Genomic DNA, 455938 nt, shown 5'->3' on the forward strand with positions numbered 1-455938 from the left:
AAACGCCCGGTTACATTCCGAACCCGGAAGCTAAGCCTTACAGCGCCGATGGTACTGCAGGGGGGACCCTGTGGGAGAGTAGGACACCGCCGAACTCCTTTTAAAGCTCTGGTTCTTGGGCGTGCAGCCCAAGAACCAGAGCTTTTTTGCGTTGAGGTAGGGTCAGGGGGCATCGTTGGTACGTTCCCCACAGGAGGCCCCCGGGTGGAGGTCCAAGAGACCCGTGTCCAGACAGACCGGGTCCTCACCATCCCCAACATCCTCAGCATGGCGCGGCTCGTTGGCGTGCCGTTGTTCCTGTGGCTGATTCTCAGGCCTGAGTTCGGCGGGCCCAAGAGTGATGGTTGGGCGCTCCTGGTGCTCGCTCTGAGCGGCGTCAGCGACTATCTGGACGGCAAGCTGGCGCGCCGCTGGAACCAGGTCAGCAGCCTCGGCCGGCTTCTCGATCCTGCGGCCGACCGGCTCTACATTCTCTCGACGTTGGTGGGTCTCACATGGCGCGAGATTCTGCCCATCTGGTTGACCGCTGTACTTTTGGCGCGTGAGCTGGTCCTGCTGGTGATGGTGGGCATCCTTCGGCGTCATGGCTATCCGCCGCCACAGGTGAACTTCCTCGGGAAGGCCGCCACCTTCAACCTCATGTATGCGTTCCCGCTGTTGCTGCTCAGTGACGGAGATGGTTGGATCCACTCACTCGCTGCTATTTTCGGATGGGCGTTCGCCGGATGGGGTACAACGCTCTACTGGTGGGCAGGAGTCCTCTACGTGGTACAAGTCCGCCGCCTGGTCCGTGCGGACACCATGGCCGAGGGAACTCGCGGATTGAAGCGTGCGTAGCGCTCGATGGCCCGCGGCGTAAAAGTGCGGGACAATCTGACGGGTGAAGTCGGCTAGACCGTCGTCTCTTGGAGGAGGACGCTTCCGACATGAAGGCCGTCGTGATGGCCGGGGGCGAAGGCACGCGCCTGCGCCCCATGACCTCAAGCATGCCCAAGCCGCTCCTGCCGGTGGCCAACCGGCCGATCATGGAGCACGTTCTTCGGCTGCTCAAAAGGCACGGGCTGAATGAGACCGTGGTGACCGTTCAGTTCTTGGCTTCGCTGGTCAAGAACTACTTCGGTGACGGTGAAGAGCTCGGAATGGAGCTCAGCTATGCCAATGAGGAGAAGCCACTCGGTACCGCCGGAAGCGTCAAGAACGCCGAAGAGGCGTTGAAGGACGATGCTTTCCTTGTCATCTCCGGTGATGCCCTGACCGACTTCGACCTCACTGAGCTGATCAATTTCCACAAGGAAAAGGGTGCGCTGGTCACCGTCTGTCTGACGCGTGTGCCCAATCCGCTGGAGTTCGGCATCACGATCGTCGACGAGGAGGGCAAGGTCGAGCGCTTCCTTGAGAAGCCGACCTGGGGCCAGGTCTTCTCGGACACCGTGAACACCGGCATCTACGTCATGGAGCCCGAGGTCTTCGACTATGTCGAACCCGATGTGCCCGTGGACTGGTCAGGCGATGTCTTCCCTCAGCTCATGAAGGAGGGCAAGCCGATCTATGGGTATGTCGCGGAGGGTTACTGGGAGGATGTCGGCACCCATGAGAGTTACGTAAAGGCTCAGGCTGATGTCCTGGAGGGCAAGGTCGACGTCGAGATCGACGGCTTCGAGATCTCTCCCGGTGTGTGGGTGGCGGAAGGGGCCGAGGTGCATCCCGATGCCGTTCTTCGCGGGCCGCTGTACATCGGGGACTATGCCAAGGTCGAAGCCGGCGCGGAAATCCGGGAGCACACTGTCGTCGGCTCGAATGTCGTCGTGAAGAGTGGCGCTTTTCTGCACAAAGCTGTCGTTCACGACAACGTGTATGTCGGGCAGCACAGCAATCTGCGCGGTTGTGTCGTCGGGAAGAACACCGACATCATGCGCGCCGCGCGGATCGAGGACGGTGCGGTCATCGGTGACGAGTGCCTGGTCGGTGAAGAATCGATTGTCCAGGGCAACGTGCGTGTCTATCCGTTCAAGACCATCGAGGCCGGCGCCTTCGTCAACACCTCGGTGATCTGGGAGTCCAGGGGGCAGGCGCATCTCTTTGGGGCCCGTGGCGTCTCCGGCATCCTGAACGTGGAGATCACGCCAGAACTCGCCGTACGCCTTGCCGGGGCCTACGCGACGACGTTGAAGAAGGGGTCCACCGTCACTACGGCTCGTGACCACTCTCGGGGTGCCCGAGCCCTCAAGCGGGCGGTCATCTCCGCGTTGCAGGCCAGCGCCATCGACGTAAGGGACCTGGAGAACGTACCGCTGCCCGTGGCGCGCCAGCAGACCGCGCGGGGCAGTGCCGGCGGGATCATGATCAGGACGACGCCAGGGGTGCCGGATTCCGTCGACATCATGTTTTTCGACGGGCAGGGAGCCGACCTGTCGCAAGGCAGTCAGCGGAAGCTGGACCGGGTCTTCGCACGGCAGGAGTACCGGCGTGCTTTCCCTGGTGAGATCGGGGATCTGCACTTTCCGGCCAGTGTCTTCGACTCGTACACGGGGTCTTTGCTGCGGAACGTCGACACGACCGGGATCTCGGAGTCGGGGCTCAAGGTCGTCGTCGACGCGTCGAACGGTAGTGCCGGATTGGTGCTGCCGAGCTTGCTCGGCAAGCTCGGTGTGGACTCGCTGACCATCAACCCGGGACTTGACGAGTCCAGGCCGACCGAGTCGGCGGACGCGCGTCGGTCGGGACTGGTGCGGTTGGGCGAGATCGTGGCGTCCGCGCGGGCCGCGTTCGGCGTGCGGTTCGACCCCGTCGGTGAGCGGCTCTCCCTTGTGGACGAGAAGGGGCGGATCGTCGAGGACGACCGGGCCCTGCTCGTCATGCTCGACCTGGTGGCCGCGGAGCGGCGCAGCGGGCGGGTGGCGCTTCCTGTGACGACCACGCGGATCGCCGAGCAGGTGGCGGCGTACCACGGGACTCAGGTGGAGTGGACGACTACATCGCCCGACGACCTGACGCGTGTCGGTCGCGACGACACCACGATCTTCGGTGGTGACGGCAAGGGCGGGTTCATCGTCCCGGAGTTCAGCAGTGTCTTCGACGGTACGGCGGCCTTCGTACGGCTGATCGGGCTGGTGGCGCGGACGCAGCTCACGCTCAGCCAGATCGACGCGCGGATTCCGCGGGCCCATGTCATCAAGCGTGATCTGGCGACTCCGTGGGCCGTGAAGGGCCTTGTGATGAGGCGGGTCGTGGAGGCGGCCGGAGATCGCTTTGTCGATACGACCGACGGTGTCCGTGTGGTCGAGACCGACGGGCGCTGGGTGATGGTCCTGCCCGACCCTGCCGAGGCTGTCACCCATCTGTGGGCCGAGGGGCCGGACGACGCGTCCGCGCAGGCCCTGCTCGACGAGTGGGCGGCGGTCGTGGACAGCGCCGGCCGCTGAGAACGCAGCACGCGCGCGTGCCGGGCAGGTCGCCCTCAAAGCGGCCCGCCCGGCACGCGGGTGGGGCCATTCGGAGGTACTGGTCGCGACGTGCGACGATGTGCGGCATGCCGCAGCCCCCCGTTCGGAGCACACCTACGCGCCCCTCGCGCCCGGACGCGTCCATGTCGCTGCTGACCAACGTCATGGACCACAGCCTCGACGACGGATACGCCGAGGCTGCCGCCCGGAAGAAGGCCGCCGGCGACGCTGGCCTTCCCAGAACCCTGAGGGCGAAGCTCGGGCTCGCCGCCGGTCTGGTGCTCGCCGCACTCGTGGTGACCGTGGGGGCGGCGCAGGCGCGGGTCGCGGCGCCTGTGGTGGCCAAGGAACGCGAAGAGCTGATCGACCGCATCGACCGTGAGACCGAAGCGGCGGACAAGCTCGAGCAGAGCGTCGACAAGCTGCGTGACGACGTGAGCGCGCGCCAGCGCGAGGCGTTGCGTGCGACCGGCCACGGCGACCAGGCGGAACTGGTGGGCATGCTCGCGGGCTCTGTCGAGGTGCACGGGCCCGGGGTGAAGCTGGTCGTGAACGACGCCAAGGAAGCCTCGTCGGACGCGGACGGCGACCCGCGCGGAACGTCCGGGTTCTCCGACACCGGCCGCGTGCGCGACCGGGACATGCAGCGCGTGGTCAACGGGCTGTGGGAGTCGGGTGCCGAAGCGATCTCCATCAACGGGCAGCGGTTGACGGCCCTGTCGGCGATCAGAGCCGCGGGTGACGCGATACTGGTCGACAACAAGCCGCTGGTTCCGCCGTACACGGTGCTCGTGGTGGGGGACGGGGAGCGGTTGAGCACCAGGTTCCAGGACAGCGCCGACGGGCTGTACCTGCACGCTCTGCAGGAGAACTTCGGGATCAGGACCAACATCTCGGTGCAGGACGACCTCCGGCTTCCCGCCGCGCCGAGCGTGATCGTACGTACAGCACAGCCGAACACCGAAAAAACCGAGAAGGGCACATCGTGATCGCCGTACTGGGCCTCGTCGTGGGAGTCGTGGCCGGCCTGTTGGTCCGGCCTGAGGTTCCGGCGGTCGTCGAGCCTTATCTGCCGATCGCCGTCGTGGCGGCGCTGGACGCCGTCTTCGGGGGTCTGCGGGCCATGCTCGACGGCATCTTCGACGACAAGGTCTTCGTCGTGTCGTTTCTGTCCAACGTGGTCGTGGCCGCGTTGATCGTCTTCCTCGGCGACAAGTTGGGCGTGGGCGCGCAGCTGTCCACCGGAGTCGTCGTCGTACTCGGCATCCGTATCTTCTCGAACGCCGCGGCGATTCGCCGGCATGTCTTCCGGGCGTGAGGCCGATGAACAACCACGACGACACGCCCGAGAACCGGCTGCGCAAGGAATTGCCCCAGGAGGTGCCTGCCGGGGCCGAGGAGGCCGCGGAGGCTGCTGATCAGCCGAAGAGCGAGCAAAGCGATCAGAGCGGGCTGACAGGTCGGCATCGGCTGGTGCAGGGGTTGTGGCCGCCGCGGATCACCCGGGCCCAACTCATCGTCGCCCTGCTGCTGTTCGGCCTCGGCTTCGGCCTGGCCGTCCAGGTCGCCTCGAACAGTGACGGCGACAGCGCGCTGCGTGGCGCACGTCAGGAAGATCTCGTACGCATCCTCGATGAACTGGACGACCGTACTCAGCGTCTTGAGGACGAGAAGCAAGGTCTCGAAAAGCAGCGGGACGAGTTGGAGAACAGCTCGAACCAGGCCGAGGAGGCCCGCAGGCAGACCGTCGAGAAGGAGAGGCAACTCGGCATTCTGGCGGGCACCGTGGCCGCGCAGGGACCTGGCATCACGATGACCATCGACGACACGAAGGGGACGGTCGAGGCGGACATGCTGCTCGACGCGATCCAGGAGCTGCGCGCGGCCGGCGCGGAGGCGATCCAGGTGAACGGCGTACGTGTCGTCGCCGGCACGTACCTGACGGATTCCGGCAAGGGCGTGGGCGTCGACGGGAACAAGATCAACGCGCCCTATCGTTTCAAGGTCATCGGCAAGCCGCAGGACCTCGAGCCGGCTCTCAACATCCCTGGAGGCGTGGTGCAGACCCTTGAGAAGGAGCAGGCCACCGTGACCATCGAGCGGTCGGACAAGATCATCGTGGACGCCTTGCGAGCGGCGAAGCGGCCTGACTACGCTCGGTCGTCCTCCCGGTGAACCGGGGGTGCATGGGGGACGTCCGGCGAGGGCAAGAGGTTGCGGGGGGTCGGCGCACCGAATGGGTGGTGCGTGGTGGAAACTGTCTGGGACAGAAGGACGTTGTGAGTATGTCCGGGTCGGCCAGAGAGTGCAGTCAGGGTTCGTCCTGCCCCACGGGCGGGTCTGTTTCGGTCAAGGGGAATCGCCCGTGAAGTTGTTTGCGAAGTTGTTCGGCAAGAGCGCGCGAGAGGGCAGCGACAACGCGACCGCTCGTCATCGCGCACAGGGGGACGAGGAAGGCCAGCGCCCCCTGTTCAGGGACCAGGTGCCTGGGCCGGGCGGTGACATTTCCGGAGGTCAGGGCGCGCCGTCGGTTGACCCTGGCCAGTCCGGCGGCATAGGTTTCGGACAACCGTCAACCTCAAGTACGGGTGGAGGGTTTTCCCCGATGTCGGCCCTGGTGTGTACGAGGTGCGGTAACCGCAACGCGGAGAACAGCCGCTTCTGTTCCAACTGTGGTGCGCCGCTGCGGGCCGGTGCCGCGGCCGAGCGTCCGTCCGAGACCACCTCCACGATCTCCATCTCGGGCCTTGAGGCCTACGACGCGGAGGCCACCGGTCAGACGCCGATTCCTGCGCTGTCTCCGGAGGCCCAGGCGGCCGTTGAAGCGCTGCCGCTCGGCTCGGCGCTCCTCGTGGTGCGCCGTGGGCCGAACTCGGGCAGCCGCTTCCTCCTGGACAGCGATCTGACCACTGCCGGACGGCACCCGCAGAGCGACATCTTCCTGGACGACGTGACGGTGTCGCGTCGGCACGTGGAGTTCCGCCGAGGCCAGGACGGCACGTTCACGGTGGCCGACGTCGGCAGCCTGAACGGCACGTACGTCAACCGCGAGCGGATCGACCAGGTCGATCTGAACAACGGCGACGAGGTGCAGATCGGCAAGTACCGGCTGGTCTTCTACGCGAGCCAGCGGGGCTACTGACCCTCCCCCGGATGCCTTCGTCCGGGGAGACCCAGGGAAGGTCCATGCTGCAAACACCGAGCGGCGGTGCCGGGCACGGCACCGCCGCCACGGACAGTCGGCTGATGAGCATCGGGACGGTGCTCAACGTGCTCCGCGAGGAGTTCCCTGACATCACCATCTCCAAGATCCGGTTCCTGGAGTCGGAGGGTCTTGTAGAGCCTCAGCGGACCCCCTCGGGATACCGCAAGTTCAGCGCGCAGGACATCGAGCGGCTCGGGTACGTCCTGCGGATGCAGCGGGACCACTATCTTCCCCTCAAAGTGATCCGCGAGCACCTGGGCGCCATGGAACGCGGCGAGGCCGCACCACTGCCGGCCCTGTGCCGTCAGCGCGACGGCGAAGCCGTCCTGGAGCCGGTCGAGGGGCCCGGCGCGGCCAGGGTCGGACGGGCCGAACTGCTCGCCGCCGCCGAGATCGGTGAGCGGCAGCTGGAGGAGTGGGAGGCGTACGGGCTGATCGCTCCGTTGCCGGACGGAAGGTACGAGGCCGAGGCGGTCACCGTGGCGTCCCTGGTCGCCGAGCTGGGGCGGTTCGGGATCGAGCCACGCCATCTCCGGGCCATGAAGGCGGCCGCCGACCGGGAGGCCGGGCTCGTGGACCAGGTCCTGGCGCCGTTGCGTCGGCATCGCAATCCGCAGACCAGGGCGCATGCCGAGGCGCGTGCGAAGGAGCTGGCCGGGCTCACGGTGAAGCTGCACGCCGCGTTGGTGCAGACCGCCCTCGGAGTGCGGCTGCCCTGAGCCGTAGGGGCCCGGAGCGCCCCGGATCGGCCACCCGTTCTCGGCCCGACTACCCAAACGTCCCGAGCACGGCCTAGGGTTGCTGTGTGAACGAGCTCGATGTCGTAGGTGTCCGGGTCGAAATGCCCTCCAACCAGCCGATCGTGCTCCTGCGTGAAGTGGGAGGCGACCGCTACCTCCCCATCTGGATCGGGCCGGGGGAGGCGACGGCGATCGCCTTCGCCCAGCAGGGCATGGCCCCCGCGCGACCGCTGACCCACGACCTGTTCAAGGACGTGCTGGAGGCCGTCGGCCAGGAGCTCACCGAAGTACGCATCACGGACCTGCGTGAGGGCGTCTTCTACGCCGAGCTGGTCTTCGCCAGCGGCGTCGAGGTGAGCGCCCGCCCGTCGGATGCCATAGCGCTGGCCTTGCGCACCGGAACGCCGATCTACGGCAGTGACGGAGTGCTCGACGACGCGGGCATCGCGATTCCGGACGAGCAGGAGGACGAGGTGGAGAAGTTCCGCGAGTTCCTCGACCAGATCTCGCCCGAGGACTTCGGCACCAGCAGCCAGTGAGGCGGCGGGGCGGCCCGGGCTCACCTCTGTGACGGGCGGCCCCCGGCCGGTTCCAGCTCAAATGCCGGCATTTGCCAGCGGCGAGCGAGAGCGTCCTGCGGCCTGCTTCGAGCGCATTCGGCTAGCCTTTCCCCGCGGTGGGGTGCGGGAAACCACTCCTAGGGTGATTATCACTCGGCGTGCCGAGTGTGGCGATCGTTGACGCACCCCTGGTGACTGCCTACCGTCGAGAAGGCAGGTCAAGGACGGAGGTCGGCGTGAGAAGCAGCGGCGACGGTACGGGTGGGGGTGCCCCGGGACGCGGTTTCGGGGAGAGCGGTCCGTACCCTCCCTCAGGCTCTCAGCTGCGTTCGAGCATGGGATACCCCCAGCACTCCAACGCGGCCGATCATGTTCCGCAGCGACCCACGGCCGTGCCGACCAGCGGAGAGGCGACGGCCATGGCGTCCGAGCAGATCGGCTATCGCGGTCCGACGGCATGTGCGGCCGCCGGCATCACCTATCGGCAACTGGACTACTGGGCGCGGACCGGGCTCGTCGAGCCCAGCGTGCGGCCCGCCTACGGGTCGGGGACGCAGCGGTTGTACAGCTTCCGGGACGTCGTCGTCCTGAAGATCGTCAAGCGGTTCCTCGACACCGGTGTGTCGCTGCAGAACATTCGTACGGCTGTGCAGCATCTGCGGGAGCAGGGCTTCCGGGACCTCGAACGCCTGACGCTGATGAGTGACGGTGCGACGGTGTACGAGTGCACGTCGCCGGACGAGGTCCACGCGCTGCTCCAAGGAGGCCAGGGGATCTTCGGGATCGCCGTGGGCGTGGTGTGGCGGGACGTGGAGAGCGCGTTGTCGCAGCTGCACGGCGAGCGGATCGACACCGGGGAGACGTTGGTCGGGCACAACCCGGCGGACGAGTTGGCGCGGCGGCGAAACCGGGCCGTCTGAGCAGCGTGCGCGGCCCGCGGCCGCAGGCCGAGGGGTTCCGCCCTGGTCGAATGGGCGGCTCCGGTGAGCTGGGCAGGGGCATTGTCAGTGGCGTGAGGCAGCATCGGAGATGTGAGAAACGCGCCCACGATCCTGCATCTCGACATGGATGCCTTCTACGCCTCGGTGGAGCAGGCATCCAAGCCGAGCCTGCGCGGGAAGGCCGTGATCGTGGGCGGGCTGGGGCCGCGGGGAGTCGTCGCCACCGCGTCCTATGAGGCCCGGGTGTTCGGGGTGCACTCGGCGATGCCCATGGCTCAGGCGCGCCGGCTGGCGCCGAACGCGGCGTACCTCGTGCCACGCTTCGGGATCTACCGCGAGATCAGCGAGCAGGTGATGGAGCTGCTGCGGGAGCTGTCGCCGCTGGTGGAGCCGTTGAGTCTGGACGAAGCCTTCGTGGATCTGGAGGCCGGCGGAGCGGCCTGGGACGAGGAGTCGGCGCGGCTGGTGGGGATGAAGCTGCGGGCCGACATACGCGCGGTCACCGGGCTCGCGGGGTCGGTGGGGCTGGCGGCGTCCAAGATGCTGGCGAAGATCGCCTCGGAGGAGGCGAAGCCGGATGGGCTGGTCGTGATCGAGCCGGGGACCGAACGGGCGTTGCTCGGGCCCATGCCGGTGCGGACGTTGCCGGGGGTGGGGCCTGCGACAGGTGACCATCTGAGGCGGGCCGGAATCCACACGGTGGACGAGATCGCCGAGGCGGGGGAGGACGAACTCGTTCGGCTGCTGGGCAAGGCCCATGGGCATGCCCTGTACGCCATGGCGTTGGCGCACGACGAGCGGCCCGTGGTGGCTGAGCGGGAGGCCAAGTCGGTGTCGGTCGAGGACACGTATGACGTGGACATCCATGACCGGGTTCGGGTGGGTGTGGAGGTGCAGCGGCTGGCCGACCGGTGTGTGCGGCGACTACGTGCGGCCGGGTTGTCCGGTCGGACGATCGTGCTCAAGGTACGGCGGTACGACTTCTCCACCCTGACCCGGTCCGAGACGCTGCGGGGACCGACGGATGACCCCGCCGTGGTGCGGGAGGCCGCTGCGCGGCTGCTGGACTCCGTGGACACGACGGGGGGCGTGCGGTTGCTGGGTGTCGGGGTGACCGGCCTCGCCGACTACACGCAGGAGGATCTCTTCGCGCAGGCGGCCGGGGTACGGGTGGAGCACGCCGACGAGGAGGGGGAGCCCGAGCAGACCGTGCAGGAGCGGGAGGTGACGCCCGTGGAGCGGCGGTGGGCTGCCGGGCACGATGTCCGGCACGCCGAGTTCGGACACGGGTGGGTGCAGGGGAGCGGGCTGGGGCGGGTCACCGTGCGGTTCGAGACGCCCGAGTCGGAGCCGGGGCGGGTGCGGACGTTCCGGGTCGATGATCCGGCGCTGGAATCGGCGGATCCGTTGCCGCTGGTGGCGCGAAGACCCGGGGGAGCGCCGGCTGAGGGGGCGGCAGCGGGCGTGGAACCTGTGGTGCCGGGTCAGGGGTGCTGAGGCGCTGGGGTCCGGTCGTACCCGTGAGGGCGTACCCGTCCTCCTGGGCGGGGCGGGTGTGGCGTTCGTGCGGCTGCCGCGGGCGCCGTCCGTGGCGGCCCGTGCTGCCCTGACGGCACGACCGGCCACAGGATCGGTGGGTCAGGGGAGCTCGCGGGGCCGGTGGGATGGCCGACCGAGGGTTGCTCGGGCCAAGCGCAGGAGGACGGCTCGGTGGAGTGGACCGGGGTACGGGATGTCGGCTGGGGGAGGCCGCTGTGGGTGCGGGCGTGGACTCGCGGTGCGGGCGGGGTCAGGTGTCCTCCGAGCCCGCCAGGTTGCCGAAGTCCCGGTCCGGCACGGAGGGCGGCGGGGCCACGTTCAGGCCGTAGTGGTGGTAGAGCTGGAGTTCCTGTTCCGGGGAGAGGTGGCGGCCCACACCGAAGTCGGGGGCGTCCTTGATCAGGGCGCGGTCGAAGGGGACGCGAAGGCTGCCCTCGACCAGTTCACTGGGCTCCAGGGGGACGAAGGCGTCCCGGGAGAACAGGCCGGTGCGTATCGCCGCCCACTCCGGTACTCCGGTCGCGTCGTCGAGATAGACCTCGTCGATGGTGCCGATCTTGGTGCCGTTGCGGTCGAAGGCCTTGCGGCCGATCAGGTTGCGCGGATCGATGTCGGTCTGCACGGGCCCTCCACTTGGTCGCAACTCATCCGTAAGCACTACGAAAAGGCACTTTGGTGAGAGTGGCCACTCGAAGGTACGTGCGTTGACCCCGCTGGTAGGCTTGCAGACGGCTGCTGACCCCGTGCGGGAGAGTCCTCCAGACACCATCGGAGGCGCCGAAGGAGCAAATCCTCCCCGGAATCTCTCAGGCCCACGTACCGCACGGACGAGGTCACTCTGGAAAGCAGGGCGGGTGTCGACGGCTTCCGCTCTCACCGACGGTGAAAGCCGGGAGCCTTGTGGCGACCCGGTGAAGCTCTCAGGTCGAGATGACAGAGGGGGAGGCCGTTCGGGTACCCGTGCCGTGGTGCCCCTCGAAGGTCGCGTCAGACCAGGAGGCCTCCGCAATGACCGCCCACCGCATTCCGCTCTCCGAGCTCGAACAGGGAATCCCCTTCGAGCAGCGTCACATCGGCCCTGATCATGAGGCTCGGGCCAAGATGCTCGCGCAGGTCGGGTACGGCTCGCTGGACGAGCTCACCGCCGCCGCGGTGCCGGACGTGATCAAGAACGCCGACTCCCTCGAACTGCCCGGGGCGCGCACCGAGGCCGAGGTGCTGGACGAGCTGCGGTCGCTCGCCGACCGCAACCAGGTGCTGGGCTCGATGATCGGACTCGGGTACTACGGGACCTTCACCCCGCCGGTCATCCTGCGCAACGTCATGGAGAACCCTGCCTGGTACACGGCCTACACGCCGTACCAGCCCGAGATCTCCCAGGGGCGGCTCGAGGCCCTGCTGAACTTCCAGACCGTGGTCGCCGACCTCACCGGTCTGCCGACCTCCGGTGCCTCGCTGCTCGACGAGGGAACGGCCGCCGCCGAGGCCATGGCGCTGTCCCGGCGGATGGGCAAGAACAAGAAGGGGCTCTTCCTGGTCGACGCCGATGTGCTGCCGCAGACCATCGCCGTGATCGAGACCCGTGCCGAGCCGACCGGCGTGGAGGTCGTGGTCGCCGACCTCAGCGACGGCATTCCGGCCGAGATCGCCGGCCGCGAGATCAACGGCGTGCTCCTGCAGTACCCGGGCGCCTCCGGTGCCGTACGGGACATCAAGCCCGTCATCGACCAGGCGCACGAGCTCGGTGCCCTCGTCACTGTCGCCGCCGACCTGCTCGCGCTCACGCTGCTGAAGTCGCCCGGCGAGCTCGGGGCGGACATCGCGGTCGGCACGACCCAGCGGTTCGGTGTGCCGATGGGCTTCGGTGGGCCGCACGCCGGCTACATGGCCGTACAGGAGAAGTTCGCACGGAGCCTGCCCGGGCGGCTCGTGGGTGTCTCCGTGGACGCGGACGGGAACAAGGCGTACCGCCTGGCCCTGCAGACGCGTGAGCAGCACATCCGGCGGGAGAAGGCGACCAGCAACATCTGTACCGCTCAGGTGCTGCTGGCCGTGATGGCCGGGATGTACGCCGTTTACCACGGGCCCGAGGGGCTGAAGGGCATCGCCCGGCGGACTCATCGGTACGCCACCGTGCTCGCCGCGGGGCTCGCGGCGGGCGGCGTCGAGGTCGTACACGGCTCGTACTTCGACACGCTCACCGTGCGTGTGCCGTCGAAGGCCGCCGAGGTCGTCGCCGCCGCCCGGCAGAACGGCGTGAACCTGCACCTCGTGGACGCGGACCATGTCTCCATCGCCTGCGACGAGACCACCTCACGGGTGCAGCTGGGTGCCGTGTGGACGGCGTTCGGCGTCGAGGGCGACATCGAGGCGCTGGACGCGGCGAGCGCGGACACGCTCCCGGGCTCGCTGCTGCGCAGCGACGCGTATCTCACCCACCCGGTCTTCCACCAGTACCGCTCCGAGACGGCGATGCTGCGCTACCTGCGCAGGCTCGCGGACCGTGACTACGCGCTGGACCGCGGCATGATCCCGCTGGGCTCGTGCACCATGAAGCTCAACGCGACCACCGAGATGGAGCCGGTCACCTGGCCGGAGTTCGGTCGGCTGCACCCCTTCGCGCCCGCCGAGCAGGCGCAGGGCTATCTGACGCTCATCCGGGAGCTGGAGGAACGTCTCGCCGAGGTCACCGGCTACGACAAGGTGTCGCTTCAGCCCAACGCCGGCTCTCAGGGCGAACTCGCCGGACTGCTCGCCGTACGCGGGTACCACCGCGCCAACGGTGACGAGCAGCGGACCGTCTGCCTCATCCCGTCGTCCGCCCACGGCACGAACGCCGCGAGTGCCGTCATGGCCGGCATGAAGGTCGTTGTCGTCAAGACGGCCGACGACGGCGAGATCGACGTCGAGGACCTGCGGGCGAAGATCGACAAGCACCGGGACGAACTGTCGGTGCTGATGATCACGTACCCGTCGACGCACGGTGTGTTCGAGGAGCACGTCGCCGACATCTGCGCTCAGGTGCACGAGGCCGGCGGACAGGTGTACGTCGACGGGGCGAACCTCAACGCCCTCGTCGGGCTTGCCAAGCCGGGGCACTTCGGCGGGGACGTGTCGCACCTGAACCTCCACAAGACGTTCTGCATCCCGCACGGCGGTGGCGGTCCGGGCGTCGGGCCCGTGGCGGTCCGGTCGCACCTGGCGCCGTATCTCCCCAACCACCCGCTGCAGCCCGCGGCCGGTCCCGAGACGGGTGTGGGCCCGATCTCGGCCGCGCCCTGGGGTTCCGCCGGGATCCTGCCGATCTCGTGGGCGTACGTCCGGCTCATGGGCGGCGAGGGCCTCAAGCGGGCCACGCAGGTGGCGGTGCTGTCCGCCAACTACATCGCCCGGCGACTGGAGCCCCACTACCCGGTGCTCTACACCGGGCCCGGCGATCTCGTCGCGCACGAGTGCATCATCGACCTGCGGCCGTTGACCAAGGCGACCGGGGTGAGCGTCGACGACGTCGCCAAGAGGCTCATCGACTACGGCTTCCACGCGCCGACGATGTCGTTCCCGGTGGCTGGGACGCTGATGATCGAGCCGACCGAGTCCGAGGACCTGACCGAGCTCGACCGGTTCTGTGACGCGATGATCGCCATCCGTGCGGAGATCGAGAAGGTCGGGTCGGGGGAGTGGACCGCCGACGACAACCCGCTGCGGAACGCTCCGCACACGGCTGGTGCGCTGGGTGGCGAGTGGGAGCACGCGTACAGCCGTGATGAGGCCGTGTTCCCGGCCGGTGTGTCGGTCGCCGACAAGTACTGGCCGCCGGTGCGCCGGATCGACCAGGCGTTCGGCGACCGGAACCTCGTCTGTTCCTGCCCGCCGCTGGACGCGTACGAGGACTGACGTCCCGCGGGGCACCCCACAGTCATGGGGCTGTGCAGGGTGTCCTGACCACGTGGTGTGGGTGAGCCCCGTCTCGGCCGAACTCCGGCCGGGCGGGGCTCACGCCGTTGCCAGGGCCACCTCGGTCGCCTTGATCAGCGCCACGACGGGGACGCCGGGGGACAGGGCGAGGTCGGTGGTGGCGTCCCTGGTGATCGCCGCGGTCAGTGCCGCGCCCTCCAGTGCGATCTTGACCGAGGCCATGGCGCCGCCGGTGGCGATGCCGGACACCGTGCCGGGGAGCTGGTTGCGGATGGACAGTCCCTCGATGGGGCCGGTGGCCAGGGAGATCTCCGTCGACTTCACAAGGGCGGTCACGGACGTGCCCTTGACCAGGCCCAGGTCTTCGACGGCCTCCAGGGTGATCGCCGCGGTGAGGTTCTGACCGCCGGCGAGGCGGACCTTGACCGTCGCCATGACCTCGCCTGGGGTGATGGCCGTGACGGTGCCGGGGAGCTGGTTGCGGATGCTCAGGCTCATGGGGGTGCGCCTCACAGAGGGGGGTGGGTATGGGGCCTTTGGGCTTTTTCTGGGTTCAGGCCCCCACCGTAAGCGCGTCGGCCGCGCGGTCACGCGCGGTCGATGTGGACGTTCGTCGACTTCACGCGGGCGGTGGCCTCCATTCCGACCTCCAGGCCCAACTCCTCGACCGCTTCCCGGGTCAGCAAGGAGACCAGTCGGTGCGGGCCGGCCTGGATCTCGACCTGGGCCGCTACGTCTCCGAGTTTGATCGCGGTGACGATGCCGGGGAAGGCGTTGCGGACGGAGGTGTGCGGGGGCTCCTCCTCGCCGGATCCGGAGTGGGCGAGTTCCACCGAGAACGCGGCGAGGTCCTTGCCGTGGATGAGCCGACGGCCGGCCTCGTCGCGGTGGGTGGCCACTCGGCCGGCGTCGGCCCAGCGGCGCGCGGTGTCGGGGCTCACGCCGAGCAGGCGGGCGGCCTGGCCGATTGTGTAGGACTGCATGCGCATCACCATAGGGCCGGAAGTGACGCGGGTGAGGGGCGGGCGGGCAGCCTTGGCCACGGCTTGGCAAACGCGTATGACGCGATATAGCGTTAGTGTCGTCGATGGGATACGGACGGGGTGAGGGTCATGTCGGCTGGGCTGGTGGGCGGGGGCGAGGCGCCCGCGTTGAGGGCTTCGCATGCGGATCGGGATCAGGTCGTCGACGTGTTGCGGACAGCCGCGGGTGACGGTCGGCTGACGGTCGCGGAACTGGACGAGCGGGTGGAAGCGGCCCTGACCGCGCGTACGGTGCGGGAACTGGACGGGCTGCTGAGTGACCTGCCGGTCGGTGCGGGGATGACCGGGGGCGACGTCAAGGACGTCGTGCGCATCGAGCAGCAGGGTGGCTCGGTCCGGCGCGGTGAAGGCTGGGCGGTGCCCAGGTGCCTGGAGATCCACTCGGAGTGGGGCGACGTGACGCTCGACCTGAGTCAGGCGGTGATCACGCGGGACACCCTGCACATCGACCTCGACATGCGGGGCGGCACCCTGAAGCTCGTGACCACGCCGGGGATCGTGGTGGACACGGACTCCCTCGTGACGCACTACGCCAAGGTCAAGGCCCGAGGAGCGGGCGGCGAGGACGCCCCGCTCGTCCTGCGGGTGGTGATCGCCGGGGAGATCGGCTTGGGCCGGATCGTCATACGGCCGCCTCGGCGCTTCTTCCTCAGGAGAGCCTGGAGGCCCTGAGCACCGACCGGGCCGTCTCGTCGTCGATCCGGTGGCCGATGCGCCTCAGCACCTCGGCGCCCTCGCGCAGGGTGCCGCGTTCGAGCGAGCGGCGCATGCCCGTGTCCAGTTCGTGCCAGAGCAGCGGGTTGGCGAGGAGGACACGGGGGTCGAGCTCCAGGCGATGACCGTAGGCGTCGCGCAGGACCAGGTGCAGGGAGACACCGTCGTACTGCCGTACGGTCACCAGCGCGTCGGTGCACACGACGTGTCGGCGTAACGTGCCCTGGACGGCCAACCAGCCCGGGCCTGCGGTGACATGCGGGGGTAGGAGCACCACGAACAGCGTCGCGGCCAGGGTCAGCCAGAGCAGCGTGCGCAGCGCCGTCAGGGTGCCCGCGTCCCAGTCGACCAGCTCGGCCATGGCGGCGAACCCGAGAGCGCAACCCACCGCGAACCGGGCGCTGCCGCCCCAGTGGCGGTCGCCGACGGGCCCCTGCGGTCCGCTCCCTCCCATGAAGGGAAGGTAAGGCGGGCGCGGTTCGTTGTAACCGGCGCCGACGGGACCCTGACCGCGTACACCTGAAAGTTGACGGGATTGCGGCCGAGAGTGACCGGTGACCGGTGGCCGGGAGCCGTGGCGCGGTGGTCGACGGCACTGAGAGAGCACAGCCAGGCGCCCTCCCGGCGGATGGTGACGGGGTGCTCTGGGCAGCCGTCGGTCTGGCCGGCCGGCCGTTCACGGGCTTTCGGTGCCACCTGTCCGTTCAGCCGGTGTGGACGCGCGGTCGGCGGGTGCGGTCCGGTTCGGCTTCGCGGAGCACCTCACGGGTGACCGGAGCGACCTCGCCCTGGCCGAAGAGGAAGAAGCGCAAGAAGTTGGCGAAGGGGCCGCCCTCGGTCCATTCGAAGTAGATGTGGGGGATGCGGTCGGTGGTGTCACGGATATGGAGGAGAAGGGCGGCCAGGGCATTGGGGATGGAGGAGGACTCCAGGGTGAGGACGCGGTAACGGCCGTGCATGACCTCGCCGTGCACGGCGAGCCCTGCCTCGAACTCGGACGGGTCGGTCACGGTCACTTCGACGAAGACGAAGTCATCCTGTTCGGGCAGGTCGTTGTCCTGGCGGATCTGCTCGATCTTGTCGCGGTACTCGGCCTCGTCCCGCTGGTCGGGTTCGTTGGCGATGAGACGTATCTTGCGGCCGGCCATGGCGTGGACGAACCGCTCCGCCGTGTCGTCCAGCGCCACGCCCGTCACGCGGAGTTCGAAGGCACGCAGCAGTCGGGAGAGGAGGGAGATGAGAATGATGCCGGCGATGAAGCAGGCGCCGATCTTCACGCCGTCGGGACGCTCGATGGCGTTGCCGACGGTCGTGTAGAGGAACACCGCGGAGATGACGGCGAACGCGATGGTCCAGTTCCGCTGGCCGGCCTTGTGGGCCGCGATGGTCACGGCGATCGCGGCGGAGCTGATGAGCACCAGGACGCCGGTGGCGTACGCGCCGCCCTGGGCGTCGACGTCGGCGTCGAAGATCCAGGTGACCAGAAAGGCGACCAGGGTGAACACGACGACCATCGGGCGTACCGCCCGTGCCCAGTGCGGGGCCATGCCGTAGCGGGGCAGATAACGGGGCATCAGGTTGAGCAGGCCTGCCATGGCGGAGGCGCCGGCGAACCAGAGGATGGCGATGGTGGAGATGTCGTAGATCGTGCCGAAGGTGTTGCCGAGGTACTCGTGGGCGAGGAACGCCAGCGCGCGGCCGTTTGCCTGTCCGCCCGACTCGAACTCCTTCTCCGGGATCAGCAGCGTGGTGATGAAGCTCGTCGTGATCAGGAAGCCGCTCATGATCAGGGCGGCGGTCGTGAGCAGCTTCTTCGTGTCCCGGACACGTCCCTCGGGGCGGTTCTCGGTGTCGCCAGGGTCGCCCTTGACGTGCGGCATCACGGCGACGCCGGTCTCGAAACCGGACAGGCCGAGAGCGAGCTTGGGGAACACGATCAGGGCCACGCCGATCATAACGAGGACGTTGCCGTGTTCGGCCGTGAGGGCGCTGGACCAGTCGGTGACCACGTGTCCCTCGGTGAGGACGTGGTAGAGGCCGACGGCCACGACGACGGCGTTGAGCGCCAGATAGCCGGCGACCAAGGTGACGGCGAAACCGATCGCCTCCAGGAAGCCCTTGAGGAACACGGCGCCGAGCAGGGCCACGAGGACGAGGGTGATGACCATCTGCTTTTCGTGCAGGGCGCTGTGCAGATGCGGGTTCTCCACCAGGTGGGTGGAGGCGTCCGCCGCCGACAGCGTGATGGTGATCAGGAAGTCCGTGGCCGCGAAGCCGAGCAGCGTCAGGACGAACAGCTTGCCCTTCCAGAAGGACAGCAGTCGCTCCAGCATCGCGATGGAGCCCTCCCCGTGCGGGCTCTCCTCGGCCACTCGCCGGTAGACGGGCAGGGCGCCCGCCAGGGTCACGATCACCAGGACGATGGTCGCCACCGGGGAGAGCAGGCCCGCGGCCAGCGCGGCGATGCCGGGCTGGTAGCCGAGGGTGGAGAAGTAGTCGACCCCCGTGAGGCACATGACGCGATACCAGGGCTGCCCCGCCGGGGCGTGTTCCGGTTCGGCGTGCGGCCTTTGGGGACCGTGGCCCTTGCCCATGTCGGACAGACCTTGCAGCATCCAGACGCGGAACCGACTGGGCGGTGGGTGTTCGGTCGTGGCGGCCATCGACGTGCTCCAGAGGTGCGAATCGGCGTGTGGTTCGGCCATCACGCGAACGGCCGCACCAGCGTAAGCAGAGAGTGACGCATGGGCCTTTGGATGTGAATCTTGCGGGCGTCAAGCTTCCGCTAAGAGTTGCCGCGGCGCGGTCGGTCGGGCGGAAACTCCGAGTTCCGGGGGGATCCGGCGCCCCCGCGGGTCGGGGTCGGTTGCCCCGGGGTGACTCCGGGCCGGGTGGACACTCAGGGTCATGAGGCGAGTGCCGACTCAGGCGCTGAAGGCCTGAGTGCCCCTGGCCCGGCGAGACTTCGAGCGCCGTGCAGCAGGCCGACGTGCCGTCGCCGGTACGGGCGTGACGTCATGGCGGCGGCCCCACTCACCATGCGGGGTGTCAAGGAACTGGTCGAGGGGACCTCCTCGGTCGGCCGCCCGATCCTGCTCGGAGTCTTGCCCCCATCCCCTCCGTAATGTTCGCTGCTGGAGTCGAATGTTTCGGGCGCCCTGGCGTGTGCCGCGCCTCAAAGGCTCCGCGGGCAGGGAACGTTGACAGCAGATTCACCTTGTACAAGGGGTTGCCAGCGTTTGGCAGCTGTCTCTAGGGTGCGGCATCAACGCAGCTTTCTGAATCAGTTCCGAAACTTTCGATCTCAGGGGCGGACCATGAACAGGTCGTCCCGTACCCAAGGAGCGCATGATGGGCGACCCGGCACTGTCCCGCCGCGGCTTCCTGGCGGCCTCCGCCGCGGCCGGTGTGGGCATGACGGCACTGAGCGGTTGTGGCGGGGACTCGGACGGAGGGTCGTCGGACGGGACGACCACCATCGAGTGGTGGAACATCTCCACCACCGAGCCGACGAAGGGCGTCTGGGCGGCGCTGGCCAAGAAGTTCGAGGCGCAGAACCCCAAGGTCAAGGTGAAGATCGTCCAACTGGAGAACGACGCCTACAAGTCGAAGATGACCGCACTGACCGCCTCCGGGAAGCTGCCCGACATCTTCCACACCTGGGGCGGCGGCGTACTGAAGCAACAGGTCGACGCCGGACTCGTGGAGGACCTCACCGAGCGGACGAAGGACTTCGCCGACGGTCTGCTGCCCGTGGCGAAGCAGCCGTACCTCCTCGACGAGAAGGTGTACGGCATTCCGTTCGACATCGGCATGATCGGCTTCTGGTACAACAAGGCGCTCTTCAAGGACGCGGGCATCACCGAGCCGCCGACCACCTGGAGCGACTTCCTGGACGCCGTACGCGACTTGAAGGCCAAGGGCATCACTCCGCTCGCCCTCGCGGGCAAGGAGAAGTGGCCCGGCATGTACTACTGGGCCTACCTCTCGATGCGCACCGCCGGAGCCTCCGCCCTCCAGAAGGCGTACGACGACAAGGACTTCACAGGTGACGCCTTCGTCCAGGCCGGACAGCACCTCCAGGAACTCGTCGATCTCCAGCCGTTCCAGAAGGGTTTCCTCGGGGCCGCCTACTCCAGTCCCACGGGCCAGGCCGCGGCCGTCGGCAACGGCAAGGCGGCGATGGAACTCATGGGCCAGTGGGCGCCCGTCGTCCAGGCGGACGCCGGCAAGGGCCTCGGAGACGACCTCGGCTTCTTCCCGTTCCCCGAGGTCGAGGGAGGTAAGGGCGCGATCACCGAGGTGTTCGGCGGGGGCGGTGGGCATGCCCTGCGCACCGGGGCTCCGCAGGCCGCCGTCGACTTCCTGAAGTTCTTCGCCTCGGAGGCGACGGACGTGGAACTGGTGAAGAAGACCGGGGTCCTGCCGGTGGTGCCGGCCGCCGAGAGCGCCCTCACCGACCCGAACATCAAGGCCGTACAGGCGCAGTTGAGGAGCGCCACCGGCTTCCAGCTCTATCTCGACCAGGCATACGTGCCCGCGGTCGGCCAGGAGGTCAACGACAGCGTCGGCGCGCTCATCGCCGGCTCCAAGTCCCCCCAACAGGTCGCCGAGTCGATCACGAAGACCGCGAAGGAAGAGCAGTAGCCGGCGATGACCTCCACGTTCCTGCCGGACAAGCGCACCGGCACCGGCGCCGACCTGCCACCTCCGTCGACGCGGGCGGATCAGGGACGGGCCCGGCGACGCGCGCTGCACTGGTTGACCGCGGTCGGCTTCCAGGTGCCCGCTCTGGTGCTGTTCCTCGTCCTGGTGCTGCTGCCGATCCTGTTCGCCCTGTACGCCGCCTTCTTCCGCTGGGGCGGCTTCGGAATGCCGTCCGACTACATCGGCGGCGACAACTTCACCCGGCTCGTCCAGGACCCCGTCTTCCTGGGTGACCTCTGGCGCTGCCTGGTCCTGGTCGTGCTGTCGCTCGCCGTGCAGCTGCCGTTCGCGCTGGCCATGGCGGTGCTGCTCAACCAGCGACTGCGGGGCCGGGCCGTGTACCGGATGCTGTTCTTCGCACCGTACGTGCTGTCCGAGGCCATCACCGGCGTGCTGTTCAGCATGATCTTCGCGCCCGACGACGGGCTCGCCGACCAACTCCTGGGCCGCATCGGGCTGGACGGGCTGGGCGGGGAGTGGTTCGCCGACCCGTCCACCGTCATGGCCACCCTCTTCCTGGTCATGACCTGGAAGTACTTCGGCTTCCACATGATGCTCTACCTGGCCGGACTCCAGGCCGTCCCACGGGAGTTGACCGAGGCGGCGCTCATCGACGGCGCGAGCGCCTGGCAGCGCTTCCGCAACGTCACCCTGCCGCTGCTCGCTCCCACCTTGCGGATCAGCGTGTTCCTGTCCGTCATCGGGGCGATCCAACTGTTCGACCTGGTCTGGGTGACCACGGCGGGCGGCCCCGACCACCACTCCGAGACCATGGCCGTGACCATGTTCCAGTACGGCTTCAAGCGTTACCAGGTCGGCTACGCCAGCGCGATCAGCGTGGTCATGTTCGGCATCAGCCTCGTCTTCGCCCTCGCCTACCAGCGGTTCGTGCTCCGCCGCGACCTCGAAGGAGCGACCACCACGATGCGGGGAGGCGTCGCGTGACGGCCAGGTCGGGCAGGAGGACCGGCAGGAGGAAACTGCCGCTGCATGTGATCCTCGTAGTGGTCGGCGCGGTGATGGTCGTGCCGCTGCTCTACGCCGTGCTGTCCGGCTTCAAAACCACCGACGAGCTCTCCCGCAACCCGGTCGGGCTGCCGGAGTCCTGGGTGACGGGCAACTACACGGGCATCCTCGGCTCCGGGGACTTCTGGCGGCTGATCGGCAACAGCACCCTGATCGCCGTGGGCACGACCGTGCTCGTGGTGGCGGTCTCGGCGCTGTCGGCCTTCTCCTTCGCGCGCTTCGCCTTCCGCGGACGGGAGGCGTTGTTCACGCTGTTCACGATGGGGCTGATGTTTCCCTTCGCCGTGGCGGCCCTGCCTCTGTTCCTGCTGCTGCGCTCCATGGGCCTGCTGGACAACCCGCTCGGCGTGATCCTTCCGCAGGCCGCCTTCGGTCTGCCGATGACGATCATCATCCTGCGCGGCTTCTTCCGGCAGATCCCCGGTGAGCTGGAAGAGGCGGCCACGCTCGACGGATGCAGTTCCTTCGGCTTCTTCTGGCGGGTGCTGCTGCCCATGGCGCGGCCCGCGCTGGGCACCGTGTCGGTCCTCGCCGTCGTCACCAGCTGGAACAACTTCTTCCTGCCGCTGCTGGTGTTCACCGACTCCACGTGGTGGACCATCCCCATCGGTGTCCAGCAGTTCCAGGGCCAGTACTCCGCGGAGTACGCCCGTGTCTTCGCCTACCTGGTCCTGGCCATGGTCCCCGCCCTCGCCTTCTACTCGGTCGCCGAGCGCCAGCTCGTCGGCGGCCTCACCGCCGGCGCCACGAAGGGTTGACGCGTGGCCGGACGTACGGCTCACCCACCATCCGATACGTGAGGAGTCGCACCATGCGCAAGAACCGTCTGAGACTCGCAGGCGCCGTCGCCACGCTCCTGGTCGCCGCCACTGTGGGCGCCGGCTCACCCGCCCGGGCGGGCCACCAGCAGCCCACCCTCGCCGACCTCGCCGAAAGACACGGCCGGTACTTCGGCAGCGCCACCGACAACCCCGAGCTGACCGACGAGCCGTACAAGGCCCTGCTCGGCAGCGAGTTCGACCAGCTCACGCCCGGCAACAGCATGAAGTGGTACGCCACCGAACCCCAGCAGGGCGTGTTCGACTTCGCCAAGGGCGACGAGATCGTGCGGCTCGCCCGCGCCAACCATCAGAAGGTGCGCGGTCACACCCTCGTCTGGCACAGTCAGCTGCCCGATTGGCTCACCGGGCGCGAGTGGACGGCGCCCGAGCTGCGGGCCGTACTGAAGAAGCACATCCAGACCGAGGTCCGGCACTACCGCGGCAAGGTCTTCGCCTGGGACGTCGTCAACGAGGCGTTCAACGAGGACGGCACCTACCGCGAGACGATCTTTTACAAGACGCTGGGCCCCGGCTACATCGCCGATGCCTTGCGCTGGGCCCATCAGGCCGATCCGAAGGCCAGGCTCTACCTCAACGACTACAACGTCGAGGCGATCGGCCCGAAGAGCGACGCCTACTACAAGCTGGCCAAGGAGCTGAAGGCACAGGGCGTCCCGCTGCACGGTTTCGGCCTCCAGGCCCACCTGGCGCTTCAGTACGGCTATCCGGCCACCCTGGAGGACAACCTCCGTCGCTTCGCCCGACTCGGTCTGGACACCGCGCTGACCGAGGTCGACGTACGGATGCTGCTGCCGGCGACCGAGGAGAAGCTGGCGGAGCAGGCCGACTGGTACCGGAGGATGACCGAGGCGTGCCTCGCGGTGCGCCGCTGCGTGGGCATCACGGTGTGGGACTACACCGACCGGTATTCGTGGATCCCGGCGGTCTTCCCGGGAGAAGGCGCGGCACTGCCCTGGGACGAGGAGCTGCGCCCGAAGCCCGCGTACTTCGCGCTGCGGGAGGCGCTGGAGTAGACCGGGGCGACCGGAAGGTCACGTTGCGTGACCACCCCTGGACGCATGTCGGGGCCGGCTCGCAGTAGTGGTCTGCGACCGGCCCCTGGGAGTACGCGGGCGTCCGTCGTGCCGCCCGGTGGTGCGGGGCCCTGTCGGCGGAGTCCGCAGGCAGGGATTACGCGGCGGTCATCACCGTGGCGGTGCCCAGCGGGCGATGCGGGGCGATGATCTGGCCGTCCGGCAGGAGCTCACCGGTGTCCTCGAAGAGCAGGACGCCGTTGCACAGCAGGCTCCATCCCTGCTCCGGGTGGTGCGCCACGAGACGGGCGGATTCCCGGTCGGCGGAGTCGGCTGAAGGGCACGGTGGCTGGTGCTGGCACATGGAGGGGATCTTTCGCTCTGTCGTGATGGATGAGATGGCTGTCTGGTCTGTTTCGCGGCGTGAAGACTCGTTCATGGCCGCCCCCCGTTGATAAGTCGGTCGGAACCCAGTGTTGCCCCACGGCCGTCGATCCGCAGGGATTTCGCAGCACCGCTTCTCACAGATTGATGACGCATCCGCCGTCCGGACGGTTCATCCCAACTCCCCTGTCCCTTCGGGTGGTTCGGGATGGCCGGATGGGGCTAGTCCGGACGGGCCGGGCACCCTGACAGGCTCGTTCGAGCGTATTCTCGCTCGTGCGAGCGAGGCTTTTCCCGTGGTCGCGTCATTTCACGCTCAGGTGAGTGCTTTTTCGCTCCTGCGAGCGCTATGACGGCTCCTGCGGGCACTATGACGGTTCGTGCGTGCGCCACGACGGCTCGTGCGAGCACTACGACGGTTCGTGCGTGCGGGTATTCCTGTTGTCCGGTCCGCCCAGCCCCGTCGCGAACAGCGTCGTACCCCGCGGCCCGGAACAGGGCGACGGGGTACGCGGGTGCTCGCGCGGGGTGCTCTCAGGCGGGCGAGCCGAGCAGCGGAGGCAGTGGAGGCATGGGGGGCAGTGTGGTGGGCGTCGCCCGAAGGGTCAGCACCGGGAGCAGCTCGGCGACGCGGTGCGGCAGATGGGACGCGATGCCGGGAGGGGCCGGGGCCAGTGGAATCAGGATGTCCGCGGCGTCGGGGTGGCCCGAGGTGCCGTCCGCCGTGCAGTCGCCGTGCAGCCAGAGGGTGAGCATGTAGAGGCGGGGAAACGACAGCAGTCGCGGCTGGTAGGGCTGCTGGAACGCCTCGGCCTGGCGCAGTGCCCGCTCGGTGGAGGCGATGTAGGGGCCTTCGAAGAAGTGCGAGAACGCCCACCCGTCGGGGGTCAGCCTCGTCTCGGCCGCGGCCACCGAGCGCTCACCGGAGTTGATCAGGAAACGCCAGCCGGCCAGCCGGGTCGCGGACACGCCCGCCGGGGTGATCTCGTCCACGATGTGCACGGGCAGCGGAAGTTCGGGGGTGGCGGGGCCCTGGGCGGCCCGCAGGGACGGAGTTCGGGCCTCGCGGACGGCGGTGGGCGAGCCGAGCGCGGTCAGGACGGAGCGAAGTGCGGGCGCGGGAGCCGGGGGAACATGCAGCGGCATGGTGGGTCGCCTCTCATTGACAGGCACAGTGGCGCGAGGGCGGGGTGGAAGCGGGGGCGGACGGCGCTGTCTGCTCACGGAGGTCAGAGAGGAGGGGCCGGGGTCAGGGAGCGCGAAGGGGGATGAGTGGTGCCTGCCGCGCATGACCGGGCGGCAGGCCCAAGACCGTGGGCGCCTACCCTCTGCCTTGATTGCGGAGTTTATACGACGAGTGTTCAAGCCATGTTTCAACTAGCCGCTTTCGGCGCACTCGGCAAGGGTTCAATCGGCCGGTGATATGCGGGAAACCTCCCGATTCCCGGCCGGTCGTACGGCGATGACCTCGATAAACAACCCGGGTGCGGTCGGCCAATTTACATCGGCGTTTTTCACGAGTGTGTGAGCGGCCGGAAACTGCTCCGTGCCCCATGCCTGGTGAATGTGCCGCCGGTCATGTCCCACACAGTAGCGGGCACCGAGCCCGCTCGGGACGTTATCGATCGCTTCGGCTGGGCATCATTGCACCTGACCCGGGACACTGGTGGCCGGACTTCGGCCCGCCCATCCGAGGAGGGAAGCTTCGATGGGGGAGAAGGTCGTGGCAGGTCGGTTCGATCTGTCCGATCGGCAGCACTACCGCAGGAAGATGCGGCGGTGCCTGACGGGCCTGGAGCGGCTGCTGGAGGAGAAGCGGTTCGATCGCCCCAAGAATCTCATGGGGCTTGAGATCGAATTGAATCTCACCGGCGCCGAGGGCATGCCGAGAATGCTGAACGGGCAGGTGCTGGAGCGGATCGCGAGTCGCGATTTCCAAACAGAACTCGCCATGTTCAATCTGGAAGTCAACATCGCCCCACACAGGTTGGAGGGGCGGGTATTCGACCGGCTTGCCGAGGAACTCCGCACGTCGCTGGCATATGCCGATCGAAAAGCGGGTGAGCTCGACGCCGGAATCGTGATGATCGGCATTCTGCCGACCCTCGACCGGGACGACCTGGTCTCCTCGAACCTCTCCGACGTCGACCGCTACGCCCTGCTCAACGAGCAGATCGTGGCCGCGCGGGGCGAGGACTTCACGCTCGACATCGACGGCGTCGAGCGTCTGATGTGCACGTCGAAGTCCATCGCCCCCGAGGCTGCCTGCACCTCCGTGCAACTGCACCTCCAGGTCACCCCGGCCCGTTTCGCCGACGTGTGGAACGCGGCCCAGGCGGTGGCCGCGGCCCAGGTCGCCGTGGGCGCCAACTCGCCGTTCCTCTTCGGACGCGAACTGTGGCGCGAGTCGCGACCCCCGCTGTTCCAGCAGTCCACCGACACCCGCCCGCCCGAGCTCCAGGCCCAGGGCGTGCGGCCGCGCACCTGGTTCGGGGAACGGTGGATCTCCTCGGCGTACGACCTCTTCGAGGAGAACTTCCGATACTTCCCGGCTCTGCTGCCGATCTGCGACGACGAGGATCCACTGGAGGTCCTCGACGCCGGCGGGGTGCCCACACTCGCCGAGCTCGTCCTGCACAACGGCACCGTGTACCGCTGGAACCGCCCGGTCTACGGCATCGCCGACGGCGTCCCGCACCTGCGGGTGGAGAACCGCGTCCTGCCCGCCGGGCCGACGATCACGGACGTGGTCGCCAACGCGGTCTTCTACTACGGCCTCGTCCGCGCCCTCGCCGAGGAGTCGCGGCCCGTGTGGACCCGGATGCCCTTCGAAGCGGCCGCCGCCAACTTCGACGCGGCCTGCAAGGACGGCATCGACGCTCGGCTGCGCTGGCCCCGGCGAGGGCGGCACGGAGGGACGACCGAGGTCGACGCGGTGAGCCTCGTACGCGACGAGCTGCTGCCGCTGGCCGAGGCGGGACTCGACGCATGGGGGGTCGAACCGGCCGACCGCGACTTCTACCTGGGCGTCATCGAGGAGCGGTGCCGCCGGCGGACGAACGGTGCGTCCTGGCAGGCGGCCACCTTCCACCGGGCGCTGGAGACGGGCCTGAGCCGGGAGGCGGCCCTGGCCGCGACGACCCGCCGCTACCGCGAGCTGATGCACCGGGGCGACCCGGTCCACACCTGGCCGGTGGGGCTGCTGGAGCCGGTACCGGCTGGGTGAGCCGGTACCGGCCGGGTGAGGCGGGACCCGCCGGTGAGGCCCTGGTCGGTGTGGTCGGGGGCCGGTGCGGTCGGAGCCGGACCGGTCGGGGGCCGACTGCGCCGGGGCCGACCCGCCGCCGGTCCGTGATCGTCGGGGTGGCGGGGCGGGGCCACAGGTGAGAGGGCGTCGTGCCCGTACCTCGACAGGGGGCGCTGCCGCTCGCCCCGTGGTGATCAGGCAAGCTGGACGTCTCATGGCGGTGATGTCGTCCCTGTTGCCCTGTTGAGTCTCGTGCCGGAGTCCGGCCGTACGGCAGGATGAGGCGGGATTACTCAACTGGAGGCAGGTGTGCAGGGCGAGGCAGGCCCCGTGGCGGAGTCCTTTCCGCATGAGCGGCCCTCACGGCGGACCCTCCGGGACGAGACCTTGCTCGTCCTGGCACTCTCGCTCGGTGCGAGCGGTGTGTCCGCCCTGATCAGTTTCATCGGATCGGTCACCAAACCGGGCGGCCTCAAGGATCAGGCCGCCACCCTCAACGCCTCCGCCGCGCCCGGCCGGCCCTGGCTGGACCTCGCGTGGCAGCTGTTCGGGATCACCACCGCGCTGGTGCCCGTCGCCCTCGTCGCGCACTTCCTGCTGCGCGAGGGAGCGAGCCTGCGCGCCCTCGGCTTCGACCGCACCCGCCCCTGGTTCGACCTCGGGCGGGGAGCGGCGATCGCGGCGGTGATCGGCAGCACCGGAATCGCCTTCTACCTGGCCGCCCGCGGGCTCGGCTTCAACCTCACGGTGGTGCCCGAGGCGCTGCCCGACGTGTGGTGGAAGTACCCCGTGCTGATCCTGTCCGCGCTGCAGAACGCGATCCTCGAAGAGGTCATCGTCGTCGGTTACCTGATGCGCCGCCTCGGTCAGCTGGGCTGGACGCCCGGCTCGGCGCTGCTGGCCGGCTCCCTGCTGCGTGGCTCCTACCACCTGTACCAGGGCATCGGCGGCTTCCTGGGGAACATGGCGATGGGCGTGGTCTTCGTGTACCTGTACCGCCGCTGGGGCAGGGTGGGCCCACTGGTCGTGGCGCACTCCCTGCTCGACATAGGGGCGTTCGTGGGGTACGCGCTGCTCGCGGGCAAGGTGGGCTGGCTGCCGACGGCGTGATCTTGCGAGAAGGGGGCGTACGACGATCTCGTACGCCCCCTTCGGAGTCCCTGGTCCCCGTCGACCGGACACGACCTAGGCGATCAACTCGCCGTCGATGACGGTCACGGCATGGCCGCTCAGCAGCGTGCGGTCGCCGCGGAGCTCGGTGCGGACGCGGCCGGCGCGCGGGGAGGCCTGCAGACCCGTCAGTTCGGCGCGGCCGAGGCGCTCGGACCAGAAGGGGGCGAGCGCCGTGTGGGCGCTGCCGGTGACCGGGTCCTCGTCGATGCCGACGTTCGGGAAGAAGCAGCGGGAGACGAAGTCGTAGCCGCGCGTGGGGTTCTCGGCACGCGCGGTGGCGATGATGCCGCGCTCGGAGTAGGCGCCGAGGGCCCTGTGGTCGGGGGCGAGCGCGTGCAGCGTCTTCTCGTCGGCGATCTCGAGCAGCAGGTCGCCGACGGCGGGGCCGGTGTCGAAGGCGAGCAGCGGGTCCGCGCCGAGCGCCTGCGCGACCCCGTCCGGGACCTCGACCGGCGTGAGCGGGGCGGTCGGGAAGTCGAGCGTGAGGGAGCCGTCCTCGCGGGGCGTGGCGACGAGCACGCCACTGCGGGTGGCGAACCGGACGGGGCCCTCGTGCGCGCCCGTGCCGTGCAGCACATGCGCCGTGGCCAGCGTGGCGTGCCCGCACATCGCCACCTCGGTGACGGGAGTGAACCACCGCAGCGCCCAGTCGGCCTCCCCGCCCTCGGGGAGCCGGTGCGCGAACGCGGTCTCCGCGTGATTGACCTCCATGGCCACCCTCTGGAGCCAGTCGTCCTCGGGGAAGGCGTCGAGAAGCAGGACCCCGGCCGGGTTGCCGGCGAAGGGGCGGTCGGTGAAGGCGTCGACGATTCGAATCCGCATGCGCTGACGCTAGGGGGAGCGGGAGGGCGGCGGCCAAGGCCAATTTGGGGGTGCTGGACCGATTTCCGGGGCTGGGTGGGGCCCCGGCGCCCACAATCGCTGTGTCGCTGCCCGAGCCACCGCCGGCGACGACGAGGGCTCGGCCGTCGACCGTGGCCGCGGCGAGGCCCGTACCGGACCCGTACGGCCGGTACCGGCGCACGCCCGGCCACCCCCGGTGAAGGCGAGCAAGCGTCCGCCGACGACGGCGGTGGCCGGCGCCAGGCACCGCACCGCTCACCTGCCCCGAGCCCCACCGCAGCTCGTCGACCGCCCGCTCCCGCAGGGCCCTGCGGCCAGGTGGCACGCTGCGTTCCCACGCGCGTTCGCCAGGACTGTCCGGGCGTCAGGCGGGGGCGGGTTCCAGCTTGCAGCGGAAATGCCGGAGGAGCGCGGGCTGCTCGACCAGACGGTAGCCGGGGATCCGCTCCCTGCCCTTCACCGCGGCCGCCAGGGCCTCGCCGACGTGGTTCAGGTGGCCGATGCCGTAGGTCCTGCGGGGAAGCGCGAGCCGGACCAGTTCGTAGGGTGCCGTGGTGATCGGGTTGCCCTTCTCGTCCTCACGGCCCAGGTAGAGCGAACCCAGTTCCACGGAGCGGATGCCGCCTTCGAGGTAGAGCTGGCAGGCGAGCGCGTGGCCGGGGAAGCGATGTGGGGGGATGTGCGGGAGCAGGCGGCCCGCGTTCAGGTAGAGGGCGTGCAGGCCCGGCGGTTCGACGATGTCGATGCCGGCGTCGCGGGTCAGGTGCGCCAGGTGCAGGGCCGCGTCGGCGCGGGAGCGCAGGTATCGGGGATCGAGGGCCTCGGTCAGCCCCAGGGCGATCATGTCCAGGTCCCGGCCGGCCAGGCCGCCGTACGTGGGAAAGCCTTCCGTGGCGATGAGCAGCGGCTCGCACCGCTCGGCGAGGTCGCGGTCGCGCAGGCCGAGGAAGCCGCCGATGTGCACGATGCCGTCCTTCTTCGCGCTCATCAGGCAGCCGTCGGCCAGCCGGAACGCCTCCTCGGCGACCTGGCGCGGAGTCATGTCACGGTAGGCCGCCTCTCGCTGGGTGACCAGCCACGCGTTCTCCGCGAAGCGGGCCGCGTCGAGGAAGAGCGGGACGGAGTGTTCGCGGCACAGGGCCGCGGCTCGGGCGAGGTTGTCCATGGAGACCGGTTGGCCGGCCTCCCCGTTGTTGGTCAGCGTCATGACGACCAGCGCGATCCGGGAGCCATCGGGGCCCCGCAGGGCGCCTTCCAGCCGCCGTAGGTCGATGTCGCCCTTGAACGGCTCGTCGCTGTCCAGGTCCTGAGCGCGCGGGCAGGGAAGGTCCACGGCCCGGCAGCCCGCCAGTTCCACGTTGGCGCGCGTGGTGTCGAAGTGGGTGTTGCTCAGGGTGATCTGCCCGGGGGTCAGGAGGGCGGAGAACAGGATGCGCTCGGCTGCCCGGCCCTGGTGGACCGGCAGGACACAGGGATAGGAGGTGAGGTCCCGTACCACGTCCTGGAAGTGGTAGAAGGAGCGTGACCCGGCGTAGGACTCGTCGCCGGCCATGCCCGCCGCCCACTGCGCCGCTGACAGGGCACCCGTTCCCGAGTCCGTGAGCAGGTCGATCGTGACCTCGTCGGCGCGCAGTCCGAACAAGTTGTAGTGCACGCGGCGCAGGGCGCGCTCCCGCTGTTCTCGCGTGGTCACCGGAATCGGTTCGACGACCTTGACCCTGTACGGCTCCACAGCCCTCACCCTCCTGATGCGCGGTCCGCCCTGTCATCCGGTGACGCGTCGAACGCCGGCGACGGCATCGGCGCCCCGTCCCCCGGCCGGCCACGGGGGGTGGACCTGGTAAGCCTCCGGCGAGAAGTAGACGTTCACGCGAGGTGGCTGCCAGGTGCTCCGAACGAGGGACGTATAGGCGATCAGCCCCACCCCCTCCGACAGCCGACGGGACGTCATCGCGGCCAGTGCGCGGTCGAGGACGGCGGCGTCCATGTCGTGGCGCCGCAACAGTGCTTCGGTACGGTCCCGGGCGACCCGGTCGTCACGCGCGTAGGCGCGGACCGGGACGTGGACGGTGTGGCCACTGGGACGTTCCGTGTCCCGCTCGGTGTAGGACAGGCAGGACACCAGGGGCCGGTGAGCGAAGCGCCCCTGGTCGCCTCCCGCCACGCGGCAGAACTCGGCCGTCCGCTCGGCGCCGTCTCCCGGCAGCAGACGGGATACGGCACGGATCTCCGCTGCGGTGACGTCGTGGTGAGCGACGTAGACCTTTACGCGTGGCGTGTCCCACCGGCCCAGATCCAGTGCGAAGAACAGGATCTCGTCCCTCTCGGGACCGCGTGGCATGGCGTGTTCGCGCACAGCCGGCCACGCCCGGCCGAACCCGAACCGGCCCATCGCTTCCTGCGTGACCTGCGGGGCCCGTTCCCGCCCGTGCGCCTGCGGGTTGACGTACACCTTGATGCCCGGCGGCCGGTCCTGGCACAGGTCCATCGCGCACCACAGCGCGAAGGAGCCGTGGATCGCCGCCGGGAAGAAGAGGTCCGCCACCCGGCGCAGCGGTTCGGTGGAGAAGTCCCGGCGCGTGGCCAGGGCCTGCAGGGCCCGCAGCCCCTGGCGGCCGTTCTCCTCAAGTGTGCCCGCCGTGCAACCGGGTTCGGCCAGGACCCGTACGGTCGCCGGACTCCCAGCCGTGAACGCGAGCGAGAACTCCACCGGCGAGTGGTCGTCGCAGACGAACGAGGGCGAGGGCGGGCCGGCCCGAAGGGGACGCCGGGCCGCTGGGCCGAGCAGGTCCAGGAGGTCGAGGAGCGGGAGCTCGCAGTCGCCGTCCGGGTCCGCGAACCCTGCCGCACCGCAGACGCGACGCAGTTGTCCGCCCACAAGCTCGCCCAGGGTCACTTCGTCGACGGCCTCCGCGGAGATCGTCTTCATGGCGGAGGAGGTCAGCCGTCGGGTGTTGCTCAGGGTCATGCGCGGACTCCAAGACTGTGTGCCGTGAACGCTGGACCCACGGTCCTCACCACGACCTTCGCCCCGGTCACCTCCCGGTCACGCGATGGCTACAATCGGTGTCCGGCTGGTCACTTACCGTCCTGTCGTCGTGGCCGGCCGGGGGACGAGTGACCGGGGGAGCAGTGAGCACGCGGTACGAGTTCAAGGTCCTGGGGCCCCTCGAAGTGCTGCGCGACGGGCGGCCGGTGCGCATCGACGCGGCCAAGGTGCGGCTGCTGCTGGCGGCGCTGCTCGCCGAAGCCAACCACGTGGTCACCGTGGAAACGCTGGTGACCCGGCTGTGGGGCGAGCACCCACCCGGCCGCGCACGCAACACGCTGCAGAACTACGTCCTGCGGCTGCGTCGTGCGCTCGGCAGTCCGACGGGCGGTGCCCCCGTGCTCACCCGCCCCCACGGCTATGTGATCGAGGCGGCGCCGGACGCTTTGGACCTGTACCGCTTCAACGCCCTGGTCCGCCAGGGCCGTACGGCCCTCGACGAGGGTGCGGCGGCCCGCGCGGCCGCCCTGTTGCGCGAGGCACTGGCGCTGTGGCGGGGCGATCCGCTGTCCGATCTGCCCGCGCACCTCCTGCAGGGCGTCGCACCGGCGCTGGACGAACGGCGACTGGACGCCCTGGAGCTGCGGATCGACGCGGATCTGGCCCTCGGCCGGGCCGCGCACGTCCTGCCGGAACTGCGTGGCCTCATCGAGGAGTATCCGCTGCGGGAGCATTTCTGGGCTCAGCGGATGCGCGCCCTTTTCCACTGCGGACGACAGGGCGAGGCGTTGGAGAGCTACCGCGTGGTCGCCGCGATGCTCGCCGACGAGTTGGGCGTCACGCCCGGGGCTGAGCTGAGGCAGCTCCATCAGCGGCTGCTGACAGCCGCCCCGAACCTGAACGAGGCAGGGGCAGGGGCGTCGGCTCCGCTGCCCAGGGACGGCCATCTGCCGGTCGAGATGACGACGTTCGTCGGCCGTGAGAACGAAGTGTCCGAAGCGCGGCGCCTGTTGGCGTCGGCCAGGATCGTCACCCTCACCGGAGTGGGCGGTGTCGGCAAGACGCGGCTCGCGCTGCGGGTCGCCGCGGACGTGGCGCCGTCCTTCGCCGACGGCGTGCGGCTCGCGGATCTCGCCCCCCTGGCCGACGCGGACCTCCTCGACCGGGCTGTCTCCGAAGCGCTCGGCCTGCGGGACCAGTCCGCGCGGCCCGCCGCGGACGCCGTCGTCGACCACGTGCGCGACCGGCGCCTGCTCCTCGTCCTGGACAACTGCGAGCACTTGGTCGAGCCCGTCGCCGCGCTCGTGCTGAGGCTGGCGTGTGCGGCACCCGGGCTGCGGGTCCTGGCCACGAGTCGACAGCGTCTGGGAGCACCCGGCGAGCACGTCCTGACGGTGCCGTCGCTCACCCTGCCCGGTGCGGATCCGTACCCGGACGGCACCGCTCACAAGGCCGGCCCGGCCGACGCCGCGGTCGCAGCCGGGACCGACGACCCGCTGCTGCGCTCGGAGGCCGTGAGACTGCTCATGGACCGTGCCGCCGGCTCCGCCCCTGCTTTCCGGCTCACCGCCCGCAACCGCGAGGCCGTCGCCCACCTGTGTCGGCGGCTCGACGGCATTCCGCTCGCCATCGAACTGGCGGCGGTACGGCTGAGCACCATGACGGCGGAAGAGATGCTGGAGCGCCTCGACGACCGGTTCCGCCTGTTGTCCATGCCGCAGACGCGTACGCCGGCCCGCTACCGCCATACCCTGCGCGGCGTCGTCGACTGGAGTCACGACCTGTGCACCGAACAGGAGCGGCTGCTGTGGAGCCGGTTGTCCGTGTTCTCCGGTGGCTTCGACCTGGAGGCGGCGGAAACGGTCTGCGCGGGCGAGGGCGTAGCCCGTGAGGATGTGCTGAACCTGCTGGCAGAGCTCGTCGACAAATCGATCGTGCTGGTCAACAGTTCCGGTGATCGGGCCCGGTACAGCTTGTTGGAGACCATCCGCCAGTACGGTCAGCAGCGGCTCCACGAAGAGGGGCGCACGACGGCGCTGCGTGTCCGGCACAGCGAGTTCTACCGGGCGACCGCCGTACGGGCCGGCCGTGAGTGGTGCGGGCCGCGTGAGGTCGACTGGCTCATCCGGCTGCGCACCGAACTGCCCAACCTCCGGGCGGCCCTCGACTACTGCGCGACGCGGCAGGACAGGGTCGCGGCCGGCATCGAGATCGCCGTCGACCTGGCCCGCACCCGATGCTGGTTCTTCAGCAGCACCCTGGGGGAGGGGAGGCACTGGCTGGAGCGCCTGCTGGCCCCCGGTCCCGAGGGGCCGCGCGCCCTGGGTGCGCCGAACTCGTCGGACGCCGTGACCGCGGGGGAGCCGGCGCTGGTCGCCGGGGCGCTGGCGATGAAGGCGTGGATCGCGCTCTGCCAGGGCGACAACCCCGCCGCCGAGACGTTCCTGGCCGAATGCCGTGCCATGGCCGCAGACCTGCCGGACGACCCGTCGGCGGCGCCGGTGACGTACATCGAGGGCGCGCACGCCATGCTCGTACGAGGTGACCCCGCCAGCATCGACCTGCTGGCCGAGGCGCGGCACCGGTTCCTTGCGATCGGGCAGGGCGGCGACGCCCATATGGCGACCATGCTGTGGGCCATGGCGGAGGCGTTCTTCGGCGACCGCGCCTCGGCGTCCGCGGCCCGTGACGTGTACGTCGCCGAGGCCGAGGCGAGCGGAGCCGAATGGGCACGCACCTGGGCCCGGTGGTGCACGGGGCTCGTCGAACTGCGCCACGGCGAAGCGGAGCGGGCGCTGGCCCCGCTGCGCGAGGCGCTGGTGCGGCAGCGGGGCATCGGGGACAGCTGGGGTCCGGTGTGGGGTCTGGAGACGCTGGCCTGGGCCGTGGCGGTCACCGGTGACTGCGCCCGGGCGGCGTGGCTTCTGGGCGCCGCCCACCGCATGCGGCAGGAGACGGGGGTGGCGCTGATCGGCCTGCGCCCGTTCCATGAGGCGCACACGACCGCCGAGCGCCGGGTCAGGGCATCGCTGGCCCCTGAGGAGTACACGGCTGCCTGGTCCAGGGGTGCGTCCGCCGAGGACGGTCTGCGACTCGCGCTGGACGAGCGGGGGTTCCCGGGGTGACGGAGCCGAGGTCCCGGGCCTGACCGGGGAGCGCCCCGGCTCCGGTCCGGCCGCCGTCGGGTCCGCTGTCGTGGGCCGGTCGGTGTCTTGGGCTGGCCGTTGTCTTGGGTCGGCTGGTGTCTTGGGCTGGCCGTTGTCTTGGGCTGGCCGTTGTCTTGGGCCGGCCGCTGTCTTCGGCCCGCCGGTGTCTGGGGCCGGCCGGTTCGACTGTCCGGTGCTCGACTGTCCGGTGCTGCTGAGGCCGGTGTCCGGTGCTCCCGAGGACCACGACTCCATCGAGGCGGTTCGGGTCGAGGTGGTGCGGGCACGCCCGCGCGACTGCCCGTCGCCTCCTGTCGCCTCTTGTCGTACGAACTATTCCGATATATCGTTGAGGCATCGCGACTGATCAACGATGGAATGGAGTGATGGGGATGCGTTCCCATGGATTCGAGCGTGGACACGGCGGACACGGGCACCACGGACGAGGTGGCTTCGAGGGGCTCCGCGGCGCTTTCGGGCCCTTCGGCCCCGGCGGTGGTCCCGGGTTCGGCGGTCCCGGTTTCGGTGGTCCCGGTTTCGGGCCGGGGCCCTGGGGGCCGAGGGGGCGGGGCGGACCGCGAGGGCGGGCGCGGCGCGGTGACGTGCGCGCTTCGATCCTCGCGCTCCTGAAGGACCGCCCCATGCACGGCTACGAGATGATCCAGGAGATCGCCGAGCGCAGCGGTGGCGCGTGGAAGCCCAGCCCCGGCTCGGTGTACCCCACCCTTCAGCTGCTGGAGGACGAGGGCCTGATCGTCAGTGAGAGCGAGGGCGGCAAGAAGCTGTTCTCGCTCACCGCGGCGGGGCGCGAGGCCGCCGACGCCGGGCCGGAGGCGCCCTGGGAGGAAGCCTCTCGCGGTGTCGACTGGGAGGCGCTCGGTGAGATCCGCCAGGCCGGCTTCGGTCTGATGGAGGCATTCGGGCAGGTCTGGAAGACGGGGAGCAAGGAGCAGCGCGAGAAGGCCCTCGCCGTCATCAACGACGCCCGTAAGCGGCTGTACCTCATCCTCGCCGACGAGGACTGAGGGCGTGCGGAGATCCGCACGCCGCGAGTGGGCCGGTGGCCTCCCGGCCTACGGCGGGGGCGCCCCGCGGAGTGGTCCGCGGGGCGCCCCCGTGTGTGTGGGTGCCTGACGGGCCTGTGCGCCCGGGGCTCAGGTCACCAGGCCCGCCAGCCTCCGCAGCGACTCGTTCAGTGCCGCCGTGGCCGAGTCCTTCAGCTTGCCCGCCATCAACGACACCGCCGCGCCCGTGAACTCCCCGTCGATCCGTGCGTCCGTGGCGCCGTCGCCGACCGGCGTCAGCGTGTAGCGCGTGGCCACCGTCACCGCCATGGGCCCCTTGCCGCGGATGGCCAGGACGCGCGCCGGTTCCAGTTCCTCGATGGTCCACTCGACCTCGGCCGGGAACCCCATGAGCTTCATGTTCTCCTGGAAGGTCGCGCCCACTTCGAGAGCGGTGGGGCCGCCGCCCGGGAAACCGGTGTGGGTCGCGTTCCACTCTCCGTGCGCCGACCAGTCCGTCAGCTGCGCCCAGACCTTCTCGGCCGGCGCCTCGATCCGTGCCTGCGCGCTGACTTCGGCCATGCGACCACCCCTTCGTCTCGGGCTACGGTGTCGCGGAACGTAGTCGCGGGGTCTGGAACATTCAATACTGATGAACAGTCAGAAATCGTGGAGGCCCCGGCCGGTCGGGCCTAGGGGCACACCGGCATGTCTCCCGGAACGGGTCGGCGAGCAGGCGTCCCCGGGGGCGTGCGAAGGGGCGCGCGTGTCTCCCGAGCGGCCCTCAGGACTTTTCGGCGTGATCTCCTCCGTAAGGAGGAGATGCCAGGGGGCGAGTCCACTCTGCGTGGGACGCGAAGATGCTCCCCCTCGGGGATGACCCGGCCCGACGTGGCTGATGGGGTAGAGGATGTGCAACCCCGTATTCCCCGGCAGCCGGCCCAGGAGCAGGACTGCCGGCTCCCGGCCGCCGTCGCGGACGATGCCAGGCTCAGTGACGCGCTGACATCGGTGATCGCCGGTGCCCGCCGCCGCGCGGTCAGGGACGGGGACCGGCAGATGGACACGGCCCATCTGCTGCACTCGCTCCTGGAACACGACCCGGACGTGTACGCCGTCGTCGGCGACGGCCCGCACCTCGCCCGCCTCCTCGGCTACCTCGTGCAGCGCACGATCGGCTACGGCCTGCGCTGGCAGGGCACCGTCGAGGACTCCGGTGCCGTGCCCGTGGTCATGGCCGGTGAGGGCTTCTCGCCGCTGGCGGCGGCCGCGATGGGGCACGCCCGGCGGCGCGCCGCCCACCGTGGCGATGGCGAGGCCCGCGGTGTCGACCTGCTCGCGGCGATCCTGGCGGACCCCCAGGCGCGGGCCGTCGAGGTGCTGGAACACGCGGGGATCGACGCGAGGGCGCTGCGCACACGGATCGACCGGCACCCGGACACGTACGCCGACGGCGAGAACGGCCGCTAGCAAGCGCCGTCGGTCACGGGAACCCGACCGCGGGTCGCGTCCGGAACCCGATCACGCGTCGCGTCCGCTCCCGTCAACCGTCCGCTCCCGTCCCCCACCCTTCACCGCATCGCCCCGGCCCTGGAAAGCCCTGGAATGCCCCGAACCGCCGCGCCCGCACCGCACCCCGTCCATACGGCGAGACAGGTGTCATTGGGGATGACGCTCATGTCATCGCCTGTCATCATGTGCCCGTGCCTATCTCACAGAGCAGTCGGTTCGGCCACGGCAAGGGCGTCGGCCTCGGCCTGGCGATCGGATCCGCGGTCGCCTTCGGCGGATCCGGTGTCGCCGCGAAGCCGTTGATCGAGGCGGGACTCGACCCCCTCCACGTGGTGTGGCTGCGTGTGGCCGGAGCCGCCCTCGTGATGCTGCCGCTCGCAGTGCGCCACCGTGCGCTGCTGCGCGAGCGCCCCGCACTGCTCGCCGGGTTCGGTCTGCTCGGTGTGGCCGGCGTGCAGGCCTGTTACTTCGCCGCGATATCCAGGATTCCGGTCGGCGTCGCCCTGCTCGTCGAGTACTTCGCACCCGCTCTGGTCCTCGGCTGGGTGCGGTTCGTGCAGCGGCGGCCGGTGACGCGTGCCGCCGCGCTCGGGGTGGTCCTGGCGGTCGGCGGCCTCGCCTGCGTCGTCGAGGTCTGGTCGGGTCTGAGCTTCGACGCCCTCGGGCTGCTCCTCGCGCTCGGCGCCGCCTGCTGCCAGGTCGGCTACTTCGTCCTGTCCGACCAGGGCAGCGACTCCGGCGAGGAGGCACCCGACCCGCTCGGAGTGATCGCGTACGGCCTGCTCGTCGGCGCCGCCGTCCTGACCGTCGTGGCCCGCCCGTGGACCATGGACCGGTCGGTCCTCGCCGGCACCGCCCACATGGACGGCACCCCGGTGGCGGCGATCCTGCTGCTGGCCTGGATCGTGCTCGTCGCAACGGTCGTCGCCTACGTCACCGGGGTGCTCTCGGTACGACGGCTCTCCCCTCAGGTCGCCGGCGTCGTCGCCTGCCTCGAAGCGGTCATCGCGACCGTCCTCGCCTGGTTCCTGCTGGGCGAGCACCTCTCCGCCCCGCAGATCATCGGCGGCGTGATCGTGCTGGTCGGGGCGTTCATCGCCCAGTCGTCCGCGCCCGCCAGGAGTCCCGCCGAGCCGGTGGCCGGCAGCGGTCGGGAACGTGAGTTGTCCGCACGGGGACACATCTCCTAGGCTGCCGATCATGCCTTCGACACGCGTTCTCCCGCCTCCGGCCGCCTGAGGCGGGCCTCCGGAAGCCGAGCCCGGTGCCTGACGGGAACGAGAATCCCGCGCACCGCCGGGCGGGACGGTGCTGCCCGCAGAAGAAGTCCACGGGCCCCGCTGTGTGGGGCCCCTCCCGAACTTCCGCGCATACGCGCGTCTGCGGAGACCACTCGTGTCGAACACTGCATCCGGCCTGCCCATCGGGCGAGGCCTTCTCTACCTGATCGTCGCCGGTGCCGCCTGGGGCACCGCGGGCGCGGCCGCCTCTCTGGTCTACCGGGCCAGTGACCTGGGGCCGATCGCCCTCTCCTTCTGGCGGTGCGCGCTGGGCTGCGTGCTGCTGACCGCCTTCCACCTGCTGCGTCCGCGTACGCGGCGCACCGCCGGGTCCGAGCCGCTCGGCCGCAGGGGCATGCGGGCCGGGGCCACGGGACTCGGCCTCGCGGTGTTCCAGACCGCCTACTTCGCGGCCGTCGAGACCACCGGACTCGCCGTCGGCACCGTCGTCACCCTCGGCGCCGGGCCGGTTCTCATCGCCCTCGGTGCCCGTCTGACCCTGGGGGAACGGCTCGGCGGCGTGGGGGTCGCGGCCGTGGCCGGTGCGCTCACGGGGCTCGCGGTGCTCTCGTTCGGCGCCGGTGGCGCGAGCGTACGACCGTGGGGCGTCCTGCTCGCCCTGCTGTCAGCGGCCGCTTACAGCGTGATGACGCTGCTCACGCGCAAGTGGGGGCGCGACGGCGGGCGCGACGCCGCCGACACGTCCGTGTGGGCCTTCGCCGTCACCAGCGTGTGCCTGCTGCCGTTCGCCCTCGCCGAGGGAATCGTGCCGCACACCGCGGAACCGGTCCGACTCGGCTGGCTGCTCGCCTACATCGCGTCCGTGCCCACGGCTGTCGCGTACGCCCTCTACTTCGCGGGCGCGGCGGCCGTACGGTCGGCCACCGTCTCCGTGATCATGCTGTTGGAGCCGGTCGGCGCGGCGGTGCTGGCCGTCGTCCTGCTCGGTGAACACCTGACGGCCCCGACCCTCGCCGGCACCCTGCTGATGCTCGGGTCGGTCGCGGGGCTCGCCGTGGCGGAGACCCGCGGGGCGAGGAGGCGCGAGCCGCGCCCGGCGTGAGGCCGGCGGGCCCCGCACTCACAGGGGTGCGGGGCCCTTGCCTCCCGGCTCAGCCCTGGTCGTCCGCACCCCGGTCCGGGCGCCGTCGCACCAGGTGCTCCCGTGCCGCCGCGTCGCGCGGACCGCCACGCTCCGCCAGTCGGGCCGCGATCGCGTCCTGGACCTTGGCCGTCCGGCGACCGGCGTACTTGAACTTCGCGCGCACGCCGGTCACTTCGAGCCGCACCCCCCGGATCCCGGACAGCAGGCGTCCGTACGGCTCCTCGCCCACCGCGGCGCGGGCCGAGCCGCCCTCCGGCTGGAGGTGCCCGACCTGGCGGTTGAGCAACTCCGCCTTCTCGGCCGGGTCGTCCACGACATGGGCCCGGCACCGGAGTTGGACCGCGGCGTAGAAGCTGGTCGGCGTGCCGTGCTCGGGCGGTTGCTCGGGATCCGCCTGCCAGGGGCCCGGCACGTACACGTAGTCGTCGACCACGCTCAGCACGACCTCGGGGGCGGCGAGCAGTGCCGGCCACAGCGGGTTGGGGCGGGCCAGATGCGTGACGGCCTCACCGCGCTCGGCGTCGTAGGTGAAGTGCAGCGGCTGGACGTGCGGGGGCTCGCCCCCGACGCCGTTGACGACGAGCTGACCGAAGTCGTGGACGGCCAGCCAGCGCTGCCACTCGGCGTCGTCGCGGGGCGCGTCCCAGGGGTGGATCAGCATCACAGGGACCCGAGGTACCCGGGGAGTTCGGTGCCGGGCGCCAGGGCCGGGTCCGGGACCGGGGCCTCGTAGCCCTTGCGCAGCGGGACGACGCCGGCCCAGTGGGGGAGGGCGAGGTCCTCGGGCTCGTCGTTCACGCCGCCCGTGCGGAGCTTGGCGGAGACCTCGTCCAGGTCGAGGCGGATCACGGCGGTGGCGGCCAGCTCCTTCCGGTTCGCGGGACGTGAGTCGGCCGACCGCCCCGCCACCACGTGGTCCACCAGGGCGTCGAGCGCGATCCGCTTCTCCTCGGGGTCCGTCACGTCGTAGGCCGTGCCGTGCACCACCACGGACCGGTAGTTGATCGAGTGGTGGAAGGCGGAGCGCGCCAGGATCAGCGCGTCGACATGGGTGACCGTCAGGCACACCGGCAGCCCCGGCTCGGCCTGCCCCGCCATGCGCAGGGGGCGCGAACCCGTCGAGCCGTGCACGTACAGCGTCTCGCCGACCCGGCCGAACAGCGTCGGCAGCACGACGGGCGCGCCGTCGCGTACGAACCCGAGATGGCAGACGTAGGCCGCGTCGAGTATCGCGTGCACCAACTCCTTGTCGTACGACGCCCGCTCCGCGGAACGGGTGGGGACGGTGCGGTCGGTCGGCGTGTAGGCGGCGGTCGGCGACGTCGGCTGCCGGGTCCCCTGCATTGCGCCCTCCATTGTACTAGTGCATAATTGGCTTTGTGCTAGGAGGATATCGGATCGAAGGGCGCCGTGCAGCGGATATCGCGGCGAGCGTCGAGCGTGCGGTGGGTTCCGGGGAACTGGAGCCGGGCCGACTGCTGCCCACGATGCGGGAGTTGGCGGTCGAGCTGGGGGTGAATCCCAACACGGTCGCGGCCGCGTACCGGATCCTGCGCGAGCGCGGGGTGATCGAGACGGCGGGCCGCCGGGGGAGCCGGGTGCGGCCGAGGCCGGCCACGACCGGCCGTGAGTACGTCCGGGTGGATGTGCCCGACGGGGTCCGTGACGTGGCGAGCGGCAACCCCGACCCGGCGCTGCTGCCGTCGCTGGCGAAGGCCTTCGCGGCCGCGGCCGAGCAGGGCGACCGGGAGCCCGTGCTGTACGGGGACGACCCCGTGGAGCCGGAGCTGGCGCGGGTCGCACGGGCCGGCCTGGACGCCGACGGGGTGCCGGACGGGCCCCTCGCCGTCACCTCGGGCTCCCTAGACGCCATCGAGCGCGTCCTCGCGGCCCACCTCAGACCGGGCGACACCGTCGCCGTCGAGGACCCGGGCTGGGGCAGCCTGCTGGACCTCGTCCCGGCGCTCGGTCTGCGCATCGCCCCCGTCGGTGTCGACGACGAGGGGCCGCTGCCGGACGACGTGCGGCGTGCTCTCGGCGCGGGGGCGCGCGCCCTGATCGTCACCGACCGGGCGCAGAACCCCACCGGGGCGGTGGTCGGAGCCGCACGCGCGCGTGCCCTGCGCTCGGTGCTCCGGGACCACCCGCAGGTCCTGCTGATCGAGGACGACCACGGCCATGGCATCGTCGACCTGCCCCTGAGTCCGCTGGCGGGCGTCACCCGCAGCTGGGCCTTCGTCCGCTCCGTCGCCAAGGCCTACGGGCCCGACCTGAGGCTCGCCGTGCTCACCGGCGACCCTGTCACCCTCGACCGGGTGCGCGGCCGTCAGCGCCTCGGGCCCGGCTGGGTGAGTCGGCTGGTGCAGCGGGCGGTGGTGCGGCTGTGGAGCGACGGAGTCCCCGACCCGGCGGAGGCGGCGGCGACGTACGGCAGACGCCGCGAGCTGCTGCTCCGGGCGCTGGCCGAGCGTGGGGTCACGGCGCATGGGCGCAGCGGCATGAACGTCTGGATCCCGGTCCCCGACGAGACGGGCGTCGTGGCCCGCCTCCTGCACGCGGGCTGGGCGGTCGCCCCGGGGGCCCGCTTCCGGACGAGCGCACCCCCCGGAGTCAGGATCACCGTCTCGACACTCACGGAGGAGGAGACCGGGCCTCTCGCGGAAGCGGTGGCCACGGCCCTTGGACCGGGCCCGGCACGGAGCTACGTGTGACCTACGGGTGCGCCGGCCGACCTCGAAGCCCCGAGCGGTGCACGGACCGGCAGTCGCCGGCCCTGCTGGCGCACCGCCCCGTCAGGCGCCCTTCCTCACCTGGGTGAGCGCCGCTCCGACCAGGACGATCACCGCCCCGACCGGCGTGCTCCAGCGAAGCGACTCGCCCAGCACGGCGACCCCCGCGGCCGTTGCGATCACGGGAATGAAGTACGTGACCATCTGAGCCGTCGTCGGCCCGACCTCGGCGACCAGCCCGTACTGCACCAGCACGGCGACACCGGTCCCGAGCACCCCCAGCGCGACGATCGCCAGCAGCGGCAGCGGGGAGAACCGCGTCGGCAGGGAGGTGAACAGCGGTGTGACGACGGCCAGTTGGATCGTGGCCAGCAACAACTGGGCACCGGTGAGCGACAGATGCGACTCACTGGAGCCCGCCAGCGTACGGCGGACGTATATCCAGCCGATCGGGTAGCTCAGGGAGGCCAGCAACGCCATGGCCGTACCCGTGGCGTCCAGTCCCTGAAAGCCCTGCCACGCCCCCAGCACCGTCAGCACGCCCAGGAAACCGATACCGAGCCCCGCGACCCGGACCCGGGTCGGCCGGTCCTCCGAGAGGGCGACCAGCGACAGGGCCATGCCCCACAGGGGTGAGGTCGCGTTGCAGATCCCCGCCAGCGTCGACGGGATGGTCAGTTCGGCGTACGCGAACAGCGAGAACGGCAGCGCGTTCAGCAAGAAGGCGGCGACCGTCAGATGGCCCCAGGTGCGCACCCCTCGGGGCAGCCGCTCGCGCCTGACCACCATGGCGGCCGCCAGCACCGCGGTACCGAAGACCAGCCGCCCGAGCGTGACTTGGAAGGGGGCGTAACCCTCGGTGCCCACCTTGATGAGCAGGAAGCTGAAGCCCCAGATCAGGGAGAGCACGGCGAAGCGCAGACGCCAGTCGAGCCGGGGTCGGGGGTGAGGGCGGGCGGTGGCCTCGGCCGGGGTTGCGGAGGCGGCGACGGTGGTCATGGCAGCAACGATGCGGCAAACGATCTCGTAGCACAATCGAGATTTCTCACCCGGTATCTCGTAGTATTGCTTACATGTTGAATCTGGAGCGCCTGCGCACCCTCGACGCCCTCGCCCGGCACGGCTCGGTCAGCGGCGCGGCCGAGGGGCTGCACATCACGACCTCCGCCGTGTCGCAGCAGATGTCCAAGCTGGAGCGCGAGGTCGGCCAGCAGCTCCTCGCCAAGAACGGGCGGGGCGTACGGCTCACCGACGCGGGCCGGCTGCTCGCCGAGCACGCCGCGCGGATCCTGTCGCAGGTGGAACTGGCCCAGTCCGACCTGGAGGCGCAGCGCGGGCAGGTGGTCGGCGAGTTGCGGCTCGCCGCGTTCCCCACCGCACTGCGCGGGCTTTTCCCCGTCGCGCTCACGGAGCTGCGGGCCGACCACCCGGCGCTGCGGCTGCGGTCGCGCGAGCTGGAGCCGGAGCACGGGGTCAACGCGGTGCTGCGCGGCGACGTCGACCTGGCCGTCGTCCTCGACTGGTACAACAAGCCGCTGCCCATGCCGGAAGGGCTGGCGAAGGCGCCCATCCTCGACGACCGCGTGGAGATCGCCATGCCCGAGGGGCACCCGCTCGCCGACCGCGCCGAAGTCGCCCTGGAGGACTTCGCGGACGACGAGTGGGTCGCCTGGCCGGAGGGCGCGTTCTGTCACGAGTGGCTGCTCTACACGTTGCGCACCAAGGGCATCGAGCCCCGCATCGCCCACCGGGCCGAGGAGCACCACACCCAGCTCGCGCTGGTGGCGGCGGGCATGGGTGTCTGTGTCGCGCCCCGGCTGGGCCGCGACCCGATGCCGCTCGGCGTGCGGGCCGTACCGGTGCACGAGCGGGTCCACCGGTACGTCTACGCGGTGTGGCGCGCGGACGCGGACCGCCGCCCGTCGATCCGGGCGGCGGTGAAGGCGCTGCGGTCGGCGGCCGAGAAGCTCCGCTGAAGGGTCGCACAGTCCCCGGACGAAGGCCCGCTTCGTGTCGGAGGGCCCGGCATCGGCTAGACGGACCCCAGCTTCCTGAAGTCCCAGGAGACGATCTTCTCGGGTGTCAGCCGCATCCACGCGTGCCGGCCGTCGTGCGGCATCTCGTCCAGGCCGAAGTTCTTGCGGGCGAACAGCATCTCGGGGACGTCGAGTTCGGCGCGCAGCTCGCCCACGCGGGGAATCTCGCCCACGAACTCGATCGTGCCGGACAGCTCGACACCGCGCAGCTGCTCGTACTCCTCACCGGTGTCGACGACGATCGCCACCCGGGGATCGCGGCGCAGCTCGGCCCACCGCTTGCTGCGGACGACCGAGTAGAGCCACAGCGAGTCGCCGTCCCAGGCGAACCACAGGGCGCTGACATGCGGAAAGCCGTCGGCGGACACCGTGGCGACCCGGCAGGTGCGCTGGCTGGTGAGAAACTCGTCCAGTTCACCGGGCGTCATCATGATCTTGCGGCCCCGGCGCTGAGTGACGGTCATACGGCCCCCTCTTCTCTCACGTCGTGCCAGAGGGAGAGATCCTCTGACATCACGTCAGAAAAGGATGAGTCGTCTTCCGCCCGCACGCAATGGTGGCTACGCTCGCCGCCCCACGCCGCCGCCGGGCACAGGGGGTCCCATGCCGTCGTACGCCGAACCGAGTGAACTGCTCGACCCCGCGACCACCGTGCTGCTCACCGTCGAGTGCCAGCAGGGCGTCGTCGGACCGGACAGCGCCCTGCCCGAACTCGCCGAGCAGGCACGGGACTCGGGCGCGATCCGCAATGTGGCAAGGCTGGTCGCCGCGGCCCACGACAGCGGGGTCCAGGTGATCCACGCGATCGCCGAACGCCGCCCCGACGGCCGGGGCGCGAGTCGCAACGCCCGCCTCTTCCGCGCCGCCGCACGGCTCCCCGTCCAGCAGTTGTCCGGTACCGAGGCGGTACGCGTGGCGGCACCGATCGAGGTCGCCGAGGAGGACCTGGTCGTACGACGGCTGCACGGCCTCTCGCCGATCCAGGGCACCGATGTCGACGCGCTGCTGCGCAACCTGGGCTGCCGCACGCTCGTCATCACCGGTGTCTCGGCCAACGTGGCCGTCCCCAACGCGGTGTTCGACGCCGTCAACCGCGGCTACACGGCCGTCGTTCCGTCGGACGCCATCGCGGGGGTGCCCGCCGACTACACCTCCGCGATGATCCGCAACACCCTCGCGTTGGTCGCCACGGTCGTGACCACGGACGAGGTGCTGGACCGCTTCGGGCGTCCGGGTTCCGTCACGCGAGAGTGATCGAGTCCCCCGACACGCTGATCTGCCGCGCGGGCAGCGGCTTCAGTGCCGGTCCCTTCTTCACGCTGCCGTCCAGTACGGAGAACTGACTGCCGTGGCAGGCGCAGGTGAGGGTGTCCTCCTTGAGGTCCGTCATCGGACACTTCTCATGGGTGCAGATCGTCGAGAACGCCTTGAAGTCACCCGCCGCCGGCTGCGAGACCACCACCTTCTCGTCGCTGAAGACCTTGCCGCCGCCCTCCGGGATGTCGGCGGTCTTCGCGAGCGCCGCACCGCCGCCCGCGCCCGCCCCGGGTGACGAGCCGCCCGTGGCGGTGGACGCGCCACCACCGGCCGCACCCTGTTCGGTGGACGAACCGGACGCGCCGTCGTCCGACCCGCACGCGGTCAGCGCGACGGAGAGCCCCGCCGCGCCGACCGCCGCCACGACGGTACGGCGGCTCGGGCCCGACGCCGGCTGAACTGATTCGCTGGTCATGCTGACGTTCCTTCCGCGGATGCTCGATCTGCCGAGAGGTACGGTCCTTCGGGACCGGCTGTTCAGTCGCTGCCGAAATCCTGACCCGACCCGCGGGCGAGGTGGGTAAAGCAGACCTGTCGGTTCCCTGTCCAGCGCTGTCGATCCGCTGTCGGCCCACCCGCCCCCGCCCGCCGGGGCACCCCCGGCACCTGCCGGAGCGCCAGTAACCTGGGGCGATGCTCAAGGAAGTCATCGCGACCCGCTACATCACGCCGTTGCGTGAGGGCGGCTCGCTGCCGGGGCTCGTCGAGGCCGACGACTTCGGGACGTACGTCATGAAGTTCAGCGGCGCCGGTCAGGGCCGCAAGACGCTGGTCGCCGAGGTGGTCTGCGGTGAACTCGCCCGCAGGCTGGGCCTCAGGGTGCCCGGGCTGGTGACGGTGGAGCTCGACCCGGTGCTCGGGCTCGCTGAACCCGACCAGGAGGTGCAGGAACTGCTCAGGTCCAGCGGCGGCGCCAACCTAGGCATGGACTTCCTCTCCGGCGCGCTCGGCTTCGACCCCCTCGCCTTCACGGTGAGCCGCGAGGAGGCCGGGCGGATCGTGTGGTTCGACGCGCTGGTGAACAACGTCGACCGGTCCTGGCGCAACCCCAACCTGCTGGTCCGCCAAGGCGAGTTGTGGCTCATCGACCACGGCGCCACGATGATCTGGCAGCACAACTGGCCCGGCGCCGAGGCTTCGGCCGCGCGCCCCTACGACGCCTCCGACCACGCACTGCGCCCCTTCGCGCCGGACGTGGCGGGCGCCGCCGCGGAACTGGCCCCCCTCGTCACCGAGGACCTCCTCGCCGAGGTCACCGCCGAGATCCCGGACGCCTGGTTGGCCGCGGAGCCCGGCTTCGACAGCACCGACGACCTGCGGCGGGCCTACGCCCGGCCGTTGCTGGCACGGGCGGCCGACGTCCACGAGCGCATCGGCGGAATCGAGGGAACCGAGTGAGCGACCGTCACTTCATCAAGCCGGCCCGGGGCGGTGAGCGGGACGTCTTCGAGTACGCCCTCCTGCGGGTCGTCCCCCGTGTCGAGCGCGGCGAGTGCATCAACGCCGGTGTTCTCGTGTACTGCCGCGCCAAAGCCTTCGTCGGCGCGCGCACCCACCTCGACGAGGCCCGGCTCCTGGCCCTCGACCCAACGGCGGACGTGGCCGGCGTACGGGCCGCGCTGCGCGCCGTGGAGGGGGTCTGCGCCGGCGGCGAGGCGGCCGGGCAGGCCGCCGGCGACGACGCCGGACGCCGCTTCCGCTGGCTGATCGCGCCCAGGTCCACGGTCGTACAGCCGGGGCCGGTGCACACCGGGCTCACCGCCGATCCGGCGGGCGAGACGGAACGGCTGCTGGACCTGCTCGTGCGGTGCCCGACCTGACGGCGACGACGTGCCGCCGCCGGTCTCAGCTTCTGCGGCGCCTCACCACGTAGCCGGTGGTGAGCGCGGCTCCGGTGACGAAGGCCAGTCCGACCGCGATGTCCCATTCGCTCGGCCCGGACGTCGACGAGCCGCCCAGCCCGCCTCGCGTGCCCCGGGTCGGCGCGAGCGTGGCCGGAGTCGTCGCGGGCGTCACTGGAGTGACTGGAGCGACCGGAGCGACCGGAGCGACGGGGGTGTCGGGAACCTTGGGGCGGTGCGTGGAGGAGATGTCGCCCCTGTCCCCGTTTCCACCCCGTCCTCCGTCCCCGCCCTGTCCTCCGCCGCCGCGGGGAGGCAGCCCCTCACAGGCGACACCGTCATCCGGTCCCTGATCCTCGTCGAGTCGGTCGGGATCACGCGGATCCGCGTTGTAGTGGGCCTGGGCGTCCTCCTGATAGGTGAAGTCCCGGCAGTTCAGGTCCTGAGCGTGAGCGGTTTCGGCGAACGGCACTATCGCGGCGATCGCGAACAGCGTGCCGACGGCACCGGTGCGACGGCGCATGGAGCGCCTCCTTTCCGGCCATCAGTGGCTTCGCACGTCGACGCTATGGCGCCCCATGCGCGGTGGCTCGCGGCCATAGACCGTTCGGGTGCCCACGCACGGGGCGGCATGGGGGCGAAACCCGGCGGGCGCGACCGGTTCGCGCCGCTCGTACGGGGAATCGATCACACGCGGCCGGTCGGCCGTTGACACCGGGTGCCAGGGCTTCTAGCGTCACGTCCGGTGAAGGTACTAAGCGGTCGCTCATCACCGGGCGTGCCGTATGAGCCGCATCTCTAGGGCGAGGAGAACCCACGAATGTCCACCACTGAGCAGCGGGTCGCCGTGGTCACCGGCGGAGCGCGCGGCATCGGCGCCGCCACCGCCGTACGACTGGCCGCCGAAGGCCGCGCGGTAGCCGTGATCGACCTCGACGAGGCCGCCTGCAAGGACACCGTCGAGAAGATCACCGCGGCCGGCGGCAAGGCGATCGCGGTCGGCTGCGACGTCTCCGACGAGACGCAGGTCGAGGCGGCCGTCGCCCGGATCGCCGACGAACTCGGCGCCCCGACGATCCTGGTCAACAACGCGGGTGTGCTCCGCGACAACCTGCTGTTCAAGATGAGCGTCTCCGACTGGGACACCGTCATGAACGTGCACCTGCGCGGCGCCTTCCTGATGTCCAAGGCCTGCCAGAAGCACATGGTGGACGCGGGCTTCGGCCGCATCGTCAACCTGTCGTCGTCCTCGGCGCTCGGCAACCGCGGCCAGGTCAACTACTCCGCAGCCAAGGCCGGCCTCCAGGGCTTCACCAAGACCCTCGCCAAGGAGCTGGGCAAGTTCGGCGTCACCGCCAACGCCGTCGCCCCCGGCTTCATCGCCACCGAGATGACCAAGGCCACCGCCGACCGCGTCGGCATGGGCTTCGAGGACTTCAAGGCCGCGGCCGCCACCCAGATCCCGGTGGCGCGCGTCGGCGAACCGGAGGACATCGCCAACGCGATCGCCTTCTTCACGGGCGAGGCGGCCGGCTTCGTCTCCGGCCAGGTGCTGTACGTCGCCGGCGGACCGCTCGACTAGGGAACTGGGACACACGGACATGACTGCACTGCCTGAACTCTCCGGCAAGGTCGCCCTCGTCACGGGCGCCAGCCGCGGCATCGGCTACGGCATCGCCGAGGCGCTCGTCGCCCGAGGCGACCGCGTCGTCATCACCGGCCGGGGCGAGGACGCCCTCAAGGAGGCCGTCGAGCGACTGGGCGCCGAGCGCGCGGTCTACGTGGCCGGCAAGGCCCACGACGAGGCCCACCAGGCCCTCGCGGTCGAGCGGGCGATGGAGGCCTTCGGCCGCGTCGACTTCCTGGTCAACAACGCCGGTACGAACCCGGTGTTCGGGCCGCTCGCCGACCTCGACCTGGGGGTCGCGCGCAAGGTCTTCGAGACCAACGTGATCTCGGCGCTGGGCTTCGCGCAGAAGACCTGGCACGCCTGGCAGAAGGACAACGGCGGCGCGATCGTCAACATCGCCTCCGTCGCGGGCATCGCGCCCTCGCCGTTCATCGCCGCCTACGGCGTCAGCAAGGCCGCGATGATCAACCTCACCCAGCAGATGGCGCACGAGTTCGCACCCAAGGTGCGGGTCAACGCGATCGCCCCGGCCGTGGTGAAGACCAAGTTCGCGCAGGCCCTGTACGAGGGCCGTGAGGCCGAGGCGGCCGCCGCCTACCCGCTGGGCCGGCTCGGCGTACCGTCCGACATCGGCGGCGCCACCGCGTTCCTCACCTCGGACCAGTCCGACTGGGTCACCGGGCAGACGCTCGTCGTCGACGGCGGCATCTTCCTCAACGCCGGCGTCGGCTGACCCACGGGACGCAGGTCACACGTCTCGGCACACGGGCGCCGCTGGACACCAGCGGCGCCCGTGTCGACGTTTCGGGAGATCAACGGCCCTTGACAACGGTGTCACCGCAGAGCTGGGGAAGTGCTCCTGAGACGGGAGGCCCAGCGGCCGGAACACTGCGGTATGTTTTGCCGACCCTTGGTATGGCAGATCGAGGAGCGTGCGCGTGTTCAACCGGATCCGACGCCTGCGGCAGGTGGCGGCCATCGCGTCCATATCGTCATTGGTGGCGGGATGCGGCGTCCTCTCGTCCGACTCGACGGAGGACAAGGGCCCGATCGTCGTGGGGACGACGGCCGCCCCCAGCACCCTTGATCCCGCCGCGTCCTGGGACAGCTCCTGGGAGCTGTTCCGGAACATCTACCAGACGCTGCTCAGCTACCCCTCCGGCTCGACCGCACCCGAGCCCGACGCGGCCGAGAGCTGCCAGTTCACCGACAGCTCGAACATGAAGTACCGCTGCGAGCTGCGCGAGGGCCTGAAGTTCTCGGACGGCAGCACCCTCGACGCGAAGGCCGTCAAGCACTCGATCGACCGGATCCGGAAGATCAAGGTCAACGGCGGCCCGGCCGGACTGCTGGGCAGCCTCGAACGCGTCCAGGTGCTGAACGACCGCGAGGTCGTCTTCCACCTGAACAAGGCCGACGCGACCTTCCCGTTCGTGCTCGCCACGCCCGCGATGTCGATCGTCGACCCCGAGGAGTACCCGGCCGACAGACTGCGCGAGGACCGCAGCGTCGTCGGGTCCGGCCCGTACACCCTTCAGTCCTACGACGAGGGCAAGCAGGCCGAGCTCGCCAAGTACCCCGAGTACAAGGGCTACGCGGAGCGCAAGAACGACGCGGTGACCATCCGCTACTTCCAGGACTCGCCCACCATGGTCGGCGCCCTGCGCGACAAGGAGCTCGACGTCGCCTTCCGTGGTCTGTCCGCCGACGACATCGTCGACATCCAGGCCGACGACGACGATGAGCTGCAGCTGGTCGAGGGCTCCGGCACGGAGATCAACTACCTGGTCTTCAACCCGAAGGACCCCGTGGCCGGCAAGGCGGCCGTGCGCAAGGCGATCGCCCAGGTCGTCGACCGCCCGGCGATCGCCCACAAGGTCTACAAGGACACCGTCGAGCCCCTGTACTCCATGGTCCCCAAGGGCCTGACCGGACACACCACGGGCTTCTTCGACGACTACGGCGACCCCAGCGTGAGCAAGGCCCGCAAGCTCCTCACGCAGGCCGGTGTGACGACCCCCGTCCCGCTCGAGTTCTGGTACACGAGCGACCGCTACGGCTCCGCCACCAAGGCGGAGTTCGAGGAGCTGAAGGCCCAGCTGGAGGAGTCGGGTCTCTTCGAGATCACCCTCAAGAGCCGCCCTTGGAAGACGTACGTCGCCGGCTACCAGAAGGGCGAGTACCCGGTGTTCGGGCGTGGCTGGTTCCCCGACTTCCCGGACGCGGACAACTTCATCGCGCCCTTCGTCGGCGAGCAGAACGCGCTCGGCACGCCCTACGTGGCGCCCAAGATCACCGAGACGCTGCTGCCCAGCTCCCGCGCCCAGAGCGACCGGGCCAACGTCGTCAAGGACTTCGAGGAGGCCCAGCGCATCCTCGTCGACGACGCGCGGCTGCTGCCGCTGTGGCAGGGCCGGCAGTACGTGGCCGCGAGCGCCGAGATCTCCGGCGCGGAGCGGGCCCTCGACCCGTCGACGATCATGATGGTGGGCGAGCTGTACCGCAAGACCAGCTGGTAGCGGCACCCTCCGGCGGGCGCCGGTCGGGATGTGCGGTCCGCGGGGCGATTGTCAGTGGTCGCCTGTAGGTTCTGAGGCCTGGGAACGACCTCAGGTCGTGGACCGCACATGTCTGCCGTACACCGTAAGGAAGTTGACGTGACCGACACCGCCATGCTGCCCGAGTCCTGGCGCGGGGTTCTGGGCGACGAACTGCAGCAGCCCTATTTCAAGGAGCTGACGGAGTTCGTCGAGGAGGAGCGGGCGAAGGGTCCCGTCTACCCGCCGCGCGAGGAGGTCTTCGCGGCCCTGGACGCGACGCCCTACGAGAAGGTGAAGGTCCTGATCCTCGGCCAGGACCCGTATCACGGCGAGGGCCAGGGCCACGGACTGTGCTTCTCGGTCCGCCCCGGGGTCAAGACGCCGCCCTCGCTGCGCAACATCTACAAGGAGATGCAGGAGGAGCTCGGTCACCCCGTCCCGGACAACGGCTATCTGATGCCCTGGGCCGAGCAGGGCGTCCTGCTGCTCAACGCGGTGCTGACGGTCCGAGGTGGTGAGGCCAACTCGCACAAGGGCAAGGGCTGGGAGAAGTTCACCGACGCGGTGATCAAGGCCGTGGCCGGCCGTCCCGATCCCGCCGTGTTCGTGCTGTGGGGCAACTACGCCCAGAAGAAGCTCCCGCTCATCGACGAGACGCGCCATGTGGTGGTCAAGGGGGCGCACCCCTCGCCGCTGTCGGCGAAGAAGTTCTTCGGGTCCCGCCCGTTCACGCAGATCAACGAGGCGGTGGCCGGGCAGGGGCACGAGCCGATCGACTGGCGGATCCCGAACCTGGGCTGACCTCGGCGGGGCCGGTCCTTCCCCGGACCGGCCCGGTGTCGTACGGAGCCGCCTGCCCCGGATCGCGGGTGAGGGCCGTTAGCGTCGGGAGGGAGCAGCCGACGAGGGTCCGGAGGGCGCGGTGGCGGAGCAGCAGAGGCAGGCGGCGCCGGATGCGGTGCTGACGAGGATCGGGCAGGTCGTCATCCTCCACCACGCGGGGGACCGCGAGGAGGCGCGCCGCCGGTTGCTGGACCTGTGGACGGAGCTCGGGGAAGGCGGCGACCCACTGCACCGGTGCACGCTGGCGCACTACCTGGCGGACACACAGGACGACCCCTCGGACGAGCTGGCCTGGGATCTGCGGGCGCTGACGGAGGCCGAGGCGGCCAGGGGAGCGCTTGCCGTACGCGCCCTGTACCCCTCACTGCACCTGAATCTCGCCGCCGACTACGTGAAGCTCGACCACACGGAGGCCGCCCGCGTCCATCTGAGCCGGGCACGGGGGGCGGCGGGGGCCTTGCGGGACGACAGGTACGGGGACGGAGTGCGGGCGGAGATCCGGCGGTTGGAGGCGTGGCTGGGGGAGGGGGCGTAGGCGTCGCCGGGGAGTGGACGCATACGTCCGTCCGGGGGCGGGCGCGGGGCCGGGCGGGGCTGCCGAGCCGGTCGCGGGGCTCTCACCCGCCGTACGTCTGATCGCAGATCGTCGCCTCCGGGCTGTCCGGCCGCCAACCACCGTACTTGCGGCCCAGCGCGCAGACGTCCGTGCTTCCCGGGGACTCCGGGCGGACCGGCGCCGGCACGTCGGGGATCTCGACGGGTGGCCGCCGCCCGGCGCCGCTGTCCGGACGGCGGGGTTCGTGGTGCTCGGGACGGGGGTGCGGGTGCGCGCGGTGGGCCGGGGGCCGGCGCACGGGTGGGGGAGTGGTGGAGGGTAAGGGCCGGGCGGCGGACGGTGCGGGGGTCGGCCGGTGGGACGGTTCGATGAGTGCCAGCGCCTCGCTGGCCGGCGCCTGCACGATCGGCTGTTTTGCCGGCTCGCCGGTGCGGGGCGCCGGAGGCGGGGACGGTGCCGAGGGCACGGCGGCGGGCGGGTGCCGGACCGTCATACATCCGGAGAGGGCCGAGACGGCCACGGAGATCAGGAGCGTTGCGGTGGTCGTCGTTCGATGCACGCGCGCAACTCTGCTGGGTGCGGCGGCCGTTGGGACGGCGGACGAGCAGAGGTTGCTCCGCACGGGTGATCTCTGACCCCGTACGGGCGGTCCGCGCCCGCCGGAGCTGACGTCAGTCCCCGGTGGCGCCGTCGACGCGCTCGCGGATCAGGTCGGCGTGGCCGTTGTGGCGGGCGTACTCCTCGATCATGTGGGTGTAGATCCAGCGCAGGTTGAACTGTTCGCCGCTGCCCCGGCTCCGGCCCTTGGAGAGGTCGTCCAGGCCGAAGCCGGCCGCGTTGCGCCGGGCGATGTCGATCTCGGCCTGCCAGGTGGCGTACGCCTCCTCCCAGGTGTCGGCCTCGGTGAGATGGAACTCGCCGTCCGGGTCCGCGTCGGAAAAGTAGAGCGGCCCCGGGTCCTCGTCCATGAGCACCTGGCGGAACCAGCCGCGCTCCACCTCGGCCATGTGCCGCACCAGCCCCATCAGGCTCAGCTCGGACGGCTCCACGGAGGCGGTCCTCAGCTGGGCGTCGGTCAGACCCCGGCACTTCCATGCGAGGGTCTGCCGGTGGTAGTCCAGCCAGCCCTCCAGCATCGTGCGCTCGTCGGCGGTGGTGGCGGGCTCATGGCGTTCGTTCGTCATGCCCGCATCCTCGCTCAACTCGGGCCCGCTGACGAGGAGTTTTCGCGGTGGACGACTCGTCGGCCGAACATTCCGTCGAGCAGCTCGCGCAGTCCCGCGCGCACATCCTCCAGGCTCGGCACCTCCTTGCCGTAGGAGCCGGCGACACAGCTGAACATCAGCCCGTCCGCCCAGGCGACGAGTGACAGTACGTGCCGGGCCGGGTCGGTCGAGCCCATCGCCGTGACGAGGGCCGTGAGCTGGTCGCGGAAGCGGGCGCCGGTGGCGTCGAAGTAGGCGCGCAGCTCGGGGCGGCGCGTCGCCTCCAGGGCCAGCTCGTAGCGGGCGAGCGTCAGTTCGCGGCCCCGGGTCAGGGAACGGTGGGTCGCCAGGGCCAGGGCGTGCGCCAGGGAGTCGAGGTCGCCGTGCGGGTCCGGCAGCTCCTCCAGCCCCAGGACCCGCGCCTCGCGGTCGGCGAGCCGCCGGACCGCCAGTTCCAGCAGGGTCTGCCGGGTGCGGGCGAGGTTCGAGGTGGAGCCCTGGGGGAGCCCGGCCGCCTCGTCGACGGCCCGGTGCGTGAGCCCGCGCATTCCGCGTTCGGCAAGCAGTGCGAGGGCGGTGTCGGCGACGAGTTCGGCGCGGGAGCCGCCGGGCGCGGTGCTTACGGGCATGGCAGTCAACCTACCCCGCGCACTACACCTGTAGTACATTCGAGGCACTGCCGCACTACGCCTGTAGTGCGGTCCGATCCGAGGAGGAGCCATGACGGGGTCGAAGCGGGCCGTCGTGATCGGCGGCGGCATCGGCGGCATGACGGCCGCGGCCGCCCTGCACACGACCGGCTGGGACGTGACCGTGCTGGAGCGGGCGCCGTCCCTCCAGCCGATCGGCGCGGCCATCTCCCTCGCCCCCAACTCCCTGCGCGCCCTGGACGTCATCGGGCTCGGCGACGAGATCCGCGACCTCGCGGCCTGGCAGGGCGACGGCGGCCTGCGCACCCCGTCCGGGCGCTGGCTCTCCCGCACGGACGCCGCCGCCGTGACCGCACGCTTCGGCGACCCCCTCGTCATGCTGCACCGGGCCACGCTCATCAACTGCCTCGCCGGGCGTGTACCGCAGGACGCCGTACGCACAGGGGTCGCCGCGACCGTCGTCGACCCGGGCGAAGCCACCCGCCCCGCACGGGTGAGTACACCGGACGGCGAGATGGAGGCGGACCTCGTGGTGGCCGCCGACGGCATCAGGTCCGCCGTGCGCAGGGTGCTGTTCCCGGACCACCCAGGGACCGTCTACTCCGGCTTCACCTCATGGCGGGTCGTCATCCCGCTGCCGGGCGTGGAGTTCGCTTCGCACGAGACCTGGGGCCGCGGCCGCATCTGGGGCTCGCACCCTCTCAAGGACGGCCGGGTCTACGCGTACGCCGCCGCGATCACGCCCGCCGGGGGGCGCGCGAGCGACGACGAGAAGGCCGAACTGCTGCGCCGCTACGGCGACTGGCACGACCCGATCCCCGCGATCCTCGCCGCCGCCCGCCCCGAGGACGTGCTGCGGCACGACGTGCACCACATCGCCGCGCCGCTGCCCGCCTACCACCGCGGCCGGGTCGCCCTGGTCGGGGACGCCGCGCACGCCATGCCGCCGACGCTGGGGCAGGGCGGCAACCAGGCCGTCGAGGACGCCGTCGTACTCGCCCACCACCACGCCGACCTCGCCGCCTACAGTGCCGCCCGCCTCCCGCGTACGACCGCCATCGCACGCCGGGCCGTGAAGGTGGGCCGCCTCGGCATGATGACCGGCCGTACCGGGGTCGCCGTACGGAACACGGTGACGGCCGCGCTGTCCAGGGCCGCGCCGCTGCTGTTCCTGCGGGGCTTCGAGGACATCGCCGGCTGGCGGCCGCCACAGGCCCCGTATGCTGCGGGAAAGACCCCGGCAGGCAACGGTCAGAGGAGAACGCCCGGTGAAGGTCGGCTGCATCGGACTCGGTGACATCGCGCAGAAGGCGTACCTGCCGGTGCTCGGCGTCCAAGCCGGCGTGGAACTGCATCTGCAGACCCGCACACCGGGGACGCTCGCCCGGGTCGCCGACGGCCTCCACCTGCCGCCGCGGCAGCGGCACCAGGACCTCGACTCGCTGCTCGCCCAGGGCCTCGACGCCGCCTTCGTGCACGCGCCCACCGTCGCGCACCCCGAGATCGTGACCCGCCTGCTGGAGGCGGGCGTGCCGACGTACGTCGACAAGCCGCTCGCCTACCACCTCGCGGAGTCCGAACGGCTGGTGGCCCTCGCCGAGCGACGGGAGGTGAGCCTCGCCGTCGGCTTCAACCGGAGGTACGCGCCCGGCTATGTGCAGTGCGCCGACCATCCGCGCGAGCTGATACTGATGCAGAAGAACCGGATCGGGCTGCCCGAAGAGCCGCGCTCGATGATCCTGGACGACTTCATCCACGTCGTGGACACGCTGCGCTTCCTGGCGCCGGGCCCGATCGACGACGTGACCGTGCGCGCCCGTGTCGAGGCCGGGCTGCTGCACCATGTGGTGCTCCAGCTCGCCGGGGACGGGTTCACGGCCCTCGGCGTGATGAACCGGCTCAGCGGCTCCGCCGAGGAGGTCCTGGAGGTGTCCGGGCAGGACACCAAGCGCCAGGTCCTCAACCTCTCCGAGGTCATCGACCACAAGGGCCAGCCGACCGTACGCCGACGCGGGGACTGGGTGCCCGTGGCCCGGCAGCGCGGCATCGAGCAGGCGGTGCTGGCCTTCCTCGACGCCGTCCGCGCGGGCAAGGCGCTCAGCGCCCGGGACGCGCTGGCGACTCACGACCTGTGTGAGCGGGTGGTACGCGCGGTTCAGGACCGGGCCGCCTGAGCCGCGACCGCAAGGCCGGGGCACCCGCGCCGACAGCCCACAGGGCGACGATCAGCACAGCCGCCTGCACCGGCCAGTCGCCGAAGCGGACGTACGGAGTGACACCGTCCGCCAGCGGCACCTCGTAGACGGCGCTCGTGCTCATGCTCGTCCCGAGCCAGGACCCCACGCGCTGTCCGCTCGGGCCGTACACCGCCGACACGCCCGTGAGTGTCGCGTGCACCATCGGCCGGCCGGTCTCGGCTGCGCGCAGCGCGGCGAGCGAGGCGTGCTGCTCGGGCGCCCAGCTCTGCTGGAACGTCGAGGTCGCCGACTGGGCGACCAGCACCTGGGCGCCGTCGTCGACCAGGTTGCGGCTCATGTCGGAGAACGCCGACTCGAAGCACACCATCGGGCCGATCCGCAGGCCCCGCCCGGCGTCCATCACCATCTGCCGGGTGCCCTGCCTGCGGTCCTCCGCCGCCGCCTCGCCCACGGAGGTCGCCCAACCGAGCAGGGAGCGAGCCGGTATGTACTCCCCGAAGGGCACCAGCCGCATCTTGTCGTAGCGGTCGCCGGTCGGGCCGTCCGGGCCCACGAGGATCGAGCTCTTGTAGATGCCGGGCTTGTCGGAGCGCCGTGCGTCCACGTTGACCAGGATGTTCGTCCCCGTCTCGCGTGAGAGCGCGGCGAGCCGCCGGGCGAGGTCGGGCCGGTCGTCGAGGTCATGGCCGACGCTGCTCTCGCCCCAGACGATCAGATCGGCACCCTGACCGGCCAGCTCACGGGTGAGCTGGACCTCGCGGTCGAATCGCCGCTCCGGCCCGGCAGGGCCCTTGATGATGCCGGGCTGCACCACGCCGATCCGAGCCGCGTCCTCCACCTTCGGGCGTGGGGACCACACCCAGGCGGCCGATGCGGCGACGGCCGTGGCGAGGAGGCCGGCCACCGCCGGGATCCAGGAGCCCCGCACGGTCACCAGCACGGCCACGGCCACGTTCACGGCCACCACGAGGAAGCTGAGCAGCCAGACCCCGCCCACCGAGGCGAGCCGCAGCGCGGGCTCCACCTGCCACTGACTGGACCCCAGCACGCCCCACGGTCCCCCGAGCCCCTGCCAGGAGCGGACGAGCTCGATGAGCAGCCAGCCCGACGGCACGACGACGACCGCCGCCGCAACCCGGCCCGGGGACGGCCTCCGGGCCAGGAAGTGCCGCACCAGCCGGCCCCAGGGGGCCCACAAGGCGCCGAGCAGGGCGGCGATGACGAACGTGAACACATGCAGGTTCGGCAGCAACCAGTGGTGCATCGCCAGCATGAAGCCGAACCCGCCCCACCAGCCGTCGTGCAGCGCCCGTTTCCCGGTCGGCGCGGAGCGCAGCAGCGCCATCCACGGGACCAGGGCGACGTAGGCGAACCACCACCACGCCGGCTCCGGGAAGGCCAGCACGGGCAGCGCGCCGGCCAGGACGGCGGCGAGCGAACGGCGCCACGGGGAGATGAGCCAGCGGCTGATCGTCTTCATGCATCACCTCCTACCCCGTGGTCCTTCCAGTGTGCTCGTCGGCACCGACAACGGGACACCGGACGGCCGCTCAGCCGCTCACCCCGGTCGCGGCCAGGTCGGGCACCCGGCGCCACTTCTCCTGCACCACGACCTCACGCAGCCGCCAGCCGTCCTCCGTCCGCAGCAGCTCGAAGACGTACCGGCCGCCGCACACGAAGTCGGGGGCCGAGGAGTGCCCGCCGTTCTCGGCGAACCGCATCGGATTGACGTAGTCGGCCCGGACCGTGGCCGTGTCACCGATGTCCTGCTCCAGGCTCCCGAAGCCCACTCGGCGGTTGACGATGAGGTGCTGCCGCATCGAGAACATCCGCATGCTCTCCGCGAGCCACGCGGCGACCCTCCCGGCATCCCCCTCGATGCCACCGGCCGAGCGGTAGTCCGCCCGGCCGTCGGGCGTGAACAGACCCCGGTACGCGTCCCAGTCACCGTCGTCCACGGCCCCGGCGTACTCGGTGATCAATGCGTCGACCGTAAGCCGGTCCCTGAGGGTGGCGAGCTCCACACGCTGCGTCATCGGCTCAGTGTTGGGCATGGGGTGAGCGGAGCCAAGAGGGCGTGCGGCGATATTCGGTGGATGTCGGCCGGGCCTTCGGTGACGCTGTCCGCTGTGACAGAACAGCACGACCGAACCGTCCTACCCGGACCCCGATTCCGGGTACGCGCCCGCCACACCGAGTCCACGCTCACCGTCTATCAGGCCTACCGGCCCCAGATCGGTTGCGCGGCGGCCCGCAACGGCCACTTCCCGTCGTCCTGGAGCCGGGACCGGATGACCTGGATCAAGCCGTCGTTCCTGTGGATGATGTACCGCTGCGGCTGGGCGACCAAGGAGAACCAGGAGACCGTCCTCGCCGTCGAGATCACGCGGGAGGGCTTCCTATGGGCGCTGCGCCACGCGTGCCTCTCGCACCACGTCCCCGCCCTGCATGGTGACCAGGCCGCCTGGAAAAGGCAGTTGAGGACGGCGCCCGCGCGCGTGCAGTGGGATCCGGAACGCGATCTCCGCCTCGACCCCTTGCCGTACCGGTCCCTCCAGCTGGGGCTCGGCGGCGAGGCGACCGCGCGGTACGCGGACGAGTGGATCGTCGGCATCGAGGACGTGACCTCGCTGGCCACGGAGATCCACGCGCGCGTGCGCGCCGGTGAACTGACCCGCGCCGCCGAGCTGTTGCCTCAGGAACGGCCGTATCCGCTGGAGGACGACGTCCTCGCGCATCTGCGGGCCTGATCCGGACGACAGACCTTTCCCGACGACAGACCTTAGAGTGACTGCCGTTCCATCGCCCCCCGCAGACGCTCAAAGGCGGTGGGTCTGGTCCTGGCGCTCAGGAAGTCCTTGATACGGCGGGCGCATTCGCGCGGTGTGGCCTCGCCGGTGTCGCACTCCAGGTCGTACACGCCGTGTGCGTGCACCTGCTCCAACTGGCCCACCGCGAGGCCGGGCGGCCGGTCGCCCCGCATGCGTTCCCGGCGCTCCAGCTCCTTGCGGGCGCAGTGCACTTTGACGAGGACGACGTCCTGCGGGACGAGGAGCGACAGGCAGTCCCTGAGCCGCCACTCGGCGCTCAGCACGTGGTCGACGACGACATTGTTGCCGGCGGCGGCCATCCCGGCGACCGCCCGGTGATAGCCCTGCCAGGTGCGGTGAAGGACCGATGCGAGCTGGTCCTGCGGGACGGGGCTGCTGGAGCGCATCGCGTGGAAGGCGTCGACGGGCATGTGGAAGTAGGGCTCGTCGAGGGTCCGCAGCAACTCGCCCGCGATGCTCGACTTGCCCGAACTGGATGTGCCGTTCAGGAAGATGACGAGGCCGCGGCGGGCAGGGACATGATCAAGATGATCCACGGGGTCGATCCTACGCACCGGGTCCGGAGTTCAGGCCGCCTCGATGACCTCGTCGCGGATGGCGGCGGCCCACTCGACCACCAGCAGTTCGTACTCCGCACGCTCCTGGGCCGACAGTGAGCCGCCCGCGCGCATCCACAGGGCGCGTATCTCCTCGTTCACCTCGGCAGCAGAGCGCACGGAACCAGGGCCTAAGGAATGGGGGGACATGCGGACAAGCCTAGGGGCAAGGACTGACCCTGCGCTACCGGACCGCTACGCACAACGTATGTGATTGGTCACGGGTTTCCGCGAGGACTCCTCCTGCTGACCGGTCGGTCAGTGACCCGACGGCCCGGGCGACCGACCCGACGGTGTCACCCGTCCGTCAGTGTCACCCGTCCGTCAGTGTGCCGACTCGGCTGCGTGCGGGCTGAGGACCCCCATCGTGACCAGGACGATGATGACGATGCCGAGCGCGATGCGGTACCAGACGAACGGCATGAAGCTCTTCGTCGAGATGAACTTCATGAACCATGCGATCACCGCGTACCCGGACGCGAAGGCGATCACCGTGGCGAAGATCGTCGGACCCCACGAGACGTGGCCGCTCTCCATCGCGTCCTTGAGCTCGAACAGACCGGAGGCGAGGACGGCCGGGATCGCGAGGAGGAAGGAGTAGCGGGCCGCGGCCTCGCGCGTGTAGCCCATGAAGAGGCCGCCGCTGATGGTGGCCCCGGAACGGGAGACTCCGGGGATCAGTGCCGCGGACTGGCACAGGCCGAAGATCAGGCCGTCCTTCACGTTCAGTTCCTCAAGGCCCTTGCGCTGCTTGGCGGCGCGGTGCCGGCCGCCCGACTCGTCCCGGGCCGCCAACCGGTCGGCGATGCCGATGATGATGCCGACGACGATCAGCATCGTCGCCGTGATGCGCAGATCGCGGAAGGGGCCCTCGATCTGCTCCTTGAGAGTCAGGCCGAGCACACCGATCGGGATCGAGCCGACGATCACCAGCCAGCCCATCTGGGCGTCGTGGTCCCGCCGCATCTCCTTGTCGGTCAGCGACCGCGTCCACGCCGAGAGGATCCGGCCGATGTCCTTGCGGAAGTAGATCAGTACCGCGGTCTCCGTACCGATCTGGGTGATCGCCGTGAAGGCCGCGCCCGGGTCCTCCCAACCTGAGAACGCCGCTGTCAGCCGCAGATGCGCGCTGGAGGACACAGGGAGGAACTCGGTCAGCCCCTGGACGAGTCCGAGGATGAGCGATTCAAACCAAGACATGAAGTTAAGGAGTCCAAGTGCTGATCGTGACAAGGAGTGGTGAGGACACCGCGTCGGCGGCACAGTGATCGCGGGTGTCGAGGGGCAGCGTAGCGCCCCGCGGTGACGCCTCCGCCACAGGGGGTTCGGCGGGCGCCCGCCGGTCGTGCGGACACCGGTGTTGACCTGCTATGGGGCCTCCGCTCACGGTGCAGCGAGCGGAAAGTGCTTGCTGAGCCGGGAGCCGCCGGGCAGTGGGCGCGGACGGAGATCGCCGCGTACCTCCGCGCGCACCCCTGGTGAGCGCCGATGCGCTCGTCGAGGCCCGGCGCTGACACCCATGGCCGGCACCGGTGGCCGTGCCCTGGGCGCCCGTACGTACGGCGTGACTCAAGCGGCGGACGGCCCCGCCACCGTCCAGCCCGGAGCCTGGGGGTGGGCCCTGAGGTCCTCGTGGCGCACCGGGTCGCCGCAGGCCCGGCAGGTGACGACCGGGGCCAGTTCGTTGCCGCAGCTGTGCTCGATCACCATGGGGCGGTCGTCGTCCTTGCGCAGATGGCGGTCGCCCCACTCCATGAGCGTCATCAGGACCGGCTCCAGCTCCAGCCCCGCCTGAGTGGGCCGGTACTCGAACCGCTGCGGGCGCTCGCTGTAGGTGCTCTTGGTGAGGATGCCGGCGTCGACGAGGCGGCGCAGTCGCGTGGCCAGGATGTCGCGCGGGGCGCCGATGTTGCGGACGAGCTGGTCGAAGCGGCCGTTGCCGAGACACACCTCGCGCAGCACGAGCAAGGAGTACTTCTCGCCGACGAGGGCCAGGGCGTCGGCGATGGAGCAGGGGCGCGGGTTCTTGGTGGCGGCCATGACGCTCAGTCTAGGTGAGGGTTCGAGTTTCCAACCCAGGTGGGTTCGATTTCCCAACTCAATGGGTTTGGTTTTCCAACTCATCAGGTTAAGGTGAGTTCGGATTTCCTACTCACCGGTAGTTCACCCCGGTCGCCGCACCGGCCCGTGTGCCGGTCGTCGCTCCGGCCGCCAAGGAGGCAGGCACCATGCGTGACGCAGTCATCGTCGAAGCCGTACGCACCCCGATGGGCAAGGGCAAGCCGAACGGATCCCTCGCACACGTCCATCCCGTCGAGCTCCTCGCCCACACCCTGCGCACCCTCGTCGACCGCTCGGGCGTCGACCCGGCGCTGATCGACGACGTCATCGGCGGCACCGTCGACCAGGTCGGCGAACAGGCCATGAACACCACCCGCTACGCCGCTCTGTCAGCGGGTTTCCCGGAATCCGTCCCGGCGACCACGGTGGACCGCCAGTGCGGCTCCTCCCAGCAGGCGGTGCACTTCGCCGCCCAGGGCGTCATCTCGGGCGCGTACGACATGGTCGTCGCCTGCGGCGTCGAGTCGATGAGCCGGGTGCCGATGTGGTCGAACGTGCCGCCCGGCACGGACCCCTTCGGCCCCGGCGTCGCCGGGCGCTACCCGGAGGGCCTGGTCCCGCAGGGCATCAGCGCCGAGCTGATCGCGGCCAAATGGTCGATCACGCGCGAGCAGATGGACGCGTTCGCCGTCTCCTCGCACCGCAAGGCCGCCGAGGCCTGGGACAAGGGCCTCTTCGACGCCGAGGTCGCGCCGCTGGACGGTGTCGCCCGCGACGAGTGCGTACGGCCCGGCAGCACCACCGAGGTCCTGGCCGGTCTCAAACCCGCCTACCACGACCCCGCCTTCGCCGAGCGCTTCCCCCAGATCGAGTGGAACGTCACCGCAGGAAACGCCAGCCCCGTCAACGACGGAGCCTCGGCCGTGCTCATCACGGACGGCGACACGGCGGCCCGGCTGGGCCTGCGCCCCCTCGCCCGGCTCCACAGCTTCGCCGTCACCGGATCCGACCCGCTCCTGATGCTGACCGGTGTCGTCCCCGCGACCGACAAGGTGCTGCGCAGGGCAGGGCTGGGGCTCGACGACATCGACCTGTTCGAGGTGAACGAGGCATTCTCCAGCGTGGTGCTCGCCTGGCAGCAGGAGACCGGCGCCGACCTGGCCAAGGTCAACGTGCACGGCGGCGCGATCGCCCTCGGCCATCCGCTGGGCGCCAGCGGCACCCGGCTGACGACGACCCTCGTCCATGCGATGCGCGAGCGCGGCGCCCGCTACGGCCTGCAGACGATGTGCGAGGCGGGCGGCCTCGCCAACGCGATGGTCCTGGAGACGGTGTGACCGAGGCCGCGGCCGGGGCGACGGCCCGCGTGCCCCGTCGCGGCGGGAGCGTTCAGCGGTCCCGCAGGTGGTGGCGCTTGCGCCAGGCCACCACCACGCCCGCCAACGCCGGTACGGCGATACCGGCCAGCGCGATCAGGAAGGCGGGGGACGTCGGTGTCGAGGCGCGGGCGCCCGCGACGACGTAGGCGGCGGTGTTCGGGATCGACCCGAGCCCCGTCGCGAGCAGGAACGGGACGTAGCCCATGCGGGAGACGGAAGCGGCGTAGTTCGAGGCCCAGAACGGCACCCCCGGGAACAGTCGCACCGCCAGCATCGAACGGAAACCGTGCCGGCTGAACTGGCCGTCCGCCGCCTTCAGCACCCGTCCGCGCAACAGCGGGCGCAGGGCCTCCTGGCCGAGGAGCCGTCCCAGGCCGAAGGCGATCCCGGCACCCAGCACCGTCCCCGCGAGAGCCGCGCCGAGACCCCACTGGGAGCCGAACAGCGCGCCCGCCGCCAGGTTCAGCAGGGGACGCGGCACGAACGCCACCGTGACCAGCCCGTACGCCACGGCGAACAGCACCACCGCGGCCGTGCCCTCGACCTGGGGCGGCCAGCCGTTCGTGAGCAGCTTCTGCGGCTGGAAGACCAGCACGCTCGACGCGCCCGCCGCCAGCAGGGCGACCAGCAGGGACAACCGCGACCACGGCGAGAGCAGCACTCTGGAGCACCGCGCGGCGAAGCCCGGGCGTGCGGGTGTCGGCTGCGGCGCGGGGACGGCGAGTTCCGTGGCGGCGGCCCGGGGAGGAGCCGTTGCGGTGCCCCCAGAGCGGGTGGTGGCATCGAGCATCCGGTGACACTAACCGACAAAGATGTGTGATCGCCGTATGGTTCGTCTCATGAGCGTCACGGATGCGGGAACCCCGGAAGTTCCGCGCAGTGCTCTGGCCGACACCGTCCTGGAGCGGCTCACCGCCACCTACGCGGCCGCCGCGGACCCCGTTCGGGCGGCGGCCGCCCAGGCGTACGTCAAGGACGTGGCTCCTTTCCTCGGCATCCCCACGCCCGCCCGCCGCGCCCTGTCCCGCACCGTCCTGGAGGGCACACCCCGCCCCGACGAAGCCGACTGCACCGCCATCGCCCTGCGCTGCTGGCGGCTGCCCGAGCGCGAGTACCACTACTTCGCCGTCGACTACTTGCGCCGTCATGTGGGGCGCTGCTCCTCCGGCCTGCTGCCGGTGACCCGGCACCTCGTCACCACCGTCTCCTGGTGGGACACCGTCGACGCGCTCGCCGCGCACGTCGTCGGCGGGCTGGTCGCGGCCGATCCGAAGCTCACGGCGGACATGGACGCCTGGATCGCCGACGAGGACCTGTGGGTCGCCCGCACGGCCCTGCTCCACCAACTGCGCTACAAGGAACGCACCGACGCCCGGCGGCTCTTCGCGTACTGCCTGCGCCAGTCCGCGCACGCGGACTTCTTCATCCGCAAGGCCATCGGGTGGTGCCTGCGCGAGTACGCCAAGACCGACCCGGACGCCGTACGGGACTTCCTGGCCCGGGAACGGGGAAGGTTCGCGCCGCTGTCGGTGCGGGAGGCGTTGAAGAACATCGGGGCGTAGGCCGCGAACTCCCCATCAGCGAAAAACCATTCGACCTCGGGCACGGCTTCGACGAGGATCGACGTCATGTTCCGGTACGCCTTCGTCCTCGCAGCATCCGCGGTCGCGGATGCTCCGAAGGCTGCCGTCTCCGTCTTCCAGACCGCTGTCGACGGCGCCCGAAGCTGACCCTCTCCGGATCGTCCGGCGGACCCCGCAGGGGGAGGGTCGGCGAGTACCCGGGGGTCCCACCAACGCTGACGAGACTTCGAGGTCCAGCCATGCCCAAGACGGCGTACACGCGCACCAAACCGCATCTCAACATCGGCACGATGGGTCATGTCGACCACGGCAAGACCACGTTGACCGCCGCCATCACCAAGGTGCTCGCCGCGCGCGGGTCCGGCACCTTCGTGCCCTTCGACCGCATCGACCGGGCGCCGGAGGAGGCCGCCCGCGGCATCACCATCAACATCGCGCACGTCGAGTACGAGACCGACACCCGGCACTACGCGCACGTCGACATGCCCGGCCACGCCGACTACGTGAAGAACATGGTCACCGGCGCGGCGCAGCTGGACGGGGCGATCCTCGTCGTCTCGGCGCTCGACGGGATCATGCCGCAGACGGCCGAACACGTGCTGCTCGCCCGGCAGGTGGGCGTCGACCACATCGTCGTCGCCCTCAACAAGGCCGACGCGGGTGACGAGGAGCTCATCGACCTCGTCGAGCTGGAGGTCCGCGACCTGCTCACCGCCCACGGCTACGGCGGCGACGCCGCGCCCGTCGTACGGGTCTCGGGGCTGAAGGCCCTCGCGGGCGACCCGAAGTGGACGGCGTCGATCGAGGCGCTGCTCGACGCGGTGGACACGTACGTTCCGATGCCGGAGCGGTATCTGGACGCCCCGTTCCTGTTGCCGGTCGAGAACGTGCTGACCATCACGGGCCGGGGGACCGTGGTGACCGGGGCCGTCGAGCGGGGCACCGTGCGCGTGGGTGACCGGGTCGATGTGCTCGGGGCCGAGCTGGAGACCGTGGTCACCGGCCTGGAGACCTTCGGCAAGCCGATGGAGGAGGCGCAGGCCGGGGACAACGTGGCGTTGCTGCTGCGCGGGGTTCCGCGGGACGCCGTCCGGCGGGGGCACGTGGTGGCCGCGCCGGACAGTGTGAAGCCCAAGCGTCGGTTCTCCGCGCAGGTGTACGTACTGTCCGCGCGCGAGGGCGGGCGTACGACGGCGGTCACCTCCGGGTACCGGCCGCAGTTCTACATCCGTACCGCGGACGTGGTCGGGGACATCGACCTCGGTGAGGTGGGGGTCGCGCGGCCCGGGGAGACGGTCACGATGACCGTTGAGCTGGGGCGGGACGTCCCGCTGGAGCCGGGGCTCGGGTTCGCCGTCCGCGAGGGCGGCAGGACCGTCGGTGCGGGGACCGTGACAGCCGTCGAGTGAGGGCTGTCCCGGTTGGTGGGGGCCGCGCGGCCGTTGTGGCTGGTCGCGTGGTCCCCGCGCTCCTTCGGGCCGGTCGGCGCCGGGCACAATGAGACGGTGAACGAGTCGGTACCCGTCACCCGCGCCGTCGACCACGGCACCGCCAAGCTGATGCCCGACGTCGACCGGAAGCGGGCGTGGCTGCTCACCGTCGACGGGGCACCCCAGTCCTACGTCGATCTCGACGACCCTGCGCACCTGGAGTTCGAGTACGCACGCCGGCTCGGGCACGTCCTCGACACCGTCGCGGAGGCCGGCCGGCCGCTGGACGCGCTGCATCTCGGGGGCGGGGCGCTCACCCTGCCCCGGTACCTGGCGGTCACCCGGCCCGGCTCACGGCAGGACGTCGTCGAGGCCGACCGTGGGTTGCTGGAGCTGGTCGTCGAGCATCTGCCGGTTCCGGACGCGGACGGCATCAGGCTGCATGCCGGGGACGCGCGGGCCTGGCTGGAGGCGGCGCCGGACGACTCGGCCGACGTGCTCGTCGCCGATGTCTTCGGCGGGTCACGGGTGCCGGCGCATCTGACGTCCACGGTGTACGCCCGGCACGCCGAGCGGGTGCTGCGCGCCGACGGTGTCTATCTGGCCAATCTCGCCGATGCCGCGCCCTTCGCCTTCCTGCGCTCCCAGCTCGCCACCCTGGCCACACTGTTCGAGGAACTGGCGCTGATCGCCGAGCCGGGCGTGCTGCGCGGGCGGCGGTTCGGCAACGCGGTCGTCGTCGCTGCGCACCGGCCCCTCGACACCACCGCCCTGGCCCGGCGCGCGGCGTCCGACGCCTTCCCGGCCCGCGTCGAACACGGACCGGCCCTGGCGGATTTCATCGGCGGCGCGCGACCGGTGCGCGACGAGGACGCCGTACCGTCACCCGAACCTCCCGACGGGGCTTTCGGCATCGGCTGAGCGGGGCCGGATCGGCCCGGGCCGGCTCTTGGGTACGTCGCCGAGTACGACGCTCGTCACATCACCTGTCCCACGGAACCTACCCATGGGTAACATGACCGGCATGAGCGCAGACCAGATGTCGATCGGCGAGATGCTCGCCGCCACGGTGCCCATGGCCCGGACCCTGAACCTGGAGTTCCTGGAGACCACACCGGAGAAGGCCGTGGTGGCCCTGCCGGACCAGGGCGAGTACCACAACCACGTGGGCGGGCCGCACGCCGGGGCGATGTTCACGCTGGGCGAGTCCGCCAGCGGGGCGATCGTGCTGGCCGCGTTCGGCGACCAGCTCTCCCGTGCCGTGCCGCTCGCCGTGCGGGCCGAGATCGCCTACAAGAAGCTCGCCATGGGCCCCGTCACCGCTACCGCGACGCTGGGCCGCCCCGCCGCCGAGGTCGTCGCGCAACTGGAGGCGGGGGAGCGCCCCGAGTTCCCCGTGGCCATCGAGATCCGGCGCGGCGACGGGGCCGTGACCGGCGAGATGACGGTGATCTGGACTTTGCGGCCGAACGGCTGAGCGAGCGGACGGATGGACCGATGGTGTACAGGGGCCCTGAATCAGGGCCCCTGTGGCGTGTGTGGGGCGGGCGTACGCCCCCGCGGGCCGATGCGGCCGAACCGCCGGGAAGCGGAATTGGAGATTCCGTGTGCCTCCGGTCTTTACTCTCACACAACTTGAGCCGGCGGCCCTGTTAATTTCGAATGCGGGTGCGGATACCGGCGGTAACTCTTTCTGGATTTCCCGCATTTTGAATGTGAGTCACTCGAACTTCTTGTTTCCTGTCCGTTGCTTGTGCGAAAGTGAGCGGCCCCGATAGCCGGTCCCCCGGTGACGCGGCCTAGGTATGCACCAATCAGGCACCTGCTTTCCGATGGACGTGCATTCCCCATGCCGTCCTGCGGCTGGGAAGGAAATGGTTCAGTGCAATCCCCCTACCCCCCACGACCGCCTTACCCGCCACGGCCCGGAGTGAGCCCCGGGGGGTCCGACCGGGACCTCCTCGCAAGCCTGGGCACCTCCGGCGCGCACGGCCGTGCCGTCGCGCTGCTGATGGCCCGGCACTGGCGTGCGACGCATGAGTACGCCGCCATCTGCCTGGTGACTGCGGAGAGTTCCGCGGCCATGGTGGCCGCGGCGGCGTTCCACCGGGTGCTCGGCCGGCCGTCCGGCGGCGCGCTGCGCCCCCAACTCCTCGCCGCCGTACGCGATCTGGTGAAGGAGTGGGCCGCCGACGCGGACATTTCCGCCCTTCTGCCGGAACTCGGCAAACCGACCGGCGGCCGTGGGCTGCGCGCCGCGCGTTCCGCGACGCCCGAAAGGCGGCAGATCGCCGAACGCGCTTTCCGGGCGCTTCCGGGTGCCTCTCAATGCCTTCTGTGGCACACGGAGGTGGAAGCGGAGCCGATAACCATACCCGCTGGTCTGCTCGGGGTGGACACGGGTACCGCCTCAGCGGCTCTGGACGAAGTGCGTGAGCAATTCCGGGCGGGTTGTGTCCGCGCCCACCGGGAACTCGCTCCCACCCGTGAATGCCGTTACTACAACCGTCTCCTCGATGTCCCCATTCGCCGGGGCGGTGCCTTGTTGCCCGATGTGCAACAGCATCTGGGGGAGTGTCGCTACTGCCGCCACGCCGCCGAACAGCTCAGCCATTTCGAGGGCGGTCTGGAAGCGCTGATCGCCGAAACGGTGCTCGGCTGGGGTACCCGGCGCTATCTGGACTCACGGCCCGGGCGAGGCGGCCACGGGCCGGACGCCTCCACCCGGCCGCGCCGCGGCGGCCGCCACCGTCCGTCGCTCCCTCCGCCGCGCGGCCGGGCGAAGGCCGTCGCCGTGGGGGTGGGTCTGACCTCCCTCGTCCTGCTCGTGACCGTGCTCACGGCCCGGGGCTGGTCCGAGGAGGCAGGCGTTCCCGACGCCACGGCCACCTGGGGCGCGCCCAGCGGCCGGACCGTCCGTCCCGACACCCTCTCCCCGCCCTGGTCCGGCCGGTCGCCGTCGGCCGCCTCGGCCGAGAGGTCCGTCGAGATCGCCCAGGGCAGGCTCCGCAACCTCGACCGCGGCCTGTGCCTGGACCTGCGCGACGGTGAGGTCCGCACCGGCACCCGGGCCGAGCTGGCCACGTGTTCGTCCGCCGCGTCCCAGCAGTGGTCGTACCAGCAGGACGGCCTGCTGCGCAGTGCCGCCGCCCCCGCCCTGTGCCTCGGCTCGGACCCTGCCACGAGAGCGGTCGCCCTGGTCGACTGCCTCGTGCACGCCGGTGAGGTCCGCTACGACCTCACCGTTCACGGGGAGCTGATGCCGCGTCGGTCCGCGGGGCTGGCGGTCGCGCAAGGCGACGACGAGCGCCTGGTGCTCGCCGAACGCGACGGGTCCGAGGGGCAGCGCTGGCTGCTCGACGGCGCACTCGCGGACGGGGCCGGGACGAAACCCGAGAAGAAGGCCTACGAGGGGGCGGGGCGGGAGCGGGAGCGGGCGGAGCGAGGCGAGAAGGCGGAGGGGGATCCGGAAGGAGGCGAGAAGGCGGAGGGGGAGCCGGAAGGAGGCGAGAAGGAGCAGGGCGAGAAGGAAAAGGAAGAGGCGGAGCAGCCGGGCGGCATGCAGAAGGAGGGCGCAGCCGCAGAGCCCACGGGGGTGGCGCCCCGCCCGGTCGCCACCGAGCCGGCCCGGGACGTGTCACCGCAGGACGAGCCGGATCGATCCGCGAAGGAGAGCCGGAGCCGCGGTACGAGAAGCGATACGTCCCGGACGACGTCTTCGGGGCACGGCGTCACGAGCGTGGCCCGTGAGTCCTGGTGCAACCCGCGGGACGCAAAGAGCGTCACTCTGAACGGGTAGGCTGCCCCGGCGCGCGCTCACAGCCGGGCGTGCGCCGGGAACCCCGCAGGTTCAGGACATGGGAGGAAGCGGCGTTGCACGTCCAGGAATGGCTCGAAACGGTGCCCCCGCTCGCCATCTATCTGCTGGTCGGCGTGGTCATCGGACTGGAGAGCCTGGGCATTCCGCTGCCCGGCGAGATCATCCTGGTCTCCTCGGCGCTGCTCGCCTCCCAGCACGGTGACATCGACCCCTTCGTGCTCGGCGCCTGCGCAACCGCCGGCGCGATCATCGGCGACTCCATCGGCTACGCCATCGGCCGCAGGGGCGGACGCCCCCTGCTGGCGTGGCTCGGCGCGAAATTCCCCAAGCACTTCAGTGAGGGCCACATCGCCACCGCCGAGCGGTCCTTCCAGAAGTGGGGCATGTGGGCGGTCTTCTTCGGCCGGTTCGTCGCCCTCCTGCGCATCTTCGCGGGCCCCCTCGCGGGTGTGCTGCGGATGCCGTACTGGAAGTTCCTGATCGCCAACGTCTTCGGAGGCATCCTCTGGGCGGGCGGCACGACCGCCGTCATCTACTACGTCGGCGTGGTCGCCGAGTCGTGGCTGAAGCGCTTCTCGTGGCTGGGCCTGGTGGCGGCGGTACTGATCGGCGTGACCTCGATGCTGATCATCAAGCGCAAGGCCAAGAAGGCGCAGCCCGTACAGCCGGAACCGGAGCCGGTGGGCGCCGCGGACTGAGGCGAGCCCGGAGGGGTGCGGAGGGCCGCGGGACCGTGACCATGCCCGGCCGCGGTCAGCGCGTCGGCGGCGGCGACGAGCCGCTCGGCTGGCAGCGACACGGGCCCCGCGGACCCCGCGCGGTCTTCAGGCCCGGTGCGCGTCCCGGTGTGCCTTCGCCAACTCCGCGTACATGGTCCCGTTGAGCGTCACGCCCTGACGCTCCTCCTCCGTCAGCTCACGCTTGACCTTCGCCGGCACCCCCGCCACGAGCGATCCGGGTGGGACCTGCATCCCCTGGGGCACCAGCGCCTGGGCGGCCACCAGGGAACCCGCCCCGATCACCGCGCCGTTCAACACGGTCGCCCCCATCCCGATGAGGCAGTCGTCCCCGACGGTCGCCCCGTGCACGACGGCGTTGTGACCGACCGACACCCGTTCCCCGATGCTCACGGGGAACCCGGGGTCGGCGTGCAACGTGCAGTTGTCCTGGATGTTGGACCGGGCCCCGACCGAGATCCGCTCGACGTCACCGCGCACCACCGCGCCGTACCAGACGCTGGCGCCCGCCTCCAGAGTCACGTCCCCGATCACCGAGGACGTGGGCGCCACGAACGCCTCCCCGTCGATCTTCGGCTCTCTGCCGCCGATGCCCTTGATCAGCGCCTGGTGCGTCATCACCGTCTCCCGTCGTCCGCGGTACACAGGAACGCTACCGCCACCCGGTAGGGCGAAGATCACAGGCCCAGCACCTCATGACGGCGCCTGAGGGTCAGTACGGTGAGCCCGTGCCGAAGCGCAAGAACACGTTCTCATCCTGGCGACGCCGAGTGGCGCAGCGCGCCGTCCACGCGGGCTGGGCCTGGGTGCAGCGCACGGGTTCGGTGACCGCCGAGCGACCCGGCCGCTTCCGGTTCGGCTCGCTCGGCGAAGCGACCCGCCTCGCCTTCCCGCTCGGCACGGTCTTCGGAGAGCCCTGGATCCACCTCGGCTCCCACTGCATCGTCGGCGAGCAGGTGACGCTCACGGCCGGTCTCATGCCCGACCTCGACCTCGGCCCGGAACCGATCCTGCGGATAGGGGACGGTGTCGTGCTGGGTCGCGGCAGCCATGTCATCGCCGACACGACGGTCACCATCGGCAGCGACTGCTACTTCGGCCCGTACGTCTACGTCACGTCCACCAACCACTCGTACGACGATCCGCACGAGCCCATCGGCAAGCAGTGGCCGCGGATGGAGCCCGTCGAGATCGGCCCGGGATGCTGGATCGGCACCGGGGCGGTGATCCTGCCGGGCGCGCGGATCGGGCGGAACGTCGTGGTCGCGGCCGGCGCGGTGGTCCGGGGTGCGGTGCCCGACCATGCCGTGGTGGCGGGGGCGCCCGCGCGGGTCGTACGGCGCTGGACGCCCGACGACGGCTGGCAGCCGCCGCTGCGGACGCCGGCCCCGGTGCCGATCCCCGACGGGGTCACTCCCGAGCAGCTCCAGGCCCTGGCCGGCCTGGACGAGGAGACGGCGGCGAAACCGGCCGAGCCGGACGCGGGCGTGGCCGCCCGTCTGGCCCGCCCGGCCGCCGAGTCCTGACCGGGCCGGCCGCCGAGCTCTGACGGTGGGCCAGGGCGGAGAGTGCTGTCCCGGGACGCCTCGCAGTACAGTTCCATGCACGATCGGGTGCACCTCACCGTAGTGCAGTGAGTTGAACTCTGCGCTCCAGAACATTGGCCTCACCTTGTGGATGGAATGTGTCGGACCTCGACCTGCTGACCCAGTCCCTGGCGCGGAACGTCAAGCGCTGGCGTGCCGAGCGCGGCTTCACCCTGGACACGCTGGCCGCCCGTGCCGGGGTCAGTCGCGGCATGCTCATCCAGATCGAGCAGGCCCGAACGAACCCGAGCCTCGGTACCGTGGTCAAGATCGGTGACGCGCTCGGGGTCAGCATCACGACCCTCCTCGACTACGAGCAGGGCCCGAAGGTGCGCGTCGTCCCGCCCGAGCAGGTGGTCAGGCTGTGGCACACCGAGGCGGGCAGCTACAGCAGGCTCCTGGCGGGCACCGAGGCGCCCGGCCCGCTGGAGATGTGGGACTGGAAGCTGATGCCGGGCGAGGGCAGCGGATCCGACCCCCACCCCGGCGGCACGGTCGAGATCGCGCACGTCACGGCCGGTGAACTGACCTTGACCGTCGAGGGCGTGCCGTACCGCGTCCCGGCCGGTTCCAGCGTCACCTTCGAGGCCAACGCGCCGCACAGCTACGCCAATCAGGGCGACGTCCCGATGGAGATGACCTTGACCGTGTCGGTCCCGCTCGTGCACTGAGACGGCCGGTCCGCGGCCCGGTCCGTGCTGTTAGCGTGCGTTCATGGACGCTCCCATCGGTCATTTCGACAACCCCCTCCCCGCGCCCGACTGCCTGGACGAACTCACCCTTCCGGTGGCCGACGCCGTTCGTCACTGGCAGGGCAGCGTCCCCGCCGAGCAGATCGTCTACGTCGACACCGATCCGCAGTGGGCCGACACCGCCGTGTTCGTGGAGCACTACGGACAGGACCTGCTGGACCGGTCCGCGAACTGCGTGGTCGTCGCGGGCAAGCGCGGTGGCGCGACGACGCTGGCCGCGTGCGTCGTGCTGTCCACCACCCGCGTCGACGTCAACGGTGTCGTGCGTCGGCAACTGGGCGCCCGCAAGGCGTCGTTCGCCTCGACGGACACGGCGACCGGCGAGACGGGCATGGAGTACGGCGGCATCACCCCGATCGGGCTGCCCGCCGGGTGGCCCGTGCTGGTCGACTCCGCCGTCGTCGACCTGCCGTACGTCCTGGTCGGCAGCGGACGCCGGCGCGGCAAGCTGCTCGTGCCGGGCAAGGCGTTCGCCGAGTTGCCCGGGGCGGTCGTTCTGGAGGGGCTCGGCGTGGCGGTCTGACGTCTCACGCCGCCGTGTGGTGGGCGAGCGTCAGGTGCGGATCCGCCTCGCCCGGCACCGGCGCCGGATCGGCGTGGACCAGCGCCGCGGTGAGCCGGGGCACGGCGTGCAGCAAAGCGTGTTCCGCGTCCACCGCGATGGCGTGCGCCTCGCGCACCGTCGCCTCGCCGTCCACGACGATGGCCACCTCGGCGCGCAACCGGTGCCCGATCCAGCGGAGCCGCAACTCGCCGATCTCCCGCACGCCCTCGACCCCCCGCAGCGCCTCCTCGGCGCGGTCCACGAGGGCTGGATCCACGGCGTCCATCACCCTCCGGAACACCTCGCGCGCCGCGTCCCGCAGCACCAGTGTGATCGCGGCGGTGATCGCCAACCCCACGATCGGGTCCGCGAGTTGCCACCCCAGCGCGGCGCCGCCCGCGCTCACCAGAACGGCGAGTGAAGTGAATCCGTCCGTACGGGCGTGCAGGCCGTCCGCGACGAGCGCGGCCGAGCCGATCGCACGGCCGACCCTGATCCGATAGCGCGCCACCCACTCGTTGCCCGCGAACCCCACGAGCGAGGCCACCGCCACGGCCGGGATCTGCTCCACGGGTCGTGGGTCGAGAAGGCGGTCGACCGCCGTCCACCCGGCGAAGGCCGCCGACGCGGCGATCGTCAGCACGATGACGATGCCCGCGAGGTCCTCGGCTCGCCCGTAGCCGTAGGTGAAGCGGCGCGTCGCCGCGCGCCGGCCCAGCAGGAAGGCGATTCCCAGCGGTACGGCCGTCAGCGCGTCCGCGGTGTTGTGCACCGTGTCGCCGAGCAGCGCCACCGACCCGGAGGCGACCACGACGACCGCCTGGGCCAGTGCCGTCGCGCCGAGCACGGCCAGGGAGACCCACAGCGCACGCATACCGCGAGCCGAGGCCTCAAGGGCGGAGTCGAGCTTGTCGGCCGTCTCGTGGGAGTGGGGTTTGAGGAGGTGCGCGAGGCGGTGACGGAGGCCGGTGGCGGAGGGGCCGTGGGGGTGGGGGTGTGGATGACTGTGCGGGTGCGGGTGCGGGTGCGGGTGGGGGTGAGGGTGGTGGGGGTGCCGGTGGGGGTGAGAGACCGACTGAATGGCTTGGGGATCGGTGAGACGGTGCTTGTGGTCGTGCTCGTGCTCGTGGTCATGGTCGCCTCGGTCTGCGTGCGGGTGGCCGTGGCCGTCGCTGTGGCCGTTGTCCTGCCCCTGCCCGTGATCACGTGTGTGCCCGTGCCCATGGCGGTGTGCTTCGTCGTGCCGGTCGCTCACGCCGTCCCCTTCCGGTCCGTGCGGGTGGACGAGTGGACGGGTGACCGTCCACGACGCCATTATGTGCGTATGAGCGCACGCATGCACCTCTCACCTGCGCAGGATGCGCATCCGCGCAGCCCGGGCGAGGAACAGTTCGCACTCGCCGCCGAACTCCTGGCGCTGCTCGGTGACCGCACCCGCCTGACGCTGCTGCACGCCCTGACCGGAGGGGAGGCGGACGTCACGACGCTCACCGAGACCTGCGGCGCCGCCCGGCCCGCCGTCAGCCAGCACCTGGCCAGGCTGCGACTGGCAGGGCTGGTGGACACCCGCAAGGAGGGCCGCCGGGTGATCTACTCCCTGCCCGACGGCCATCTGCGCCGCCTCGTCGACGAGGCCCTGAACGTGGCGGACCACCGGCTCAGCGACCGGCCGCCGCACGACTGAGGCGGGCCGCACGGACGGGCGGTCGGGACGGGTCAGAAGGCGGCGCCGCCCAGGTACTGCTCCGCGAACGCCCTGGCCGCCACCGGGGAGCCGAACATGCGGCGCAGCCGGGCCAGGGTCGTGCCCGCCCGGTACGGATCCCCGGAGGAGGTGCCGTGGTACACCTCCGACAGCCACATCGAGAACTCCTGGTAGTCCCACACCCGGCCCAGGCAGGCCGCCGAGTAGCCGTCCAGTCCGGAGCCGTCGCCCTTGGTGAGGTGTGCGACGAGCGCGTCGCCGAGCACGAAAGCGTCGTGCAGGGCGAGGTTCATGCCCTTGGCGGCGATCGGAGCGGTCAGGTGGGCGGCGTCGCCGGCCAAGAAGAGACGGCCGAACACCATGGGCTCGACCACGTAGTTGTGCATGTCCAGCACGCGCTTCTCGATCAGCCGCCCCTCCGTGAGCGGGGGCGCGCCGTTCGCCCCGAGCCGCTGCTGCAGCTCGGTCCAGACGCGGTCCTGCGACCAGTTCTCCGGGTCGTCGCCGGGCGGGCACTCCAGGTAGTAGCGGGTCACCTCGGCGCTGCGCGGCATGTGACCGGCGAACCCGCTCGGATGCATGCCGAACAGGACGCAGTCGGACGACGGCGGCGCCTCGGCCAGCAGCGCCAGCCACCCGATGCCGTAGTCGCTGCGAGAGACGAGCGCGCGGCCCACGGGCACCGCGGCGCGCGTCACTCCGCGCGCCCCGTCGCAGCCGGCGACGAAGTCGCAGTGCACGAGCTGCCGTTGCCCGGTCCGCGGGCAGGTGTACGACACCGCGGGGTGGTCGCTTTCGAGGCCGTGGAGTTCCACGTCCCGCACGCCGAAGCGCACGGCCCCGCCCCGCACGTCCGCGTACTCCCGCACCAGGTCCGTCACCAGCAGAGGCTGGGGATAGATCCAGTGGTGCAGCCCCGTCAGTTCGGCGTACTCGAACCGGTAGGACTCCCCGGCGAACCGGAACTCGCACTCGGTGTGCCGCTGCGCCCGCGCCACGAGATTGTCCGCGAGACCGCGCCGCTGGAGTTCCCGTACGGCCCACTCCTCGATGACCCCGGCCCGCGGCCGCTCCTCGATGAACGCACGCGTCTCGGTCTCCAGGACCAGGCAGTCGACGGACGCCGCCCGCAGGATGTTGCCGAGCGTGAGGCCGGCCGGTCCGGCGCCGACGATGACGACCGGGAAACGTTGCGCGGCACCGGAGTTGGGGTGGGACGTGGTGGAGGTCACCCGAGCATTATGGAGTCGTCCCCCGCGCCGAAGGGAGGCCCGGGGCCGGCCCCCGGAGACGCTGTGCGCCGGGAGACGGTCCCCCTAGCCCAGGCGCGGGATCTCGATGGCAGGGCAGCGGTCCATGACCATCTCCAGGCCGGCGGCGCGGGTGCGGTCGTACGCCGCTTCGTCGACGACGTCGAGTTGGAACCAGACGGCCCTGGCTCCCTTGAGCACCGCCTCGTCGGCCACCGGGCCGGCGAGGTCGCTGTTCACGAAGACGTCAACCACGTCCACGTCGAAGGGGATGTCCGCCAAGGAGGCGTAGCCCTGCTCGCCATGGACCGTCTCCGCCTTCGGATGGACCGGGACGATGCGTTTGCCGTAGCGCTGCAGCACCCGCGCGACACCGTACGCCGCTCGCCGCTGGTTCGACGACAGGCCCACGACGGCCCAGGTGTCGCCCAGGTCGGTGAGGATCCTGCGGACCGCTGCGTCGTCGCCGTACACCGCCGGCCTCCTTGTGTCTCGTGAGCCCGCTGCCGAACCGTCGTCCGCAGCCATCGCCCTGCTGTCGCTCCGCCGTCGCTTACGCCCGGCATCACGCACAACGGCCGACGGCCCGCCATGATTCCCGCCGCGCCCGGCGTACGCGAGGAACGGTGCCGGCACTCCAGTGCGGGCGGGCCGGGGCAGTACCGTTCGGGCAGTCCGCGCGGCAGGGGGGTGGCGATGCCCGGGTCCCGAAAGCTCCTCGTACGCGAGGTGGGCCGTACCGCCGTGGACGACCGGCCGAGCTCCGGCAGACCCGAGTCCCGCCACGCTGCCCCGGAAGCCGGCCGGATGGCTGCGAACGACCGCTTCTTTGCCTACGCTCGCTCCGTGCTGCGCATCATCGACGCCCGAACCGACGAGACCGTCGACGCCGCGCCCGCCCGCCGAGGCCTGACCCGAGTCGAGGCGCATACGGACGGCTTCGACGTCACCGCCCTGCGGGTCCTGCTCGTCGCCGACCTGCTCGTGCGCGCCCTGGAACTCGGCGGGACGCCGGTCTGGGCCCTGCTCGACGAGGAGTCGGCGCGCGCGGAGCTTCGGGCCGGTGCCGCGGCGCTGGGCGTCCGGCCCTTCGAGGACGGCCGGGACGCCGCGGCGGGACTGGGCGAGGCACAGGTCCTCCACGTCGTGAGAGAGGGCGCCGCACCCTCCGGCGGTGCGCCCGACGGCGTACGCGTCGCCGTCGCGCCCGTCCACGCGGAGGCGCCCCCCGAGGACGCCGACCCCGGCGCCCTGCGCCTCGCGCTGCTCTCCCGGCACAGAAGCGTCCCCGTCCAGCTCGACGCGGGCACTCTCACCGACGCCCACGACACCCTCGTACGGTGGCGCCGGGCCGTCGCCGGCTGGGCGCAGCGGCCCTCGCGGCCCATCCCCGACGACGTGCGGGGCGAGCTGCGCACAGCCTGGGAGGACGACCTCGACCTGCCCGGCGTCCTCGGGGTCCTGCGCTGGGTGGAGACCGCCCCGGAGGTGCCGGACGGCGCCCGCTTCGAGACGTACGCCTACGCCGACCGCCTCCTCGGCCTCGACCTCGCCCGCGACCTGGGGAGCCCGCGATGACCGCGCGCCTGGGCGCCGGCCCGCTGCGTCGGCTCGTCGTCCTCAGACACGCCAAGTCGGCCTGGCCCGACGGTGTCGCCGACCACGAACGACCACTCGCCGGGCGCGGCCGCCGGGACGCCCCGGTCGCCGGCCGCCTCCTCGCGGCCTCCGACTGCCTGCCCGACCTCGCCGTGTGCTCCACGGCCGTACGCGCCCGGGAAACCTGGGAACTGGTTTCCGCCCAGTGGGGCACGCCGCCGCCCGTCCGCCTCGACCCACGGGTGTACGCCGCCGAGGTGCCCGAGCTGCTGTCGGTCGTGCACGAGGTGCCCCCCGAGGTCGAGACGCTGCTCCTGATCGGGCACAACCCCGGCCTGGAGGAACTGGTCCTCGACCTCGCCGGCGACGGCCTGGACGACACCCTGGACGAGGTCCGCACCAAGTTCCCGACGTCGGCCATCGCCGTACTGGCCTGGTACGGCACCACCTGGCGAGCCCTCGCCCCCGGCACGGCACTGCTCACGGGCGTCATGGTGGCACGGGGCAAGAAGCGGTGAGGGCCTCGCGGGCGGGTGCCCGCGGGGGCGCTGCGCATAGGCTGGCGGGATGCAGGACGAGTACCGCACAGTCGCCCGCGCGGGCGTGCACGAGACCGAGGTCAACCGCTCACGCTTCCTGTGTGCGCTCGCCCCCGCGGCCACCGAGCGGGAGGCACAGGACTTCGTCGCCGCCGTGCGCAAGGAGCACGCGGACGCCACGCACAACTGCTGGGCCTACGTCATCGGTGCCGACGCCGCGGTCCAGAAGGCGAGCGACGACGGTGAACCCGGTGGCACGGCCGGCGTCCCCATGCTCCAGATGCTGCTGCGCCGTGACATGCGGTACGTCGTCGCCGTCGTCACCCGCTACTACGGGGGCGTCAAGCTCGGCGCCGGCGGGCTGATCCGGGCGTACGGCGGCGCGGTCGGCGAGGCCCTGGACACGATCGGCACCCTGACCCGCCGCCGCTTCCGCCTGGCCACGGTCACCGTCGACCACCAGCGCGCGGGAAAGATCCAGAACGACCTGAGGGCGACCGGGCGCGAGGTGCGGGACGTGCGCTACGGGGAGGCGGTGACGATCGAGATCGGCCTGCCCGAGGCCGACGTGGAGGCGTTCCGGGCCTGGCTCGCGGACGCCACGGCGGGAACGGCGGGATGCGAGCTCGGGGGAGAGGCGTACGGGGACGTGTGACCCGGGGGCGGGGTGTGCGGGGGCGTTCGCCCGCGAAGGGCCGCAGGTTCTCCAGCCGGCCCAGCAAGCCGGTGGCAGACTGAGGCCCGTGGGGAGTCAGGTACCGGCGGGCGTTAGCGTGGTCGGTGCTGACGGCGAGGGCCGTGCTGGTCGGGTGCCGGGGTCCAGGGGCGGAGTGAGGGGAATCATGCGGGTCGGAGCGGCGTCTTGAGAATCCTGCACACGTCCGACTGGCATCTCGGCCGTGCCTTCCACCGCGTAGGCATGCTCGGCGCCCAGGCCGAGTTCGTCCGTCACCTCGTCACGACCGTGCGTGAGCGCGGCGTCGACGCGGTCGTCGTGTCGGGAGACGTGTACGACCGCGCGGTTCCCCCGCTCGCCGCGGTCGAACTGTTCGACGACGCACTGCACCGGCTCGCCGACCTCGGTGTTCCGACCGTGATGATCTCCGGGAACCACGACTCGGCGCGTCGCCTCGGCGTCGGGGCGGGGCTGATCGGCCGTGCGGGCATCCATCTGCGGACCGACCCGTCGGCGTGCGGTACGCCGGTCGTGCTCCAGGACGGGTTCGGCGATGTCGCCTTCTACGGACTGCCCTATCTCGAACCCGCCCTGGTGAAGGACGAGTTCGGCGTGGACAGGTCCGGACACGAGGGCGTGCTCCGCGCGGCCATGGACCGCGTGCGCGCCGATCTCGCCGCACGCGCGCGGGGCACGCGGTCGGTCGTCCTCGCGCACGCCTTCGTCACCGGGGGAGAGACCAGCGACAGCGAGCGGGACATCACCGTCGGAGGCGTGGCCGCCGTGCCGGCCGGCGTCTTCGACGGCGTCGACTACGTGGCGCTGGGCCATCTCCACGGCTGCCAGACCATCACCGAGCGCGTCCGCTACTCGGGCTCGCCGCTGCCGTACTCCTTCTCCGAGGCCGACCACCGCAAGAGCATGTGGCTCGTCGACCTGGCCGCCGACGGCGCGGTCACCGCCGAGCGCCTCGACTGCCCGGTACCGCGGCCCCTGGCCAGGATCCGGGGCAGGCTGGAGGACCTGCTCGCCGACCCCGGCCTCGCGCGGCACGAGGAGGCCTGGGTGGAGGCGACGCTGACGGACCCGGTGCGCCCGGCGGACCCCATGGCCCGCCTCAGCGAACGCTTCCCGCACACGCTCAGCCTGGTCTTCGCCCCGGAGCGGGCCCCCGACGACCCCGGCGTGTCCTATGCGCGCCGGCTCGCGGACCGCAGCGACCAGGAGATCGCGGACGACTTCGTGGCACATGTGCGAGGGGCCGGTCCCGACGAGCACGAGCAGGTCGTGCTGCGGGACGCGTTCGACGCCGTGCGGGCCGACGAGGCCGTGCGGGAGGTGGCGCGGTGAGGCTCCACCGCCTCGACATCACGGCGTTCGGGCCCTTCGGCGGCTCGCAGACCGTCGACTTCGACGCGTTGTCGACGGCTGGGCTCTTCCTGTTGCACGGCGCCACCGGCGCGGGCAAGACGTCCGTCCTGGACGCCGTCTGCTACGCGCTCTACGGCTCCGTACCGGGCGCCCGGCAGAGCGGCCAGGGCGGCATGCACCTGCGCAGCGACCACGCCGCGTCCGGCACACGCACCGAGATCCGCCTCGAACTCACCGTCGCCGGACGCCGGTTGGAGGTCACCCGGCAACCGCCCTGGGAGCGGCCCAAGAAGCGTGGCTCCGGCACGACGCTCGACAAGGCGCAGAGCTGGCTGCGGGAGTACGACCGGCAGGCCGGGACCTGGAAGGACCTCAGCCGCTCGCACCAGGAGATCGGCGAGGAGATCACCCAACTGCTCGGCATGAGCCGTGAGCAGTTCTGCCAGGTCGTGCTGCTGCCCCAGGGCGACTTCGCCCGATTCCTGCGCGCCGACGCCGAGGCCCGCGGCAAGCTGCTGGGCCGCCTCTTCGACACCCGGCGATTCGCCGAGGTCGAGAAGCGCCTCGCCGAACGCCGGCGGGCCGCCGAGAACCAGGTGCGCGACGGCGACGCCGCGCTGCTGGCCGACGCCCACCGGATGCAGCAGGCGGCGGGCGACGCCATGCCGCTGCCCGACCTCGCTCCGGGTGAGCCGGGCCTGGCCGAAGCCGTCCTCGGCGCCGCCGCGATCGCCCGCAGCACCGCCCGCGAGCAGCTGACCGTCGTCCGGTGCCGTCTCACGGCCGCCGAGTCCGCCCACGCCACCGCCGAGCGCGCCCTCACCGACGTACGTGAACTGGCCCGGCTCCAGCAGCGGTTCGGTGAGGCGCGGCAGCGGGCCCGTAGGCTGGAGGAGCGGGCCGACGCCCACCGCGAGGCGGAGGCCCGCATGGGACGCGCCCGCAAGGCCGAGACGGTGGCTCCGGCCCTGGAGCTGAGGGAGGCCGCCGAGGCCGACCACCGGCGGGCGGCCACCGCACAGGCACGCGCGCGTGCGCTGCTCCGGGAGGCGTTCGGCGCAGGAGCGGCAGCCGACGTACGGCGTGACGGCCCGGCCGGGGCCGCACAGGACGCCTCTCGGGCGCTGAACGGCCTCGCCGACGCCGATGCCACCGGGCTCGCCGCCGCCGCGCGTCGGATCACCGAGGAACTCGGTGGACTGGAGTCGGCCCGCCGAGGTGAGCGCAGGCTGGCCGAACTCGTCGCGGAACGCGTGGATCTGGACCGCCAGGAGCGGGCGGACCTCGACATCCTGGTGGACACCGAGACCTGGCTCGCCGGGTGGGAGGCGACCCGCGCGGGGCTGCAGGCGCGTATCGAGTCCGCGCAGGAGGCCGCGAACCGCGCCGACCAGCTGGCCGTACAGCGCGAACCCGCGCGGCAGCGCCTGGACGCCGCCCGGCTGCGCGACCAGCTGGCGGGTGACACCGAACAGGCCGCCGAACAGGCCGCCCGCGCGCACGACCGGGCACTGCGGGCAAAGGCGCACTGGCTGGACGTCAGGGAACAGCGCCTCAACGGCATCGCTGCCGAACTCGCCGCGCAGTTGGAGGACGGCGCGCCCTGTGCCGTCTGCGGTGCCACCGAGCACCCCGCACCCGCCGGCAAGGACGCCGGACATGTCGACCGGGAGGCGGAGGAGCGGGCGCTGGCCGCCTACCAGCAGGCCGAGGAACGGCACGCCGAGGACGAACGGCGGCTGGGCGTCGTACGGGAAGCGCTGGCGGCCGCCACCGCCGAAGCCGGCGACCTGCCGACGGACCGACTCGCCGAGACGGCGGACGAGTTGGAGCAGCTCTACGAGCGGGCCCGCAGGGACGCCGCCACGCTGCACTCGGCCCACGAGGAACTGCGGCAGGCCGAGTCCGAACACGGGCAGCGCACCGCCGCCCACCAGCAGGCGCAGGTGCGGGCCGCGGCCCGGGTCGGCCGGCGCGAGCGGCTGGAGCGCGAGACGGCCGCCCTGGAGGCGGAGTTGGCCCAGGCCCGCGGCGCCGCCGACAGCGTGGCCGCGCGGGCCCGGCAGCTGGAGAGCCAGGTCGCGCTGCTGACCGAGGCCGCCGACGCGGCACGCGAGGCCGAGGACACCGCCCAGCGGCTCAAGGAGGCCGACGCCCGCCTCGCCGACGCGGCGTTCCGCGCGGGCTTCGACACCCCGCACGCCGCGGCCGCCGCGATCCTGGACGACGCCGCGCACCGCGAGCTGCAACGGCGTCTTGACGCCTGGCAGTTCGAGGAAGCCGCTGTCCGCGCCGTGCTCGCCGAGCCCGACGCCGCGGCCGCCGCCCAGCAGCCACCCGCCGACCTCGCGTCCGCCGAGCGGGAGGCCACCGCGGCGGCGCAGCGGGTCCGCGATGCCGCCTCCGCCCGCGACGCGGCCGTCCGGCGCTGCGCCGAACTCGACCGGCTGTCCGCCCGAGCCGCCGCGGCCGTGCGCCGGCTCGGTCCGCTGCGCGAGGAGTACGACCGCGTGGCGCGTCTCGCGGCACTCACCGCCGGCACCTCGGCGGACAACGAACGCAAGATGCGCCTGGAGTCCTACGTGCTGGCGGCCCGCCTCGAACAGGTCGCCGCCGCCGCGACCGTACGCCTCCAGCGCATGTCGTCCGGCCGCTACACCCTCGTCCACTCCGACGACCGGGCCGGTCGCGGCCGAAGCGGCCTCGGGCTGCACGTCATCGACGCCTGGACCGGACGGGAGCGGGACACCGCGACACTGTCCGGCGGTGAGACCTTCTTCGCGTCCCTCGCCCTCGCCCTCGGCCTCGCGGACGTCGTCACCGACGAGGCCGGCGGGGTGCGCCTCGACACCCTCTTCATCGACGAGGGCTTCGGCAGCCTCGACGACCAGACCCTCGACGAGGTCCTCGACGTCCTCGACTCACTGCGGGAGCGGGACCGCAGCGTGGGGATCGTCAGCCATGTCGCCGATCTGCGGCGGCGTGTCCACGCGCAGTTGGAAGTGGTGAAGGGGAGATCGGGATCGGTGCTGCGGCAGCGCGGTCACTGACCCAGGGGGCGCCGGGGCAGCGGTGAGGAATAGACGACGCTCGTGGTCACCGAGCCGAGCGTGCTGATCTTGCCGGACACCTCCTCCAGGTGCCGCATGGAGCGGGCCGCGACCTTGATGACGAAGCAGTCGTCACCGGTGACGTGATGGGCCTCCAGGATCTGCGGCGTGGCGGCGACCAGGTCGTGGAAGGGCTTGTAGTTGCCGTTGGGATACCGCAGGCGCACGAACGCCAGGATCGGAAGCCCCAGCCGCTCGGGGTCCACGACGGCCGCGTACCCCTGGATGACGCCCGCCTCCTCCAGCCGTCGTACCCGCTCGGTCACCGCGCTCGCGGACATGGAGACGGCACGGGCCAGCTCGGCGAAGCTGGCGCGACCCTCGCGCTGGAGGACGTCAAGGATGCGCCAGTCGGTGGCGTCCGGGGAAAACGCGGTCATGGGCGATGAATAGCAGGGGAATCCCCGGCCGATCAAGAAGAGTGCCGGGGATCTCTCCTTCAGGAGGGCTGATCATCGGCCATAGATTTCTGGGTATGACGACTGCTTCCACTGCTCCCACTGCCACCAACCCCGTCCTGCGTGTGGCCCCTGCCGCCCCCGCCGAGGCCGCCGCCCACTTCCGGGCCAGCCTCGCCTTCCACGCCGACGTGTCCGACGTCGCCGCCGCCCTCGCCGCGGACGGCGACCCCGGCTTCGTCCTCGTGGACTCCCGGTCCACCGAGTCCTGGGACCAGGGCCACATCCCGGGCGCCGTCCACCTTCCCACCGCACTCGTCCCCGAACAGGCCGGGCGCCTGCTCGACCGTTCCGTGCCGGTCGTGACGTACTGCTGGGGCCCCGGCTGCAACGGTGCCACCCGTGCCGCGCTCGCCCTCGCCGAACTCGGCTATCAGGTCAAGGAGATGCTGGGCGGCTTCGAGTACTGGGTGCGTGAGGGCTTCGAGTTCGAGACCTGGGAGGGGCGCGAGCGCCGCCCCGCGGACCCCCTCACGGCGCCGTGGGCGGCCGGCGACTGCGGTTGCTGAGTCACCGGTCGAGCACGGCGAACAGGTGAGTCGGCCGTGCGTGTAGGTTCTGCTGCCATGGTGAGATACGCGGATCCCGGCGTGGTGGAGTGGGTCGAGTCCGGCGGCGGCCCCCTGATAGCGGTGCCTGAGACGGTACTGCCGTTCTGGGCGGGTGCGGACGGCGACGAGACGGTCTCGGACTACGACCGGGCCTGCGAGATCGACGGGGCGGTCGGACTCCTGCCCGTGGGGGACAGCGCGGCACTCGTCCTGGGCGACGAGCCCGCCTCGACCTCGTATCTGCCCGAGCACGGCGTCTTCGTACGCTGGTGCGCCGCGGACTCCGAGGAGGAGCTGCTGGCCCGCGTCCCGGCGGCACTCGCGACGGCCGTCTGGGAGCGCGAGGTGCGCTGGACCGTCCCGGGGACGGTGCTCCTGTTCGACCCGGCCTGGCCGGGCCGTGAGACGGAACGCACCGAACATCTGCGGGTGGCCCTGGAGCCGGGGGCGTACACGGTCCGCGCCGCCCGGGTGCAGCCCGGGCCGGAGACCTGGCTGGGGCTCGTGCAGCTGCGGCGGTCGCCGGACTGACGGGGCGGTACGCGCGCGGTGCGTGAGCGAGCCGTGCCGCCTCCGTGAAAACCGGATGCGCCGGGCCGGGCCGTTGCGCATCATGATCTGCCATGCCCCGACTTCCCCACCCCGCCCCCGAAGAGCTGCGCCGCGACCCGCTTCCGCTGCGCGGCCGGACCGCCCTGGTGACCGGGGCCAGCAGACGCGGCGGCATCGGTCATGCCGTGGCCCGGCGGCTCGCCGCGTACGGGGCGAGCGTCTACCTGCACCACCATGTGCCGCACGACGCCGCCATGCCCTGGGGAGCCGACGAGCCCGAGGACGTCGCCGCCTCCGTGCGTGCGGCGCTCGGCGACCCCGGCGCGCGGGTCCTCGCGGGCCCGGGCGACCTCTCCGACCCGGCCGCGCCCGCCGAACTGGTCACCACGGCGGCGACGGCACTCGGCGGGCGGCTGGACATCCTGATCGCCAACCACGCGCAGAGCGGCTTCGACGGCACCCTCGACGCGATCGACGCCGCGATGCTCGACGCCCACTGGGCCGTCGACACCCGCTCGGTGCTGCTTCTCGTCCAGGCCCATGCCCGGCTGAGGCCGGCCGGTCCCGGCGGGCGGGTGGTGATGATGACGTCCGGCCAGGACATCGCCGGTGGCATGCCGGGTGAGATCGCCTACGCCCTCCAGAAGGGCGCCCTCGCATCGATCACCCGCTCCCTGTCGACCACGCTCGCCGAGCGCGGGATCACGGTGAACACCGTCAACCCCGGGCCCGTCGACACGGACTACCTGACCGGCGAGGCGTACGACGCGGTGGCGGCCGCCTTCCCGGCCGGCCGCTGGGGCATGCCCGACGACCCGGCCCGCCTCATCGCGTGGCTCGCGACGGACGAGGCGGGCTGGATCACGGGCGAGGTCATCAACTCCGAGGGCGGCTTCCGGCGTTGATCACAGCGCGGCCAGTTCGTCCACCAGGTCGTCCAGGCCCAGGGAACCCTGCGACAGCGCCGCCATGTGCCAGGCCTTCAGGTCGAAGGCGGCGCCGTGCCGCTCACGCGCCTTCTCACGGCCCAGCAACCACGCCCGCTCACCGAGCTTGTAGCCGATGGCCTGGCCCGGAATCGTCAGGTACCGGGTCAGCTCGCTCTCGACGAAGTCCGCCGGACGGCTGCTGTGCGCGCCGAAGAACTCCTGCGCCAGCTCCGGAGTCCACCGCTCGCCCGGGTGGAACGGCGAGTCGGACGGGATCTCCAGCTCCAGGTGCATGCCGATGTCCACGATGACCCGGGCGGCCCGCATCATCTGCGCGTCCAGGTAACCGAGCCGATGCTCCGGGTCCGTGAGGAAGCCGAGCTCGTCCATCAGCCGCTCCGCGTACAGGGCCCAGCCCTCGGCGTTGGCGCTGACCATGCCGATCGTGGCCTGGTAGCGGGAGAGGTTCCCGGCGACGTACGTCCACTGCGCGAGCTGGAGGTGGTGGCCCGGCACGCCCTCGTGGTACCAGGTCGAGACCAGGTCGTAGACCGGGAAGCGGGTCTGACCCATGGTCGGCAGCCAGGTGCGGCCCGGACGCGAGAAGTCCTCCGACGGCTGGGTGTAGTACGGGGCCGCGGCACCGCCGGGCGGAGCGATGCGCGACTCCACCTTCCGCACCGGCTCGGCGAGTTCGAAGTGGGTGCCGTCCAGCTTCTCGATCGCCTCGTCCATCAGGCCCTGGAGCCACTCGCGGACCTCGTCGACGCCCTCGATGTGCCGACCGTGCTCGTCGAGGTGCGCCAGCGCCACCCACGGCGTCGCGGCGCCGGGAAGGATCTTCTCGGCCTCCTTCTTCATCTCGGCGAGCAGCCGGTGGTACTCGGACCAGCCGTACGCGTACGCCTCGTCGAGGTCGAGGTCGGTGCCGTTGAAGTAGCGGGTCCAACGGGCGTAGCGCTCGCGGCCCACCACGTTCGACGCGCCCTCCACCGCCGGCACGTACACCTCGCGCATCCAGTCCCGCAGCTCCACCACGGCGGCCGTCGCCGCGCGCGCGGCCTCGTCCAGCTCCGTGCGCAGCGCCTCGGGACCGGCCGACGCGAAGTCCTCGAACCAGCCGCGCCCCTCGCCGGTGTCCGCCCACTCGGTGAGCTGCCCGACGAAGGTGGCGGTGGGACGCGGGGCCGCGTACAGCTTGCGCTCCAGGCCCAGTTCCAGCGACGCGCGGTAACCCGCGTACGCGGCCGGCACCGCGCGCAGCCGCTCGGCGATCGCCGCCCAGTCCTCGTCGGTCTCGCTCGGCGTGACCGTGAAGACCTCGCGCACCGAATGCGCGGGCGTGGCCATGTTGCCCACCGAGCGCAGCCCCTCGTCGGCCTCGTGCACAGCGAGTTCCGCCGTCAGCCGCTCGCGCAGCAGGCGCGCGCACCGGCGTTCGATGTCACTGTCCGCGCCGGGGCGGCGCTCGGCCTCCTCAAGCCGTGCGAGAGTGGCCCGCTGGAGTTCCGCGAGCGCCTCCTGGCCCGCGGGCGAGAGGTCGGGGAGCTTGCTGGAACTCTCCTTCACACCGAGGTACGTACCGGTGACCGGGTCGAGGGCGATGAGCTCGTCGACATAGGCGTCGGCGACCTCACGGGGCAGCGGAGTCTTGGTCTGAGACATGCCGCCCATCCTCATACGGCGACCGGTGCCCCGTCAGCCCGGTTTCCCCGCGCGCAGCCCCCGCTCAGCCCGATTTCGCTGAGGGCGTGGTTCCCGCCGCGCCGGGTGGGAGCAGCGGCCCGCAGTCCCACTGCTGGAAGATCAACCGGGTCTCCACCCGTGCCACCTCCCGCCGGGAGGTGAACTCGTCGAGCACCAGCCGTTGCAGATCCGCCATGTCCGCCACCGCGACATGGACGAGATAGTCGTCGGGCCCGGTCAGGTGGAAGACGGTGCGGGACTCCGGGAGCGCCCGGATGCGGTCCACGAACGGCCCCACCAGTTCCCGTCGATGCGGCCTGACCTGCACCGAGAGCAAGGCCTCCAGCCCCCGGCCCAGCTTGGCGGGATTGAGCCGGAGCTGATGGCCGAGGATCACGCCCGAGCGGCGCAGCCGCGTCACCCGGTCCAGGCATGTCGACGGCGCGACCCCGACCTGCGCCGCGAGATCGCGGTACGTGGTCCGGGCGTCGTTCTGCAGCAGCCGCAGCAGATGCAGATCGACCGGGTCCAGTACGACGGATTCGGCCATGGCCCGAACGTAACACGGCATCCGCCCCGCACGACCCGTCCGATGTTCACTCTTCCGCCCATGGATCCCGCGAGCAGAGAGGCCTACGACGGCATGCACGGGTATGACGACGTACGCACCGCCCCGAGAGCACTCGCCACCGAGGCCGTGCACGCCGGCCGCGACGACCTGGCACGGCAGGGCCTGCACGCCCCGCCGATCGACCTGTCGACCACTTACCCGTCGTACGACAGCCGAGGTGAGGCCGCCCGCATCGACGCGTTCGCCACCACCGGCGCCGAGCCGGACGGCCCGCCCGTCTACGGCCGCCTCGGCAACCCGACCGTCGCCCGGTTCGAGACCGCCCTGGCCCGTCTGGAGGGCACTCAGGCGGCGGTCGCCTTCGCCAGCGGTATGGCGGCACTGAGCGCGGTACTCCTCGTACGGGCGTCGATGGGCCTGCGCCACGTCGTCGCCGTACGCCCCCTGTACGGCTGCAGCGATCACCTGCTGACCGCCGGACTGCTGGGGACGGAGGTCACCTGGACCGACCCGGCCGGGATCTCGGAGGCGCTGCGTCCGGACACCGGTCTGGTGATGGTCGAATCCCCGGCCAACCCCACGCTCGCCGAAGTGGATCTGCAGGCGGTGGCCCATGCCTGCGACTCGGTCCCGCTGCTCGTGGACAACACCTTCGCCACGCCCGTGCTCCAGCGCCCCGCCGAACGGGGCGCCCGGCTCGTGCTGCACAGCGCGACCAAGTACCTCGGCGGACACGGCGACGTACTGGCGGGCGTGGTCGCCTGCGACGAGGAGTTCGCTGCACGGCTGCGGCAGATACGATTCGCCACCGGCGGTGTCCTGCACCCGCTGGCCGGCTATCTGCTGCTGCGGGGGCTGTCCACCCTGCCGGTGCGGGTCCGGGCCGCCTCCGCGACCGCCGCCGAACTCGCCCGCAGGCTCGCGGCCGACCCGCGCGTCGCCCGCGTCCACTACCCGCGCATCGGTGGCGCGATGGTCGCGTTCGAGGTGCACGGCGACCCGCACGACGTCATCGCCGGGGTCCGACTGATCACCCCCGCCGTGAGCCTGGGCAGCGTCGACACCCTCATCCAGCACCCGGCGTCCATCAGCCACCGCATCGTCGACGAGACCGACCGCCGCGGCGCCGGAGTGAGCGACCGGCTGCTGCGGATGTCGGTGGGCCTGGAGGACGTCGACGACCTGTGGACGGACCTCGACGAGGCGCTCGGCGGGCGGCGGGAGCCGACGGCCGGGGTCGGCATCCGGGAGACCGTGCCGGGCCTGTGACCGGCCGGGGGGCCGGGGTGTGCCGCGCGGGGGGCGGGCGGCACACCGCGTGCCCGCCGAGCCCTCGCGCACCCGCACCCGCCCCTGCCCGGTTCGGCCGACCGGTTCCGTCGACTGGTTCCGTTGGCTGGTTCCGTCGGCCGACCGGCCGTGAACGCTCCAGCGGCCGTGGGGCGCTGCGTTTCTTCTACGGTGCTTCGGGCGGACCCGGCCCAGGCGCACGGGACACGCGACCGGTTCTGTCGGCCGGCCGGCCGTGAACGCCCCCGCGGCCGCTGAACGCTGCGCTTCTCCTACGACGCTTCGGGCCGACCCGACCCAGCCGCACGGGACACCCGCTCGGTGACTCCGACGGTGCCCGCCTGGTCACCCACGGCAGCACCGACCCGGGCGGTGATCACCAGCGTGCCCTCCTCGATCTGGTAGTCGAGAGGCCGGCCCAGGCCGCGCATCGCGGCGACCATTCCGGTGTTGGACGAGCGCGTCACGGCATACACGCTCTCGCAGCCCGCCTCGACCGCCATCCCGATCAGCCTGCGCAGCAGTTCGCTGCCGATGCCCCGCCGCTGCCACGCGTCCTCGACGAGCAGCGCGACCTCCGTCTCGTCGCCGTCCCACAGCAGATGACCGAGGCCGACGATGCGGCCCGACGCGGTCTGCACGGCGAGCGTGCGGCCGAAGCGCGGGCTGAGCAGGTGGTTCAGATAGCGTTCCGCGTCGCCGACCGGGCCGTGGTACCGCATCCCGAGCGTCCGCGTGGAGCACCGCTCGTGCATCTCCCGCGCCGCCTCCAGATCACCGGTGTCCGCGCGGCGCACGGTGATGTCGCTGCCCTCCGGCAGCGTCAGCACGTCCTGGCTGCGCGGTACCCGCGGGCCGAGCCGGGCGTCCAGCTCCACCAAGGCCCGCGCCCGCGCGAACTCGGTGGGGGTGAACGGCAGATACGGCCGGTCCACCGTGATCACTCCACCTTCCGGCGCGCGCAGCCGCAGCACGGTGTCCTCAAGCGCCCCTTCCACCGGCACCGGCTCCGATCCCCGGCCACCCCCGGCCGGCGCGACGGGCAGCGAACGGATCGTGCAACGGCCGAGCAACTGGCGCAGCGCCAGGGGAAGTTCCGAGGCGTCCAGGGCGGTACGCGTGGCCAGGCCCAGCACCCGGGTGGGCGCGTCCACCAGGTCGTGGGCGTCGGCCCGCTCGATCCAGGTGCCCGCACCGCCGGCCACCGAGACCGCACGGGTGATGTCGGCCGCCGCGAGCGCACCCGGCGTGCGGAGCAGGAACTCGTCCACCGTGCCCTCGGCCAGCGGGTGCGTCTGCAGGCTCAGGATGTCGACCCGCAGATCGGCGAGCGCCGTGCACAGCGCGGCCAGCGACCCGGGTGCGTCCTGCACCGTGGTCCGCATCCGCCACAGGGCACCCTCCTGCGGCACCGTCGCGGCCTCGTCCGGCGACCGGTCCGACGGCCCGGCCCGCTCCTCGGAACGCGGCCGGGCGCCGGTATAGCCCTTCGGCGGGGCGTGCCCGTGGCGGCGTGCCCACCATGTGTGGAACCCCGCCACCGCGACCAGTACGGCCGACGAGGCCGTCAGCAGGGTCGATCCGTCGGGCCCGTAGCCGATCAGGATCGCCCCCGCGTGGGCCACCGCCGCCGTGCAGAGCCCGGCGAGAGTGAGGGCGTGGCGCCGCCGGAGGTGCACCGGGCGGCCGTCTTTCGCGCGCGTCACATCAGACATGTCTCGACTCATGCAACCACTGTGAAGGAACGGTGTTGCGTGATCACGAACGCTATGTGACCGGGCGGTTAAGAGCCCTTATGTCGGTTTCATCCACTGTTCAAATGTGGTGCGGGCGTGACCGTCGAGGACGGCGGCCTCGTCCCGTCACGCGACCAGGCCCTCCGTCAGCGCGCTGCGCAGGCGCCGGGCCTGGGCCACGAGCCGGGACGAGCCACGCCGGTCCGCCGTGCCGGCCAGGTGCGGCAGCTCTCCGCGTGCCCCCGTTTTCTCGGCGCACTCCGCGGCGACGGTCAGCAGATCCGCCAGCCCTCGGGTGGGAGAGGCCGCCCCGCCGGATCCGAGCTCGGCGAGCAGGACGGGCAGGGAATGCCGCAGGATTCCCCAGACGACCGCGTTCGCCCCGGTGGCCGCCGCCGTCCGCACCGACTCGACGAGCCGCGACGGCTTCACGGCGCCGCGCCGTATCAACTGCCCCAGATCCGAGCCCAGTACGGCCACGTCGAGCTGTCCGCGCGCCGCCAGCACCAGCAGGGCGTCCACGGCGGCCAGCCGGTCTTCCGGATGCCGCGCGCCGAGCCCGTAGGCCACGGCCAGGTGGACGGCCTCCCCGGCCTCACCGTCGGCTTCGGCCAGTTGGGGAAGTATCGCAGCGTCGCCCCGCGCGTCGTCGACGGCGACCGCCGAGATGTCGCGCAGCAGCCTGACCGCCACCAGTTCGCGCTGCTCGGGCAGCACGGCAAGCCAGTGCGGCCGCATGCCGTCGCTCCAGTGATAGCAGTGCCAACGGTCCCGAAACACGGTCACCGGCCGCCCCAACGAGCCGAAGTCGGACGGGAAGTCATCCTGCAGTTCGAGGATCTCCCCGGACTCGACGAGGATGCGGTCTCCCGCTGTCCGCCGCCGATACGACGGCACGGCGGGGCCGGCGGTCAGCCACCGGGCGAGACGCGCCCCCTCTGCCGTGCCGAGCGCCGCCGCTCGCTCCGCGGCCGCCTCGGCCACCGCACGGTCGCCGCGCCGGACCCGCAGCAACGCCTGGGCGAAGTCCGCTGCCGATACCCGGGCGCCGAGGCGCCAGTACTCGTCGAGCCGGGCCACCAGCTCCTCGGGTTCCAGCAGACCGGTACCCCAGGTGGGCGTGGACAGCAGGAACGGCAGTGGCTCGGTGCGGATCCGATGGGCCACCTCCCAGAGGCGGGCCTCGAAGGCTCCGGCGAGAGGGCTGTGACCGCACTCGCTGGTGACGGCTCGGTGCCGGACCGCATGGTGGAGCGTGGCCGTGGTGACCTTGCCCCGCAGTGTGGCCAGCAGCAGGTCGAGGCCGTGCGCCGCGTCGATCGGACCGCGGTGCCGTGTGAAGTGGTCGTCGGCGCTGAACGGGTACTGCGAAGCGCTGTCGCCCCACCAGCGCCGGGCCACGACGGGTTCCAGCGCCTCCAGCAGGGCGTCCGCGTCCCGGTACGCGTGACGCACCAGTGCGTCCAGGGCCCGCTCGAACGCCGCCACGTCACCATCCGACGCGAGCAGCGCCCCGACCTCTTCGGCGAGTTCGGTGGCCGACCCGGGTGCGGGAGCCAGTCGAACCGGCTCCGGCGCCGGCGGCAGGACCTCCTCGTAGGGGGCCGGCTCCAGGCTCGCCGGGGCGGCGCCCAGACTGCCGACCGCCCGCGCACGCAGGACGGGGATCAGTTGCTCGGCGGCCGAGGCGAGTTCGTCCCGTACGTCCGAGCCCTCGACCTTGCCGACATGCCGCTCGACCAGTTTCAGCGCTCGCTCCTGTACGTCGGAGTCCTCGTGTCCGAAGGCCAGGGCCACCGCGGGCAGCAGCTCCTCGACCGCCGACCTGTCGCGGGCGAGCACCTTGCCCAACAGGACCAACTGGCCGCGCACCAGCTTCTTCTCGGTGCGGAAGAGGACGGCACCCGACATCTCGGCCAGTTGACGGGTGGTCAGTCCACCGTCCAGGGCCAGCGACGCGAGCACCGACTGGGCGTGCCCGGCCACGACGGACGTGGCGTCGGAGGCCAGTGCCAGCCAGTCGGCCGTGTGCTCCCGCAACTCCTCCCCGGTGAGCTCGAAGCCCTTCAGCATGCGCAGGAACACCCGGTGGTCGGCCGGCGGTCCGCCCCGCAGCAGCCGGGCCAGGCACGCGCCGACCGTGGCACGGCGGTCGAGGATTCCCTCGGCCGTGAGCCGGGCCAGCGCCTCGGTCCAACTGCTGGGACCTTCGGCGGGCATCCAGGCCAGACGTCCGCCGATGTCGTTCGTCTCGAAGAGCGCTGCCGTCAGCGGAGCCAGGTGCGGGTCCTTGCGCAGCCGGTCCAGAACCGTGTCGCCCCGCTGCCGGACATGGCTGATGTGCTCCACCCACCCGTGCACGTAGGCCTCGGTGGTCGGCACCGGACATCCGGAGAGCCGCACCAGCCCTGCCATCAACTCGTACGGGACCCGCGCGCCGACCGGCCGTTCGGCGATCCTGTGCGCCACATCGGCGAGCCAGCCGGCAGCCCTGTCACCCAGGACGTCGAGCAGTACGGCCGGGGGCGCGGACCACCAGCGCATGTCGGCGGCCGTGAGCCAACTCGCCACACCGGCCGCACCCGTCTGGCACGCGGCACCCGCGGCGTGCAGGGCGGGGTAGGCGCGGCGGGACCGCTCACCCCACTGCTCCGCCCTCAGCTCCTTGCGCAGTGCCTTCAACTGGGGGAAACACGCGCGCCGTTGCGCGTCCGTCATCCCGTCCAGCAGGCTCACCACCTCGGCCGTCCGCCCGTCCCGGACCGCGTCCAACAGCGCACTCATCACGCACCCCCGTCGACTCGTGCCATGTCCCGCTCCGCCGCGGCGACACCGCGCCGCACCATCCGCACCGCCAGCGCGTGCTTGCACGGCCCGCGCCCTCCCCGGTACTTCGCCCACCACAGACAGCTGCAGCTGAGCACACCCGCCTCGTCGCGCACCCGGTGCACGTGCCCGTCCTCGGCCGTCACCGTTCCCAGAGGACCGTCCAGCGTGACCGCGCCCGCCGCCACCAGGGCACGAGCCGACCGCAGCCGCGGGTTGTGACGCTCCACGCGCTCGGCGTCGTAGGGCAGCTCCCGATGGAAGTAGGCCGCCTCCGCCGTGTCGTACCCCACCCGCCCGGACGTGCCGAGCCGGACCAGCGCCGCCCGTACGCGCTCGGGCGGCAGGCCCGACGCGGCGGCCAGGTCGGTGACGTCGACGCGGGGCTCCCACGCGAGGACCACCGCGATCAGCTCCGCGTCCTCGGCCGCCTCGTCCGTGGCGAGCGCGTCGAGGACGCCGCCTTCGCCGGAGAACCCGCGTGAGGCGTCCGGCGACAGCGTCAGGGTCAGCCGCATGCCCGGAAGCACCGCCTCCCAGGCACTTGCCGTGGCGGCACCACCGGCGGCGACCGCCGGCCCGTACACCCGCAGGGCCGAGGCATGCCGCAGCACCCGCTGGAGCGCGGTCAGTCGCTCCGGGCCGGGCAGGGACACCGCGCCGGGCACCGCGCGCGTCGTCGGCCGCAGCCCCCTGCCCGAGGGCACCACCCACCGCGCGCCCATCGAGGCGCCGCGTGCGCCACCTCGCGGAAGCGCCCGCAGGAACCGCACCGCCTCCGCGGCCGGCAACTCGGCCCGCAGGTCGAAGCCCGCAGCTGTCACCTGCGCCTCCGCGAAGCCGCGCAGCCAGCGGTCGGGGAGCGGCACCTTCTTCTCCACGACCGGGCCGTCCAGCGTGGTCACCGCCAACTCCTGCGGACCCACCCGCAGATGCAGCGGATCGTCGGAGCCGATCCTGGACAGCGCCTCGCGCAGGGGGTTGTTGACGTCGACGTTCGTCGTGCCGTGCCCCACCTCGTCGCCGTCCAGACCGGATTCCAGCACGTCCAGCCGGGCGTACACCCCGCAGCAGCCGGAGAAGGACTCGAAGCGCAGCCGGTCGCCGTTGCCCGTCACCACCGGGTCGAGGGAGGCGCGCAGCTGCCGCTGGTAGTACCGTGCGGCCGCCACGTCGGCCACCGCGAGGAGCCCGGCGGCCGCGACCTGAGGAGAGGTCAGGAACCCCGCGAAGAACCGCGGATGGTCCTGCACACCGGTGGGCGTCGCGCCCCGGGAGGTCTCCAGCCCCAGGCGCTGTCCGTCCGCTGCGGACTCCAGCGCGGAGGGTCGGCAATAGGCCACGGCCTGCAAAGATCGCGTCATGGAAAAACCGTAGAGGCGACCACTGACAATCGGCTCCGACCTGCGAAAAGACCGCCCTGCCAAGGGTGTTCGCGCTGCCGTGACACCACGGCCGCGCACCGGGGGATGACGCCGGTGCGCGGCACGTCGCTCAGGCTACGGCAGTCACTGACCGACCCGGCCCGGCTGGAGGACCCGGGTGAACAGGACCGTGCCGTCGGACTCGCGCAGGCGCACGGTCAGCTCGCCGCTGCCGCCGTCGACCTCGACCTCGCCGAAGAACTGGTAGCCGCCTGCCGGCGACACGTTCGCGGTGGTCGGTGCCTTGAGGAACACCCGCTCGGGGCCGAAGGTGCCGTCCAGCTTGTTCGCCGGGAAGGCGCCCGCGTTGAGCGGACCGGAGACGAACTCCCAGAACGGCTCGAAGTCGGTGAAGGCGGCTCGCGACGGCTGGTAGTGCTGGGCGGAGGTGTAGTGCACGTCGGCGGTCAGCCACACCGTGCCGGTGATCCGGCGGTGCTTGATGAAGCGCAGCAGTTCGGCGATCTGCAGCTCCCGTCCCAGCGGGGCCCCCGGGTCGCCCTGCGCGACGGCCTCGATGTTCGCCCTGCCGTCACCGGTGTCCGGCACCACCAGGCCCAGCGGCATGTCGGAGGCGATGACCTTCCACACCGCCCGGGAGCGGGCCAGTTCGCGCTTGAGCCACTTCAGCTGTTCGGCGCCGAGGATGCCCTGGGCGTCGGCAGGCTGGTCGCCGGGCGAGTTGGCGTTGCGGTAGGTCCGCATGTCCAGCACGAACACGTCGAGCAGCGGGCCGTGGTTGACCACGCGGTACACCCGGCCGTCGGGGCGGCGCAGGGTCGAGATCGGGAAGTACTCCGAGAACGCCTGCCGGGCGCGGGCGGCGAGGACGTCCACGTTCTTCTCGGTGTAACGGGAGTCGGTGAGGATCTCACCGGGGTACCAGTTGTTGGTCACCTCATGGTCGTCCCACTGGATGATCGAGGGCACCTGGGCGTTGAACCGCTTCAGGTTCTCGTCGAGCAGGTTGTAGCGGAAGTTGCCGCGGAACTCCGCGAGCGTCTCGGCGACCTTGGACTTCTCCTCCGTGGTGATGTTCCGCCAGGTGCTGCCGTCGGGCAGGGCCACGGAGGCCGAGATCGGGCCGTCGGCGTAGATGTTGTCGCCGCTGCAGAGGAAGAAGTCGGGGTCCAGCGCGGCCATCGCGTCGTAGATCCGGTAGCCGCCGAGGTCCGGGTTGATGCCCCAGCCCTGCCCGGCCAGGTCGCCCGACCACACGAACCGCACACCGTCCCGCCGCCGGGCCGAGGCGGTACGGAACGTGCCCGTGACGGGCTCGCCGGTGCGGCGCGGATCGTCCGGGTCGGCGAGCAGCACGCGGTAGTGGATCTGCTCGCCGGACGGCAGCCCGCGCAGCCGCGTGGTGCCGGTGAAGTCCGTGCCGGCGTCGAGCAGCGGACCGTGCCATCTGCGGGCGTTGCGGAACGACTCGGTGGCGGACGTCTCGACGATCATCCGGGCCGGGCGGTCGGACCGCACCCACACCAGTCCCGAGTCGCAGGTCACGTCCCCCGTCTGCACACCCCAGCCCGCCCTGGGACGCCCCGACCGGGCGAAGGCCGGTGCCGAGCCGAGGGCGGTGGGCAGGGTCAGGGCCGCCGACGCGGCGAGCGAGCCGCGCAGCACGCTGCGTCGGCCCGGGAACGGGCGGTGTGACATGGGGGCCTCCAGGGGCGGGATCCGGCCAGTGTGCACTGCCACAACTACTGGTGCGCCGCAGCGCACACGCAAACCACAAGTGAACAACTGACCCCACCCGCAGGGGAACCGGACCGTCGAGCGGGAGGCGGACGGACACACGTTTCCGGTCATGCCCCGCCGGCTCGGCGCGGCGGCCACGACGGTCGTCAGCGTGGGCGTGCGGCCACCGCCCGCGCCATCAACCGCACGCCGTTCCGGATGCGCTCGGGCGACAGGTGCGCGTAGCCGAGGACCAGCCGGACGTCGCCCTGCTCGCGGTCCCCGGCGGACGGGTGCGTGTAGTCCGTCAGCGCGCGCACCGCCACACCGGCGGCCGTCACACGCGCGACGAACCGCTGAAGTGGGCCGTACCGTTCCGGCAGCGCGGCGATGACGTGCAGTCCCGCGGCGATCCCGGTCACCTCGGAGCCCGGAAAGTGCTCCTCGAGGGCGCCGACCAGGGCGTCCCGGCGCTCCCGGTACGCGCGCTGGCAGCGCCGCAGCTGCCTGTCGTAGTCACCGCGCTCCAGGAACCGCGCGAACAGCGCCTGGTCCAGCGACGGATGACCGAGATCCATGGTCCGCTTGCGTTCGACCACGTCGTCGGCCAGTGCCTCCGGTACGAGCAGCCAGCCCAGCCGCAGCCCAGGAGCGAGGGACTTGCTGACCGACCCGGTGTAGGCGACACGTTCCGGGTCGAGCCCCTGGAGGGCTCCGACGGGGGCGCGGTCGTACCGGAAGTCGCCGTCGTAGTCGTCCTCCAGGACGAACCCGTCGACGCTGCGCGCCCAGTCGAGCAGTTCGGTACGGCGCGCGGCGGAGTAGGCGATGCCGGTGGGGAACTGGTGGGACGGCGTCGTGACGACGGAGCGGACGCCCGACTCGTACAGCGGGCCGATGGCAAGGCCGTGGTCGTCCAGTGGCAGCGGCACGGTGGTGGCACCCGCGGCGGCGTAGAGGGCGTCGTGCTGCGGGCTTCCCGGGTTCTCCACGCCGACCTCGCGCATCCCGCGCGCGTGCAGCACGAAACCGAGCAGCGTCGTCGCCTGGGCCACGCCGGAGACCACCACGATGCGCTCCGGGTCACCGACCACGCCCCGGCGGCGCGCGAGCAGCTCGGCCAGTGCCGTACGCAGCCGGGGCAGACCGCGCGGGTCGGGATAGCCGAGCTCGGCGTGCGGCAGCTCGGCCAGCACCCCGCGCTGCGCCGACGCCCACGCGGCACGCGGGAACAGCGACAGGTCCGGTGTCCCGGGTACGAAGTCGGCCCGGGCGCCGGTCGAGCGGGGAGCGAGGTCACGCGCGCGTGGTCGTGCGGCCCGTACGGCACCGCCCACCCAGGTCCCGGCACCGCGGCCGCTGCGCAGGTAGCCCTCGGCCGTCAACTGCTCGTACGCCTCGGTGATCAGTCCCCGCGACACGCCCAGGTCCGCGGCCAGATCCCGGCTCGACGGCAGGCGCGTGCCCGGTGCGAGCCGCCCCGACCGGACCGCCTCACGCAGCGCCGCCTGCAGCGAACGTCCACGCGCGCGTGCGGGCGCCGAGGCGGCCGGCAGGAGCAGCTCCCAGGCGGCCGAAGGGGAGGAGCCGGATGGTGCGGGTCTCTTGGGATCGCCGCCGGAAGGCGCGGTGGGCGGCTGCTCGCGGCCGGAGAGATCGTCGTCCCGCGGCGCCGCCCGACCGGTGCCCGCGGCCCTGGGGACCGCATCACCCGCCGTCGTCTCCCCAGCAGCAGCGGCGCCCACCGCGCCGCCCGGATTGGTCTGCGATGGCCTCATGGAAGTGGACCTTAATCCGGGCCGCCGCACTTCCTAGCGTCGCTCCCATGAACGCCACCACCACACGCGGTGCCCTGCTCGCCGCGCTCGCCTGCATCCTCGTCGGAGGGTCCTTCACCGCCAACAGCCTGCTCGGCGACTACCCGTACGCCGGCGGCCAGTTCCTGCGCTACGCCCTCGCCTGCCTCCTGCTCGTCCCGCTGGCCGGGCGGGGCGCCCGGGCCCGGCTGCGCACAGTCGGCGCCCGCCAGTGGGGCCGCCTCGCGCTGCTCGCGGGTGTCGGCATGGTGGGTTTCAACCTGGCCGTCATCGCCGCCGAGCGCACCGCCGAACCGGCGGTTCCCGGTGTCTTCGTCGGCTGCGCGCCCGTGGTCGTGGCCGTCGTCGTCCCGCTGCTGGACGGGCGCCGTCCCCAACGCCTCGTCCTGTACGGGGCATTGCTGGTGGCGGTCGGCGCGTTCACGGTCCAGGGCTGGGGCCGTACGGACGCCGCCGGCATCGCCTTCTCCGTGTGCGCGCTGGCCGGTGAGGTCGGGTTCGCGGTCCTCGCCGTGCCCGTCCTGCGGCCCCTGGGCCCACGCCTGCTGTCCGCCACGGTGTGCGGGGTCGCCGCCGTCGAGTCCGCGGTGGCCGGGCTGCTGCTGGACGGCACCGCGTGGCTCAGGCGCCCGGACGCCACGGAGACCCTCGCGCTGCTGTGGCAGGCGGTGGTCGTGACCGTCATCGGCTTCGTGTGCTGGTACGTGGGCATGCAGCGGATCGGCGCCGAGCGTGCCACGCTCTTCTCCGGCCTCATCCCGGTCGCCGCCGCCTGCACCGCCCCGCTCGTCGGGACCGGCTCCTACGGTGCCGTCCAGGTCCTGGGCAGTGCACTGGTCGGGTCGGGCGTGGTCCTCGGCTCCGGCGCGCTCCGCCGCGCCCCGCGCGGATCAGCGGCTGCCGTCGAGGATGACGCGCGCGACCAGGGCCGGGTCGTCGTTCATCGGACAGTGGCCGCAGCCGGGCAGCCTGACCAGACGGGCCCGGGGAATGATCTGCTTGGCGCGTACCCCTTGGCGGCGCAGGAGCAGTCTGTCCTTGGTGCCCCACGCCACCGTGACGGGGATTCCGGGAATGTCGTCGGTGAACCGGACGCTCCCGCCCGCCCGGAGGGTCTGGTCGAACCCCGTGGCCCCCGCCAGCGCGAGCGTCTCGGCGACCACGGCCTCGGGTGAGCGTCGGCCGGGACGGGCGTAGATCGCGCTGGTCAGAACGGTGCGGCCGGCCGCGGACCGGGACAGCTGCTCCACCAGCGGCAGCGGCAGCCGCCGCGAGATGCGGCGCATCGCCAGCAGCACGCCGAAGGCGTAGCGCCGCTCGGCCGCGGACCAGAACCCGGCGGGGGAGAGGGCGGTGACGGACCGCACGAGCTTCTCGCGGCCCAGCTCCAGCGCGATCAGTCCGCCCAGCGAGTTGCCCACCACATGCGGCCGGTCGAGCTCCATGGCCTCGCAGAAGGCGCCGAACACGGCCGTGGTCGTGGGCAGGTCGTAGGCGAGGTCGTCCGGCAGCCCCGGGGACGCGCCGAACCCCGGCAGATCCAGGGAGATCACGTCGCGCTCGGCCGCGAGTATCTCCACCACCGGGTCCCAGACCTGGCGGTGGTGACCGATGCCGTGCAGCAGGAGGAGCGGTTCACCGCTGCCCACGCGCGCGTAGTCGACGGTCACGCTCTGCGGGCCGCGGGGAGAGGGGACCTTGAAGGAGACGGTGGCGGACATGGGGGTGCTCCTCGTCTGGGACACGCTGGCGGACGGCGTAGACAGCTTGTCAGCAATTGCTACCGACGGGTAGACCCAGAGTGCCCCGGGCCGCGGGCGAGTGCCCGGCTCCCAACGGGTCCGGGCAGCCTGGAGGTTGCGCGACGCACACCCTGGGGCGGCGATTTCGCCTGGACACCGCCGGATGCGTCGGCTGGGATGGTGCGGTGACCACCGACATCGAGACCGACGTCTTCGAAGAGCACCGTCCCGTCCTCCTGGGAGTCGCCTACCGCATGCTCGGCCGTGTCGCCGACGCGGAGGACGTCGTGCAGGAGGCATGGCTGCGCTGGTCCGGCGCCGACCGGTCCGCCGTGCGCGAGCCCCGCGCCTACCTGGTGCGCGTCACGACCCGCCTCGCCATCGACCGCCTGCGCCAGATCAAGGCCAGGGGTGAGACCTACGTCGGCCCCTGGCTGCCGGAGCCGTACGTCACCGACTTCGGGGACGCGGTACCGGACACCGCGGAACGGGCCGTGCTCGCCGACTCGGTCTCGTTCGCGGTCCTCGTCGTCCTGGAGTCGCTCTCGCCCCTGGAACGCGCGGTGTTCGTCCTCAGGGAGGCCTTCGGCTACCCGTTCGCGGACATCGCCGCCATGCTCGATCGCGGCGAGGCGGCCGTGCGCCAACTGGCCGGACGGGCCCGCAAGCACGTCGACGAGCGGCGACCGCGCTACGAGGTCGACCCCGCCCAGCGCCGCGACCTCACCGAGCGGTTCCTGGCCGCGGCCGCGGACGGTGACATCGAGGGGCTCATGGCGCTGCTCGCCCCCGACGTCCGCCTCGTCGGCGACAGCGGCGGCAAGGCGAAGGCGCCGGTACGGGTCATGGAGTCGGCCGACAAGGTGGGCCGCTTCGTGATCGGCGCCGCCCGCAAGGGCCTGTCCGACGTGTCCTTCCGGTTCGTGGAGGTCAACGGCGGGCCCGCCCTGCTGGTGCTGTCCGGCGACAAGCCCGACTCCGTCTTCCAGTTGGACGTCCTTGACGGCCGCATCCAGGCCGTCTACGTCATCCGCAACCCCGACAAGCTCAGGTCACTGGCGACCGCCTAGATCCCGCCGCCACGCGACGCCGTGGTGGCGGCACGCCGTGCCGTGAACGTTCCCGGCGATTGGTATTGACCAAGGGTGGGGGCCGCCCTATGGTCGCAGAGAAGTGCAACAACCTTTAATAAACAAGGGCGCTAAAAGGCCTCCGGGCCACGGCGATTGCGGAGGACAGGGTGGGGACCACGCAGCTGGAATCGGTGCCGGAACCTAAGTACTGGCACCTGAGGACCGTGCTCAGTGAGGCACTCGACTCCGAGTTCACCGTGGGCGAGATCCTGCCCAACGAGCGTGATCTGGCGGCCCGCTTCGGCGTCGCCAGGGCCACGCTCCGCCAGGCCCTGGAGCAGCTCGAACTGGAAGGCAGGCTGCAGCGCCGCCGCGGTGTCGGTACGACCGTCGCGCCCCCGCGCATGGGCGTGGCCGTCGGCACCGAGCAGCACACCTGGCCGGGCGCGGCCGACGACGTCTGGCAGCCCACCGACTGCACCCAGGCGGCCGCCCCGGCGTCCGTCGTGGACGCCCTGGGGTGCGGCCGGGACGAGCCCGTGCACACGGTGCGCCGCTCCCGGGTGACGCACGGCCAGCCCGTCGCCGCCGAACTGCTCTACGTCCCGCAGGCGTCGGTGCCCGACCTCTCCGCCATCGACGCCCCGTCCGGAGCGGCACGCGCGCGTGCCGTGCTGCGCGAGCTGCAGCGTCTGGAGCTGGAGGGGCAGGAGAGCGCCGTCGAGCTGGGCTCGGCTCGCGCGGAGGACGCCAAGGAACTCGACCGGCTCCCGGGCGCGCCCGTCCTCGTCGTCACCACCCGCTACCTCGCCGAGGGCCGCACCGCCGCGCTCTCCGTGGCCACGTACCGCGCGGACACCTGCCGGTTGACGTTCGGCGACTCCGGCCGTGTGGAGATCCACGAGAACCCGCAGCGCCGGGCGTCCTGACCGCCGCACCGGCACCACTTCGCAGCGAATAGCGGCGGAGGAGAGGAAGGCGAGACCCCGGATCCGCTCCGGGGTGCGGCGCGTTCACCGGTCGGCCCCGGCCGTCACCGCCGCGCTGTCGCCGTCCCCTCCACCGCGAACAGCTGCTCCTCCACGTGGTCGAGCGCGAGCCGCAGTGCGCCCATCGCCACCGCGGCCTCGCCGAGCAGGGACAGGGCGACCTTCGGCGGGCGCAGACAGTAGCGGGCCAGTTCCCGCCGCAGCGGCTCCAGGACGCCGTCCAGACCGGACGCCCACCCGCCGACGACGACCAGCTCGGGGTCGAGGGCCAGGACGAGGGCGGCCACGTCGTGGACGAGGCGCTGGATGAACCGGTCGACGGCCGCGCGAGCCCCCTCGTCGCCCTCGCGGGCCTGGGCGAAGACCTCGGCGACGGCGTGCTCGTCCAAGGGGCGCAACGGTTCGTCCGTGGTGGACAGCAAAGTCTCCGGAGTCGCCTCGCGCCCCAGCAGATGCAGTGCGCCGATCTCACCGGCCGCCCCGCCGAACCCCCGGTGCAGCCGCCCGCCGATCAGTGATCCGGCGCCCGGGCTCAGCCCTGCCAGCACGAACACCACGTCGTCGGACTCGCTCGCCGCTCCCTTCCAGTGCTCGGCGACCGCCGCCGCGTTGGCGTCGTTCTCGACGAGCACCGGGCACTTGAAGGACCGGCTCAGCCGCTCGCCCAGCTGCAGCCCCGTCCATTCGGGCAGCGCCGCACCGAGCCGTACGGTGCCGTCCGCCTCCACGATGCCCGGCGTGGCGACGCCCACGGCCCGCAGCGAGCCGCGTGCGACACCGGCCCTGCGCAGCAGCTCGGCGACGGCCGTACGCAGCCGTTCGAGCCGCTCGTCGGCCGGAGCCGTCTCGTCGACGTCCTTGGCGACGGCCCCGAGCACCCGTCCGTCCAGGTCGGCGAGGAGCGCGGCCACCCGGTGCGCCCCGATGTCCAGGCCCAGCAGGTGCCCCGCCTCGGCCCGGAACCGGAACCGCCGTGCCGGACGCCCCTGACGCCGGACGAGGCTGTCCTCGGCCGCCTTCTCGACGACGTATCCCGCTTCGATGAGCCCCTCGACGACGCCCTCGACGGTGGGCCGGGACAGCCCGGTCACCCGGGTGATCTCTGTCAGGGTCGCGGCGTCCGTGGCACGCAGCGCGTGCAGCACCACCGCGGAGTTGATCCTTCGCAGCAGCGAGGGATCCCCGCCGGTCAGCCGAGCCAACGTCCGTCCTCCCAGCTCGTGCGCGTGTTGGCCGGATGCTACTCGCCGCGGCGTGACCCGGCGAGCGCGGGGAGCCAGAGATCGCTTGCTGTCCCGCATCGGCCGGGAGCGACGAACCCCGACTCGGACATCGCGATCACGGCCTGCGTGCGTCCCGCGCCCCCGGCTTCGCCGGTACCGGGCTCACGTGCGACTTCACCGGCTCCGCGCCGACGATCAGCCTGGCGGCGATCGCGTTCGACAGCCCACGGTCCATCAGGCGCAGCACCTCGGCCTCGCGTCCGGTCGACGGCGCCCGCGTTGCCGGCGGGCGGCTGGAGCGTGGTGCGCCGGGACGCCTGACGGCACGCCAATTGTCAGTGGTGCCCGGTTTACTGGACCACATGAACATCGCACGGCATCTCGCCCTCATCGACGAGCTGTGCTTCCGTCCCTTTCCGGCGGAGCACGGCCCGTCGGACCTCGGCGACGGGGGCCCCGGCCACCTCGTCGTGGTGCTGGAGAGCAGCCGGGCCGACTGCGGGACGAGAGCGGTGCAGGTGGAGCAGTACGAGAAGTACCGGGACGCCCTTCACGAACTGCTCGTCTCCCGTTGGGGGGAGGGGCATTGGCTGAACCTGCAGACCGTTCTGCTGCGCACCGAGGGAGAGGCGATACCCGAACCCTGGGCCTCGCTCAGCGCGCGTGCCCGTGTCGCCGACCTCTGGGAAGCGGAGGGGACCGGACGCTGGGTCGTGACAGCCGTCGCCGACAGGGACCCGTCGGACGACATCCAGCTCCTTGCCGTGGTCACGGACGTCGCCCCGCCATGACCCGTCAGCCGTCCTCCGCCGCCACCCGCAACCGTGCGAACTCCTGCGCCATCGTCGCCGCAGTCCAGTGCGCGTTCAGACCGCTCGGGTTCGGCAGCACCCACACCCGCGTGTCCCCGATCATCCGCTCCTGCGGTCCCACCCGGGCCTTGCGGTCGTCGAAGGCCGCCCGGTACGCGGTGACCCCCACGACGGCCAGCCAACGCGGCCGCAGCCGCGCCACCTTCGTCGCCAGCAGCCGCCCGCCCTCGCGGTACTCCTCGGCGCTCAACTCGTCGGCCCGCGCGGTCGCCCGCGCCACGACGTTCGTGATGCCCAGCCCGTAGGACAGCAACTCCTGCTGTTCCGACGGCTTCAGGAGTCTCGGCGTGAAGCCGGACAGGTGCAGCACCGGCCAGAAGCGGTTGCCGGGACGGGCGAAGTGGTGTCCCGTCGCCGCCGTCATCAGGCCGGGGTTGATGCCGCAGAAGAGGACACGGAGACCGTCCGCGAGCACGTCCGGCACCAGTCGGTCGCGAGCGGCCTCCAACTCCTCGGCTGTGAAACGCGTCAGAGGATCGCCCCAGGTGTGTAACCCGCGGCCTCGGGACGCTGCTTGACGATCTCCTCGACCCGGCCGACGACGACGCCGACCTGGTCGGCGGCCGCCCCCGTGAAGGACAGCTTGTCGGCCATCAGGGCGTCCAGCTGGGCGCGGTCGAGGGGGATGCGCTCGTCGGCTGCCAGCTTGTCGAGGAGCTCGTTGCGCTCGGCGCCCCGCTCACGCATCGCGAGCGCGGAGGCGACGGCGTTCTCCTTGATCGCCTCGTGCGCCAGCTCACGGCCCACGCCGGCGCGCACCGCGCCCATCAGCACCTTGGTGGTGGCGAGGAACGGCAGATAGCGGTCCAGTTCACGCGCCACGACCGCCGGGAAGGCGCCGAACTCGTCGAGCACCGTCAGGAACGTCTCCAGCAGCCCGTCCAGCGCGAAGAACGCGTCGGGCAGTGCGACCCGACGCACCACCGAGCAGGACACGTCGCCCTCGTTCCACTGGTCGCCCGCCAGTTCGCCGGTCATCGAGGCGTAACCACGCAGGATCACCATGAGGCCGTTCACGCGCTCGCACGACCGCGTGTTCATCTTGTGCGGCATCGCGGAGGAGCCGACCTGGCCCGGCTTGAAGCCCTCGGTCACCAGCTCGTGCCCGGCCATCAGCCGGATCGTCTTCGCCAGCGACGACGGTGCCGCCGCCAGCTGCACCAGCGCGGTCACCACCTCGTAGTCCAGCGAGCGCGGGTAGACCTGGCCGACCGAGGTGAACGCCTGCGAGAAGCCCAGGTGCCCGGCGATCCGGCCCTCCAGGTCCGCCAGCTTCGACGCGTCACCTCCGAGCAGGTCCAGCATGTCCTGGGCCGTGCCGACCGGGCCCTTGATGCCGCGCAGCGGGTAGCGGGCGAGGAGCTCCTCCACGCGGCCGTACGCCACCAGCAGCTCGTCGGCCGCGGTCGCGAACCGCTTGCCGAGCGTCGTGGCCTGCGCGGCGACGTTGTGCGAGCGGCCGGCCATGACCAGCTCGCCGTACTCACCGGCCAGCTTGCCCAGGCGGGCCAGCACGGCCACCGTGCGGTCGCGCATCAGCTCCAGCGACAGCCGGATCTGCAGCTGCTCGACGTTCTCCGTCAGGTCGCGCGAGGTCATGCCCTTGTGGACGTGCTCATGCCCGGCGAGGTCGTTGAACTCCTCGATCCGCGCCTTCACGTCGTGCCGGGTGACCTTCTCGCGCTCCGCGATGGAGGCCAGGTCGACGGTGTCCAGGACACGCTCGTAGTCGGCGATGGCCTCGTCCGGCACCTCGATGCCGAGGTCCTTCTGGGCCCGCAGCACGGCGAGCCAGAGCTGACGCTCCAGCTTCACCTTCTGCTCGGGGGACCAGAGCGTGGCGAGCTCGGTGGAGGCGTAGCGTCCGGCGAGGACGTTCGGGATGCGGGGCTTGGCGGGCGCAGAAGTCACGTGTACGGAGTTTACCCGGCGGCCGGACGGCCCCCGGATCCTCCATACGATCCTGAGGCCCCCAGGTCAGCGGTGATCCGGATGCGGCCCCTGCGCCGGCCCGCGAGACGGGCGATCGGGTGAATTCCCCCGCGGTCGACGCGTCCTGGTCCCCTCGGGCCTTCACATTTCGTTCATAGTCGGCAGGTCATGGCGAATGTGAACGTGCGGCATCACCGCCCCCGCGATGACCTTGCACATCCCGGCACTCAACAAGATCGCGTCAACGACCGACGTCGGCTTCCCCGTTCCGCCCGAGAGAAAGAAACGAGAATGCGACAGACCTTGGCCAAGGGATTGCTCGTGGCCGCCGCGACCAGCGCCCTGTCCCTGTACGGCACCTGGTCGTCCGCGGCCCCCGGCATGCAGGGGACCGCGGTCAAATCCGGTGCCGCACTGTCGAGCCGCACGGATGTGTGGGACCCGGGCGCCCTGGAGGAGCAGCTGGACGACAAGTTCAGCGAGGTCCGCGAGAAGATGCACGAGCTGGACGACAAGTTCGGCGAGATGGAGCACCGTCTGCCCGCCCCGGCGCATGACGGCTTCGACGACCACTCGGAGGAGCCGAGCGGCCACGGCTACGGCCCGAAGGAATCCGGCGACCACGGCTACGGCCCGAAGGAGCCGACGGGCAAGGGCTACGGTCCTGAGGAGTCGGCGGGCAAGGGCTACGGTCCCGAAGAGTCGAACGGCAAGGGCTACGGGCCGCAGGAGCCGAGCGGGTACGGCTATGAGCGCGAGGAGCCGAGCGGGTACGGCTACGAGCGCGAGGAGCCGAGCGACCACGGGTACGGGTACGGGTACGGCCCCGAGGAGCCGACCGAACACGGCTATGGCTACGGCTACGGCTACGGCTACGGAGACGAGACGCACAAGCCCGAGCCCACTCCGACCAAGACCGTCACGCCACCGCCGTCCCACAAGCCCACCCCGACGCCTGGCCCCTCGAAGACGCCCCCGGCGAAGCCGGAGCGTCCGCAGATCCCCGAGACCGGGGCCGAGAGCGTCATCGGAGGCATCGCGGCGAGCGGGGCGCTGCTCGTGGCCGGAACGGTCCTGTACCGGCGAGGCCGCCGCGCCGCGGCGTCCCGTCGGTAGAACGCCGAAGGCGCCGGGGGACGGCCCGCCACCGCGCTGCCATGGGAGCGGGGCGTCCCCGTGGCAGCGCGGCCGGGCGTGGGACGGCCGGTCGAGCGCCTACGTCGCCGGACCCTCGTACGGCAGGAGCTCGGGCCGCTTCGGAGGAAGCCCGTCGCCGGACGACCGCCCCGTCAGCCGCCGCGCGATCCACGGCAGCAGATGCCGGCGGGCGAAGCGCGCGTCCGCGACCCGGCGCGTGACCCACCCCGGCGGCAGGGTGGCGGGCACCGGTGTACGCCACTCGGTGTCCTCGGGGTCGTAGCCGAGTGCCTGCCACACGGCCTCCGCGACCCGGCGATGTCCCTCGGCCGTCAGATGCAGCCGGTCCACGTCCCACATGCGCGGGTCGGCGAGCGACGGAGCCCCGTAGAGGTCGACGACGATCGCGCCGTGCCGCTCGGCGAGCGCGTCGACGCAGGCGAACAGTTCCTCCATCCGCGGCCGGAAACGCTCCAGGACCGGCCCCTGCCGCCCCGGGCTGCGCATCAGCACCAGCTGCTTGCAGGCCGGGGCGAGCGTCTCCACGGCCTCTTCCAGCAGCCCGCGCACCCGGCCCATGTCGCACTTGGGTCGCAGGGTGTCGTTGAGGCCGCCGACGAGGGTGATCACATCGGCGCCCATCGCGGCCGCCACGTCGACCTGCTCCTCGACGATCTGCCCGATCAGCTTTCCGCGCACCGCCAGGTTGGCGTAACGGAAGCCCGGTGTACGGGCGGCCATCCGGCCGGCGAGGAGATCGGCCCAGCCCCGGTAGGTGCCGTCCGGGAGGAGGTCCGACATGCCCTCGGTGAAGGAGTCGCCGACGGCGACCAGGCTGGTGTGCGTGGGGTTCGTCTGCATGGCGGGAGCGATGGTATCCCGAGCTCCATACCCAGCGGTCGGTCGGGTCGTGCGCCCCGCTCTCAGGCCCGCTGTCCGAACAACTCCCGCAGCACGTCCTCCATGGTCACGAGCCCCGCCAGCCGCCCGTCGCCACCCAGCACCGCCGCCAGGTGCGTCCGGCTGCCCCGCATCGCCGTGAGGACGTCGTCCAACGGTGTGCTCTCCCGTACGCGCGCGATGGGACGCATCTCCCGGACCGGGAACGGCACATCCCGCGGTGAGGCGTCCAGGGCGTCCTTCACATGCAGGTAGCCGACGATACGGCGGTTCGCGTCGACCACAGGGAAGCGGGAGAAGCCCGACTCGGCCGACAGCCGCTCCAGTTCCTCCGGCGTGACGCCGACACGCGCCTGGACGACGCTCGCCAGCGGCAGCACCACGTCGCGTACCGGCCTGCGGCCCAGTTCCAGGGCGTCGTGCAGCCGCTCCCGGGCACGCTCGTCGATGAGCCCTGCCTCGCCGGAGTCGCGCACCAGCCGGGCCAGCTCGGCATCCGAGAAGGTCGCGGTGACCTCGTCCTTGGTCTCGACGCGCAGCAGTTTCAGCAGGGCGTTGGCGAAGGCGTTGACCGTGAAGATCACCGGCCGCAGCGCCCGGGACAGCGCCACCAGCGGCGGACCGAGCACCAGGGCGCTGCGCACCGGCTCGGCCAGCGCGATGTTCTTCGGCACCATCTCGCCGAGCAGCATGTGCAGATACGTGGCCAGCGACAGCGCGATCACGAAGGAAACCGCGTGCCCGGCTCCCTCGGGCACGCCCACCGCGTGGAAGACCGGCTCCAGCAGATGCGCGATGGCGGGTTCCGCCACCACGCCGAGCACCAGGGTGCACAGGGTGATGCCGAGCTGAGCGGCCGCCATCAGCGCGGACACGTGCCGCAGACCCCACAGCACGCTCTTGGCGCGCCGGTCGCCCTGCTCGGCGTACGGCTCGATCTGCGAGCGCCGCACCGAGATCAGCGCGAATTCGGCGCCCACGAAGAAGGCGTTGACGACCAGCGTCAGGAAACCGATGAACAGCTGTACGGCGGTCATCGCCCCTCCCTCGTCTCCTGGTCCGGGGCGGCTGCGAGCGGGGCGTGCAGCAGCACCCGCGCCGCCCTGCGGCCCGCCGCGTCCACCACGTCCAGCCGCCAGCCGGCCACCTGGACCCGGTCACCGACGACGGGGATGCGGCCGAGCTCGGCCGCCACCAGCCCGGCCAGCGTCTCGTACGGCCCCTCCGGCACCCGCAGTCCGAACCGGGCGAGCTGGTCGACCCGCGCCGAACCGTCGGCCGAGTAAAGCGTCCGGCCCTCGTCGTCGTCGCCCGCCGGGGCGATGTCGGGTGTCTCGTGCGGGTCGTGCTCGTCGCGCACCTCGCCGACGACCTCCTCGACGATGTCCTCCAACGTGGCCACGCCCGCCGTGCCGCCGTACTCGTCGATGACCACGGCCATGGTGCTCTTGCCGGACAGCCGGTCGAGGAGCCGGTCGACGGTGAGGGTGGCGGGGACGAGCAGCGGCTCACGCATCAGCTCGGCGACGGAGACGCGCGGGCGGCGTTCCGCGGACACCGCGAGGACGTCCTTGATGTGCGCGGTGCCCACGACCGAGTCGAGGGTGCCGCGGTAGACCGGGAACCGGGACAGCCCGGTCGCCCGCGTCGCGTTCGCCACGTCCTCGCAGGTGGCCTGGGCCTCCAGGGCGATGACCTGGACACGCGGGGTCATGACGTTCTCCGCGGTGAGGTCGGCCAGGTTCAGGGTCCGTACGAACAGCTCGGCGGTGTCAGCCTCCAGGGCGCCCTCCCGGGCGGAGTGCCGGGCGAGGGCGGCCAGCTCCTGCGGGCCGCGCGCCGCGGCCAGTTCCTCGGTGGGTTCCACACCCAGACGGCGCACCACCCGGTTCGCCGTGTTGTTCAAGTGGGTGATGAAGGGGCGGAAGATCGCACTGAACCAGCGTTGCGCGTTCCCGACCCGCTTGGCCACGGCCAGCGGCGAGGAGATCGCCCAGTTCTTCGGCACCAGCTCGCCGACCACCATCAGCACGACGGTCGACAGGGCGGTACCGATCACCAGCGCGATCGAGCTCGCCGTCGAGCGGGAGATGCCGAGCGACTCCAGCGGCCCCGCGATCAGGGCGGCGATCGACGGCTCGGCCAGCATGCCGACGACCAGGTTGGTGACCGTGATGCCGAGCTGTGCGCCGGAGAGCTGGAAGGTCAGACTGCGTACGGCCTTCAGTGCGCCCGCAGCGCCCCGCTCGCCGCGCTCCGCGGCCCGCTCCAGCTCGCTGCGCTCGACCGTGGTCAGCGAGAACTCGGCCGCGACGAACGCGCCACAGGCGAGCGACAGCAGGATCGCCACCAGCAGGAGGAGCACTTCGGTCATCGGGACACCTCCGTCCCATCGTCGGACAGGGCGGGGAGGATCGCGCGACGTCGGGTGCCGGGAGGCTCGCCCATGGGCGGACGTTCACACCTTTCATGGGGGACCGGGGTGATCCCTCATCGGGGGACGAAGCCTCCCCCGATGGTAAAGGGCGGACAAATTGTGTCAGTCGGTGAGCTGCTTCACCCACCGACGCCAGTGCTCCTCAGGCGTGTACCCGGCAGCGCGCCAGGCATGATGCGCGGTCTCGTTGCGCACGAGAACCATCGCGTCACCCCGGCGACCGCCGAGCCGTACGAACCTCTCCTCCGCGGCGGCCAGCAGAGCCGAGCCGATGCCCCCGCGGCGGCGCTCCGGATGCACCGCCAGCCGGTACAGGTGACAGCGCCAGCCGTCGAAGCCGGCGATCACCGTGCCGACCAGCTCGCCCTCCAGCTCGGCCAGGATCAGCGCATCGGGATCACGGGCGACGAGCCGCTCCACGCCGTCCCGGTCGTCACTGATGCTCGTGCCTTCCGCGGCCGTCTTCCAGAAGGCCAGCACGATGTCGAGGTCGTCGGCCGTGGCGGCCCGTATCCGCAGTTCGGTCATGTCGCGATCACATCACGGGCGGCAGGAACGGAGGCGGAATTCCACCATGCGGACGTCCGGTCGGCGCGCATCCGTGCCATCACCGGGACGAACGCCTCCCTGCTCGGTTCGAGCACGGTGAGACAGGTGAACCCGCCCCGCTCGCGCTGCGCCGGCACCTGGGCGGCCATATTGCCGTCAGCTGCCCGGTCGAGCTGCCCGGCACCGAGCGCGCTCCCGTGAAGGCCGCGATGTCGGCGTGCTCGGCGGTCAGGCGCAGCAGGCGCTCGCCGTTGCCGCCGACGAGCAGCGGCACCCGCGGCCGCTGCACCGGCTGCGGCCGGTGTCTCGGCGGAGCCGAGCAACCGGTACGACTCCTCGATCGTGCGCCGCAGCAGGTCCACGCGCGCGAGGGGTGCCCCAGGCGGACCGGCCGTGTCGTGCTCCGCCTTCACGTAGCCGGTGCCGAGGCCGAGTTCGAGTCGGCCACGCGTCAGGGCGTCGGTCGTCGCCACCTCGCGGGCGAGCAGCGCCGGGTTCCAGAAACCGGCGTTCAGGACGAACGTCCCCGGCCGGGGCTGCTCGCTCGCCTCGGTCGCCGCGACCAGGGCAGGGAACGGCGCGGACATCCCGAGATGGTCGGGGACCAGGATCACGTCGTAGCCGAATTCCTCGGCCCGGCGGCACTTGGCCCGCCACGCGTCGGCCGGTGCGGGGGTCATGAGGCTGACGCCGAAGCGGAACGGACGCGGGGCGACCGGGCGCGATATGAACTCTGCTCACCTGAGCGGGACTTGAGCGCCTGCCGTGATCCCATCACTCGTGCGCGATGGCCGCCAGCACATTCATGCGCGATGCACGCAATGCCGGCAGCAGTGCCGCCACCACACCCACCACCGCCGAGCCGATCACGACCGCGACGATCGTGCCCCACGGGATCGCCAGTGCCGTCATGCCCTGCAACGCCAGCACCTGCTGGGTGCACACCCCCCACACCAGGCCCAGCGCCAGGCCCAGGACCGCGCCGAACACGGCGATCACCACCGACTCCAGCCGGATCATCCGCCGCAGCTGCCGCCGGGCCAGCCCGATGGCCCTGAGCAGCCCGATCTCCCGGGTGCGCTCGACGACCGACAGGGCAAGGGTGTTGACCACCCCGAGCACCGCGATGATGATCGCGAGCCCGAGCAGCGCGTACACGAGGTAGAGCAGTACGGCGATCTGGTCGTGCACCAGGTCCTTGTAGTCGGCGATGTCCCGGACCTGCACCTGCGGATACGCATCGAGCGTCGTCTCCAGCTCCGCCCGCAGGTCGTCCGCGGCGGTGCCGGAGGCGGCGTTGACGTACACGGCCGCGTCCTGCCCGCCCGGCGCGTATTGCTGCAGCGTGCCCAGGCCGAAGAAGATGCCGCCCCGGGTGCCGAACCCCTCGGCGGACTCCTGGTCGGTCAGGGCGCCCACGGCCAGCTCGGCGCGGCGCCCGCTTTGGAACTCGACGGGAACCGTGTCGCCGACGCGTACGCCGTGGTCCGCGGCGAAGTCCTTGTCCATGGCGAGGTGCCCGGCCGCGAGCGCGGACGCGGTGTCCCCCTGCGCGTAGGTGATGTCGGCGACCTGGTCGAGCTCGGGTTCGTAGCCCGCGGCGGTGGTCTGCACCCGGTCGCCGTCCGGGAGGCGTACGGCGATCGTCGTCAGCTGCGAACGTACGAGGAGCCCGATGCCCTCGGTGTCCCGGATCCGCTCGGTGATCTCCCTCGGGAACGGCACGAAGTTGCCGTTCTGGACCACGAAGTCGGCGCCCAGCGTCTTGTCGATCTGCTGGTCGAACGACCGGGTCATCGAGGCGCTCGCCACCGACATCCCGCCGACGAGGGCGAGCCCGATCATGAGGGCGGCGGCCGTGGCGCCGGTGCGGCGTGGATTGCGCAGGGCGTTGCCCTGGCTCATCCGGCCGATCGAACCGAACAACGCGGGGAAGGCGCCACCGAGGACCCGGATCACGGGCCGGACGAGCAGGGGACCGGCGACCACGGTCGCGACGAGGGTCAGGACGACCCCGAGACCCAACAGGGACGCCGCCGTCGACGTCTCGGTCGCCACCGCGCAGCCTATGAGCGCCGCCGCGCCGGCCGCCCCGACGACCGAGCCCACCACCGCGCGCATCCGAAGCGGCCGCCCGATGTCGGCGATCTCGGCGTCCGAGAGGGCGGCCATCGGCGACACGCCCGCCGCCCGCCGGGCCGGGAGGTAGGCCGCGACGAAGGTGACGCCGAGGCCCACGACGTACGCGGTCACCGGCGTGACCCAGCCGACGGCCATCTCGTCCGCCTTGATGTTCATGCCCATCAGACCCATCAGCTTCATGAGTCCGAGGGCCAGCGCGATGCCGGCCGCGAGGCCCGCCGTCGAGCCGACCAGCCCCAGCAGCAGTGCCTCGGTCAGGACCGAGCGCCGCACCTGGCGCCGGTCCGCGCCGAGCGCCCGCAGCAGGCCCAGCTCACGGGTGCGCTGTGCGATCAGCATGGAGAAGGTGTTGACGATCAGGAACACCCCGACGAGCACGGCCACCCCGGCGAAGCCGAGCATGACGTACTTGATGATGTCGAGGAATCCGCCCAGCCGTTCCACGTCCGACTCGGCCTGCTCGTCGGCGGTGCGCAGCTCGTAGGCGCCGGTGTCCGTGCCCGCGTCGGTGCCGAGCGCGGCGGCCACGCGGCGCTTGAGCTCCGCGTCGCTGACGCCCTCCGCCGCGTCGACCGAGATGCCGGTGGCCGCCTTCGGGTCGCCCAGCAGCTTCGTCGACGCCGTCGCGGGGTCGAAGAAGACCAGGGCGGAGCCGGGGTTGGTGGTGGTGAAGGTGGCGATGCCGACGACCTCGACCGGGAAGGAGCCCTCCTGTGCGATGACCGTGAGACGGTCGCCGATGCGCACGCCCTTGCTGTCGGCGGTGTCGGCGTCGATCAGCACCTGCCCGTCGCCCTTCGGGGCGTGCCCGGAGGTGAGCTCCACGGGGCTGCGCTCGGTCGGGTTCCAGGCGGTGCCGATCGTGGGGGCGCCCGTGGTCGGGCTCACCGACTCGCGGTCCTCGTCCGTGACGGTGATGCCGTCCACGTCCACTTCGGCGCGGGCCGCGGCGACGCCGTCCACCTGGGCGACACGGTCGGCGAGCGACGCCGGCAGGGTCAGGGTCCGCCCGGAGGGCACCGTCTCGTCGAAGAGCTCCGTCGGGGTGATGGTGACGTCGGCGGCGGTCGAGGCGAACAGCCGGTCGAAGGTGCGGCTGACGGTGTCCGAGAAGATCAGGCTCCCCGCGACGAAGGCCACGGACAGGATCACCGCCAGGGCGGAGAGCAGCAGCCGCCCCTTGTGGGCGAGGAAACTGCGGAGCGTCGCCCTGAGCACCGGGTCAGCCCTTCTCTGGCGCCGGCTCGTCGCCGGGTACCGCGCCGGGCGCCGGCCTGTCCGCGGGTACCGCGCCGGGCGCCGGCCCGTCGCCGTCGTACGGCCCGCGGATCACGTCGAAGCGCTTCATGCGCTCCAGCACGGCCTCCGCGGTCGGCCGCTCCATCCGGTCCACGATCCGCCCGTCCCCCAGGAAGAGCACGAGGTCGGAGTGGGCGGCGGCCCCAGGGTCGTGTGTGACCATGACGACCGTCTGGCCCAGCTGGTCCACGGCGTCCCGCAGGAAGCCGAGCACCTCAAGACCGGCCCGTGAGTCGAGGTTGCCGGTCGGCTCGTCCGCGAAGATCAGCTCCGGTCGGGAGGCGAGGGCCCGGGCGCAGGCGACGCGCTGCTGCTGACCGCCGGAAAGCTGTGCGGGCCGGTGCTTGAGCCGGTCCCGCAGTCCCAGCGTGCCGATGACCTGGTCCAGCCACTTCTGGTCGGGTTTCCTGCCCGCGATGTCCATGGGCAGGGTGATGTTCTCGAGGGCGTTGAGCGTGGGGATGAGGTTGAACGACTGGAACATGAACCCGATGCGGTCCCGCCGCAGCCGGGTCAGCTCCCGCTCCTTCAACCCGGTGATCTCGGTGTCCCCGAGCCACACCTGGCCCGCCGAGACGTCGTCGAGGCCCGCCAGGCAGTGCATCAGGGTGGACTTGCCGGAGCCCGACGGCCCCATGACCGCCGTGAAGCGGCCGCGCGCGATGTCCACGTCAACCGAGTCGAGGGCGAGCACGGTCGTCTCACCCGAGCCGTACGCCTTGGTCAGACCACGGGCGCGGGCCGCGAACCCGTCGGCCGACGCGGGGCTCGGGGCGTACTCCGCTGCTGCTGTGGACAAGACCGCCTCCTCACGGACGTCACCGACACCTCGTCCCCGTCGAGCGTAATGTGACCCATCGCACACCTGGAATCCTTCCGAGGTGCCGGTCCGTCTCCGCCCCAGGTCGGGGCCCCAGCGTCGATGTAAGGGGCACATTCCCTTCGTGCGGGGCTCCGTCGAGCCCTTGCCGGTGCTAGCGCTACGGCGCTAGCTTCGAAGTATGGCGAAGACCCAGTTGAACGTCAGAGTGGACGAGGGCACCGCCCGCGCCGCCCGCGAACGCGCCCTGGCCCAAGGCATGAGTGTCAACCGCTACATCGAAGAACTGGTCAGGAAGGACACCGGCGAGGTCGGCCATACCTTCGTGGAGGCCGCCGCCGACTTCATGAAGCAGTACGAGTCGGTGTTCGCGGAGGAGTTCGGCCCCGACGGCGCCCCCTCGGACCGCACACGTGAAGGTCGCCACTGATCCCTTGAGCAATCCGAACATCGACCTCGCCTGGCTGCTGATGCTCGCCGAGAAGAGGACGCCGGGGGACCCCCGGGTCACCGACTGGGGAGCCCTCGTCGCCGCCGTCGCACGCCACCGGGCCGAGATATTCGACGTCCCCGTCTACGACACCCCGCACGCCCGGGCCGCAGCCCTGCTCCAACTGCTCATCCACGTCCCCGCGCTGGAGCGCTCCAACGCCCTCTTCGCCTCCGCCGTCGCCTACGCCTACCTCGTCGCCAGCGGCCTGAAGGTCGTCACCTCACCCGAGCAGGTGCGCGAACTGGCCCGGCTGGTGAAGAGCGGCGAGGCCTCGGTGCACGACATCGCGCGGGAACTGCAGCAGTGGAGCCTGTGAGGGTGGCGCGGAGCCTGTGAGGGGGCGCCAGGAGGTCAGCGGCGCGGCCGCCACGCCGTGCCCAGTACGCAGTAGGACGTGGGAAGCACCGGCCCCGTCTCCGGCATCATCACCCGCCGGTGCGGGCCGAGCTCGAACCCTGCCGCCCTGAGCGCGGCGACCGGCTCGCGCGAGAGATGGCAGCCGCCACTGACCAGCGGCCACACCGTCCGGTCCAGCGCCCGCTGCGTGAAGGTCATCGCGCGCCCGCCGCCCCGCCCGTGCTCGAAGAACCGCACGGTGCCGCCGGGCCGCAGCACCCGCCGAACCTCGCCGAGCGCCCGCGGCACGTCCCGCACGCTGCACAGCACCAGTGACAGCACCACGGCGTCGAACGCCTCGCTCTTGACCGGCAGCGCCTCCGCCGTACCCGGCACCACGTCCACGGGTACCTCGGCGCGCAGCGCGGACTCCACCGCCAACTGCCGCAGCAGGCGCTCCGGTTCGATGGCGACGACCTCCGAGACCGCACGGGGATAGTGGGCGAAGTTCAGGCCGTTGCCCGCACCGATCTCGATCACCCGGCCGGACAGCCCGGCCAGCAGCCGATCGCGTACACCGGCCATGCCCATCCGGGTCTCGGCGGCGACACTGGCCCGGGCGTAGCAGCGGGCGAACAGCGGGTGGTGCACGGCGCCCCGTGACACCTTGCTTGAACCGGCGGAACGCAGGGCCATGGGGACCTCCCGGGCGGGACGGGACTCACATCCCGATTCTCCCCCGCACGGGCCCGGCGCACCCCCGCTGTCCGAGCGGCTTTCCTTCCGCCTCAGCCGATGAAGTCCCGGACCCGCTCGTACACCCCGCGGTCGTTGTTCATGGCGGTGTGCGAGACGCAGCCGACCTCGACGTTGGTCGCGCCGTTCAGGATCGCGGTGGTGTCGGGGGTGAGCGCGTCGTCGCAGTTCGACCAGTAGCTGGCGTACGACACGGCCCCGGGGGTCTCGTCCCCTGCGTTCAGGGAGGTCAGGAACGAGCTGCCGGTGTTCATCTCCTTGCAGGAGGCGTACAGCCAGGCACACCACCCGGCCGTGCTCGTTCCGTGGTTCACGCCGGCCGTGGAGACGAAGTCGTCCACGTACGACGTCCCGCCCAGGTTCTTGAGGTAGTAGCGGGAGCTGAGCGCGCCCATGGAGTGCACGACCAGGTCGACCTTGGAGGCGCCGGTCCGGGCGAGCACGTTGCTGATCTCGGTCGCGAGCCGCCGGGCGGTGGTGGCGTTCGACTGCGCCCAGTCGTACGACCAGGCGTGCAGCTCGGCGGAGGTGTAGCCGTCGGCCTTGAAGTAGCCGACCCAGTCGTTCCAGCTGCTCGACGAGCTGCTCAGACCGTGCACGAAGACGACGGGGTCGCGGTCCGCGGCGTGCGCGGGGGTGGGGGAGAGGGAGAGCGACAGAAGGAGCGATGAGGCCAGGGCCGCCAGGGCCGTGGCGATGCGACGCTTGTGGCGCTGCATGGTGCCTCCTGGAACGTGTGGGGTTGCCAGGAGTGTCGGGGCGGGTCTACGCGCGCCGCATCGGTGAAATCGCCGGTCTTTACGGTTCAATTAACTCGCCAGTAACGTGATGGGTGTGGTGACTCCGGTGAACCCCCCACCTCGTGAACGCAGTTCGCCACCGCAGGTCACGGGCGGGTGGCGACGGACCGCCGTCCTCCCCGAAGGCGTCCGGGTACGCATACTGCGCGCCGTGCACGGCGATCCGCACGCCGCCGCCGAACTGGTCGCACGCCTGAGTGACCGTCAGACGGCGGGCGTCGACCCGCTCCCCACGGAGCCCGCCGAGCTCGCCCCCTCGCTGCTGCGGGAACGCCGGGCGGACATACGGGCGTTGCCGGACGACACCCGCCTGCTGCTGCTTCTGGCCGCGGCCGACCAGTACCCGGTCCCCACCGACGCCTTCCTGCGAGCTGTCATGGCCGCCCGCCTCGACACCCGGCCCCTGGACACCGCCGAGGCGGCCGGTCTGGCGCACACGGGGGCGGGTGGCGTCGTGTTCCGTGACACGTGGACACGCATCGCGGCCTACGAGACGGGCAGCCCGGCCGACCGCCGGGAGGCCCATCGCCTGCTGGCCCGGGTGCTGAGCGGTGTGGGCGAGGCACCCTGGCGCTCCTGGCACCGGGGCGCGGGAGCGCTCGGGCCCAGCGGGCGGCTGGCGGCTGAGCTCGGCGCGGCGGCGGGCACGGCGGCCCGGGCGGGGCTGCTCTCCTCGGCGCGCGCTCTGGCGGAACGGGCCGCCACCCTGTGCCCCGAACCCTCCGAGCGGTCCCGCCTGGTGGCCCGGGCCGCCTGGTACGCCTGGCAGTCGGGCGACGGGGACCGGGCACGCGAACTGGCGGCCGCGGTCGCGGACGACGCGCTGAACGGGGTGCTCGCCCTCCGGGCCGGTAACGCGTCGGAGGCTTTCGACGCGCTGCTGACGACGGCGGCGCGGCCGACGGACGTCGCCGCGGCCGGGAGCCCTCGGTCGCCGGCCGCCGAATCGGAGGGCGGCCCGGACACGCGGGTCACCGCGCGGCACACGGGCCCCTCCGCGAGGCACACGGGCCGCGCGAGGCACACGGGCTCCGCGAGGCCGTCGGAACTCGAAGACCGGGCCACTCGGCACCCGGCTCGCACCCCGCCGGGCCCGGCGGTACCGCGCGCCGACGCCCCTGCCGTGCCGCCGAGCGCCGACCCGGACTCCTCCCCGGCCGCGCCGGCCGCCGTCACCACGTCCATGCCCAGCACGCCGACCACCGCCGAGCACCTCCTCGCCCGCGCGACCGAAGCCGCCATATACACGGGCGACCTGCGCCGTCTGCGCGAGGCCGCCCGAGTCGCCGATCGGCTCGGCACCGACCCGCCCGGCACCTTGTCCGGCCTCGTGGCCGCGTCCCACGGACGGTACGAGGACGCGCGGGACCTGCTGAAGGCGGCGGCAGGGCGGTGCGGGCCCGGTGGTGACCCCACCGTCCTCCTGCACGCCGGGATCGCCGCCCTGCTCCTCGGCGACCACACCCGCGCCGCCACCGCGACCCTGCGCGCGGCCGCCTCCGCCCGCGCGCGGGGCACCCCCGTGGCCGTGGCACAGGCCATGGAGTTCCGCGCCTACGCCGACTTCTGGACCGGGCGTCCCCGCGCGGGCGAGGCCAGCGCCGCGGAAGCCCTGGGATGGGCCCACGCCACCGGTCAGGACAACGGCGCCTGCCACCTGCGTGCCGCGCTCGCCATGTTCGCGGCGCTCACCGCGGACGCGGACGCCTGCCGCGAACGTGCCGCGGCGGCACGGTCGTACGCCCTCGCCCGCGGCCTCGGTCTGCCCGCCGCCCTCGCCCAGTGGGCGCTCGCCTTCCTCGACCTGTGCGGCGGACGGTACGCGGCCGCGGCCACCCGACTGCGCGCCCTCGCCGCGTTCGGCCCCGGCCACGGCCACCGTGCCATCCGCCACCTCGCCACCCCGCACTACGTCGAGGCCGCCGTCCGCACCGGGGACACCCGGGTCGCCCGTGCCGCGCACGCCGACTACCACCGCTGGGCCGAAGCCGTGCGCAGCGCCGACGACCTCGCCCTGAGCGCCCGCTGCCGCGCGCTGCTCGCCCCCGGCGCCGAAGCTCCGGACCACTACCGCACCGCCCTCGACCTGCACGCCCAGGGCACCCGCGACTTCGAACGCGCCCGCACGGAGCTGCTGTTCGGCAGTGCCCTGCGCCGACTGCGGCGCCGTACGGAGGCCCGCGACCGTCTGCACAGCGCCCTGGAGGCGTTCGACGCCTTCGGAGCCCCGCACTGCGCGGCCATGGCCCGCACCGAACTCCGGGCCCTGGGAGCCCCGGCGGCCCCGGCGCGGAAGGGTTCCGACACCCCCGTGGCCCGGCTCACGGCCCAGCAGCTGCTGATCGCGCGGATGGCCGCCGAGGGTGCCACCAACCGGGAGATCGCCGCCCGCCTCGCACTCAGCCCCCGCACGATCGACCACCACCTGCGGGGTGTCTTCACCCGCCTGGGCATCCGCTCGCGAATCGAACTGGTGCGGATCGTCGCCGAGAGCGACGGGTGTGAGCCCTACTAGACCTCGCGGAACGCGCGGGCGAACCCGGCGAGGTTCTGCGGGCAGGCCCACATCTCCCGTGTCATCCGGCGTCCGAACCAGCTGTCCGACTCATCGTCCGACCCGTCGTCGGCCCGGAGCGCGTCGTCGGTCGGGGCCGCTGCACCGGCGGTTTCCCGCTCCGGATGGGCCAGCATCTCCAGGACGTACCGGAAGTCGTCCAGCTCGTCATCGTCACGGAGGTCGTCGCACGGATGCTCCTCATGCGCGCACGGTGTCTGCCCGAGAGCCTGCTCGACGGCGCCCATCGCCTTCAGCACACGGGCCTCGGCTTCGGCGTCCGGGTAGGCGTAGATCACGTACGGGCCTATGAGTACCAGCCCGAGGGTCCACAGTGCCGTGTCCGGATCGCCGGCCGCCACGCCGGCCTCCAGGTTCCTCGCGCACTCCAGCACCTTCGCCGGCGCATCCCCCAGGTAGTAGCCGTGCCGGATCTCGTCCCACTCGCCGATCAGGACGTCCCACTCGGCGACCGCGTCTGCATTGATCATGATCCGAGCATGGCACGAGGGTCCGACACTCCGGGAGCGTCACCGGCGGGCCCGCCTCAGGGCGCCGTACGCCCCCGGAACTGCTCGGCATCCCACGTCCCGAACAGCCGCGGCGCCAGCCACCCCGGCGCCCCGGCGCGGAAGTCGGCGGGCGCCAGTCCTCCGGCCCCCGCGGGTACCGCACCCAGCAACGGCGCGCCTGCGACCTCCGGCAGGTCCGTGACATTGCAGCGCGACGCCAGATCCGGTGCATCGGGCCAGCTGCCGATCACCACGCCCAGCAACTCCAGCCGCCGACCCCGCAGTTCACGGGCGGTCAGCTCGGTCGTGTTGAGCGTGCCCAGGCCCGCCGAGGCCACCACCACAACCGGCGCCGCCATGCGTTCGGCCGCGTCCGCCAGCGTGCCGCCCGCCTCGTCGAAACGGACGAGCAACCCGCCCGCCCCCTCCACCAGCACCAGGTCATGCTCGGCGGCCAGCTCGGCGGCGGCCTCGGCGATCCGGTGCGGCCGGACCGGGGCCCGTCCGGCCCGGCGCGCGGCCGTGGCCGGTGCCAAGGGGTCCGGATAGCGGGCGAGTTCGGTGCTCGTCACGCCGCCCGCGAGCCGCGCGACCTCGTCGGCGTCGCCGCGCTCGTCCGGCCGTACGCCCGTCTGCGCCGCCTTGAGCACGGCCACGGACCGGCCCGCGCCCACCGCCGCCGCTGCGATCGCGGCGGTCGTGACCGTCTTGCCGACCTCGGTGCCCGTGCCCGTGATCACCAGTACCGCCATGTCAGCCCTCCCGCGCCGCAGCGCACACCGCGCGGGCGATCCGTGCCACGTCCGCGTCGCCGGTGACGTAAGGCGGCATCGTGTAGACGAGGTCGCGGAACGGCCGCAGCCACACACCCTCACGCAAGGCGGCCGCGGTCGCCCTCTCCATGTCGACGGAGTGGTCCAGCTGGACCACCCCGATGGCGCCGAGGACCCGTACGTCCTTCACACCCGGAATGTCCACCGCGGCGGACAGTCCCTCCCGCAGTCCCGCCTCGATCCGCTGGACCTCTGCCGCCCAGTCCTGGCCGAGCAGCAGCTCGATCGAGGCGCAGGCGACCGCGGCGGCCAGCGGATTGCCCATGAACGTCGGACCGTGCGCCAGCACCGGCACCTCGCCCCGTGAGATGCCGTCGGCAACGCGCGAGGTGCACAGCGTGGCGGCCATCGTCAGGTAGCCGCCGGTCAGTGCCTTGCCGACGCACATGACGTCCGGCGTCACCGCCGCGTGGTCCGCCGCGAACAGCGCGCCGGTGCGCCCGAACCCGGTCGCGATCTCGTCGAACACCAGCAGCACCTCGTGCGCGTCGCACGTCTCCCGAAGCACTCGCAGATACGCAGGGGAGTGGAACCGCATCCCGCCCGCGCCCTGCACCACCGGTTCGACGATCACCGCGGCCAGTTCGTGTGCGTGGCGTTCGATCAGGGTCCGCAGCTGTGCGGCGTAGGACTCCTCGTACTCGGCTGGCGGCGGGTCCGCGAACACCTGACGCTGAAGGACCCCCGTCCACAGCTCGTGCATCCCGCCCTCGGGGTCGCACACCGACATCGGCTGCCAGGTGTCGCCGTGGTAGCCGCCACGCCAGGTGAGCAGCCGCTGCTTCCCCGGGCGGCCCAGGGAACGCCAGTACTGCAGGCACATCTTGACCGCGACCTCGACCGACACCGACCCGGAGTCGGCGAGGAAGACATGCTCCAGGCCGTCGGGCGACATGTCGACAAGGAGCTTCGCCAGGCGGACGGCGGGCTCGTGGGTGAGCCCGCCGAACATCACATGGCTCATGCGCGACAGCTGATCGCGCGCGGCCTCGTTGAGCACGGGGTGGTTGTAGCCGTGGATCGCCGACCACCAGGACGACATGCCGTCGACCAGTTCGCCCGATCCGTCCGCCGGCTTCAGCCGCACCCCGCTCGCCGACTCCACGACGAGCGGGTCGGCACGGCCCGGCATGGGACCGTACGGATGCCAGACGTGCCGCCGGTCGAGGGCGAGCAGTTCGGGCACGCTCAGGTCAGGCATTGGGTGCGAGGTCCGTTCCGGCGCCTCGGCGGCGTACGGCGACCAGGTCGGTGCGCGGCTCGCCGACCGGCGCGGCAGCGGCCGTACCGCACACTCCGCCACCCTCGTGCGACCCGCACCCGGCGCTCTCCTGCGACCCGCAGCCCGCGCCCTCGTCCGGTCCGCAGCCGGCGCTCGCGTGCGAGCCGCACCCGCCCCCGGCCGCCGCCCGGTGCTCCGGCAGCGTCACCTGGTCGGCGCCCTCCACCTCGAACCCGGCGTCCGCGATCATCTCCAGGTCGGCCTTGCCCGCCTGGCCCTCACTGGTGAGGTAGTCGCCCAGGAAGATCGAGTTGGCCAGGTGCAGGGCGAGCGGCTGCATCGTGCGCAGATGCACCTCGCGGCCGCCCGCGATCCGCACCTCGACGTCCGGGCACACGAACCGGACCATCGCCAGGATGCGCAGACAGCGCTGCGGGGTGAGGTTCCACTCCTTGGCCAGCGGGGTGCCCTCGAACGGGATCAGGAAGTTGACCGGCACCGAGTCGGGGTCCAGCTCACGCAGCGAGTACACGACGTCGACCAGGTCCTCGTCGGACTCGCCCATGCCCGCGATCAGCCCGGAGCACGCGGACAGCCCCGCCGCGTGGGCCTTCTGCACGGTGTCGACGCGGTCGGCGTAGGTGTGCGTGGTGGTGATCTCCCCGTAGGTGGACTCCGAGGTGTTGAGGTTGTGGTTGTACGCGTCCGCACCCGCTTCGCGCAGCCGCTCCGCCTGGCCTTCGGAGAGCAGGCCGAGGCAGGCGCACACCTCGACGCCCTCGTTCTGGTCCTTGATCGTCTTGATGGTCTCGGAGACCCGGTCCACGTCCCGGTCGGTCGGGCCACGCCCGGACGCCACCAGGCAGACCCGCTTGGCGCCCCCCGCCAGTCCGGCGGCCGCGGCCTCGGAGGCCTCGTCCGGCTTGAGCCAGGTGTACTTCAGGATGCCGGCGGTGGAGCCCAGCCGCTGGGAACAGTAGGAGCAGTCCTCCGGGCACAGGCCCGACTTGAGGTTGACGAGATAGTTGAGTTTCACCCGCCGGCCGAACCAGTGCCGGCGCACCTTCCCGGCCGCGGCCACCACATCGAGCAGGTCGTCGTCGGAAGTGGCGAGGACGGCCAGCGCTTCCTCGCGGGTCGGCAGCTCGCGCCGAAGCCCCTTGTCCACCAGCGTGTTCAGCAGGTCCATGGTGACCGATCCTGTCCTATCGAGCCGTCCCGGGCCAAGGTGGGGATCACACAACACACCCGGTTCGACGTGTGGGTATTGCCACACCATGGGCGAGCGGTCCTGCCGCTAGTGTCTGTCCGCTACCTACAAAAGCCCCGGAGGACCCATGGCGTTCGGCTGGATCGACGAGCAGGCGGAGCTGCGCCGCCGCGCCGGACTCGTACGGACCTTGCGCCCCCGCCCCGCCGACTCACCGCTCCTCGATCTCGCCAGCAACGACTACCTGGGCCTGGCCCGGCATCCCGAGGTGACGCAGGGGGCGGCGCGGGCCGCGCGGGAGTGGGGCGGTGGCGCGACCGGGTCCCGGCTCGTCACCGGTACCACGGAGCTGCACGCCGACCTGGAGCGCGAGCTGGCCGACTTCTGCGGCTTCGAGGCGGCGCTGGTCTTCTCCTCCGGCTACGCGGCCAACCTCGCCGCGGTCACCGCGCTCGCGCCGCACGGCTCCCTGATCGTGTCCGACGCGGGCAACCACGCCTCGCTCATCGACGGCTGCCGACTCGCCCGCGGCACCACCCAGGTCGTCGCGCACGCCGATCCGGACGCGGTGCGCAAGGCGCTCGACACGCACGACGGACCCGCGGTCGCCGTGTCCGACACCGTCTTCTCGGTCGACGGCGACGCCGCCCCGCTGGCCGGGCTCGCGCGGGCGTGCCGGGAGCACGGTGCGGGCCTGGTGGTCGACGACGCGCACGGCCTCGGCGTGCTCGGCGCCGGCGGCCGCGGCGCCCCGCACGCGGCGGGGCTCGCGGGCGCCGACGACGTCGTCGTGACGGTCACGTTGTCCAAGTCGCTGGGCAGTCAGGGCGGTGCCGTGCTCGGTCCGGCCCGGGTGATCGACCATCTGGTCAACGCGGCCCGGACGTTCATCTTCGACACGGGCCTCGCGCCCGCGGCGGCGGGCGCCGCACTCGCGGCACTGAGACTGCTGCGCCGTGAGCCGGAGCGTGCCGCGCGGGCCCGCGCGGTGGCGGACGACCTGCACACCCGGCTGACGGCCGCGGGTCTGGAAGCCGTGCGTCCGGACGCCGCGGTCGTCTCCGTGCGTGCGCCCTCCCCGGAGGAGGCCGTCGCGTGGGCGGCCGACTGCCGAGCGGCAGGACTCGCCGTGGGCTGCTTCCGTCCTCCTTCCGTTCCCGACGGCATCTCACGGCTGAGGCTCACCGCCCGCGCGGACCTCTCCGAGGGGCAGATCGAACGCGCTGTTCAGGTCATCGGCGAGACACGACCATGAGTCGGCGTGACACGGCCGTGCGCCAGGACGGTCAGGTTCGGTCAGAATCGGTCAGGACTGGAATGCGGCCGTGAAGCCCGCCCAGCTCTCGGGGGAGAAGAGCAGCGCGGGTCCGGCCGGGTCCTTGGAGTCGCGTACGGCCAGCAGTCCGGTCCAGGGGCCGGAGCGCGTCCGTGCCGTCTCGACGCAGTTGTTCGCTCCCGTGCTGTAGCTGCTGCGCAGCCACCGAACACCGAGCAGATCGGTACTGGAAGGTACGTTCCGAGGCATTGCGGTCATGGTGCCTCCTTACGCGCCGCCACTCAGCGCGGCGATGTAATCCAACGATTCCTCGGGCGAAAGGGCGTGGATCCGAAGGGCGTTGAAGGCCTCCGTGTAGGCCCGGAGGTCTTCTTTCCGTTCGAGGTAGAGGCTACTCGTCAAGTGGTCGAGAACAACCACATCCAGATCAGAAGTGCGCGAAAATGAGAAGATAACGAAAGGCCCGGTGATGCCGATATGCTCCCCGGCCGCGAACGGCAGAACCTGCAACCGGACATGGGGCAGCCGTGCCGCCTCCGTCAGCCGCACCAGCTGCCGCGCCATCACCTCGGGCCCGCCGACCTCCCGGCGCAGCACCGCCTCGTCCAGCACCGCGCTCAGTCGCAGCGGCGGATCGGCGTGCAGCACGTCCTGCCTGGCCAGCCGCACGGCCACCAGTGCGTCGAGCCGCTCGTCGTCGGCGCCGGCCTCGTCGGTGAGTCCGCCCACCGCGGCCCGGGTCACCGCCCGGGCGTACTCGGGCGTCTGGAGCAACCCGGGCACCACGGAGGTCTCCAGCGTGCGCATCGCGCTCGCCTGTGACTCCAGGCTGATGAAGTCCCGGTACGTCGGCGGCAGTACGCCGCGATACGCGTGCCACCAGTGATGTCGGCCGCCACCCTCGTCGGAGCCCGCCAACACCTCCAGCAACTCGCGCAGTCGGGAGTCCTCCACGCCGTACGCGTCCAGCAGTAACCGCACATCGGCCGGTTTCACCCCGCTGGAGCCTGTCTCGATCCGGCTCACCTTGGACTGGTGCCAGCCCACGAGCCGGGCCGCCTCACCACTGGTGAGCCCCGCCCCGGTACGCAACGCGCGCAGTTCTGCGCCCAGTTTCCGGCGGCGCACCGCGGGCCCGTGCTGCATGGGGAACTCCTTACTCCAACCGAGCCGCCCAAATACGCTCTGCCGTCGCAGAGTTCACCGCATCGAGCGACAGATATATGCATATCTTGGTGGATCGCCACCTCTGACAGGGGCGGTAATGGCAGTCTGACGACGAAGCACCAGTCCGGGACCGTACTCGAACCATCCGCTCCGTGTCGGACTGCGGTCCCGTGGGAAAGGGACGACGTCGCCATGGCAGATCATCTGGAAGCATCCGTCACTCTGCCGAGCGATCCCGCCTCGGTCTCCGCGGCCCGGACCTACGTGGTCACCACCCTCGCGGAGTGGGGGCTGCCACCGGACACCGAAGCGGCCGACACGATCCGGCTTATCGTCTCCGAACTCACCACCAACGCCGTGCAGCACACCCTCGGGCAGTCACCCACGTTCCGGGTGGACATCGAGCTGGACCGTGACGAACAGCTGCGCATCGGCGTGACCGACAGCCACCCGCGCTTCCCCAAGCGGCTGCCGGCCGCCGTCCAGCAGGACAACGGCCGGGGCCTGGTCATCATCCGCTGGTTGACCGCCGAGTGCGGCGGCAAGCTGAGAGTGCGGCCCACCCGCGAGGGCGGCAAGACCATCTCCATCGAGCTGCCGTGGACCGTCCCGGCGGCCCGGGTGCCGGCCGCGGGGCAGCAGGAGCCCTGACCGTCAGGTCCGCGGCGGCTGCCGGGCGCGTCCGAACGTGCCACGCAGCAGGGCCCGGAAGGCGTCCGCGGCCGGTGCCGCCTCGGCGCCGCGGAAGGCGACCGAGATCGTACGGCGCAGTCCGCCGTCCTCCAGCGCGCGCACCCCCACCGCGGTGACCGACGTCCGCGCCACCATCTCGGGTACGACGGCCACCCCGAGCCCCGCACTGGCCAGCGCGCACACCAGCAGGTACCCCGGCGTCGGCACCAGGACCGAGGGCGTGGCCCCGGCCCTCGCCAGCACCGCCTCCACACCCCGCCGTGCCGGAGCGTCCGGCGCCATGCTGATCAGCGGCTGCCCGGCGAGCTCGGCCAGCGGCAGCCGAGCGGTCCCGCTCGTGAGGGCGTGGCCCGGAGCGGACACCAGGACCAGCTCCTCGACGAGGATCGGCTCGATGTCGACGGAGGACGGCAGCGGCACCGGATCGCCGGGCTCGTAGGCGTGTGTCAGCGCCAGATCGACCTCCCCGGCCGCCACTGCGGTGACACCGGCCGACGGCTCGTAGTCGGTGACGGTCAGTTCCACGTCCGGATACGCGCGGCGGAAGGCGCTGAGGACCGGGGGCAGCAGATGGATACCGGCGGTCTGGAACGTGGCCAACCGGAGGGTGCCGCCCGACAATCCGGTCAGCCGGGCCAGTTCATGGCGTGCCCGCTCCAGTTCGTCGAGCACGCGCCGGGCCCGCGTCACCAGCATCTCGCCCGCCCCCGTGAGCCGCGCCCCACGGTGGTGCCGTACCAGAAGAGCGGTGCCCGCCTCGCGTTCCAGCTTGGCCAGCTGCTGGGAGAGCGCGGGTGTGGTGTAGCCCAGGCGCTCGGCCGCCCGGGTGATCGAACCCGCCTCCGCGACCGCCACCAACGCCGCGAGCCGGTTCGGGTCGTACACGCGGGCCCCTGTCTGCCTTAAGGAACGCTTCAGGTGGCCTCAGATTATTCGACATACCTGCTGAAGGCTTCCGCACGGCACGCTGACGTCATGGACGCGCAGCTCATCGCCTTCACCGGGGTCTCCGCCGGCCTGGTCGCCATGCCCGGGGCGGACTTCACCGTCGTCGTACGCAACGCCCTCGTCTCCCGAAGGGCCGGCATCGCCTGTGCGCTCGGGATCGGGGCCGGGCTGCTGGTCCATGTGACGCTGGCGGTGGTGGGCGTCGCCGCGGTCCTGGCGGCGGTACCGGCGCTGTTCCGGGCCCTCCAGGCGGTCGGCGGCGCCTATGTGCTGTACCTGGGCGTCCAGACGCTCCGGCAGCCGCACACCGACGTGGCCGACCCGCCCGAGGACTCCACCCGGCGACCGCTGCGGCAGGGCTTCGTGACCAACGCCCTCAACCCGAAGGCGTCCCTGACCTTCCTCAGCGTGCTGCCGCAGTTCGTGCCCGCGGGCGCTCCGGCGCTGCCCCGGACCCTGCTGCTCGCCCTGATCGTCCTCGCGATCGCGCTGGTGTGGTTCCAGGTCGTCGCCCTGCTGGTGGACCGGCTGGGCCGATGGCTGCGCAGGCCGCGCGTCGCCCGGGCGGTCACGGTCGGCACGGGCGCCGCGTTGACGGTCTTCGGCCTGGCGCTGCTCGCGGGGCCGCTGTCGGCCCTCTGAGGCCCCGGGGGCGGTGACGGCGTGTCAGGCCGCCCCCACCGCCCCGGGGAGGTCACTTGACCCGGCCGTACCAGACGCTCCTGGTCCAGATCTTCTGCAGCCGCACGACGTCCCCGCTCTTCGGGGAGTGCCAGATCTTTCCCTTCCCGGCGTAGATACCGACGTGGTAGACGTTCGACCCCGAGTGGAAGAACACCAGGTCCCCGGCCTTGCGGTTCTGCGCCGAGATGTGGCGGGTCTTGTTGTACTGCTGGGCCGCCGTACGGGGCAGCTTCTTGCCCGCCTTCTTGTACGAGTACAGCGTGAGCCCGGAGCAGTCGAACCTGTGCGGTCCGGTGGCGCCCCACTTGTACGGGGAGCCCTTCTTGGAGGCCGCGACCTGAAGTGCCTTCGTCGCCGGCGTCGCGGCTTCGGCCTCGGAGGCGAAGCCGGGGGCGACCACGGTGCCACCCACCGCGGCGAGCGTGAGGGCCGAGGCCGTACCGGCCCGGGCCATGAGCGACGGGACCCGATTGAGCGCAGTCATGCGCAACCCTTCGTCAGCCGCCTGTGAAGGATGACCTGTCGGATTCGGGCTGGCGAAGTTGCCCGGCCGCGTTGCCACGGCTTCACCCCAAGGGCTGCTCGGCTCGAACGAACGTCCGCTCCGGCGACCCGTCTTGCTCGGGTCCTCCACTCCTGCCGATCCACTCCTGTCGACCGGTCATCCGGGCGGCGGCAGGACTCGGCGTCCGCCCGGACCGCCCCGCCGCGGTGGCGGGGGCTTGTCGTCAGACAGGGATCTTGACGCACGGATGAGCGAAAAGCCCAACGGAACCGGGGATTTGTGGTGTTACTCACCACTCACCCGTTCGGGTGGACACCCTCGTGTCGGGCTGGGTGTCCAGATGCCCGAGGAGCCTCGGACCTGGGACGGAGTGCCCAATTGCACCCTGTGCCGATGGCCGTTGCGCAACCTTGAGGGGTGCGCAAAAGGACACGCGGCTACGCCGAAAGGGGGTACGCCGTTCGGTCCGTTTCAGCACGGGTCCGGACGACTCGTCAGCGCACCGAGACGTCCGGAACCGGTCTGGACGACTCGTCAACTGTCGGAGCGCGGGGGCAGCGTGACACGAGCCGTGCGGCGTTCTCCGTCCAGCACGCGCAGCGCGCGCGCCAGCGTGGGCGCGTGCAGCTCCGTCTCCCCCCGCTGGTGCATCAGCGCCAGCGCGTCCCGCAACGCGGCCGCCTTGGCCACCAGAGCCTGGGCGGCGCGCAGTCCGCGGTAGGTGTCACCGTGGTGGGCCGGATTGATCCGGCCCAGCAGGTCGGCCACATCGAGGTAACGGTCGATCAACTCGCCCTCGGCGCGCGTCAGCGCGGGCAGGGGCGGCAACTCGGGTGGGAGCACCGGCCGGTCACCTTCCTGTAGGTGGGGCGAGGGTGGCCTTGCGGCTCGGGATGATCCGGTCCACCAGCCCGTACTCCAGCGCCTCCTGCGCGTCGAGGATCTTGTCCCGCTCGATGTCCGCGGCCACCTGCTCGCGACTGCGCCCGGTGTGCTGGGCGAGCATCCCCTCCAGCCGGGCCCGAACGCGCGTCAGTTCCTCGGCCTGGATGGCCAGATCGCTCGCCTGGCCCTGCACCGGCTCGGGCAGTGCCGGCTGGTGGATCACCACACGGGCGCCCGGCAGCGCGAACCGCTTCCCCGGTGTGCCCGCCGCCAGCAGCACGGCGCTCGCCGAACCGGCCTGCCCCAGGCAGATCGTCTCCACGTCGCAGGCGACGTACTTCATCGTGTCGTAGACCGCCGACATGGCGCTGAACGAGCCTCCGGGCGAGTTGATGTACAGCGAGATGTCCTGATCGGGGCCCTTGTGCTCCAGGTACATGAACTGGGCCATCACGTCGTTCGCCGAGATGTCGTCGATCGGGGTGCCGAGGAAGACGATCCGCTCCTCCAGCAGCTTCGCGTACGGGTCCTGGGTCCTGATGCCGGAACTCGTGCGCTCGGTGAACTCGGGCAGGACGTAACGGGCGGACGGTCGGGTCATGGTTCACGCTCCCTTGCCGAGGTGCCTGTAAAAAAATGTACAGGACGTACATGACGTAATGTGGGGAGCATGGCCTACGAGATTCCGGTGACGCAAGCCAGGGCTGAGCTCGCCGAACTGATCAATCGCGTGGTGTACGGCGGTGAGCGCGTCGTGGTGACACGCCACGGAAAGCCCCTCGTCGCCCTCGTCTCCGCCTCTGACCTCGAACGACTCGAAAAGCTCGGGGAGTCCGCGGACCCGGCCGGGGAGCAGGTGGTCAGCACCGTCTCCGGCGTCCGCGACGTGGCCTCCGCTCCCCGCGAACGGCAGCGGTTCGGAATCGCGGCCGAGCATCGCGGGCCGGGTTCCTCGTAGGGCGGTCCTCGCACCCCTCAAGTCGAAAAAAGACCGTGCCCCCTCCGCTGCGGCGTGGGGCACGGTCGTTCGGATGCGGCCGGAGCGTCAGCCGACAGCGGCCATCTCCCGCTCACCCGCTGGTGCGGCGCTCTTCCTGCGTGCCTTGAGCGTGCTCCCCAGCAGGACGGCGCCCAGGCCCAGCGTGGCCCACCAGGTGAGCGTCAGGACCGGGCCGGTCGCCGCCGCGCCGTCGAAGAAGGACACCGACCGCAGCAGGCTCGTACCCGCGCCCGGCGGCAGCCACTGGCCGATCGCGCCGGCCGGCTCGGGCAGGAGCTGCGGGGCCGAGGCGGCCCCGGAGAAGGGGTTTCCGAACAGCATGACGACGCCCGCCGCGATCCCTGTGCCCGCGGGACCGAGGAGCGCGGCGAGCCCCGCGACGCTGGCGCTCACCGCCAGGGACATCAGTGCGAGCACCCCGGCCTCCGCCCACCAGTTTCCGGTGAGGACCTCCAGCCAGCTGTGCGCCAGCGCCGCCGTGATCACGCCGATCAGGGCCGCGGTGCCGAGCAGGGCGCTCACCGCGCGCATCCCGCGCAGCCCGAGCAGGGTCACGGCCGCGCCCGCCGCGATACCGGCCAGGGCGAGCGGCAGCACGCTGGACGTCAGGGCCGCTCCGCGCGGGTCGCTCTCGGGGGTGGGCACGACGTCGACCGTCTCGACCTGGGCCCCCTCGGCCGCGGCCCGCTGAGCCACCGCCTGCTGGAGCAGTTGGGCGACGGCCGGGCTCGCGGCCGACGCGGTCAGCAGCTTCGGACCCTCGGGGGTCGCGACGACCGCGCCGTACACGGTCCGGTCCGCTATGGCCTCCCGGGCGGCGGCCTCGTCGGCGTAGCGGTGGATCTCGAAGGCGCCGGCGCGCTGGGCGAGCCGGTGCTCCACCCGGGTCGCCGCGGTGTCCGGGCCGGCCACCCCGAGCGGCAGGTCGCGGGGGGCGGTGCGGGCCGCGGGCCAGGCGAACGCCCACAGGGCGAGTGCGGCGAGGACGGGGACGAGCGCGACCACCGCGATCAGGCGCCGGATTCCGGTGCTGCCGGGTGTTGGGGCGGAGCGGGTGGACGACATGGTCACGACTCCAAAAAGAAGGATTGTTCGTTTTACCAACGGCTCCACCGTGCTCGCCGGGCCTCCGCTTGTCAAGAAGGAATGTTCGTTTTACTTTGTGGACCATGGCCCGCGTATCCCAGGAACACCTCGACGCCCGCCGCCGGCAGATCCTCGACGGCGCCGCGCGCCTCTTCGCCCGCAACGGCTTCCACGCCACGTCCATGCAGGACGTGCTGAAGGAGGTCGACCTCTCCGCCGGAGCGGTGTACCGCTACTTCAGCGGCAAGGACGAACTGATCGCGGCGATCGTGAAGGACGTGCTCGGCGAGGTGCGCGCGTCCTTCGAGGAGGTCGCCCGGCAGAGCCCGCCCCCGCCGCCGGACCTCCTGGTCGGAGCGGTCCTGGGTCGCACGCTCGGCGTCTACTCGGCCCTGGACGACGACGGGGGATCGGTCTTCCCGCCGCTGGTCATCCAGGTCTGGGCGGAGACCGTGCGGAACAAGGAACTGGCCTGCGTCCTGGCGGATGTCTTCACAACCCTGCGCGAGGCATGGGTCAGGGCCGTCGAGGCCTACCAGGACGCCGGGATGATGCCGCCGGACATCTCCGCCGACCATGTGGCCCGCACCATGATCGCCACCGTGCAGGGGTTCATCGCCCAGCAGGCCCTGTTCGGGCCGGCGCCGGTCGAGGTCCTCCAGGACGGCCTGCGGGCACTGACGGGAATGCGGGCCGCGGAGCCGGGCTCCTGAGGGGATCACAGCTCGGTTAACTTGCCCGAAACGCGGTCCAACTAGCCTGCCGATCCACGCCACCAGGCACTTTGCCCCGTGGCCGCGGCAACCGGACCCCGCACGGTCCGGAGCGAGGACTGTGAGGTGGGACGTGCAACTGACCCCGCACGAGCAAGAGAGGCTGCTCATCCACGTGGCGGCCGACGTGGCCGACAAGCGCCGGGCCCGCGGGCTCAAGCTGAACCACCCCGAAGCGGTCGCCCTGATCACCTCGCACATCCTCGAAGGCGCGCGGGACGGCCGCAGCGTCGCCGAGCTGATGTCCTCCGGACGCAAGCTGCTCACCCGGGACGACGTCATGGAGGGTGTCCCGGAGATGATCCACGACGTCCAGGTCGAGGCGACCTTCCCGGACGGCACCAAGCTGGTCACCGTCCATGACCCGATCGTCTGAGGGGCCTCGATGATTCCCGGAGAGATCCTCTTCGCCGACGGCCCGATCGCCTACAACACGGGCCGCGAGGTCACCCGCCTCACCGTCCTCAACGCCGCCGACCGGCCGGTCCAGGTCGGCTCCCACTACCACTTCGCCGAGGCCAACCCCGGACTGGACTTCGACCGCGCCGCGGCCCGCGGCAAGCGGCTCGACATCGCCGCCGGCACCGCCGTGCGCTTCGAGCCCGGGATCCCCGTCGACGTCGAACTCGTCCCGCTCACCGGTGCCCGCGTCGTGCCCGGACTGCGCGGCGAGACCGGAGGTGCCCTCGATGCCTGAGATCTCCCGTGCCGCGTACGCCGACCTGTTCGGCCCGACCACCGGTGACCGCATCCGGCTCGCCGACACCGATCTGCTGGTCGAGATCGAGGAGGACCGCTGCGGCGGGCCCGGACTCGCCGGGGACGAGGCGGTGTTCGGCGGCGGCAAGGTCATCCGCGAGTCCATGGGCCAGTCGCGTGCCACGCGCGCCGACGGCACCCCCGACACCGTTGTCACCGGCGTCGTGATCATCGACCACTGGGGCATCGTCAAAGCCGACGTCGGCATCCGCGACGGCCGGATCACCGGCATCGGCAAGGCGGGCAACCCCGACACGATGGACGGGGTGCACCCGGACCTCGTCATCGGCCCCGAGACCGAGATCATCGCCGGCAACGGACGCATCCTCACCGCCGGCGCCATCGACGCGCACGTCCACTTCATCTGTCCGCAGATCGCCGACGAGGCCCTGGCGGCGGGCATCACGACCCTGGTGGGCGGCGGCACCGGACCGGCCGAGGGCTCGAAGGCGACCACCGTGACGCCGGGGCCGTGGCATCTGGCACGGATGCTGGAGGCGATGGAGCAGTACCCGCTCAACATCGGCTTCCTCGGCAAGGGCAACACCGTCTCCCACGAGGCGATGCTGTCGCAGATCCGCGGCGGCGCGCTCGGCCTGAAGCTGCACGAGGACTGGGGCTCGACGCCGGCCGTCATCGACGCCTCGCTCACCGTCGCCGAACAGACCGGCATCCAGGTCGCGATCCACACGGACACGCTCAACGAGGCCGGATTCGTCGGCGACACGCTCGCCGCGATCGCGGGCCGCGGCATCCACGCGTACCACACCGAGGGCGCCGGCGGCGGGCACGCACCGGACATCATGACCGTCGTCTCCGAGCCGCACGTGCTGCCGAGCTCGACGAACCCGACGCGGCCGTTCACCGTCAACACCGCCGAGGAACACCTCGACATGCTGATGGTCTGCCACCACCTCAACCCCGCGGTGCCGGAGGACCTCGCCTTCGCCGAGTCGCGGATCCGGCCCTCGACCATCGGCGCGGAGGACGTCCTGCACGACCTGGGCGCGATCTCGATCATCTCGTCCGACTCGCAGGCCATGGGACGGGTCGGTGAGGTCGTCATGCGGACCTGGCAGACGGCCCATGTCATGAAGCGGCGCCGCGGCGCCCTGCCCGGCGACGGGCGGGCCGACAACCACCGGGTGCGCCGCTACGTCGCCAAGTACACGATCAACCCGGCGCTCGCCCAGGGCCTGGCCCGGGAGATCGGGTCGGTGGAGAGCGGGAAGCTGGCCGACCTGGTGCTGTGGGAACCGGCGTTCTTCGGGGTCAAGCCGCACCTCGTCATCAAGGGCGGCCAGATCGCGTACGCGCAGATGGGCGACGCCAACGCCTCGATCCCGACGCCGCAGCCGATCCTGCCCCGGCCGATGTACGGGGCGATCGGGCGGGCACCGGCCGCCAACTCCGTCAACTTCGTCGCCCCGCTGGCGATCGAGGACGGACTGCCGGAGCGGCTCCAGCTCGGGAAGCGGTTCATGGCCATCGAGTCGACGCGTGGGGTCACCAAGGCCGACATGCGGCAGAACGACGCCCGGCCCGACGTACGGGTCGATCCCGACAGCTTCGCTGTGCACATCGACGGAGAGCTCGTCGAGGCGAGTCCGGCCGACGAACTGCCCATGGCCCAGCGGTACTTCCTCTTCTGACGGCGGGAACCATGTCACGGGCAGCACTTCTCGTCCTCGCCGACGGCCGCTTTCCCGCCGGAGGCCACGCGCACTCCGGCGGGGCCGAGGCGGCCGTCAAGGCGGGGCGCATCACCGGGGCCGCCGACCTGGAGGACTTCTGCCGGGGCCGGCTGCACACGGCGGGACTGGTCGCTGCGTCGCTCGCCGCGGCGGCGGCGCTCGGGGCCGACGCGGTGGCCTTGGACGAGGCGGCCGACGCGCGCACGCCGTCACCCGCGTTGCGGTCGGTCGCCCGGAAGCTGGGACGGCAGCTGATGCGGGCCGCACGGGCCACCTGGCCGTCGCCCGAACTGGACGACCTGGCTCGCCGGTTCCCCAAGGGCGCGCACCAGCCGGTGGTGCTCGGAGTCGTGGCCCGGGCGGCCGGGCTGGGGGCGGTCGACGCGGCGCACTGCGCGGCGTACGAGAGCGTGAGCGGGGCGGCGAGCGCGGTGGTACGGCTGCTGAGCCTCGATCCCTTCGCCGCGACCGCCGTACTGGCCCGGTTGGCACCGGAGACGGACCGGGTCGCGGATCGCGCGGTGGAGGCGGCCCGAGGCGTGCTGCTCGGCGGGGCCGACGAACTGCCCGCCTCCTCGGGGCCGTTGCTGGAGATCGGGGCGGAGGCGCACGCGGCCTGGCCGGTGCGGCTGTTCGCCTCGTAGTACACCCCGCCACTCGACTCACCGCACGTCCCACACCGAAGGAGCCGCCCATGCATCTCGACCACTCCCACGACGTGCCCGCCGCGGTCAGCGCCGACGCGCACCGGCCCGACGGCTCGCGCCGCGCCCTGCGCATCGGCCTCGGAGGACCCGTCGGATCCGGCAAGACGGCCACCGTCGCCGCGCTCTGCCGTGCCCTGCGCGACGAGTTGTCCCTCGCCGTCGTCACGAACGACATCTACACGCGGGAGGACGCCGAGTTCCTGCTGCGCGAGGCCGTGCTGCCGCCCGAGCGGATCACGGCCGTGGAGACCGGGGCCTGCCCGCACACGGCGATCCGGGACGACATCTCCGCGAACCTCGAAGCCGTCGAGGACCTGGAGGACGAGGTCGGTCCCCTCGACCTCGTCCTGGTCGAGTCCGGCGGGGACAACCTCACCGCCACCTTCTCCAAGGGACTCGTCGACGCGCAGATCTTCGTGATCGACGTGGCCGGCGGCGACGACATCCCGCGCAAGGGCGGCCCCGGGGTGACCACCGCCGATCTGCTGGTGGTCAACAAGACCGACCTCGCGCCGTACGTCGGCTCCGACCTGGCGCGGATGGCGGCCGACGCCAAGGCGCAGCGCGCCGAACTGCCGGTCGTGTTCCAGTCGCTCAGGAGCGAGGCGAGCGTGGCGGACGTGGCCGCCTGGGTGCGGGCGCGGCTCGCCGCGTGGACGGCGTGACCGTGACCGGTGGCGTACGGGCCGTCGCGCGGATCGCCGCCCGGGACGACGGGCGGGGCGGCACAGCCCTTCCCGTCCTCGACAGCGACGGGCCGCTGGCTCTCAGACGCACCCGGGGCGGTGCCGCCGAGGCGCGGGTCGTGCTCGTCGGCGCCATGAGCGGACCCCTCGGCGGCGACCACTTCACCGTCGAGGCCGAGGTGGCGGCGGGCGCCCGGCTGCGCGTCGGATCGGCCGCGGCGACCATCGCGCTGCCGGGGCAGAGCAAGAACGAGGCCCGTTACGACGTACGGCTGACCGTGGCCGACGGAGCCGAACTGCACTGGCTTCCCGAGCAGTTGATCTCCGCGCGGGGCAGCGACCTGCGGGTCACCACACAGGTCGACGTGGCCGCGACCGGGCGGCTCGTGTTGCGCGAGGAGCAGGTGCTCGGGCGGGTGGGGGAGGAGCCGGGACGGCTCGGCAGCCGGATCCGGGTGCGTGTCGCGGACCGGTCGGTACTCGATCAGGAGGTTGCCTGCGGGCCCGGCGCGCCGGGTGGCTGGGACGGGCCCGCGGGGCTCGGCGGACTCCGGGCCGTCGGTCAACTCCTCGTCGTCCGGCCGGAGTTCGCCGACCGTCCGGTGAAGGCCCGGGTGCTGGGGGAGAACGCCGCCGTGATGCCGCTCGCCGGGCCCGCCGCCCTGGTGAGTGCCGTGGCGGCGGACGCGTTGCGGCTGCGCAGGCTGCTCGACGAGGCGCTGGAGTCGTTCGGCTGAGCCGGACCCGGCCGAGTGACACCCCTCAACGGATGGGCAGCCGCCGGAACTTGCGCTCCTTCTCCATGGACGCCTTTGCTGCGGCCTCCTCGGCCTTGGCGACGGCCGCGTACTGGTCGACGTACTCCTGCTCGGACAGCGACAGGATGGCGTACATGATCTCGTCGGTCACGGCGCGCAGGATCGCCTTCTCGTTCTCCATGCCGGCGTACCGGGAGAAGTCGAGCGGCTCGCCGAACCGGATGGTGACCGGGTGGATGTTCGGGATCACCTTGCCCGGCGGTTGCGCCTCGAAGGTTCCGATCATCGCGCACGGGATGACCGGGACCCCGGCCTTGAGCGCCATGACCGCGACGCCGACCTTGCCCTTGTAGAGCCGGCCGTCGTGCGAGCGGGTGCCCTCCGGGTAGATGCCGAGGAGCTCGTCCTTGCGCAGGACCCCGAGCCCCTCGCGGATCGCCGCCTGTCCGGCGTCCTTGCCGGTGCGGTCGACCGGGATCTGGCCGGCGCTGCGGAAGAACGCCGCCGTCAGGCGTCCCTTGAGGCCGGGGCCCGTGAAGTACTCCTTCTTCGCCAGGAACGTGATGCGTCGCTTCAGCATGGCCGGCATCAGGAAGTGGTCGGAGAACGACAGGTGGTTGCCGGCGATGATGGCGGCACCCGTGTCCGGCACGTGCTCAAGGCCTTCTATGCGCGGGCGGAAGAACAGTTTCAGCAGAGGTCCCAACAACACGTATTTCAGAACGTAGTAGAACAAGAGGGTCGCTCCTCACTCCGGCGGGTGGGCTCGGGCCGCCGAGTTCCGGCAGGTCAACCAGCGTGCCGTGGGGCTGCCAGTGTAGGCGCAGGGGTGACGGGTCGGAACCGGGTCGGGTCGGACGGATGCCGACCGAAGCCGATTTTCCTGACGAGACGTCAGTAGCTCGGTGGACGGCGTCGCTTGCGGATGGGGAGGACCGCCCGACCAGCCTGGTGTCGGCGATCGGTGTGCGGCAACCGGACGGCGGGGTTTGGCGTGATCACGGTCACCGGGTGGCAGGCGGTCCGCCCTTGCGGCGAGTCGTGGTGTCTGCTCGTTCATCACAGCCGCACGATGATCAGCGCCGCGTCGTCGGTCGCACCGCCCGGCGGCAGCAACTCCAGCAGAACGGCGTCGGCGAGGGCCTCGGGGTCAGCGGTGCGGTGGCGGACGAGGGCGTCGGCGAGGCGGTCGAGGCCGGTGTCGATGTCCTCGCGGCGGCGTTCGATCAGGCCGTCCGTGTACAGCACGAGCGTGGCACCGTCGGCGTACGTGGTGGCGGCCTGTGGTCTCGGCCTCGGGTCGGGGCGGGCGTCCAGCGGGGGATCGGTGGCCATGTCCAGGAACTCCACACTGCCGTCGCCATGGACCAGCAGGGGTGGCGGATGGCCGGCGCTGCTGTAGGTGATGGTGTGCGCGTCGCAGTCGATGAACGTCGTGACCGCCGTGGCCGATTCGGCGCCGTCGACCACATGGGCGTACCGCCCCAGGACGTCGAGCGCCTGGGCCGGGCCGTCGGCGACCCGGGAGGTGGCGCTGAGCGCGCTGCGCAGCTGACCCATGACGCCGGCGGCCGGGAGTCCGTGCCCGACCACGTCGCCCACGGAGACCCCGATGCGGTTGCCGCCCACCAGGTCGATCAGGTCGTACCAGTCGCCGCACACGTTCAGCGCGCCGACGGCGGGCCGGTAGCGCACCGCCGCCCGGTGGTTGCCCACCTGCCGTCGGGCGGGCAGCATCGCCTCCTGCAGGGCCAGGGCCACCTCGCGCTCGCGGGCGTGGGCCTGCCGCAGTCGTTCGTTCAGCTCCTGCAACTCGCGGGCCCGGGTGTACAGTTCGGCCTCCAGAACCCGCGCCCGGGAGTCCGTGCCCGCGCCGCCGCGCAGCCGGATGAGCTCGGTGACCTCCTCCACCCGGTGCAGGATGAACGCCACCCGCCCGTCCGGGCCCTGGACGGGTGCGTTGATCGGGCTCCAGTAGCGCTCCTCCCAGTGGCCGGGACGGGCGGCGTCCTCGACGTCGTAGCGCTGCAGTGCCATGGCGTCGCGCTCACCCGTGGCCACCACGCGGAGCATCGACGCCCGGACGTCGCTCATGCCGGTGGCGGCGGGATCGTTGGGATTGTCCGGGAAGACGTCGAAGATGTACCGGCCCACCAGTTGTTCGCGGGTGCGCCCGGACAGGCGCTGGAAGTCCTCGTTGGCGTCGGCGTAGTGCAGGTCCGGGGTCAGCAGCGCGACCATGCCGGGCAGCGCCTGGAACACCGCCTCGTAGTCGATCGCCTTGTCTTCCATGGCTTCGCCTCACTACCAGGACCTGACCAGTTTCCCACGCTCTGTGGCGTATGTACCGATGTACTACATGTGCGCCCGGACGGCAGGTCAGGGCGGAGCGTCGGTCAGGGACTGCTCGGCCCAGATGATCTTCCCCTCGGGTACGAAGCGGGTGCCCCACCGCTGGGTGAACTGGGAGACCAGCAGCAGCCCGCGGCCGCCCTCGTCGGTGGTGCGCGGATGACGCAGGTGCGGGGCGGTCGCGCCGCCGTCGAACACCTCGCAGATCAGAGCGCGCTCCCTGATCAGACGCAGCCGGATGGGGCCGGCGGCGTACCGGATCGCGTTGGTGACCAGTTCGCTGACGACCAGTTCCGTGGTGAAGGCCAGGTCGTCCAGCCCCCACTCGGTCAGCTGCCGGGTGGCCGTCTTGCGGGCGTCGGCGACGGCTGCCGGGTCGGCGGGCAGGTCCCAGTCGGCTACCTGCTCGATGCCCAGGGGCCGGGTGCGGGCCATCAGCAGGGCCACGTCGTCGTGCGGGCGGTCCGGCACCAGCGCGTCGACCACGGCCCGGCAGCGCAGGTCGAGGGAGGTCGCGTGCCGCTCCAGCGCCTGCCGCAGCCGATCCCGGTCGGCGTCGACGGCCCAGGTGTCACCGCGCGCCAGCAGCCCGTCGGTGTGCAGGGCGAGCGTGCTGCCGACGGCCAGGGCCAGCTCGACCGACTCGAAGGGCGGGCCGCCAGCGCCGAGCGGCGGTCCCTGCGGAAGGTCGACGAAGGTGGCGGTGCCGTCGGGCAGCACGACGGCCGGCGCCGGATGGCCCGCCGCCGCCATGGTGCACTGCCCGTCGACCGGGTCGTAGACGACGTACACACACCCCGAACCCACGGACCCGGTCACGGCGGCCTCCTGTCCGGTCGGCCCGGCGCTCTCCTCACGGGCCAGTTGCGCGACCAGGTCGTCGAGGTGGGCCAGCACCTCCTCCGGCGGGAGGTCCAGCGCCGCGAGAGTCCGTACGGCGGTACGCAGCCGGCCCATCGCCGCGGCGGCGTCGATGCCGTGTCCGGGCACCTCGCCCACCACCAGGGCGACACGGGCACCGGACAGCGGGATGACGTCGTACCAGTCGCCGCCGAGGCCGGTCAGCTCGTCGGCCGGCCGGTAGCAGGCGGCCACCTCCAGGGCGTCCTGCTCGGGCAGCCGGTGCGGCAGCAGGCTGCGCTGCAGGACCAGGGCGGCGTCGCGTTCGCGGGTGTAGCGGCGGGCGTTGTCGACACAGACGGCGGCGCGGGAGACGAGGTCCTCGGCCAGGTTGAGGTCGTCCTGTTCGAAGGGTTCCTGGCGGTGCCGCCGGAAGAAGGTCGTCAGGCCCAGGGTGACGCCCCGGGCGCGGATCGGCACGATCATGACGCTGTGCAGGCCCAGCTCCAGGAAGATGGCGGCCTGTCCGCCGTGCGCGTGCTCGGACCACGCCTCGCCCAGCGGATCGAGCCGCTCCTCCCGCCAGGCCTCGGCCGTCCTGAGGCACCGGATCGGCGGCGACCCCGCCGGATACGCGACGAGCTCGCCGACGGCGACGACGGCCTCCGGAACCCGCTCGGTGACCGATCGCTGTGCCGCGCGGCGCAGCGGCGCCGGGTCCGTGCCGCTCAGCGGCCCGGCGGCCGGCTCCCCGCCGCGCAGCACCGACTCCAGTAGGTCCACGGTGACCAGGTCCGCGAGCCCGGGTACGGCCACCTCCGCCAGTTCCTGGGCGGTGCGGTTGATGTCGAGGGTGCGGCCGATGTGCTGGCCGGCCCGGTCGAGCAGGGCCAGGCGCTGGCGGCTGCGGTGCCGGTCGGAGATGTCCTCCACCGTGTAGTACACGCCCATGGGGTGACCCTGGCCGTCGTCGAGCCGGGTGAACGACATCATGTGGGCGGTCTCGCGCAGGGGGGCGGAGCGTGCGCGGCCGATGTGCTCGTAGCCGACGATCGGTTCGCCGGTCGTCAGCACGCGCCGCATCTGCGCCTCGATGGAGCGGGCGTCCAGACCGGGCTGGATGTCGGCGAGCCGTAGCCCGAGGCGACGGCTCGGCGGGCCGCCGCCGAACTGCGAGAGGGCCGCGTTCGACCAGACGAAGCGCAGGTCCGTGTCGACGATCGCTATGCCCACGGGGGAGCGGGCGACCATCTGCTCCAGTACGGCGCGGCTCATGTCCCAACCCGGTGCGTCCGCCAGCTCGGACAGCAGCACGAGCCAGCGCGAAGGTCCCTCGGCGTCACTGGCGGACGTGATCCGCACCATCAGCCTGACCAGGGAGCCGTCCTTGTGCACGGCCGTCAGCAGCCCGGCCCAGCCCCCCTCCCTCCGGCACCGCTCCATCAGCTCCGGCACCCGCCGCGCGTCCTCGGCGTCGAACAGCTCGGCGACGCTCCGACCCACCGCCTCCGAGGCCGGGTACGCCAGCAGCCGGTGCGCGTCCCTGGTCCACCCCGTCACCAGACCCTGCGCGTCGAGCAGCAGAGGCGCGGCGTCCGCCACGTCGTACCCCTGCCGGGCAATGCCCTGCTCCTCGTGTGTGCCCACGGCCGACCTCTCTGTCGCTGAGAGCGGTCTACCACCTCTTGTCCCCATCTTCACCCTTCCGGTCACCCCCGCCTCTTCGCGGGGTCCGGGAGGGGCTGCTCCACAGCGGGCAGCGCGACGCCGGGGCCCGTCCCCCGCGACGCCGGGCGGCGCTCGCGTTCCCGCCCTTGCCGCGACGGTCACGGCCCGACCGGGGCGCTTCGTGGCAAGACCTTCAGCGTCGTCCGGTTCCGGGTCTGCTCGCGCGGTCGGGCTCGGGGGGTTTCCGGTGCCGCGGGGCCCGGTCCGTGGCCGGCGGCCGGTGCTCGGTCTGCTCAGGGGCGCTCAGCCGGCCTGTCCGCAGCGACCGGACTCGGCTCGTCCCGCTCTCCCTCCACGTCAGCCGCCGCGACTCGGTCCCGCAACCCACCCCGCAGCCCGGCCCCCCGAGACGGGAGCCGGGCTGCTCGGTCCTGAGCGGTGGTTACGTCAGAACCTTCTCCAGGGCGCCCAGCGCCCCTGTCAGCTCCTCCGTCGTGATCGTCAGGGGCGGGGCCAGGCGGATGGTGGAGCCATGGGTGTCCTTGACCAGGACGCCCTCGCGCAGAAGGCGCTCGCCGATCTCGCGGCCGGTGCCGAAGGCCGGGTCGATGTCCACGCCCGCCCACAGCCCGCGCGCGCGGAAGCCGACGACGCCCTTGCCGACCAGCGCCGACAGACCGCCCCGCAGGACCACGCCCAGCTCGGCGGCCCGGCGCTGGAACTCGCCGGTCTCCAGCAGGTCGACCACCGCCGTGCCGACCGCGGCGGCCAGCGGGTTGCCGCCGAACGTCGAGCCGTGCTCACCCGGCCGCAGCACGCCGAGGACGTCACGGCGGGCCACCACCGCCGACACCGGCACGATGCCGCCGCCCAGCGCCTTGCCCAGCAGGAGCACGTCCGGGACGACCCCGTCGTGCTCGACGGCGAGCGTACGGCCCGTACGGCCGAGGCCGGACTGGATCTCGTCCGCGATGAACAGGCAGCCCTTGCGCCGGGTCAGCTCCCGCACGCCGGCGAGATAGCCGTCGCCGGGGATGAGCACGCCCGCCTCGCCCTGGATCGGCTCCAGCAGCACCGCCGCCGTCGTCTCGTCGACGGCCGCCTCCAGTGCCGCCAGGTCGTCGTACGGCACGACCCGGAAGCCCGGCGTGAAGGGACCGAAGCCCTGCCGGGCCGTCTCGTCCGTGGAGAACGACACGATCGTCGTCGTACGGCCGTGGAAGTTCTCCGCGGCGACCACGATCGTCGCCTGATCGGCCGGGACGCCCTTCACCTCGTACGCCCACTTGCGGGCCACCTTGATGCCGGACTCGACCGCCTCGGCGCCCGTGTTCATCGGCAGCACCATGTCGAGGCCCGTCAGGGCGGCCAGCCGCTCGGCGAACTCGGCGAGGCGGTCGTTGTGGAACGCGCGGGACGTCAGGGTCAGCCGGTCCAGCTGGCGGTGCGCCGCCTCGATGAGCGCGGGGTGGCGGTGGCCGAAGTTCAGTGCCGAGTAACCGGCCAGCATGTCGAGGTAGCGACGGCCCTCCACGTCCTCCACCCACGTGCCCTCGGCGCGGGCGACGACCACGGGCAGCGGGTGGTAGTTGTGCGCCAGGACCGGCTCCTCGGCGCGGATCAGGTCGGCGGACGAGCGGGCGGTGACGGGAGCGGTCATCAGCGGATCTCCTGGGTACAGCACTTGATGCCGCCGCCGGCCTTGCGGAACTCCGACAGGTCGACGGGGACGGGGACGTAGCCGCGGTCGGCGAGTGCGGAGGTGAGCGCCTCGGCCTGTGGGGCGATGAAGACGTGGCGGCCGTCGGACACCGAGTTCAGGCCGAACGCCATCGCGTCGTCACGGGTGGCGAGCACCGCGTGCGGGTACAGCCGAGCCAGCACCTCACGACTGCCCGGCGAGAACGCCTCCGGGTAGTACGCGATGTTGTCGTCGTCCAGGACGAACAGCGCCGTGTCCAGGTGGTAGAAGCGCGGGTCCACCAGCGTCAGGCTGATCACCGGATGCCCGAAGAACTCCTGCACCTCGCGATGTGCCTCACGGGTGGTACGGAACCCGGTGCCGGCCAGCACGTACCGGCCGGTCCAGACCAGATCCCCCTCGCCCTCGCACACGGCCTCCGGGCGGTACACGTCGAAGCCGGCCGTCTTGAACCAGGTGTCGTAGTGCGTGGACTCGGGGCGCCGCTCCGGTGCGTGGAAGAGCGAACCGAAGACCCGGCCGTCCACGACGACCGCCGAGTTCGCCGCGAACACCATGTCCGGCAGGCCGGGGGCGGGCTCCACCGTGTCGACGGTGTGGCCGTGGGTGCGGTAGGCATGGATCAGTGCCTGCCATTGCTCCTGGGCGAGGTCGACGTCCACCGGGGCGTCGGGATGCATCCAGGGGTTGATCGCGTACTGCACGGCGAAGTGTCTGGGTTCGCAGACGAGATACCGCCGCCGGCGCGGCACACGGGAGTCGGACACAGAGGGGTTCCTCCGCTTCCTCGAAATGTCGACTGTGGGTTGACACCAAAGTAGGAAGTGCCGGAGACGACCGACAAGGAAAAAATATTGCGTGTCCGCGCAGGAATGCTGCGTAGTTTCTTCGGCAGACGCAGCCCTGCTGCGCCGTGAGAGGTTTACTCGGGCGCCGGCTGGCTCGCGCCCGCCTCCGGGCTCTCCGGCAGCAGATGGGACAGCACCATCACACTGATCGTCTTGCGGATGAACGGCTCGACGCGGATCCGTTCCAGCACCTCCTCGAAGTGCTCCACGTCCCGCGCCCGCACGTGCAGCAGCGCGTCCGCGCCGCCGGTCACCGTCATGGCCGCGGTGATCTCCGGATGGTTGCGGACCACCTCCGCGAGCCGCCGCGGCGGCGCCGCGCCCTCGCAGTACACCTCGACGTACGCCTCCGTGCGCCAGCCAAGCGCCGACGGCTTGACCGTGGCCGTGAACCCGGTGATCACGCCCGTCTCACGCAACCGGTCCACCCGCCGCTTGACCGCCGTCGAGGACAGCCCGACGGCCGCGCCGATCTCCGCGAAACTCGTCCTGGCATTGGCCATCAGCGCGGTGATGATCTTCCGGTCCAGCTCGTCGAAGGGCGCGGGCCTGCTGTTCATGGCGGCACTGTATCCAGCGGGAACGCCGATGCGTCCGCACGTGTGCAGGCGTGCGAATTGCTCCTACACTCCGGGTTCATGCTGCGCGCCCTCGCTGTCGACGACGAACGCCCCTCGCTGGAGGAGCTCCTCTACCTGCTGAACGCGGACCCCCGCATCGGCAGCGCCGAGGGCGCCGGTGACGCGACCGAGGCGTTGCGCCGGATCAACCGCGCCCTTGAGTCCGGTCCGGGCGGGCCCGAGGCGATCGACGTCGTCTTCCTCGACATCAACATGCCCGGCCTGGACGGCCTCGACCTGGCCCGGCTGCTCACCGGCTTCGCGAGACCTCCCCTGATCGTGTTCGTCACCGCCCACGAGGACTTCGCCGTGCAGGCGTTCGACCTCAAGGCCGTCGACTACGTCCTCAAGCCGGTCCGCAAGGAACGCCTGGCCGAAGCCGTACGACGGGTCGGCGAACTGCGCGGCAGCGCGCCCCGCATACCCGTGAGCGAGCCCGACCCCGACCAGATACCCGTGGAACTCGGCGGAGTGACCCGCTTCGTCGCCGTCGACGACATCACGCACGTCGAGGCCCAGGGCGACTACGCCCGCCTGCACACCGACCGGGGCAGTCACCTCGTCCGCATCCCCCTGTCGACCCTGGAGGACCGCTGGCGTGCCCGCGGCTTCGTCCGCATCCACCGCCGCCACCTCGTCGCCCTGCGCCACATCGGCGAACTCCGCCTGGACGCGGGCACCGTCAGCGTCATGGTCGGCTCCGAGGAACTCCAGGTCAGCCGCCGGCACGCGCGCGAGCTGCGGGACCTGCTCATGAGGAGGACCTGACGATGCCCAGCAGCCCCGCCGAACGCCGTGTCGTCGTCACCGGGCCGCCCCGGCGCACCCGCAGGGTCTCCGGCTACTACCGCCCGCGCACCGAGATCGACGAGCAGACCACCCTCGGCCACACCTACGTCCGCTCCCTGATGCGCACCCAGCTGCGGACCGCCCTCGCCGTCCTCGCCGTCCTGGGTCTGCTCGTCGGCCCCCTGCCCCTGCTCTTCGCCGCGATGCCGCACGCCCGCCACCTGCAATGGGCGGTCCTCGGGTTCGGCCTGTACGCCCCGCTCGTCCTGCTGGCCCGCTGGTTCGTGCGCCGCGCCGAGCGCAACGAACGGGACTTCGTCCGGCTCGTCGAAGACCGCTGAGCACAACCCGAGCCGAGAACCCGAACCAGGAAGCCGAGACCAGGAACCGATGCGGCCGTGAACTCCAGCTACGCCGTCCCCGCCGTCGCCCTCGTCGTCCTGGCCACCGTCCTCGTCGGCGCCTTCGGCCTGCGCATCTCCCGCACCACGTCCGACTTCTACGTCGCCTCCCGCACCGTCGGCCCCCGCCTCAACGCGGCCGCGATCAGCGGCGAGTACCTCTCCGCGGCCTCCTTCCTCGGCATCGCGGGCCTGGTCCTCGTCCAGGGCCCCGACATGCTCTGGTACCCGGTCGGATACACCGCCGGGTACCTGGTCCTGCTGCTGTTCGTCGCCGCCCCGCTGCGTCGCTCGGGTGCCTACACGCTGCCCGACTTCGCCGAGGCCCGGCTGTCCTCACAGGCCGTACGGCGGCTCGCGGGCGCCTTCGTCGTCGGCACCGGCTGGCTGTACCTGCTGCCGCAGCTGCAGGGCGCCGGGCTGACCCTGACCGTGCTGACGGACGCGCCCGACGGACTCGGCGGAGTGATCGTCGCCGTCGTCGTGGTCGCCATCGTCGCCGCCGGCGGCATGCGCAGCATCACCTTCGTACAGGCCTTCCAGTACTGGCTCAAACTCACGGCCCTGCTGGTCCCCGCCCTCTTCCTGATCCTCGCCTGGCAGGGCGACGGCGCCCCCAGCCGTGCCTTCGACGAACCGGCGACCTTCCGCGAACGCAGCGTCGTCCGCGTCGACGACACCCTCGACATCAGACTGCACCGGCCCCTGACCGTCACCGTCAGCGGCGTCATCGACGGCCGCACCCACGACGAGGACCTGCTCCGGCTCCCCGCCGGCACCCACCGCGTCGAGGACGGCACCCGTCTCACCTTCGCCAAGGGCGCCGAGGTCCCCGACCGCGACCACGGCACGGGCGGCGACCTGTCGCCCTCGCAGGCCGAGAGCCGCGGCGAACGGCCGCTGTACGCCACGTACGGACTGATCCTCGCCACCTTCCTCGGCACCATGGGCCTGCCGCACGTCGTCGTCCGCTTCTACACCAGCCCGCACGGCGTCGCCGCCCGCCGCACCACCGTCGCCGTCCTCGGCCTGATCGGCGCCTTCTACCTGCTGCCCCCGGTCTACGGCGCCCTCGGCCGCCTCTACGCCCCCGAACTGACCCTCAGCGGCGACGCGGACGCCGCCGTACTCCTCCTGCCGCACCGCGTGATCGGCGGCCTCGGCGGCGACCTCCTCGGCGCCCTGATCGCGGGCGGCGCCTTCGCCGCGTTCCTGTCCACCGCGTCCGGCCTGACCATGGCTGTCGCGGGCGTGCTCACCCAGGACGTGCTCCCGTCCCGAGGCGTACGGCACTTCCGGCTCGGCACGGTCCTCGCCATGGCCGTCCCGCTCGCGGCGAGCGTCCTGGTCGGCGGGCTCCCGGTCGCCGACGCGGTGGGCCTCGCCTTCGCCGTGTCGGCGTCCTCCTTCTGCCCGCTGCTCGTCCTCGGCATCTGGTGGCGGCGACTGACCCCGCCCGGCGCCGCCGCCGGGATGCTGGTGGGCGGAGGCTCGGCGCTGCTCGCCGTCGCGGGGACCATGGCGGGCCTGCCCGGCTCCGGCACGCTGCACGCGCTGCTCGCCTGGCCCGCGCTCTGGTCGGTGCCGCTGGGCTTCCTCACCATGGTGCTGGTGTCGCTGGCCACGCCGGGCCGGGTGCCGCCCGGGACGGCGGCGATCCTGGCCCGCTTCCATCTGCCGGAGGACCTGCGGGCGGAGGTCAAGGGATGACGGGACTCCTCGTCGGACGACATGGGGTGAGCGGATGAGCGGCTTCGTCGCGGGTCTGTGCGTGGCGGTCCTCCCGCTGCTCGCCGCCGGCTTCTGGCTCGGCCGGCGCACCGCCCGCCCGCAGAACCTCGGCGGCCTCGGCACCCCGGTCGAGCACGCCACCTTCGAGACCCTGCACACCGCCTCCCTGGCCGCGCCCCCGCTGCGCGCCGGGCTCACTGAGGAGACCGCCCGCAAGTCGGCCCGCCGACTGCGCTCACTGCTCGGCACGGACGCCCTGTGCCTCACGGACCAGGAGAGAGTCCTGGTCTGGGACGGGGTGGGCGGACACCACCGTACGGAGATCATGGAACTTCTCGCCGGCCCCTTGGAGTCGGGCCGCGGCGAGGCCTTCCCGCTCGTCTGCGACACCCCCGACTGCCCGGTGCGCTGGGCGGTCGTCGCCCCGCTCACCGTCGACGACCGGGTCCACGGCGCGCTCGTCGCCTGCGCGCCGCGTGAGTCGGCGGTGCTGGTGCGGGCGGCCGGCGAGGTGGCCCGCTGGGTGTCCGTGCAGCTGGAGCTGGCCGACCTCGACCGGTCCCGCACCCGCCTGATCGAGGCCGAGATCAAGGCCCTGCGCGCCCAGATCTCCCCGCACTTCATCTTCAACTCGCTCGCGGTGATCGCGAGCTTCGTGCGCACCGACCCCGAGCGCGCCCGCGAACTGCTCCTCGAATTCGCCGACTTCACCCGCTACTCGTTCCGCAGGCACGGCGACTTCACCACCCTCGCCGACGAACTCCACGCCATCGACCACTACCTGGCGCTGGTGCGGGCACGCTTCGGCGACCGCCTGTCCGTCACCCTCCAGATCGCCCCCGAGGTGCTGCCGGTCACGCTGCCCTTCCTGTGCCTCCAGCCGCTGGTCGAGAACGCCGTCAAGCACGGCCTGGAGGGCAAGGCGGTGTCCGCCGCCGGCAAGAGCCACATCAGCATCACCGCGCAGGACGCCGGCGCCGAGGCCCTCGTCGTCATCGAGGACGACGGCGCCGGCATGGACCCCGCGGTGCTGCGCCGCATCCTCGCCGGCGAGGTCAGCCCGTCCGGTGGCATCGGGCTGTCCAACGTCGACGACCGGCTGCGGCAGGTCTACGGCGACGACTACGGCCTCGTCATCGAGACCGCCCCGGGAGCGGGCATGAAGATCACCGCCCGGCTGCCGAAGTACCAGCCGGGCGTCCACTCCGCGGGGCGCCTCACCCGGGATTGAGGCTCAGGTGCCGCGGCTGACGACCATCCCCAATGTGATCAGCCCCAGCACCACCCACCCGAACCACAGCCAGCCATTGCTCCCGAGCGCCACCGTGTAGGCCGTCACCACGACGAGGCCGCCGACGGTGAGCGCCCCCATCGCCTTCGTGGAACCGTCCGCAGAACCGGGCATCGCAACACCCTCCTAAGGTTCGTCTCCCTCCATGGTGCCCCCGTTCTGCTTCCGGACGGTGCACACGACGAAATGTGTGCCCCACTTCCAGGCACCCTCGCTCGTCCAGGACCCGGCCGCGTACACGGACGGATCGAAACCGTAGTCACGCGGTGGAACGTCCCGAGCACACACCGTGTCCGACTCGGTGCGTGCCTCGGCCGGTGTGACGTCCTGTCCCAGCCGGGTGAACCCGAGCACCTGCTCGTCGTGCGGGCGCGCGCAGGACACCAGGCGGGCGTCCCGCCGGGAGCGGACGTCCAGGCAGTCCCGGCGCTGCATCGTCGCCGTGTCCGCGAAGGCCGCCCCGGGCTCGCGGTACTCGCCCAACGGGCCGTAGACCGGCCCGTGCGCGCCCAGCACCAGACAGGCGGTGCGCCGCCCGGCCCGCTCGAACCCCGCCTCGGTCGGTACGACGGCGAAGCCCCGGACGTCCGCGAGCCTGCCGCGGATCCCCGCCGTCCGCTCCTCGCACGCCGCGGGCCCCTTCTCACGCGCCTCGGCGGCGGATGCGGCCGGCACGAACGCCATCACCTGCCCGTCGGGGGCCTTCTCCCCGCAGCTGGGATCCAGAGCCAACCGGGGCGTGCCCCGGAAGGGTGCCCCTGCGGGCCAGTCGGCGAGCACGCAGTCGCCGTCCTCCAGGGCGGCACCGAGCCCGACGGTGTGCCCGTACGGGGGTGCCGTCGCGGACGTGTCCGGCTGCCGCGCCATGGCGTACCAGACGCCGGTGGCCGCGACCACCAGCCCGAGGAGCCCGGCGAGCGCCGCGTGCCGGACTCGGGGGCGGGCGGAGGTCCGCCCGTCGCCGATCCCCCCGGCCACGGGAAACAATTCCGGTCCGCCCCGGCCGTGGGAAGGACCGGCCGGGGAAGAACCGGCCGGAGGGTGGAAGCCCTGGCCGGGCCGCTCCGACACCCCGGGGCTGCCGAATCCGGCCGCGCCCGGCGGCGGTCCCGGTGGCGTCCCCTCCCAGTGCGGCTGGGTGTCGAGGTCGGTCCGGGTCCGCGCGTACGCGTCGACCTCCGGCGTGACGATCCTCGACAGCGCCGCCTCCGCCTGCCCCGCCGGCATCCGCCGTACGGGATCCTTCTCCAGCAGCGCCTCCAGGACCGGCCCCAGGGCACCGGCCCGGGCCGCCGGCCGGGGTTCCTCCGTGACCACCGCGGTCAGCTCGGCCAGCGGGGACTCCCGGTCGAAGGGCCCCAGGCCCTCCACGCCGTAGTACAGCGTGCAGCCCAGCGAGAACAGGTCGGCGGCCGGTGTGGGCGCTCCGCCCGTGATCCGCTCGGGCGCCAGATAGCCCGCGGTGCCCACGAGGGCGGACGCCAGCGTGTAGCGCGTCTCGCCGGCGTCCGGCTGCACCGAGATGCCGTAGTCGGTGAGCAGCACCCGGCCGTGCGGCGCCCCCGTGCGGTCCGGCGCCAGCAGGATGTTCGCCGGTTTCACGTCCCGGTGCATGACGCCCCGCTCGTGCCCGGCGGTCAGCGCGTCGAGCACGGCGAGCCCGATGCGGGCGCATTCGGCCGGTGCCTGCGGTCCGTGCCGGTCGACCAGGTCGCGGAGGTTGACCGCGCCTTCGACGTACTCCATGACGATCCACGGCAGACCCTCGTGCTCCAGCACGTCGTGCACGGTCACCACATGCGGATGGCCGCGCAGCCCGGCCGCGTGCCGGGCCTCGGCGCGGGCCCGGGCCACCCGGGCCTCACGCTCGTCGGCCTCGGCCGGATCACGGAAGACGATCTCCTTGAGGGCGACCTCACACGCGAGTCTGCGGTCGTGGGCGAGCCAGACATGGCCCATACCGCCGCTGCCGAGCCGGTTCAGCAGCAGATAACGGCCGGCGATGAGCCGGCCCACTCCCGACGTCGGTGTTCCTGAAGACATCCCGTGACTCCCGGGTTCTACGGGGCGCTGCGTGATTGCTGGGCCGTGCTCGCAGTGGGCGCGCTGGTGGACGGCGGCGCGCCGGTCGCCGGTGCGGAGGTGGCGGGCGCGCTGGACTCCGGTGCGGTGGTGGCGGGCGTGCCGGACTCCGGTGGGGGCGCGCCGCTGGTGACCGGGACGCCGGTCGGGGGTGGGCCGGTGGTCCGGGGCGGTGAGCTGGTCGCGGGAGGGGGCGAGGAGCCGGTCGCGGGCGCCTTGGTGGTCGGGGGTGCTGTGGAGCCGGGAGGCAGGACCGAGGTGGGCGGCGCCGGGGACGGCGGGGGCGGCGAACTCGTGGGCGGTGGGTCGGAGGACGGGCCCGTGGCCACGGGGCCGTCGGATCCGGAACCTTCGGGTGCGGGGGACGAGCGCGGCGGCGTCGAGGCGGTCGCCGAGCCCGGGGGAGTGGACGGCGCCTCCTCGGAGGAGCCACCGGGGGCCGACTCGGCCACACTCAGCGTCACGTACTCCCCGAACCGCAGCTCGGTCCCCGCGGGCGGATTCGACGCCGTGACCCGGGCGTCGTCCGGCGGCAGCCCGCCGCCGTCGAAGGCGACCGCCAGGCCCTCGCCGGACAGCCTGCTGCTCGCGCGGCCGAACGTCGTCCCTGCGACTTCGGGCACCGCCCGCCGCTCGCGCGTGTCGAACGTGTCGTCGTCCTGCCCCGTGGTGCCGACCGGCCGGTTGATGCCCCTGGCGGGTTCATGGACGTCGACGAGGGCCAGCCGCTCCACTTTGCGCGCGGCGGGCCGTACGGCCACCACCGACGACTTCTCGTACCCCTTCCACTCCGCATTGCGGTCGTCGAACTCGACCTTTATGCGGGTCGTCTCCCCCTCGAAGGGTCGCAGCGGATTTCCGCACGAGCACTTCACGGCCGGAAGGCCCTTCTCGTCCACGAGAATCGCGATTCCGGTCTGCAGCAGAGCGTCGAAGGGGACGGACTTCCCCTTTTTGTAGTCGTGATTCTTCACGAGGGTGTCGTGACGCAGAAGAACAGGTGTGAGGCGATCCAGATAATCCGGGATCCGGACCGCGTCGATCGAGAGGGCGGCCGCCCACGCCCGCGCCTTCGGCTCCTGGGCGGGATCGGTGAGGAACTGCTCCAGCCGTTCCACGTCGCAGATCGTCGGCCGCTCGGACCCCCCGTACAGACCAGGGGTGTCACCTTGCTGAAGGCCGCCGGGCGCTGCCCGCGCCCGCACCCGCGCGTCCCGTCCCAGCCCCTGGCCCTCGTCGAAGAAGGGGGCGAGCGAGGGAACCCCCGCCGCCACCGCCTTCACCACGGACAACGGCATGTCCCGGTCGCACCCGCTGAGCGCCAGAACGAATACCAGCAGGACGGCGATCCTCCGAATCGCCGATAACCCGGTCCTGTGCACACACATTCGAAGCGCCATTACCGCTCCCCCCGGCGGTTCCCCCGACGCGCTTCATGCTACTGAAAGGCGAAGCCTTCCGGTTTCCTCAGTTTCCGCGTGCGTTCAATGAGGCCAAATAGGCGTTGTACGCCTCCAGTTCCTTGTCACCGTCCCGGTCCGCGGCGCGGTCCTTCCGCCGGGCCTGCCGCTGTTCCGAGCCGTACCACTGGAACAGCAGTGCTATCAGCACCAGTACGGAAGGAATCTCACTGAACGCCCAGGCGATGCCGCCGGCCGCGTTCTGGTCGGAGAGCGCGTCGATGCCGAGCGAGGCGGGCGGGTTCTTGAACGTCTCGACCATCGGCTCCGACGCCATCATCAACGCGATGCCGAAGAACGCGTGGAACGGCATGCCCGCGAACAGCTCCAGCATCCGCATCAGGTACCCGGGCCGGTGCGGCCCCGGATCCACGCCGATGATCGGCCAGAAGAAGACCACACCCACCGCCAGGAAGTGGACCATCATCGCGATGTGCCCCGTCTTGGAGCCCATCAGGAAGTCGAACAGCGGAGTGAAGTACAGGGCGTAGAGGCTGGCGATGAACAGCGGGATGGTGAACGCCGGGTGCGTGATGATCCGCATGTACCGGCTGTGCAGCAGGGCCAGCAGCCACTCCCGAGGCCCCTTGCGCCCCCGCCCGGCGGGCGGCATCGCCCGCAGCGCCAGCGTGATCGGCGCCCCGAGCAGGACCAGGATCGGCGAGAGCATGCTGATCACCATGTGCTGCACCATGTGCACGCTGAACATGACCATGCCGTAGTCGTTCAGCCCGGTGCACATGACGAGCATCACGGACAGCACGCCGACGACGTAGGAGACGGTCCGCCCCACGGGCCACCTGTCCCCGCGCCGCCGCAGCCGCACGACCCCCCACGCGTACAGCGCGAGCCCGACCAGGCAGGCGACGAGGAAGAACGGGTCGGCCGACCACTGAAGACCCCGCCCCAGCGTGAACGGCGGCAGATCCATCATCGTGCCGTGCCCGCTGTGATCCATTCCGACGGCTCCTGATTCGTGGGGGTTGTGCAAGTCTGTCCGCACACAGACTAGAACTGCCCCCGACCGCAGCTGCGGCCGGGGGCAGACTCGTCAGTGCCGAAGGACGTGCCCTACAGGACGCACTCGGCCTCTTCGTAGCGGTCCACGGGGACCGTCTTCAGCGTCTCGACGGCCTCCGCCAGCGGCACCATCACGATGTCGGTCCCCTGCAGGGCCGTCATGTGGCCGAACTCCCCGCGGTGCACGGCCTCCACCGCGTGCCACCCGAACCGGGTGGCGAGCACCCGGTCGTACGCGGTGGGCGTACCGCCCCGCTGCACATGCCCCAGGATGACCGGCCGCGCCTCCTTGCCGAGCCGCTGTTCCAGCTCGATCGACAGCTGGCGGGCGATCCCGGCGAAGCGCTCGTGCCCGTAGATGTCCTTGCCGCCCTCGTCGAAGGCCATCGTGCCGGGCGCCGGCTTGGCCCCCTCCGCGGCGACGACGATCGCGAACCGCTTGCCCGCGTCGAACCGCTCACCGACCCGCCGGGAGAGCTCCTCGATGTCGAAGGGCCGCTCCGGTACGACGATGGCGTGCGCGCCGGCCGCCATGCCGGAGTGCAGCGCGATCCAGCCGGTGTGCCGGCCCATGACCTCGACGACCAGGACCCGCTGGTGGGACTCGGCGGTGGTCTTGAGCCGGTCCAGCGCCTCGGTCGCCACGGTCACCGCCGTGTCGAAACCGAAGGTGACGTCGGTGACCGCGATGTCGTTGTCGATGGTCTTCGGCACACCCACGACGGGCAGACCGCTGTCCGACATCAGGCGGGCCGCCTTCAGCGTGCCCTCGCCACCGATCGGGATGATCGCGTCGAGGCCGAGTTCCTCGACATGCCCCTTGGCCCGCTCCACGCCGTCGCGCAGATGGGAGGGCTGGACCCGGGAGGACCCGAGGATCGTGCCGCCGCGGGCGAGGATGCCGCCCACCGCGTCGAGGTCGAGCTTGAGGTAGTCGCACTCCAGGAGGCCCTTCCAGCCGTCCCGGAAGCCGATGACCTCGTCGCCGTGGTCCACGACGGCGCGGTGCACGACGGACCGGATGACGGCGTTCAGGCCGGGGCAGTCGCCGCCGGACGTGAGGACACCAATGCGCATAGCCCGAATAAACCTTCTCAACGTGGGCCGGGACCGGACCGCGCTGTCCGGCTCGAATCCCCGCCACCCTAGCGGCATCGGGGGGCGGGGCCGAACCATGCGTCCGCCTGCTGGACGGCCCCGCTCACCTGTGCGGACGGGGCGTCAGACGGGCTGCTTCCCGTGAGCTGGAACGCGGGCCCACGAACCGTCGGGCAGACAGCTGCCCGACGGCGTTCACGCGGGCTGCTGCGCCGCCGCGATGCGCTCGTCGCGCAGCGCCTCGTACCAGCGGTCGTCGGTCGGCGGCAGCGCGTTCACATCGAGGGCCAGCTTCAGCAGCAGGTCGGCGATCAGCGGGTTCCGCGCGAGCACCGGGCCGTGCATGTACGTGCCGAAGACGGTGTCGTTGTACGCGCCCTCCGTGCCGTCGCCCGTGCCGTTGCCGTTGCCGAAACGGACCTGGGCGAAGGGGCGGGCGGTGGGGCCGAGGTGGGTGACGCCCTGGTGGTTCTCGAAGCCGGTCAGCGGGGGCAGACCGAGGCGCGGGTCGATGTCGCCGAGCACGTCACCGACGCACCGGGCCCCTTCCCCTCGCACCGACACCACGTCGATCAGCCCGAGGCCGGGCTCACGCTGGCCGAGGTCGTTGATGAACTCGTGTCCGAGGATCTGGTAGCCCGCGCACACCGAGAACACGATCGCCCCGTTCTCGACGGCCCGCTGCAGGCCGCCGTCCCGGCGCAGCCGCTCGGCCGCCAGCCGCTGCGGCCGGTCCTCACCGCCGCCGATCAGGTAGATGTCACCGGAGGTCGGGATCGGCTGGTCGCTGCGCACGTCGAGCCGGGCCACGTCGAGGCCGCGCTGCCGGGCACGGCGCTCCACGACGAGGACGTTGCCCTGGTCGCCGTAGGTGCTGAGCAGGTCCGGGTAGATCCAGACGATCCGCAGTTGGTTGTCGCTCACTTGGGTTCCCTGAAGTCTGGGGGTCAGTTGCCGACGCGGCGGCGCAGGTCCTGGAACGCGGTGTAGTTGGCGATGACCTCGATCCGTCCCGGCGGGCTCATCTGCACGGCCTGGTCGAGGTTGTCGCACACCTGGAACTGCTGGTTCGCGACCTCCAGGCGCACCGCGAGGTCGAGCTTGCGGTCGCCGATGACGCAGATCGGGTGCCCGGACAGCCGCGTGTAGTCGACGTCCCACAGCCAGGAGGTGTCGGTGCCGTCGGCGCTGCGCGCGTTCACGGACAGGATCACCGGGGTGGGCGGCGGATCGATGAGGGAGAAGGTCTCCAGCCAGCCGGCCGGGTTCTTGGCGAGCAGCAGCCGCAGGTCCCGCCCCTCGAACTGGACGACGTCATAGCGTCCGGCGACGGCCTGCACCTGGTACATGCGCTCCAGGGCGACCTGCGGCGGCACCCCGAACACGGCGGCAACGGCGGCCGAGGACGCGGCGTTGGCCTTGTTGGCACGGCCGGGCAGCTGCAGGTGGATGGGCCAGGCGGAGCCGTGCGGGTCGAGGACGTGGTCCCCGGACAGCGCCCAGCTCGGCGTCGGACGCCGGAAGCCGCACTCACCGCAGAACCAGTCGTCACCGGGGCGCTGCATCACGCCACCGCACGCCGGGCAGGACCAGGCGTCGTCCTTCCACATCTGCCCGGCTGCGACCCAGATCACGTTCGGGGAGGAGGAAGCGGCCCACACGACCAGCGGGTCGTCGGCGTTGGCGACGACCACGGCCTTCGAACCCGCGAGCCCCTCGCGCCAGTTCTCGGCGAGCATCCGGGTCTCGGCGGCACGGTCCAGCTGGTCACGGGAGAGGTTCAGCAGTGCGATGCACTTCGGGTCGGTGTCCCGGGCGACCCCTGCGAGGTACTTCTCGTCGACCTCGATGACGCCGTAGCGCGCGTCCGAGCTGCCCGCGAGCGCCGAGGTGATGCCGGCCGGCATGTTGGCGCCGAGCGCGTTGGACACGACCGGCCCCGCGGCCCGCAGGGCCTCGGCGATCAGCCGGGTGGTCGTGGTCTTGCCGTTGGTGGCCGACACCAGGACCACATCCAGGTTCTGCGCGAGCCTGGCGAGGAGGTCGGGGTCGAGTTTGAGTGCCACCCGGCCACCGATCACCGAACCGCTGCCGCGCCCCGCGGCGCGCGATGCCGCAGCGACCGCCTTGCCCGCGGTCACGGCGAGCTTGGCCCGCGGCGTGAGCGGGTCCGAGTTCCCTGACATCAGTTCTCGATCCTCCTTGCGTACGCGCCGCGCCTCCGACTGCCGGCAACGTGGTGGTGGTCAGCCTATCGAGATCCATTCGCACTCCCGAATCGCCGTACCCTTGCGGCCATGCGAAACGGTCCCATTCCGGGTGCGCACGGGCGCGTCCGTCCCCTCATGCTGCTCAGCGACCCCGTGCTGCACGCCCCCTGCAAGGAGGTCACCGACTTCGGCCCGGAACTGGCGACGCTGGTGGAGGACTTGTTCGCGACGATGTACGCGGCCCAGGGGGTGGGGCTCGCGGCGAACCAGGTGGGGGAGTCGCTCCGGGTCTTCGTGTACGACTGCCCCGACGACGAGGACGTGCGGCACCTCGGGCACGTGGTGAACCCGCGCCTGGTCGAGGCGGACGGTGTGGTGCTCCGGGGCCCGGAGGGCTGTCTGTCCCTGCCGGGCCTGGAGGCGGGCACCGAGCGGTACGACCACGCGGTGGTGGAGGGCTTCACGGTGGCGGGGGAGCCGGTGACGATCCACGGCACGGGGTTCTTCGCGCGGTGCCTTCAGCACGAGTGCGACCATCTGCAGGGGCGGGTGTACGTCGACCACCTCACGGGGTGGCGAAAGCGACGGGTGCTGCGGCAGGCCGCGCGAGCGCCGTGGGGGCGCTGAGTCGAGCGGCCGGGCCGGCGGCGGACCCCGCCCTGAGGGCGCTTCAGAACCCGGGGCCGCCCATCCTGTCTCCCGCGGCTGCCAGCCTCCCCCACAGCAGGTCCGCCAGGCTGCGTACCAACTCCGCCCGCGTACAGGGCCGTTCACCCAGCCACCAGTCCCCGGCGGCATGCATCATCCCGACGATCCCGTGTCCCCACACCCGAGCCAGCTGCTGGCTGCCGGGTCCGAGGTCCAACCGCTCCTCGATGACCGTGGCCAGTTCCTCACCCATGCGGCGCAGCAGCGGAGCGGAGTGCTTGCCGACGTCGAACCCGGGATCTCCCGGCTGGCCCCCCTCGGCCGGATGCATCAGGAACCGGTACACCTGGGGCCGCGCCTCGATCGCGGCGAGGTATGTGTCCAACGTGGCCTCGACCCGCTCGCGCCGGTCCGCGGGAGCGTCCAGCGCGGCCCGGAGCGAGTCGAGGAGTGCGTCGGTGTGCCTCTTGGCCAACGCCGCGTAGAGGCCGCCCTTGTCGCCGAAGTGCCGATAGAGGATCGGCTTCGTGATGCCCGCCTCGGCCGCGATCGCGTTCATCGAGGCATGCGGGCCGTCGCGCAGCACCACCCTGTCCGCGGCCTCCAGCAGCTCGCGCCGACGGCGGTCGGCGGACCGCTGCTGATCGGTCCGCTGCGTGGTGTCCATGAGCTCTCCCCACCCGTGGTGAATCGATGACGCCTGCGCAAACTAGCACTGGAACGGTCCGACACATCGAACGGGATGCCGACCCGTCATCGAGGGTTGACTTTACCTACTCGCTAGTAACAAACTAGTGTTACCGCTAGTAACAAGCATGCACGCAGTCACGCACGTACGCCGCTGGAGGGGACATGGCCGAGTTCACCATGGAGCTCAACGACGAACAGAAGGAGGTCCGGGACTGGCTGCACGGCTTCGCCGCCGATGTGATCCGCCCCGCGGCCGCCGAATGGGACGAGCGTGAGGAGACTCCCTGGCCGGTCATCCAGGAGGCCGCCAAGGTCGGCATCTACTCCCTCGACTTCTACGCCCAGCAGTACTTCGACTCCACCGGCCTCGGCATCCCCATGGCGATGGAGGAGCTGTTCTGGGGTGACGCGGGCATCGCCCTGTCGATCGTCGGCACCGGGCTCGCGGCCGTCGGGGTCCTCGCCAACGGCACCGAGGAGCAGATCGGCACCTGGGTGCCCCAGATGTACGGCGATGCCAACGATGTCAAGCTCGCGGCGTTCTGTTCCTCCGAGCCCGACGCCGGATCCGACGTCGCCTCGATGCGGACCCGCGCGGTCTACGACGAGGCCAAGGACGAGTGGGTGATCAACGGCACCAAGACCTGGGCGACCAACGGCGGCATCGCCAACGTCCACGTCGTCGTCGCGGTCGTCGACCCGGAGCTCGGCTCCAAGGGCCACGCGTCCTTCATCGTCCCGCCGGGCACGCCGGGGCTGTCCCAGGGGCAGAAGTTCAAGAAGCACGGCATCCGTGCCTCGCACACCGCCGAGGTCATCCTCGACAACGTGCGAGTGCCGGGCTCCTGTCTGCTGGGCGGCAAGGAGAAGCTGGACGAGCGCCTCGCGCGGGCCCGGGAGCGGGCCAAGGCGGGCGGCGAGCGCGTGAAGAACGCGGCGATGGCCACGTTCGAGGCCTCGCGGCCGGCCGTCGGCGCGATGGCCGTGGGCACGGCCCGTGCCGCGTACGAGGTCGCCCTGGACTACGCGATGACGCGTGAGCAGTTCGGCCGCCCGATCATCGACAACCAGGGCGTGGCCTTCCAGCTCGCCGAGATGCGCACGCAGATCGACGCGGCGCGGCTGCTGGTGTGGCGCGCCTCCTGGATGGCCGTCAACGGCAAGCCGTTCACGGCGGCCGAGGGATCGATGTCGAAGCTGTTCGCGAGCGAGACGGCCAAGAAGGTCACGGCCCAGGCCATACAGATCCTCGGCGGCAACGGCTACACACGGGAGTACCCGGTGGAGCGGATGCACCGGGACAGCGCGATCTACACGATCTTCGAGGGGACGAGCGAGATCCAGCGGCTGGTGATCGCCCGCACGTTGTCGGGTATGCCCATCCGGTAGCGCCGTGGGGTACGGCGCCCCAGCCGACGGAGGACACACCGATGACGGTCAACCCCCTCGTAGAGCTGATCGCCGGCGGCGAGGCGGACCGCGCCACCCTCGCCGCCCTCGCCCTCGAACAGAGCCGCGTGATTCCCGCCGATCACCGCGCGTTCCTCCATCTCGCCGGGCGCGCCGCCGACGGCGCCCCCGGGGCGGGCGCCTTCTTCACCCTGCTGGCCGAGGGCGAGACGCTGGCCCAGGAGCGGCTCGGGGCTTTCGCGGACGCCTGCGGGGTGACCCAGGCGCAGGCGGCCGCCTACGAACCCCTGCCCGGCTGCCAGGCCTACCCCGCGTACGTCGCCTGGCTGGCGCTGAACGCCTCGCCGGCGGAGGCGGTGCTCGCACTGACGGCCAACTTCTCTGCCTGGGGCGGGTATTGCGCCGCCATCGCCGAGGGCCTGCGCCGTCACTACGGCTTCACGGACGAGGCCTGCGCCTTCTTCGACTTCTTCGCGGAACCCTCCCCGCGGCTCGAACGGGCGGCAGGAGAGGCGGTCAGGGAGGGACGGGACGCCGGGCGGCTCGACGAGGCACGCGCGGGGCGGTACGGCCGCCTGCTCCAGTCCTACGAGGAACTGTTCTGGTCGACACTGCGGGGCCGGGCTTCCTGATGCCGGGTGTTCGGATCACGCCGGCGTCACGGGTCCCGGCGCTACGGCGTGGTCCCGCTGCTGTGCGCGATGCACGCCACGTCGATCCGGTCCGCGAGCTTGGCCAGCTCGATGGTCAGCGCGGCCACCGTGTCCTCGTCGAGCCCGTCCTCCCCGGCCTCGACGAGGTGCAGCCACCGACCGCCCACCGTGCGCAGCAGCTTGCTCACATCGGCCGCGGCCACCTGGAGGGTCCCGCGGTCGTCGACGATCAGCGGCAGAGTAACTTCGCGGTTCACACCCGGGATCGTAGCCGCGCGGCGCTCACGCACCGTGCCAAACCGTAGTGATGTTGCAGAACTCGCGGATTCCGTGCCCGGACAGCTCACGCCCGTACCCGGACCGCTTCACACCGCCGAACGGGAACGCCGGATGGGAGGCCGTCATCCCGTTGACGTACACGCTCCCGGCCTCCAGGTCCCGTACGAACCGGTCGACCTCGGCCTCGTCCCGGGTCCACACGTTCGAACTCAACCCGAACGGTGAGTCGTTGGCGATCAGCACCGCCTCGTCGAGGTCGGCCGCCCGGTACAGCGTGGCGACCGGCCCGAACGCCTCCTCCCGGTGGATGCGCATCTCACGGGTGATGCCGGCGAGGACCGTGGGCGGGTAGTACCAGCCCGGCAGTTCGGGCCGGCGCAGCCGGTGGCCGCCGCACAGGACGGCGGCGCCGCTGCGCTTCGCGTCGTCGACCAGTTCCTCCAGGTCGTCGCGCCCCTGCTCGCTGGACAGCGGCCCGACCTCCGTCTCCTCCTGCATCGGGTCGCCGACCACCAGCGCCTTCATGCCCGCGACGAACCGCTCGGCGAAGGCGTCGTAGACGTCCGTGTGCACGATGAACCGCTTGGCGGCGATGCAGGACTGCCCGGTGTTCTGCACGCGCGCGGTCACCGCGACCTCGGCGGCGCGGTCGAGGTCGGCCGACGGCATCACGACGTACGGGTCGCTGCCGCCCAGCTCCAGCACCGTCTTCTTGATCATTTCCCCGGAGGTCGCTGCGACCGCGCGGCCCGCGGGCTCGCTGCCGGTGAGGGTGGCCGCCTTGACCCGGTCGTCGCGCAGGATGTCGTCGACCTGTGCGGAGCCGACGAGCAGGGTCTGGAAGCAGCCCTCCGGGTAGCCCGCACGGTGGAAGAGGTCCTCGATGTAGAGCGCGGTCTGCGGCACGTTGGAGGCGTGCTTGAGCAGGCCGACGTTGCCCGCCATCAGCGCCGGGGCCGCGAAGCGGATCACCTGCCAGAGCGGGAAGTTCCACGGCATCACCGCGAGGACCGGTCCGAGGGGGCGGTAGCGCACCCGTACCCGCGAGGCGCCCGAGTCCTTCACGTCGGAGTCGGCCGGTTCCTCGTCGGCGAGCAGTTCCTCGGCCCGCTCGGCGTACCAGCGCATCGCCTTGGCGCACTTGGCGACCTCCGCGCGGGCCTGCTTGACGGGCTTGCCCATCTCGGTGGTCATCACCCGGGCGACGTCCTGCTGGTCCTCCTCCAGAAGGTCCGCGGCCCGGTTCAGCAGTCGGGCGCGGTCGGCGAAGCTCGTCGTGCGGTACGTGCGGAACGTGGCCTCGGCGAGCTGGAGCCTGCGCTCGATCTCCTCCTCGCCCATGGCCTCGTACGTCTTGAGCGTCTCGCCGTTCGCCGGGTTCACCGTTGCGATGGGCATGACCGACCTCCTGGAAACGTGCTGATGATTCGACCTTCCCGCGCGGCGGTGGGTACCGCAACGCGGGTACGGCTGCTCAGGCCGAGTGCTCAGCCAGCCGGTCGAGAAACGCGGCCTGGGCCTTGACGACGACCTCCCGCGCCCGGTCGATGCCGAGCCACTCCACCCGGTCCAGCTCCGGGAACTCCTGCGTCCGCCCCGAGCGCGGCGGCCACTCCATCACGAACGTGCCGGGGACGACCGCCGCCGGATCGAGGTCCGCCTCGACCGCCCACACCGTCACGATCTTGCCGTTGCTCTGCCGGACCTCACCGAGGGGTACGGCCTCCCCGTCGGGCGGCACCAGTCCCAGCTCCTCCTGGAACTCGCGGCGGGCGGCCTCCCACGCGGGCTCGTCGGGTTCGTACTCGCCCTTGGGGACCGTCCACGCCCCGGCGTCCCGCCTGGCGAAGAACGGGCCTCCCATATGGCCGAGCAGCACCTCCAGACCGTCGGCGGTGCGCCGGAAGAGCAGCAGCCCGGCGCTGCGCCGCGCGCGGGACGGGGTCACGGCCGCACCTCCGGGTGGGCGGCGAGCAGCGTCTCGACCGTGTCGGCCTCCTCCGGCCGCTTGTCCTCCCGGTAGCGCACCACGCGCGCGAAGCGCAGAGTGACACCGGCCGGGTAGCGGGTGGACCGCTGAAGGCCGTCGTAGGCGATCTCGACGACGAGTTCCGGGCGTACGGTCACGCCCCACCACCGGTCCGCCACGGTCAGCTCCTGGAGCCGCTCCGTCTGCCAGGTCAGCATCGCGTCGGTCATGCCCTTGAAGGTCTTGCCGAGCATCGCGAAGGAGCCGTCCGCCGTACGGGCGCCCAGGTGCAGGTTGGACAACCTGCCGGTCCTGCGGCCGTGGCCCCACTCGGCGGCCAGCACCACCAGGTCGAGGGTGTGGACGGGCTTGACCTTCAGCCAGGAGGCGCCGCGCCGGCCCGCGCTGTAGGGGGCGTCGACGGCCTTCACCACGACGCCCTCATGGCCGCGGCGCAGGGTCTCGGTGAGGAAGTCCTCGGCCCCGCGCAGATCGTCGGGGCCGGAAACCAGCGCGCGGCGCACCCGCATCGGCTCCGGGACCAGCCGGGCCAGCTCCGCGTGCCGCTGCGTGAACGGCAGGTCGAGCAGGTCGCGGTCGTCGACGGACAGGGCGTCGAAGAACACGGGCGACACCGGGACCTGACCGGCCGCCGTCGCCACGTCCACCCGGGAGCCGACGCGGCCGGCGGTCTCCTGGAAGGAACGGGGGCGGCCCGTGTCGTCGAAGGCGATGACCTCGCCGTCCAGGATGAACCGCTCGCCCTGCAACTCCAGTGCGGTCGCCGTCAGTTCGGGCAGCCGGTCGGTGATGTCGTCCAGGGTGCGGGTGTAGATCCGTACGGAGTCGCCGTCCCGGTGCACCTGGACGCGGATGCCGTCCAGCTTCTCCTCGACCGCGCAGGCGCCGAGCTTGTCGACCGCCTCCTCCACCGAGGACGCGGAGTGCGCCAGCATCGGCAGGACCGGGCGGCCGACGGTGAGCCGGAAGCGGGTGAGGGCGGCGGGCCCCTCGGCGAGGAGGGCCTCGGCCACCGATTGGAGCGACCCGGCGAGCATCACCGCCCGCCGTACCTCCGCCGGTGGTGCCTGCGTCGCCTGGGCCAGACCCTCCACCGCCACCGCGTCCAGGGCACCCTGCCGGACCTCGCCGGTGATCAGGCCGATCAGGAAGCGCTGCTCGTCCTGTGTGGCCGCCGCCATCAACTCGCCGACGAGACGGGCCCGTTCGGCCTGCGAGCCGGTACCGGAGACCTTGCCCAGCTCGGTCAGCCGGGCGTCCACCTCGCGCACGGTGAGGGTCGGTTCGGCGGCGGGGGCCACCGGGCGGCTCAGCACCTTCCAGCCGATGCCGAGCCGCCCCTGCGGCAGCCGTCCCGCCAGATACGGGATGACGATCGGGACGTCGTCCGCCTCGGCCTCCCGGAACAGCTCCGCGAGCAGAGCGGTCTTCCGGGACCGGGCCGAGGTCGCGGCGACCTCCTGGGACACCTGGGCCAGCCGGGTCAGCAGCATGCAGCCATGGTGCACCGCAGGCGGGCGCTGCACACCCCCACCGCGGTGGCGCTACGCGGACGACGCCGCGTCGAGGTCGGCCATGAGCAGCTCCCCGTTGATGGTGGCCCCCGCGCGGTAACCGCCCGCCGCGGCGTTCACCACCTGCTCGGAGAAGCCCATGGCGTTGCCGGCCGCCCAGACGCCGGGCACGGAGGTGAGCCCGGTCGGGTCGACCACCGGGTACGCGCCCTGGGGGGTCTGCTGGAACTCGGCCCCCAGCTGCTTGAGGAGTCCGGTCCGCGGAACCGCGCGCGGCGCCACGAACAGCACCTCGCGTGCGTGCCTCGTGCCGTCGGCCAGCCGCACCCCGGTGATCCGGTCGTCCTCGGTCAGGAGCTCCGCCACCTCTCCGGGGACCACGCTCACCCCGGCCGCGGCCAGTCTGCGCAGATCGTCGTCCGACAGGTCCGATGCGGCGACCTCGTGCAGGAAGAGGATCACGTCCTTCGACCACTGGGACACCATCAGCGCCTGGTGCACGCTCATCGGGGAGGTCGCCAGTACGCCGAAGGCCCGGTCGCGGACCTCCCAGCCGTGGCAGTACGGGCAGTGCAGCACGTCCTTGCCGAAGCGCTCGGCGACGCCGGGGACGTTCGGCAGCTCGTCCTTCAGGCCGGTGGCGACGACCAGCCGCCGGGCCCGCACGGTCCGGCCGCTCGCCAGCGTCAGCGTGAACTCCGCGCCGCGCTCGACGTCCACGGCCCGGTCCCGGACCAGCTCCACGCCGTACCGTGCGATCTCCGCACGGCCGGCCGCCAGGAAGTCGGCCGGGGACATGCCGTCCCGGGAGAGGTACCCCTGCATGTGGGCGGCGGGGGCGTTGCGCGGTTCCCCGGCGTCGACGACCAGCGTGCGGCGCCGGGCCCGGCCCAGGACCAGCGCGGCGGACAGGCCGGCGGCTCCGCCGCCGATCACGATCACTTCGTATGTCTGGGTCATACCGACACGGTCACTCCATGGGCGCGGTATTGACAAACGTCTTTGCTGATTCTGCAATATGCCCCATGACTACCGACGAAGTGCTGGCGGAGGTCGGGGCGAGACTGCGGCGGATCCGCAAGGAGCGGGAGGTGACGCTCGCGGCGCTGTCCGAGGCGACCGGCATCTCCGTGAGCACCCTGTCCCGGCTGGAGTCCGGTCTGCGCAAGCCCAGTCTGGAGCTGTTGCTGCCGATCGCGCAGGCCCACCAGGTGCCGCTGGACGAACTGGTGGGGACGCCGCCGGTGGGTGACCCGCGGGTGCGCTCCAAGCCCCTCGTGCGGCACGGGCGCACCTACTGGCCGCTCACCCGGCAGCCCGGCGGCCTCCAGGCGTTCAAGGTGCTGGTTCCGCAGCGCAGGGAGGAGCCCGAGCCCCGCACCCATGAGGGCTACGAGTGGCTGTACGTGCTGTCCGGGCGACTGCGGGTCGTGCTGGGCGAGCATGACGTGGTGCTCGCGGCGGGCGAGGCGGCGGAGTTCGACACCCGGGTGCCCCACTGGTTCGGCTCGACGGGGGAGGGTCCGGCGGAGTTCCTGAGCCTGTTCGGCCCGCAGGGCGAGCGCATGCACGTCCGGGCGCAGCCGCGCCGGTCGTGACGCCCGCTACTGTTCCGCGGCTACCTGTTCCCTGATCGACAAGCGACCGCTTAGTATGCGAACCGACCCCGGTCAGACGAAGCAGTCCCCCGTGGAGGCACCGCATGCAGGCATGGCAAGTGCACGAGAACGGCGAGCCGAGCGAGGTGATGCGGCTTGAGCAGGTGGAGCCGCCCACGCCCGGTGACGGCCAGGTCCTGCTGAAGGTGCGAGCCGCGAACATCAACTTCCCGGACGCACTGCTGTGCCGGGGCCTGTACCAGGTCAGGCCGCCACTGCCGTTCACGCCCGGCGTGGAGATCTGCGGCGAGACCGAGGACGGGCGCCGCGTCCTCGCCAACCCTGCGCTGCCGTACGGCGGTTTCGCCGAGTACGCCGTCGCGGACACCGCCGCGGTCCTGCCCGCGCCCGACGCGCTGGACGACGCCGAGGCCGCCGCCCTGCACATCGGCTACCAGACCGGCTGGTTCGGCCTGCACCGCCGGGCCGGTCTGCAGGCCGGGGAGACCCTGCTCGTCCACGCTGCCGCAGGAGGGGTCGGCAGCGCGGCCGTGCAGCTCGGGAAGGCCGCCGGCGCCACCGTCATCGGTGTCGTCGGCGGCGCCGAGAAGGCTGCCGTCGCCCGGGAACTGGGCTGTGACGTCGTCATCGACCGGCGCGCGCAGGACGTCGTCGCGGCCGTGAAGGAAGCCACCGGCGGCCGGGGCGCCGATGTCGTCTACGACCCCGTCGGCGGCGAGGCCTACGCCCAGTCCGCCAAGGTCGTCGCCTTCGAGGGCCGGATCGTGGTCGTCGGCTTCGCGAGCGGCTCGATCCCCAGCCCGGCGCTCAACCACGCCCTGGTGAAGAACTACTCGATCCTGGGCCTGCACTGGGGCCTGTACAACACCAAGAACCCGAAGCTGATCCAGCACTGCCACGAGCAGCTCACCGAGCTGGCCGCCCGGGGCGCGATCAAGCCGCTGGTGAGCGAGCGCGTCCCGATGGGCGGGGCCGCGGCCGCCGTGCAGCGGGTCGCCGACGGCGTCACCACGGGGCGCGTCGTCGTGCTTCCGGGGCTCACCGAAGGAGGAGCGGCATGATCGACGCCGCTGAACTGCGCCGCCGTACGGCGGACCTGCTGGCCGCCCACCCGCCGGCCGACACCGACCGTCTGGACTTCCTGCGCGCCCGCTTCGACGCGGGCCTGGCATGGGTGCACTACCCGCAGGGCCTCGGCGGCCTCGGGGTGCCGCGCTCCCTGCAGGTCGTCGTGGACGCCGAGCTGGAGGCCGCGGGCGCCCCCGACAACGACCCCCGGCGCATCGGCATCGGTCTCGGCATGGCCGCGCCGACGATCCTCAAGTACGGCACCGAGGAGCAGAAGCAGCGGTATCTGCGGCCCCTGTGGACCGGTGAGGAGGTCTGGTGCCAGCTCTTCAGCGAGCCCGGCGCCGGTTCCGACCTGGCCGCGCTCGGCACCCGTGCGGTCAGGGAGGGCGACGACTGGGTCGTCAACGGGCAGAAGGTATGGACCTCCAGCGCCCACGTCGCCCGCTGGGCCATCCTCATCGCGCGCACCGACCCGGACGTGCCCAAGCACGCGGGCATCACCTACTTCCTCTGCGACATGACCGACCCCGGCGTCGAGGTCCGGCCGTTGCGCCAGATCACCGGCGAGGCCGAGTTCAACGAGGTGTTCCTCACCGACGTCCGCATCCCGGACTCCCGTCGCCTCGGCGAGGTCGGTGACGGCTGGCGCGTCGCGCAGACCACGCTGAACAACGAGCGGGTCGCCATCGGCGGCATGCGCCTGCCCCGCGAGGGCGGCATGATCGGCCCGGTCTCGAAGACCTGGCGGGAGCGCCCCGAACTGCGCACCCACGATCTGCACCAGCGGCTGCTCCGGCTGTGGGTCGAGGCCGAGGTCGCCCGCCTCACCGGAGAGCGCCTGCGCCAGCAGCTCGTCGCGGGCCAGCCCGGCCCCGAGGGCGCCGGCATGAAGCTCGCCTTCGCCCGCCTCAACCAGGAGATCAGCGGCCTGGAGGTGGAACTGCGCGGCGAGGAGGGCCTGTTGTACGACGACTGGACCATGCGCCGCCCCGAGCTGGTGGACTTCGTCGGCCGCGACGCCGGCTACCGCTACCTGCGCTCCAAGGGCAACAGCATCGAGGGCGGGACCAGCGAGGTCCTGCTGAACATCGTCGCCGAGCGCGTCCTGGGCCTGCCGTCCGAGCCGCGCACCGACAAGGACGTCGCGTGGAAGGACCTGACCCGATGAGGACGCAGCCGACGCAGCGCACCCAGCCCGACCTGCTCTACTCGGAGGAGGAAGAGGCGCTCCGCGCCGCCGTACGGGACCTGCTCGCCGACCACTGCGACGCACCCGGCGTCATCGCCCGCACCGAGTCCGCCGCCCCGCACGACCTGGCCGCCTGGAAGGCGCTCGCCGACGGCATGGGCCTGGCCGGACTGCTGGTCCCGGAGGAGAAGGGCGGCCAGGGCGCCACGCACCGCGAAGCCGCTGTGGTGCTGGAGGAGTTGGGCCGGGCCGTCGCCCCGGTTCCCTACCTGACCAGCGCGGTCGTCGCCACCGAGGCGCTGCTGGCCTGCGAGGCCGAAGGGGGCCTGCTGGCCGAGCTGGCGTCCGGGCGGCGGATCGGCGCCCTCGCGGTCGCGCTGCACGTCGGCCCCGGCGGCGCCTACCCGGTCGTACGGCACGAAGACGGTGCCCTGCACGGGGAGTTGACCGGCATCGCGGACGCGGCCGCCGCCGGCACTCTGCTGGTGCCCGCGGACGACGGCGGGCTGTACGCGGTGGACGCCGATGCCGTGACCGTCACCCCGCAGGTGTCCCTGGACCTGACCCGGCCGGTGGCCACGATCACCCTGGACGCCGCCCCCGGGCGTCTGCTGGGTGACGCCGAACCCGCCGTACGACGCGCCCTGCGCGCCGGGGCCGGGCTGCTGGCCTCCGAGCAATTCGGCATCGCCGAGTGGACGTTGACCGAGACCGTCCGCTACTTGAAGGACCGCAAGCAGTTCAACCGTCCCGTCGGTGGTTTCCAGGCGCTCAAGCACCGCCTCGCCCAGCTGTGGCTGGAGGTCGTCAACCTGCGCGCGGCGGCCCGTAACGCAGCCGACGCGCTGGCCATCGACGAGGACGCCGACGTGGCCGTCGCCGTCGCCCAGGCGTACGCGGCCTCCGTCGCCGTGCACGCCGCCGAGGAGGCCCTGCAACTGCACGCGGGTATCGGAATGACCTGGGAGCACCCGGTGCACCTGTATCTGAAGCGGGCCAAGGCCGACTCGATCGCCTACGGCACCGCGGGCGCCCACCGTGCGGCGCTGGCCGAACTCGTCGACCTCAGGGCCCCCTGACCCGCTCCCGAGCGAAGCACCCGGAAAGCCCGTCCCACCAGGGGCGGGCTTTCCCGTGTGCCCGCAGCGGCGAAGTGAACGCGGCACGGCGGTCCGGCCAACTCCCCGCGCGGCTCTGCCCCTTGAGGCCCCGGGCGCCGCATACTCGCAGCGGTTCCCGTCCGGCACCTCAAGGAGGCAGTGCCATGACCCGCACCACTCGTCGCAGAGCCCTCACCACCCTCGGCGCCGCCCTCGCGGGCACGGTCGCGCTGCCTGCCACCGGTGCGCTCGCGAGTGAACACCGGCACCGCCCATGCCCGTTGTGGCGGGCCCACGCCCACAACGACTACGAGCACCCGCGCCCACTGCTCGACGCCCTCGACCACCGTTTCGGCAGCTTCGAGGCCGACATCTTCCTGGTCGGTGACCACCTCCTCGTCGCCCACGACCCCGAGGAGCTCGACCCCGCACGCACGCTGGAGTCCCTCTACCTCGCCCCGCTCGCCGCCCGCGTCAGGGCCAACCACGGCTCGGTGTACCGGGGTCGTCGCCGCCCGGTCCACCTGCTCATCGACATCAAGACGGAGGGCTCGTCGACGTACCTCGAACTGGACAGGCACCTGAAGCGGTACAAGCACCTGTTCACGACGTACGCCCACGGCCGGGTGCACCCGGGGCCGGTCACCGCGGTGGTCTCCGGGGACCGTGCCGCCCGGGTGCCGATGGAGGCCCAGAAGGTGCGCCGGGCCTTCTACGACGGGCGCCTCGCCGACCTCGGCGGCACCGCGCCCGCCTCCTTCGCCCCGCTGATCTCCGACAACTGGAGGCTGAACTTCACCTGGCTCGGCGTCGGCGCGTTCCCGGCGGCCGAGCGGCAGAAGCTGCACGGCATCGTCCGGGCGGCCCACTCCCGTGGGCAACAGGTACGGTTCTGGGCCACCCCGGACCAGGCCGGCCCCGCGCGGGACGCACTGTGGCGCGAACTGCTCGACGCCGGCGTGGACTTCGTCAATACGGACGACCTCGCCGGTCTGGAGGCCTTCCTCGACGCCCACCGGGCGGCCTGAACCCACCGCGCGCGGAACACCACACGTTCGGAGGACAGGTCAGCCGCCCGGGCGAACCCTCTGCTACGCCACACTTGCGGCGGAACGCCGTGTACCAGGACAAGACGGCGTGGCGGAGGGAGGTTGACGATGGCCATTTCCATCTCTGTGGTGTTGCTGCTGTTCATCCTGGCGGTGATCTTCGTACGCAACGGCGGGCTGAAGATCACGCACGCGCTGGTGTGCCTGCTGCTCGGCTTCTACCTGGCCGGCACCAGCATGGCGCCGACCATCAGCAGCGGTCTGACGGCCACGGCGGACATCGTCAGCAGCCTGAGACCGTGACGGTCACCCGGTCGAGAAGATGCCGATGCCGTTCGGGACGGGGCGCTCCACACCGTCGGACGGATGGTTGCGTACGGAGACCGCCGGCGCCCCCGGCTCACGCACGACCAGCGTGGAGGAACCCCCGCCGTCCAGGCTGAAGGCGTCCACCGACCCCAACGTCCGCATGAGGGACGCCACTTCCGCGATCGTCAGACCGGTGCGGTATGCACGGGCGCCGTCCAGCGCGAGCAGCACCAGCCGCCGTCCGCCGTCCGCGATGCCCACCGCCGTACGCACGGCCGAGGTCCGGTCGTCCAGACCGGGCAGCGGCCTGCCACCCGCGAGCACCGGGTAGCCACCGAGGGCGAAGCGGTACGGGATCCGCGACGCCGCCGCCACCAGCCGGTGCCGTACCTTCACCGGCTCGCCCGCGAAGAACTTCCGCAACTGCTGCGCACCCGCCTCCCGGCCCACGAGGACGGTGGTGCCCGGTGCGATCGGCCCGCTCCCGGGTGTGTCGGAGCTCGACACGACCCGGCCGTCCCGGATCGTCACCTCATGCGTGTCGGTACTGCACGGGGCCGACCGGTCGGTGTCCGTGCCGCACGTGGCCCGCACCCGGGAGGCGCTGCCCCAGACGGCGGTGAACGCCCCGACGGAGCCCACCGGCAGGGCGTACTGGTTGAACCCGCCCAACGGAATCCGACCCTCGGGCGTGCGGACCGAGCCGACCAGGCGCAGGCCGTCCAGCCGGGCCCGGCGGTCGACACCCACCCCGAAGACGTCCTCGGTGCCGGTGCCGGGCGGCAGCGCCGGTCCGAAACGCTGCCCGTTCGGCACCGCCGCCTTCAGCGCCCGCCCGCCCGCGATCGCCGGGCCCACGCTCGCGCCGGTGGCCTGGACGCCCGGATGCTGCGCCTCGCTGATGTTGAAGAAGTCGCCGTTCACGCCGGCGACGGCACCTTGTGCGGTGGCCTGCCGAGAGATGGTGGCGCGGGCCGCCACCGCTCCCGGGTGCAGCAGATCGAGCCGTACGCGTGGATCGCGCAGATCGACGGTGAGCACATGGGCATGGGCGGGGCCTCTGGCCGCCGCGATGTCGAACTCCTCGTACGCGACCCCCGGCGCGATCCCGGTGCCCCGCTGCGCTGCGCCGGCCGGCGCCGCCACCGCCAGGGCCGCACCGGCCAGCGTGCAGAAGGTCGTGAGCAGCGTGAGCGCCGCCCTGCCGATCACCGACCGTCGCTGACGACGTGCCACATCGCCCCCCTGAAGTCTCGTCAAATGTCCCAGGACTCGGGGGAAGTGCACCAGACGGCGTTGACCTGCGGGGTCGTCAGGTGCCGACGACCCGCGAACGGGTGAGGAAACGCACCCCCTCGGGTGCCTCCAGCGAGAAGCCGCTGCCCCGGCCCTCGACGACGTCCACGATCAGCCGGGTGTGGCGCCATGTCTCGTACTGGCCGCGTGACATCCAGAACGTGACCGGCTCCGGCATCCCCTCGACGTCCAGCTCCGCGAGCAACACGTCCGAGTCGCCCGTACGGAACTCGCCCTCCGGGTAGCACATCGGCGCGCTCCCGTCGCAGCAGCCGCCGGACTGGTGGAACATCAGCGGTCCGTGCGTCGCGCGCAGACGGCGCAGCAGGTCGGCGGCGGCGGGGGTGAGCTCGACACGCGGGGTCTCCTCATACATGACGGCAAGAGGAGCACGGTCGACGTTGCGAGAGGGTTGCACCCGTGCTGACCGATCCGCCGACGTGAGCGGTCATCAGGTGACCGGGTCGGCCGCGGCGCAGCGGCTGCCGTCGGCCGGGACCGTCAGGTTCACGAGGTGGTCGTCCACCGCGTCGCGGGTGCAGTCACTGCGTCCGTACACGCTGTGCCCCGCACCCTCGTACGTCAGCAGCACGGTCGTATCCCGGGTCAGCCGGTGCACGTTCCTCGCCCATGCGTAAGGGTTGGCCGGGTCGTGGCGGGAGTGCAGCATGAGGATCCTGGGTGCCTTCGTGATGCGCAGGCGGTGCTGCGGGTTGTTCACCTCGTCCGGCCAGCCGACGCACCCGGCCATCGCGCCGTGGACACGCGGCGAGCCGCGCAGGTGCGGCGCCGCCCGCAGCTCGGCCTCGGTCAGGCGGGCGAACTCGCGGTGGTCCTTCGGCCGGAAACGCCAGTCCTCGCAGAGCACCGCGTGGAAGGGGAGAGCCTCCGTGGCCGGCTGTGCCGGCGCCCGTCGGGTCGTCGGCGGGCTCTGACGCCGCTGCGCGTCGAGTCCGGCGACGAACGAGGCCGTTCCGCTCCAGTCCGGTACGTAGAGCCTGCGGAAGACGAACTGCGTGATCTCGTTCGCGGTCATGGCCCTGCCCGGGTTTTCCGGGTCCATGATCTCGCCCCGGTCGGCCCGGGCGAGGAGACCGTCCCAGACGGCCGTGACATCGCGGCCGTGCAGGGCGCACGACGTCGAGCGTGCGCACCACCGCACGAACTGGTGGAAGGAGTCCTCGGCGGTGAGCGCGGAGGAGACCAGGAACTCCCGGGCGCCCAGGCTGTGGTCGATGCTCGCGGTGAGGGTCATGGCGCGGATCCGGTCGCCGTACAGTTCCGCGTACTGCTGGCCGATCAGGGTGCCGTAGGAGTGGCCGAAGTAGTTGATCTTCTGCTCGCCGAGCGACCTGCGCAGGGCCTCCATGTCATGGACGACGGCGAGGGTGTCGGCGTGGTCGAAGATCGGGCCGCTGTGCCGCCGGCAGTCGTCCCGCAGGGCACGGTTGTAGGCGGCCAGGCGGTCGAACTCCGCCTGGTCGCGGGGGTATGCGGAGGGCGCCTTCCGGATCAGGTCCGAGGAGCACATCACCGGCTCGCTGGCTCCCACGCCCCGCGGATCGAAGCCGACGATGTCGAACCTCGCCAGCACGTCGGCACTGAAGTGGTCCGGTGCGTCGTCGACGGCCCAGTCGACTCCCGAGGCGCCCGGGCCGCCCGGGTTGACCAGCAGGACGCCGATCCGACGGCCGGGGTCCGTGGCCTTGCGACGGGCCACCGCCAGGTCGAACTTCGCACCCTTCGGGTCGGCCCGGTCGACGGGCAGCCGCAGCGTGCCGCACTCCGCCGTACGGTCCCCGGAGCACGGCTCCCAGTCGATCGCCGCGGACGCTGTGGACGGGCTGGACGGGCTGGAAGGGCTGGACTGGCCGGACTGGCTGGAAGGGCCCGCCGGTAAGCCGGCCGCGCCCCGCGTGCCGGTCGCGCCGGCGTCCGCCGCGCCCGGGCCCAGCACCAGCGCGCCCGTCGTCAGAACGCCGGCAGCGAGCGCTGCGGCGAGGGTCTTGGTGAACGGTTGCACAGAGTTCCTCCTGTTGCTCCATCGACCACGGATCACAGGAGTGGCCACCCCTCGACGAGCGTGACGCCGAGCCGGGGCCGGCCGCAACGGAACTCGGCCCGGATCAGGGCGCAATGAGGGAACGTCCGGAGCGGCGCTCAGGGTCGGCCCCCCAGGATCCCGGGGGACCGACCCTGAGCACGGGACTATCGCCGGGCGGCACCGACCTTCACGACGCCGGCCGTCCTGGTGCCGACGGCGTTGTCGTAGACGACGACACCGGTGGACTTCTTCCAGACCTTGACGCGGAACGTGTCCGGTCCGTCGGTGGCGGTGATCCGGAAGGCGTAGCCGCTCTTGCCGTTCACCGTGCCGGAGCCCTGGTACACCGCCCGGGAGCCGGTGACCACGAGCCAGTCGGAGCCGGTGGAGCGGAACTTCAGCCTTGCCGCGCCGAAGTCGAAGGTCGCCCTGCCCTCGGGGACGGTGGCCTTCTTGGGGTAGGCGGCGGCGAAGGAGAAGGCGGCCTTGCCGGTCAGCTCCGGACCGGCCGGGTAGGCGCCGGCCGGGGAGCCGATCACCCCGGCGCCGAGAGCGGGGCCCGCGGCGCGGTCGTACACGATCAGCTCGGCGAGCGCGGTGCCGTCCGAGGCGCCGTCGTCGTCGCTGACGGTGAGCACCGGCCGGTGGATGCCCGCCTCGGTGTACCTGTGCTCGGCACGGCAGCCCGCGGCGCCCGCCCGGACCGTCGTCGGCTGCGAGCCGTCCTTCCAGTCGACCCGGCAGGTGTGGGTGTCGGAGCTGCCCGGGTCGTCGAACTCGGCGGCGACGACGGCCCGTCCGCCGACCGAGACCGGGGAGGCGGGCCCGGTCGCGGAGGTGACCTCCGGGGCCGCGTTGGCCACGGTCACGGTGGCCGTGTCGCTGCCGCGGCCGCCGGTCAGGGTGACCTCGTAGGTGCCGTCGTCGGTGCAGGTGAGCGAGGTCCTCGCCGCCCCGGCGTCGGCGAGGGAGCAGGGTGCTCCCTCCTCGACGGCCCACTTCGGGCTGCCCGCACCGGAGACCGAGCCGTTCAGCGGGATGCGGTCGCCCTCCGCGCCCTCGGCGTTCGGCCCGGCGTGGACGACGGTCACCGGGTCGATGCCCGTGAGCGTCGGCTCGACCTTCCTGAGCAGGCCGTCGGTGTCGAACTCCAGCTTGTCGATGGTCGTTTCGCGGTGGGTGCCGTCACCGCCGGGGATCGCGAAGCGGTGGTAGGCGATGTACCAGTCGTCGGTGTGGGGGACATGGACGACCGAGTGGTGGCCGGGGCCCTTGACGCCGAGGGAGAGGTCCTTCTCCAGGATCACGCCGTGCCTGGTCCACGGGCCGGTGGGGGTGGGGCCCGTGGCGTACGCGACGCGGTAGTTCTCGTCGCGGGTGTCGTTCTCCGACCACATGAAGTAGTAGGTGCCCTTGCGCTTGATGACGAAGGTGCCCTCGTTGTAGCCGCTCGGGGTGATGTCCTTGACCGCGGACAAGTCGAGGGAGGTCACGTCGTCGTTCAGCGGGGCGACGTAGGCGCGGCCGTTGCCCCAGTAGAGATACGACCGGCCGTCGTCGTCCGTGAACACGGCGGGGTCGATCATCTGCCCGCTGAACTGGCCGGCTTTGAGCAGCGGCTTGCCGAGCGCGTCCTTGAACGGCCCCGTCGGCGAGTCGGACACGGCGACACCTATGTTGGCGTCCGCGCAGAAGTAGAAGTAGAACTTGCCGTCCTTCTCGGTGATCGTCGGCGCCCACGCCCTGCTGTCCGCCCAGGAGACGTCCGGGCCCAGGTCGAGGATGACGCCGTGGTCCTTCCAGTGGACCAGGTCGGTGGAGGAGTACGCCTTGAACTGCGTGCCGCTCCAGCCTTCGAAGCCGTCCGTGGTCGGGTAGAGGTAGAAGGTGTCGCCGAAGCGGACGATGTTCGGGTCGGCGTTGAGGCCCGGCAGCACCGGGCTCCTCATGATGAGCGCCGAGACCGTCCAGGTCCGCTTCTTCCCGTCCGAGCCGGTGACCTCGTACGTCACCGGCTTGCTGAAGTCCCGCGTGCTCCCGGAGGCGGGGCTGATCGACGCGCCGTGGGCGAGGGTGAACTCGGGGGCCAGTGCGGTGAGATCGGTGCCCTCCTTCATCGGCAGGGTGATCCCGCTCCCGCCGTTGTCGATGAGCGCGTCCACCTTCAGGGCCGGGTGGGTCGCCTTCGCTATGCCCGCGGTGTTGCCGCTGAGCTCCATGACCTCGGCGGCCGTGAGAGCCCGGTCGTAGACGCGGAAGTCGTCGACCTCGCCACCGAAGTACGGATCGGCCGCGTACAGGGACCTGCCGATGTAGCCGGTGTGGTCCTTGTCCGCGTCGTACAGCTCGGACGGCTTGACGGTGGTCGTCGTGCGGGCCGCCTCGACGCCGTCCACGTAGAGGACCATGGTGCCGGTGGAGCCGTTCAGAGTGACGGTGACGTGCCGCCACTCGCCGGGCGTGAGCCGTGAGCCGGCGGTCAGCTTCGACTCCGCCGACCAACTCGCCTTGGTGATGGCCGAGTAGAGGCTGGAGCCGCCGTTGGAGGGGGTGGCGAAGAGGTACTTGTCGCTGTCGGGTCCGAGCCCGAACAGCCACTGGAAGTTGTCGCCGCCTTTCCACTTGGCGTACGTCGAGACGGTGACACTGTCGGCGTTCCTCAGCACACCGTTGGGGACTCGGACGTACGGCGAGGTGGTCGAGGAGCTCGGACCGCCCGACATCCTGAACGAGCCGCCCTCGACGCCGGTGCCGAAGTCCGGCGTACGGACGTAGGTGCCGTGGTAGCCGTGACCGCTGGAGTCACGGGCGATGTTGCCGCCCGTCTCGTCGAAGTCGTACTGCAGGAGCAGATCGGCGGGGACGTCGGGGCCGTCCTGCGAGACGGTGACCTCGGCGCGGACCGGAATCGCGGCGCCGTCCGGCAGGCTGCCCGTCACCGTGAAGGTACCGGCCTGCGCGTACTTCGACTCCGGGACGTCCTCCCAGGTCACCGAGACCGGACGCTTGACGCCGTCGGCGTACGTGGCGATCACCGTGGCCGGCAGGACGGGAGCCTGTCCGACGCCGGTCTTCACGGACACGTCCTCGACGGACGCCACGAGCTTGTCCGGCTGGTAGGCGCGCAGCAGCCGGTCGTACTCGGCCTGCGTGACGGGGAGCACCGTGCCGTGGCGCGGTTTGGCCGGGAGGTCGTAGCCGGTGGACGGGGCCCAGGTGCCGGAGGCGAGGTCCGTCGTCTCGAAGGGGATGTAGCCACGGCCGCCGAACTCGTCGAGGAACGCGTACCACTTGTCCTCGGTGTTCGACTTGAACACCAGCGGCCCCTCGGCGGCGCTCATCGCGCCCTTGCCGATGCCCTCCGCGACGGCGTCCCAGGACAGGTCCAGGAGGGAGTCGCTCTTCTCCTCGAAGACGAACTTGCTGTTGGGGGTGGAGGAGGTGTTGTTCCGCTCGTCCTTGGAGAGCCGGAAGTACGTCCCGCCGTGCTCGATCACCGTGGAGTCGATGACGGACCAGCCGCGGTCGATCCAGACCTTGGGCTCGCTGAAGGTGTGGAAGTCGCGGGTGGTCGCGTACATCATGCGGTTGTACGTGTCGCCGGAGTGCGCTTCGTTGTCGTACAGCTTCGACGCCCAGAAGACGACGTACTCGCCGCGCTGCGCGTCGTAGAAGGCCTCCGGCGCCCAGGTGTTGCCCGCGCTGTCCGGGGAGACCTTGACGAGCCGCTGGTCCGTCCAGTGCACGAGGTCGGTGGACTCCCACACCATGATGGACTTGCTGCCGGTGCGCTGGGCGGCGTCCCAGTCGCCGTTGCCGTAGGTCCTCAGGTCGGTGGCGATCTGGTAGAACTTGTCGCCCTCGGGGGAGCGGATGATGAACGGGTCGCGCAGGCCCTTCTCGCCCAGCGTGGAGGTCAGGACGGGCTTGCCGTCGTTCAACTCCCGCCAGTGCAGGGGGTCGTTGCCCTTGCTGAGCGCGGCGTAGAGCTGTTCGCCGTCCGCTGTGCCCTCGCCGGTGAAGTAGCTGAACATGTAGCCCTTGAGGGCCTGCTTCTCGGGGAGTTCGGGGACCTCGGCCGTGAACGTGCGGGTCGTCTTCGCCTCGCCCTTGCTGACGGTGGCGGTCAACTCGACCGTGGTGGCACCCTCGCCGTGCGCCGGGCGGTGCACCACGCCGTCGGCCGAGACCACGGCCGGTTTCGCGGAGGACCAGGTGACGTCCGTGCCGTGGGCGGCTGTCGCCGGGAGGGTGAGGTTGCCGCGTACGTCGTCGAGGTTGTGGACGGTGAGGCCCTCGGCGGCCTGTTCGGTGGCGGCCCGGTCGTCGAAGTCCGGCAGGACCGTGACGTCGAAGGACTTGGTGGCGGTCACGGTGCCCTTCGTCAGGGTCGCCGTGAGCGTGGCGCGGCCGTTCGGCTCACCGGCGGCGGGCCGGGTGACCTTGCCGCCGTCCGACACCACGGAGGTGTTGTCGCTGGCCCAGCTGATCGAGGAACCGCCGGCCGTCCCGGTCCTCGGCAGGTCCAGATCGGCCGTGACCGCGGTGGTGTCGCCGAGGCTCAGCGCGGCCTTGTCGTCGGCGACGCCCTGTGCGGCGACCGGGAGCGCGAGCTGCTCGACCTCAGAACCGGCGAGGGCGCGGTCGTAGACCCGGAAGTCGCGGATCCTGCCCTTGAACAGCCTGTCGCCGGAGTAGACGGACCTGCCGATGAAGTTGGCGGTCGTGGTGCCGGAGCCGATCGCGCCCGGGGTGATGGTGACCGCGGTGTTGCGGCCGACCTCCACCCCGTCCTCGTACAGCACGCCCGTGGTCCCGGCCTGGGTGTAGGTGAGGTGCTTCCACACGCCGCGGGTGAGGTTGTGCGAGTCGGAGGCCTTGGTGGTCTGCTCCGTCGACCAGTTGCCGGTCGCGATCGAGGTGCGCAGGGAGTTGCCGGTCGTGAACAGGTACCCGTTGCCGTTGCCGCCGCTGGAGTTGCCGAAGCCGTAGACGAAGTACGGCGTGCTCTGGGTGGCGTCGATCAGCACGTCCAGGGAGACGGTGATCGCGTTCATGCCTTTCATGACGTCGTTCGGCACCTTGATGTAGGTGTCGGAACCGTTGAACGCGAGCCCCTGTCCGGTGCCCGACCAGTCGGCGGCGCCGTTGACCGTGCCGGTGCGGCCGTTGCCGGAGGCATCGGTGACGGTGCTGCCGGAGGTGGCGTCGAGCTTGTACCAGAGGGCGAGGCCGTCGGTGACCTCCGCTGCGGGGGCCGCCTCGGCGGCCCGGGCGGGATCGGTGGGCGTGGCCAGTCCCAGGAACAGTGACGCGGCGGTCAGCGCGGCGAGCCGGCCCGCCAGGCGTCTCGCGCGGACACGGGCACGTGCGATGTGGGGCATCTCGGGTTCCCTGCTGAGGCATGGCGGGGCCTCGGCCGTGGGCACCCGTGTCGGCTGTGTGACGTCGTGTGAGGTCGCGTGGCGAGAGTGTCGGCCGGTGCGTGGCACAGCGTCAAGAGGTTTCGAACGATGTCCGACAGGTCGAACGCTTGGATTCTCGTGGTGGGCGGTTCGTCGGTTTCGCGGCGGGTGGTTCGGTCGGCGTGGCCGGCGGTTCCGCCGGCGGACGGGTGGTTCGGTTCTCGTGACGGTTGGATCGGTGGTCGTGGCGGCGGAGCAGGTCTCGCGGCGGGCGACGCGGTTCTCGCGGCGGCGGCGGATCGTCGCTCGCGACCGGCGGTTGCGGTCCTTGTGGCGGGCGGCGCCGCGGTCAGCGATCGCGTCGTGCGCGGCGTGCCTCGGCCACCACCGGTACCAGTGGCAGCAGCGAGACGATCACGACGAGGGCGACCAGCGGCAGCAGGTAGTCGTCGATGTCGGGGACGGAGGACCCGAGGAAGTACCCGGCCAGCACCAGACTCTGGGACCACAACAGCCCGCCCGCCGTCTGCCAGACGGTGAAGCTCCGCGTGGGTACGCCGAGGGCGCCGGCCGCCGGGTGCAGGACCGTCCTCACCATCGGGACGAAACGGCCGATCACGAGAGCCTTGCCGTAGCCGTAGCGGGCCAGCAGCTTCTCCGCCCGCGCCTCGGCCTCCCGTACGCCGGGTCTGGAGGTGCGCGCCAGCAGGGCTCGCCCTCCGTGCCGCCCGAGCAGGAACCCGACCTGGCCGCCGGCCACCGCGCCCACGGCCGCGCACAGCAGCACCTGCCACAGCACCAGCCGCGGTGCCTCCTCGGCGCTGCCCGCGCACAGCACACCGGCCGGGAGCAGCAGCGTGTCACCGGGCAGGAAGAATCCGACGACCAGCAGGCTGGACTCCGCGAAGATCACCACCAGGACGCCGAGCGCACCGAAGGTCGCCAGCACCGAGGCGCCGTCCATCGGGTTGACGGCGAGCATCGCCCTCACCTCCAGGCCGCCCAGTGGATCGTCCTCCCCTCAAGCATCCCGTGCGGAGGGACCGGGCGCCTACGTCGGAGCCGGCCCGGCCGCGAACGGGCCGTCGGCGCCGAAAGCGCGGCCTGGTCGCCTGCCGTGCGGCGCGCGAAAGGGTGTCGGGCGGCGCGCGAAAGGGTGTCGGGCGCGCTTCATGGCGCCGCCGCGCGGCTCGCATGACAAGCTGGGCATGACGTGTGCCGCCGTGGCGAGCATGGGAGGACGGGTTGGACTGGGGCCGGTTCGCGCAGCAGCTGGCGTCGTTGGCGCGAGACCTTCTGGCGCAGGATTCGGTGAACGCCACGCTCGACCGGATCACCGCCTCGGCCATCGACCTGGTCGGAGGCTGTGACGCGGCCGGCATCCTCGTTCTGCACGGCACGAAGGTGGAGACGCTCTCGCCCACCGACCAGCTGGTCGTCGACAGCGACCGGCTGCAGGCACGGCTGGAGGAGGGGCCCTGCTTCGACGCCGCCCGTACCTCGCGGGGAGAGCGGGTCTTCCGCATCGCCGATTTCACGGACGCGCAGCAGCGCTGGCCCGCCTACGCCCCGCAGGCCCGCGAGCTCGGCGTGGGCAGCATGATGGGCTTCCTGCTGTACACGGAGGACGAGGACCTCGGCGCGCTGAACCTGTACTCGCGCAAACCCGGGGCGTTCACCGCGGACAGCGAACTAGCCGGCTGGCTGCTGGCCTCCCACGCGGCGGTCGCCTTCTCCAGCGCCCGCTCCCACGCCCAGATGGAGCAGGCAGTCGCCACCCGCCATCTCATCGGCGAGGCCATGGGCATCCTCATGGGCAGCCACCGCCTCACCGAGGAACAGGCCTTCGACGTGCTGCGCCGCTACTCGCAGGAGAACAACGTCAAGCTCCGCGAGGTCGCCCGGCAGGTGTGCGAGCGGGGCAGCTTGAACTGACGGGGGTGGGGCGGCTTCCCCAGCTCCTGGTCCGAACCAGAGAAGCCTGGGTCGGGTCAGCCCCATGGGAACGCCGCTGCACCCGGCCTGCCCTCCCAAGTCCCCTGCCGCGCGCCGGGCCACACGTGAATTCCGTATCGCCCGGATCCGGCTCGCCGGGCCGCAGGGGTCCGGGCGCTCGCAGCTGCCTTGACGCCCCCGTACCCGGCCACATGGAGTAGCGCCTGCATGCGGTCCGTCGTCAGGGGAACCCGGCCCCCATGGGTACGAACCATGCCGAAGCCCCGATCCTCGAAGCCCTCGCCAGGTACCGGAACGTCGACGAGCTGGGGTTCACGCCCCCCGGCCACAAACGGGCACGCGGCGCGGACCCGCGGGCCCGCGAGGTCCTGGGCGACGCCGTCTTCTTCGGTGACGTCCTGGCCAGCGGCGGTCTGGACGACCGGCTCACCCGGGGCCAGGTGCTGGAGCGGGCCGAGGAACTCATGGCCGACGCGGTGCACGCGGACCACACGTTCTTCTCGACGTGTGGGAGTTCGCTGTCGGTGAAGGCCGCCATGCTGGCGGTGACGTCTCCCGGCCACCGGCTCCTCGTGGGACGCGACGCGCACAAGTCGGTGGTGGCCGGACTCATCCTGTGCGGTGTCCAGCCGGTGTGGGTCGAACCCCAGTGGGACGCCTCGCGCCACATCGCGCATCCCCCTTCCGCGACCGCCTACGAGAAGGCGTTCGACGAGTACCCGGACGCGGACGGGGCCCTGGTCACCAGCCCCACGCCGTACGGGGCCGCGGCCGACCTCACGGGCATCGCCGAGGTCTGCCACCGACTGGGCAAGCCGCTCATCGTGGACGAGGCGTGGGGAGCGCATCTGCCCTTCCACGACGAACTGCCGACGTGGGCCATGGACGCCGGCGCCGACATCTGTGTCACCAGCATCCACAAGATGGGCAGCGGTCTGGAGCAGGGCTCGGTGTTCCATCTCCAGGGCGAGCTGATCGACCCCGCCGAGCTGGCCTCACGGGCCGACCTCCTCGACACGACCAGCCCGAACGTCCTGATCTACGCCGGCATCGACGCCTGGCGCCGACAGATGATGCAGCACGGTCACGACCTCATGGGGCGAGCCCTGAAGCTCGCGGCACGCATCCGCACCGCCATCGAGGCCGTGGACGGGCTGCACGTCAACGGTGCCGAGGACTTCTGCGGCCCCGGCCTCGCCGCCGACTTCGACCCCCTGCCCGTCGTCATCGACATCAGCGAACTCGGTACCAGCGGCTACCGGGCGGCCGACTGGTTGCGGGCCCACCACCACATCGACGTCCACCTCTTCGACCACCGGCGCATCAGCGCGCAGCTGACCCACGCCGACGACGAGGAGACCGCCGAGCGTCTTCTCGCGGCCCTGCGCGACCTGTCCGACCACGCCGACGAGCTGAAGGACGCCCCCCAGGTCGTCGTGCCGCCCCCCGCGGAACTGCGGATGGATCAGGTCGACCTGCCTCGGGACGCCTATTTCGCACGGCATGCGAAGATCCCCACGGCCGAGGCCGTCGGCAGGATCGCCGCCGAGATGATCACCCCCTACCCGCCCGGCATCCCCGTGGTCCTGCCCGGCGAACGTCTGACGGAGCCGGTACTGAAGTACCTGGTCACCGGAGTCGAGTCCGGCATGTTCCTTCCGGACGCGGCCGACGGGAGCCTACATACCGTACGCGTGGTCGCGGAATCCTGACCTGCGTCCTGCGTCCTGCGTCCTGCGTCCTGCGTGCTGCGTGCTGCGTCCTGCGTGCTGCATCTGGCGTCATGCGTCCTGCGTCTGGCGTCCTGCCGCCGCCCGGCGCGGGGGAGGCCCGCAGTGCACGGTCCCGGTGCGGTGTCAGACGGGATAGGCATGAGTCTGCGTCGCCTTCACCGTCGCCCAGACCTCGGCACCCGGATGCAGGTCGAGTTCCGCCGCGGCGACCGTGGTGAGGTCGGCTGCGAGGGGGAGTTTGCCGGCCAGATCGGCGCGAATCTGGTCACCGTGGGTTTCCATCCCGGCCACCTCGCCGTGCCAGAGGTTCCGCGCACTGGAGCCCGTCGGACGGTCCCGGTGGAGGGTGACGGCGCTCGGTGGGAACGCCACGAAGACAGGGCCGGTCAAGGACTCGGCGATGGTGATGTCAGGGCCGGTTTCCAGCCGGACCGTGTGCCCCTCCGCCTCGCCCCGATACAGGTTCAGGCCGACCAACCGGGCGATGTAGTCCGTACGGGGGTGGCGCGCGATGTGGGCCGGGCTGCCCTCCTGGACGACACGGCCGTCCTCGACGACGACCAGACGGTCGGCCAGCACCATCGCGTCCAGCGGATCGTGGGTGACGAGGACGGCCACCGCCTCGAACTCGGCCAGGTGTCGCCGGAGCTGGGCGCGCACCTCCAGTCGGGTACGGGCGTCGAGGGCCGCCAGGGGCTCGTCGAGAAGGAGCAGGCGGGGGCGGGTCGCCAAGGCACGGGCGAGGGCGACCCGCTGGGCCTGACCGCCGGAAAGCTTGCGGGGCTTGGCCCCGGCATGGCCGGCGAGGCCCATGCGGTCCAGCCACTCGGCGGCCTGCGCGCGGGCCTGCGCCTTGGTCGCGCCCTGGCAGCGGGGGCCGAAGGCCACGTTGTCCAAGGCGGTGAGGTGGGGGAAGAGCAGATAGTCCTGGAAGACCACGCCGACCGGCCTGGATTCGGGCGGCGTACGGTCCAAGTCCGTGCCGTCGAGCCGAAGACGGCCACCGCTGAGCGGGGTCAGACCGGCGAGGGCCCGCAGGGCGGTGGTCTTGCCCGCGCCGTTCGGGCCGAGCAGTGCGACCACCTCGCCCGGCGCCACGGTCAGCGCCACGTCGAGACGGAAGGCGCCGCGTTCGACGACCAGACGGGCGTCGAGCCCGGCATCGGGGGCTCCGGCACGTGCGTCCGGGAGGGCGTCGGCGGCGCCGGGGGCGTTGTCCATGCTGCTGTCACCGGTCATGGTCATCCTGCCGACATCCAACGGTCGCGCAGCCCGGCCAGCACCGCGACGGACACGGCGAGCAGGACCAGGCTGAGGGCGATGGCCGCCTCCGGATCGCTCTGCAGGGCCAGGTAGACGGAGAGCGGCATGGTCTGGGTACGGCCGGGAAAGTTGCCGGCGAAGGTGATCGTCGCGCCGAACTCGCCGAGCGCCCGCGCCCACGCCAGCACGGCTCCCGCGGCGATGCCCGGCGCGATCAGCGGGAGCGTGACCCGGCGGAACGCGGTGAAGCGGGAGGCACCCAGAGTGGTGGCCGCCTCCTCGTAGCGCGGGTCGGCGGCGCGCAGGGTGCCCTCGACGCTGATGACCAGGAACGGCATCGCCACGAACGCCTCGGCGACCACGACACCGGCCGTGGTGAAGGGCAGGGTGACGCCGAACCACGAGTCCAGCCACTGCCCGACGATGCCGTTGCGGCCGAGCGCCATCAGCAGCGCCACACCCCCCACCACCGGCGGCAGGACGAGGGGGAGGGTGACCAGGGCCCGGACGAGCCCGCGGCCGGGGAACTCGACGCGGGCCAGCAGCCAGGCAAGGGGCACACCGATCACCAGGCTCACCGCGGTGGCGGCGGTGGCGCACAGCAGGGACAGCTGGAGCGCGTCCCACACCTCGGCGCTGGTCAGCTGCTCGGGCAGGGTGCGCCAGGGGGCCCGTGCGACGAGAGCGAGCAACGGCACGAGCAGGAAAGCGAGGCCCAGGAGCGCCGGAAGCAGGAGCGGCAGCGGAACGCCCGCCCGCGCGCGGCGGCGCGGCGGCCGACCCGAGAGGGTGTCGGTCCCGGTGGGCTTGCCGGGCGGCGTCACGACTTGAGGAACCCGGCCGCGGTCAGAACCCTCTGGCCTTCGGCGGATCGCACCAGCGCGATGAACGCCTCGGCCGCCTCGGCGTTCGGGGCGTCCCTGAGCCGGACGATCGGGTAGTCGTTGACGGCGTCGGCGGACTCGGGGAACTCCACGCCCTCCACCTTGTCACCCGCGGACCTCACATCGGTCTTGTAGACGACGGCCGCGTCGGCCTCCCTCAGCTCGACCTTGGTCAGGGCGGCCTTGACGTCCTGTTCGTAGGAGACGGGCGTGAGTTCGAGGCCGCTCGCGTCGAGGGCCTTTCGGGTGGCGGCGCCACAGGGCACCTCCTTGTCGCAGAGCACGACCTTCAGGCCGGACCGGGTGAGGTCCTTGAGCGAGGAGACCTTGTCCGGGTTGCCCGGCAGGGTCGCGATCGCCAGCTCGTTGCGGACGAAGGTGGCGGGCGTCCCCGACGCGTTCCCCGCGTCCGTGACGATCTTCATGGTCTTGGGACTGGCGGCGGCGAAGACGTCCGCCGGGGCGCCGCCGGTGATGCTCGCGGCGAGCGTGTCACTGCCGCCGAAACTGAAGGTCACCGTAGTGCCGGGGTGCTCCGTCTCGAACCGCTTGCCCAGCGCCGTGAAGCTCTCCTCCAGCGAGGCCGCCGCGAACACCGTCACCGTGCCGGAGAGCTTGTCCGAGGCGGACCCGGAGGAGTCCGGCCTCGCCGTGGAAGAGCCGTCGGACGAGGAGCAGGCGCTCAGGGCCAGCAGCGTGGCGGCACCCGCGCCGACCACCCGCAGGGTCCGGCGCTTCCGGCGCGCGGTACGGATCATCACGGGCCCACTCCCTCTGGTCCTCACGGACGGACACACCCCTCCGGCTGGTCCGCGTCCTCGACACGGCAGGCGTGTCTGCGCCGATGATTCTGCCGCAGATGCAAGGCGAAAGTCTCTTGTACCTTCGCATGAGCGAGAGGGTGGAACACGCTGGGTTGGTATGTGCGTCTGTACGGGAGTCCGCCCGGTGCGGCCGAGGAGCTGACCTCTACCTGCTCCCCGGCCCGTCCTCCTCCGTCCGCACGCCGTCCGCCGGGTTCGGGTCCCCCCACTCCAGCCACATCACCGAGTACATCTCGCCGTCCTGCGGCGGACGTGTCCAGGAACGGGTGACGAACGTGTGCAGCCGCCCGTTCACCAGGGCGTGACGGGGCAGGGACGCGCCGAACTCCCCGGCCACCGCCTCCAACAGCGACCGTTCCACCCGCCCCCAGTCCTCCGAACCGCCGAAGAACCGACTCGGGTCCAGGGCGCGCGGTATCTCCCCGCTCCGCCCGACCTCTGAGTCCGCGTAGGTGAACGCGTACAGCTCGACACCGTCCCGCGCCACCGAGAGATGGAAGAACGGCTCCCCGCGCCCCGTCCTCAGTCCGCTCCACACCACCACCGCGCGGGTGCCCTCGCTGGCGGCCGCGGCCGGGGAGACGAACCGCCGCCGGTCGAACGGGGCGGGATCACTGTCGAAGGCGAAGCACCAGCCGGCGCCGGCCCGGCCGACCGCCATGAGCGCCCTGTCGTCGTAGGACGAGAACTCCCTCTTGCCGCGCAGTGCTCTGTGACGCGCCTCCCAGTGGGTCAAGGGTTCGCTCAGCGCGGGGCCGTCTCCGTCCCCGAGTCCGTCCGCGAGACGGTGGGGCACCTCTTCGGGCTCGACCCCTTCCACGAGGACGAACCGGTACGACGTGCGGTTGTTGCCGGGGTCCGGCTCCGCGAGCCACGCCAGGCCGTTCGGGTCGAGGCCGGCCGTCGGCCGCGGTGCCTGCCCCGCCTGCCCGGCCCTCGGCGTGGACAGCAGCTCCCGGCCCCGGTCCGGGGTCAGCAGCGGTCCGAGCACGGGGTCGGCCACCCATCCCAGCGGCGCCAGGTGATCCGGCCCCAGCGGTTCCCACAGGGGCAGAGCGTCCATCAGCGTCCGCCAAGCTCGATCGGTGTCTCCCCACCGCGCCAGCTCCCTCGCCCGCTCGACCGCCTCTCCGAACGGCCCGGCCGCCGTGTACCGGTACGTGCCGTTCCGTAACTGATCCAGCGTCGCGTGGGCCAGTGACATCAGGTCCTCGTCGGCACCCCGCAGATGGAACGTCAGCGCGGAGTCGCCCCGGTAGGAGTGCGCCGCGTGCTCGGCGACCAGCAAGGGCAGCAGCTCGGGGGCGTACTGAGGGTCCGTCACCAGGCCTTCGAAGGACACCATGTCGCGCCGGCCGAGCAGGCGGCGTATCTGGTCGCCCAGCCCGGCGGCCCGCGGTCTGCCGTAGCCCTTGGCCTCGTCCAGTGCCTCCACGGCCCGTTCCCAGGCGCCGCTCAGCGCCATCGGCCGGGCCTCCTCCACCAAGGAGTCCAGCGCTCGCGTCGTGTCGTTGACGAACAGCGGCTCCGCACCGCCCGGTCGGGCCCTCAGGCTGTGGAACTCCCTATGCATCTCCCGCATGAACTGAAGGAAGTTCGCGTGCCGTTCGGGTGGCGCGGCCCGCCAGCTCGCCCAGGTGTACACGGCCCACTCGCCGTCCTCGTCCACGTCCTCGGGGTCCATCAGGACATGGGTGGCGTCGGACTCGACGTCGAGCTGCAGTCCCCGGCGCCAGAGGTCCGCCTCCCGCCGCTCCTCGGGCCCGGAGTCCTCGTCCAGGTACTCCTCGAAGATGTCTGCAAGTCCCGACTCGTTGTCGTGCCAGCGCGCCTCCTGGGTCCCCGCCAGCAGCCACACGAACCCACCCGCGTTCCGCCAGCCGTCACTGACCTTGAGGAACTCCCGGTAGGACGGGGGCATGCGGCTGCCGAGGCGCCTCTCCATGGCCGCGATGCGCTCCTCGGACGCGGGTGGGAAGCCCAGCCACCGCGCCTGCCGGGCGGCCTCGTCGTCGTCGCTCCGCGTCTCGTCGTCCGACAGGGAATCGGCCCATTCCCCGCTCCACTTGAGCAGGAAGGAACGCCAGTCGAATGCCGTGGTGTCCGTCATGGGCCCGATGCTGCCATCCGCCACTGACAATCGCGGCCGGCTCCTGGAACCCTCGGCAGGAGCTGTACCGGGAGTTCCTCGCCGCGGTTCGGAACACGCTCGTGCCGCCTTCCCCACCTGTGACCGTAGACGTACCAGTGGGCTGAAGGCCGCCGCCGTCGCCTGCACTTGGGGGCGGTGTCAGTCCACGCACGGGACCTGCGTGCGGTCCCGCACGATGATCTTGCCGGTGTTCCGGCCGTGGAGCATGCCCAGGAAGGCGTCCACGATGTGCTCGAACCCGTCGACCACCGTCTCGTCCGGAGCGAGCCGGCCGCTCTGCAGATGCGGTACCGCGAACTCGTACAGCTCCTCCTGCAGATCACGGTAGTTGCTGACCAGGAAGCCTTCCATGCGGATGCTCTTCTCCACGAAGCCCGCGTGGTCGAAGCGTATCGGCGGGGCGTCGGGGGTGTTGTACTGGCTGAGCGTGCCGACGCGGACGATGCGCCCGAACGCGCGCAACGCACCCACCGCCGCGGCCAGTTGCTCGCCGCCGACGTTGTCGACGAACACGTCGATGCCGTCCGGTGCGGCCTTGCCGAGAAGATCGGCGGCGGGTCCGTCGTGGTAGTCGAAGGCGGCGTCGAAACCGACAACCCGTGTCAGATGGTCGACCTTCGCCGCCGATCCCGCGCTGCCCACGAGCCGTCCGGCGCCGAGGAGCCGCGCGAACCGCCCGGTCGCCGTGCCCACCCCGCCCGCCGCGGCCGACACGAACAGGTCCTCGCCCTCCCGGAGCCTTGCGACGCGGGTCAGACCCACATAGGCGGTCAGACCGGTGCCGCCGAGGATGCTCAAGTAGGCGGTCAGGGGCACTCCGTCGAAGCGGGGCAGCTGCCGGGTCTCCTCGGGCGTGACCACAGCGTGAGTGCGCCAGCCCTGCCGGTGGAACACGAGGTCGCCCTCGGCCAGCCGAGGCGTGCGCGAGGCGACGACCCGCCCGACGGTGCGGCCCTCCAGCGGCGCGTCGAGCGCGAAGCCGCCGGGTACGTCGTCCATCATCTCGCGGTGGTAGGGGTCGACGGACCAGTACAGGTTTTTCACGAGCGCGCTGCCGGCCGCGGGGGCGGGAAGCGTGGACTCGACGAAGGCGAAGTGTTCGGCGGTGGGAAAGCCGTGCGGGCGGGCTGTCTGGTGCACGGTGAGCGCGGTCTCGTTCATGCCGGGACCGTAGGCCGGGAATGCGCCTGGTGGGCAGCCCGTTCCGCTCATGCGAGACTCCGTTCCATGAGCAGTTCACATGGATCGAGGTAAGCCCCGTGGCCCGCACGAGCGACTCCGATCTCGCCCCGCACGAACTGCGTGTCCTGGTGGCGGTCGCGGACACCGGCGGCTTCTCGGCCGCGGCCGGGAAACTCGGTCTGACCCAGTCCGCGATCTCCCACTCGGTGCGCGGCAGCGAGCGCAAGATCGGTGCCGTGCTCTTCGAACGCGGCCGGTCCGGCGCCCGCCCCACCGCTGCCGGAGAGAAGGCCGTGGCGCACGCCCGCCGCATCCTGCGCCTGCTGGACGTCCTGACCGCGGAGGCGCGCGGGGCGGCCCGGTCCGACGCGGCGGAGGGGCCGTTGCGGATCGCGGCCTTCCGCAGCGCGGCTCTCCACCTGCTGCCGCCCGTCCTTCAGCGGCTGCGCGCCCGGCATCCCGGGATCGAGCCGCGGGTGCGGATCGTCCGCGAGGTGGGGCGCGGCACCGCGGGTGAAGTGGCCGACGGGAAAGCCGACATAGCCATCGCCACGCTGGGCGGCTCCGTGCCGCTGCCACCGGGGCTGGTCGCGGGCGGACTCTTCGAGGAGCCGTATGCCTTGGTGCACGCGGTGGGTCAGGTGGACCCGCGTTCGCTGCCCCTGGTCGACTGGGCCGAGAACTGCCGCTCGTACACCCGCGACTGGTGGGCCGCACAGGACTGGATCCCGGAGGCGACCGTCGAGGCCGAGGACGACGGAGCGGTCCTCTCCTTGGTGAGCGGGGGACACGGAATGGCGATCATGCCCGCGCTCTCCTTGGTCGGAGTGCCGGCATCGGTCGGGATCACCGATCTCGGCCCGCGGCGCCCGACACGCGAGGTCGGCTATGTGACCTCCTCCGAACTGGCTGGATCCACGGCGGTGCGCGCCTTGGTGAGGGAACTGCGGGCCACGGTCCCTGAAGGATGTGAGCGTTCGTAGCTGCGGGCTGAGGGGGGGGGCGGTCACATGATCCGGGGGCGGCCGCGGCAGGAGGCGGCAGCGGTACGGGGGCGGGGAACGGGGGTGCTCGCCGGCCGTCGTACGACACACCGCCCGACGGGACGGTGTACCGGGGGTGCGCCCTTCCAAGGGCCCGTCACCGAGGGCGTTGCTCCCGCAGCACGCCGACGCAACGGGTGAGGAGCCCGGTCAACGCGTCCCGCTCCTCGTCCGTGAACTCGTCGGCGAGGGCTCGCTCCACGCGTACGGCACGCGCGTCGGCGTCGGCCAGAACGGTACGGCCCTCGTTCGTGAGCCGGGTCTCCAGGACGTTCCTGTGCCATTCGTGCGGGGTGCGCTCGATCAGGCCGCGGTCGTGGAGGTTCTTCAGGACCGTGTTCATGGTGGGCGGTGTGACGCCGCAGAGGCGGGCCAGGGCGGCCGCGGAGATACCGGGTTTGTCGGAGAGGTGGAGCAGTGCCGCGTACTGCGGGACCGTCACCCCTGCCGGCTTGAGCACCGCGGTCTTGGTCGCGTTCAGGGCCTGCTCGGCCTGCTTGATGTAGGAGCCGAGGCGCTCGGAGGCAGGCATGGAGGTCATCACTCGCGCATGGTAGCGGTCTCATATGCCGATGCAGCCCCTGGCGAAAGGTAATGCATTGACGAGCATTAGAGTTCTAATCTAGCTTCGGGTTCACACCGAAGGGCTGACCCCACCGACCTGAGAGGCACCGTCACCCGTGTCCCGTTCGATGCAGCGCCGTACGTTTCTGACCGCCGCCGCCGCTACCGCCTTGGCCGTCGCCGCTCCCGTGTCCGCACGGGCGACCACCCGACCCCGCGTCTCCACGGCCTTCACCCTCCCCGGCGAGCGCGCCTACCCGGAGGGCATCGCTCTCGACCCGCGCTCGGGCGACGCGTATGTCGGCTCCTACACCACCGGCGCGGTCTACCGCGCCGCCGCCGGGCATCGCACCGCCCGGGTCTTCCTGCCGGCCGGTCTCGACGGCCGGCACACGGCCAACGGCCTCAAGGTCGACCGCCAAGGACGCCTGTGGGTCATCGACTCCACCACCGGCGTGACCGTGTACGACCTCCACGACCGCTCCCTGCTGGCCCGCTTCGACGTACCGAACGACGACCCGCGCTTCCTCAACGACCTCGTGATCACCGCCGACGGCACGGCGTACCTCACCGACAGCCTGCGTCCGCTGATCTACCGCGTCACACCGGCCGAGCTGGCCCGCGCCCGCGGCGGCCGGGCGCCGCTCACCGCACGCTACGACCTGAGCCGGGCCCTGACCCCGCGCCCGCCCACGGCCCCCGTCCTCAACGGCATCGTCGCCGACCCCACCGGAAGCATGCTGTTCGTCGTCGACATGCCCGGCGGCGGCCTGTACCGGGTGAGCGTGGCCGACGGCTCCGTACGGCAGGTGACCCTGCGCGGCGCAGACATGGTGCACGGCGACGGCATGGAACTGGCACACGGCACCCTGTGGGTCGCCCACAACGCCACCCACACCCTCACCCGCTGGCATCTGTCCGCCGACGGCACCAAGGCCCGTCTCACCCGCAGCCTGACCGATCCCGCCCTTCAGACCCCGACCACCCTGGCCCGCGACCACCGAGGCCTGCTGGTCGTCCGCTCCCAGTTCGACAAGGGCGGCCCGATGGGCCCGGGCACCCCGCAGACACCGTTCACCGTGGCACGGGTGACGGGGATGTGAGCGCCCGAGCGTGCTCCGTCCCGCGCCCCGCGGGCCCCTGACCGCAGGGCGCCCCCGCCTCGGGGCCGAGTCAGCGCCGCAGGCTGTCCGCCAGCGCGACGGCGTCCTCGGTCTTGGGGTGGGTCCTGCCGAGTTGGCTGTGCAGGATGTCCGCGCCCCGGCGTGCGGGCTCCCATGCGGACGGGTCGTTCAAGGCATGCAGAATCCGGGCTTTGAACAGCAGGGCATAGCCGATGTACAGGTGGTCCGGCGGATAGTGCGCCTCGCGGATCCGCAGGGCCCGTTCGATGTGCCGCAGGGCCGTCGCAGGGTCGCCGAGGTCGAAGTGGACCGTCGCCAGAGCGGCCAGGTCGAAGCTCACATAGGGATCGTCCGGGCCGTGCGCGGCTTCGTCGATCCGCAGCGCCCGCTCGGCCAGAGGCAGCGCCGCCCGGTGCTCGTCGAGAAGGCACAGCGTCCTCGCCAGTGTCGCCAGGTCCGTCGCGATGGCGGGGCTTTCGGCAGGCAGGCAGGACTCGTGCAGCCGCAGCGCACGCTCGGCCAGGGGACGTGCCGTCTCCGGCGCACCGAGGTCCCGGTGGATCTGCGCCAGTGTGATCAGGTCGAAGCCGATCTCCGCGTCCCGGCCCTCAAGAGCCTCGTCGAGCGCGAGGGCCCGCTCACCCAGGGGCAGCGCCACCGCACGGTCACCGATCGCGAGGAGGAACTCGGAGCTCAACCGGAGCAGGAGTGCGGTCTCCGGGGCGCACTGGGCCGGTGGGTCGTCCTTGGTGACGGTCAGCACATGGGGGAGCAGCTTGTGCCAGCGCGGCCGGGCGTCCGGGCCGCCGTGGATGTCGCGCGGCACGGCCTCCAGCAAGGCACGGCACAGTCGGGCCCGGGTCGTCGTGAGCGACTCGTCGGTCATCGTGGCTCTGATGGCCGCCTGCACCAGCCGGTGCAGCACCAGGGCCGATTCCTCCCGCCTCGCCAGGCCGAGGCCGGCCAGGGCGCCGACCGTCGTGTCCCACGCCAAGGGGTCCGCGGCCGTCGCGATCAACGGTTCCGGGCTGTCGGTGAACAGGGTCAGCGGGATGGGCTCCGGGGCCAGCAGGGCGCACAGCCGCAACAGATCCACGGCCTGCGGGTGTTCCCGCTGCAGCCTGCGCACACTGAGCTGCCACAGGGTGGCGACGACCACCGTGGGCCGGTCGGCCGCTTCGCCGCGCGCGATCATGTCCTCCAGCCGCGACGTCAGCAGAGCCAGATAGGCGTCCGGGGCCGTCTGGTTGTAGCCCATGTACCCGGCCGCCTGCTCCAACGCCAGGGGCAGGTCGCCCAGTTGCTTCGCGATCCGGTCCGCCGTCCCAGTGCTCGCACCAGGCACCCGCCGAACGAGCAGTTCGACCGACTCCCGCCTGGTGAACACCTGCAGATCCACGACGCCCGCCCTGCCCGACCAGCCGCTCACCCTCGTCGTGATGAGGATGTGGCCGTTCTTCGCCAGGTCGCCCGACGGCAGCGCGTGCAGCAACGTCCCCGGCTTCTCGGCGTTGTCGAAGATGATCAACCACGGCCTGCGGTCCCGCAATGTGGCGTACACACCCGGGACGACCTGCTCCGAGCCCACGTCCACGAGACCCAACTCGCGTGCCAGTGCGGCGAACTGGGACGCCAGCAAGTCGGGTTCCTCCGCGTCGATGAACGCGACGAAGCGGTACTTGGCCAGATGGCGGTACGCGTACTCGACTGCGAGCTGCGTCTTGCCCACGCCTCCGAGCCCGTGCACGGCCGCCAGCGTGACCTCGCCCGTCGAACCCAGGTGCCGCCGCAGCTCCCTCAGTGCGTCCTCGCGTCCGGTGAAGTGGGTGTTGCGCGGTGGCAGGTGGTACGTCGTGGGGGCGGCCGGGCGGGGTGCGCGATCACCGCGCGACTCGGGCCGCAGCCCGACCCAGGCGAGCGGGATCAGCAGCAGGAGCACCACCCACGGGTGGACGCGCACGAGATCGAGCGGTCCCGGCCAACGGCTCTGTCCGGAGGCGGCGTTGAAGGCGAGACTGCCTACGAACAGCACCAGCAGACCAGCCACCGTGCCGACCAGTCTGCGCCACATGTGGCTCCCTCCCCGGTCGCTGCGACGGCCGACGTGATCGTAGCCGAGGACCGGCCCGGTGCCGCGCGCGCGGGGACCCGGCAGCCGGTGCCGCAGCTTCCCGGGGTGCCATGGGCCGGGTCCCGTGCCTGCCGGCCCGGCGCGGGTGTCACTCCGGCGGTTCCTGGGCGGGGTGCGGTAGTCGGAGGTGGCGGCCGGTGAAGCGCCGGCGCAGGAGCCGGTCGTGTGTGACGACGACCAGGGTGCCGGTGTAGTGCGTCAGTGCCGTCTCGATGTCCTCGACCAGGGCGGGGGACAGGTGGTTGGTGGGTTCGTCGAGCAGGAGCAGGTCGAGTGGGCCGGCTGTCACCAGCCGGGCGAGTTCGAGCTTGCGGCGCTGCCCGACGGACAGACGGCGTACGGGGACGGCGAGTTCGGCGGGGTGGAACAGGCCGAGGGAGAGCAGCTCGTCGGCGTGGTCCTCGGGCTGCCCCGCCCTGTCGGTCGCGAAGGCCGCGAGCAGCGTCCGGTCGTCGAAGGCGGCGTCGGGCACGCCTTGCTGCCGCAGATGGCCGACGCGCCGCGGACGGCACACGGTACCGGCGTCAGGCGCCAGTTCTCCCGCGAGAACCTGCAGGAGCGTACTCTTGCCGGCACCGTTGGGGCCGGTGACGAGCAGCCGGTCGCCGGGGGCCAGCCGCAGGGAGGGAACGTACAGCCGCCCTTCGACCAGAACGTTTTCCAGGTGTGTTGCCGTGGCCGTCTCACCTGGACCGGGTGTTTCCTCGACGCGGCCCGTGAACCGCAGCGGCCGCGGAGGTGGCGGCACGGGCTGCTCGGTGAGCCGTTGCAACCGCTCGCGGGCGTTACGGATGCGGCTCTGTGCGCCGTGCGAGCGCGAGCGGGCCCGGAAGGCGCCGGCGCCGCTGAACGCCCACGGCCCCTTGCGGGGGATGCCGGTCAGCTGCCCGATGCCGGAGTCGGCGAGGTGTTCCTGACGGGCGACCTCGTTGCTCCAGCGCTCGTGTTCCCACGCCCACCGGGCGCGGGCGGCGGCCTTGGCGGCGAGATATCCGGCGTATCCATTGCCGTAGCGCCGCACCGTGCGCTCATCGGAGTCCACTTCCAGGACGGTGGAGGTGACGCGGTCCAGGAACGCGCGATCGTGTGTCGCCATGACCACTGTCCCCCGGTGGTGCCGCAGATGGCCGTCGAGCCAGTCCACGGCCTCGTCGTCCAGGTCGTTGGTCGGCTCGTCGAGCAGGAGGAGCTCGGGGGCGCCGGCCAGGGTGGCGGCGAGCACGAGCCGGGAGCGCTGCCCTCCGGAGAGGGTGCTCAAGGGGCGCGTGCGCTCCAGTGGCGCGGGCTCGCCGAGCCGGCGCAGGATCACCTCGACACGACGGTCCACGCCGTGCCCTCCCCGCGCCTCGAACTCGGCCACCAGAGCGGCGTAGTGCTCCAACCCGGCGGGGTCGGCCGTGCCCAGCGCCGCCTCCGCTGTGCGGATACGGCGTTCCAGGGTGCGCAGTTCGCCCAGCGCGTGGTCCACGGCATCGGCCACACGGGCCGACTCCGGCAGGTCGAGGGTCTGGGGAAGGTGGCCGATGCCGCCGTGAGCCGTGACGGTCAGGCTGCCGTTGTCGACCGGCTCCTGTCCGGCGAGCAGCCGCAGAAGCGTGGACTTGCCGGAGCCGTTGTCCCCGACGATCCCGACCTTCTCGCCCGGCCGGACGGTCAACGACACGCGGTCCAGCACGATGCGATCGCCGTAGCGCTTGCTCACCTCGGCGAGAGCGAGCTGGGACGTGGCGGGGACAGGAGCAGTGGTGGTGGTACCGGCGGGAGCAGGGCGCAAGAGCGGTCCTTTGCTGGGGGACGGGGGCTCGGGGCACGTGGAGGCGCGTCGCGTGCCGACCTACAGGGAGAAAAGCTAGACGATACGATTCGTCTCGTCCAGTGGTTTCGGGAAGACGGCCGCCGTCGCGGGCCCGCAGCGCCGAACGACCACGGGAGGCTGTGCGCCGGCAAGTCCGGCTTCAGACTCGGATTCCGACTGCTCCGACGCTCATCCGGGGGGAGGGGCGGCGTACGGCGGCGCCTCGCCGTCGACGCGGAGGCCCAACCGTTCCGCCACGGTGGTGAGGGCGGCTCCCAGGGGAAGCGAGACCCTGGTCAGAGCATGGTGGTCGCCCCGGGTCCGGTCCCGGTTGACGATCAGTACCGGCTTTTTGGCCCGGGCCGCCTGACGGACGAAGCGCAGCCCCGACATCACCGTCAGCGAGGAGCCGAGGACCAGGAGCGAGGCCGCTGAATCGACCAGCTCGCGGCAGTGCTCGACCCGCTGCGGCGGAACGGCTTCACCGAAGAACACCACGTCCGGCTTGAGGATGCCGCCGCAGAGGGCGCAGGGCACCACGCGGAAACCGCCGACCTGTGCGTCCGTGAGGTCGGCGTCGCCGTCCGGATTGATCCCGGCGGCCACCGGCTCGAACCCCGGATTGGCCTCCTCCAGCCGCCGGGCGAGTTCGCGGCGGGGGCTGAAGGCACCGCAGGACAGGCAGACGACCCGGGCCAGGGTGCCGTGCAGTTCCAGGACGTCCTGGCTGCCGGCGGCCTGGTGCAGACCGTCCACGTTCTGGGTGATGGCACCCGAGAGCAGGCCATGCCGTCCGAAGGCGGCCACGGCCCGGTGCCCGGCGTTGGGGCGGGCCCGGCCGAAGGTGCGCCAGCCGAGGTGACTGCGCGCCCAGTACCGGCGCCGGGCCTGGGCGTCGCCGGTGAACTCCTGGTAGGTCATCGGAGTGTGGCGGCTCAGGCTCCCGCCCTCGCCCCGGTAGTCGGGGATGCCCGACTCCGTCGAGATCCCCGCTCCGCTGAGCGCCAGCACTCCGCCGGTGCGCAGCAGGTCGATGACCGGCTCCAGGTCCGTCGTACCCGGCGGCACGTCCTCGGTAGGAGTCCAGCTCAGCGTGGGGCGCATGCGCATGCCGTCAGGGTACGGAACAGCGGCCCGTGACGCGCTGCGGCGCCGATCGGGGGCGGTGCCCGTCCGCGGCCCCGCCGTCACCGGGGTGAGCACAGGGCCTCCGACCGGACAGGGCGCCCGACGGGGCCCGGGACGCATCGTGATCGCCCCGGCAGCGACCGGCCCGCCGGGTGGGTCAGCGGGTGATGAACGGCTCGGTCAGGTGTGGGGTCGCGAGGTGAAGGGTGCCGGCGGCCCGGCCGTGCAGCAGCTGTTCCCTTGAGGCCCTTGCCCGCTCCGGGTCCATCTCGTGGGCGTAGGAGAGTTCGGGGTGGAGCAGCTGGACGGCGTGCACCAGCAGGTCACCGGTGACGGCGACCAGCTCGCGCCCGGACGCGACGAGCACACTCTGGTGACCGGGCGTGTGCCCGGGCGTGGCGAACGCGCGCTCGCCGCTGCGCAGCGAGGTGTCGCCGTCGAGCAGCCGTAGCTGATCGGTCTTGTGGAGCGGGTCGATCACAGCGGACCGCAGCTGCGGATTGATCTCCTCGATGGCATCGAGTTCGGCCTGCTGCAACAGGTACTCGGCGTTGGGGAAGAACGGCCGCGCCTGCTCGCCGCCGACGACGGCCCACCCCACGTGATCGGTGTGGAGGTGCGTGAGCACCACGGTGTCCACTTCGGATGGCTCGACACCCGCGGCTGCCAGCGAGGCCGGTAGCTCCCCGGGCACCGGTGCCCACGAGGCCGCCGGGCCGTCGGCCGGGCCGATCCCCGCGTCGACCAGCGTCACGCCCCGGTCGCTGCGGATCGCGAACGCGCGGAACTGGAGCCGCCAGCGCCCGTCGGTGTCGAGCGCGCCGGGATCGAGCTGGTCGGCCGCCGCCCACTGCTCGGCGGTGGCGTCGGGAAACGCCTCCGACCTGGGGGAGAAGAAGGGCCCCGCGCCGTCGGCGAGCGCGATGACGGTGTACGGGCCGACCTGGAGCGAAGGAGGCATCCCACAGATGGTGCCATCGGCGGGCGGCCCACGACCAGGCGGGGCTGCCCCGGAGTTCACCGACGGCACCCCTTTCCTGCCGCCGTCGTGTATCGCCCATGTATGGCCGCTCCCTAGCGTGGCGCCGATGGAGGCGCCATGTGGGGAATGATCACCGGTCAGCTGCGCAGGCAGTCCGTGCGGACACTGACGCTGCTGGTCGGCGTGCTGGTGGCCACGGCCGGCTTCACCTTGCTGACCGGGTCCGTGGAGACCTCACGGCTGACGGTGAAGGCGTCCGCCGACGCCAACTTCCGTGCCGCCTACGACATTCTCGTGCGCCCCGCCGGTGCGCGGAGCGGGCGCGAGGAGTCCGACGGGCAGGTGCGGCCCAACTTTCTGTCCGGGCAGTTCGGTGGGGTGACTCCCCGTCAGTGGCGCGAGATCGCCGGGTTGCGCGGAGTGGAGGTCGCCGCTCCCGTGGCCATGCTCGGCTATGTGCAGGCCGGGACGCGCGCACAGGTCGATGTGACCGGGCGGCTCGACCCCGCGGCCGACCGGCAGCTGCTGCGGCTGCGCAACACGTGGACCACGGACCGGTCGCTGAGCAGGGCCCAGGACCCGGGTTCGGTGTACGTCTACGTCACGAGCAATCCGGTCGTGTTGCCCGATGCCCGATCGACGGCCAGGGATCCGAGTTGGAGGAGCCTGTACACGTACCGCGGACGGCACCTGACCGAGGTCGGTGACGCGCTGAACCAGGGGAACGGCCCCTGCGACGAGGGTGAGATGCCTCCGCTGGAGGTGCTCCCCGGGGGGAGGTTCGAGCCGCTGTGTGCCATCCGTACGGTCTCCTCGTACGACGGTGGCGCGGCCAATGACCAGCTCGACCCCGCCCAGCGCAGCGAACTCGTCGTCGTGCGGCGGCATGCGGACGGCACCTTCACCAGCGGGACGGACGTGCACAACCGCACGACCTCCCGCCGCGCGGTGGTCGACGTCGACTGGTCGATGACACTGCTGCTCGCCGCCGTCGATCCCGCACAGGAGGCCCGGCTGGTCGGGGTGGACCGCGCGATGGCTTCCGGCCGGTATCTGAGGGACGGTGAGAAGCCCGCCAGGGACGAGCGCGCTGGGGCGCGGTTCGAGGACATCCCGCTGATCAGTACGGACCGGCCCTACCTGGACGAGCAGTTGAGCACGACGGTTTTCAACGTCGAGGGAACGCTGCCGGAGCTCGCCGGACGGGGCGGGAAGGAACTGCGCGGTCTGCTGGCCGGGCTGCCCGTCGGCCCCGGGGCGACCACGCGCGCCGACGCCGACACCGTGTTCCGGCGGTCGGTCGCGGACGGCACGATCGGCGTCAACCCCTTCGTCGTCCTCCAGGCCGGAAGCCCCCGCTACACGGCGGGCGGGGGAGTGCTGCGGCCCGCGCCCGTCGCCTCGGACAGCGGTGAGCTGTGGCGACAGTCGACGTACGGCGGCGATCTGCCGGCGTGGTTCGTCCAGGACACGGCGTTCCGGCCGGTGACCAGACTGCCCGGAACCGACGCGAGCCAGGACCACTTCCCGCAGTTCAAGGTGGTCGGCACCTACGCGGTCGAGCGTCTGAAGGGCTTCTCGAAACTGTCCGAGGTGCCCCTGGAGACCTACCGGCCGCCCGCCGCCCGCGCCGCCGACGCCGCCGCCCGCTCCGCACTCGGCAACCGACCGCTCGCCCCCAACAGCAACCCGGGCGGCTATCTCGCCACCCCGCCGCAACTGCTCACCACCCTGCAGTCGGTGCGGGCCGTCACCGGACCCGACTCCCCGCACGCGAAGGACCCGATCTCCGCGGTGCGGGTCAGGGTCGCCGGTGTCCATGGAACGGACCAGGCGTCCAGGGAACGTATCCGCGCGGTCGCCGAGGCGATCACCACCCGCACCGGGCTCGACGTGGACATCACGGCGGGTTCCTCCCCGGCCCCGCGGCACGTGGCACTGGGGGAGGGCAAGTTCGGGCGGCCCGCGCTCGCGCTGACGGAGAACTGGACCGCCAAGGGCACCGCCGTCGCACTCGTCGAGGCCGCCGACCGCAAGAGCGTGCTGCTCTTCGGCCTGGTGCTCGGCGTGTGCGCGCTGTTCCTCGGCAACGCCGTGGCCGCCTCCGTACGCACCCGGCAGCGCGAGCTGGCCGTCCTCGCCTGCACCGGCTGGACGGGCGCCCGCCTCGCGGGACTCGTCCTCGGCGAGGTCGCCGTGGTCGCAGCCGTGGCCGGTGCCGCCGGCGCCGGGGCCTCGTTCCCGCTGGGGCGGGCCTTCGGCCTCGACGTCACCGTGGGGCGCGCGCTGTTCGCGGTACCGCTGGTGGTGGCCACGGCCCTGCTGGCCGGGGCGCTTCCGGCGATACGGGCAGGCCGGCCGTATCCCGCCCAGGCGCTGCGGGGCGGGGTTGCCGGGCCGCGGCGGGCCCGGCGGGCCGGGCGCGGGCGCACCCTGCTCGGGCTCGCGGCGAACGGGGCGCTGCGTACGCCGTCCCGCTCGGCGCTCGGCGCGCTGGCACTCGCGGTCGGGGTCGCCGCGGTCTCCCTGCTCACGGCGGTCATGTGGACGTTCCAGGGCGCGGTCCAGGGCACGCTCCTCGGCGAGGCGGTCTCCCTGGAGGTGCGTGGGGTCGATGTCGCCGCGGCCGTCCTCACCGCGGCCCTGGGGGTGTTCGCCCTCGCCGACGTCCTCTACCTCGACAGCTGTGAACGGGACGGGGAGTTCGCCATGCTGCGGGCCTGCGGCTGGGCCGACAGCGAGGTCATGCGACTGGTCGTCGCGCAGGGTGCGGTGATCGCCGTGGCGGGCGCGTTGCCCGGCGCCGTGACGGGGCTCGCACTGACCGCGGCCTTCACCGGCTCGATCCCGGCGGGGCTGCCGGTGGCGGTGGGCGTGGTCGCGGTGGCGGGGGTGCTGGCGGCCGTGGCGGGCAGCGTGGTCGCGGCCGGACTCGCGGTACGGCGATCGCCGGCGGGGCCGTTGGCGGAAGAGGGATGAACAAGAAGGACGCACGGACACACGAAGAGGGAGAAAGCCCCATGGGGGACGGTGCGTCGGTCCTGGTGGAGGACCTGCACAAGAGCTTCGGCACCGGTGACGGGCTGATCAAGGCCGTCGACGGCATCAGTCTGGAGATCCCGGCCGGACACAGCGTCGCCCTCGTCGGCGCCTCCGGCTCCGGCAAATCCACACTGCTTCACCTCATCGGGGCCATCGAGCGCGCCGATGCGGGACGGGTGTGGGTGGACGGCCAGGACGTCACCGCGCTGAGGCGGCGGGCCGCCGCCGCGTACCGGCGCACGGTGGGGTTCGTGTTCCAGCGGTTCCATCTGCTGCCGGGCCTGAGCGCGCTGGACAACGTGCTGGCTCCCGTCCTGCCCCGCAGGACCGGCTTCGACCGGGACGCACGCGCCCGTGAACTCCTCGCGGCGGTGGGGCTTCAGGGACGGGAGTCGGCGCTGCCCTCGCAGCTGTCCGGGGGACAGCAGCAGCGGGTCGCGGTGGCACGGGCGCTGATCGCCCGGCCCCGGCTGCTGCTCGCCGACGAACCCACCGGGAGCCTGGACTCGTCGACCGGTGAGCAGCTCATGGACCTGGTGGGGGAACTGGCCGCCGAGTACGGCTGCACGCTTGTGGTGGCCACGCATGACATGGCGGTGGCGGAACGCTGCACGGATGTGCTGCGGGTGAGGGACGGCCGCCTCGGTGAGGTGGCCGGCACCGGGGCCTGAGGCCGGGCCGTGCCGGTGAAGGGACGCACGTGGTCCGCGTATCGGCGATGTATGGCGGGCGTATGCCGTTCTCGTAGCGTCGTGGACGAACGCCGTCGTGACGAGCGACGGCCTCAGTTGGGGGTTTTTCATGCGCACTTTGAACCGACTCGCGGACGCGGTCCTCGGCCGGGTGGTCCCGCGCGCCGAGGCCGAGGCGAGCACCACGGAGTACTGGTGCCGCCGAGACACGAGCTGCGGTCCGCAGTACCCCTCCGCCAAGGGGAACTGGCGCCGTACGTGCCAGTCGCCGGGCTCGAACTGCACCGCGTGGACGCTGTACTCCTGCTGTTACTGACACGAGTCCTGCCGTCCCCGCTGCCTCCCTGCGGCATCGTTCGCGCCCGGCCCCCCGTCACGCCCTGCGGCGGGGGGCCGGGCGTTCGTGCCGAGCACCACCGCGACCACCACGTCCACGGGTACGAGTCCGACGCTCCGCGAATCCGTGCTCGACGCCGCGTTGTCGCCGAGCACCGCCATCCGCCCCGGCGGCACCCGGCCAGGACACCCCGGAACCCCGGCCGGAACCGGGTCACCCGGCAGCGCCGCGATCCGTTTCACCCACAGCCCGTCCCCGTCCGCGACCGGCCCCACCACGCGGGCGCCGCCCGGCAGTTGTACCGGCAGGACGACCACCTGGCCCACGCGCAGCCGTCGGCCCGCCCGGCCCCCGCGCCGCCCCGGGAGCCGCCCGCGCCGCCCCCGGAGCCGTCCTGGAAGCCGCTCGCCTCCTCCCGCACGGCCTCCGATCCGGCGGGCCAGGACGACCGCCCCGTCCCGCAGTGCGGGTTCCATGCTGTGCCCCCGTACGGTCACGAGCATCAGCCACCTGCCGAGCACCCGCTTCACCCCGCGACCTCCTGCTGCCGACCGGGCTCGTCACCCGCAGCCCCCGCCACCTCCGGCTCCGGGTCCGGGTCCGGCGAGCCCTCCCAGAACCCCGCCGCCTGCCCCCGGAACAACTCGGCGTACCGTCCCGACGGCAACCCCATCAGCTCCTCATGCGGCCCTTCCTCCCGCACCTCACCCCCGTCGAGGAGCACGATCCGGTCCGCGGAACGAACCTCGCTCAGCCGGTGCGAGATCAACAGCCGCGCCCGGCCCCGCCCCAACCCCCTGATCACACCGGCCACTTCGGCCTGAGCGTCCGGATCGAGCCCCGACGTCGGTTCGTCGAGCACGAACAGGTCCCGGTCGGCGCGCAGCAACGCCCGGGCCAGTGCGACCCGCTGCCACTGTCCGCCGGACAGCACGACACCGCTGTCCCGGTCGTTCGCCCCGAAGAACCCCCGGGTCAGCATCGTGTCGTACCCGGCCGGGAGACCCGCGAGGACCTGGTGCACCCCCGCCTCGCACGCGGCCTCGACGATCTCCGGGCCGGGCGCGCCGTCGGGCGTGCGCACGGCCACCGCCGGATCGCCGAGCGCGATGTTCTCCGCCGCCGTCATCTCGTACGAGACGAAGTCCTGGAAGACGACACTGAGCCTGTCCCGCAAGGACTCTGGCGTGAACTCCCGCAGATCCGTCCCGTCCCACAGGATCCGCCCGCGTTCGGGGTCGTAGAACCGGCAGACCAGTTTGACCAGGGTGCTCTTGCCGGCTCCGTTCACGCCGACGAGACCCACGCTCTCCCCGGCACGCACCGTCATCGTCACTCCGCGCAGCACCCACGGCAGATCCGGGCCGTAACGGAACCACACGTCATCGAGGACGATCCGGTCGCGCAGCGGCCCCGCGACCCGCCGCCCGGTGCCGGGCCGTGCGCCGCCCTCCGCCACGGCCACGTACTCGGCGAACACCAGCAGATGCTGATGGCCGTTGGCCACCGCCGTGACCGCAGAGCCGAGTCCGCCCTGCACCGAGGCCACCGCCGCGAGGAACACGGAGAGGTCCCCGACGGTCAGCGTCCCGGCCGACACCCGTCCCGCCGCCCACAGCAGCCCGCCGCCCGCGATACCCGAAGCCAGCACGGTGGGCAGGGAGTTGACACTCAGACGGCGTACGTCGAGCCGGTGCCGGATCCGGTCGACGGCCCGCCGCTCGACGAGCATGCGCTCCCGCAGTACGTCCCCGACGGCGAACAGCCGTATCTCCTTGGCCGCCGTCGTACCGCCGAGCAGCGTCGAGAAGAACGCCTCGCGGCGCTCGCCGGCCGTGACGCCCGCGAACGCCGCGGCCGTCGCCCGGGCCAGCCGCAGCTCCGCGACCAGCTTCGGTACGGCACCGAGCAGCACCAGTCCCGCGAGGACCGGGCTGACGGCCGTTAGCATCCCCGCGAACCCCACCAGCGTCCACCCCGACCGCAGCACGATCAGCGCGCACTGCACCAGTTGTACGGGGGTGTCCTGGCCGGTCTGCTGGGCGAGCCGGAGCCGGTCGAGGCGTACCGGGTCCTCGTAGAGGTCGAGGCCGGGGTGGGCGTTGACCGCACGGAACAGCCGGTCCTGCGCGGTCAGCGCCACGGCCCGGGTGAGCACCCCCTGGCAGAGATCGTCGACGTACGGCAGGAGCGCGAGCAGCACGCCGATCGCGGCCAGGGCCCCGGCGGTCGCGGTGACCTCGCGTGTCCCGTGCCCGGTGAGCGAGTCGATCAGCTCCTTGGTCAGCCAGGCCGCCGCGATCGGCCCGGTGGCCTCGACGACGGCGAGCAGCAGGGTCGCCGCGAGGGCGCGGCGGTGCGCGCCGAGCGCGAGCCGCAGCGCCGTGGCCGCGACCCGGGGCCGGGACACGGGGTGCTGTGCCGGGTGCGTCATACGACCGGCCGGCCCGCGATCCCCGCTTTGGCGATGAGTTCCGGCGGGCTCACCGCCGACCAGCGGATCGCCACGCCGTCGCCGGTGTCGTCGAGACCGCAGACCAGGGGCAGCCCGTCCACCCGGAACGCGGTGATCCACGACTCGACCCAGGGGTCCTTCGCATCGCCGGCGATGACCCGGGCCACCGGTTCCAGAGCCTTCGTGAAACGCGCGTTGTCGTCGTCGGTGCCCTCGGAGAGGACGGCGAGGACACGTTCCCTGCCGCCGGGCTCGTCCATGGCGCTCGTGACGACCAGCGGCAGCAACTGCTCGCAGGGCTCGCAGCCCGGTGCGAAGAAGGCGACGAGCGTGGGCCGGGTGCCGTCGGGGATGTCCACCGTGGCGCCGGCGGTCAACCGGTGGGCGTCGGTGATGCCGGTGACCGGGGTGGACGTCACGTGGGCCGGGCGGGACTCGATCTCCTTGAGCCGGCGGACGACGCCGTACAGGAGGAGGAGATTGAACAGGCCGAGGAGCAGGCCGAGTACGGACAGGCCGAGGGACACGGGGACTCCTACCGGAGGTCGTTGGCGCGGGTGGGGGAGGCGGTGGGCGCGGTGAACAGATCGGCGATGTCGTCCAGGCCGATCACGACGGCGGCCAGCACCGCACCCGTGGCCACGGCCACGACCAGCTCCCCGCCCGCGGCCCGCCCCGAACCGGAGACGGTGACGACCAGGGCGCCGACGGTGGCCAGCAGCAGCCCGCCGTTCCTGATCAGGTGCAATACGCCGAGGGGGCGCCCGGTGCGGCCGAAACAGGCGCAGGTCACGGGCGGACCGCCGCCCCGTACCGCGCGCACCACGCCGATGGTGAGCGCGGCGAGGACCAGGGAGGCGAGGAGCAGCCCGATCACACCGGCGCGCGTGCCGGGCAGCAACAGCAGGCCCGCGGCCACGCCTTCGGCGGCGACGGTCGCGTACGCGAGCGGGCGGCGCATGCCCGGGGAGCCCAGGCCCATGTCGGCGAGTGTGGTCAGGAACGCACGGAATCCGGCGGGCCGTGCCTTGCCCGTGGCGGACGCGGCGAGGACGACGGCGACGAGAATGTGGCAGACCGTCAAGAAGGTGGCGGCCATGGCGCTCACCCCGCGAGCAGCTGCCGATGCAGCCGGCCCAGACAGGCGTCGGGTTCGGTGCCCAGCTCGCGGCGGAAGACGGTGCGAGCCGACTCGAACGCGTCGGTCACACGCCCTGGTTCGCCGAGGTGGTGATGGGCGTTCAGGACCAGCAGCCAGCTGCGGATGCGCAGCGGCTCCGCAGCGAGCACCTGCCCCGCCGTACGCAGCGCGGAGTGTGGTTGGCCGACGCCGAGCCAGGCATCGGCCAGATCCTCGGTGGCGCGGATCCGCTCGGCGTCCAGGGTGCGCAGCGGGCCGTCGAGCATGCCGTACCGCTCGACTCCGGGGGCCGCTTGGTCCGCCCTCCACAGGGCCAGCGCTGCGTTGAGCAACTCGATGGCCCGGGGCGGGTCGTCGGTGACCGCGCTGCGGCCCCGGTCGGCGAGCCGTTCGAACACCAGGTGGTCGACGGCGTCCGGCGCGACCTGGAGTTCGTAACCGCCCTGGTGGCTGACGAGTGGGGTCGCCAACGGGAGCCGCCGGCGCAGGAGATGGGCGTACGAGCGCAGGTTCGCGACGGCGGAGCGCGGCGGCTCGCCCGCCCACAGGGCGTCCATCAGGTTCTCCAGGGACACCACGCTCCCCGGCCTGAGCAGCAGCGCGGTGAGCAGTGCGCACGGCTTGACGCCGCGAAGCGGTTCCGGGTGTGCGCCGTCGCTGATCTCGATCGGCCCCAGGATGCGTATCAGCGGTGCCTGCACCTGTGCCCCCTCCGTCACATGTGGTCGGCTTGGGCGTACACCGTATTATCGAAGCGCTTCGAAAGTAACCCTGCTGCAACAACCGTTGAATTGAACGCGCACTGTTCGCCGATGAGATGAAGAGGGCGTACGCGCATCGAAGCGCTTGACCCCTCGTCGTGCGCGGGTCGAGCGACCTCGCCCTGCCGCCGGCCGATGGCAGACCGAGGCCCTGGCCCGGAGGTGGCATGCCCTCCGTGCCAGGGCCTCGCGCGAGGCGGTGGATCCGCCGGGTGCGCAGCCGGTTCAGGAGACTCGCTCGGGCTCCTTGTGCTCCACCTCCGGGGCGTTCTGGAGGCGGGTGCCCTCGACGTCGAGGTCGGGCAGGAGCCGGTCGAGCCAGGCGGGAAGCCACCAGGCGTGCCGCCCGGCGAGGGCGAGGACCGCTGGGACGAGCGTGAGGCGTACGGCGAAGGCGTCGATGGCGACGCCGACGGCGAGTGCGAAGGCGATGGGCTTGATCAGGGCGTCGTCGAGCGGGAAGAACCCGGCGAAGACGGTGAACATGATCAGGGCGGCCGCCGTGACGACTCGTACGCTGTGCCGCGCGCCGTCGGTCACCGAGCGGCGGGCCTCACCGGTGTGCACCCACTCCTCGCGCATCCCGGAGACGAGGAACACCTCGTAGTCCATGGCGAGTCCGAAGAGCACGCCTACCAGGATGATCGGCAGGAAGCTGACGACGGGACCGGTGTGGGCCAGGCCGAGGGCGTCGGCCAGCCAGCCCCACTGGAACACGGCGACGACCGTGCCGAGCGATGCGGCGACCGAGAGCAGGAACCCGGCGGCGGCCTTCAGGGGGACGACCAGCGAGCGGAACACCATGGTCAGCAGGATCAGACTGAGGCCGATGACGATCGCCATGAACGGCAGCAGCGAGTCGCTGAGGCGGTTGGAGACATCGATGTTGACGGCGGTGGTGCCGGTGACGGCGACCCTCGCTCCGGTGGTTTCACGCAGTTCCGGGGCCGCGGCACGGATGTCCCGGACGAGCCGGTCGGTGCGGACGCTGTCGGGGCCGGTCTCGGGGACGACCTGGACGACGGTCTGCGCCGAGTCGTGCGTGGGAACCGCAGGCAGCACCGCCTTGACTCCCTTGAGGTCCCGCAGTTCGCGGGCGACCTCGGAGCCCGCCTGCGCGCCGGGCCCGTGGTCGGTCTCGGTCAGCACCAGGAGCGGGCCGTTGAAGCCGGGGCCGAACTTGTCGTTGATCGTGTCGTACGCCTTGCGCTCGGTGGAGCCCACCGGCGCCGACGCGTTGTCCGGCAGGGCCAGGCGCAGGTCGGCGGCCGGGAGGGCGAGCGTGAGGAGAAGGCCCGCGACGGCCAGGACGGTGAGCCAGGGCTTGGCGACGGCGAACCTCACCCAGCGGGCGCCCAGAGCGGCCCGTCCGGAGGGTCCGTCCGGGTCGGTGGCCCGCTGGGCCGCCTTGCTACCGGGCTTCGGGGTCAGCCGGGTGCCGGCGAATCCGGCGAGGGCCGGGACCAGGGTGATCGCGGCCAGGACGGCGACGAGGACGGCTCCGGCGGCACCGAGGCCCATCACGGTCAGGAACGGGATGCCGATGACGCTGAGGGCGGCCAGGGCGATGATCACGGTGCTGCCGGCGAAGACGACCGCGCTGCCGGCCGTGCCGGTGGCCAGCGCCGCGGACTCCTGCGGATCGGTGCCGCGGGCGAGTTGCTGGCGGTGGCGGGAGAGGATGAACAGGACGTAGTCGATGCCCACGGCCAGCCCCAGCATCAGCGCGAGCGTGACGGCGGTGGAGGAGATGCTGACCGCCGGAGCGAGGGCGAGCAGCCCGGCGAGTCCCACGGCCACGCCGAGCAGTGCGGGCAGCAGCGACATGCCCGCGGCGAGCAGGGAGCCGAAGGTGACGACGAGGACCAGCACGGCGACGGCGACACCGATGATCTCGGACGGGCCTATGTGCACGCCGTTGCTGCCGTAGACACTGCCGCCGACAAAGGTCCTCAGCCCGTCGCGCTCGGCGGCCTCGGCCGCCCGCTCTACGGCGTCCAGGGACGCGGCGCGTACCTCGGACCGTTGCACGGAGTACTGCACCTGCACGATCGCCGTGCTCCGGTCGGCCGAGACGGCGCCGGTGACGTCCGGCCCCATGACCGCGCTGACCTGGGGCGCCTTGGAGGCCGCCGCCTCTGCTCCGGCGATGGCCGCGGTGAAGCGGGCGTCGGTGACCCGGCCCCCCTCGGGTGCGGTGAAGACGATCTGGGCGTTCACCCCGGAGGCCTCGGGCAGCGTTTTGCCGAGGGTGTCCAGCGCGCGCTGCGACTCGGTTCCCGGCACGGTGAAGCGGTCGTCGAGTTTGCCGCCGAAAACGCCGACACACGTGATGAGAGCGGCGAGGATCACGAGCCAGACACCGAGCACCGGTTTGCGAAGACGGTAGGCGGCGCGGCCCAGTCGATGGAGCAGGACAGCCATTGACGAACTCCCGAGGTCGGTAAGGGATTTCCGGACGTCTCGTCGCGGACGCGGGACGAACGGCGGAACCGGTCGGCCCGCGCAGGCGAGCGGGCACGGACATGAGGCACTCCGGTGCCGTGAGCGGCATCCGGGCTGCTTCGGGAACCGACTTTATCACCTGCTCAAGTCGAGCGACCAAATCAACTAACTTGAACTTCTGACATTGTCAGTCGATCATGTCGTCTGTATGGTGTGAGTGCCGGAGCGCACCGCCCCCGGGAAAGGCCAGGTCATGGGCCTGTGCCGCTTTCCCCCGGGCCTTTCCGTGGCGCCGGGACACCCATGAGAAGGAGTGATCATGAGCAGCACGCTCGACCAGGGCATCGCCACGTCACACCGGACCCGCAGGGCCGACGTCGTGGTGATCGGCGCGGGGCTGGCCGGTCTGACCGCGGCACGAGAGCTGGTGGCGGCGGGCAGGTCGGTGGCCGTGCTGGAGGCCCGCGACCGGGTCGGCGGCCGGCTGCTCAACCACCACCTCGGCGAAGGCCGGGTCACCGAGATCGGCGGGCAGTTCGTCGGACCCACCCAGGACCACATCCTGGCGCTGGCCGAGGAGGTCGGCGTGGACACCTATCAGGCCGCCGTCCCCGGCGAGACCGTCTACGTCCACGACGGCAAGGCCAAGCGGTTCACCGGGCACACCCCGCCGGACCTGTTCGCGCTGCCTGACATGGGTATCGCCCTGGTCCGCATCGGCCAGGCCGCGGCCAAGGTGGACCCGGCCGCCCCCTGGCGGGCCCCGAACGCCCGCGAACTGGACGGGATGACCTACGAGACCTGGCTGCGCAGGGCCGAGATCACCGGCGACGCCGTCGACATGATCAACATGTTCCTGAACTCCGCCTACGGCGGCGAGGCACGCGACGCGTCCGCGCTGTTCAGCCTCTGGTACGTATCGACGTTCGGCAACGAGACGCACCCCGGCACCATGGAACGCGGCACCGGCACCACCGGCGGCGCCCAGGACAGCCGGTTCGTCGGCGGCTCACAGCTGGTCGCCCAGCGCCTCGCCGAGGAACTCGACGGCCGCGTCCACCTGTCGGCGCCGGTGCGGCGCGTCAGCCAGGACCCCACCGGTGTCACCGTCGTCTCCGACGCCGGAGACTGGCGGGCCGACCGGGTGATCGTCGCCGTCCCGCCGCTGGTGGCCTCGCGGATCGTGTGGGACCCGCTGCTGCCCGCGCAGCAGGACCAGCTCTTCCAGCGGCTGCCGTTCGGCACGCTCATGAAGTGCGTGGCTGTCTACGACAAGCCGTTCTGGCGGGAGGACGGGCTGTCCGGCATGGGTCTGCTGCGCGGCGGATCCCCCATCCGCGAAATGTTCGACAACACCCCGCCCGACGGCGGTCCGGGCGTGCTCATGGGCTTCCTGGGCGGCCGGGAATGGCGCAGGTGGGCCCACCGTTCGGCCGCCGAGCGCCGCGGCGCCGTCCTGCGCTGCTTCGCCCAGGTCGTCGGGGACCGCGCCTTCGACACCGTCGACTACGTCGAGCAGGACTGGACCGCGGAGCAGTGGACCCGGGGCGGCCCCACCTCCGTCGCCGCCCCCGGCGTGCTCACCGACTTCGGCCAGTGGATGGGCCGCCCCCATGGGCGCGTGCACTGGGCGGGCGCCGAGTTCTCCCCCTACTGGAACGGCTACATGGACGGCGCCGTCCGCTCCGGCCGCCACACCGCAACCGAACTCCTCCACCAGATCTGAGCCCACCGGCACCGACCAACAAAGGACCCTGCCATGAACCGTTTCGTCGTCGCCGAGACCGCTGTCATCGACGCCCCCCTCGGGCGGGTCTGGGACGTCATCTCCCGCACCGACCGGTACGCCGAGTGGGTCGCCGGAGCCATCGAGGTCACCGACCACCACGGCGTCGCCGTCGTCGGCAGGACCTACTCCGAGCGCAACCGCACCCTCGGCCCCCTCAAGACCGACTCGGTCTGGACCGTCAGGGAGATCGAGCCCTTCAGGCGCCGCGTCGACACCGGCACCGGGTTCGCCCCGCTCCAGGACGTCACCAACACCTTCGAGTTCCGCCCGGTCCACAGCGCCGACGGCCGGGAGGTGACGGAGATGCTCTACCAGGTCGAGTACACCATCGGCCTGGGTCCGCTGGGGCTGCTCCTCGACTGCATACAGCAGCCCGCGATGCGTGCCGGTATGCGCACCTCCATGGCCAACCTCAACACCCTGCTCCGTAGCGAGGCGTCGAGGACCGCCCTCTGACGGGCGGCGCGTGCTCCGCCGGCCGGCCGCCGGTGACCGGTCGGCGCGGCGGTGTCCGCGTCGATGCTGCAGGCGCGCAGGGCGGCGGCGTCGGGCGGCGGAGCACCGACAACTGGACCGCGTACGCCGACCTCGCCGCGGCAGGTGACCTTCAGGCGCGCGTCAGCGTGCTGCTGCTCCCGGGCGCCGATGGGCGGATCCGCCGACGACGTACGCAAGGGGCTGGCCGAGCTGCGCCGCCCGGAGTCGGCCGACCCGCGGCTGCTGAACGCCATCGGCGTCAAGATCTTCGCCGACGGGGTGCCGCCCAACCGTACGGCCTGGATGAACGACCCGTACCCGGACGGCGGCCACGGCGCCCTCTGCGTGCACGGAGAGTCGCCCGAACTCCAGGTCGAGGAGCTGCGCGAGATGATCCGCATCGCGCACGAGGCCGGATTCCAGCTCGGCGTGCACGTCACCGGCGACCGGGCCATCGACACCGTCGTGGACGCCTTCGTCGCAGCCGACGAGGCCGCACCCCGCCCCGACGCCCGCCACTACGTCATCCACGGCGACTTCATCGGGGCGGACAGCCTGACCGAACTACCATCGAACCCGGCAAGGTGGCGGACCTGTGCGTTCTGGACCGCCCGCTGCTCTCGCTCGACCCGCACGACATCAGCCAGGTGGAAGTGGACCTCACGGTGTTCGACGGGCGCGTGGTCCACGAACGCTGAGCGGGGCCGCCGGCCGTGGTGGCCGCGGCCCCGCTCGGGGGTGGGGTCAGGACGGGTCGCCGTACTGCAGGCCGCGTCCGTTGGTGCCGACGTAGACGCGGCCGAAGGTGTCGGGGTCGCCGGTGATGACGCCGGTGCCGGCGATGGCGCCCCACTGGTGGGCCTTGTCGTTGACGCGGAGCCAGGTGGCGCCCTTGTCGGTGGAGCGGAAGACTCCCGTGACGTCCTTGACGGTGCCGATCAGGTACAGGGCCTGGTAGCCGGTGCCCGGCTTCGCCTTGCCGAAACCGAGCGCGGAGGCGGACTGCGCCGACTTGAGCGTGGTGAAGCTTCGGCCGCCGTCGGTGGAGTGCAGCAGCCCCTTGTCACCGCCGGCGATCCACAGGTCCCCGGCGATGCCGGGGACGGCAGTGAGCCGGCCGGAGGGCAGGTTGCCGGCCCGGGCGGTGAAGGTCGCGCCGCCGTCGGTGCTGGCGTAGAGCGTGCCGCCGGACAGCGAGTAGAAGGTCCCGGCCGAGGAGCGGTCGGCGACGACCACGGCGCCGTTGCCCAGGCCGCTGACCCTGGACCAGCTCGCTCCGTTGTCGGTCGAGCGGTACGGGGCCTGACCGGCCTGCGTCCAGACGACGGTGGAACCGTCCGCCGCGAGCGCGACATGCCCGTCCTGGGCACTGGCCACCGGCTCCGCCTTGAAGCCGTTCCAGCTGCGGCCACCGTCGGTGGAGTAGGCGCCGTCCTGCGCGCCGCCACGGCCGACGCGGACCATCATCGACGGCTTGGACTGGGCGAAGTCGATGTCGGTGCTGTTGGTCATCATCGGGTTGCTCAGCCGCCCGGAGGGCACCTTGGTCAGGGAGTCGTGCCGGAAGCCGCCCTGGTCGCCCATGGCGGTGATGACGGTGGCTCCGCCGGGAGGGGCGATCGCGTCCAGCAGCGCGGTCTCCTCCAGCCCTCGGGCGCCCATGCTCCAGTGGCTGATGCCGCCGGTGTCGGAGGCGCCCGCGTTCTTGCTGCGCAGGATGCCGTTGCCGGTGCCGTACAGCACGTGCCCGGAGTTGAAGGGATCGATGGCCAGGGCGGTCATCCAGTGCCCGGTGTGGGTGCCGACGTAAGGAGCGGCGGAGGCGTCCCGCTTCGACTTGTCGGCCAGGGCCTTCCAGGTCGTGCCGCCGTCGGTGCTGCGGTAGATCTCGTCCTCGGGCCACCAGCGGCCGAGGGTGGTGACCATCACCGTGGAGGGCTTGCGCGGGTCGACGGCCAGACCGGAGAACCCGTAGTTGCCCCGGGAGGGCGAGATGTTCTTCCACGCCCCGCGGCCCGGCGTGTACTTCCACACCGAACCCCCCGTCACACCGTTGGGCCCGAGGTTGTCGGTGTACGTCAGGTACAGCGAGCCGTCACCGGAGAGGACGCCGTGCTGCGGCAGCTGGCCGGTGGGCTGCCCGGAGACGGCCTGCCAGGTCCTGCCGCTGTCGGTGGAGCGGTACAGGGAGGTGGACCTGTCGTTGACGCCGACGTAGACCGTCTTGCTGCCGGCCGGGCCGTACGTCACGAAGGAGATGCCCGCGCCGCTGCTCGCGCCGTCCTTGACGGGGAACGAGGAGACCTGACTCCATGTCACGCCGTGGTCGTCGCTGCGCCACAGGCCGTTCTTGCGGGTACCCAGCAGCAAGGTGCCGTTGTCCGCGGGGTTGACCGCGAGCCGTTCGCCCGCTCCGCGGCCGTCCTCGTTGGCGCCCAGCTTGAACGGCAGGTCGGTGCGCTTGAAGGTGCGGCCCCGGTCCGTCGAACGCAGGATCGCGCCGTTGCCCGCCCAGTCGTTGGTGTAGGTGCCCGCCCCGAGGTACAGCCGCTTGGGGTCGACGGGATCGGTGGCCACCGAGTCGATGCCGAGCAGGTTCCAGTCCTTCTCGCCGATCCAGTCGGTCAGCGGGATCCACTGCTCGGCCCCGGTGTCCCAGCGGTAGGCGCCGCCCATGTCGGTGCGCGCGTACAGCAGACCCTTCTCCCGCGGGTTGAACACCAGCCCGGTGACGTAACCGCCGCCCACCACCTGGGCGTTCTTCCACACATACGGTCCGGCCGCGGCCGTGGTCTGCGCGGCGCCGGCCGCGGGCGCTCCGCTCGCGCCCGCCTTCACCAGCTTCCACTGCTGGTTGCTGCTGCCCTTGTCGGGGAACTGGATGACCGCCGCGCCCTGGTCGGTGGAGCCGCCGGAGACGTCCAGCAGCTGGCCGCTCCTGCGGGAGGTGAGGGTGACGGCGTCGGAACCGCTCACCTCGCTGATGCGCCATTCCTGCGAGGTGGCGGAGCTGTCGGTCTGCTGCTCGGCCGCCGCCCCCTGAGCGGTGGAATTGCCTGCTATGCCCAGGACCTTGCCGCTGTTGCGGTTCACCAGCTCGTAGTAGCCGTCCCCGACGGCCTTCAGCTTCCACTGCTGGTTGGCGGTGTTCTGGTCGGTCCACTGCTGGATCCGGGTGCCGTCGGCGGTGGAGAAGCTGTTGACGTCCAGCACCTTGCCGCTGCGCACGGAGATCAGCCGGTAGTAGGCGTCTGCGTCGACCGTCGCTGCCTGCGAGTCCTCCTGCGCGTACAGCAGATACGGCACGAGGACGGCGGGCACGCCGAGCAGCAGGCCGGTGGCGGTCCAGCGACGGCGGTGACGCCCGCGGCGCCCGCCGTTCGTGGGGGTGTTCATGGGGAGGCGTTCTCCTTGCGAGCTGTTCAACAGTGGAAACCCGGATCCCGGCTACCGGAACTGGCCGGATCCGCTTTCTTGTCGCCACAGACCACGCACAGGTTGCCGCGGTCCTGAAGCTTTTTGGATCACGCCCTGGCGCTGGCACACGCGCGCCCTGGTCGCCGGAGAAACGGCAACCAGGGCGGGGAGTCGGGTCGGTCAGGAGGTGGGCGGAACGTGAGTGCCGGTGACGGAGTCTCCGGACTTCTTGACGTGATACCTGACCTTCTTGCCGCTGTAGAAGTGGAAGGTCAATGTCACCCGTTCGCCGTCGCGCAGCGACTTCAGGAACTCGGGCTGCAGGATGATCGTGTCGTTCCGGTAGTCCGGCGAGAAGGCCATGTTGAACTCCTGGTACGGGGTCCAGCCGGTCTGGCCGGCGTTGCTGCCGTCGCCGTACCTGGCCTCCATGGTGGCCAGCACATCACCTCGGTACCGGGTGGGGACGGTGAACGCGTCGGTCTTGCCCGTGGCGTCGGACAGCACCGGCTCGTCGTAGGTGACCACCTCGATCTGCCAGGGCAGTCCGCGGGAGAACCGGGCCTGGAGGGTGGCGTTGACCCCGTACGCGCGGTCGCCGCTCAGCCGGGTCAGCGCGCCGGCCGTGACGACGAGCCGCTTCTTGTCGAAGAGGGTGTAGTCGCGTCCCTCGACGAGCTTGGTCTTGCCGTGCCAAAGTCCCCGGAACGCGGTCCCGTTCAGATTCAGGGTGACCCCCTTGGCCGTGATCGGCTCCTTCTTCTCCAAGAAGATCTTGTCGAAGGAGGCCGTTGCCGAACGGGTGGTCCAACTGGACTTGATCCAGGCCATCAAGGCGGGGTCGGTCCACTTCAGGGTCGTCCGGTTCATGTAGGCCCAGGTCCCGGGGTCCCACAGCGCGGTGGTGACACCGGTGAGGCGCGCCGCGTGTGAGAAGTGCTCGTAGTACTTCAGCGCCTCACCCCGCTCGACACGTGAGGGGTGGTTGTGGTCTGGATAACCGAGCAGGCCGTACTCACCGAGGTAGACGGGGATGCCTCTGGAGACGAAGGTGTCGCGCATGCGGGCGAAGGCGTCGTCGAGGTCGTTCTGGGCGACGTCGTCGTAGTGGGTGCCGCCGGCGATGTTGATGCTGAACGGGTACCAGCTGTAGTAGTGCACGGTGGCGATCAGGTGACGGTCGTTCAGCGACTTGATCGTGGTGTACAGGTCGTCCATGAACACCTGGGAGGGCGTGCACCCGTCCGTGGGCAGCATGAGCAGGCGGTCGGTGTTGCCGCCGCCCGAGGAGCGCACGATCTTGTGGAAGGAAGTGTTCAGCTCGTGCAGGAGCTTGGCCTTCTGCTCGGCCGTGGCATTCTCGAACTGCGGCTCGTTGACGCTCTCGAAGATCAGCGTGCGCGGCTCGTCGCGGAACGTCCTGGAGATCTGGGTCCAGGTGGAGTTGAAGCGGGCCAGCACTCCGTCGTGGTCGGCGGGCATCTTCTTGATCCACTGCCACGAGTCGTGGTGCACGTTGAGGACGACGTAAAGGCCCTCGTCGAGCGCCCAGTCGACGACCTCCTTGACGCGGCTCATGTACGCGGCGTCGACGGTGTAAGGGGCGGTGGCCGACTGGTGGTCGGACCAGGTCACCGGGATCCGGACGCTGCGGAACCCTTCCCCGCGGACGGTGGTGAACAGGTCCCGGGTGACCTTCGGGTTGCCCCAGTTCTCCTCGTGGGGAATGGCGTCCAGGGTGTTGCCCAGGTTCCAGCTGGGCTGCATCGCGGCTACGGCGTCCATGGCGCGGGCCGGAACCTTGGCCGCGGAAGGCGCCCGCTGCGCCGTGTCGCGGGGCGCGGCGATTGCGGTGCTGCCGGCCAGGCCCAGAATGACGAGCAGCGCCAACAGCAGGCCGGCCGGGCGGCGTGAGCCGCGTCTGCGGTGGTGCGCGGGTTGCCGTACGTCCTTCATGTGTCATGCCTCTCGTTCGGTCGTGCCTTACGGTCGGCGGTTCGGGCCGGCTCCCTCCGCGGTCGGTGACGCCCGGGTTTCGACGGTCGGGAGGGGTCGGGGTCAGTCGTCGAGGGGCTCGTAGTCGAACCAGTCGAAGTGGACGGTGCCGGCCACGGCGTACAGACCGATGACCCGGCCGGTGAAGCCGCCGGCGACCTCGGTCGACAGGTAGCGGCCGTCGAGGGCCGCGAGTTCGGTGAACGTGCCGTCGGGCTCCTCGACACCGAGGGAGACGACGTCCGGTCCGGAGCACGGCCCGGGAGCGGACGGCGGATCCGTGACCGTGAGGGCGAGGACCACCGGCCCGGCGGGTACGGACCGCGAGGCCACGACCGTACGCAGGGAGCCGACGCGCGCGACCACCCGCACCCGGGTGCCGGACACCTCGATCGAGTAGTGGTGCCGCTCGTCCAGCCGGACGGCGAGGCCGCCGGAACCGTGCCCCGCGTCGACCAGAGTGCGCGCCCGGCAGGTGAGGTGCTGCTGGCGGCGGCCGGTGAACACCACGTCGGGCTCGTCCAGCGAGCTGCCCCGCGCGTGCAGTGTCAGCCATCCATGGCGCTCTTCGGTGGTGCAGTGCTCGGCGGACCGGTCGCGCAGGGAGATCCAGGACGGCCCGAGCCGGGTGAGTGCGAAGTCGTCGCGCCGTTCCTCGGCGGGGCCGGGGGAGAGCGGCCAGGGCAGCTGGGGAAGGTCCAGGGTGACCTCGCCTACGACCGGCCAGTCGTCCTCCCAGGTCACGGGCGCGAGGAAGGTCTCCCGGCCGAGCACGTGCCAGCCCGGGGTGCCGCCTCGCGGCCGCACCCCGAGGAACACCATCCACCACGAGCCGTCGGGGGCCTGGACCAGGTCGCCGTGCCCGGTGTTCTGGACGGGGTGGTCGGTGCCCCGGTGGGTGAGGACCGGGTTGGCCGGGCACGGCTCGAAGGGGCCGCTCGGAGTGAGGCCACGGGCGACCGACACGCCGTGGCCGCGTTCGGTGCCGCCCTCGGCGATGAGCAGGTACCAGTAGTCGCCGATGCGGTACAGGTGCGGCGCTTCCGGGGCCTTGGCACCGGGCCCGCCGGACCAGAGCTTGTGCGGAGTCCCGTACGTCTTCCCGGTGGACGGGTCCAGGCGGATCTGGGAGACCCCGGCCACGGTGCACCAGCACGTGCCGTCCTCGTCCCAGGCCAGGTCGGGATCGATGCCGGGTACGCCCGGCGCCCAGATGGGATCCGACCAGGGTCCGGCCGGGTCGGTCGCCGTGACGATGAGGTTCCCGCCGCCCTCGCTGCAGTTGGTGACGATCAGCCAGAAGCGGCCGTCGTGGTGGCGCAGGGTCGGGGCGTAGATCCCGCCGGAGGACGGCATCTCGGCCGGAAGCCGCAACTGGCCCGGCCGGTCGAGCACGTTGCCGATCTGCCTCCAGTGCACCAGATCACGGCTGTGGAACAGGGGTACGCCGGGGAAGTACTCGAAGCTGGAGCAGGCGAGGTAGTAGTCGTCCCCGACGCGGCAGATGCTCGGGTCGGGGTGGAAGCCGGGGAGCACGGGGTTGGCGGCGCGGGAGGGCCGGTTCTGAGCGGGCACCCTTGGTCGTCCTTTCGTTCGGGTGGGCAGCAGATCGGCTCCGTGTGTCGAAGCGCTTCACTTGGAAGGGAAGTTAACGGACGCGTTTCGTGCGAAACAAGAGTCGTGCGGCAAGGAAACTTGGTCACAGCCCGGGTTTCTCACGGCCTGTCAGCATCAGAGCCCGAATCGATGCGCTTCGACAATGTGGCCTTGTCGCTGTCGCTGTCGCTGTCACCGTCACTGTTGTCGCCGTCGCAGGTCGCTCATTGCGGCGCAGGTGGGGTGAGGGCCTGCGCGCACCAGATGGTCTTGCCGTCGGTGGTGTGCCGGGTGCCCCAGCCCTGGGTGAGCTGCGCGACGAGCAGCAGTCCTCGGCCGCCCTCGTCGAAGGCGCGGGCCCGGCGCATGTGGGGGGCGGTGCTGCTGGCGTCGGACACCTCGCAGATCAGGGAGGTGTCGCGGATCAACCGCAGTCTGATCGGCGGCTCGCCGTATCGGATGGCGTTGGTGACCAGCTCGCTGACGACCAGTTCGGTGACGAACGCCGCCTCCTCCAGGCCCCAGGCGTCCACCTGGTCGACAGCGACCTTCCTGACCCGCGGCACCTGCGCGGTGTCGGGCTCGACGTCCCAGTCGGCGACGTGGTGGGGGTCCAGCGCACGGGTGCGAACGAGCAGCAGGGCGGCATCGTCGGTGCGGTGATCGGGGAGCATGGCGTCCATCACCGTGTCGCACTGGGCCTCCAGTGAGGTGGCCGAGTGGTTCAGCAGCTGCTGCAGTTCGGCGGTCCGCTGGTCGACGTCCCGTTCGCGGCTTTCCATCAGTCCGTCGGTGTACAGCGCGAGCAGGCTGCCCTCCGGCAGTTCGAGCTCGGTGGCCTCGAAAGGCAGACCACCGATGCCGAGCGGCGGTCCCGGATGGACGGAGACCGGGGTCCTGGTGCCGTCCGGGGCGATGACCAGCGGCAGGGGATGGCCGGCACTCGCCAGCGTGAAGCGCCTGGACACCGGGTCGTAGACGGTGTACAGGCAGGTGGCCCCGGACTCGCCGGTCGGCTGGAAGTGGCCGGTGGGCTGGAGGTCGCTGGCGAGGTGGAGGACCAGGTCGTCCAGGTGGGTCAGCAGCTCGTCCGGTGGCAGGTCGACGTCGGCGAGGGTGCGTACGGCGGTACGCAGCCGGCCCATGCTGGCCGAGGCGTGCAGGCCGTGGCCGACGACGTCGCCGACGACCAGGGCGACCCGGGCGCCGGACAGCGGAATGACGTCGAACCAGTCGCCGCCCACCTCGGTGCCGGTCCCGCCGGGCAGGTAGCGGGATGCCACCTCGACCGCCTCCTGGACCGGCAGTCCCTGCGGTAGCAGGCTGCGTTGCAGAGTCAGCGCGGTCGTGCGCTCGCGCGAGTACCGGCGGGCGTTGTCGATGGCGACGGCCGCCTTGGCGGCCAGCTCCTCGGCGAGGATCAGATCGTCGGCGGTGAAGGCCTCGGGCCGGTCGAGGCGGGAGAAGGCGACGACGCCGAGCAGCGCGCCGCGGGCTCGGAGCGGCACGGTGATCCGGCCCGTCAGTCCCTCCGCGGCGATGGACGCGTCGATCACCGGGTTGCCCGGTGGCCAGTGTGCCGGGTCGGCGGCGAGCCCGGGTCCGAAGGCCCACTCGCCGCCCTCACCGGGCTCAGCGGCCAGCTCGACCGTGGACCTGCCGGTGGCGATGCAGCGGGCGGCGACGGAACCGGGAAGGTGGGTGACGGGCTTCGTGGGCCCGGGAGCCTGCTCGGCGCCGTCCTTGGCGCTGTGCTGGGCGGCACGGCTGAGCCTGATCGTCCCGCCGTGGGCGAACCCGGACACCGAGGGCGGTTCCTCCCCGCGCAGCACCTCGTCGAAGAGATCGACGCTGACGAGGTCGACGAATCGCGGTACCGGAGTCGTGGCCAGTTCGCGGGCGGTGCCGATCACGTCGAGGGTCCGGCCGATGCCGCCGCCGGCCTGGTTGAGGATGAGCAGGCGCTGCCGAGCCCAGTACTCGGCGCTCATGTCGAAGCCCCAGTTGGCGATCGCGCGTACCGTGCCCCCGGCATCCCGGACGGGCCAGATGCTGGTGGCCCAGGCGTTCGCGTAGTTGCTGCCGCGAGGGCGGAAGACGGTGATGAGACGCGTGGCCTCGCCCGTCCTCGCCACTTCGGCGAGCGCGTCGGTGTAGGGCTTGTCGTCCCTTTCGGGGAACAGCGTGCGGTCGAATTCGGGAAGCACCTCGCGGTACTTCCTGCCCAGCACTTGCTCCTCGGAATGCGCTATCACCCGGCCCGAGGAGGCGTTGATCCACAGGAACCTCAGCTCGGGGTCGTAGACGCCCAGAGCGAAGGGGGACTGCTCGAAGGCCCGGTCGGCGATCACCGGGCGGCCTTCCCAACGCTGCATGGTCAGCACGTGGCCCAGCTCCCGCCCGTCGGGGCCGAGCAGCGGATGCGCCGTCACCACGGCGCCCACCGTGGAACCGTCCCGGTGGCGCAGCGGGACGCACTCCGTGCGGTCGGGGCCGGCTCCGTAGCCCTCGGGGAAGCCGGGGGGCGGGGGATCGACCAGCAGGTCGGTCACGGGGCGCCCGACGGTGTCCTTCGCCGTCCAGCCCAGCAGCAGCCGTCCCCCCTCGCTCCAGCCGCTCACCACGCCGTCCGGAGCCACCACGACAGCGGCGGTGGGGGCATCGTGCTCACCGGCCATGTCCACGCGCGACACCTCCGTCCGAGTGGATGTGCCTGTCGGGGCGGTTCCCGGCGCCAGCTTCCAGGCTAGATCCGCTGGTGCTCCCCGGCGCCCCGGCCGGTACCTTCCGGATCACCGGAACCGGATCACCAGATCACCGGATCACCAGATCACCGGACCACCCGGGGCATCGGGACCGGCGGCCCTTCGTTCACGTCGTGCACGCCAACGGCCCCGGACGCGGAGTCCGGGGCCGAGATAAGCGCTGCCGAGCGGGTGAGGGGATAAAGAACCCCAGGTCAGCGGTATGAGGTGGACTGGGTGGTCGGTGTCGTCACCAGTCCGTCGCCAGACCGGCGATGAACGGGACGAGCCGGTCGGAGATGACTCTGTCGTCGTGGGCCGAGTAGTGCCAGTCGCAGCCGAGGAAGTCCAGGCCCGAGTCGTCGAGGAACCAGTAGCGGACCCGGCTGTCGCCGGCGTCGTTGCGTGCCTTGACCACCTGCTGGACGTGGCCGGCGTACTGGCCGGCACCGACCGCCACGATGGTCGTGCCGGCCCCGTAGCGCGTGCGCAGCTTCTGGACGAAGTCGTCGTAGGCGGTGCGGTAGCCGGCCGCGAGACTGTCGGACGTCCAGGGCTCACCGGGGTTGATGGCGGTCGAGAAGTCGTTGGTGCCGAGGTTGACCACCACGACCTGGGGGCGCCAGGTGCCCGGGTTCTGCCAGACGTCGCCCGACACGTTCAGCAGGGCACGGTCGTAGAAGGTCCGGTACGTGACGTCCGTACGGCCTCCGTTGTAGTTGCGGACCATACCGAGGCCCGAGTAGCCGTTGATCTGGTAGTCGGCGTTCAGCCGCCGGGCGGTGAGGGCGCCGTAGCTCACGTCGGAGTTGGTGGTCCGCCTGACCTGGTCCCAGGTGCAGGTGCGGGAGGTCGAGAGGTTGCCGTAGCCCACCGTGAGGGAGTCGCCGATGAACTCGATCTGGCGGGTGCGGGCGGCCGGCCTGCTCAGGACGGTGCCGCCGGGCGCCGCGACGAAGCCCCCGAACGTGCTGGTGTCCCCGGGGGTGTCGTTGCGCTTGACGAGCCGGACGGTGTGCGTGCTGTCGGACAGGCCGTTGATCCAGTGCGTGGTGTTGCCCGGCGTGACCAGTGTGGCGACGGTGGTTCCGTCGACCTGGACGTCGTAGTCGGCGGCCGAGTCGTTGAGCACGACACCGACGCCGGTGCCGCGGACGCGGCCCTCGAAATACACGCCGGGCCAGCTGTACTGCACGGTGTTCCCGGCGTCTTTGACGCGCCCGGCGGTATGCACCTGGGTCAGGACCCCCGTCGTGCGGACCAGTTGCCACTGCTGGTTGGCCCCGCCCCGGTCGGCGTACTGCACGACCTTGGCGCCGTCCGCCATGGAGGCGTTCTGCACGTCGACGGCCTTGCCACTGTTGCGGTTGAGCAGCCGGACGTACCCGTCCGACGAGTCGGCCAGGCGGAACTGCTGGTTGGCGCCGCCCGTATCGCCCCACTGCACGATGTCCGCGTGATCGGCCGTGGAGTGGTTCCGGACGTCCAGCACCTTGCCCGAGTGCCGCGCCTTCAGCCGGTAGTAGCCGCCGCCGGAGTCGACGAACTGGAAGCGCTGGTTGGCCCCGTCATGGCGGGCCCACTGCGCGACCCCCGCCCCGTCGGCGGTGCTCGCACCCGACACGTCCAGCGCCTTGCCGCTTCCCCGGTTCACCAGCATGTACCACGCGTTGGTGTCCACGGTGGCCGCATGCGCCGTCCCGGCGGCCCCCAGCCCACTCAGGAGCGCCGCCAGCAGCGCGGTCACCGCGACGAGCACGCCCGGACGCCTCCCGCGTCTCGGCCACCGGCCCGAGAATGTCAGATGCATGCCACCTCTGTGCATTCGTGTCCCTTTCGCTGGGTGCCAAGGGCGTCCCGGATCCCGTCGCCCACGTCTGCGGCGGAGGGATCTGCCGGTCACTGCGCGGTGAAGGTCCACAGCAGGTTGGTGCTGGAGCCGTAGGTCCACTGCTTGGTGACGGATCCCGAGTCGACGTCGCCGCCGCCGTCGAGGACCAGGCCGGTGGTGCGGTTGGCGAGTGAATAGCGGTCACCGCCCCGGTGGGTGATGGTCCACTGCTGGTTCGGGCCGCCGTTCCAGGGGGCCTGGCGGGCCGCAGAGCCGTTGTCGGTGGCGCCCCAGCCGTCGGCGACCATGCCGTTCGTGCGGTTGACCAGCCGGTAGTAGCCGCCCGCGACCGCCTCCGCCCGCCACTGCAGGTTGGGACTGCCGTCCCACGTCCACTGCTTGAGGTTGGACCCGGAGGCCACGTCGCCGCCGCTGTCCAGGGCGAGTCCGCTGGTCGCGTTGGTGATCCGGAAGTATCTCGCCGGATCGAACCGGACCCTCAGCGAGGTGATCCGGTCGTTGTTGCCGGTGTTCCTGAGGTCGGGGTTGTCGGCGTCGAAGGTCCAGGAGGTGCCGGTGAAGTCGTCGCCGGAGTAGCCGATCACCTGGTAACCGGGGGCCGGGCGCAGGGAGGAGAGGGTACGCGTGCCCAGTCCGGCCGCGGTGAGGTCGGCCGCGGTGTGGTCGCCGACGGTGAACACGGCTGCGGTACCGGTGTAGTCGACGTCCGTGAAGGCGACGGCGCCGGCGAGCGGCCGCAGGCCCGGGATCGTGCCGGAGAACGCGAGCTTGAGGACGTAGGCGCCCGCACGGTACGGCGCCGACGACGGCAGGGTGAGGGAGAGGCCGGAGGAGTTCTGGGTCGGCGCGGGCAGGTCGATGTAGCTGCCCGCGGTGGTGCCGAGGAGCTTCACCGAGGTCAGCGAGGAGAGGTTGATCCGGTCCGAGCCGAGGGTCTTGATCGTCAGCGAGCTGCCCGGCCAGCCCAGGACCGTGGCGTACAGGACGTCGGCGGCCTTGTTGCGGGTGAAGCGGATGTCCTGCGGCGTGCCGGCGTGCGGGGTGGTGAACGAGCCGCCGCCCATCTTCGTCGGGCCCTCGCCGTACACGGTCCAGGCGCGGGTCGCGTAGATCGACTCGCCGAAGCGCTTCAGGTGGTCGCCGATGCCGAGCAGGATGTCCTTCTGGGCCTGAGGGATGGTGCCGTCGGCCATCGGCGCGATGTTCAGCAGCATGTTGCCGTTCTTGCTCACCCGGTCGATGAACGAGTGCAGCATCTGGTGGACGCTGTAGTAGCCGATGCCCTGGGTGTAGCACCAACTGCTGCTGGAGATGCTGTCGTCCGTCAGCCAGTACGGGGAGGTGAGGTCGGCCGGGCCGCCGCGCTCGTAGTCGAAGACCTCGCCCTTGCCGTTCATGCCGTCCTTGTACGTGGTGACGACCTCACGGCCCCAGCTGCCCGCCTGGTTGTAGTAGTAGGCAAGGAAGTTGAGGCGCTGCTGCTCGTCGACGGCGTCCAGGTTGAAGTCCTGCCACAGGATGTCGGGGCGGGCGCGGTCGACGACCTCCTTGAGCTTGTCGAACCAGAGCTGGTTCGCCGCGGTCGGGTCCAGCTGCCCGTAGAGCTTCTTGAGACTGGGGTCCGCTTGGGCGGGGACGTGTTCGTAGAAGCCGGTGAAGTTGTACGCGTGGTGCATGGCCACCAGCAGCTTGAGGCCCTTGGCGCGGATGGCCGTGGAGAAGAGCTTCAGCAGGTCGAGGCCTGGGCCCTTCTTCACCGAGTTCCACTCGTTGACCTGGCTGTCCCACATGGAGAAGCCGTCGTGGTGCTCGGCGACCGGGCCGGCGAACCGGGCGCCGGCGTCGACGAACAGCTGCGCCCACTCGTCCGGGTCGAACTTCCCGCCGGCCGACTTCAGCTTCGGCGCGAACTTCACGGTGTTGCCCGCCGAGTCCCGCGCACCGTCGATGAAGTTGTGGTATGGCCATGCCGAGGGCGGGCCGTAGGTCGCGATGTGGTGCTGGTTGGCGTTGTTGCCTTCCTCGTACATGTTCCGCGGGTACCACTCGTTGCCGTAGGCGGGGACGCTGAACGCGCCCCAGTGGAAGTAGATGCCGAACTTGGCGTCCTGGAACCACTCCGGGGCCGGCGGGTGCTGGTCGACCGAGTTCCAGTCGGGCGTGTACGTGCTCGGCGCCGCCTGGGCGGTGCCCGCACTGAGCACCTCTGCGGCAACGGCCGCCGCGGCCACGCAAGTTGCGGAGGCCAGGAAGCGGCGTCTGTCGATCGAGCGAGACATGGGCACATCCCTGAGGCGGAGGGGGACAGGGGAAGGCAGGGTCACGCATGAAGGTCGATCACCGCGCCCTGGGATGTCAACCAGCGTGCAGGGATGAAAGCGATTGCCCCGAGGGTTGGAATAGCCCGGTTTGCTGGGTGCTGGCAGGTAACGCGACTACCTAGACATGGCATGTATCGAGGTGCTTCATGGCTGGTTCGCGTTACTGGAAACGCTGACCGATCGGGCATGTGCCCGGCACCGAGAGGCTCTCGCCGACGTACGGGCGGTGTGTGAACTCGGCCTTCTCGGGAGGTCGTCGGAAGGGGCGGACACGGCACCGCGAAGGTGCCCTTGAAGACATCCGGTCAATCTTGTGCGCTGGCCGCACACGACCGGCGAGGCGCGCGATCGACCAGGGCCCGCACGGCCCGCGCGTGCGGGCCCTGGTCCCGCCCGCCTCGCGCCTGCGCCTGCCCCAGCGCTCCACCCCACGAGATCGCAGCGCCGGAGATCACAGCGCCGGAGATCGCGCCCGACGAGCTCACACGCATCCCAGTATCATCATCGTCACGCTCGGCATGCGGACTCCGGAACAGGTCGTACGAAACGTGGAACTCCATGGTCAGCACATCCTCGACGGTCTGTGGGGCGACCTGCGCACTCATCGGCTGATCCGGTCGGAGGTGCCCGCGGAGCACGGCCGGGGCAGGAGGCAACGTTGTCTCTGACGGACAAGGCCATCGAGCAGATCCGTGAGCTGATCCGGACCGGTGCTCTTCCGCCGGGCTCCAAGCTCCCGCCGGAGCCGGACCTGGCCGCTCAGCTGGGGCTCTCCCGCAACCTGGCCCGTGAAGCGGTCAAGGCGCTGTCGGTGGCGCGCGTCCTGGAGGTCCGGAGGGGCGACGGCACGTACGTCACCAGCCTCCAGCCGAGCCTGCTCCTGGCGGGGGTCGGCGGTGCGGTGGAGCTGCTGCAGATCGACTCGGTCGCCCTGCGGGATCTCATGGAGGTGCGGCGGCTTCTCGAACCGATGGCCACGGCCCTTGCCGCCACCCGGATCTCCGACGCGCAACTGGCCGACGTCGAGCGGCACCTGGATGCCATGCGTGCGGCCCGCGACAACGTGGAACAGCTCAACGCTCACGACGCCGCCTTTCATCGCGCCGTCGTCTCGGCCACGGGCAACGAGACCCTCCTCACCCTCCTGGAAGGCATCTCCGGCCGCACACTGCGCGCCCGCATCTGGCGCGGTCTGGTCGACGACAAGGCAGCGGGCCGGACCCTCGCCGAGCACGAGGCGATCTTCAACGCGCTGTCCGCCCGTGACGCCGTCCTCAGTCAGGCCGCCGCGCTGCTGCACGTGAACAACACCGAGCAGTGGCTGAGGAAGCATCTGCGCTCCGGTGAACCGCTCCCCTTCGGGACCGCGGCGCGAGAGTGACGGGCGGGCGCACCCCGGCCTCCGGCAGGCGCAGGTGCCGTCATGCCCGCCGTCATGCCCGCCGTCATGCCCGTCGCCATGTATGCCCGCCGTCATGCCCGCCGTCACGCCCGCCCTCGGGATCGCTCGCGGCCGAGACCCGGGGCGCCCTCTGCGTCTCCGCGGGCCTGCCTCAGGCCATGGCGAGGACGGCCGAGACCAAGGCCCGCAGGCATGCCCTCTCGGCCTCCTCGTCCGGCAGTGCGAGGTGCTGCATCGTCAGCCCCTCGAAGCCGGCGAGGAAGAACCTCGCGATCGTCCCGGCGGGCTGGGCCAGCTCGTGGCCGGTGCGTTCGGCGGCCTCGCTGACCAGCTTCGTCGTGACCGCCAGGACCTCGCTGTGGTGGCTGTGCAGCGCATCCTTCAGGGGAGGCGTGCGCAGGGCGAACATGCTGAGTTCGGTCAGCAGCTGATGCGCCTCGGGCTGATCGAGCACCGTGCGCCAGAGCGCTTCGGAGAGGGTGCCGACGGTTTCCTCGAAGCTCGCGTCCGTGGGAGCGGCCTGCTCGACCTGGGCGACCAGCCCTCGGGTCACCTGCTCCATGACGGCTCGGTAGAGGTCTTCCTTGGTGCCGAACGTGTAGTGCACGGTCGCCTGTGCCACACCCAGCTCGGCGGCGATGGCGCGGGTGCTGCCGGCGGCGACGCCTTCCCTGCTCATCAGGTCGATGGCCGCCTTGATCAGTTGCGGGCGGCGCTCTGCCGCGGATACATGAGCCATGACTGCATCATATTCGACTGAGTCCAGTGAACAGGTCACTCGATCGAATTCGCTGTCGGGTCAGGACTGGGCGCTCCTGGACCGCCCGCCCGCACGCCCACCGGGCGGACGGCAAGGCCGTCCGGGTTCCGGCCCGGCCGCACCTCGTCCGAAGCCCTCCGATGCCCTCCGACGCCGTCATCGCTGCGCACCGCGCACGGCCCGGGGTGAAGCTCCGAGTTCTCGGCGGCAGGCCTTGTTGAATGCCTGAAGGTCGGGAATGCCGACCGTGGCGGCGATCGCGGAGATGGAGAGGGTGGACTCGCGCAGCAGGTGGCGCGCGCGTTCCAGGCGGCGCTGCCGGATGTAGGCGACGACCGTGTCGCCGGTGGCGGCGCGGAAGAGTCGGGTGAGGTGGTTGTGGGAGACCCCGGCGGCGCGGGCCACCTCGGGGACGGTCAGCGGGTCGGCCAGGCGCGACTCGATATGGCAGATCGCGGCGGTGACGGCCGGATGCGGGCTGTCCCGGGGGTCCTTCGGGGCGGGCGGGGTGAGGTGGGCGACTCGCCACAGGACGGCCCAGACCTCGGCCGCCGCTCGCACCGGAGTGCTCGGCCAGGCGGCGACGGCCTGGAGCATCAGGGCGGACAGGGCGGGCAGTTCCGGTCCCGCGTCCTGCATGACGGGCACCGAGCGGAGTTCGCCGTCGACGGGCAGGCGCAGGTGGGCGTACAGGTGCTCGGAGCGGCCCCGGTAGCGGTACCGGACGGTCGTGGCGGGCGGAACGAGGCTGATCCGACCCGGGCGGACGGTGTGGGGAGTGCCGCCGACGGTGAGGTCGGCCTCGTACCGGTACAGGTGGAGCTGCCACAGGTCGGGCAGGCGGAAGACGTCGGTGTGCCCGGCCGGCCCGTGGATGCCGACGCCGACGTCGGCCACGACGGGCGGTTCGTCCAGGCATACCGCGACCTCAAGCATGGTGAAAAACTACCAGTGGTGGGTGAGCCGGGGCCACGCGCCCGACGCGGTGCGCTCCCTACCGTGGTGGACATGACGACAACCGGAGAGCACCTGCTCAGCTCGGTGCAGATGGCGCACTTCGTCGCCCATGGCTCGTTTCGCATGGATGCCGTGGTGCCCGCGGAGATGAACGCCGAGGCCATGGAGGTGTTCCGGGCCGGCATCCCGCCGGTGCCGTACGGCACGCCGGTCCCCAAGGCCTATCCCGAGGGATCCTTCGCACGGCGCCTCGTCGAACTACCCCAGGTCGCAGGGGCGTTGCGCAGTCTGGTCGGCCCCGATCCGCACATCGACCACCACGCCGTGCACGTCCGGGAGCCGCACGAGGGAGCGGCACAGCCACTGCACGGGGACGCGATCATCGACGTACGGACCGACGCGTTCGACGTGCAGCTCATGTACTACCCGCAGGAGGTCACGCTGGAGATGGGCGGTACGCTCAGTGTGCCCGGCAGCCATCTGCGGCGTACGAACGAGAGCGACACCGGCCGGTACCAGAACCTGCGCGGCCAGAGCCGACTGGTCTGCCCTGCGGGTACCGTGGTGTTTCTGCACCACGGCCTCTGGCACGGTGGCCGACGCAACGACAGCGGCGTCCGCCGCTACATGTTCAAGATCCGCTTCAACCCGACGGTACGGCAGCGGCTGCTGTGGGACACCTCCGACCTGTCGGACCCGCGTGTGGCGCAGGAGTTGAACACCGGTTTCCCCTGGTACGAGCACGCGACCGGCCGCCTGGAGCTCTACAACCGCGTCCTGCTGTGGCGGGAACTGACCGGCGACGAGGGCTTCGACCTCGACCACTGGGTCACCCGCGTCTCCAATCGACCGCAGGAGGTCTCCGCGTGACCATGACCACGACCACTCCCGCCCCGGCGTCGACCGCGTCCACGGTCCGCCAGCAGGTGCTGGTGCTGTACCTGGCCACGTCGGCCCTGGACTCCCCGGTCATCGGCTGGTCGCTCTACGACGGCACCGGTCGCACGTCCCCCACCACGGGCGACAGCGACGAGCCGCCTTACGAGACGGGCGTGGCAGCCCTGTGCGACGGCTGGCGCCTGATCCAGGCGGCTCAGCTGATCCCCCCGTACCCGGGGCACGAGTACGACGTGTCGTTCCTGAAACACGAGTTCTTCTTCGAGAAGCTCGTCGATCGGGACGACGCCACGCGGTGACGGTGCCGGACCGACACGGTCGTCGGTCAGTCACTGCCGGAGGGCCCGATGCCGCGAGGGTCGACGGTCGCCCTCACCGGCCGGCCCTCCTGCCCGCGTTGCCGCCCGCGCTCCCGGCGGGCCGAGGCCGTCCGCGTCCGTCTCGGGCGCGGTCGACCTCGGCCCCGGATCAGTAGCCGTAGATCATCTTGTAGGCGACCTCCGGGAGGAACTGTCCGGCCGAGGAGCCGGCTCCCACCCCGCAGTTGCCGTCGGACTCGCCCGGGACCTTGATCCACAGGAGCATCTCGGCGCCTCCGCCCAGTTGGGAGGGGGTGCCGATACGGCGGCCCGAAGGGTTGCACCACTGGCCGTTGGAGCCGTTGCCGTTGCGGCTGGTGTCCACGACGAACGGCTTGGTGTAGCCGTACCGGGTGCCGAGTTCCCTGTTGACGGCGTTGCCGTACGCGGTGTTCTCGGCCGTGGTCAGGTAGTTCGAGACGTTGAGCGAGAAGCCGCGGGCCTGCCGCAGGCCCGCTTCGTGAAGGCGCTGGGCCATGGTCGCCGCGCTCGCCCAGGCCGGGTTGCCGGCGTCCAGGTACACCCAGGTGTTGGGAGCCTGACGGTTGAACTGGGCGAGCGCTCCGGTCAGCATGCTCTCGCGCTCGTCGATCTGCGCCTGGGTCATGCAGCCGTAGTCCCCGAGGGAGTCGGGTTCGAGGACGACGACGGCCGGGCGGCCCCCGATCCCGCCCGCGAACTGGGCGATCCAGTTCGCGTAGGCGGCCGGCGAGGAGGCTCCGCCCGCGGAGTGCCCGCCGCAGTAGTCGCGGTTGTAGATGTTGTAGGCGACCAGGACGGGCAGCTTGTCCCGGGCGTCCGCGGCGCCCACGTACGCGCCGGTGGCGGTGCCGATGGTGCCGCTCCAGGAGCCGAACCAGCGGGCCGTCGGTGTGTTGGCGATGGAGGCGTTGATCGCGGATGCCCGGCCGTCACCCGGATTGGCGGCGACCCACCGCTTCGCGCTTGAGTCGGGGTCGACGTAGAACCCGTTGGTCGTCCTGTGCGGGAGGCGCCGGTGCGGCGGCGAGGACGCGGACGTCCCAGGCGCCGAGCGGCAAGGGTGTCCCGGCCGGGAGCACGCTGCCGTCCAGGGCGTCGGTCAGGTCCACCGGGGCCTGGGCGGTGGCCGGTTGCCAGTTCCAGGCCCTCCACCCAGCGCGTGGCCACCGCACCGCCCGGCAGCTGGAGCGGGCTGTCCGGCGCCGCGCGCAGCGGCAGGTCGGCGTGCAGGTTGCTGAACTCGTCGTACCGGACGCCCGCGGCCTGCACCAGTCGCGCCGGTGTCACCTCGTGGCGCGCCCGTGCCTCGTGGTCGCCGCAACCGGTGCGGGGGCCGAGGACGAGGTGGCCGCCCGCCGCCGCGTAGGCGCCGAGCCAGTCGAGCATCGCGTCGTCCGCCACGTACAGCGCGGGCGCGATGAGTACGGGATGCAGCTCGGCCACCGACGCCGGTGCCGCTCCCGGGCGTTCGCCGCGCGGATCGTGCAACTGGCGGGCGTGCAGGATCCGTACCTGGCGCCCCGCCTCGAACGCGCCCCGGTAGAACGGGTCGAAGACACCCTCGTACGCGCCCGCGTCCGGACCGCCGTCGGGACCGGCGAGCGGCGGGTGCTTGCGCATCAGCCACTTGCTCGGCGCCGAGTAGACCATCGCGATGTCCGCGTCCGGTGCGATCCCGGCGACCAGACCGCCGGCCCGTTCGAACTCCGCACCCAGCCGGGCGAGTTCACGGTAGACGCGTCCCGGTCGTCCGCTGTGCGGGAGGATTCCGCCCCAGTACGTCTCGGCGCCGAAGTGCAGCGTGTGCCAGTGCCAGTACTCGATCATGCGGGCGCCGCGCGCGACCAGTGCCCACGCGGCCTGCCGCCACTGCCCGTCGAAGGCGGGGCGGTTGTCCGAAGTGCCGCCGATGGCCTGGGCGTTGGTTTCCGTGATCAGGAACGGCTCCTGGCGGGAGGAGTAGATCCGGTCCGCGCTCTGGTGCAGGGCCCACGCCCCGTACGCCATCCACTGCCCCGGCAGCTTCTCGCGCGGCGGCTCGGGCATCGTGAGGCTGTCCTGCATGTCGTAGTACGGGTTGCCCGCGGTGACGTCCAGGCTGTCGGTGAGTTCGTCGTCCTCCAGGCCGGGTGAGCCGTAGGCGAGGCAGGTGGTGACGAACTGGCCGGGCCGCGCGTACTCGCGCACGATGCCGGCCTGCCAGGCGATGAACTCGGTGGTCCGGCGCGCCTGGAACGCCTGCCAGGCCAGGTCGTACTGCGGCTGCGCGTTGCCCTCCGGCCGCCACAGGTCGGCCCAGGTGGACAGCCGGTGCGACCAGTACACCAGCCCCCACTCGCGGTTGAGGGTCTCGACGTCGCCGTACCGCTGCCGCAGGTCGTCGACGAACCGCTGGAAGACACCGTGGTTGTGCGGCAGTCGTGGGCCCGGCTCGTTGTCGACCTGGAAGCCGATCACCGCGGGGTGGGCGGCGTAGCGGGCCACCACCGCACGGACCACCCGCTCCGCGTGGAAGCGGAAGGCCGGATGCGTGATGTCGACCTCCTGCCGGGCGCCCCACGCGGCGCGGCGCCCCGCCGCGTCCTCGGCGGCGATCTCCGGGTACTGCCGGGCGAGCCACGGCGGCACCGCGTAGGTGGGAGTGCCGAGCACGACCGAGATGCCGCGCTCGTGGGCGCCGTCGAGGACGGGTTGCAGCCAGTCGAGTTCGAAGCGGCCGTTTTCCGGCTCCCAGGTGGACCACACCGACTCGCCCACCCGGATGACGGTGAACCTCGCCTCCGCCATGAGGTCGAGGTCGGCCTTGAGCCGCTCGTACGGCTGGTACTCGTGGTAATAGGCGGCGCCGAACAGGACGCGCGCGGGCGGCTGGGTCATGCGGACTCCTTGGGGAGACGGAGGGTCCGGGACCGACAGGGGTGGTCGGCCGGAGGCCGAAACGGCTCACGACGGCCGTGCCGGACCGGTGCTCCGACGAACCGTCAACGTGGGTGCCAGCAGCACACGTTCGTCCTCCGGCGCGGTGCTCCGTGACACGGCGTCCAGGCGGCGCAGCACCTGCTCGACGGCCACCCGGCCCAGTTCCGCGGCCGGTCCCGAGGCGGAGGTGAGGGCGGGTGTCTGCTGCTCGGCGAGTTGCTCCGGGCAGAGGGCGACCACCGAGGCGTCCTCGGGGACCGTCCGCCCGCCGGTGCGCAGCAGACCGAGCAGCGGGCCGATCGCCCCCTCGTTCTGCACGACGAAGCCGGTGGTTCCCGGCCGCTCGGCGAAGACCCGGTCGAGCACCTGGGCGGTGCTCGCGTACGTGCCCTCGCACGGGCGGTGCAGGAGGCGCAGACCCCGTTCCGCGGCCCGTTCGGCGAACCCGGCGAGGGCGCGCTCTGCGTACCCGGCGTGCCGTTCGTGGAGCCGGGGGCCGTAGCCGATGAAGGCGACGTCCCGGTGGCCGAGGTCGGCGAGATGATCCGCGCACAGAGCCCCGGCGGTCGCGAAGTCGTGGTCCACGCAGGACAGTCGGTGCGCGTCGTCGGGCAGACCGATGAGCGCGGCCTGCGTGCCCTGCTCCCGCAGCACCGGGATGCGCGGGTCGTCGAGCTCGACGTCCATGAGGATCACGCCCTCCGCGAGGCCGCTCGCCGCGACGCGCCGCACGCCCTCGGGGCCTTCGTCCCTCGTGATCAGCAGGACGTCGTACCCGTGACGGCGGGCGGTCGCGGTGACGGAGACGGCGATCTCCATCATGACCGGGACGTACATGTCGGTGCGCAGCGGCATGACCAGGGCGATGATGTGCGAGCGGCGACCGGCGAGTGCCCTGGCGCCGGCGTTGGGGTGGTAGCCGAGCTCGGCCGCGGAGCGCTGAACGCGGCGCCGGGTCGCTTCGGACATCGAGGTCCGGCCGTTGAGCACATGGCTGACGGTGCTCGTCGAGACGCCCGCGCGCCGGGCCACGTCCGCGATGCTCACCATGGGGTCTTTCGGCTTCTCTCCTGTCGGCTGCGGTTGCCTCGAAAGAGCTGTCGAAGCGCTTCACTTAGCGATGCAAGGTAGTGAGAGCGTTCCAGGGAAGCAAGAGCTGGGGGGTTAAAGGAAACATTCCTCCATGTGGGCATTGACATCCGCTCGGGAGCGATGGCAGCGTCGAAGCGCTTCACCAATGGCTCTCATCAACCGATGCTCTCCCGCTCGTCGAGGAGTTCCTCCGTGGGTTCTGCCTTCCCGTCCGAAGCCGACCGGCCGCCGTTCCGTGATCCCGCGCTCCCGTGGGACAAGCGCGTCGACGACCTGCTGCAACGGCTCACGCTCGACGAGAGGATCGCGCTGCTGCACCAGTACGCGCCGTCCGTGGAACGCCTGGGCATCGCCTCCTTCCGCACCGGCACGGAGGCGCTGCACGGCGTGGCCTGGCTCGGCGAGGCCACTGTCTTCCCGCAGGCCGTGGGGCTCGGGGCCACCTGGGACGAGGAACTCGTGCACGAGGTCGCCACCGCCGTGTCGATGGAGATGCGCGCCTTCCACCGGCACCGCCCGCCCGCGAACGGCTCCGGCACCAACAGCCTTCAGGCGTGGGCGCCCGTGGTGAACCTGCTTCGCGATCCGCGCTGGGGCCGCAACGAGGAGGGCTACTCCGAGGACCCGCTGCACACCGGGCGGCTGGCGACGGCCTACTGCCGGGGCCTGGCCGGGGACCACCCGACCTATCTGCGCGCCGCCCCGGTGCTCAAGCACTTCCTCGCCTACAACAACGAGGACGACCGCTGTGTCACCTCCTCCGTCGTCCGGCCCCGCGTGCTGCACGAGTACGACCTGGCCGCGTTCCGCCCGGCCGTCGCCGACGGCGCGGCCACCGGCGCGATGGCGGCGTACAACCTCGTCAACGGCCGCCCCTGCCATGTCAGCCCGCTCATCGAGACGGAACTGCGGCGCTGGGCACAGCACAGGGGCCATGAGCTGTTCGTGGTCAGCGACGCCGAGGCGCCCTCCAACCTGGTCGACCCGGAGCACTACTTCGACGACCACGCCGCGGGCCACGCCGCCGCCCTGAAAGCCGGGATCGACAGCTTCACCGACCAGAACGAGGACAGCGCGACCGTGATCGGCCGGCTGCGCGAGGCGCTGGACCGCGGCCTGATCGACGAACGCGACATCGACCGGGCCGTCCGGCGCCAGCTGCAACTCCGCTTCCGGCTCGGCGAGTTCGATCCGGACCTGGACCCGTACGCGAGCATCGGTGTCGAGGTGATCGACAGCCCCGAACACCGCGCCCTCGCGCGCCGCGCCGCGACCGAGTCGGTGGTGCTGCTCAAGAACGAGGGAGTGCTGCCCCTGGCCGCGCGGGGCGCACCCCGCGTCGCGGTCATCGGCCCTCTCGCCGACATGCTCTGCGAGGACTGGTACAGCGGCACCCTGCCCTACGGCGTCACGGTCGCGGCCGGGTTGCGAGCCGCCCTGACGGAGCACGGCGGGGAGGTGGTGTGCGTCGAGGGCGTCGACCGTATCGGACTGCGCTCGCGCACCGACGGCCGTCTGCTGTGCGGGACTTCCTTCGACGTGGCCGACTGGGGCGGCGGTGCGCTCACCCTCCGGGACGCCGGCACCGGCCGCTACCTCAGCCTCAAGGACGACGGCTCACTCGCGGCGGACCAGGAACGGATCAAGAGCTGGTTCGTGCACGAAGCCTTCTTCCTGGAGCCCGCCCCCGGTGGCGACCAGGAGAGCGTGCTGCTGCGCAACCGCCATACGGGCCGCTACGCCGCCGTCGACCCCGCCGACGGCCGGGTGACGATGACGGCCGACAGCCCCGAGACCGCCGAGCACTGGCGACGAGAAGCGGTGCGTGACGGTCTGGCCGAGGCCCGTGCCGCCGCCGAGCAGGCCGACACCGCGATCGTCGTCCTCGGCAACCATCCGATGATCAACGGCCGTGAGACCGAGGACCGCGCGGACATCGCTCTGCCCGAGGGGCAGGAGACGCTGCTTCGCGCGGTCCACGCGGTCCGCCCGCAGACGGCGCTGGTGGTGATGAGCAGCTACCCGTACGCCGTCGACTGGGCCGATGAGCACCTGCCCGCCGTGGTGTGGACCTCCCACGGCGGGCAGGAAACAGGTCACGCGCTGGCAGCCGTGCTGCTCGGCGAGGCCGAGCCAGCCGGCCGTCTGCCGCAGACGTGGTACCGAGGCGACGATCCGCTGCCGAAGCCGCTGGACTACGACATCATCAAGGCCGGCTGGACCTACCAGTACCACCGGGCCGCACCGCTCTACCCCTTCGGCCACGGGCTGTCCTACACCGACTTCGCCCACCGCGACCTGCGGCTGTCCCACGCGTCGATCGCCCAGGACGGCGAGGTCCGGATCACGGTGACGGTGGCCAACACCGGCGCACGGGCCGGCAGCGAACTGGTCCAGCTCTACGTCCGCGCCCTGGACGCCCGTTACGAGGCACCCCGGCGGCGCCTCGCCGACTTCCGCAAGGTCCGCCTGGAGCCGGGCGAGAGCCGGGAGCTGACCTTCCGGATGCCGGCCGAACGGCTCGCCCACTGGGACGTCACCACCGGCGCCTTCACCGTCGACCCCGGCGACTACGAGATCACCGTCGCCCGCTCCGCCGAGCAGCCCGTGCTCACCGCGCCGCTCACCGTGACCGGAACGGCCCCCGCGCCCCGCACGGTCCTCGACCGGCGCACCCTGGCCGTCGACTTCGACGATCACACGGGCGTCGAGATCGTCGACGCCACCCGCACCAGCGGTGACGCCGTCACCACGACCCACCCGGACCGGCCCGCGACGCTCCTCTTCCGTGGCGTCGATCTCACCGGCGCCGTCCGCGTGCAGGCCGAGACCGCCCGCGAGGACGAGCGGGCCGGTGCGGCCCGGTTGGAACTGCGGGCCGGCGATCGGCTGCTGGCCGAGCTGGACGTGCCCGTCAGCGGCGACCGCCACACCTGGACGACCAGCACGGTCGAGCTCGCCACCCCGCCCGAGGGCGCCCACGACCTCACGCTGACGTTGCACGGCGCGTTCCGGCTGGCCGCCTTCAGCCTCTCCACATCCGACTGAGACCGCACCGCCACCCGTACTCGCACGCTCACCGTCCCTCTACCCGCACCCCCACCGCCCCCCTACCCGCGCACCCCCCACCGTCCCCCTACCCGCACCCCTCACGGTCCCCCTACCCGCACCCGTGCGAAGTGCGCCCCGCCCGGAACGGCGGGCCGCCACCCGCCCGGCCGACGCGGCACCGAACCACCCCTGACAACGCCTCACCCGGAGGAAGCGCTCATGCCGCTCACGGACTTCGGCCTGGCCGAACTCGAAGGCTACCGGCCGCAATCGCCCGCCCCGAAGGACTTCGACGCCTTCTGGCAGCGAACGCTCGCCGAGGCCCGGTCGTACGACGAGGCGGTCAAGGCGGAGCAGGTCACTTCCCAGCACCTGCTGCGCACCGTCGAGGTCGACGACGTGCGCTTCCCCGGCTGGCGTGGTGAGCCCGTGGCCGCCTGGCTGCTGCGCCCGCGTGACGCCGCCGGACCGCTGCCGGTCGTCGTCACCTACATCGGTTACAGCGGCGGACGCGGACTGCCCACCGACCACCTGCTCTGGCCCTCCGCCGGCTACGCCCAGCTCGTGGTCGACAGCCGCGGCCAGGGGCACGACACCCCGGACCCGGGCGAGGGCGACGGCACCCAGTGGGTGAAGGGCTTCATGACCCGTGGGATCGAATCGCCCGACCACTACTACTACCGGCGCCTGATGACCGACTGCGTGCGCGCCGTCGACGCGGTCGCGCAGCTGCCCGGACTCGACACCCGGCGGATCGTGCTGGCCGGCGGCAGCCAGGGGGGTGGCCTGGCACTCGCCGTCGCCGGCCTCATGGGGGACCGCGTCGCGGCGGTGCTGACGGACGTCCCGTTCCTGTGCCACTTCCGCCGCGCCGTGCAGATCAGCGGGGAGGGCCCGTACCCGGAGATCACCGAGTACCTGCGCTGGCACAGCCGGCACCGGGTGGAGGAGACCTTCACCACCCTCGACTACTTCGACGGCGTCCACTTCGCCCGACGAGCCACCGCTCCGGCACTGTTCAGCGTCGGCCTGATGGACCCGGTCTGTCCGCCCTCCACGGTCTACGCCGCTTTCAACCACTACGCGGGCGAGGACCGCACCATGACCGTGTGGCCGTTCGCCGACCACAGCGGTGGCTGCGGCTCCAACCCGCCCACCCAACTGGCCTGGCTGCACCGGCACGGCCTGGCACCGGAGCTCTGAGCAGCGTGCCTTTCGCGTCCGGGCCCTCGGCGGGTCCGTTGCCCGAACCGCACGCCGGGTTCCGCCTCGGACCCACGACCGCAGCCCGCGACAACCACCGGTTCTCGACCGCCCGGCGCCGCCTGCACCCCCAGGGCACCGGGCCGGTCAACACCGAGGGCCCGGACCACCACGACCAGCTGATCGAGGAAGCGCCCAAGGACAGTCACCACTGGTTCCGGCGCCTGATCACCGCGCACCGCGCGCGGACGGAGGAATCCACCCGATGAAGTTCACCGACGGCTACTGGCTGATGCGTCCGGGCATCACCGCGTGCTACGCAACCGAAGTCGCCGACGTCCGGGCCGACGAGCACCGGATGACCCTCTACGCGCCGGTGAAGCAGGTGCTCAATCGAGGCGGCATGCTCAACAGCCCGCTGCTGACCGTCGAGTGCTGGTCGCCCGCGGACGGCGTGATCGGGGTGCGCGCCACCCACCACGCCGGTTCGGTGCGGCACGGACCGGAGTTCACGCTGCCGGGCACCCAGCCGGACGCCGGAAAGGTGCGCCGGGACGGCGCCGTGGTCGAGCTCAGCGCCGGTGAGCTGTCGCTGCGCGTGGACACCTCCCAGCCGTGGCACCTGGAGTTCACCGCCGGCGGACGGGTGCTGACCTCCGTGGGCGAGCGCGGCACCGGTTTCGTCACCGACGCCGACGGACGGCACTTCATGCTCGGACAACTCTCTCTGGACGTGGGGGAGTTGGTGTACGGGCTGGGAGAGCGGTTCACCCCGTTCGTCAAGAACGGTCAGGTGGTGGACATCTGGCAGGCCGACGGCGGCACCAGCAGCGAGCAGGCGTACAAGAACATCCCCTTCCATCTGACCAACCGCGGCTACGGCGTCTTCGTCAACCATCCCGGCAAGGTCAGCTACGAGGTCGGCTCCGAGTCGGTCGGGCAGGTCCAGTTCAGCGTCGAGGACCAGTCGCTGGAGTTCTTCGTCGTCCACGGCCCGACCCCCAAGCAGATCCTGGAGCGCTACACCGCGCTGACCGGACGTCCCGCGCTGCCCCCGGCCTGGGCGCTGGGCCTGTGGCTGACCACGTCCTTCACCACCGACTACGACGAGGCCACCGTCAACCGCTTCGTCGACGGCATGGCCGAGCGCGGCATCCCGCTGAGCGTCTTCCACTTCGACTGCTTCTGGATGCGCGGCTACCAGTGGTGCGACTTCGACTGGGACGACGAGACCTTCCCCGACCCGGTCGGCATGCTGAGCAGGCTCAGGGAGCGGGGACTGAAAGTCTCGGCCTGGATCAACCCGTACATCGCACAGAAATCAGCGCTGTTCGAGGAAGGTATGCGCGAGGGCCACCTGGTGCGGCGTCCGGACGGCAGCGTGTGGCAGTGGGACCTGTGGCAGCCCGGCATGGCCCTGGTGGACTTCACGAACCCGGCCGCGCGCGAGTGGTACCTCGGCAAGCTCAAGACGCTGCTCGACCAGGGCGTGGACTGCTTCAAGACCGACTTCGGCGAGCGCATCCCCACCGATGTCGTCTGGCACGACGGCTCCGACCCCGAGCGGATGCACAACTACTACACCCACCTCTACAACCAGGCCGTCTTCGAACTGCTGCGCACCGAGCGCGGCGACGGCGAGGCGCTGCTGTTCGCCCGCTCCGCCACGGCCGGCGGCCAGCAGTACCCGGTCCACTGGGGCGGCGACTGCGAGTCCCACTTCAAGGCCATGGCCGAGTCCCTGCGCGGCGGGCTCTCCCTCGGCCTGTCCGGCTTCGGCTTCTGGAGCCACGACATCGGCGGCTTCGAAGGCACCCCGACTCCGGCCGTGTTCAAGCGCTGGGTGCAGTTCGGGCTGCTCTCCTCGCACAGTCGCCTGCACGGCAGCAAGTCGTATCGCGTGCCGTGGGACTACGGCGAGGAGGCCGTCGACGTCACCCGTGAGTTCACCCTTCTCAAGCACCGGCTCGCCCCGTATCTCCAGCGCGCCGCACAACAGGCGCACACCACCGGTGTCCCGGTGATGCGCGCCATGGTGCTGGAGTTCCCCGACGATCCCGCCGCCGCCACCCTCGACCGGCAGTACATGCTCGGCGACGACCTGCTCGTGGCCCCGGTCTTCACCGACGACGGCACGGTCGAGTACTACGTGCCGGAAGGGACGTGGACCAATGTGCTGACGGGTGCTCAGGTCACCGGCCCGCGCTGGGTCCGCGAGCAGCACGGCTTCCGCACCCTGCCGCTGCTGGCCCGCCCGGACTCGGTCATCCCGCTGGCCGCCGACGACAGCCACCCGGTCTCCGCCTGGGCGGACGGCGTCGAACTGCGGGTGCACGCCTTCGCCGACGGCGCCGAACGCACGGTCGTGATCCCCAGCCCGGACGGCCCAGGCGAGACGGCCCGCTTCGGCATCCGCCGTGAGGGAGACCGCCTCCACGTCACGACCGACAGCCCACACCCCTGGCGACTGCGGATCGGAGGTCCTGACGGCACCGTGCACACCAACGCCGAGGGGCGGGCGACGACCGAGTTGCGCTACGAGGACTGAGACGAGGACTGAGCCTCCCTCGCCGTCAGCTGTCAGCTGACGTCCGGCCGCACCGAGATCCGCGTCAGCCGGCTCGCCACACGTCCAGTGCCGTGAGAGCCACGTGGAGCTCGGTGCGCTGGTCGCCCGATTCGAGATCACGGGCGAGGAGACGCTCGATGGTGCGCAGCCGTTGGTACATCGTCTCGCGGGAGAGGCCGCCCCGGCGGGCGGCGGTGGTCTTGTTGCCGGCCGCGTCGAGGTAGTGGCGCAGCGTCGTCAGCAGGTCGGTGCCGTGCTGGGTGTCGTGGTCGATGAGGCGCCGGAGCTGCCGCTCGGTGTACTCCTGGATCCGGGCGTCCGACCGGAGGGCGAACAGCAGGCGGCGCAGGCCGATGTCGGACAGCTCGTGGAAGGAGCGGTCCGGGGGCGGGCACTGGCCGGGCGGGGTGGCTTCCGCGACGCGGGCCGCCTCGCGGAACGAGCGGGCGGTGTCGGTGAGGTCCGTGACCTCGGAGCCCACACTCACGACCGCATCCGGGTCCAGGCCCAGTACCGTGCCGGACAGGCGCTCGACGACGGGGCGCCAGGTCTGGGAGGCGCGCAGAGCCAGCAGGATGCCGAGGCGGTCGGGGGCCAGCTCGCCGACGAGGGCCGGCACGCCCGCCGTCCTCAGCTCCTCCAGCAGACGGGACTCGGTCTCGGCTCCCCCCTTCCCCGCGCGCAGCTCCACCAGGGCGGCGACGAAGAGGCTCCGATCGGCCGGCAGGCCCAGGGCGGCGCAGCGGGCACGGGCGTCCTGCGCGGAGCGGTGGCGCTGTTCCACGAGGTCGATCAAGGCGCTGCGGTGCGCGGTGCGCTCCCACGGAGTGGGGTGGATGAGGCGCGCGACGGTCAGTGCCATCGCGGTCCTCTCCAGCAGGGTGATGTCCTCCGGCCCGAACACCGGTCCCTCGGTGCGCGCCGGGAGCATGGCCACGCGGCCCCAGCGCTCGCCCTGGTACTCGACGGGGGCGGTGAGCCAGCCCTCCGGGCCGCGTGTCCCCGTGGTGTCGCCGGGCCCGGTCGCCCTGGAGCGCTGCTCCCAGTCGGCGAGTGCCTCCTCGACGGTGAGCCCGGACGGTTCGCAGATCAGGGCCTGGTGCACCAGGTTCTCCAGCACGACGGTGCGGCCGCTCATCTCCGCCGCCGCCCGCACCACGTCCTCCGGGCCGGCGCCGCGCAGGGTCAGGGTGGTGAACGCCTCGTGGATGCGCTGCGTGCGGCGCATCGCCTCCGCCTGGTTGCCGAGCAGGAGCGCGTGCACGACCTGCGTGACCTCCAGGAAGTTGACGTCCTTGGTCAGGGTGACGAGGGGCAGGTCGCGTCGGCGGCAGGCCTCGACGAGGGTGTCCGGCGGCCGGTGGTAGCGGCGTACGAGTTCGATCACCAGGGCCGCCGCGCCGACGTCGGCGAGTTCGTCGACATACCGGCGCACGCCGGCCGCGTCCGGCGGCAGGGGCATTCCGGTGGTGAGGACGAGCTCGCCGCCCTTGAGGAACGACGCGGGGTCGGTCAGCTCGGTGATGTGGACCCACCGGACCGGACGGTCCAGGTGCGGCACGCCGGTGACGACGTGGGGCCGTCCGGCGGCCAGGACGGGAAGCGCCAGGACATCGGCCACGGTGAGCGGACGGGAGGGCCCCTGGCCGGCCGGGTCGCTGTCGTTCACGGTCTCTCCAACGGTGCCTGCTCGAACTCGGCCCGGAGTCCGGGGGAGTGCCCGGCCACTGTGACAAGCGTCGTTGACCTGCGCAAGAGCGGTCCGTGAGTGATCGACACCCGGCGCGCCCCCGATGAGGCTGACACAACGTCCGGATGTCGCGTCCCGGCCGGACAGATCGCGCGTTGGCGTGCCCCTGCTCCGTCGAGATGCTCGGAAGACCGCAGCAGACCGAACACCGAGGCCCGGGAGACGAACATGACCGCACTGTCGCCGCACCTTCGCCAGGCCACGCCCGTGGTGGCGGCCCGGGGCGAGGGCGTCCACCTCTACGACCGGGACGGCCGCCGCTACCTCGACTTCACCGCCGGCATCGGCGTCACCAGCACCGGCCACTGCCATCCCAAGGTGGTGGCGGCGGCACAGGAGCAGGTGGGCACGCTGATCCACGGCCAGTACACGACGGTCATGCACGAGCCGCTGCGCCGCCTCGTCGACAAGCTCGGCGAGGTGCTCCCCGCCGGCCTGGACAGCCTGTTCTTCACCAACTCCGGCAGCGAGGCCGTCGAGGCCGCGCTGCGGCTGGCCCGCCAGGCCACTGGCCGGCCCAACGTCATCGTCTGCCACGGCGGCTTCCACGGCCGTACGGTCGCCGCCGCCTCCATGACGACCTCCGGCACCCGCTTCCGGTCCGGCTTCTCCCCGCTGATGAGCGGGGTCGTCGTCACGCCCTTCCCGTCGGCGTACCGCTACGGCTGGGACGAGGAGACCGCGACCCGTTTCGCCCTGAAGGAGCTCGACTACACCCTCCAGACGATCTCCTCGCCCGCCGACACGGCAGCGATCATCGTCGAGCCCGTCCTCGGTGAGGGCGGGTACGTGCCCGCCAACCGCGCCTTCATGGAGGGCCTGCGCGAGCGCGCCGACCGCCACGGCTTCCTCCTCATCCACGACGAGGTGCAGACCGGCGTCGGCCGCACCGGCCGCTTCTGGGGCCACGACCACTTCGGTGTCACCCCGGACATCCTCGTCACCGCCAAGGGCCTGGCCAGCGGCTTCCCGCTGTCCGGCATCGCCGCCTCCGAGGAGCTGATGACCAAGGCGTGGCCCGGCTCGCAGGGCGGCACCTACGGCGCCAACGCCGTCGCCTGCGCCGCGGCCTGCGCCACCCTCGACGTCGTACGCGACGAGAAGCTGGTCGAGAACGCCGAGGCCATGGGCAAGCGGCTGCGCCAGGGCCTGGAGGCGGTCGCCGACCGGACGCCGGGCATCGGCGACGTGCGCGGCCTCGGCCTCATGCTGGCCACCGAGTTCGTCAACGAGGACGGCAGCCCCGACCCCGAGACCGCCGCCCGCGTGCAGCGCGCCGCCGTCGAGGAGGGCCTGCTCCTGCTGCTGTGCGGCGCCTGGAACCAGGTCGTGCGGATGATCCCGGCACTGGTCATCGACGAGACGGCGGTGGACGAGGGCCTGCAGGCGTGGGCGACCGCGGTCGAGTCCGGGACATCAGGAGCGGCGGAGCGATGACGGACACCACCACGGCCCTGGAGCCGCTGGTCGCGCGGCTCGCCGAGACCGCTCCCGGCCTGCGGGTGGAGACCGGCCCCGGCTCCACCGGTCCCTACGCCTACGACGCCTCCAACTACCGGGTCCCGCCGAGGGCCGTGGTCTTTCCCCGCAGCGCCGACGACGTCGTCGCGGTGCTGCGCGCCTGCCGGGAGACGGGCGTGCCCGTCACCGCACGCGGCGGCGGCACCAGCATGGCGGGCAACGCGGTCGGGCCCGGCGTCGTCCTGGACTTCTCCCGGTACATGAACCGGATCCTGGACATCGACCCCGAGGCGCGTACCGCCCGCGTCGAGGCCGGAGCGGTCCTGGACGCGCTGCGGTCCGCGACCGCCCTGCACGGGCTCACCTTCGGCCCCGACCCCTCCTCGCACAGCCGCTGCACCATCGGCGGCATGATCGGCAACGACGCGTGCGGCAACCGGTCCGTGCGGCACGGCCGTACCAGCGGGCACATCGAGACGCTGGAGATCGTGACGGCCGACGGTGTGCGGGCCGTCGCCGACCGGACCGGACTGCGGGCCGCCGACCCGCAGGACCAGGACGCCGTCCGACGGGTCGCGCGTCTGGAAGCGGACGTGCGCCGCCTGGTCGACGCCAACCTGGCGTCGATCCGCACCGAGCTGGGCCGGATACCGCGCCAGGTCTCCGGTTTCCAGCTGCACCACCTGCTGCCCGAGCACGGCTTCGACATGGCTCGGGCGCTGGTGGGCACCGAGGGTTCCTGTGCGGTCGTCACCGCCGCGACGGTCCGCCTGGTGGCGACCGCACAGGCCTCCACCCTTCTCACCCTCGGCTACGACGACGTGGTCGACGCCGCCGAGGACGTCCCGGAGATCCTGTGCTGGAACCCCACCGCCGTGGAGGGCATGGACGAGGCGATCGTCGCCACCATGCGGGCCAGGCGCGGTCCGGACTCCGTCACCGGTCTCCCCGACGGCCGTGCCTGGCTGTACGTCGAACTCGACGGAGACGACCAGGCGACCGTCGACCGCCGCGCCGACGAACTGCTGGACGTGCTCAGGGCGCGGGGCCGGATGACCGGCGGACGGGTCGTGCACAGCCCGGCCGAACGGCGCTCGCTGTGGCGGGTCCGGGAGGACGGGGCAGGGCTCGCCGCCCGTCTCGTCGACGGCGGAGAGTCCTGGCCGGGCTGGGAGGACGCGGCCGTCGCGCCCGAGGACCTGGCCGCCTACCTGCGCGACTTCCGCAAGCTGCTGGCCTCCCACGGCCTGACCGGTGTGCTGTACGGCCACTTCGGCGCGGGATGCGTCCATGTGCGCATCGACTTCGATCTCGCCACGGACGCGGGCCGCACCGCCGCCCGGCGGTTCCTGTCCGAAGCCGCGGCCCTGGTCGTCGAGCACGGTGGAACCCTGTCGGGCGAACACGGCGACGGCCGAGCCCGGGGCGAGCTGCTGGAGGTCATGTACAGCCACCGGATGATCCGGGCGTTCGCCGCCTTCAAGGAGGTCTTCGACCCCGAGGGGCTGCTCAACCCGGGCGTCATCGTGGCCCCGGCCCGCCTCGACGCCGACCTCGCGCTGCACACCCCCGCCGAAGTGCTGCCCGTGGAGACCCTCTTCTCCTTCCCCCACGACGAGGACGGATTCGCGGGAGCGGTACGCCGCTGTGTCGGCGTCGGCCGCTGCCGCAGCGACGCCGGCGGGGTGATGTGTCCCAGCTACCGGGCCACCGGGGAGGAGAACGACTCGACCCGGGGCCGGGCCCGACTGCTCCAGGAGATGGTGCGGGGCGGAACCGTCCAGGACGGCTGGCGCTCCACGGAGGTGCGGGACGCCCTCGATCTGTGCCTGTCCTGCAAGGCCTGTTCCAGCGACTGTCCGGTCGGGGTCGACATGGCCACGTACAAGGCGGAGTTCCTGCACCAGCACTATAAGGGCAGAGTCCGACCCCGCTCCCACTACTCCCTGGGCTGGCTGCCCCTGACGTCCAGGCTCGTCGGGTACGCGGCCCGCCCGGTGAACGCGCTGCTGCGCGGCCCCGTCGGGAAGCTGCTCGCGCGCCTCGGCGGCGTGACCACGAAACGCCGGATCCCGGCCTTCGCCTCCCGGCACGCACTGAGCCGGGCGCTGCGCACGGCGAGGACCGGGGAACCGGCGAAGGCGCTGCTGTTCGTGGACAGCTTCACCCGTGCCTTCCGCCCGGAGGTGGCCGGGGCCGCGAGCCGCGTACTCGCCGACGCCGGCATCCCCTGCACGGCGCAGGACGACCTGTGCTGCGGCCTGACCTGGGTGAGCACCGGACAGCTGTCGCTCGCGCGGCGCATCATGGCCCGCACCGTCGCCCACCTGGACAACGGCGACGACCGGCCCATCGTGGTGGCCGAACCCAGCTGCGCCGCGGCGCTCAAGCGTGACGTGCCCGAACTCCTCGGCACCGACGCCGCCCGGCGCGTCGCGTCCCGCGTCCACACCCTCACCGGAGCCCTGACCGACCTCGCCACCCCCGGCTGGGCGCCCCCGGAACTGCCGGACGACGTCGTGCTGCAGACCCACTGCCACGAGTACGCCACCTTCAAGGGCCGCCACCCCCGCGACCTGCTGGGCCGCCTCGGCGTGGCGAAGGTCGAGGAGGCCGAGGGCTGCTGCGGACTCGCCGGGAACTTCGGCTTCGAGGAACAGCACTACGACACCTCGATGGCCGTCGCCGACCTGGCCTTGAAGCCGCGCCTCGACGGCATCGACCCGCGCACCCCGGCAGTCGTGGTCGCCGACGGCTTCAGCTGCGCCACCCAGATCGACCACCTCGCCGGAGACCGGGGCATCCGCGCCCTGCACCTCGCGGAACTGCTCGACCCCGCCGCCGACCGACCCGGACAAGCAGGAGAGAACTCATGACCGACACGCCCACGCAGTTGTTCATCGGTGGTGCCTGGGTGGACGCCGCGGACGGCGCCACCATGCCCGTCGACGACCCCGCCACCGGGGAGATCCTCTGCCACGTCGCCGACGCGGGTGCCAAGGACGCGAAGCTCGCCGAGGAATCGGCCGTGCAGGCGCAGACGGAGTGGGCGCGTACGGCGCCCCGGGTGCGCAGCGAGATCCTGCGCCGCGCCTACGAGATCATCATCGAGCGCACCGACGAACTCGCCCACCTGATGACGTCCGAGATGGGCAAGCCGCTCGCCGAGGCCAGGGGAGAGGTGGCGTACGCGGCGGAGTTCTTCCGCTGGTTCTCCGAGGAGGCCGTGCGTATCGACGGTGGCCTCGCCACCTTGCCGGACGGCCGCAACCGCATGCTGCTCTCCCGTCGTCCGGTCGGCCCCTGCCTGCTGATCACCCCGTGGAACTTCCCGCTGGCGATGGGCACCCGCAAGATCGGTCCGGCGATCGCCGCCGGCTGCACGATGGTGCTCAAGCCGGCCCCGCAGACCCCTCTCTCCAGCCTCGCCCTCGCCGCGATCCTCAAGGAGGCCGGGCTGCCGGACGGCGTGCTGAACGTCGTCACCACCTCCCGTGCGGGGGAGGTGTGCGAACCGCTCCTGCGCGGCGGGCGGATTCGCAAGCTCTCCTTCACCGGCTCCACGGCCGTGGGGCAACTGCTCCTCGCCCAGAGCGCGGAGGCGGTCGTACGCACCTCGATGGAGCTGGGCGGGAACGCGCCGTTCATCGTCTTCGAGGACGCCGACCTGGACAAGGCCGTGGACGGCGCGATGGTCGCCAAGATGCGCAACATGGGCGAGGCGTGCACGGCCGCCAACCGCTTCTTCGTGCACCGCTCGGTGGCGCAGGAGTTCGGGCGCCGGCTGGCCGAGCGGATGGGCGCGCTGGTCGTCGGCCCGGGCACCCGTGACGGCGTCGACGTCGGCCCCCTGATCGACAGGAGGGGACGCGCCAAGGTGGAGGAACTCGTCACCGACGCGGTGGAGCGCGGGGCGCAGGTACTCGTGGGCGGCCGGACGCCGGAAGGCCCCGGATGCTTCTACCCGCCGACCGTGCTGGCCGACGTCGATCCCGGCAGCCGCCTGATGGACACGGAGATCTTCGGCCCGGTCGCCGCGATCCTCACCTTCGACGAGGAGGACGAGGTGATCCGCCGGGCCAACGACACCCCCTGGGGCCTGGTCGGCTACGTCTTCACCGAGGGCCTCGACCGTGCCCTGCGGGTGAGCGAGCGGCTGGAGGTGGGCATGGTGGGGCTGAACACGGGTCTCGTGTCCAACCCGGCCGCCCCGTTCGGCGGCGTCAAGCAGTCAGGGCTGGGCCGCGAGGGCGGTCGGGTGGGAATCGACGAGTTCCTGGAGTACCAGTACCTCGCGGTGCCCGTGAGCTGACGGCGGTCATGCCCTGATCGCGCCGCAGCACGCACCGTGACGAGGCCTCACCCGTGCCCGGTCCTCCACGCCGCCGGGCACGGGTGAGCGGCCCGTGATCCGTCCCCGGCGACCGCCTCGGCAGCCGGCGACTCCGGCGGCTTCTCCTGGCTCGGCCCGGGGGCCGAGCGGGGCCGCGGCCACGAGTTTCTCAAGTCCAGTAAAGGAAAGACATGGCGTTCCTGAAGACCATCGACACCGATCCCTCCTTCGTGCCGCGCAAGTCCGGCCCGCTCCCGGAACGTCTCGTGTCCGGCGACCCTGCGTTCATGACCTGGCTCCAGGACACCGCCCGCGGGGAGATGATCCAAACGGGAGTCTGGGAAGCGACGCCCGGAGAGACGCGCTCGATCAAGGGCGAGACCTTCGAGTTCTGCCACATCCTCGCCGGCGTCGTCGAACTCACGCCGGAAGGCGGGGAGCCCGTGGTCTACAGGGCGGGCGACAGCTTCGTCATGAAGCCGGGCTTCGTCGGTGTCTGGAAGACCATCGAAACCGTGCGCAAGATCTACGTGATCGTGAAGTGACGCCGGGAGCGTCGTCAGGCCAGGTGCCGGGCGGTGATCTCCGCCGCCGTCTCGGAGACCAGCCGGCCCAGCTCGGGCAGCCGGTCGGGCTCGAAGCGGGCGTCGGGCAGGGAGACGGCCACGGCGGCCAGCGGTGTGCCCTCATCGTCGAGCACGGGTGCCGCGATCGCGCAGACGCCCTGCAGGTACTGGTTGTGGTTGACGGCGTAGCCTCGCTCCCTCACACGGCGGAGCTCCGCGCGCAGTTGCGCCGGGTCGGTGATGGTCTCCTCGCCGTACCCCTCCAGGGTCCCGGCGGTGACCTGGTCCATCTCGGACTTCCCCAGATGCGCGAGGACGGCGTTCCCGGCGGCGGTGGCGTGCAGGGGTGAGGTGTCGCCGATGGCGTGGAAGGTGCGTACGGCGTGGTCGCAGTCCACGCGGTCGACGACGACCATGGCGTGCAGGGCGTCCGGCACCGACAGGTGGATGGTCTCGTTCAACGCGTCGCGGAGTCGGATCATGGGTTCACGGGCGGCGGCGAACAGGCTGGATCCCTGCAGTGCGGCGGGCCGCACGGCCAGGACGCGGGCGCCGACCTCCCAGCGGGTGGTGTCCTTGCGGTTGGCGCGCAACCAGCCCGCCTCGTTGAGGGTGACCAGAGTGCGCTGCACCGTGGACTTCGGCAGCCCGAAGATCTTCGTCAGCTCCCCGACGGTCACGGGCTGATGTCTGGCGACTGCCTCCAGTACCCGGAGCGACCTGGTGACGCTCTTCATTTCCATTGGATGCCCCCTCGGACCTGCGGATCCCTGGTTCTCATTGCCTCTTGGCTCCAGCACGGAGCCACGGTCACAACCTGTGCCGTATTCCAGCATAGCGTGCCACGATGTGGAACGTGACGCGCGACGGAGTCGGCCTGGCCGTCCGTGAGGTGTGCCAGGGGCCCTGTTCCCCGCGGCGATGGGCAGCGGTAGGGCCTTGACCAGGCCCGCCGTGCCGCGTGGTGCGGCCGCCCCGCGTCCGGCCTTCCCCCGGTCGGGCGCGGGGCGGTGGCTGCCGGAACCAAAGCCGAGGGCCCGCCTCGCACGCGTCGGCATGCGAGGCGGGCCCTCGGTCGACCCTTGCGCGGTCCGCTGCCGTTCAGGTGCCCAGGCGGCGCTGTGAGATCTCCGCGGCGGTGTCCGCGACGAGACGGCCCCACTTGGGTGTCTGCTCGCCGTCGTACCGCGCCTCGGGCATGGATACCGCCACCGCTGCCAGCGGGGTGCCGTCCTCGTCGAGCACGGCGGCGGCGACGGCGCAGACGCCCGGACGGAACTGGTTGCGGTTGACCGCGTAACCGGCGGTGCGGATCCGGTCCAGTTCGGCGCGCAGTTCGTCGGGCTCTACGGGCGTCGTGTCGCTGAACCGCTCCAGCCCGGCCTCGATGAGCTCTTCGACGTCCCGCCTCGGAAGGTGGGCGAGGATGGCGCGCCCGACCGCGGTGGCGTGCAGAGGTGAGGTGTCGCCGATCGTGTGGAAGGTGCGTACGGGGTGGTCGCAGTCGACGCGGTCCACCACGACCATGCACTGCAGGGCGTCCGGCACCGACAGGTGGATCGTCTCGTTCACCGTGTCCCGAAGGCGAACCATGGGCTCACGGGCGGCGGCGAACAGGCTGGATCCCTGCAGTGCTGCGGGGCGTACGGCCAGAACGCGGGCGCCGATCTCCCAGCGGGTGGTGTCCTTGCGGTTGGCGCGCAGCCAGCCGGCTTCCGCCAGCGAGACCAAGGTGCGCTGCACGGTGGACTTCGGCAGCCCGAAGAGCTTCGTCAACTCCCCTACGGTCACGGGCTGGTGCTGGGCGACCGCCTCCAGGATTCGCAGCGACCTGGTGACGCTCTTCATTTCCATCCGGTTTCCCCCTGTTAATCCTCGAAATTTCCGCTGGACATCCTCTTGACGCCTCCCCGAAGTCGCTGTCATTCTCTGTGCCAGATTCTAGCACAGCATTCCACATAGTGGCACGGCGCTGGGGGAGATCCCCCGGAAGTGAGCCGGACTGCGAGGTGTGGCGGTTGCGAGCCGCAGGTCCACAACGAGGACCTGGCTCCCGCTCAAACCATCTCGAATCGAACATCCTCACGTCGAGGGCCCAGCATGCGCCTCGGCGATACGAAAGGAAAGTCCTGTGTCAGCTGCCAGGAAGCGCGTCGCGGTGGTCGGCGTCGGAACGATGGGCAGTCAGGCCGCCTGGCGGCTGGCAGCCCGCGGCGCAGAGGTCGTCGGATACGACCGCTACGCACCCGGCCACGACCGCAGTGCCGCCGGCGGTGAGACCCGGATCTTCCGCAGCGCGCACTTCGAGGACTCCCGTTACGTTCCGCTGCTCAAGCACGCCGACGCCCTCTGGGAGCAGCTCCAGCAGGAGACCGGCCGCGAGCTGCGCCGCCTGACCGGCTGCCTGCTGATGGGGCCCACCGAGCACCAGCAGATGGCCACCGTCCTGCAGTCCATCGCCGAGCACGACCTCGACCACGAGGTGCTGGACGTCGAGGCGCTCGCCAAGCGCTTCCCGCAGTACCGCATCGAGGACGGCGACGCGGCCGTGCTCGACCGCCGTGCCGGGTTCATCCGCCCGGAGCTGACCATCCAGACCGCCGCCCGCCGCGCCGAGCAGCTGGGCGCCGTCATCCACCGCTACACCACGGTCCGCGAGATCGTCCCCGTCGCGGGCGGTGTGGAGATCCGCACCGACTCCGGCAGTGAGCGCTTCGACACCGCCGTCGTCACGCCCGGCCCGTGGGTCAACGACCTGCTGCCCGACCTGCCGTGGGAGGTGGAGGTCCGCCGCCTGGTCAGCGCCTGGTACGTGCCGACAGCCCCCGACGCCTGGTTCGGCGAGGAGCGCCCGGCGTTCATCCGCACGGCACCCACCCACTGCTACGGCCTGCCCTCCCCGGACGGCATCTCGGTCAAGCTCGGACTCTCCCGTGCGCTGCACCGGCTCGCCGACGATCCCAACCGACTGGACCGCACCGTGCGGCCGGACGAGTTGGAGATCTTCTCCGAGCTGATCGGGCGTTACCTGCCCGACCTGCACCCGGACCCCACCCGGCTGTCCGTCTACATGGAGGGCTACACCGAGAGCAGCCGTCCACTGGTCGGTCCGCTGCCCGGCGCCGAAAACGTCATCCTGCTCGCCGGATTCTCCGGCCACGGCTTCAAACTCTCGCCCGCCTTCGGCGACATCGCCGCCGACCTCGCGCTGGACGGCGCCTCGCCCCAGCCCATCGACTTCCTCTCCACCGTCGGCCGTACGGAGGCATGACCATGCAGGACACCACTCTCTGTGTCGGCCCCCTTCAGGCCCTGCCCGGCACCAAGGCGCGCGGCACCGTCCAGGCCGATCTCGGCGCCCTCACCGCGGACATCCCGGTGACCCTGGTCAACGGAACCCGCCCGGGCCCCCGGGTCGTCATCACCGCCGGTGTGCACGGCGGCGAGTTCACACCCGTCGAAGCCGCCGTGCGCCTGGCGGACCTGCTGGAGCCCGGCGAGGTGAGCGGGCAGGTGATCGTCTGTCCGGTCGCCAACCCTCCCGCCGTGTACCAGGGCCGGCTCAACATCTCCCCGGTCGACGGCGTGAACCTCAACCGCGTCTTCCCCGGCGACCCGGACGGCGGCCCCACCGAACGGCTGGCCGCCTGGCTCTTCACCCATCTCGTCGACGGTGCCGACGTCTACATCGACCTGCACTGCGGCGGTATCGACCAGGTCCTGCGCGACTTCGTCGGCTACCGTCTCACCGGTGACCCGGACCTGGACAAGGCGACGGCCGAACTGGCAGGGTCCTTCGGCATCCAGGACGTCATCGTCGGGCTGACGCCCGAGGGCGGCAACAGCCACGCGGCGGCCGCCCGCCGGGGCGTCTCGGCGGTCCTCGTCGAGGTGGGCCAGCTCGGCCGGCGTGACGAGGCCACCGCCCTCCGCCGCGTCGACGGCCTGCTGAAGGCACTGCGCCATCTGAGCGTCCTCGACCAGGACGGTTCCGCTGAGGCACCGATCCGCGAGTGGGTCTGGTCCGCCGGCGCCACGGCCGAGGCCACCGGCCTGTGGTACCCGGAGTTCTCCTTCGACGCCGACGTCATCGGCGAAGTCACCGAGGGAGACCTCCTCGGCCGCATCGTCGACCCGACCGACGGCACGGAGCACGCCGTTCACGCCCCGGCCGACGGACGGATCTTCTACGGGATGCACGCCCTCACCGTGGCCACCGGCGCCGAACTCGCCGCCCTCGCCGTCCCGTGGGACCCCGACACGGCAGCGCGGGCCGACACCCTCCGGCCCCCCGGTCTGGGTGCCGGATCCGACGAGGCGGACCCCCGCCCCTAGCCCCGGCCCCAAAGCCCCCTCCCTAGACCCCCCTTCCAGCCGCCCCCCTTTCCACGTCCCCAGCCGCTCCCCTTCCCGCGGCCAGCACCACCCAGGAGGCACACGATGAAAGATGCCCGAATAGACCGCAGACTGTTCCTGCGAGGAATAGGCGGGGTCACTGCGGGTGTCGCCGCCGCGACCGCCCTGTCCGCCTGCGGTACCGGCACCAGCCGGTCCGTCGGCAGCGGCGGCAAGGGCGGCAAGACGGTGGTCGTCCGTGACAGCGGCGGTTCCTATGGCGCGGCTCTGCAGAAGGCGATCTACACGCCGTTCACGCAGGAGACCGGCATCCAGGTGAAGGTGCTGAACCTGGACGACGCTCCGCTGCTGGCGCAGATCAAGCAGGGCCGCCCGCAGTGCGACCTCATCAACAACTCGATGATGTCGCACACCAAGTACGTCAAGCAGGATGCGCTGGAGGCGCTGGACCTCGACCGGATCAAGAGCGTGAAGAGCGCGAAGATCCCTGAGGCCCAGGTCACCGATCATGCTGTCGGCAGCAGTTTCTACGGCGCGTGTATGGCCTACCGCACGGATGAGTTCGGGGGGAAGAAGCCGCAGTCGTGGGCGGACTTCTGGGACACGAAGGTGTTCCAGGGGGGTCGTTCGATGTGCAACCCGGACGGTGACCTGCCGGAGCTTGAGTTCGCGCTGCTGGCCGACGGCGTGCCGATCGACAAGCTGTATCCGCTGGATGTGGACCGTGCGTTCAAGGTGCTGACCCAGTTGCGGGGCGACATCAAGAAGTTCTGGGACAGCGGACCGCTTCCGGGTGTGCTGCTGAGCCGTCAGGAGGTGACGATGTCCACCGTCTGGGACGGCCGTATCGCCGATCTGGAGAAGCAGGGCGTCCCGGTCACCCGGCAGCTGAACGGTATGCGGCGGCAGTTCCAGGGTTATGCCATCGCCAAGGGTGCGGCCAATCTGGATGCCGCCTACCAGCTGATGGACTTCTCGCTGCGGGCGGAGAGCCAGGCGGCCCTGGCCAAGGCGTTCCCGTCGAACCCGTCCTCGCCGCTGGCCTACAGCAAGCTCACCGAGGACGAGCGCAATGCGCTGGCGGGTGCGCCGAAGTACTACGACAAGGGTTTCGACGCGGATGTCGACTGGTGGCTGAAGAACGAATCGGCCGTCACCAAGCGTTGGTTGGAGTGGGCTCGTGGCTGATTTCGGTGTCGCCGCACCGTCCGTCAAGGTGGCCGGCGGCAAGCCGGCCACCGCGACCGGCAAGTCGCTGTCGGTGGTGGCGTTGCGCAAGACCTACGGGGATGTGGTCGCTGTCGACGAGGCGTCGATGGAGATCGCGGCCGGGGAGTTCGTGACGTTCCTGGGCTCTTCGGGGTCGGGCAAGACGACGACGTTGATGATGATCGCCGGGTTCTGTGAACCGGACTCCGGCACCATCACCGTCGGGGACCGTGATGTGACCCGGCTCGCCCCGCAAAAGCGCAACCTCGGTTTCGTCTTCCAGCAGTACCTGCTCTTCCCGCACATGACGGTCGCCGAGAACGTCGCCTTCCCGCTCACCCTGAGGGGCGTGGGCAAGGACGAGATCCGCCGCCGGGTGGGGGAGACGCTGGAGATCGCGGGCCTGTCGCGTTTCGGTGGGCGTAAGCCGCGTGAGCTGTCCGGTGGTCAGCAGCAGCGCGTCGCCCTGTGCCGGGCGCTGGTCTACCGTCCGCCGGTCATCTTGATGGACGAGCCGCTCGGTGCGCTGGACAAGAAGCTGCGCGACCAGCTGCAGGTCGAGATCAAGACCATCCAGCAGGAACTGGGCCTGACCGTCATCTATGTGACGCATGATCAGGAAGAGGCGCTGGTCATGTCGGACCGCATCGCGGTGATGCGTAACGGTCTGATCGAGCAGTTCGACACCCCCCGCGAGCTGTTCGAGCGGCCCAGGACGCCGTTCGTGGCGGACTTCCTGGGCGCGGCGAACTTCCTGCCCGGCCGCATCGACAAGCACACCGACGAACAAACCCTTGTGCGTCTGGACAGCAATGGCGGCCTGGTCAAGGCGCGCCGCCACCAGCTGCCTTCCGGCGCGCGGGTGAAGGTCGCGGTGCAGCCGGGCCGGCTGCGGGCGTGTGCCGCTGACGACGGGTTCTGTACCGGCACGGTCGAGAGCGCCACCTACGTGGGCACCCTGGTGCGTGCCGGGGTGCGCATCGACGGCGGTCAGGCGCCGCTGCTGCGCCTGGAGGTACCGGCAGGGCGTGGCCCGGTGGCCGGGGAGCGGGTTGGGATCAGTGCCGACCCCGAGGACATCAACCTCTTCGCCGACGAACAGGCGGGGTGAGCCATGGCCGCCACTCTCACCGCAGGCGCTCCGGCCCGTCCGCGCAAGCTGCTGGCCTCGCGCCGGACCCGGGTCGGGATCCTGTACGCGCTGCCGGTCGTCGTCTACCTGCTGGTGCTGTTCGTCTACCCGATCTTCTCCACGCTGCTGCTGAGTCTGAAGGATGCCGACGGCTCCTTCACCCTGCACTGGTACGCCGACGCCCTGACCGGCGTCAACCTCTCCGTCCTGATCACCACCCTGCGGATCTCCGCCGAAACAGCCGTACTCAGCCTGGTGTTCGGCTTCGTGCTGGCCCAGGCGATCTCCCGGCTCAAGCCCATCCTGGCCGGTCTGGCGATGCTGGTCGTGGTCGTCCCGCACTTCGTCTCCGCCCTGGTGCGCACCTACGGCTGGATCATCATGCTCGGCGACAAGGGCCTGGTGAACGAGACCCTCACCGCGATGTCGGTCCCCGGTGCCCCGTTCCAGCTGCTCTACAACGAACTCGGCGTCGTCATCGGCACCACGTCGATGATGCTCCCCTACACGGTGCTGCTGCTGTACGGGGTGATGCGCGGGGTGGACCGCCGCCTGCTGGCGGCCGCGTCCAGCATGGGCGCGGGCAAGGTGACCATCTTCCGGCGTATCTACCTGCCGCTGGTCGCCCCCGGCCTGGCCAGTGCCGGACTGCTCAGCTTCATCCTCTCGCTGGGCTACTACATCACCCCGGCCCTGATGGGCGGCCCCAACCAGACGATGATCGCCACCCTCATCAACCAGCAGGTCACCAAGGAGAACCAGTGGAACGGGGCCGCCGCCCAGGGCGTGATCCTGCTGGTCCTCACCCTGGCCGGACTGCTCCTGGTCAAGGCCGTCAGCTCGCTGGGCGCCAGCCGTAAGAAGAGGAGCGCCACATGATGGAGCTGCGCAAGTCCCTCGCCGGACGCATCGCCCTCACGGCCGTCGCCACCGTGATCCTGCTGTTCCTGGCGCTGCCGATCGTGGTCATCCTCGTCACCTCCTTCAGCAACAACGCCTTCGCCTCCTTCCCCCCGCAGACGTGGACGCTGAACTGGTACAAGGCCCTGTTCGCCGACGGCAGCAAATGGCCCGCCGCGCTCTCCCTGTCCGCCCTGGTCGCCGCGCTGAGCACCGTCTTCTCCCTGATCATCGGGGTGACCGCGGCAACCGCGCTGGTCCGCAGCGAACTCCCGCTGCGCTCGGCGGTCTTCGCCCTGGTCCTCGGCCCCCTGGTCATCCCCCAGATCGTCACCGCACTCGGCCTGTTCCTGCTGTTCGAACCCGCCGCGATGCTCGGCAGCCCGATCGCCATCGCCCTCGGCCACACCGTGCTCGCCTCCCCGATCGCGGTACTGATCCTGATCGCGACACTGCGCGGCATAGACGAACGGCTGGAGGACGCCGCCGCCAGCATGGGCGCCGGCCGCCTCACCATCGCCCGGCGCATCACCTTCCCCCTGGCCGCGCCCGGCATGATCGCGGCGGCGATCTTCTCCTTCATCACCAGCTTCGACGAGTTCTACATCTCCCAGTTCCTCTCCTCCGTCGACACCGTCACCCTGCCCGTGCAGGTCTACAACTCCCTCACCTTCGAGATCGACCCCAGCGTCACCGCGGTCAGCGCCATCCTCATCGCCTTCGCCATCCTCGCCCTCGGCCTCGTGGCCCTGGTGCGCTGGATCGGCTCCGGACGACAGGACTCCCTGCTCTCCGTCGAGAACACCGTCGGCGTCGCCAACCCCGGAGGCGAGGCCGTATGACCACCGCCGCCGCTCAACTGAACGCGGCCACCGCTCAGCGGCATCTGCTGCTGAACATGACCGCCAACGGATCGCTCGGCGACCAGGGCGAAGACCTCCTCGTCGTCCAGCGAGGGGAGGGCCCGTACGTCGACGACGCGGACGGCAGGCGCTACATCGACGGCCTGTCGGGGCTGTACTGCTGCCAACTCGGCTACTCCTACGGCCCCGAGTTCGCCGAGGCCGCCGAACGGCAACTGCGCGAGCTGTGCTACAGCCCGCTGTGGACAGGGTCCGCGCACCCCTCGGCCATCGAACTCGCCGAGCGGCTGTCCCGGATCGCCCCCGTCGACATCGAGCACACCTTCTTCTCGAGCGGCGGCGCCGAAGCCGTCGAGACCGCCTGGAAGATAGCCCGCCGCTACCACGCCCTGCGCGGCGAGCCGGGCCGCACCAAGGCGATCGCCCGACGCGGCGCCTACCACGGCCTGACCATCGGCACCCTGTCGTTCAACGACGACCCCGGCCTCACGGAGCCGTACGGCCCGCCGGCGATCGACACCCGGTTCGTGTCGAACACCAACCGTCGCGGCCTCGCACCGGAGTTCGCGGACGACGAGGTGTACACGGCATGGCTGCTCGCGGAGTTGGAGGCCGCGATCCTGACGGAGGGCCCGGAGACCGTCGCGATGCTCATCGCCGAGCCGGTGCAGAACCGGGGCGGCTGCATCACCCCGCCCCAGGGCTACTGGCAGGGGTTGCGGGCGCTGGCCGACCGGTACGGCTTCCTGCTCGTCGCCGACGAGGTCATCACGGCCTTCGGCCGGATCGGCGAGTGGTTCGGCGGGGACCGCTACGGGGCCCGCCCGGACATGGTCACCGTCGCCAAGGGCATCACGTCCGGATACGCCCCCCTGGGCGCGACCCTGGTCGGCACCAAGGTCACGGCGGTCATCAACCGGCCCGGCGCGGTCCTCAACCACGGCTACACCTTCGCCGGGCACCCGCTGAGCACGGCCATCGCCCTGCGCAACCTGGAGATCATGGAGCGGGACCGCATCCTGGACAACGTCCGCGGTCTCCAGGGCGACCTGGCCAGGCGCATGGTGGCGCTCAAGGACCTGCCGATCGTCGGCGACGTCCGCGGCGCCGGGTTCTTCTACTCCTGCGAACTCGTCGGCGACCTCGACGACGGTGCCTTCAGCGCCAAGGCCCGAAACGAGCTGATCGGCGACCTGATCCCGCGTCGGCTGCGCGAGGCCGGCCTGCTGGCCCGCGTCTACAACCGCTCCGCGCCGCTGGTCCAGATCGCGCCCCCGCTGGTCAGTGACCGCGCCCTCCTCGACCGTATCGCCGCGATCATCGCGGGCGTCCTCGCCGAGGCGTCGGCCCACATCTGATCCACCTCTTGGAAAGGATCCACATGTACTCCATCGGTCCGCTGACCGTCGCCCCGGGCGAGCGCGCCCAGGGCCTGATCCCGGTCGGCACCAGCAGCTACGGCGTGGAACTCGGCATTCCGCTGATCGTCGTCAACGGCGCCCACGACGGGCCCGTCCTGTGCGTGGACGCGGGGGTGCACGGCGACGAGTACGACGGCCAGGAAGCCATCCGGCGTGTCCTCGCCGAGATCGACCCGGCCACCCTGCGCGGCACCATCGTCGGCATCCCCTGCCTGAACACCCCGGCTTTCGAGGCGGCTGCCCGCGCCAGCGGCATCGACCACCTCAACCTCAACCGCATCTTCCCCGGCGACGCGGAGGGCTCGTACTCGCAGCGCCTGGCCGCCACCTTCGTCGAGCAGGTCGTCCCCGCCGTCGACGCCGTGGTCGACCTGCACACCGGTGGCGCCTACGGCGAGATCGCCCCGCTCGTCATCCTCCAGGGCGGCTACGAGGATTTGGCGACGGACCTGGCGCTCGCCGCCGGACACGAGCTGGTCTGGAAGGGCGGCAAGTGGGGCGGCACGGTCCGCCACCCCGTCCTCGAAGCCGGCAAGCCCGCCATCACCATCGAGTGCGGCGGCGCCACCTACCGCGAGACCAACGTCGAGCATCACATGGGCTCGATCCGCAACATCCTGCGCAGCCTCGGCATGATCGACGGCGAGGCGGAGCTGCGGGACACGTACACGACGGTCTCCGGCACCTTCGCCCGCTCCGCCTCCGGCGGCTTCTTCGTCGCCCGCGCCGAGCCGGGGGAGACCTGCAAGGAAGGCGATCTGATCGCCACCATCACCGACCACTACGGCAACACGCTGGAAGAGGTCACCGCGCCGCAGGACGGCATCGTGCTCTGGGTCCGCCGGATCCGCACGGTCCGCCCGGGCGACGAGGTCGTCATCTTCGGCGAGGTGCTGGGGGAGATCCAGCCATGACCGGCGAACTGCAACTGACCGAGCTGCTCATCGACGGCAAGCACGTCCCCGCTGCCGACGGACGTTCCTTCACCGTCCTCGACCCGTCGAACGACACGGCCATCGCCCAGGTGGCGCTGGCCGGCAAGGCGGACGTGGACCAGGCGGTGGCCGCCGCGCGCGCGGCCTTCACCGCTCCCGAGTGGGCAGGGATGCGTGCCGCCGACCGAGGGCGCATCCTGTACCGGATCGCGGAGGCCATCCGCTACCAGGGCGAACGGCTGGCCCGCCTGGAGAGCCAGGACGTCGGCAAGCCGCTGCGCCAGGCCAAAGCCGATGTCGAGGCGGCGGCCCGCTACTTCGAGTTCTACGCGGGCGTCGCCGACAAGCTCGGCGGCTCTACGGTCCCCCTCGGCCCCGGCCTGCTCGACTACACCGTCCGCGAGCCGATCGGCGTCTCCGGCCAGATCATCCCGTTCAACTACCCGCTGCAGAACACCGCGAGGGGTTCCGCCCCCGCGCTGGCCGCGGGCTGCACGGTGGTGCTCAAGCCCTCCCCGGAGGCACCGCTCACCCCACTGGAGATCGGCAGGATCGCCCTGGAGTGCGGTCTCCCTCCGGGCGTCCTCAACGTCGTCCCCGGTGACGGGGAGACCGGCGCGGCCCTCGCCGGCCACCCGGACATCGACCAGGTCACCTTCACCGGCTCGGTGCCGACCGGCATCAAGGTCGCCCAGGCGGCCGCCGCCAACGTGGTCCCCTCGGTCACGGAGCTGGGCGGCAAGTCGCCGGTCGTCGTCTTCGCCGACGCCGACTTCGACGCCGCGCTCGGCGCCGTCACCGCCTCCGCGTTCGGCAACGCCGGGCAGACCTGCTCGGCCGGCACCCGGCTGCTCCTCCAGCGCGGCGCCGAGGAGTTCCTGGACAAGCTCGTCGCGCACGCCGCCTCCCTCAGCCTCGGCCCCGGTCTCAGCGACCCGGACGTCGGCCCCCTCGTCGCCGCACGGCAGCGGGACCGGGTCCTCGGCTACCTGGAACTGGCCCGCGAGGAAGGCGCCGTGGCACGGGCCGGCGGAGGCGCTCCCAGCGACCCCGAACTCGCCGACGGCTACTACGTCCAGCCGACCGTCCTCACCGGACTGGACAACCAGGCCCGGTGCGCCCGCGAGGAGATCTTCGGCCCCGTCGTCACGGTCATCGAGTTCGACGACGCGGACGAGGCCCTGGAGATCGCCAACGACAGCCCGTACGGCCTGGCCTCGTACGTGTGGACCCGCGACATCGACAAGGCGATGCGTCTGGCCGAGGGCATCCGGGCCGGCCAGGTCTATGTCAACGCCACCGGCGTCGGCACCGGCGTCGAACTGCCCTTCGGCGGCTACAAGCACAGCGGCTGGGGCCGGGAGAAGGGTCTCGAAGGCCTGGCCAGCTACCTGCAGACCAAGAATGTCTGCATCGGGTTCGGCAGCCGGTCATGAGATACCGCACGCTCGGAGAGCGCGGCCCTACCGTCTCGGTGGTCGGCGTGGGCGGCAACAACTTCGGTGCCCGCCTCGACGAGGACGGCACGAAGGCCGTCGTCCACGCCGCCCTAGACGCCGGGATCACCCTGTTCGACACCGCCGACATGTACGGCGGGTCCGGGGAACGGGGCGGCTCCCGCGGCGACGGCGAGCGGCTCCTCGGGGCCGCGCTCAAAGGCAGCCGGGACGACGTGGTGCTGGCCACCAAGTTCGGCATGGAGATGAGCCGGGATGCCGACCTGTACGGCCCGCGGGGATCCCGCGCCTACGTCCGCTACGCGGTGGAGGCGTCCCTGCGCCGGCTCGGCACCGACCGGATCGACCTGTACCAGTACCACGAACCGGACGGCGTCACGCCGCTGGAGGAGACGGTCGCCGCACTCACGGAGCTGGTTCACGAGGGCAAGATCAGGTACATCGGCTGCTCCAACCTCCCGGCCGAGCACCTCACCGACGCCTTCGTCTCCACCCAGAACCGCTACCACCTGCTCGACCGCGGCGTGGAGCGGGACCTGATCCCGACCTGCCTGCGCCACGGCGTCGGTCTGCTGCCGTACTACCCGCTGGCCAACGGCCTGCTCAGCGGCAAGTACCGCCGCGGCGAGGAGCCCCCGCCCGGCAGCCGGCTGTCCTGGCGGCAGGGCTGGCTCACCGATGCGGCCCTCGACAAGGTCGAGGCGCTCACCGAGTACGGCGCCGCACGCGGCCTGACCCTCCTCCAGGTCGCGATCGGCGCACTGGCGGCCCTCCCCGCCGTCGGCTCCGTCATCTGCGGAGCCATGACACCTCAACAGGTCACCGCCAACGCGGCGGCGGCCGACTGGATCCCGAGCCCGGCCGATCTGGCCGTACTCGACGCGATCGTCGCCCCCGGCGAACGCGTCGTCTGAAGCCCCCACCCCCTCCTGAACACCGCGAGAGACCAAGGCTGGACACCATGCGAGAGATCGTCACCTTCGACGCCTATGCGACCCTGATCAACTTCGAACTCGGTCCCACGACCCTGAAGGTCCTGGAGGACCGGCTGGATCTGGACAACCTGGATGTCGACGAGTTCCTCGACGACTTCCGCGTCATGCGCTTCCAGGCCGTCCTGGAGGCGTACCGCCCGTACCACGAGGTCCTGCACTCCAGCCTGCGCAACGCCATGCGTCTGCACGGCCTGGAGTACCGCGAGACCGACGGCGAGGCCCTCGTGGACGCCGTCCCCACCTTCGGTCCCTTCCCTGAGGTCCCGGAGGCCCTGCGGAAGCTGAAGACCAAGTACGAGATCGCCATCATCTCCAACTCCGACGACAACCTCATCGCCCGGAACGTGGAGAACATCGGCGTCGAGTTCGACTACGTCATCACCGCCCAGCAGGCCGGCGCCTACAAGCCGGACCGTCAGGCCTTCAAGCACGCCCACCGGACCATGGGTGTCGAGGCGTCGCAGGTCATCCACGTCGCCCAGGGCTGGGAGTACGACCACATCCCCACCCGCGACCTGGGCCTGAAGCGCCGGGTGTGGATCAACCGCTACGGCCGCAAGGGCAGCGCCGACTACCAGCCGTACGACGAGCTGCCCGACCTGTCGGGCCTGCCGAAGCTCCTCGGCTGCTGACCGACGGCACATCGGCGACACAGGACCGAGAAACACAGAGGACGCACGCCATGAAGCAGATCCCCTACTGGCTGGACACAGCTCCCGCCCTGCCCGACCGTTCCGGAAAGGACCTGCCCGAAGAGGCGGACGTGGTGGTGATCGGCGGCGGCCTCACCGGGCTGTCCACCGCCTACCACACCGCCCGCAAGGGTGCCCGGACCGTCCTCGTGGAGAAGGACAAGGTCGGTTCGGGCGCCTCCGGGCGCAACGGCAGCATGTGCACCCAGGGCATCACCATCAGCCCCGCCGAGGCGCGCAAGCGCTACGGGCAGGAGCGGGCACGTGAGCTCTACGACGCCTTCCGCGACGCGGTGGACCTCGTCGAGGATCTCACCCGGACCGAGAACATCGACTGCGACTTCAACCGCTCGGGGCGCCTCGGCGCGGTCTGCAAGCCCGGCCACTTCGACGGCCTGCGAGCCAAGCAGCGCGACCTGGCCGACAACTTCGGCCACGAGACGGTGGTCCTGAGCAAGAGCGAGCTGCGGTCCGAGCTCGGCACGGACTACTACCACGGCGCCCTGCTCGACCCGGACAGCGCGGGCCTGCACGTGGGCAAGTTCGTCGGCGGCCTGGCGGACGCCGCCGAACGGGCCGGCGCCGACATCCACGAGCGCAACGCCGCCACCGGCCTCACCCGCCTGCCCGGCGGTGGCTTCGTGGTGGAGACCATGCACGGCACCATCCGTGCCAAGCAGGTCATGGCGGCGACGGACGCCTACACCGACCAGTCGATGCCCTGGTTCCGCAAGCGGCTGATCAACGTCGGCAGCTTCATCATCGTCACCGAGCCGCTGGGGGAGGCGCGCGCCAAGGAGCTCATTCCGAACGGCCGCCTGCTGGTCGCCCACAAGAACGTCGGCCACTACGTCCGCCTCACCCCCGACAACCGCCTCGCCTTCGGCGGCAGGGCCCGGTTCGCCCCCTCCAACCCGGCCTCCGACGTCAAGAGCGGTGACATCCTCAAGCGGGAGATGACCGAGATCTTCCCGCAGCTGGCCGGGGTGCGCATCGACTACGTGTGGGGCGGCATGGTCGGCTTCTCCTGGGACCGCATCCCGCACGCGGGAGAGGTCAACGGCCTGTACTACTCCATGGGTTACTGCGGGCACGGCGTCCAGATGGCCACCTACATGGGCCGCGCGGTCGCCGAGATGATGGACGGCAAGCCGGAGGCCAACCCGCTGCGCGGCCTCGGCTTCCCGAAGGTGCCCGTCCCCTTCTACAACGGCACCGCCTGGTTCCTGCCGTTCGGCGGCGCCTACTACAAGGCGAAGGACCGTCTGCTCTGAGCAGGCGCCGACATCGGTGACACACCGGGGGCCTTTCCCACAGCAGTGCGGGAGGCCCCCGTGATGTCCTCTGAGAGAAGGCCGTACATCCATGACCGCCGTCACCCGTGGCGAACACGATCTGCTGGGCGACCGTGAGGTCCCCGCCGAGGCGTACTGGGGTGTGCACACCCTGCGTGCGACCGAGAACTTCCCGATCACCGGGACGCCGATCTGTGCGTATCCGCATCTGATCGACGCCCTCGCGGCCGTCAAGGAGGCCGCCACCCTCGCCAACGAGGAGCTGGGGCTGCTGGAGCCGGTGAAGGCGGCCGCGATCGTGGCCGCGTGCCGGGAGATCCGCTCCGGAAAGCTGCACGAGCAGTTCGTCGTCGACGTCATCCAGGGCGGTGCCGGGACGTCGACCAACATGAACGCCAACGAGGTGATCGCGAACCGGGCGTTGGAGCTGCTGGGCCACGCCAAGGGCGAGTACCGGTATCTGCACCCGAACGAGGACGTCAACCTCGGTCAGTCGACGAACGACGTCTACCCGACGGCAGTGAAGATCGCGACGGTGTTCGCGGTCCGTGGGCTGCTCCGGGCGATGGCCGTGCTGCAGGACTCCTTCGCGCGCAAGGCGGTGGAGTTCCGTGACGTGCTGAAGATGGGCCGCACGCAGTTGCAGGACGCGGTGCCGATGACGCTGGGGCAGGAGTTCTCCGCGTACGCCGTGATGATCGAGGAGGACCGGTCCCGGCTCGCGGAGGCCGTCGAGTTGATCCATGAGATCAATCTGGGTGCCACGGCCATCGGTACCGGCCTGAACGCGCCTGCCGGGTATGCGGAGTCGGCGCGCCGGCACCTCGCGGAGATCACGGGGCTGCCGCTGGTCACCGCGGCCAACCTGGTCGAGGCGACCCAGGACTGCGGGGCGTTCGTGCAGATGTCGGGTGTGCTCAAGCGGATCGCGGTGAAGCTGTCCAAGAGCTGCAACGACCTGCGGCTGCTGTCGTCGGGGCCGCGCGCGGGTCTGGGTGAGATCAACCTGCCGCCGGTGCAGGCCGGTTCGTCGATCATGCCGGGCAAGGTCAACCCGGTGATCCCGGAGGTCGTCAACCAGGTCGCCTTCGAGGTGATCGGCAACGACGTGGCCATCACCATGGCCGCCGAGGCCGGACAGCTCCAGCTCAACGCCTTCGAACCGGTCATCCTGCACTCCCTGTCGGAGTCCATCACCCACCTGCGGGCGGCGTGTGTGACCCTCGCCGAGCGCTGCGTGGACGGCATCACCGCCAACACCGAGGCGCTGCGCCGGACGGTGGAGAACTCCATCGGCCTGGTCACGGCGCTGAACCCGCACATCGGGTACACGGCGGCGACCGACATCGCCAAGGAAGCCCTCGTCACCGGCCGGGGCGTGGCCGAACTCGTCCTGGAGAAGGGCCTGTTGCCCGCCGACACCCTCGCCGACCTGCTCCGCCCGGACATCCTCGCGGGCCGGGGCAAGGTACTGCCCTGACGTTCGCCGACACCGGTACCGGCCCGTCCGCGACTGAAGAGGAACGAACATGAGACTGCGGGACGTGAACGCAGTGATCACCGGAGCGTCGAGCGGCATCGGGCAGGCGGTCGCCTCCCACTTTCCCGCCCCTCGGAAGGGAACGGGCCCGCAAACGCCCTCAAGGGGCGCGGGGAACTGCGCGAGCGACCACGACGGCGCCGCAGCCGCGAACGCACAGCCCCCGGCAGACGCTCAGGCGTCCTTGGACTCCTCGGCAGCCTCATCGGCCTGAGCCTCGTCGGCCTTGGTCGTGTCGACCTTGGCCTCGGCGACCTCGGCGACCTCGGCGTCCTTGGCGGCACGCTTGGTGGCGGCCTCGGCCTCACCGGTCGCCTCCTGCGCGACCGTCAGCGCCTCGACCAGCCGCTCGCGTTTTCGCCCAAACCGTTTTGATCCTGGCACTCGCCGGTTGCCGTTCCACTGCGGCTCCCACGCGCGCCGTCTCGCCCCAGCGGGGCACGTCGACGGGCCGGGTCAGATCGCCGCGGGCCCGCCGTGAGGGCGCCAACCTGCTGCTCACCGGACGGCGACCCGAGCTGCCCGAGAGCCGGCCGGACGATCTCTACCTCGCGGGCGACCTCAACGACGAGGCCTTCGTCTCCCAGCTGGCCGCCAGGGCGGCGGACCACCTGGGGGACGTGGGGGTGGTCGTCCTCTGCCACGGACTTCAGAAGTCCGGCCCGCTCTCCGAGACGACCGCCGACGACGCACGCGACCTGCTCCACAGCAACCTCCTGAGCGCCTTCCTGGTCATGAAGCACCTGATGCCGCTGGCTCCCGAGTCCGGTGCGTCGATGGTGTGCGTCAGCTCTCGCCTCGGCATGGTCGGCATGCCGAACCAGACCTTATACTCCGCCGCCAAGGGCGGCCTCATCGCGCTCGCCCGCGGCGCCGCCGTCGCATGGGCGCCCCGCGGCATCCGCGTCAACGTGGTGGCGCCCGGTCTGACCATGACGCCGATCATCGAGGCCTCGTTCCAGCGGCGCCCCGACCCTGCCGCCTACCAGCGCGTCAGGGAGGAGTCCATCCCGCTCCGCAGGCTCGCCACCCCCGACGAGGTCGCCGACGCGGTCCTCTTCCTCGCCTGCCCGGAGTCGTCGTATGTCACTGGTGCCGTCCTGCCCGTGGACGGGGGCTACACGGCGTTCTGAGCCCACGACGGGACCGCCGGTCGGACCCGGGCCCGACGCCCGTGACGGCGATCACCCGTATCACGCGATCACCGGTGTCACGACGGTCACCGGTGCCACGACGGTCACCGATGTCAGACGGTCACCGGTGTCACGACCGGTCCCCGGCGTCACGACGGTCACCAGTTCGCGTCGCTCCATTGGTCCAGCAGTGCTTCGGTCGTGTCCGCGTCGGGTTCGGCGGACATGCTGTGGAGCGACTGCTCGGTCCAGATCACCTTGCCGCGGGGCAGGTAGCGGGTGCCCCAGCGCTGCGTGAACTGGGCGACGAGGAACAGGCCCCGCCCGCCCTCGTCGGTGTCGGCGGCTCGGCGCAGGTGCGGTGAGGTGCTGCTGCCGTCGGCGACCTCACAGATCAGGCTGGTGCCGTCCCGAAGCACCCGCAGCCGCCTCGGCTCGGCGCCGTAGCGGATCGCGTTGGTGACCAGTTCGCTGATCACGAGTTCGGTCGAGAAGGCGAGCTCCTCCAGGCCCCACTCCGCGAGGCGGCGGGCGACACCGGATCGGATCCCGGCGACGGCCGCGGGATCCTCGGGCACCTCCCACTCGGCGACCAAGGAGGGGTCCAGCAGGCGGGTCCGGGCGACGACCAGGGCGATGTCGTCGCTCGGACGGGTCGGCAACAGGGCGTCGAGGACCGCCTGACAGGTTTCGTCCGGGGTGCGGCCGGGGACTGCCAGGGCGTCGCGCAGCATGTCGAGACCGGTGTCGAAGTCCCGGTTGCGGTCCTCGACGAGACCGTCGGTGTACAGGACCAGCTGGGAGCCCTCGGGCAGGGTGAATTCGGCGCTCTCGAAGGGCATGCCGCCGCCCAGCCCCAGCGGCGGGGAGACGGGCACCTCCAACCGCTCGACCGTGCCGTCCGGAAGTACCAGGGCCGGTTCCGGGTGGCCGGACCTGGCGAGGGAACACAGCCCGGCCACCGGGTCGTAGACGACGTACAGGCAGGTCGCTCCCGTGATCGCTTCACTGTCGTTCCCCGTCCCGTCGTCCCCTTCGCCGTCGACCCGGGCGACCAACTCGTCCAGATGCCTGATCAGCTCCTCCGGGGACAGATCGAGGGACGAGAAGGTACGCACCGCGGTGCGCAGCCGGCCCATGGTGGCGGCGGCGTGCAGGCCGTGGCCGACGACATCCCCCACCACCAGCGCGACCCTGGCCCCGGGCAGCGCGATGACGTCGAACCAGTCGCCGCCCACGCCGGCCCGTGCGGGCTGATAGCGGTGGGCGACCTCGACGGCGGACTGGTCCGGCACGGAGCGTGGCAGCAGACTGCGCTGCAGGGTCACGGCGAGTGCGTGCTCGCGGGTGTAGCGGCGGGCGTTGTCGATGGCCACCGCGGCACGGGCGGCCAGCTCCTCGGCGAAGGCCAGGTCCTCCTCCCCGAAGGCATCCTGCTCCACACGCCAGAAACTGACCATCCCCAGGAGCACGCCGCGGGCCTGGAGCGGCACGGTGATCAGTGAGTGGAGACCGGAGTCCAGGATGCGCCGGGCGCGTTCGGGGGCCTGTGTCCGCCAGCCCTGCGAGGCGGTCAGGTCGCAGACCATGACGGGCCGGCCGTGCTGGACGCTGATGGCCACGGGGTTGCCGGGCAGGAAGCGGATGAGCTCGCCCACCGCGAAGAGCGGCCAGGGCCCCTTGACACCGTGCACCGCTGTGCGGCGCATCTCGGGGCTCGGCCCCACCGGCTCGTCACCTTCCAGGACCGGATCCCTCAGGTCCACCGTGACGACCTCGGCGAATCGGGGGACCGCCACCGCGGCCAGTTCCTCGGCGGTGCGGGTCACGTCCAGTGTGGTGCCGATGCGCACCCCCGCTTCGTACAGCAGGCGGAGCCGTTCTCCGGTCACGGCCGCCCGGCCCGCCAGCGCCTGCAACTCCGTGGTGTCGCGCAGCGTGACCACACTGCCACCTCGGTCCCCGTCTCCGTCGACCGGCCGGACATTGAGCGCGAGCAGTCGGTCACCGGCCAGATGGACCTCGTCGGTGACGGTCCGGCCCGAGCAGAGCAGGTCCGCGGTTCCCGCCTCCAGGCCCAGGTCGTTGACGCGGCGCCGCTCGGCGTCCGCGGGCAGCCCCAGCAGCCGCCGCGCCTCGTCGTTGGCCAGCAGCAGCTGTCCGTCCCCACCGATGATCAGGACGCCCTCCCGCACCGAGTGCAGCACCGCGTCGTGGTGCTCGTACATACGGGTCATCTCGGCCGGGTCCAGACCGTGGGTCTGGCGGCGCAGACGCCGCGACACCAGCGCGGTACCCCCCGTGACCAGCGCCAGTGCGCCGCCGACGGAACCGAGCAGGAGCGGCAGCTGGTGCCGTACGACGGCGTTCACGCTCTTGACGGTGACCCCGACCGACACGAACCCGAGGATGCTTTCCCCGCCGGTGTCGAAGACCGGGACGGTGGATTCCATGGCCAGGCCGAGGCTGCCTTCGAAGTCCTGGGTGAACGGACGGCCGGCAGCCGCGCCCTCGCGGACGGCGAAGACATGTTCCCCGATCCGATTCGGGTCCGGGTGGGTCCAGCGATATCCCCGCGGATCGATCGCGACGACGAAGTCGACGCCCGTCAGCTCGCGTGTCTCCTCGGCTCGGGGTTGCAGTAGGGCGGTCGGGTCGTCCGACTTCATCGCCTGAACCGTCCCGGGGGCACGCGCGAAGGTCTGGGCGACCCCCAGCGAGAGCCGGCGGGCCTCCTGCGTGCCCGAGTACCGGGCTTGCAGGACGAGCGCCACGCCCGCCGCGGCGGCGAACAGGACGACCAGCGCCAGCTGCCAGAGGAACACCTGTCCTGCCACGCTGCGCCCACTCAGCATCGAACGCGCCGGGGGTTGCGGCGGCGGGCCGTCGGGTTCTCGGTGTCGATCCCCGAAGTCGCGCCGCGCGGAGGGGGACACCGCACGCCGACTGCGACGGCCGAAGAGATCGGACACCCGATCAGTGATGTTTTTCCTCTTCACGGGACGTACCTCCCGGCGCGCCGCACGGGGCGGCGGCCTCAAGAGGACGAGGTCGTACGGACCAGGCCCTCTCCCGCCATGTCAGGACCGCGCCCATTCCTGCCAGCGCGGGATCACAGCTTCCCTGTTCTTCAGCCACCAGTCGATGTCCAGGTCGAAACCGTTGTAAAGGTGCTCCGGGGAGCTGGCCAGGTCCGCGGCCTCTTTGGGCAGGTACTTGTAGGCGGCGGGCACGACCGGACCCATGGGGTAGATCCGGGCGAAGGCGGATTGCACCTCGGGACGCAGGGCGAAGTCGATGAGCCGGTAGGCGGCGTCGACGTTCCGTGCGCCGTCGGGGATGCCGAAGCCGTTGCTCTGGCGGCGGGCGCCGTTCCACTGGTACGCGAGCGGTGCGCCCCGCTCGATGAGCGCGCTCGGGCGGCCGTGCCAGACGCTGGAGAGCAGGACGTCTCCGCGTTCCAGCAGGTGCCCCGGTGTGGCTCCGTCGGCCCAGAATTCCCGTACGTCGTCCTTGACGGCGTCGAGGACCCGGAAGGCGCGGTCGACGTCGAGGGGATACAGCCGGTCGAGTGGGACGCCGTCGGCGAGGAGGGCGAACTCCAGCTCCGGAGGGCCGGCGTCCGGGCTCTGCAGGGCACGGCCGCCGGGGAACGCGCCCGTGTCCCAGAAGTCCGCCCACGTCCGGGGTGCTCTCCCGCCGAACCGGTCGGTGCGGTAGGCCATGACGCTGGCCCAGTAGTTCTTGCCGACGCCGTGGGAGGAGAGCAGGGACTCGGCGATGCCCGCGTTCCTCGCGTTCTTCAGCCGGTCGTAGTCGAGCTCCTGCGTCGCGTCGGCCCTCGCGAAACGGGCCAGTGCGCTCATGTCGATGTCGATGAGGTCGAACTGCGGCCGGCCCTCCTCGATCTGCGCGAGCAACTGCGCGTACCGGGGGATGTCGACGACATCGACCTGGATACCGGTCTCCTTGCTGAAGGGCTCGTAGACCGCCTTGCGGTTGGCTTCCCCGTAGGCGCCACCGATGTCGCGGACGACGACCGTCTTGCTGCTCGTGGTGGCGCTGCCCCCCTGCCGGGCACCGTCGCCGCAAGCGGTGGCGGACATCGCGGCGGTGCCTGCCGCGACCCCGCCGATCGCGCGGAGGAATGTCCTGCGGCCGATTCCGACGTCCGTCACCGTGTGCCTCCCGCGAAGCCGGGTTGCGGTGCCCACCGACGGGGCTGTTCACGGGGGCACCGCGCCCCGCTCGCTGCAGGGGCGGAGGCCGGATCATGGGCCAGCTGGGGCGAGGGTGAGCCCGATTCCCGCCATGGTAGAGCGGTCCGTTCGCGGACGGTGTGGATCTCTCGTACTTCTCAGCGATCTCGGTAGTTGAGAATTCACCCACCCGGGTAGATCAAGTAAGGCTTGCCTTATATGCTGGCCGAGCCCGCACCGCCGTCCGTGGTGTGCAGGGCCCAGACCACCCTCTCTCGCATGACAGGACACCCATGCGTACGACCTCCCGCGGTCTCCTCCTGACGCTTGCTCTCACCCCGCTGCTGGCCGGATGTTTCGTGTCCGGCACGGATGGATCCGGTTCGGGTGCGGAAGGCGGTTCGGCGGGGCGGCTGAGGGTCGCGCTCGCCCGGCCGCCGGTGCAGGCGCTGTCGCCGTACAGCGACGACGCCACCTTGCTGGGCAAGCTCTCCGTGGTCGAAGGACTCACCGCCCTGGACAAGAACGGCGCCGCAGCTCCCGCGCTGGCGAAGTCCTGGAAGCAGACCAACTCCACCACCTGGACCTTCGAGCTGCGCAAGGCCACCTTCCAGGACGGCACGCCGGTCACCGCCGAGTCCGTGGTCGACGCCCTCGACCACGCGGAAGCCGCAACACCCAAGCCCCGCGTCCTCAGCGACGTGACCCTCACCGCGAAGGCCGACGACGCCGACACGGTCACCATCAGCACCAAGGACGCCGACCCGGTGCTCCCGCTGCGGCTGGCCAGCCCGGTGCTGGCCATCCTCTCCGCCAAGGCGTACGCGAAGGACGGCACCGTCAGTCCGATCGGCACCGGAACCGGCCCCTTCAAGGTCACGAAGCTCACCGGCAAGTCCAAGGCCACGCTCGACCGTTACGACGGCTACTGGGGCGGCAAGGCCAAGGCGCCCGGCATCGACGTCACCTGGATAGCCGACGGCACCGCCCGCGCGGGCGCCCTGCGCTCCGGTGACGTCGACATCGCCGAGTGGATCCCTACCTCCCAGGCCAAGCTGCTGGACGCGAAAACCCGTCACGAAGTGCCGTCCGTACGGACCGACAGCCTCATCCTCAACACCGGCAACGGCATCTTCACCGACCCCGCGCTGCGCGCGGCGGCGCGCGAGGCCGTCGACGGTTCCGCGCTCGTCGACTCGATCTTCAGCGGCTACGCCGACCCCGCGCAGGGCCTGTTCGGACCCGCCGTGCCCTGGGCGGCGGACAAGCGCGTCAAGGCAACCGGCCGTGCCAAGGCCGCGACACCCGCACAGGTCAGGTCCAGGACGAAGGGCAAGGTTCTGCGTCTGGCCGCCTTCACCAACCGCGCGGAGCTGCCCGAGGTCGCCTCCGTGCTGCAGCAGCAGCTGGAGCAGGCCGGGTTCACCGTGAAGCAGGACGTCCGCGAATACACGCAGATGGAGGCCGACCTTCTCGCCGGCAAGTACGACGCCCTCGTCATGTCCCGGGTGGTGCTCCTCGACACCGGCGACGCGGTCGCCTACCTGGCCAGCGACTACAGGAGCAACGGCGTGTACAACATCGCCCGTCTGAAGGACCCCGAGGTGGACCGCGCCGTCAAGTCCGCCGCCGAGGAAGGCGACGTGACGAAGCGGCACCAGAAGATCATGGCCGCCGAGGCGCAGATCCTGCGCACCGACGCCGTCGTCCCGCTCGTCCACGAGAAGGTCGTCCAGGGCATCGCCACCCACGTCGAGGGCGTGCTCCTCGACCCGCGCGAGCGCTCCCTGATCGACGTCGACACCCACCTGAAGTAGCGGCAGATGAGCGCCACGTCGGCCGGTACCGAGGCCCGTCCGTCCCGGTGGCGCGTGGGCCTCGGCCGGCTCGCCGCCGGGGCCGCGCTGCTGGCGGCCGTCGCCATGCTGCCCTGGCTGTCCGGCAACGACCCCGCCCTCACGGTCCTGCGGGCCCGTTCCGCCGACCAGGATCCGACTCCGGAGCAACTGGCCGCGGTTCGGGAGCAACTGGGTCTGGACCAGGGGCCGTTCGCACATCTCGCGCACTGGCTGGGTGGGTTGCCGCGGGGCGACGCGGGCACTTCCTGGGTGTCGGGCGAGCCGGTGCTGCCCCAGGTGACGAGCGCCTTCGCGGTCTCCGTCACGCTGATGCTCGGGGCGCTCGCGGTCACCGTCGCGGTCGCCGCCCTGGCCAGTGCCCGCACCCTGTATCTCGGTTCCCGGCGGCGGCTGCACCGGGGGAGCGGCGCGATCGGTGTCGCCGTCCTCGCCGCGCTGCCCAAGTTCCTGCTCGCCTCGCTCCTCGCCACCGTGTGCGGGGTGTGGCTGGGCTGGCTCCCGTCCAGCGGGTGGGAGGGGCCGGCGTCGATGGTGCTGCCGGCACTCGCCCTCGGTGTCCCGACCGGGGCGGTCATCGGCGGTCTGCTCGACCAGTCGCTGCCGGCCGCCTTCAGCGAGCCGTGGGCCCGGACCTGGCGGGCCTGCGGATTCACACCCGGCCGTGTCGCCCGGCACGCGCTGCGCCGCGCGCTGGCCGGAGTGCTCCCGCAACTCCTGCCGAGCGTGGTGGGCCTGGTCGGCGGTGCCGTCGCGGTGGAGAAGATCTTCAACATTCCCGGGCTCGGCCGTCTCGCCCTGGACGCCGCCATCGCCCAGGACCTGCCACCCCTGCAGACCGCGACCCTGGCCCTCATCCTGCTCGGCGCCGTCGCCGGCGTCCTCATCCAGGCCCTGCGCCGCGCCCTGCTCGGCCCGGCCCTGCGTGACGGGGCCCTGGCCACATCGCACACACCGGCCGCTTCCCAAAGGCGCTTCACCCGCTCGGCCGCCGCGGTCTGCGCCCTCGCGCTGCTCGCTCTGATCACCGCCGGACTGCTCCGCGATCCGCTCCACGTGGACACCGCGGCCCGACTGCTCCCGCCCTCGACCGCACACCCGATGGGTACGGACGCGCTCGGCCGCGATCTGCTGGCCCGGCTGGGCCATGGCGCGCTGCGCACGATGGGCGTGGCCCTCGTGGTCACCGCGGTGTGCACCCTCACCGGCCTGTTGCTCGGCATGGCGGCGCAGGTCGGCGCGGGGCTCACGGAGGTGGTGTCGACGATGCCGGCGGTGCTCGCCGGACTGCTGACGACCGCGGTGACCGGCCCGTCGGCCTGGGGTGCCGCCCTGGCCGTCTGCCTGGTCGGCTGGACCCCGTACGCCGCCCAGGCCGCCGCGCTGCTCGAACAGGAACGAGCCAGCGGCCACATGCTCGCGTCCATATCCTTCGGCGCCGGCCCCGGATACCTGCTCCGCCACCACCTGCTCCCCGCCGTACTGCCCGGCGTCCTGCGCAACGCCCTGCTGCGCTTGCCCACCACGGTCCTCGTACTGGCCTCCCTCGGCTTCCTCGGCCTGGGCGAGCAGCCGCCCACCGCGGAGTGGGGGCGCCTGCTGTCGGAGAACCAGCCGTACGTCGAGCTGGCGCCCTGGACCGTCCTGGGCCCGGCATGCGCACTCGTCCTGCTCTCCGTGCTCGCCGTCTCCGGCACGGACGCCGTGGCGGTGCGCGGCAAGGCGTCCGTGCGGACGTCCCGTCGGTCCCGTGGGAAGGGCGTGCCGACTCAGGACGAGGTCAGTGCCGGGCGAACTGGACCCCGGCCGGCTGCACGACGTTCGGCCGCAGTGCGATCCCGGTGATGGTCAGCCGTTCTCCGTAGATGTCGGTGATCCTGATCGTCCTGCCGCACCCGCTGCCGTCGGCGGAAAGGAAGTAGTTGTACTCGGTGCGCGGCAACTGCCGCCAGCCGCCGCCGGTCAGGACCTCCAGACGCGCGACCGGGTTCCGGTGGCCGATCGCCTGGATGCCGCACCAGTAGGCGCTGGAGCCGGTCTTGTACCTGATGGAGATCGTGCCGGAGGTGCTCGGGCTCACCAGCTGCCAGGTGATCGGGATCCGGCCCACCTTGAGGTCGGCGAGCCGGGCGAACGCCTCCTGGCTGAGGTCGAGTTGGCCGGGCGCGCAGGGCAGGGGGCACTCGTTGGTGATCCGTACCGTGATCGACTTGCCGTTGGCCGCGCGGACGAGCACGTACGCGCCGCAGGCCCTGGACGTCTCGTAGTCCGTGGTGTTCATGGCGGCGACCATCAGGTCGGGACTCGGGCCGAACAGGCAGGCGCCGTTCCCGTCCTCGGCCTCGTATGCGGTGGCGACCCCGGTGTAGGTGGCACCGGGCCGGATCCGCCCCGCCGACGACGCCGTGGTGGACGCCGGTTGCGAGGACCGCGGGGTGGTCTTGGCCGACGGCCGTGCCGAGGCGGTGCTCGCGGTGGCCGTCGGACTCGGACTGCTGCTCGCGGTCGGCGTCCCCGACGGGGACGGGGTGCTGGTGTCGGACGGTGCGGTGGCCTTCACCCGGGTGGTGGCGACCGGCGATGCCGCGGCAGGCCCTGCCTCTTCCTTCCGGTCGGGAAGCAACCCGATGACCAGGCAGGCGAGCAGGGCGGCGGTCACCGCCACCGCGGTGCCCAGTATGAGCCTGCGTCTGTGTCTGCGCTGCCTCGCGGCCTGCCTCACTGTGGTCATTGCCCGTCCGTTCGGAGGATCGATTCGATGGTGCATCGGTGAGTGACCGCACGAGACGAAAAGGTTGCCGGCAGCGGCAGAAGATCTTCGGGGCGCGGTCGACGCCGGAACCGGATCAGCCCGGGTCCGGGCCGGGCGGGGCGACGAAGCGGTCGACCCGCTGATCGGGACACAGCCGGTTGAAGGGGGAGAGCGGTGGCGGGATGCTGGAGGCAGCGCGCGTGAGGGGCGAGGCAGCGTCGCGCTGACCGGCTGCATGAACGAGGTCGTGGTAACGCCCATGGACAACGAACCCGACACGACCACCGGGGCGAGGGGTGCGGGAGCACCCGAGGACTTCGCCGTCGTCATCGACGGCCGCGGAGCCGTCACGGCGTGGAGCGCCGGCGCACGGCGACTGCTCGGATACGAGTCCCCGGAGGTCGTCGGCCGGCCCGCCGCCTACCTGCTCGCCGCGAAACTGCCGGTCGCGTTGCGGCGCCACCTTTCGGCCGGGCAGCCGTGGACGAGCGATGTGTCGCTGCGCAAACGGGACGGAGACCGCGTCAAGGTGCAGCTTCGGGGAACGCCACTGGCCGACTCGGACGGCGGCATCCCGTGGGTCGTCACACCGGCGGCGCCGGCCTATCCCGCCGCGCCGACCGAGGCGGGGACGGCGCAGCTGTGGGACCGCGCGCTCGCACAGCTCCCGGTGCCCGTGGCCGTCTACGACCATGAGGCGCGGTTCGTGGCCTGCAACCAGGTGATGAGCCGTGCGATGGGCCTCACACCGGAGGAGATGCGTGGCCTGACCCTGTGGGAGATCTATCCCGTCCCACCGCTGGACGAGATCGACCGCCTCCAGCGGGAGGTCGTGCGCACCGGTGAGATGATCTTCCGCGAGGAGCAGCCCTTCCGGGCCTCCGGGGAGATCCGCGATCACGCGTGGTCGGTCTACCTCTCGCCGCTGAAGGACCGGGCGGGCGAGGTGCTGGGACTGTCGGCACTGGTGATCGACATCACCGAGCAGTACTGGGCCCGGCGCCGTCTGGCGGTGCTCAACGAGGCCAGTACCCGCATCGGCAGCACCCTGGACGTGACCCGGACGACCGAGGAACTGGCCGAGGTGGCCGTGAACGGGTTCGCCGACTTCGTCACCGTCGACCTGCTGGAGTCGGTCGTGCAGGGGCACGAACCGCAACCGATACCGCCCGACACGCCGGTGCAGTGCCGCCGTACCGCGCAACGCTCGGTGCTCTCGGGCTGCCCAGAGTCCGTGGTCAGGACGGGCGACGTCGACGTCTACCCGCCCGGCTCACCACCCGCACAGGCGCTGATCACCGGCCGGGGGTCCCACTACCGTGCGGGCGACCCGCGGCTCGGCGCGTGGTCGACGGCCTCCCCGGCCCGGGCCGAGAGCATGAGACGGTTCAGGATCCACTCGGTGATGATGGTGCCACTGCGTGCCCGGGGCGTCACCCTGGGCGTGATGCACCTGCTGCGGCACCGCACGGCCGACGCCTTCGCCGACGACGACCTGACGCTCGCCGAGGAGATCGCCGCCAGGGCGGCCGTGAGTATCGACAACGCACGCCGCTACACCCGCGAGCGCCGGACCGCGCTCACCCTCCAACGCAGTCTGCTGCCCGAGCGGCTGCCCCGAGCACAGGCCGTGGACCTTGCCCACCGGTACCTGCCCGCCGGCCCGGGGGACGAGATCGGTGGGGACTGGTTCGACGTCATCGCGCTGTCCGGAGGGCGGGTCGCGCTGGTCGTGGGCGACGTCGTGGGCCACGGTGTGCACGCCTCGGCCACGATGGGCCGCCTGCGCACCGCGGTACGGACCCTCGCCGACGCCGACTTCGCACCCGACGAGCTGCTCACACGGCTGGACGACCTGGTCATCCGCCTCGACCGGGAGGAAGGCCCCGACACCCGGGGGCAGGCGGAAGGAGCCTCGGGAGAGGTCGGTGCCACCTGCCTCTACGCCGTCTACGACCCCGTCGCCGGCCGATGCGACCTGGCCCGCGCCGGTCATCCGCCGCCCGTCCTGGTGGATCCCGACGGCACCGTGCACGTCCTGGACCTGCCCCCCCGGGCCGCCGCTCGGCCTGGGCGGACTGCCTTTCGAGGCCGCCCGGGTCGACGTGCGCGAGGGCAGCCTGCTCGCCCTCTACACCGACGGCCTGATCGAGGCCCCCGGCCGGGACATCGACGTCGGACTGGAGCTGCTGACCGAAGCGCTGCGCGGCCCCACCGACGGCCTGGAGGAAGCCTGCGACGAGGTCATGCGCAAGGTACGGCCCGACCCGCCCGCCGACGACATCGTCCTGCTCCTGGCCCGCGCCTGCGGGCTCGGCGCGCAACAGGTACGCACCTGGCAACTGCCCGTGGACCCAGCGGCCGTCGCGGGGGCCCGCCGGATGGCAAGCGAACAACTGGCTGCCTGGGGACTGGCCGAGTTCGAGTTCCCCACCGAGCTGATCGTCAGCGAGCTGGTCACCAACGCCATCCGATACGGCGACGCCCCCGTCGAACTGCGCCTCATCCGCGCCGACGTGCTCATCTGCGAAGTCTCCGACGGCAGCAGCACCGCCCCGCACCTGCGGCGGGCCCGCGTCTTCGACGAGGGCGGACGCGGACTGCTGCTCGTCGCCCAGGTCGCCGAGCGCTGGGGCAGCCGCCACACCGCCGCGGGCAAGACGATCTGGGCAGAACAACCCCTGCCGCACTGAACGCACCCGCGGCTCACGCAGCGCCTCTAGAAGAAGCCCAGCTTCTTCGGCGAGTACGACACCAGCAGGTTCTTCGTCTGCTGGTAGTGCTCCAGCATCATCTTGTGGGTCTCCCGGCCGATACCCGAACCCTTGTAGCCGCCGAACGCCGCGTGTGCGGGGTACGCGTGATAGCAGTTGGTCCACACGCGGCCCGCCTGGATCGCGCGGCCCGCGCGGTACGCGGTGGTGACGTCCCGCGTCCACACGCCCGCGCCCAGGCCGTACAGCGTGTCGTTGGCGATCTTGATGGCGTCGTCGAAGTCGTCGAAGGACGTCACGGAGACCACCGGCCCGAAGATCTCCTCCTGGAAGATCCGCATGCGGTTGTCGCCCTCGAAGACGGTCGGCTGGACGTAGTAGCCCCCCTTCAACTCGCCGTCGTGCTCGATACGTTCGCCGCCCGTGAGCACCCTCGCGCCTTCCTGGCGACCGATGTCCAGGTAGGAAAGGATCTTCTCCAGCTGGTCGTTGGAGGCCTGGGCGCCGATCATCGTGTCCGTGTCGAGCGGGTGACCGGTCTTGATCCGCTCGGTGCGGGCGACGGCCGCCTCCATGAACTCGGCGTACTGTCCCCGCTGCACCAGCGCCCGGGACGGACACGTGCACACCTCGCCCTGGTTGAGGGCGAACATGGTGAAGCCTTCGAGTGCCTTGTCCCGGAAGTCGTCGTCGGCCGACCAGACGTCGTCGAAGAAGATGTTCGGCGACTTGCCGCCGAGTTCGAGGGTGACCGGAGTGATGTTCTCCGAGGCGTACTGCATGATCAGCCGACCGGTCGTGGTCTCACCGGTGAACGCCACTTTGGCCACTCGCGGACTGGACGCCAGCGGCTTGCCGGCCTCCACCCCGAATCCGTTGACGACGTTGACCACGCCGGGCGGGATCAGATCGGCGACCAGGCCGAGCCAGTAGTGGATCGACGCCGGAGTCTGTTCGGCCGGCTTGAGCACGACCGCGTTCCCCGCGGCCAGCGCCGGGGCGAGTTTCCAGGTCGCCATGAGGATCGGGAAGTTCCACGGGATGATCTGCGCGACCACACCCAGCGGTTCGTGGAAGTGGTACGCCACCGTGTCCTCGTCGACCTCCCCGAGCGAGCCCTCCTGCGCCCTGATCGCGCCCGCGAAGTACCGGAAGTGGTCGATGGCCAACGGAATGTCGGCGGCCAGCGTCTCCCGCACCGGCTTGCCGTTCTCCCAGCTCTCGGCGACCGCCAGCCCCTCCAGGTTCGCCTCCATCCGGTCGGCGATCTTCAGCAGCATGTCGGAGCGCTCGGTCACCGAGGACCGGCCCCACGCCGGAGCGGCGGCGTGCGCCGCGTCGAGCGCCCGCTCCACGTCCTCCGCCGTGCCCCGCGCGATCTCGGTGAACGGCTGCCCGTTCACCGGCGACGGGTTCTCGAAGTACTGCCCCCGGATCGGCGGCACGTACTCACCGCCGATGAAGTGGTCGTAGCGCGTCCGGTAGGAGACGATCGCACCCTCGGTGCCGGGCGCCGCGTAACGGGTCATACTGCTCTGCCTCCCGAAGAAGCGCTGCCCTCCGTCGGGCAGCTCTCGGCGCGAGGCTAGGAACGGCGAGGTTGCAAGTACGTTGCGCCAGCCGGTGATCCCTCGGAGCGGGTCACTCCAGAGGCGGCCGCAGCCGTCACGGGCCCATGTCTGCGTCAGCGCGCCGGACGGCGTTCCCAGGTGACCGGTGCAGTGAGTTCGGACTCCAGCGCGGCCAGCCGTGACCGAACGGCCGCGGTCGGACGCACCGCGGCGAGCGCCTGCCACACGTCGAGGTCGTCCTCGCCCCACGGCGCGTGCGCCCAGTCGGCCAGCAGGTCGGGGTCGCGGCGGGCGATCAGCGCCGTACGGAGGCCGTCGGCGAGAAGGCGCCTGAGCCGCACCACCGCCGGTGCCTGGGAGCCGGGCAGCAGCGGGCCGGTGTACGCCGTGGCCGCGGCCGTGACCGCACCGGCATCCAGGCGACGCTCGACGACCGCCATGTCCGACTCGACCGGTGCCGTGAGCCGGTAGGGCCGCGAGGCGAGCAGTCCGGGGCTCAGTGTGCGGCGCAGCCGGGCGAGTTCGGCGCGCAGTGTCACCGGTGTCACCGACTCGTCCTCGTACAGCGCACACAGCAGCTCGTCCCCGGTCAGCCCCTCCGGGTGACGGGACAGCAACACCAGGATCTCGCTGTGCCGGCGGCTGAGCCTGATCCGTCGGCCCCCCATGCGCAACTGCGCCTCGTCCCGGCCCAGCGCGATCAGCTCGGGCGCGTCGGACGTGGGCGCCGACGGCGCGAGCAGCGCCAGATGGGACTCCGCGGCACGCGCCACCGCCTGCACGAACCCCAGGCTGTGAGGATGCGCGAGCCCGTCCCCGCCGGTGATGTCCACCGCCCCGAGCACCCGCCCGGTGCGCGGATCGTGCACCGGCGCCGCCGCACAGGTCCAGGGCTGCACCCGGCGTATGAAGTGCTCGGCCGCGAACACCTGCACCGGCCGGTCCACCGCGACCGCCGTGCCCGGCGCGTTCGTCCCGACGGCGGTCTCCGCCCATCGGGCGCCCGGCACGAAGTTCATCCGCCCCGCACGCCGCCGGGTCGTGGGATGCCCCTCCACCCACAGCAGCCTGCCGTGCGCGTCGCACACCGCGAGCAGATGCTCGCCGTCGGCCGCGAACGTACCCAGCAACTCCCTGAAGAGCGGCATCACCCGAGCCAGCGGATGTTCCGCGCGATAGGCACCGAGATCACCGTCCGCCAGCTCCACACTCGCCGTCCCGTCCGGGCCGACACCGGCACGCGCGGAACGCCGCCACGAGTCCGCCACCACGGCACGCACCGGCTTCGGCACGGTGCCCGCCTCGGTGAACGTCTCATGCGCACGGCGCAGCACCCGAACACGCTCGGCAGGGTCGGCCCCCGGCTTCAGCGCCACCCACGGATCCGTCAACTCGTCCTCCCCGGAAGGCGATGCGGCTGGGGACATCGTCACTCCGTGTACGCGCACGGACAACCTCTTCGACGGCCCTCACCCGAACGACGCCCGCACCGGCCCGGCCGTGTGACCTTCTCAGAGCGCGTTGACCAGCCGTATGTAGCGTGTCCAGTCCCAGTGGGGGCCGGGATCGGTGTGGTCCGTGCCGGGCACCTGGTGGTGACCGATGATGTGTTCGCGGTCCTTCGGTATGCCGTATCTGGTGCAGATCGCCGCCGTGAGCCGCGCTGAGGTCCTGTACATGACGTCGGTGAAGTAGGCGGGCTGGTCCACCCAGCCCTCGTGCTCGATACCGATGCTGCGCGTGTTGTGCTCCCAGTCCCCTGCGTGCCAGGCGATGTCCGCCTCACGGACGCACTGGGTCGTGTGCCCGTCGCCCGACCGGACGACGTAGTGCGCGGACACCTTCTTCTCGGGGTTCTCGAAGACGAACAGCGTCTTGGTGTAGAGGGTCTGTGTCACATGGATGATCACCCGGTCGACGGGGTGGGTCGAAGGGCGGTGCGCCGGCGTGTAGTTGGCCCTGCTCGCCGGACGCCACTCGGCGAGAGGATGGTCCGGTGCGGGGACATGCGCACCGGCCGGTCGTTCGGGGAGCAGGGCGTACGGGACGGCGGCGAGGGCGGTGCCCTGCAGGATCCGCCGCCGACTGGGACGTGGGGTCGTGCGCTCCATGGGGGTCATGGCCTTTCCGGGTCGACGTGGCGTGGTGATCACGAGTCGGGCGTGCCGGCGCGGCAGCCTGTTCTGCGGAGGACAGGTGGGGAGCTTTCGTCGAGAACTGCCGGCTCGGCGACGCGACATGTGAGACCCCCGGTATGCGCCGAAGCGCCGCCGTCGCCGTGACCCGACGGCTGCGCCCTGCGTGGATCACGTTACGGGGAGGGCGGACGAGCCGACGGGGAGCGCCGGACTTCCGTGGACAGCCACGTGATTGTGGACAACGTCCTCACTCACACGAGTGGACTCGTCCTCGGCTCACGCCCGTTCCGCCACCGCCGCAGGATCGTCGAGCACCGCCCGTACCACCGAGTGCGCGGCTCCCAGCAACGGCCCTTCGGGCCCCAACCGTGACACGGAGACGGGACAGGCGGGCCCCGCGGTGCGCCGGTCGAGCTCGGCCTCCAGCGCAGGCAGCAGCCAGGGCGCCAGCCCCGCGAGCGCGCCGCCCAGCACCACACTTTCGGGGTCCAGCAGATTGACCGCACCGGTCAGCGCGACACCGAGCGCCGTTCCCGCGTCGCGCAGGGCCCGCCGTACCTCCTCGTCGCCCTCGGCGGCCCGCTCGGCGAGCAGCCCGACACGGTCCTCGCCCGGCTCCAGCCCGGCCGCCCGCAGGACCGCTTCCTCACCCGCGTACTGCTCCAGGCACCCCCGCCCGCCGCACGGGCATTCGGGGCCGTCCGGCTCGACGGGCACATGGCCCAACTCGCCCGCGAAACCCCGCGTTCCTCGCAGGAGCCCCCCGTCCACCACGACGGCCGCGCCGATGCCGATCTCGGCCGAGACATGCAGGAAGTCCCGCGGAGTCCCCTCGCCCAGCCAGAGCTCGGCGAGCGCGCCGAAGTTGGCCTCGTTGCCCACCGCCAGCGGAAGATCCACGGCGAGCAGTGCGCCGAGGTCCGTGTCGCGCCAGTCGAGATTGGGGGCGCGTACGACGGTTCGGGCGTCCCGCGCCACCAGGCCCGGCACGGCGACCGCGAGCCCTGCGGGCCACAGCCCCTCGTGTCCGGCCTCGGCGACGACCCGGCGCACCAACTCCGTGAGTTCCTCGACCACGGGTTCCGGGGCGCGGCCCCGGTTGTCGCCGTGTCGCACCGCCCTGGACCGTACCTCGCCGCGCAGGTCGACCGCGCAGACGGCGAGATGGTCGACGCCGACCTCCGCGCCGATCCCGGCCGGACCGTGCCCGCTGACGGCAAGCGCCGATCCGGGACGGCCCACCCGGCCGGGCCGCTCGGGACCCAGCTCCTCAAGGAGTCCCGAGCGGATCAGCTCGTCGACGAGGGTGGACACCGCGGCACGCGTAAGGCCGATGCGGGAGGCGACGGCGGCGCGGGAGAGCGGCCCCTCGGCGCTGACGGTGTGCATCACCCGGGCGAGATTGCGGCGGCGCATGCCCTGCTGGGTGTCGGGCAGCGCGCGCCCGGCGCCCGGCTGGGCCTCGTGCAGGGGTGCGGTCATGCGTGGGGTCAGTCCTCGTCCGTACCTAGTGCGCCTCGGGGCTCCGCTCCAGCAGCGGGGCCGCGTCGGAGAGTACCCCGCTGATCCTGGCCAGCGTCTCCTCGTCCCGCTCGACGGCGTCCAGCACGGGTCCTCGGGTGGTGTTCCAGCGCCGGGCGACCGCCGCGGGGTCCTCGCCGGTCAGCAGGCCGGCCGCCTGGGCCGCGGCGCCCAGCGCGACGAGCTCCCTGGCCTCGGGGACCTGCACCGGACGCCCCGACAGCCGGCGTACGGTCTGCTGCCAGGCCGTGCCCCGGGCGCCGCCGCCGATCAGCAGCAGCGGGGCCGAGCGGTCCGCGTCCTCGTCGAGGACCAGGTCCAGTGCGCCGAGGAGCGCGTGGACGGCGCCGTCGTAGGCGGCCTGCAGGAGCTGGCCGGCGGTCGTGTCGTGACGCAGGCCGTGCAGGAGGCCGGAGGCGTTCGGCAGGTTAGGGGTGCGTTCGCCGTCCAGGTAGGGCAGGAGCGTGAGGCCGACGGCGGGCTCCACGGCCTCGCGGTCCAGGCCCAGCAGCGTCGCCAGGCGGTCGACCGCGAGGGTGCAGTTCAGGGTGCAGGCCAGCGGCAGCCAGTCGCCGTGCGCGTCGGCGAAGCCCGCCACCGTGCCGGTCGGGTCGGCGGGGCGGTGCTCGGAGACGGCGTACACCGTGCCCGAGGTGCCGAGCGAGAGCACCGGGGTTCCCGGGCGCAGTCCGAGGCCCAGTGCGGCGGCCGCGTTGTCGCCGGTGCCGGGCGCCACCAGGGTGCCTCTGGAGAACGGCAGGTCGTGGCCGTCACGTACGGTTCCCGCGACCTCGCCGGGCCGGACCACACGGGGCAGCAGCTCCGGGTCGAGCCCCACATGCGTCAGGATCTCGGTGTCGTACGACTCCGTCCCCGACGCCCACCAGCCCGTACCGGAGGCGTCTCCGCGGTCGGTGGTGCCCTGCCCCGTGAGGCGTTCGGTCAGGTAGTCGTGGGGGAGGCGTACGGCCTTGGTGGCCCGGACGGCCTCCGGTTCGTTCTCGGCCAGCCATGCCCACTTCGTGATCGTGAAGGACGCGGCGGGGACGGAGCCCGTGCGCTCGGCCCAGAACTTCGCGCCGCCCAACTCCTGCGTCAGTCGGCTCGCCTGCGGTGCCGAGCGCACGTCGTTCCACAGCAGGGCCGGGCGCACCGGTTCGCCCCGCTCGTCCAGCGTGACCAGACCGTGCTGCTGCCCGCCGATCGACACCGCGGCGGCCTCGTGCGCGGCCTCGCCGCACTGGCGCAGCGCCTCGCACAGGGCGTCCCACCACTGACGCGGATCGCTCTCGCGGCCGGCCCCGGAGGACACGGTGTGCGGTGCCTGGCCGCTCGCGACGACCCGTCCGGTCGACGCGTCGACGACCAGGGCCTTGGTGGACTGGGTGGACGTGTCCACGCCGACGACGAGCGGACCCTCGGCTGCTGACATCGCGCTCTCCCTTTTCCGCGGCTTGGCGGGATCTGACCTGCTGTTTTCGAGGGTGCCCGGGGTGTCGCGACCCGGACCTCACCCCTTCGGGACATCTTGTCCCTTCCCAGGGACGCGTCGGCATACTAATTTGTAAAGCGCCATGACGAAATAGTCGTGGAAGCAGTCGTCAGCGAGCAAGGAGTCGCGGCATGAGCTACCAGCCCACCCCCGAGGACAGGTTCACCTTCGGCCTGTGGACCGTCGGTTGGCAGGGACGGGACCCCTTCGGCGACGCCACCCGCCGTGCCCTCGACCCGGTCGAGACGGTCCGGCGCCTGGCCGAGCTCGGCGCCCACGGCGTCACCTTCCACGACGACGACCTGATCCCCTTCGGGTCCTCGGACAGCGAGCGAGAGGCCCACATCAAGCGTTTCCGCGAGGCCCTCGACGCGACCGGCATGAAGGTGCCGATGGCCACGACCAACCTCTTCACCCACCCCGTCTTCAAGGACGGCGCGTTCACCGCGAACGACCGCGACGTACGCCGCTACGCCCTGCGCAAGACGATCCGCAACATCGACCTGGCGGCCGAGCTGGGCGCCCGGACGTACGTCGCCTGGGGCGGTCGCGAGGGCGCCGAGTCCGGCGCAGCCAAGGACGTGCGCGTGGCCCTCGACCGCATGAAGGAGGCCTTCGACCTCCTCGGTGAGTACGTCACCTCCCAGGGCTACGACCTGAGGTTCGCGATCGAGCCCAAGCCGAACGAGCCGCGCGGCGACATCCTGCTGCCCACCGTCGGCCACGCCCTTGCCTTCATCGAGCGCCTGGAGCGCCCCGAGCTGTACGGCGTCAACCCCGAGGTCGGCCATGAGCAGATGGCCGGACTCAACTTCCCGCACGGCATCGCGCAGGCCCTGTGGGCGGGCAAGCTCTTCCACATCGACCTCAACGGCCAGTCCGGCATCAAGTACGACCAGGACCTGCGCTTCGGCGCCGGTGACCTGCGCTCCGCCTTCTGGCTGGTCGACCTCCTGGAGAGCGCCGGTTACACCGGGCCCCGCCACTTCGACTTCAAGCCGCCGCGCACCGAGGACCTCGACGGCGTGTGGGCGTCGGCCGCGGGCTGCATGCGCAACTACCTCATCCTCAAGGAGCGTTCGGCCGCCTTCCGCGCCGACCCGGAGGTCCAGGAAGCCCTGCGTGCCTCGCGCCTGGACGAACTGGCGCAGCCGACCGCGGCGGACGGCCTGAAGGCGCTGCTCGCGGACCGTACCGCCTTCGAGGAGTTCGACGTCGAGGCGGCCGCCGCGCGCGGGATGGCCTTCGAGCGCCTCGACCAGCTGGCGATGGACCACCTGCTGGGCGCCCGCGGCTGAGGCCACGCGCGCGTGCCCCGCTGCCGCCATGCGCGCGTGCCCCGCTGCCACCATGCGCGCGTGCCCCGCTGCCACGTGTGCGCGTGCCCCGCTGCCGCCGTCCTGCCGTGTGCGAGCCGCCCGTCGAAGGACCGGCCGCACGCGGTACGGGTCCGTGACCGGTCGTCGCACGAGTTGTTCCGGAATCATGCGGTCCTTGGCACGGGTCCGTATCAGGTCCCGGGAAGGGTTCACATGCCGGCCGGTACGACGTGACCCTTGGGGGTATGGCCACGCCTCCCGTACCGCCTCAGCCGCCAGGACAGCCGGGTGACACTCCGCCGCCGGGCGGCGGCTACGGACCGCCTCCCGGAGCCTTCGGCAGCGGACAGGGGGCCTACGGTCCCCCTCCGGGCGGCAGCGGGCCACCCTCGTACGGTGCTTGGCAGCCGGAGCCACCGGACGGCGGCGGGCCGGGGCGGCGGTGGAATCCGCTGCTCGTCATGCTCGTCGTGATCGGGGCGGTGGGGGCCGTCGTGGCCGCGGTCCTGATGGCTTCGGGAAGCGGCGGCTCCTCTGACGAGGCGCCGCCCGCCGAGACCGGCACGAGCGGATCGCCGAGGCCGTCCCTCAGCATCCCGACCAAGCTCCCCACCAGTCTGCCGAGCGACCTGCCGACCTCCCTGCCGTCAGGGTTCCCCACGGAGCTGCCCAGCGGATTTCCGAGCGGTCTCGACTCGCTGCTCCCCTCGGCGGAGGGCGAACTGCCGTAGTCGCGCCCGGCCCGCGTGACAGCACACGCTCATGCCCGCTCCCGCCGGCCCGCCGTCAGGCAGCTCCTACCGCTGTGCCTCCTCGGACGTGAACCGCGCCGACGCCAGCGCCGTCGCCGGATCCTGCGCAGGGCCTGCCGCCGGCACCCAGCGGCCGGCTTCCTCGCGATACGGCCACCAGCGTCCGTCGCGTCCCAGGCGCAGCTGGCACGGCACACCCACGACCGTCCACCGGTTGTGCTCGGCCCGCAGCGCCGGTCGTTCGTCCTCGTCCCAGGCCGACTCCAGAGCGCCACGCGCGCGTGCGAGCGTTTCGCCCTCGACGGTCCACTCCTCGTCGAGTACGGCGAGCGCGGCGAGGCCCCCGAGCTCCCAGGCACGCACGGCCGTCGCCAGCCCTTGACCGCCACGCCCCGAGCCGTCAGCCAGGCGCTCGGTCACCTCGGCGGGCGGCGAACCGGCGGCGAGGCGAACGGCGTCCTGCGCCGGCGTCAACTCCTCGCACTCCGCGTGTGGTTCGGGACCGCCTTGCAGTGCGTCGGCAAGGAGGCGGTGTGCCTCCACGGCGGTCCTGGCGGCCAGGAACTCCAGCGCGGCCGGGTCGACGCCGGGTGCCGGCGGCGACTCGGTGTCCAGGGACGGTGGCATCCCAGGCCCGGCGGAGAGCTCGGGCAGGTCGGGCAGCGGCGGCAGGATGTCACCCATCGCATACGCCTCGGCGGCGTCCACGCCCTCCGGCTCGTACGCCACGGGCTGCGGGCACGGGCCGGCGGAGGCTGCGGCGCTGCGGGTCTGAAGGTCCTCCAGGAGTGCGCTTTCACCGCGGCCACGCAACAGAAACAGCACGAAGGGGTCCTGGTCCAGGAGCCGCGCCAGCTGATAGCAGAGCGCCGCCGTGTGCCCGCAGTGGTCCCAGGCGCCGCAGCCGCACTCCGGTTCCAGGTCGCCCATGCCCGGGAGCAGTTCGATACCCGTGGTGGCCGCGTCCTCCACCAGGTGCGGTGGCATCTCACGGTCCAGCAGCGCCGCAACATGCCCCGCCCGCTCGACGGTCATGTCCAGGAAGCGGTCCCACTGCTGCGCGGACAGCTCCTCCAGCAGCACATCGGCCCGGTGCGCCGTACGGTCGCGGCCCTGCACCACGGCCGTGATGCGCCCGGGCCGCACCGACACCGCACCGACCGCTCCGGCGCGTGCCAGCCTGCGGCCGGCCTTGAGCTGCTTCGAGTCCAGAGCCGTCTCCTCCAGCGCCTTCAGCCAGGCCTGACCCCACCATGTCTGTGCGAACCCCCGCCCGTGTGCGGGCGGCAGTGCCTCGAAGGTGCGCTCCACGTCACCGTCGTGTCGAGTCATCGGTCGCCTCCTCGCAGTTCCACCAGATCGGCCAGCTCCGCGTCCGTCAGCTCGGTCAGTGCTGCCTCGCCGGCGCCGAGCACCGCGTCGGCCAGCTCCCGCTTGCGGCTCAGCATGTCGGCGATACGGTCCTCGATGGTTCCCTCCGCGATCAGCCGGTGCACCTGCACGGGCCGGGTCTGGCCGATGCGGTAGGCGCGATCGGTGGCCTGGGCCTCGACGGCCGGGTTCCACCACCGGTCGTAGTGCACGACGTGTTCGGCGCGGGTGAGGTTGAGGCCGGTGCCCGCCGCCTTCAACGACAGCAGGAAGACGGGCACCTCGCCGTCCTGGAAGCGCCGCACCAGGGCCTCGCGCTCGGCCACGGGCGTTCCGCCGTGCAGGAACTGCGAGGGCACGCCGCGCGCTGCGAGGTGACGCTGGATGAGGCTTCCCATGCGCACGTACTGGGTGAAGACCAGCGCGCTCGCCCCCTCGGCGATGATCGTGTCGAGCAGCTCGTCCAGCAGTTCCAGCTTCCCCGAACGTCCGGCGATCCTCGGCCGCTCCTCCTTGAGGAACTGCGCCGGGTGGTTGCAGATCTGCTTCAGGCCCGTCAGCAGTTTCACGATCAGGCCGCGTCGCGCCATGCTGTCGGCGCCGGCGATCTCCGCGAGCGTCTCGCGGACCACGGCCTCGTACAGACCGGCCTGTTCCGTGGTCAGTGACACGGCACGATCGGTCTCGGTCTTCGGCGGCAGCTCGGGCGCGATCCCCGGGTCCGACTTGCGCCGACGCAGCAGGAACGGCCGTACGAGCCGGGTCAGCCGCTCGGCGGCGGCCGGGTCCTGGCCGCCCTCGACGGCCTGCGCGTAGCGCGTGCGGAAAGTGCCGAGCCGCCCCAGCAGGCCAGGGGTCGTCCAGTCCAGGATCGCCCACAGTTCCGACAGGTTGTTCTCCACCGGAGTGCCGGTGAGCGCCACGCGCGCGCGTGCGCCGATGGAGCGCAGCTCCCGTGCGGTCGCCGAGTACGGGTTCTTCACGTGCTGCGCCTCGTCCGCCACGACCATGCCCCACTGCACCTCGTCGAGCCTGCGCGCGTCCAGGCGCATGGTGCCGTACGTCGTCAGCACGAACTCCCCGTCCGCCACGCCCTGCAGGTCGCGTCGCGGCCCGTGGAAGCGACGCACGCGTGTGCCGGGCGCGAACTTCTCGATCTCACGCTGCCAGTTGCCCATCAGGGACGTCGGACACACCACCAGCGTCGGACCGGCGGACGTGGCGTCGGACTGGCGGTGCAGATGCAGCGCGATGAGTGTGATCGTCTTCCCGAGACCCATGTCGTCGGCCAGACAGCACCCGAGGCCCAGGGACGTCATCCGGGACAGCCAACCAAGGCCCCGGAGCTGGTAGTCCCGCAGTGTGGCCGCCAGGGCGGCGGGCTGGCCGACCGGCTCCTGCCCCTCCGGATCCGCGAGCCGCTCACGCAGCGCCGCGAGCCACCCCGTGGGCCGGACCTCCACCTGACGGCCGTCCACCTCGGTGGACCCGGTCAGGGCAGCACTCAGGGCGTCGATGGGCGTCACCTTGCGGTCCTGCTGCGTGCGGGCGCGTCGCACCTCCTGCGGGTCGACCAGCACCCACTGGTCGCGCAGCCGCACCATGGGGCGGTTCGCCTCGGCGAGACGGTCCAGTTCCTCGCGCGTGAGCCGCTGGTCGCCCACCGCGAACCACCAGTTGAAGGCCAGCAGCGCGTCGGACGAGAGGAACGAAGGGGTGTCCGAGGAGGTTCTGGCGGAAGCGGGCTCGTCGTCCGGCGGGCCGATCACCGCGCGGGCGGTCAGCTTGCGTGCCAGCTCCTTGGGCCAGTGCACGTCGACGCCGGCCCCGGCGAGCGCGCGGGCGCCCTCCCCGAGCAGGTCGGTGACCTCATCGTCGGCGAGTTCCACGGCGTCCGGCACAGCCGCCGACAGCAACGGCGCCAGGGGAGCCCACGCGCGCGCCGCCCGGCGAAGCGCCAGCAGCGCGTCCATCCGCGCGCGCGGGTCCAGGGCGGCGGATCCCGCCCATACGTCGCCCGCGTCCGCGACCCGCGTCGGATCACTCACGCTGTGCACCTGCAGTACCGCCCGGAACCGCAGCGCCGCATCGTCCCGCGTCGCATCGGTGAGCCCCGGCACCTCGAGCCGCAGCGAGAGCCGTACGCCCGCATCGTGGCCCGCGGCGACATCGGCCGCCCAGGCGCGCTGCTCCGGCACATGCTGCGGCTCCCGGGCCGCGTAGGCGGGCCCGCCCGTCACGAGCTCGGCGGCGGGGGAGCGGGGCAGCGCGTCCGCGACCGCGTCCAGGAAGGCCCGCAGCAGTCGCTCCGGGTCCGGCAGTCTCGGCGAACCGGCGTCCCCCAGCGGCACGGCGTGTGCTTCGGGCGGCATCGCGGCGGCGAGGTCCCGGATGCGGTCCATGTCCTCCGGTCGCAGTGGCCCGACCCGCCAGGCGTCGTGGTCGCTCACCGAAAGGCCCGGCAAGAGCGCGCCGCGCGCCACGAGCTGCAGGGCCAGCACCGCGGCCGCGCCCCAGAAGACGGCCGCTCGGTGTCCCTGCGCCCGGGCACGCGCGCGTGTGAGCACCGGCAGGGCGGCACGCACGGGCAGGACGGTGGCCGGCACGCTCACCGGCTCGACACCGTCCGCGCCGGGAAGGGCGACGGTCAGGTCCTCGACCGATCCGGAAGGGACGCACGGGGCGGCGCCGCCTTCGGCCCGCCAGAAGGCGAACCGGCCGGTGCGGGCCGGGTCACCGGGCAGGAATACGGCGCAGCAGGAGGTCAGTTCGGAAACTTCGGACAGTGTTGCCTCGGGAAGCCTCGGCACAGTTCTGTGACACTCCTCAAATTTGACTACTCGCGCAAGGTGGTCAAGGTACAGCACTCGGGCGGTGCACCTGGCATATCTGAGGCGTGACCTGGGTCACTCGGCCGCTTGGGGTGGGTATCTCCACTAGGGGCCGCACCTCAGGGTCGTCTCAGGGTCGGAGCTCGGAACCGCTGGAAGCGCGGACCCGTTTCCAGGACAGAGAGCGGCAGTGGCCGCGAAGGAGGCGACGCACATGTCGAAGAACGCGAAGATCGCCGCGGGAGGTGTGGCGGCCGGTCTCATCCTGCTGATCTGGCTGCCCTGGTGGGCGGCGCTCCTGATAGTCCTGGGAGTCCCGGCTGCCGCTTACCTCACGCTCGACCCGTCCCAGCGGCGCAGGCTGCGCCGCGTCACGCGGAAGGAGATCGGTCGCTGACCCTCACTCGGCAGCGGGTGCGGTCGGGGTGGACAGCGGGCAGGAGTTCAGTACGTCACCGTTCGTGGGCCGGCCGACGGTCTGGTCCGCGGGCGGTGGAGTGCCTCGCTCCACCCAGGACACCAGCGCGTCGAAGGCCGACCGGTAGCAGGGCAGGATCGGCCGGAGCCGATCGGAATGGGTGTCGTACAACCCGTCCACATGGGTACCGCCCGCGATCGTGAGATAGCGGTGCAGCCGGCCTCGGCCACTGAGGTCGATCATGCGCGCGTACACGTCCGAGTCGGCTGCCTTCGGCAGGAGCGCGTCCAGATCTCCATGCAGGGTGATCAGCGGTCTGCCGATGCGCCCGGTGAGCGCGACGCGGGCCACCGCGTGGTGGACGGACGCCGGGCGCGATGCGTAGTCGTAGGCCGCGTCCGACGCGCACGGCGCCAGGATCTGTTCCGGCATGGTCCCGGCGGACGGACCCGGGCAGCCCGGGTCGTACGCCGGATCGAACTCGGCGCGGTAGATCTTCTGCGTCACCCCCCAGTAGACCTGCTCGTGGTACGGCCACAGGAACTTGGAGCCGCGGGCGAAACCGACCGCGTACAGATCCTCGTCCCGCGCGAAGCCGAGCGCGCGGCTCACCGCCGTGGGAAGGGAGGTGAGCAGGTTGGGGCCGTCCGCGGTCCAGAGGGCACCTTCCCAGTCCACGCCGCCGTCGTACAGCTCGGGATGGTTCTCCAACTGCCAGCGGGTCAGATAGCCACCGTTGGACACACCGGTCATGTAGGTGCGGCGGGGAGTGTGACCGTAGCGCTGGGCCGCCGCCCTGCGGGCCGCCCGGGTGAGTTGAGTGGTCCGCGCGTTCCACTCGGCGACCGCGTCTCCCGGCCGCTTCCCGTCCCGATAGAAGTCGGCGCCGTTGTTCCCCTTGTCCGTCGCCGCGTACGCGTAGCCGAGCGCGAGCACCTGATCGGAGATCGCTTTGTCCGTCGCGTACTGCCTGCGCGTCCCGGGGGCTCCGGTGACGACCAGTCCGCCGTTCCAGCGGTCCGGCAACCTGATCACGAACTGGGCGTCGTGCCGCCAACCGTGTGTGGTGTTGAAGCGGGAGGAGTCCGGGAAGTAGCCGTCGATCTGAACGCCGGGCACGCCGCTCGGTGTCCGGGTCCCTCGCGCCGTCAGCCCGGCCTGATCGGCCATGTCGGTGTGGGGCGTTCCGGCGAGTCCGGTGGTGGTCAGATCCGGCAGGCAGGCGCTCCGCTGGAAGGCCGCCCCCGGCACCCGCACGCGTTCATGACCGGCGCAGTGGTGCGCGCCACCGGCCGCTGCCGTTGCGGGTGTCGGCCGGCCGAGGGCGCCGGCCAGCAGCGTGGCGACAACGAAGGGAACGCATCGGGACAGGCGCACGACGGCCTCCTGGAGGCGGGGGACGAGGGACAGCCAGGTGGGGACCGCTGGGAAAGCGGCACCGCCGGGGCTGCCTCATCGTGCGGGGAGCGCTCCGCTCCTTCCATGGGGCGGGACCACATGGAACACCGCCGTCGAATGGGGTGCAGAGACAGGGCGCGGGCAGGGGGCGGAGCGATGGGGCCGGGGCGAGGTGTCGCACGGTGCCGCGACTGCCGTGCCGGTGTCCTGGAGCCGAGGCAGGACTTCCACATGTGCCGAACTGTCCCGGGCCGTCAGGCCATCAGGCACCGGTGACCTCGTGCGCACAGGAGCGGTGCGGATCCCTGCCCCGAGGCACTGCTCAGCTGGGCCGCACGGCCATCTTGTCGAGCGCTTCGAGCAACCCGGGCAGCTCAGGCCCGCGGCCCACCGGCAGAACCTCGCCGGGCCGGTCGTCCAGGAGCACGAAGGCGATGTCGTCGGTCCTGGCGACGAGCGACCAGCCGGGGCCGTCCGCGCGCAGGGTTCGCGCGTCACCCGAGGCGAACGACGACCGGACGCGGCCCAGCGGCGGCGGGGAGTCGACGTACGCGCGTGCCTCGGCCAGCACCCGCCGGATGCCGCTGGGACCCACCCGGGGCCGGCCCGTCCCGGCCTCCTCGCTCCCGCTCTCCCCGCCGGTCTCCTCCGCGTCGACGGCGGCCGTGTCCGATCCGCTGCCCGCGTCGGCGGCGGCCGTGTCCGACCCGACGCCCGGCTTCCTGAAGTCGGCGTCGTCGATCTGCGCCCGCCACGTCGCCCACTGCAAGGCGATCTCGTCGGCGCCCAGGCGCCGCTGAGCCGGACCCCACACGCTCGTGTCCGGCGGCGCCAGCGGCGGGCCCCCGGCGATCTCGGGGTCCGGATCGTGCGGCTCCGGCACGTTGGGGGCGGCGACGGCGACGGCCAGCGGCCATCCGGGCAGAGCGGTCACGACCGAGCGCTCGTCGGGCGACAGGTCGTACTCCATGCCGCAGTCCCAGGAGGCGATGGCCACGGCCACCAGGGAGACGTCGTCGACGACGACCGTCCACCGGGCACCGTCGCCGTCCTGGCCGAGCACCAGGCCGTATCCCTCGGCGAGCGGGGCAAGACCCAGCGCCGCGCACGCCTCCGGGTAGTCGTCGCCCAGCACGCCCGGGAACTTCGCGGGCGTCAGCAGCACCGCCGTGAGCACGTAGAGCGCATCGTCCGCGGCGGCGACGGCCTCCTCGTCCGTCCCTGCCATCCCAGCCTCCCCATCGGATCGTCCGTCGGCGCACCCTAGTGCGCCCGGAAGCCGCTTGTCACGACTCCCAAACACCCCCGGAGCTGCAGTTTTCCGACCGACGGGGCGAAACGACCGCGATTGTTCGCAGTGTCAGGCCGCCGGAAGCCCGAGCAGCGAGCGGGCCACGGTCTGCGGCGACTCGTCGCGTTCCCTGGCCAGCGCGACGACGGCCCGGCACGCCAGCTCGCTCACGCCGAACGACAGCGCCTCCGGAGACACCCAGCCGGCGGCCTCGTCCAGCTGCTCCTGGTCGTCCTCCACACGCGCCGACACATACACGGCGGCGGCCTCGAACAGATTGTGCGTGCGCCTGTCCTTGCCGGTGTCGGTCTCCGTGCGCTTCGCACGGAGAAATCTCGTACCGGTGCTGCGCAGCCTGCCCCACATGGTGACCACTTCCCCCTCATGCCTGATCCGGTCTGATCATCCATCTTCCCCCATTCAACGTAGAGTTGAAGCATCGGCAGCAGAAGGGGGCGGCGCGGTGAAGCGCTTCGAGCGGCTTGAGCAGATCCGGCGGATGGACCCGTTCCGCGAGGCTTCGGAGATCTACCGGCTCACCGCGGCGTACGAGTTCCCCTGGGACTTCACCCGGGCGCTGGAGCTGGCGCTCTACCGCACCTACGCCGTGCCCTCCATCGGCCGGCTGCTCGCCGAGACGGCCGAGCTGACGGACCGGCCGCAGAAGCGGTACGACGACACCTCGCTGCTCCTCGACGCCGTCGTCGAACACGGCTTCGGCAGCGAGCAGGGCCGCACGGCGATCCGCCGGATCAACCAGATGCACCGCAGCTACGACATCAGCAACGACGACATGCGCTACGTGCTGTGCACGTTCGTCGTGATGCCGAAGCGATGGATCGACGCCTACGGCTGGCGCAGGCTCTCGCGCCACGAGATCGTCGCCTCCACCGTCCACTACCGCACGCTCGGCCGGCACATGGGCATCAAGGACATCCCTGAGTCCTACGAGGAGTTCGAGGCATGCCTCGATGCCTACGAGGAGGCCCACTTCGGCTGGGACGAGGGTGCGCGGCGGGTCTCGGACGCGACCATCGACCTGATGGCCTCGTGGTATCCACGCCCTCTCGCGTCCCTCCTGCGCGCCTCGACACTCGCCCTGCTCGACGAACCGCTCCTGAGGGCGTTCCGCTACCCGGCGCCGAGCTCCGCGACCCGCGCCCTGGTGCGGCGAGCGGTACGCGCGCGTGGGCGGGCGGTGCGTCTGCTGCCGCCGCGCCGGTCACCCCACTTCGCACGCCAGAACCGGGAGATCAGGGGCTACCCGAACGGCTACCGGCTGGAAGAGCTCGGCACCCGACCGGTACCCGGTGTCGGGGGCTGTCCCGTGCGGCACATCGACCCGTCAGCCGCCGAGTGAGGCGAGGGTGTCGCGCAGCCAGGTGAGTTCGGCCCGGGACGTGGCCCGCGCGATGGTCAGGACGCCGCGCCGGAAGGGGTCGTCCAGCTCCTCGGCGCTCAGCGGCCGGTCGCCGTCGTAGAAGAAGCTCGCGGGCTCCTCCAGGAAGGCCAGCCGGCGTCTCAGTACGGCGGACTGGGCGGCCGGGTCGTCCAGATGCCGCAGGAAGGCGAGCACCGTGAACCACCTGTTCTCGTCGCTGATGTCGCGCGGGTCGGGCTCGGCGAGCCGGTGGCGCAGCTCCTCGCGGCCCGCTTCGGTGAGCGTCAGCACGTGCCGCGGAGCGGCCACTGAGCCGGGCTCGGTGGCCCGTGCCAGCAGGCCGGCCTTCTCCAGTCGTTTGATCGCGGGATACAACGTGCTCTCGGCGACCGGCTTCACGTGCCCGGTCAGCGCCGCGATGCGCTTGCGCAACTCGTACCCGTGGAGCGGGCTGTCGTAGAGGAATCCGAGGATGGCGAGCTCCAGCATGCCCACATTCTCGCTCAGATCCGCTGTACATCCACCAGGCAATACTTCTGGCTGGATATACATCGGGACCGATGTATAGGGTGATGGTCGATGGAGATCAGGGCGCGGAGGAGGACGGTATGAGGCAGGCCGAGTTCGACGGCAAGGGCAGTTGCATCCGCTGGACGGAGACGCCGGGGGAGGAGCCGGCCCGGGTGTACGTGCACGGACTGGGGGCGGTGTCCTCCGTGTACCACACCCACATCGCGGCCCGGCCCGAACTCGCGGGGCGACGCAGCCTGTTCGTCGATCTGCCGGGGCACGGCATCAGCGACCGGCCCCAGGATTTCGGCTATCGGCTGGAGGACCACGCCGACGCTCTGGCGGCGGCCCTGGACGCGGCGGAACTGAGCGGCGCCGAGCTGATCGCGCACAGCATGGGCGGCTCCGTGGCCATCGTGCTCGCCCACCGGCGGCCCGACCTCGTCTCCCGGCTGGTGCTCACCGAGCCCAACCTCGACGCCTCGCCGCCGCCCGCCGCGGGGAGCGCGTGGATCACGGCCTACGACGAGGAGGAGTTCGTCGGCGGCGCGCACGCGCGCGTGCTGGAAGCGGTCGGACCGCTGTGGGCGTCGACCATGCGACTGGCCGACCCTCGGGCCCTGTACCGCAGCGCCGTGTGGCTCAGGCGCGGCTCCGAGCCGATCATGCGTGACATCCTCGAAGGGCTGTCGATCGACCGCGTCCTCCTTCAGGGTGAGCTCACGGGTGAACTCCCGGGCGCACAGGCCCTGGAGGCCGCGGGTGTGCGCGTGGTGACCGTGCCCGGTGCCGGCCACAACGTCATGTTCGACGACCCCGACACCTTCGCGGCGGCGGTCGCCGGGCGGGACTGAGACGTCAGGACTCCCGCACGGCCAGTGCCAAGAACCGGTCGTCCTCGTCGACGTACGACGTCATGCGCCAACCGGCACCGGCCAGCAGCGGGCGGAGGTTCGGCTCGGCCCGCAGGTCCTCCGGGGTGATCTGCCGGCCCTGGCGCGCCGCGAGCGCCGCCCTGCCGATCGGGTGGAACAGCGCGAGGGTGCCACCGGGGCGGACCACACGGGCCAACTCCCGCAGATCGTCCGCCGGGTGCGGCAGATGCGCGACGAGTCCGGCCGCGAACACGGCGTCGAGCGACTCCGACCGCAGTGGCAGCGCGGCCACATCGGCGAGCAGCAACTGCCCGTCCGCGTTCCGTCCGGCCCGTACGGCCGCCTCCAGCATCGCCTCGGTGATGTCGGCCCCCAGGACCACTCCCGAGGGCCCCACGGCGGCCCGCAGCGGTGGCAGGGCGCGTCCCGTGCCGCAGCCCGCGTCCAGCACGCGATCACCCTCGCGCAGCCCGAGTTCGGCGGCCGCGGCCGCATAGGCGGGCCCGTCGTCGGGGAACCGGCTGTCCCAGCCGGCGGCGCGGGCGGTGAAGAACTCCTGCACATGTGTGTGGTCGTCGCTCATGTTCCGCATGATCCCTCACCGGCACGGATGACGCCGCTGCGCACACGTTCGAGCGTGAGGCGATCGATCCGGTGCATCTCTGCGTCATATTCCAGCAGCTTTCGAAATGCGCCCCGGTTGTGCGCCCACGCCCCGGCTAGCGTCCCGGGGCCATGGGACACCTGGACCACGCCGCCCTCGGGTGGCTGACCCCCGTGCTGTCGTACGTGATGGCGTGCACCGGCGCCGCGCTCGGGCTGCGCTGCACCGTCCGCGCGCTCGGCGCCACCGGCCGGTCGCGCCGCAACTGGCTCGTCACCGCGGCCTCGGCGATCGCCACCGGCATCTGGACCATGCACTTCGTGGCCATGCTCGGCTTCAGCGTCAGCGGCACCGACATCCGCTACGACGTACCGCTCACCATCGTGAGCCTCCTCGTCGCCATGGCCGTGGTCTGCGCCGGCGTCTTCGCCGTCGGGTACAGCCGTGACCGGACCCGCGCCCTCTTCCTCGGTGGGCTCACCACCGGACTGGGCGTCGCCAGCATGCACTACCTGGGCATGGCCGCCGTCCGACTGCACGGCCACGTCACCTACGACCCCGCCCTCGTCGCGCTCTCGATCCTGATCGCCGTCGTCGCGGCGACCGCGGCCCTGTGGGCGGCGCTCAACATCAAGTCGCCCGTCGCCGTCACCATGGCCTCCCTGATCATGGGCGCGGCGGTCAGCAGCATGCACTACACGGGGATGTTCGCGGTCGGCGTCGACGTGGCCCCGTCCGGCACGAGCCTGCCCGGGGCCACGGCGATGCAGTTCATCTTCCCCCTCGCCGTAGGCCTCGGCTCCTACCTCTTCTTGACCTCGGCCTTCGTCGCCCTGTCGCCCACCACAGGGGAGCGCCAGGCATCCGCCTCGGCCCAGCGGCCGGTCGAGGGCGCCGTCGGCTAGCCGCGGTTCCCGACCGCTGACGACCCGGACGGCACGCCCCGAACCCTTCCGAGCGAGGAGGCCATGCGTACACCCCGTAGGACCACCGCAACCGGCGCCGAGACGCCACCCCCGCCCCTCGTCCGCGGCCGCCGCGCCCACGCCGGACCGCCGGCCGACGAAGGACCGCAGGAGCCCGCCGGCGTGACACCGCAGAACCCGCCCACGCGCGCGGAACGCTGGCGCGTGCGGCCGCGCACCGTGCGCGCCAAGATCGTCTGCCTGCTGATGGTGCCGGTCGTGTCGCTGCTGGCCCTGTGGGCCCACGCCACCGTCACCACGGCCCAGGACGTCTCCAGACTCCGTCAGTTGCAGCGTGTCGACGCTGGGATCAGAGCCCCTGTCGCGGACGCGATCGCCGCCCTCCAGGCCGAACGCGGAGCCGCGGTGCGCTACGCGTCGCACCCGTCCACCGAAAGAGGCGGCGACTACCAGAAGCTCTCGGAGGACACGGACAAGGCGGTGGCGCGGCTCCGCCTCGGCGACGGCAACACGGTCGCCGACGGCGAGGCACTGCCCACCGGGGTGGCCCGGCGGCTGGCGGCCTTCGTCATCGGAGCCGAGCGGCTGAGCACCGTACGCGAGGCCGTACTCGATCGCCGTTCGGGCTGGAACGAGGCGTACGGGCGGTACACGAGGACCATCGCGACCGCGTTCTCGGTGGGCGGCGCGCTCAGCGGCATCCAGGACGCCGAGCTCGGCTCCGACGCGCGCGTGCTGCTCGAATTCGCCCGTGCGGGGGAGGCGTTGGCCCAGGAGGCCGCGGTGCTCGACAGCGCACGCGTTGCCGGGCGCCTCGACGGCGAGCGGTTGCGGCTTTTCACCGGCGCCGTCGAGACCCGCCGGACCCTCACCGCATCAGCCGTCACCGACCTGCGGGGACCCGAACGCGCGGCCTGGCAACGCCTCGCCGACGGCAACCCTTATACGACCCTGGCCGCCGTCGAGGACAAGGTCCTGGCCACCGCACCGGGCGCACGGGCGATCGACGCCGCGGCGGAAGCCACCTGGAACGAGGCGCACGCGCGCGTGCAGAGCGGCATGCGGACGATCGAACAGGACGCCGGGCACGGCGTCGCGGACCGCGCCGACCCCTTCACCCGTGGTCTGCTCACCCCGGCCGGTGCCGCGGTCCTCTTCGGCCTCGCCGCCGTGGCCGCCTCTCTTGTGATCTCCGTCCGCATCGGCCGCGGTCTTGTCGTCGAACTCGTCAGCCTGCGCAACCGCGCCCTGGAGATCGCCCGGCGCAAACTCCCCGAGGCCATGCGCAGGCTACGGGCCGGCGAGGAGATCGACATCCGGGCCGAGGCGCCGCCCGGACCGCCCGCCGAGGACGAGACCGGTCAGGTCGGCGAGGCCCTCGGCACCGTCCACCGCGCCGCCCTGCGCGCCGCCGTGGAACGCGCCGAACTGGCCAGCGGCATCTCCGGGGTCTTCGTCAACCTCGCCCGCCGCAGCCAGGTCCTCGTGCACCGCCAACTGAGCCTGCTGGACAGCATGGAGCGGCGCTCCGACGACCCGAACGAACTGAGCGACCTCTTCCGGCTCGACCACCTCACCACCCGTATGCGGCGCCACGCCGAGAGCCTGATCATCCTCTCGGGGGCGGCACCCGGCCGCGCCTGGCGGATGCCGGTCTCCCTGACCGACGTCGTCCGAGCCGCCGTCTCGGAAGTCGAGGACTACGCGCGCGTGGAGGTACGCCAACTCCCAGAGGCGGCCGTGACCGGCGCGGCCGTCGCCGACCTCACCCATCTCCTCGCCGAACTCGTCGAGAACGCAGCCCAGTTCTCGCCGCCCCACACGCGCGTGCGCGTCACCGGCGAACCCGTCGGCAACGGCTACGCCGTCGAGGTCGAGGACCGCGGCCTGGGCATGGGCAAGGAGACCCTCGCCGAGGCCAACCGGCGCATCGAGCAGTCCGAGGCGCTCGACCTGTTCGACAGCGACCGGCTCGGCCTCTTCGTGGTCAGCAGGCTCGCGTCCCGGCACGGCATCAAGGTGCACCTGCGCACCTCTCCCTACGGCGGCACCACGGCCGTCGTGCTGCTGCCCACCGCCTTGTTGCACAACGCCCCGGCGGAACGTTCCCCCGATGCCAAGGCGGTCGCCGAACAGCCCGTCGACGGTGACCACGCGCGCGTGCCCGCGGACGACCGGCACCAAGAACCCGTCCACGCGGTCGCCCAGAGGCCCGCACTGGTGGCTCCCACACCGGCCGCGGCAGGCACCACGACCGACACCCCACCTCCCGGAGTCACCACCTTGCGACTGCACCGCCCTCCGGACGACTCCCCACCCTCCGACGACCTCCCGCGCCGCGTACGGCAGGCCAGTCTGGCCCCCCAACTACGAGACGGGCGCCCGGAACAAGCCCCCGGGACGACCGCCTCGAAGGACGACGAGCGGCGCACCCCCGAACTGGTCCGGGACCGCATGGCGGCCTACCGGGAGGGCTGGGCACGAGGCGGCGGCAGGCGACCCGGTGGCGACGTCACACCCGATTCGACAGCGCGCAGCGACAGCAGCGAAGGAGACCTCGCATGATGCAGGACCCGAGCACGAGGGCCGCCGTGGGGGGACCCCCGCTGGATCACAGCAGCGAGTGGGGGAGGTCCGGGGAACTCGACTGGCTGCTGGACGACTTGGTGCTACGGGTGCGTGAAGTGCGGCACGCCGTGGTGCTGTCCAACGACGGGCTCGCCGTGGGAGCGTCGTCCGACCTGCGACGGGAGGACGCCGAACACCTCGCGGCGGTCGCCTCCGGCTTCCACAGCCTGGCCAAGGGCGCGGGACGGCACTTCGGGGCCGGCGGAGTGCGCCAGACGATGGTGGAGATGGACGACGCCTTCCTGTTCGTCGCGGCCGCCGGTGACGGTTCCTGCCTCGCCGTCCTCACCGCCGTGACCGCCGACATCGGACTCGTGGCCTACGAGATGGCACGGCTGGTCAAACGCGTCGGCGAACACCTCTACACACCGCCGCGTGCCGCCACGCGGCCGCCTGCCGCGGGATGAGCCGGGGAGGCGGTCCGCGCACATGACCGAGGACACGACGCTCACCCCGCGCGAGCAGGGCAGCCAGTGGTACGACAACGAGGCCGGGCCCCTGGTCCGCCCGTACGCCATGACGGGCGGACGCACCAGGCCCGGCCCCACCGGGGTGCGTTTCGACCTGATCGCCCTCGTCACCCTGGACGCCGCCGCGCCCGGCACCGACCAGGACAGCGCGCTCGGTCCGGAACACCGGACTCTCGTCGAGCTGTGCCGCGCGGAGACGCAGTCCATCGCCGAACTCGCCGCCGACGCCGATCTGCCCGTCGGGGTCGTCAGAGTGCTCGTCGGCGACCTCCTGGAACTGGGCCGCGTCACGGTCAGCCGCCCGGTACCGCCCGCCCAGCTTCCCGACGAACGGATCCTGCGTGAGGTGATCGAAGGATTGCGGGCGTTGTAGACGACTCCTCTGAACCATCCGCCCCCGCACCACACCCGAGCGTGCGTCCCTACGGACACCGACGCGCAGTGGCCTCGAACGATGCCGCCCTCCAGAGAGAAGTGATCGATGGTCTCCGAGCAATCCGACGCATCCGACGGCGAGACGACCGCCCTGGCGTTGAAGATACTTGTCGCCGGCGGGTTCGGCGTCGGCAAGACCACCCTGGTGGGCGCGGTCAGTGAGATCAGGCCGCTGCGTACCGAGGAACTGCTCAGCGAAGCCGGGCAGTCGGTGGACGACACGGACGGCGTGGACCAGAAGGTCACCACGACCGTCGCCATGGACTTCGGACGCATCACCATCCGGTCCGGCCTGTCCCTCTACCTCTTCGGCACCCCCGGCCAGGACCGCTTCTGGTTCCTCTGGGACGAACTGTCGCAGGGAGCCCTGGGCGCGGTCGTCCTCGCGGACACCCGGCGCCTGGAGGACTGTTTTCCCGCGGTGGACTACTTCGAGCACCGGCACATCCCGTTCGTCGTGGCCGTCAACTGCTTCACGGGCGCCAGGACGTACGGGGCGCAGGACGTCTCACGTGCGCTGGACCTGGACCGAGGAACGCCCGTGGTGCTCTGTGACGCGCGGGACCGCGACTCCGGGAAGGAGGTGCTCATCCGACTCGTCGAGTACGCCGGGCGGATGCACACCGCCCGGCTGCTCGACTCCGTGGGATGACCGGTTCCCGACCCCGGTCGACGGTCGCGCCGACCGGCGGCGGGGCCGCTGCCGGTTCTCGACGGCGGGAGCCGGGGCGCCGTCAGTCCGAGACGCTCTGCTCGGCCAGCACCTTCTCGATCTTCACGCGGACGAGGAGCTCTCCCGGAACGCCGTTGCGCGCGCCGAACTCCTCGGCGCGTTCCTCACCCATGTACCGCCCGCCGATGCGACCGGCCCAGTGCCTCAACTCCCCGAGGTCCTCGGAGACACGGGCACGCCCCTGCAGCACCACGAAGGCGTACGGCGGCCGGTCGTCGTCCACGCACAACGCCACTCGGCCGTCACGGACGAGATTGCGCCCCTTCACACTCGACTTCCCGGTGTTGAACACCACCTCGTCCCCGTCGAGCACGAACCAGATCGGGGTGACGTGCGGGCTGCCGTCAGCCCGTACGGTCGACAGCTTTCCGGTGCGCGTGCCGTGTGAGACGAACGCCCGCCATTCCTCATCGGTCATCTTCTTCGCCATGCCCCCATCCTCCTTGCCCGGGGGCCGGATCGTCGGGGAAGGTGGCGAAGAGATCCTCCGGCGCAGGAGGAGACGTCAACACGGGGAGAACGGACCATGGCGCAGAACCAGGGACTTGGCTGGTTGCTGGACGACCTGACCAAGCGCGTCGACCACGTGCGGCACGCGTTGGTGCTGTCCAACGACGGTCTGGTCACGGGGGCGAGCACAGGGCTGCGACGCGAGGACGCCGAGCACCTGGCCGCCGTCTCGTCCGGACTGCACAGTCTGGCCAAGGGATCGGGACGGCACTTCGGTGCGGGCCGAGTGCGACAGACGATGGTCGAGTTCGACGACGCGGTGCTGTTCGTCACCGCGGCCGGCACCGGCAGCTGTCTGTGTGTGCTCAGCGGAGCGGAAGCCGACATCGGTCAGATCGGCTACGAGATGACGCTGCTCGTCAACCGAGTCGGCGAACACCTCGACGTGGACGCCCGGCACCCCGAGCGTGCGCCGTTCACAGACCTCTGACCTGCTGTTTCGCCAACCCCCGCGGAGTTTTCCACAGGCTCGGCGCGCGATCGGCCCGACCGGTTATCTTTCTGTCACGGCGCACGCACTCAGCGTGAGTCGGTGACTCCACGGGGGAGATCGATCATGTCGGACGACACCATTGCGCAACCACCCCGGCCTGCCTGCACGCCGAGTCGGGCCGCACGCCAACTGGGACTACGGCGCAGCGAGGTGGACCTGGCGGTCCACCTCGGCCTCATCCGGACCGTGCCCGACGAGGGGGGAGGGGGCCGACGCGTCCCCCTCTCCGAGATCGACCGCCTGCGGTCGCTCGCCGGCTTCCCCGGCTCGCTGCAGGAGCGGGTGAAGGCCACCGGAACGACGGAGGGCGCGGACCTCATCAAGGTGACCACCGGAAGGTTCACGCGCCTGGCACGCCTGGGCCTGCTGGTGCCGGTGACTTTCTACCTCAACCGGTATCGAGCCGTGGTGTGGCTCTATCTCGCCGAGGAGCTCAGGCAGTTCGCGGCCGACGAGCGAAACGCCCCGCTGATCAACGCCCGTCGGATGCCCGAGGAACTGCGCCGCATGCTGGACGCGGGCGTGGATCTGCGCCCGCGCAACTGGCGCGGACGTCATCGAGGGTTCCTGCTGCGTCAGGCCGACGATCCCTGGGAGAGCGCCGGAGCGCTGTCCGCGTTCCTCGCCCCCGTTCAGATCGCGGAGATCGTCCCCGACCCCTACGAGCGGTCCCACCTGAACCGGTTCCGTCCGGGACCGCCGGTGTCCGGGGCGCCGGGTTCGCCCACCGCGCAGCTCGCCGAGAAGCTCATGACGGCGGACGACGCGGACGAGATCGGCCTGCTACGGGCCGAAGTGACGGCGGTCATGGAGGACGCGCGCAGGTGGCGGCCCGCGCCACGTCCGCCCGCGAACCGGCCCCCGGCCCCAGCCCCTCCGGCACGACTCGCTACGCCCGGGTCACAGGAGCCGTCGCCCTCACGTGGCCTGCGGGGATGGCTGCGGCGCAGAACACCCCGGGATGCGGCGGCCCGATCCACACCGCCCCGGGCCACATCCGCCCGAGCCACCACCCCCGCGGTCACACGCGGCCCGGGCCCGGGCCGCGCAGCCCGCTTCAGGCCGGATCAGCCCAGCTTGCGGAACAGTCCCTCCTGCACGACCGACACGACCAGTCGCCCCTCACGGTCGTAGATCCGCCCGCGCGCAAGCCCGCGACCGCCCACCGCGATCGGCGACTCCTGGTCGTACAGCAGCCAGTCGTCCGCGCGGAACGGCCGGTGGAACCACATGGCGTGGTCCAGCGACGCCATGTCGAAACCGCGAGGACCCCACAGGGGTTCGACCGGGATACGGACGGCGTCCAGGAGGGTCATGTCGCTGGCGTACGTCAGCGCACAGGTGTGCACGAGCGGGTCGTCGCCCAGCGGGCCCACCGCCCGCATCCACACCGCGCTGCGCGGCTCGGAGTCCTCGACCTCGTCCCTGGTCCAGCGCAGCCGGTCGACATAGCGGATGTCGAACGGCTGCCGCCGGGCCATCCGCTCCAACTGCTCGGGCAGCGCGCCGAGATGCTCCCGGATCTCATCGGTGACCGTCGGCAGCGACTCCGGGTCCGGGACCTTGCGGGCCGGCGGCAGCTGGTGCTCGAAACCGCCCTGCTCGGGCTTGTGGAAGGAGGCAGTGAGATTGAAGATCGTGCGCCCCTGCTGCACGGCGGTGACCCGTCGCGTCGTGAACGACCTGCCGTCCCGCACCCGTTCGACCTGGTACACGATCGGCACGCCTGGCCGCCCCGGGCGGAGGAAGTACGCGTGCAGCGAGTGCACGGGGCGCTCGCCGTCCGTGGTGCGCCCGGCGGCGACCAGCGCCTGGCCGGCCACCTGGCCGCCGAAGACCCGCTGCAGTGACTCCTGCGGGCTGCGGCCACGGAAGATGTTGACCTCGATCTGCTCCAGGTCGAGCAGATCGACGAGCCTCTCGGCCGGGTTTGTCGTCATGGGTGGGAATCTCCTGTGTTCACAGCTGGCCTACGTCGGTGACGCGGACCACCGCGCGGCCCTCCGCGTCGGAAGCGGTGAGGTCGATCTCCGCGCTGATGCCCCAGTCGTGGTCGCCGTTCGGGTCGTCGAAGATCTGCCGGACGCGCCACAGACGGTTCGCCGGTTCCTCCTCGATCACCAGGAGCTTGGGCCCGCGGGCGTTGGGGCCGGTACCGAGGTCGTCGTACTCGTCCCAGTACTTGTCCATCGCCTCACCCCAGGCGTCGGCGTCCCAGCCGGCCTCGGCGTCCATCTCGCCCAGCTCCTCGACCTGGTCGAGGGCGGCCAGCTCCACGCGCCGGAACATGGCGTTGCGGACGAGGACACGGAAGGCGCGCGCGTTCGTGGTGACCGGCTTGACCTCGTCGGCCTTCTCCTGGGCCTCCTCGGCGGTCATCTCCTCGGGGTTGGCGAGCTGCTCCCACTCGTCGAGCAGGCTGGAGTCGACCTGACGCACCATCTCGCCGAGCCACTCGATCAGGTCCTGCAGATCCTCGGACTTGAGGTCGTCCGGGATGTTGTGGTCGAGGGCCTTGTAGGCGCTCGCGAGGTAGCGCAGCACGATGCCCTCGGTGCGGGCCAGCTCGTAGAAGGACACCAGCTCCGTGAAGGACATCGCCCGTTCGTACATGTCCCGGATGACGGACTTCGGCGACAGCGGGTGGTCGCCGACCCAGGGGTGACTCTTGCGGTAGGTGTTGTACGCGTGGAAGAGGAGCTCCTCCAGCGGCTTCGGGTAGGTGATGTCCTGGAGGCGCTCCATGCGCTCCTCGTACTCGACGCCGTCCGCCTTCATCGCGGCCACCGCCTCGCCCTTGGCCTTGTTCTGCTGGGCGACGAGGATCTGCCGAGGGTCGTCCAGGGTCGACTCGACGACGGACACCATGTCCAGGGCGTAGGACGGCGACTCCGGGTCCAGCAGCTCGAACGCGGCCAGGGCGAAGGTGGACAGCGGCTGGTTGAGCGCGAAGTCCTGCTGGAGGTCGACGGTGAGGCGGACGACACGGCCGGTGGCGTCCGGCTCGTCGAGCTTCTCCACGATGCCGCCGTCCAGCAGCGAGCGGTAGATCGCGATAGCGCGCCGGATGTGCCGCAGCTGCTGCCTGCGCGGCTCGTGGTTGTCCTCCAGCAGGTGCCGCATCGCCTCGAAGGCGTTGCCAGGACGGGCGATGACGGAGAGCAGCATGGTGTGCGTGACCCGGAAGCGGGACGTCAGCGGCTCCGGTTCGGAGGCGATGAGCTTTTCGAAGGTGTTCTCCGTCCAGCCGACGAAGCCCTCGGGTGCCTTCTTGCGGACGACCTTGCGGCGCTTCTTCGGGTCGTCGCCGGCCTTGGCGAGCGCCTTCTCGTTCTCGATGACGTGCTCGGGAGCCTGCGCCACGACGAAGCCCGCGGTGTCGAAGCCGGCCCGGCCGGCGCGGCCGGCGATCTGGTGGAACTCGCGGGCGCGCAACGTACGGACCCGGCTGCCGTCGTACTTCGTCAGGGCGGTGAACAGCACTGTGCGGATGGGGACGTTGACCCCCACGCCGAGCGTGTCCGTGCCGCAGATGACCTTGAGCAGACCGGCCTGGGCGAGCTTCTCCACCAGGCGCCGGTACTTCGGCAGCATGCCCGCGTGATGGACGCCGATGCCGTGCCGCACGTAGCGGGAGAGGTTGCGGCCGAACTTGGTGGTGAAGCGGAAGTTGCCGATCAGCTCGGCGATCTGGTCCTTCTCCGCACGCGAGCACATGTTGATGCTCATCAGCGCCTGCGCCCGCTCCACGGCCTGGGCCTGAGTGAAGTGCACGATGTAGACGGGCGCCTGCTTGGTCTCCAGCAGCTCGGTGAGCGTCTCGGTGAGCGGCGTGAGCCGGTAGTCGTAGGAGAGCGGCACCGGGCGGGTCGCCGAGCGCACCACCGACGTCGGCCGGCCGGTGCGGCGGGTGAGGTCCTCCTCGAACATCGAGACGTCGCCGAGGGTCGCCGACATCAGGATGAACTGCGCCTGCGGCAGCTCCAGGATAGGGATCTGCCAGGCCCAGCCCCGGTCGCCCTCCGCGTAGAAGTGGAACTCGTCCATCACGACCTGGCCGACATCGGCCTGCCTGCCGTCGCGCAGCGCGATCGACGCGAGGACCTCGGCGGTGCAGCAGATGACGGGGGCGTCGGCGTTGACGGACGCGTCGCCGGTCAGCATGCCGACGTTCTCCGTGCCGAAGAGCTTGCACAGCTCGAAGAACTTCTCCGAGACGAGCGCCTTGATCGGAGCGGTGTAGAAGGTGACCTCGTCCCGCGCCAGCGCGGCGAAGTGGGCGCCCGCGGCGATCATGCTCTTGCCGGAGCCGGTCGGCGTCGACACGATCACGTTCGCGCCGGAGACCACCTCGATCAGCGCCTCCTCCTGGTGGGGGTAGAGAGTGAGGCCCCGCTCCTCGGCCCACGACTCGAAGGCTTCGTAGAGGGCGTCGGGATCGGCGGTCGGCGGCAGATGATCGATGAGGGTCACCCACCCATCTTGCCTGCCCTCCTGGCCCACAGGGGAATCGGATGCGGGACCGAAGATCGCGAACGCTACGCTGTGTCGCCGACGACAGGTCGACGAACCAGGTCAACTGGACAGCGGTACACGAGGAATGGGGCGGGCAACGGCGATGATGGGACCAGCACACTCACTCTCGGGCGCCGCCGCCTGGCTCGGTGTCGGAGCGGCCGCCACGGCCGCCGGTCATGGAATGCCCTGGCCTGTCCTGCTTTCGGGTGCGCTGATCTGTGCCGGTGCGGCCCTCGCCCCGGACCTCGATCACAAGGCGGCCACCATCTCGCGGGCGTTCGGGCCGCTGTCGCGCTGGCTGTGCGAGATCGTGGACAAGCTGTCCTACGCCGTCTACAAGGCGACCAAGAAGCAGGGCGACCCGCGCCGCTCGGGCGGGCACCGCACCCTCACGCACACCTGGTTGTGGGCCGTGCTGATCGGCGCGGGCGCCTCCGTGCTGGCGATCACCGGCGGACGCTGGGCGGTGCTTGCGATCCTCTTCGCGCACCTGGTGCTGGCCATCGAGGGCCTGCTGTGGCGCGCGACCCGAGGCGCCAGTGCCGATGTCCTGGTGTGGCTCCTGGCCGCGACCAGCGCGTGGATCCTCGCCGGCGTCCTGGACAAGCCGGGCAACGGCTCGGACTGGCTGTTCACGGCACCGGGCCAGGAGTACCTGTGGCTGGGGCTGCCGATCGTGCTGGGGGCGCTGGTGCACGACATCGGCGACGCGCTGACGGTGTCCGGCTGCCCGATCCTGTGGCCGATCCCCGTGGGCCGCAAGCGCTGGTATCCGCTGGGGCCGCCCAAGGCCATGCGGTTCCGGGCGGGCAGCTGGGTCGAGCTCAAGGTGCTGATGCCGGTGTTCATGGTGCTCGGCGGAGTGGGCTGCGCGGCGGCGCTCAACGTCATCTGAGCGGGAGGGAGCGTCGGGGCCCGGTCAGGGCCGGACGGATCGGCTCGGGGCCCGTGCGGGAAGCGCCGATGCCGGTGGTGCCGCCCTCCGGATCAGCCGCCTTGTCCCGCTCCGCCGCCGTAGCGACGCTCGAAGGCGGCGACGCGGCCCTCGGAGTCCACCGTTCGCGCCTTGCCGGTGTAGAAGGGGTGGCTCTCCGCGGAGATCTCGACGTCCACGACGGGGTAGGTCTCGCCGTCGTCCCACTCGATCGTCCGGTCGCTGGTCGCGGTGGACCGGGTGAGGAAGGCGTAGCCGGCGGCACGGTCGCGGAAGACGACCGGACGGTAGTCGGGGTGCTTGTCCTGCTGCATGCGAACTCCTCCTGTGGCGGCGTCGTCGGTCGCCGTGGGCGCGGAGCCGAAGGACCACGTGCCGCGCCGCACCGGGCCGCGCGGTCAGCCGTACAGCGCGTCCTCGTCGACGATGTGCACGGCGGCCTCCTCCGCGGACGCGGCCGCGCCGTCGATGCCCACGTCCGTCGCGACGAGCGCGCTCTCCTCGTCCTCGTGAGCCCCTTCGTCGGGCGCGACCAGCCGGCCGGAGCGCATGGCCCCGACCTCGTTGTCGAGAAGTTCCCCGTCCGTGCCCTCGGTATCGCCGAGGCCGTCACCGTCGGGAGGAACCGGATCGGGCAGTTCCTCGGCGAGTCGCTGGTCGAGGGTCTCGCCCTGGTGACGCTCCGCGGCCGTCACACCGGTGCGCTCGACCGCCCACGGCCGTTCCGGAGGGGACCAGCCACGGTCCAGGGGGTCGTCGACGCCGTCGTTGTCCAGGGTGTCCTCCGCGTCGAGCAGACCCGTGTCCTCACGTTGATCGTCTGCGTCGGGCTGGTAGACGTCGTCCCCCCATCCGTCGGCGCTGTTCACGGGTACCTCCAGGTGCTGGGGACGGGCCCGATCTCACCGTGGTCGGCAGCGGACCGCCGCGGTGCGGGGGCACAGGCCGCACCCGGCGCTGATCGCGCGCTTCCCGGGTGCTCCCCGAACCGGTGCCGCTATCCAGCCTTCCACCCCTCTTCGCTCCGGCGCAACGGCACGGGTCCGCACCCGCGGGACGGCAGGGCTCACCTCGGGGAAAGGGCAGCGCTTCGTCCCGGTGACACCGCCCTCACCGGGGCCCGCACCCGCCGCGGACCCGCTCGCTGCCCCCGGCCGAGCCGCCCCCCTCACTCACCCGTGCCACGACCGCCACAGCGCCGCGTACGCTCCGTCGGCCCTGACCAGGTCGTCGTGGCTGCCGATCTCGCTGATGCGCCCGTTCTCCACGACGGCGATGACGTCGGCGTCGTGGGCGGTGTGGAGGCGGTGGGCGATGGCGACCACCGTGCGGCCGTCCAGGACGCGGGCGAGGGACCGTTCCAGGTGGCGGGCGGCACGGGGGTCGAGGAGCGAGGTCGCCTCGTCCAGTACCAGCGTGTGCGGGTCGGCCAGCACCAGGCGGGCCAGCGCGATCTGCTGGGCCTGCGCCGGAGTGAGCGCGAACCCGCCCGAGCCGACCTCGGTGGCCAGACCCTCGTCGAGCCCGCGGGCCCACGTGTCCGCGTCGACCGCGCCCAGCGCCGCCCACAGCTCGGCGTCGGTCGCGTCGGTGCGGGCGAGGAGCAGGTTGTCGCGCAGGGAGCCCACGAACACGTGATGCTCCTGGTTGACGAGGGCCACGTGCGCGCGGACCCGCTCGGCGGTCATCCGGGAGAGTTCCGCGCCGCCGAGGGTGATCCGGCCCTCGCGCGGTGCGTAGATGCCCGCGAGCAGCCGGCCCAGCGTGGACTTGCCCGCTCCCGACGGGCCGACCAGCGCCAGCCGGGTGCCGGGCGCTACCTGCAAGGAGACCTTGCGCAGCACGTCCACGCCCTCCAGGTAGCCGAAACGTACCCGGTCGGCGTGCACGTCGTGCCCGTCGGGCGTGACCCGATCGTCCCCCTCCTCCGGCTCGATGTCCCGGACCCCGACCAGCCGGGCCAGCGACACGTGGGCCACCTGCAGCTCGTCGTACCAGCGCAGGATGAGCCCGACGGGATCCACCAGCATCTGCGCGATCAGCGCGCCCGTCGTCAGCTGACCGACCCCGATCCAGCCCTGGAGGACGAAGACACCGCCGACCATCAGGACCGAGGCGAGGATCATCACGTGGGTGACGTTGACGAACGGGAAGAGCACCGAGCGCAGCCAGAGCGTGTAGCGCTCCCAGGCCGTCCATTCCTTGATCCGCCGCTCCGACAGCTCCACCCTGCGCTCACCGAGGCGGTGCGCCTCGACGGTGCGCCCCGCGTCCACGGTCTCGGCGAGCGCGGCGGCCACGGAGGCGTACCCGGCGGCCTCCGAGCGGTAGGCGGACGGCGCCCGTCTGAAGTACCAGCGGCAGCCGATCACCAGCAGGGGCACGGCGAGCAGCACGGCAGCGGCCAGCGGGGGCGCGGTCATGACGAGCCCGCCCAGCAGCAGGACCACCCACACCACGCCGATCGCCAGCTGGGGCACCGCCTCGCGCATCGCGTTGGCCAGCCGGTCGATGTCCGTCGTGATCCGGGACAGCAGGTCGCCCGTCCCGGCCCGCTCCAGGACACCGGGCGGCAGCCCGACCGACCGGACGAGGAAGTCCTCGCGCAGATCGGCCAGCATCCGCTCGCCGAGCATCGCGCCGCGCAGCCGCACCTGCCGTACGAACACGGCCTGGACGAGGAGAGCGGCCACGAACAGCCCGACGGTGAGCTCCAGATGGAGGTTGCGGCCGGCGATGCCGGGACCGTCGCTGTCCGACACCCGCTCCACCAGTCCGCCCAGCAGCCAGGGCCCCGCCATCGAGGCCACCACGGCGACCGTGTTGACGGTGATCAGCAGCAGGAAGGCACGGCGGTGCCGGCGGAACAACTCGATCACGTAGGCGCGTACGGTGGCGGGCGAGCCGACCGGCAGGGTGTTCGCCGTCGTCGGTGCCGCCGGGTCGTACGCCGGTGGCGCCACGCCGATCATGCTGACTCCTCGATCTCTTCCAGTTCCTTCAGTACATCGTCGTCGGCGAACCGCTCGACCGAGCCGGCGCCCAGGGCGGTGTCCGAGCGCCCGCTCGAGCCCTCGTCCAGGGCGGTCTCCTCCTCGGTCTCCCGCGTCACCACGGCCCTGTACCGCGGTTCGCCGTGCACCAGTTCGCGGTGTACTCCGACCGCCGCGACCGCGCCCTCGTGGACGAGCACGACCCGGTCGGCGCGGTCCAGGAGCAGCGGCGAGGAGGTGAACACCACGGTCGTACGCCCGGATCGCAGGTTTCGCAGGCCCCGGGCGATCCGTGCCTCCGTGTGCGAGTCGACGGCGGAGGTCGGCTCGTCCAGCACGAGCACCTGCGGATCGGTGATCAGCGACCGGGCGAGCGCGAGGCGCTGGCGCTGGCCGCCGGACAGGGACCGGCCGCGTTCGGTGATGCGCGCGTCCATCGGGTCGGCGGCGTCGAGGGACCCCTGCGCCAGCGCGGCCAGGACGTCCTCGCACTGCGCGGCCTCCAGCGCCTCTTCGGCGCCCACGTCACCCGACCGGGGGACGTCGAGCAGCTCGCGCAGCGTGCCGGAGAGCAGCACCGGGTCCTTGTCCTGCACGAGGACGGCGGCACGGGCGCGGCCGAGCGGCAACTCGTCGAGCGGGACACCGCCCAGCAGCACCGACGTGCCCTCCTGCGAGGCGTGTCCGCCGAGCCGTTCGGCCAGCCGGCCGGCCGCGTCGGGGTCACCGCACACCACGGCGGTGAACCGGCCGGCGGGGGCGAGCAGACCGGTGGCCGGGTCGTACAGGTCTCCGGAGGGCAGGTCGGATCCGTCACGCGACCCGTCGGTGTCGGTGGGCCGCTCCAGGGACAGCACCCGCGCGGCCCGCCGGGCCGAGGGCCGCGAGAAGGAGTAGGCCATCGCGATCTCTTCGAAGTGCCTGAGCGGATACGTGAGGATCATGATCGAGCTGTAGACGGTGACCAGTTCGCCGACCGTCACCCGGCCCTGCCGGGCCAGGTGGACGCCGTACCAGACCACCGCGATGAGCAGCAGCCCCGGCATCAGCACCTGGATCGCGGAGATCAGCGACCACATCCGGGCGCTGCGCACGGCCGCGTGGCGTACCTCCTGGGAGGCGCTGCGATAGCGGTCGAGGAAGAGTTCCTCGCCACCGATGCCGCGCAGGACCCGCAGGCCGGCGACGGTGTCGGAGGCCAGTTCGGTGGCGCGGCCGGCCTTCTCGCGCTGGAAGTCGGCCCGCTTGGTCGCCCGGGGCAGCAGCGGCAGCACGGCGATCGCCAGCACGGGCAGGCCCACGGCGACGACGATGCCGAGCGTCGGCTGGTAGACGACCAGGCCGACCGTGACCAGCACCAGAGTCACGGCCGCAGCCGTGAACCGGGACCAGGCCTCGACGAACCAGCCGATCTTCTCGACGTCGCCCGTGGAGACGGCCACGACCTCGCCTGCCGCGACGCGGCGGGTCAGTGCCGACCCCAGGTACGCGGTCTTGCGGGCCAGCACCTGCTGGACACGGGCGGCCGCGGTGATCCAGTTGGTCACGGCCGTGCGGTGCAGGAAGGTCTCACCGATCGCGTTCCCGGCGCAGCACAGCGCCAACAGGCCGCCCGCGAGGGCGAGTCGCTCACCGGAACGGTCGACCACCGCCTGTACGGCGACGCCGACACAGAAGGGCAGCGCGGAGACGGACAGGAAGTGCAGCAGCCCCCAGGCCAGGGACTTCACCTGTCCGCCCAGCTGGTTCCGGAAGAGCCACCACAGGAATCGGGGGCCCGAACGCGCGTCCGGCACGCCCGGGTCGGGATACGGAAGGTCTTGGATCTGCATGACGTCCCAGTGGCTCGTGTCAGTTGAGGAGAGGGAGGGGCTCGGGGAAGGGGAGTCGGTCGGACACCGATGCGCGCGACGACGGTGTGCGGCGGCAGCAAACCGTGACAGGTTCGCGTCGTAGCGTGGTCGGACGCAAACGGTTTTCCGCGCCATCGCACGGTTCCGGCTGCCGGTCCCGGCCGTCCCGCTGCGGCCCCCCTGTCGCTCCCGCGACGGGTCGTCGCGCGGTGCGACCATGGAGCGATGCGCAACCGCGGAACACGGCGAGTCACGGTCACGACAGCGGCCCGCGCGACCGCCCTGACGGTCCTGGTGATCCTGTCGGCTTCGGCGGCCCTGACGACCATGACCGCCTGCGACGCCTCCGGGCCGCGAGGTGGTGCCGGGCCGGGCGGCGGCGCGAACGCCGGCAGCGCCGCGCGTACGAGCCCGTCCGCCACCGCCGACCCGACCCGTGTCCCTGGCCTGTCCGACCGCTGGCAGCGGCGCATCCCCGAGGAATCCCGGCAGGTCGTGGCGGTCTACGGCGACGGCGTGGACTCCCCGCGCTCCACGGTGGTGCTCTACACCAGGCACGGCACCACCTGGGAGCGCGTGCGCGCCTGGCCCGCGCACAACGGCAAGAAGGGCTGGACCACCGACCACCGCGAGGGCGACAACCGCAGCCCCGTCGGCGTGTTCACACTGAGCGACGCGGGCGGCGTACTGAGGGACCCGGGCTCCAGGCTGCCGTACACCCGGTCGACGGCCTTCGCGGCGCCGCGCTGGTGGTCGAAGTCGCACTGGCACGACTTCGACCACGTCATCGCCATCGACTACAACCGCGTCAGGGGCACGCCGCCCAACGATCCCACCCGTCCCGAGGGCCGAGCCAAGGGTGGCGGGATCTGGCTGCACCTGGACCACGGCAGCGGTACGTCGGCCTGCGTGAGCCTGTCCGAATCGGCGATGGAGTACCTGCTGCGGACACTCGATCCCGAACGGCGTCCGGTCATGGTGATGGGCGACAGGGCGGAACTGGCTCGGTAGTTCTGGCGAGAGAGACCTCGTTGCGGGCGGCGCCCGTCTCACCGTAGAACACCGCCCATGAAGAAACGGATGGTCATGTCCATGCTCGCGGGAGCGACCCTCCTGGCGAGCAGCCTCCTCGGAGCGAGCCCCGCCACCGCGAGGCAACCCGCCCCCGCTGGGCAACCCGCCCCCGCTGGGCAACCCGCCCCCGCTGGGCAACCCGCCCCCGCTGGGCAACCCGCCCCCGCGTCGCAGCCCGCCCTGGCCGGGCGAACCGCCGGCTCGACGCAACCCGTGGCCGGGCCTCGATCCCTCGACGTCCCCGCCGAGTTCGGTACCGACTGGCACGACCCCGTGACCGCGGCCCCTCCCGTTCCCAAGCCCTCCGGAACGTTCTGCCAAGTGACCCTCGCCGAGGCGCAGTTCCGTGACTTCACCCCGTACAAGGGGACGTACACCCCACCAGCGGGGTGCGGTGACCGCTGGAGCAAGGTGGTGCTGCGGATGGACGGCAAGGTCAAGGGGCGCCAGTTCGACCGGCTCGGACATCTGCGGGTCGGCGGTGTCGAGATCTTCCGTACGTCGACCCCCGAGCCGTCACCGGACGGCATCGAGTGGTCGGTGGAGAAGGACGTCACGCGCTACAGCGACACTCTCCGCCGTGACCAGGACGTGGAGATGCTCATCGGGAACGTCGTCGACGACACCTACACCGGCGTCATCGACGTCAAGGTCACGCTGACGTTCCACGCCGGCGGCCCCGCCGCGAAATCCGCCACGAAACCCGTCACGAAACCCGTCACGAAACCCGCCACGAACCCGGCCGCGCCGCCCGACCGGGTCCTGACGCTCCAGGGCGGCACGACCCTGATCACTCCGCGCAACAGCGAACGCATCGTCGCCGAGGTGTACGCCACCGGATCCGGCGGCTGCGAGGAGTTCTGGTACCTGTCGGTGCCCGACCCGGCGCCCTACTCCTGCAAGGCGGCCGGCGGTCCCTACCGGGAGGTGCAGATCAAGGTCGACGGCCGACTGGCCGGAATCGCCGCGCCCTTCCCGCACGTGTGGACGGGCGGCTGGTCCAACCCCTTCCTCTGGTACGTCATTCCGGGACCGCGCGCCTTCGACGTGAAGCCGCTCGAATACGACCTGACGCCGTTCGCGGGACTGCTCAACGACGGCCGCCCGCACCGCGTCGACGTCCAGGTCGTCGGTGTCCCCGAGGGGCAGAGCGGCTGGAGCGCGCCGGTGAACGTACTCGTGTGGCAGGACTCCGAGAGCGCGCGCGTCACCGGCGGGCTCACCGCGCACCGGGCCGGCGACCTCGCCAACTCCTCGACGTACACACCGGGTCCGGAGCATCGGGTGGACACCCGGGGCGGTCACCGGCTGACCGTCTCGGGCTACGTCGACACCTCGCACGGCCGGGTGGCGACGACCGTGCGGCGGACTCTCGGCAACACCTCCGTCCACCGCTGGGCCGAGGGTGAGAACCCCGACGCGCTCGACGCCACATGGACGGACGACGAGTCGGTCACCGTCGACGGACGCGGATCGGCCCGCACCACACGCACACAGCGGACGTACACCATGGACGGCTCCGTCGCGATCGGCGCGGCCGACCGGCTGCGGACCGTGCTGACCCTCGGTGACCGTGCCACCGTCGTCACGGTCAAGAGCGGGCGACGGACCGCGTGGTCGCGGCTCCACGACACCGTCGAGGGTGACGCGTCCTGGACGCTGAACGTGCCGCGTGACCAGCGGCACGCGGTCGGCACGACGAGCGAGCGCTTCCGGCTGTACGGCTCGCGCGGCTGCTACGACCGCTCACTGACCAGCGTTCAAGGGGTGCTCACCGAGCAACGCGACCGCTGCTGAGCCGCGTTGTGTGCGATGCGTCACTCAGGGCGTGATTTACACGGATGCAACACGGGGGCCTTGTGCGGGAGCAACATCACCCGCACAGTGATCGGCACGGAATGCGCTTTCCGTATGCCAGAAGTCCCCTCGTCCCCTGGTGACTTCTGTGTGCCGTCGTCCCAAGGAGTGCCCGTGCCGCCGTCCGTACCGTCCCTGCCACGACGCGTCGCACGCATGCTGCGTACCTCTCTCTTCGCGCAGGTCGGCTGCGCACTCGTGCTCGGAATCGTCGTCGGGAAGCTGTGGCCCGGCTTCGCCGCGGATCTTCAGCCGCTCGGCGACGGTTTCATCCGGCTCATCAAGACGATCATCTCGCCGCTCGTGTTCTGTCTGGTCGTCGTCGGCATCGCCAAGGCAGGTGACCTGAAGGCGTTCGGCCGGATCGGGTTGAAGGCCCTGATCTGGTTCGAGATCGCGAGTACGCTCGCGCTGGTCATCGGGCTCCTCGCCGCCAACGTGGTGCAGCCCGGGTCGGGGATGAACGTCGATCCGTCGACGCTGGACGCCTCGGCGGTCGACGCCAAGACGGACGGTGGCCACCTACCTTCGACGACCGAGTTCGCCCTGAACGCGATACCCACCTCGTTCATCGGGGCCTTCGCCGAGAACTCACTGCTCCAAGTCCTGGTCCTGGCCTGCCTGGTGGGGGCCGCGCTCCTGCACCTCGGCCACACCAAGGTGCCGCAGGTGCTGCCCGCCGTCGAGCAGGCCCAGGAGGTCATCTTCGCGATCGTCGGGTTCGTCATGCGACTGGCCCCGATCGCGGTGTTCGGCGCGATGGCCGTCCTGATCGGCAACTACGGCCTCGGTGTGATCGAGACGTACGGCAAGCTGATCGTGTTGTGCTACCTCGCCGCGGCCCTCTTCATCGTGCTCCTCGCGGTCGCCCTGAAGGTGGTCACCGGGCTCAGTCTGTGGAAGTTCCTGCGCTACATCCGTGAGGAGATGCTGCTCGCGCTCGGCACCGCGTCCACCGAGTCGGTGCTGCCGCGGGTGATGCAGAAGCTGCGCAGGGCCGGCGCCCGCGACGACGCCGTCGGGCTGGTGCTGCCGACGGGCTACTCCTTCAACCTCGACGGCGCCTCGCTCTATCTGTCCATCGGCACGCTGTTCATCGCCCAGGCCGTCGGCGTCGACCTCAGCTTCGGCCAGCAGGTGACCGTGATCCTGGTGCTGATGCTGACCAGCAAGGGCATGGCGGGCATCCCCGGCTCGGCGTTCCTCGCGCTGTCGGCGACCGCGTCCTCGCTGGGTGCCATACCTGCGGGAGCCGTGGCCCTGCTTCTGGGCGTGGATCGCATCATGGACTCGATGCGCGTCGTCACCAACCTGCTCGGCAACTGTGTCGCCGTCTTCGCGGTCTCCCGCTGGGAGGGTGCGCTGGACAAGGAACGGGCGAAGAAGGTCCTGGACGGCGAGATCGTGGTCCAACTGGAGGACGAGGAGCCGGCGGAGGAATCCGGGGCGGTCGCGGTGGCGGAGTCAGGGACGGGCGCGGTGGCCGAGTCCGGGAAGGACGCGGTGGCGGAGTCCGGTAAGGACGCGGTGCTGCGGCCCGGGGCCGAAGACGCTGTCGCCGTACCGGTCCGGACGGGTAAGGAAGCGGCTCCCGAAGCCGGTTGACGTTCAGCCGCACGCCCCGCGGCCACCACTCCGGCAGTACGCAGTGGTGGCCGCGGGGATGGTCGCGGGGATGTGTGAGCTCAGCATCCGCGCGTGGCGGTTCCGTCGATCAGCGCGTCCAGCAACTCACCCAGTACGGCTCGCTGTCCGTCCGTCAGCGGGGCCAGGATCTCCTTCGCCGCCGACCGGCGTGCGCCGTGCAACTCGCGCAGCGCTTTGCGGCCGTCGTCGGTGAGCTCGATACGGATCACCCGCCGGTTCGTCGGATCCGGCGCCCGACGTACCTTGCCACTCGCCTCCAGCCCGTCGACCAGCGTCGTCACGGCACGCGGGACCACTTCCAGACGTTCGGCGAGATCGGCCATCCGGGGCGGCGCGTCGTAGTGCGCGAGAGTGCGCAGCAGACGGGACTGAGCCGGGGTGATCCCGAGGCCGCACTCCTGGAGATGCCGTTTCTGGATGCGGTGCACCCTGCGGGTGAGGCGCAGGAGTTGCTCGGCGAGCGGGCCGTCGGGGTCGGGGCTGGTCATGCGGGAACAATATCAGGATGCCGTTCATTGTGAGTATAGGTAACAATGAGCTAAGGTCCGTACGTTCGCATCGCCGCACCCCCCGTAGGAGCCCATGCACCCCGACAGCGAACCCCAGTGGAAACCACCCGCCGGCAGCTCGGAGCAGCCCCGGCAGGTGCGACGCATCCTGCGCCTCTTCAGCCCCTATCGTGGCCGTCTGGCCGTCGTCGGCCTGCTCGTCGGCGCCTCGTCCCTGGTCGGCGTCGCCACGCCCTTCCTGCTCAAGGCGATCCTCGACGTCGCGATCCCCGAGGGCCGCACCGGCCTGCTCAGCCTGCTCGCCCTCGGCATGATCCTCAGCGCGGTCCTCACCAGCGTGTTCGGTGTCCTGCAGACCCTGATCTCCACGACGGTCGGCCAGCGTGTCATGCACGATCTGCGCACCGCCGTCTACGGCCGCCTCCAGCGCATGTCGCTCGCCTTCTTCACCCGCACCCGCACCGGCGAGGTCCAGTCCCGCATCGCCAACGACATCGGCGGCATGCAGGCCACCGTCACCTCCACCGCTACCTCCCTGGTCTCCAACGCCACCAGCGTGGTCGCCACCATCGTCGCGATGGTCGCCCTCGACTGGCGCCTGACCGTCGTCTCGCTGCTCCTGCTGCCGGTCTTCGTCTGGATCAGCCGCCGCGTCGGCAACGAACGCAAGAAGATCACGACGGAGCGGCAGAAGCAGATGGCCGCGATGGCCGCCACCGTCACCGAGTCGCTGTCCGTCAGCGGCATCCTGCTCGGCCGCACGATGGGCCGCTCCGACTCGCTGACCCAGACCTTCGCCGACGAGTCCGAGCGGCTGGTCGACCTTGAGGTGAAATCGAACATGGCCGGGCGCTGGCGCATGGCCGTCATCACCATCGTCATGGCCGCCATGCCCGCCTTCATCTACTGGACCGCCGGCCTGGCCCTCCAACTCGGCGGCCCCCAGGTCTCGATCGGCACGATCGTCGCGTTCGTCTCGCTCCAGCAGGGTCTGTTCCGACCGGCCGTCAGCCTGCTGTCCACCGGCGTTCAGATCCAGACCTCGCTCGCGCTCTTCCAGCGCATCTTCGAGTACCTCGACCTTCCCGTCGACATCACCGAACGGGACAAGCCCGTCCACCTCGACGCCGTCAAGGGTGAGATCCGCTTCGAGAACGTCGAGTTCCGGTACGACGGCCGCGACGACGAACGGGGCGCCGTCCTCGACGGCATCGACCTCGCCGTGCCCGCGGGCGGCAGCCTCGCGATCGTCGGCCCGACCGGCGCCGGCAAGTCCACGCTCGGCCACCTAGTGCCCAGGCTGTACGACGTGACGGGCGGCCGGGTCACCCTCGACGGAGTCGACGTGCGCGACCTCGACTTCGACACCCTCGCCCGCGCGGTCGGCGTCGTCTCGCAGGAGACGTACCTCTTCCACGCCTCCGTCGCCGACAACCTGCGCTTCGCCAAGCCGGACGCCACCGACGCGGAACTGCGGGCGGCTGCCGAGGCGGCCCAGATCCACGAGCACATCGCCGCTCTGCCCGACGGCTACGACACCGTCGTCGGCGAGCGTGGACACCGCTTCTCCGGCGGTGAGAAGCAGCGCCTCGCCATCGCCCGCACGATCCTGCGCGATCCGCCCGTCCTCATTCTCGACGAGGCGACCAGCGCCCTGGACACCCGCACCGAACACGCCGTCCAGGAAGCCATCGAGGCCCTGTCCGCCAACCGCACCACCCTGACCATCGCGCACCGCCTGTCCACCGTTCGGGGCGCCGACCAGATCGTGGTCCTCGACGCCGGTCGGGTGGCCGAGCGCGGGACGCACGAGGAGTTGCTGCAGCGGGGAGGGCGGTACGCGGGGCTGGTCCGGCGGGACGCCCAACTGGAGCCGACGGGGTGACGTTATGCCGGATTTGTAACCATCTGGGGGTTACCGTTCCGGCATGTACCTCAACACTCCGTCACGGAGAACGATTCGACTGACACGCCGGGGCCGTGTCGCTCTCATCGCCGCCGGCGCCGTCGTCGCCGGCACCGCCGTGGCGGTGCCGCTGCTGAGCACGGGCGAGGAAGAGGCCGCGAAGCCCACCTCCCTGGTGATCCCGGAGGGCTGGCGCGCCGGCCAGGTCTACGCCGCCGTCGACAAGGCGCTGAGCCTGCGGCCCGGCAGCACGAAGAAGTCCCTGGAGAAACTCGACCTCAAGCTGCCGAACGAGGCGGACGGTAACCCCGAGGGCTACCTGTTCCCGGCGACGTACCCGCTTGAGCGGGACGGCAAGAGAGCGACTCCGGATTCCCTGCTGTCGGCCATGGTGGACACCGCGAACAAGAAGTTCAACGGTGCCCCGATCGCCGCCGGTGCGCAGCGCAACGCCATGAACGTCTACCAGGTGGTCACCATCGCGAGCATCGTCCAGGCCGAGGCCGGAAACAAGGCCGACATGGGCAAGGTGGCCCGGGTCGTCTTCAACCGGCTCGAACGCGGCATGCCGCTGCAGATGGACTCGACCATCAACTACGCGCTGGGCCGCTCCACGCTCAGGACGACCGAGGCCGACACGCGGATCGAGAGCCCGTACAACTCGTACCAGCGCATGGGGCTGCCGCCCACGCCGATCGCCAATCCAGGCGAGGACGCGATGCGTGCCGCGATCAGCCCCGTCCCGGGCGACTGGCTGTACTTCGTCACCGTCAAGCCCGGCGACACCCGCTTCACCGCCGACTACGCCGAACACCAGCGCAACGTCGCCGAGTTCAACGCCCAGCAGAAGGCGAGCCCGCGGCCGACGAAATGAGCCGACGGGACGTCATGCGGGGGCGGGGGCGGGGGCGGAGGCTGTGCACGGCCGACGAGGGCGAAGGCCGTTCGCCCGCGACGCGGAGCCGGGCCGTTCGTCGGCACCACACGTCGACGCCCCAGGTCGGTCGGCTCACGCCGCCACCGGCTCCTCGGCCAGCAGCCGCCTGATGTCCCGCACGGCCGCGCGGCCGGCCCGGTTGGCGCCGATCGTGCTGGCTGACGGGCCGTAGCCGACCAGGTGCACCCGGGGGTCGGCGACCGCGCGCGTGCCCTCCACCCGGATTCCACCGCCCGGCTCACGCAGCCGCAGCGGGGCCAGATGGTCGACGGCGGCCCGGAACCCGGTCGCCCACAGGATGACGTCGGCCTCCACGTGCCGGCCGTCGCTCCACTGCACCCCGGTCGGGGTGATCCGCTCGAACATGGGCTGCCGGTCCAGCACCCCGTCCGCCAGCCCTTGTCGTACGGCGTCGTTGAGGGGCAGCCCGGTGACCGAGACCACGCTCTTCGGCGGCAGTCCCTGCCGGACCCGCTCCTCGACCATCGCGACCGCCGCCCGGCCCGCGCCCTCGTCGAAGGGCCCCTCACGGAAGACGGGTGGGCGCCTGGTGACCCAGGTCGTGGCGGCAGCGTAGGGGGCGATCTCCAGCAGGTGCTGTGTGCCGGAGGCGCCGCCGCCGACCACGACGACCCGCTGCCCCGCGAACCGCTCGGGCCCGGGGTACCGGACGGTGTGCAACTGCTCCCCCCGAAAGGTCTCCTGACCCGGATAGCGCGGCCAGAACGGCCGGTCCCAGGTGCCGGTCGCGTTGATCAGCGTCCGTGTCGACCAGGTCCCGGCCGAGCTCTCCACCAGCAGTCGCCCCTCCTGCCCCTCCCGCACGGCACGCACGTCCACCGGCCGCCGTACCCGCAGGTCGAAGGCCCGCTCGTAACGGTCGAAGTACTCGGCGATGACCTCGGACGACGGCCGCCCGGGGTCGGCGCCCGTCAGTTCCATGCCGGGCAGCGCGTACATTCCGTGCACCTTGCCGTACGTCAGCGACGGCCACCGGAACTGCCAGGCGCCGCCCGGACCGGGGGAGTGGTCGAGCACCACGAAGTCACGGTCCGGCTCGAAGCCGGTGCGCCGCAGGTGGTAGGCGCTGGACAGTCCGGCCTGACCAGCGCCTATGACGACCACGTCGACGAACTCGACGACCTCGATATTGTTCACGTTTCTACTAACAGTGTCGGGGGCGCGGATCTTCCCCCGCGACGGCCTCCGTGACCACCTCCGTGACCACCTCCGTGAGTCGCCCGGCCGCCGCCTGACGTGTGAGTTCACGAGCATGGGTGAGGATGGAGGACATGTCAGACGCCTTCACCACCCGAGTCCTGAACATCGCCTCCGGCTCCTCGGAGCGGGTCGTGGACCTCACTCGCGACTGTGAGGCCTTCCTGCGGGACGTCGCCGCGGACCGCGACGGCCTTCTGAACGTGTTCGTGCCGCATGCGACGGCCGGCGTCGCAATCATCGAGACGGGCGCCGGCAGTGACGACGACCTCCTGACCGCCCTCCACACCCTCCTCCCAGCCGACGACCGCTGGCAGCACCGCCACGGCAGCCCCGGCCACGGCCGCGACCACGTCCTCCCGGCATTCGTCCCGCCCCACGCGACCCTTCCCGTGCTCGGTGGGCGGCTGGAACTCGGGACGTGGCAGTCGGTGTGCCTCGTGGACACCAACAAAGACAATGTCAACCGTCAGATTCGACTGAGCTTCCTGGGCTGAGCAAGATCGTCCTGGGTGCGGCCGATGATTCTCCGTACCTTGCATGTTCGAGACGGAGAAGTCTTTCGGGGTACGGACCTGAACACGGCCAGACCATCGGCTGGGCCGACGATTGCTAGGTGTCGGGCGCCACCGGACGCGGTTTGCCTCTGCGCGTTCGGTCGTTGCCCGTCGCTTCGCGGCTTCCCAGCCCGGCTGGCCGCCGCTGAGGACGAAACGGAGCCGTACGGACGGGGTGTAGTCGAAGCGGGGGATCCTGACTACGTCGGCGACCACATCGGGCACTGGATGACCGCCCTGGTCATCGACCTCTTCGACTCCGGGCACGTGCTGTACGGCACGGGCAATGGCATCTGGCGCAGCCAGGACGCCAAACCCCCGACAACGGCGGCACCAGCCACTGGAGCGCCGGCGCGGCGGCGTCGGCGTCATCACCGGCGACCGCGACTCCTACGGCCGCGTCTTCGTCGGCACCAACGGACGCGGTCTCCAGTACGGCGACCCGTCCTGCCCCGCCACCCGAGGCACTCCCGGGACCGGGGCCGAACAGGCACCTGATCCCCGATGGCACCGGTCTGCTGGAACTGCTCGCGCTCGCCGCACTGGCCGCCGTCCTCGCCAACGTCTTCAACACCCTCCCCGCCGTGCTGGTGTTGCTGCCGCTGACCGCCCTGTCGGGCCCGGGGCCGTGCTCGCCGCTGCTCGGGGTGGCCATCGGCCCCAACCTCACCTACGCGTCGGCGATCCTGGGGGCAGCGGTGCTGGAACTGTGGGTCTCGCTGACGGTCATCGGAGGAGGCTGACGTCATGGACGTGGTCGTCTGGCCCGCGACGGTGACCGCGCCCACCTCGGGCCGCACAGCCGCGTGCCTGCCAGCCGTTTCGTCGTCGACCGCGCCCCCTGCCCCGTGCTCCTGGTCTGGCGAGTCGTCGCCGGACCTGTCGACCCTGCCGCCTCCGCCCGCCCCGCCGGTGTGAGCGCACCGGCGGGACGAGCGGTGACCGAACTCCGCGGTCGGCGGGTGGAGTTGGGGTGGCCCGGAAGGGTCAGCGGTTGAACGTCAGGCTGGGTGCCGCGTTGCGGGCCAGCGTGTGGGCCTGGTCGGGCCACCAGGTACCGGCGGGCGGGTCGACGATGCCGTACTCCGGATCGATCGTGCCACCGGTGTTGCGTGTGCAGCTGCCGTCGGACTCACCGGGGATCTTGATCCACAGGTAGGCGTCGACGAGCGGGACGCCCGTGTTGGCCGTGGGACGCGGACCGAGGCCGCGGCCGGGCGCGTTGCACCAGGGCTCCGGGTCACCGGTGTACTTGCCCGGCTCGGGGGTCCAGGCGCCCAGGCCGTTGCGACTGGTGTCGATCACGAAGTGGTGCAGCCGGTCGGCGGACGGGGAGCCCACGTTCTGGTCGAACCAGAGGTCGGTCCACCGCCAGGTGGCGGGGTCGTTGGAGGAGACGGCGTTGCCGGGAGTGCCGTCGTTGGGGGCGGCGGGGGAGTAGTGCTGGCCTGCGCACCGCTCGGCGTGGCCGCGAGCGTCCTCGGGCCCCTCGGTGGCGTACCACATGCACTTCGCTATCCAGGTGCCGTACTTGGCGTTGTGGTCGGTGGGGTGGGTGTTGGACACGTTCAGGGCGAAGCCGTCGCCGTGCTCGACCCCGGAGTCCAGCAGGCGCTGCGCCATGTCGCCGACCGGGCGCCACTGCACGTTCCCCGCGTCCAGGTAGACCGCGGTGCGGGGCTTGGCCTTCAGGGTCTTCACGGCGTAGGCGAGGTCGGCGGTCCGCTCGGCGGTGAGTTCGCCGGACGGGTCCACGTCGGGCCCGCAGTCGTTGGGCAGCAGGGCCGTGCCGTCGGGTTCGACGACGACCACCGCCTTGTTGTTGCCGATGCCGGCGGCGAAGGCGTCGATCCACTTCCGGTAGGCGGCGGAGGACGCGGCGCCGCCGCTGGAGTACTGCGTGCAGTCCCGGCCCGGGACGTTGTAGGCGACCAGGACGGGCGTCCGGCCCACGGCCCGGGCCCGGTGGACGAGCTTGCTCACCTTGCCGCGCACCTGACCGGGCGTGCCCTCGGTGAACCACTCGGCCTGCGGCCAGCTCGCCATCTTGGCCATGTTCGTGGCGTTCTCGAAGTCGCCGTTCTTGAAGTCCACGACAGCCTGCTTCGCGGCCTTGCTGTGCGGGTCCACGTAGAACTTGGTGGCCGGGGTGACCGCGTCCTGCGTGGAGGTGGCCTGCGGCTGCGCCTCCGCCTGCGTCGCGGTGAGAGCGGCGCAGGCGGCGAGGGCCGCGACGCAGGCGGCCGTGCGGCGCCGTAGGGTGGCTGGAGTCATGAGTGCTTCCTGATCGATGAGATGGGTGAGCACGCGCCCGCCGCCCCGGCCGACTGCCGTTCGCCCGGGTGGGAGGCGGGGCGCGGTGGAACCCCTCGACGGTGTGGCGAGGGTTGCCCGTGGCCCGGTCGCGGGGCGTGGCGGTGCCGGGCCACGGGAGTTCGGGGATCAGAAGCCGTAGATCATCTTGTAGGCGGTCTCGGGGAGGAACTGCCCGGCCGTGGAGCCCGCTCCGGTGCCGCAGTTGCCGTCCGACTCACCCGGGGTCTTGATCCACAGCAGCATCTCGGCGCCTCCGCCCAGCTGGGAGGGGGTGCCGATACGGCGGCCCGAAGGGTTGCACCACTGGCCGTTGGAGCCGTTGCCGTTGCGGCTGGTGTCCACGACGAACGGCTTGGTGTAGCCGTAGCGCGCGCTGAGCTCGCGGTTGACGGCGTTCCCGTAGGCGGCGTTCTCGGAGGTGGTGAAGTAGTTGGAGACGTTGAGCGAGAAGCCGCGGGCCTGGCGGAGGCCGGCTTCGTGGAGGCGCTGGGCCATGGCCGCCGCGTTGGCCCAGCCCGGGTTGCCCGCGTCCATGTAGACCCAGGTGTTGGGGGCCTGGCGGTTGAACTCCGCGATCGCGCCGGAAAGCATGGCGCGGCGTTCGTTGATCTGCGCCTGGGTCATGCAGCCGTAGTCACCGAGGGAGTCCGGTTCGAGGATGACGACGGCCGGGCGGTTTGCGATGCCGCCCGCGAACTGGGCGATCCAGCTGGCGTAGGCGGACGGCGAGGAGGCTCCGCCCCCGGAGTGCCCGCCGCAGTGGTCGCGGTGGTAGACGTTGTAGGCGACGAGGATGGGCAGCTTGTCGCGCTGGTCTGCGGCCCCGACGTAGGCGCCCGTAGCGGTGCCGATGGTGCCGCTCCAGGAGCCGAACCAACGGGCCATCGGGGTGTTGGCGATGGAGGCGTTGATCGCGGAGGCGCGGCCGTCGCCGGGGTTGGCGGCCACCCACTGCTTCGGGGTGGAGTTGGGGTCCACATAGAACCCGTTGGTCAGGGTGGTCGGGTCCGCGGCGTGGGCGGACGGGGCGAGGGTGAGCGCCAGCGGCAGGGCACAGAGTGCTGCCACCAGTGCGCGGACCTTGCGGCGCATGGCAGTACCTCGACTTCCGGGCAGGGACGGGGGGTACGAGAGGCGTTTGGGAGCGCTCCCACTGGAAGCGGTCCCAATCGTGTGGTCGGCTGGTTTAACTGTCAATAGTCTGCGCGAAACCAGAAATACACACGGGGATGCGGGACGAGGAAGTCAACCAATTGGGAGCGCTACCAGTGATCCCGTCCGAAGAACAGCCCGGCTGTGGAAGACTCACGGCCCATGGCAGAAGATGCGCCGCGTCGCCAGCCGACGCTCGACGAGGTGGCCGAACACGCCGGTGTCTCCCGCTCCGTGGCCTCCCGGGCCCTCAACAACGCTCCGCACGTCAGCCGCGCCAAGCGTGAGGCGGTCGAACGCGCCGTCCGTCACCTCGGCTACGTACCCAATCCGAGCGCCCGCGCCCTGGCCACCCGGCAGACGGGAGCCGCCGCGCTGGTGGTCTCCGGAGAGGACCCGTCGATCTTCGCCGATCCCTTCTTCGCCCAGGTCATCGTGGGTGCGGCGGACGCCCTGGAGGAGGCCGATCTGCATCTGATGCTGTGCCTGGCCGCTTCCGACCGAGGGCGCAAACGGGTCGAGGAGCTCCTCCGCTCCAGAGGCGCGGACGGGGTCATGCTGATGGCGCTGCGCGAGGACGATCCACTGGCCCGCAAGGCCGAAGAGGCGCACATGCCGGTCGTGTTCGGCGGCCGCCCGGTCGGATCGGCCCCCCGTTGGTACGTGGACGTCGACAACGTCGGCGGAGCCCGCGAAGCGACCGAGTACCTCCTTTCGCGTGGCCGCAGGCGCGTGGCCGCGATCTGCGGGCCGCTGGACACCGAGGTCGGGCGGGCGCGCTACCGCGGCTACCGGGACGCCATGCTGAGCGCCGGCCTCGATCCGATCCCTCCGCTGGAGGGCGACTTCACCGAGCTCGGCGGAGCCGCCGCCACGGCCGTGCTGCTGGCCAACCACCCTGACGTGGAAGCCGTGTTCGCCGCCAACGACAACATGGCGGCGGGCGCCCTGCGCACCTTGCGGGAGGCCGGCCGGCACGTCCCCGCCGATGTCGCCGTCGTCGGCTTCGACGACCTGACCGTCGCCCGGATCGCCGATCCGCCGCTCACCACCGTCCATCAGCCCATACAGGCACTGGGACGGGAGATGGCGCGCATGCTCGTCGCCCTCGTCAACGGCCAGGACCCCACGCCGCTGATCCTGCCTGCGCGGCTGGTCGTGCGCTCCAGCGCGTGACGGCCATGGTCGGGGTTGCCCTGACGGAGGTTGGCGGATACGAACAAGGACGATCCTCGTAGGCAGGTGCGGTTGTCGTTCCTTGCGTGACGAGGGCGCCGACTGTAGGTCTGAAGCCGGGCCGTACCAAACGAGTGCGGCTTGCCCTTGCTTTGTAGCGGCGGACTCATAATCCACCGGCGGTGAATTCGAGTCCCACCCGCCCCGCCAAGCACCTCTGCAGCCTGCGGAAACGTCTGATCAAGGGGCGACGGATTTCAGGACACGAGGATTCGGAAGTGCTGTCCGGGGATCTTCGAGTGCGCCCCTTCTGTCGGGACCGGCGGGTGAGCGCGGCCCGTCACCCGAGCGCGTCGCGCCCCGATTCCGCTGGTACGAGCGGCGTCCGGACGACGCGGCACTCGCGGAGGCGGCGCTGTGAGCGCCGGGTCCGCGGTCCCGAGCGGGCCGGTGCCGGCCGCACCCTTGCGGCGCCTTCCCCGGCTGCGGCTGGGCGGTGGGTGCCGAGTCTCAGCGCGGGGTTGAACGTGCCGATCGGGTCCTGGCAGACGATACCGATCTCGGTCGCGAGGCGTCGTTCCGACGGTGTTCCGAGCAGGTCGAGGTCGCCGAGGGCGAGGTGCGGCGCGTTCGCCCCCACGCCCTCGGGGAGCGGGCCCGCGACCGCCATGGCGATGGTGGACTTGCCCGAGCCCGACTCCCCGGCGAGGTCGAAGATCTGGCCGGCGCCGACGGTGAACGACACGTCGTCGACGAGTTTCCGGTCCCCGGCCCGCACCGTCAGCCCGGCGACGGTCAGCAGGCTGTCCTGCTCCGTGCCGGCCGCTGTCCCTGTACCTGCCGGCGCCGAAGACGCCTGCGCTGCCCCGTCCTGTGCCGGGTCGGCCGGTCCCGCCGCGTCCGCCGTCCCGGTCGGTGTGGGGGAAGCGCCGCGTCCGCCGTCCCTGTCGGTGTGGGCGAAGCGCCGCGTCCGCCGTCCCTGTCGGTGTGGGCGAAGCGCCGCGTCCGCCGTCCCTGTCGGTGCGGGCGAAGCGCCGCGGCTTCGCGGGTCGACAAGTGAGGCGACGCCATCTCCGACGCGCATGGCGCCCACACCGGTGACGAAGCCGGCGGAACACCACCCCACCACGGCTCCGGCCGGCGGCCCGGCCGTCCTGGCCTGTGGCGGCGTCCAGCGAGCAGAGCACCAGGCGGCCACCCTGCCCGAGCTGCCGTCCCCGCAGCGCCGGCAGACGGTCGACGAGTTCGACCGAGCCTCCTCCGGCCGTCGGCCAGCGGACATGTGGCCCCTTCCACATCGCTACGGCCGCCGGCAGGGACAGTGCCAGGACCGGGACCCGTCGAGACACCAGGGGGCGTACCGGAAGATCTGGGCAGGGGACAGCGGGGTTCGGAGAGCCCGCTGCCTCACGGCGACGGGCCGGAGTCGGCGTGCGCGGACGCCGGCTTTGTCGGCGTCTGCGGTGGCGGGGCGTACTCGGTGAGCAGGAGTGCGATGTCGTCCGCCCTGTCGGCGGAACGGCGGGCGCTCCGCAGCAGCGCGTCGGCCAGATCCTCCAGGCGGCCCCCGCCCATGCGGGCCAGTGATACCCGGAGCCGGTCGATGTCGGAATCGATGTCCGAGTCACGCCTCTCGATCAGTCCGTCCGTGTACAGGGCCAGGACCGACCCGGGTACGAGGCGCAGCTCCGACTCCGGAAAGTGTGCCGCTGGGTCGATGCCGAGCAGAGGGCCGCCGGGCACATCCAGGACTTCGGCCCGGCCGTCGGGCAGGCGTAGCAAGGGCAGGGGGTGGCCGGCACGGACGATGCGCACGACCCCCGAGCGAGGACGGAGGCGGGCGTAGCAGCAGCTTGCAAGGAGCGCCGGGTCGAGGTCCATGTGGAGCCGGTTGGTGTTGGCGACGACGTCGCTCGGCCGGTGGCCGGCGGTGGCGAAGGCACGCACCGCGCTTCGCAGCTGGCCCATGGCGGCCGCGGCGGCGACGTTGTGCCCCTCGACGTCCCCGACGATCAGCGCGACCTCGTCGCCGGCGGGGATGACGTCGTACCAGTCGCCGCCGATGTCCATCCCTCGGGTGCCCGGAAGATAGCGCCCGGTGACGTGAAGGCCCGGCAGTGCGGGCAGCCGGTGCGGCAGCAGCGCGTTCTGCAGGCCGCGGGCGAGGGCGAATTCGGCGTCGTAGAGCCTGGCGCGTTCCAGGGCTTGGGCGATCAGGCCACCCAGTGCGGTGAGGACGCCGCGTTCCTCGTCGGGAAATCGGTGGACGTCGTTGAAGCCGAGCAGGCAGACGCCGACCGGGCGGTTCGAGGCGATCAAGGGCAGGAACGCCCAGGAGTTGGACTGACTGACCATGATCCCGGGGTACGTTTCGAGAAGCTCCTCACGGGACTCGACGAACAGTGGGGCCCCGGAGGTCAGCGCGTCGGTCACGGGCAGCCGGGCATGCAGCGGAGTGCCTTCGAACCGGGCGAGAAAGCGCTTCGAGTAGCCGCGCTGATCGAGCAGGTGCAGGCGCCGCTCCTCCACCACGGCGATCGCCAGCTTCTGACCGCCGAAAGCGGGCAGCAGCTGCTCGGCGACGGCCTCGAACACCTCGTGCGCGGTGACCGCCTCGGTGAGCGCGCTGCCCAGCGTGAGCACCCGGTAGAGGGAACCCACGCGCGGGGCCGCGGGCGGAGGCGACCAGGAGGCGGGCGGCCCCTCTTCCCCGAGGGGTGCCCCGGGTCCGGTGTCGGCCGGTACCGGCTGTCGCACGGGTGCCGCCCACCCCGTCATGCCCTGAGCGCCCGGGTGGAGGGAGAAGACCAGCCATGTGGCCGGTGGGCGGCGGACCAGGAAGGAGACCGCTTGCTGGGAGATCAGGGCGGCCCGGTAGCGGTCCTCGTAAACGGGATCGGCCAGCCAGGGCAGGACGTCCCAGGGGCGTCGGCCGAGCAGTTCGTCCTGGCGGACCCCTAGCAGATCCTCCATGCTGTGGTTGGCGTAGGCGACGCGTCCGTCGGGTGAGAGCGCGAAGAAGCCGTCCGCGAGCCGCTCGATCGCCGCCACGGCGGCCATGCGGCTCCCGGAGTCGAGTACGGCGCCGACCATATGGGCCGGGGCCTGAGGGTCGGCAGGGCTCTCGGGCACCCTGCCCCACAGCTCGACGGTGTGGTGGCCTCCGCGGCCGTCCCGGATGCGCAGGCAGTGTGCCAGTACGTGGCGTTCCTGGACCGCGGCACGGGCGGCGGACCGGAAGCCGGGCAGATCCGCGGGCTCGATCATGGCCGCCAGGGTGGCCGCCCGTCCGTCGAACTCGCGGAGCGGCATTCCGAAGATCGCGCACAGCTCGTCGTCGGCCGTGAGGGCTCCGGTGCCGAGATTCCAGTCGAACAGGCCCACCCGGATCACCGGAGTGGATGGCAGCGGGACCACTACCGGGGCCGTCCGTTCGTCGTACTCACCGAGCGCGCCGCGGGCCCGCAGTCCGGCGAGGGTGGTGCCCAGCCGGTCGGCGGCGGAGCGCAGCTTCCGGCGCTGCGCCCTCGACAGCCCTGTCCCGTCCGGCCTGGCCGTCCACACCACGGCCATGGTGCCGAACGTCCGCTCGCCCGCCCGTACGGGGACCGATGCAGAACCGAACGGGTAGGGCAGGGCGACCGAGAGCTGCGGGAAGCGCCGCATCGTCTCCTCCGCGCCGGCCAGATGGACCATGCGCCCGGAGCGGTACGCCTCCGCCACTGGCAGACCGCTGTTCACCGGGATCCGACGCCACCCGCTGAGCAGGGAGGGCGGCGACCCGCACGACGCGGCCACTATGAGCGAGCGGTAGTCGCCGGAGAGCAGAAACACGCTTCCGGTATGTGCTCCGGTCAGCTGCACGGCACCGACGATGGCCCTGACCAGCGCTTCGTCGCGCTCGGGCGCTTCGCCGACACTTGCGGCGCCGAACGGGTACAAGTTCGATGCCACACCGTTGGCCGACACGTTGCCCTCGATCATCGATGAGTGATTTGTTCCATTTTAGGACTTTTCATAGCTCCCCGTGGGCACGAGCCGGGCCGGGAAGGCCGTCCAGCGTCCACGGACCGGGCGGTAACCGGGAGGTGTGATTCCGATGACGTATCCGGTGGAGATCCCGCGGCCGGATACCTTGGTGGTTGTCCTAACGGAGTTTGGCGGACACGAACCGGGACAACCCGAACCGGCAGGTGCGGTTGAGTTTTCTGGGCTGAGTGCGGGGAGGTCGGCCGGTCGGCCCTGGGAGGCGCCCTCCGCTCAGCGAGAGGGAGAGCGAGCGAGAGCAAGCGGGAGCAAGCGAGAGGAAGAGCGCGGAAGTCAGGGAACCGCCCGTCACGGCCCCACGCACCCCCGTGCCACACACTGGCGCACCGCCAGCGAGCCGTCGGCCGGTCCGTCGGCTCGTCCGTCGACGCGGCCGTCGTCCGGTCTGTCCTCCGGTACCGGCACGCTGTGCGCGGTCGGTGCGGGGCGGCCCTGGAGGCGGGACAGTTCGGTGGCGCAGCGTTGGAGGGCCACCTCCAGGACATCGGGCATGGTCAGGGTCCCGGTGCCGTCCGGGGGGACGAGCCAGCGCAGCGACCCCCAGCGGCAGTGCGGGGCCGGTGCGGTGATCCATGTCCCCGCACCGAGGAGGCGCACGCCGGTGCCGATCCACACGGTCTGCGGCTCCGGGGGCAGCAGGAAGCCGACATGACGCCGTCGGGTGTCCAGCAGGCAGGGCCCCGGGTCGAGAAGCGGCAGCTCTTCCAGGAGTTCGGCGACGCGGAGTCCGAGCTGCTCCGGAACGATCAGCACGTCCCAGAACCGCCCGGCCGCCAGGAGTGTGACGCCGCTGCTGCCGTTCTGCCACTCGTGCTTGCAGGCGCCCGGGTCCTCCGACGCGGCCGCCAGCCACTCCATCGACTTCGTCCACTCCGTGAGTGCCATGAGGAGCCTCCTTGTGTGCACCGCCGGACGAGGGTGCGGGCCGGTTCACGGTTCGTTGGCGTCCTCAGTGCACCGGCTGCCCGGTGCCACGACCCCCCGCCGGGGGCTCAATTCCCCGTATGGGGCGAGCGCCCGCGCATCAAACCGGCAGATATATGCAGGGCGCGCGCCCCCGAGCGCCCCGGCACATACCGGGAGGCCCGGCACGTACCGGGAGGCCCGGCGCATCGGGGGCGGCGCGCCTCACCAGTCGTCGGCCTCGTACAGGGCTCCCGAGACGTAGGGGTCGTAGCCTCGGCGCCTGGCCCCTGACTGAGGTGCCGGAGGCAGGATCGCCTCGCGCAGCGCGGCGCACCAGGGACAGTCGTCGGTGTCGTCGCTGTCGTTCCGGATGTGGGAAATCGCGAGAACGTGCTCTCGTCCGTCGATGGAAACGCTCCTGTCTGGTTGCGGGCGGGGCGGCCGGTGCGGAGCGAGCGCGGCACGGCTCCATTCGGGGGATGCGCTCACCCGACCGGGTGGTGGCAGGCACTGACGGCGTACCACCGGCGCACGCCTGGGCGTTGCCCCGGCATGGACAGCAGTGAGATGGCGCGGCGTGTGCTCGGAGGCGATGCCGCACCCATGTCGTACCTCGTACCGGCCACCGGCGTTCGGGGCCGGCCGTCTATCTACGCGGCGCTGGTCGCGGAGTGGCACGCCAAGGGCCGTGCCGTTCCCGAGCGTCGGGACACATGGCGGGATTCCTCCGGCGCCACAGACGGCCACGCCGTCACTTCCTGGGCGGTGGGCCGGTGGAGCGGACTGGCCCGGGCCCTCGACGTCGAACCGGTTGAGGGGGAGTACGGCGGCGCGACCGAACGGGTCCCGGCCGTGGTCGTGCCCCGGGGTCTGCCCGGACCGGCGGTTCTGTGGGAATGGAGCAGCAGCAACGGACGCGTCCGGGCGTGCGCCCCGCCTACGGCCGACTGACGCGCGTCGGCGCGGCAGGGGCGCCGCCGGCCTCGCGCAGCGCCAGCTCCATCACGTCGGGGTTGTACAGGGCCCCGGTGCCGTCGGGTGGCAGCAGCCACTCCAGGCGCCAGCCCGTGGACCGGTGGGGCGGCGGCACGGCGACCCATGAGCCCCGGCCGACATGCCGTACGCCGGGCCCGACCCACTCGGAAGCCGGGTCGGGCGGGAGGAAGAAGCCCACTCTGCGCGCCCCGCAGTTCACCAGCACCGGGCCGGACGCCCGTGCCCGCGTACGTCTGAGGACGTCCACGGCGCCCAGCCCGAGATGCTCGGGAACACTGAGCACGTCCCACAGCCGCCCGGCCTCCAACAGCACCGCGTCCGCCCCCTGATCCCACTGCTCCTTGCACGTCCGAGGATCCCTGGCAGCCGCGGCGAGCCACTCGACGGCCTGCTTCCTCATGGTGCGCTGCATGTCCCTACCCCCAGCGTTTTCGGCCCTGCCGAACAGGTCGGAGCCATTCATGCTGGTGGATATTTCTATGCGCCGGAAGGGGTGGCGCAGTCTGGCGCAAGGTGGCGCTTTCGGTCGATGTGTGCGAGACGGGCACGGCAGTTCGCAGTTCCGGCCCGGGGGTTGACGGCGCGGCGGCGCGGGGGAGGGTGCGCAACGGCGGTCGCGCCGTCTGCGTGTATCTGACGGGCGTTCCGATTCACGCGTTCTACGGTGTCTTGATGCGACTTGTGCCTGGATGGGCCTTGCTTTCTTCGGGATGCGCGCCCGTGGTGCTGATCGCGGGCTGGACGATCGCGGCGCTGCTCGAAGGACCGGCCTACAACCCCGCCACCCAGACGATCAGCGTCCTCGCGGCCTACGGAGCAGCGGGTTTCTGGGTGATGACGGGGGCGCTGGCCGCACTGGGGGCCTGCCATGTGCTCACCGCCTGGGGGCTGCGGCCGGCCGCTCTGCCCGGACGGGTGGCGCTGGGTGCCGGCGGGGTGGCCGCGTGTGTGGTCGCGCTGGTCCCGCCTCCGAGCAGCGGGGGCTCCCTGCGTCACGGTTCGGCGGCCGCGGTCGGCTTCGCTCTGCTGGCCGTGTGGCCGGTGCTGGCCGCCGACCGCCAGGGCACCGCACCCTGGGGACTACGGCCCGCGCCCTCCTTCGCGGCGACCGCGCTGATGGTGTTCGGCGCGGCCTGGTTCATGTTCGAGATGCATCAGGGCAGGGCCGCCGGAGCGGTTGAACGCCTGGTGACGGCCATTCAGTCCGTGTGGCCCTTCGTGGTCGTCGCCTCCTGCCCGCGCCGGCCGCCGCCGGAGGACCCCTCGCGTTGAGCCCTGCCCTGCGCTTGAATGCACCGACCACATCACCGGTACGAGGGAGTCGCACGTGCCCCGCCCCACCCTGTCCCGCAGTCTGCGCCGTACCGGCGCCCTCACGGCGGTCGCCTGCGTGGCCGCCGTAGCCCTCGCGGTGCCGGCCGCGGCGCACACCGAGGTGGAGGCGGAGGGCGCGCGGGCGCTCGACCAGGACGTCGCGCTGACCTTCACCGCCGAGTCGGAGTCGGGCACCGCCGGCATCAGCGGGCTCGAAGTGATCCTGCCCGAGGGCGTCACCCCGGCGGACGTCACCTACAAGAACGGCCCCGAGGGCTGGAAGCTCGCCTCCACCAGCCGCGGCTACACCGTGTCGGGGCCCGAACTCGCGGTCGGCGAGGACGCCGAGTACGTCGTCACCGTACGGCAGTTGCCCGACGTCAGGACGCTGGTCTTCAAGACCCTCCAGACCTACGGCGACGGCCGCGTGGACCGCTGGATCGAACTGGAGCAGGAGAACGGCGGCGACGGCCACGGTCACGGCCACCCCGCGCCCCGTCTCGCGCTGAAGCAGGCCGCTCCCGGCGCGAAGGCCGTGAGCCCCACGCCCACCGAGCAGCCGACGACGGCCACGGCGTCGACCCCCTCGACCCCTACCCCGTCGGCCGAGGCGGCGGCGGGCGGCACCGCGAACGGCGCCCAGGACGACGACGGCATGACGGTCGCCCTCCCGCTCGGCATCGGTGCGACCGTCGTGGTGCTCGGCGCTGGGGCGTGGGCGCTGAAAAGGCGTAGCCGCAAAGCCTCCTGAACGACGGCGGCGGGAACTCTCCGCCCCGGTCGCCCGACTCCTGTAGCGGTACGTGCGTCAGGAGGCCGTTGATGAAACCACCCCCAGGTGTGCCGCCCGCCCTCTGCGGGTTCCTGGTTCTGCTCGCTCTGATCTTCACCGTGTCGTACGCCGTCGGAGCCGCCACGGGTCCCGTCGCGCCCGGCATGCACCGCTCCGGAACGAGCGGCGACGGCACCGGCACGGACGAGACGGACGCGGACCAGGGCGACATGGATATGAGCGACATGCACATGGGCGGGACGGACACGGGCGACATGCACATGGGCGACATGCACATGGGCGACCTGGGCATGGGCGACCTGGGCATGGGCTGGACCGACATGGGTGTGACGGACATGGGCGTGACGGACATGGGCCGGTGGGACGCCGACGACATGGGTGTGCGGCAGTGGAGCGGCGGCTGATGACCACCGAGTCCGCACCCCCGATGACCACCACGGACCTCACCGTCGGCGGCATGACCTGCGCGGCCTGCGTGCGGCGGGTGGAGAAGAAGCTCGCGAAGCTGGAGGGCGTGACCGCGTCGGTCAACCTGGCCACCGGGCGCGCCCGGGTCAGCCACCCGCCGGACGTCCGGGCCGAGGACCTCGTGGCCACCGTCGAACAGGCCGGGTACACGGCCGCGTTGCCCGAGCCGCCACGGCGACCCGAACGCCGGGGAGACGCCCCCCGGCCGGCCGAGGAACCTCGCTCCGAGCGTGACCGGCTCCTTGTGACCGCGCTGCTCGCGCTGCCGGTCCTCGTACTGTCCATGGTGCCTGCCTGGCAGTTCCGCAACTGGCAGTGGCTGTGCTTCGTACTGGCCGCGCCGGTCGCCGTGTGGAGCGCCTGGCCGTTCCACGTGCGGGCCCTGCGCGGGCTGCGGCACTCGGCGTCGACCATGGACACGTTGGTCTCCCTGGGCGTGGCGGCGTCCTTCTGCTGGTCCGCGTACGCGCTCTTCCTCGGCGGCGCGGGCGCGCCCGGCATGCGGATGCCGTTCAGCCTGCTGCCCTCCGCCTCCGACGGTGTCGCGCACGTGTACCTCGAAGCGGCCGTCGGTGTCCCGCTGTTCGTGCTGGCCGGCCGCTTCCTGGAGGCGCGGGCACGGCACGGCACCGGGGCGGCGCTGCGCTCGCTCGCCCGGCTCGCCGCCAAGGAGGTGTCGGTACGGGAGGGCGGCGCGGAACGCCTGCTGCCCATCGAGGAGTTGATGACCGGGCAGGTCTTCGTCGTACGCCCCGGCGAGCGGGTCGCCACCGACGGCGAGGTGGTGGAGGGCAACTCCGCCGTGGACCTGTCGCTCGTCACCGGGGAGAGCGAACCCGTCGAGGTCGGACCCGGCAGCGCGGTGGCGGGCGGCGCCGTCAACGCGGGCGGACTGCTCCTCGTACGGGCCACCGCCGTCGGAGCGGACACCCAACTGGCCCGGATCACCGGGCTCGTCACCGAGGCACAGGCGGGCAAGGCGCGGGCGCAGCGCCTCGCCGACGCCGTGGCAGGGGTCTTCGTACCCTCCGTGCTGGCCCTGGCGGTCACCGTGCTCGGGTTCTGGCTCGGGGCCGGGGTGGAGCCGCAGGCGGCGATCACCGCGTGCGTCGCCGTACTCGTCGTCGCCTGCCCCTGTGCCCTCGGTCTGGCCACCCCGACCGCGCTGATGGCGGCCACCGGACGCGGCGCCCAACTCGGCGTCCTGGTGCGGGGGCCGCAGGCCCTGGAAGGGCTCCGGCACATCGACACCGTCGTCCTCGACAAGACCGGCACCCTCACCTCCGGGCACATGAGCGTCACCCGCGTGACGGCCGTGCCGGGCGGGCTCGGCGAGGAGGCCGTACTGCGGCTGGCCGGCGCCGTCGAACAGGGCTCGGAACACCCGCTGGGCCGCGCGGTCGTCGCCCACGCCCGCCGGACCCTGGGCGAGCAGGGGCCGTTGCCCGAGGTGCGCGACTTCCGCGCGGAGGCGGGCAGGGGTGTGCGCGGTCTGGTCGAGGGCCGAGTGGTCGAAGTCCACGCGCCGGACGACGAGATCCCCGCCCGGCTGGCTGACGCGCTGCCGGAGGCGGAGGCCGCCGCGCACACGCCCGTCCTCGTCCGCGTCGACGGGGTGGCGGAGGCACTGATCGAGGTCGGCGACGTGGTACGCCCCGGGGCCTATCGGGCCGTGGATCGGCTCAGGCGCCTCGGGGTGCGGCCGGTGCTGGCGACCGGCGACCGGGAGGCCCCGGCCCGGGCGGTGGCCTCGGCCCTGGGTATCGAGGAGGTCCACGCGCGCTGCTCATCCGAGGACAAGGCCGACCTCGTGCGCGAGTCGAGGGCGCGCGGGTGCCGGGTCGCGGTGGTCGGCGACGGCGTCAACGACGCGGCGGCGCTGGCCGGAGCCGACCTCGGGATCGCCATGGGCACCGGCACGGATGTCGCCATCGGGGCCGCCGACGTGACCCTGGTGCGCGGCGACATCGAGGCTCTCGGGGACGCAGTACGGCTCGCCCGACGCACCCTGCGCACGATCCGCGCCAACCTGCTGTGGGCCTTCGGCTACAACGCGGTCACCGTGCCCCTCGCCATGGTCGGCCTGCTCAACCCGATGGTCGCCGCGGTGGCCATGTCGGTGAGCTCCCTGCTCGTCGTGGGCAACAGCCTGCGGCTGCGGGCCTGGCAGCCGGGGCCCGCCAGGGGCCCGCGGCGTGGCACCGGCGCGGGCCGGGAGGGTCGTACGCGATGACCGTGCCCACGGCCGAGCGAACGGCCGCTCCACGCCCTTGGCGTCCCAGTCGCCGCCGTGTCGCCGAGGGACTGCGCGCCGCGCTCGCCCCGGTCGCCGCGTGCAGCATCGCCCTGGGCGGCCTGACCACCTGGGTGAGCACCGGGGCCGCGGGCACCCCGGCGCGGATCACCGTCGCCGACGGGCGGGTCTTCCTGCCGTACGGCGAGGTCCGGGACACCGCCGCCTTCTTCCGGATCACCAACTCGGGTGGTAGCGACGACCGGCTGCTGAAGGTGACCTCGACCACGGCCGAGGACGGCGCGGAACTCAGCCGGCACCGCATGATCAACGACGGTACGGCTTCCGCGCGGACGGTTGACTCGGCCCGTGTCCCCGCCGGCGGCGGTCTCGTGATGTCCCCGTACGGGCTGGACGTGAAGCTGCGGGCGCGGCCGGAGTGGCAGGAAGGCACGTTCGTGCCGTTCACGCTGCACTTCCGGCATGCCGGACGGATCGAGGTGCAGGCGCTCGTCGTCCGCCCCGGCGGGGTCGGATGAAGGCACCGCCGCTCCCTTAGAAGTCGGGCTGCGTGCACGCCAGGTTCCCTCGCGTCGATGTGTCCTGTATCACTCTTCTGGGCTTGAGTGTGGGGTGGGGGTGTTGCGCGTACCCCTCCGTGAGGAGCGGGCCCAGGATGCGAGGATGAGGGCCGTCATGACTGCTGGGTGGGGTGTGCGCACGGTACGGGCCGCGGTGTTCGCGGCCGTGTGCGTGCTGCTCGCCGCCCTCGGCCACGTCCTGATGTCGGGCGACACCGTCCCGTGGTGGACGCTCGCCGCCGGTGCGCTCGTCATCGGAGGGGCGGGCTGGTGCCTCGCGGGCCGGGAACGTGGTCTCCCGCTGGTCGTGTCCGTCGTGGTCGTCGCCCAGGGCGGGCTGCACGCGGCCTTCGAGTTTGCCCAGTCCGCGGCCTCGCCCTGGCGTGGAACGGGTTCCATGGGTTCCATGTCCATGGGTTCCATGGACATGGAACCCATGGGCGCGCGCCCCATGGATGCCGGGCACGCGGCCGCGGGGCACATGGACTCCGGCCACATGAGCGTGGGCCACATGGACGTGGGCCACATGGGCATGGGCCACGACATGGCAGGCACGTCATCGCTCGGCATGCTCGCCGCCCACACCCTCGCCGCGCTGCTGTGCGGTCTGTGGCTGGGGCACGGTGAGCGTGCCGCGTTCCGCATCCTGCGGGCCGTCGCCGGATGGCTGGCCGCCCCTCTGCGGCTGGTGCTCGCGCTGCCCGCACCGCCGCACCGTCCGCGTCTACGGCCACGTCGCGGTCGGTCCGACCGGTCGCCGCGGCTTCTCCCGCTCGTCCACACGATCACCTCTCGGGGTCCTCCGGCGGGGTCCGCTGTCGTCTGAGACAGCCGGTTCCCCGAGGCCGAACGGACGTCCGCGCATGTCGCCCCGTCGACGGCGCCGGACGTCGTGTCGACACCGACGCGTTGACACCGACGAGTCGAGACCGACGAGTCGAGACCGACACGTCGAGACCGACACGTCGAGACCGACACGTCGAGACCGACACGTCGAGACCGACACGTCGAAACCGACACGTCGGTACCGACCGAGCCTCGGGCCCGCGACCGTACCTGCCGTACGGCCGTGTCCCGTATTCCCGGACCCTCCGGTACGGCGTTCCGCACGCCTCGCGTGCCCCGGCGCCCTGCGGCGACCCCGCTGCGCCTGCCGTGCATGCCCTCGTGCCCGCCGCCCCGGAGTCCGGACTACCCGAGAAGGACTCAGGTGATCTCTCCTGCCCTGCCCTCCTCACGCGCGCCGCGCCTGAGGCAAGCGACGGCGGACACCAGCTCAAGAACGGCCTCGTGCGACGAGTCGACGACCGCGTGGGCGTTGGCCGCACGCGGCGGCGACCCGGACGCGGCCGATCGTTTCGTCCGCTCCCTGCACCGTGACGTCGTGCGGTACGTGGCGCACCTCTCCGCCGATCCGCAGGCCGCAGACGACCTGGCGCAGGACACGTTCCTGCGGGCGCTCGGCAGCCTGCACCGGTTCGAGGGCCGCTCCTCGGCCCGCGCCTGGCTGCTGTCCATCGCGCGCCGCGCGGTGATCGACAGCCATCGGTACGCCGCCGCACGCCCGCGGCTGTGCGACACCGACGACTGGACGCTGCTGGCCGAACGCGCCCAGCCGACCGACCTGCCCGGATTCGACGACGGCATCGCCCTGCTTGACCTGCTGGACACGCTCCCCGACGAGCGCCGCGAGGCGTTCGTGCTGACCCAGCTGGTGGGCCTGCCGTACGCGGAGGCGGCCGAGCGGAGCGACTGTCCCGTCGGGACGGTCCGCTCACGCGTGGCCCGCGCCCGGGCCACGCTTGTCGAACTGCTGGCCGACGCCGACGCGGACGCCGACGCCGAGGCCGAGTCCCACCCCCAGGTCCGGGCCGGTGCCGCCGCCCCGGTGGAAGGGGCCGCCGTGGCCGCCTGACAGGGAACGCGGTGTCGGTTCCGCTGCCGGGAACTGACACCGCGTTCGCCCCGACTACTGGATCGGGTGACGGGGATCAGCCCGTGCGTCCAGTGGATCGTGGGGAGTTTCGATGCGTTCTCGTGTGTGGCGGAGTACGACCGCCGTGGTGCTCGGTGGCCTGCTGGCCGCAGGCTGCGGCAGCGGCGCCGGTGACAGGACGAGCCCCGCCGCGGGCAAGGGCGACTCCACCGGCTACCCGGTCACCGTCACGGACTGCGCGGGCGCGAAGACCACGTTCACCGCGGCCCCGAGGAGCATCGTCACGAGCAACGCCTCCGCCCTGGAACTGCTGCTGCGGCTGGGCGCCGGGGACAAGGTGATCGGCACCGGCTTCCCGCCGGGCAAGGGCACTCTGCCGGGCGGGCTCGACGCCCGGGCACAGCGGGTGAAGGTGCTCGGCGAGACCGTCATCCCCAAGGAGAAGCTTCTCGGCTCCGGCGCCGACCTGTACATCGACACCTTCGCCTCGATGAACATGGGCGGCGGCATGGGGGACGCGCCCACGGAGGAGGAGTTCCGGGCGGCCGGTATCAAGCACACCTACCTGAAGTCCACGGCCTGTGCCGCGATGGCCAAGGGCCCGGTGACGGACCTGTCCGCTGTCCAGGACGACATCCGCTCGCTCGGCGCCGTCACGGGGACAGGTGCGAAGGCCGAGGAACTGGTCGCCGGGATGAAGGAGAAGCTGGGAGCCGTACGGAAGGCCGTCGGCGGGATGCCGGAGGGCGAGCGGCCCACGTACTTCTTCTTCGACTACGACGCCGGCACCAAGCAGCCCATGGCCGTCTGCAACCGCCAGATCGCCAACGCGGTCATCTCGCTCGCCGGCGCCCGCAACGTCTTCGCCGACTGCGACGGCGACTTCACACAGGTCGGCTGGGAGGACGTGATCGCGAAGAACCCGGACTGGATCCAGCTGGGCGTGCGTGACTGGGGCAGTGAGGCCGCGAACGAGAAGGCGTTCGACGAGGCAGAGCAGTGGCTGAGGTCCAACGCGGCGACCAAGGGCCTGAAGGCGGTCGAGGAGGACCGTTTCCTGCGCATCGGATCCGAGCGGACCACCATCGCGGGCGTCCGGAACGCCGACGCGGTCGAGGAGATCGCCAGGACGATCCACCCCGGCAAGGCCGGCCGGCGGTGACCTCCTCGCTGTCGCGGCCGGCCGGCCGAGGGCGGGCCGCCCGAGGGGAAGGGACCGCCACCGAGGCACGCGCGCTGCCCGCAGGAGCGGCGGCCTCGGTCCTCGCTGTGGCGCTCCTCGTCGCACTGACGGCCGCCGTGTCCTGGGGGTCCACGTCCGTCCCACTCACGGAGGTGTGGAGCGCGGTGGGGCGGCGGCTGTCCGGCGAGGCACCCCGCCCCGGCACCAGCGACCTCATCGTCTGGCAACTGCGCGTTCCCCGCGCCCTGTTGGCCGCGCTCGTCGGCGCCGGGCTCGGTGTCGTCGGTACGGCGGTGCAGGCACTGGTGCGCAACCCGCTGGCCGACCCGTACCTCCTGGGGATCTCCAACGGCGCCTCCCTGGGCGCGGTCGCCGCGATCGTACTGGGGTTCGGGGCCGGTGCGGCACTGGGCCTGGGGCTGTCCGTGGCGGCCTTCGCCGGCGCCCTGGTCACCTTCGCGCTGGTGTGGGCCGTGGCCCGGAGGGGTGGCGGGTTCGCGCCGCTTCGGCTGGTGCTGGCCGGGGTGGCGGTCGGCCAGTTCCTGTCCGGGTTCACCAGCTACCTGGTGCTCCGGGCGGGCGACGAGCAGCAGACCCACAGCGTGCTGTTCTGGCTCATGGGCAGTCTCAGCGGGGCGAACTGGGAGCTGTTGGCCGCACCGGCGGTCGCCGTACCGGCCGGATGGCTGTGCCTCCAGGCACGCGCCCGCGGCCTGAACGCCCTGCTGATGGGCGACGAGACCGCGGCCGGACTCGGTATCGACGTCACCCGGCTGCGGCGCGAGCTGTTCGCGGTGACCAGTGTGCTGACCGGCGTCCTGGTGGCCGTCTCGGGCGCGATCGCCTTCGTCGCGCTGATGGTGCCGCACGTCTGCCGACTGGTGGTCGGCGGTGACCATCGCCGTCTGCTGCCCCTCTCCGCGCTGTTCGGGGCGCTGTTGCTGGTGATCGTGGACATCGTCTGCCGCACGGCGATGGACACCCAGGAGCTGCCGGTCGGCGTGGTCACCGCGCTCCTCGGGGCGCCGACCCTGCTGTATCTGCTCGACCGCGGTTCCGGGAGCGGAAGTTGAGGATAGACATCGAGGACCTGCACGTCACCTACGCCGGGCGTACGGTCGTCGCGGGCGCCCGTCTGATCGCGGCCGAGGGCGAGATCACCGGCCTCGTCGGTCCCAACGGCAGCGGCAAGTCCACCCTCCTGCGCACCGTCTACCGGCATCTGAAGCCGACCGCCGGCCGGGTGCTGCTGGCCGGCACCGACCTGCGCCGGCTGAGCCCGCTCGCGACGGCCCGGCATGTCGCCGCCCTCCCGCAGGAGCGGGGCGGCGACTTCGAGCTGACCGTCCGCGAGGTCGTCGCCATGGGCCGTACGCCCTACAAGCGGGCCTTCGCCGGGGAGGACGCCACCGACCGGGACGTCGTCACGGGCGCCCTCGCGGACGTCGGCATGGAGCGGCACACCGGACGCCGCTTCACCGAACTGTCCGGCGGCGAACGCCAGCGCGTGCTGCTCGCCCGTGCCTTCGCCCAGCAGCCGGACGTCCTGGTGCTGGACGAGCCCACCAACCACCTCGACATCCGCCACCAGGTCGAACTGCTCGCCCTGCTCCGGGCCGGGCGCCGTACGACCCTTGTGTCACTGCACGACCTCAACGCCGCCGCCGCAGTCTGCGACCGCCTGCACGTCCTGCACGACGGTCACGTGGTCGCCTCCGGCACCCCGCGCGAGGTGCTGCAACCCGCCCTGATGGCCGAGGTGTTCGGGGTCCGGGCGACCGTGGTGGACCATCCGCTGACCGGCGATGCGCTGATCGCCTTCGATCACCGTGCGCCGACGGGGCCGGAGGAGCCGGACGGTCCCGGCGGTCCCAGCGGCGCCCACGGTCCAGACGGTCCCGGCGGTCCCGGCGGCGCCGACGGTCCAGATGGTCCCGGCGGCGCAGACGGTCCGCAAAGTTCGGACCCGCCCCAAGGCGCGGTCATCTCCCCGTCGGCCCCGAGCGGTGTCTCGGGGGCTGGTCCCGGGCGGTCACACCGGTGAGCGCCCACGATCGCGAAAGGCAGTGAACCATGAGCGACATCGCAGGCATCGAGGGCCTGGAACCCGTGGCGACCTTCTGCGGCAACTGCGACTGCGGCTGTCCGAACCTGTTCGTCGACCCCGCCGCCCCGGCCGAGCGCCGGGTCGTCCTCACGGACGACTTCGGGCAGCGGGTGCAGATGAGCGCCGACCAGTTCTCGTCGCTGGTCGCGGATGCCAAGTCCGGCAAGCTGGACGGCATCGGCGCACCCTGACGCCGCAGCGGGACGGGAGTCGGCGCCGCCATGCGTCGACTCCATGTCTCCTCCCGCCCTGCTCGCCCTCCCGCCCTGCTCGCCCTGCCCCCTGCCCGGCCGACGGGCCGCCCCCCCCTGCCCGAACGACGGGCCGCCCCCTGCCCGAAAGGGCCACCGACACCGTCCCGAACCGATCCAGGAGTCCCCATGTGCGGAATCACCGGCTGGGCGTCCTTCCACCAGGACGCCCGCACCCAGGCCCCGGTGATCGAGGCCATGACCACCACCCTCGCTCCTCGTGGGCCCGACGCGGGCGGTGTGTGGCTCGGTGAACGGGCCGCGATCGGCCATCGCCGGCTGGCTGTCATCGACCTCGCGGGTGGCGCTCAGCCCATGACCGACCGGCCTGACACGCCGACCGTGGTCCTCAGCTACAGCGGCGAGGTCTACAACCACCACGAACTCAGAGCCGAACTGCGCTCCCGCGGGCACGAGTTCCGCACCCGCAGTGACACCGAGGTGGTGGTGCGGGCCTACGCGGAGTGGGGCGAGGCGGTGGCCGACCACCTGGACGGGATGTTCGCCTTCGCCGTCTGGGACGAACGCGTCCAGCGGCTGCTGCTCGTGCGCGACCGGCTCGGCGTCAAGCCGCTGTTCTGGGCGGCCGTCGACGGCGGCGTGGCCTTCGCCTCCGAGCCCAAGGCACTCTTCGCCCACCCCGGGATACGGCCCCGGGTGGACGCGGACGGGCTGCGTGAGGCGTACAGCCTGCTGTTCAACACCGGGCCGACGGTGTGGTCCGGCGTACGGGAGGTCGAGCCGGGCGGCCTGCTGGTCCTGGACCGCGACGGGGTCCGTGAGCGACGGTACTGGCGGCTGGAGGCCGGTGCGCACGAGGACGACCGGGACACGACCGTGGACCGGATCGGCGCCCTGCTCGGTACGGCCGCCCGCTCCCAGTCGGAGGCCGACGTCCCGCTGTGCAGCCTGCTGTCCGGCGGCCTCGACTCCACCGTCCTGACCGCCCTGCTGGTCGGCGAACTCCGCCTGCGCGAGGGCCCGGACGCCCGCCTCCGCTCCTACGCCGTCGACTACAGCGACCAGGCCGAACGCTTCACCGGCGACATCCTGCGCAACGGCCACGACACGCCGTACGCCACCGAGGCCGGCGCCTTCATCGGCACCGACCACGGCACGGTCGTCCTGGACCCGCTCGCCCTGCTCGACCCCGAGCACCGGCGTGCCGTCGTCGCGGCCCGAGACTCGCCGATCGGGGTCGGCGACATGGACACCTCGCTGTACCTGCTGTTCGGGGAGATACGGCGGCACTCCACGGTGGCCCTGTCCGGCGAGGCCGCCGACGAGGTCTTCGGCGGATACCCCTGGTTCCACGACCCCCGGGCGCTCGCCGCCGACACCTTCCCCTGGCTGCTGGTCACCATGGACGAGGCAGCCATGCCGCTCAACCCCGAACTCGACCTGCGTATCGCCGAGTTCCGCGACGACACCTACCGCACCGCCCTGGCCGCCGTACCCCACCGCGACGGCGAGAGTGCCACCGAGCACCGGCAGCGCGAGATGCAGCACCTGTCCCTGACCCGGTGGCTGCGCCAGCTCCTGCACCGCAAGGACCGCTTGAGCATGGCCCAAGGACTGGAAGTACGCGTCCCCTACTGCGACCACCGGCTCGTCCAGTACGCCTTCGACACGCCCTGGACGCTGAAGAGCTTCGACGGCCGGGAGAAGAGCCTCCTGCGCGCGGCCGGGGCCGGGCTGGCCCCTCACTCCGTGCTGCACCGCCCGAAGAACCACTACCCGGCCACCCACCACCCGGGCTACAACCGGGGCCTGCAGGACATGGCCCGCGAGGCGCTGTCCGCCGAGCAGGTCCGGGCGCTGGCAGACGAGACCCGCCTCAAGCCCCTCCTCGACATCGAGCCCGAGCGGCTGGAGTGGGGGCACCGCCTGCGCCTCGAACGTGTCGTCGACCTCGCTCTGTGGCTGGACCACCACCGGCCCGAACTCGCCCTCTGAGGAGCTCCGCGCCATGACCACCGAAGAACCCCGTGCGGCCGCCGACCCGGAGCGGCTCCCCGACCCGGTCCCGCTCAAGGGCTGCCCGTACAAGGCCGACCCCTACCCGCTGTACGAGCGGATGCGCGCAGCCGGACCGGTGCACCGCGTCCTGTTTCCGAGCGGGGTGCGGGCGTGGCTCGTCACCGGATACGACGCGGCGCACGCGGCGTTGAACGACGACCGTCTCGGCAAGGACCACGACCGCGGCAACGACCGCTGGCGCGCCCGCGCCTCGATCATGCCCGAGCCGCAGCACTCCCGGCTCCAGGTACATCTCCTGCACCAGGACCCGCCGAAGCACACGCATATGAGGCGCTTCCTCACGGACGCCTTCTCACCGCGCCGGGTCGAGCGACTTCGGCCCCGGTTCCAGGACGCGGCCGACGCGCTCGTGGACGCGCTCCCGGAGACCGGACCGGCCGACCTCGTCACCGGTTTCGCCGCCCTCTTCCCCTTCCGAGTCCTCGCCGAGGTCATCGGCCTGCCCGGGGAGTCGGCCGCACACTTCGACCGCGACTGGGGCAAGGTCGTCCAGCCGGTCGGGCCGACCGATCCGGGACGGCCGCTGTACGAGTCCCGGTTGCACGGGTTGCAGAGCTACATCGCCGAGGTCGTCACCCACAAGCGGGAGCACCCGGACGACGACCTGCTCGGCCGGCTCGTCGCCGCCCGCGACCGGGGTGAACTCTCCCCGGAGGAGCTGGACTCGATGGTCTTCCAGCTGCTGGTCGCGGGCCAGGAGCCGGTCACGAACCAGATCACCACGGCCCTGGTCGCGCTGCTGCGCCACCCCGACCGGCTCGCCCGTCTGCGCGACGATCCCGGCCTGCTGCCTCGCGCGGTCGAGGAACTCCTGCGCTACGACAGCGCCTTCGAGCTGACCACCTGGCGCTTCTTCGACCGGGACAGCGACCTGTACGGCACCGACGTCCCGGCCGGGGACTCCGTGATCGTGTCCCTGTGCGCGGCCAACCGGGACCCGCGCCGCTTCCCCGACCCGGACACCCTCGACCTCGACCGCAGCCCCAACCCCCACCTCGCCTTCGGCCACGGCATCCACTTCTGCCCCGGTGCCGCCCTCGCCCGCGCCGAACTGCAGGTCGCGCTGGGGACGTTGCTCGCCCGCCTGCCCGGGCTGCGCCTGGCGATCAGGGACGCGGACCTCGCGTGGATCCCGTCCGTCCTGGGCCGCGGCACACAGCACCTGCCCGTCGGCTACGACCGGCGGCTGTGAGGACGGGCCACGCTGACGCCACCGTCACCCGCCCGACCCGCCCGCCCGACCCGCCCAACCGACCCGCCCGCCCAACCGACCCACCGGCGCCCGTCCCGCCAAGGCGCCACGCCGCCATGCCCACCGGAGGAACGAGATGCTGCTGACGACCGCGCCGGACACCCTCGCCGAGCGCACCGGCGCGCAGATCCTGAACCTGCTCCTGCCGTACCACCGCACCACCGACCGGGCCCCCGCCCCGGCCGACGCCTTCCCGCACCAACTGCGCCGGATCACCGCCTTCGTGCGCGAGGGCGCGCCCGTCGTCCTCACCCTGCCCGGCTTCCCCTGCAAGTCCCCCAATCCGGCCAAGACCCTGGGCCACCTCCCCGACATGGGCGAACGGCTCTCCCTCACCTTCCTCGACACCCTGTGCGCGAGGATCGAGCGGATCCACCCGCCCGGCGCCAGGGTCGTCATCTGCTCCGACGGCCATGTCTTCGGCGACCTGATCGGCGTCCCCGACGCCCACATAGACGCCTACGCCGACGAACTGCGCACGCTCATCGACCAGTCGGACCTGCGCCACCTCCGCGTCTTCGACCTGCGCGACGTACTGGGCGACCTGCCCCCCGACACCGGACGCGCCTACGTCCAGGACCGCTATGCCCCCACCCTGGACGCCCTGCGCGCCGAGGTCCGCGCCGACGGCCCGAGCCTCGCCCTCTACCGGGGCATCACCCGATTCCTCGTCGAGGACACCCCCGCGTTTCCCGGCACCCGCTCCGCGCTGCAACGCGAGTGCCGCAGACGGGCGTACGGCGTCATCCGGCGCAGCCGGGCCTGGGGCGAGCTGATCGCCGACCACCATCCGCGCGCCGTACGCCTGTCGATCCACCCCCAACCGGCCGGCGCCCCCAAGTTCGGCATCCGCCTCCTGGACGCCCCCGACGCCTGGACGACCCCCTGGCACTCGGCCGCCCTGCGCGGACCCGACGGCAGCTGGACACTGATGCCGCGGGCCCGGGCGGAGCGGCTCGGCCGTCTCGTCCACCGCGACGGCCGGCCCAGCCACTTCGAGCGGCCGGACGCCGGCGGTCACGACCGCGCGGCCACCGTCCGCAGGTAGGCGCCGAGCCGGGCGACGGCCGACGGGTTGCGGGGGCTCTCGACCAGGTCGACGTAGTCGAGGACGAAGATCCGCCTGTGCTCGACGGCGGAGACCTTGCGCAGCGGCGGGTAGGAGAGCAGGAACTGCTTCTTCTGCTCGGCGCTCACATCCCCGTAGTCGCAGATCACGATGACGTCCGGGTTCCGCTCCACGACGCTCTCCCAGCCCGTCGTGGTCCAGGAGTCCCGCACGTCGTGCATGACGTTGACGCCGCCGGCCTCGCTGATGATCTGCTCGGGGGCGGCGTACCGGCCGGAGGTGAACGGCTGGTCCTGTCCGCTGTCGTAGAGGAAGACCTTCGGGCGGTCGGCTCCCGTGGGGGCCTTCGCCCGCACCTCGGCGATCCGCTTCCTGAAGTCGGCGACCAGCGCGGCGGCCCGCTTCTCGACGCCGAACAGCCTGCCGAGGTTGGTGAGGTCGGCGTACAGGGCGTCCAGGGGCGGCATGATGCCGCGGGAGGAGTCCGTACGGCCGTTGCGGCAGGACTCGGTGAGGATGTACGAGGGGATGCCGAGCTTCTTCAGCGCCTGCGGGGTGAAGCCGCCGTCCTCGCGGAAACCGTAGTTCCAGCCGGCGAAGACGAGGTCCGCGCGGGCGTCGAGGACGTTCTCCTTGGTGAGCTGGTCCTTCGACAGCCACTTCACCTTGTCGTAGCCGTCCTTCCACGGCACGCCGCTCAGATCGCCCTTGTCGTCGGGCATGGCGAACCCGGCCATGCGGTCCTCCAGACCGAGGGCGAACATCAGCTCGGTGATACCGACGTCGTTGGTGACCACCCGCTCGGGGACCTTGTCGAACGTGACCTTGCGGCCGCAGTTGGTGAGCGTGATCGCCGAGGACCGGGAGGACTCGGAATCCGCCGGCTCCACGGTGGCTCCGCAGCCGGTCGCGGTGACGGTCGCGGCGAGGCAGAGGGCCGCGGCGATGAGCTTGCGCATCAGGATCCTTGGGGCAGGAGGTCGAACAGGAGTTGGACGGTGCCGGTCCCGGGGTGGCGTACCGGATGGGCACGGACCCCGAACACGTCGGCGAGCAGGTCGGGTCGAAGGACGTCGTGCGGGGCGCCGGAGGCGACGATCCGGCCGCCCTGGACGACGTACAGGACGTCGCAGTGGGCGGCGGCGAGGTTGAGGTCGTGCAGGGCGGCCAGCACGGTCAGGCCGCTCCCGCGCACCAGGCCCAGCACGTCCAGCTGATGAGCGATGTCGAGGTGGTTGGTGGGCTCGTCCAGGACGAGGACCGCCGGTTGCTGGGCGAGCGCGCGGGCGATGAGCACGCGCTGCTTCTCACCGCCGGACAGGGCGAGGAACCCGCGGTCGGCGAGGTGGGCGACACCGGTCCGGTCCATCGCCGCGGCGCAGATCTCCCGGTCGGAAACGGCCGTACGGTCGCGGTGCGGCAGCCTTCCCATGGCCACCACCTCGGCCACCGTGAAGTCGAACTCGGCCGACGACTCCTGCGGCAGCGCCGCCAGCACCCGGGCCGCGGCCCGGGGCGGGAGGGTGTGCACGTCCTCCCCGTCGAGCCGCACCACGCCCCGGGACGGACGGAGCGCCCGGTACACGCAGCGCAGCAGGGTCGACTTGCCGCTGCCGTTCGGGCCGACGAGCCCGACGAACGCCCCACTGCCCACGGTCAGCCGGATGTCGTCGACCAGCCGTGCCCCGGCCGCCTCCACCGAGACGCCCTCGATGTCGAGCCGCATGTCACCGACCTCCGAACGCGTAACCGCCGCGCCGCATCAGCAGCAGGAACGCGGGCACCCCGACGACGGCCGTGATCACCCCGACGGGCAGTTCCGCGGGGGCGAGCAGCAGCCGGGAGAGCAGGTCGGCCCAGACCAGTAGCACGGCCCCGACGAGCGGCGCCACGGCCAGCACCCGCCGGTGGTCGGCGCCGACCAGCATCCGCACGACATGCGGCACCATCAACCCGACGAACCCGATGGCCCCGCTGACCGCCACCACCGTCCCCGTGACCGCGGCGGTGACGAGGAACAACTCGCCGCGCAGCCGCGCCGGTTGCACCCCGAGCGCCGCGGACGTCTCGTCGCCCATCGCGAGCGCGTTGAGCGTCTCGGCCCGTCGGCGCAGCCACGCCCACCCCACCGCCACGGTCACCGCGGCGAGCGGCACCTGTGCCCAGGTCGCCCCGCCCAGGCTGCCCAGCAGCCACATCATCGCCGACCGGGCCGCCTCACCCCGGGCCGCACCGAACACCATGACGGTGGTGACGGCCTCGAAGCCGTACGCCAGTGCCGTCCCGGTCAGGATCAGCCGCAGCGGGGTGAGCCCGTGCGGGGAGCGGGCCACGGCGTACACCAGTGCCGTCGCCGCGAGCGCCGAGACGAAGGCGGACAGGGACAGCGCCCAGACGCCCAGCCCCGCCAACGCCCCCATCAGGATCACGGCGTTGGCGCCCACGGCGGCGCCCGAGGAGATGCCGAGCACGAACGGGTCGGCGAGCGCGTTGCGCACCATCGCCTGCACGGCCACCCCGACGGCGGCGAGCCCGGCCCCGACGACGGCGCCGAGGACGACGCGCGGCAGACGTATCTCCCAGACGATGGTGTACGCGGCGACGTCCCCCGCCTCGATGGTCCCGCCGGTCAGCCCCGCCGCGAGCAGCCGCAGGACGTGCGTCCAGCCGATCCCGGCGGCCCCGAGCCCGACGCCGCACACGAGGGAGACGAGCAGGAGCAGCCCCAGCCCCAGGGCGAGGGGAACGACGGACACCTGTGACGCACCGGAACTCGATGCCGGTGTCCTTGTCGCGGTTCGGTGCACGGGCGGGCGGTCCTTCGCCTGGGGCCCCCTGCGGACGTCGAGCAGGGATGCGGCCCGCACGGCCGTGCCGGTCGTGTGGTCCCCTCTCGCAGTCCACGGCGAGCAGTCAACGGGTCGTACCACCACGGGCGATCGGGCTCGCGCGACGGACCACCGGTCCTCACGCACACCGTTGCGGGTCAGCGCCGGACTCTCACCGGACTTCCCCCGCGGGAGGCCCGGGGAGCGTAACAGACGGGCCTTGGTGGACCGTGGGCGAGGGCGCTCGCGCGCGGGCAAGGGGCGTTGTCAGCGGGCCGTGCTATCCAGGTGGTCGTCCAGGAAGAGGAGGTCCGGAGGTGGCCCGATGCTGATCGACACGACCGCCCCACTGGCCCGTGCCGCCGTCGAGGCGATCAGGACCGGCGACGTGGACGCGTTGCGGGACCTGCTCACCGCGCATCCGGCGCTGGCGACCGCGCGGCTGGGCACCATCGAGACCACGCGCACGCTGCTGCACGTCGCGACCGACTGGCCCGGCCATCTGCCGCACGGTCCACGGACGGTGGCCGCGCTGGTCGCCGCCGGCGCGGACGTGAACGCGCGGTTCACCGGCGCCCACCGCGAGACCCCGCTGCACTGGGCGGCCAGTTGCGACGACGTGCCCGTCCTGGACGCCCTGCTCGATCTGGGCGCGGACATCGAGGCCGACGGCGCCGTCATCGCCGACGGCACGCCGCTGGCGGACGCGGTGGCCTTCGGGCAGTGGAACAGCGCGCGGCGGCTGGTCGAGCGCGGTGCCCGCACCACCCTGTGGCAGGCGGCGGCCCTCGGCGACATGGACCGGGTCGCCGCCTGCTTCACGTCCGAGCAGCCCACCGAGCGGGACGTCACCGCCGCGCTGTGGTGCGCCTGCCACGGGGGGCAGCAGGAGACGGCCGACCACCTGCTGCGACGGGGAGGCGACATCAACTGGATCGGATACGACCGGTTGACCGCGCTCGACGCCGCTCACCGCTCGGGCCACCCGGCGCTGGTCGCGTGGCTGCGGGCCCAGGGCGCGAAGTCGGCGGCGGAAGCCGACCCGGGGCCGGACACGGGGGCTCGGGGCGCGCCCGAGGCCGACATGCGCCCGCCGACGCAGGGGTGAAGACTGGGACACGGCGGGCCGGTGCGCCCTGCCGACATCCATACGAGGTGCGAACGGAACCGCGCACCACGCCCCGCAGACCGCCGGACGTCATGCGCCGCCTTCCGTCCGCGGTTCACCGTCTGCACACAGAGGGGCCGGTCATGGGCGGCATCAACACAACGGTTGTCGAAGGGCTGCGGGAGGCGCTGAGGGGCCCGGTCATCACCCCGCCGGACCCGGGCTACGACGAGGCCCGCAGCGTCTACAACGCCATGATCGACCGACGCCCCGCGGCCATCGCCCGGTGCGTGGACGTGGCGGACGTGCGGGCCGTGCTCTCCTGCGCCAGGGACAGCGGCGCGGAGTTCGCGGTGCGCGGGGGCGGTCACAGCGGACCCGGGCTGTGCCTGGTGGACGACGGCCTCGTCCTCGACCTGTCGGCGATGCGCGGGGTGCGCGTGGACCCCGGCGCGATGACCGCACAGGTCGCGGGCGGCGCACAGCTCGGCGACCTGGATCACGCCGCGCACACCTTCGGCCTCGGCGTGCCGACCGGCATCATCTCGATGACGGGCGTGGGCGGCCTCACCCTCGGCGGCGGCCACGGCTACCTGACCCGTAAGTACGGACTGACCATCGACAGCCTGCAGTCCGCCGACGTCGTCCTCGCCGACGGAACGTTCGTCACCGCCTCCGCGGACGAGCACCCCGACCTGTTCTGGGCGTTGCGGGGCGGCGGCGGGAACTTCGGCGTCGTCACGTCGTTCACCTTCCGGCTGCACCCGGTGGACACGGTCGGGGTCGCCGTCACGGTGTGGCCGATCGACCGCACACCGCAAGTGCTGCGCTGGTACCGGGAGTTCCTGCCCGCCGCGCCGCACGACCTCTACGGATTCTTCACCGTGTTCACCATCCCGCCCGGACCGCCGTTCCCCGAGCCGATCCACGGACAGAAGATGTGCGGTGTCGTCTGGTGCCACACCGGTGACTCGGCGGGCGACCGCCTGGATCAGGCGCTGACCGCGGTGAACGATCCCGCGCCGCCCGCCTTCCACTTCACCACGCCCCTGCCCTACCCGGGCCTGCAGGGCCTGTTCGACACCCTGATCCCCGAGGGCTACCAGTGGTACTGGCGCGGCGACTTCTTCGACGCGATCTCCGACGCCGCGATCGAGGTGCACCACGAGTACGGCGAGAACCTCCCCACCGGGCTGTCGCTGATGCACCTGTACCCCGTGGACGGGGCGGCCCACCAGGTCGACGCCGACGACACCGCCTGGGCCTACCGGGACGCCGTGTGGTCCGGGGTGATCGCCGGGGTCGACCCGGACCCGGCCAACGCCGAGCTGATCCGGCAGTGGTCCGTGGCGTACTGGAGCGACCTGCACCCGCACTCGATGGGCGGCTCCTACGTCAACTTCCTCGGCGAGGCGGAGGGCACGGACCGCGTCCGGGCCACCTACGGACGTCACTACGACCGGCTGGCCGCGGTCAAGCGCACCTACGACCCGTACAACTTCTTCCACGCCAACCAGAACATCCCGCCGGCGCCCGACTGACGGCCGCGGCACCCGTCATCGGGCCGCGCAGGGCGTCTGGGGTAAGGTCGCGGGCGTCGTTGGCTACTGACTGGTAATGCGCCGGTGCGGGGAGTGTCGAAGGGCGGCGGGCGGATGGAGTCCCAGGCGGGCGCGCGCGGATCCGTGGACGTGGACGGTACCCGGCTGGAGGACCTCGCTCCGCAGCCGCTGCTGACCGGCGACTACGAGACGCGTCCCTCACTCGTGTACGAACGGCTCAGGCGGCGGCACGGTCCCGTCGCCCCGGTCGACCTGCTCGGTGTGCCCGCCTGGCTGGTCCTCGGCTACCGGGAGTCGCTGCAGGTGCTCCAGGAAGACGGCGCCTGGCCGAAGGGGCTGGAGAACTGGCGGGCCCGCTCGGCGGGCGAGATACCCGCCGACTGGCCGCTCGGGCCGTCGCTGGAGGTCAACCACGTGCTGATCCAGGGCGGTCCGGGTCACGCCCGGCTGCGCACGGCGTGGGACGCGGCGCTCAAGCCCTTCCAGGACCCCGGCCACCCCCAGGCGAAGCGGCTGAAGGCCGCCGTCACCGCGTACGCGGACGAACTGATCACCTTGGTGGGACAGGGCGGCGGCACGGGCGTGGCCGACCTGTCCGCGCAGTTCTCCCGACCACTGCCGCTGATGGTGGCCAGCCACCTGCTGGGCTTCCCCGGCTCCCAGGGCGACGACGCCCTGATGGACATGTGGCGTGTCCTGGACGCGGGGCCGGACGCCGAGGCCGCCCTGGACCGGCTGCTGGCGACGCTCGCGGAACTGGGGGAGGCGAAGCGCAAGGAGCCCGGGGACGACTTCCCCTCCCATCTCCTGGCCGCGCATCCCGGCCTCTCGCCCGACGAGTTGGCCCGCGAGTTGTTCATGCTGCTCGGTATGACCTCCGACCACGTCGGCGTCCTCATGTCCAACACCGTGGTCGAGGTCATCTCCGGTGACGGCGACGGTGGTGTGCGCGCCAGCCTGTCCGCCGGGATGATCCGGGAGACCATGAACCGGGTGGTCATGCGCAAGCCGCCACTGGTGAACTTCGTGCCGCGCTTCGCCGCCGAGGACACCCCGCTCGGCAACTACACGATCCGGGCGGGCGACCCGGTGTGGGTCTCGTCGGCCGCCGCGCACGCCGACCCGCTCTTCTCGGAGCAACTGGCGACGAGCAGCACGATCAGCAGCCGGGCGCATCTGTCCTGGGGCGCGGGCCGCCGCCAATGTCCGGCGCGCGAGCTCGCCTCGACGGTCGCGGCGGTGGGCGTGGGCCGGCTCTTCGAGCGCTTCTCCCATCTGGACCTCGCCCTGCCCGCCGACCAACTGGCGTGGCGCTCATCGCCCTTCATGCGCGGCCTGCGTTCCCTGCCCGTCCGGTACGAACTCGCCTCGCCGCCCGCGCGGTCCTCGGCCCCCGGGCCGGCGCCGGCCGCACAGCGCGCGTCCGCACCGGACCCGGACACCCCGCAGCCGGTCCTGCCCGACGCCTCCGCCCGGCAGCGCTCCTCCCTGTGGCGCTACCTCACGGGCCTGATCCGCCGCTGACCTGGAGCGCCGACGTCGCCACCGTGATCGACTGGAGGGCGGTACGGGGGCGGCGTACGGTCGAATGGTGGCGGGAACCAGCACCGACCCCCCGCCGACGGCACGATGGCATGAGCAATCCCGAGCCGACACCCGAAGCAAGGGCCACCACCCCGCAGGAGACGGAGCGGAGTGAGGGCCGGGGCAGCGGTATGGCGCTGTTCGTCATCGCGTCCTGCCAGCTGATGGTGGTGCTCGACATCACCATCGTGAACATCGCCCTGCCACAGATCCAGCGCTCGCTGGACTTCTCCACGGAGAGCCTGTCCTGGGTGGTCAACGCCTACACGCTCACCTTCGGCGGACTGCTGCTCCTCGGCGGCAGGATGGGCGACATCCTCGGCAGACGCCGGGTCTTCGTGTTCGGCGTCCTGCTCTTCGTCCTCGCCTCGTTCCTCGGCGGACTCTCCCAGAACTCCTGGCAGCTCCTCGCCGCCCGTGCCCTGCAGGGGGTCGGCGGCGCCATCGCGTCCCCGACCTCGCTCGCCCTGATCAGCACCACCTTCCGTGAGGGCCCCGAACGCAACCGGGCGTTCGGTGTCTTCGCCGCGGTCTCGGCGGGTGGCGGGGCGATCGGCCTGCTGGCGGGCGGCATGCTCGTGGAGTGGCTCAACTGGCGCTGGGTGCTGTTCGTCAACGTGCCCATCGGGCTGCTGATCGTGCTCGCCACGCCCCGCTGGATCCGGGAGTCCGAGCGCCATCCCGGGCACTTCGACGTGGCCGGTGCGCTGACCTCGACCCTCGGCATGGTGCTGCTCGTGTACGGGTTCATCCGGGCGGCGCAGGACGGTTGGCGGGACGCGCTCACGCTGGCCGCGTTCGGGGCGGCCGTCGTGTGCCTGCTGGCGTTCATCCTCGTCGAGCGGCGCTCCCGGCAGCCCATCACGCCCCTGCACATGTTCGCCGACCGCAACCGCGCGGGCACGTACGGCATGATGCTGAGCCTCGCCGCGGCGATCTTCGGGATGTTCTTCTTCCTCACCCTCTTCGTGCAGAACGTGCTGGACTTCAGCCCCCTGCAGGCCGGGCTGGCCTTCCTGCCGGTGAGCGCCGTCATCGCGATCGGCGCGGGACTGGCCTCCCAACTCCTGCCGAAGTACGGCCCCAAACCCTTCATGGTGACGGGTGCGATCCTGGCCGCCGCGGGCCTGGCCTGGCTGACCCTGACCGACGTGCACTCCACCTACGCGGGCAGCGTCCTCGGCCCGATGCTCGTCTTCAGCCTCGGCATGGGCATGGAGTTCGTGTCCCTGACCCTGATGGCGCTGTCCAATGTGGCCGTCCACGAGACGGGCGCCGCCTCCGGCCTCCTCAACGCCACCCAGCAGGTCGGCGGCTCCCTGGGACTGTCCATCCTGGTCACGATGTTCGGTACGGCCAGCGACAACGAGGCCGAGAAACAGGTCCCCGCCTTCCTGGAGCAGGCGACCCCCCTGGAGCGGCTGCGCTTCGAACGCACGGGCCAACTCCCGCCGCCCTATGCCGACGAGATCCTCACCGCCGGGGTCTCCGCCGCCTTCGTCGTGGCCGCGATCTTCACCGCCGTCGCCGCGGTGATCGCCCTCCTGGTCATCCAGGTCCGACCTTCCGACCTCGAACGTCTCCAGGGCGGAGGCATGCCCGCACCCTGAGAAGCCAGGCCGCGACCGAAGGTGAACGCGCCGCGAACGGATGCCGACGGATGTGTCGAAGAGGTGCAGAACGCGGTGCGTGGTGTGACGACCTTCACCCCGTTGTGGCAGCAAGTGATGAATTCGTTACGCAAGGAACCCGTAAGGGACGGTAACGCAATCGACTTGCGACCGTGGAGGTTCCAGTGCGCCCGTTCACCCTCAACTACACCCTTCCCGGGGGACTTTCCCAAGCGGTGACGCCGTATCACTTCGACCCGGCCCGCCAGCTGAACGTGCTGCCCGACGGCCGCCCGGCGGTCAGCGACCCGGACCTCCTGCTCGCGGTCGGCACGACGACGTCCACCGCGGGCTCCGCGACCCACTTCGACGACTGACGAACCGGCCGCGAATGACCGTACTGATCCTGACGTCCGAAGAGGACGTGACCGCCGACATGGTGGTGGCCGCCTTGCACGGCACGGGGACGGCCGTGATGCGGCTGGACCCAGCCGACCTGCCGGGCAAGGCCGTGCTGTCCGCCGACTACGCCCACGGGGACTTCGAGGGCCACCTGTCGGTCAACGGCCATGTGCTCAGCATGGGAGGGCTGCGCTCCATCTGGGTGCGCCGGCCCGGCGAACCCGCCGCACACGCCGCGCACGCCTCACCGTGGCTGACCGCCGAGACCCGGCAGGCGCTCTACGGGATGCTCCACTCCGCCGCCGCACGGTGGATGAACCACCCGCGCAACGCCGACCAGGCCCGCCTGAAGCCGTGGCAGTTGCGGGTCGCCCACCTCAGCGGCTTCGCCGTACCGCCGACGGTCTTCACCACGGCACCCCGGCTGGCGCGGGAGTTCGCCGAGGAGCACCGGCAGGTGGTGGTGAAGTCCGCCTCGGGACCGCCGCCGGGTGACGGGCTGACCCTGCCCACCACCCTCGTCGGGCCCGACGCGGACTTCACCGCCGTCGCGGCCGGCCCGGCGCTGCTCCAGCGGTATGTGCCCAAGCGGGCCGACATCCGCCTGACCTGCGTCGGCACCCGGCTGTTCACCGCGCGCAAGACCGCCGAACCCGGCCAGGTCGACGGACGCTACGGCGACACGGGGCACGGCTGGGAGCCGATCCAGGCCCCGGAACGCATCGCCAAGTCGGTGCACGAGTACGTCAACCTCGCCGGACTGGCGTACGCGGCCTTCGACTTCGCCGAGGACGAGGACGGCATCTGGTGGTTCCTGGAGTGCAACCAGGGCGGCCAGTTCGGCTTCGTCGAGCTGGAGACGGGGCTGCCGATCGCGGAGGCGGTCGCCCTGTGGCTCGCCCAGCGCAGGCCCGACCGGCGCGCAGGCGACAGCCGCCGCTGAGCGGTGTCACACCGGCGGTGCGGCCCGCACTCCGTTGAGCAGCGCTGGACCGACACGTGTTCGACGAGCCTCACGAGGGCACGACGTGCCGGGAACAGCGCACCCGGGAGGAAGACCGATCTTCGACGCCCCCGGCGAACTGCGCTTGGACCGCACCCCGAACAAGCACGTCACCTTCGCCTACGGCCCCCACCTCTGCCTCGGCGCCCACCTGGCCCGAGCGGAGATCGGGGCCGTGCTGGCGGGCCTGCGCGACCTCGTGGCGGAGATGCGGCAGACCGGCCCCGCTAAGCCGGTCTCCTCCATCTTCCTCAGCGGCCTCGGGACGCCGCCCCTCGCGCTCAAGGCCGCCTGAGCACCTCTACGCGGCCGGTTCCTCGCGAACGGTTGGGAGGTGCAGCCCGCGCCCACCCCGCCGCGGGGGCCGGGGGGCGACGGACGAGCGGCGGATCAGGCGGGTCGAACCACGCTGTGGATCGCGGACTCCCCGGCGTAGTGCATCGACTCCTCGCGTATGACCGCGCCCGGGCCCGGGGCGTGGATCATCATGCCGTTCCCGGAACAGATGCCGACGTGGCCGGCATGGAAGAGGACCAGGTCGCCGGGCTCGGCGGAGGGGACGGCGATGCCGCGACCGGCGGTGGCCTGCTCCTGCGGGGTGCGCGGGAGCGTGATCCCGGCGGCCTTCCACGCGGCCTGGGTGAGCCCGGCGGCGTCGAACGCCTCCGGACCGGTCGTGCCCCAGACACAGGGCTTGCCGAGCTGGGCCCGCGCGAATTCGAGGGCGCGGGTGGCCCGACTGTCCTGCTGCGCGCTTGAGGGGGCAGGGGCGGGGGCGCCCGCGGTCGGGCCCTGGCCCGCGGTGGAGGTCTGGCTCGTGGTGAGCGGGGGAACGGGCGCGGGAGGGGCGACCGGGGTTTCGGTGGACCGACTCGCCGTGCTGGACCAGGTCGACGTGTCGGCGGCGGTGGGAGCGAGGTCCTCGACCGAGCGCAGGTCCTGCAGCACCTGCCACTGGGTGCCGGTCGAGGACTCGGACGGGGTCGGGGTGGTGCTCCGGGTGTCGAGGGCGGCCGATGTCTGTGTGATGCTCCAGCTTTCGACGGCGGGCGCTTGGGGCGTGGCCCACGGGTCCGCGGGGGAGGCGGAGGAGGCGGGGGTGTTGGTCCAGGTGTCGGTGGCTGGGGTCTGGGTGGTGGTCCAGGTGTCGGGGGCCGGGGCTTGGGTGGTGGTCCAGGTGTCGGCGGGTGTGGCCGGTGTCTCGGTGGTGGCCCATGTGTCTGTGGCCGGTGTCTCGGTGATGGCCCACGTGCCTGTGGCCGGCGTCTCGGCGGTGGCCCACGTGTCCGTGGGCGCAGTCGTGGTGGTCCACGTGTCCGTGGCCGGTGTCTGCGTGGTGGTGGTCCACGTGTCCGCGGCCGGTGTCTGCGTGGTGGTGGTCCACGTGTCCGCGGCCGGTGTCTGCGTGGTGCTCCATGTGTCCGCGGGCAGGGCCGCCACGGAGTCCCAGGTCTGCGAGACCGGAGGTGTCGTCGGTGCGGGCTCGATCGCGGCCGGTGGGTTGGTCCGCTGGGCGGTGTGGGCGGACAGCAGGGCCCGGGCCTGTTCGATCTTGCGCTGGTTCCGCTCCTTGGACGCCTTCAGCGCGGACCGCTGTCGCGACTCGTCCGTCGCCCCGGCCGTCACCTCCGCCGCCCGCTCGACTGACGACGTGGTCGGCGCCGGCAGGGCGAGGGCGGACTGTGTGGTCCGGGAGACCTGGAGGGCCGGGAGAGCCCCGGTGGTCTCCCCGGTGGTCTCCGGCGATGTCTCCGTAGCGGACGGCAGGGCGGCGAGGGGGCCCGCCGTCAGCTCCGCCACGGGTGACGTCCCGGTGGCGGCGGACACCGGCTCGGCGACCGGTGCGGCGGGCAACGCCAGGGCCGGCCGGTCCGACGTGGACCGTCCGAGTTCGGCGAGGTTCCCCGGGGCTCGCTCGGCGGTGCGCGCGGACCGTGGGCCGGAGGGGCGCTCCCCACGCTCCCTCGGCAGGACCGCCGGAACCGTCGGACCCAGCTTCGAGCGGGCCGCGTCGAACCACTGCCGGGCGACGCTGTCGAGCGCGGGGTCACCGCGTCCGGCCTCGTCCTTCCGGGGCGACGCGGCCGGTCCGCGTCCGGCGTCGGCCGGACGGTCGGCGCGCCCCCGCGCCCCCGCCGCCGCGCGGGTGGCGTTGAAGGTGCCGGTGTCGGACTCGGCCTGGTCGTAGAGGGAGCTGACCTTTCGGCTGACCTCCTCGCGGCTCGGCGCTTCGTCCCCGAGGGAGGGGGCGGCGTTGGCCGTCTGCGCGAGGAGGGCCACAGAGGTGAGGGCCGCCGATGCGAGTGCGGAATTGCGCATGCCGGGCAGGCTCAGAGCCCCCGGACCCGCCGTGCGTTCCGGCGCCATGGGCGACGTACTCCTTCCGTGCTCCGCCTACCGGGTCAGCGATGGGGGTCCCCCGGGGCCGTTCAGGCTCCGGGGGAGGGATCGGGCGGTCGTCTCCGGAAGGTGTGCCCTACGGCCCTTGCCCCGAAGGGCGGTTGGGCCGATTCACCCCAAGTTCGGTGGGTCCCCGGCTCGGCTGGCCCGCGTGGGCGCACCGGACTCGGCGGAGGGCGCACGTCCCGGCGGGGTTCGCCGGAGATCGTCGTGCGGCCTGAGCCGTAACCTAACGAACTTGTGTGCCCCGCGTGAAGATTGACGTGTGAAATGTCCGATACGTTTTTGTGACCTTCAACGCTCGGGCGCGGGAATCCTCTGATTCACTTCGCGCTGCGCTGCTTCCGCCACGCCTCGTAGTGATCCAGGACCGTCTGCTCGACGGGGCGGTAGGTGATGCCGAGTTCGCTGACGCTGCGGCTGTTGTCCACCCGGAACCTGATGCCGAGGTGCTTGCGGATGTAGTCCTGCGTCAGGCCGAAGGCCGGGCCCAGGATCCGTACCGGCCAGTGCGGGAGCTCGGTGCGCGGGAGGCGGAGGTCGCGCGGGTACCGGCTCCGGATGATGCGCGCCATGTCGTGAAAGGACGTCATGGTCCGTTCCGCGACGATGTAACGCCCCTTCGCGTCCGGCTTCTCCGCCGCCGCGATGTGCGCGTCGGCCACGTCGCGCACGTCCGCCGTGGTGAAGCTGAAGTCAGGGGCGCCGTAGCAGAAGTAGCCCTTGAACAACTCGTCCAGCAGGAAGAGGCTGCCGGACCGGGAGGCGGGGGTCAGTGAAGGGCCGAGGACCAGGCCGGGGTTGACGGACACCATGCGCCAGCGCTGCTGAGCGGCCTCCGCCTCCCACGCCGCGCGTTCCGCGAGCGTCTTCGCATAGTGGTACGGATTGTTCTCCACCGTGCTGGTGGTGTTGAAGTACCGCTCCGACAGCACGTGGTCGGTCATGTCGAGGACGTCGGTGTAGTCGCCGAAGATCGCGCCGACCGTGGAGGTCAGGACCAGCCTCCGGACCGACGGTGTCCGCTCGATGCCCGCCAGCACATTGCGGGTGCCGAGCAGAGCCGGCTCGACCAGGTCCCGCCGGCCGTCCTTGATCCGCTCCGGCATGAGGAACGGTGACGCTACATGGAACACCACCCGGCAGCCGCTCATCGCCGCGTCGAAGGAGCCCTCGGTCAGCAAGTCCGCCTCGAACAAGGACAGCCGGCCGGGGAACTCCTCGTCCAACTCCCACAGCGGGCGCACCTTGGCGGGGTCGGCGGTGCTGCGCACCGTGGTGCGGACCTCGTAGCCCCGCTCCAGGAGCCGCCTGACCAGATGGCTGCCCACGAAACCGCTGCCACCGGTCACCAGCACGGCCGTCGACCCCTCTGCGCCCACGCTCGCTCCTTGTCCGGTACGGAAGTCGGGCGATCACGCTAGCCGCGTACCGGTCGCATCGCCACGCCACCTTCAAGCGGCCCCGTGAGAACGGCTCGGTGCTGTTCCCCGTCGACGGACCCGACGGCACCTGGGTGCGGTCAGCCTGGTGCGGCGGGGGAGGGGAGGCCCCACCTCGATCCGAAGCCCGCGCCCGAGCCGTCGCACGAGCCCTTTCCGGGCAGCGGTCTCTTTCATATCGCTCGGAATCCCCCGATCGCCCCACGTGTGAGGTGGACCGCCGCCCCCGGCCCGTGAAGCGGCCCAGGTACCCCGGCCGGTGAAACGGCCCAGGTACCCCGGCCCGTGAAGCGGCCCAGGTACCCCACAGGGGTGTCCCGGGCCGTTCTCCTCGGCCCGGAAGGTCTTGCCTCCGCCGGGGGAAACAGGCCACACTGATACCGAACGAATGGTCGGTTGGGGAAGCTGGTACCGATGACGACATCACACGCCGCCGAGGCGCCCCCCGAGGGGCGACTCCAGGAGCACTTCGACGCGACGATCTCGCGCGACCAGCGCATCGAGCCGCGTGACTGGATGCCGGAGGGCTACCGCAAGACGCTGATCCGGCAGATCGCCCAGCACGCTCACTCGGAGATCATCGGCATGCAGCCCGAGGGCGAGTGGATCACCAAGGCCCCGTCGCTGCGCCGCAAGGCGATCCTGTTCGCCAAGGTCCAGGACGAGGCCGGCCACGGGCTCTACCTGTACTCGGCAGCGGAAACCCTCGGCGCCGACCGCGCCGACCTGACGGACCGGCTCGTCGAAGGCCGCCAGAAGTACTCGTCGATCTTCAACTACCCGACCATGAGCTTCGCCGACGTCGGCGTGATCGGCTGGTTCGTGGACGGCGCGGCCATCTGCAACCAGGTGCCGCTGTGCCGCTCCTCGTACGGTCCGTACGCGCGCGCGATGGTGCGGATCTGCAAGGAGGAGTCCTTCCACCAGCGGCAGGGCTATGAGCTGCTGATGACGATGATGCGCGGCACCGAAGCCCAGCGCGAGATGGTGCAGGACGCGGTGAACCGCTGGTGGTGGCCGTCCCTGATGATGTTCGGCCCGCCCGACGACGCCTCGCCCAACTCGGCGCAGTCGATGGCCTGGAAGATCAAGCGGCACAGCAACGACGAACTGCGCCAGCGCTTCGTCGACATGACCGTCCCGCAGGCGCAGAAGCTCGGCGTCACCCTGCCCGACCCGGAGCTGCGCTGGAACGCCGAACGCGGCCACCACGACTTCGGCACCCCCGACTGGGACGAGCTGATGCGGGTCATCAAGGGCGACGGCCCGTGCAACGCCCAGCGGGTGCAGCGGCGCAGAAGCGCCCACGAAGAGGGCGCCTGGGTCCGGGAGGCGGCCACCGCCCACGCGGCCAAGCAGGCCGCCCGTGCGAAGAAGGGAGCGGTGGCATGACCGCCGGGAAGCAGGACTGGCCGCTGTACGAGGTGTTCGTACGGGGCAAGCGCGGGCTCAACCACGTCCACGTGGGCTCGCTGCACGCCGCCGACGACCGGATGGCGCTCACCCACGCCCGCGATCTGTACACCCGGCGCAACGAGGGCGTCTCCATCTGGGTGGTGCGGTCCGAGTACATCACGGCCTCCACCCGCGACGAGAAGGACCCCTTCTTCGCCCCCAGCGCCGACAAGGTCTACCGCCATCCGACCTTCTACGACATCCCCGACGACGTCCCGCACATCTGAAGGAGAGGGCATGAGTGACGACCACGTCTACCTGACCCTCGCCGAGGGACACGAGGACGACACGCGCTGGGCGTACGGCACCGGCTTCGAGGACCCGCTGCACGGCGTCGACACCACCGTGCCCGAGGGCGTCGACACCGGTGAACTGGCCGACCTGTGCGTGTCGTTGGCCGACGACGCCCTGGTCTCGGCCCAGCGCCTGGCCGAGTGGATCACCCGCGCCCCCGAGTTGGAGGAGGAGGTGGCGCTCGCCAACATCGGCCTCGACCTGCTCGGCCAGGCCCGCCTGCTCTACTCCCGGGCCGGCCAGGTCGACGGCACCGGCCGCGACGAGGACGCCTACGCCTACTTCCGCGACGCCGACGAGTTCCGCAACGTACGCCTTGCCGAACTCCCGGACGCGGACTTCGCGTTCTGCGTCGTCCGGCTGCTCGTCCTGTCCAGCTGGCGCCTCGCACACTTCGAGCGGCTGGCGTCGCACCCCGACCCCGTGCTGGCGGCGATCGCCGCGAAGGGCGTCAAGGAGCTGAGCTACCACCGGCAGTACGCCGCCGAGTGGACGGTGCGCCTGGGCGACGGCACGGACGAGTCGCACCGGCGTACGCGCAGGGCGCTGGAGCAGGTCGCCCCGTACGTGGGCGAGTTGTTCACGGCCCACGACGAACGGGACGAGGTCGTCGCGGTCCTCAAGCAGGTCACCGAGGCGGCCGGACTGCCCATGCCCGTCTACCGGCCGCTGCCCGGCTCCGGCCGCGCCGGGGAGCACACCGCGCATCTGGCGCCCCTGCTGGCCGAGTTGCAGGGCGTGGCCCGTGCCCACCCGGAGGCCAGGTGGTGACCATGCCGACCACGCTGTCCGACGCCCGGCGCGCCCGGCACATCGCCGCACAGGTGCCGGACCCCGAGCTGCCCATGCTCACCCTGGCCGACCTGGGCGTCCTGCGGGACGTCACGGCCACCGAGGACGGCACGGTCGTGGCGAGCCTGACGCCGACGTACTCCGGCTGCCCGGCCATGGCCGAGATGCGGGCGGACGTGGCCGCGCGGCTGCGGGACGCCGGATACACGCGCGTGGAGATCCGCACGGTCCTCGACCCGCCCTGGACCAGCGACTGGATCACCCCGGCCGGCCGCCGCAAGCTCGCCGAGCACGGCATCGCTCCGCCCGGCCCCGCACCCCGCGGCGGCGGCCCGGTTCCGCTCGTGCTGTCACCCACCCGGCACGCGGTGAGCTGTCCGCGCTGCGGCTCGGCGGACACCGAGGAGACCTCCCGCTTCGCCGCCACCTCCTGCAAGGCGCTGTGGCGCTGCCGCGCCTGCCGCGAGCCGTTCGAGTACGTCAAGGAGATCTGAATGGAAGGCCTGAGGGAAGCACGGACGGCCGCCGCGGTACCCCCGCGCACCCGCCGCCGTCCGGCCTTCCACACCCTGCGCGTCGCCGCCGTGCAGCCCCTGTGCGCGGACGCGGTCACCGTGAGCTTCGACATCCCCGCGGAGCTGACCGAGGAGTTCGCCTTCGCACCGGGGCAGTCCCTGACGCTGCGGCGCGAGATCGAGGGACGCGACGAACGCCGCTCGTACTCGATCTGCTCACCGGTCGGGACCAGCCCGCGCATCGGCGTCCGGGTCGTGCCCGGTGGCATCTTCTCGTCCTGGCTGGTCAGCGACGTACGCCCCGGCGACATGGTCGAGGTGATGGCCCCGACCGGCGCCTTCACCCCCGACCTCACGGCATCCGGCCACCACGTGCTGATCGCGGCGGGCTCCGGCATCACACCCATGATGTCCATCGCCGAGTCCGTCCTGGCCGCCGACTCCCGCTCGACGGTCACCCTCTTCTACGGCAACCGCCGAACCGACACGGTGATGTTCGCCGACGAGCTCGCCGACCTGAAGGACCTCTACCCGAGCCGCTTCCAGCTCGCCCACGTCCTCTCCCGCGAGCCGCGCGAGGCCGAGGTGCTCTCCGGGCGCATCGACGCCGACCGGCTGTCCGCGCTGATCGACGCGCTGGTCGACGTCACCACCGCCGACCACTGGTGGCTGTGCGGCCCGCACGGCATGGTCCGGGACGCCCAGCGGGTCCTCGGCGGCCTCGGCGTCCCCGACGAGCGGGTGCACCAGGAGCTGTTCTACGCCGACGACGAGCCGGTACGCGAGACGCGCCACGAGGAGAGCGGACCCCAGGGACCCGTCAGCGAGGTCACCATCACCCTGGACGGCCGGTCCACCACCGCGGCCCTGCCCAGGGAGCGGACCATCCTGGAGGGGGCCCAACGCACCCGCCCCGACCTGCCGTTCGCCTGCAAGGGCGGCGTCTGCGGCACCTGCCGGGCCCTGGTCACCGACGGCAAGGCGGACATGCGGCGCAACTTCGCGCTGGAGCCGGGGGAAGTGGACGCCGGCTACGTCCTCACCTGTCAGTCGTACCCGGTGTCGGAGACGCTGACGGTGGACTACGACAGCTGAGCCGCCGAAAGCTTGAGTGGCGAGGAGAGCGAAAGGACTATTTCAAGAAGGAGTTGAGAAGGAAGTCCCTTCATGGCCTCGCCACGGCCGACCCTAACAGTCATGCGGGGATCAGGTCGCGCAGATTTTCGGGGACGACGACCCGCGACCCCGGGTGCAGCCCGTCGGGCCGCTGAAGGCCGATGTAGGTGACGGGACCCTCCGGAACCGTCTCACCGTCCCACAGGGTCGTCGTCGTGGCGTCCATCAGGCCCGTCAGATAGCGCACGGTCAGCTGCTCGCGCTCCACGATGCCGCGCAGCAACGCCGCCACCGACACCTGGTTCGCCTCGACCCGGTTGGCGGCGGGAGCGCCCTTCAGATACAGGTGCAGCCACTTGGCGTGCCACCGGCCGTCGGGACCGCGCCGGAACGCCAGGGGCAGCGCGACCCGGCCCGGACCGCGCAGCCCGGACTTCATCCGGACGGTACGCGGCTCGAACGGCCGGCCCCGCTGCTCCGCCTCGCGCAGCATGAACCCGAAGAACGACTCCTCGACCTCCTCGAACCCCTCCCCGGCGAAGATGTTGACCTGCGGGACGACGAACTCGCCGCGCACCGCGCCCAGACGCAGGTCGATGAACTCCGAGGCACCGCAGGGCGCCTCGGTGATGTCACCGGAATGCTCGCCTTCTAGGTCCTTGAGATTGGTGTACGCCAGCCAGCACACCGTCGCGTAGTCGGCGTCCAGCATCAGCGCCGACAGGTCGTAGTCGGTGCGGTGCCCGGACTGCTTCCAGTACACGAAGAAGCGCAGCAGCTCGCCGTCCACGGGCGACACCGAACCGCGGGGCAGCACGCCGAGCCCGGCCGGTGCCGCCCGGCCGCTGAGCGGCAGCGCGACGTCCAGGACGTCCGGGTCGATCAGCAGATGGCCCGGGTCCGGCAGCCGGCGCCGTATCTCCGCGTCGACCGCGGCGATCAGGCGGTCCCGCTCCGGCGGCAGCACCGGCGGACGCTCGTCCTCGGTGACGTAGGCGCGGCCGAGCCGGTTCACGAACACGCGGGGCTCGCCCGTCTCCTGGGCACGGTTGGCGAGATGTTCGCGCACCGCCAGCAGGACCCGGCCGGAGACGTCGGCCACGACCTCCTCGGCGGCGGCCGCGACCGCGTCGCGCTCCTCCTGGTCCAGCGCCATGCGCAGCAGCCGGTCCAGACAGCGGAACAACTTGCCCGGCGCCGACTTCAAAAGCTTCGCCGCGCCCATGACGTCGTTCATCCCGAGCAGTTCCTCGACCGAACTGTCGAAGGAACGTGCCTGCTTCTCGCCGCGCGCGACGGCGAACACGTCGGCGGCGTGCGGCCACTGCGGGTACTCGTGCGGGTGCAGCCGCTCGCCGAGCCGCTTGAAGTCCTCGCGATGGGCGTGGACGTCCGCCAGCTTGGCGGGTGCGGCGGCGACCACCGCGTCCAGGCCGGCCAGCAGAGCGCGGCGCACCGGACGGGACAGCCCGCGGAACCGGGTCGCCTCCACCAGGGTCACGTCACCACCCGATACCGCGCAGGCCAGCCGCAGCACATCCGTGACCGTGTCCAGCAGCAGCTCCGAACCGGTCCGCAGCCGAGCCCGGTTGAGGACCGCGCGGTTCTCCCGGACCGGTATCTCCGCGGGCTGCGGCCCGTCGGCACACGCCTCGGCGAGCGCCTCCAGGTCACGCAGGGCGTCCTCACCGAGCGGCGTGCTGCTGCCCGCCAACGCCAGGTAGAGGTCGGTCACCTCGTCCTGCGCTTCGCCGCCCAGGTGCAGCACCGTCATCCGGTCGCCCGCCGCAGCGATCAGTTCCTCGTGGTGGTCGAGCAGCTGGGCGTACGTGTGCTGGTAGCGGCCGTACGACGGCAGGGTGAGCAGGTCGACGACGCCGGTGCTCAACTGCTCCAGCACGCTCGGCCGGGTCGCGTCGTCGGCGAGGGCCTCGGCGACGCACCGCGTCCAGAAGTCGTACGTGTCCGGCACGTTGGCCGGGAAGTCGATGAAGTACGCGTTGTGCTGCACATGATCGCCGACCATCTCGCGGACCGTGCGCAGCGTCCTCGCGGCGGTGCCGACGACCGTGCCCTCGGCCAGCCCCGACAGGTGCGCCAGCAGCGGCGCGGAGAGCTTGAAGCCCACCGACATCAGCGCGGCGTCGAACTGCCGTGCAGCGACGGCACCGTCACCGGCGGGTCCGGTAGGGGCGGGGAGACGGTGGGCATGCCGGACGACCAGGGGTTCCAGACGGTGGACCATGCCGGGATGATCCCAGAGCGGGACGCGTGGACGCATGCGCATTTCCGCCCCGAGACCAGGCGTTCGTCATCGGCCGCACCCCTCGGACGCGCGGACTTCGGCCCGGTCACGCTCCTGGAACCGATTCCGCGACGGCCTGGCACGCACCGAACCGTTCGCGGACGGCCCGCGCCGGTAGCGGAACCCGCTGACGCGGACCCGGTGAGGACGGGCTCAGGCGCTCCGGTCCGCGCGCTGCGCGTCCCGCTCCTTGAGGCGGGTCGCCTCCTTGCGGACCTTGGCCTGGGTGGCGCGCTCCTTCTGCAGCCACTCGGGCTGCTCCGCCTTCAGCGTCTCGATCTGCTCGGTGGTGAGCGCTTCCGTGACGCCGCCGCGGGCCAGACCCGCGATCGACACGCCCAGCTTCTGCGCGACGACCGGCCGCGGGTGCGGACCGTTGCGCCGCAGCTCCCGCAGCCACTGAGGCGGGTCCGCCTGGAGCGCGTGCAGCTCGGCACGCGAGACCACACCCTCACGGAACTCGGCGGGGGTGGCCTCGAGGTACACACCCAGCTTCTTCGCCGCGGTGGCGGGCTTCATGGTCTGGGTGCTCTGGTGCGACGTCATGCCGTCCAGGGTAACGACTGCACGAATCCGCCCGCAGATCCGCCCCCGCGGCGAAACCGCAGGCCCGCGCGCCGAACGTAGTCCTACGCCTCACCGGGCGCACCCTGCCCACCACCACGACCGCGACCGCGGGCGCGTCGGCCACGGCCGGTAGCCTGGCCTGGTGACAGGCTCGGAAGTACCCCCGTCGTCCCCGGAAGCAGCCCCTCCAGCCCCGGCGGCACCCCCGTCCTTCCGGCTTGCCTACGTCCCGGGGGTGACCCCCTCGAAGTGGGCGCGGATCTGGGACGAACGCTATCCCGACGTCCCCCTCACTCTTCTGTCGGTGACCGCGGCAGAGGTGGCGGACACGCTCCGTGCCGGTGACGCCGACGCCGGATTCGTACGGCTGCCGGTCGACCGTACGGTCTTCAGCGCGATCCCCCTCTACACCGAGACCACGGTCGTCGTCGTCCCCAAGGACCACGTCGTCGCGGCCGTCGACGAGGTCACCGTCGAGGACCTGGCCGACGAGGTCGTCTTCCACCCCCTCGACGACGTCCTCGGCTGGGAGCGGACCCCGGGGCAGGCCGCCTTCGAGCGCCCCGCGACCACCGCGGACGCCGTCGAACTCGTCGCCGCGGGCGTCGGCCTGCTGGTCGTGCCGCAGTCGCTGGCGCGGCTGCACCACCGCAAGGACCTCACCTACCGGCCGCTGGTCGACGCCCCCCAGTCGAGTGTCGCGCTGTCCTGGCCGGAGGAGGCCACCACCGACCTGGTCGAGGACTTCATCGGGATCGTCCGCGGCCGCACGGTCAACAGCACCCGGGGCCGCACCCCGTCCCAGCCCCAGGCCGCGGCGGAGCAGCCGAAGCGCAGACGACCCGAGGGCGCCGGCAGCCCGCGCCGGCAGTCCGGAACCGGTCGCGGCCAACGCGGCGGCTCGGGCGGCGCCAAGGGCGGGCAGGGAGCGAAGGGCGCGAAGGGCGTACGGCGAGGCAAGCCACGCCGCCGGTCGTAGCGGCCGTCCGCCCCGGCCCCCGATCACCCACGCGTTCACGGCGGACGGCAACACCGAGACCAGCGCACCACGCGCCACCAGCCCACCCTTGCCGCTGAACGGCGCCCCGGGCCGGGGCGGCGGGGGTGCGGGGGTGGTGGGAGGGTCAGCGAGGCGGCGCCGAACGCAGGAGCCAGTCGTACGCGCCTTGTGCCGTGAACTCGCCCTGCCCGCCCGGCAGCAGCAGACCGGCCGTCGCGAACTCCGGGGCGTCCGCCTGCGCGGCCACGTAGGGAACCGCGATGCACCGCATCCCCGCGGCGTGCGCCGCGGCGGCGCCCGGGGCCGCGTCCTCCACGACCACGCAGTCGCCGGGTGCCGCGCCGAGCCGACGGGCCGCCTCCAGGAAGATGTCGGGCGCCGGCTTTCCCCGCTCGACCTCCTCGGCCGAGACGACGGTGCGCAGGTGGGCGTCCAGGCCCGTACCGGCGAGGATCGCCGCGATGGCCTCGTGCGACGAACCCGACGCCACGGCCATCGGTACGGCCTCCGAGGCCAGCAGTTCCACGAACGCGCGCATCTCGGGGTGCGCGCGTGTGCCGGCGCGGGCCAGTTCCAGATAGCGGCGGTTCTTGGCGGCGAGCAGTTCGTCGACGGAGGCCCGCAGGGCGTAATCCCGCTTCCAGGCCGTCACCGTCTCCAGGGTGCTGATGCCCACGTACCGCTCGTGATCCGTCCATGCGAAGTCGGGAACCCCGTGCTCGGCGAGGACCTGGCGGCCGGCCTCGAAGTAGTGGGGCTCGCTGTCCACGAGCGTGCCGTCGAGATCGAAGATGACCGAGATGCCGCTGAGACCGCTCATGGCCCCAGCATGTCAAAGGTCATTTCCGTGCCGCCGCCCGCCCGAGCGACTCCACCAGGGGCAGCAGCCGGTGCGGGACGCGTTCGCGCAGGGCCACCTCGGTACGGGTGCGGACCACGCCGGGGAGGCTGATCAGCTTCTGGATCACATCCTCCAGGTGGGCGTTGTCACGGGCCACCACGCGGGTCAGCAGATCCCCGCCACCCGTGATCGAGAAGGCCTCGACGATCTCCGGTACGGCGGCCAGCGCGTCGCCGACGTCGTCGAGGTGGCCCTGGGTGACCTCGATGTGCACGAAAGCCAGCACCGGATGGCCGAGGGCGGCGGGGGAGAGAGCGGGGCCCGTGCCGGTGATCACACCGTCCCGTTCCAGCCGGTCCAGCCTGGCCTGAAGGGTTCCGCGCGCGACACCGAGGATGCGGGCGTACTCCCGCACGCTCGTACGGGGCCGCTCCAGCAGCAGCCGCAGGATGCGGGTGTCGAGCTCGTCCACGGCCATGCCGTCCGGTCTCCTCGTCCGTTGGCTCTCCTGTGACCGCCTTGAGGCGGCCTGCGCTGTACCAATGGACCAGTCTAGAAGGAGCCGCTTGAGCCAGTGGCGGTGGTGATGCTGATATGGAGGCGTCGATGGCGCTGCGGACCCCGCGGCGCCTTTTTCATGTCGGTTTCCAGCCAGAGTGCGAGGGGGCGGTAAGTGGTGCTGAAGAGGGTGTTCATGGCTCCGGATCCGGGGCGGACGCGGCTGCGGTTCGCCCTGCGGGCCGTCCTCGGCATCGGCGCGGCGGTCGCGGTCTGCGGCCTCGCCGGACACTCCCTCGTGGGCGCCGTCACCGGTGGCCTCGCCGCGCTGCTCGCCATGTTCACCGTCACCGACGCCACGGTCCGCGGGCAGGCGGTCACCACCGCGCTGCTGCCGCTCGTCGGCCTCCCCGTCCTCGCGGCGGCGGCCGAGCTCCACGACCACCCCGTCGCCCGCGACCTCACCTTCCTCGCCGTCGTCGGGGCCGGCGTGTACGCCCGCCGCTGGGGGCCGCGCGGCCACAGCCTCGGTGTGTTCGCGTTCATGACCTTCTTCGTGGCGCAGTTCCTGCAGGCGACCCCGGGGCAGCTCCCCGAGCTCTACGCCGCGGTCCTGCTGTCCCTGCTCACCGCTGCCGTGGTGCGCTTCGGGCTGTGGTGCTACGAGCGCCGCACGCCCCCGGCGCCCGTGCCCGCACCGCCGGGCGGCAGCGGCCTCGCCCGGGTCACCACGCGCCAGGCCGTCCAGGCCACCGCCGGTGCGGGCTTCGCCCTGGTGGTGGGGCAGCTGGTATCGGGGCAGCGCTGGTACTGGGCCGTCGGCGCCACGTGGTGGATCTTCGTCAACACCACCTCGCGCGGCGAGACCCTGGTCCGCGGCTTCCGCCGGGTCCTCGGCACGGTGATCGGCATCGGACTCGGCCTGCTCGTCGCCGTCCCCTTGCAGGGGGCGGGCCTCCCGACGGCCGTGCTCCTGACCGTCTGCGTCTTCGGCATCTTCTACACGGCGGCCGTGTCGTACACCTGGATGATGCTCTGCGTCACGGTGCTCGCCGAGCTCCTCTACGGCCTCCTGGGCGTGCTCGACCCCGCCCTGCTGGCGCTGCGGCTGGCCGAGACCGGTGTCGGAGCGCTCGGCGCCGTGCTCGCGGTGCTGTTCGTGCTGCCCGTCACCACGCATGCCATCACCGACGCCTGGATCCAGCGGGCCCTGCGCTGTGTCCACGCGGCCACCGCCGAGGCCGCCGCCCGCATCGCCGGCGACGGCACCGCCGACCCGGCCGCGCGCGTGGCCGAGCTGGAGCAGTTGCTCGGCCGGGTACGGCTCTCCGTCGCGCCGCTCGTCCACCCGCTGAACCCCATGCCGGCCCGCAAGCGCCGGGCCCGTCGTGTGCTGGCCCTGCTCGACGACTGCGCCCGGGAGATCCGCGGCCTGGTCGCCGTCGCCGCCGACCCGGAGGCCTCGCACGACGCCCGCCTGGCCGCCGCCTGCTGGCGCGTCGAGGCCGCCGTCGAGGCGCTGACCGGCGGCACGGACGTCACCGTCCCCACGGACCGGCCGACGGCGTCGCACCCCGCCCTCGCCCACCTGCACGGCCTGGAACGGGCCTTGGCCGAACTGGCCCAGCCCCTGCGCACGCCGACCGGATCGCCCCTGGTCGGCGTGGGGGAGTGAGGCCGCAGCCGCGCCCTCGCCGCCAAGGTCGCGGCCGACGTGCCGACTCGGCGCCCGAGGGGTGATCCATCCTCGGCACGCCCCGGAGGACGGTCGGTGACGACGGCGCTGCCGGCGCCCCTCGCGGGACAGTGCGCTCCGGCCCGGTCGCCGTCGGGTAGCCGCCCGGCCCCCACCTCCAGGTTCCTTCGAGGAGTGGAAGGCCGGGGTGCCGCCGTCCACGCCCGTGCCGATGAACGGCGGCATGCGAGCCGATCGGTGCGCGGCCCGCGGGTGGTTTCCGGGGGAGGGCGCGGGACCCGGCCGCCCGGCCCCTGCCCCGGGAGACCCTCCGGGCACCGCAGGACCAGCGGTGTCCGGCCAGGGGGAGGCACTGCCGGCGGAGCCACGGAACTCTTCTCGGCCGACTTGGTCTAGACCGATGGCCGTTCGCTGCTACCGTCACCGCCGACGGCACCCGACCGGAAGGGGACAGCGGTGGCAGACGCAGGCAGGCGGGGCACACGGGCCTACATCGGATCGTTCACGGCGGCCGGCGGCCGGGGCATCACCACGGCATCCGTGGCCCCGGGCAGCGGCGCGCTGACCGTACTCGGCAGCGTGGCCGACGTACCCGACCCCGCGTACCTGGCCCTGTCGCCCGACGGCGACACGCTCTACGCCGTCAGCGAGACGGCCGAGGGCACCGTGGCCGCGTACCGCGTGGGCGCGGACACGTCGGAGCTCGCGGGGCCGCCGGTGCCGGTGGGCGGCAGCGGGCCCGTGCACCTCAGCCTGTTCGACGGTCACATCCTGACCGCCAACTACGGATCCGGCAGTGTCACCGCCGTCCCCGTCCGCCCCGACGGCACCCTGACGGACGCCCCGTCGGCCGTCCTGCGGCACACCGGCTCCGGCCCGCACACGCCCCGCCAGCTGGGCCCGCACCCCCATCAGGTGCTGCCCGCGCCAGGGGGCCGCTGGGCTGTCGGCGTCGACCTCGGCACCGACTCGGTGCGGGTCTACACGTCGGCCGGGAACACCCTCGAAGTCCACCGCGAGATCGCCCTGCGGCCCGGCTCGGGCCCACGCCACCTCGCCTTCCACCCCTTCGCCCCCTACGCCTACGTCCTCAACGAACTCACCCCCACGGTCACCGTCTGCCACTGGGACGCCGACGACGGCACGCTGAAGCCCCTCGCCGAGACACCGGTGCTCTCGGGCCCCCCGGACGGCGACGCCTACCCGTCGGGGATCGTCGCCTCACCCGACGGCCGCTTCGTTCGGACCGCGATCCGCGGCGAGGACGTGCTGTCGACGTTCGCCGTCGAGGGCGAGGAACTGCGGCTGACGGGAACCGTCACCTGCGCCGGCCACTGGCCCCGCGCGATCACCGAGTCCGAAGGGTTCCTGTACGTCGCGAACGAGCGCTCCGGTGACGTGTCCTGGTTCGCCCTGGACCCGGACACCGGACTTCCGCGCTACGAGGGCTCGATCGAGGTCCCAGCCGCGGCCTGCGTGGTCATCGGCCCGGAGCCGGCCAGGACGTGACCGTACGCCGAGGGGCCCGCTCCGGTGTGGAGCGGGCCCCTCGGCATGACGGCTGCGACGTGCGGGTCAGCGCACCGAAGTGCCCTGCGGCTGCTGCGGGGCGATGCCCAGAGCCGTCGTGTACTTGGACAGCGCGAGCTTGCCGATCGCCGGGTAGGGGCCGAGCGCCTCGGCGGCGGAGCAGCCGGCCTCCCGGGCGGCCTCCGCGATCAGGCTCGGGTCGATCTCCGGCCCTATCAGGTACGGCGCCAGCGCCAGCTGCTGCGAGCCGGAGGAGCGCAGCTGCTCGGCGACGGCCGTGATCGAGCCCTCCTGGTCGAGGGCCGCCGCCATCACCGGCACGGCCAGGCGCGCGGCGAGCAGCATGCCGGTGATCCCGGCCGCCTGCACGGCCTCCTCGCCGCCGACGGAGGCCAGGACGATGCCGTCCGCAGCGGTCGCCACGGTGAACAGCCGCGCGCGGTCGGCGCGGGCCAGACCGGCCTCCGACAGACGCACGTGCAGCGCCTCCGCGAGCAGCGGGTGCGGGCCCAGCACATCGGTCAGGTCGGCCGCGACCCGGCTGTCCATCACGGCCTGGCGGATGACGCGCAGCAGCGCGCTGTCCGGGCCGGCGAGCAGCGGCACCACGACGGCGACGGGACCCTCGGGCTCCTTGGCCTCCACACCCGCGGCGAGCGCCTGCTCGTAGCGGGCGATGCGCTCCTCCGCGCCGTGCACCAGCACGGACTGGAGCGTGGGGAACTCCACGTCGTCGCCGTCGACGTACCCGATCCGGGCGTCAAGGCCGGGGAGCTCGGAACGTGCGATGCTCACGACCTCCTCGGCGAGGCCGCGGGTGGCGGCGCTCGGCGTGCCCGGCACCGCGAGAACGAGCGCGGGCGCGCCCTCGGGAGCCGCCAGCGGCTCGGGTCGGCGGTGCCGCCCGGGCTGGCGGGGGCGCGGCATTCGTACTGGCAGGCCGGACGCGGGCCCAGTGGGGGAGCTCATGGCGCCGCATGTTACTGGTTTCTTGGGCTCCCCTGTTCGGGGAGGGTGCAGGTGAGCGGTATCCGTCCGGTTTTGTCTGATGAGTTACGTGCGGTTCAGAACCGATCAACGTATGGGGATCAGTCCGTTTTATCTGTCACCCGTTCGGGTCAGTACGCAGAGCAGTGCCTCGTCACCCGGCAGTGTCAGCGATCCGGCCGCCAACTCGGTCGCGATGTCCACCGCCCCCGCCAGCGGATCCCCGGCGGCGGGCACCCGTCGCGCCCGCGGCAGCAGTGCGGACAGCTCTTCCTCCAAGGGCGCGAGAAGAGGTGCGCCGATCTTGAACAGGCCACCGGTGAGCGCGACTTGGGGCTCACCCTCGGTGGGGCACACGGCGGCCACCGTCTCGGCCATGTGCCGAGCGGCGGTGCGCAGGATGCCCGCGGCGACCGGGTCGCTGCCGGCGCGGGCGGCCACATGGGGCGCGAAGGAGGCGAGGACGGCCGCCCGGTCCGGACGGGGATAGAGCTTGCCGGGCAAGCCCCGCACGGGACCGAACACCTCCTCGGCGCGGGCCAGCAGCCCGGTCGACCCGCCGGGCCGCCCGTCGTGGGCCCGCAGCGCCGCCTCCAGCCCGGCCCGCCCGATCCAAGCACCGCTGCCGCAGTCGCCGAGCAGATGCCCCCAGCCGTCCGCACGGCGCCAGCGCGTCAGGTCGGTGCCCAGCGCCACCAGGCCCGTACCGGCGGCGAGCACGGCACCGGGACGGGAACCGAGGGCACCGACATAGGCGGTGACGGCGTCGGCGGCCAGCGCGAGGCGGCCGACGCCGAACTCCCGCTCCAGGGCGTGCGGCAGTTCGGCGCGCAGGGCATCACCCAGCGAGGCGAGTCCGGCGGCACCCAGCGCCGCCGCACCCAGCCGGGCGACACCCGCCTCGGCCATCGACGCCCGCACCAGAGGCACCAGTTGCTCCATCAGATGCCCGGGATCGATGCCCCGCTCGCCGGTACGCACCGGCTCGGGGGACTCCCGCCGGGCAGCCGCACCACGACCGACGGTGCCGACGGCCACCCGCAGGCCGGATCCTCCCGAGTCGACGGCGAGGAACCCGAGGGCCGTGTCCACCGGCCCCACGGCTGCTTCGGCCCCGGCCACCCGGCCCGGGACGCCGGTCATGGCAGGCGCCAGTCCACCGGCTGTCCTCCCTGCTGCATCAGCAGGTCGTTGGCCCGGCTGAAGGGGCGGGAACCGAAGAAGCCGCGGTCGGCGGACATGGGCGAGGGGTGGGCCGACTCCACCGACGGGAGGTTGCCGAGCAGCGGCCGCAGGTTGCGGGCGTCGCGGCCCCACAGGATCGACACCAGCGGCTTGCCGCGTCCGGCCAAGGCGCGTATGGCCTGTTCGGTGACCTCCTCCCAGCCCTTGCCGCGATGGGCGCCGGGCTTGCGCGGGGCCGTGGTGAGCGCCCTGTTGAGCAGCAGCACACCCTGGCGGGTCCATGGCGTCAGATCGCCGTTGGACGGCTGCGGCAGCCCGAGGTCGGTGTTCAGCTCACGGTAGATGTTGACGAGGCTGCCGGGCAGCGGGCGGACGTCCGGCGCGACCGAGAACGACAGGCCCACGGCATGCCCCGGGGTCGGATAGGGGTCCTGACCGACGATCAGGACCCTCACCTCGTCGAAGGGCTGCTGGAAAGCCCGCAGGACGTTCGCTCCGGCCGGGAGATAGGTGCGCCCCGCGGCGATCTCCGCACGCAGGAAGTCGCCCATCGCGGCGATCCGTTCGGCAACGGGTTCCAGGGCCTTCGCCCAGCCCGGTTCGACGATTTCATGCAAGGGTCGTGGTGGCACGGGCGTCACCCTACTGCCGTGCCGGCGGCCGCGATCAACCGGTGGCCGAGGCGGGCCCGTAAGCAGAGACGGCTCATCCGACCACCGCGGCCCTCACGCACAGCACGTCCGGCAGATGCGAGGCCAACTGCCGCCAGCTGTCGCCGTCGTCCGCCGACGCGAACACCTCGCCGTTGCGATTGCCGAAGTACACGCCCGCCGGGTCCGCGTCGTCCGTGCACATCGCGTCACGCAGCACCGTGCCGTAGTGGTCGCCCTGGGGCAGTCCCGCCGACAGCGGCTCCCAGCTCTTGCCCGCGTCCGCCGTACGGAACACGCGGCACCGCCGGTCGGCCGGTACCCGGTCCGAGTCCGCGTTGATGGGAAAGACGTACGCCGTCTCGCCGCGGTGCGGGTGCGTGGCCGCGGCGAAGCCGAAGGTGGACGGCAGACCCTCACCGATGTCCGTCCAGTGCGCGCCGGCGTCGTCGCTGCGGTACACGCCCCAGTGGTTCTGGAGATAGAGACGGTCCAGATTCACCGCGTCCTGCGCGATCTTGTGCACGCACTGGCCGAACTCCGGGTTCGGATCCGGCAGGAACACCGCCGAGACACCGGAGTTGGCGGGCTCCCAGCTCGCTCCGCCGTCGGCCGTCCGGAACACCCCGGCGGTCGAGACGGCGACCGTCACGGCGCGCGGGTCCCGCCTGTCGGTGACCACGGTGTGCAGTCCCTCCCCGCCACCGCCCGGCACCCACTTGGAGCGCGTGGGATGCTCCCACAGCGGCCGTACCAGTTCGAAGGACTCGCCGCGGTCCTCGGAGCGGTACAGCGCGGCCGGTTCCGTGCCCGCGTAGACCACGTCCGGCTCCGCGGCCGCCGGGTGCAGCTGCCACACCCGCTCCAGCGAAGCCTCGGTGTCCTTGGGGAACTTGACGGCCGGACGGGCGGGCTCGGTCCAGGTCCGGCCCAGGTCGTCGGAGTGGAACACGGACGGGCCCCAGTGCGCGCTGTCGCCGCCGGCCAGCAGCCGCGGTCGCTCGCCCCTGGTGTCGATGGCGACCGAGTACACGGCCTGCGCGTTGAAGTAGGGGCTTTCGTCGAACTCCCAGGTGCCACCTCGCCTTCGCCCGATGAACAGTCCCTTGCGCGTGCCCACGGCGAGCAGTACCTCGGTCATGCCGATCACCTCCGCGACGTCCTTGTCCCAGACACCGGCCAGTCTGCACCCCGGCACTGACAGTCACCCCCGCAATGGCTTGCGTCGCAGGTCAGCGCGGCGGTGATAGACCGCTGCCGGGAGCCGCGAGGCGCTTTCCCCGAGACGCCCGCGAGGCCCGCAGGACGCGTGGCCCGTCGACGCCGGGTAGATGCCGTGAGCATCCAGCGGCCGTCCGCCGTATGGGAGGGCGAGTCCATCCGGCAGGTTCGTGCGCGCATGAGGAGGAAGCCTTCGATGGCGTTCCGAGGTCCGAAGGTGTGGCTGTGGCGGTGGCGGCGCAACCCGCTCAAGCGCCGGGCCGACGCGGTGGAGGCCTGGGTGCTGCTCGCCGCGTGGGCACTCACCCTCCTCACCGGGGTGTTCACCGGCCTCGCGACGGCCGACACGGTGGAACGGGGGATGGCCCGGGAGCGAGTCGAGTGGCGGCCCGTCGTCGCCCTGCTCAGCGAGCAGGCGCCGGGCACCTCGCGCCCCGGCACGCCGAGCGGCGCGAGCGTGTGGGCGAAGGTCCGCTGGAGCACGCCCGACGGCGCCTCGCACACCGGCCAGGCCCGAGTCCGGCCCGGTAGTGGCGTCGGCACACCGGTCACCGTCTGGACGGATGCCCAGGGCCGCCTCGTGACCAGGCCCGCCACCGAGTCGGAGGCCCGTTCACGCGCCGCCCTGGTCGGTGGCCTGGTCGGCGTGTTCGCGGCGTCCGTGCCCTTCGTCGGCGGCCGGGCCCTGCGCAGCCGCCTGGAGAGCCGCCGTATCGACCAGTGGGGCTACGAGTGGGCGCGGTTCGGACCGCTGTGGGGTGGGCGCACCCCGGGGTGACGGGTGTGCGGGGGCGGGCGGCGGCCCGTACGGAGGCCGACGGCCGCCGTGTGGCCGCAGGGCCGCCCAGGGTTCCCGCCCTGCCCTGCCACGGCCTCGGACACCCGAGCGATCCGAGGTCCGGGCCCTCGCCCTCACTCCCCGCCCGGCAGCGCCCTCCCCAGGATCGCGTCCACGTCCGCCGCCTCGGGCAGCGTCCCGAAGGAGTGCCCCCAGTCGCCGCCCAGTCGGGTGGCGCAGAAGGCGTCGGAGACGGGCGCGGGGGCGTGGCGGACCAGGAGGGAGGCCTGAAGGGTCAGGGCCATCTGTTCCACCAGGCGTCGCGCACCGGCCTCGGAGCCGGTGGCCAGCAGGCCCTTGAGACGGGTCACCGCCGCGTCCAGCCGGACGTCCGCGCCCCTGGCCAGGGAGAGCTCGCAGAAGAGCGCTTCCGCGGTGGCCGGCTCCCGGGTCAATGCCCTCAGGACGTCCAGGGCGTTGACGTTGCCCGACCCCTCCCAGATCGACAGCAGCGGAGCCTCCCGGTAGTGGCGGGGCATCCCCGAGTCCTCGACATAGCCGTTGCCGCCCAGGCACTCCAGGGCCTCCGCGGTGAAGGCCGGACCCCTTTTGGTGACCCAGTACTTGCCGACCGCGGTGGCGATCCGGCGGAAGGCCGCCTCGGTGCCCTGCGCGTCGTCCCCTCGCACCACCCGGTCGGCCGCTCCGGCCAGCCTCAGGGTGAGCGTGGTGGCGGCCTCGGACTCCAGGGCGAGATCGGCGAGGACGTTGCGCATGAGCGGCTGGTCGACCAACCGCGCGCCGAACGCGCTGCGGTGCCGTACATGGTGCCCCGCCTCCACCAGCGTCTTGCGCATCAGCGTCGCCGACGACATCACGCAGTCCAGCCGGGTGCAGTTCACCATTTCGATGATCGTCTTGACGCCCCGTCCCTCGGGCCCCACCAGCCAGGCGACGGTCCTGTCGAACTCCGGTTCGGAGGAGGCGTTGGAGCGGTTGCCCAGCTTGTCCTTCAGACGCTGGATGCGGAAGGTGTTGCGGGTGCCGTCGGGCAGGACGCGCGGCACGAGGAAGCAGGACAGACCGCCGGGAGCCTGGGCCAGTACGAGGAAGACGTCGCACATGGGCGCCGAGGTGAACCACTTGTGGCCCCGCAGCGTGTACACGCCGGGCTCCGCCGTCGGCGTCGCCGTCGTGGTGTTGGTCCGTACGTCGGAGCCGCCCTGCTTCTCGGTCATCCCCATGCCCGCGAGCAGGCCCCGCTTGTCGGTCGGGACGCGCAGGCCGGGCTCGTACTCCCGGCTGGTCAGCAGGGGTTCGTAGATCTTCGCCAGCTCGGGCTGCCGACGCAGCACGGGGACGGCGGCGTACGTCATCGACGTCGGACAGCCGTGCCCGGCCTCGGTGTGGCCCCACGTCAGGCCGCCGGCGGTCCGGGCGACGTGGGCGCCGGGCCGCTCGTCCGCCCAGGGTGCCGCGGCCAGGCCCTCGGCGACGGCCACGCGCATGAGGCTATGCCAGCTCGGGTGGAACTCGACCTCGTCGACGCGGTGGCCGTACCGGTCGTGCGTGCGCAGTTCGGGCTCGTGTCGGTTGGCCTGCTCGCCCCACTCCTGCGCCTCTACGCTCCCGGCCCGCAGGCCGAGCCGGCGGATGTCCTCCTCGGCCCACGCCGCCCCCTCGCGGCGCAGCCCTTCGAGCAGCGCCGTGTCCTCGGACGCGTCGTACGGAGACAGGGGAGGGGGCTGGTTGGTGACGTCGTGGGTGGCATACCCGCTGGTGTGCTCCGCCGCGATCGAGGAACGTTCCTGCGCGGCACCGGACTGCTCCTGCGGGAGTATCGAGACCATACGGTCAGTGTTGCACTCGTGCTGCGGCCGCAGCAATCCTGTAATACGTCCTCCCGCCTCGTAGAGTCGTGGCCATGCCGAACAACACGTCCCTGCCGGCCGTCGAGGTGGAGCTTCGCCCGCTGTCCGCTCGCTCGGTCGTCCTCAGCCTGTTGCTGGGGCTGCATCCGCCCGAGCTGCCGGTGAAGGACCTTGTGCGGGGCGTGGAGTCGTTCGGCGTCGCGGGCTCCACCGTGCGGGCCGCGCTCAGCCGCATGGTCGCGGCCGGTGACCTGCGGCGCGCGGACACGGTCTACCGGCTCAGCGACCGGCTCCTGGAACGCCAGCGGCGCCAGGACGACGCCGTCCACCCCAGCACCCGTCCCTGGAGCGGCGACTGGGAGATGATCGTGGTCACCGCCACGGGCCGCGGGCCCGCCGAACGGGCCGAACTGCGCGGCGAGTTGACCCGCCTGCGGCTCGCCGAACTGCGGGAGGGCGTCTGGCTGCGGCCGGCCAACCTCCTGCGCCCCCTGCCGCCCGGCGTCGACCGGGTGGCCGAGTGCTGCACGGCCCGCCCCGACCGCCCCGCGCGCGAGCTGGCCGCGCGGCTGTGGCCGCTGGACGCCTGGACCGTTACGGGGCACGCCCTGCTCACCCATGTCGCCGGTGCCCGCCGCCCCTCCGACCGCTTCACCGCCTTCGCGGCGGTCGTACGGCACCTCCTGGCCGACCCGGTACTGCCGCCCGAACTCCTTCCGGCCGACTGGCCCGGCGGCCGACTGCGAGCGGCCTACGCGGACTACCGGCAGGAGTTGTCGGAGGCGGCACTGGTGCGCGACGGCGGGGAGGGGGCGCCCGGAAGGGGCGGAAGGGGTGTGCGCTGACAAGGGGGCGGCCCGCGGGTGTCCGCCCGCTTGAGAGCGGAGAGTCGTCCCCCGCGTACGACCGCCCGGCGGGCGCCCCGCATGACGCGGCGGCCGTTCGAAGCGCCGTGCAGGGCGCTTCGAACGGCCCGTCTCATCGCCGCGCGGTCACCTGTAGGTGATGTCGGACGTCGAGTACTTGCAGTACGTGCCGTCGGGCCCGGTGCCGTTCTCCTTGGGCTCCTGGCCGCTGCTGTTGCCGATCCACTTCTGGCAGGGAATGATCTTCCGGCTGCTGTCCCCGACGATCGTGATGTTCCTCAGGGTCGCGACGTCGTTGTAGTTGGTGTTGATGCCGACGATCCGGCTGCCCTTCCAGTTCACCTCGATGTTGTTGAGGTTGATCGTCCGCTTGTACTGCTTGCTGCAGTTGCCGCAGGTACGGGCGAAGGTGCCGAAGTTCTTGACCGAGAAGTTCGACACGTTCAGTGTGCCGGCGCCGTTGAACTGGAAGACCTTGTCGCCGGCGTCCCGTGCGCCACCGCCGGTGACGGTGTACACGTTGGACGACGACTCGCCCCGGAACGTCGCGGCGTCCTCGCCGACGTCCTCCCACCACACGTTCTGTAGCGTGCAGCTGCCCTTGCAGTGGATGCCGTCGGCGGCGGGCTTGCCGAGGATGACGTTCTTCAGGACGGCGCCGGGAGCCAGTTCGAGGATCGGCTTCTGGCCCTCGCCCTGACCGTCCCCGCCCAGGGCCCCGGAGCCGTACAGGCGCTTCATCCCGTAGTCCTTGGTGCCGGAGATCTTGATGGTGGCCGTGACCGGTTCGCTGCCGTTGGGGGTCGGCCAGGTCGCGGCGCTCGCCGCGGGGGCATGTGTGGTCATGATCATGCCAATAGAGAGACCGAGGGCGGCCAGCGCGCCGCCCAGTGCGCGTGTACGGGCGCGCGGTCGGGTCGCAGAAGTCATGTCCCGTTCCTTCTGTCGCGATGTGAGGGGTTCGATGTCGACCTGTGAGATCCCGGTCGCGGCCCCGCCGGGATCGTGCGCCGCAGGTCGGCGTGTCCGCCGGCGCCGCTGCCGTGGCGGGCGGCGCGGCTTGTTCATGTGCTTGAACTTTGTGTGCCAGGTGGAACTTGGAGTCGGCGGAGTGGCCGCGTGGGGGGTGGCGCGCCGTGCAGTCGGTCACTCCGCTGAACGGAACGTAGGGGGCAAGCGCTTTCTAGTCAACGCCTCACGCAGAAGAATTCGGTCGGTCGAGGGGTGAGCGAGGGCTCTCCACGGCGATCCACGGCTGACGGCTCGGCTTCCCCTGCCCGCCGGCCAGGCGGTCACGAACGGCTGGGGAGCCACGTACACCTCGGCTTCCGCCGCGATCCGCGACCGACGCCTCGTACAACGCCACGCTCGCGCCAGGAGCGAGTGTCGGCATCGGCTACCGGGCGACCCACACGGGCAACAGCGCCTAGCCTGCCTCCTTCACCCTCGACTTCACCCTCGACGGGACCGTCTGCACCGTCGGTTGACGCGCCCGGGCATGGGGCACGCCCACCGGACGCGCCCCACGTCCCGCGCCCTCCTCCCGCCCGGCTTCACCCCCTCGTGATCGGCCTTGGCCCGCGGTCGCCCCGGTGTGCCCCGCCGGATCGCGCGCGGGCGGATGACATGGCGTTTTGCGGGAACCCGGGTCCGCGCGGAAGACGACGCCGACCGAGGTGAAGAGGGCGAGCGATGGTTCTTGGGCTGCTCACACGTCCGACGGCTGCCGCGGCCGGAATGGTCGCGGCCGGACCGCGGCTGCTGGTCAGAGGAGCCGCACCCGCGGTGGGAGCGGCCGCGGGCGCCGTGGCCGGAACGGCCCGGGCCGGTGTGAAGAGCGTCGACACGGCGGCGCGTGTCGTGCGGGTCGCCCGCAACACGCTGCCTCTGCGCCCCCGCCCCTGGCGGAGCGGCACCCGTGTGCACCTGGCGCTGCACCCCGACGAGCCCGACCGCGTGAAGCGGGCGGGCGGGACGGAGCGAGCCGCCCGCCGGGTCGCCGAGGCGCTGCTGGAGCGGCCCGACGTGGCCCTGGCGTACTGGGACGGCGGACTGCGCCGGCTGGTGGTGACCGCCGTCGAGGAGTCGGTCAGCGACCGCGTGATCGAGAAGGCCGCCGAGATCGCGGCCCGTCACGGCCTGGCCCAGTCGGACGAGTCGGTGGAGGAGGTCCCGCACCCCGCCGATCCCGCCGGGGTACGGGCCGCCGCCGCGACGCTCGCCGCCGACGGGCTCGGCATCGCCGCGGCGTTCATCGGGTACGGGCTGGGCCTGCCGACCACCCCCCGGTCGGTGACCGCGCTCGTCACGCTGCTGCGGGAGAACCCGCGCTTTCGCGGATGGCTGCGGGCGCGACTCGGCCGGACCCGCATGGACATGGTGATGGCCGCCGCGAACGCGGTCGTGCACGGCGCCGGCCGGACCCCGACCGCGCTGGTGCTGGACGGTTCGCTGCGCTCGCTGCAACTCGCCGACACGGTGGCCCGCGCGGCCGCCTTCGACATGGTCCACGACGAGGTCTGCCTGCCCGAGCGGTGCAGCGTGGCCGGTGACCACTGCCCGCGCCCGCCGCTGCGCACCTCACCTGCCCAGGAGTACGCCGCGCACGCCGAGACCGGCAGTCTCGTCGGCGCACTGGCCACGCTGCTGGTCAAGCACGACGGCACCGAGGCGGCCGAGGCGGTGCTCGCGGGCTCGCCCAAGGCCGCGCGCTACGGCCCGGCCGCCTTCCACGCCGTCCTGAGCGCCGCGCTGTCCCGTACCGGCGTGCTCGTGCGGGACACCGAGCGGCTGGGGCAGCTGGAGATGGCCGACACCGTCGTACTGCACCCGAGCGCGCTGCGGACACCCGGAGCGGGCGCGGACCCGTGGGCGGAGACCGTGCTGGACGCGGCACGGCGGGCGGGCCTTCGCGTGGTGATGGTGAACGATCCCGCCCTGGCCGACTTCACCAACCTCGCCGACCAGGTCGTCAGCGGGGAACGCTCGCTCGGCGAGGTGGTCGGGGCGCTGCGGGCCGACGACGCCGTGGTCGTCACGGTGGCGCGGCCGGGGCCCGACGACGGGGACGTGTTCGAGGGGCTGCTCGCCGGGGATGTGGCCGTCGTCCTCACCGACCGCGACGGCGCCCTCGTCTGGGGCGCGGACGTGCTCGCCCCGCACGGCCTGGCCGACGTGTGGCGGCTGCTGCGGGCGGTTCCGGCCGCACGCGGGGTCGGCCGCAGGTCGCAGGTCCTGGCGCGGTCCGGAGCCGCCCTGTCCGGACTGCTGGTGGCGATCGGCAAGTCCAGGCGTGGCCGCCCCACGCCGTGGCCCGGGATCCGGCACACACCGGTCGACGTGAGCGCGGCCTGGGCCCTGCTGACCGGTGTGCGCTCGGCCCTGGGCGTGGCGGCGGCCCGGGCACCGCACCCCCGTCCGCGTGTGGCCTGGCACGAACTGGAGCCCACCGAGGTCCGCGAGCGGCTGGAGCGTGAGCACGAGGCGGACGCCGAGCCGGGTATGCCCGAGCAGGCCACGGACCGGGTGCGCAAGGCGTTCCGGGCCATGGGACGCAAGCGGGTGTTCGCGCCCTTGAGCGGGCCGCTGCAGCTGGCCCGTGCCGTGCGCGGCGAACTCGACGACCCCCTCACCCCGGTGCTCGCCGTGGGCTCGGCCGCCGAGGCGATCCTGGGTTCCGTCGTGGACGCCCTGCTGGTGGTGGGCGCGCTCGACCTGAACGCGCTCGTCGGCGGTGTCCAGCGGATGCGGGCCGAACGGGCCCTGTCCGGTCTGCTGGCCAAGCAGAAGCAGAAGGCGCGCGTCGCGGACGAGGAGTCGGAGTCCCGCTCGCACCTCGTGGACGCCGCCAAGCTCCACCCCGGCGACGTGATCGAGCTGCGCGCGGACGACGTGGTGCCCGCCGACGCCCGTCTGCTGTGGGAGGACGGCCTGGAGGTGGACGAGTCCGCGCTGACCGGGGAGTCCCTGCCGGCCGACAAGTCGACCGACCCGACGCCCGACGCCGCCGTGCCCGACCGCAGCTGCATGGTGTTCGAGGGCACGACCGTGGTGGCGGGGGAGGCCCGGGCCGTCGTGGTGGACACCGGTGAGCGCACGGAGTCCTCCCGGGCCGTGTCCCTGGCCGCACGCACACCGCCGTCCGCCGGAGTACAGGCCCGCCTGCGTGAACTCACCGACAAGGCACTGCCGTTGACCCTCGCGGGCGGTGCCGGTGTGACGGCCCTGTCGCTGCTGCGCGGCACGCCGATCCGCGAGGCGGTGAGCGGCGGCGTGGCCGTGGCGGTGGCCGCGGTGCCGGAGGGGCTGCCGCTGGTGGCGACCGTGGCGCAGCTGGCCGCCGCCCGGCGGCTGAGCCGCCGCGGGGTCCTCGTCAGGGCCCCGCGCACCCTGGAGGCGCTCGGCCGGATGGACACCGTGTGCTTCGACAAGACCGGCACGCTCACCGAGAACCGGCTGCGCCTGGTCCGGGTCACCGACGCCGACGGCACGATCCGCAAACCGCACGAGAGCGAGGGCGACACCACCCTGCGGACCGCGGCACGTGCCTGCCCGCAGTTCAACGGCGGCTCGGAGCGGCCCGTGCACGCCACCGACGAAGCCGTCCTGGACGCCGCCCCCACCGACCCGGAGTGGTCCCAGACGGAGGGCCTGCCGTTCGAGGCCGGCCGCGGTTACGCCGCCGCCGTCGGCCGGGCGCAGGACGGCGCCGCCGTACTCGTGGTCAAGGGCGCCCCCGAGACGGTGCTGCCCGCCTGCGTCGACCTGCCCGAGTCGGCGACGGAGGCGGCGCACACGCTCGCCGCCGACGGACTGCGGGTCCTCGCGGTGGCCCGGCGTCGGCTGCGGGAGACGGAGCAGGCGGCGGACGTACTGGACCAGCCCTTGGAAAAGCTGGAGTTCACCGGTCTGCTGGCCCTCGCCGACGTACCGCGCGAGACGTCCACGGCTCTCGTCGAGGGCCTGCGCAACGCGGGCGTACGGCCCGTCATGCTGACCGGCGACCATCCGCAGACGGCGCGGGCGATCGCCGCCGAACTGGGCTGGCCCGAGGACACCGGTGTGGTCACCGGCGACGAACTGGCCTCCGCGGACCGGGAGGCCCGGGCCCGGATGCTGAGCGACATGGGCGTGGTCGCCCGGGTCGCGCCCGAGCAGAAGCTTCAGGTCGTCGAGGCGCTGCGGGACGCCGGCCGGGTGGTCGGCATGGTCGGTGACGGCGCCAACGACGCCGCCGCCATCCGTGCCGCCGACATCGGCGTCGGCATCGACGCGCGCGGCTCGGCGGCCGCCCGCAACGCCGCCGACCTGGTCCTCACCGACGGTGATCTGACCGTCCTGGTCGAGGCGGTGGGCGAGGGCCGGGCGCTGTGGCACAGCGTCGCCGACGCCATCGCCATCCTGATCGGCGGCAACGCCGGCGAGGTGGGCTTCGGCCTGCTCGGCACCCTCCTGTCGGGCGCGGCGCCGCTGTCCACCCGCCAGATGCTGCTGGTGAACCTGTTCACCGACCTGTTCCCCGCCATGGCGGTGGCGGTGACGCCGAAGGAGCCGGAGGACTCGGAGACGGAGTCGATTACGCAGCGGGTGCCCGAGGGACCGGAGGCGGAGTCGACCACGCAGCAGGTGCCCCCGGGACCGGAGGCGGAGTCGACCACGCAGCAGGTGCCCCCGGGACCGGAGGCGGAGGCCGGGCAGTCCGCGCCCCCGACCGAACCCCTCGGCACCTCGCTGCTCGGCGCCCCCCTGATCCGCAAGATCCGGCACCGCGCACTGACCACCACGCTGGGCGCGACGGCCGCCTGGCTGATCGGCCGTTTCACGCCCGGTACGGCCCGCCGCTCCACCACGATGGCCCTGTGCGCGGTGGTCGGCACCCAGCTGGCCCAGACCCTGGCGGACCGTCGGAGCAGCCCGCTGGTCCGTGCCACCGCACTCGGCTCCGGAGCCGCCCTCGTCGCCCTGGTCGAGACGCCCGGCATCAGCCACCTCTTCGGCTGCACGCCGCTCGGCCCGCTCGCCTGGGCGGGGGTCGCCGCGTCGATCGCGCTCGCGGTGGCCGGACAGCGGGCCCTGCCGCAGCTGGAGCGGCTGATGGTCCGCTACCTGCCGGCTCACCTCCGCTGACGCGGCGTCGGCGGTACCGGCTGGGCGACGCCTCCGCCCAGCCGGTTCCGCGGCGCCTCAGACGGAACGGTGGTACTGGTCGGGCACGTGCACGTGGCCGCCGAGTTCGCGTGCCGCATGCCGCGCCCAGGACGGGCTGCGCAGCAGCTCACGCCCGAGCAGTACGGCGTCCGCCTCGCCGTTGGCGACGATCTTCTCGGCCTGCTCGGCGTCGGTGACCAGGCCCACAGCGGCGACCGGGAGCGAGGTCTCGGCCTTCACCCGCGCGGCGAACGGCACCTGGTAGCCCGGCCCGACGGGGATGCGGACCCCGGAGGCGTTGCCGCCGGTCGAGACGTCGAGCAGGTCGATGCCGTGGGCCTTGAGGTCGGCCGCGAAGCGGACGGTGTCATCGGCGGTCCAGCCGCCCTCCTCCAGCCTCCGTCGCCGAGATCCGGAAGAACAGCGGCCGGTCGTCCGGCCACACCTCTCGTACGGCGTCCACGACCTGCAGCGCGAACCGGGTGCGGTTCTCGTACGAGCCGCCGTGCTCGTCGGTGCGGTGGTTGGAGTACGGGGACAGGAACTCGTTGATCAGATAGCCGTGGGCGCCGTGGATCTCCGCGATCTCGAACCCGGCGGCGAGCGCCCGGCGGGCGGCGTCCGCGAACTGCCCCACGATCCGCCGGATCCCGGCGACCGTCAGCTCGCTCGGCACCGGGTGCCCGTCCGCGAACGCGAGTGCGCTCGGCGCCACCGGCTGCCATCCGTAGGCGTCCGGCCCGACGGGCGCGCCGCCCTTCCAGGCCGGTCGGTGGACGCCTTGCGGCCGGCGTGCCCGTTCGATTCGGGCGTCCGTCTGGTGACGGTGTGGGGTTCGATTCCCCTTGACCATGGCGGCGAATAGGTAGGGCCGCGTGCCCGACGATCCGCGCAGGTCGGTTCGACTCCGGCCCTATTCACGAGGGTCCGCAAGGACACGAGGTTCCGCCCTTCGCCTCCCGGATCGTGCCCGGAGAAACAGGGCCTCTACTTGCTGCACCCGGACGGACGCTAGAAATTGGGGCGGGGGCGGCTCGCTACGGAACCGCCCCCGGTTGCCTAGACGGTGCGGAAGTGGCCGAGCACCGTCATACCGATGGTGAAGGCCGCCACGAAGGTGGCTCCGCTCCCGCTGATGACCGCAAGCGGCCCACCGTTCAAGGTCATCACAACGACGGCCGCGACGAGACACGACACGGCGGCACTCAACGCGACGATTGCCACGTCACGTACGGGGTGGTGGCACGAGTGGTGCGCCGAACTGGTCGACACTCTTCCTCCATTGACTCTTCCGCGTACCTGCATCTGGGCACGACTGACCGAGGTCAGTCGCTGTGAGGTAGGCGGCGCGCACTGACGGGCTAAGGAGCCCGCAACCAGCAGGAGGCCGGTTGAAGCGCGATAGAGAAGGTCAATAGAGGCTCCTGATTCTCAGAAGAGTGGACCACGCAATCTTACAGACACAGCAACTACCGTGCAACGGGAAGTAGTTCAGAGGTCAGAGCACCTGATTTGGGAGCGGGGAGTCGGAGGTTCGAATCCTCCCGTCCCGACTCATCCGGCGACCGGACAGACCGGGCACAGGGCTCCGCCGGAGGCAGGAACGAACGGCGAGCCTGCCGGACTTCACCACCATCCGGAGGCCACATGCCACGCGTAGCAATCCCCGTAACGACGTCGACCCGAGCCGGTGTCGCGCTCGCCTCGACGACCGGTGACCCGGTGAACAACCACACCGTCGCCAACGACGGTCGGACGGCCGTCATAGTGGAGAAACACGAGCTCGACGGTCGCCCGCACGGTGACCTTCCGCATCGCCCGCAAGGTCGACGGCTTCGCGGTTGCCCCGCGGACGGAGACCGTAGTGGTGGGGGAGCGTCAGCTCTTCGGCCCGTTCGACATCCAGGAATACGGCCGTCAGCTTCAGGTCGACGTCGACAATGCGGAGCTCAAGCTCACGCCGATTCGGATCTGATGGGTGGGGACCGGCGCTGAAACTGAGCCGTCCCGACCATGTCAGCGTGCCCATAGCCAGGTGACGAAACCTGTCAGCGCACTGGACGTGAGGGCCAGGAACCGGACAGGAAGACGGTCAGCGGTGACGCGGAAGCTTCCGATGCGTACCTCAAAGTACGGCGCTACATCGGCTGCGGTCTGTACTGGCGTGCGCGGCATGCCCCGCCTCCTGCGGTGATGTTGACGGTGGGTACCTATTGGGGCGATGCGTGCGGCTGGCCAGGCGACGCGAAGTGCCGGAATTATGTCACGAACAAGCCTCTGACCAGCACCGGAACAGCATGATTGATCTGAGCTTTTCTTGAGCTCGGTGCGGTGCGGCAGTTGATAATGCGAGCTCGGGGCGGTGCGGCAGTTGGTGTGCAAGCTCAGGACGCACTCTGGTGACATTGGGATGCGCTATATGCGAGACCGACTTGGTCCGACATGGGCGTACGGCCGACGGGTCGGGCCTGTGCCTATCGCGGGCGTCCGAGACGTAGTAACGGCGAACGGCAGCCCCGCCCCGGAGGAAGACTCCAGGGAGCGGGGCTGAGCTACGTCAGGACTTCGGGAGCTCGACGACGAACGCGGGCTCGCCCGACGGGTCGTCGCTCCCGTAGTAACCAACCTTGCCGCCCTTGCGGCCGACGTCGAGGACGAGCGTCCCCGTCACGGACTGACCGGGCTTGTACGTCGTGTCGAGGCCATCGCCTTCGCCGACGCCTTCGAGCGTGGTCGCGTCCTGCGCGGCCGTCTGTTCGTCCTCCCACTGCATGGCTCCTTACGGCATGATCTCCGCTGGAGCCTTGCCCATGTTCTTCAGCGTGAGCGTCAGCTCGACGTACTGCCCGTGTTCCGGCTCGTTCGTCGTGTCGACCTCTGCCGGCGTGACGTACTTGGCACTGGCAACGGTGACTTCCATCTGCGTCGTCACCTTGTAGTTCTCGCCGTACTCGTCCGTCTCACCGAGCCCGAACTCCGCCGTCTCTCCGACGCCCACCACAGACGCAGGAGCGGACGAGGACGCCGATTCCGACGGCTCCTCGACGGCCGCCTCTTCCACGACGGCTGACTTCTTCGGAGTGGCCCCCTCGTCGGAACCCCCCGACGAACACCCCGCCAACAGAACGGCGGACACGAGCATCGCCGGCACACAGGCACGGCGGAAGTAAGCGCGCATAGCGCAACCCCCCCATGAACAGCGGCGGCGCGACCTGGCTTCCCGTTGAATTCCCGGCGGGGACGACGGCGGTCGTCCTCGACGAGGAGGGGTCGAAGTTCACTGACGTGATGCTTGTGGAGTACGAAGACGGTCGAGAGCTCTTCTTCCCCGTCTGCCGGGACGGTGACTGCGGGGACGAGATCGTCGAGCGCTATGAGCCGACGAGCCCCTCACGATCGGTGGGTTCGCGCGGCGGCTCGTCGGCGCTACGTGCTCCACCTGCGGTACGAGCCTCTAACAACTCCTTTCGGGCCCCTGTCAATTCCGGTGACAGGGGGCTCCGGTGCGCCAACCACTCACACCCCAGGCACACGAACGAGGAGCCATGAGAGCACGACTGTCCGACCCCCCTTCTGATTCAGGCCGTCATCGCTGCCGCTCTCTCCTTCGCGCACATCCATGACATCGCGGAGGCGGCCGGCCAGGGCGGGTGGAAGGCGTGGGCGTACCCGGTCAGCGTCGATCTCCTGTTGGTCATGGCCTGGAAGCAGATTCGGGAGGCGGCCGACGAGGAGTCGACGAAGGCGCCGCGCGTATGGTTCTTCCTGTCGCTCGCGGCGTCCATGGGTGCCAACATCGCGACGTCCGGTGTCGTCGACCTGGAGCACCCGCCCACATGGCTCCGCGTCCTCGTCGCCGGGTGGCCCGTGCTGGCGTTCTTCGGCGGCTCGCTCCGCGTCCTGTGCGGCAGGTGTGTGGGTCATCGAACGTGTGGTGCCCGTACTGCTGCGGCTTTGGCGGCTGCCCGGAGTGTCGCCTGACAGGGATGGTGCCGTGCCCGGAATGCACCAGTGGCCCAGATGTCCCCGTGATTCTCTGGTGACCCCCATGAGCCCGCGGGCTGGCGCCCCGTGGCGCTGGCTCGCGGTGGGCGCGACGGGGGCGGGTGGGGTGAGCCGTTTGAGGTCGGCCAGGCTCCCCAGCCCCCGTTAGCGTCCGTCCCCTCCGCCCGACTCAGCCTCCCTCCTTTGTGCCTTCGGAGGGAGCGGGCGGAGGGGCAACCCTGCCCCGTTCATCTCCCACCCCCGTGGAGATGGGCGGGGCTTCTTCAAGTCCGCAGGTCACTCGCGCACTACGCGGCCCGCGAGGCCGGCGGGACGGGCCTGATCATCGTCGAGGCGACGGGGGTGGACCCCGAGGGCCGGATCTCTCCGTACGACCTCGGCATCTGGAACGACACCTGGGACACCAGGAACCGGGTGATCCGGCGGAACGCCTCGACCTGGGTTAAGTGTCAGTCGTCGGGGGCGCCCGTGTCGGGGCCCTGCGGGGCGGCCGAGTACTGGCACATCGGCGGCATCCACACCCGGTTCGGGATCGTCACACCGCGCAGGGTGAGGGGCTCGAACAGCGCGCTCACGTCGGACTCCATTCGTCACGGGCACCGGTCGTCGACTCGTACGATAGGCATCGTAGTATGGCAAGTGTCAAACTACGATGGCTCTCGTACAATGACAGGCACCCGAGCGAAGTGGAGCCGCCGTGACCAGCCCCGCTGTCAGCAGCCGAGACCTCCCGCACCCGGCGCGCGAGGAGATCCGTCTCGAAGGCGTGCTGCACGCGCTGTCCGACCCGATGCGGCTGCAGATCGTGCGCGAGCTCGCCGCCGTCGGCGACGAGCTCTCCTGTTCGCAGTTCGACCTGCCCGTGACCAAGTCCACCACCACGCACCACTTCCGGGTGCTGCGCGAGAGCGGTGTGATCCGGCAGATCTACCGGGGCACGGCGAAGATGAACGGCCTGCGCAAGGACGACCTGGACGGCCTCTTCCCGGGGCTCCTGGACGCACTCCTCGACGCCGCCGCGCGGCAGGCCGTCCGCCGCGACGACGCCTGAACCGGCCGGGTCACGGGACGTCCTCGTGCGCGGCGATCAGCAGTGACTCCCAGTCCGGGAGCTTGACCACCCCGCGCCCCAGGGAAGCCCCGAGTGCCGCCTCCGCGCGCTCGATCGCCTGCCAGCCGGACCACTCCACGGGCTCGACACCCGCGGCGCGCAGGGCCGTCAGCGGTTCCTCGGGCACCTCCTTGCGCACGAGTACGTCGGCGTCCTCCAGCAGGGACGTCACCGTCTCCTTGGCGTCCGAACGGTTGGTGCCGATGACCCCGGTCGGGCCCCGCTTGATCCAGCCGGCCACGTACTCGCCCGGTGCCACGAGGTCCTCGCGCAGCACGCGTCCGGCGAGGTGCGGCACCGTGCCGGTCGCCGTGTCGAACGGCAACCCCTGAAGCGGCACTCCGCGATAGCCCACCGAACGCAGCACCAACTGGGCCTCGATCTCCTCGTACCGGCCGGTGCCCGTCACACCGCCCCGCCCGTCGGGGGCTGTCCGTTCGAAGCGCACCGCGCCCACCCGACCCGCCTCGGCGAGGAGTTCGACGGGGCGCAGGAAGAAGCGCAGACGGATGCGGTGCCGAAAGTCCTGGGGCGGGGTCCCGACCCAGCCGCGCAGCACCTCCATGTTGCGGCGCTGCGCGGCGGGCAGCGCGGACGGGTCGGCACACGCCGGATCCAGCGCCAGGTCCCGCGGGTCCACGGTCACCCGGGTCTGCGGCAGGGTGCCCAGCTCCCGCAGCTCCTTGGTGGTGAACCGGGCCTGCGAGGGGCCTCGTCGGCCCACCATGGTGATGTCGGTGACGCGGCTCGCGGCGAGCGTGGCCAGGGCCGCCTGCGGCATGTCGGTGGGGGACAGCTCCGGGGTACCGCGCGCCAGCATCCGCGTGACGTCCACCGCGACGTTCCCCACCCCGATGACCACCGCCGACCGTGCGCCGCGTACGAACCCGTCGTCGACGGAGTCCGGGTGGGCGCTGTACCAGGACACGAACTCGGTCGCCGACCAGCTGCCCGGCAGATCCTCGCCGGGAATGCCCAGGTGCCGGTCGGTGGCGGCACCCACGCAGTACACGACCGCGTGGTACAGCTCCCGCAGCCGGGCGGCCGGCACCCCGGCCGACCCGATCTGGACGCCGCCGAGGAACCGCACCCGCTCGTGTTCCAGGACCGTGCGCAGGTTGTTCTGCAGTGACTTGATCTTCTCGTGGTCCGGTGCCACCCCGTACCGCACCAGGCCGTACGGGCACGGCAGTCGGTCCAGGACGTCGACGAGCACCTCGGGGTCCTGCTGGACCAGGCTCTGGGCGGTGTAACACCCGCTCGGTCCGGAACCTACGACGGCGACACGAAACACGGCGGAACTCCTTGTCCGAGGGTTCTTCAGGGATCTTCAGGAGTCGCTCTCATGTCCAGCATCGCACTGCGGCCGCTCCGCTGACAGGGTGCTGTGCGCCGGACGGGGCGCGTGTTCGTTCGTATGGAGTGTGATCATGCGGTTACGTTCCGTGCGTGCTGGAAGCATCCTTTCTTAATCTTTCCGATCGTCGCCCGACGGAGGGTGCCGTCTCCGTGTGGCCCGCGTGGGAAGTGCGGGACGACGCCGGCGCCACGACCTGGTTCGGGGTCCGGCTGGAGTTCGGCGACGGTGCCCATGTCGACGCGCACGCCGTGGTGAGCGCGGGCTGCGTGTCCATCGAGGACGTACGGGCCGAGCCCGCGCTGTCCCTCGACGACCTCGCGGCCCTCGCCGACTGGATCGAGGACCCGCTCTGCGACGCGTGCGGGATCGGATCCGCCGTCGGCGGTGCCGAACCGGACATCGGCGATCCGGACGGCGCGGAGGCCGGGGTGAGCCCGGTCGGGCCCCACTGGCCGCGGGGCGTGGAGGGTCGGTGGCTCGTCGCCCAGCAGTACCGCGCGGCCCAGGCGGCGGGAACCGACCCCGTCCTCGCGGTGATGAGCGCGACCGGTCAGAGCCGCCGGAAGTCGCTCAGGCTGATCGGGCAGGCGCGGGACGCCGGTTTCCTGACGCGGCGCCGGGCCGGCCGCTGAGGGCGGCCCCGGTGGCGTACGTACCGGCCGTGGTCGTCAGAGCATGTCCCGCATCCGCGTGATCTCGCTCGTCTGCTGAGCCACCACCTCGTCGGCCATCTCCTCGATCTGGATGTTGTTGCCCTGCCCCTTCACCTCGGTGGCCATGGTGATCGCGCCGTCGTGATGGGTGATCATCAACGTGAGGAAAAGTTGGTCGAACGCATTCCCCCGCGCGGCGCGCAGCTTGCGCAGCTGTGCCTCGGTCGCCATGCCGGGCATCGCGGCGTGCTCATGGTGGCCCTTCGCGGCCTTCTCGCCCTTCCCGTGGGTTTTGAGCCAGCCCTTCATGGCGGAGATCTCCGGTCCCTGTGCGGCGGCGATCCGCTCGGCGAGCTTCTCGACGGCCGTCGACTCGGCGCGGTCCGGGGCGAGTTCGGTCATCTCCAGCGCCTGCTCGTGGTGCTCGATCATCATCCGCGCGTAGGCGACGTCCGCCGAGTTGGGGGAGTCGTCCTCGGCGCGCCGGCGTACGGCTTCCTCGGCGGACAGCTTCTGGTTCGCCTCACCGGGCTTGCCCGGCACGATCACCGACGGCCCGCTTCCCGCGGCTGGTTCGGGGTCGGATCCGGAGTCGCAGCCACCGAGCGCGAGCACGGTCAGGGCGGCCAGCGAGGCGGTGGCGAAGCGCGCCGGGCGACGGGACGGCTTCGCTCGATCTTCCTTGCACGCTCTTGAAATGTGCATGGTAAGGACCATACTCGGGCGTGCGTGAACCGTTCCAGTGCGAACGGCACGAGGGAGGAAAAACAGTGATCCTGTTCAGCAATCCCCGAACACGGCGCAGACGCCTGGCAGTTGTCACGGCCTCAGCCGGGCTCCTGGCCGCGCTGCTGACCGCGCAGCCGGCTGCCGCGACCCCTGACCCCGGGGACGGTCCCGTCGCGGAGCAGAAAGTCTCCGAGAGCACCCGGGAAGAGGTCCGCGAGGCGCTCGCGGACGGTGAGATACCCGGTCAGCACGAGATCGTCCACTCCGACAATATCCAGCACCTGGCGCACGTCCCCAAGGACGTCCTCCAGGGCACCAACTCGGACATCGCCTTCCAGGGCAGGTACGCCTTCGCCGGCAACTACGACGGCTTCCGCATCTTCGACATCAGCGACCCGAGGTCGCCGAAGACGGTCGCGCAGGTCCTGTGCCCCGGCTCGCAGAACGACATCTCCGTCTCGGGCGACCTGCTGTTCCTGTCCACCGACTCCTCGCGCAGCGACAGCAGTTGCAACAGCACCACCCAGCCCGCGACCGAGAAGTCCTCGTGGGAGGGCATGAAGGTCTTCGACATCAGCGACAAGACGAACCCCGAGTACGTCGCCGCCGTCGAGACCGCCTGCGGCTCGCACACCCACACGCTGGTGCCCGAGCGGAGGAACGTCTACGTCTACGTCTCCTCGTACGCTCCCGACGCCACCTACCCCGACTGCCAGCCCCCGCACGACGGCATCTCCGTCATCAAGGTGCCGCGCAAGGCCCCCGAGAAGGCGGCGGTCGTGAACTTCCCGGTGCTGTTCCCGGGTGAGGGGCCGGACGGCGGCGGCAACCCGGGCCCGCCCGGCGGCGTCCGCAAGACGACCGGCTGCCACGACATCACGGTGCTGCCCTCCAAGGACCTGGCCGCCGGTGCCTGCATGGGCGACGGCATCCTGCTGTCCATCGAGGACCCGGAGCACCCGAAGGTCATCGACCAGGTGCGGGACGACAAGAACTTCGCGTTCTGGCACTCGGCGACCTTCAACCAGAAGGCGAACAAGGTCGTCTTCACCGACGAGCTCGGCGGCGGCAGCGCGGCCACCTGCAACGCGCAGATCGGCCCGGACCGGGGAGCCGACGGCATCTACGACATCGTCGGCAAGGGCGACAAGCGCAAGCTGGTCTTCCGCAGCTACTTCAAGATCCCCCGCCACCAGGCGGACACCGAGAACTGCGTAGCCCACAACGGCTCGCTGATCCCGGTCAAGGGCCGCGACCTCATGGTCCAGGCCTGGTACCAGGGAGGCGTCTCCGTCTGGGAGTTCACCGACTCCGACAACCCGAAGGAGATCGCCTACTTCGACCGGGGACCGCTCACCACCGACACCATCAAGTCGGGCGGCTCGTGGTCGGCGTACTACTACAACGGCTACATCTACTCGAACGAGTACGCCAGGGGCTTCGACGTCCTGAAGATCGACGACCGGCGCACCGACCCGGCCCGCTGGGTCAGGATGCGTGAGCTGAACGTCCAGACCCAGCCGGACTACTTCGACTGACGGTCCGGGCGGCCGGGGGAAGTCCCGGTCGCGAAGAACCGCGACAGATCCGTGTCGCACGTCCCGCCGGGCCCGGCCTCCGAGTCCGGCGGGACTCCCATCTCCCAGTCCAGCCGGTAGCGCTTGAACAACTCGGCCCGCAGCACCGGCACGGGCATCGGCACCCCGGGCACCAGGGCCGCGTAGACGGCGCCCATCAGCAGTGCGCGCAGCATCGGGTAGTCGGCGTCGACGTCCGGCGAACCGTGCCGCGCAACGGTGTCCCGAAGCAGCTCGGCCAGGCGCCGCTGCTCCGGGCACTGCACGAAGCCCTCCGCCTGGAGGATTCCCGCCATGTGCTGGCGCATCAGCACGGGCCGGTCCCGGGCCAGACCCAGGATCGCGTCGATGGCCCTGGCCATCCGCTCCCGGCCGTCCTCGGTGCGCGGCTCGCGCTCCAGCGCCTCCTCCAGCGTGCGGTGCATCAGCCGGTGCACGGCCGACTGCACCAGTTGGCGCTTGCCGGGGAAGTAGTACGAGACCAGACCGCGCGCCGAACCGGCCCGGTCCGCGATGTCGCCCAGCGTCGTGGCCTCGAAGCCCCGCTCGCCGACCAGCTCCACCGCGGCCTGCAGAAGCCGCTCGCGGGAACGCCGCCGCAACTCTTCATTGACCGAGGCGCTGCGCGGGGACATGCTGTAACTCCTGCGTTGACTGGCTGCCAGCCAACTATACTCAGTGAGGTCCGGCCCAGCCGTGGGTACGGCCTGGTCGGGGCTGCTCCCTGCCTCGGGCGACGCGGGGGATCGTCCGAGGCGGGTGGGCGTTTTTCGGGGTCGGTGGAGGCCTGGAGCTACTGGTTGCGGAGCGGCCCGCTGCCGTTCCCCCGCGGGGCGACGACGCCCACCAGATCCAGGACCGGTCGCAGTGCGTCGGGCCGCTGCGCCGCCGGCAGATGATCCACGAAGTGCACCGCGCACCCGAGAGTCGCCGCGCCACCGTCCGCCCGGCGGTCGTCGCCGACCATGACGACCTGCTCGGGGGCGGCGTCGAGCGCCGCGCACGCGAGCGTGAACAGGCGCGGGTCGGGCTTTTGGATGCCGTGCTCGTACGACAGCACGTACGCGTCCACGTACGGATCGAGACCGTGCTCCCGGAACACCGGGCGGATGTCCCAGCCGACGTTGCTGATCACCCCGACTCCGATGCCGCGCTCGCGCAGCGCCTGCAGTACGTCGGCGGTGTCGGGGTACGGCGTCCACGCGGCCGGGGTCATGTGGCGGTCGTACAGCATGTCGTGCAACCGGTCGTCGGGGAGCGGCACATGCCGGGACAGGCCGGTGTAGGCGGCCCGGTGCAGCTCCGCGCTCTTGTCCCGCACGCCCCACACGCTCGCGACGTTCTCGGGCAGCCAGGAGGGGTTCACCCCGCCCGGCAGCGCGCCCATCGTCTCCAGCGCCAGTGCCGCCTCGGTCAAGTCGGCCTCGTCCAGCTCGATCTGCGCCTCGGTGAGTGCTCCGCGCAGCCATGCCTCGGTGGACTCGACACGGAAGAGGGTTCCGGAGAAATCGAAGAGGACGGCGGTCATGCAGCGGATCTTACGGCGCCGTGCCGTGCCCCGCCGGAAGATCGCCCACACCGCACATATGGACGATTCAGTTCTGTCGCCTGACGTGCACCGTCACGGCCAGCACCACGACCAGCGTGCCCAGCAGCCAGCCGCCGACGACGTCGGTGGCCCAGTGGACGCCCAGCCACACCCGGGTCAGACCGACGCCCAGCACGGAGACCACGGCCACGGCGACCGCCGTACGCCACAGGGCGGGGGCGGCGCCGTGGCGGCGCAGCAGCCACAGCAGGAGACCGCAGACCACGGTGGCCGTCATGGCGTGGCCCGACGGGAAGGCGGCGTAGTGGGCGGAGTCGACGGGGTCGGACCAGACGGGGCGGGGGCGGTCGACCGCGGCCTTGAGAATCTGCTGGACCACCGAGGCGACCACACAGGTCGCCACCAGCCACACGGCGGTCCACCGGGCCGCTCTGCGCCACACCAGCCAGACCGCGACCAGCCCGCAGAGCACGCGCATCGTCCAGGGATCCCAGACCCAGTCCGTCAGGATGCGGAACGCCTGCGTGACACCGGACTCCTGGACCGCCCAGCGGTGCGTGGTCCGGGCGATGTCGCCGTCCAGGGACATCAACGGGTACCAGCGCACCGCCACCAGGGCGAGCAGCAGCGCGGAGCACAGGGCCAGGGCACCGGCCCAGGGGACGACCCGGCGCTCGGTCGGCGGGGTGGGCGGGGACTCGACGGACTGGGTGCGCATACTGCGATCCTCGCCGATCGGTGGGGCGGGACGCCAATGCCGGGGTGGTGATTGCGACGCCGGCCGCAGCGGGAGGCCGGCCGAGGTCCCTTGGCTGGGTCACGGGGTCTTGCGGGGCGGATGCCGGCCGATATGTGGGGCGGAGACCGATCGGCCCGGTGGTGTGAACGCCGACGGCTCCTGTGGCGTGGAGGCCGCCTGGTGGCGTGGGGCCGAAGTCGACCGGCCTCGCGGCGGATGCCCGACGTGCAGCGCGGCGCATGCGCTCGGCTTGTTGGCGACGGATGCCCTGCGTGCCCAGCGAGGAGTGCGTGGGATGCCCTGCGTGCCGAGCGAGAGGGCCGTGGGGTCCCCGGTGTCCCTGCGAACAAGACGACGGGTGCCCGGCGTGTCGTACGAGGAACGTGCCGGATGCCCGGCGTACCCAGCGCGGGACGCCCGGTGTACCCCGACGACCGCGCGGTTGCCCGGGGGAGAAGAACGCCCGGGTCGGTCCCAGTTGCCCGGCGAGAAGGGTCGGCTCGGCCGCTCCGGCAGCGGCGGCTCCACCAGGGCCTGGCGTTCGGGCCGTGCTGGCGTGTGGAGGGCAGGCTCTAGCCCAGCGCCCGCAGTCCGGGCCCGAACGCCACCAGCACCGGCACCACCGGTACCAGCGCCGCCGCCGCGGTCAGCCGGAGCCGACGGCCCGCCGGGAGCCGGTCCGGGGGAGTGAGCAGCCGGTTCACCCGCTGCGGCACCTGCGCATGGGGGGTCGGGCAGGGGCCGAACACGCCCCGGTCCTCGTTGAGTTCGACCAGGGCGAGGGCGGTGGTCAGCCGGCCGAAGCGGCGGGAGGCCATGTCGTCGGCGGCGAGTTCGACCAGGCGGTGCATCTCGTCGCGGAACGCGGCGAACACCGGCACCTGCGGAAACCCGCCCGCCAGCGCGGCCGAGCAGTGCAGCAGCCAGTCGTGCCGGGCCGTGGCGTGCCCCTGCTCATGGGCCAGCAGGGCGTCCAACTGCCGCCCCTTCAGGCGGCGCAGCGCCGCGGTGGTGATGACCAGGCGAGGTGCCGTGCCCGGCAGCCACCAGGCGTCCGGCCGCTGGCCCTCCAGGATCACCAGCCGGTCGTTGCCGGGCTCCTCGCCGGGCAACAGCGGGGCACGCACGAGGAGTTCGGTCCGCCGCCGCCTGCGCCGGGCGCGGGCGCGTCCGATCTCACGCGCCAGCATCGCCACGGTCCACAGCCCGCCGCACGCGAGCGCCACAGCGGTCGCCGCCGCCCAGGGGTGGCCCACACCGTGCGCATACGCCTCCACGACGGCACTGGGGGCCGGAGCGAACACATGGCCGCGCACCACCTGCCAGGCGGCCGCCGCACTGAGCGTCATGGACAGCGCGCAGCACAGGAGTACGGCCGCCACCACGCACTGCCAGACCCACAGGGCGACCACCGGTTCACGGTCCGGCCAGTCGGCCCGGGCGATCAGCCGAGGGGCGACCACGGCGGTCAGGGCGCCGAGCAGCAGCAGTGCCGCGGGGACCATCATGGACAGCACCCTATGAGCGCGGTACCGCTCAAGGGTACGGACGGCCCCGCCGAAGTGACGCAGACCACGGCCTCGTACGGCCCGCCGGGCCCCGCGTCACAGGGTCAGCAGCATCGCCACCATGGCGATCCCCATCGACAGCCTGCAGGCCCGCGCCAGCTCCGGCCGGTCGCCCCACGCGAGCCCGCCGCCGGCCGGGACCGGCACCAGCCGGACGCCGGACAGCAGCACGTATCCCGTGAAGTACAGGAGCAGGGCGCCCGTCACCAGTGGTATGCCGGAGCCGCCGTGCCCGCTCCCGTGCGGCGAGACGGCCATGGCGACCGCCATGTAGACCATGGCCACGGCGCCCACGAGGTGGTGCAGGTGGTGCGCACCCGCCCGCGCCGACCACAGCGCGTGCAGCGCCGCCGCGCCGAACACGGCCGCGTAGACGGGCCAGGCCCACGCGGGCGGGGTGAAGACCGCGGCGGGCACCGCCATCGCGGCCATCCCGAATCCCATGAGGGCCTCGCCGCCCGCGGCCCGGCGCTGCTCCTCGACCTGGCTGCGCATCCGCAGCACACAGTAGGCACCGGTCGCCGCACACAGCGCGACCAGCAGCCAGCCCTGCGGCACCGGTCCGTGCACGCGCACCCTCCCCGCTCGGCGGTCTCGGACAGTGCGTCGATGCCCAGGCCGTGCGGCGCGCACGCGAGCGCAAGGATGTACGCGGGGAGCATCCGGGGGAGCGCGTCGGAGCAGCGGACACCCGAGCAGATCCTGTGCGAGTGAGACTGCCCCGCCCCGCCCCGCCCTGTTCTCGGCCGACCGGCTGGCCCCGGCGATGCACACGATGGCCGAATCCGCACCTCGTGGACACCCTGGCCGGCGTCCCGGGCGGGCTCGCCGCCGCCCTCGCCGTCCGCGGCCGCGGGTCGTGCGCACGCGGCGTCCGGGACCCCGTACGCTCGCGGCCACGGGGCGGACGCACGGGCCGTACCCGGACCAGCGCACAGGCGACACGACGGAGGACGTACGGCCATGACGGCGACGAACGGCGGGCCGACCGGGACGAAGCGGGACACGGTAGCCGCGGTGGTCCGGCAGTGGCAGGCCGTCCACCCGGACCTCGACACCGCCCCCATGGAGATCATCGGCCGCATCAACCGCTGCGCCGCCCTCCTCCAGCAGGCCGAGGACGCCCCGCTGCGCCGCGCGGGCCTCAGCCGCGCCGAGTTCGATCTGCTCGGCGCGCTGCGCCGCACCGGCCATGAGCTGACCCCCAGCGAACTCGCCCGTGAGACGTTCTCCTCGGGCGCCGCCGTCACCAAACGCCTCAAGCAGCTCACCGAACGCGGGCTGGTGGAACGCCGCGGCGACAGCCGGGACCGCCGCGTCGCCCACGTCCGACTCACGGACGCGGGCCGGGAGCTCGTCGACGCCACGCTGCCCGAGCAACTCGCCTACGAGACGGACGTGCTGTCCGGCCTGGACCGGCAGAGGCAGCACGAGCTCGCCGCCCGCCTCGGCGAGTTGCTCGGCCAGCTGGAAGGGCGGCCAGGAGTGCTGCGCGTCTGACCCGGTCGGGCCGCTCACCTCTCGTCGGCCGCCCGGTACACGCCGAACATCGCCCCCTGCGGGTCCCGCAGTATGGCGATGCGCGGCCCCTCGGGGACGGAGGTGGGATCCATCAGGACGGTGCCGCCCGCCTCGGTCGCGTCGGCGGCCATGTCGTCCACGTCCGCCACGGCGAAGTAGGGCAGCCAGTGCGCGGGCACCTCGTGCGGGAACTTGTCGTCCATCGCCACCATGCCGCCGAAGTCGGCGCCGTCGACGCCCCACTGCGTGTAGCGCTCAGAGGCGTTGACGCTCCAGCCGAACACGGTGGTGTAGAAGTCCACGGCGCGCTCGGGCGCCCGGGTCATCAGCTCCACCCAGCCCAGCGAGCCGGGCGCGTTGAGCAGCCCCGCGCCCGCGAAGGTGCGCGCCTGCCAGAGCTGGAAGACCGCGCCCGTGGGGTCCACGGCCACTGCGAAGCGGCCCACGTCGAAGACGTCCATCGGACCGAGCAGGACCGAACCGCCGGCCTCGGTCACCCGTGCCGCGGCCGCGTCCGCGTCCGGCACCGCGAAGGAGACGTTCCACGCCACGGGCTGCTCCTCCTGGTACAGCGGGGCGAGCGCGGCCACCGCCGCCTCACCCAGGTGCGCGATCGAGTAGCCGCCCGCCTCCTGCCGCGGGTCGGTCTCCGTGCGCCAGCCGAACAACGCCTCGTAGAACAGCTTGGCCCCGGCCAGGTCGGAGGTCCCGAGCTCGGTCCAGCAGGGCCCACCGGTCACCGGCTTGTCGAGCTTCATGGCGTTCCTTCCGCAGTGGAGCACCCCCTCAGCACGCTAAGCCCCGCCCCGAACCCCGGCCATCCGGCGAAACCCATGGAGCCGGACACCGCCATCGCCGTACCCTCGACCCGTACCGCACCGCGTGGCGGCCTTCCGACACCGTTCCCCCGACCGGAGGTCCCGCATGCCCGCGCTCCAGGTGCGCCCCTTCCGCCGCGCCGACCGCGACCAGCTCACCGAACTGATCAACGCGCACGTCGCGGCCGTCGTCCCCGGCGTCTCCGTCTCCGTGAACACCGTGCTCAGCGCCCTGGAGCGGCAGCCCGACGAGTTCATCACCGACCCCTGGGTGAGCGAGCGGACCACCCTCGTCGCCGAGCAGCGCGACCACGTCGTGGCCGCCGCCCATCTGCTGCGCTACCGGGCGGACGACGAGGTCGGCCCCCGGCACCGGGACATCGGCGAGATCGACTGGTTCGTCTGCCGTCCGCCTGCCTCCTTCTGGCCGGACTCCGACGAGGCCGGGGACCTGCTGATGAGCGCCTGCCTGGCGCAGCTGGCCCGCTGGGGCGTGCGCGCCCGGTACGCGAGCGGCGAGCTGCCCGCCCCGGCCGTCTACGGCCTGCCCCGGGCCTGGCCGCACATCCGCGCCCGGTACGAGCGCGCGGGCTTCCGGCACACCGGCGGCACCGAGGTGATCCTGATCGCGTCCGTCGCCGACCTGCCGCGCCACGAGCCGCGGCCCGGCGTCCGCGTGCGGCGCACGCTGGGGGAGTGCGGCACGCGCCTGACGGCGTACGCCGACGGTCACGCCCTCGGTTTCATCGAGGTCGACACCGCCCTGTCCCGCCCCGAACGCCACACCCGCGGCACGGGCCTCGCCGACATCGGCAACCTGCACGTCGAACCGGCGGCGTACGGCGAGGGCGTGGAGCACTGGCTGTTCGGGCAGGCCGCGCGGTGGCTCCGCCTGTGCGGTGCGGACCGCCTCCTCGCCTACGAGTCGGCCGACGACCGTGCGATGATCGACCGCCTCACCGCGGCCGGCTTCCTGGAACTCACCCGCACCGACCGCGGCTGGGAACACCGCCCGGGATGACTCAGATCCCCGGCCGGTACCGCAGGGGATGATCCGCCGGGACCTCCACCAGCACGATCGGCGTCCCGTCCGGATCCGCGACCCACATCTCGATCAGCCCCCACGGCTCCTGCACCGGCGGCCGCACGATCTCGACACCCTTGCCCCGCAGCTCCTCGTGCGCCGCCGCCACGTCCGCGACCTGCATCCACAGCCGCACCGCCGCGGACGGCGGCGTGTCGGAGCGGCCGGAGACCTCCAGGAAGCCCCCGCCGAGGAAGTAGACGGTGCCGCGATCCGGTCCCGTCCCGAACTCCCGGTAGACGGCGAGGCCCAGCTGCTCGCCGTAGAAGGCGCGGGAGCGCTCGGGGTCGGTGGGCCGGATCAGGGTCCGTCCGCTCAGTACGTGCACCATGCGGCCGGAGCCTAGTGGCGGGTTACGCTCAGCGGTGCCCGAGCCGCGCCCGAGAAGTGGAGAAGCAGCCCATGGAAACCGTCGCGAGTCCCGCCGCCTTCGGACTCACCTTCCGTGATGCCACCGACGCCGACGTGGACACGCTGGTCGCGCTCGTCGAGTCGGCCTACCGCGGCGACTCCAGCCGGGCGGGGTGGACGACCGAGGCGGACATCCTGGAAGGGCAGCGGACGGATCCCGACGGCGTACGCGCGGTCGTCGAGTCGCCCGACAGCCGGCTTCTGACGGTCGAACGGGACGGAGAGATCGTCGCCTGCTGCCAGCTCGAACACCGGGGAGCCCACGCCTACTTCGGGATGTTCGCGGTCAGCCCCGCGCTGCAGGGCGCCGGCCTGGGCAAGGTGATCATCGCGGAGGCGGAGCGGCAGGCCCGCGCGAGCTGGGACGTGCGCGAGATGCACATGACCGTGATCTCCGTGCGCGACGACCTCATCGCCTGGTACGAACGCCGCGGCTACCGCCGTACGGGACGGATGACCCCGTTCCCGTACGGCGACGAGCGCTTCGGTATCCCGCAGCGGGACGACCTGCAGTTCGAGCTGCTGGTCAAGGAGCTGGTGTGACGTTCCCGTGGCCCTTCACGCCGTGAAGCGGCCGGTGCGCTTGATCTCCGGGTAGTCGGTGGTCGCGCCGTCCAGCTCCAGAGCCCGTACGAGACGCAGGTGGTCCTGGGTGTTGACCACCCAGCCGATGATCCTCAGGTCGGCCTTGCGCGCGTGCTCCACGACCTCCAGGGTGAGCCGGCGGATGTTGAGGCAGACGGTCGCCGCGCCGGCCGCGACGGCACGGTCCACGATGTCGGTGCCGTAGCGGCTGGCGATCAGCGCGGTCCGCACCCCGGGCACCAGCCGGGCGATCTCGGCGACGGCCTCGTCGTGGAACGAGGACACCTCGACCCGGGAGACGAGGTCCTTCTTGGTCATGACCTCCGCGAGGGCCCGGGCCGCCGCGACGTCCTTGATCTCGGCCTGGAGCGGCGAGCGCACGGCTTCGAGGACCTCTTCGAAGACCGGGACCCGCTCGCCGCGCCCCGCGTCCAGGGCGCGCAGCTCGGCGAGGGTCTTGTCGGCGATCGGGCCGGTGCCGTCGGTCGTGCGGTCCACGTCGGTGTCGTGCATGACGACGAGGGCGCCGTCCTTGCTCAGGTGGAGATCGAGTTCGATGACGTCGAGGCCGGCCTGCTGGGCGGCGACGAAGGAACGGAGGGTGTTCTCGGGTTCGACACCCATCACTCCGCGATGACCGATGGTAAGGAAGTTCAAGGTTCAACTCGCTTCCGTCGACGGCGGCGGGGGGAGCGCGCGAACCGGAGCGGAACGTTCGCGCAGCCGTGCCGCAGCCTAGTGGCCGGGGCGCGTGATGAACCCCACGTGTACGCACGGTCTGCGGCGGTGGACATGCCGTACCTGGCCGACGGGCCCCTGGGTGGTCACCCGGGCGTGGGCGAGTCCTGCGCCGATTGACCGGATCCGTACGGCCCTGCCGAGCGCTGCCGCGTATGCCCACTCGGAACCGAAGTAATCGCGAGACTCGGTGATCGACAGGAAAAAGTGCGGTGAACCTGTGGGTGGGCAGGATAATTTCCCGGGTCTCCTCTTGCTGGAAGAAACGTCATATGTATACGGTCTGCATACGCGAGGTTCTCCCGTGGAGGATGGGACATGACGGAAATACTTGTGCAGGCGGCTTCGGAGGAGCAGGTTCCTCCCGTGACCAGGGTGGTTGAGCACCCGGCATGGCCGGTGCTCAAGGACGCCGTGGAGCGGATCCGGCCATGGCAGTCCAAGGACGGGTCGATCGACTTCGCGGCAGACGGGGCGCCCGAGCGCTCGGCCGCCGAGGCAGCCGTGCGGCGTGTCGTGGAGGCCGTCGAGGCGCTCTCCCCGCTGCTCCCGCACGACGCCGCCTACCACCAGGCGCTGGTGAAGGACCTGACCCGCTGGGCCGAGGCCGGCTTCGAGGTGCCGGACTTCCTCGACTCGCTGCTGGCCTTCCAGCCCGCCGCGAACCGCGCGGACGGCCTGCAGCACCTGGTCGTCTTCCCGATGTACACGCAGAACGGCAACCCCGACCGCAACCTCGAAGCGGTCGTACTGCGCATGGTCTGGCCGGACTGGCTGGCCGAGCTGGAGCGCACCCGCTACGACAACCCGCTGTTCTGCGGCATCAAGTTCGAGGACTTCACGGCCGGGTACGACACCAACTCCGCCGTCCTCTTCCCCGAGACCATCGCGGTGCGCGAGGCCCCGGAGCGCTTCAGCTGGGGCGGCATCTTCTGCGACCGCGAGGCCGCCCGCTTCCGCCGTGTCACCGACGCCGCCGTCGACATCCTGGGCCTGGAACTGCCCGAGGACATCGCGGCGATGGTCCACGACCAGAAGCGCTGCGAAGAGGCCTTCGTGCTGTGGGACATGGTCCACGACCGCACCCACAGCCACGGCGACCTGCCGTTCGACCCGTTCATGATCAAGCAGCGCCAGCCGTTCTGGATGTACGGCCTGGAGGAGCTGCGCTGCGACCTCACCGCCTTCAAGGAGGCCGTCAAGCTCCAGGCCGACGGTGTCCCGCAGGCCCGTGACGTGCAGTACGCCGTGCTGTTCGACCGCATGTTCCGCTTCCCGGTCACCGGTGAGCGGGTGCGCAACTACGACGGCCTCGGCGGCCAGCTGCTCTTCGCCTACCTGCACAAGCACGACGTCGTCCGCTGGACCGACAACAAGCTGGCCATCGACTGGGAGCGCGCCCCGCAGGTCACCAACCAGCTGTGCGCCGAGATCGAGAAGCTGTACCGCGACGGCATCGACCGCCCGAAGCTGGTCCACTGGTTCGCCGGCTACGAGCTCGTCTCCACCTACCTCGCCCCGCACCCGGGATCCCGCTGGGCCAAGGGCCCGGACGCCCTGGACCTGACGCAGCCGCCGCGCAAGCTCGTCGATGACGTGCTTCCGGACGAGTTTCCCCTGAGCATGTTCTATGAGGCCCTGTCCAAGAAGCTCAAGAACGTGATCGCCTCCACCAAGGGCATCACCGCGGACGGCGCCGAGCGGATCGCCGCGTGAGCGGCGAAGTCTTCCGCGAGACCGAGAACACTGCTCAGGAGGCGAAGAAGATGGCGGGGAACGGAGCTCTCAGCGGTGCGGTGATCGCGGTGGCCGGCGCGGGCGGACCCGCCGGCCGGGCGGCCCTGCTGCGGCTGGCCGAGGCGGGGGCGACCGTCGCCGCCGCGGACAACGATCCCGAGCGGCTCGCGGAAGCCGTGGACGCGGCCCGGTACGCCTCGGGCGGCGCCACCGTGACCGGCGAGCCCGTCGACCTGCTCGACCTCCAGTCCACCCGGGACTGGGCCGCGCACATCGAGAAGGACTTCGGCCGGGTCGACGGTCTGGTCCACCTCGTCGGCGGCTGGCGAGGCAGCGAGACCTTCATCAAGACCAGCCTCGACGACTGGGACTTCCTGGAGCTGCTGCTGATCCGCACCGTCCAGCACACCTCGCTGGCCTTCTTCGAGGCGCTCCAGCGCAGCGAGCGCGGCCGCTACCTGCTCATCAGCGCGGCCGGCGCCTCGAAGCCGACGGCGGGCAACGCCTCGTACGCCGCCGCCAAGGCCGCCGCCGAGGCCTGGACGCTCGCGCTGGCCGACGCCTTCCGCAAGGCAGGGGGCGCCGAGGGACCGACGTCCGCGGCTGCCATCCTGGTGGTGAAGGCGCTGGTGCACGACGCGATGCGCGCCGAGCGACCCAACGCGAAGTTCGCGGGCTTCACGGACGTCAAGGACCTGGCCGAGGCCATCGTCGAGGTCTGGGACAAGCCCGCCGCCGAAGTGAACGGAAACCGCCTGTGGCTGACCGAGAAGCCGTGAACCCTCCGAAGACCGACGCCCGGCGTCACCACGACCCGGACGTCCGCGGCTTCGCCAGTGACAACTACGCCGGAGCCCACCCGGAGGTGCTCGCCGCCCTGGCCCTTGCCAACGGCGGGCACCAGGTCGCGTACGGCGAGGACGACTACACCGAGAACCTCCAGCGGATCATCCGCAGCCACTTCGGTGCAACGGCCGAGGCGTTCCCGGTCTTCAACGGCACCGGCGCCAACGTCGTCGCACTCCAGGCGGTCACCGACCGCTGGGGGGCGGTGATCTGCGCCGAGAGCGCGCACATCAACGTCGACGAGTGCGGGGCGCCGGAGCGGGTGGGCGGGCTGAAACTGCTCACCGTGCCGACACCCGACGGCAAGCTCACCCCCGAGCTGATCGACCGGCAGGCGTACGGCTGGGAGGACGAGCACCGGGCGATGCCCCAGGTCGTCTCGATCACCCAGAGCACCGAGCTCGGCACCCTGTACACGCCGGACGAGATCCGCGCCATCTGCGACCACGCCCACGCGCACGGCATGAAGGTGCACCTCGACGGCTCCCGGATAGCCAACGCCGCCGCCTCGCTGAACGTGCCCATGCGGACGTTCACCGACGCCGTCGGTGTCGACATCCTCTCCCTGGGCGGCACCAAGAACGGCGCGCTGTTCGGTGAGGCCGTCGTCGTCCTCAACCAGGACGCCGTCAGCCACATGAAGCATCTGCGCAAGCTGTCCATGCAGCTCGCCTCCAAGATGCGCTTCGTGTCGGTGCAGTTGGAGGCCCTGCTCGCCAAGGACCTGTGGCTGCGCAACGCCCGCCACGCCAACGAGATGGCCCAGCGTCTCGCCGAGGGCGTACGCGCCGTCCACGGCGTGGAGGTCCTCTACCCGGTGCAGGCCAACGGCATCTTCGCCAAGCTCCCGCACGACGTGAGCGAGCGCCTGCAGAAGCGGTTCCGGTTCTACTTCTGGGACGAGGCGGCGGGCGTGGTCCGCTGGATGTGCGCGTTCGACACGACCGAGGAGGACGTGGACGCGTTCGTCGCGGCGGTGAAGGAGGAGATGGCCCGCTAGGCCATCCCCCCTCCTGCGCGGTCCGCCTCGCCGGTTCAGCCGTTGACGACGATCCGCGCGCTGTTGTTGCGCAGATTCGGGTCGAACTCGCTGATGGGCAGTTCCGGGTCGTCGTTGAGGGTTTCGACGGTGGTGCGCGCCCCGCGCACCACCTCGTCGATCCGCAACCGCACCTCGAAGGTGTGGGACGCCTTGTCGTGCACGTAGATCGGCGTCCGGCAGAAGTAGGTGGTGGCGGACGGCCCTTCCTGCGACGGCGGCACCTCCCAGCACTCCTCCTGCGGCAGTCCGGTCACCGTCGTGCCGGCCGGCGCCTGGAACCGTACGGTGGCCACGGCCGCGCCCGCGCCGAGCGACGCCACCCTCCGAGTAGGGCAGCACCGAGTGGTCGAAGCGCTCGTACAGCGCCTGTGGTCCGACGCGCAACGCGGCCACCAGCTCGTAGCGCTCATCCGGAGCCACCGCCTCGTCCAGCACGCACAGGGCGGACGTACCAGTGGTGTGGTCGTGGCACTCGCAGTTGGAGTTCCGCTCCCTGAACCGCAGCCCGTACGACGCGTCGACCTGCAGCAGTGTGCGGTCCACGGCGCGGTTGCCGCGAGGGCGGTATGCGCCTGGTGCGCGCCACCGGCGAGGAGGATTTCGTCACCGTCGCCGGCGGCGAGGACGTCGTCGAACACCCGGACGCGGGCGAGGTGGTGTGGTGCGACGAGGCGGGCGTGACCTGCCGCCGCTGGACCTGGCGCCAGGGCCCGCGCACTCGGCTCACCGAGGAGACCACCTCGGGGATCTTCCTGCTGGAGAGCATGGCGCCGATGCCGGAAGCCGACGTCGAGCGGGCGGCGGCGGAACTCGCCGAACTGCTGGAGAAGTTCAGCCCTGGAGCGCGGATCGCGGTGCGTCCCGCGAACCGCTGAACCGGTGCGGCGTCAGCGCGCCTCGGCCTCCCGTACCTGCTCCGGCGTCGGGGCCGTGCCACCGAGGTGCGCCGGCATCCACCAGGTGTCGCCCGCGTCCTTCGGGCGGACCGGGTAGGCGCGCTGGGCGGCCTCCAGCAGCTCCTGGACGCGCTCGCGCAGCTGCCGGGTGATCGCACCCGCGTACTTGTCCCGGGACGCCTCGATCGCCTCGCCGACCCGGATCGTGATCGGGATGTGGCTGCGCTTGAAGTTGCGCGGGTGGCCCTTGGTCCACAGTCGCTGCGTGCCCCAGACGGCCATCGGGATCAGCGGCACGCCCGCCTCCTGCGCCAGCCGCGCGGCGCCCGACTTGAAGCTCTTCAGCGTGAAGGACTGCGAGATGGTGGCCTCCGGGAAGACCCCGACGATCTCGCCGGACCGCAGCGAGTCCAGTGCGTGCGCGTACGCCGCCTCGCCCTGCTTGCGGTCGACCGGGATGTGCTTCATGCCGCGCATCAGCGGCCCGGAGATCCGGTGCCGGAAGACGGACTCCTTCGCCATGAAGCGCACGAGACGTTTCTGCGGGAGCGCCGCGAGCCCGTTGAAGACGAAGTCCAGATAGCTGATGTGGTTGCTGACCAGCACGGCGCCGCCCGAGCGTGGAATGTTCTCCGATCCCTTGCAGTCGATCTTGAGGTCCCACACCTTGAACAGTGTCTGGGCGAAACCGACGACAGGACGGTAGACAAGCTCTGCCATGGACGGGGTGGACCCTTCCTTCTGTGCCTGGGAAGGAAGCTCCCAGTGGAAAGTTACGCAGCCGTAGGTTTACGGCTTGTCGCAGATCGTGCCCCAAGAACGCCCGAGGGCCAAGCCCAAGTGCCGGGGAATGGCGAGATCCTCGTCACGTCCACCGTGATCCACCTCGGATTTTGGCCTCGCCTTTACTCGGCGCGCGCCGTCACCCGCCTCACGAGCACGTACATCTCGCATCCCAGGCAGTACCCGAAAACGGCGTTCAGAAAAGCGGCCGCGAGCGCCGCCCCGGTCGCGGCGAGCCCCAGCCAGAGCGGACCGAGCGTGTAGCCGACCAGCCCGAGCGCGGCGAACACCAGTCCCACCGTCTGGGCGAAGCGCGGTGGTTCGGGCGCCTCGAACTCCGTCGGCGGCCCGATACGGGGGCGTACGACCCTGCGGAACAGCCAGCCGTACGGCGAACGGCCCACTCCGCCGGCGGCGCCCAGCGCGAACGCCAGCGTCTGCCAGGCCAGCAGCCAGGCGCTCCCGGTGACCAGAACGACCGCCAGCACCACGGTCGTCACGGCCGCCCCGAAGCGCGGCCCCCTCACGTCGATGTCCATGAAGCAAGCATTCCGCAACGGCCGGGCTGCCGGGCGTCGGGAATCTTTGCGGTCTCGTGAACGCTTGGGCAGGGTGATGACCGGACTGGTGGTGTGCGTGGTGGTGCTCGCGGCGGCGAGCGCCTACGGAGTGCTGCAGCGGCGGCGGAGCGGGAGAGTGCGGGTGCGCGGGCGGGACGACGGCAAGCGGCTCGGTGCGGCCGAGTTGGGCGAGGAACTGGGTGAGCGCGCCACGCTCGTGCAGTTCTCCAGCGCCTTCTGCGCTCCGTGCCGAGCCACCAGACGAGTGCTCGGCGAGGTGGCCGGCATGGTTCCGGGCGTGACCCATGTCGAGCTCGACGCCGAGGACAACCTGGAGCTCGTACGCCGCCTCGACATCCTCAAGACCCCGACCGTGCTGGTGCTCGACGCCGCCGGAAACGTCGTACGGCGGGCCACCGGTCAGCCGCGCAAGGCGGACGTGATCGCCGCGCTGGGGGAAGCGGTCTGAGGAAGCGGGAAGGGGGAAGCGGGCGGTGGAAGCCGTCGGAGGGCGCGGGGCGCGGGACGGAACGGCAGGGTGAGTCATCTCCCACATTCCGGAACCAACTTGACTGCGCGCGCCACCTATCGTCAGCCTGACCGCATGCCTGAGGAACTCCTTCTCTTCGGACGGGCCCACGTCGACCTGGCCCGCACCGCGAGCGCGCGCTGTCCGGGCTGGTGAACCGCCCCCGGTCCGCACGCCTCCCCTCGCAGAAGGACAACTCCATGACGGCCACGTCCGGCCTCGGCACTCCTCGGCTCGCCTCTCCCGACCTGCTCCGCTCCGTCTTCCGGCGCCATGCCGCCGGAGTGGCCGTCATCACCGCCCGCGGCGCGTCGGGCCCCGTCGGCTTCACCGCCACCTCCCTCACGTCGGTCTCCGCCGAGCCTCCGATGCTGTCCTTCGGGATCGGCACCGGTGCCTCCAGCTGGCCGGCGGTGGCGGGGGCGGACCACGTAGGCGTCCACATACTGGGCGAGCATCAGCAGGAGCTCGCCGCCACCTTCGCCCGCAGCGGAGCCGACCGCTTCGGCCCGCCCACCGCCTGGCGGGAGGGCCCCGAGGGGGTCCCCTTGCTCGACGACGTCCTCGCCTGGATGGTCTGCCGGGTCGTGGGCCGGGTGCCGGCGGGCGATCACCGCATCGTGCTGGCGGAGGTCGTGCTCGGCGATCCCAGCGGCCCCGGGCGACCGCTCGTGTATCACCAGGGCAGGTTCAACGGTCTGCGTGACTGAGGTCACTGGGGCGATGTGACCGATCCGCCCCCGCGACGTTCTGCGGAGCCGTCCGAATCCGATTACGCTGCGTTGCAAAGGTCACAGTTCAAAGCGCTTGCTTAGCGGGAATGAACTGGGTGTACTGACGAGTAATATTTCGCTCGGAGCGCGGGTCGCCCCGATCGGGATCGGCCGCTTGGGGCGCCTATGCTGCCTGCAAGTAGGCAGCAGAGAAATGTCGACGCAGTAGGAGAGCCGGCGTGAGCTTGAGGATCGTTGTCACTGTGAAGTACGTGCCCGACGCCACTGGCGACCGGCACTTCGCCGATGACCTGACCGTCGACCGGGACGACGTGGACGGTCTGCTCTCCGAGCTCGACGAGTACGCGGTCGAGCAGGCGCTGCAGATCTCCGAGAACTCCGACGACGACGTGGAGATCACCGTCCTGACGGTGGGCCCGGAGGACGCCAAGGACGCGCTGCGCAAGGCGCTGTCGATGGGCGCCGACAAGGCGATCCACGTCGAGGACGACGACCTGCACGGCACCGACGCCATCGGCACCTCCCTGGTGCTGGCCAAGGCGATCGAGAAGGCCGGCTACGACCTCGTGATCTCCGGCATGGCCTCCACCGACGGCACCATGGGCGTCGTACCGGCCCTGCTCGCGGAGCGTCTGGGCGTCCCGCAGGTCACGCTGCTGTCCGAGGTCTCCGTCGAGGACGGCACGGTCAAGGGCCGCCGGGACGGCGACGCCGCCTCCGAGCAGCTCGAGGCCTCGCTGCCGGCCGTCGTGTCGGTCACCGACCAGTCGGGTGAGGCGCGCTACCCGTCCTTCAAGGGCATCATGGCCGCCAAGAAGAAGCCGGTGGAGTCCTGGGACCTGTCCGACCTGGACATCGAGGCCGAGGAGGTCGGCCTGGAGGGTGCCTACACCGTGGTGGACGCCGCGGCCGAGCGTCCGGCCCGCACCGCCGGCACGATCGTCAAGGACGAGGGCGAGGGCGGCAAGCAGCTCGCCGAGTACCTCGCGAGCCAGAAGTTCATCTAAGGGTCCCTGGCCCGCCTGAGGCTCACCAACCCTTCCGCCCCTCAGACTTCGCAATCCGCAGGAGAGCAATCCCATGGCTGAAGTTCTCGTCTACGTCGACCACGTGGACGGTGCCGTCCGCAAGCCCACCCTGGAGCTGCTGACCCTGGCCCGCCGCGTCGGCGAGCCGGTCGCCGTCGCGCTGGGCAACGGCGCCGGTGACACCGCCGCCACCCTCGCCGAGCACGGCGCGGTCAAGGTGCTGACCCACGACGCCTCCGAGTACGCCGAGTACCTGGTCGTGCCGAAGGTCGACGCCCTGCAGGCCGCCGTCGAGGCCGTCTCCCCGGCCGCCGTCCTCGTCCCCTCCTCCGCGGAGGGCAAGGAGATCGCCGCCCGTCTGGCGCTGCGTCTGGGCTCCGGCATCATCACCGACGCCGTCGACCTGGAGGCCGGCGACGAGGGCCCGGTGGCCACCCAGTCGGTGTTCGCCGCGTCCTTCACCACCAAGTCCCGTGTCTCCAAGGGCACCCCGGTCATCACGGTCAAGCCGAACTCGGCCGCCGTGGAGGCCGCTCCGGCCGCCGGTGCGGTCGAGGCCCTGTCCGTGTCCTTCTCCGCGCAGGCCACCGGCACCAAGATCACCGGTCGTACGCCGCGTGAGTCGACGGGCCGCCCGGAGCTGACCGAGGCCGCGATCGTGGTCTCCGGTGGCCGCGGTGTCAACGGCGCGGAGAACTTCGCGATCATCGAGGCCCTCGCCGACTCCCTCGGCGCGGCCGTCGGCGCCTCGCGTGCCGCGGTGGACGCGGGCTGGTACCCGCACACCAACCAGGTCGGCCAGACCGGTAAGTCGGTCTCGCCGCAGCTGTACATCGCCTCCGGCATCTCCGGTGCGATCCAGCACCGCGCCGGTATGCAGACCTCGAAGACGATCGTGGCGATCAACAAGGACGCCGAGGCCCCGATCTTCGACCTGGTCGACTACGGCGTCGTCGGCGACCTCTTCGACGTCGTCCCCGCCCTCACCGAGGAGATCAAGGCCCGCAAGGGCTGATCCCCAGCAGGCACCGCGAGGCCCCCATGACCGGTCGTACGGTCATGGGGGCCTCGTGTCATCCCAGGCCCAGCAACGCCTGCACGGGCAGGTGGTCGCTCGGGAACTGGCCATGGACGGAGAACGTGTTGATCGTCGCCCGGTGCGCCGTGACGTCGGGCGAGGTGAGGATCCAGTCGATGCGGTCGCCGTTCGGGGTCAGCGGCTTGTAACCGTGGAAGGTCGCGTACAGCGCGCCGCGCTCGCGAGCCGTGTCCCAGGTGTCGACCAGCCCGGCGCCGAGCAGTGTGTCGTACACCGGGTCGCGGTGGGCGGCGACGTTGAAGTCCCCGGTCACCACGACCGGCAGCGAGCGGTCGAACCCGGCGATCCGCTCGGCGACGAGCGCGGCGCTGCGTTCGCGGGCGTACCGGCTCACATGGTCGAAGTGGGTGTTGACGGCGTAGAACTCCCGTCCGCTGTCGGCCAGATCGCGGAAGCGGACCCATGTGACCATGCGCGCGAAGGCCGCCCCCCAGGTGTTGGAGCCGATCGTCTCCGGGGTGTCGGACAGCCAGAAGTGGTCGTACTCGGTCGGGCGCAGCCGGCGGGCGTCGTAGAAGATCGCCATGGACTCGTCGCGGCTGCCGTGCAGCCGGCCGGTGCCCACCCAGTCGTAGCGCGGGCCGAGGTCGGAGTCGATGTCGAGCAGCTGGGAGAAGACGCCCTCCTGGGTGCCGATGACGTGCGGGGCCTCCTCGCGCAGCAGGTCGCGCATCACCGGTCTGCGCACGGTCCAGCTGTGGGGTTCGACGGTGCTCGCGAAGCGCAGGTTGAAGGACATGACCCGCAGGTGCCGACGGGGCGGAGGCTCGCCCGCCGAGGCGGTCGACGAGGGCAGTGCTGTACTGGAGAGAGGCGCGGTGGCCGCGGCGGCCAGCGCGGCTTTCAGGCCCAGGCGGCGCGTGACACGGCTGTGGTTCGGCACGAGGGCTCCTTCGGTGGGAACTGCCGGACGAGTCGTGCGGGGCGTGCGTATGGAAGGGTGATACCGCGCCACGAGGTGGGCGTGAACATGGCGAGATGGCGGAGTGACTCCTCGTGGACATGGTGTTGACCAGCCGGAAGGTCCCCGGATAACTTCATTCTACGGATTGTTGATTCCGCATGGCGGAAAACTGGAGGGTGTGGGAATGGGTCAGGGCCAGCAGGAGAAGGTGGCGACGAGCCTCGCGGGAGCGGTCAGCGAGGAGATCAGCGCCTCCCTCGCGCCGGTCGACGCCGAGCTGGCGCGCCGTTACCCCGGAGACCCCGGCACCCGGCAGCCCGTCCACACGGTGTACGTCCCCGGCGACGTCTTCGCCGCCGACACCATCCGCTCCTGGGGCGACCAGGCACTCGCCGCGCTCGACGAACACGCCCCGGACGCCGCCTCCTTCGCGGCCGTCCTCGGGCTCTCCGACGAACTCGCCGAACCCGTGTACGCGCGTGTGCGGGCCAAGCTGGAGCGCGAACCCGTCGAGGACCTGCGCGTCGACTTCGAGGACGGCTACGGCTCCCGCCCGGACGCGGAGGAGGACGAGGCCGCCGCCCGCGCGGCCCGGCTGATCGCCGAGGCGTACGCCGGGGGCGCCGCGGCGCCGTACATGGGCATCCGCATGAAGTGCATGGAGGCGCCCGTGCGCGAGCGGGGCATCCGCACCCTCGACATCTTCCTCACCGGCCTGATGGAGGCCGGCGGCCTGCCCGACGGGCTGGTGCTCACCCTGCCCAAGGTGACGTATCCCGAGCAGGTCACCGCGATGGTGCGGCTCCTGGAGGAGTTCGAGAAGGCGCGCGGGCTCGAACCCGGCCGGATCGGCTTCGAGATCCAGATCGAGACCAGCCAGTCCATCCTCGCCGCCGACGGCACCGCCACTGTCGCCCGGATGATCCAGGCCGCCGAGGGCCGCGCCACCGGCCTGCACTACGGCACCTTCGACTACAGCGCCTGCCTCGGCGTCTCCGCCGCCTACCAGGCCAGCGACCACCCCGCCGCCGACCATGCCAAGGCGATCATGCAGGTCGCGGCGGCGGGCACCGGCGTACGCGTCTCGGACGGCTCGACCAACGTCCTGCCGGTCGGCCCCACCGGGAAGGTCCACGACGCCTGGCGGCTGCACTACGGCCTCACCCGCCGCGCCCTGGCCCGCGCCTACTACCAGGGCTGGGACATGCACCCCGGCCACATCCCGACCCGGTACGCGGCCGTCTTCGCCTTCTACCGTGAAGGTTTCGAGCAGGCCGCGGCCCGCCTCGCCCGGTACGCCAACCGGACCGGCGGCGACGTCATGGACGAGCCCGCCACCGCCAAGGCCCTCAGCGGCTACCTGCTGCGCGGCCTGGACTGCGGCGCCCTCGACATCGCCGAGGTCGCCCGGCTCAGCGGCCTGACCCGGGCCGACCTGGAGGGCTACGCCTCGCCGCGGCGCGGCGACCTGACGGTCTCCGCCACGTAGCGGGCAGATCACGGCCGCCTTCCCGTGGCTGGTGCTGTCACTCCTGCCCCGTAGTCTGTACGGCACGCAATGACGTGTCACAGGAACGGGGCAGCGGTGTCTTCGGGGGAGAACGGACGGGCGGACGAGGCCGGTCGGTTGCTGGCCGGGCGCTATCGCGTGCAGGCGCAACTGGGGCGCGGCGGCATGGGCGTGGTCTGGCGGGCCGTCGACGAGGTCCTGGGGCGCGAGGTCGCCGTCAAGGAACTGCGGACCTACTCGGACGCCGACGGGCCCGAACTCGCCGATCTGCGGCTGCGGATGCAGCGCGAGGCCCGTGCGGCGGCCCGGGTCAAGCATCCGGGCGTGGTGGCCGTGCACGACGTCGCCGAGGTCGACGGACGCCCGCTGATCGTCATGGAACTGGTCGACGGCCCGTCCCTGGAGGCGGTGCTGCGCGAGCGCGGCACCCTCGACGCGCACGAGGCGGCCGCGATCGGCGCCAAGGTCATGGACGCCCTGGCCGCCGCGCACCGGGCCGGAGTCCTGCACCGGGATGTCAAGCCCGGCAACATCCTGCTGGAGCACACCGGTCGCGTCGTACTGACCGACTTCGGCATCGCCACCATGGACGACCCCGGCGACGGCTCGGCCACCCACCTCACCCGCACCGGCCATCTCGTCGGTTCGCTCGACTACATGGCGCCCGAACGTGCTCAGGGTGCCGACCCCGGTCCCTCCTCGGACGTCTGGGCGCTGGGTGCCACGCTCTACGCCGCGGTGGAGGGCTCCGCGCCCTTCCGCCGTACGTCGACGTTCTCCACGCTCACCGCGATCGTCAGCGAACCGCTGCCGGAGCCCCGCCGGGCCGGGCCGCTCACGCCCGTCCTGCGGCGGCTGATGGACAAGCGGTCCGAATCCCGTCCGGAGGCCGACGAAGCCAGGGCGCTCCTGCAGGCGGTGGCGGACTCCGGCGGCACGGACTCGGCGACGACCGCCCTGCGGGGGGCCGCGGACACCGGACCCGCGCGGGCGGAGACGGAACTCAGCGTGCCGTCGGCACCGCAGGGGACCGGGGCACCGGGTGCGGCGAGTCCGCACGGGCAGGGCTCCGGGAGCTTCGGGTCGACTCCGGGAGCGGTGGGCCGGCCCCACGGCGGGCAGGCGCAAGGCGGCCCGGCACAGGGCGCGCACGGAGCCCACGGTTTCGCGGCGTCGGGGTCGGGCGCACCCGAGGTGCCGGTGGGCACGCCGGGCATGCCGGGACCACAGGGCGCCGGCATGCCCGGACAGCCCACGGCACCTGGACATCCCACGCCTCCCGCGCAGGGAACGCCGCCGCAGGGCTTCGGCGCGGCCGGGCCGTCCGGTCCCACCACGCCCGCACACCACGCCCCCGGACAGCCGGCCGTGTCGCCGTACGGCAGCGCACCGCCCGTCGGCCAGGGGCAGCCGTCCGGCGGCGCGCCGGGCCGGCCGGATGGGGCCGCACCCGGCTTCGGCGGCCCCGTGGCGCCGTACCACGACCTGGGCGCCACCGGCCCCATGGTCACGTCCGCCGCACGCCCCTCCCGGCGCAGGGGCCGGGTCCTGCTCGCCGTCGCGGCCGTCACCGTCGTCCTCGCGGCGACCGGCGTCACGGTCGCCCTGCTGAGCAACCCCGGCGACACCGAGGCCAGGGCACAGGCCACGTCATCGGCAACGCCCTCCGGCGCCGCCGCCCCGGTGTCCGGCAGCCCCGGCGCCGACCGCTCGGGCGACTCGGGCCTGACCGAGAAGGACGACGCCGAGAAGTCCCCCGACGCGACCAGGAAGCCGAGCCGCACGACGCAGGCCGACCCCACCGGTCGGCCGGCGACCTCGTCCCCGACGAAGATCTCGGGCGGCGGCGGCACCGACGGCGGTACCACGGGCGGCGGTTCCGGCGACGGAGGTGCGACGGGCGGCGGCGGAACCACCGGCGGCGGCAGCGGAGGCGGTGCCACCACGCCGACCCCGTCCTGCCACTCCATCGGCGGCGGCAAGTACAACTGCCAGGTCTGGAGGACCTCCGACTCCTACACGGCGTCGGGCGCCAAGGTCGGCGTCCTCAACGCGGGCACCAACTACTTCTACTGCCAGCAGAACCTGGGCCGCCGTGAGACGTACGGCGAGTGGACCAACGTGTGGTGGGCGAAGACGGACGACGACAGCGGAAACACCGGCGTCTTCGTCAGCGACGTCTACATCGAGGGCGGCGACAACGACGAGCCGGTGCCCGGTCTCCCGGTCTGCTGACTCAGCCGCCCTGGACCCGCACGTACGGCTCAAGACCCGAGGTCGTCACCAGCTTCTCCTCCACGAACAGCCGGGTGCCGCGCTCACACAGGTCCACGTCACCGCGCGCCCGTGCGCAGAACTGCTCGGGGGTGACACCGAACAGCTCCCGCAACCGCGGTGAGCCCAGCAGGAGTTCGGTGAGCAGCGCCTGCTGGCCGGGGTGGGTGCGGGGCGCCTCGGAGCCGTTGTGGAGGACGCCGTGGCGGTTGACGTACGCGAAGGCGCCGGGGAGCGTGCTGCCGTCCGCCAACTCGATCCGCACCTCGGGCTGCGGAAGCCAGGCGCGACCGTAGTTGCCGTGCGGGGCGGGTACGCCCTCGCTCGTGTCGATGATCGCGAGCTGCTCGGGGTCGAGCCAGATGACGAACAGCTCCCGGATGGCGTCCGGCGCGTAAAACGGTGACGCGGACACGTAGCCCATGCGGCTCACGTGCGCGGAGACGCCCACGTCGATGCCGGTCACCCGGGTCTTCACCATGGGGATGGGGGTGCGGATCCCGAAGTGGTCCATCTTGTGCCGCAGTTGGCCGGGGCAGGCGTTGGAACCGACCGCGAGGATCGGCACGCGGTCGTCGTGGACCAGACGGTCGAGCGGCCGCAGCCGGTCACCGTCGAGGAGGCCGGAGTCCGCGGGCCAGGCGCCCGGGTAGAGCAGAGGATGTTCACGCGGCGCCTCGGCCAGCCCGAGTGCCGCCAGCGTACGGCCCTGTGAGGACTGCCGCGGCCTTCCCGTGCCGTCCGTCATGGTCCGCTCAGTCCGCCGGGGGCAGCTCGCCGGAGCCGCGGGTGATGAGCCGCGTGGGCAGTTCGATGCGCTCCGGGTCGACCAGGGTGCCGTCCAGCTGGCGGAAAAGGCGCTCGGCGGCGGTACGGCCGATCGCCGCCGCGTCCTGCGCGACGACAGTGACGCCGGGCTCCAGCAGGTCGGCGAGTTCGATGTCGTCGAAGCCGACGAGGGCGACCCGCCGGGCATGCTCCGCGAGGACGCGGATCACGGTGACCGTCACCCGGTTGTTGCCCGCGAAGACCGCGGTGACCGGGGACGGGCCGGACAGCATCTCCTCGGCCGCTCGGCGCACCCGCCCCGGGTCGGTGACGCCCAGGGACATCCAGGAGTCCTCCACCGGTATGCCCGCGTCGTCCATCGCGGCCCGGTAGCCGCGCAACCGCTCGGCGGCCGTGTGGATGCGGGGCATGTCGCCGATGAAGCCGATCCGGCGGTGGCCGTGGGCGATGAGATGGGCGACGCCGTCGCGTGCGCCTCCGAAGTTGTCGGACAGGACGCAGTCGGCGTCGATCCTCCCGGCCGGGCGGTCGACGAAGACGGTGGCGACGCCCGCCTTGAGCTCGGGCTCCAGGTACCGGTGGTCGTCACCGGCGGGGATGATCACCAGTCCGTCCACCCGCCGCGCGCACAGCGCCAGCGCCAGTTCCTGCTCGCGGTCCGGGTCCTCGGCGCTGGAGCCGTTGATGAGCAGGGCGCCGTGCGCCCGGGCGACCTCCTCGACCGCGCGACTCAGCGGGCCGTAGAAGGGGTCCGCGAGATCCTCCAGGACCAGGCCGATGCTCGCCGTACGGCCTTTGCGCAGCACCCGCGCGCTGTCGTTGCGGCGGAAGCCCAGCGCGTCGATGGCCTCCTGGACGCGCCGCTCCGTCTCCGGGGTGACCCCGGGCTCCCCGTTGACCACACGCGAGACGGTCTTCAGCCCGACTCCGGCACGCGCCGCGACGTCCTTCATGGTCGGACGATTGCCGTAGCGGGCCCCGGACACGCGGTCTGCGGGGCGGTCGGATCGGCGGATGGTCTCGGGCACGATGCGCTGTCCTGTCCTGTCGTCGTCCACGGGGATGCGTCGTCCATGGGTTTGTATGAGGATGTGGCGTCGAGCATAGGCCCTGGACAACGTTGTCAGATCCGGGAGACACTGTCCACCGCAATCTCCGGCCTGCGCCCCCACCGCGAGACCGGCGCGTCCAATTCCCGTGGTAGGCGGGGAGATCCGATTGGTTTACGGGGAGAACTGACACTGATGCACACCGACCTCGTGGCTGCGCTCGACATCGGCGGCACCAAGATCGCCGGAGCGCTGGTGGACGGTCACGGCACGATCGCGGTCCGGGCCCAGCGTGCGACGCCGGCGCGGGAGGACGGCGAGACGGTGATGCGGGCCGTCGAGGAGGTGATCGGGGAACTCGCCGGTTCACCGCTGTGGGGACGTGCCGCGGCCCTCGGTATCGGCAGCGCGGGACCGGTGGACGCCTCGGCGGGGACGGTCAGTCCGGTGAACGTGCCCGGGTGGCGCGACTATCCCCTGGTCCGGCGGGTCCGGGAGGCGGCCGGCGGCCTGCCCGTCGAGCTGATCGGCGACGGGGTGGCCATCACGGCTGCCGAGCACTGGCAGGGGGCCGCCCGGGGGCACGACAACGCTCTCTGCATGGTCGTCTCCACGGGGGTCGGGGGCGGACTCGTGCTCGACGGCCGACTGCACCCCGGCCCCACCGGCAACGCCGGTCACATCGGCCACATCAGCGTCGACCTGGACGGCGACTCCTGCCCCTGCGGCTCGCGCGGCTGCGTGGAACGCATCGCGAGCGGCCCCAACATCGCCAGGCGGGCACGGGAGAACGGCTGGCGGCCGGGTCCCGACGGGGACGCCTCCGCCGCCGCGGTGGCCGCCGCCGCGCGTGCGGGGGACCCGGTCGCCGTGGCCTCGTTCGAGCGGGCCGCGCGGGCGCTGGCCGCCGGGATCGCGGCCACCGCGACCCTCGTCGAGATCGACATCGCCGTCATCGGCGGAGGGGTCGGCAAGGCGGGTGACGTGCTCTTCACGCCGCTGCGCAAGGCGCTCCACGACTACGCCACCCTGTCCTTCGTACGGCGCCTGACGATCGCGCCCGCCCAGATGGGCACCGACGCCGGGCTGGTGGGGGCCGCCGCGGCCGCGCTCGCCGAGCGAGCGGACGCGGCCGCGGTCTGACGTCGGCAGGAACGTTCCCCCGGCCCTCGGCGTGCAGCGTGGCCGCCTCCGGCGTCGCCGCGGTCACCGGTATCGCCGGTGGTGACGCCGACGCTCGCTCGGGGCCGGGGCTCGGCGTGCGCCGGCGCGTGAATGGCGCGCGAATGGCGCGTGAATGGCGCGGCCTCACCGGCCTCCTCCCGTCCCCAGGCGGCACGGAGACGCCGTACGGCGATGCACGCCCAGTTTTTGAACACGTTCAACACCTGCGCTAGGCTCGTGCCCACACGAGATGGGGGAGTCGATGAAGATAGTGATCCCCGGGGGAACCGGGCAGGTGGGCACCGTCCTGAACCGCTCGCTGACCGCCGCCGGCCATGAGGTGGTGGTCCTGACCAGGCACCCCACGCGCGAGCGTGAAGTCCGCTGGGACGGCGAGACGCCGGGCCCGTGGACTGACGTGATCGACGGCAGCGACATCGTGATCAACCTGGCCGGGCGCAGCGTCAGCTGCCGGTACACCCCCGCCAACCTCCGGGCGATGATGGATTCCCGGGTGCGCTCCACACAGGTCGTCGGCGAGGCGATCGCCCGCGCCGCCCGGCCGCCGCGGGTCTGGCTGCAGATGAGCACGGCCACCGTCTACGCCCACCGCTTCGACGCGCCGAACGACGAGGCGACGGGCGTCATCGGCGGCGACGAGCCCGATGTGCCGGACTACTGGGCGTACAGCATCGAGATCGCCAAGGCGTGGGAGCGGGCGCAGGAGGAGGCCGACACGCCGTCCACCCGGAAGGTCGCCCTGCGCTCCGCGATGGTGATGAGCCCTGATCGCGGCGGGGTCTTCGACGTCCTGCTGGGGATGGTGCGGCTCGGTCTCGGTGGTCCCGTCGGGGGCGGCGCGCAGTACGTCTCCTGGATCCACGACCGTGACTTCGTCCGTGCGGTCGAGTTCCTGATCGACCGGAACGATATCGCCGGTCCGGTCAACCTCGCCGCTCCCGAACCCCTGCCGCAGCGGGCGTTCATGCGGGCCCTGCGCTCGGCCTGGGGCATGCCCCTGGCCCTGCCCGCGACGAAGTGGATGGCGCAGATCGGTGCCTTCGCGCTGCGCTCCGACACCGAGCTGCTGCTCAAGAGCCGACGTGTCGTCCCCGGCCGGCTGCTCGACGCGGGGTTCACCTTCGCGTACGACCGCTGGTCGGAGGCGGCCGAGGACCTCGCGCGGCGGGTGCGGACGCGAGGCTCCGACGGGAGCCGGTCCCGGCGCGATCGTCCGGTGCCGTCCCGACCGTCCGGAAACCGGGCGTGACTCCGGCTCCGTTTCTCAGTTGAATCGGTCATGAAGAAGCGCAGCATGCTCGCCATCGCGTCCCTGGCCACCGGATTCGTGGTCGCGGCCGTCACCCCGTCGCACGCCGACACCTCCCCTGCCGTGGGCCTCCCGGGCGCCAACCTTCCCGGCGCCGGACTGCCCGGGGCCGGCGGGGAGACCAAGCTCACCGGCGGTGAGACCAAGGTCGCCGGGGTGAACGTGGACCAGGCCCTGAACACATTCGGCAAGGCCATCAACCGCGAGACGGACCGGGCCGTGAACAACGCCCCCCACGGCAAGAAGCGCTGACGCGCCGGACCGAGACGTCACACGGCGCCGGTGCCCCCGCATGCACGGGGGCACCGGCGCCGTCGTCATGCGCCCTCTACTGGACGTGGTTTCCGTGGCAGGGTGGAGCGGGCAAGCCACAGGGGGCCAACAGAAGAGGGGGAAACGTGATCGTCTGGATCAACGGCGCGTTCGGTGCGGGGAAGACCACCACCGCACGCGAACTGATCGAGCTGATCCCGAACAGCACGCTCTTCGACCCCGAGGTCATCGGCGGAGCACTCACCCAGCTGCTCCCGCCCAAACGCCTCACCGAGGTCGGTGACTTCCAGGACCTGCCCATCTGGCGACGTCTCGTGATCGACACGGCGGCCGCGCTGCTCGCCGAGCTCGGCGGGACCCTCGTGGTGCCGATGACCTTGCTGCGCCAGGAGTACCGGGACGAGATCTTCGGCGGCCTCGCCGCGCGCCGCATCACCGTCCGGCACATCCTCCTCGCCCCGGCGGAAACGATCCTGCGTGAGCGAATAGCCGGGCGGGAGATTCCGCCCGACCTGTCCGACGGCGAGATACGGATCCGGCAGTGGTCCTACGACCACATAGAGCCGTACCGTGCCGCCCTCGCCTCCTGGCTCACCGCCGACGCGTATCCCGTGGACAACGGCGGGCTGAGCCCGTACGAGACCGCCGGCCGAATCGCCGAGGCCGTCGGCAGCGGCACGGTCCCCGTCTGCGACATCGTGCAGACGCCCGAGCCGACCGCCGAGACCGTCGCCTCGGGCGTCCTTCTCTTCGACGAGCAGGACCGGTTCCTGCTCGTCGACCCCACCTACAAGCCGGGCTGGGAGTTCCCCGGCGGTGTGGTCGAACCCGGCGAGGCGCCCGCGCGCGCGGGCATCCGCGAGGTCGCGGAGGAGACCGGGATACGGCTGGACGACGTACCGCGACTCCTCGTCGTCGACTGGGAGCGACCCCTGCCTCCCGGCTACGGAGGTCTGAGGCTGCTGTTCGACGGCGGTCGCCTCGACTCCGCCGAGGCCGAACGCCTCCTGCTGCCCGGACCCGAACTGCGCGACTGGCGCTTCGTCACCGAGGAGGAGGCCGCCGAACTGCTGCCGCCGGTGCGCTACGAGCGGCTGCGCTGGGCGCTGCGGGCGCGCGAACGTGGGGCGGCGCACTATCTGGAGGCGGGGGTCCCGACGCCCTGAGCGATGCTCCGCGGCGCCGCGTGCGGTGCGGCGGCCGCCTGCTCCCGTGCGCGCTCTCCGGTCGAACTCGCCCACGACGGCCGGGAGGGCGTGCACCGGCCGTGCACCGGGCGAGCGCGTCCGCATGCGGCCCGCGGGTTCCCTCGGGCCGCATGCGTCGGTCTCTGCGACCGCTGCCGCACCACGACGCATCCGGCGCACCGGCGGGCCGAGACCCCGGACGGCCGCGTGTTTCGGGAACAGCGCAAGGCTCGTGGACGCCGTGCAGGCCGTGGAGGAGGAAGGCGGCGGATCAACGACGTTCGTGGGGCCGGCGGGCGTCCCCCGGCCGCCGCCCGACGTCGCCGAGCCGGACCCGTGCCACGAGGACCCTGCTGCCTCCACCTCGACCAGCGCCGGTGTCCGACGGCCCGGCCGAGGCCGTGGACCCGCGACGCCGTGGTCGCTGTGGGGCGCCAGGCGTCGCGAGGTCTGTGGGGACGGTGAGGCGCAGCGGTGCGGGTCATCGGCCCGGTCTCACCGCGCGGCCTCTCAACTCGCCGCGTAGTTGCGCAGGAACAGCGCCTCGGCAACCGAAAGGCGCTCCAGCTCCTGCGGGGAGACGCTCTCGTTCACGGCGTGGATCTGTGCCTCCGGCTCGCTCAGGCCGATGAGGAGGATCTCCGCGTGCGGATAGAGCGCGGCGAGGGTGTTGCACAGGGGGATCGAGCCGCCCTGACCGGCGTACTGCATTTCCTGACCGGGGTAGGCCACCGCCATCGCGTCCGCCATCGCCTGGTAGGCCGGGCTGCTCGTGTCGGCGCGGAACGCCTGGCCCTGGCCGATCTGCTCGGTGCGCACCCGCGCGCCCCACGGTGTGTGCGTCTCCAGGTGGGCCTGGAGCAGCTTGGTCGCCTCGGCCGCGTCGACGCCCGGCGGTACACGCAGGCTGATCAGGGCACGCGCGCTCGCCTGCACGGAGGGGGTGGCGCCGACGACCGGCGGGCAGTCGATGCCGAGGACCGTGACGGCCGGGCGGGCCCAGATGCGGTCGGCGACCGTGCCGGAGCCGATCAGCTCGACCCCGTCCAGGACCTTGGCGTCCGTGCGGAACTGCTCCTCGTCGTACTGCAACCCCTGCCAGGACGACTCACCGGTCAGCCCGTCCACGGTCGTGGACCCGTCCTCGGCGCGCAGCGAGTCCAGTACGCGGATCAGGGCGGCGAGCGCGTCGGGCGCGGCCCCGCCGAACTGGCCCGAGTGGAGGTTGCCGCCCAGCGTGTCGATCTGCACCCGGACCAGGGTCATGCCGCGCAGGGTCGAGGTCACCGTCGGCAGACCGACGCGGAAGTTGCCCGCGTCGCCGATCACGATGGTGTCGGCCTCCAGCAGGTCGGGGTGCTCCTCGGCGTAGCGCTCCAGACCGCCCGTCCCCATCTCCTCGGAGCCTTCGGCGATCACCTTCACATGCACCGGCACACCGCCGTTCGCCTTCAGGGCGCGCAGCGCGAGCAGGTGCATGATCAGGCCGCCCTTGCAGTCGGCGGCACCCCGTCCGTACCAGCGGCCGTCGCGCTCGGTCAGCTCGAAGGGCGGAGTGCTCCAGCCGGCCTCGTCCAGCGGGGGCTGCACGTCGTAGTGGGCGTAGAGCAGGACCGTCTTCGCGCCCTCGGGGCCGGGCAGGTGGCCGTACACCGACTGCGTGCCGTCCGGGGTGTCGAGCAGGGCCACGTCCTCGAAGCCCTCGGCCGTGAGCGCGTCGGCGACCCAGCGTGCGGCGCCCTCGCTCTCGCTCTTGGGGAACTGGTCGAAGTCCGCCACCGACTTGAACGCCACCAGCTCGGTGAGCTCCGCCTTCGCCCGCGGCATCAGGGAGGCGACGGTCTCGGCGACCGGATTCGACGACATGGGCACGCTCCTTGTGGGTGCGACGTTGTACGTATGAGTGCTGTGATCCTCCCACAGCGGCCTGCGACGACGCCCGCCGTAGGATGCGGGGGACAGCAGCGGACGGCGGCTTGATCGGGAGCAGTAGACCATCGTGAGCAGCGAGAACTCTTCGGCGGACGACGCGCGGCAGGTGTGGGACGTCGTCGTGGTGGGCGCGGGACCCGCGGGCGCTTCGGCCGCCTACGCGGCAGCGGTCGCCGGGCGGCGCGTGCTGTTGCTGGAGAAAGCGGAGCTGCCACGCTACAAAACCTGCGGCGGCGGCATCATCGGGCCCTCGCGCGACTCCCTTCCGCCCGGCTTCGAACTGCCCTTGCGGGACCGGGTCCATGCGGTGACGTTCTCCAACAACGGCCGCTTCACCCGCACTCGCCGCTCCAAGCAGATGCTGTTCGGCCTGATCAACCGGCCCGAGTTCGACCAGCAGCTGGTCGAGCACGCGCAGAAGGCCGGCGCCGAGCTGCGTACGGGCGTCACCGTGCAGCGCGTCGAGCAGCACGGCTCTGCGGTGCCGGACCGGCGCAGCGTCGCCGTCGTCCTGCAGGGAGGCGAGACGCTGCTCGCGCGGGCCGTCGTCGGCGCGGACGGCAGCGCCAGCCGGATAGGAGCACATGTCGGGGTGAAGCTCGACCAGGTGGATCTCGGCCTGGAGGCGGAGATCCCCGTGCCGGAGACGGTCGCCGAGGACTGGAAGGGGCGGGTCCTCATCGACTGGGGGCCGATGCCCGGCAGTTACGGCTGGGTGTTCCCCAAGGGGGACACCCTCACGGTCGGGGTGATCTCGGCGCGTGGTGAAGGTGCCGCGACCAAGCGGTACTTGGAGGAGTTCATCGGGCGCCTGGGGCTCGCCGGGTTCGAACCGAGCATCTCCTCCGGCCACTTGACGCGCTGCCGCGCCGACGACTCGCCGCTCTCGCGCGGGCGTGTGCTGGTGTGCGGGGACGCGGCGGGCCTGCTGGAGCCGTGGACGCGTGAGGGGATCTCGTTCGCGCTGCGGTCGGGGCGGCTCGCGGGGGAGTGGGCGGTCAGGATCGCCGAGGCCCACGACGCGGTGGACACCCGGCGCCAGGCCCTGAACTACGCCTTCGCGATCAGGGCGGGCCTCGGCGTGGAGATGAGCGTCGGCAAGCGGATGCTGACGGTGTTCGAGCGACGCCCTGGCCTCTTCCACGCGGCGCTGACCGGTTTCCGGCCCGCCTGGAAGGCGTTCATGGACATCACCCGCGGCTCCACGTCGCTGGGCGAGCTCGTCCGCTCGCATCCCATGGCACAGCGCGCTCTGACCGCGCTGGACCGCCGCCCGGCGCCGGCGGGCGAGGAGGCCACCTCCTGAGCGGCCCGGGACAGGGCTCGACCGCCTTGCTGGTCACTTCCTGACGGTGATCCGGAAGACGGGGTGGTCCGGGGCGGCCGCGATGATCTCCTCGTCGGAGGACTTCGCGGTGACCCCTTGAAAGTACTGGTTGACCTCCCAGCCCCACTTCTCCAGGTAGGTCCGCAGGATCGGGAGCTTCTCCGCGTCGGGAAGCTCCACCGCGGAGAACTCACGCACCTTGCGCCCCACGCGCAGCTGTCCGCCGCCCGCGGCGCGCATGTTGCGCACCCACTGGGAATGACCGCGGGCGGAGACGAGGTAGCGCGTGCCCTCGTACGTGTGCGGGTTGACCGGGATGCGCTGCATCCTGCCGCTCTTGCGACCGCGCACGGACATCTCGGCCGTGCCCGCGAGGCTGAGCCCGTGCCGGGCCAGCCAGCCGATCACCCTGTTGAGGCGGACGTTCAGCGGGCTGCCCTTGAGGTAGTACGGCGATGACATGGTGACCCCCGGAGATTGGGAGAGCGGTGCTCTCGCTTGAGAGCAGTGTGCACGAGAGCGGCACTCCAAAGCAAGAGCAGTGCTCTCTTATGTGTGCACCGCTCTCGGTCTCGTGGCAGACTCGTCCCATGAGCAGCACCGCACAGGGCGCCCGCGCCCGCGCCCGGATGGAAGTCACCGCCGCCATCAAGGACGAGGCACGCAGACAACTCGCCGCCGAGGGAGCCGCGAAGCTGTCGTTGCGTGCCGTGGCCCGGGAGATCGGCATGGTCTCCTCCGCGCTCTACCGCTACTTCCCCAGCCGGGACGACCTGCTGACCGCCCTCATCATCGACGCCTACGACTCCGTCGGAGCCGACGCCGAGGCCGCGGATGCGAGGGCCGCCGACACCGGGCCCGCGCAGCGCTGGAGGGCGGTGGCCGAGGCGGTGCGGCAGTGGGCGCTGCGCCATCCGCACGAGTACGCGCTGATCTACGGCTCGCCGGTGCCCGGCTACAGCGCCCCCGACAGCACCGTGCCGGCCGCCTCCCGTGTCGGCCTCGTCCTCATCGGCATCCTCCGCGACGCCCACCGGGACCCCGGGCTCACCGAGCCGCCCCTGCCCGCCGAACTGCGCCCCGAGGCCGAACGGATGGCCGCCGACCTGGCACCCGACCTCCCGCCGGCGACGGTCGCGGCCCTCGTCGCCGCCTGGGCCGAACTCTTCGGGCTCGTCGGGTTCGAACTGTTCGGGCAGTTCAACCGGGTCGTGGAGGACCGGGAGGCATTCTTCCGCCACGCGGTGGCCAGGCTCGCGCACGGGGTCGGCCTGGGGTGCGCCGGAAGCGGCACGGCAGGGCGCACCTGACCCGTCCCGCGGGCCGCGTACTTCGCGGGGAGTACGTGTGATCACCACGCCCGGGTGACGCCGCCCGGCGGTCGTCGCGTCTAGCGTGGCGGACATGGGAGAGCAGCAGGAACGCCGGGCCGGCGGTGGGCCGACGTGGTGGCGGCAGGGGCCGTCGTGGTGGCACCGCCGGGACGACCAGGAGCGCGCGCCGCGGCTGCCCTGGCGCTCCACCGTGCTGCTCACGGTCTTCGTACTGGCCGGCTCGAACATCGCGGCCCAAGGGCAGCTGGACGACCGGGAGCACCTCGACCCCTTCGCGCGTGTGCTGCTGTTCGTCGCGTCCGGTCTGCTGCTGTGGCGCAAGCGGTACCCGGTGGCCGTCGTGTTCGGGACGACGCTGGCGGCCACGCTCTATCTGGGCGCCGGGTATCCGTACGGGCCGGTCTTCCTGGCCGTGGCCGTGGCCTGCTTCGACGCGGTCGTCGCCGGGCACCGCAGGGCCGCCTGGGCGGCCGTCGGGGTGTTCTGGGCCGGGCACGCCCTGGTCGCCCACTGGCTGTACGAGTGGCTGCCGCCGTCCGGTGACGCGGCGGCCTCCTGGACGCAGGAGGGCGTGATCGCCGCCTGGGTCGCGGCGATCCTGGCGGTGTCGGAACTGGCCAGGACCCGGCACGAGCAGTGGGCCAGGGAGCGGGCCGAGCGGGCGCGGGCCGCGCGGCGCCGGGCCGACGAGGAGCGGCTGCGGATCGCCCGCGAACTGCACGACGTCCTCGCGCACAGCATCAGCGTGATCAATGTGCAGGCGGGTGTGGGCCTCGCCCTCCTCGACTCCGACCCCGAGCAGGCGCGCACCGCACTCACCACCATCAAGGCCAAGAGCAAGGAGGCGCTCGGCGAGGTCCGCCAGGTCCTGGACACCCTGCGCACCCCCGGCGACGCGCCCCGCGCCCCCGCGCCCGGCCTGGACCGGCTGCCCGAGTTGGTGTCCCAGGCGGCGGGCGCCGGTCTCACCGTCGAGGTCGAGGGTGAGCCGCCCCGCCTCGCGCCCGCCACCGACCTCGCGGCCTTCCGGATCGTCCAGGAAGCCCTGACCAACGTCGTACGCCACTCGGGATCACGGCACGCGCGTGTGCGCCTCGATCACGGCGACGGGGCGACGCTACGGCTGCGTATCGACGACGACGGTCCCGCGACCGGAGCCGACGCGGGCGGCAGCGGCAACGGACTCGCCGGAATGCGGGAGCGGGCAGCGGCGCTGGGTGGCACGATCGAGGCGGGCCCGCGAGCCGACGGCGGGTTCCGGGTGCTCGCCGTCCTGCCGCTCAGGGCCGCCGTCGGCGCATCGGGTGACGCCCCCGAGGAGGACCGGTGATCCGGGTACTGCTGGCCGACGACCAGTCACTGGTGCGGGCCGGATTCCGGGCGCTGCTCGACGCGCAGCCCGACATCGAGGTGACCGGGGAGGCCGCGGACGGCGCGCAGGCGCTGCGCGCAGTGCGCGAACTGCGGCCCGACGTGGTCCTGATGGACATCCGCATGCCGGTCCTGGACGGACTCGCCGCCACCCGCCGGATCACCGAGGACAGCGCCCTGGAGGGCGTCAAGGTGGTCATGCTCACCACGTTCGAACTCGACGAGTACGTCTTCGAGGCCATCCGCTGCGGGGCCTCCGGCTTTCTGGTCAAGGACACCGAGCCCGACGAACTCCTGCGCGCCGTACGGGCGGTGGTGGAGGGCGACGCGCTGCTGTCGCCGGGGGTGACCCGACGGTTGATCGCCGAGTTCGCCGCCCGTTCCAAGGAACCCGCGGCCGCCGACGCCCTGACCCGACTCACCGAGCGCGAGCGGGAGGTGATGGCGCTGGTCGGCATCGGGCTGTCCAACGAGGAGATCGCCCGCCGCCTGGTGGTCAGCCCCCTCACCGCGAAGACCCACGTCAGCCGGACCATGGTGAAGCTGGGCGCCCGGGACCGGGCCCAACTGGTCGTCCTGGCCTACGAGTCCGGGTTGGTGCGGCCGGGCTGGCTGGGCTGAGAGCCGCGCCGGAAACGCAGCAGCACGCTCGCGACCCGAACGAAGAACAGCACGCTCGCCACCGTGGCGCCGGCGCCGACGAGGGCGTCGCGCACACCGTCCGGCAGGTCGAAGGCGAACGCCGGCCCGGCGACCGCCCCGAACAGCACCGCCGCCGCGAACGCCGCGCTGAACAGGGCGTACCCGATCTCGACGGTGATCGCGTCCCGCTCGGCCTGACCCCGCCGTCCCCCGTGGTTGTCCATCCCTTGAGTCAACAGGCCTGCGCCCGGCGGAGCAAGTGGCTCCGCCGGGCGCAGGGGAGGCGTCCCCCCCCGGACTCGTCCGTGCACGCCTGCCCGCCGCCTGCCGACCGGAAGGACGACGGGACCTCGCGGACACGGCCCAGGACCTGTCGTTCGGATCATGCCGACCCGATCCGATCGACGGACCCTAGTCGCGGACCGCCACGCGCTCCGCTTCCGCCTCCTTCAGGGTGGACTTGGCGACCACGACGCTCGGCTGCCGCCGGCGGCGGGTGCGCAGACCGGTGAGCGAGATCAGCAGGCCCGCCACGGCGATCACCGTGATGACGACGAGGGCGGGCAGATAGCTGTCGAGGACGGCCTGCGGGGATGCCGGCTCCTCGGGCGCGTTCGCGGTCAGCACCGCCGTCACCACGGCCAGGAAGAGCGCGCCGCCCACCTGGACCGAGGTGTTGAGCAGGCCGGAGACCATGCCCTGCTCGTGCTCGTCGACGCCGTTGGTGGCCTGGACGTTGAGCGAGGGGAAGGTCAGCGCGAAGGCCGAGCCGACCAGCAGCATGGTGGGCAGGATCACCGCCGCGTAGACCGGGTCGAGGTCGATGCGCAGGAAGAGGAGGTAGCCGGCGACCATCAGGGCGAAGCCGATCGCTATCAGCCGTGCCGTGCCGAACCGGTCGATGACGGCACCGACCTTCGTCGCCGACAGCGCCACGAGCGCGCCCGCCGGAAGGAAGGCCAGCGCGGTGTGCAGCGCCGACCAGCCGAGCAGCTGCTGCATGTACAGCGTGACCAGGAACTGGAAGCCGATGTAGCTGCCGACGAAGGTCAACGCGCCCAGCTGGGCCCGCACCTGCGCCCCGGAGCGCAGCACGCCGAGCCGGATCAGCGGGCTCGGGCTGCGCCGCTCGACGGCCACGAACGCGGCCAGCAGCACGGCGACGGCGGCGAAGGACAGGATCGTGCGGGCCGAGCCCCAGCCGACCTCGGGCGCCTCGACGACGGTGAACACGAGCAGCAGCATCGAGGCGGTACCGAGCACGGCACCGGGGATGTCGTAGCCGCCGTCCGACCGCTCGCGTTCGCTGCGCGGCAGCAGCTTCAGGCCCACGACGAGTGCGATCAGCGCGACGGGAGCCGGAAGCAGCATGGTCAGGCGCCAACTGGCCTCCGTGAGCAGGCCGGAGAAGACGAGTCCCATCGAGTAGCCGGTGGCACCGCATGTCGTGTAGATGGCCAGCGCCCGGTTGCGTACCGGGCCCTCGGCGAAGGTCGTGGTGATGATGGACAGGCCGGCGGGCGCCGTGAAGGCGGCGGCCAGGCCCTTGACGAACCGGCTGGCGATCAGCAGCGGCCCCGAGTCGACGAGCCCGCCGAGCAGGGAGGCGAACGCGAAGACGGCCAGGGCCACCAGGAACACCTGGCGCCGGCCCAGCAGGTCGGCGGTGCGTCCGCCGAGGAGGAGCAGGCCGCCGTAGCCCAGGATGTAGCCGCTGACGATCCATTGCAGCGTCGAGGTGGACAGGCCCAGATCGGCGCCGATGGACGGCAGGGCGACGCCGACCATCGACACGTCCAGCGCGTCCAGGAACATCGCGGCGCAGAGCACCAGCAGGGTGCCCCACAGTCGGGGAGTCCAGCGGACCTCGGACGAGGGGGCCGCGGGATGGGTGAGCGGAGAGGTCATGCCGAGGACACTACATGCACGTGCATGAGATGCAAATGCATTTAATTCTGAAGCAACAAAGTTTGTTTTCTGCTACGTTGCGCCCATGGCGGCGAAGAAGGCCGAACAGGCGCTCGTGGAACAGTGGCGGGACATCCTGGCGCTGCATGCGCGCACCCAGTGCGAACTCGACCGCGCACTGCACCGACACGGCCTGTGCGGCAGCGACTTCGAGGTGCTGGACGTGCTGGCCGGGGGCTCGTGCGCGTACCGCGTCCAGGAGATCTCCGAGCGCGTCCATCTGAGTCAGAGCGCGCTGTCGCGGCTGATCGCCCGACTGGAGAAGGACGGCCTCGTCGAGCGCGGTATGTGCCCGGAGGACCGTCGGGGCGTGAAGGTGGCGCTCACGGTGAAGGGGCGCGCGCTGCACGGCGAGGTGCTGCCGGTGCAGCGCGCGGTGTTGGCGAGGATGCTGGCGAACTGAGCCGCACGGCAGCGGAGTCCGGCTCCGGGCGCCCGCGTCAGCTCCAGGTCACGGCCGAGTTCTCCCGCCACAGGGCGGCGATCGACGGGTCGCCGGACACGTGGGGGAAGGGCAGCCGGTTCCACAGCGACAGGTACAGCTGGGAGACGGGCCCGGTGATCTCGCAGTCGGCCCGGCCGCTTCCGCCCCGCTCGGCCACGGGCGGCTCCTGCGACAGCCGTACGGTCCACACGGCGCCGTCGGCGTCCGTCGCCCGCACCCGCAACACCCGTGGCTCGGCGCTGCGGACGCGGCTCTTGGGCCGGGCGTGGAAGGCGCGCAGCAACTCGTCGACGCCGTCCGTCGCGAAGCCGGCGTCGATCTCGCTCGTCGTCCCACCACGCGCCGTCTCCGCGTCGAAGCGGTGCACGGTCGTCTCGTGCGCCTGCCTGCGGGCCCAGAAGGCGAGCGGCGACGGGGCGGGCAGGAAGTGCCAGCACCGCACGTCGGCGGGGGCGTCGGCGAGCGTGCCGACCAGATGGCGGTGCCCCTGCCGGAACCAGGTGAGCAACTCGGCCCCGTCGAGGTCGGGCAGCCCGCCATCGGGCTGGTAGGAGGTGTGGCCCTCGGCGACGAACGCGGCGGCCCACCGGTGCACCATCCCCGTGTGCCGCAGCAGGTCCCGCACCTGCCACTCGGGGCAGGTCGGCACCTTGGCCTCCACCCCGGCCTCCTCGGCGGCCGCGGCCAGCAGCAGGCCCTCACGATCCAGGGTTCGAACGAAGTCGGCAGTCTCCATGCGGAGAGTGTGCCCGACGCGGCTCGGGGTCGCGGGCGTGGGCCCGAGTGCCCACGGGGCCAACGGTTCAGGGCCGGCGCCCGCACAGGCAGAACTCGTCGCCCGCCACGTCGGCCAGGACCGTCGGCTCCTCCTCAGGATCGGTGATGCCCGGCGCGGGCAGGCGCGCGAGCTCGGCGTCGTCGTACGGGGCGACCGTGCGCGTGCCCGCTCGCCTGCCCCGGGTCAGGGGTGGGTGGTCAAGTAGCCGCCCATCGACGTGAAGTACTCGGTCGCGGGGAGTTCGCGGCCGTCCTCGGTGCGTACCCGCGTGATGGCGAGGCCGTGGTTGCGGCCCGTGCGGGCGTCGGCGCCGGCGACGATCACCACGCCCTCGCCCTCGCGGTAGAAGATGCGCCCGGGGGTGCCGCCGTACCGTCCCTCGGAGACGACCGCCGCCAGGACGTCGAGGCGCCTGCCCTTGTGGAAGGTGAAGGCGCTGGGGTACGGCTCGGACTGAGCCCGGATCAGGCGCTCCAGGTCCGCGGCGGGCCACGTCCAGTCGATACGGCTGTCCTCGATGGACCGCTTGTGGAAGAAGCTGGCCTCGGAGCGGTCCTGCTTGGTGAACTCGGTCTGCCCGGAGGCGATCAGATCGAGCGCGCCGATGGTGACCGGGGCGATGAGGTCGACGGTCCTGTGGAAGAGGTCGGTCGCCGTGTCCGTCGGTCCGACCCGCACCGATTCCTGGCGCACGATGTCGCCGGCGTCGAGCTCGTCGTTCATCATGTGCGCGGTGACGCCCACTTCGGGCTCCCCGTTGATCAGCGCCCAGATCAGGGGGGAGAATCCGGCGTACTTCGGCAGCAGCGAGTCGTGCACGTTCAGCGTGCCGTGGCGCGGCAGGTCGAAGATGCGCGGCGGAATCCACGTACGCCAGTTGTTGGCGACGATGATGTCGGGGTCCGCCTCCTTGAGGCGCGCGAACAGCTCGTCGTCGTCAGGTCGGTTGCGGATGACGACCGGGACGCCGTTCTCCTCGGCGAGGTCGGCGACCGAGTCGCTCCAGATCTTCTCGTACGCGTGCTCGCTCTTGGGGTGTGTGACGACCAGGACCACGTCGTGCTCGGAGTCCAGGAGGGCTTGCAGGGTGCGATGCCCCCAGGTCTGGTAGCCGAACATGACGACCCGCATGGGGATCCTCCTTGAGGCAGGGATTGGCCGTGATCAGTAAAGCAAGGCTTACCTAAGTGGTCAACGGGTCCTGGTTGCAAGCGTGTTGGGAGCGGAGATCGACGGCGGGTGTCCGCTTTGCCTATGGACAGCCTCACGGGATGAGCTTAGCCTTACCTAAGTTTGGGCCGTGGCTCTTCGGCGTGCCCACCTTCCGTTCCTCCAGATGCTCGACCAACGGCTGCCCGACTCCACAGGGCCGCCGCCGCACGATGGGAGTGACATGGCACAGGCTCGTCCTGGCGAGGCCCCTTTGATCCACGACCTCATTGGTATCGGCTTCGGGCCGTCCAACGTGGCCATGGCGATCGCGCTCAACGAGCACAACGCACGTGTCGGCAGGCAGGAAGCGGTCACCGCTCACTTCTTCGAGCAGCAGCCGCGCTTCGGCTGGCACCGCGGCATGCTCATCGACGACGCGACCATGCAGGTGTCCTTCCTCAAGGACCTGGTGACGCTGCGCAACCCCGCCAGCGAGTACAGCTTCCTGTGCTACCTCAAGAGCAAGGGGCGGCTGATCGACTTCATCAACCACAAGAACCTCTTCCCGCTGCGGGTGGAGTTCCACGACTACTTCGAGTGGGCCGCCGACAAGGTCGACGACATGGTCTCGTACGGCCATGAGGTCGTCGGCGTCATGCCCGTCACGCGCGACGGCGTCGTGGAGTACCTCGACGTCACGGTCCGGTCGGGGGAGGGGCTCGCCGTCCACCGGGCCCGCAACCTGGTCATCGGCACCGGTCTGCGGCCGCTCATGCCGGAGGGTGTCGAGCGCGGCGACCGCCTCTGGCACAACTCCGAACTGCTGGCGCGCGTCGATGAGTTGACGCAGGCGGCACCCTCCCGGTTCGTGGTCGTGGGCGCCGGTCAGAGCGCCGCCGAGAACGTCGCCTACCTCCACCGGCGCTTCCCGCAGGCCGAGATCTGCGCCGTCTTCTCCCGCTACGGCTACAGCCCCGCCGACGACAGCAGCTTCGCCAACCGGATCTTCGACCCCCAGGCCGTCGACGAGTTCTTCGCCGCGCCGGAGAACGTCAAGCGCCGGCTGATGGACTACCACGGCAACACCAACTACTCCGTGGTGGACATCGACCTGATCGACGACCTGTACCGGCAGATGTACCAGGAGAAGGTCCTCGGCACCGAGCGGCTGCGCTTCCTCAACGTCTCCCGGCTGACCGGCGTCAAGGAGACCGCGGACAAGGTGCGGGCCACGGTCACCTCCCTGGTCACCGGCGAGGAGACCCTCCTGGACGCCGACGTCGTGGTCTTCGCCACCGGTTACAGCCCCGCCGATCCCGTCGGACTGCTCGGCGAGGTCGCGGACCGCTGCCTGCGCGACGACGAGGGCCGGGTCCGTGTCGAACGCGACTACCGCATCGCCACGGATCCCGACCTGCGCTGCGGCATCTACCTGCAGGGCGGCACGGAGCACACGCACGGCATCACATCGGCCCTGCTGTCCAACACGGCCATCAGGGTCGGCGAGATCCTGGACTCCCTGCTGGACCGGGGCCTGAAGTCGGCCTCCGACGCGGCCCGTTCGCTCGCGGACGGCAGACCGGTCGCCGACGGAACCGGAACCACCGCACGGTAGTCCGCCCACCCGTTCAGCCGCCCCACCTCGCCACGCCTCGCCCGGCGGATCCCGTCCGGCGGGCGTGGCGGCACTGATCAAAGGGATAACGTACGTCCACATGGGCACGACTGCAGTTGAGCGCCCCGCGTCCAAGGCCGCCGCAACACCGGCCCGTCGGCGGCGAGTTGTGGGTTTGGGCATCCTGGTGGTGGTCCTCGTGAGCGCGGCGGCGGTGTCGTTGGCCGTCGGTGCGCGCGCGCTGAGTCCCGCCGAGGTGTGGCACGGGCTGTTCGCGGCCCCGGAGGCGGATCAACGGCTCACCGAGATCAGGCTCATCGTGCAGACGGTCCGGGTGCCCCGGACGGTGCTGGCGATCGTGGCGGGCATCGCCCTCGGTGTCGGCGGCGCACTGATCCAGGGGTACACGCGCAACCCGATCGCCGACACGGGTCTGCTGGGGGTGAACTCCGGGGCGTCGTTCGCCGTGGTGACGGTGATCGCGGTGTTCGGACTCTCCAACCCGTTCCAGTACATGTGGTTCGCCTTCCTGGGGGCGGGCCTCGCCGGTGTCGTGGTCTTCGGGCTGGCGAGCATCGGCCGGGGCGCCGGCAACCCGTTGACGCTCGCCCTGGCCGGCCAGGGCGTCACGGTGTTCCTCGCGGCGATGACCGTGGCCATCGCGCTGTCGGACCAGAAGTCGCTGAACGCGCTGCGGTTCTGGAACTCGGGCTCGGTGGCCGGTGTCGGATTCGGCGTCATCGGGCCGGTGACCGTGTTCATCGTGGCCGGGCTGGTACTGGCGCTCACCACCCTGCCCGCCGTGAACCTGCTGAACCTCGGTGACGACGTGGCACGGGGGCTCGGCGTGAACATCGCGCTGACCCGGATCGTCGGTATCACCGCCATCACCCTGCTGGCCGGCGCGGCGACGGCGGCGTGCGGCCCCATCGCCTTCCTCGGACTCATGGTGGCCCACGTGGCCCGGTATCTGACCGGTCCGGACTACCGCTGGCTGGTGCCGTACGCCGGTCTGCTCGGCGCCGTCATCCTGCTGGTCTGTGACATCGTGGGCCGCCTTGTGGTGCGGCCGGGCGAGTTGGACGCCGGCGTCCTCGTCGCCCTTCTCGGCGCCCCGTTCTTCGCGGTTCTGGTCTGGCGCGGAAAGTTCAAGAACGCATGAGCGGGGCGGAAGTGAAGCCGAACAAGGCGGACGTGCAGCCGAACGGGGCGGAGGACGGGACGTCGTTGACGCCAGGCGTGCGACTGGGCCGCCTGTCGTTCGTGTGGCGGCCCTGGATCGTCCTGGTCACGCTGCTGCTGGCGGCGGCGACCTTCCTGGTCTTCTGCGTGTCGATCGCCGTCGGGGACTTCCCCATCGGTCTGCCCCAGGTCATCGCCACCCTCCTCGGCCGGGGCGAACAGGTCGACGAGTTCGTGATCATGGATTTGCGGATGCCGCGCGCACTGGCCGGCCTCGTCGTGGGCGTCGCGCTCGGGGTGTCCGGCGCGCTCACGCAGTCCATCGCCCGCAATCCACTGGCCAGTCCGGACATTCTCGGGATCACCAACGGCGCCGGCGCGACCGCGGTGTTCCTCGTGACGGTCTCGGGCGGGGCCTCCGCTGCGGTCGCCGACTCCGTGGGTCTGTCCGCGGCGGCGCTCGTGGGCGGCCTCGGCACGGGTCTGCTGGTCTACTTCCTGGCCTGGCGGCGGGGCGTCGAGGGCCTGCGGCTCATCCTGATCGGCATCTCGGTGAGCGCGGTGATGGAGGCGATCACGACCTGGCTGCTGGCCACGGCCGACATCCGGGACGTGGCGCAGGCCCAGGCATGGCTGGTCGGCTCGCTGGACAACCGGTCCTGGGACGAGGTCCGGGTGGCGCTCTGGGGCGCGCTGGCCCTGCTGGCCGTGGTGACCGCGGTGGCCTTCCAGTTCAAGCCGATGCACCTCGGCGACGACGTCGCCGCCGGCCTGGGCGTCCGTTACTCGGCGGTGCGGGCCGTGCTACTGCTGTGCGCGGTCCTGCTGGCCGGCGTGGCGGTGAGCGCGGCCGGCCCCGTCCCGTTCGTGGCGCTGGTGGCGCCCCAGGTGGCGATGCGGTTGGCACGGTGTCCGACGCCGCCCATGGTGGCGTCCGGTCTGGTGGGCGCGCTGCTGCTGATCGGCGCCGACCTGGTCGCGCGTACGGCACTGCCCGTCAGTCTCCCGGTCGGTGTGGTCACCGCGGCGATCGGCGGCCCCTTCCTCGTCTATCTGCTGGTGCGGGCGAACCGCAGATAGCTGGTCCAGAAGTCGGCAAGCCTGAACAAGGGGGCCTTGTGGTCACTCAGTCCATCACCGGGGTCGAGTCCGCGGTCGGTGACGCCTCACGGCTGGCAGCCAGGGGCGTCACGGTCGGGTACGGCGCTCGCACCGTCATCGACGAACTCGACGTGGCGATACCGCCAGGGGTGATCACCACGATCATCGGCCCCAACGGGTGCGGTAAGTCGACGCTGTTGCGGACGTTGTCGCGGCTGCTCAAGCCGACCAGCGGGACGGTCGTGCTCGACGGCGACGACATCGCCAAGCTGCGCACCAGGGACGTGGCGAAGAAGCTCGGCCTGCTGCCGCAGGCGCCGGTGGCGCCGGAGGGTCTGACAGTGGCCGACCTGGTCGCCAGAGGCCGTCATCCGCACCAGAGTTGGCTGCGGCAGTGGTCCTCGGACGACGCCGACGTCGTCCGGCGCGCGCTGGCCATGACCGGCGTGGCCGACCTCGCCGACCGCGCGGTCGACACGCTCTCCGGCGGGCAGCGCCAGCGCGTGTGGATCTCGATGACCCTGGCCCAGGGCACCGACCTGCTGCTGCTGGACGAGCCGACGACATACCTGGACCTCGCCCATGCGATCGACGTGCTCGACCTGGTGAACGACCTGCACGAGTCGGGCTGCACCGTCGTGATGGTGCTGCACGACCTCAACCTGGCCACCCGCTACAGCGACCACCTCGTCGTGATGCGGGGCGGTTGCGTCCTCGCGCAGGGGCACCCTCGCGACGTGATCACGGCCGAGCTGCTGCACGAGGCGTTCGGACTGCGGGCCAAGGTGATCGACGACCCGGTGGGCGACCGGCCCCTCATCGTGCCCATCGGTCGTACGCACGTTCAACTCGCCTAGTTCGCAATAAAGTTATGAATATTAGGCTAGGCTAACCTTACTGATTGCGGTACGGTTTGGCTGCCCTCAGACGGGGCGCACACAGCGCGAAGAAGCAAGGGGATTCCGGATGCTCCTCCACAGAACGACGCGTACGAAGCCCTGGCGGCGAGTGGCGGCGATGCTGTCCGCCGCGACGCTCGGCGTCGGCCTCCTCGCGGGGTGCGGCTCCGAATCGGACTCGGCGGACAAGGCGAACGACAGCAACAACACCGCCGCGGCCGGCGCCTTCCCGGTCACCGTGGAGCACGCGTTCGGAACCACGAAGGTCGAGAAGGCCCCGCAGCGGGTCGTCTCCGTCGGCTACACCGACGACCAGACCATCCTCGCGTTCGGCATCAAGCCGGTCGGCATGACCGACCAGTACCCGAACCCGGCGGGCCAGAGCCCCGACATCAACACCCAGTGGCCCTGGGTGAAGGACAAGTGGGGCGACAGCAAGCCCGAGGTCATCATGAAGAACGGTGACGCAGGACCCAACTTCGAGAAGATCGCCGCCCTGCGCCCGGACCTGATCGTGGCGGTCTACTCCGAGATCGACCAGACCGCCTACGACAAGCTCTCCAAGATCGCGCCGACGGTGGCCCGCACCAAGGCCGAGAAGGAGCCGTTCAGCGCCCCCTGGCAGGACAACGCCCTGCACATCGCCAAGGCACTCGGCAAGGCCGAGGAGGGCGAGCAGATGGTCAAGGACATCCAGGGCAAGCTCGACGCGGCCAAGAAGGACCACCCGGAGTTCGCCGGCAAGACCGCCGTCGCGCTGTCCTGGTACGAGAACTCGGTGGCCCCGTTCACCTCGACCGACGTGCGCGGACGGCTGCTGTCGGGCATCGGCTTCACGTACCAGACCGAGATCGACAAGGTCGCGGACGGCAGCTTCTACACCAAGCTCTCGCCGGAGCGTGTCGACCTGGTCGACGTCGACCACATCTTCGTCATCAACGACAAGGCGGACACCGAGGCGCTGAAGAAGTTCAAGCTCTTCGCCAACCTGGACGCCGTGAAGAAGGGCAACGTGTCCTACCTGCTCGACAGCGAGGGCCCCGCGGTCGGCGCGGCCATCTCCCAGGGCACGCTGCTGTCCATGCCGTACGCGATCGACGAGCTCGTCAAGTCGGCGGCCGGCTGACGATGACGGTCACCATGTCCTGTCCCCGGCTCGCCAAGGGTGCGGTGTGAGCGCGACCCACACCCGCGTCGCCCCGGCGAACCTGCGCACGGCGACCGGACGCGAGGCCACCCGATGGGTCGCCACGCACTGCCGCGAGGTGCCCTGGCTGACGACCGCCACCGTGCTCACCACGGTGGCGGGAGCAGCGCTCCAGGTGCTTCCCGTGCTGCTGCTGGGCCGGGTCGTCGACGGCGTGGTGGAGGGCGAACCCCGTTCGATCCTGGTCACCATCGGCGTGTTGATGGGCGCCGCAGCGCTGCTCGGCGCGGCGGCCACCGCGGTGTCGACCTACCTGATCGGCCGGCTGGGTGCCGACCTGCTGGCCCGGCTGCGCGAGGGCGCCGTCCGTGCGGTGCTGGGAATGCCGAGCGCACGGATCGAACAGGTCGGCCGCGGCGACGTCCTCTCCCGGGTCGGTGACGACGTCGCCGTCATCTCCAAGGGCATCCGTACGGCCGTGCCCACGGTCTTCTCGGCGGGTGTCCTGGTCGCCATCGCCACGGCCGGCATGTTCGGGCTGGACTGGCGGCTCGGCCTCGCGGGCGCCGGAGCGCTGCCCGCCTACGCGCTGGCGCTGCGCTGGTACCTGCCCCGGTCCGCCCCGCTCTACCAGAAGCAGCGGGTGGCCCAGGCGGACCGCGCGCAGGCGCTGATCAGCGGTCTGAACGGGATCGACACCGTCCGGGCGTACCGTCTGGAGGAGTCCTTCCGTGAGAAGGTCACCCTCGAGTCCTGGCGGGTGCGCGACCTCGGCATCGAGGTGTTCCGGTTCTTCGGCCGGTTCGTCGGCCGGGAGAATCGCGCCGAGTTCATCGGGCTGGTCCTGATCCTGGTGGTCGGGTACGCCCTGCTGGAGGCCGACGCCGCGAGCCTCGGCGAGGTGTCGGCGGCCCCGCTGCTGTTCCACCGGCTGTTCACCCCGCTGGGCCTGATCATGTTCACCTTCGACGAGGCGCAGAAGTCGGGCGCGAGCCTGGCCCGGCTGGTCGGGGTGCTCGGGGAGGACACGGAGCGCCGGCTCGTCGGCGACCCGGCCGTCGCACCGGCCGACGACGCGCCGCACGCGGTCGTCGTGGAGGGGCTGACGTTCCGTTACCCCGGCTCGGACGAGCCGGTGCTGAGGGACGTCGACCTGACCATCCCGGCCGGCGGCTCCCTCGCACTGGTCGGCGCCACCGGGGCGGGCAAGACCACCCTGGCCGCGCTGATCGCGGGCATCGGCACCCCGCAGTCCGGGTCGGTGCGGATCGGGTCGACCGACCTCGCCGGTCTGGACGAGGCCGGGGCGCGGGCGCTGGTGAGCATCCTGACGCAGGAGACGCACGTGTTCTCCGGTCCGCTCGCCGACGATCTGCGGTTGTCCGCGCCGGACGCGACCGACACCGAACTGATGGACGCCCTGCGCACGGTCGGCGCCGACGAGTGGGTCGAGACGCTGCCCGAGGGGCTGAACACGGCCGTCGGTGAGGGCGGTGAACGCCTGGACGTCACCAAGGTCGCCCAGATCGCGCTGGCCCGGCTGGTGCTGGCCCGCTCGCCAGTCGTGGTGCTCGACGAGTCGACCGCCGAGGCCGGCAGCGAGGGCGCCGCCGAGCTGGAACGGGCGGTGCTCGCCGCCTGCGCGGGCCGGACCACCCTGTTCGTGGCCCACCGGCTGACCCAGGCGATGGCGGCCGACCGGATCGCCGTTCTGGACGCGGGCCGTGTCGTCGAGCAGGGGACCCACGAGGAACTGGTGGCCCTGGGCGGCCGGTACGCGCGACTGTGGCAGGCATGGCGCGAAGGTAGTTAGGTAAGCCTAAGTCGGTGCTTGCTTTCGTTTCCCTGAAAGGGTGCTGAGTCTTCGATGATGGAACCGAGTGCTCGTCTCGTACGGCTTTCCCCCGCCCGCCTGGCCGGCGTACGCAGGCGCACCAGCGACTATTCCGACCGGACCATCACCGAAGCATGCGCCATCGGCCTGTCGTACTGGGCGACGGGCCTGGGCTGCGACGGCATCGACCTCGCACCCGGCACCCTGTTCGCCGACGTCCTCGGATGGGTGGACAACGGCGGTGCCGCGCCCGCCGGTTGGGCGGTCGGCGCGGACGGCCTGAGCATCACCGTTCCGGACGGGGTCGAGCCGGCCGATGCCCAGCTCGCGCTGGACGACCTGGCCGACTTCCCGGACCGGCCGCTCGGCACGATCGGTCCGTCCGACATGACCACGAGGCTCCGGGAACTGGCCGAGTGGAACGACACCCACGCCGAGCGGGCCCGCCCGACCATCGTGGAGATGTTCCGCGAGCAGGCACGCACCAGGCCGGACGCCGTCGCCGTCGTCGACGAGCACCGCTCGCTGACCTACCGTCAGACGGCGGAACTCTCCAGTCAGTTGGCGCACCATCTGATCGAACGCGGTCTCACCGCCGAACAGGTCGTCGGCATCTCCCTCGGCCGCTCGGCGGACATGGTGATCGGCCTGCTCGGTGTGCTGCAGGCAGGGTGCGCGTTCGTGCCGCTCGATCCGCAGTGGCCCGCCGCACGCCGGGCCGTCGTCATCGAGGACGCCCGGGTCGTCGTCCAGCTCAACGCCTCGGGCGAGCACACGGCGGGCGAACCGGAAGCGGTGGCCGTCGACCTGGACGACTGGCGCCACGGCTCCCACCCCACGCACGGCACCGGGGTCACCGTCCACGGCGACGCCCTCGCCTACGTCATCTTCACGTCCGGCTCGACCGGACGGCCCAAGGGCGCCATGATCCGGCACGAGGCGATCAGCGAGCGCCTGCTGTGGCAGGTGCACGAGATCCTGGGCTTCGGCCACGACGACGCCTCGCTGTTCAAGGCGCCCCTGTCCTTCGACATCTCCATCAACGAGATATTCCTGCCGCTGGTGTCCGGCGCCCGACTGGTGGTGCTGCGGCCCGGCGGTGAACGCGACCCCCACCACCTGCTCAGCGTGATCGCCGAGCAGCGCGTCACCTTCACCTACCTGGTGTCGTCCATGCTGGACGTGCTGCTGGAGATCGCCGGCGACTCGGACCGCCTGGACAGCCTGCGGCACGTGTGGTGCGGCGGCGAGGTACTGACCCCGGAGCTGTACGAGAGGTTCCGCACCAAGCTCGACATCCCCATGTACCACGGATACGGCCCGGCCGAGACGACGATCGGCGTCTCCCACGTCATCTACCGGGGCGCCGCCGAACGCCTGTCGACGTCGATCGGCAAGGCCAACCCCAACACCCAGCTGTACGTCCTGGACGACGAACTGCGCCCCGTCCCGGTCGGGGTCGGCGGCGAACTCTACGTGGGCGGCTTCCTCCTGGGCCGCGGCTACGTCAACGCGCCCGGTCTGACGGCCTCCCGCTTCGTCGCCAACCCCTTCGCCGACGACGGCTCCCGGCTGTACCGCACCGGTGACCTCGCCCGGTTCGCCCCGGACGGCTCGCTGGACTTCCTCGGCCGCGCCGACAACCAGATCAAGATCCGTGGCATGCGCCTGGAGATCGAGGACGTCGAGGTCGGACTCGCCGAGCACCCCGGAGTCCGGCACACCTGCGTCGTCGCCAAGAAGAACACGGCCGGCGGCACCTACCTCGTCGGGTACGTCATCCCGGCGGCCGGGAACGAGGACCTGCGGGCGGACCAGGTCAGGGCGTGGGCCGCCGAGCACATGGTGGAGTACATGGTGCCCGCCCACATCGTCGTGATGACGCGGTTCCCGCTCACCGCCAACGGCAAGCTCGACCGCAACGCACTGCCCGAGCCCACGGTCGCGACGGGCACGCTCGCGCAGCCCACCACCGACGCCGAACGCGCGGTGTGCGCGGCGGTCGCCTCGGTGCTGCGGCTCGAAGAAGTCGGCGTCGACCAGGACTTCTTCCAGCTCGGCGGCGACAGCATCCTCGCCATCTCCCTGCTGAGCGCGCTGCGCGACGCCGGGCTGTACGTCACCGCACGGCAGATCTTCACCCACAGCACCGTCGGGGCGCTGGCGGCCGTCGCGAGCCGTGAGGACGTCACCACCGCGGACCATCGCGACGTCGCCACCGGTGCCGTCGTGGGCTCCCCCATCGTGCAGTGGCTGGGCGAGACCACCGACGCGATCGACGGCTTCGTGCAGTCGGTCGTCCTGAACACCCCGCCGGAACTGACCGCCACCGCGCTCGACGCGATCCTCACCGCCGTGGTCCGCCATCACGACATGCTGCGCGCCAGGCTGGTGCGCGGTGAGCACTGGAGCTTCGACATCCCGCAGGCGGAGGGCGCCGTCCTCGGATGGCAGGAGAGCGACCGGCCGCTGGACGCGTGCGTGGCCCTCGCCACCGAGGGGCTGGACCCGGACCGCGGAGTGATGCTGCGCGCGGTCTGGCGCCGCGAGGCACGGCAGTTGGTCCTGGTCGCCCACCACGTGGTGATCGACGGGGTGTCCTGGCGGGTCCTCATGGAGGACCTGGCCACCGCGTGGCGTCAGTTCAGCGCCGGCACGCCGATCGAGCTGCCCCCGGTGGGCACCTCGTTCCGGCGCTGGACGCAGCTGCTGGAGCGCGCCGCGTTCGACGCCGACAGCTCCTACTACCGCAGGCCCCTGCCGGGGGACGACCAGCCGGTGGGCCGACGCGCCCTGTCCGAGTCCGACACCGTCGCCACCGAGCGGCTGCGTACCGTCTCGGTCGGCCCCGAGGTCACCGCCGCGCTGCTCGGCGTGATCCCCGCGAAGTTCCACGCGGGCGTCAACGACGTGCTGCTGACCGGTCTCGCCGTCGCCCTCGCCCGGTGGCGCCGCGATCTCGGGCAGGACCAGACGTTCGCGCACATCGAGCTGGAGGGCCACGGCCGCGAAGCCCAGTTCGTGGCGGCCTCCGCCGGCTTCGAACCCCGCCTGGCCAGAACCGTCGGCTGGTTCACCACCCTGTTCCCGGTGACCGTGGACCCGGGCGCCGCCGCCGACCTCACCGCACCCGAGTACCTGACCGCCGCGCTCAAGGCGGTCAAGGAGGACCTCGCCCGGGTACCGGACAACGGCGTGTCCTACGGGGCCCTGCGCCATCTGACGCACACCGAGTTCGACGCGCCGGCCCCCCAGGTGCTGTTCAACTACCTCGGCCGCTTCGACGCCGGTTCCAGCGAGGACTGGCAACTGGCCAGCACGACAGGCCAGCTGGGTGAGCGACGCGACCCGCGGATGCGCCTGCCGCGCGCCCTGGAGTTCAACGCGATCGCCGAACCCGCCGCGAGCGGCGCGTACGAGCTGGTCACCACCATCTCCTGGCCCGACGGCATGTTCACCGACGAGGACATCACCACCCTCGGCGGCTACTTCCGTACCGCCCTGGCCCAACTGGCCGCCCTCGACCCCCGGGGTGGCCACACCCCCAGCGACTTCGCCCTCGTACCGCTCACCCAGGCGGACGTCGACGCCCTGGACGGCCCGGCGCTGCGGGACATCCTGCCGCTGACCCCGTTGCAGGAGGGCCTGTACTTCCACTCCGTCTTCGACGACGACTCCGCCGGCGCCTACGTCGAACAGCAACTGCTCACCCTGGACGGCGAGGTGGACGCCGACCGGCTCGCGGCGGCGGCCACCCGGCTGCTCGCCCTCTTCCCCAACCTCGCCGCCCGGTTCGTGGCCCTCGCCGACGGCCGTGTGGTCTCCGTACTGGAGAACGGCGTCGAGGCGCCCTTCACCGCGGTGGACCGCCCCGGCATCACCGACGACGAGATACGCGCGTACGCCGAGCAGGACCGCCGTACCGGATTCGACCTGGCGACCGGCCCGCTGATGCGCTACACCCTGATCCGCCGCGGCCCGGGCCGGGGCGCCGTCCTCGTGCAGACCGTCCACCACATCATCGCCGACGGCTGGTCGGTGCCGCCCATGCTCCGGGCCCTGCTGGCCGAGTACCACGCGCCGGGGACCGTGTACCCGGTCGGCGGCTTCTCCGACTACGTCACCTGGCTCGCCGGACGCGACGACGAGGAGAGCGACCGGGTCTGGCGTGCCGAACTGGCCGAGTTGCCCGGCCCCTCCCTGGTCGCCGAGGGGCACACCCCGTCCGACCGGTTCGCCGACACCGCGGTCGACCCGGGCGCCGACACCGACCTCGACATCGACGCGGCCGCCCGCACGGCCGGAGTACCGCTGAGCGTGGCCGTGCACAGCGCCTGGGCGGTGACCCTGGGCGGCATCCTGCACGGCACGGACGTGGTCTTCGGCTCCACGGTCTCCGGGCGCGACGCCGACGTGCCCGGCATCGAGGACATGGTGGGCCTGTTCATCAACACCATCCCCGTGCGCGCACGTTGGACCCGTGGCACCACCGCCCGGGAACTGCTCGCCTCGGTGCGCGCACACCAGAGCGCGGTGCTGGCACACCAACACGTCTCACTGGCGAGGATCGGCCGCCAGGCCGACGCCGGCTCCCTGTTCGACACCCTGGTGGTGTTCGACGTCGCCACCGACGTCGAGGGCCTGCGGCGGCCCGGTGACACGCTGGTCATCAGCGGCCTGGTCAACGAGGGCGCTCCGCACTACCCGCTGACCCTGGTGGTGGAGCGCGCGCTCGACGGCCGCCCGCGGTTCAACCTGATCTACGACGGAGAGCTGCTGCGGGAGACGAGCGCGCGGGCCGTCCTGCACACGTTCACCTCGGTTCTCACCGCCCTGCTCACCCGGCCCGACGCCCCGGTCGACGAACTGGCCGCCGCGGGCGACCGACGCCCCGAGCGGATCACCCCGACGACCCTGAGCGCGCTCTTCGACGCCGCCGCGCGTCGCGACCCGGCCGCCACCGCCGTCACGCAGTGCGCTCTGGACGGCGCCACCCGGTCCCTGACCTACGGCGAACTCGCCTCGGCGAAGACCGAGTTGGCGTCGAGCCTGCGCGCGGCGGGGGTCGGGCCCGGCAAGCGGGTCGCCGTCGCCGTGCCGCGTTCCCCGGAACAGGTCGTCGCCCTGGTCGCCGTCGTCAGCGCGGGCGGCGCGTACGTACCGCTGGACCTCGCGTACCCGGACGAACGCCTGGAGTACATCCTCGCCGACGCGGCCCCGCAGGTCGTTCTCGTGGACCGCGAGCAACGCGACCGCTTCACGGAGCTGCTGGAGCGGGCGGACGTGCAGGCCCGGGTGCTCGTGCAGGGGGAGGAGCCGCCGGCCGCCCCCGGCGCCGAGCCGGCCCCCGAGGCCGGCTGGCACACCCCCGCCTACGTGATCTACACGTCCGGGTCGACCGGCCGGCCCAAGGGCGTCGTCGTCCCGCACTCCAGCGTGGTGACCCTGCTGGCCAACACCCGGCCGGACATGGAGTTCGGCCCGCACGACGTCTGGGTCCAGTTCCACTCGTTCTCCTTCGACTTCGCCGTGTGGGAGATGTGGGGCGCGCTGGCGCACGGTGCGGAGCTGCTGGTGCCGGAGTACGGGCTGACCCGATCCCCGGTCGACTTCCACCGGCTGGTCCGTGAGCGCGGGGTGACCGTGCTCAACCAGACCCCGTCGGCCTTCTACCAGTTCGCCGAGGCGGACCGGCTCGCCGACGTGCCGCTGCCCGCCCTGCGCCGGATCGTCTTCGGCGGCGAGGCGCTGGACCTGGGCCGGCTGCGCGACTGGGTCGAGCGACACGGCACCGGCTCGCCGGAGCTGGTCAACATGTACGGCATCACCGAGACCACCGTCCACGTCACCCACCGGGTGCTGACCGACGACGACTT

At 71.6% G+C, this 455938-nt stretch carries 389 protein-coding genes, 1 rRNA gene, 17 pseudogenes and 3 riboswitches (1 of these 410 cut by a window edge); of the genes and pseudogenes, 216 read left to right on the forward strand and 191 right to left on the reverse strand.

All coding sequences use genetic code 11. The annotated features are described in order from the left end of the window. The 11 genes from rrf to ACFYNL_RS00055 form a co-directional block, all read left to right on the forward strand. Positions 1-95: ribosomal RNA gene (gene rrf / locus ACFYNL_RS00005) — 5S ribosomal RNA — on the forward strand; the annotation flags it as partial. 109 nt (positions 96-204) lie between these two features. Beyond that, positions 205-837, forward strand: a complete 633-nt coding sequence (locus ACFYNL_RS00010) for a CDP-alcohol phosphatidyltransferase family protein (RefSeq protein WP_388793880.1) — start codon at positions 205-207, stop codon at positions 835-837. A gap of 89 nt (positions 838-926) precedes the next feature. Further along, positions 927-3422 (forward strand): sugar phosphate nucleotidyltransferase, encoded by a 2496-nt coding sequence (locus tag ACFYNL_RS00015; protein WP_388793883.1) that lies wholly within the window; start codon positions 927-929, stop codon positions 3420-3422. 98 nt (positions 3423-3520) lie between these two features. Continuing rightward, the gene (locus tag ACFYNL_RS00020) at positions 3521-4432 is read left to right on the forward strand and encodes a DUF881 domain-containing protein (protein WP_388793886.1); all 912 of its coding nucleotides are present in this window, start codon (positions 3521-3523) and stop codon (positions 4430-4432) included. Beyond that, entirely contained in the window at positions 4429-4761 is a 333-nt protein-coding gene (locus ACFYNL_RS00025; RefSeq protein ID WP_003988855.1) for a small basic family protein, read from the forward strand. Before ACFYNL_RS00020 ends, ACFYNL_RS00025 begins: the two co-directional genes overlap by 4 nt. 5 nt (positions 4762-4766) lie before the next feature. Then, positions 4767-5618: a DUF881 domain-containing protein gene (locus ACFYNL_RS00030; RefSeq protein WP_388793889.1), complete on the forward strand. Its 852-nt coding sequence runs from the start codon at positions 4767-4769 to the stop codon at positions 5616-5618. Between the two features lie 61 nt (positions 5619-5679). Further along, positions 5680-6585 (forward strand): FHA domain-containing protein, encoded by a 906-nt coding sequence (locus tag ACFYNL_RS00035; protein ID WP_388793892.1) that lies wholly within the window; start codon positions 5680-5682, stop codon positions 6583-6585. Positions 6586-6629: 44 nt separating this feature from the next. Then, complete coding sequence (locus ACFYNL_RS00040; protein WP_388793895.1) at positions 6630-7367, forward strand: MerR family transcriptional regulator; 738 nt, start codon at positions 6630-6632, stop codon at positions 7365-7367. 86 nt (positions 7368-7453) lie between these two features. Continuing rightward, the gene (locus tag ACFYNL_RS00045; RefSeq protein WP_004002801.1) at positions 7454-7927 is read left to right on the forward strand and encodes a bifunctional nuclease family protein; all 474 of its coding nucleotides are present in this window, start codon (positions 7454-7456) and stop codon (positions 7925-7927) included. 257 nt (positions 7928-8184) lie between these two features. Continuing rightward, positions 8185-8868 carry a MerR family transcriptional regulator gene (locus ACFYNL_RS00050; RefSeq protein ID WP_388793897.1) on the forward strand — a complete coding sequence of 228 codons (684 nt, stop codon included), beginning with the start codon at positions 8185-8187 and terminating at the stop codon, positions 8866-8868. Positions 8869-8979: 111 nt separating this feature from the next. Beyond that, complete coding sequence (locus ACFYNL_RS00055; protein ID WP_388793900.1) at positions 8980-10386, forward strand: DNA polymerase IV; 1407 nt, start codon at positions 8980-8982, stop codon at positions 10384-10386. A 292-nt stretch (positions 10387-10678) separates the two neighbouring features. On the opposite strand, the gene ACFYNL_RS00060 is transcribed toward ACFYNL_RS00055, so the two are convergent. Continuing rightward, positions 10679-11050 (reverse strand): PRC-barrel domain-containing protein, encoded by a 372-nt coding sequence (locus tag ACFYNL_RS00060; protein ID WP_388793903.1) that lies wholly within the window; start codon positions 11048-11050, stop codon positions 10679-10681. Positions 11051-11164: 114 nt separating this feature from the next. Continuing rightward, positions 11165-11260, forward strand: a riboswitch (glycine riboswitch). A gap of 176 nt (positions 11261-11436) precedes the next feature. On the opposite strand from ACFYNL_RS00060, the gene gcvP reads away from it, so the two are divergent. Beyond that, positions 11437-14322, forward strand: coding sequence for an aminomethyl-transferring glycine dehydrogenase (gcvP, locus tag ACFYNL_RS00065; RefSeq protein ID WP_388793907.1), 2886 nt, complete (start codon positions 11437-11439; stop codon positions 14320-14322). A 99-nt stretch (positions 14323-14421) separates the two neighbouring features. Here gcvP and ACFYNL_RS00070 read toward each other — a convergent pair whose 3' ends face one another. Both ACFYNL_RS00070 and ACFYNL_RS00075 read right to left on the reverse strand, forming a co-directional pair. Continuing rightward, the gene (locus tag ACFYNL_RS00070; protein ID WP_388793910.1) at positions 14422-14841 is read right to left on the reverse strand and encodes a molybdopterin-binding protein; all 420 of its coding nucleotides are present in this window, start codon (positions 14839-14841) and stop codon (positions 14422-14424) included. 89 nt (positions 14842-14930) lie between these two features. Beyond that, positions 14931-15326 carry a molybdopterin-binding protein gene (locus ACFYNL_RS00075; protein WP_388793913.1) on the reverse strand — a complete coding sequence of 132 codons (396 nt, stop codon included), beginning with the start codon at positions 15324-15326 and terminating at the stop codon, positions 14931-14933. Between the two features lie 129 nt (positions 15327-15455). Between ACFYNL_RS00075 and ACFYNL_RS00080 the strand changes: the two genes are divergently transcribed. After that, positions 15456-16058, forward strand: a complete 603-nt coding sequence (locus tag ACFYNL_RS00080; protein ID WP_388793916.1) for a DUF1707 domain-containing protein — start codon at positions 15456-15458, stop codon at positions 16056-16058. Here the strand turns inward: ACFYNL_RS00080 and ACFYNL_RS00085 are convergent. Further along, entirely contained in the window at positions 16036-16554 is a 519-nt protein-coding gene (locus tag ACFYNL_RS00085) for a hypothetical protein (RefSeq protein WP_388793919.1), read from the reverse strand. The two genes, ACFYNL_RS00080 and ACFYNL_RS00085, sit on opposite strands and share 23 nt — an antisense overlap. A gap of 250 nt (positions 16555-16804) precedes the next feature. Then, the gene (locus tag ACFYNL_RS00090; protein ID WP_388793922.1) at positions 16805-18763 is read right to left on the reverse strand and encodes an amino acid transporter; all 1959 of its coding nucleotides are present in this window, start codon (positions 18761-18763) and stop codon (positions 16805-16807) included. 688 nt (positions 18764-19451) lie between these two features. On the opposite strand from ACFYNL_RS00090, the gene ACFYNL_RS00095 reads away from it, so the two are divergent. The 4 genes from ACFYNL_RS00095 to ACFYNL_RS00110 all read left to right on the forward strand — a co-directional run bounded on the left by ACFYNL_RS00095 (position 19452) and on the right by ACFYNL_RS00110 (position 23688). Then, entirely contained in the window at positions 19452-20747 is a 1296-nt protein-coding gene (locus ACFYNL_RS00095) for an extracellular solute-binding protein (RefSeq protein WP_388793925.1), read from the forward strand. A gap of 6 nt (positions 20748-20753) precedes the next feature. Then, positions 20754-21752: a carbohydrate ABC transporter permease gene (locus tag ACFYNL_RS00100; protein ID WP_388793928.1), complete on the forward strand. Its 999-nt coding sequence runs from the start codon at positions 20754-20756 to the stop codon at positions 21750-21752. Positions 21753-21826: 74 nt separating this feature from the next. Continuing rightward, positions 21827-22591 (forward strand): carbohydrate ABC transporter permease, encoded by a 765-nt coding sequence (locus tag ACFYNL_RS00105; RefSeq protein WP_388797175.1) that lies wholly within the window; start codon positions 21827-21829, stop codon positions 22589-22591. Between the two features lie 53 nt (positions 22592-22644). Continuing rightward, a complete protein-coding gene (locus ACFYNL_RS00110; protein WP_388793931.1) occupies positions 22645-23688 on the forward strand; it encodes an endo-1,4-beta-xylanase in 1044 nt (347 codons plus the stop codon). Between the two features lie 157 nt (positions 23689-23845). Here the strand turns inward: ACFYNL_RS00110 and ACFYNL_RS00115 are convergent, their stop codons facing one another. Together ACFYNL_RS00115 and ACFYNL_RS00120 are read right to left on the reverse strand one after the other, a co-directional pair. After that, positions 23846-24052, reverse strand: coding sequence for a DUF5999 family protein (locus ACFYNL_RS00115; RefSeq protein WP_388793934.1), 207 nt, complete (start codon positions 24050-24052; stop codon positions 23846-23848). 554 nt (positions 24053-24606) lie between these two features. Further along, positions 24607-25218: a hypothetical protein gene (locus ACFYNL_RS00120; RefSeq protein ID WP_388793937.1), complete on the reverse strand. Its 612-nt coding sequence runs from the start codon at positions 25216-25218 to the stop codon at positions 24607-24609. Positions 25219-25780: 562 nt separating this feature from the next. Between ACFYNL_RS00120 and ACFYNL_RS00125 the strand changes: the two genes are divergently transcribed. Continuing rightward, entirely contained in the window at positions 25781-27298 is a 1518-nt protein-coding gene (locus ACFYNL_RS00125) for a glutamate--cysteine ligase (protein WP_388793940.1), read from the forward strand. Between the two features lie 330 nt (positions 27299-27628). After that, a complete protein-coding gene (locus ACFYNL_RS00130; protein ID WP_388793943.1) occupies positions 27629-28429 on the forward strand; it encodes a CPBP family intramembrane glutamic endopeptidase in 801 nt (266 codons plus the stop codon). Positions 28430-28504: 75 nt separating this feature from the next. On the opposite strand, the gene ACFYNL_RS00135 is transcribed toward ACFYNL_RS00130, so the two are convergent. From ACFYNL_RS00135 to ACFYNL_RS00145, 3 genes are all read right to left on the reverse strand, one after another. Further along, positions 28505-29314: a PhzF family phenazine biosynthesis protein gene (locus ACFYNL_RS00135; RefSeq protein WP_388793946.1), complete on the reverse strand. Its 810-nt coding sequence runs from the start codon at positions 29312-29314 to the stop codon at positions 28505-28507. 385 nt (positions 29315-29699) lie between these two features. Continuing rightward, entirely contained in the window at positions 29700-31067 is a 1368-nt protein-coding gene (locus ACFYNL_RS00140; RefSeq protein ID WP_388793948.1) for a tryptophanase, read from the reverse strand. A gap of 33 nt (positions 31068-31100) precedes the next feature. Next, entirely contained in the window at positions 31101-32303 is a 1203-nt protein-coding gene (locus tag ACFYNL_RS00145; protein WP_388793951.1) for a tryptophan dimethylallyltransferase family protein, read from the reverse strand. A gap of 164 nt (positions 32304-32467) precedes the next feature. Here ACFYNL_RS00145 and ACFYNL_RS00150 point away from each other — a divergent pair, with 164 nt between their 5' ends. Together ACFYNL_RS00150 and ACFYNL_RS00155 are read left to right on the forward strand one after the other, a co-directional pair. Next, entirely contained in the window at positions 32468-35449 is a 2982-nt protein-coding gene (locus ACFYNL_RS00150) for a BTAD domain-containing putative transcriptional regulator (protein ID WP_388793953.1), read from the forward strand. Positions 35450-35862: 413 nt separating this feature from the next. Beyond that, complete coding sequence (locus ACFYNL_RS00155) at positions 35863-36495, forward strand: PadR family transcriptional regulator (RefSeq protein ID WP_388793956.1); 633 nt, start codon at positions 35863-35865, stop codon at positions 36493-36495. A 129-nt stretch (positions 36496-36624) separates the two neighbouring features. Here ACFYNL_RS00155 and ACFYNL_RS00160 read toward each other — a convergent pair whose 3' ends face one another. Continuing rightward, positions 36625-37056, reverse strand: coding sequence for an SRPBCC family protein (locus ACFYNL_RS00160; protein WP_388793959.1), 432 nt, complete (start codon positions 37054-37056; stop codon positions 36625-36627). Between the two features lie 330 nt (positions 37057-37386). On the opposite strand from ACFYNL_RS00160, the gene ACFYNL_RS00165 reads away from it, so the two are divergent. The 3 genes from ACFYNL_RS00165 (at position 37387) to ACFYNL_RS00175 (ending at position 40329) form a co-directional block, all read left to right on the forward strand. Beyond that, positions 37387-37944 (forward strand): Clp protease N-terminal domain-containing protein, encoded by a 558-nt coding sequence (locus ACFYNL_RS00165; RefSeq protein WP_388793962.1) that lies wholly within the window; start codon positions 37387-37389, stop codon positions 37942-37944. Positions 37945-38171: 227 nt separating this feature from the next. After that, a complete protein-coding gene (locus ACFYNL_RS00170; protein ID WP_388793965.1) occupies positions 38172-39176 on the forward strand; it encodes a DMT family transporter in 1005 nt (334 codons plus the stop codon). Positions 39177-39381: 205 nt separating this feature from the next. Then, positions 39382-40329 (forward strand): DMT family transporter, encoded by a 948-nt coding sequence (locus ACFYNL_RS00175; RefSeq protein ID WP_388793968.1) that lies wholly within the window; start codon positions 39382-39384, stop codon positions 40327-40329. Positions 40330-40378: 49 nt separating this feature from the next. Here ACFYNL_RS00175 and ACFYNL_RS00180 read toward each other — a convergent pair whose 3' ends face one another. Both ACFYNL_RS00180 and ACFYNL_RS00185 read right to left on the reverse strand, forming a co-directional pair. Next, positions 40379-41032, reverse strand: coding sequence for an FMN-binding negative transcriptional regulator (locus tag ACFYNL_RS00180; protein ID WP_388793971.1), 654 nt, complete (start codon positions 41030-41032; stop codon positions 40379-40381). Next, a complete protein-coding gene (locus tag ACFYNL_RS00185) occupies positions 41032-41715 on the reverse strand; it encodes a pyridoxamine 5'-phosphate oxidase family protein (RefSeq protein ID WP_388793974.1) in 684 nt (227 codons plus the stop codon). The genes ACFYNL_RS00180 and ACFYNL_RS00185 overlap by 1 nt, the downstream gene beginning before the upstream one ends. Positions 41716-41750: 35 nt before the next feature. Here ACFYNL_RS00185 and ACFYNL_RS00190 point away from each other — a divergent pair, with 35 nt between their 5' ends. After that, a complete protein-coding gene (locus tag ACFYNL_RS00190) occupies positions 41751-43082 on the forward strand; it encodes an aminotransferase class I/II-fold pyridoxal phosphate-dependent enzyme (RefSeq protein WP_388793977.1) in 1332 nt (443 codons plus the stop codon). 81 nt (positions 43083-43163) lie between these two features. Here the strand turns inward: ACFYNL_RS00190 and ACFYNL_RS00195 are convergent, their stop codons facing one another. Continuing rightward, on the reverse strand, positions 43164-44099 hold the full coding sequence (locus ACFYNL_RS00195) for a DMT family transporter (protein ID WP_388793980.1): 936 nt from the start codon (positions 44097-44099) through the stop codon (positions 43164-43166). 74 nt (positions 44100-44173) lie between these two features. On the opposite strand from ACFYNL_RS00195, the gene ACFYNL_RS00200 reads away from it, so the two are divergent. Continuing rightward, entirely contained in the window at positions 44174-45076 is a 903-nt protein-coding gene (locus ACFYNL_RS00200; protein ID WP_388793983.1) for a LysR family transcriptional regulator, read from the forward strand. A gap of 56 nt (positions 45077-45132) precedes the next feature. Here the strand turns inward: ACFYNL_RS00200 and ACFYNL_RS00205 are convergent, their stop codons facing one another. Continuing rightward, on the reverse strand, positions 45133-45600 hold the full coding sequence (locus ACFYNL_RS00205; RefSeq protein ID WP_388793986.1) for a pyridoxamine 5'-phosphate oxidase family protein: 468 nt from the start codon (positions 45598-45600) through the stop codon (positions 45133-45135). Between the two features lie 139 nt (positions 45601-45739). Here ACFYNL_RS00205 and ACFYNL_RS00210 point away from each other — a divergent pair, with 139 nt between their 5' ends. Continuing rightward, on the forward strand, positions 45740-46390 hold the full coding sequence (locus ACFYNL_RS00210; RefSeq protein ID WP_388793989.1) for a cysteine hydrolase: 651 nt from the start codon (positions 45740-45742) through the stop codon (positions 46388-46390). On the opposite strand, the gene ACFYNL_RS00215 is transcribed toward ACFYNL_RS00210, so the two are convergent. Further along, entirely contained in the window at positions 46377-46868 is a 492-nt protein-coding gene (locus tag ACFYNL_RS00215) for a Rieske (2Fe-2S) protein (protein ID WP_388793991.1), read from the reverse strand. The genes ACFYNL_RS00210 and ACFYNL_RS00215 overlap by 14 nt on opposite strands. Before the next feature lie 218 nt (positions 46869-47086). Between ACFYNL_RS00215 and ACFYNL_RS00220 the strand changes: the two genes are divergently transcribed. Together ACFYNL_RS00220 and ACFYNL_RS00225 are read left to right on the forward strand one after the other, a co-directional pair. After that, the gene (locus ACFYNL_RS00220) at positions 47087-47851 is read left to right on the forward strand and encodes a HipA family kinase (RefSeq protein WP_388793994.1); all 765 of its coding nucleotides are present in this window, start codon (positions 47087-47089) and stop codon (positions 47849-47851) included. Next, positions 47848-48273: a DUF3037 domain-containing protein gene (locus ACFYNL_RS00225; protein WP_388793996.1), complete on the forward strand. Its 426-nt coding sequence runs from the start codon at positions 47848-47850 to the stop codon at positions 48271-48273. The genes ACFYNL_RS00220 and ACFYNL_RS00225 overlap by 4 nt, the downstream gene beginning before the upstream one ends. A 25-nt stretch (positions 48274-48298) precedes the next feature. On the opposite strand, the gene ACFYNL_RS00230 is transcribed toward ACFYNL_RS00225, so the two are convergent. After that, positions 48299-48817: an excalibur calcium-binding protein gene (locus ACFYNL_RS00230; RefSeq protein ID WP_388793999.1), complete on the reverse strand. Its 519-nt coding sequence runs from the start codon at positions 48815-48817 to the stop codon at positions 48299-48301. Between the two features lie 297 nt (positions 48818-49114). Here ACFYNL_RS00230 and fabG point away from each other — a divergent pair, with 297 nt between their 5' ends. From fabG to ACFYNL_RS00255, 5 genes are all read left to right on the forward strand, one after another. Then, positions 49115-49876 (forward strand): 3-oxoacyl-ACP reductase FabG, encoded by a 762-nt coding sequence (gene fabG / locus ACFYNL_RS00235; protein ID WP_388794002.1) that lies wholly within the window; start codon positions 49115-49117, stop codon positions 49874-49876. 19 nt (positions 49877-49895) lie between these two features. Continuing rightward, positions 49896-50657, forward strand: a complete 762-nt coding sequence (locus ACFYNL_RS00240) for an SDR family oxidoreductase (RefSeq protein ID WP_388794005.1) — start codon at positions 49896-49898, stop codon at positions 50655-50657. A 205-nt stretch (positions 50658-50862) separates the two neighbouring features. Then, a complete protein-coding gene (locus ACFYNL_RS00245; protein ID WP_388794008.1) occupies positions 50863-52443 on the forward strand; it encodes an ABC transporter substrate-binding protein in 1581 nt (526 codons plus the stop codon). 138 nt (positions 52444-52581) lie between these two features. Continuing rightward, positions 52582-53265, forward strand: a complete 684-nt coding sequence (locus tag ACFYNL_RS00250) for a uracil-DNA glycosylase (RefSeq protein WP_388794011.1) — start codon at positions 52582-52584, stop codon at positions 53263-53265. 121 nt (positions 53266-53386) lie between these two features. After that, positions 53387-53842 carry a hypothetical protein gene (locus tag ACFYNL_RS00255; protein ID WP_388794013.1) on the forward strand — a complete coding sequence of 152 codons (456 nt, stop codon included), beginning with the start codon at positions 53387-53389 and terminating at the stop codon, positions 53840-53842. Between the two features lie 82 nt (positions 53843-53924). Here ACFYNL_RS00255 and ACFYNL_RS00260 read toward each other — a convergent pair whose 3' ends face one another. From ACFYNL_RS00260 to ACFYNL_RS00270, 3 genes are all read right to left on the reverse strand, one after another. Next, complete coding sequence (locus ACFYNL_RS00260; RefSeq protein ID WP_388794016.1) at positions 53925-54422, reverse strand: hypothetical protein; 498 nt, start codon at positions 54420-54422, stop codon at positions 53925-53927. A gap of 112 nt (positions 54423-54534) precedes the next feature. Further along, a complete protein-coding gene (locus tag ACFYNL_RS00265; RefSeq protein WP_388794019.1) occupies positions 54535-55047 on the reverse strand; it encodes a DinB family protein in 513 nt (170 codons plus the stop codon). 14 nt (positions 55048-55061) lie between these two features. Next, the gene (locus tag ACFYNL_RS00270; RefSeq protein ID WP_388794022.1) at positions 55062-55697 is read right to left on the reverse strand and encodes a TetR/AcrR family transcriptional regulator; all 636 of its coding nucleotides are present in this window, start codon (positions 55695-55697) and stop codon (positions 55062-55064) included. 91 nt (positions 55698-55788) lie between these two features. Between ACFYNL_RS00270 and ACFYNL_RS00275 the strand changes: the two genes are divergently transcribed. Then, positions 55789-57015: an FAD-dependent monooxygenase gene (locus ACFYNL_RS00275; protein ID WP_388794025.1), complete on the forward strand. Its 1227-nt coding sequence runs from the start codon at positions 55789-55791 to the stop codon at positions 57013-57015. Continuing rightward, positions 56987-57892 (forward strand): Gfo/Idh/MocA family protein, encoded by a 906-nt coding sequence (locus tag ACFYNL_RS00280; RefSeq protein ID WP_388794028.1) that lies wholly within the window; start codon positions 56987-56989, stop codon positions 57890-57892. Before ACFYNL_RS00275 ends, ACFYNL_RS00280 begins: the two co-directional genes overlap by 29 nt. Here ACFYNL_RS00280 and lnt read toward each other — a convergent pair. After that, entirely contained in the window at positions 57816-59396 is a 1581-nt protein-coding gene (gene lnt, locus ACFYNL_RS00285) for an apolipoprotein N-acyltransferase (protein WP_388794031.1), read from the reverse strand. The two genes, ACFYNL_RS00280 and lnt, sit on opposite strands and share 77 nt — an antisense overlap. A 70-nt stretch (positions 59397-59466) precedes the next feature. Beyond that, positions 59467-59952, reverse strand: coding sequence for a nuclear transport factor 2 family protein (locus tag ACFYNL_RS00290; RefSeq protein WP_388794034.1), 486 nt, complete (start codon positions 59950-59952; stop codon positions 59467-59469). A 60-nt stretch (positions 59953-60012) separates the two neighbouring features. Here ACFYNL_RS00290 and ACFYNL_RS00295 point away from each other — a divergent pair, with 60 nt between their 5' ends. Next, positions 60013-60666 (forward strand): DUF4291 domain-containing protein, encoded by a 654-nt coding sequence (locus tag ACFYNL_RS00295; RefSeq protein ID WP_388794037.1) that lies wholly within the window; start codon positions 60013-60015, stop codon positions 60664-60666. A gap of 32 nt (positions 60667-60698) precedes the next feature. On the opposite strand, the gene ACFYNL_RS00300 is transcribed toward ACFYNL_RS00295, so the two are convergent. The 4 genes from ACFYNL_RS00300 to ACFYNL_RS00315 all read right to left on the reverse strand — a co-directional run bounded on the left by ACFYNL_RS00300 (position 60699) and on the right by ACFYNL_RS00315 (position 63383). Then, positions 60699-61283 (reverse strand): chloramphenicol phosphotransferase CPT family protein, encoded by a 585-nt coding sequence (locus tag ACFYNL_RS00300; protein WP_388794040.1) that lies wholly within the window; start codon positions 61281-61283, stop codon positions 60699-60701. A gap of 30 nt (positions 61284-61313) precedes the next feature. After that, positions 61314-61493, reverse strand: coding sequence for a hypothetical protein (locus tag ACFYNL_RS00305; RefSeq protein WP_388794044.1), 180 nt, complete (start codon positions 61491-61493; stop codon positions 61314-61316). 174 nt (positions 61494-61667) lie between these two features. Then, positions 61668-62543 carry an undecaprenyl-diphosphate phosphatase gene (locus ACFYNL_RS00310; protein ID WP_388794047.1) on the reverse strand — a complete coding sequence of 292 codons (876 nt, stop codon included), beginning with the start codon at positions 62541-62543 and terminating at the stop codon, positions 61668-61670. A 369-nt stretch (positions 62544-62912) separates the two neighbouring features. Next, positions 62913-63383, reverse strand: coding sequence for a winged helix-turn-helix transcriptional regulator (locus tag ACFYNL_RS00315; protein WP_388794050.1), 471 nt, complete (start codon positions 63381-63383; stop codon positions 62913-62915). Between the two features lie 188 nt (positions 63384-63571). On the opposite strand from ACFYNL_RS00315, the gene ACFYNL_RS00320 reads away from it, so the two are divergent. After that, positions 63572-64741 (forward strand): thiolase family protein, encoded by a 1170-nt coding sequence (locus tag ACFYNL_RS00320; RefSeq protein ID WP_388794053.1) that lies wholly within the window; start codon positions 63572-63574, stop codon positions 64739-64741. A 52-nt stretch (positions 64742-64793) separates the two neighbouring features. Here ACFYNL_RS00320 and ACFYNL_RS00325 read toward each other — a convergent pair whose 3' ends face one another. Further along, a complete protein-coding gene (locus ACFYNL_RS00325) occupies positions 64794-65573 on the reverse strand; it encodes a TVP38/TMEM64 family protein (RefSeq protein ID WP_388794056.1) in 780 nt (259 codons plus the stop codon). A gap of 49 nt (positions 65574-65622) precedes the next feature. Between ACFYNL_RS00325 and ACFYNL_RS00330 the strand changes: the two genes are divergently transcribed. From ACFYNL_RS00330 to ACFYNL_RS00355, 6 genes are all read left to right on the forward strand, one after another. Continuing rightward, on the forward strand, positions 65623-66345 hold the full coding sequence (locus tag ACFYNL_RS00330; protein WP_388794059.1) for a DNA alkylation repair protein: 723 nt from the start codon (positions 65623-65625) through the stop codon (positions 66343-66345). 260 nt (positions 66346-66605) lie between these two features. Next, positions 66606-67775 (forward strand): elongation factor Tu, encoded by a 1170-nt coding sequence (tuf, locus tag ACFYNL_RS00335; protein ID WP_388794061.1) that lies wholly within the window; start codon positions 66606-66608, stop codon positions 67773-67775. A 96-nt stretch (positions 67776-67871) separates the two neighbouring features. Beyond that, positions 67872-68717: a spermidine synthase gene (locus tag ACFYNL_RS00340; RefSeq protein WP_388794064.1), complete on the forward strand. Its 846-nt coding sequence runs from the start codon at positions 67872-67874 to the stop codon at positions 68715-68717. A gap of 118 nt (positions 68718-68835) precedes the next feature. Continuing rightward, a complete protein-coding gene (locus tag ACFYNL_RS00345; protein WP_388797178.1) occupies positions 68836-69273 on the forward strand; it encodes a DUF4442 domain-containing protein in 438 nt (145 codons plus the stop codon). Between the two features lie 372 nt (positions 69274-69645). Next, positions 69646-71595, forward strand: coding sequence for an RICIN domain-containing protein (locus ACFYNL_RS00350; RefSeq protein WP_388794067.1), 1950 nt, complete (start codon positions 69646-69648; stop codon positions 71593-71595). A gap of 74 nt (positions 71596-71669) precedes the next feature. After that, entirely contained in the window at positions 71670-72314 is a 645-nt protein-coding gene (locus ACFYNL_RS00355) for a DedA family protein (protein WP_388794070.1), read from the forward strand. 126 nt (positions 72315-72440) lie between these two features. Here the strand turns inward: ACFYNL_RS00355 and ACFYNL_RS00360 are convergent, their stop codons facing one another. Continuing rightward, a complete protein-coding gene (locus ACFYNL_RS00360; RefSeq protein WP_388794073.1) occupies positions 72441-72971 on the reverse strand; it encodes a gamma carbonic anhydrase family protein in 531 nt (176 codons plus the stop codon). Between the two features lie 110 nt (positions 72972-73081). On the opposite strand from ACFYNL_RS00360, the gene ACFYNL_RS00365 reads away from it, so the two are divergent. From ACFYNL_RS00365 to ACFYNL_RS00375, 3 genes are all read left to right on the forward strand, one after another. Beyond that, positions 73082-73879, forward strand: a complete 798-nt coding sequence (locus ACFYNL_RS00365) for an acyltransferase (protein ID WP_388794076.1) — start codon at positions 73082-73084, stop codon at positions 73877-73879. Positions 73880-74037: 158 nt separating this feature from the next. Beyond that, the gene (locus ACFYNL_RS00370; protein WP_388794079.1) at positions 74038-74610 is read left to right on the forward strand and encodes a helix-turn-helix domain-containing protein; all 573 of its coding nucleotides are present in this window, start codon (positions 74038-74040) and stop codon (positions 74608-74610) included. Positions 74611-74653: 43 nt separating this feature from the next. Then, positions 74654-75214 (forward strand): YbaK/EbsC family protein, encoded by a 561-nt coding sequence (locus ACFYNL_RS00375; RefSeq protein WP_388794082.1) that lies wholly within the window; start codon positions 74654-74656, stop codon positions 75212-75214. Positions 75215-75218: 4 nt separating this feature from the next. On the opposite strand, the gene ACFYNL_RS00380 is transcribed toward ACFYNL_RS00375, so the two are convergent. Beyond that, complete coding sequence (locus tag ACFYNL_RS00380) at positions 75219-76490, reverse strand: cation diffusion facilitator family transporter (RefSeq protein ID WP_388794085.1); 1272 nt, start codon at positions 76488-76490, stop codon at positions 75219-75221. Between the two features lie 69 nt (positions 76491-76559). Between ACFYNL_RS00380 and ACFYNL_RS00385 the strand changes: the two genes are divergently transcribed. Continuing rightward, entirely contained in the window at positions 76560-76919 is a 360-nt protein-coding gene (locus ACFYNL_RS00385) for an ArsR/SmtB family transcription factor (protein ID WP_388794088.1), read from the forward strand. A 32-nt stretch (positions 76920-76951) separates the two neighbouring features. Here the strand turns inward: ACFYNL_RS00385 and ACFYNL_RS00390 are convergent, their stop codons facing one another. Then, the gene (locus tag ACFYNL_RS00390; RefSeq protein ID WP_388794091.1) at positions 76952-78172 is read right to left on the reverse strand and encodes a 4-hydroxybenzoate 3-monooxygenase; all 1221 of its coding nucleotides are present in this window, start codon (positions 78170-78172) and stop codon (positions 76952-76954) included. A gap of 84 nt (positions 78173-78256) precedes the next feature. Then, entirely contained in the window at positions 78257-78664 is a 408-nt protein-coding gene (locus ACFYNL_RS00395) for a CoA-binding protein (protein ID WP_388794094.1), read from the reverse strand. A 333-nt stretch (positions 78665-78997) separates the two neighbouring features. Here ACFYNL_RS00395 and ACFYNL_RS00400 point away from each other — a divergent pair, with 333 nt between their 5' ends. From ACFYNL_RS00400 to ACFYNL_RS00420, 5 genes are all read left to right on the forward strand, one after another. After that, complete coding sequence (locus ACFYNL_RS00400; RefSeq protein ID WP_388797181.1) at positions 78998-79768, forward strand: hypothetical protein; 771 nt, start codon at positions 78998-79000, stop codon at positions 79766-79768. Continuing rightward, the gene (locus ACFYNL_RS00405) at positions 79765-80307 is read left to right on the forward strand and encodes a SixA phosphatase family protein (protein WP_388794097.1); all 543 of its coding nucleotides are present in this window, start codon (positions 79765-79767) and stop codon (positions 80305-80307) included. Before ACFYNL_RS00400 ends, ACFYNL_RS00405 begins: the two co-directional genes overlap by 4 nt. Positions 80308-80356: 49 nt before the next feature. Beyond that, positions 80357-80983 carry a YigZ family protein gene (locus tag ACFYNL_RS00410; RefSeq protein WP_388794099.1) on the forward strand — a complete coding sequence of 209 codons (627 nt, stop codon included), beginning with the start codon at positions 80357-80359 and terminating at the stop codon, positions 80981-80983. A 207-nt stretch (positions 80984-81190) separates the two neighbouring features. Beyond that, complete coding sequence (locus ACFYNL_RS00415) at positions 81191-82354, forward strand: exonuclease SbcCD subunit D (protein WP_388794102.1); 1164 nt, start codon at positions 81191-81193, stop codon at positions 82352-82354. Beyond that, positions 82351-85425 (forward strand): AAA family ATPase, encoded by a 3075-nt coding sequence (locus ACFYNL_RS00420; RefSeq protein ID WP_388794105.1) that lies wholly within the window; start codon positions 82351-82353, stop codon positions 85423-85425. The genes ACFYNL_RS00415 and ACFYNL_RS00420 overlap by 4 nt, the downstream gene beginning before the upstream one ends. Here the strand turns inward: ACFYNL_RS00420 and ACFYNL_RS00425 are convergent. Beyond that, positions 85419-85865, reverse strand: coding sequence for an Lrp/AsnC family transcriptional regulator (locus tag ACFYNL_RS00425; protein ID WP_388794108.1), 447 nt, complete (start codon positions 85863-85865; stop codon positions 85419-85421). The genes ACFYNL_RS00420 and ACFYNL_RS00425 overlap by 7 nt on opposite strands. 95 nt (positions 85866-85960) lie before the next feature. Between ACFYNL_RS00425 and ACFYNL_RS00430 the strand changes: the two genes are divergently transcribed. The 3 genes from ACFYNL_RS00430 to ACFYNL_RS00440 all read left to right on the forward strand — a co-directional run bounded on the left by ACFYNL_RS00430 (position 85961) and on the right by ACFYNL_RS00440 (position 87951). After that, entirely contained in the window at positions 85961-86452 is a 492-nt protein-coding gene (locus ACFYNL_RS00430; protein WP_388794111.1) for a rhodanese-like domain-containing protein, read from the forward strand. A 57-nt stretch (positions 86453-86509) separates the two neighbouring features. Continuing rightward, complete coding sequence (locus tag ACFYNL_RS00435; RefSeq protein WP_388794113.1) at positions 86510-87025, forward strand: immunity 21 family protein; 516 nt, start codon at positions 86510-86512, stop codon at positions 87023-87025. Positions 87026-87117: 92 nt separating this feature from the next. Continuing rightward, positions 87118-87951 (forward strand): SDR family oxidoreductase, encoded by an 834-nt coding sequence (locus tag ACFYNL_RS00440; protein ID WP_388794115.1) that lies wholly within the window; start codon positions 87118-87120, stop codon positions 87949-87951. On the opposite strand, the gene ACFYNL_RS00445 is transcribed toward ACFYNL_RS00440, so the two are convergent. Together ACFYNL_RS00445 and ACFYNL_RS00450 are read right to left on the reverse strand one after the other, a co-directional pair. Then, entirely contained in the window at positions 87952-89640 is a 1689-nt protein-coding gene (locus ACFYNL_RS00445; protein WP_388794117.1) for a DUF885 domain-containing protein, read from the reverse strand. It abuts the gene before it with no gap. 64 nt (positions 89641-89704) lie between these two features. Beyond that, positions 89705-90211 carry an Lrp/AsnC family transcriptional regulator gene (locus ACFYNL_RS00450; RefSeq protein WP_388794120.1) on the reverse strand — a complete coding sequence of 169 codons (507 nt, stop codon included), beginning with the start codon at positions 90209-90211 and terminating at the stop codon, positions 89705-89707. Between the two features lie 42 nt (positions 90212-90253). Between ACFYNL_RS00450 and ACFYNL_RS00455 the strand changes: the two genes are divergently transcribed. Continuing rightward, a complete protein-coding gene (locus tag ACFYNL_RS00455) occupies positions 90254-91501 on the forward strand; it encodes a trans-sulfuration enzyme family protein (protein ID WP_388794123.1) in 1248 nt (415 codons plus the stop codon). A 293-nt stretch (positions 91502-91794) separates the two neighbouring features. Here ACFYNL_RS00455 and ACFYNL_RS00460 read toward each other — a convergent pair whose 3' ends face one another. The 5 genes from ACFYNL_RS00460 to ACFYNL_RS00480 form a co-directional block, all read right to left on the reverse strand. After that, positions 91795-93237 carry a GNAT family N-acetyltransferase gene (locus ACFYNL_RS00460; protein ID WP_388794126.1) on the reverse strand — a complete coding sequence of 481 codons (1443 nt, stop codon included), beginning with the start codon at positions 93235-93237 and terminating at the stop codon, positions 91795-91797. 147 nt (positions 93238-93384) lie between these two features. Then, positions 93385-96042, reverse strand: a complete 2658-nt coding sequence (locus tag ACFYNL_RS00465) for a DUF6493 family protein (RefSeq protein WP_388794129.1) — start codon at positions 96040-96042, stop codon at positions 93385-93387. Then, positions 96042-97448, reverse strand: coding sequence for an SWIM zinc finger family protein (locus ACFYNL_RS00470; RefSeq protein ID WP_388794132.1), 1407 nt, complete (start codon positions 97446-97448; stop codon positions 96042-96044). The genes ACFYNL_RS00465 and ACFYNL_RS00470 overlap by 1 nt, the downstream gene beginning before the upstream one ends. Positions 97449-97592: 144 nt before the next feature. Next, positions 97593-99167, reverse strand: coding sequence for an alkaline phosphatase D family protein (locus ACFYNL_RS00475; RefSeq protein WP_388794135.1), 1575 nt, complete (start codon positions 99165-99167; stop codon positions 97593-97595). Between the two features lie 188 nt (positions 99168-99355). Then, complete coding sequence (locus ACFYNL_RS00480) at positions 99356-100966, reverse strand: PLP-dependent aminotransferase family protein (RefSeq protein ID WP_388794138.1); 1611 nt, start codon at positions 100964-100966, stop codon at positions 99356-99358. 47 nt (positions 100967-101013) lie between these two features. On the opposite strand from ACFYNL_RS00480, the pseudogene ACFYNL_RS00485 reads away from it, so the two are divergent. Then, positions 101014-101802 (forward strand): annotated as a pseudogene (locus ACFYNL_RS00485) (DMT family transporter); the annotation flags it as partial. 93 nt (positions 101803-101895) lie between these two features. Here ACFYNL_RS00485 and ACFYNL_RS00490 read toward each other — a convergent pair. Beyond that, positions 101896-102726: an alpha/beta fold hydrolase gene (locus tag ACFYNL_RS00490; protein WP_388794140.1), complete on the reverse strand. Its 831-nt coding sequence runs from the start codon at positions 102724-102726 to the stop codon at positions 101896-101898. 206 nt (positions 102727-102932) lie between these two features. Between ACFYNL_RS00490 and ACFYNL_RS00495 the strand changes: the two genes are divergently transcribed. Next, positions 102933-103817: an RNA polymerase sigma-70 factor gene (locus ACFYNL_RS00495; RefSeq protein ID WP_388794142.1), complete on the forward strand. Its 885-nt coding sequence runs from the start codon at positions 102933-102935 to the stop codon at positions 103815-103817. Positions 103818-103987: 170 nt separating this feature from the next. Continuing rightward, entirely contained in the window at positions 103988-104749 is a 762-nt protein-coding gene (locus tag ACFYNL_RS00500; RefSeq protein ID WP_388794144.1) for a GntR family transcriptional regulator, read from the forward strand. A 104-nt stretch (positions 104750-104853) separates the two neighbouring features. Here ACFYNL_RS00500 and ACFYNL_RS00505 read toward each other — a convergent pair whose 3' ends face one another. Both ACFYNL_RS00505 and ACFYNL_RS00510 read right to left on the reverse strand, forming a co-directional pair. Continuing rightward, positions 104854-106011, reverse strand: coding sequence for an ROK family transcriptional regulator (locus ACFYNL_RS00505; protein WP_388794146.1), 1158 nt, complete (start codon positions 106009-106011; stop codon positions 104854-104856). 38 nt (positions 106012-106049) lie between these two features. Continuing rightward, positions 106050-106309, reverse strand: a pseudogene (locus ACFYNL_RS00510) (LuxR C-terminal-related transcriptional regulator); the annotation flags it as partial. 85 nt (positions 106310-106394) lie between these two features. Between ACFYNL_RS00510 and ACFYNL_RS00515 the strand changes: the two are divergent. Then, positions 106395-106823 carry a hypothetical protein gene (locus ACFYNL_RS00515; protein ID WP_388794148.1) on the forward strand — a complete coding sequence of 143 codons (429 nt, stop codon included), beginning with the start codon at positions 106395-106397 and terminating at the stop codon, positions 106821-106823. A gap of 4 nt (positions 106824-106827) precedes the next feature. Here the strand turns inward: ACFYNL_RS00515 and mug are convergent, their stop codons facing one another. Both mug and purB read right to left on the reverse strand, forming a co-directional pair. Continuing rightward, a complete protein-coding gene (gene mug / locus ACFYNL_RS00520; protein ID WP_388797184.1) occupies positions 106828-107376 on the reverse strand; it encodes a G/U mismatch-specific DNA glycosylase in 549 nt (182 codons plus the stop codon). After that, on the reverse strand, positions 107373-108815 hold the full coding sequence (gene purB / locus ACFYNL_RS00525) for an adenylosuccinate lyase (protein ID WP_388794150.1): 1443 nt from the start codon (positions 108813-108815) through the stop codon (positions 107373-107375). The genes mug and purB overlap by 4 nt, the downstream gene beginning before the upstream one ends. Before the next feature lie 312 nt (positions 108816-109127). Between purB and ACFYNL_RS00530 the strand changes: the two genes are divergently transcribed. Beyond that, positions 109128-109952, forward strand: a complete 825-nt coding sequence (locus ACFYNL_RS00530) for a hypothetical protein (protein ID WP_388794153.1) — start codon at positions 109128-109130, stop codon at positions 109950-109952. Between the two features lie 99 nt (positions 109953-110051). Here ACFYNL_RS00530 and ACFYNL_RS00535 read toward each other — a convergent pair whose 3' ends face one another. The 7 genes and pseudogenes from ACFYNL_RS00535 to ACFYNL_RS00565 all read right to left on the reverse strand — a co-directional run bounded on the left by ACFYNL_RS00535 (position 110052) and on the right by ACFYNL_RS00565 (position 118099). After that, positions 110052-110834, reverse strand: coding sequence for an SGNH/GDSL hydrolase family protein (locus tag ACFYNL_RS00535; protein WP_388794156.1), 783 nt, complete (start codon positions 110832-110834; stop codon positions 110052-110054). 62 nt (positions 110835-110896) lie between these two features. Continuing rightward, positions 110897-111910: a hemolysin family protein gene (locus tag ACFYNL_RS00540; RefSeq protein ID WP_388794159.1), complete on the reverse strand. Its 1014-nt coding sequence runs from the start codon at positions 111908-111910 to the stop codon at positions 110897-110899. Next, a complete protein-coding gene (locus ACFYNL_RS00545) occupies positions 111907-113247 on the reverse strand; it encodes a hemolysin family protein (RefSeq protein WP_388794162.1) in 1341 nt (446 codons plus the stop codon). The genes ACFYNL_RS00540 and ACFYNL_RS00545 overlap by 4 nt, the downstream gene beginning before the upstream one ends. A gap of 165 nt (positions 113248-113412) precedes the next feature. Beyond that, positions 113413-113838 (reverse strand): GNAT family N-acetyltransferase, encoded by a 426-nt coding sequence (locus ACFYNL_RS00550; protein WP_388794165.1) that lies wholly within the window; start codon positions 113836-113838, stop codon positions 113413-113415. Between the two features lie 169 nt (positions 113839-114007). Then, positions 114008-114539, reverse strand: a pseudogene (locus tag ACFYNL_RS00555) (LLM class flavin-dependent oxidoreductase); the annotation flags it as partial. A 94-nt stretch (positions 114540-114633) separates the two neighbouring features. Beyond that, a complete protein-coding gene (locus ACFYNL_RS00560; protein ID WP_388794168.1) occupies positions 114634-117219 on the reverse strand; it encodes an ABC transporter permease in 2586 nt (861 codons plus the stop codon). A 4-nt stretch (positions 117220-117223) separates the two neighbouring features. Further along, the gene (locus ACFYNL_RS00565) at positions 117224-118099 is read right to left on the reverse strand and encodes an ABC transporter ATP-binding protein (protein WP_388794171.1); all 876 of its coding nucleotides are present in this window, start codon (positions 118097-118099) and stop codon (positions 117224-117226) included. 202 nt (positions 118100-118301) lie between these two features. Between ACFYNL_RS00565 and ACFYNL_RS00570 the strand changes: the two genes are divergently transcribed. Together ACFYNL_RS00570 and ACFYNL_RS00575 are read left to right on the forward strand one after the other, a co-directional pair. Beyond that, positions 118302-118550: a toxin-antitoxin system HicB family antitoxin gene (locus tag ACFYNL_RS00570; protein WP_388794174.1), complete on the forward strand. Its 249-nt coding sequence runs from the start codon at positions 118302-118304 to the stop codon at positions 118548-118550. A gap of 4 nt (positions 118551-118554) precedes the next feature. After that, positions 118555-118929, forward strand: a complete 375-nt coding sequence (locus tag ACFYNL_RS00575) for a fic family toxin-antitoxin system, toxin component (protein ID WP_388794177.1) — start codon at positions 118555-118557, stop codon at positions 118927-118929. 35 nt (positions 118930-118964) lie between these two features. Here the strand turns inward: ACFYNL_RS00575 and ACFYNL_RS00580 are convergent, their stop codons facing one another. Together ACFYNL_RS00580 and ACFYNL_RS00585 are read right to left on the reverse strand one after the other, a co-directional pair. Continuing rightward, positions 118965-119645: a class I SAM-dependent methyltransferase gene (locus ACFYNL_RS00580; protein ID WP_388794180.1), complete on the reverse strand. Its 681-nt coding sequence runs from the start codon at positions 119643-119645 to the stop codon at positions 118965-118967. 92 nt (positions 119646-119737) lie between these two features. Further along, positions 119738-120424 carry an esterase/lipase family protein gene (locus ACFYNL_RS00585; RefSeq protein WP_388794183.1) on the reverse strand — a complete coding sequence of 229 codons (687 nt, stop codon included), beginning with the start codon at positions 120422-120424 and terminating at the stop codon, positions 119738-119740. 109 nt (positions 120425-120533) lie between these two features. On the opposite strand from ACFYNL_RS00585, the gene ACFYNL_RS00590 reads away from it, so the two are divergent. Next, entirely contained in the window at positions 120534-123020 is a 2487-nt protein-coding gene (locus ACFYNL_RS00590) for a LuxR C-terminal-related transcriptional regulator (protein ID WP_388794186.1), read from the forward strand. Here ACFYNL_RS00590 and ACFYNL_RS00595 read toward each other — a convergent pair. From ACFYNL_RS00595 to bioB, 4 genes are read right to left on the reverse strand one after another with little or no spacing between them, the layout of a single operon-like run. Next, the gene (locus ACFYNL_RS00595) at positions 123017-123550 is read right to left on the reverse strand and encodes a hypothetical protein (RefSeq protein WP_388794189.1); all 534 of its coding nucleotides are present in this window, start codon (positions 123548-123550) and stop codon (positions 123017-123019) included. The genes ACFYNL_RS00590 and ACFYNL_RS00595 overlap by 4 nt on opposite strands. A gap of 56 nt (positions 123551-123606) precedes the next feature. Further along, on the reverse strand, positions 123607-124323 hold the full coding sequence (gene bioD, locus ACFYNL_RS00600) for a dethiobiotin synthase (protein ID WP_388794192.1): 717 nt from the start codon (positions 124321-124323) through the stop codon (positions 123607-123609). A 1-nt stretch (position 124324) separates the two neighbouring features. Next, positions 124325-125605, reverse strand: coding sequence for an adenosylmethionine--8-amino-7-oxononanoate transaminase (locus tag ACFYNL_RS00605; protein WP_388794195.1), 1281 nt, complete (start codon positions 125603-125605; stop codon positions 124325-124327). Beyond that, the gene (gene bioB / locus ACFYNL_RS00610; protein WP_388794198.1) at positions 125598-126815 is read right to left on the reverse strand and encodes a biotin synthase BioB; all 1218 of its coding nucleotides are present in this window, start codon (positions 126813-126815) and stop codon (positions 125598-125600) included. The genes ACFYNL_RS00605 and bioB overlap by 8 nt, the downstream gene beginning before the upstream one ends. Before the next feature lie 148 nt (positions 126816-126963). Here bioB and ACFYNL_RS00615 point away from each other — a divergent pair, with 148 nt between their 5' ends. Further along, positions 126964-128091, forward strand: a complete 1128-nt coding sequence (locus tag ACFYNL_RS00615; RefSeq protein ID WP_388794201.1) for an 8-amino-7-oxononanoate synthase — start codon at positions 126964-126966, stop codon at positions 128089-128091. 51 nt (positions 128092-128142) lie between these two features. Here ACFYNL_RS00615 and ACFYNL_RS00620 read toward each other — a convergent pair whose 3' ends face one another. Both ACFYNL_RS00620 and ACFYNL_RS00625 read right to left on the reverse strand, forming a co-directional pair. Next, positions 128143-128370, reverse strand: a complete 228-nt coding sequence (locus ACFYNL_RS00620) for a DUF397 domain-containing protein (RefSeq protein ID WP_388794204.1) — start codon at positions 128368-128370, stop codon at positions 128143-128145. Between the two features lie 9 nt (positions 128371-128379). Further along, a complete protein-coding gene (locus tag ACFYNL_RS00625; protein ID WP_388794207.1) occupies positions 128380-129258 on the reverse strand; it encodes a helix-turn-helix domain-containing protein in 879 nt (292 codons plus the stop codon). A gap of 213 nt (positions 129259-129471) precedes the next feature. On the opposite strand from ACFYNL_RS00625, the gene ACFYNL_RS00630 reads away from it, so the two are divergent. Continuing rightward, positions 129472-129930: an ATP-binding protein gene (locus ACFYNL_RS00630; RefSeq protein ID WP_388794210.1), complete on the forward strand. Its 459-nt coding sequence runs from the start codon at positions 129472-129474 to the stop codon at positions 129928-129930. A gap of 3 nt (positions 129931-129933) precedes the next feature. On the opposite strand, the gene ACFYNL_RS00635 is transcribed toward ACFYNL_RS00630, so the two are convergent. Beyond that, positions 129934-130857, reverse strand: a complete 924-nt coding sequence (locus ACFYNL_RS00635; RefSeq protein ID WP_388794213.1) for a LysR family transcriptional regulator — start codon at positions 130855-130857, stop codon at positions 129934-129936. Between the two features lie 90 nt (positions 130858-130947). Here ACFYNL_RS00635 and ACFYNL_RS00640 point away from each other — a divergent pair, with 90 nt between their 5' ends. Continuing rightward, positions 130948-131562, forward strand: coding sequence for a LysE family translocator (locus ACFYNL_RS00640; RefSeq protein WP_388794216.1), 615 nt, complete (start codon positions 130948-130950; stop codon positions 131560-131562). A gap of 52 nt (positions 131563-131614) precedes the next feature. On the opposite strand, the gene ACFYNL_RS00645 is transcribed toward ACFYNL_RS00640, so the two are convergent. The 3 genes from ACFYNL_RS00645 to ACFYNL_RS00655 form a co-directional block, all read right to left on the reverse strand. Beyond that, positions 131615-132088, reverse strand: a complete 474-nt coding sequence (locus ACFYNL_RS00645) for a C40 family peptidase (protein ID WP_388794219.1) — start codon at positions 132086-132088, stop codon at positions 131615-131617. Positions 132089-132091: 3 nt separating this feature from the next. Beyond that, a riboswitch (cyclic di-AMP (ydaO/yuaA leader) is annotated at positions 132092-132302 on the reverse strand. Between the two features lie 341 nt (positions 132303-132643). Continuing rightward, positions 132644-132952: a hypothetical protein gene (locus tag ACFYNL_RS00650; protein ID WP_388794222.1), complete on the reverse strand. Its 309-nt coding sequence runs from the start codon at positions 132950-132952 to the stop codon at positions 132644-132646. Positions 132953-132959: 7 nt separating this feature from the next. Beyond that, positions 132960-133595: an ATP-dependent Clp protease proteolytic subunit gene (locus ACFYNL_RS00655; protein ID WP_388794229.1), complete on the reverse strand. Its 636-nt coding sequence runs from the start codon at positions 133593-133595 to the stop codon at positions 132960-132962. Positions 133596-133664: 69 nt separating this feature from the next. Between ACFYNL_RS00655 and ACFYNL_RS00660 the strand changes: the two genes are divergently transcribed. Further along, positions 133665-133952, forward strand: a complete 288-nt coding sequence (locus ACFYNL_RS00660; RefSeq protein ID WP_388794232.1) for a type II toxin-antitoxin system Phd/YefM family antitoxin — start codon at positions 133665-133667, stop codon at positions 133950-133952. Positions 133953-134039: 87 nt separating this feature from the next. Here the strand turns inward: ACFYNL_RS00660 and ACFYNL_RS00665 are convergent, their stop codons facing one another. Further along, positions 134040-135059, reverse strand: a complete 1020-nt coding sequence (locus tag ACFYNL_RS00665) for an ABC transporter permease (RefSeq protein WP_388794235.1) — start codon at positions 135057-135059, stop codon at positions 134040-134042. Positions 135060-135163: 104 nt separating this feature from the next. Here ACFYNL_RS00665 and ACFYNL_RS00670 point away from each other — a divergent pair, with 104 nt between their 5' ends. From ACFYNL_RS00670 to ACFYNL_RS00700, 7 genes are all read left to right on the forward strand, one after another. Further along, complete coding sequence (locus tag ACFYNL_RS00670; RefSeq protein WP_388794238.1) at positions 135164-135793, forward strand: TetR/AcrR family transcriptional regulator; 630 nt, start codon at positions 135164-135166, stop codon at positions 135791-135793. Between the two features lie 133 nt (positions 135794-135926). Further along, entirely contained in the window at positions 135927-136229 is a 303-nt protein-coding gene (locus ACFYNL_RS00675; protein ID WP_019756640.1) for an urease subunit gamma, read from the forward strand. Between the two features lie 9 nt (positions 136230-136238). Then, positions 136239-136550 carry an urease subunit beta gene (locus ACFYNL_RS00680; protein ID WP_388794242.1) on the forward strand — a complete coding sequence of 104 codons (312 nt, stop codon included), beginning with the start codon at positions 136239-136241 and terminating at the stop codon, positions 136548-136550. After that, positions 136543-138264, forward strand: a complete 1722-nt coding sequence (locus ACFYNL_RS00685; RefSeq protein ID WP_388794245.1) for an urease subunit alpha — start codon at positions 136543-136545, stop codon at positions 138262-138264. Before ACFYNL_RS00680 ends, ACFYNL_RS00685 begins: the two co-directional genes overlap by 8 nt. An 11-nt stretch (positions 138265-138275) precedes the next feature. After that, positions 138276-138950, forward strand: a complete 675-nt coding sequence (locus ACFYNL_RS00690; RefSeq protein ID WP_388794248.1) for an urease accessory protein UreF — start codon at positions 138276-138278, stop codon at positions 138948-138950. Positions 138951-139000: 50 nt separating this feature from the next. Further along, positions 139001-139678, forward strand: coding sequence for an urease accessory protein UreG (gene ureG, locus ACFYNL_RS00695; protein ID WP_388794251.1), 678 nt, complete (start codon positions 139001-139003; stop codon positions 139676-139678). Beyond that, the gene (locus ACFYNL_RS00700; RefSeq protein ID WP_388794254.1) at positions 139666-140436 is read left to right on the forward strand and encodes an urease accessory protein UreD; all 771 of its coding nucleotides are present in this window, start codon (positions 139666-139668) and stop codon (positions 140434-140436) included. The genes ureG and ACFYNL_RS00700 overlap by 13 nt, the downstream gene beginning before the upstream one ends. Before the next feature lie 25 nt (positions 140437-140461). Here ACFYNL_RS00700 and ACFYNL_RS00705 read toward each other — a convergent pair whose 3' ends face one another. From ACFYNL_RS00705 to ACFYNL_RS00730, 6 genes are all read right to left on the reverse strand, one after another. Then, complete coding sequence (locus ACFYNL_RS00705; protein ID WP_388794257.1) at positions 140462-141193, reverse strand: lysophospholipid acyltransferase family protein; 732 nt, start codon at positions 141191-141193, stop codon at positions 140462-140464. Between the two features lie 323 nt (positions 141194-141516). Beyond that, a complete protein-coding gene (locus ACFYNL_RS00710; RefSeq protein ID WP_388794260.1) occupies positions 141517-142749 on the reverse strand; it encodes a PP2C family protein-serine/threonine phosphatase in 1233 nt (410 codons plus the stop codon). Positions 142750-142836: 87 nt separating this feature from the next. Further along, positions 142837-145296, reverse strand: coding sequence for a SpoIIE family protein phosphatase (locus tag ACFYNL_RS00715; protein ID WP_388794263.1), 2460 nt, complete (start codon positions 145294-145296; stop codon positions 142837-142839). A 463-nt stretch (positions 145297-145759) separates the two neighbouring features. Further along, complete coding sequence (rocD, locus tag ACFYNL_RS00720) at positions 145760-146977, reverse strand: ornithine--oxo-acid transaminase (RefSeq protein WP_388794266.1); 1218 nt, start codon at positions 146975-146977, stop codon at positions 145760-145762. Continuing rightward, a complete protein-coding gene (gene ddaH / locus ACFYNL_RS00725; protein WP_388794269.1) occupies positions 146977-147786 on the reverse strand; it encodes a dimethylargininase in 810 nt (269 codons plus the stop codon). The genes rocD and ddaH overlap by 1 nt, the downstream gene beginning before the upstream one ends. 155 nt (positions 147787-147941) lie before the next feature. Beyond that, positions 147942-148427, reverse strand: a complete 486-nt coding sequence (locus ACFYNL_RS00730) for an Lrp/AsnC family transcriptional regulator (protein ID WP_356577169.1) — start codon at positions 148425-148427, stop codon at positions 147942-147944. Between the two features lie 78 nt (positions 148428-148505). Here ACFYNL_RS00730 and ACFYNL_RS00735 point away from each other — a divergent pair, with 78 nt between their 5' ends. Genes ACFYNL_RS00735 through ACFYNL_RS00750 form a run of 4 tightly spaced genes read left to right on the forward strand, consistent with a single transcriptional unit; the run spans position 148506 to position 152639 of the window. Continuing rightward, entirely contained in the window at positions 148506-149255 is a 750-nt protein-coding gene (locus tag ACFYNL_RS00735) for a LytR/AlgR family response regulator transcription factor (RefSeq protein WP_388794272.1), read from the forward strand. A 2-nt stretch (positions 149256-149257) separates the two neighbouring features. After that, a complete protein-coding gene (locus ACFYNL_RS00740) occupies positions 149258-149617 on the forward strand; it encodes a hypothetical protein (RefSeq protein ID WP_388794275.1) in 360 nt (119 codons plus the stop codon). Between the two features lie 57 nt (positions 149618-149674). Then, positions 149675-151387: a cation acetate symporter gene (locus ACFYNL_RS00745; protein WP_388794277.1), complete on the forward strand. Its 1713-nt coding sequence runs from the start codon at positions 149675-149677 to the stop codon at positions 151385-151387. Positions 151388-151421: 34 nt separating this feature from the next. Further along, a complete protein-coding gene (locus tag ACFYNL_RS00750) occupies positions 151422-152639 on the forward strand; it encodes a sensor histidine kinase (RefSeq protein WP_388794280.1) in 1218 nt (405 codons plus the stop codon). Positions 152640-152642: 3 nt separating this feature from the next. On the opposite strand, the gene ACFYNL_RS00755 is transcribed toward ACFYNL_RS00750, so the two are convergent. The 7 genes from ACFYNL_RS00755 to ACFYNL_RS00785 all read right to left on the reverse strand — a co-directional run bounded on the left by ACFYNL_RS00755 (position 152643) and on the right by ACFYNL_RS00785 (position 160545). Further along, a complete protein-coding gene (locus tag ACFYNL_RS00755; protein ID WP_388794283.1) occupies positions 152643-152813 on the reverse strand; it encodes a hypothetical protein in 171 nt (56 codons plus the stop codon). 12 nt (positions 152814-152825) lie between these two features. Continuing rightward, a complete protein-coding gene (locus tag ACFYNL_RS00760; RefSeq protein ID WP_388794286.1) occupies positions 152826-154742 on the reverse strand; it encodes a protein kinase in 1917 nt (638 codons plus the stop codon). Between the two features lie 17 nt (positions 154743-154759). Continuing rightward, the gene (locus tag ACFYNL_RS00765; RefSeq protein ID WP_388794289.1) at positions 154760-156079 is read right to left on the reverse strand and encodes a DUF6777 domain-containing protein; all 1320 of its coding nucleotides are present in this window, start codon (positions 156077-156079) and stop codon (positions 154760-154762) included. A gap of 169 nt (positions 156080-156248) precedes the next feature. After that, positions 156249-157199, reverse strand: a complete 951-nt coding sequence (locus ACFYNL_RS00770) for a cytochrome c oxidase assembly protein (protein WP_388794292.1) — start codon at positions 157197-157199, stop codon at positions 156249-156251. Between the two features lie 113 nt (positions 157200-157312). After that, the gene (locus tag ACFYNL_RS00775) at positions 157313-158338 is read right to left on the reverse strand and encodes a 6-phosphofructokinase (protein ID WP_388794295.1); all 1026 of its coding nucleotides are present in this window, start codon (positions 158336-158338) and stop codon (positions 157313-157315) included. A 216-nt stretch (positions 158339-158554) separates the two neighbouring features. Next, positions 158555-159283: a type 1 glutamine amidotransferase gene (locus tag ACFYNL_RS00780; protein WP_388794298.1), complete on the reverse strand. Its 729-nt coding sequence runs from the start codon at positions 159281-159283 to the stop codon at positions 158555-158557. 23 nt (positions 159284-159306) lie between these two features. Continuing rightward, complete coding sequence (locus ACFYNL_RS00785) at positions 159307-160545, reverse strand: MurT ligase domain-containing protein (RefSeq protein ID WP_388794301.1); 1239 nt, start codon at positions 160543-160545, stop codon at positions 159307-159309. Between the two features lie 111 nt (positions 160546-160656). On the opposite strand from ACFYNL_RS00785, the gene def reads away from it, so the two are divergent. Then, on the forward strand, positions 160657-161196 hold the full coding sequence (gene def, locus ACFYNL_RS00790) for a peptide deformylase (protein ID WP_388794304.1): 540 nt from the start codon (positions 160657-160659) through the stop codon (positions 161194-161196). A 43-nt stretch (positions 161197-161239) separates the two neighbouring features. On the opposite strand, the gene ACFYNL_RS00795 is transcribed toward def, so the two are convergent. Beyond that, a complete protein-coding gene (locus tag ACFYNL_RS00795; RefSeq protein ID WP_388794307.1) occupies positions 161240-161884 on the reverse strand; it encodes a TetR family transcriptional regulator in 645 nt (214 codons plus the stop codon). 185 nt (positions 161885-162069) lie between these two features. Between ACFYNL_RS00795 and ACFYNL_RS00800 the strand changes: the two genes are divergently transcribed. Further along, on the forward strand, positions 162070-163296 hold the full coding sequence (locus ACFYNL_RS00800) for an acyl-CoA dehydrogenase family protein (protein ID WP_388794309.1): 1227 nt from the start codon (positions 162070-162072) through the stop codon (positions 163294-163296). A 41-nt stretch (positions 163297-163337) separates the two neighbouring features. Continuing rightward, positions 163338-163949, forward strand: a complete 612-nt coding sequence (locus ACFYNL_RS00805) for a transcriptional regulator (protein WP_388794312.1) — start codon at positions 163338-163340, stop codon at positions 163947-163949. Between the two features lie 41 nt (positions 163950-163990). Here the strand turns inward: ACFYNL_RS00805 and ACFYNL_RS00810 are convergent, their stop codons facing one another. From ACFYNL_RS00810 to ACFYNL_RS00830, 5 genes are all read right to left on the reverse strand, one after another. After that, positions 163991-164227: a DUF6213 family protein gene (locus ACFYNL_RS00810; protein ID WP_030054037.1), complete on the reverse strand. Its 237-nt coding sequence runs from the start codon at positions 164225-164227 to the stop codon at positions 163991-163993. 25 nt (positions 164228-164252) lie between these two features. Next, positions 164253-165647, reverse strand: coding sequence for an NADP-dependent succinic semialdehyde dehydrogenase (locus tag ACFYNL_RS00815; RefSeq protein ID WP_388794315.1), 1395 nt, complete (start codon positions 165645-165647; stop codon positions 164253-164255). Positions 165648-165723: 76 nt separating this feature from the next. Continuing rightward, positions 165724-166197: an NUDIX domain-containing protein gene (locus ACFYNL_RS00820; RefSeq protein ID WP_388794319.1), complete on the reverse strand. Its 474-nt coding sequence runs from the start codon at positions 166195-166197 to the stop codon at positions 165724-165726. After that, positions 166194-167732 carry an ATP-dependent DNA ligase gene (locus tag ACFYNL_RS00825; RefSeq protein WP_388794322.1) on the reverse strand — a complete coding sequence of 513 codons (1539 nt, stop codon included), beginning with the start codon at positions 167730-167732 and terminating at the stop codon, positions 166194-166196. The genes ACFYNL_RS00820 and ACFYNL_RS00825 overlap by 4 nt, the downstream gene beginning before the upstream one ends. Positions 167733-167783: 51 nt before the next feature. Continuing rightward, positions 167784-168713, reverse strand: a complete 930-nt coding sequence (locus ACFYNL_RS00830) for an NAD(P)/FAD-dependent oxidoreductase (RefSeq protein ID WP_388794325.1) — start codon at positions 168711-168713, stop codon at positions 167784-167786. Between the two features lie 65 nt (positions 168714-168778). On the opposite strand from ACFYNL_RS00830, the gene ACFYNL_RS00835 reads away from it, so the two are divergent. From ACFYNL_RS00835 to ACFYNL_RS00860, 6 genes are all read left to right on the forward strand, one after another. Next, positions 168779-169351: a helix-turn-helix domain-containing protein gene (locus ACFYNL_RS00835; protein WP_388794328.1), complete on the forward strand. Its 573-nt coding sequence runs from the start codon at positions 168779-168781 to the stop codon at positions 169349-169351. A 104-nt stretch (positions 169352-169455) separates the two neighbouring features. Beyond that, positions 169456-170433 carry an NADPH:quinone oxidoreductase family protein gene (locus tag ACFYNL_RS00840; protein WP_388794331.1) on the forward strand — a complete coding sequence of 326 codons (978 nt, stop codon included), beginning with the start codon at positions 169456-169458 and terminating at the stop codon, positions 170431-170433. Continuing rightward, positions 170430-171611 carry an acyl-CoA dehydrogenase family protein gene (locus ACFYNL_RS00845; RefSeq protein ID WP_388794334.1) on the forward strand — a complete coding sequence of 394 codons (1182 nt, stop codon included), beginning with the start codon at positions 170430-170432 and terminating at the stop codon, positions 171609-171611. The genes ACFYNL_RS00840 and ACFYNL_RS00845 overlap by 4 nt, the downstream gene beginning before the upstream one ends. After that, complete coding sequence (locus ACFYNL_RS00850; protein WP_388794337.1) at positions 171608-172711, forward strand: acyl-CoA dehydrogenase family protein; 1104 nt, start codon at positions 171608-171610, stop codon at positions 172709-172711. Before ACFYNL_RS00845 ends, ACFYNL_RS00850 begins: the two co-directional genes overlap by 4 nt. A gap of 185 nt (positions 172712-172896) precedes the next feature. After that, positions 172897-173760, forward strand: a complete 864-nt coding sequence (locus ACFYNL_RS00855; RefSeq protein WP_388794340.1) for a phosphatidylinositol-specific phospholipase C/glycerophosphodiester phosphodiesterase family protein — start codon at positions 172897-172899, stop codon at positions 173758-173760. Positions 173761-173889: 129 nt separating this feature from the next. Next, positions 173890-174084, forward strand: coding sequence for a hypothetical protein (locus ACFYNL_RS00860; protein ID WP_356577121.1), 195 nt, complete (start codon positions 173890-173892; stop codon positions 174082-174084). A 3-nt stretch (positions 174085-174087) separates the two neighbouring features. Here ACFYNL_RS00860 and ACFYNL_RS00865 read toward each other — a convergent pair whose 3' ends face one another. The 5 genes from ACFYNL_RS00865 to ACFYNL_RS00885 form a co-directional block, all read right to left on the reverse strand. After that, positions 174088-175326 carry a phosphodiester glycosidase family protein gene (locus ACFYNL_RS00865; protein ID WP_388794344.1) on the reverse strand — a complete coding sequence of 413 codons (1239 nt, stop codon included), beginning with the start codon at positions 175324-175326 and terminating at the stop codon, positions 174088-174090. A 76-nt stretch (positions 175327-175402) separates the two neighbouring features. Then, complete coding sequence (locus ACFYNL_RS00870; protein WP_388794347.1) at positions 175403-175762, reverse strand: DUF779 domain-containing protein; 360 nt, start codon at positions 175760-175762, stop codon at positions 175403-175405. A gap of 75 nt (positions 175763-175837) precedes the next feature. Then, positions 175838-177409, reverse strand: coding sequence for an alpha/beta hydrolase (locus ACFYNL_RS00875; protein WP_388794350.1), 1572 nt, complete (start codon positions 177407-177409; stop codon positions 175838-175840). A gap of 185 nt (positions 177410-177594) precedes the next feature. Then, positions 177595-182814 (reverse strand): family 43 glycosylhydrolase, encoded by a 5220-nt coding sequence (locus ACFYNL_RS00880; RefSeq protein ID WP_388794353.1) that lies wholly within the window; start codon positions 182812-182814, stop codon positions 177595-177597. A gap of 370 nt (positions 182815-183184) precedes the next feature. Further along, the gene (locus ACFYNL_RS00885) at positions 183185-183817 is read right to left on the reverse strand and encodes a DedA family protein (RefSeq protein ID WP_388794356.1); all 633 of its coding nucleotides are present in this window, start codon (positions 183815-183817) and stop codon (positions 183185-183187) included. A 263-nt stretch (positions 183818-184080) separates the two neighbouring features. Here ACFYNL_RS00885 and ACFYNL_RS00890 point away from each other — a divergent pair, with 263 nt between their 5' ends. Together ACFYNL_RS00890 and ACFYNL_RS00895 are read left to right on the forward strand one after the other, a co-directional pair. Further along, positions 184081-184770, forward strand: coding sequence for an ANTAR domain-containing protein (locus tag ACFYNL_RS00890; protein WP_388794359.1), 690 nt, complete (start codon positions 184081-184083; stop codon positions 184768-184770). A gap of 260 nt (positions 184771-185030) precedes the next feature. Next, positions 185031-186503, forward strand: a complete 1473-nt coding sequence (locus tag ACFYNL_RS00895; protein ID WP_388794362.1) for an aminotransferase class I/II-fold pyridoxal phosphate-dependent enzyme — start codon at positions 185031-185033, stop codon at positions 186501-186503. 144 nt (positions 186504-186647) lie between these two features. On the opposite strand, the gene ACFYNL_RS00900 is transcribed toward ACFYNL_RS00895, so the two are convergent. The 5 genes from ACFYNL_RS00900 to ACFYNL_RS00920 form a co-directional block, all read right to left on the reverse strand. Then, positions 186648-187745 carry an ABC transporter ATP-binding protein gene (locus ACFYNL_RS00900; protein ID WP_388797187.1) on the reverse strand — a complete coding sequence of 366 codons (1098 nt, stop codon included), beginning with the start codon at positions 187743-187745 and terminating at the stop codon, positions 186648-186650. Positions 187746-187765: 20 nt separating this feature from the next. After that, complete coding sequence (modB, locus tag ACFYNL_RS00905) at positions 187766-188611, reverse strand: molybdate ABC transporter permease subunit (RefSeq protein ID WP_388794365.1); 846 nt, start codon at positions 188609-188611, stop codon at positions 187766-187768. Next, entirely contained in the window at positions 188608-189429 is an 822-nt protein-coding gene (gene modA / locus ACFYNL_RS00910) for a molybdate ABC transporter substrate-binding protein (protein WP_388794368.1), read from the reverse strand. Before modA ends, modB begins: the two co-directional genes overlap by 4 nt. Positions 189430-189640: 211 nt before the next feature. Continuing rightward, positions 189641-191605 carry an SMI1/KNR4 family protein gene (locus ACFYNL_RS00915; RefSeq protein ID WP_388794371.1) on the reverse strand — a complete coding sequence of 655 codons (1965 nt, stop codon included), beginning with the start codon at positions 191603-191605 and terminating at the stop codon, positions 189641-189643. Positions 191606-191785: 180 nt separating this feature from the next. Next, positions 191786-192808 (reverse strand): NADP-dependent oxidoreductase, encoded by a 1023-nt coding sequence (locus ACFYNL_RS00920; protein WP_388794373.1) that lies wholly within the window; start codon positions 192806-192808, stop codon positions 191786-191788. A 98-nt stretch (positions 192809-192906) separates the two neighbouring features. On the opposite strand from ACFYNL_RS00920, the gene ACFYNL_RS00925 reads away from it, so the two are divergent. Next, the gene (locus ACFYNL_RS00925) at positions 192907-193812 is read left to right on the forward strand and encodes a LysR family transcriptional regulator (RefSeq protein WP_388794376.1); all 906 of its coding nucleotides are present in this window, start codon (positions 192907-192909) and stop codon (positions 193810-193812) included. A gap of 157 nt (positions 193813-193969) precedes the next feature. On the opposite strand, the gene ACFYNL_RS00930 is transcribed toward ACFYNL_RS00925, so the two are convergent. Then, the gene (locus ACFYNL_RS00930; protein ID WP_388794379.1) at positions 193970-194413 is read right to left on the reverse strand and encodes a MarR family winged helix-turn-helix transcriptional regulator; all 444 of its coding nucleotides are present in this window, start codon (positions 194411-194413) and stop codon (positions 193970-193972) included. A 139-nt stretch (positions 194414-194552) separates the two neighbouring features. Between ACFYNL_RS00930 and ACFYNL_RS00935 the strand changes: the two genes are divergently transcribed. Next, positions 194553-195539 (forward strand): SMP-30/gluconolactonase/LRE family protein, encoded by a 987-nt coding sequence (locus ACFYNL_RS00935; RefSeq protein WP_388794381.1) that lies wholly within the window; start codon positions 194553-194555, stop codon positions 195537-195539. A 70-nt stretch (positions 195540-195609) separates the two neighbouring features. Here the strand turns inward: ACFYNL_RS00935 and fxsT are convergent, their stop codons facing one another. The 4 genes from fxsT to ACFYNL_RS00955 form a co-directional block, all read right to left on the reverse strand. Continuing rightward, entirely contained in the window at positions 195610-197631 is a 2022-nt protein-coding gene (gene fxsT, locus ACFYNL_RS00940) for an FxSxx-COOH system tetratricopeptide repeat protein (protein ID WP_388794383.1), read from the reverse strand. A 148-nt stretch (positions 197632-197779) separates the two neighbouring features. After that, positions 197780-199465 (reverse strand): ribosomal protection-like ABC-F family protein, encoded by a 1686-nt coding sequence (gene abc-f / locus ACFYNL_RS00945; RefSeq protein WP_388794386.1) that lies wholly within the window; start codon positions 199463-199465, stop codon positions 197780-197782. Positions 199466-199675: 210 nt separating this feature from the next. Then, positions 199676-200596 carry an NAD-dependent protein deacetylase gene (locus ACFYNL_RS00950; protein ID WP_388794389.1) on the reverse strand — a complete coding sequence of 307 codons (921 nt, stop codon included), beginning with the start codon at positions 200594-200596 and terminating at the stop codon, positions 199676-199678. Positions 200597-200771: 175 nt separating this feature from the next. Next, positions 200772-201575 carry an MBL fold metallo-hydrolase gene (locus tag ACFYNL_RS00955; RefSeq protein WP_388794392.1) on the reverse strand — a complete coding sequence of 268 codons (804 nt, stop codon included), beginning with the start codon at positions 201573-201575 and terminating at the stop codon, positions 200772-200774. Between the two features lie 138 nt (positions 201576-201713). Between ACFYNL_RS00955 and ACFYNL_RS00960 the strand changes: the two genes are divergently transcribed. From ACFYNL_RS00960 to ACFYNL_RS00970, 3 genes are all read left to right on the forward strand, one after another. Beyond that, entirely contained in the window at positions 201714-204575 is a 2862-nt protein-coding gene (locus tag ACFYNL_RS00960; protein WP_388794395.1) for an FtsX-like permease family protein, read from the forward strand. A 41-nt stretch (positions 204576-204616) separates the two neighbouring features. Beyond that, positions 204617-205309, forward strand: coding sequence for an ABC transporter ATP-binding protein (locus ACFYNL_RS00965; RefSeq protein ID WP_388794398.1), 693 nt, complete (start codon positions 204617-204619; stop codon positions 205307-205309). Positions 205310-205439: 130 nt separating this feature from the next. Continuing rightward, positions 205440-205646 (forward strand): hypothetical protein, encoded by a 207-nt coding sequence (locus ACFYNL_RS00970; RefSeq protein WP_388794401.1) that lies wholly within the window; start codon positions 205440-205442, stop codon positions 205644-205646. Here the strand turns inward: ACFYNL_RS00970 and ACFYNL_RS00975 are convergent. From ACFYNL_RS00975 to ACFYNL_RS01000, 6 genes are all read right to left on the reverse strand, one after another. After that, positions 205640-206197 carry a S26 family signal peptidase gene (locus ACFYNL_RS00975; RefSeq protein ID WP_388794404.1) on the reverse strand — a complete coding sequence of 186 codons (558 nt, stop codon included), beginning with the start codon at positions 206195-206197 and terminating at the stop codon, positions 205640-205642. The two genes, ACFYNL_RS00970 and ACFYNL_RS00975, sit on opposite strands and share 7 nt — an antisense overlap. Next, positions 206194-208101, reverse strand: a complete 1908-nt coding sequence (locus ACFYNL_RS00980; RefSeq protein ID WP_388794407.1) for an ABC transporter ATP-binding protein — start codon at positions 208099-208101, stop codon at positions 206194-206196. Before ACFYNL_RS00980 ends, ACFYNL_RS00975 begins: the two co-directional genes overlap by 4 nt. Then, positions 208098-208649, reverse strand: coding sequence for a hypothetical protein (locus ACFYNL_RS00985; RefSeq protein ID WP_388794410.1), 552 nt, complete (start codon positions 208647-208649; stop codon positions 208098-208100). The genes ACFYNL_RS00980 and ACFYNL_RS00985 overlap by 4 nt, the downstream gene beginning before the upstream one ends. A gap of 8 nt (positions 208650-208657) precedes the next feature. Next, positions 208658-209221: a MauE/DoxX family redox-associated membrane protein gene (locus ACFYNL_RS00990; protein ID WP_388794413.1), complete on the reverse strand. Its 564-nt coding sequence runs from the start codon at positions 209219-209221 to the stop codon at positions 208658-208660. A gap of 5 nt (positions 209222-209226) precedes the next feature. Next, positions 209227-209964 carry a BTAD domain-containing putative transcriptional regulator gene (locus ACFYNL_RS00995; RefSeq protein ID WP_388794415.1) on the reverse strand — a complete coding sequence of 246 codons (738 nt, stop codon included), beginning with the start codon at positions 209962-209964 and terminating at the stop codon, positions 209227-209229. Between the two features lie 285 nt (positions 209965-210249). Then, complete coding sequence (locus tag ACFYNL_RS01000) at positions 210250-212448, reverse strand: MMPL family transporter (RefSeq protein ID WP_388794417.1); 2199 nt, start codon at positions 212446-212448, stop codon at positions 210250-210252. Positions 212449-212788: 340 nt separating this feature from the next. Between ACFYNL_RS01000 and ACFYNL_RS01005 the strand changes: the two genes are divergently transcribed. The 3 genes and pseudogenes from ACFYNL_RS01005 to ACFYNL_RS01015 all read left to right on the forward strand — a co-directional run. Further along, complete coding sequence (locus ACFYNL_RS01005; RefSeq protein ID WP_388794420.1) at positions 212789-214195, forward strand: flavin monoamine oxidase family protein; 1407 nt, start codon at positions 212789-212791, stop codon at positions 214193-214195. A 33-nt stretch (positions 214196-214228) separates the two neighbouring features. Next, positions 214229-214714 carry an SRPBCC domain-containing protein gene (locus ACFYNL_RS01010; protein WP_388794422.1) on the forward strand — a complete coding sequence of 162 codons (486 nt, stop codon included), beginning with the start codon at positions 214229-214231 and terminating at the stop codon, positions 214712-214714. Positions 214715-214803: 89 nt separating this feature from the next. Further along, positions 214804-215433, forward strand: a pseudogene (locus ACFYNL_RS01015) (amidohydrolase family protein); the annotation flags it as partial. A 46-nt stretch (positions 215434-215479) separates the two neighbouring features. On the opposite strand, the gene ACFYNL_RS01020 reads toward ACFYNL_RS01015, so the two are convergent. The 6 genes from ACFYNL_RS01020 to ACFYNL_RS01045 form a co-directional block, all read right to left on the reverse strand. Then, a complete protein-coding gene (locus ACFYNL_RS01020; protein ID WP_388794425.1) occupies positions 215480-218131 on the reverse strand; it encodes an RICIN domain-containing protein in 2652 nt (883 codons plus the stop codon). A gap of 201 nt (positions 218132-218332) precedes the next feature. After that, positions 218333-220108: a cellulase family glycosylhydrolase gene (locus ACFYNL_RS01025; protein WP_388794427.1), complete on the reverse strand. Its 1776-nt coding sequence runs from the start codon at positions 220106-220108 to the stop codon at positions 218333-218335. Between the two features lie 102 nt (positions 220109-220210). Continuing rightward, positions 220211-221722 (reverse strand): glycoside hydrolase family 43 protein, encoded by a 1512-nt coding sequence (locus ACFYNL_RS01030; RefSeq protein ID WP_388794430.1) that lies wholly within the window; start codon positions 221720-221722, stop codon positions 220211-220213. Positions 221723-221967: 245 nt separating this feature from the next. Beyond that, positions 221968-224421, reverse strand: coding sequence for a SpoIIE family protein phosphatase (locus ACFYNL_RS01035; protein ID WP_388797190.1), 2454 nt, complete (start codon positions 224419-224421; stop codon positions 221968-221970). Positions 224422-224737: 316 nt separating this feature from the next. Then, complete coding sequence (locus ACFYNL_RS01040; RefSeq protein WP_388794432.1) at positions 224738-226297, reverse strand: RICIN domain-containing protein; 1560 nt, start codon at positions 226295-226297, stop codon at positions 224738-224740. Between the two features lie 89 nt (positions 226298-226386). Continuing rightward, positions 226387-228618: an alpha-L-fucosidase gene (locus tag ACFYNL_RS01045; protein ID WP_388794435.1), complete on the reverse strand. Its 2232-nt coding sequence runs from the start codon at positions 228616-228618 to the stop codon at positions 226387-226389. 700 nt (positions 228619-229318) lie between these two features. On the opposite strand from ACFYNL_RS01045, the gene ACFYNL_RS01050 reads away from it, so the two are divergent. Further along, a complete protein-coding gene (locus ACFYNL_RS01050; protein WP_388794438.1) occupies positions 229319-230041 on the forward strand; it encodes a FadR/GntR family transcriptional regulator in 723 nt (240 codons plus the stop codon). Between the two features lie 172 nt (positions 230042-230213). On the opposite strand, the gene ACFYNL_RS01055 is transcribed toward ACFYNL_RS01050, so the two are convergent. Both ACFYNL_RS01055 and ACFYNL_RS01060 read right to left on the reverse strand, forming a co-directional pair. Then, positions 230214-230801, reverse strand: a complete 588-nt coding sequence (locus ACFYNL_RS01055) for a TetR/AcrR family transcriptional regulator (protein WP_388794441.1) — start codon at positions 230799-230801, stop codon at positions 230214-230216. Between the two features lie 177 nt (positions 230802-230978). Then, on the reverse strand, positions 230979-231758 hold the full coding sequence (locus ACFYNL_RS01060) for a helix-turn-helix domain-containing protein (RefSeq protein ID WP_388794444.1): 780 nt from the start codon (positions 231756-231758) through the stop codon (positions 230979-230981). Positions 231759-231830: 72 nt separating this feature from the next. On the opposite strand from ACFYNL_RS01060, the gene ACFYNL_RS01065 reads away from it, so the two are divergent. Both ACFYNL_RS01065 and ACFYNL_RS01070 read left to right on the forward strand, forming a co-directional pair. After that, positions 231831-232649, forward strand: a complete 819-nt coding sequence (locus ACFYNL_RS01065) for a phytanoyl-CoA dioxygenase family protein (protein WP_388794447.1) — start codon at positions 231831-231833, stop codon at positions 232647-232649. A 2-nt stretch (positions 232650-232651) separates the two neighbouring features. Then, entirely contained in the window at positions 232652-232975 is a 324-nt protein-coding gene (locus ACFYNL_RS01070; protein ID WP_388797196.1) for a hypothetical protein, read from the forward strand. 169 nt (positions 232976-233144) lie between these two features. Here the strand turns inward: ACFYNL_RS01070 and ACFYNL_RS01075 are convergent. From ACFYNL_RS01075 to ACFYNL_RS01085, 3 genes and pseudogenes are all read right to left on the reverse strand, one after another. Further along, positions 233145-234017 (reverse strand): annotated as a pseudogene (locus ACFYNL_RS01075) (glycoside hydrolase family 6 protein); the annotation flags it as partial. Positions 234018-234298: 281 nt separating this feature from the next. Continuing rightward, positions 234299-235894 (reverse strand): annotated as a pseudogene (locus ACFYNL_RS01080) (beta-galactosidase); the annotation flags it as partial. A 66-nt stretch (positions 235895-235960) separates the two neighbouring features. Beyond that, positions 235961-236986, reverse strand: coding sequence for a LacI family DNA-binding transcriptional regulator (locus ACFYNL_RS01085; protein WP_388794450.1), 1026 nt, complete (start codon positions 236984-236986; stop codon positions 235961-235963). A gap of 204 nt (positions 236987-237190) precedes the next feature. On the opposite strand from ACFYNL_RS01085, the gene ACFYNL_RS01090 reads away from it, so the two are divergent. The 4 genes from ACFYNL_RS01090 to yicI all read left to right on the forward strand — a co-directional run bounded on the left by ACFYNL_RS01090 (position 237191) and on the right by yicI (position 243830). Then, the gene (locus ACFYNL_RS01090) at positions 237191-240076 is read left to right on the forward strand and encodes a glycoside hydrolase family 3 C-terminal domain-containing protein (RefSeq protein ID WP_388794453.1); all 2886 of its coding nucleotides are present in this window, start codon (positions 237191-237193) and stop codon (positions 240074-240076) included. Between the two features lie 222 nt (positions 240077-240298). Continuing rightward, the gene (locus ACFYNL_RS01095; protein WP_388794456.1) at positions 240299-241282 is read left to right on the forward strand and encodes an acetylxylan esterase; all 984 of its coding nucleotides are present in this window, start codon (positions 240299-240301) and stop codon (positions 241280-241282) included. A gap of 5 nt (positions 241283-241287) precedes the next feature. Further along, positions 241288-241551, forward strand: coding sequence for a hypothetical protein (locus ACFYNL_RS01100; protein ID WP_388794459.1), 264 nt, complete (start codon positions 241288-241290; stop codon positions 241549-241551). Next, on the forward strand, positions 241548-243830 hold the full coding sequence (gene yicI / locus ACFYNL_RS01105; protein WP_388794462.1) for an alpha-xylosidase: 2283 nt from the start codon (positions 241548-241550) through the stop codon (positions 243828-243830). The genes ACFYNL_RS01100 and yicI overlap by 4 nt, the downstream gene beginning before the upstream one ends. Before the next feature lie 64 nt (positions 243831-243894). On the opposite strand, the gene ACFYNL_RS01110 is transcribed toward yicI, so the two are convergent. Continuing rightward, positions 243895-245520 carry a PucR family transcriptional regulator gene (locus ACFYNL_RS01110; protein WP_388794465.1) on the reverse strand — a complete coding sequence of 542 codons (1626 nt, stop codon included), beginning with the start codon at positions 245518-245520 and terminating at the stop codon, positions 243895-243897. 249 nt (positions 245521-245769) lie between these two features. Here ACFYNL_RS01110 and ACFYNL_RS01115 point away from each other — a divergent pair, with 249 nt between their 5' ends. The 4 genes from ACFYNL_RS01115 to ACFYNL_RS01130 all read left to right on the forward strand — a co-directional run bounded on the left by ACFYNL_RS01115 (position 245770) and on the right by ACFYNL_RS01130 (position 251940). Then, complete coding sequence (locus tag ACFYNL_RS01115) at positions 245770-247038, forward strand: aspartate aminotransferase family protein (RefSeq protein ID WP_388794468.1); 1269 nt, start codon at positions 245770-245772, stop codon at positions 247036-247038. Further along, the gene (locus ACFYNL_RS01120; protein ID WP_388794471.1) at positions 247035-249938 is read left to right on the forward strand and encodes an FAD-binding and (Fe-S)-binding domain-containing protein; all 2904 of its coding nucleotides are present in this window, start codon (positions 247035-247037) and stop codon (positions 249936-249938) included. Before ACFYNL_RS01115 ends, ACFYNL_RS01120 begins: the two co-directional genes overlap by 4 nt. Then, complete coding sequence (locus ACFYNL_RS01125) at positions 249935-251374, forward strand: NAD-dependent succinate-semialdehyde dehydrogenase (RefSeq protein WP_388794474.1); 1440 nt, start codon at positions 249935-249937, stop codon at positions 251372-251374. Before ACFYNL_RS01120 ends, ACFYNL_RS01125 begins: the two co-directional genes overlap by 4 nt. 212 nt (positions 251375-251586) lie before the next feature. Continuing rightward, entirely contained in the window at positions 251587-251940 is a 354-nt protein-coding gene (locus tag ACFYNL_RS01130; protein WP_388794476.1) for a cupin domain-containing protein, read from the forward strand. A 14-nt stretch (positions 251941-251954) separates the two neighbouring features. Here ACFYNL_RS01130 and ACFYNL_RS01135 read toward each other — a convergent pair whose 3' ends face one another. Both ACFYNL_RS01135 and ACFYNL_RS01140 read right to left on the reverse strand, forming a co-directional pair. Continuing rightward, positions 251955-252698 (reverse strand): IclR family transcriptional regulator, encoded by a 744-nt coding sequence (locus ACFYNL_RS01135; protein WP_388797199.1) that lies wholly within the window; start codon positions 252696-252698, stop codon positions 251955-251957. 364 nt (positions 252699-253062) lie between these two features. After that, positions 253063-253809 carry an IclR family transcriptional regulator gene (locus tag ACFYNL_RS01140; RefSeq protein ID WP_388797203.1) on the reverse strand — a complete coding sequence of 249 codons (747 nt, stop codon included), beginning with the start codon at positions 253807-253809 and terminating at the stop codon, positions 253063-253065. 283 nt (positions 253810-254092) lie between these two features. On the opposite strand from ACFYNL_RS01140, the gene solA reads away from it, so the two are divergent. From solA to aspA, 13 genes are all read left to right on the forward strand, one after another. Next, positions 254093-255232, forward strand: coding sequence for an N-methyl-L-tryptophan oxidase (solA, locus tag ACFYNL_RS01145; RefSeq protein ID WP_388794479.1), 1140 nt, complete (start codon positions 254093-254095; stop codon positions 255230-255232). Positions 255233-255234: 2 nt separating this feature from the next. Next, positions 255235-256296 carry a succinylglutamate desuccinylase/aspartoacylase family protein gene (locus ACFYNL_RS01150; protein WP_388794481.1) on the forward strand — a complete coding sequence of 354 codons (1062 nt, stop codon included), beginning with the start codon at positions 255235-255237 and terminating at the stop codon, positions 256294-256296. Positions 256297-256401: 105 nt separating this feature from the next. Beyond that, a complete protein-coding gene (locus tag ACFYNL_RS01155) occupies positions 256402-257505 on the forward strand; it encodes an ABC transporter substrate-binding protein (RefSeq protein ID WP_388794484.1) in 1104 nt (367 codons plus the stop codon). Then, positions 257498-258637 carry an ABC transporter ATP-binding protein gene (locus ACFYNL_RS01160; protein ID WP_388794487.1) on the forward strand — a complete coding sequence of 380 codons (1140 nt, stop codon included), beginning with the start codon at positions 257498-257500 and terminating at the stop codon, positions 258635-258637. The genes ACFYNL_RS01155 and ACFYNL_RS01160 overlap by 8 nt, the downstream gene beginning before the upstream one ends. Before the next feature lie 3 nt (positions 258638-258640). Further along, the gene (locus ACFYNL_RS01165) at positions 258641-259537 is read left to right on the forward strand and encodes an ABC transporter permease (RefSeq protein ID WP_388794490.1); all 897 of its coding nucleotides are present in this window, start codon (positions 258641-258643) and stop codon (positions 259535-259537) included. After that, a complete protein-coding gene (locus ACFYNL_RS01170) occupies positions 259534-260400 on the forward strand; it encodes an ABC transporter permease (RefSeq protein WP_388794493.1) in 867 nt (288 codons plus the stop codon). The genes ACFYNL_RS01165 and ACFYNL_RS01170 overlap by 4 nt, the downstream gene beginning before the upstream one ends. Then, positions 260397-261779 carry an aminotransferase class III-fold pyridoxal phosphate-dependent enzyme gene (locus ACFYNL_RS01175; protein ID WP_388794496.1) on the forward strand — a complete coding sequence of 461 codons (1383 nt, stop codon included), beginning with the start codon at positions 260397-260399 and terminating at the stop codon, positions 261777-261779. Before ACFYNL_RS01170 ends, ACFYNL_RS01175 begins: the two co-directional genes overlap by 4 nt. Positions 261780-261802: 23 nt before the next feature. Continuing rightward, positions 261803-262756, forward strand: coding sequence for a succinylglutamate desuccinylase/aspartoacylase family protein (locus ACFYNL_RS01180; RefSeq protein WP_388794499.1), 954 nt, complete (start codon positions 261803-261805; stop codon positions 262754-262756). Next, the gene (locus ACFYNL_RS01185) at positions 262753-264213 is read left to right on the forward strand and encodes an aldehyde dehydrogenase family protein (RefSeq protein WP_388794502.1); all 1461 of its coding nucleotides are present in this window, start codon (positions 262753-262755) and stop codon (positions 264211-264213) included. Before ACFYNL_RS01180 ends, ACFYNL_RS01185 begins: the two co-directional genes overlap by 4 nt. Beyond that, positions 264210-265148, forward strand: coding sequence for an aldo/keto reductase (locus tag ACFYNL_RS01190; protein ID WP_388794505.1), 939 nt, complete (start codon positions 264210-264212; stop codon positions 265146-265148). The genes ACFYNL_RS01185 and ACFYNL_RS01190 overlap by 4 nt, the downstream gene beginning before the upstream one ends. Before the next feature lie 47 nt (positions 265149-265195). Continuing rightward, positions 265196-265861, forward strand: a complete 666-nt coding sequence (locus ACFYNL_RS01195) for a haloacid dehalogenase type II (protein WP_388794508.1) — start codon at positions 265196-265198, stop codon at positions 265859-265861. A 50-nt stretch (positions 265862-265911) separates the two neighbouring features. Continuing rightward, positions 265912-267195 (forward strand): NAD(P)/FAD-dependent oxidoreductase, encoded by a 1284-nt coding sequence (locus tag ACFYNL_RS01200; protein WP_388794511.1) that lies wholly within the window; start codon positions 265912-265914, stop codon positions 267193-267195. A gap of 91 nt (positions 267196-267286) precedes the next feature. Further along, on the forward strand, positions 267287-268696 hold the full coding sequence (gene aspA, locus ACFYNL_RS01205) for an aspartate ammonia-lyase (protein WP_388794514.1): 1410 nt from the start codon (positions 267287-267289) through the stop codon (positions 268694-268696). A gap of 234 nt (positions 268697-268930) precedes the next feature. Here the strand turns inward: aspA and ACFYNL_RS01210 are convergent. Further along, positions 268931-269101 (reverse strand): annotated as a pseudogene (locus tag ACFYNL_RS01210) (50S ribosomal protein L17); the annotation flags it as partial. Positions 269102-269127: 26 nt separating this feature from the next. On the opposite strand from ACFYNL_RS01210, the gene ACFYNL_RS01215 reads away from it, so the two are divergent. Further along, entirely contained in the window at positions 269128-269889 is a 762-nt protein-coding gene (locus ACFYNL_RS01215) for an SDR family NAD(P)-dependent oxidoreductase (protein WP_388794517.1), read from the forward strand. Positions 269890-270047: 158 nt separating this feature from the next. On the opposite strand, the gene ACFYNL_RS01220 is transcribed toward ACFYNL_RS01215, so the two are convergent. Together ACFYNL_RS01220 and ACFYNL_RS01225 are read right to left on the reverse strand one after the other, a co-directional pair. Next, positions 270048-272744, reverse strand: a complete 2697-nt coding sequence (locus ACFYNL_RS01220) for a SpoIIE family protein phosphatase (RefSeq protein ID WP_388794520.1) — start codon at positions 272742-272744, stop codon at positions 270048-270050. 225 nt (positions 272745-272969) lie between these two features. Continuing rightward, positions 272970-274067: an extracellular solute-binding protein gene (locus ACFYNL_RS01225; protein ID WP_388794523.1), complete on the reverse strand. Its 1098-nt coding sequence runs from the start codon at positions 274065-274067 to the stop codon at positions 272970-272972. Between the two features lie 314 nt (positions 274068-274381). Between ACFYNL_RS01225 and ACFYNL_RS01230 the strand changes: the two genes are divergently transcribed. Both ACFYNL_RS01230 and ACFYNL_RS01235 read left to right on the forward strand, forming a co-directional pair. Continuing rightward, complete coding sequence (locus ACFYNL_RS01230; RefSeq protein ID WP_388794526.1) at positions 274382-275905, forward strand: ABC transporter substrate-binding protein; 1524 nt, start codon at positions 274382-274384, stop codon at positions 275903-275905. Between the two features lie 6 nt (positions 275906-275911). Further along, positions 275912-277789: an ABC transporter permease subunit gene (locus tag ACFYNL_RS01235; RefSeq protein WP_388794530.1), complete on the forward strand. Its 1878-nt coding sequence runs from the start codon at positions 275912-275914 to the stop codon at positions 277787-277789. Here the strand turns inward: ACFYNL_RS01235 and ACFYNL_RS01240 are convergent. Next, positions 277725-278675, reverse strand: a complete 951-nt coding sequence (locus ACFYNL_RS01240; RefSeq protein ID WP_388794533.1) for an expansin EXLX1 family cellulose-binding protein — start codon at positions 278673-278675, stop codon at positions 277725-277727. The two genes, ACFYNL_RS01235 and ACFYNL_RS01240, sit on opposite strands and share 65 nt — an antisense overlap. 280 nt (positions 278676-278955) lie before the next feature. Here ACFYNL_RS01240 and ACFYNL_RS01245 point away from each other — a divergent pair. After that, positions 278956-281389: pseudogene (locus tag ACFYNL_RS01245) on the forward strand (SpoIIE family protein phosphatase). Between the two features lie 26 nt (positions 281390-281415). On the opposite strand, the gene ACFYNL_RS01250 reads toward ACFYNL_RS01245, so the two are convergent. From ACFYNL_RS01250 to xylB, 5 genes are all read right to left on the reverse strand, one after another. Beyond that, a complete protein-coding gene (locus ACFYNL_RS01250; RefSeq protein WP_388794536.1) occupies positions 281416-282939 on the reverse strand; it encodes an aldehyde dehydrogenase family protein in 1524 nt (507 codons plus the stop codon). A 155-nt stretch (positions 282940-283094) separates the two neighbouring features. Continuing rightward, the gene (locus ACFYNL_RS01255; RefSeq protein WP_388794539.1) at positions 283095-284408 is read right to left on the reverse strand and encodes a GAF domain-containing protein; all 1314 of its coding nucleotides are present in this window, start codon (positions 284406-284408) and stop codon (positions 283095-283097) included. An 84-nt stretch (positions 284409-284492) separates the two neighbouring features. Then, positions 284493-285092, reverse strand: coding sequence for an N-acetylmuramoyl-L-alanine amidase (locus tag ACFYNL_RS01260; protein ID WP_388797207.1), 600 nt, complete (start codon positions 285090-285092; stop codon positions 284493-284495). Between the two features lie 303 nt (positions 285093-285395). Next, entirely contained in the window at positions 285396-286601 is a 1206-nt protein-coding gene (locus ACFYNL_RS01265) for an ROK family protein (RefSeq protein ID WP_388794542.1), read from the reverse strand. A 25-nt stretch (positions 286602-286626) separates the two neighbouring features. Then, a complete protein-coding gene (gene xylB, locus ACFYNL_RS01270; RefSeq protein WP_388794545.1) occupies positions 286627-288072 on the reverse strand; it encodes a xylulokinase in 1446 nt (481 codons plus the stop codon). Between the two features lie 191 nt (positions 288073-288263). Here xylB and xylA point away from each other — a divergent pair, with 191 nt between their 5' ends. Next, a complete protein-coding gene (gene xylA, locus ACFYNL_RS01275) occupies positions 288264-289430 on the forward strand; it encodes a xylose isomerase (protein ID WP_388794548.1) in 1167 nt (388 codons plus the stop codon). A gap of 482 nt (positions 289431-289912) precedes the next feature. Next, positions 289913-290182, forward strand: coding sequence for a hypothetical protein (locus ACFYNL_RS01280; RefSeq protein ID WP_388794551.1), 270 nt, complete (start codon positions 289913-289915; stop codon positions 290180-290182). 66 nt (positions 290183-290248) lie between these two features. On the opposite strand, the gene ACFYNL_RS01285 is transcribed toward ACFYNL_RS01280, so the two are convergent. Next, positions 290249-291535: an SWF or SNF family helicase gene (locus ACFYNL_RS01285; RefSeq protein WP_388794554.1), complete on the reverse strand. Its 1287-nt coding sequence runs from the start codon at positions 291533-291535 to the stop codon at positions 290249-290251. Further along, entirely contained in the window at positions 291532-294384 is a 2853-nt protein-coding gene (locus ACFYNL_RS01290; protein ID WP_388794557.1) for an SNF2-related protein, read from the reverse strand. Before ACFYNL_RS01290 ends, ACFYNL_RS01285 begins: the two co-directional genes overlap by 4 nt. A gap of 235 nt (positions 294385-294619) precedes the next feature. Here ACFYNL_RS01290 and ACFYNL_RS01295 point away from each other — a divergent pair, with 235 nt between their 5' ends. Then, on the forward strand, positions 294620-294802 hold the full coding sequence (locus tag ACFYNL_RS01295) for a hypothetical protein (RefSeq protein WP_119105388.1): 183 nt from the start codon (positions 294620-294622) through the stop codon (positions 294800-294802). 3 nt (positions 294803-294805) lie between these two features. Here ACFYNL_RS01295 and ACFYNL_RS01300 read toward each other — a convergent pair whose 3' ends face one another. From ACFYNL_RS01300 to ACFYNL_RS01310, 3 genes are all read right to left on the reverse strand, one after another. Further along, the gene (locus tag ACFYNL_RS01300; protein ID WP_388794560.1) at positions 294806-296200 is read right to left on the reverse strand and encodes a tannase/feruloyl esterase family alpha/beta hydrolase; all 1395 of its coding nucleotides are present in this window, start codon (positions 296198-296200) and stop codon (positions 294806-294808) included. Positions 296201-296543: 343 nt separating this feature from the next. Further along, complete coding sequence (locus ACFYNL_RS01305) at positions 296544-297449, reverse strand: hypothetical protein (RefSeq protein WP_388794563.1); 906 nt, start codon at positions 297447-297449, stop codon at positions 296544-296546. Between the two features lie 132 nt (positions 297450-297581). Further along, positions 297582-297878, reverse strand: a complete 297-nt coding sequence (locus tag ACFYNL_RS01310; protein WP_388797210.1) for a hypothetical protein — start codon at positions 297876-297878, stop codon at positions 297582-297584. A 97-nt stretch (positions 297879-297975) separates the two neighbouring features. Between ACFYNL_RS01310 and ACFYNL_RS01315 the strand changes: the two genes are divergently transcribed. Then, complete coding sequence (locus ACFYNL_RS01315) at positions 297976-298872, forward strand: oxygenase MpaB family protein (protein WP_388794566.1); 897 nt, start codon at positions 297976-297978, stop codon at positions 298870-298872. Here the strand turns inward: ACFYNL_RS01315 and ACFYNL_RS01320 are convergent. Next, the gene (locus ACFYNL_RS01320) at positions 298858-299382 is read right to left on the reverse strand and encodes a PadR family transcriptional regulator (RefSeq protein ID WP_388794569.1); all 525 of its coding nucleotides are present in this window, start codon (positions 299380-299382) and stop codon (positions 298858-298860) included. The two genes, ACFYNL_RS01315 and ACFYNL_RS01320, sit on opposite strands and share 15 nt — an antisense overlap. Positions 299383-299501: 119 nt before the next feature. Between ACFYNL_RS01320 and ACFYNL_RS01325 the strand changes: the two genes are divergently transcribed. Further along, the gene (locus tag ACFYNL_RS01325; protein WP_388794572.1) at positions 299502-300257 is read left to right on the forward strand and encodes an alpha/beta fold hydrolase; all 756 of its coding nucleotides are present in this window, start codon (positions 299502-299504) and stop codon (positions 300255-300257) included. Positions 300258-300261: 4 nt separating this feature from the next. Here the strand turns inward: ACFYNL_RS01325 and ACFYNL_RS01330 are convergent, their stop codons facing one another. Further along, positions 300262-300861 (reverse strand): class I SAM-dependent methyltransferase, encoded by a 600-nt coding sequence (locus ACFYNL_RS01330; protein WP_388794575.1) that lies wholly within the window; start codon positions 300859-300861, stop codon positions 300262-300264. 152 nt (positions 300862-301013) lie between these two features. Here ACFYNL_RS01330 and ACFYNL_RS01335 point away from each other — a divergent pair, with 152 nt between their 5' ends. The 5 genes from ACFYNL_RS01335 (at position 301014) to ACFYNL_RS01355 (ending at position 305993) form a co-directional block, all read left to right on the forward strand. Next, entirely contained in the window at positions 301014-301787 is a 774-nt protein-coding gene (locus tag ACFYNL_RS01335) for an MHYT domain-containing protein (RefSeq protein ID WP_388794578.1), read from the forward strand. Positions 301788-301850: 63 nt separating this feature from the next. Beyond that, complete coding sequence (locus tag ACFYNL_RS01340) at positions 301851-304373, forward strand: nitrate- and nitrite sensing domain-containing protein (RefSeq protein WP_388794581.1); 2523 nt, start codon at positions 301851-301853, stop codon at positions 304371-304373. Beyond that, positions 304370-304843: a roadblock/LC7 domain-containing protein gene (locus tag ACFYNL_RS01345; protein ID WP_388794584.1), complete on the forward strand. Its 474-nt coding sequence runs from the start codon at positions 304370-304372 to the stop codon at positions 304841-304843. Before ACFYNL_RS01340 ends, ACFYNL_RS01345 begins: the two co-directional genes overlap by 4 nt. Positions 304844-304865: 22 nt before the next feature. After that, positions 304866-305279, forward strand: coding sequence for a DUF742 domain-containing protein (locus ACFYNL_RS01350; protein WP_388794587.1), 414 nt, complete (start codon positions 304866-304868; stop codon positions 305277-305279). 108 nt (positions 305280-305387) lie between these two features. Next, entirely contained in the window at positions 305388-305993 is a 606-nt protein-coding gene (locus ACFYNL_RS01355; protein WP_388794590.1) for an ATP/GTP-binding protein, read from the forward strand. An 82-nt stretch (positions 305994-306075) separates the two neighbouring features. Here ACFYNL_RS01355 and ACFYNL_RS01360 read toward each other — a convergent pair whose 3' ends face one another. Beyond that, a complete protein-coding gene (locus tag ACFYNL_RS01360) occupies positions 306076-306504 on the reverse strand; it encodes a PPOX class F420-dependent oxidoreductase (RefSeq protein WP_388794593.1) in 429 nt (142 codons plus the stop codon). A 96-nt stretch (positions 306505-306600) separates the two neighbouring features. On the opposite strand from ACFYNL_RS01360, the gene ACFYNL_RS01365 reads away from it, so the two are divergent. Next, the gene (locus ACFYNL_RS01365) at positions 306601-307014 is read left to right on the forward strand and encodes a roadblock/LC7 domain-containing protein (protein WP_388794596.1); all 414 of its coding nucleotides are present in this window, start codon (positions 306601-306603) and stop codon (positions 307012-307014) included. Positions 307015-307140: 126 nt separating this feature from the next. Then, positions 307141-308031: pseudogene (locus tag ACFYNL_RS01370) on the forward strand (DUF6397 family protein); the annotation flags it as partial. A 113-nt stretch (positions 308032-308144) separates the two neighbouring features. Here the strand turns inward: ACFYNL_RS01370 and ACFYNL_RS01375 are convergent. Then, positions 308145-309017: an acyl-CoA thioesterase gene (locus ACFYNL_RS01375; RefSeq protein WP_388794599.1), complete on the reverse strand. Its 873-nt coding sequence runs from the start codon at positions 309015-309017 to the stop codon at positions 308145-308147. A gap of 19 nt (positions 309018-309036) precedes the next feature. Next, positions 309037-311550: a DUF3516 domain-containing protein gene (locus tag ACFYNL_RS01380; RefSeq protein WP_388794602.1), complete on the reverse strand. Its 2514-nt coding sequence runs from the start codon at positions 311548-311550 to the stop codon at positions 309037-309039. 145 nt (positions 311551-311695) lie between these two features. On the opposite strand from ACFYNL_RS01380, the gene ACFYNL_RS01385 reads away from it, so the two are divergent. After that, positions 311696-312490 carry a metal-dependent hydrolase gene (locus ACFYNL_RS01385; protein WP_388794605.1) on the forward strand — a complete coding sequence of 265 codons (795 nt, stop codon included), beginning with the start codon at positions 311696-311698 and terminating at the stop codon, positions 312488-312490. Between the two features lie 92 nt (positions 312491-312582). Here the strand turns inward: ACFYNL_RS01385 and ACFYNL_RS01390 are convergent, their stop codons facing one another. The 4 genes from ACFYNL_RS01390 to ACFYNL_RS01405 form a co-directional block, all read right to left on the reverse strand. Continuing rightward, a complete protein-coding gene (locus tag ACFYNL_RS01390) occupies positions 312583-312843 on the reverse strand; it encodes a type B 50S ribosomal protein L31 (RefSeq protein WP_388794608.1) in 261 nt (86 codons plus the stop codon). Between the two features lie 84 nt (positions 312844-312927). Beyond that, positions 312928-313398: a DUF5709 domain-containing protein gene (locus tag ACFYNL_RS01395; RefSeq protein ID WP_388794611.1), complete on the reverse strand. Its 471-nt coding sequence runs from the start codon at positions 313396-313398 to the stop codon at positions 312928-312930. A gap of 303 nt (positions 313399-313701) precedes the next feature. Beyond that, positions 313702-315501: an ABC transporter ATP-binding protein gene (locus ACFYNL_RS01400; protein ID WP_388794614.1), complete on the reverse strand. Its 1800-nt coding sequence runs from the start codon at positions 315499-315501 to the stop codon at positions 313702-313704. After that, the gene (locus tag ACFYNL_RS01405) at positions 315498-317354 is read right to left on the reverse strand and encodes an ABC transporter transmembrane domain-containing protein (RefSeq protein WP_388794617.1); all 1857 of its coding nucleotides are present in this window, start codon (positions 317352-317354) and stop codon (positions 315498-315500) included. Before ACFYNL_RS01405 ends, ACFYNL_RS01400 begins: the two co-directional genes overlap by 4 nt. A 246-nt stretch (positions 317355-317600) precedes the next feature. Here ACFYNL_RS01405 and ACFYNL_RS01410 point away from each other — a divergent pair, with 246 nt between their 5' ends. From ACFYNL_RS01410 to ACFYNL_RS01420, 3 genes are all read left to right on the forward strand, one after another. Further along, the gene (locus ACFYNL_RS01410) at positions 317601-318386 is read left to right on the forward strand and encodes a L,D-transpeptidase family protein (RefSeq protein ID WP_388794620.1); all 786 of its coding nucleotides are present in this window, start codon (positions 317601-317603) and stop codon (positions 318384-318386) included. A gap of 57 nt (positions 318387-318443) precedes the next feature. Further along, entirely contained in the window at positions 318444-320246 is a 1803-nt protein-coding gene (locus ACFYNL_RS01415; protein WP_388794623.1) for a peptide-N4-asparagine amidase, read from the forward strand. A gap of 174 nt (positions 320247-320420) precedes the next feature. After that, on the forward strand, positions 320421-321911 hold the full coding sequence (locus ACFYNL_RS01420) for a cation:dicarboxylate symporter family transporter (protein ID WP_388794626.1): 1491 nt from the start codon (positions 320421-320423) through the stop codon (positions 321909-321911). Between the two features lie 80 nt (positions 321912-321991). Here the strand turns inward: ACFYNL_RS01420 and ACFYNL_RS01425 are convergent, their stop codons facing one another. Next, entirely contained in the window at positions 321992-322441 is a 450-nt protein-coding gene (locus ACFYNL_RS01425; RefSeq protein WP_388794629.1) for a MarR family winged helix-turn-helix transcriptional regulator, read from the reverse strand. A 94-nt stretch (positions 322442-322535) separates the two neighbouring features. On the opposite strand from ACFYNL_RS01425, the gene ACFYNL_RS01430 reads away from it, so the two are divergent. Both ACFYNL_RS01430 and mltG read left to right on the forward strand, forming a co-directional pair. Further along, the gene (locus ACFYNL_RS01430; RefSeq protein ID WP_388794632.1) at positions 322536-324347 is read left to right on the forward strand and encodes an ABC transporter ATP-binding protein; all 1812 of its coding nucleotides are present in this window, start codon (positions 322536-322538) and stop codon (positions 324345-324347) included. A 43-nt stretch (positions 324348-324390) separates the two neighbouring features. After that, entirely contained in the window at positions 324391-325242 is an 852-nt protein-coding gene (mltG, locus tag ACFYNL_RS01435) for an endolytic transglycosylase MltG (RefSeq protein ID WP_388794635.1), read from the forward strand. Between the two features lie 135 nt (positions 325243-325377). Here mltG and ACFYNL_RS01440 read toward each other — a convergent pair whose 3' ends face one another. Continuing rightward, positions 325378-326463: an NAD(P)-binding domain-containing protein gene (locus ACFYNL_RS01440; protein WP_388794638.1), complete on the reverse strand. Its 1086-nt coding sequence runs from the start codon at positions 326461-326463 to the stop codon at positions 325378-325380. A gap of 134 nt (positions 326464-326597) precedes the next feature. Between ACFYNL_RS01440 and ACFYNL_RS01445 the strand changes: the two genes are divergently transcribed. Together ACFYNL_RS01445 and ACFYNL_RS01450 are read left to right on the forward strand one after the other, a co-directional pair. Further along, complete coding sequence (locus ACFYNL_RS01445) at positions 326598-327020, forward strand: YjbQ family protein (RefSeq protein ID WP_388794641.1); 423 nt, start codon at positions 326598-326600, stop codon at positions 327018-327020. Between the two features lie 554 nt (positions 327021-327574). Further along, positions 327575-327823, forward strand: a pseudogene (locus tag ACFYNL_RS01450) (arsenic transporter); the annotation flags it as partial. Between the two features lie 244 nt (positions 327824-328067). Here the strand turns inward: ACFYNL_RS01450 and ACFYNL_RS01455 are convergent. Both ACFYNL_RS01455 and ACFYNL_RS01460 read right to left on the reverse strand, forming a co-directional pair. Beyond that, complete coding sequence (locus ACFYNL_RS01455) at positions 328068-329354, reverse strand: glycoside hydrolase family 6 protein (protein WP_388794644.1); 1287 nt, start codon at positions 329352-329354, stop codon at positions 328068-328070. 168 nt (positions 329355-329522) lie between these two features. Next, entirely contained in the window at positions 329523-330488 is a 966-nt protein-coding gene (locus ACFYNL_RS01460; protein WP_388794647.1) for a glycoside hydrolase family 6 protein, read from the reverse strand. Positions 330489-330710: 222 nt separating this feature from the next. Between ACFYNL_RS01460 and ACFYNL_RS01465 the strand changes: the two genes are divergently transcribed. Continuing rightward, a complete protein-coding gene (locus ACFYNL_RS01465; RefSeq protein WP_388794650.1) occupies positions 330711-331724 on the forward strand; it encodes a LacI family DNA-binding transcriptional regulator in 1014 nt (337 codons plus the stop codon). A 340-nt stretch (positions 331725-332064) separates the two neighbouring features. Here the strand turns inward: ACFYNL_RS01465 and ACFYNL_RS01470 are convergent, their stop codons facing one another. The 3 genes from ACFYNL_RS01470 to ACFYNL_RS01480 all read right to left on the reverse strand — a co-directional run bounded on the left by ACFYNL_RS01470 (position 332065) and on the right by ACFYNL_RS01480 (position 336656). After that, positions 332065-332469, reverse strand: coding sequence for an ATP-binding cassette domain-containing protein (locus ACFYNL_RS01470; RefSeq protein ID WP_388794653.1), 405 nt, complete (start codon positions 332467-332469; stop codon positions 332065-332067). 662 nt (positions 332470-333131) lie between these two features. Next, positions 333132-335678: a SpoIIE family protein phosphatase gene (locus ACFYNL_RS01475; protein ID WP_388794656.1), complete on the reverse strand. Its 2547-nt coding sequence runs from the start codon at positions 335676-335678 to the stop codon at positions 333132-333134. Positions 335679-336059: 381 nt separating this feature from the next. Next, positions 336060-336656 (reverse strand): hypothetical protein, encoded by a 597-nt coding sequence (locus ACFYNL_RS01480; RefSeq protein WP_388794659.1) that lies wholly within the window; start codon positions 336654-336656, stop codon positions 336060-336062. Between the two features lie 573 nt (positions 336657-337229). Between ACFYNL_RS01480 and ACFYNL_RS01485 the strand changes: the two genes are divergently transcribed. After that, positions 337230-337628: a hypothetical protein gene (locus ACFYNL_RS01485; RefSeq protein ID WP_388794661.1), complete on the forward strand. Its 399-nt coding sequence runs from the start codon at positions 337230-337232 to the stop codon at positions 337626-337628. Here ACFYNL_RS01485 and ACFYNL_RS01490 read toward each other — a convergent pair. After that, complete coding sequence (locus tag ACFYNL_RS01490) at positions 337615-338085, reverse strand: hypothetical protein (RefSeq protein WP_388794664.1); 471 nt, start codon at positions 338083-338085, stop codon at positions 337615-337617. The genes ACFYNL_RS01485 and ACFYNL_RS01490 overlap by 14 nt on opposite strands. 260 nt (positions 338086-338345) lie before the next feature. Here ACFYNL_RS01490 and ACFYNL_RS01495 point away from each other — a divergent pair, with 260 nt between their 5' ends. From ACFYNL_RS01495 to ACFYNL_RS01560, 14 genes and pseudogenes are all read left to right on the forward strand, one after another. Then, entirely contained in the window at positions 338346-338945 is a 600-nt protein-coding gene (locus ACFYNL_RS01495) for a DUF998 domain-containing protein (RefSeq protein ID WP_388794667.1), read from the forward strand. 55 nt (positions 338946-339000) lie between these two features. After that, the gene (locus ACFYNL_RS01500) at positions 339001-339738 is read left to right on the forward strand and encodes a DUF1775 domain-containing protein (protein ID WP_388794670.1); all 738 of its coding nucleotides are present in this window, start codon (positions 339001-339003) and stop codon (positions 339736-339738) included. Positions 339739-339809: 71 nt separating this feature from the next. Continuing rightward, positions 339810-340184: a hypothetical protein gene (locus ACFYNL_RS01505; RefSeq protein WP_388794672.1), complete on the forward strand. Its 375-nt coding sequence runs from the start codon at positions 339810-339812 to the stop codon at positions 340182-340184. Next, complete coding sequence (locus ACFYNL_RS01510; RefSeq protein WP_388794675.1) at positions 340184-342481, forward strand: heavy metal translocating P-type ATPase; 2298 nt, start codon at positions 340184-340186, stop codon at positions 342479-342481. Before ACFYNL_RS01505 ends, ACFYNL_RS01510 begins: the two co-directional genes overlap by 1 nt. Next, positions 342478-343020 carry a copper chaperone PCu(A)C gene (locus tag ACFYNL_RS01515; protein WP_388794678.1) on the forward strand — a complete coding sequence of 181 codons (543 nt, stop codon included), beginning with the start codon at positions 342478-342480 and terminating at the stop codon, positions 343018-343020. The genes ACFYNL_RS01510 and ACFYNL_RS01515 overlap by 4 nt, the downstream gene beginning before the upstream one ends. Before the next feature lie 157 nt (positions 343021-343177). Continuing rightward, the gene (locus ACFYNL_RS01520; RefSeq protein ID WP_388794681.1) at positions 343178-343888 is read left to right on the forward strand and encodes a hypothetical protein; all 711 of its coding nucleotides are present in this window, start codon (positions 343178-343180) and stop codon (positions 343886-343888) included. Between the two features lie 384 nt (positions 343889-344272). Beyond that, positions 344273-344977: a sigma-70 family RNA polymerase sigma factor gene (locus ACFYNL_RS01525; protein WP_388794684.1), complete on the forward strand. Its 705-nt coding sequence runs from the start codon at positions 344273-344275 to the stop codon at positions 344975-344977. Between the two features lie 112 nt (positions 344978-345089). Further along, a complete protein-coding gene (locus tag ACFYNL_RS01530) occupies positions 345090-346160 on the forward strand; it encodes an ABC transporter substrate-binding protein (protein ID WP_388794687.1) in 1071 nt (356 codons plus the stop codon). 74 nt (positions 346161-346234) lie between these two features. Then, a complete protein-coding gene (locus ACFYNL_RS01535; RefSeq protein ID WP_388797213.1) occupies positions 346235-347254 on the forward strand; it encodes a FecCD family ABC transporter permease in 1020 nt (339 codons plus the stop codon). Then, positions 347251-348030, forward strand: a pseudogene (locus tag ACFYNL_RS01540) (ABC transporter ATP-binding protein); the annotation flags it as partial. The gene ACFYNL_RS01535 and the pseudogene ACFYNL_RS01540, both read left to right, overlap by 4 nt. A gap of 224 nt (positions 348031-348254) precedes the next feature. Continuing rightward, positions 348255-348479, forward strand: coding sequence for a hypothetical protein (locus ACFYNL_RS01545; RefSeq protein ID WP_388794690.1), 225 nt, complete (start codon positions 348255-348257; stop codon positions 348477-348479). Between the two features lie 189 nt (positions 348480-348668). Continuing rightward, a complete protein-coding gene (gene asnB / locus ACFYNL_RS01550) occupies positions 348669-350495 on the forward strand; it encodes an asparagine synthase (glutamine-hydrolyzing) (protein WP_388794693.1) in 1827 nt (608 codons plus the stop codon). Positions 350496-350508: 13 nt separating this feature from the next. Then, a complete protein-coding gene (locus ACFYNL_RS01555) occupies positions 350509-351771 on the forward strand; it encodes a cytochrome P450 (protein ID WP_388794696.1) in 1263 nt (420 codons plus the stop codon). Between the two features lie 136 nt (positions 351772-351907). Further along, positions 351908-352879 (forward strand): L-tyrosine/L-tryptophan isonitrile synthase family protein, encoded by a 972-nt coding sequence (locus ACFYNL_RS01560; protein ID WP_388794699.1) that lies wholly within the window; start codon positions 351908-351910, stop codon positions 352877-352879. Here the strand turns inward: ACFYNL_RS01560 and ACFYNL_RS01565 are convergent. The 3 genes from ACFYNL_RS01565 to ACFYNL_RS01575 are packed head-to-tail and all read right to left on the reverse strand — an operon-like array spanning position 352849 to position 355656. After that, positions 352849-353859, reverse strand: coding sequence for an ABC transporter substrate-binding protein (locus ACFYNL_RS01565; protein ID WP_388794702.1), 1011 nt, complete (start codon positions 353857-353859; stop codon positions 352849-352851). The two genes, ACFYNL_RS01560 and ACFYNL_RS01565, sit on opposite strands and share 31 nt — an antisense overlap. Next, entirely contained in the window at positions 353859-354626 is a 768-nt protein-coding gene (locus ACFYNL_RS01570) for an ABC transporter ATP-binding protein (protein WP_388794705.1), read from the reverse strand. Before ACFYNL_RS01570 ends, ACFYNL_RS01565 begins: the two co-directional genes overlap by 1 nt. Position 354627: 1 nt before the next feature. Beyond that, on the reverse strand, positions 354628-355656 hold the full coding sequence (locus ACFYNL_RS01575) for a FecCD family ABC transporter permease (RefSeq protein ID WP_388794708.1): 1029 nt from the start codon (positions 355654-355656) through the stop codon (positions 354628-354630). A 177-nt stretch (positions 355657-355833) separates the two neighbouring features. Further along, positions 355834-355915: riboswitch (cobalamin riboswitch) on the reverse strand. A 138-nt stretch (positions 355916-356053) separates the two neighbouring features. Here ACFYNL_RS01575 and ACFYNL_RS01580 point away from each other — a divergent pair. The 7 genes from ACFYNL_RS01580 (at position 356054) to ACFYNL_RS01610 (ending at position 363292) form a co-directional block, all read left to right on the forward strand. After that, on the forward strand, positions 356054-356836 hold the full coding sequence (locus ACFYNL_RS01580) for an ankyrin repeat domain-containing protein (RefSeq protein ID WP_388794711.1): 783 nt from the start codon (positions 356054-356056) through the stop codon (positions 356834-356836). 143 nt (positions 356837-356979) lie between these two features. Next, positions 356980-358377, forward strand: coding sequence for an FAD-binding oxidoreductase (locus tag ACFYNL_RS01585; protein WP_388794714.1), 1398 nt, complete (start codon positions 356980-356982; stop codon positions 358375-358377). Between the two features lie 114 nt (positions 358378-358491). Beyond that, complete coding sequence (locus ACFYNL_RS01590; protein ID WP_388794717.1) at positions 358492-359922, forward strand: cytochrome P450; 1431 nt, start codon at positions 358492-358494, stop codon at positions 359920-359922. 191 nt (positions 359923-360113) lie between these two features. Next, positions 360114-361592 (forward strand): MFS transporter, encoded by a 1479-nt coding sequence (locus tag ACFYNL_RS01595; protein ID WP_388797216.1) that lies wholly within the window; start codon positions 360114-360116, stop codon positions 361590-361592. 185 nt (positions 361593-361777) lie between these two features. Next, positions 361778-361969, forward strand: coding sequence for a putative ATP-grasp-modified RiPP (tgmA, locus tag ACFYNL_RS01600; protein WP_388797219.1), 192 nt, complete (start codon positions 361778-361780; stop codon positions 361967-361969). Positions 361970-361983: 14 nt separating this feature from the next. After that, positions 361984-362937, forward strand: a complete 954-nt coding sequence (gene tgmB / locus ACFYNL_RS01605) for an ATP-grasp ribosomal peptide maturase (RefSeq protein ID WP_388794720.1) — start codon at positions 361984-361986, stop codon at positions 362935-362937. Positions 362938-363022: 85 nt separating this feature from the next. Beyond that, positions 363023-363292, forward strand: coding sequence for a hypothetical protein (locus ACFYNL_RS01610; protein ID WP_388794722.1), 270 nt, complete (start codon positions 363023-363025; stop codon positions 363290-363292). A 95-nt stretch (positions 363293-363387) separates the two neighbouring features. Here ACFYNL_RS01610 and ACFYNL_RS01615 read toward each other — a convergent pair whose 3' ends face one another. Together ACFYNL_RS01615 and ACFYNL_RS01620 are read right to left on the reverse strand one after the other, a co-directional pair. Next, positions 363388-365316: an NlpC/P60 family protein gene (locus tag ACFYNL_RS01615; RefSeq protein ID WP_388794725.1), complete on the reverse strand. Its 1929-nt coding sequence runs from the start codon at positions 365314-365316 to the stop codon at positions 363388-363390. 404 nt (positions 365317-365720) lie between these two features. Further along, a complete protein-coding gene (locus tag ACFYNL_RS01620) occupies positions 365721-366779 on the reverse strand; it encodes an NAD-dependent epimerase/dehydratase family protein (protein WP_388794728.1) in 1059 nt (352 codons plus the stop codon). Between the two features lie 474 nt (positions 366780-367253). Between ACFYNL_RS01620 and paaA the strand changes: the two genes are divergently transcribed. From paaA to paaE, 5 genes are read left to right on the forward strand one after another with little or no spacing between them, the layout of a single operon-like run. After that, positions 367254-368231 (forward strand): 1,2-phenylacetyl-CoA epoxidase subunit PaaA, encoded by a 978-nt coding sequence (gene paaA / locus ACFYNL_RS01625; RefSeq protein ID WP_388794731.1) that lies wholly within the window; start codon positions 367254-367256, stop codon positions 368229-368231. Next, positions 368228-368521 carry a 1,2-phenylacetyl-CoA epoxidase subunit PaaB gene (gene paaB / locus ACFYNL_RS01630; protein ID WP_388794734.1) on the forward strand — a complete coding sequence of 98 codons (294 nt, stop codon included), beginning with the start codon at positions 368228-368230 and terminating at the stop codon, positions 368519-368521. The genes paaA and paaB overlap by 4 nt, the downstream gene beginning before the upstream one ends. A gap of 10 nt (positions 368522-368531) precedes the next feature. After that, positions 368532-369359, forward strand: coding sequence for a 1,2-phenylacetyl-CoA epoxidase subunit PaaC (gene paaC, locus ACFYNL_RS01635; protein ID WP_388794737.1), 828 nt, complete (start codon positions 368532-368534; stop codon positions 369357-369359). A gap of 2 nt (positions 369360-369361) precedes the next feature. Continuing rightward, positions 369362-369874 carry a 1,2-phenylacetyl-CoA epoxidase subunit PaaD gene (gene paaD / locus ACFYNL_RS01640; RefSeq protein WP_388794740.1) on the forward strand — a complete coding sequence of 171 codons (513 nt, stop codon included), beginning with the start codon at positions 369362-369364 and terminating at the stop codon, positions 369872-369874. Then, entirely contained in the window at positions 369875-370990 is a 1116-nt protein-coding gene (gene paaE / locus ACFYNL_RS01645; protein ID WP_388794743.1) for a 1,2-phenylacetyl-CoA epoxidase subunit PaaE, read from the forward strand. 100 nt (positions 370991-371090) lie between these two features. Here paaE and ACFYNL_RS01650 read toward each other — a convergent pair whose 3' ends face one another. Next, the gene (locus tag ACFYNL_RS01650; RefSeq protein WP_388794746.1) at positions 371091-373256 is read right to left on the reverse strand and encodes a TerD family protein; all 2166 of its coding nucleotides are present in this window, start codon (positions 373254-373256) and stop codon (positions 371091-371093) included. 213 nt (positions 373257-373469) lie between these two features. Further along, the gene (locus tag ACFYNL_RS01655; protein WP_388794749.1) at positions 373470-373862 is read right to left on the reverse strand and encodes a DUF5997 family protein; all 393 of its coding nucleotides are present in this window, start codon (positions 373860-373862) and stop codon (positions 373470-373472) included. Positions 373863-374118: 256 nt separating this feature from the next. Between ACFYNL_RS01655 and ACFYNL_RS01660 the strand changes: the two genes are divergently transcribed. Then, on the forward strand, positions 374119-374862 hold the full coding sequence (locus tag ACFYNL_RS01660; protein ID WP_388794752.1) for a LysR substrate-binding domain-containing protein: 744 nt from the start codon (positions 374119-374121) through the stop codon (positions 374860-374862). A gap of 145 nt (positions 374863-375007) precedes the next feature. On the opposite strand, the gene ACFYNL_RS01665 is transcribed toward ACFYNL_RS01660, so the two are convergent. After that, positions 375008-375703: an HAD family hydrolase gene (locus ACFYNL_RS01665; RefSeq protein ID WP_388794755.1), complete on the reverse strand. Its 696-nt coding sequence runs from the start codon at positions 375701-375703 to the stop codon at positions 375008-375010. 19 nt (positions 375704-375722) lie between these two features. Then, on the reverse strand, positions 375723-376202 hold the full coding sequence (locus ACFYNL_RS01670) for an Lrp/AsnC family transcriptional regulator (protein WP_388794758.1): 480 nt from the start codon (positions 376200-376202) through the stop codon (positions 375723-375725). Positions 376203-376400: 198 nt separating this feature from the next. On the opposite strand from ACFYNL_RS01670, the gene ACFYNL_RS01675 reads away from it, so the two are divergent. Then, a complete protein-coding gene (locus tag ACFYNL_RS01675) occupies positions 376401-377897 on the forward strand; it encodes an FUSC family protein (RefSeq protein ID WP_388797222.1) in 1497 nt (498 codons plus the stop codon). Positions 377898-378374: 477 nt separating this feature from the next. Beyond that, complete coding sequence (locus ACFYNL_RS01680; RefSeq protein ID WP_388794761.1) at positions 378375-379427, forward strand: lactonase family protein; 1053 nt, start codon at positions 378375-378377, stop codon at positions 379425-379427. 66 nt (positions 379428-379493) lie between these two features. On the opposite strand, the gene ACFYNL_RS01685 is transcribed toward ACFYNL_RS01680, so the two are convergent. The 4 genes from ACFYNL_RS01685 to ACFYNL_RS01700 form a co-directional block, all read right to left on the reverse strand. Then, positions 379494-380417 (reverse strand): sirohydrochlorin chelatase, encoded by a 924-nt coding sequence (locus tag ACFYNL_RS01685; protein ID WP_388794764.1) that lies wholly within the window; start codon positions 380415-380417, stop codon positions 379494-379496. Positions 380418-380546: 129 nt separating this feature from the next. Beyond that, complete coding sequence (locus ACFYNL_RS01690; RefSeq protein ID WP_388794767.1) at positions 380547-381578, reverse strand: N-acetylglucosamine kinase; 1032 nt, start codon at positions 381576-381578, stop codon at positions 380547-380549. Beyond that, positions 381575-382252 carry a uracil-DNA glycosylase gene (locus tag ACFYNL_RS01695; protein ID WP_388794770.1) on the reverse strand — a complete coding sequence of 226 codons (678 nt, stop codon included), beginning with the start codon at positions 382250-382252 and terminating at the stop codon, positions 381575-381577. The genes ACFYNL_RS01690 and ACFYNL_RS01695 overlap by 4 nt, the downstream gene beginning before the upstream one ends. 73 nt (positions 382253-382325) lie before the next feature. After that, positions 382326-383411: a WD40/YVTN/BNR-like repeat-containing protein gene (locus ACFYNL_RS01700; protein WP_388794772.1), complete on the reverse strand. Its 1086-nt coding sequence runs from the start codon at positions 383409-383411 to the stop codon at positions 382326-382328. Positions 383412-383687: 276 nt separating this feature from the next. On the opposite strand from ACFYNL_RS01700, the gene ACFYNL_RS01705 reads away from it, so the two are divergent. Then, positions 383688-384269, forward strand: a complete 582-nt coding sequence (locus ACFYNL_RS01705) for a hypothetical protein (RefSeq protein WP_388794775.1) — start codon at positions 383688-383690, stop codon at positions 384267-384269. Between the two features lie 134 nt (positions 384270-384403). Here the strand turns inward: ACFYNL_RS01705 and ACFYNL_RS01710 are convergent, their stop codons facing one another. Continuing rightward, positions 384404-386119, reverse strand: coding sequence for an acyl-CoA dehydrogenase family protein (locus tag ACFYNL_RS01710; RefSeq protein ID WP_388794778.1), 1716 nt, complete (start codon positions 386117-386119; stop codon positions 384404-384406). Between the two features lie 74 nt (positions 386120-386193). On the opposite strand from ACFYNL_RS01710, the gene ACFYNL_RS01715 reads away from it, so the two are divergent. Further along, complete coding sequence (locus tag ACFYNL_RS01715; RefSeq protein WP_388794781.1) at positions 386194-386985, forward strand: PaaX family transcriptional regulator C-terminal domain-containing protein; 792 nt, start codon at positions 386194-386196, stop codon at positions 386983-386985. Between the two features lie 147 nt (positions 386986-387132). On the opposite strand, the gene ACFYNL_RS01720 is transcribed toward ACFYNL_RS01715, so the two are convergent. Further along, entirely contained in the window at positions 387133-387936 is an 804-nt protein-coding gene (locus tag ACFYNL_RS01720; RefSeq protein WP_388794784.1) for a pectate lyase, read from the reverse strand. 762 nt (positions 387937-388698) lie between these two features. On the opposite strand from ACFYNL_RS01720, the gene ACFYNL_RS01725 reads away from it, so the two are divergent. Further along, positions 388699-393132, forward strand: coding sequence for an HAD-IC family P-type ATPase (locus ACFYNL_RS01725; RefSeq protein ID WP_388794787.1), 4434 nt, complete (start codon positions 388699-388701; stop codon positions 393130-393132). Between the two features lie 57 nt (positions 393133-393189). Here ACFYNL_RS01725 and ACFYNL_RS01730 read toward each other — a convergent pair. Both ACFYNL_RS01730 and ACFYNL_RS01735 read right to left on the reverse strand, forming a co-directional pair. Then, positions 393190-393948, reverse strand: a pseudogene (locus ACFYNL_RS01730) (NADH:flavin oxidoreductase/NADH oxidase); the annotation flags it as partial. Between the two features lie 264 nt (positions 393949-394212). After that, a complete protein-coding gene (locus tag ACFYNL_RS01735; RefSeq protein WP_388794790.1) occupies positions 394213-394377 on the reverse strand; it encodes a hypothetical protein in 165 nt (54 codons plus the stop codon). A gap of 577 nt (positions 394378-394954) precedes the next feature. Here ACFYNL_RS01735 and ACFYNL_RS01740 point away from each other — a divergent pair. Further along, entirely contained in the window at positions 394955-395128 is a 174-nt protein-coding gene (locus tag ACFYNL_RS01740; RefSeq protein ID WP_388794793.1) for a hypothetical protein, read from the forward strand. Positions 395129-395710: 582 nt separating this feature from the next. On the opposite strand, the gene ACFYNL_RS01745 is transcribed toward ACFYNL_RS01740, so the two are convergent. Continuing rightward, complete coding sequence (locus ACFYNL_RS01745; RefSeq protein ID WP_388794796.1) at positions 395711-395926, reverse strand: hypothetical protein; 216 nt, start codon at positions 395924-395926, stop codon at positions 395711-395713. Positions 395927-395932: 6 nt separating this feature from the next. Then, entirely contained in the window at positions 395933-396304 is a 372-nt protein-coding gene (locus ACFYNL_RS01750) for a hypothetical protein (RefSeq protein ID WP_388794799.1), read from the reverse strand. A gap of 422 nt (positions 396305-396726) precedes the next feature. On the opposite strand from ACFYNL_RS01750, the pseudogene ACFYNL_RS01755 reads away from it, so the two are divergent. Next, positions 396727-397047: pseudogene (locus ACFYNL_RS01755) on the forward strand (DUF2637 domain-containing protein); the annotation flags it as partial. 294 nt (positions 397048-397341) lie between these two features. Continuing rightward, positions 397342-397554 (forward strand): annotated as a pseudogene (locus ACFYNL_RS01760) (hypothetical protein); the annotation flags it as partial. A gap of 56 nt (positions 397555-397610) precedes the next feature. On the opposite strand, the pseudogene ACFYNL_RS01765 reads toward ACFYNL_RS01760, so the two are convergent. Further along, positions 397611-397733 (reverse strand): annotated as a pseudogene (locus ACFYNL_RS01765) (NADH:flavin oxidoreductase/NADH oxidase); the annotation flags it as partial. A gap of 122 nt (positions 397734-397855) precedes the next feature. On the opposite strand from ACFYNL_RS01765, the gene ACFYNL_RS01770 reads away from it, so the two are divergent. Then, complete coding sequence (locus tag ACFYNL_RS01770) at positions 397856-398209, forward strand: ArsR/SmtB family transcription factor (protein WP_388794802.1); 354 nt, start codon at positions 397856-397858, stop codon at positions 398207-398209. A gap of 10 nt (positions 398210-398219) precedes the next feature. Here the strand turns inward: ACFYNL_RS01770 and ACFYNL_RS01775 are convergent, their stop codons facing one another. Then, the gene (locus ACFYNL_RS01775) at positions 398220-399563 is read right to left on the reverse strand and encodes an FAD-dependent oxidoreductase (RefSeq protein WP_388794805.1); all 1344 of its coding nucleotides are present in this window, start codon (positions 399561-399563) and stop codon (positions 398220-398222) included. A 215-nt stretch (positions 399564-399778) separates the two neighbouring features. On the opposite strand from ACFYNL_RS01775, the gene ACFYNL_RS01780 reads away from it, so the two are divergent. Further along, positions 399779-400261, forward strand: a complete 483-nt coding sequence (locus ACFYNL_RS01780) for a DUF6214 family protein (RefSeq protein ID WP_388794808.1) — start codon at positions 399779-399781, stop codon at positions 400259-400261. Positions 400262-400297: 36 nt separating this feature from the next. Here the strand turns inward: ACFYNL_RS01780 and ACFYNL_RS01785 are convergent, their stop codons facing one another. Then, the gene (locus ACFYNL_RS01785) at positions 400298-400987 is read right to left on the reverse strand and encodes a DUF305 domain-containing protein (protein WP_388794811.1); all 690 of its coding nucleotides are present in this window, start codon (positions 400985-400987) and stop codon (positions 400298-400300) included. A 65-nt stretch (positions 400988-401052) separates the two neighbouring features. On the opposite strand from ACFYNL_RS01785, the gene ACFYNL_RS01790 reads away from it, so the two are divergent. Continuing rightward, positions 401053-402549 carry an LVIVD repeat-containing protein gene (locus ACFYNL_RS01790; RefSeq protein ID WP_388797225.1) on the forward strand — a complete coding sequence of 499 codons (1497 nt, stop codon included), beginning with the start codon at positions 401053-401055 and terminating at the stop codon, positions 402547-402549. On the opposite strand, the gene ACFYNL_RS01795 is transcribed toward ACFYNL_RS01790, so the two are convergent. The 5 genes from ACFYNL_RS01795 to ACFYNL_RS01815 all read right to left on the reverse strand — a co-directional run bounded on the left by ACFYNL_RS01795 (position 402537) and on the right by ACFYNL_RS01815 (position 407014). Further along, positions 402537-403223, reverse strand: a complete 687-nt coding sequence (locus ACFYNL_RS01795; RefSeq protein ID WP_388794814.1) for a TetR/AcrR family transcriptional regulator — start codon at positions 403221-403223, stop codon at positions 402537-402539. The genes ACFYNL_RS01790 and ACFYNL_RS01795 overlap by 13 nt on opposite strands. 158 nt (positions 403224-403381) lie before the next feature. After that, positions 403382-404116: an HAD family hydrolase gene (locus tag ACFYNL_RS01800; protein ID WP_388794817.1), complete on the reverse strand. Its 735-nt coding sequence runs from the start codon at positions 404114-404116 to the stop codon at positions 403382-403384. A 67-nt stretch (positions 404117-404183) separates the two neighbouring features. Then, complete coding sequence (locus ACFYNL_RS01805) at positions 404184-404855, reverse strand: phosphatase PAP2 family protein (protein WP_388794820.1); 672 nt, start codon at positions 404853-404855, stop codon at positions 404184-404186. Positions 404856-405448: 593 nt separating this feature from the next. Continuing rightward, positions 405449-406384 carry a M56 family metallopeptidase gene (locus ACFYNL_RS01810; RefSeq protein WP_388794823.1) on the reverse strand — a complete coding sequence of 312 codons (936 nt, stop codon included), beginning with the start codon at positions 406382-406384 and terminating at the stop codon, positions 405449-405451. 96 nt (positions 406385-406480) lie between these two features. Then, positions 406481-407014, reverse strand: coding sequence for a DUF5134 domain-containing protein (locus tag ACFYNL_RS01815; protein WP_388794826.1), 534 nt, complete (start codon positions 407012-407014; stop codon positions 406481-406483). A 393-nt stretch (positions 407015-407407) separates the two neighbouring features. Between ACFYNL_RS01815 and ACFYNL_RS01820 the strand changes: the two genes are divergently transcribed. After that, entirely contained in the window at positions 407408-407944 is a 537-nt protein-coding gene (locus ACFYNL_RS01820) for a MarR family winged helix-turn-helix transcriptional regulator (protein ID WP_388794829.1), read from the forward strand. Between the two features lie 14 nt (positions 407945-407958). On the opposite strand, the gene ACFYNL_RS01825 is transcribed toward ACFYNL_RS01820, so the two are convergent. Continuing rightward, positions 407959-408723 carry a VOC family protein gene (locus ACFYNL_RS01825; protein ID WP_388794832.1) on the reverse strand — a complete coding sequence of 255 codons (765 nt, stop codon included), beginning with the start codon at positions 408721-408723 and terminating at the stop codon, positions 407959-407961. A gap of 166 nt (positions 408724-408889) precedes the next feature. On the opposite strand from ACFYNL_RS01825, the gene ACFYNL_RS01830 reads away from it, so the two are divergent. Next, a complete protein-coding gene (locus ACFYNL_RS01830; protein ID WP_388794835.1) occupies positions 408890-409804 on the forward strand; it encodes a GNAT family N-acetyltransferase in 915 nt (304 codons plus the stop codon). Between the two features lies 1 nt (position 409805). On the opposite strand, the gene ACFYNL_RS01835 is transcribed toward ACFYNL_RS01830, so the two are convergent. Further along, on the reverse strand, positions 409806-410198 hold the full coding sequence (locus ACFYNL_RS01835) for a VOC family protein (protein WP_388794838.1): 393 nt from the start codon (positions 410196-410198) through the stop codon (positions 409806-409808). Positions 410199-410269: 71 nt separating this feature from the next. On the opposite strand from ACFYNL_RS01835, the gene ACFYNL_RS01840 reads away from it, so the two are divergent. Beyond that, positions 410270-410821, forward strand: a complete 552-nt coding sequence (locus tag ACFYNL_RS01840; RefSeq protein WP_388794841.1) for a GNAT family N-acetyltransferase — start codon at positions 410270-410272, stop codon at positions 410819-410821. A 15-nt stretch (positions 410822-410836) separates the two neighbouring features. Here the strand turns inward: ACFYNL_RS01840 and ACFYNL_RS01845 are convergent, their stop codons facing one another. Further along, positions 410837-411520, reverse strand: coding sequence for a glycerophosphodiester phosphodiesterase (locus ACFYNL_RS01845; protein WP_388794843.1), 684 nt, complete (start codon positions 411518-411520; stop codon positions 410837-410839). Between the two features lie 399 nt (positions 411521-411919). On the opposite strand from ACFYNL_RS01845, the gene ACFYNL_RS01850 reads away from it, so the two are divergent. From ACFYNL_RS01850 to ACFYNL_RS01860, 3 genes are read left to right on the forward strand one after another with little or no spacing between them, the layout of a single operon-like run. After that, complete coding sequence (locus ACFYNL_RS01850; protein WP_388794846.1) at positions 411920-413317, forward strand: DUF6421 family protein; 1398 nt, start codon at positions 411920-411922, stop codon at positions 413315-413317. Between the two features lie 50 nt (positions 413318-413367). Further along, entirely contained in the window at positions 413368-414117 is a 750-nt protein-coding gene (locus ACFYNL_RS01855; protein ID WP_388797228.1) for an SDR family NAD(P)-dependent oxidoreductase, read from the forward strand. Then, positions 414114-415184 (forward strand): threonine aldolase family protein, encoded by a 1071-nt coding sequence (locus ACFYNL_RS01860; RefSeq protein ID WP_388794849.1) that lies wholly within the window; start codon positions 414114-414116, stop codon positions 415182-415184. Before ACFYNL_RS01855 ends, ACFYNL_RS01860 begins: the two co-directional genes overlap by 4 nt. A gap of 35 nt (positions 415185-415219) precedes the next feature. Here the strand turns inward: ACFYNL_RS01860 and ACFYNL_RS01865 are convergent, their stop codons facing one another. Further along, on the reverse strand, positions 415220-415546 hold the full coding sequence (locus ACFYNL_RS01865) for a hypothetical protein (RefSeq protein ID WP_388794852.1): 327 nt from the start codon (positions 415544-415546) through the stop codon (positions 415220-415222). Positions 415547-415783: 237 nt separating this feature from the next. Between ACFYNL_RS01865 and ACFYNL_RS01870 the strand changes: the two are divergent. Further along, a pseudogene (locus ACFYNL_RS01870) lies at positions 415784-416101 on the forward strand (phenylalanine--tRNA ligase beta subunit-related protein); the annotation flags it as partial. Positions 416102-416113: 12 nt separating this feature from the next. Here the strand turns inward: ACFYNL_RS01870 and ACFYNL_RS01875 are convergent. Together ACFYNL_RS01875 and ACFYNL_RS01880 are read right to left on the reverse strand one after the other, a co-directional pair. Further along, positions 416114-416842: a lysophospholipid acyltransferase family protein gene (locus tag ACFYNL_RS01875; RefSeq protein ID WP_388794855.1), complete on the reverse strand. Its 729-nt coding sequence runs from the start codon at positions 416840-416842 to the stop codon at positions 416114-416116. Positions 416843-417027: 185 nt separating this feature from the next. After that, positions 417028-417444 (reverse strand): DUF4395 domain-containing protein, encoded by a 417-nt coding sequence (locus tag ACFYNL_RS01880; protein ID WP_388794858.1) that lies wholly within the window; start codon positions 417442-417444, stop codon positions 417028-417030. Between the two features lie 76 nt (positions 417445-417520). Here ACFYNL_RS01880 and ACFYNL_RS01885 point away from each other — a divergent pair, with 76 nt between their 5' ends. The 4 genes from ACFYNL_RS01885 to ACFYNL_RS01900 all read left to right on the forward strand — a co-directional run bounded on the left by ACFYNL_RS01885 (position 417521) and on the right by ACFYNL_RS01900 (position 420771). Beyond that, positions 417521-417934, forward strand: a complete 414-nt coding sequence (locus ACFYNL_RS01885) for a TlpA family protein disulfide reductase (RefSeq protein WP_388797231.1) — start codon at positions 417521-417523, stop codon at positions 417932-417934. A 260-nt stretch (positions 417935-418194) separates the two neighbouring features. After that, positions 418195-418704: a flavin reductase family protein gene (locus tag ACFYNL_RS01890; protein ID WP_388794861.1), complete on the forward strand. Its 510-nt coding sequence runs from the start codon at positions 418195-418197 to the stop codon at positions 418702-418704. A gap of 242 nt (positions 418705-418946) precedes the next feature. Beyond that, positions 418947-419735, forward strand: a complete 789-nt coding sequence (locus ACFYNL_RS01895; protein WP_388794864.1) for an electron transfer flavoprotein subunit beta/FixA family protein — start codon at positions 418947-418949, stop codon at positions 419733-419735. 73 nt (positions 419736-419808) lie between these two features. After that, positions 419809-420771: an electron transfer flavoprotein subunit alpha/FixB family protein gene (locus ACFYNL_RS01900; protein ID WP_388794867.1), complete on the forward strand. Its 963-nt coding sequence runs from the start codon at positions 419809-419811 to the stop codon at positions 420769-420771. Positions 420772-420829: 58 nt separating this feature from the next. On the opposite strand, the gene ACFYNL_RS01905 is transcribed toward ACFYNL_RS01900, so the two are convergent. Further along, positions 420830-421738 (reverse strand): endonuclease/exonuclease/phosphatase family protein, encoded by a 909-nt coding sequence (locus ACFYNL_RS01905; protein WP_388794870.1) that lies wholly within the window; start codon positions 421736-421738, stop codon positions 420830-420832. 205 nt (positions 421739-421943) lie between these two features. Between ACFYNL_RS01905 and ACFYNL_RS01910 the strand changes: the two genes are divergently transcribed. Continuing rightward, a complete protein-coding gene (locus ACFYNL_RS01910) occupies positions 421944-423248 on the forward strand; it encodes a DUF6986 family protein (RefSeq protein ID WP_388794873.1) in 1305 nt (434 codons plus the stop codon). A 96-nt stretch (positions 423249-423344) separates the two neighbouring features. Further along, the gene (locus ACFYNL_RS01915; RefSeq protein ID WP_388794876.1) at positions 423345-425504 is read left to right on the forward strand and encodes a protein kinase; all 2160 of its coding nucleotides are present in this window, start codon (positions 423345-423347) and stop codon (positions 425502-425504) included. On the opposite strand, the pseudogene ACFYNL_RS01920 reads toward ACFYNL_RS01915, so the two are convergent. Together ACFYNL_RS01920 and ACFYNL_RS01925 are read right to left on the reverse strand one after the other, a co-directional pair. Beyond that, positions 425450-426291 (reverse strand): annotated as a pseudogene (locus ACFYNL_RS01920) (hypothetical protein). The gene ACFYNL_RS01915 and the pseudogene ACFYNL_RS01920 sit on opposite strands and share 55 nt — an antisense overlap. 7 nt (positions 426292-426298) lie before the next feature. After that, positions 426299-427390, reverse strand: a complete 1092-nt coding sequence (locus ACFYNL_RS01925; RefSeq protein ID WP_388794879.1) for a LacI family DNA-binding transcriptional regulator — start codon at positions 427388-427390, stop codon at positions 426299-426301. 186 nt (positions 427391-427576) lie between these two features. Here ACFYNL_RS01925 and ACFYNL_RS01930 point away from each other — a divergent pair, with 186 nt between their 5' ends. From ACFYNL_RS01930 to ACFYNL_RS01945, 4 genes are all read left to right on the forward strand, one after another. Then, positions 427577-428524: an ROK family protein gene (locus tag ACFYNL_RS01930; protein WP_388794882.1), complete on the forward strand. Its 948-nt coding sequence runs from the start codon at positions 427577-427579 to the stop codon at positions 428522-428524. Positions 428525-428807: 283 nt separating this feature from the next. Then, complete coding sequence (locus ACFYNL_RS01935) at positions 428808-429815, forward strand: TIGR01777 family oxidoreductase (RefSeq protein ID WP_388794885.1); 1008 nt, start codon at positions 428808-428810, stop codon at positions 429813-429815. A 30-nt stretch (positions 429816-429845) separates the two neighbouring features. Continuing rightward, the gene (locus tag ACFYNL_RS01940) at positions 429846-430127 is read left to right on the forward strand and encodes a hypothetical protein (protein WP_388797363.1); all 282 of its coding nucleotides are present in this window, start codon (positions 429846-429848) and stop codon (positions 430125-430127) included. 146 nt (positions 430128-430273) lie between these two features. Then, positions 430274-431314 (forward strand): NUDIX domain-containing protein, encoded by a 1041-nt coding sequence (locus ACFYNL_RS01945; protein WP_388794888.1) that lies wholly within the window; start codon positions 430274-430276, stop codon positions 431312-431314. A gap of 531 nt (positions 431315-431845) precedes the next feature. Here ACFYNL_RS01945 and ACFYNL_RS01950 read toward each other — a convergent pair. After that, complete coding sequence (locus ACFYNL_RS01950; RefSeq protein ID WP_388794891.1) at positions 431846-433201, reverse strand: dipeptidase; 1356 nt, start codon at positions 433199-433201, stop codon at positions 431846-431848. A 133-nt stretch (positions 433202-433334) separates the two neighbouring features. Between ACFYNL_RS01950 and ACFYNL_RS01955 the strand changes: the two genes are divergently transcribed. Next, positions 433335-434573: a geranylgeranyl reductase family protein gene (locus ACFYNL_RS01955; protein WP_388794894.1), complete on the forward strand. Its 1239-nt coding sequence runs from the start codon at positions 433335-433337 to the stop codon at positions 434571-434573. Positions 434574-434606: 33 nt separating this feature from the next. On the opposite strand, the gene ACFYNL_RS01960 is transcribed toward ACFYNL_RS01955, so the two are convergent. Next, the gene (locus ACFYNL_RS01960; RefSeq protein WP_388794897.1) at positions 434607-435056 is read right to left on the reverse strand and encodes a nitroreductase/quinone reductase family protein; all 450 of its coding nucleotides are present in this window, start codon (positions 435054-435056) and stop codon (positions 434607-434609) included. 128 nt (positions 435057-435184) lie between these two features. Between ACFYNL_RS01960 and ACFYNL_RS01965 the strand changes: the two genes are divergently transcribed. The 3 genes from ACFYNL_RS01965 to ACFYNL_RS01975 all read left to right on the forward strand — a co-directional run bounded on the left by ACFYNL_RS01965 (position 435185) and on the right by ACFYNL_RS01975 (position 437920). Beyond that, the gene (locus ACFYNL_RS01965; RefSeq protein ID WP_388794900.1) at positions 435185-435904 is read left to right on the forward strand and encodes a TetR/AcrR family transcriptional regulator; all 720 of its coding nucleotides are present in this window, start codon (positions 435185-435187) and stop codon (positions 435902-435904) included. Between the two features lie 94 nt (positions 435905-435998). Continuing rightward, complete coding sequence (locus ACFYNL_RS01970; RefSeq protein WP_388794903.1) at positions 435999-437258, forward strand: sensor histidine kinase; 1260 nt, start codon at positions 435999-436001, stop codon at positions 437256-437258. Continuing rightward, the gene (locus ACFYNL_RS01975; protein ID WP_388794906.1) at positions 437255-437920 is read left to right on the forward strand and encodes a response regulator; all 666 of its coding nucleotides are present in this window, start codon (positions 437255-437257) and stop codon (positions 437918-437920) included. Before ACFYNL_RS01970 ends, ACFYNL_RS01975 begins: the two co-directional genes overlap by 4 nt. Here the strand turns inward: ACFYNL_RS01975 and ACFYNL_RS01980 are convergent. Together ACFYNL_RS01980 and ACFYNL_RS01985 are read right to left on the reverse strand one after the other, a co-directional pair. After that, the gene (locus tag ACFYNL_RS01980; RefSeq protein WP_388794909.1) at positions 437881-438165 is read right to left on the reverse strand and encodes a DUF6332 family protein; all 285 of its coding nucleotides are present in this window, start codon (positions 438163-438165) and stop codon (positions 437881-437883) included. The two genes, ACFYNL_RS01975 and ACFYNL_RS01980, sit on opposite strands and share 40 nt — an antisense overlap. Before the next feature lie 187 nt (positions 438166-438352). After that, positions 438353-439849: an MFS transporter gene (locus tag ACFYNL_RS01985; RefSeq protein ID WP_388794911.1), complete on the reverse strand. Its 1497-nt coding sequence runs from the start codon at positions 439847-439849 to the stop codon at positions 438353-438355. A gap of 85 nt (positions 439850-439934) precedes the next feature. Between ACFYNL_RS01985 and ACFYNL_RS01990 the strand changes: the two genes are divergently transcribed. Beyond that, a complete protein-coding gene (locus ACFYNL_RS01990) occupies positions 439935-440312 on the forward strand; it encodes a MarR family winged helix-turn-helix transcriptional regulator (RefSeq protein ID WP_388794914.1) in 378 nt (125 codons plus the stop codon). Positions 440313-440349: 37 nt separating this feature from the next. Here the strand turns inward: ACFYNL_RS01990 and ACFYNL_RS01995 are convergent, their stop codons facing one another. Together ACFYNL_RS01995 and ACFYNL_RS02000 are read right to left on the reverse strand one after the other, a co-directional pair. Further along, positions 440350-441090, reverse strand: coding sequence for a maleylpyruvate isomerase family mycothiol-dependent enzyme (locus tag ACFYNL_RS01995; RefSeq protein ID WP_388794917.1), 741 nt, complete (start codon positions 441088-441090; stop codon positions 440350-440352). Between the two features lie 225 nt (positions 441091-441315). After that, positions 441316-442263, reverse strand: coding sequence for a methionyl-tRNA formyltransferase (locus tag ACFYNL_RS02000; RefSeq protein ID WP_388794920.1), 948 nt, complete (start codon positions 442261-442263; stop codon positions 441316-441318). Positions 442264-442525: 262 nt separating this feature from the next. Between ACFYNL_RS02000 and ACFYNL_RS02005 the strand changes: the two genes are divergently transcribed. The 7 genes from ACFYNL_RS02005 to ACFYNL_RS02035 all read left to right on the forward strand — a co-directional run. Then, positions 442526-443899, forward strand: a complete 1374-nt coding sequence (locus tag ACFYNL_RS02005) for a lysine N(6)-hydroxylase/L-ornithine N(5)-oxygenase family protein (protein ID WP_388794923.1) — start codon at positions 442526-442528, stop codon at positions 443897-443899. 100 nt (positions 443900-443999) lie between these two features. Then, a complete protein-coding gene (locus ACFYNL_RS02010; RefSeq protein WP_388794926.1) occupies positions 444000-445061 on the forward strand; it encodes a FecCD family ABC transporter permease in 1062 nt (353 codons plus the stop codon). Next, positions 445058-446161, forward strand: a complete 1104-nt coding sequence (locus ACFYNL_RS02015) for a FecCD family ABC transporter permease (protein WP_388794929.1) — start codon at positions 445058-445060, stop codon at positions 446159-446161. Before ACFYNL_RS02010 ends, ACFYNL_RS02015 begins: the two co-directional genes overlap by 4 nt. A gap of 38 nt (positions 446162-446199) precedes the next feature. After that, on the forward strand, positions 446200-447039 hold the full coding sequence (locus tag ACFYNL_RS02020; RefSeq protein WP_388794932.1) for an ABC transporter ATP-binding protein: 840 nt from the start codon (positions 446200-446202) through the stop codon (positions 447037-447039). A 109-nt stretch (positions 447040-447148) separates the two neighbouring features. After that, the gene (locus ACFYNL_RS02025) at positions 447149-448207 is read left to right on the forward strand and encodes an iron-siderophore ABC transporter substrate-binding protein (RefSeq protein ID WP_388794935.1); all 1059 of its coding nucleotides are present in this window, start codon (positions 447149-447151) and stop codon (positions 448205-448207) included. A gap of 46 nt (positions 448208-448253) precedes the next feature. Further along, a complete protein-coding gene (locus tag ACFYNL_RS02030; protein ID WP_388794938.1) occupies positions 448254-450041 on the forward strand; it encodes an ABC transporter ATP-binding protein in 1788 nt (595 codons plus the stop codon). 54 nt (positions 450042-450095) lie between these two features. Further along, on the forward strand, positions 450096-455938 hold the 5' portion of the coding sequence (locus ACFYNL_RS02035) for an amino acid adenylation domain-containing protein (protein ID WP_388794941.1). 5110 nt of this gene lie beyond the right edge of the window; only the first 5843 of its 10953 coding nucleotides appear in the window; it begins with the start codon at positions 450096-450098; its stop codon lies off the right edge, out of view.

Source organism: Streptomyces sp. NPDC007808 (assembly GCF_042868655.1).
Taxonomy (GTDB): domain Bacteria; phylum Actinomycetota; class Actinomycetes; order Streptomycetales; family Streptomycetaceae; genus Streptomyces.

What these genes read in the sequence shown, in the direction of transcription:
- ACFYNL_RS00015 (WP_388793883.1), top strand. Translation starts at nt 927, where the DNA reads ATGAAGGCCGTCGTGATGGCCGGGGGCGAAGGCACGCGCCTGCGCCCC.
- ACFYNL_RS00020 (WP_388793886.1), top strand. Translation starts at nt 3,521, where the DNA reads ATGTGCGGCATGCCGCAGCCCCCCGTTCGGAGCACACCTACGCGCCCC.
- ACFYNL_RS00030 (WP_388793889.1), top strand. Translation starts at nt 4,767, where the DNA reads ATGAACAACCACGACGACACGCCCGAGAACCGGCTGCGCAAGGAATTG.
- ACFYNL_RS00035 (WP_388793892.1), top strand. Translation starts at nt 5,680, where the DNA reads ATGGGTGGTGCGTGGTGGAAACTGTCTGGGACAGAAGGACGTTGTGAG.
- ACFYNL_RS00040 (WP_388793895.1), top strand. Translation starts at nt 6,630, where the DNA reads ATGCTGCAAACACCGAGCGGCGGTGCCGGGCACGGCACCGCCGCCACG.
- gcvP (WP_388793907.1), top strand. Translation starts at nt 11,437, where the DNA reads ATGACCGCCCACCGCATTCCGCTCTCCGAGCTCGAACAGGGAATCCCC.
- ACFYNL_RS00070 (WP_388793910.1), bottom strand. Translation starts at nt 14,841, where the DNA reads ATGAGCCTGAGCATCCGCAACCAGCTCCCCGGCACCGTCACGGCCATC.
- ACFYNL_RS00075 (WP_388793913.1), bottom strand. Translation starts at nt 15,326, where the DNA reads ATGCAGTCCTACACAATCGGCCAGGCCGCCCGCCTGCTCGGCGTGAGC.
- ACFYNL_RS00080 (WP_388793916.1), top strand. Translation starts at nt 15,456, where the DNA reads ATGTCGGCTGGGCTGGTGGGCGGGGGCGAGGCGCCCGCGTTGAGGGCT.
- ACFYNL_RS00085 (WP_388793919.1), bottom strand. Translation starts at nt 16,554, where the DNA reads ATGGGAGGGAGCGGACCGCAGGGGCCCGTCGGCGACCGCCACTGGGGC.
- ACFYNL_RS00090 (WP_388793922.1), bottom strand. Translation starts at nt 18,763, where the DNA reads ATGGCCGCCACGACCGAACACCCACCGCCCAGTCGGTTCCGCGTCTGG.
- ACFYNL_RS00095 (WP_388793925.1), top strand. Translation starts at nt 19,452, where the DNA reads ATGGGCGACCCGGCACTGTCCCGCCGCGGCTTCCTGGCGGCCTCCGCC.
- ACFYNL_RS00100 (WP_388793928.1), top strand. Translation starts at nt 20,754, where the DNA reads ATGACCTCCACGTTCCTGCCGGACAAGCGCACCGGCACCGGCGCCGAC.
- ACFYNL_RS00105 (WP_388797175.1), top strand. Translation starts at nt 21,827, where the DNA reads ATGGTCGTGCCGCTGCTCTACGCCGTGCTGTCCGGCTTCAAAACCACC.
- ACFYNL_RS00110 (WP_388793931.1), top strand. Translation starts at nt 22,645, where the DNA reads ATGCGCAAGAACCGTCTGAGACTCGCAGGCGCCGTCGCCACGCTCCTG.
- ACFYNL_RS00115 (WP_388793934.1), bottom strand. Translation starts at nt 24,052, where the DNA reads ATGTGCCAGCACCAGCCACCGTGCCCTTCAGCCGACTCCGCCGACCGG.
- ACFYNL_RS00120 (WP_388793937.1), bottom strand. Translation starts at nt 25,218, where the DNA reads ATGCCGCTGCATGTTCCCCCGGCTCCCGCGCCCGCACTTCGCTCCGTC.
- ACFYNL_RS00125 (WP_388793940.1), top strand. Translation starts at nt 25,781, where the DNA reads ATGGGGGAGAAGGTCGTGGCAGGTCGGTTCGATCTGTCCGATCGGCAG.
- ACFYNL_RS00135 (WP_388793946.1), bottom strand. Translation starts at nt 29,314, where the DNA reads ATGCGGATTCGAATCGTCGACGCCTTCACCGACCGCCCCTTCGCCGGC.
- ACFYNL_RS00145 (WP_388793951.1), bottom strand. Translation starts at nt 32,303, where the DNA reads ATGACCCTGAGCAACACCCGACGGCTGACCTCCTCCGCCATGAAGACG.
- ACFYNL_RS00155 (WP_388793956.1), top strand. Translation starts at nt 35,863, where the DNA reads ATGCGTTCCCATGGATTCGAGCGTGGACACGGCGGACACGGGCACCAC.
- ACFYNL_RS00160 (WP_388793959.1), bottom strand. Translation starts at nt 37,056, where the DNA reads ATGGCCGAAGTCAGCGCGCAGGCACGGATCGAGGCGCCGGCCGAGAAG.
- ACFYNL_RS00180 (WP_388793971.1), bottom strand. Translation starts at nt 41,032, where the DNA reads ATGCTGATCCACCCCTGGGACGCGCCCCGCGACGACGCCGAGTGGCAG.
- ACFYNL_RS00185 (WP_388793974.1), bottom strand. Translation starts at nt 41,715, where the DNA reads ATGCAGGGGACCCGGCAGCCGACGTCGCCGACCGCCGCCTACACGCCG.
- ACFYNL_RS00195 (WP_388793980.1), bottom strand. Translation starts at nt 44,099, where the DNA reads ATGACCACCGTCGCCGCCTCCGCAACCCCGGCCGAGGCCACCGCCCGC.
- ACFYNL_RS00200 (WP_388793983.1), top strand. Translation starts at nt 44,174, where the DNA reads ATGTTGAATCTGGAGCGCCTGCGCACCCTCGACGCCCTCGCCCGGCAC.
- ACFYNL_RS00205 (WP_388793986.1), bottom strand. Translation starts at nt 45,600, where the DNA reads ATGACCGTCACTCAGCGCCGGGGCCGCAAGATCATGATGACGCCCGGT.
- ACFYNL_RS00210 (WP_388793989.1), top strand. Translation starts at nt 45,740, where the DNA reads ATGCCGTCGTACGCCGAACCGAGTGAACTGCTCGACCCCGCGACCACC.
- ACFYNL_RS00215 (WP_388793991.1), bottom strand. Translation starts at nt 46,868, where the DNA reads ATGACCAGCGAATCAGTTCAGCCGGCGTCGGGCCCGAGCCGCCGTACC.
- ACFYNL_RS00220 (WP_388793994.1), top strand. Translation starts at nt 47,087, where the DNA reads ATGCTCAAGGAAGTCATCGCGACCCGCTACATCACGCCGTTGCGTGAG.
- ACFYNL_RS00230 (WP_388793999.1), bottom strand. Translation starts at nt 48,817, where the DNA reads ATGCGCCGTCGCACCGGTGCCGTCGGCACGCTGTTCGCGATCGCCGCG.
- fabG (WP_388794002.1), top strand. Translation starts at nt 49,115, where the DNA reads ATGTCCACCACTGAGCAGCGGGTCGCCGTGGTCACCGGCGGAGCGCGC.
- ACFYNL_RS00240 (WP_388794005.1), top strand. Translation starts at nt 49,896, where the DNA reads ATGACTGCACTGCCTGAACTCTCCGGCAAGGTCGCCCTCGTCACGGGC.
- ACFYNL_RS00265 (WP_388794019.1), bottom strand. Translation starts at nt 55,047, where the DNA reads ATGACGAACGAACGCCATGAGCCCGCCACCACCGCCGACGAGCGCACG.
- ACFYNL_RS00270 (WP_388794022.1), bottom strand. Translation starts at nt 55,697, where the DNA reads ATGCCCGTAAGCACCGCGCCCGGCGGCTCCCGCGCCGAACTCGTCGCC.
- ACFYNL_RS00275 (WP_388794025.1), top strand. Translation starts at nt 55,789, where the DNA reads ATGACGGGGTCGAAGCGGGCCGTCGTGATCGGCGGCGGCATCGGCGGC.
- lnt (WP_388794031.1), bottom strand. Translation starts at nt 59,396, where the DNA reads ATGAAGACGATCAGCCGCTGGCTCATCTCCCCGTGGCGCCGTTCGCTC.
- ACFYNL_RS00290 (WP_388794034.1), bottom strand. Translation starts at nt 59,952, where the DNA reads ATGACGCAGCGTGTGGAGCTCGCCACCCTCAGGGACCGGCTTACGGTC.
- ACFYNL_RS00295 (WP_388794037.1), top strand. Translation starts at nt 60,013, where the DNA reads ATGTCGGCCGGGCCTTCGGTGACGCTGTCCGCTGTGACAGAACAGCAC.
- ACFYNL_RS00305 (WP_388794044.1), bottom strand. Translation starts at nt 61,493, where the DNA reads ATGTCCCCCCATTCCTTAGGCCCTGGTTCCGTGCGCTCTGCTGCCGAG.
- ACFYNL_RS00310 (WP_388794047.1), bottom strand. Translation starts at nt 62,543, where the DNA reads ATGTCTTGGTTTGAATCGCTCATCCTCGGACTCGTCCAGGGGCTGACC.
- ACFYNL_RS00315 (WP_388794050.1), bottom strand. Translation starts at nt 63,383, where the DNA reads ATGGCCGCCACCAAGAACCCGCGCCCCTGCTCCATCGCCGACGCCCTG.
- ACFYNL_RS00320 (WP_388794053.1), top strand. Translation starts at nt 63,572, where the DNA reads ATGCGTGACGCAGTCATCGTCGAAGCCGTACGCACCCCGATGGGCAAG.
- ACFYNL_RS00325 (WP_388794056.1), bottom strand. Translation starts at nt 65,573, where the DNA reads ATGCTCGATGCCACCACCCGCTCTGGGGGCACCGCAACGGCTCCTCCC.
- ACFYNL_RS00330 (WP_388794059.1), top strand. Translation starts at nt 65,623, where the DNA reads ATGAGCGTCACGGATGCGGGAACCCCGGAAGTTCCGCGCAGTGCTCTG.
- tuf (WP_388794061.1), top strand. Translation starts at nt 66,606, where the DNA reads ATGCCCAAGACGGCGTACACGCGCACCAAACCGCATCTCAACATCGGC.
- ACFYNL_RS00345 (WP_388797178.1), top strand. Translation starts at nt 68,836, where the DNA reads ATGTCGATCGGCGAGATGCTCGCCGCCACGGTGCCCATGGCCCGGACC.
- ACFYNL_RS00350 (WP_388794067.1), top strand. Translation starts at nt 69,646, where the DNA reads ATGCCGTCCTGCGGCTGGGAAGGAAATGGTTCAGTGCAATCCCCCTAC.
- ACFYNL_RS00360 (WP_388794073.1), bottom strand. Translation starts at nt 72,971, where the DNA reads ATGACGCACCAGGCGCTGATCAAGGGCATCGGCGGCAGAGAGCCGAAG.
- ACFYNL_RS00375 (WP_388794082.1), top strand. Translation starts at nt 74,654, where the DNA reads ATGGACGCTCCCATCGGTCATTTCGACAACCCCCTCCCCGCGCCCGAC.
- ACFYNL_RS00385 (WP_388794088.1), top strand. Translation starts at nt 76,560, where the DNA reads ATGAGCGCACGCATGCACCTCTCACCTGCGCAGGATGCGCATCCGCGC.
- ACFYNL_RS00400 (WP_388797181.1), top strand. Translation starts at nt 78,998, where the DNA reads ATGGCTGCGAACGACCGCTTCTTTGCCTACGCTCGCTCCGTGCTGCGC.
- ACFYNL_RS00405 (WP_388794097.1), top strand. Translation starts at nt 79,765, where the DNA reads ATGACCGCGCGCCTGGGCGCCGGCCCGCTGCGTCGGCTCGTCGTCCTC.
- ACFYNL_RS00410 (WP_388794099.1), top strand. Translation starts at nt 80,357, where the DNA reads ATGCAGGACGAGTACCGCACAGTCGCCCGCGCGGGCGTGCACGAGACC.
- ACFYNL_RS00425 (WP_388794108.1), bottom strand. Translation starts at nt 85,865, where the DNA reads ATGACCGCGTTTTCCCCGGACGCCACCGACTGGCGCATCCTTGACGTC.
- ACFYNL_RS00430 (WP_388794111.1), top strand. Translation starts at nt 85,961, where the DNA reads ATGACGACTGCTTCCACTGCTCCCACTGCCACCAACCCCGTCCTGCGT.
- ACFYNL_RS00435 (WP_388794113.1), top strand. Translation starts at nt 86,510, where the DNA reads ATGGTGAGATACGCGGATCCCGGCGTGGTGGAGTGGGTCGAGTCCGGC.
- ACFYNL_RS00440 (WP_388794115.1), top strand. Translation starts at nt 87,118, where the DNA reads ATGCCCCGACTTCCCCACCCCGCCCCCGAAGAGCTGCGCCGCGACCCG.
- ACFYNL_RS00445 (WP_388794117.1), bottom strand. Translation starts at nt 89,640, where the DNA reads ATGTCTCAGACCAAGACTCCGCTGCCCCGTGAGGTCGCCGACGCCTAT.
- ACFYNL_RS00450 (WP_388794120.1), bottom strand. Translation starts at nt 90,211, where the DNA reads ATGGCCGAATCCGTCGTACTGGACCCGGTCGATCTGCATCTGCTGCGG.
- ACFYNL_RS00455 (WP_388794123.1), top strand. Translation starts at nt 90,254, where the DNA reads ATGTTCACTCTTCCGCCCATGGATCCCGCGAGCAGAGAGGCCTACGAC.
- ACFYNL_RS00460 (WP_388794126.1), bottom strand. Translation starts at nt 93,237, where the DNA reads ATGTCTGATGTGACGCGCGCGAAAGACGGCCGCCCGGTGCACCTCCGG.
- ACFYNL_RS00465 (WP_388794129.1), bottom strand. Translation starts at nt 96,042, where the DNA reads ATGAGTGCGCTGTTGGACGCGGTCCGGGACGGGCGGACGGCCGAGGTG.
- ACFYNL_RS00470 (WP_388794132.1), bottom strand. Translation starts at nt 97,448, where the DNA reads ATGACGCGATCTTTGCAGGCCGTGGCCTATTGCCGACCCTCCGCGCTG.
- ACFYNL_RS00475 (WP_388794135.1), bottom strand. Translation starts at nt 99,167, where the DNA reads ATGTCACACCGCCCGTTCCCGGGCCGACGCAGCGTGCTGCGCGGCTCG.
- ACFYNL_RS00480 (WP_388794138.1), bottom strand. Translation starts at nt 100,966, where the DNA reads ATGAGGCCATCGCAGACCAATCCGGGCGGCGCGGTGGGCGCCGCTGCT.
- ACFYNL_RS00490 (WP_388794140.1), bottom strand. Translation starts at nt 102,726, where the DNA reads ATGTCCGCCACCGTCTCCTTCAAGGTCCCCTCTCCCCGCGGCCCGCAG.
- ACFYNL_RS00515 (WP_388794148.1), top strand. Translation starts at nt 106,395, where the DNA reads ATGAACATCGCACGGCATCTCGCCCTCATCGACGAGCTGTGCTTCCGT.
- ACFYNL_RS00530 (WP_388794153.1), top strand. Translation starts at nt 109,128, where the DNA reads ATGCGACAGACCTTGGCCAAGGGATTGCTCGTGGCCGCCGCGACCAGC.
- ACFYNL_RS00535 (WP_388794156.1), bottom strand. Translation starts at nt 110,834, where the DNA reads ATGCAGACGAACCCCACGCACACCAGCCTGGTCGCCGTCGGCGACTCC.
- ACFYNL_RS00540 (WP_388794159.1), bottom strand. Translation starts at nt 111,910, where the DNA reads ATGACCGCCGTACAGCTGTTCATCGGTTTCCTGACGCTGGTCGTCAAC.
- ACFYNL_RS00545 (WP_388794162.1), bottom strand. Translation starts at nt 113,247, where the DNA reads ATGACCGAAGTGCTCCTCCTGCTGGTGGCGATCCTGCTGTCGCTCGCC.
- ACFYNL_RS00550 (WP_388794165.1), bottom strand. Translation starts at nt 113,838, where the DNA reads ATGACCGAACTGCGGATACGGGCCGCCACGGCCGACGACCTCGACATC.
- ACFYNL_RS00570 (WP_388794174.1), top strand. Translation starts at nt 118,302, where the DNA reads ATGGCGAAGACCCAGTTGAACGTCAGAGTGGACGAGGGCACCGCCCGC.
- ACFYNL_RS00580 (WP_388794180.1), bottom strand. Translation starts at nt 119,645, where the DNA reads ATGGCCCTGCGTTCCGCCGGTTCAAGCAAGGTGTCACGGGGCGCCGTG.
- ACFYNL_RS00585 (WP_388794183.1), bottom strand. Translation starts at nt 120,424, where the DNA reads ATGCAGCGCCACAAGCGTCGCATCGCCACGGCCCTGGCGGCCCTGGCC.
- ACFYNL_RS00590 (WP_388794186.1), top strand. Translation starts at nt 120,534, where the DNA reads ATGGGTGTGGTGACTCCGGTGAACCCCCCACCTCGTGAACGCAGTTCG.
- ACFYNL_RS00595 (WP_388794189.1), bottom strand. Translation starts at nt 123,550, where the DNA reads ATGATCAATGCAGACGCGGTCGCCGAGTGGGACGTCCTGATCGGCGAG.
- bioD (WP_388794192.1), bottom strand. Translation starts at nt 124,323, where the DNA reads ATGGCGGTACTGGTGATCACGGGCACGGGCACCGAGGTCGGCAAGACG.
- ACFYNL_RS00605 (WP_388794195.1), bottom strand. Translation starts at nt 125,605, where the DNA reads ATGCCTGACCTGAGCGTGCCCGAACTGCTCGCCCTCGACCGGCGGCAC.
- bioB (WP_388794198.1), bottom strand. Translation starts at nt 126,815, where the DNA reads ATGGACCTGCTGAACACGCTGGTGGACAAGGGGCTTCGGCGCGAGCTG.
- ACFYNL_RS00615 (WP_388794201.1), top strand. Translation starts at nt 126,964, where the DNA reads ATGGCGTTCGGCTGGATCGACGAGCAGGCGGAGCTGCGCCGCCGCGCC.
- ACFYNL_RS00620 (WP_388794204.1), bottom strand. Translation starts at nt 128,370, where the DNA reads ATGACCGCAATGCCTCGGAACGTACCTTCCAGTACCGATCTGCTCGGT.
- ACFYNL_RS00625 (WP_388794207.1), bottom strand. Translation starts at nt 129,258, where the DNA reads ATGCAGCACGGGCCCGCGGTGCGCCGCCGGAAACTGGGCGCAGAACTG.
- ACFYNL_RS00630 (WP_388794210.1), top strand. Translation starts at nt 129,472, where the DNA reads ATGGCAGATCATCTGGAAGCATCCGTCACTCTGCCGAGCGATCCCGCC.
- ACFYNL_RS00640 (WP_388794216.1), top strand. Translation starts at nt 130,948, where the DNA reads ATGGACGCGCAGCTCATCGCCTTCACCGGGGTCTCCGCCGGCCTGGTC.
- ACFYNL_RS00645 (WP_388794219.1), bottom strand. Translation starts at nt 132,088, where the DNA reads ATGACTGCGCTCAATCGGGTCCCGTCGCTCATGGCCCGGGCCGGTACG.
- ACFYNL_RS00655 (WP_388794229.1), bottom strand. Translation starts at nt 133,595, where the DNA reads ATGACCCGACCGTCCGCCCGTTACGTCCTGCCCGAGTTCACCGAGCGC.
- ACFYNL_RS00660 (WP_388794232.1), top strand. Translation starts at nt 133,665, where the DNA reads ATGGCCTACGAGATTCCGGTGACGCAAGCCAGGGCTGAGCTCGCCGAA.
- ACFYNL_RS00665 (WP_388794235.1), bottom strand. Translation starts at nt 135,059, where the DNA reads ATGTCGTCCACCCGCTCCGCCCCAACACCCGGCAGCACCGGAATCCGG.
- ACFYNL_RS00670 (WP_388794238.1), top strand. Translation starts at nt 135,164, where the DNA reads ATGGCCCGCGTATCCCAGGAACACCTCGACGCCCGCCGCCGGCAGATC.
- ACFYNL_RS00680 (WP_388794242.1), top strand. Translation starts at nt 136,239, where the DNA reads ATGATTCCCGGAGAGATCCTCTTCGCCGACGGCCCGATCGCCTACAAC.
- ACFYNL_RS00685 (WP_388794245.1), top strand. Translation starts at nt 136,543, where the DNA reads ATGCCTGAGATCTCCCGTGCCGCGTACGCCGACCTGTTCGGCCCGACC.
- ACFYNL_RS00690 (WP_388794248.1), top strand. Translation starts at nt 138,276, where the DNA reads ATGTCACGGGCAGCACTTCTCGTCCTCGCCGACGGCCGCTTTCCCGCC.
- ureG (WP_388794251.1), top strand. Translation starts at nt 139,001, where the DNA reads ATGCATCTCGACCACTCCCACGACGTGCCCGCCGCGGTCAGCGCCGAC.
- ACFYNL_RS00710 (WP_388794260.1), bottom strand. Translation starts at nt 142,749, where the DNA reads ATGGAAGACAAGGCGATCGACTACGAGGCGGTGTTCCAGGCGCTGCCC.
- rocD (WP_388794266.1), bottom strand. Translation starts at nt 146,977, where the DNA reads ATGACCGCTCCCGTCACCGCCCGCTCGTCCGCCGACCTGATCCGCGCC.
- ACFYNL_RS00730 (WP_356577169.1), bottom strand. Translation starts at nt 148,427, where the DNA reads ATGAACAGCAGGCCCGCGCCCTTCGACGAGCTGGACCGGAAGATCATC.
- ACFYNL_RS00735 (WP_388794272.1), top strand. Translation starts at nt 148,506, where the DNA reads ATGCTGCGCGCCCTCGCTGTCGACGACGAACGCCCCTCGCTGGAGGAG.
- ACFYNL_RS00740 (WP_388794275.1), top strand. Translation starts at nt 149,258, where the DNA reads ATGCCCAGCAGCCCCGCCGAACGCCGTGTCGTCGTCACCGGGCCGCCC.
- ACFYNL_RS00750 (WP_388794280.1), top strand. Translation starts at nt 151,422, where the DNA reads ATGAGCGGCTTCGTCGCGGGTCTGTGCGTGGCGGTCCTCCCGCTGCTC.
- ACFYNL_RS00755 (WP_388794283.1), bottom strand. Translation starts at nt 152,813, where the DNA reads ATGCCCGGTTCTGCGGACGGTTCCACGAAGGCGATGGGGGCGCTCACC.
- ACFYNL_RS00760 (WP_388794286.1), bottom strand. Translation starts at nt 154,742, where the DNA reads ATGTCTTCAGGAACACCGACGTCGGGAGTGGGCCGGCTCATCGCCGGC.
- ACFYNL_RS00765 (WP_388794289.1), bottom strand. Translation starts at nt 156,079, where the DNA reads ATGCCGTTGTCCGTGGTGAAGGCGGTGGCGGCGGGGGTTCCCTCGCTC.
- ACFYNL_RS00770 (WP_388794292.1), bottom strand. Translation starts at nt 157,199, where the DNA reads ATGGATCACAGCGGGCACGGCACGATGATGGATCTGCCGCCGTTCACG.
- ACFYNL_RS00775 (WP_388794295.1), bottom strand. Translation starts at nt 158,338, where the DNA reads ATGCGCATTGGTGTCCTCACGTCCGGCGGCGACTGCCCCGGCCTGAAC.
- ACFYNL_RS00785 (WP_388794301.1), bottom strand. Translation starts at nt 160,545, where the DNA reads ATGTCAGGGAACTCGGACCCGCTCACGCCGCGGGCCAAGCTCGCCGTG.
- def (WP_388794304.1), top strand. Translation starts at nt 160,657, where the DNA reads ATGCGAAACGGTCCCATTCCGGGTGCGCACGGGCGCGTCCGTCCCCTC.
- ACFYNL_RS00795 (WP_388794307.1), bottom strand. Translation starts at nt 161,884, where the DNA reads ATGGACACCACGCAGCGGACCGATCAGCAGCGGTCCGCCGACCGCCGT.
- ACFYNL_RS00800 (WP_388794309.1), top strand. Translation starts at nt 162,070, where the DNA reads ATGGCCGAGTTCACCATGGAGCTCAACGACGAACAGAAGGAGGTCCGG.
- ACFYNL_RS00805 (WP_388794312.1), top strand. Translation starts at nt 163,338, where the DNA reads ATGACGGTCAACCCCCTCGTAGAGCTGATCGCCGGCGGCGAGGCGGAC.
- ACFYNL_RS00815 (WP_388794315.1), bottom strand. Translation starts at nt 165,647, where the DNA reads ATGCCCATCGCAACGGTGAACCCGGCGAACGGCGAGACGCTCAAGACG.
- ACFYNL_RS00825 (WP_388794322.1), bottom strand. Translation starts at nt 167,732, where the DNA reads ATGCTGCTGACCCGGCTGGCCCAGGTGTCCCAGGAGGTCGCCGCGACC.
- ACFYNL_RS00830 (WP_388794325.1), bottom strand. Translation starts at nt 168,713, where the DNA reads ATGACCCAGACATACGAAGTGATCGTGATCGGCGGCGGAGCCGCCGGC.
- ACFYNL_RS00835 (WP_388794328.1), top strand. Translation starts at nt 168,779, where the DNA reads ATGACTACCGACGAAGTGCTGGCGGAGGTCGGGGCGAGACTGCGGCGG.
- ACFYNL_RS00840 (WP_388794331.1), top strand. Translation starts at nt 169,456, where the DNA reads ATGCAGGCATGGCAAGTGCACGAGAACGGCGAGCCGAGCGAGGTGATG.
- ACFYNL_RS00845 (WP_388794334.1), top strand. Translation starts at nt 170,430, where the DNA reads ATGATCGACGCCGCTGAACTGCGCCGCCGTACGGCGGACCTGCTGGCC.
- ACFYNL_RS00850 (WP_388794337.1), top strand. Translation starts at nt 171,608, where the DNA reads ATGAGGACGCAGCCGACGCAGCGCACCCAGCCCGACCTGCTCTACTCG.
- ACFYNL_RS00855 (WP_388794340.1), top strand. Translation starts at nt 172,897, where the DNA reads ATGACCCGCACCACTCGTCGCAGAGCCCTCACCACCCTCGGCGCCGCC.
- ACFYNL_RS00860 (WP_356577121.1), top strand. Translation starts at nt 173,890, where the DNA reads ATGGCCATTTCCATCTCTGTGGTGTTGCTGCTGTTCATCCTGGCGGTG.
- ACFYNL_RS00870 (WP_388794347.1), bottom strand. Translation starts at nt 175,762, where the DNA reads ATGTATGAGGAGACCCCGCGTGTCGAGCTCACCCCCGCCGCCGCCGAC.
- ACFYNL_RS00880 (WP_388794353.1), bottom strand. Translation starts at nt 182,814, where the DNA reads ATGCCCCACATCGCACGTGCCCGTGTCCGCGCGAGACGCCTGGCGGGC.
- ACFYNL_RS00885 (WP_388794356.1), bottom strand. Translation starts at nt 183,817, where the DNA reads ATGCTCGCCGTCAACCCGATGGACGGCGCCTCGGTGCTGGCGACCTTC.
- ACFYNL_RS00895 (WP_388794362.1), top strand. Translation starts at nt 185,031, where the DNA reads ATGGGTACGAACCATGCCGAAGCCCCGATCCTCGAAGCCCTCGCCAGG.
- ACFYNL_RS00900 (WP_388797187.1), bottom strand. Translation starts at nt 187,745, where the DNA reads ATGGACAACGCCCCCGGCGCCGCCGACGCCCTCCCGGACGCACGTGCC.
- modA (WP_388794368.1), bottom strand. Translation starts at nt 189,429, where the DNA reads ATGATCCGTACCGCGCGCCGGAAGCGCCGGACCCTGCGGGTGGTCGGC.
- ACFYNL_RS00915 (WP_388794371.1), bottom strand. Translation starts at nt 191,605, where the DNA reads ATGACGGACACCACGGCATTCGACTGGCGTTCCTTCCTGCTCAAGTGG.
- ACFYNL_RS00920 (WP_388794373.1), bottom strand. Translation starts at nt 192,808, where the DNA reads ATGAACGAGACCGCGCTCACCGTGCACCAGACAGCCCGCCCGCACGGC.
- ACFYNL_RS00930 (WP_388794379.1), bottom strand. Translation starts at nt 194,413, where the DNA reads ATGACCTCCATGCCTGCCTCCGAGCGCCTCGGCTCCTACATCAAGCAG.
- fxsT (WP_388794383.1), bottom strand. Translation starts at nt 197,631, where the DNA reads ATGTGGCGCAGACTGGTCGGCACGGTGGCTGGTCTGCTGGTGCTGTTC.
- ACFYNL_RS00950 (WP_388794389.1), bottom strand. Translation starts at nt 200,596, where the DNA reads ATGCGCATGCGCCCCACGCTGAGCTGGACTCCTACCGAGGACGTGCCG.
- ACFYNL_RS00955 (WP_388794392.1), bottom strand. Translation starts at nt 201,575, where the DNA reads ATGCCTCCTTCGCTCCAGGTCGGCCCGTACACCGTCATCGCGCTCGCC.
- ACFYNL_RS00960 (WP_388794395.1), top strand. Translation starts at nt 201,714, where the DNA reads ATGTGGGGAATGATCACCGGTCAGCTGCGCAGGCAGTCCGTGCGGACA.
- ACFYNL_RS00965 (WP_388794398.1), top strand. Translation starts at nt 204,617, where the DNA reads ATGGGGGACGGTGCGTCGGTCCTGGTGGAGGACCTGCACAAGAGCTTC.
- ACFYNL_RS00970 (WP_388794401.1), top strand. Translation starts at nt 205,440, where the DNA reads ATGCGCACTTTGAACCGACTCGCGGACGCGGTCCTCGGCCGGGTGGTC.
- ACFYNL_RS00980 (WP_388794407.1), bottom strand. Translation starts at nt 208,101, where the DNA reads ATGACGCACCCGGCACAGCACCCCGTGTCCCGGCCCCGGGTCGCGGCC.
- ACFYNL_RS00990 (WP_388794413.1), bottom strand. Translation starts at nt 209,221, where the DNA reads ATGGCCGCCACCTTCTTGACGGTCTGCCACATTCTCGTCGCCGTCGTC.
- ACFYNL_RS01000 (WP_388794417.1), bottom strand. Translation starts at nt 212,448, where the DNA reads ATGGCTGTCCTGCTCCATCGACTGGGCCGCGCCGCCTACCGTCTTCGC.
- ACFYNL_RS01005 (WP_388794420.1), top strand. Translation starts at nt 212,789, where the DNA reads ATGAGCAGCACGCTCGACCAGGGCATCGCCACGTCACACCGGACCCGC.
- ACFYNL_RS01010 (WP_388794422.1), top strand. Translation starts at nt 214,229, where the DNA reads ATGAACCGTTTCGTCGTCGCCGAGACCGCTGTCATCGACGCCCCCCTC.
- ACFYNL_RS01020 (WP_388794425.1), bottom strand. Translation starts at nt 218,131, where the DNA reads ATGAACACCCCCACGAACGGCGGGCGCCGCGGGCGTCACCGCCGTCGC.
- ACFYNL_RS01025 (WP_388794427.1), bottom strand. Translation starts at nt 220,108, where the DNA reads ATGAAGGACGTACGGCAACCCGCGCACCACCGCAGACGCGGCTCACGC.
- ACFYNL_RS01035 (WP_388797190.1), bottom strand. Translation starts at nt 224,421, where the DNA reads ATGGCCGGTGAGCACGATGCCCCCACCGCCGCTGTCGTGGTGGCTCCG.
- ACFYNL_RS01040 (WP_388794432.1), bottom strand. Translation starts at nt 226,297, where the DNA reads ATGCATCTGACATTCTCGGGCCGGTGGCCGAGACGCGGGAGGCGTCCG.
- ACFYNL_RS01045 (WP_388794435.1), bottom strand. Translation starts at nt 228,618, where the DNA reads ATGTCTCGCTCGATCGACAGACGCCGCTTCCTGGCCTCCGCAACTTGC.
- ACFYNL_RS01055 (WP_388794441.1), bottom strand. Translation starts at nt 230,801, where the DNA reads ATGGCTCATGTATCCGCGGCAGAGCGCCGCCCGCAACTGATCAAGGCG.
- ACFYNL_RS01060 (WP_388794444.1), bottom strand. Translation starts at nt 231,758, where the DNA reads ATGCTTGAGGTCGCGGTATGCCTGGACGAACCGCCCGTCGTGGCCGAC.
- ACFYNL_RS01065 (WP_388794447.1), top strand. Translation starts at nt 231,831, where the DNA reads ATGACGACAACCGGAGAGCACCTGCTCAGCTCGGTGCAGATGGCGCAC.
- ACFYNL_RS01070 (WP_388797196.1), top strand. Translation starts at nt 232,652, where the DNA reads ATGACCACGACCACTCCCGCCCCGGCGTCGACCGCGTCCACGGTCCGC.
- ACFYNL_RS01085 (WP_388794450.1), bottom strand. Translation starts at nt 236,986, where the DNA reads ATGGTGAGCATCGCGGACGTGGCCCGGCGCGCGGGCGTCTCGACGAGC.
- ACFYNL_RS01090 (WP_388794453.1), top strand. Translation starts at nt 237,191, where the DNA reads ATGCTCTCCCGCTCGTCGAGGAGTTCCTCCGTGGGTTCTGCCTTCCCG.
- ACFYNL_RS01095 (WP_388794456.1), top strand. Translation starts at nt 240,299, where the DNA reads ATGCCGCTCACGGACTTCGGCCTGGCCGAACTCGAAGGCTACCGGCCG.
- yicI (WP_388794462.1), top strand. Translation starts at nt 241,548, where the DNA reads ATGAAGTTCACCGACGGCTACTGGCTGATGCGTCCGGGCATCACCGCG.
- ACFYNL_RS01115 (WP_388794468.1), top strand. Translation starts at nt 245,770, where the DNA reads ATGACCGCACTGTCGCCGCACCTTCGCCAGGCCACGCCCGTGGTGGCG.
- ACFYNL_RS01120 (WP_388794471.1), top strand. Translation starts at nt 247,035, where the DNA reads ATGACGGACACCACCACGGCCCTGGAGCCGCTGGTCGCGCGGCTCGCC.
- ACFYNL_RS01125 (WP_388794474.1), top strand. Translation starts at nt 249,935, where the DNA reads ATGACCGACACGCCCACGCAGTTGTTCATCGGTGGTGCCTGGGTGGAC.
- ACFYNL_RS01130 (WP_388794476.1), top strand. Translation starts at nt 251,587, where the DNA reads ATGGCGTTCCTGAAGACCATCGACACCGATCCCTCCTTCGTGCCGCGC.
- ACFYNL_RS01135 (WP_388797199.1), bottom strand. Translation starts at nt 252,698, where the DNA reads ATGAAGAGCGTCACCAGGTCGCTCCGGGTACTGGAGGCAGTCGCCAGA.
- ACFYNL_RS01140 (WP_388797203.1), bottom strand. Translation starts at nt 253,809, where the DNA reads ATGAAGAGCGTCACCAGGTCGCTGCGAATCCTGGAGGCGGTCGCCCAG.
- ACFYNL_RS01150 (WP_388794481.1), top strand. Translation starts at nt 255,235, where the DNA reads ATGCAGGACACCACTCTCTGTGTCGGCCCCCTTCAGGCCCTGCCCGGC.
- ACFYNL_RS01155 (WP_388794484.1), top strand. Translation starts at nt 256,402, where the DNA reads ATGAAAGATGCCCGAATAGACCGCAGACTGTTCCTGCGAGGAATAGGC.
- ACFYNL_RS01165 (WP_388794490.1), top strand. Translation starts at nt 258,641, where the DNA reads ATGGCCGCCACTCTCACCGCAGGCGCTCCGGCCCGTCCGCGCAAGCTG.
- ACFYNL_RS01170 (WP_388794493.1), top strand. Translation starts at nt 259,534, where the DNA reads ATGATGGAGCTGCGCAAGTCCCTCGCCGGACGCATCGCCCTCACGGCC.
- ACFYNL_RS01175 (WP_388794496.1), top strand. Translation starts at nt 260,397, where the DNA reads ATGACCACCGCCGCCGCTCAACTGAACGCGGCCACCGCTCAGCGGCAT.
- ACFYNL_RS01180 (WP_388794499.1), top strand. Translation starts at nt 261,803, where the DNA reads ATGTACTCCATCGGTCCGCTGACCGTCGCCCCGGGCGAGCGCGCCCAG.
- ACFYNL_RS01185 (WP_388794502.1), top strand. Translation starts at nt 262,753, where the DNA reads ATGACCGGCGAACTGCAACTGACCGAGCTGCTCATCGACGGCAAGCAC.
- ACFYNL_RS01190 (WP_388794505.1), top strand. Translation starts at nt 264,210, where the DNA reads ATGAGATACCGCACGCTCGGAGAGCGCGGCCCTACCGTCTCGGTGGTC.
- ACFYNL_RS01195 (WP_388794508.1), top strand. Translation starts at nt 265,196, where the DNA reads ATGCGAGAGATCGTCACCTTCGACGCCTATGCGACCCTGATCAACTTC.
- ACFYNL_RS01200 (WP_388794511.1), top strand. Translation starts at nt 265,912, where the DNA reads ATGAAGCAGATCCCCTACTGGCTGGACACAGCTCCCGCCCTGCCCGAC.
- aspA (WP_388794514.1), top strand. Translation starts at nt 267,287, where the DNA reads ATGACCGCCGTCACCCGTGGCGAACACGATCTGCTGGGCGACCGTGAG.
- ACFYNL_RS01220 (WP_388794520.1), bottom strand. Translation starts at nt 272,744, where the DNA reads ATGCTGAGTGGGCGCAGCGTGGCAGGACAGGTGTTCCTCTGGCAGCTG.
- ACFYNL_RS01230 (WP_388794526.1), top strand. Translation starts at nt 274,382, where the DNA reads ATGCGTACGACCTCCCGCGGTCTCCTCCTGACGCTTGCTCTCACCCCG.
- ACFYNL_RS01235 (WP_388794530.1), top strand. Translation starts at nt 275,912, where the DNA reads ATGAGCGCCACGTCGGCCGGTACCGAGGCCCGTCCGTCCCGGTGGCGC.
- ACFYNL_RS01240 (WP_388794533.1), bottom strand. Translation starts at nt 278,675, where the DNA reads ATGACCACAGTGAGGCAGGCCGCGAGGCAGCGCAGACACAGACGCAGG.
- ACFYNL_RS01250 (WP_388794536.1), bottom strand. Translation starts at nt 282,939, where the DNA reads ATGACCCGTTACGCGGCGCCCGGCACCGAGGGTGCGATCGTCTCCTAC.
- ACFYNL_RS01255 (WP_388794539.1), bottom strand. Translation starts at nt 284,408, where the DNA reads ATGTCCCCAGCCGCATCGCCTTCCGGGGAGGACGAGTTGACGGATCCG.
- ACFYNL_RS01260 (WP_388797207.1), bottom strand. Translation starts at nt 285,092, where the DNA reads ATGGAGCGCACGACCCCACGTCCCAGTCGGCGGCGGATCCTGCAGGGC.
- ACFYNL_RS01265 (WP_388794542.1), bottom strand. Translation starts at nt 286,601, where the DNA reads ATGACCGCACCCCTGCACGAGGCCCAGCCGGGCGCCGGGCGCGCGCTG.
- xylB (WP_388794545.1), bottom strand. Translation starts at nt 288,072, where the DNA reads ATGTCAGCAGCCGAGGGTCCGCTCGTCGTCGGCGTGGACACGTCCACC.
- xylA (WP_388794548.1), top strand. Translation starts at nt 288,264, where the DNA reads ATGAGCTACCAGCCCACCCCCGAGGACAGGTTCACCTTCGGCCTGTGG.
- ACFYNL_RS01280 (WP_388794551.1), top strand. Translation starts at nt 289,913, where the DNA reads ATGCTCGTCGTGATCGGGGCGGTGGGGGCCGTCGTGGCCGCGGTCCTG.
- ACFYNL_RS01285 (WP_388794554.1), bottom strand. Translation starts at nt 291,535, where the DNA reads ATGACTCGACACGACGGTGACGTGGAGCGCACCTTCGAGGCACTGCCG.
- ACFYNL_RS01295 (WP_119105388.1), top strand. Translation starts at nt 294,620, where the DNA reads ATGTCGAAGAACGCGAAGATCGCCGCGGGAGGTGTGGCGGCCGGTCTC.
- ACFYNL_RS01305 (WP_388794563.1), bottom strand. Translation starts at nt 297,449, where the DNA reads ATGGCAGGGACGGACGAGGAGGCCGTCGCCGCCGCGGACGATGCGCTC.
- ACFYNL_RS01310 (WP_388797210.1), bottom strand. Translation starts at nt 297,878, where the DNA reads ATGTGGGGCAGGCTGCGCAGCACCGGTACGAGATTTCTCCGTGCGAAG.
- ACFYNL_RS01320 (WP_388794569.1), bottom strand. Translation starts at nt 299,382, where the DNA reads ATGCTGGAGCTCGCCATCCTCGGATTCCTCTACGACAGCCCGCTCCAC.
- ACFYNL_RS01325 (WP_388794572.1), top strand. Translation starts at nt 299,502, where the DNA reads ATGAGGCAGGCCGAGTTCGACGGCAAGGGCAGTTGCATCCGCTGGACG.
- ACFYNL_RS01330 (WP_388794575.1), bottom strand. Translation starts at nt 300,861, where the DNA reads ATGAGCGACGACCACACACATGTGCAGGAGTTCTTCACCGCCCGCGCC.
- ACFYNL_RS01335 (WP_388794578.1), top strand. Translation starts at nt 301,014, where the DNA reads ATGGGACACCTGGACCACGCCGCCCTCGGGTGGCTGACCCCCGTGCTG.
- ACFYNL_RS01340 (WP_388794581.1), top strand. Translation starts at nt 301,851, where the DNA reads ATGCGTACACCCCGTAGGACCACCGCAACCGGCGCCGAGACGCCACCC.
- ACFYNL_RS01345 (WP_388794584.1), top strand. Translation starts at nt 304,370, where the DNA reads ATGATGCAGGACCCGAGCACGAGGGCCGCCGTGGGGGGACCCCCGCTG.
- ACFYNL_RS01350 (WP_388794587.1), top strand. Translation starts at nt 304,866, where the DNA reads ATGACCGAGGACACGACGCTCACCCCGCGCGAGCAGGGCAGCCAGTGG.
- ACFYNL_RS01355 (WP_388794590.1), top strand. Translation starts at nt 305,388, where the DNA reads ATGGTCTCCGAGCAATCCGACGCATCCGACGGCGAGACGACCGCCCTG.
- ACFYNL_RS01360 (WP_388794593.1), bottom strand. Translation starts at nt 306,504, where the DNA reads ATGGCGAAGAAGATGACCGATGAGGAATGGCGGGCGTTCGTCTCACAC.
- ACFYNL_RS01365 (WP_388794596.1), top strand. Translation starts at nt 306,601, where the DNA reads ATGGCGCAGAACCAGGGACTTGGCTGGTTGCTGGACGACCTGACCAAG.
- ACFYNL_RS01375 (WP_388794599.1), bottom strand. Translation starts at nt 309,017, where the DNA reads ATGACGACAAACCCGGCCGAGAGGCTCGTCGATCTGCTCGACCTGGAG.
- ACFYNL_RS01385 (WP_388794605.1), top strand. Translation starts at nt 311,696, where the DNA reads ATGATGGGACCAGCACACTCACTCTCGGGCGCCGCCGCCTGGCTCGGT.
- ACFYNL_RS01390 (WP_388794608.1), bottom strand. Translation starts at nt 312,843, where the DNA reads ATGCAGCAGGACAAGCACCCCGACTACCGTCCGGTCGTCTTCCGCGAC.
- ACFYNL_RS01400 (WP_388794614.1), bottom strand. Translation starts at nt 315,501, where the DNA reads ATGATCGGCGTGGCGCCACCGGCGTACGACCCGGCGGCACCGACGACG.
- ACFYNL_RS01405 (WP_388794617.1), bottom strand. Translation starts at nt 317,354, where the DNA reads ATGCAGATCCAAGACCTTCCGTATCCCGACCCGGGCGTGCCGGACGCG.
- ACFYNL_RS01410 (WP_388794620.1), top strand. Translation starts at nt 317,601, where the DNA reads ATGCGCAACCGCGGAACACGGCGAGTCACGGTCACGACAGCGGCCCGC.
- ACFYNL_RS01415 (WP_388794623.1), top strand. Translation starts at nt 318,444, where the DNA reads ATGAAGAAACGGATGGTCATGTCCATGCTCGCGGGAGCGACCCTCCTG.
- ACFYNL_RS01425 (WP_388794629.1), bottom strand. Translation starts at nt 322,441, where the DNA reads ATGACCAGCCCCGACCCCGACGGCCCGCTCGCCGAGCAACTCCTGCGC.
- ACFYNL_RS01430 (WP_388794632.1), top strand. Translation starts at nt 322,536, where the DNA reads ATGCACCCCGACAGCGAACCCCAGTGGAAACCACCCGCCGGCAGCTCG.
- mltG (WP_388794635.1), top strand. Translation starts at nt 324,391, where the DNA reads ATGTACCTCAACACTCCGTCACGGAGAACGATTCGACTGACACGCCGG.
- ACFYNL_RS01445 (WP_388794641.1), top strand. Translation starts at nt 326,598, where the DNA reads ATGTCAGACGCCTTCACCACCCGAGTCCTGAACATCGCCTCCGGCTCC.
- ACFYNL_RS01455 (WP_388794644.1), bottom strand. Translation starts at nt 329,354, where the DNA reads ATGACTCCAGCCACCCTACGGCGCCGCACGGCCGCCTGCGTCGCGGCC.
- ACFYNL_RS01460 (WP_388794647.1), bottom strand. Translation starts at nt 330,488, where the DNA reads ATGCGCCGCAAGGTCCGCGCACTGGTGGCAGCACTCTGTGCCCTGCCG.
- ACFYNL_RS01465 (WP_388794650.1), top strand. Translation starts at nt 330,711, where the DNA reads ATGGCAGAAGATGCGCCGCGTCGCCAGCCGACGCTCGACGAGGTGGCC.
- ACFYNL_RS01480 (WP_388794659.1), bottom strand. Translation starts at nt 336,656, where the DNA reads ATGGCACTCACGGAGTGGACGAAGTCGATGGAGTGGCTGGCGGCCGCG.
- ACFYNL_RS01485 (WP_388794661.1), top strand. Translation starts at nt 337,230, where the DNA reads ATGGACAGCAGTGAGATGGCGCGGCGTGTGCTCGGAGGCGATGCCGCA.
- ACFYNL_RS01490 (WP_388794664.1), bottom strand. Translation starts at nt 338,085, where the DNA reads ATGCAGCGCACCATGAGGAAGCAGGCCGTCGAGTGGCTCGCCGCGGCT.
- ACFYNL_RS01495 (WP_388794667.1), top strand. Translation starts at nt 338,346, where the DNA reads ATGCGACTTGTGCCTGGATGGGCCTTGCTTTCTTCGGGATGCGCGCCC.
- ACFYNL_RS01505 (WP_388794672.1), top strand. Translation starts at nt 339,810, where the DNA reads ATGAAACCACCCCCAGGTGTGCCGCCCGCCCTCTGCGGGTTCCTGGTT.
- ACFYNL_RS01510 (WP_388794675.1), top strand. Translation starts at nt 340,184, where the DNA reads ATGACCACCGAGTCCGCACCCCCGATGACCACCACGGACCTCACCGTC.
- ACFYNL_RS01515 (WP_388794678.1), top strand. Translation starts at nt 342,478, where the DNA reads ATGACCGTGCCCACGGCCGAGCGAACGGCCGCTCCACGCCCTTGGCGT.
- ACFYNL_RS01520 (WP_388794681.1), top strand. Translation starts at nt 343,178, where the DNA reads ATGACTGCTGGGTGGGGTGTGCGCACGGTACGGGCCGCGGTGTTCGCG.
- ACFYNL_RS01530 (WP_388794687.1), top strand. Translation starts at nt 345,090, where the DNA reads ATGCGTTCTCGTGTGTGGCGGAGTACGACCGCCGTGGTGCTCGGTGGC.
- ACFYNL_RS01545 (WP_388794690.1), top strand. Translation starts at nt 348,255, where the DNA reads ATGAGCGACATCGCAGGCATCGAGGGCCTGGAACCCGTGGCGACCTTC.
- asnB (WP_388794693.1), top strand. Translation starts at nt 348,669, where the DNA reads ATGTGCGGAATCACCGGCTGGGCGTCCTTCCACCAGGACGCCCGCACC.
- ACFYNL_RS01555 (WP_388794696.1), top strand. Translation starts at nt 350,509, where the DNA reads ATGACCACCGAAGAACCCCGTGCGGCCGCCGACCCGGAGCGGCTCCCC.
- ACFYNL_RS01560 (WP_388794699.1), top strand. Translation starts at nt 351,908, where the DNA reads ATGCTGCTGACGACCGCGCCGGACACCCTCGCCGAGCGCACCGGCGCG.
- ACFYNL_RS01565 (WP_388794702.1), bottom strand. Translation starts at nt 353,859, where the DNA reads ATGCGCAAGCTCATCGCCGCGGCCCTCTGCCTCGCCGCGACCGTCACC.
- ACFYNL_RS01570 (WP_388794705.1), bottom strand. Translation starts at nt 354,626, where the DNA reads ATGCGGCTCGACATCGAGGGCGTCTCGGTGGAGGCGGCCGGGGCACGG.
- ACFYNL_RS01580 (WP_388794711.1), top strand. Translation starts at nt 356,054, where the DNA reads ATGCTGATCGACACGACCGCCCCACTGGCCCGTGCCGCCGTCGAGGCG.
- ACFYNL_RS01585 (WP_388794714.1), top strand. Translation starts at nt 356,980, where the DNA reads ATGGGCGGCATCAACACAACGGTTGTCGAAGGGCTGCGGGAGGCGCTG.
- ACFYNL_RS01590 (WP_388794717.1), top strand. Translation starts at nt 358,492, where the DNA reads ATGGAGTCCCAGGCGGGCGCGCGCGGATCCGTGGACGTGGACGGTACC.
- ACFYNL_RS01595 (WP_388797216.1), top strand. Translation starts at nt 360,114, where the DNA reads ATGGCGCTGTTCGTCATCGCGTCCTGCCAGCTGATGGTGGTGCTCGAC.
- tgmB (WP_388794720.1), top strand. Translation starts at nt 361,984, where the DNA reads ATGACCGTACTGATCCTGACGTCCGAAGAGGACGTGACCGCCGACATG.
- ACFYNL_RS01615 (WP_388794725.1), bottom strand. Translation starts at nt 365,316, where the DNA reads ATGCGCAATTCCGCACTCGCATCGGCGGCCCTCACCTCTGTGGCCCTC.
- paaA (WP_388794731.1), top strand. Translation starts at nt 367,254, where the DNA reads ATGACGACATCACACGCCGCCGAGGCGCCCCCCGAGGGGCGACTCCAG.
- paaB (WP_388794734.1), top strand. Translation starts at nt 368,228, where the DNA reads ATGACCGCCGGGAAGCAGGACTGGCCGCTGTACGAGGTGTTCGTACGG.
- paaC (WP_388794737.1), top strand. Translation starts at nt 368,532, where the DNA reads ATGAGTGACGACCACGTCTACCTGACCCTCGCCGAGGGACACGAGGAC.
- paaD (WP_388794740.1), top strand. Translation starts at nt 369,362, where the DNA reads ATGCCGACCACGCTGTCCGACGCCCGGCGCGCCCGGCACATCGCCGCA.
- paaE (WP_388794743.1), top strand. Translation starts at nt 369,875, where the DNA reads ATGGAAGGCCTGAGGGAAGCACGGACGGCCGCCGCGGTACCCCCGCGC.
- ACFYNL_RS01650 (WP_388794746.1), bottom strand. Translation starts at nt 373,256, where the DNA reads ATGGTCCACCGTCTGGAACCCCTGGTCGTCCGGCATGCCCACCGTCTC.
- ACFYNL_RS01655 (WP_388794749.1), bottom strand. Translation starts at nt 373,862, where the DNA reads ATGACGTCGCACCAGAGCACCCAGACCATGAAGCCCGCCACCGCGGCG.
- ACFYNL_RS01665 (WP_388794755.1), bottom strand. Translation starts at nt 375,703, where the DNA reads ATGAGCGGTCTCAGCGGCATCTCGGTCATCTTCGATCTCGACGGCACG.
- ACFYNL_RS01670 (WP_388794758.1), bottom strand. Translation starts at nt 376,202, where the DNA reads ATGGCCGTGGACGAGCTCGACACCCGCATCCTGCGGCTGCTGCTGGAG.
- ACFYNL_RS01685 (WP_388794764.1), bottom strand. Translation starts at nt 380,417, where the DNA reads ATGAGCTCCCCCACTGGGCCCGCGTCCGGCCTGCCAGTACGAATGCCG.
- ACFYNL_RS01690 (WP_388794767.1), bottom strand. Translation starts at nt 381,578, where the DNA reads ATGACCGGCGTCCCGGGCCGGGTGGCCGGGGCCGAAGCAGCCGTGGGG.
- ACFYNL_RS01700 (WP_388794772.1), bottom strand. Translation starts at nt 383,411, where the DNA reads ATGACCGAGGTACTGCTCGCCGTGGGCACGCGCAAGGGACTGTTCATC.
- ACFYNL_RS01705 (WP_388794775.1), top strand. Translation starts at nt 383,688, where the DNA reads ATGGCGTTCCGAGGTCCGAAGGTGTGGCTGTGGCGGTGGCGGCGCAAC.
- ACFYNL_RS01710 (WP_388794778.1), bottom strand. Translation starts at nt 386,119, where the DNA reads ATGGTCTCGATACTCCCGCAGGAGCAGTCCGGTGCCGCGCAGGAACGT.
- ACFYNL_RS01715 (WP_388794781.1), top strand. Translation starts at nt 386,194, where the DNA reads ATGCCGAACAACACGTCCCTGCCGGCCGTCGAGGTGGAGCTTCGCCCG.
- ACFYNL_RS01720 (WP_388794784.1), bottom strand. Translation starts at nt 387,936, where the DNA reads ATGACTTCTGCGACCCGACCGCGCGCCCGTACACGCGCACTGGGCGGC.
- ACFYNL_RS01725 (WP_388794787.1), top strand. Translation starts at nt 388,699, where the DNA reads ATGGTTCTTGGGCTGCTCACACGTCCGACGGCTGCCGCGGCCGGAATG.
- ACFYNL_RS01745 (WP_388794796.1), bottom strand. Translation starts at nt 395,926, where the DNA reads ATGCAGTGGGAGGACGAACAGACGGCCGCGCAGGACGCGACCACGCTC.
- ACFYNL_RS01785 (WP_388794811.1), bottom strand. Translation starts at nt 400,987, where the DNA reads ATGCACATTTCAAGAGCGTGCAAGGAAGATCGAGCGAAGCCGTCCCGT.
- ACFYNL_RS01795 (WP_388794814.1), bottom strand. Translation starts at nt 403,223, where the DNA reads ATGTCCCCGCGCAGCGCCTCGGTCAATGAAGAGTTGCGGCGGCGTTCC.
- ACFYNL_RS01800 (WP_388794817.1), bottom strand. Translation starts at nt 404,116, where the DNA reads ATGACCGCCGTCCTCTTCGATTTCTCCGGAACCCTCTTCCGTGTCGAG.
- ACFYNL_RS01805 (WP_388794820.1), bottom strand. Translation starts at nt 404,855, where the DNA reads ATGCGCACCCAGTCCGTCGAGTCCCCGCCCACCCCGCCGACCGAGCGC.
- ACFYNL_RS01810 (WP_388794823.1), bottom strand. Translation starts at nt 406,384, where the DNA reads ATGATGGTCCCCGCGGCACTGCTGCTGCTCGGCGCCCTGACCGCCGTG.
- ACFYNL_RS01820 (WP_388794829.1), top strand. Translation starts at nt 407,408, where the DNA reads ATGACGGCGACGAACGGCGGGCCGACCGGGACGAAGCGGGACACGGTA.
- ACFYNL_RS01825 (WP_388794832.1), bottom strand. Translation starts at nt 408,723, where the DNA reads ATGAAGCTCGACAAGCCGGTGACCGGTGGGCCCTGCTGGACCGAGCTC.
- ACFYNL_RS01830 (WP_388794835.1), top strand. Translation starts at nt 408,890, where the DNA reads ATGCCCGCGCTCCAGGTGCGCCCCTTCCGCCGCGCCGACCGCGACCAG.
- ACFYNL_RS01835 (WP_388794838.1), bottom strand. Translation starts at nt 410,198, where the DNA reads ATGGTGCACGTACTGAGCGGACGGACCCTGATCCGGCCCACCGACCCC.
- ACFYNL_RS01840 (WP_388794841.1), top strand. Translation starts at nt 410,270, where the DNA reads ATGGAAACCGTCGCGAGTCCCGCCGCCTTCGGACTCACCTTCCGTGAT.
- ACFYNL_RS01850 (WP_388794846.1), top strand. Translation starts at nt 411,920, where the DNA reads ATGACGGAAATACTTGTGCAGGCGGCTTCGGAGGAGCAGGTTCCTCCC.
- ACFYNL_RS01855 (WP_388797228.1), top strand. Translation starts at nt 413,368, where the DNA reads ATGGCGGGGAACGGAGCTCTCAGCGGTGCGGTGATCGCGGTGGCCGGC.
- ACFYNL_RS01875 (WP_388794855.1), bottom strand. Translation starts at nt 416,842, where the DNA reads ATGGCAGAGCTTGTCTACCGTCCTGTCGTCGGTTTCGCCCAGACACTG.
- ACFYNL_RS01880 (WP_388794858.1), bottom strand. Translation starts at nt 417,444, where the DNA reads ATGGACATCGACGTGAGGGGGCCGCGCTTCGGGGCGGCCGTGACGACC.
- ACFYNL_RS01885 (WP_388797231.1), top strand. Translation starts at nt 417,521, where the DNA reads ATGACCGGACTGGTGGTGTGCGTGGTGGTGCTCGCGGCGGCGAGCGCC.
- ACFYNL_RS01890 (WP_388794861.1), top strand. Translation starts at nt 418,195, where the DNA reads ATGACGGCCACGTCCGGCCTCGGCACTCCTCGGCTCGCCTCTCCCGAC.
- ACFYNL_RS01900 (WP_388794867.1), top strand. Translation starts at nt 419,809, where the DNA reads ATGGCTGAAGTTCTCGTCTACGTCGACCACGTGGACGGTGCCGTCCGC.
- ACFYNL_RS01910 (WP_388794873.1), top strand. Translation starts at nt 421,944, where the DNA reads ATGGGTCAGGGCCAGCAGGAGAAGGTGGCGACGAGCCTCGCGGGAGCG.
- ACFYNL_RS01930 (WP_388794882.1), top strand. Translation starts at nt 427,577, where the DNA reads ATGCACACCGACCTCGTGGCTGCGCTCGACATCGGCGGCACCAAGATC.
- ACFYNL_RS01935 (WP_388794885.1), top strand. Translation starts at nt 428,808, where the DNA reads ATGAAGATAGTGATCCCCGGGGGAACCGGGCAGGTGGGCACCGTCCTG.
- ACFYNL_RS01940 (WP_388797363.1), top strand. Translation starts at nt 429,846, where the DNA reads ATGAAGAAGCGCAGCATGCTCGCCATCGCGTCCCTGGCCACCGGATTC.
- ACFYNL_RS01950 (WP_388794891.1), bottom strand. Translation starts at nt 433,201, where the DNA reads ATGTCGTCGAATCCGGTCGCCGAGACCGTCGCCTCCCTGATGCCGCGG.
- ACFYNL_RS01960 (WP_388794897.1), bottom strand. Translation starts at nt 435,056, where the DNA reads ATGTCATCGCCGTACTACCTCAAGGGCAGCCCGCTGAACGTCCGCCTC.
- ACFYNL_RS01965 (WP_388794900.1), top strand. Translation starts at nt 435,185, where the DNA reads ATGAGCAGCACCGCACAGGGCGCCCGCGCCCGCGCCCGGATGGAAGTC.
- ACFYNL_RS01970 (WP_388794903.1), top strand. Translation starts at nt 435,999, where the DNA reads ATGGGAGAGCAGCAGGAACGCCGGGCCGGCGGTGGGCCGACGTGGTGG.
- ACFYNL_RS01980 (WP_388794909.1), bottom strand. Translation starts at nt 438,165, where the DNA reads ATGGACAACCACGGGGGACGGCGGGGTCAGGCCGAGCGGGACGCGATC.
- ACFYNL_RS01985 (WP_388794911.1), bottom strand. Translation starts at nt 439,849, where the DNA reads ATGACCTCTCCGCTCACCCATCCCGCGGCCCCCTCGTCCGAGGTCCGC.
- ACFYNL_RS01990 (WP_388794914.1), top strand. Translation starts at nt 439,935, where the DNA reads ATGGCGGCGAAGAAGGCCGAACAGGCGCTCGTGGAACAGTGGCGGGAC.
- ACFYNL_RS01995 (WP_388794917.1), bottom strand. Translation starts at nt 441,090, where the DNA reads ATGGAGACTGCCGACTTCGTTCGAACCCTGGATCGTGAGGGCCTGCTG.
- ACFYNL_RS02000 (WP_388794920.1), bottom strand. Translation starts at nt 442,263, where the DNA reads ATGCGGGTCGTCATGTTCGGCTACCAGACCTGGGGGCATCGCACCCTG.
- ACFYNL_RS02005 (WP_388794923.1), top strand. Translation starts at nt 442,526, where the DNA reads ATGGCACAGGCTCGTCCTGGCGAGGCCCCTTTGATCCACGACCTCATT.
- ACFYNL_RS02010 (WP_388794926.1), top strand. Translation starts at nt 444,000, where the DNA reads ATGGGCACGACTGCAGTTGAGCGCCCCGCGTCCAAGGCCGCCGCAACA.
- ACFYNL_RS02015 (WP_388794929.1), top strand. Translation starts at nt 445,058, where the DNA reads ATGAGCGGGGCGGAAGTGAAGCCGAACAAGGCGGACGTGCAGCCGAAC.
- ACFYNL_RS02025 (WP_388794935.1), top strand. Translation starts at nt 447,149, where the DNA reads ATGCTCCTCCACAGAACGACGCGTACGAAGCCCTGGCGGCGAGTGGCG.